Genomic DNA, 347,208 nt, shown 5'->3' on the forward strand with positions numbered 1-347,208 from the left:
TTCGGTCACTACGATGAGCCAGAAATCCTCCCTTACGCAATCAGCCACTTCTGTCCCAAAGGGGCTGACGGCGGACATGCCAAGTACACGGGGGCTTTGCTGCTTTGGTTGGAATGGGTGGTCATGGTCATCTCCTTTGGTTTGATGGTGGATGTCCCGAAGGACGGTCATCAACAACCCGGCGATGAAGCCGCACCTGTCCCCCCTAACACGGGAGCGCACGCGAATGGAGCGGGCCGGGGTGGACAGGAAGGCGCGGCGGGTAAGACCGGCCTACACTGAGGGCACCACGATCATGCCAAAGGGTGGATGCTCCTCCACCCACGACCATAGAAGCCACCATGCCCTGTCCCCGGTACAGCGTTCCGGGCATGGTCGGATAGACCTAACTCAGGAAGGTCAATAGCAACAAGAGGCCCAAGGCCAAGGAACGGGGCCAAGCCCCAAGGGGGCGCACCCGCAGGGGGTGCGCCCACCGAACCGGCGGGCGGTTCGGATAAAGGGGATTACAGGTCGTCGTTCGGTGAAGTGGCTTTGCTGGCGGCTGCCGTCGTCCGCTTCTTCCGTTTCGCCGCCTTCGGCTTCATCACGTTGATGGCCGACGTATCCAGTGTGTGTTTGAGATGGATGGCATAGTGCTTCTCGATCATCTCGACGCTGGTTCGGCAGTTCTTGGCGATCTGGTAGATGTCCGCGCCTTCCATCAGGCGCATGCAGATATAGGTGTGCCGCAAGCTGTAGGCCGTGCGCGGCTTGCCGTCACGGTCAAGCTTGAGGCCGGTGCGTTCGAGGAGGTTGTTGAACAGCTTGATATGGTTGCCGGGAAACACCTTGTCGGTCGGCTGCGGGAAGGCCTGGACGGGAGAGGGGGGTGCCTCGCCACCTTCCTTCCTCCGTACCTGGCGCTTGCGCCGTGCCTCCTGCTGCACCGGCTTGGCGCGTGCCAGCAGGCGGCGATAGACGCGCACCGCCCCCGGCATGCTCTTGCCATGCCCGACACCGCGTTTCCCGCGCACCTCGATTTCAAGGATCTCTTCGCCGCTATGCTCGTCCTCGGCAATCCGCACATCGCGGTGTTCGAGGTTATAGGCCTCATCTGGACGCAGCCCGGTGTTGGCCATGAACAGGATGAAGTCGTACACCTGCTCGGCGTTCCAGCGGTAGAAGTCGGAAACGTCCTCGCGGGCGTATTTCCGGGCCGCTTCATAAAGCTGCTTGTATTCCTCTGGACTGAACCAAGGCCGGTGCGTGCGCTTGGCCTGTGTCTTGTAGGGAGCGGAGAGGTTCGGCAGATGGTCGATCCACCCATGGCGCTGCGCGGTCTGTAGCACCAGGCTGAGGGTGATGATCTCATTGTGAAGGGTGCTGCGCGCCGGCGGCTTGGTCTTGGGCTTGTGCTTCCCCTTGGAATGCGGGTTGGGCAGCATGTAGGTGGTCATGCGATGCACCCGGTATTCCTGCACCTTCCCCGCCGTCAGTTTGTTGATGGGCAGGTCGCCAAAGAACGGCACCAGATGCACGCGCAACCGCAGCTCATGGCCTGCCGTCCATTTCGGGCTGCGCTGGCCATCGGTGATAAGGCCATATTCCTTCTGGAACTGGCTGGCGGCCTTGCTGAAGGTCGGGCCGCTATCGAGGACACCGACACGGTCTTTGGCTTTGAGGGTGATGTACCAATCCTCGGCGGCCTTCTGGGCCTTCTCCAAGGATTCCTGGCGGGTGCTGAATTGGCGCTGTTTTCCGCCAACAGACGCGCGGGCTTGCCAGAAACGGCTGCTGCCACGCTGTTCGAGCTGGAGTTTACCCCCCAGCATTTTGATTGTCGTCATAATCGACCATTCCTTTCGCGTTAAGCGAGCGGAACGGCAATTTTACACGCATTTTTGACCAGCGACCATCAGGTTTTGCCTGAGGGGTCAAAACTGCCCTAAAACTGCCCTAGGGGTTTTGGGGCCTTTTTGCCCTTCCCCTAGCAGGTCACTGTCATTGATTTTGTTGGGAAAATTTGGTTGCGGGGGCCAGATTTGAACTGACGACCTTTAGGTTATGAGCCTGACGAACTGCCGGGCTGCTCCACCCCGCGTCAGACCGCATTTCTCTAGCGCTGGGGAATGCCTGTTTTGGTGACCGGCGTACGGCTTTGTTTATCGTGAAGTGGTTTTCCTGTTACAAGCGGACTTGGCAGCGCCCTACTCTCCTGTATCTTAAGACGAAGTACCATTGGCGTGGAGGGTTTTCACGGCAGAGTTCGGGATGGGATCGGGTAGGGGCCCCTCGCTATTTATCGTATAACCCCGATCAGGAACCATGCACAAACGAATGAATTACGCTGCTTTCTTCATTCCGTGTTGGTCAATTTTCCATATATCTTTCGATACGGATCAACAATATCAGTTCTATCAGCTTCAATAAGCAAGTATTCAAGATACTCATCCATATCCTCCACCCCAGATAATTCTTTAGAATAGTGATTAATAAGACATGACCACGCCCATGCGGCGTCTCCTTTACATACCTTCAGGAAATATCTGTAGTAAGATCTACAGCCAACCGCCGTTGAACGAAGCTCTTCGTAGTTTTTCACAAGCTTGGCAAAATGGAGACTTGCGCGTGCACAGTCAGCGGCGCGCGGCCAATCAACATCATGCGGTTGATTTGGAGCTGCAACAGCAATTGCGGCAAAGTCTACTAATTGGAAGATCGCATCAGATGCTGATATGTCAGGGTGCCGTGATTTAACGCCCGACATAATAGTGGAACAGTCAAGACAAATAAGATGATGCTCGTGTCGATCAATGCATGGATCGATCAAGAACTCTTCATTTTCATTTATTGAGATATATTCTATATGACGAACTAATTTTCCTGCCCAATGGCGATTAGGGTTCTTAGAACGACGTAAGATGTCTATCCGGTTACGTTTACAGCCTGGGCAACACCAGTCTGACGGCGCAGCTTTCCATAGGTCAGGAGCCCCTCCACCGTCATAAGTATCAACCTCCTCTGGTGTCGGACGGGCAGCAGGACGCTGCGTAACCTTCTTCGAATTAGATGCGACACCGTCGCGAGATACAGATCGAGCTTGGAATCCCCTCAAATCTTGAGAAACACTGGTGTAATCTTTTGGACACGATCTTGAGAACCAGCTGTGCAAATGCTTGTAAACTAATAGCTCATCTGACCCATGCACCAACCATGGATTTCCGCGCTCACAAGTGATATTTCCCTTAATCATTATGTCATAAAGCATATCAACAATAGATATACGGATATTGAAATCAGGTTTAGCTTCCTCGAATATTATTAAAGCAGAATGTACGTCAACTTCGTGCTCCATGTTTGGATGTGCGCGGATAAATCTTCTTATCTCACTGGGACGAAAACTGAACGAGCGAGGTATATCGCGAACTCTAGCCTTGATTATTCCATCCGCACTATTGCAATCTATACAAACAACGGTCGGTTCGAATCGTGCGACCATCTGCGCACCAAGCTTCTCGATATGAATGGTATCTGGGGGAATAGCTTCTGGCCATTTCGGGCCAAAATGTCCATACAGCTTTGATTTTAAAAGATCTGTAAGATGATCATGATGAATATCCAGACGAGCAAGTAAAATTCCCGCTTCAGATACTCTGAGTAGGTCCCGCTTTACCCGGTCGCACCCCGGACATCTCCAATCAGGAGCCTGTGAAGCCCAATTATCGTCCAGATCCAGTTTTTCAGCTTTAAAGCGACGCATTGCCGCCTTCATCTGAGGTGACCAACGTCCATCCCTTGAGAAATAGAGCTCTCCAAGTTGTTCGTCAGTCAGCGAACTCAGCACTGGGATGCCGAACTGAATGCTGTGCCATTCTACCACGTTCGCGGTCCTTCACATTGTTCTTTAATTGTTCTCGCGTACACGGAGTGACAAATCAAGCTTTGATGCGGAATTTCTCGATGAGCAGTGGACTTCCTGCCGCCAACACCCACAATTTTCTGTGAGACTCGCGGGATGGCAGAATTGTACTGCCGATCAGGGCCGGTCGATTCCGGCAACCTTCAACGAAGCCGCGATGTCCACAATGGAGCGGAACAGCGTCAGCGGATCGCCCTTGGAAGGGAGAAATCCGCGCCGCTGCTAGAAGGACGCAGCCTCATAGTTGATGGCGTTGACGATCAAGGCCCGCCCACCGATTGGCCGTGCTCCCTGGACGCAACGCGTCAGAGCGTGGCTCAGCAGGGCAGTGCCTATGCCGTGGTAGCCCATTCCAGGTCAGTTACCATGGGCTTACACGGAACGCGACCGGAAAAGACTCGCCCTCTCCAGTGCGCAACTGCTGCCTAGCAGCCGAACGGCAAGGCATTTGAGCCAAGCTTTGCGATCATAGGCAAATATGCTATAAATAGGAACCGAACTCGCGCACCAGCCTTCAGTGTTGGTACCGATGTTGGTGTTATATCGATGCAAACAGTCAATAAGGGTGTCGAATCAGTTGCTTACCCAACAAGTTCGATTCCGTCCCTGGGCACCACTTCCCGTACTATCGACTACGATCTCCTCGCATTTATACCTGAATTTCTGCGATCCAGTCTTTGAAGTGACGTGGCTATCGGCCTTCAGGTCGCGATTGGGCATAGTTTGACTGATATTGGCGTGGTTGGTCCAACAAGGCGACCTGATGGACAACGTGTTGGTATGAGCTGATCCTCTGACATCCTGTACCAACAGGCGTACGGATCGTGGCCCTGTCAGACGTGAAATGGCGAAACACCCGGTCCCGTGAAAAGATGACAAAGCTCTCCGATGGCGAGGGGCTTCAGCTCTGGGTACAGCCCACTGGAACCAAGCTCTGGCGCCTAGCCCGTCGCTGGATGCGCTGGCGGTTTCGGGGTGGCTGCCCTGGGACGCGTTTGTAACCGGGGATGAATGGGCCGGAAGCGCACCCGCCGGACCGCGTTCGGAAAGGTGATCAAACGGCAAGTCCAGGTCCTTGTCCGTCGCGACAAAACCGGGCGCCGGGAAGGCTATACGGAATATAGCGGCATCACGCCGATAAAGCTCTTGCCGGCGTAGCTCAATCAGAGAACACAAACATCGACCTTTGGTTTGGATGAGGCTGCGCCGGTCTTTGAGCAGTTGCTGGAAATCATGCCGATCGCCATCTGGCAGGTGGATGCCAGAAGCTCGGGCGCCGTTTTCGGTAATCTGAAAGACAGGGGCGTCGTCGATGTGGCAAGCGGCTTTCAGGCCAGCGAGGTCATCGCCCGTATTCAAGGCATTGCCTCGAAAGGCGCGCTGGTCTGGTCACCAATCTCACCCCACAATATCGGGCGGGAGGCCGTGCAGTTTGGTCACCATGAAAGCCGGGATCGCGATATCGAGATCAAGGCATTGTTCGGGGATAGCATGCCGGCATTCAAGGGAGACCGGGTTCAAATCCTCCAGGTTCTGATCAATCACATCATGAACGGCATGCAGACGATTTCCAGCGCCGACTCCTCCGACCCCAAAGTCATCTTGTCGACATTGGCCACCGCCGGCACCGTCAGCATGATGGTCCGCGATACCGGGCCTGGGGCGCCTGAAAATATCAGGGCCCGGATGTTCGACAGTTTCTTGACCACCAAAGTGTCGGGGAGAGCGATGGAGATTGTAGGGGAAATCGCCATCTTGGTTAACGCCCCTATACCATCGTCTTAGCGACCTGAGATGCACGGATAATTGGCCGCGATATCGTCCGGCGGCATTCTGCAACGGTCTTTCCGTTGAGAAACCAGACCCAAACAGCCCGTTCGCACCTGTCGGACAAATGGAGCCCGCGTCATGAAAAGCTATACGACCCGCGCCGCCATCGGCGCGACCCGCCGCGACGTCCTGACGGGGGGCCTGACCCTTTCGATGTTCGGCACGTTACCACTCTCCCTCCTCTCATCCGCGCCGGCTGCGGCCGCCGCACCCACAGAAGGAACGCGTATCATGGGTACGATCAAGACCAAGGACGGCACGGAGATTTTCTACAAGGACTGGGGTCCGCGCGATGCGCAGACCATCGTCTTCCACCATGGCTGGCCCCTATCGGCGGACGACTGGGACGCCCAGATGCTGTTCTTCCTGGGCAAGGGGTTTCGCGTCATCGCCCATGACCGGCGGGGCCATGGCCGGTCCAGCCAGACCGACACCGGTAACGAGATGGACACCTATGCCGAGGATGTGAAGGCGCTGGCCGCAGCGCTCGACCTGAAGGGCGCCATCCATGTCGGCCATTCCACCGGCGGCGGCGAGGTGGCGCGCTATGTGGCGCGGGCCGAGCCGGGCCGGGTGAAGAAGGCCGTGCTGCTGGGTGCCGTGCCGCCGATCATGGTGAAGTCGGACAAGAATCCCGGCGGGCTGCCACTGGAAGTGTTCGACAGTTTCCGGGCCGCCGTGGCCGGCAACCGGGCGCAGTTCTACAAGGATGTGCCGGCCGGCCCCTTCTATGGCTACAACCGGCCCGGCGCCAAGGTTTCCCAGGGTGTCATCGACAATTGGTGGCGCCAGGGCATGATGGGCGGCATCAAGGCCCAGTATGACTGTATCAAGGCCTTTTCCGAGACCGATTTCACCGAGGATCTGAAGAAGATCGACGTGCCGGTCCTGCTGATGCATGGCGATGACGACCAGATCGTGCCCATCGCCGACAGCGCGCTGCTGGGCATCAAGCTGCTGAAGAAGGGCAGCTTGAAGGTCTACAAGGGCTTCGACCATGGCATGGCCACCACCCAGGCCGACACGATCAATGCCGACCTGCTGGCCTTCTTCAAGAACTGAGGTTTCGCGTTTCCTGAATCGATAGGACCTCTGCGAAATCTGGGCTGACAGGGTTCTCAACCCCTCCACCGTCACCTCACGCGAACGCCGGAGTGACAGTGGAGGGGGCGGAACCGGGAGCGGAGAATTTCGCCGTCGTCTTGCAGCAATGGAGGTCGCCATGCTCCGTCCCGCCTTTGCCCCCGAACAATCCCCCATGGCCCGTCGCGCTTTCCTGGCAGGGGCCGCCGCGCTGACGGTGACGGCGGGCGCGCTGGATACCGGGATCGGCGTGGCGGCCCCGCCGCGCCGCTTCGGGCATGGGGATTTTCAGATCGATATGTTCAGCGATGGTTTCATCACCCTGTCGGACACCATCATCGCGCCGGATGCAGGCCCCTCCGAACGGGCCACCATCATCCGCCGCCTGGGCGGGCGGCAGGGCACGGCCGACCTCTCCGTCAACATCCCGCTGATCCGGGCCGGCAAGGCGCTGATCCTGGTCGATACCGGATCGGGGGACAAATTCCAGCCCACGGCCGGGCGGCTGCGTGACAATCTCCGGGCGGCTGGAATCGATCCGGCTGACATCACCCATGTTGTGCTGACCCATGCCCATCCCGACCATGCCGGCGGCGTGCTGCTGCCGGATGGCGGCCTGTCCTTTGCCAATGCCGCCTATCACATATCGGCGGCGGAATGGGATTTCTGGATGGGGCCGGACCCGGGCGCCCGCTATCCGGGCCTGCGCGACTTCGTGCCCGGTGCCAGGCGCGACCTGGGCGCCGTGGCCGACCGGCTGGTCCGGCTGCGCGACGGAGACGAGGTCGTGGCGGGCCTGCGAGTCCTGGCCACACCGGGCCACACGCCGGGCCATATCTCCCTGGAACTCGCGGGGGATGACGGCCTGCTGATCACCGGCGACGCCATCACCAATGTTGTCGTGTCCTTCGAACATCCGGGCTGGCGCTTCGGCTTCGATACCGACCAGGATCTGGGGGTGATCACCCGTCGCCGCCTGATCGACCGGGCGGCAGCGGAGAAGCTGCGCATGCTGGGCTATCATTGGACCAGCCCCGGCTTCGCCATCGCCGAACGGCATGGCGCCGCCTACCGCCATGTGGCACTGGCCTGAGGAGGCCTGGAAGTGGCCGGTCGGACGCCCCTGGCCTGCGCGGCACGCCGTCATCGGTGCTGATCGGCCGCGACGGTCGCATCCGCCACCATGGCTCCGGGCAGGAGGATGACATGGCCGTGGGTGCCCGGATCGCTGCGGCCATCGCGGAAAAGCCCTTCAACCCGCCATGCCGGCTGCCGGCAGTACCGACGCCTGCACGGACGAACCTGTCCCGTCCCCTGACATCTCCCGATCCCTGACATCTCCCGATCAAGGAGCGCACGCCATGACCAAACCGACCCTGACCCATGCCACTGGCGCGCCGGTGGCCGACAATCTGAACATCCAGACCGCCGGCCGGCGCGGGCCGGCGCTGCTGCAGGATATCTGGCTGATCGAGAAGCTGGCCCATTTCGACCGGGAGGTAATCCCCGAGCGGCGGATGCATGCCAAGGGCTCCGGCGCCTATGGCACCTTCACCGTGACCCACGATATCTCCCGCTACAGCAAGGCCAAGATTTTCGCGGAGATCGGCAAGCAGACGCCCGTCTTCCTGCGCTTCTCCACCGTGGCCGGGGAGCGCGGGGCGGCGGATGCGGAACGCGACATCCGTGGCTTTGCGGTCAAGTTCTATACCGAGGAGGGCAATTGGGACGTGGTGGGCAACAACACGCCGGTGTTCTTCTTCCGCGACCCGCTGCGCTTTCCCGACCTGAACCATGCCGTCAAGCGCGATCCCCGCACCGGCATGCGCAGTGCCGACAATAACTGGGATTTCTGGACCCTGCTGCCGGAGGCGCTGCACCAGGTGACCATCGTCATGTCTGACCGCGGCCTCCCCCGCACCTATCGCCACATGCACGGCTTCGGCAGCCATACGTTCAGCATGATCAACGACGCCAATGAACGGGTGTGGGTGAAGTTCCATTTCCGCAGCCTTCAGGGCATCGAGAACCTGAGCGATGCCCAGGCCGAAGCCGCCATCGGCAAGGACCGCGAGACCCACCAGCGCGACCTGTATAACAGCATCGAGGCCGGCGATTTCCCGCGCTGGACCCTGTGCATCCAGGTGATGAGCGAGGCGCAGGCGGCGGCCCATTATCACGACCCGTTCGACCTGACCAAGGTCTGGCCGCATGGCGAATACCCGCTGATCGAGGTCGGCGTGCTGGAGCTGAACCGCAATCCGGAGAACGTGTTCGCGGAGGTGGAACAGTCCGCCTTCTCCCCCGCCAACATCGTGCCGGGCATCGGATTCTCGCCCGACCGCATGCTGCAGGCCAGGCTGTTCTCCTATGGCGATGCCCAGCGCTACCGGCTGGGGGTTAATTTCAACCATATTCCGGTCAATGCGCCGAAATGCCCGTTCCACAGCTACCACCGCGACGGGGCCATGCGTACCGATGGCAACCTGGGCGGCACCCCCACCTATTTCCCCAACAGCCTGGGCCATTGGGCCGACCATCCGGAAGCCAAGGAACCGCCGCTGCCGCTGGACGGCCCGGCAACCCATTGGGATCATAGGGTGGCCGATGACCATTGGCAGCAGCCGGGTACTCTTTTTCGCCTGATGGCTCTGGCGCAACGGCAGGCTTTGTATGACAATACAGCCCGTTCCCTGGGCGCTGCCGCACCGCATATCCAGCGCCGCCATATTGAAAACTGCACAAGGGCCGACCCCGCCTATGGCGCAGGTGTGGCCAAAGCCTTGGGTCTTGATGTTTCCGCCGCAGCCGCAGAGTGAGGAAACCCATGCTTACCCGCGCCGAGCGGCAGTTCGCCCTTACTATCCTTGGCCTGCTTGCCCTGTGCGGTCTGCTGATGGCGGCCGGGGCCAATGACGATCTGTTCGCCCTGCATGGCGGTGTCATCCTGGTCTTCGCCGTGGGGCTGGGGTTCGTGGTCCTGTCGGGCCTGCATGCGCCGGAACCGTCCGACAGCCGTCTGGCCGACTATTACGACGATCCCAGCCGGGTGGGCATCGTGCTGACCATGGGCTGGGCGCTGTTCGGGCTGGCGGTGGGCGACTGGGTGGCCTGGATGCTCGCATATCCAGACCTCACCTTCGATGCCGCCTGGGCCAGTTTCGGGCGGATACGGCCCATCCATACGACAGCGGTCATCTTCGGCTTCGGCGGCAATGCCCTGATCGCGACGTCGTACCATGTCGTGCAGCGCACCTGCCGGACCCGGCTGCCGGGGCAGTTCAGCCCCTGGTTCGTGCTGCTGGGCTATAACCTGTTCTGCTTGCTGGCCGTGACCGGCTATCCCCTGGGCATCACCCAGTCCAAGGAATATGCCGAGCCGGAATGGTATGTGGATTTGTGGCTGTGCGTGGTCTGGGTCACCTATCTGGTGCTCTATATCCGCACCCTGGCGCGGCGGCGGGAGCCGCATATCTATGTGGCCAACTGGTATTATCTGGCCTTCATCGTCGTCGTGGCCATGCTGCATATCGTCAACAATATCGCCATGCCCGTAGCCTGGAATCACAGCCGGGCCTATTCCGCCTTTGCCGGCGTGCAGGACGCCATGACGCAATGGTGGTACGGGCATAACGCCGTGGCCTTCTTCCTGACCGCCGGCTTCCTGGGCATGATGTATTATTACCTGCCCGTGCGCGCCCAGCGGCCGATCTTCAGCTACCGCATGTCGATCATCAGCTTCTGGGGCATCACCTTCATGTATATGTGGGCGGGCTCCCACCATCTGCATTACACGGCCCTGCCGCATTGGGTGCAGACGCTGGGCATGACCTTCTCGCTGATCCTGCTGATCCCTTCCTGGGGGTCGGCAGCCAATGCGCTGCTGACCTTGAACGGCGCCTGGCACAAGGTGCGCGACGACGCTACCCTGCGCTTCATGATGGTGGCCGCCATCTTCTATGGACTGACCACGTTCGAAGGCTCCTTCATGGCCATCCGGGCGGTGAACTCGCTCTCGCACTATACCGACTGGACCGTTGGCCATGTGCATGCGGGCGCCCTGGGCTGGGTGGCGCTGATCAGTTTCGGCGCGCTTTACAGTCTGACGCCGGCCCTGTGGCGGCGGGAGCGGATGCATTCCGCCTGGGCCGTGGAGGCGCATTTCTGGCTGGCCCTGGCCGGGACGCTGATCTACGTCTTCGCCATGTGGAATTCGGGCGTCATCCAGGGCCTGATGTGGCGCACCTATGATACCGGCGGCACGCTGGCCTATTCCTTCGTCGACAGCCTGGTGGCCATGCATCCCTATTACATCGCGCGCGCCATCGGCGGGGCGCTGTTCCTGGCCGGGGCGGCGATCGGCGCCTGGAATGTCTGGATGACCATCCGCGGCCCCGCCGCGGTCCCGCAACCGGCGGGTGACGATAGGCCGCTGTCTGTCCTGGCGGGGGAGTGAGCCGATGTTCGGACTGCATTACAAGCTTGAAAAGCACTCCATGGCCCTGGTGCTGGGCATCATGTTCGTGGCTTCCATCGGCGGGCTGGTGGAAATCGCACCCTTGTTCACGATTGACGAGACGGTGGAGGACGCGCCCGACCTGCGGCTTTACACGCCGTTGGAGCTGGCCGGGCGCAATATCTATATCCGGGAGGGCTGCTACGCCTGCCATTCCCAGATGATCCGCACGCTTCGCGACGAGGTGGAACGGTACGGCCCCTACTCCCTGGCCGTTGAGTCCAAGCACGACCATCCCATGCAATGGGGATCGAAGCGCACCGGCCCCGACCTGGCCCGCATCGGCGGCAAATATTCCGACGAATGGCAGGTGGCGCATCTGGTCGATCCGCGCGCCGTGGTTCCGCAATCGATCATGCCATCCTACAAGTTCCTGGCGCGCACGGCCCTGCGCACCGACGATCTGGGCCTGCATCTGACGGCGTTGCGCCGGGTGGGCGTGCCCTATACCGACGCGATGGTGGCCAACGCCACCGCCGACTCCATCGCCCAGGCGGGAACGGAGGGTAGCGAGGGGCTGACCGCCCGCTATGGCGAGGCGACGCAGGCCCGGGTCTTCGATGGCGATACCGCCAAGGTGACGGAGATGGACGCACTCGTCGCCTATCTCCAGATCCTGGGCCGCCTGACCAATGCCGCCCACACCAACAGCCCGCCGCCGGAGGAATGAGATGCCGGAGACAGGCCACGCGCTGACCGTTTTCCTGGCCAAGGGGTTCGGGCTGTTCTACCTGCTGGCCCTGTCGGCCGGGGTCTTGATCTATACGTTCTGGCCCGGCAGCAGCAAGCGCTTCGACCATGCGGCCCGGTCCGTGCTGAACAAGGAGGACCGGCCATGAGTGAGGGGGCCGAGCGTGATCCGGTCACCGGGCACATGACCACGGGCCATGAATGGAACGGCATCAAGGAACTGAACACGCCGGTGCCGCGGATCGTCTGGTTCTTCCTGATCAGTACCTTCCTGTTCAGTCTGGTCTGGTGGGTGCTGATGCCGGCTTGGCCGCTGGGCAGCACCTATACCAAGGGTGTCCTGGGCATCGACCAGCGGCAGGTGGTGGCCGACGATCTGAAGCAGGCGGCAGAACAGGCGCCGGCCTGGGTGGCGACCGTCGCCGCCACCGACTATGCCGCCATCCAGGCTGATCCTGCCCTGATGGAACAGGTGCGCCGGCACGGGGCGGTATTGTTCGGCGATAATTGTGCGGCCTGCCACGGGGTGGGCGGCAGTGGCGGGCCGGGCTTTCCGGCGCTGGCGGCCGGTTCCTGGCTGTGGGGCGGATCGCCCGACGCATTGGCGGAGACCATCCGCGTCGGTATCAATTCCGATCATCCCGACACCCGCGTCTCACAAATGCCGGCCTTCGGGCGCGACCAGATGCTGACGCGGCCGGATATCCTGGCGGTGCTGGCCCATGTCCGCTCCCTGTCGGGTGCCGGGCCGGAATCGTCGGCCGGAAAGGAACTGTTCACCGCCAATTGCGCCGCCTGCCATGGCGAGGAAGGGCGCGGCATGGTGGAGATGGGGGCGCCCAACCTGACCGACGCCACCTGGATCTATGGCGGCAGTGCGGATGCCATCTTCACCACCCTCTTCTACGGGCGCCAAGGACACATGCCGCGCTGGGACCAGCGCCTGGGCGATCTGGATCGCAAGGTCCTGGCGCTCTATGTCGCCGATCTGGCCGCCGGAAGCGCCCATGCCGGTCCTTAGCCACTGGCGCATTATCCTGCTGGTCACCGCCGGCATCGCCCTGCTGTTGGGCGCCAACATCCATCTGGTGATGGTGGCGCTGGACAGCCAGCCGGAATGCGTGCCGCACCAGAAACCGGGTGTGACGCCGGCCGCCACCGGCTATAGCGCCGCCAAATCCGCCTGTTAGCTTTGGTTTTCCGTGTGATTCACGTTGCAAACGCACCCGTTTGAAACGACCACACTCTGGAGGCACCGAACATGATCAGTCCTGCCGACAGCCTGCCACCCACCGTCCCGCCTCTGCCCCATGTCAGCCCGCATGCGCGCGGCCTGCCCGCCGGGGCGGCGTTCGACTGGCTGCGCGCCGGCTGGCGGGATCTGTGGACCAATCCGGCCTGCAGCCTGGCCTATGGCGTCGTCATGCTGCTGGTCTCGCTGCTGGTGGTGGCGGGACTGGTCGGGCTGGGACGCGATTATTTTCTGTTCCCGGCCCTGGCCGGTTTCGCCATTGTGGCTCCGGCCTTTGCCACCGGGCTTTACGAGAAAAGCCGGCGGCTGGCGGAGGGTGAACGCATCGGGCTCGTCACCATGCTGCATGTGAAGGCGGCGTCTGGGCGGCAGATCCTGTTCGTGGGCGTGCTGCTCTGCCTGCTGATGCTGGTCTGGATGCGGGCGGCGGTGCTGCTCTATGCCCTGTTCTTCGGCTGGAAGCCGTTCCCGGGGCTGGAACATGTGTCGGCCATGCTGGTGACGGAACCGCTGGGCATCTGGCTGCTGCTGGTGGGCGGGGCCGTGGGCGGCCTGTTCGCCGCCTTCGGCTTCGCGATCTCCGTCTTCTCCCTGCCCATGCTGCTGGATGAGCGGATCGATGCGCTGACGGCGATGGGCACCAGCATGACCATGGTCTGGCACAATCTGCCCGTCATGCTGACCTGGGGTGCCATCGTGCTGGTGTCGCTGGGTCTGGCACTGCTGCCGGGCCTGCTGGGTCTGGTGCTGGTCTTCCCCCTGCTGGGCCATGCCACCTGGCATGCTTATCGCACCGTTCGAGGGAGGTCACACTCCGCCTCATAAAGCAGCTTTCGTCGCAAGACAGATACAGAACATCTATCAGTGATATCAAAATATGATAATTATTTTTCCAATGTATTAACACACCTCAAACAAATCTCATAGATTTCCAATAAATTTCGGATATTCGTGAGATAAAAGTTAAAAATTTTTACACTATTATTGGGCGAAGAAACATTACTGCCACTCAGATATAGATGGTCTCTTCCCTTGGGCCGCGAAGGCGGAATGGAGGGCTTGGCCCCTATCTGATCGCCCCAATGGTAACGGTCGATCACCATCAGGTTTGACCGGTACGGGCCGAAGAACAATGATCGGCCTGTACCGGTTGCAACTGAGCGTCCCCATAACGGGCACTCAACCGATCGGTCAGAGCGGACGGCGAACCCTGGCACAATGGGGTGCGCTGATCGCTTAACGGAAGATCCAGACGATGACACTGGTCAGGGCCAGCAACGCCAATGCCTGCACCCGGTAATTCCGCCACAGCGGCGTCCCGGCCAGTCCCGCCGTCTCCGCATCATAATCGGCGCGCGTCCACATCAGGGGCAGCACCCGGTCTTTGGGTGGGGCAGCACTGCACAGGCTGCCCAGAATGACCGCGGACAGCGATATGGCGAACAGCAAGGTGGCTGCCAGCAGGAAATGCATCTGGATATCTCCCGACACCTGGATGCCATGGAACAGCACCCCGCCGGCAATGAGCCCGACCACCACCCCGGCCCTGGCGCCGGTGCTGTTGGCGCGCGGCCAGAAGATGCCGGCCAGGAACAGGGCCACCACCGGCGGCACGGCATAGGCCAGCACGGCCTGAAGATACTGCCACAGGGTTTCGCTGAAACTTTCCACCACGGGCACCCAGGCCACCGACAGCACCATGAAAATCACCGTGGTGATACGCCCAATTCGGACCAGGGCCCCCTGACCGATATCCGGGTTGAACCGGCGCACGAAATCCATGGTGACCAGGGTGGAGGCGGAATTGAAGGTGCTGGCGATGGAGGACATGATCGCCGCCAGGAACCCGGCTACCACCAGCCCGACAATCCCCGCGGGCAACAGGTCGAAGATCAGGGTGGGATAGACCAGATCGGGACGGTCGAGATTGGGATAGAGCAGGATGGCGACCGACCCCGGCAGCACCATCAGGAACAGCACCGGCAGTTTCAGCAAACCGGCAAACAGGCTGCCCCAGCGGCCATGGTCAAGGTTCCTGGCCGACAGCACACGCTGAACCATGAACTGGTTGGTGCACCAAAAATACAGGCCGATCAGCGGCACGCCGGAGATCAGTCCCGTCCAGGGCAGGTCCTTGTCGTCGGCGGGGCGGATCAGGCTCATCTTCTCCGGCGAGACAGCATTCATCACCGCGTCCCAACCACCGGCCTTGTCGAAGGCGAAGATCGCCACGAACACCGACGCGCCCATCAGGATGACGGCTTGCACCACTTCCGTCACCAGCACGGCCTTCAGCCCGCCCGCCGCCGTATAGGCGCACGCCGCCAGCGCCAGCAATCCTGCGATCTGCCATAAGGGCACATCGGGCAGGATCAGCTTGAACATCAAGGCACCACCGAACAGGGTGCCGGCCGTGTCGACGATGATGTTTAGGAAGATGGTCAGGCCGGAGAAATACAGCCGGATGGAGCCATCATAACGCTGCTCCAGGAATTCCGGCATCGTATAGACTTGGCTCCGCAGGATCACCGGCAGCAGGAACAGGCAAAAGAACACCAGCACGACGCTGGCCATCCACTCGTAATTATAGACGGCGATGCCGGCGGCATAGGCTGCCCCCGCCAACCCGATCAGGGTGGTGGATGAGATGTTGGAGGCCAGCAGGGCCAGACCGATGGTCGGCCAGGTCGAACTGCGCGCCGCCAGGAAATAATCCGTGGCATTGCTGGTCTTGCGCGCGGCCAGCAGGCCCAGTGCAATGACCCCGACCAGATAGATCCCGATGATGGCGGCATCCAGCCCCGCCAATTGGCCCAGCCCTTGCGGCATCAAACCCCTCCCGATTGCTTTATGGGGCGGTGGCGCCGCCCGGTGTTTGGGCGATCATACGCAGGGTTTTCGAGTTTTGCAAACGATTGCATGACGACCATTGTTGCGACCCCTTTCCTTTGTCGGACTGCGTTGTTTCATATCTATCGGCACGGGCCTGTCTCACCCGCCCACTTAACGCTGAAGCACCGGAATTCTGGGCGCGGGACCGTCGGCCGGCGTGTCGGCCCCACCGGCCATTGAGGACTGGCGGGCGACGAAGCGGCCGGTTGAATTCAACCTATATAAACAGGGCACAAATAGCTTCCTGACGCCGAAAGCGTGACCGGCAGCCCCAATGCTGCGCCGCAAACGATTGTAGCCGGGGCGACACAGGATCCGGGTTCTTTCCTGCTTAAATCCCTTTGATCACAGTCGGCAGCGCATCATTCGACACTGGTTCCCGCGAAAACCAGCTTCTGACACTACAAAAACCTATTGCAAACGATTGCATGTGATCTATCATCACCCTCGAAGCAAAGGGGGCCGGCAAACGGCACCCCCGTGAATGGCCAAATCCGGCTTTTGAGGGAGAGAACCCAAATGAAAAGCATTCTGTTGCGTGCGTCCGCCATGGGCGCGGCGCTGGCGGCCTGCGGCCTTTCCATGGCCCATGCCCAGGAAACCCAGATCGCGCAGGCCCCGGCCGCCGCCGATGCGCCGGCCGCCAGCGATGATCTGCAAATGGAGGAGATCGTGGTGACCGCCGTGGTCAGCCAGACCTCCAAGATGCGCAGCTCCGTCTCCATCTCCGCCCTGTCGGCGGAGGACCTGATGCAGTCCGCCCCGCGCAGCACGGCGGAGATTTTCCGCAATATCCCTGGTGTGCGCTCTGAATCCACGGGCGGCGAGGGCAATGCCAATATCGCGGTGCGCGGCCTGCCGGTGGCCGCCGGTGGGGCCAAGTTCCTGCAACTGCATGAAGACGGCCTGCCCGTCATGGAGTTTGGCGATATCGCGTTCGGTAACGCCGACATCTTCCTGCGCGCCGACAGCAATGTGGCGCGGGTGGAGGCGATCCGCGGCGGTTCGGCCAGCACGCTGGCCAGCAACTCACCGGGCGGCGTCATCAACTTCATCTCCAAGACCGGTGATAAGGAAGGCGGCAGTTTTGCGATCACGCGCGGCCTGGATTACGACACGACGCGCGGCGATTTTGAGTTCGGCGGCGCCATCGGCGATAACTGGAACGCCCATATCGGCGGCTTCTACCGCGAGGGCGAGGGTGTCCGTAACGCCGATTACAATGCGGAGAGCGGCGGCCAGATCAAGGCTAACCTGACCCGCAAGTTCGAAAACGGCTATGCCCGCGTGTACTTCAAGTATCTGAACGACCGCGCCATTTCCTATGCGCCGCAGCCGACACTGGTCACCGGCACAAACAGCGACCCGAAGATCCGCTCTGTCGCGAATTTCAGCCTGCTGACCGACAGCCTGCACACGCCGAATTTCCTGACCAATGTCGGGTTGGACGGCGACAATAATGTCCGGACCAGTAGCCTGAAAGACGGGATGCGCCCGGTTTCCACGGCGGTGGGGGGTGAGTTCAAGTTCGATCTGGCCGATGGCTGGTCGGTCGCCAACAAGCTGCGCGTGGCCGATACCGCGGGGCGTTTCATCACACCGTTCCCGCAGGAAGTGATGGGCGCGCAGGCGCTGGCGGTGGCCATCGGCGGCACGGGCGCCACCCTGCGCTATACTGATGGGTCGTCGATTGGCACGCCATCGGCGCTGAACGGCAATGGCCTGGCCACGCGCATTGCGCTGTTCGATGTGGAGATCAATGATTTCTCCAACCTGGCCAATGATTTCAAACTGACCAAATCCATCATCAGCGGTGACAGCGCCATCGATCTGACGGCCGGTTACTACAAGGCTCGCCAGAATATCGAGATGGACTGGCTGTGGAACACCTATGTCATGGATGTGAAGGGCCGCGATGGTCGCCTGCTGGATGTCTATAGTGCGGCGGGAGAGAAGCTGACCAGCAATGGTCTGCTGGCCTATGGCGTGCCGCTCTGGGGCAATTGCTGCACCCGCCGCTATGACGCGCAATACACGATCGACGCGCCCTATGTCTCGGCGGCGTGGGAGATGGGGCAGTGGAACCTGGACGCCTCGCTGCGCCGGGATGAGGGGCAGGCGCGCGGCAGCTACACCGCCAGCCGTCAGGCCCAGGTCGATGTCAATCGCGACGGCGCCATCAATGTTCCCGAACAGTCGGTGTCGGTGATCGACAGCGCCAACCCGCAGCCCATCAATTATGACTGGGGCTACTGGTCCTGGTCGGTGGGTGCGAACTATATGATCGATCCCGATCTGGCGGCCTTTGCCCGCGTCAGCCAGGGTGGCCGCGCCAATGCCGACCGTTTGCTGTTCGGTCGTCTGCGGGCCGACGGGTCGGTCGCCAAGCAGGATGCGGTCGATATGGTCGATCAGTATGAAGCCGGCCTGAAATGGCGTGGGGAGGATGTCAGCGTCTTTGCCACCGCCTTCTATGCCAAGACCCAGGAGCAGAATTTCGAGGCGACCAGCCAGCGCTTCTTTGACCGCACCTACACGGCCAAGGGGATCGAGCTGGAAGCCACCTACCGCTATGAAGGCTTCCTGTTGAGTGGTGGGGCCACCTGGACCGATGCCGAGATTTCCAAGGACGCGCTGACCCCGGCGGTCAAGGGCAATATGCCCCGCCGTCAGGCCAAGCTGGTCTATCAGGTGACCCCTTCCTACAGCTATGAGGGCTATACGCTGGGCGCCAATATCATCGGCACCACCAAATCCTATGCCCAGGACAATAACGAACTGGTGATGCCCGGCTATGCCCAGGTGAACCTGTTTGCCGATTACCGCATCACCGATGGCCTGTCGCTGTCCATCAATGTCAACAACCTGTTGAATGCCAAGGGCCTGACGGAGTCCGAGGAGGGGTCGATCATCGCGGATCAGGACAATATCATCCGTGCCCGGTCGATCAATGGCCGGACCAGCAGTGCCACCCTGAAATACAGTTTCTGATCCTCCTTGCCCACCCTGGGGCTCGCTGAATAAGCGGGTCTGAGGGTGGGCTCAAGATGCCGTGCCGCCGGCACGGGCTGGCACGGCATCCTTTTCTTTGATGTTGCCCAATTCTGGAACCAAGATGATGACCGGCTTCCCCCTGCCCCTTCCCACGGATGATGCCGACCTGACGGCCCGGTTGCAGGCACGCATCGATGCCCATTGGCCCGCTGCGGTCGATGTTTTGCGTCGGCTTTATGCCGGACGGGATGATCTTTGCCTGTGGGAGGAACGACTGGCCGCCCGTCTGTTGAGCGCTGCCCAGGCCCGACCAGACGATCTGCGCGCCCTGGATGTGGTGCGGGAAGCCCGGCCCGACTGGCTGCTGGCGCCCGACATGATCGGATATTGCACCTATATCGACCGGTTCGCAGGCACCCTGGCCGGGGCGCGGGCGCGGATCGACGAATTGACACGGTTGGGCGTGCGGTATTTCCACCCGCTGCCGCTGCTGTGCCCGCGTGACGGCGACAGCGATGGCGGCTTTGCCGTGGCTGATTTCCGGCAGGTTGATCCAAGGCTGGGCAGCATGGAGGATCTGCGGGCCCTGTCCGGCGATCTGCGGGCCCGTGGGATCAGCCTGTGCCTGGATATCGTGTGCAATCACACCGCCGATACCCACGCCTGGGCGGTGGCCGCAAAGGCCGGCGATCCCGCCTTCCGGGATTTCTATCATGTGGTGGCCAGCGCCAGCGAGGTGGCGGCGCTGGAAAGCCATCTGGGTCAGGTGTTCCCGCAAACCGCACCCGGCAATTTCACGCCCATGCCGGACATGGGCGGGTTCGTCTGGACCACCTTCTATCCATTCCAATGGGATCTGAACTACGCCAACCCGGCCGTGTTCATCGAAATGCTGGACGTGCTGCTGTATCTGGCCAACCAAGGGGCGGAAGTGTTCCGTCTGGACAGCGCGCCCTTCCTGTGGAAACGCGCCGGCACCGATTGCCGGGGGCTGGAGGAAACGCATCTGGTGGTGCGGGCCTGGCGCGCGCTGTTGTCCATCGCCGCCCCCGCCGTGGCGTTGAAGGCCGAAGCCATCGTCGGGCTTGAGGAGGTTCTGCCCTTCCTGGGCACGGCCGCGCAGCCGGAATGCCATCTGGCCTATAACAACGCGGCGATGACCGCCCTGTGGGCGGCCCTGGCCACGGGCGACACAGGCCCCCTGTTGCATTGCCTGAACGCAGCGCTGGCCCGGCCGGCGGGGGCCGGGTGGCTGACATATGTGCGCTGCCATGATGACATCATCTGGGGGGCGCTGAAGGGTGTCATCGACGACGAAAAACTGGCCTGGATTTCGGATTTCTATGCCGGCCTGGTGCCGGGATCGTTCGCCGATGGAAGCGCATTCCAGGCGGAGCCAGGGGCCGTGCGTTCCACCAACGGCATGGCGGCATCGCTGTGTGGGGTGCGGGACGGGCAAATGGATGCCGACGCCCTGGCCCGGCTGCGCCTGCTCTATGGCGTCACCTTTGCGCTGGATGGCATTCCCGCAATCTATATGGGCGATGAACGCGCGCTGACCAATGATGCCGATTATGCGGCGGAACCCGATCATGCGCTGGATGGCCGCTGGCTGCACCGCCCGGTCATGGACTGGAACCGGCCTGCCGGCCCGATGGCGGTGGCGCTGGAACAGTTGGCCGGCTTGCGCCGCGGCCGGGCGGTTATGCATGGCGGCAATCCCGCCCTGCCGCTGCCAATGCCCGATCCGGCGATACTGGCGTTCGAGCGGACGGATGGGCAGGATCGGTTGGTTTGTCTGGGCAATTTCAGCGCACAGTCCAAATCCGTCGATCTGTCGGCCCACGGCCTGACCGGCGATTGGGTTGATCTGCTGGATGCTGTCGGCATTATGCCGGAAAATGTGACGATGGCCCCCTGGGGCCTGCGCTGGTTGACGATCAGGGGGTAAGGCGATGCGCTATGCCGGGATTGAACTGGGTGGAACCAAGGTGGTGGTCGCGGCGGGCAGCAGCCCGGACGACCTGACACCCCCCATCCGCATTCCCACCACGGATCCGGCCACCACGCTGGACGCCATCCTGGCGGCGCTGGCGACGGTGGGCCCGTTCGACGCCGTCGGGGTGGCCAGTTTCGGGCCTGTCTGTCTGGACCCCGATGATCCGGGTGGATTGCGCATTACCAACACGCCCAAGCCGGGCTGGTCACAGACGCCGATCGCTGCCCCCCTGATGGCGCGGTTCGGTGTGCCCGTTGTGCTGGATACGGATGTCAATGGTGCGGCCCTGGGCGAAGGGCGATGGGGTGCTGCACGCGGATTGACCGATTTCGCCTATATCACCGTGGGGACCGGCGTCGGTGTCGGGCTGGTGGTCAATGGCCGGCCCGTGCATGGGCTGCTGCATCCCGAAGCCGGCCATCTGCTGGTCCGTCGCGACCCGGCGGCAGACCCCTACACCGGCCATTGCCCGTTCCATGGCGATTGCCTGGAGGGGCTGGCCAGTGGTCCTGCGATCGCCGCACGGGTGGGACGACCGGCGGAGGAGCTTGGAGAGGATCATCCGGTCTGGCCGCTGGTCGGTGATTATATCGGCCAGCTTTGTGCCAGCCTGGCCCTGGTCACCTCACCGCGCCGCATCATTCTGGGCGGCGGTGTGGGGCAGCGGCCCGGCGTGCGCGCAGCGGCGGAAGCCGCCATGCGCCGCCATCTGGCCGGTTACATCCCGCTGCCCGGCCCCGACGGCTTCATCGTGGAGCCGGGCCTGGGCAACCTGTCCGGTGTGCTGGGCGCCATCGCGCTTGCGGCGATGGGTTAAGCCCCGCAGGATTTGCGGATGACCAGTTCCGCCGGCATGGTGGCCGACGGGGTATTCTCCCCGTCCATGCGCCGGAACAATAGATCGACCATCACCTTCGCCCCATGCGCCAGGTCCTGACGGATCGTGGTGAGCGGCGGGTTCGTATAGGCGGCAATGTTGATATCGTCGAAGCCGACGACGGCCACATCCTGGGGCACGCGCAGGCCGGCGGCGTTCAGTGCCTTGATGGCGGCAATGGCAATGACGTCGGACACGGCGAAGACGGCATCGAAGGCGGCCCCGCTGTCGATCAGGCCGCGTACCGTGTCATAGGCCGTATCGACGGTGAAATGCGCCGGTGCCATCAGGGCCGGATCGGGGTCGATCCCGGCGGCTTTAAGGGCCCGAAGGTACCCCTCGCGGCGCAACCCCACCTCCGGCAGGTCGCCCACGCCCAGAAAGGCGATGCGTCGGCGCCCCAGACGCAACAGATGTTCCGTCGCCGTGCGGCCGCCACCGATATTGTCCGACCCGACGGAGCAGTAAAGCTGATTGGGCAGATGCGCGCCCCACACCACCAACGGCAGATGGGTGCGGGCAGCGGCGTTCAGTGCTGCATGCTGGTCGCTCTGCCCGATGATTAACAGCCCGTCGGTGCGCTGCGACTGGATCAGCCGTTCCTGCCAGCCGGGCTCCGGCCGCGCCACCTTGGACAGCAGCACGGTATAGTCGCGCGCCGTGATCTCATCGGCCAGCCGGCCGAACAGTTCGATGAAGAACGGATCGGAGATGAGCTGCCCCACCTCATGGCCCAGCGGAATGACGACGCCGATGGTGCGGGTCCGTTTCAGGCGCAGATTGCGCGCCTGTTCATTGACGACATACCCTTGTGACTGGGCGATGGCCAGAATCTCGTCACGCTTGGCCTGTGGCACCAGGCTGCTGCCGGCCAAGGCGCGTGAGACGGTGCTGACCGACATCCCGGCCAGCTTGGCGATATCAGCCATCTTGATCGGCTCGGCCATGCGCATCCAACCGTTTGTAATACCAGGGGGCAAAAATTCTGCCCCCTGGTACCCGCGCCGACTGGCGCGGCGGCGACCCAAGCCGCGGAAGCCATCAATTTCCGACCTGCCGGAATTCAATGGCACTCGTATAGGGGGCTGGCTCAGGTCTGGACGAACCGGGCAGCACTGTCAACCGGCTTGGCGGCGCATCAACGCCGCCGGGTTCCAGCCGCCCTTGACGCGTTATTCACCATCCAGATCGAACAGGGCCGGGACATTGGGCCCCTATTGAACGCTGCAATGGTGTGTCCTGTCGACCGGTCGCGGCCGTGTGGGGCACCAACTTGACCGTCCTGCAATTCGGTAGCTTTTTTCGGCGGAAATTGGAATGTCTCATAACAAAATAAACGCCGGGGGTGACAGACACGGAATTCGTGCAGCACCCCCGCAAAGGGGAGGTTAAACAAAATGAAGTCGAAACTGTTCGCGACCGTCGCCGTCGCGGCCATCGCCTGCCTGCCAATGCCTGCCGGGGCGCAGGCACCACCGGCCCCCGCCGCCGCTGAGCCCTTTGAGGGGTTGGAGGAGATCGTGGTGACGGCACAGCGCCGGTCGGAAAACCTGCAAACGGTTCCGATTGCGGCGACGGCCCTGACGGGGGATGCGCTGGCGGATAAGGGGGTGGAGCGGCTGGCCGACCTGCAATTCGCAGCACCGTCCCTGTCCATCACCGATCAGGGCCTGACCCAGTCGGTGAATATCCGCGGCATCGGCATCGCCAGCGGTTCGCCCGCCGTCGCGAACGGTGTCGCCACCTATATTGATGGCGTGTTCCAGCCCCCGATCCTGACCACCAGCAGCTTCTACGACATTCAGAATGTGGAGGTGCTGCGCGGGCCGCAGGGCACGCTGGTCGGCTCCAACTCCACCGGCGGCGCCATTTTCATCAATACGCAAAGCCCCTCGACCGACCGCGTGAAGGGCTATGCCCAGGCCAGTTACGGCACCTATGACGAGGTGACGGGCCAGGGCGCCGTGAATGTGCCCCTGTCCGACACGCTGGCGTTCCGGGTGGCCGGCAACTACCGCAAGCGCGACAGCTACTACGATGATGTCGGCAGTTTCGACAACAAACCCGACCGGCTGAATGAGAAGGCCGGCCGCGTCGGCGTGACATGGGAGCCGGGCAGTTTCCAGGCCCTGGGCAAGATCGAAATGATCGACAAGCAAACGGGCGGCTATGCCTATCGCCCCATCCAGAGCACGACCTTTGCCGCCAACCGCCGCGCCGATTTCCGGGAACTGACCTATAACGCGCCCACGAAGAACCATGAGCGGGCGTTCCTGTCGAGCCTGGAACTGCGCCAGGAATTCGACAATGGCATCACGCTGCGCTCGGTCAGCGGTTTCACCAACAAGCGCATCAATAATCTGTATGACCTGGATGGCGCCATCACGGCCCCACCGGGTGAAAGCGCCACGCAGACCCAGGACCAGTATGTCCGCGAACGGCAATGGAGCCAGGAATTCAACCTGATCTCCCCCACCGATGGCGACTTTGACTGGATCCTGGGCGGGTATTATCAGAAGAACAAGATCGATGTGGATATCCAGAACCGCAGCCAGATCATCACCGATCCGACCGATATCGACCAGCAGCAGGACAAGGTGACCACCGGCGTCTTTGCCCAGGGCAATTATGAACTGGCATCGTCGCTGGAGCTTCAGGCCGGCCTGCGTTACTCGCATTTCAAGGCCGAACAGGAAGGCAGTGTGGTGATCGGGGCCGGCTCCCCCATTTTCGGCCCGGCAGGACTGCAGGTCGCGGACCTGAAGGGTGGCCATCCGGATGGCCGCGTCACGGGCAAACTGGGTCTGAACTGGCAGGCCGATGACGACACCATGGTCTATGCCTTCGCCGCGCGCGGATACAAGCCGGGCGGATCGAATTCCGCCGTGTCGGAATTCGGGCCCGAGACGGTGTGGGATTATGAGGCGGGCGTGAAATCCACGCTGCTGGACGGGCACCTGCGCACCCAGGCCGGCCTGTTCTACATGAATTACAAGGGCTTCCAGTTCGATGCCCGCAACACCTCCACCGGTGAGTCGGGCGTATCCAACATTGCCAATGCCACCATCAAGGGGGCGGAGCTGCAGGTGCAGGCGCGGGCGGGCGGCTTCTCCGTCGATGGCGGCTTCGCCTATGTCGACAGCAAGCTGGACACGCTGACGCTGGTCAATACCCGCACCCTGCCCTCGCTGTCGCAATATGGGCCGCAATGCCCGGCCGGCACCCCGTCCAACCCGCCTGTCTGCTTTGACTTCCAGCCCTACCTGACCAATGCCGGCGGCGGGGACAACCTGTTCTCCCCGAAATGGAGCTACAATCTGGGTGTGCAGTACGAGATGGATGTGGCGGCGGACATGGTGCTGACCCCGCGTCTGAACTATGCCTATGTCGGACCGCGTTGGACCAACCTGCTCTACACCCCGACACTGGATTACCTGAAGGCCCGCGGCCTGCTGTCGGCGCAGCTGTCCCTGACCATGGGGGATTGGACGCTGGAGGCCTATGGCAGCAACCTGGCCGACAAGGATTATGTCAGCGGGCAGAGCGGCAATAACGAACTTTACGGGCCCCCGCGCGAATATGGCATCCGCGCCTCGGTCCGATTCTAAGGGAAGAGAAACGACATGCAACGCTTGTTCACGATGGGGGTGGCGGCCGTCGCCCTGATGGCCGCGCCGGCCGCCTGGGGACAGGAAGGACCGCTGGCACCGTCCGACCCTGCCGGCCGCTGTACCGCTTTGGCGGGGTGGAAGGGCGCTGACGGGCCGGGGGTGCGCATCCTGTCAGCCACCTATAACGAGGCGGGACCTGTGAAACTGCCGCCGCCCAACCCGATGGGGCCACCGCCGGGTCCGCCGCCGCAACTGCCCGCCCATTGCGAACTGGTGGGCGTCATGAAGGAACGGACCGGCGTTGACGCCCAGCCCTATGCCATCCGTTTCCATCTGCGCCTGCCCGCCGCCTGGAACCGGCGGTTCCTGATGCAGGGCGGTGGGGGCACCAATGGGGAGTTGGGTGACGCGCTGGGCCGTACGGGACCGGGCGCACCGGCCCTGGCCCAGGGCTATGCGGTGCTGTCGCAGGATTCCGGGCATGACAATGCCGTCAACGCCGCCCCGGAACGCGGTGGCGCGCCCGCCTTTGGTTTCGATCCGGAAGCGCGCGCCGATTATGGCGGCACTTCCCTGCCCCTTTCCGTAGGGGCCGCGAAGACGCTGATCGGCGCCTTCTATGCCGCCAACCCGCGCTACAGCTATTTCGCGGGATGTTCCAAGGGCGGGCAGGAAGGGATGATGGCGGCACAGCGCTATCCCGACCTGTTCGACGGGATCGTGGCATCGGCCCCCGGCATGTCGCTGCCCCGCGCCGCCGTGGCAGAGGCCTGGGATACGCAAAGTCTGGCCGCCATCGCCGCCAAGCCCGTCACCCCCGCCAGCCTGGCCGCCAGCTTCAGCGACAGCGACCTGGCGCTGGTCACCCGTGCCGTTCTGGATGCCTGCGATGCCGATGACGGGCTGGCAGACGGGCTGATCGGCAACTACCCCGCCTGCACCCAGCAGAGGGTGGTGCCGGTGCTGCGCAAAACCATCTGTACCGGTGACAAACAGGCCGGATGCCTCAGCACTGCCCAGGTCGATGCCCTGATCCGGGTGCAGGAAGGGGCGCGCAACAGCAAGGGGGAACCCTTATACGCATCCTTCCCCTGGGATGCGGGCTGGGCCGACATGGGGTGGCGCATCTGGAAGCTGGGTTCCGGGGACGGGCGCATTCCCGCGATCAATATCATGATGGGCGTACCGTCCCTGGCCATGGTCTTCACGACCCCGCCCACCCTTCCCCCACCGGGCCCGGCGGGTTCACTGGATTATGTGATGGGGTTTGATTTCGCCCGCGACGCGGCGAAGATCTACGCCACGGGCGGGGCCTTCACCCGCACCGCCTGGAGCGATATCGGGGCGCGGTCACCCGATCTTGACGCGTTCACGCGGCGGGGCGGGCGGATGATCGTGCCGCATGGCGTGTCCGACCCGGTCTTCTCGGTCAATGACACGCTGGCCTGGTGGCGGGAGGTCGATCAGCGCACGGGCGGCAAGGCCGCGCAGACGGTGCGTGTCTTCCCGGTACCCGGCATGGCCCATTGCGCAGGCGGCCCCGCCACGGATGGGATCGATGCCTTCACCGCCCTGGTATCCTGGGTGGAGCGGGCCCAGGCGCCGGACCGGTTGACCGGTGTCGCCAACCCCATGTCGCCCTGGCCGGGCCGCACACGGCCCCTCTGCGCCTATCCGACGACGGTCCGATACAAGGGCAGCGGCGACGTGGAAAAGGCGGAGAATTTCACCTGTCAGGCGCCGTAACCGCAAGCAGGGGGCGTTTCGACCGGAACGCCCCCCTGTCCGGTTCAGCAGGTGCCCAACTCACGGCTGATGACCAGATTGATGGCGCGGGCCACCACCCCGCAATCCACCATGGATTGGCGGGCTTCGTCCGGCTTGCCGGCCAGAATGCCGGCCACCATCCGCTGCGTGGCCTCAATCATCTCCTGCGCCAATGACGTGGGCAGGATCACCAGGGGCAGGGCGTTGCGCATGATCTTATGGTACCAATAGTACCAGAGGCAGCGCACCAGCATGTGCAGCACCTCATCACCGGCACTGGTCGCCACATGTCGCAGCAGGGCCACATGCGTGGCCACATGGCCACGCAGCACATCCTCCACATCCAGGCGGTCAGTCAGAAACCGCAACCGTTCCGGGTCGCGTTCATGCTGCGCCGCCAGCCCGGCATTGATCTCATTCACAATGCCGATCAGTTGGTTGCAGACCCCCAGATCCATGTCGTGCGCCACGAAATGCGGCAGGGTGGACCGAACCAGCGATCCCGGCGTGGGATCAATCCGCCGGAAGCCGCCGGTACGCCCCCGGACGGAGACGGCAACGCCCAGATTTTCCAGGATCCGCAAGGCCTGGATGATCACGGCCCGGCAGGCGGAATGGGCTTCCATCAGATCATCGATGGTGCCCAGTTCGGCCCCGCCATCCCACCCGTCCCGCAGGATACGGTGGGCGATGCGAAGCGCGCGGTTGTGTGAGGGCTGGGCCGATTGCACATCCTGCCACGCCGCTTCGATATGCCCGAAAAGCTCCACCACGAAGGCCCGCGCCGCCGCCAGATCGGCCCGTTCCGGCGGCAGATTCAGCAACAGGGTGGCGCGGGCGGCCCGCACCGCCTCCACCGACACCCCACGCGCCATCAGGTGCAGCGCCATCAGCCGGCGTCCCGTGACGGCCAGGGACGGCGCATGGATCAGCAATCCACCCGCCGCACCCCGCCGCATCTGGCCCAGACCGCGCCATTCCAGAACGCGCAGCGCCTGCCGCATGGCAGGGGGCGTAGCGCCATGCTCACGGGCCAGATCGATTTCCGATCCCAGGACATGGCCGGCGGGCCATCCCTGGTCCATCAGCGACATTTCCAGACGGTCGGCCAGCAGCAGCGCCCGGCTGGTGGGGACATAGTGAAGGATGCCCGTCGCCTCTTGCAGTTCCGGCGTCATCAAGGTCGCATCTCCCTCTTGCCGCTTTCTTCATTTGATATGAATCATAACATTTTGCGCGGGACATTAAATCCCATTCCCGCCACCGCGTCCGCCCCCTCGTATGATCGCCGCCAACCATTATGTACCCTGAGGCCCGCCTGCCCTTTTCCGGCATCATATCGCGGAAATGCGCTGCTTGACACCTGGATAGTGCAACCGATTGCAGATACCATTCCGTTCAGGCGCGGGGACGGCCATCGTCAGCGCGCCATGAAGGCTGCGGCGGCTAATCATATTGCGCCGCACCCGGCATTTTGGTCGCCAAACAGGTGAAAAATGGATTTGCAATCGTTTGTAATATGTGAGCATCATTATGCACAAGAACTAAGCGTAAAACGGATCGGCGCAAAGTCGAATGGGACCTGCGCCACCGGAGCATCAAGCCGCCAGAAGGTCCGGGAAGAACCTTCGGCGCAGGGAGGACGAAGATCATGAAGCTCAATGGCTTGCCGAAATGGCTGGGCGCATCCGCCCTTATCCTGTTGCCCCTGACGAATGCCATGGCGGCACCGGATGGAAACTGGGTGCAGAGCTGGGCGTCCAGCCCCTCCCTGGCGACTGAGAAGCTGCCCTTTGATTTCTGGCGGCCGCCGGCCGAAATCCAGGGCACGGTCCGCTACAAGATGCGGGTCAGTGCGGAAGGGGACGCCGTCCGCGTCCGCCTGTCGGCGGAAACGCTGCCCAAGGACGTCAAGATCGGCGCCGCCACCATCGCCTTGGCCGACGCGTCCGGGCGCATTGATACGGCAACCCTGATGTCCCTGAGCTTCAGTGGCGCCAGGCCCGCCCATATGCTGGTGGGCACAGCTTTGCTAAGCGACCCGGTGGCCCTGCCGGTGAAGGCCGGCAGCATCCTTTATGTCACCCTGTTCCTGCCCGACGCTGTGGCCGTGCCGCAGGCCGATCCGCTGCATGTGGCAGAGGTACTGCCGGGACCGGACCGGACGGCTGGCGGCCCCTTGGCCGGGGCGCAGGTGGTGACAGGGCGGGAGGTCGTGTCGGCCATCCTGGTCCGCTCCGCCAAGGACGCGCGCACCATCGTCACCTTCGGGGATTCCATCACCGATGGCGCCGGTGCCCAGGACCCGATGATGCGGGGCTGGCCGGATCAATTCGCCGCCCTGTTGCGCCAACGCGGCCTGAACCAGGTGGCCATCGCCAATGCCGGGATCGGCGGCAACCGCGTCCTGCGCCACGAGGTGGGGGAAGCCGCCTTGGCCCGGTTCGATCGGGATGCGCTGTCGGTGCCCGGCGTCACCGATATCGTGCTGCTGGAAGGCATCAATGATCTGGGCCTCAGCGGCCTGCCAAACCCGCGAGGCCCCGGCAACCACCCGGAAGTGACGGCGGCCGATCTGATCGCCGGATACCGGCAGTTGATCGCGCGGGCCAAGGCGCTTGGTGTCAAGATCCATGGTGCCACCCTGACCCCGTTCCTGGGATCGCCGTTCCCCGGTTACGCCACCCCTGCCAAGGAAGTGATCCGGCAGGAATTGAACCGCTGGATCCGGGAAAGCGGGGAATTTGACAGCGTCATTGATTTCGATGCCGCCCTGCGCGACCCGGCGAACCCGCAGATGATCAAACCGGCCTTCGACAGCGGCGACAAGCTACACCCGTCCGACGCGGGGTACCGCGCCATGGCGGAAGCGGCGGCAGCCATCCTGTTGAAATAACGCCCCCGGAGAGCGGTCCCCATGACGACAACCCGCGCATCACCGCGCGGGAACGGGGGCTGCTGCCCAGAAATCCAACCAACACCGAACAACCGGCCCATCGGCCGTAAGCAAAAAGACAAGGGGAAGGGAAAATGAAACAGTCCTGGAATACCATCCGTACCGCGCTGCTGCTATCGGCCAGCGCCCTGCTGATCCCACCCGCTGCGACGGGTGCCGAAGTGGCAGAGGATGTTCTGGCCGAAATCATCGTCACCGCACAGAAGGTGAAGGAAACCCTGGCCAAGGCGCCAGTCGCCATCTCCGTCCTGGGTGCCGACGCGCTGGACCGGCAGAATATCAGCACAGCCGACGACCTGATCACCACCGTCCCCAACCTGCAATTCAGCCAGAACGGTTTTGCCATGCGCGGCATCGGCAGCAATAACGGCTTCAGCGGCTATTCCACCGTCGCGACGCAGATTGACGGCATCTATGCCCCCTTCCCCACCACCCTGACGCTGGGCCTGTTCGATGTCGCCGCCATCGAGGTGCTGCGCGGTCCGCAGGGCACGGTGCATGGCCGCAACGCCACCGCCGGTGTGGTCAATATCAATACCGCCGATCCGGGCCGGGACATGGCCGTCGCCGGTGACGTGCAATATGGTACCCATCAGGACCTGCAGGTCCGGCTGAATGCCGACCTGCCCGTCAATGACGATCTGGCCATCCGGCTCTCCGGTTTCCGCCGCATCAATGACGGGCGCTATGCCCGCCTGTCGGCGCCGGAACGGTTCGACAAGACCGATCAGACCGCCCTGCGCCTGACCTCGCTGTGGAACCTGACCGACAATATCACCTGGCGCCTGTCGCTGAGCTATGGCGCGGATGAGGGCACGACGCCGTTCCTGTTCCTGTCCAGCTACAATTACTATCCCAACGCCAATCTGACGACCGGCAGCTTCGGCCCTGTGGAGATCATCAAGACTCACGAGCCCAATCCCGGCATCTGGAACGTCAAGGAGAACCGCAAGGATATCCAGGACTACGCCGCCCGCACGCGACTGACCTGGGAGATGTCGGACGCCGTCACCGCCACCTATATCGGCGGCTTTTCCGTCCTGAAGAATGACGGTCTGGAGGCGAGCACCGGTGTCTTCTCCCAGGAATATCTGGACCTGCGCCAGGAATCCAGCTCGCATGAGATCGACATCAATTACGAGAGCGAGGCACTCTCTCTGGTCGGTGGCGCCTATTATTACTGGGATGACAAGCCGTCGGGGCAGCGCCTGCTGCATGCCGGCAACACGGCCCCGGCCCCGTTCGGCAGCGTTTTCAACGTCTTCGGTCCCCTGTTCGCCGGCACGGGCAAGCAGATTTCCACCATCAACGCCGTCGATGTCGTGAACACCTACAGCGACTGGGGCAGTGAATCCACCGCCCTGTTCGCCCAGGGCACACTGCGCGTCACCGACCGGTTCCGGCTGCTGGCCGGTGTGCGCTCCACCTGGGACACGGTCCATGGCGGGCAGGAGGAACTGGTCTGTTTCGGCGGCACCGTCACCCGCCAGAACATCGATAATGCCACCTGCCCGGCCGGCGGCCTCAGCTATTCCGACGACCGCAACCGCGCGTCGGAAAAGTTCAGCAAGATCAGTTGGAAGGCCGGCCTGGACTATGACATCACCGACGAGGTCATGGGCTATGCCACGGTCAGCACCGGCTATCGCGCCGGCGGCCTGCAATCCTCCACCAACCCCGCGCCCTATACCGGGTACAAGCCGGAAACGGTGACGAATTACGAGGCGGGGCTGCGCGGCAACCTGCTGGATCGCAAGCTGTTCCTGTCGGCCACCATCTTCAACATGGATTACAAGGACCTGCAGGTCTCCAGCATCATTGGCACCGCCACCGGGCCGACGGCCGTCACCACCAATGCGGCCAAGGCCAAGATCAAGGGTGTGGAACTGGAGACATTGTTCCGGCCCACGCGCAATGATCGCTTGTCGGCCTATGTCTCCTTCCTGGATGGCAAGTACACATCCTTCCCCAGCGCGTCGGACAACATGAACAGTGCCGATGTTGTGTATAATATCTTCGCCCCGATCCTGGGCTATGCCGCGATCCCCAGCGCCGTCGCCGATTTCTCCGGCAACCGCCTGGCCAATGCCCCGCGCTGGAGCGCGCGGGTGGGTTATGAACATATTGTCGATCTGGCTGGCGGCAGCACCCTGACCCCGTCCGTCGACTTCTATGTCCAGTCCAAAACCTTCAGCGACAGCGCCAACTATGTCCAGGGCATCAATGGCAGCTACACGAAGACGGATGTGAACCTGCGCTGGGACAGCCCGGATCAACGTTTCTACGTGAATGCCTTTGTGAACAATCTGGAAGATGAACGCGTCGCCAGCCAGACCAGCGTGGTCTGGAGTTCCACCACCGCCACCTACAATCCCGGCCGCACAATGGGTGTGCGGGTCGGCGCCAGCTTCTGACTTCTCCCTCACCCCGCCATCCCGTTCGCCGGATGGCGGGGGCTTTTTTTAGGTAGATAACGGCCCGAGCATCCGCACGATCGATCGATCACCCTACTGTCGATCCCCCGCCCACTGGCTCGTCGGCCGGTGAAGGTCGGTTTTCCGTCAACCTCAGGATCATTGGTTTGCGTCCAGACCCATCCTGAGCCTGGGTCGCGCCATTATCCTGTCAGATCGCGGTGATGATGCACTTCGTCTCCAAAAAGGCGGCCAGGCCTTCCGCGCCGCCTTCACGTCCCCAGCCGGATTGCTTGAACCCGCCGAACGGCAGCGCCGCGCCGACGATCATGCCGCTATTGACCGTGATCGTTCCAGCCTTGACGGTGCGGGCCAGCCGGTAGGCGGCGGTGACATCCCGGCTCCAGATATTGGCCGACAGACCATAGACCGTGTCATTGGCCAGCCGGGCCAGATCGGCCGGATCGTCAAAGGGTGTCACCACCAATACCGGCCCGAAAATCTCCTCCCGCGACACCGTTGCTGTCGCCGAGCGGTCAAGCAGGATGGTCGGCTCCACGAAATAGCCCCGGTCGCCGGCGGCATGCCCGCCGGTAATGACCGCCACCCCCTCCCGCCGCGCACCGTCGATATAGGACAGGACACGCTGCTGCTGTGCCGCGGAGACCAGCGGGCCCAGCGTGGTCGTCGGGTCCATGCCGGGGCCAATCCGCAGGGCATGCGCCTGCTGCACCAGACCCTCCAGCACCTGATCCAGCACGGCCCGTGCCACCAGCAGCCGGGAACCCGCCGCGCACATCTGCCCGGCATTGCGGAAGATGCCACCGGCAATACTGGGAATGGCGCGGTCCAGATCGGCATCTTCCATCAGGAGGGTCGGCGACTTGCCCCCCAGTTCCAGCGTCAGGCGCTTCAGATTGCCCTGCGCCGCAGCCAGCAGCGTCTTGCCGACGGGGGTGGAGCCGGTGAAGGAGATCTTGTCGACATCCCCATGCGCGGCCAGCGCCGCACCGGCGACGCTGCCCAGACCGGACACGATATTGACCACGCCCGGCGGCACCCCCGCCTCCAGCAGCAGCTCCCCCAGCCGCAGCAGGGTCAGCGAGGTCTGTTCCGCGGGCTTCACCACCATCGTGCAGCCGGCCGCCAGTGCCGGCGCGATCTTCACCACGGCCTGCACCAGGGGGAAATTCCAGGGCGTGATGATGGCGACCACGCCCACCGGCTCACGCAGCGTCATCGCCATGAAATGGCCGGGCATGTCCACGGCCGGCGTCTCGCCGCTGATCTTGGTGCACCAGCCCGACCAGTAGCGAAAGGCCCCGATGGCCAGGGTCAGGTCCACCGCGCGGGCGGCGCTGACCGGCTTGCCATTGTCCAGCGTCTCAAGCTCGGCAAATTCCTGGGCGCGGGCCTCCAGCAGATCGGCGACCCGCCACAGGATCTGGGCTCGCCGGCCGGGCATCAACCCCGACCAGGCGCCAGTGACGAAGGCATGGCGGGCGGCGGCCACGGCCCTGTCAATATCATCCGCCGTGCCCAGGGGAATGCTGGCGAAGGGAAGTTCGTCGGCCGGATTGATGACCTCGGCCCGCGCCCCATCGGCGGCCTCACGCCATTCATCCCCGATCAGCATCCGGAACGGGCGGGCAAGCGACGCCTGCGTTACCTCGGCAATATCCGTGATCATCCGGCTTCTCCCTTGAACGCTTCCAGCAATGGTTGGGTTGATGGGTCACCCGCGTTCAGGGTGCCATCCGGATTTCTAAGGGAAGCCGGCGGTCATTCCGCAATTCCTTCTTGGAGGTCGGTATTCCCGCAAAGCATGGTGGCGACCGCCATGCGCACAACATTCCTGGAAGGAATAAAGGGCCAGGAAATTGAATTTTACAATCAGCTGCCCGCCCCCTTTCCTCTCAGGAACAAATCGATGAACAAGCAGCCCGCCGGCCCGTCGCCGAAGGGCTGTGGCATCACCGGCCACCGGTCGGGGTGCGTCAAGGGAGGAAGACATGAAGCATAACCGTGCCCGCCGATCCGTGCTGCTGATGGCGACGGCGTTGAACTCCGTCCTGTGGCCGGCCGTCGCCATGGGCCAGACGGCCCCGGCACCCGTCGCCGCCGGCGGGCAGGACAGCCCCATCGTGCTGGAAGAGATCATCGTGACCGCGCAGAAGCGCGAGCAGTCGCTGAACGACGTGCCCATGTCGATCACCGCCATCTCCGGCGATGATCTGGCCGCCCGCGGCATCACCGATGTCGAAGATCTGGCCAAGGTGACGCCGGGTCTCAGCTTCACGGAAAGTGGTTCCGGCACCCCGGTCTTCACGCTGCGCGGCGTCGGTTTCTTCGACACCACCCTGGGCGCCAAGCCCAGTGTCGCCGTCTATACCGACGAGGTGCCCCTGCCCTTCTCCATCATGGCGCAGGGGGCTGCCCTGGACCTGGCCCGCGTGGAAGTGCTGAAAGGACCACAGGGCACCTTGTTCGGCCAGAACGCCACGGGCGGCGCCCTGAACTATATCGCGGCCAAGCCGACGCGTGACTTTGCCGCCGGGATGACCGCCAGCATCGCGCGTTTCAACAGTTTTGAGACATCGGGCTATGTCAGCGGCCCGCTGGTGGACGATGTCGTCACCGCCCGCCTGTCTGCCCGCGCCGTGCGCAGCGGCGACTGGCAGGAAAGCTACACCCGCGACGACAGCCTGGGGGCCAAGCGCTTCTACCAGGGTCGCCTGCTGCTGGACGTGACGCCGTCCGACGACCTGACATTCACGATCAATGTCAACGGCTTCAAGGACAAGTCGGACACCCAGGCCGCGCAGTTGATCGCGCGGGTCTATTCCGCCCCGACCGCCACCGGCAACATCCCCAACATCGTCAACTACCCTGTCGCGCCTGACAATAACCGGGCTGCCGACTGGGACCCGGACCAGTCGCTGCGGCGCGATAACGACTTCTACCAGGCCTCCTTGCGCGGTGATCTGGATATCACCGATAACTTTCAGGTGACCTCCATCACCGCCTATTCCGACATGAATGTGGACCAGCTGGTCGACCAGGACGGCACCAATCAGCGCGCGTCGCTGACCAATGTCCGGGGCAGCGTGTCGGCCTTCTCCCAGGAGCTGCGGGTGACCGGAGAGGTGGGGCCAGCCGTCATCGTGGCGGGCGGCAGCTATGCCAAGGAAAAGTCGGACGAAGACAGCCTGTACCAGTTCCCCTATACGACCAGTTCCTTCACCACCATCCCCGGCATGCGCACCCTCAGTTCCGGGCTGCGGGGCCGCCAGGAATTCGACAACAGGGCTTTGTTCGGCAATATCGACCTGGACCTGACCGACGAGATCACGGCCCATGGCGGTGTGCGTTATACCAAGGTTGATCTGGATTACCGGTCCTGCGCCGTCAGCGGCGATGCCACATCGGCCGCCACCTATAGCGTGCTGATCAATGTCGTGCGCGGCCGTTCCGGTCTGGCGCCCATCGCCCCCTTGCAGGCCAACCAGTGCGTCACCCTGGACGCCACCGCCACGCCCAACGAAGTGCGGAAATCCCTGAACGAGGACAATGTTTCCTGGCGGGCGGGCCTGGACTGGAAGCCGCTGCCGCGCATCTTGTTCTATGTGAATGCCAGCAAGGGCTACAAGTCGGGCAGCGCCCCCACCCTGCCCGCCATCGAGGCCTCGACCCTGTCGCCCGTGACGCAGGAATCGGTGATGGCCTATGAAGCCGGCTTCAAGACCACGATTGTGCGCGGTGCCTTGGATGCCAACGGTGCCCTGTTCCATTACGATTATGATGACAAGCAGTTGCTGGCCCGCCGCCCCACGGTCCTGGGCAATCTGCCGGGCCTGGTGAATGTGCCGAAATCGCGGATCCAGGGGGCGGAAATCCAGGTCAATGCCTATCCGGTAGAGGATCTGCGGGTCAGTCTGGGCGGCACCTGGCTGGACAGCAAGGTGACGGGCAGTTTCACCAACTCCACCATCCTGGGCGTCACGGCGGATTTCAAGGGTGACCCCTTCCCCTATACGCCGAAATATCAGCTTGTCGGGGATGCGGAATATCGCACGCCGGTCAGCGACAGCCTGGATGGCATTCTGGGCCTGAACGCCAGCTATCGCAGCGCCACCAACGCCGGCTTCGGCGGTGATCAGCGCCTGCGGATCGATGCCTATACGCTGGTCGATGCGCGGTTCGGCATCGCCGCCAACGACGACAAATGGGCGGCGACCCTGTTCGTCCATAATGTCTTCGATGAATATTATTGGAACAACGTCGCCCGTCTGTCCGACGTGGTCCGCCGTTACACGGGCATGCCGCGCACCTACGGCATTCAGCTCAGCGTCAAATACTGAGTGTCTGCCGGATTTAAATGGAAGCGCCCCTCTCCATCATCCCGGTGGGCCCGTCAGCGCCACCTTCGTCCCTTCCAATAACCTGCCTCCCCCGCGAAAGCGGGGGTCCAGGGGCCAAGGGCACTCAAACGTGGTTCTTGTGGCCCCTGGATCCCCGCCTTCGCGGGGAAAGCACGTAAGGGGCAACGGGTTAAGTTTGCGCCATAGGCCAAAGCTGGGGCCTGGAGCCACAGGATCAAACCCCGCGGCAGCCCTAATCGAGGCGCCGGCGCTTGAGGAACAAGAACGCATGGAGGCGGCATGGAAGCCTATATCTACGACACAGTGCGCAGCCCGCGCGGCCGCGGCAAGCCCGACGGTGCGCTGCATGAGGTGACGCCGGTGGCCCTGGCCGCACAGGTGCTGCGCGCTCTGCCCGACCGCACCGGCATCGACAGCGCGCAGATCGGGGATGTGATCCTGGGCTGCGTCACCCCCGTGGGGGAACAGGGCGCCGATATTGCCCGCGTCGCCGCCCTGATGGCCGGCTACCATCAGGATGTGCCGGGCGTACAGGTCAACCGTTTCTGCGGCTCCGGGCTGGAGGCGGTAAATATCGCGGCGGCCAAGGTCATGGCCGGCGACGTGGACCTCGCCATCGGCGGCGGCGTGGAAAGCATGAGCCGCGTGCCGATGATGTCGGACGGCGGCGCCCTGGCCAGCGACCCTGCCGTCGCCTATCAGACCTATTTCGTGCCGCAGGGGATCGGGGCCGACCTGCTGGCCACGTTGCACGGCTTCACCCGCACCGACTGCGACGCGTTCGCCGTGGAAAGCCAGCGCCGGGCCAAACGGGCCTGGGACGAGGGGCGGTTCGACCGCTCCATCCTGCCGATCCGCGATGTCATCGGTCAGGTGCTGCTGGACCGTGACGAGCATTTGCGGCCCGATGCCGACCTGCAGGCATTGGGCAGCCTGAAACCGGCCTTCGAGGAGATGGGGCGGAAAATGCCCGGCTTCGACGCCGTGGCCATGCTGCGCTATCCCACGGTGGAACGGATTGAGCATGTCCACCACGCCGGCAACAGTTCCGGCATCGTCGATGGGGCCGCCGCCGTGCTGGTGGGCTCGCGGCTGGCAGGACAGCGGCTGGGCCTGCGGCCCCGCGCGCACATCCGGGCCATGGGTTCCATCGGGTCGGAGCCGACCATCATGCTGACCGGGCCGGAACGGATTGCGCGCAGGCTGCTGGATCGCACCGGCCTGTCCGTCGCCGATATCGACCTGTGGGAGATCAATGAGGCGTTTGCCAGCGTCGTGCTGCGCACCATCCAGGCGCTGGACCTTGATCCCGAGCGGGTGAATGTCAATGGCGGGGCCATCGCCATGGGCCACCCGCTGGGCGCCACCGGCGCCATGATCCTGGGCACTGCCCTGGACGAGCTGGAACGCACGGGCCGGCAGAGGGCGCTGGTCTGCCTGTGCGTCGCCGCCGGCATGGGCACCGGCGCCATCATCGAACGCGTCTGATATTCGGTCACGGAGCCCTGACAATGACCCAATCCATCCGTTATGCCGTGGACGGAGATGGCATCGCCACCCTGACCATCGATGTGCCCGGCCAGTCGATGAATGTCATCGGTGCGGCGTTCCTGTCGGACCTTGGCGTGCTGCTTGACCGGATCGGCGGTGACACCGGCGTGAAGGGCGTCGTCATCGCGTCCGGCAAGCAAAGCGGCTTCATGGCGGGTATGGACCTTAAAGCCATTGAGGCGCTGCTGACCGGAGGTGGCGACGGCCTGGGGGGCCTGTTCGAGCGGGTGTTCGAGTTGAACCGTCTGCTGCGCCGGCTGGAGACCTGCGGCAAGCCGGTGGCCTGTGCGATTGAGGGGGCCTGCCTGGGCGGTGGGTTCGAACTGGCGCTGGCCTGCCATTACCGCGTCGCGGGCGACGATCCCAAGACGCAATTGGGCCTGCCGGAATGCCTGCTGGGACTGATCCCCGGCGGGGGCGGAACCCAGCGCATGCCGCGCCTGACCGGCGTGCAGACGGCCCTGACCCATATGCTGCAAGGCAAGCTGTTCCGCCCGGCCGACGGGCTGGCCCTGAAGCTGCTGGACGCGGTGGTGCCGAAAGGCACGGCTCTGGCGGCTGCACGGGCATGGGTCATGGCCAATCCCGACGCGCATATCCAGCCCTGGGACCGCAAGGGCTTCAAGGTGCCGGGTGGTGCCGGGGCCATGAACCCGGCCTTTGTGCAGAATTTCATCGGTGCGGTACCGATAATGGTGAAGCAGACCCAGCACAATATCCATGGGCCGGCGGCCCTATTGTCCGCCGTCTATGAAGGGCTGCAACTGCCCATGGACCGGGCCATCGCCGTGGAATCCAAATATTTCGCCAAGGTCCTGGCCGATCCGCAGGCCCGTTCCATGGTCCGCACCCTGTTCGTGAACAAGCAGGCGGCCGAACGCGGCGCCCGGCGGCCGGCAGCGGTGGCGCCCGCCCCCACGCGCAGGCTGGCCATGCTGGGCGCCGGCATGATGGGGGCGGGCATCGCCACCGTGGCCGCCCAGGCCGGGATAGAGGTCGTGCTGCTGGACCGCGACATCGCGGCGGCGGAGAAAGGCAAGGCGCATGCGCAGGCCGAACTGGTCACCCGTGTTGCCAAGGGCGGCCTGAGCGAAGAACAGATGGCGCAGACCCTGGCCCGCATCATTCCCGCCACGGATTTCGCCGCCCTGGCCGGATCGGACTTCGTGATCGAGGCGGTGTTCGAGGATCCAGGCATCAAGGCCGAGGTGACGCGCCAGGTGGAGGCGGTGCTAGGCCCCGATACGATCTTCGGCTCCAACACCTCCACCCTGCCCATCGGCACGCTGGCGGGGGCCTGGTCAAAGCCGGAGAATTTCATCGGCATCCATTTCTTCTCGCCTGTGGAGCGCATGCCACTGGTGGAGGTGATCCTGGGGCCGCAGACCGGCGACAGGGCATTGGCCAAGGCGTTGGACTTCATCGCCCAGATCCGCAAGACGCCCATCGTCGTCAATGACAGCCGCGGCTTCTACACCTCCCGCTGCTTTGCCACCTATGTCGGCGAAGGCACGGCTATGCTGGCCGAGGGCATCCATCCGGCCCTGATCGAGAATATGGGCCGGCAATTGGGCATGCCCGTGGGCCCGCTGGCGGTGTCGGACGAGGTGTCCATCGAACTGGGCCTCAAGGTCATGCAGGCGACGCGTGATGCCCTGGGCACGGCCTATCGGCCCAGTGCTGCCGACAATGTGCTGGAAAAGATGGTCATCGACCTGGACCGCCGGGGCCGCAAGAATGGCCGGGGCTATTACGATTATCCGGCCGATGGCGGGCCCAAGCGCCTGTGGCCCGATCTGGCACAGCATTTCCGCCCTGCGCCCGAGCAGCCATCACCGGCGGAGGTGCGCGAGCGGCTGCTGTATCGCCAGTTGATCGAATGCGCGCGCTGCCTGGATGAAGGGGTGCTGACAGCGCCGGAGGATGGCGATATCGGCGCCATATTCGGCTGGGGCTTCGCGGCCTATACGGGCGGGCCGTTCAGCCACATGGACACTCTGGGTCTGGAGAATGTGGTGCGGACACTGGACCGTCTGGCCGCCATCCATGGTGACCGGTTCGTGCCGACGGCGCAGTTGCGGGAGATGGCGGCCAATGGGCGGCACTTCTATCCCGTGCCCGCGCTAAACGGATAAGACGCTCACCCCTGCGTTTCCTTCACGGCCCGGATGAAGGCGCGCACGATGGGCTTGGGGTCCCACCGTTTGCGAACCGCACAGCACATGGTCGATGGCGGCAGCAGGTTCATATCCTCCAGCGCCACGAAATCCGTCTGGAAGGCGGGAGTGCCGGCGAAGAACTCCGTCGTGACGCCGATGGCATTGGTCTGGGCCACGATCTGGCGGACCAAGGGGAAATAATCCACGACATGCACCCGCTTGTGCCATTCGATATTGGCATCCTCATAGATCTTGCGGACGGCCACACCATAGGGTCGGCCGTCCGACGGGCTGACAAAGTCGAATTCCGCCAGATCGGCGGCCGTGATCGTGGGCCGTTCCAGCAGCGGATGCCCCTTGCGCACGAAGTTGACGGACCGGACGGCGCGGATCGTCTCCCGGTGGATATCCGGCCAGTCGGCATAGGCGGCATCGAAACCCAGGGCGACATCGACGGTGCCGGCGCGCAGCAATTGCACCGTGCGCTCGAATGTCGAGCCGCTGACATCGACCTTGATACCGGGATGGCGTTTCAGCAGCAGGGACAGCGGCGCCAGCAGACGCCATTCCAGCGAGGCAGGCCCCACCCCGATGCGCAAGGTACCGGCATAGTCCCGGTCCTGCTCGGCGGGCCGGCGCAGCAATTCGCGCGTGTCATCCACCAGCCGCGAGGCCCGGTCGATGAAGTCACGCCCCTCCGCCGTCAGGAACGATCCGCGCGGCGTGCGATGAAAGATCGAATAGCCGATCTGTTTTTCCAGGCTGGCCACGCTTTTGGTGATCGCCGACTGGGTCACCCCCACCGCTTCGGCCGCCGCCGTGATGGAGCCGGTGCGGGCGACAGCGACGACATAATTCAGCCGGAGGTCCATGGCGGGTCATTCCATCAAGGCATGTTGATCATTTCAAATGAATTTGACGCTTATGTCGGTTCGATCCAAGCTGCAAGCAGAAAATGGAGATGCGTATGCTGACGGGAAAAACCATCGTGGTCACCGGCGCCGGTCGGGGGATTGGTGCCGCGATCGCCCGGCTTTGCGCCCAGGAAGGCGCGCAGGTGCTGGTCAATGACCTGGGCGTTTCGGCCGATGGCGACGGTACCGATGCCCGCCCCGCCGACCATGTGGTGGCCCAGATCCGGGCGGCGGGCGGCAGGGCCATGGCCAACCATGCCAGCGTCGCCGATCCGGAAGGGGCGGCATCGATCATTTCGGATGCGATCGGACATTTCGGGCGTATCGACGCCGTCATCAACAATGCCGGCTTCCTGCGTGACAGTATCTTTCACAAGATGAGCCTGGCCGACTGGACCGATGTGCTGAGCGTGCATCTGACCGGCTGCTTCCTGGTTTCCCGCGCGGCGGCGCCGCATTTCCGGGAACAGGGGTCGGGCGCCTTCGTGCATTTCACCTCCACCACCGGCCTGCTTGGCAATGTCGGACAGGCGAATTACGCGGCGGCCAAGGCCGGTGTGGTCGGCCTGTCCACCGCCATCGCGCTGGATATGCATCGGTTCGGTGTGCGCTCCAATTGTGTGGCGCCGACCGCCTGGACAAGGCTGGTCGACAGCGTGCCACTGGACAGCGTGAACCGCGAGCGGGCGGAAAAGCTGAAATCCCTGACGCCGGAGAAGATCGCCCCGCTGGTCGCCTATCTGTGTGCCGATGAGGCGGCCGACATTACCGGCCAGATTTTCGGCGTGCGCGGGGATGAGGTGTTCCTCTATTCGCGGCCGACCATCCTGCGCACCATGCATAATGCCGCCGGCTGGACCCCGCAAAGCTGCGCCGACACGCTGATGCCGGCCCTGCGGTCCAGCATGCAGCCGCTGCGCAGCGCCACCGACATCATCAACTGGGACCCGCTGTGATGGCGGCCGGAAAGATGAAGGTCGGCATCAGTGCCGTTGGCGCCTATCTGCCGCTGCTGCGCCTGCAGCGCCGGGCCATCGCCGCCGCCACCGCCTGGTACAATCCAGCACTGGCTAGCCTGGGCAAGGGCGAACGGTCCATGGCCAATTGGGATGAGGATGCCGTCACCATGGCGGTGGAGGCAGCGCGCGACTGCATGACCGGGCGCGACCGGGGGGTACTGAACCGCCTGATCCTGGCCTCCACCACCCTGCCCTTCGCCGACCGGCAGAATGCCGGGATCGTCAAGGAGGCGCTGACCCTGCCCGATGCCGTCGGGTCGATGGATGTCGGCGGGTCGCAGCGGGCGGGCACCGCCGCCCTGCTATCGGCGCTGGATGCGGCACGCGCGGCCGATGCCCCCGTCCTGTGCCTGGCCGCCGACAAAAGGCCGGCGCGGCCGGCATCCACGGATGAATTCCTGAATGGCGACGGGGCGGCGGCCCTGCTGACCGGTACGCGCGACCTGATCGCGGAACTGATCGGCCATTACAGCGTCACCGTCGATTTCGTCGACCATTACCGGGCCAGCGACCGCGACCATGATTATGCCTGGGAAGGGCGCTGGGTCCGGGACGAGGGCTATCTGCGCCTGCTGACAGGGGCCATCCGCGACGGGCTTGACCGCAATGGCCTCAAGGCCGCCGATATTGATCACCTGGTCCTGGCCTTGCCCGCAGCGGGGATCGACGCACAGGTCGCCAAGGCCGTCGGCGTTCCGGCCGACCGGGTGGTCGACGGGATGCATGCGGAACTGGGTTATACGGGCGTGGCCCACCCGCTGCTGCTGCTGGCCCGCCTGCTGGCCCATGCCGGACCCGGCAAATGCATTGCCCTGGCCGCCTTCGGCCAGGGTGTCGACCTGCTGCTGTTCCGCACCATCAACCGCGGGGGCCAGGGGACAAGCGGCCTGGGCGTCGATGGCTGGCTGTCCCGGCGGCGGCCGGAGGAGAATTACCTGAAGCACCTGCATTTCCGGGGCGAGGTGAGGCTGGAGGCCGGCATGCGTGCCGAACTGGACCTCAAGACCTCACATGCCGCGCTCTACCGCGACCGCAAGACGGTGCTGGGCTTGGTGGGCGGCAAGTGTCGCGTGACCGGGACGGTGCAATATCCGAAAAGTGCCATCTCCGTCGCCCCCAATGCGCGGATGGTGGATACACAGGATGATTATCCGCTGGCCGGCCGGCCGGCGCGGCTGGTCACCGTCACGGCCGACCATCTGGCCTTCTCCCCCGATCCGCCCAGCCATTACGGCATGATCGATTTCGACGGCGGCGGGCGGATGATCGCCGACATCGTGGATGTGGGCGACACGGTCCCGCAGCCGGGTGCGCGTATGCGCATGATGTTCCGGATCAAGCGCGTCGATGCCCGTGGCTTCACGCAATATTTCTGGAAAGCCGCCCCGGATTTCCAGGCGCGAGCAGGGGAATAAGATGGCCAGCGGGATCAAGGACAAGGTCGCCATCCTGGGCATGGGATGCGCGAAATTCGGCGAACGGTGGGATGCCGATGGCCCCACCCTGATGGTGGAGGCGTTCGAGGAAGCCATCACCGATGCCGGCATCGACCCGTCGGAGCTGGAGGCCGGCTGGTTCGGCCATGCCGGCAATGCCGTGGGACCGGGCGCCATTCCGCTGGCCCTGGCGCTGCGGCTGCACAACATCCCCGTGACGCGGGTGGAAAACGCCTGCGCCACCGGGACGGAGGCGCTGCGCGGTGCCGCCTATGCCGTGGCCAGCGGTGCTTGCGACATCGCCTTCGCCCTGGGCATGGAAAAGTTGAAGGATGCCGGCTATAGCGGCCTTCCCGCCGCCTCCCGCGGGCCGTTCTATGATGCCACCAACGCCAACCTGACGGCGCCGGGCGCCTTTGCGCAACTGGCCTCGGGTTATGCCGCGCGGCACAAGGTGGCGGCCGACGATCTGAAGCGCGCCATGGCCCATATCTCGGTCAAGAGCCATGCCAACGCCACGAAGAACCCCAAGGCGCATCTGCGCAAGCCGATCACGGCCGAACAGGTGATCAAGGCCCCCATCGTGGCCGCCCCCCTGGGCCTGTTCGATTGCTGCGGCGTGTCCGACGGGGCGGCCTGCGCCATCGTCACCAGGCCGGAGATCGCCCGCGCCCTGGGCAAGAAAGACATCGTCACCATCAAATCGCTGCAACTGGCGGCGACCGGCGGGTGGGAGGCACAGGGCAGCGGCTGGGACAGCAGCTATGTCCCCACCACCCGCGCCGCCGCCGCCCGCGCCTACAAGGAGGCGGGGATCAGTGATCCGCGCGCGGAACTGAGCCTGACGGAGGTGCATGATTGCTTCTCCATCACCGAACTGGTGACCATGGAGGATCTGGGCCTCAGCGATGACGGCAATGCCTGGCGCGACGTGCTGGACGGCCGCTTCGATGCCGACGGCGCCCTGCCCTGCCAGATCGATGGCGGCCTGAAATGTTTCGGCCATCCGATCGGCGCCACCGGCATCCGCATGGTCTATGAGAATTATCTCCAGCTGCTGGGCCGGGCCGGGCCGCGCCAGCGTCAGCAGCCGGTGGTGAACGCGCTGGCCCATAATCTGGGCGGCGCGCCGTTCCACGGCATCTGTTCCATCTCCATCGTCGGGTTGCTGTAAAGGCATTCCCAAACAAGTCAAACCATGAACTGACAGGATCCGGCCTTGAGCACCCCAACATCCGAACCGGACGCGCGCTACCGCTATGTGGTCGTGGCGGCGCTGGCCTTTGCCTACATGCTCAACTTTGTGGACCGGCAATTGCTGTCGATCCTGGTGGAGCCGGTGAAGCAGGATCTCGGCCTCAGTGACACCCAGATCGGCATGCTGACCGGATTGATGTTCGCGCTTTTCTATACATTCTTCGGCATTCCGGTGGCCATGATCGCCGACCGGGGCAACCGCACCCGCCTGATCGCGGCCGCCTGCGGCATCTGGAGCATTTTCACCGCCCTGTCGGGACTGGCCACCGGCTTCATCAGCCTGGCCCTGGCCCGCATCGGTGTGGGGATCGGGGAGGCCGGCTGTTCGCCGCCTTCCTATTCCATCATCGCGGATTATTTTCCGGCCCATAAACGCGGGCGGGCGCTGGCGCTCTATGTGCTGGGCGTGCCGGCCGGCAGCTTTGTCGGGGCCGTGGCGGGTGCGGCGATCGCCCAGGCCTATGGCTGGCGGGTGGCCTTCATGGTCATCGGGGCGGCCGGCCTACTGTTTGCGCCGCTGCTGCTGCTGATCGTGCGGGAACCGGTGCGCGGACGGTTCGATGCGGATATGGCGAAGCCGGAAACGGAGAAGGCCGCCCCCAGCCTGACCGCGGCCCTGGGCTATTTCTGGCGGTCGCCGGTCTTTATCCTCACGGCCCTGGCCTGTGGCCTGACGTCCTTCTGCTCCTTTGGAATTCTCAACTGGACGCCGGCCTTCCTGACCCGTGTCCAGGGCATGTCGCTGGGCCAGATCAGCGGTTATTTCGGGGTCATCGTGGCCGGGTCCATGGTGCTGGCCGCCTGGATCGGCGCCATGATCGCCGACAAGGCCGGGGCGCGTAACCCGATCTGGTACACATTGCTGCCCGGCCTGGGCATGCTACTGGTGCTGCCCTTCCTGTTCGGCTTCACGATGGTGCAGGATTGGCGCCTGTCGCTGGCTCTGCTGGTGCCGCCGATCACCCTGACCTCCACCTATCTGGTGCCGGCCCTGGCCCTGTTGCAGAACCGCACCCCGGCCCAATACCGGGCGACGGTCAGTTCCATCCTGCTGTTCAATCTGAACCTGATCGGGCTGGGCTGCGGTCCGCTGTTCGTGGGCATGGTCAGCGACCGGCTGACACCGGTTTATGGCAACCAGGCATTGGCCATGGCCCTGCAATGGCTGACACCCTTCATCATCCTGGCCTTCCTGTGCCAGGCGGGGGCGGCGTGGATGATCCGGCGGCAGAAGCAACGGTGACGTGAAAGAAATCTCCCGCCGTCCCGACGAAAGCCGGAACGGCGGGAAAGGATCAGACGCCTACCGCCGCTTCCAGTTGCCGGCCCGCCGCTCCTGTACGGCCAGAATGCCCTCGGCAAAATCCTCGGTCACACGCAGCTCGTGCTGCTTGCGCGCCTCCGTGTCGGTCTGGCGGCGGATGTCCTCCAGCAGGCCCTCGCGCAGCGTTGCCCGTGTAGCTTCCACAGCCAGCGGTGCATTCTCGGCGATCTGCCGGGCCAGCGTCAGGGTGGTGTCGAACAATTCCCCCTCCTCGACCAGGCGGTCGGCCAGACCGATCCGCAGCGCCTCCTCCCCATTGATGCGCCGACCGGTATAGAGCAGTTCGGCGGCCTTCTGCTGTCCCACCACACGCGGCAGCAACAGGGTGATGGCGAAGCCGGGATGGATGCCGATCTTCACGAAATTCACCGCCATGCGCGTGCCGGGGGTAACCACGCGGAAATCGGCCACCAGGGTCAGGCCCAGCCCGCCACCGATGGCCGCCCCCTGCACCGCCGCCACGATGGGCTTGCGGATGGCGAACAGACGGTGGGCCGCCGCATAGATCTGCTCCGGCTCCTCATGCGCCTGGGTCAGTTCGGCCCCGGCACAGAAATTCCGGCCCTCGGCGGCCAGAACGATGGCGTGGATGTCGGGATCGGCGTCAACCTGCTCCAGCGCGCCGGCAATGGCCGTGATCAGCGGAATGCTGAAATAATTGCTGGGCGGACGGGCGAAACGGACAACCGCGACATGGCCTTGCATGCGCGTCACGCTGATGATGTTGCCATCCCCATCGGGTTCGGCCGACGGACCATGGTCCGGAGAAACTGGATGCTCGGTCATTTTCTGCCCATGCTTTCCGGGGAAAGACGTTCCTGGCGGAACTGGCTGCGGCGGGCCTTGCCCACCTCGTCGCGCAGGTCGGTGGTGACGAATTCGAAACTTCTGGGGACCTTGTAGCGGGCCAGTTGGCTTGCGAGGTAAGCCGCCAGTGTCTCCGCGTCCAAGGATGGTTCCGGACCGGGTGCGACCTGCACGATGGCATGGACACGGTTGCCCAGATCATCGTCGGGCAGCCCGATGACGACGCTGCCGCGCACATCCGGGTGCCGCTCGATGGCCGCCTCCACCTCCGCCGGATAGATATTGACGGCGCCGGAGATGATCAGGTCGGTGCGGCGGTCGGAGATGTACAAAAAGCCGTCATCATCGGTGTGGCCCAGGTCCCCCAGGGAGGTCCAGCCGTCGGCTACCTTCATCTCCGATCCGATATAACGGAAATTGGGACCTCCACCGGAAGCCTGACGGAAGAAAATCTCCCCCACCTCTCCGGGCGCGCAGGGTGAGCCGTCAGGACGCTGGATGCGCATCTCCGTACCGGGCGCCGGGCGCCCCACCGACCCGCGATGGGCCAGCCAGTCCGTGCCGTTGATGATGGTGGCACCAATCCCTTCAGTCCCCGCATAGATCTCGAACAGCCGCTCCGGCCCGATCCAGCCGATCCAGCTTTCCTTCAGCCAAGGCGAACAGGGGCCGCCCAGATGCACCAGGGTGCGCAGGCTGGACAGGTCGTACCGGCCCCGCACCGCTTCCGGCAGGCGCCAGATGCGGCCCATCATGGTCGGGACCATCATCACATAGGTGACGCGGTGCCGCTCGATCAGCGCCAGACAGGCCTCCGCATCGAACCGCTCCATATTGACCACATGGCCGCCGCCGAACAGGCACTGGTGTGCCGCACTGAAGGCGGCATTGTGATAGAGCGGGCCTGGATTGAGGATGGTGTCACCGGGCCGTTGCAGGGCATAGCCGGCCCCCGCGGGGTCGGCTCGCCCGTCGACGCCCGTGACGATGACCTTCGGCCGGCCTGTCGAGCCACCGCTGGTGATCGCCTTCCAGGAAGGGGAGACGCGCGCCGGCAGGGGCTGGTCGCCATCCTCCGGCCCTGGTTCGGCATCCGGCGCCAGGGTCGGGCATTGAGCGAAGCACAGGCCGGGCGGCCCGATCACCAGACGCGGCGACACCGCCTCCACAATGGCGGCGCATTCGGCGGCCGGCATCTTGGGAGAGATCGGGCACGGCACGGCCCCCAGCTTCCACAGGGCAAAGCTGGTTTCGAAGAAGGCGATGGAATTGGGCAGGGCGAAGATCACGAAATCCCCCTGCCCCACCCCATGACGGGCCAGCAGGCGGGCGCGGCGGTTGGCACGGGCCTCCAGTTCGGCCCGGCTCAGCGTCACGCCGTCCTGGGTCAGCGCCGGCCGTTCGGGGTCGATGGCGGCATGATAGGAGAGGATCAGACCCAGCGGAATGCGGGCGGCGGCAGGGGGGGCCATGCTCATGCGCCCGATCTCCCCCATCCCGCCCCAGACCGCGACACGTTCCTGCTCGACATTCCACCAGGCACGGGATGCCCCTCTCCGCTTTGAAAGATTGAACCGGGAAAGCCTGCCAAGGCGCGGCATTCCCGTCTAATGCTTTGCGGGGTATTTGCATTCCCATGAGGAATGTTGGGCCCAACATTCCTCATGGGAATGATAAGCCACCACAAGTCATTTGACGCATGATCGACCGCACGCGGACAGTATCCGAAAGCCGAACCGGTGACCGGGTCGCATCAAGAATAACGAAACCAGGGTGGAATGATCAGCATGGAACATTTCCTGCGCAATCGCTGGTACCAGTTCGGCTCCAGCCATGAACTGGCCGACACGCCGCTGGCCCGCACGATCATCGATACGCCCCTGGTCGCCTTTCGCGCGGATGGGAATGTCAGCATCCTGCTGGACATGTGTCCGCACCGCTTTGCCCCGCTATCGACGGGCAGGGTCGACCAGGGGCGCATCATCTGCGGGTATCACGGGCTGGCCTTCGACGGGGCCGGGCACTGCGCCGCCAATCCGCACGGCAAAATCACGACGGCGCTGCGTGTGCGATCCTTTCCGGCGGCGGAGCGGCACAGCGCCCTGTGGGTCTGGATGGGAGAGGCAGCAATGGCCGATCCGGCCCTGATCCCCGACCTGTCCTTCATCGATGAGACGCCGGAGACGGCGCGCATCCATTTCACCATCGCCATCCGGGCCAGCTATCGCCTGGTCACCGATAATCTGCTGGACCTGAGCCATGCCGATTATCTGCATCCCGACACGCTGGGCGGGGTCATGACCGGGGTGCGGCCCACCGTGATCGATACGGATAATGGTGTGGCCGTGGAATGGGAGAACCGCAATGTCGTACCACCACCCCGCTTCCGTGAACGTGTGCCCGCCACACAGCGGGCGAACGCCTGGACACGGGCGGAATGGCAGGCTCCCGCCATCATGGTGATCAAGACCGCCCTGACCCAAAGCGGCCGGGACCGCAGCCGGGAGGATGAAGTCTGGGCCTTGCACAGCATGACACCGGAGACAGCGGGGAGTACGCATTACTTTGTCTGCGGCACGCGGCGCGACCGGATGGATGATGTCGATTATTCGGCGCGGCTGCGGACGATGCTGCAACACGCGTTCGAGCGGGAGGATAAACCCATGCTGGAAGACCAGCAGAAACGCATCGGCACGGCCGATCCCGACAGAATGCGGCCCACACTGCTGTCCATCGATGCCGGTGCTGCCCTGGCGCGCCGCAAGCTGAACCGGCTGATCACCCAGGAACATGGTGCGGGCGCATGAGAAGCGGGAATGATGGGAACCGGCATGACTTCATCGTCGTCGGTGGCGGATCGGCCGGGGCCGTGGTGGCGGCACGGCTGAGCGGGAATCCCGATATCAGCGTCCTGCTGCTGGAGGCCGGTCCCCGCGACCGCAGCCTGCTGATCCATATGCCGGTCGCCTTCCGCGTGCTGCGCCAGCGCATGCTGTTCGACTGGGGCTATGCATCCGAGCCAGAGCCGCATGCGGCGGACCGGTCGATCCCGGCCGCCCGCGGCAAGGTGCTGGGCGGATCGTCGGCGGTGAACGGCATGATGTATTCGCGCGGCCATCCACGCGATTATGACCAATGGGCGCAGATGGGGGCCAAAGGCTGGTCCTTCGACGATGTCCTGCCCTATTTCCGCAAGTCGGAGCGCAGCGAGCGCGGGGCCAGCCACTGGCATGGCGCCAACGGCCCGATGAGCGTGTCGCGCATGTCGCACGACGATCCGCTGGTCCGGGCCATGCAGGCCGCCGCCCGCGCCCTGGGCCATCCCGTCACCGATGATTTCGAGGCGGGCACGTCGGAAGGCTTCGGATTGCCGGACCTGACGGTCGGGCGCGGACGCCGGGCCAGCACCGCCAGCGCCTTCCTGGCACCTGCCCGCGGCCGGCCCAACCTGACGATCAAAACCGGGGCGCAGGCGACCCGCATCCTGTTCCAGGGTGCGCGCGCCGTGAGCGTGGAATACCGGCAGGCGGGCCGGACCCTCACGGCGCATTGCACCCGTGAAATCGTGCTGTGCGGCGGCGCCTATGCATCACCGCACCTGCTGATGCTGTCCGGCATCGGTCCCGCCGATCATCTGCGCGCGCATGGGATCGATGTGGTGGCGGACCTGCCCGGTGTGGGCAGCAACCTGCAGGATCATCCGCTGGTGCCCATGGGGTTCCGGGGCCGGCGCCCTTTCCCGCTGCGCGCAAAACTGCGGGCCGACCGCATTGCCCTGTCGGCGCTGCGCTGGGCGCTGACCGGCCAGGGCATGATGGGCACACAGCCCCTGACCGCCATCGCCTATTACCGCTCTCGCCTGGGCCTGGAACGGCCGGATCTGGAGAATATCCTGATGCCGACCAGCCTGAACGCCCATGTCTGGTTTCCCGGCATCCGGCGCTCGCATGAAGATATGCTGACCTCGCTGAACTGCGTGCTGCGGCCCGGCAGCCGGGGAAGCGTCCGCCTGCGGTCGGCCGATCTGCTGACCTCCCCTGAAATCCGCTTCAACCTGCTGTCCGATCCCCAGGATGTCGATCTGCTCCGCCATTCGATTGCGTGGACGCGCGATCTGATGGAAACGGACCCCATCCGCGATTTTGTGGGCGAAGAGGTGTTTCCAGGGCCGAAGGTGACAGACCGTGAGGCCATGGATGCCTATATCCGTGCCATCGCCGTCACGGCCCAGCATCCGGCCTGCACCTGCCGGATGGGCACGGACGATGAGAGTGTGGTCAATGCCGCCTTGCAGGTGCATGGCGTGGAAGCACTGCGCGTCGCCGATGCCTCCATCATGCCCACCTTGATCGGCGGCCATACCAACGCCCCCAGCATCATGATCGGGGAACGCGCCGCGGATTTTCTGACGGGCGCCGCAGTTCCTGTTGCAGGCTGACCCCTCGACCAGGGTCGGGTCGATCAGCGATTTGGCAATGATCCGTTCTCCGACGAAGACGCTGAACGGGTCGAGATCATAGGTCGCCTGAAGGCGGACCAGACTGAGGCCAAAGCGGTTCAGGCCGCCCGGCCGGCTGGCTTCCAATAAGCGGTTGAAAGTGATCCCGCGGATGCTGAATAAGGGCTGTCCGCGATGCCGTTCAGCCGGAGGAAAGATGCCCCGCGCCCGTTTGCCTGCCTTGCGCCGAAACCTGCTGCCCATGACCATCCTTGCCACCCTGCTGGCGATGCCGGTAGCGGCAGAGATCGCTGTCAGCCGCGAGGTCGGGCTGCCATTGCAGGCGGCGCGCCAAGCGCTGGACGGCAAGCGCTATGACATGGCGCTGAAGGAGGTGGACAAGGCCCGCGCGGTCGCCACCATCACGGCGCAGGAGAAATGGGCGGTCGAGCAGATGCGCGCCGCCATCTACAAGGCGCAGGGCCGGTTCGATCTGGCCGCCACCGCGTTCGAGGCGGCGATCACCCTGGTGCCGCTGTCGGCCGCCGACCAGGGCGGAGCACTGGAAACCCTGGCGCAGCTCTGGTACCGCGCCGGCGATTATGGCAAATCCACCGCCTTGGGGGAAAAGGCGATGGCCGCCGGCCGGCGCAGCGACGGGTTCCGCCACATGGTGGCGGAGGCCTATTATCGGGCCAAGGAACCGGCCAAGGCCGCCAGGCTGCTGCATGCCTGGGCCGATGATCTGCGCAAGACCGGCGGCAGCCTGCCGCCGGAAGCCCAGCAACTGCTGGCCGCAGCGGAGTTCATGTCCGGCAATAATGAAGGCTATATCAAGGCCCTGCGCCAGCAATTGCAGGTGGAAAGCACCAGGGAGAACTGGCAACGCCTGCTGGACGCCATGGCAAAGGGCAAGCCGATCCCGGAGCGGCTGGACCTGGACTGGGCCCGGCTGAAGCTGGCCGTCAATGCCTATGACAATCCGGATTCCCTGACCGAGATGGCGCAGCGCGCCATGGTGGAGGAATTGCCGGCCGAGGCGGCGGCGGCCCTTGACCAGGGCTGGGCGTCCGGCCTGCTGGGCAAGCCGGGTCCCAAGCTGGAGCGCCAGCAACGGCTGCGCGACTATGCCACCAAGCAGCTGGCGGCGCAGAAACATGAACTGGAGGAATGGCAGCGCCAGGTGCTGGCCGGCAAGGATGCCAACGCCATCGCCAAGCTGAGCATGGTCCGCGCCTCCCTGGGGCAAACAGATCAGGCCATCGCCCTGCTGCAGCAGGCCTTGAAGGGCAAGCTGATATCGCCGGCGGCGGTGCGGCTTCGGCTGGGCATGCTGCAATACCGCGCTGGACAGGACCAAGCGGCAGCCCATACCATCGCGGCATTGCCAGCCGGCAGCGATGAGGCGCGGCTGGGCGGCGTATGGGCCCTGATCCATCAGCGGCGTTGACAGGGCAAGGAGACGGACATGACGGAACGCTTGGCATCCTGCAGCTGTGGACAGCTGCACCTGACCTGCACGGGCGAACCGGTGCGCATTTCCATCTGCCATTGCCTTGAATGCCAGAAACGCACCGGCAGCGTCTTCGCCACGCAGGCGCGCTTCCCCCGCGCGCAGGTAACGATCACCGGCCGCACGACCGCCTGGACAAGGCATGGCGACAGCGGCCAGACGGCCACTTTTCATTTCTGCCCGGTGTGCGGCTCCACGGTTTACTGGGAGCCCAGCGCGATGCCAGATTTCATCAGCGTGGCGGTGGGCGCGTTCGCCGACCCGCAATTCCCGCCGCCCTCCGTTGCGGTCTATGAGGATCGCATGCATCCCTGGGCGCTGGCCGTGGGCCAGTTGCCGATGGAGCCTATGGGTTAAACCGCCTTCCGCCGCCCCGGCATGGTCATGGCGATGACGGCCGCCACCACGCAGACCAGCCCGACCAGGGCCGTGGGCGCCAGACTTTCGCCCAGCAACAGCATGCCCAGCCCCACGCCGATCGGCACGCGCAGATAGGCCTGTGACGTGGTGCCGATCGACCCCAGCGTCTGCATCAGCCGGAAATAGATGGTGAAGGCAATGGCCGTACAGAAAACGGACAGGCAGACCAGTGCCCCGATGGAAGGCAGCGACGGCGACAGCGTCCAGGGCCGGTCGACGACAAGGCTGACGGGCAACAACAGCACCGCCCCGCAGATCATCGATCCCGCCGCCGGCACAATGGGCGTCAGCCCCTTGAAATTCTTCCCATAGATGGCCGCCCCGGCATAGGAGATGGTGGCCGCCACGATGGCCAGTTGCGCGCCCAGCTGATCACCCAGGCCGTTCAGCGCCTCCATCCCGATGATCAGGCAGATGCCCAGCAGGCCGGCCGCCACGCCGAACAGCTTGCGCATCGTCACCGGCTCATGCCGGGTGATCAGCGCCGTCAGCAGGAAGGTGAAGATCGGCGTGGTGGAATTCAGGATGGCGGCCAGACCGGCATCCGTCTCCTGCTCGCCCCAGGCGACCAGGGTGAAGGGTACGACGCTGTTCATCACCGCCTGGAAGGTGAATTGCCGCCAGACCTTGGGGTCACGCGGCAGCCGCACCCCCTGCCACGCCATCACTGCCAGCAGGACGGAGCCGGCGATCAGCGTGCGCACGGTGATCAGGGTCACGGGCGGAATGGTCTCCACCCCCACCTTGATGAAGGTGTAGGACGACCCCCACAGCGTGGCCAGGACCAGCAGCAGCAGCAATTCCTTGATCATCAACGGTCGATCGCCCATCACCCAGCCCATCCGGCATCCATGCAGTGCCCTTTCAATAGCAGAGGCCAGCCGCAACCGCTTCGGCCGGCACCGAAGCGGTGGCATGCGTATGGAGAACTTTATTCCGGCGTGTGGCAGACGAATTCCACCAGCCGCCCGTCGGGATCGCGCAGGAAGCCGGCATAATAGTTGGGATGGACATGCGCCATCAGGCTGGGCGCGCGATCCAGGGCCAGGCCGGCCTCCACCCCCACCGCATAGATGCGGTCCACCATGGCCCGGTCGGGACTGGTGAAGGCGTAATGCACGTCGCGGGCGGGCACGTCTCCCGGCGACAGGAAGAAATCCAGGGTCTTGCCGTCACCGAACCCCTTCACGGCCCCATCCACCTCCAGCCGGTAACCCAGCGGCGCCAGCAGGGTGGCGTAGAAATGCAGGCTGGCCGGCAAGTCGGCGGTCTTCAATTCGATATGGTCGATCATGTCGTGTCCTCAGTTTCGGATATTGCCGCCACAGAGCGGGATCAGGATGCGGCGCCCGCCCCAGGCCGCCGGGTCGGCCAGCAGGGCCGCCAGACCAGCAGCGCCGGCCGGTTCCACCACCCGCCCCAGATGCTCGCGCAGCAGATCCATGGCGCGGATGATGGCCGCGTCCGGCACCATGATGGCGCCGTCCAGCACGCGGCGCAGGCTGTCCACGGCATATTGGATGGGCACGCGCACGGCGATACCGTCGGCGATGGTGTCCGCCCCCTCCCGCCCCGTGACGGGCAGGCCGCGCACGGCATGGGCCATGACGGGGGCACCGGCCGCCGCCACGGCCAGCATGCGGGCATCAGGTGCGGCATGCCTCACCCAGGTGCCGATGCCCGACGCCAGTGCGCCATTGCCCAGCGGCACCAGCACCAGATCAATATCCGGCACGACCGCCATCGCCTCCAGCGCGATGGTGCCCGCCCCTTCGGCGATCAGCACCTCGGCCCCGTCCACGACCAGCCGATGGCCCTCCCGCGCCGCATAGCGCCCGGCCTCCGCCTTCGCTTCATCGAAATCGTTTCCGTGCAGACGCACCTCCGCACCCAGGGCACGCATGGCCTCGATCTTCCCGGGCACGGCGGTTTCAGCCGCAAAGACGGTCAGGCGGCGGCCATGGGTGCCGGCCGCCCAGGCCAGACCCTGGCCGAAATTCCCGGCCGACCCGCAGACCAGGGGCCGGTCATCATCGCCCAGCCCGGCCACGAAATTGGCCGTGCCGCGGCCCTTGAAGCTGCGGATGGGGTTGGCGGTTTCATCCTTGAACCACAGGCTGGCGCCGAACAGCCGGTCCAGGGCGGGTGATTGTCTGATCGGGGAGCCGCGGAACGCCGGATCGATCCGATCAAGGGCGGCCTCTATGCCGTCCGGTGTGGGGTATCGCATGGAAGGGATTCTAGCGTCCCCTGCCGCAGGTTTTCGGCGAACTGATCCGGCTTCGCGCTTTTCTCCCGCATTTCATGCTGCCATTCTGCAGGGATCATGCGCACGCCCGACCTCGACCTGTTCGATCGCAAATTGCTGGCCCTGGTGCAGAAGGATGCCGACCAGACGGCCGATATGCTGGCCGACAAGGTCGGCCTGTCGGCATCGGCCGTATCGCGCCGGCTGAAACGGCTGAAGGCCGAGGGCGTGATCACCGCCACCGTGGCTCTGGTCGATCCGGCCAGGGTGGGGCGCCCCACCTTCTTCATCGCCGGGCTGGAGATCGAAGGGGAACGGCCGGAGATGCTGGCCCGCCTGCGCCAGTGGCTGGCGGGGGAGGATCAGGTGCAGGAGGTATTCTATGTCACGGGCGGCACCGATTTCATCCTGGTCATCGCCGCCCCGGACGTGGAGGCCTATGACGCGCTGATGGGCCGGCTGATGGCAGACAATCCCACCGTCCGCCGTTTCACCACCAATGTGGCGCTGGGCATTTCCAAGCGCGGGCTGGCCGTGCCGATACCGATGGCGGATTAAGCGCGGATATCGACGGATACCGGTGGCGGAGCGGTGACGTTGGGAAGCGAGACGCCCGGCGGGCCAAACGCGTCGGCCATGGCGCGGTCGCCCTCCGCCATGTCCTGGCTGGCCCGTTCCATTTCCGCCTTGGTACCGGGGGAACCATCCTTGCGGGCCAGGTTCTTCATCTGCTGATGGATGGCGCGCAGCTGGTCCATCATGGTGCGCAGCTCATCCTCCTCCCGCGCGTCACCGGCGCGGGCAGAACCGTCGCGGATGATGGCGTCACGCTGGGCCTGGATATCCGTGTTGGACGGGGTGCCGGCGGCTTGCTCCTGTCCGGCGGCGGCCGGTTCTTCCGGCGGTGCCCCACCCTGATCTGCTGTCTGGCCGGCCTGCTGCGCCACCGCCTGCGCTTCGGCACTGGCCGTCGCCGCCTCGCCCGAACCGGCGGCCTGGGTTGTGGTGGCACTGTCGCCGCCGCTGGCATCCTTGGCGGCCTGACCCAGTTCCTTGGCCACCGTCGCCGCCTCCTTGGCGATACGGGCGGCGGCCTTCTTGTCGCCGCTGGCGGCGGCCAGCTGGGCCTGGAGCTTCAGCATCTTCAGCTTCTGCTTGGCCTCCTCCTTCTTGCGGGCGGCGGCCTCCTTGGCATCCTCCCCGCCGCTGGCCAGCTTCTGGACCAGGCTGTCGGTGTCCTTCTTCTGCGCCTCCAGCCGGGCGCGGGTGTCAGGGTCGATGAAATCCTGGATGCCGGCTGGCTTAGGCGCGGCACTGCTGCTGGCAGCGTCCTTCTTCAGGTCCTGCCAGATGCCTTGCGCTTTCGATTGGAACTGACGGGCCGAAACGGCGAAGACGCCGCTGGCCGAACCCAGGACCGACACCATGATCCACCTCATGTCCGCCACAGGATCGCAGGCCGCCCCAGCCCCAAACCCAATAGATCAAATTTTACCCATTCCGGCTCGGTCGCGCAACCTTGTTTCGGTCCGCGCCGAAGCATCGGGGCCAGAGCGACCTCTATGCTAGACTGGAGTAACCGGAGCGGGAGGGACCATGGTCAGCACGGCGGATTTCGCGGAGATAGCGGCGCTTGCCGGCGATCCGGCGCGGGCCTGCATGCTGCAGGCGCTGATGGATGGCCGTGCCCTGACGGCGACGGAGCTGGCGCGGGTGGCCGGGATCGCGGCGCCGACAGCCAGCGGCCATCTGTCGCGGCTGCTTGCCGCCGGGCTGCTGCGGGTGGAACCGCAGGGGCGGCACCGTTACCACCGGCTGGCGTCGCCCGCCGTGGCGCGGATGATGGAAAGCATCATGCAGGTGGCAGCCGACCGCGCACCCTCACCCCGCCCCGTCCGCACGGGCCCACGCGACAAGGCGCTGGCCGATGCCCGCACCTGCTATGACCATCTGGCCGGAAAACTGGGTGTGGCCCTGGCCGACGCCATGGTGGCGGGCGGGCATGTGGAACTGGCGGAAGAGGCGGGGCTGGTCACGCCGCAGGGGCAGGATTTTCTGGCGGAACTGGGCCTGGCGCTCCCCACCATCGGCACGGCCCGCGCCTTCTGCCGCCCCTGCCTGGACTGGAGCGAGCGGCGGCCGCATTTGGCTGACGCGCTGGGCCGGGCCTTGTGCCACCACGCCTTCGACCGGGACTGGGTGCGGCGGGTGGAGGGGACACGCGCGGTGAGCGTGACGCCGGCCGGCACCATGGCCCTGCGCCGGTACTTCGACATCGACCTGACCGGCTTGTGAAGGTCCGACGGTGGTCAGGGACTATGCCGGCCCCTGATCCTCCGGCTTTTCCGGTTGCTTGTCCGGCATCAAGAACATGAAGGCGATCACACCGACCGCCACCATCGTGAAGGTCCCCGGCGAACGCAGCAGGATCGGCACCAGGGCCGTGACGGCCATACGCATTATTTCCGCAACCGCGTCCTGCTCCTTGCGCTGCCGTTCCGCCCGTCGCCAGACGGCCATCAGGCCCAGGATGATGGGAATGGGCAATAAGACGGCGCCGGCCACCGCCAGCAAGGCGGGGCCGGTGCCGATCAGGCTGGATAACCAGACGACGCTCCCGGCGACAACCAGGGCGAAGCCGGTCAGGCCCAGGAAGACCATAACGGCATAGAGGATGCCGTCGCGGCCCACCTGTCGCGCCGCAGCGCCGATGTCCCGCGTGACCAATGGCATCAACAGCGGGACAAGCCGGTCCAGCATCTGTTAACGCCGAGCCAGCAGGGCCAGCGCGAAGCCGGCGACCACAGCGATACCCAGCGATTGCAGCGGACGCTCACGCACGCCGCCTTCCACCTTCTTCTCCAGCGAAACCAGTTCCTCGCGCAGGTTATGGATCGCGGTGGCGGAGGCATCCTTGACGCTGGAGGCCATTTCGCCGACGCGCGCCTTGTAGCCGTCAGCCTTCTCGGAGCCGGCGGCAGCGACGGTGGAGGCCAGGGCGGATAGGTCGTTGCGCAACTGCTTCAGCTGCGCCTCAATATCACCCGCAGCAGCGGCACCATTGCCGGACTTGATCGTATCCGATTGCATCGTAGCCATCGACGTTCTCCTTAACATTCAGGTTGCTACACCCGGCGGTAACAGCCGCAGCAAGGAAAAGGTTCCAAACGATCAGCCGCAGGCCTGCTGTTCCACCAGAGAGCGCTGCTTGTCATCGAGCACCGCCACGACCCAGATCCCGAAACCGCCCAGGGCCAGCCCCGCACCCACCCAGCCGGTGGAGGCCCAGCCATGGCCGGCGGCGATGGCCAGACCGCCCAGCCAGGGGCCCAACGCGTTGGCGAAGTTGAACGCGCTGTGGTTCAGCGCTGCCGCCAGGGTCTGCGCATCCTGGGCCACATCCATCAGCCTTGTCTGCAAAGCCGACCCCAGCGCCCCGCCGCAGCCGATCATGAACACCGCTGCCAGCACAGCCCAGACGTTGCCCACGGTGAAGGTGAACAGCGCCAGGGACGCCGCACTCCACAACAGGATACCGCCGACCGACGGCATCAGCGCCCGGTCGGCTGCCCAGCCGCCCACCAGCGTGCCCACCGTCAGACCCACGCCGAACACGGCCAGGGCCAGCGGCACCGTGGCCGGCGCCACCCCCGTCACCTCCAGCAGGGTGGAGGCCAGATAGGTATAGACGCAGAACATGCCGCCGAAACCGATGGCGCCGATACCCAAGGTCAGCCACACCTGCCGCTGGCCCAGCGCACCCAGTTCCCGCAAGGGACTGGCGCCCGGTACCGGCCGGTCCTTGGGTGCGTACAGCACCAGCAGGGTGACGGTCAGCAGCCCCAGCACACCGACCAGCGCGAATCCCCAGCGCCAGCCCACCAACTGCCCGATGGCGTTGGCCAGCGGCACGCCGATAATGGTGGCGATGGTCAGGCCCAGCATGACGCGGGACACGGCCTGCGCCCGCTTGTTGTGCGGCACCAGACCAGTGGCCACCAGGGCGGCGACGCCGAAATAGGCGCCATGCGGCAGGCCAGACAAGAAACGGAAGACCAGCATCCATTCATAGGAGGGCGCCAGGGCCGACGCCGTGTTGGCCACCGCGAACAGGCCCATCAGCGCGATCAGCAGGGTCCGCCGCGACAGCTTTGCCGCCAGCACCGCGATGGTCGGCGCACCGATCACGACACCCAGCGCATAGGCGCTGATCACATGGCCGGCCGTTGGCTCATCGATGCCCAGGCCAGGGGCGAAATAGGGCAGCAGGCTCATCACCGCAAACTCGGTGGTGCCAATGGCGAAACCACCCATGGCAAGCGCGAACAGCACGAGGCCGGGGCGGACGGTCGGGGCGGACATGGGCTCAATTCCGGACAGCGGAGCGGCACCTTCGGCACCGCACAATCAGCCACTATGTGATCATTCAGAACATTGATCGGCAACGCCGTTACCGTTACCGCAGCGCGGCATAAAATGCATGGCTGAATGAAAGGTTATCTCAACCACTGTTTGCCCGCGCATAGTCGCGCGGCGGGCAGCCCAGCACCCGCTTGAAGGCGGTGCTGAAGGCGCTTTCCGATTGATAGCCCACGGACAACGCGATGGCCGATACCGCCTCCCGCCCCGTCAGCAGCCGGTCACCGGCCAGCAGCATGCGCCAGCGCGTCAGATACGCCATGGGGGCCATCCCCACCAGGGCCGTGAACCGCTGGGCGAAGCTGGACCGGGACATGCCGGCATGGCGAGCCAGTTCGTGCAGGGTCCAGGGGTACGCCGGATCGGCATGCAGGGCACCAATGGCCGCCCCCACCTGCCGGTCGGACAGGGCGTACAGCCAGCCCGCACCCTGCGTCGGCCCTGTCGCCAGATGCAGGCGCAGGGCTTGCACCAGCATCATATGGGCCAGATGGCGCAGCACCAGAAAGGCGCCGGGTCGATCATCGCGCAGTTCCACCATCATCCGTTCCATGGCCCAGCGCAGGTCGGGCGCGTCGGTCAGATGGACCATGGGCGGCAGCGTGCCCAGCAGGATGCCCGCATGCCGGCCTTCCAGGCAAAAACGGCTGCTGACACAGAAGAAGTCCTCTCCATCACCCAGCCGCAGGATACCGCCGCGCCGGAACGCCGGAAAGATTTCTTCCGCCCGCAAGGCCGGCACGCCGGGAGCACTCGCCATGCGGAAGGGACGGCCTGCGGGCAGCAAGAAGCAATCCCCCTGCTCCAGTTGCACCGGCTCATCCACACCCTCCACCCACAGCAGGCAACGGCCCCGGACGATGGCGCCGGTTTTGATATTCTGCTGCTGATCGGGGAACTGCACGGCCCAGTCGCCCCCGGCCTCAAACCCTGCGGACAGCAGGTTGCGCGGCTTCAGCAGCGACAGGATGTCGGATAGCGGGTCCACGGCCGCACCTTTCGGACGATCACGAAGATATGCCGGACTTCATAGCATGGATCGTCCGCCCCGTCCGCGCCATCATCGGCGGGCAAACAAATGAGGAATGATCCCATGCATGTCTTCGTCACCGGCGCCACGGGCTTCATCGGCAGCGCCATCGTCAAGGAACTGATCGGTGCCGGCCACAATGTGACTGGTCTGGTGCGCAGCGACGCCAATGCCCGCACCCTGGCCGATATGGGGGCCCGGCCGCACCGGGGCGACCTCGGCGACCCGGACAGCTTGCGCCGGGGTGCGGCGGCGGCCGATGGTGTCATCCACACGGCGTTCAACCATGATTTCAGCACCTATCGCGACAATTGCGCGGCAGACCGGGGCATCATCGCGGCCTTGGGATCGGCCCTGGCGGGCAGCGACCGGCCGCTGCTGGTCACGTCGGGCATTGGCATCCTGCCGGCGGGGTCACTGCTGACGGAGGATGCGCTGCCCGCCACGGGGGCAGCCGCCCATCCCCGTGCCGCGTCGGAACAGGCGGCGATGGCCCTGCTGGACCAGGGCATCAATGCCGGTATCGTCCGCCTGCCGCCCAGCGTGCATGGTGCCGGCGACCATGGCTTCGTGCCGCACCTGATCGCCACCGCCCGGCGCACGGGTGTCTCCGCCTATATCGGCGATGGCGCCAACCGCTGGCCTGCCGTGCATCGGTTCGATGCCGCACGGCTCTATCGCCTGGCGCTGGAGAAGGCCGTTCCCGGTGCGCGCTGGCACGGAGTGGCGGAGGAAGGCGTGGCCTTCCGCGACATCGCCGCAATCATCGCCCGGCGGCTGGCCCTGCCGCTGGTTTCCACCGCCGGGGCAGCGGCGGCAGCGCATTTCGGCTGGATGGCCGGCTTCGCCGCCATGGACGTGCCATCCGCCTCGCAACGGACCCGGCAGACGCTGGGCTGGCAGCCCGTGGAGGTCGGGCTGCTGGCGGACATGGAACGGGCGGATTACTTCTCGGCCTGATCCTTGTCCCTGTTCCGTCGTCATGGCGCTACGGCACTGGCGACGGAACACGGACAAGGGGCCGATCAAGCGGCCACCCCCTCGCACCAATCGTCGATATGGGTATCGCACGGCCAGGGACTGGCGGCGCGGCCTTCCAGCAAATCCTTCAGGCTGACCAGGAAGACGCCCCATTTCGTGCTGCAATGGTGCATGAACTCCACCGGCTCCGCCCAGCCCTCATGCCGGAACAGCAGGATGGTGAAGGCACCCTCAACCCGCAACTGCCAGTCGATATGCGTGCCGACCCACTCCGCCGGCCCATCGGTGACCAACCAGCGCAGATGGGCCGGCGCCTCGGCCACCACCACCTTCATGTCGAAGAAGCCGCGCTCGCCGAAGCGGAAATGCAGCATGCCGCCCTCGGCATCGCCCTTTCCCTTGGTATCCTGTGTCCACCACCGCGACAGGCCCTCGGCCGTGGTCAGGGCATTGAACACAATGTCCGCAGCGACGTTCTTGAAACCGATACGGTGCAGGATGTCGGGCATGATGGTTCCTTTCAGGCAAAGGGGGAGCATTCCCGGCGCGCGGGAATGCGTGCCGGGGTGAGGGAACGGATAATCGTCGGGGGGCTTCAGCGCGGACCGGGTTCCGTGTCCGAGACGGCGTCTTCCAACTGGCGGACGACCTTCTTCCAGCCATCGCCCATGTTCTTGAAGGCGGTTTCATTGCGCGGCAGTTCGAAGCCGGCATGGACGACGCGCATGCGCGTGCCCCCCTCCACCCTGGTCAGGGTGAAACTCACCACCGTGTCCAGGCGGGAGCCGTATCCGACATTGCCCTCATGCCCGCCACGCCAGGCATAGGACAGGCGCTGGTTCTCCACCACCGCCAGCACCTCGCACCGGATGGTGCCGTCCCAGGCGCCAGCCGGGCTGGTCTGGAAGGTGAAATGCTGCCCGACCACCGCCGCGAAGCCGGTGGGCCGCATCATCCACCGGGCCATCAGGTCGCCATCGGTCAGGGCCCGCCAGATCCGTTCAGGCGGATAGGGGTATGTCGCCTCCTCCACGATCTCTCGTGTGCTTGGCTTGGTCATGCTGACGCTCATGAATCCATTTCCTCCAGGACGGTGTGCAGATCGGCCAGCCGGTCGCGCCAGAAGGCGCGATAATGGTCCATCCAGGCGGACAGGGGTTCCAGCCCTTCCGGTCGGGCGCGGTAATAAACCTTGCGCCCCTCCGGCCGTTCCAGCACCAGACCGGCCTGTTTCAGGGCCTTCAGATGCTGGGAAACGGCGCCCTGGGTCACGCCACTGCCGCGGGTCAGGTCGATGACGCTGATCTCCCCTGCGGTGGCGATCCGTTCGAACATGCCGCGCCGCGTCGGGTCCGCCAGCGCGCGCATGATGTGGTTGATGGCTTCGGCTTCGATCATGGGAAATCATTAGCTCAGGCTAAAACATGAGTCAACACTAATGATTTCTCCCCCCCGCTTCAACAGCAGGCCCAGCAGGGCGAAGCCACCACCCAGCAGGTCAGGCGTTACTGGACAGCGAGGCAATTGGACCTTCATTGCCGACGGCGTGGAAAGACATGTGCGCCTGAACAGCCGCTTCACCGCCAGTAATGTCCAGGGCTGCCGCGCCGTCGCCCACGCCGGAGGCGGTATCACCCTGCTTTCGGAATGGAATGTGGCGGAAGACCTCGCCCATGGCCGGCTGGTCCGGGTCGAACTGGCCGATGCGGCACCGGAACCCATCAATATCTGGGCCGTCTATTCCTCCACCCGCCTGCTGCCACAGAAGGTGCGGGTGTTCATCACGGAACTGCGCGCCGCCCTCACCGCCGACGGGATGAATGTCACGGCAGAAAAATAAACACGGACTAATTTAATCCGCGTTTTTCTGCTTGACGCGCCAAACGCGGATCGATACAGTCCGCGTTATGGCACACATCACCGCAAGCGTTGAATATGGGATACATGGCCTGCTCTGGCTGATCGGGAATGAGGATGCGGCCCTGTCCAGCCGCGACCTCGCCGAGCTTCAGGGTATTTCGCCCAGCTTCCTGGCCAAGATTTTCCAGAAACTGGAAAAGGCCGGGATCGTGAGGGCGAGCGAGGGGGTCAGGGGCGGTTACCGCCTGGCCCGCCCCGCGGACGAGATCACATTCCTGTCGATCGTGGACGCGATCGAAGGGGACAAGCCCCTGTTCGACTGTCAGGAAATCCGGGGCCGCTGTGCCTTGTTCGGCAATAACCCGCCGGGCTGGGCCACTGCCGGCGTCTGCGCGGTACATGCCGCCATGATGCAGGCCGAAAAGGCCATGCGTGACAGTCTGGCGTCGCAGACCCTGGGCGGTGTGGCCCAACGGTTCGGGTCGAAGGCGCCGCAGGAATTCTTCACCGATGTCCAGGCCTGGATCGGGGACCGCATGCAGGGGCGCACCGCACGTGGCGGCCGCCCAGCCCGCGACGACCAGGACTGATCTGATTTCCATCTGAGAAACCGACGGTGGGTCATCGCCCGCCGACGCCACCCCCTTGCCCGCTGTTCCCCGACCCGCCCACCCGGCGGGAACGAACCCCCATGCCCATCGACGAGAGGATACAATCATGAGCAAGCAGATCATCATTGCCGGTTCCGGCTTCGCCGGCCTCTGGGCCGCCCTGTCCGCCGCCCGCGCCGTGCATCTGGCCGGCAAGGGGGAGGAGGTGGCGATCACCATGATCTCCCCCACCCCCAACCTGATCATCCGGCCCCGCCTGTACGAGGCGGTGCTGGACAACATGGCCCCCGACATTTCCGCGCTGCTGGCCGCCGTCGGCGTGACGCATCGGGCCGGCATCGTGGACAGCATCGATGCCGACAAGAAGCTGATCACCTTCCTGCCCCGAGATGGCGCGCCGCAGACCCTTTCCTATGACCGGTTCGTGCTGGCCACCGGCAGCCGCCTGTTCACGCCCGACATTCCGGGCCTGAAGCAACATGGCTTCAATGTCGACACGCTGGATGGGGCACAGGCCCTGGATGCGCATCTGAAATCACTGGCCAGCCGGCCTGAAAGCCTGGGGCGCAACACCGTCGTGGTCGCCGGCGGCGGTTTCACGGGCCTGGAAACGGCCACCGAAATCCCCACCCGCTTGCGCGCCATCCTGGGTGAGCAGGCTGCCATCCGCACCATCATCGTGGATGCCGCACGGGAGATCGGGTCCGAATTTGGCACCGGCCCCCTGCCCGTCATCCGCGAAGCCTTGGCCGAAACCGGCGTGGAGCCGCGGGCCGGTCTGCGCGTTGCTGCCATCGATGCCGACAGCGTGACCCTGTCGAACGGCGAACGGATCCCCACCCAGACGGTGATCTGGACGGCCGGCATGCGCGCCCATCCGCTGGCGGCACAGGTACCCGGCGACCATGACAATCTGGGTCGCGTGGTGGGCGATGCATATCTCCGCGCACCGGCCACCGACGGCATCTTCGTGACGGGCGACACGGTGCGGGCTGCCACCGATGATATCGGCACTATCGCCCCCATGACCTGCCAGCATGGGCTGAGCCTGGGCCGCGTCGCCGGCCACAATGCGGCGGCGGAACTGGTGGGCCTGCCCACCCATCCTTACAGCCAGCCGAAATACGTGACCTGCCTGGACCTGGGCCCCTGGGGTGCACTCTACACGGAGGGCTGGGACCGGCAGGTGCGCTTCACGCGGGAGGAGGGCAAGAAGATCAAGCAGGAGATCAACCAGATCTGGATCTATCCGCCGGCCCCGGACCGGGATGCAGTCTTCGCCGTGGCCAATCCGGATTACGTGATCGTCCCATAACATCCAAAGGCGTGGGGGCGGTTTTGTCCGCCCCCTTGTCCGATCCTGTCCCGTCGTCGCAAGGGTCAGCCTTGCGGACGCGTGGCTTGTCGCGGGCGGGCGGGTTGGTTAGGTTGCGCGGCATTCTCCGCCCCCCGCCAGGAAGATGCGCCATGGCCGCCGCCTCCACCGCTCCCGCCGCCCATCCCGACCGTGTCCTGATCCTGGATTTCGGATCGCAGGTGACGCAGTTGATCGCGCGCCGTGTGCGCGAGGCCGGCATCTATTGCGAGATCATCCCGTTCAGCGCCGACGAGGCGCGCATCCGCGCCTTCGCGCCCAAGGCCATCATCCTGTCCGGCGGCCCCGCCAGCGTGACGGAGGCTGGCGCCCCTCTCGCCAATGACGTTGTCTGGACCCTGGGCGTGCCGGTGTTCGGCATCTGCTATGGTCAGCAGATCATGTGTGAGCAGTTGGGCGGCAAGGTGGAGCCGGGTGCGACCCGCGAATTCGGCCGCGCCTTTGTCGAGGTCAAGGATGATTGCGCCCTGTTCGAGGGCGTGTGGAGCATCGGCGCGCGTGAGCAGGTGTGGATGAGCCATGGCGACCGCGTGACGAAGCTGCCGGAAGGCTTCCGCATCGTGGCCACGTCGGAAGGTGCGCCCTATGCTATTATCGCCGACGATGCCCGCCGTTTCTATGCCGTGCAGTTCCATCCCGAAGTGGTGCATACCCCGCATGGCGACGCCCTGATCCGCAATTTCCTGTTCAAGGTGGCGGGCCTGAAGGGCGACTGGACCATGGCCGCCTTCCGCGCCGAAGCCGTGGCCCGCATCCGCGCGCAGGTAGGCAGCGCCAAGGTGATCTGCGGCCTGTCGGGCGGGGTGGACAGCTCCGTCGCCGCCGTGCTGATCCATGAGGCGATCGGCGCCCAACTCACCTGCATCTTCGTCGATACCGGCTTGATGCGCACGGGCGAGGCGGAGCAGGTGGTGACCCTGTTCCGCGACCATTACAACATCCCGCTGGTGCATGTGGACGCGGCCGACCTGTTCTTAGGCCAGTTGGAAGGCGTGTCCGACCCGGAGCAGAAGCGCAAGATCATCGGCCGCCTGTTCATCGAAGTGTTCGATGGCGAGGCGCACAAGATCGGCGGTGCCGAATTCCTGGCCCAGGGCACGCTCTATCCCGACGTGATCGAGAGCGTGTCCTTCACCGGCGGCCCGTCGGTGACGATCAAGTCGCACCACAATGTCGGCGGCCTGCCCGACCGTATGAAATTGAAGCTGGTCGAGCCGCTGCGCGAACTGTTCAAGGACGAGGTCCGGGCGCTCGGCCGTGAGCTAGGCCTGCCCCACAGCTTCGTCGGCCGCCACCCGTTCCCCGGCCCCGGCCTGGCCATCCGCGTGCCGGGCGAGATCACCCGCGCCAAGCTGGACATCCTGCGCCAGGCCGACGCCGTCTATCTGGACGCGATCCGCAAGGCCGGCCTCTATGACGAGATCTGGCAGGCCTTCGCCGTCCTGCTGCCCGTGCGCACGGTGGGCGTGATGGGCGACGGCCGCACCTATGACTACGCCTGCGCGCTGCGCGCCGTCACGTCGGTGGACGGCATGACCGCCGATTACTACCCGTTCGAACACAGTTTCCTGGGCCATGTCGCCACCCGCATCATCAACGAAGTGCGTGGCATCAACCGCGTGACCTACGACATCACGTCCAAGCCGCCGGGAACGATCGAGTGGGAATGATCCCCAACCGCTGTTACAGGCGCAATCACCGCCTGTAACCGCTAAAACCACAAATCGCGGACACATCGCCCGTCACGGGGCAAGTCGTCGAACGTGTCCAGGCCGTCGAAATGGTCGATGGGCAGGTCGGCGACCGCTTCCGGCAGTGCCAGGCGGAGATTGACGGCCATGCGGCGGCGGCCATCATTGTCCAGGCGCAGGCCGCGCCAGCACATCACACAGCCGCAGGTCGCGCAGAAGCGGATTTCCAGCGCCGGGTTGGCCTTGCCCGCACGGGTATAGGCGCTGCTCGGCCCCGATATCCGGATGCGCTCATTCTCGTAATCATAGGCCCAAAGCGCGCCATAACGGCGGCAGAGTGTGCAGTTGCAGGCCGTGGCGGGACCCGGGTCGCCGTCCAGGGTCCACTGGACGGCGCCGCAATGGCACGTACCGGTCAGCATGGGAGCATCACGTTCGGGCTGTTGAATTGGCACCCATTGAGCCACCGCGCCGCCATCCGGTCAACCCGCCCGTGGGGCCTTGGCGTCAGCCGTAGAGCCCATTGCGCATCGCGTGATCATAATGCGCGTCGATGGCTTCGGCCACGGCATCATCCTGCTGGTTCATCGCCGCCGCCATCTTGCCGGGGCTGGGCACGGTCTTGCGATCGATCATCGAGTCCGGAGACCAGAGCCTGGCCCGGTTGATCGCCTTGCCGCAATGGAACAGCACCTCGTCCACGGCCACGATGGTCGCGGTCTTGGGCACCTTGGTGCCTTCCGCAAGACTGGCGCACAGGGCCGCATCGTCGGTGATGCGGCCACGGCCGTTGATGCGCATGAAAATATCCAGGCCGGGGAACAGGAACAGCATGGCCAGGCGGTCATCGGCCACGATGTTGCGCAGGGATTCGATGCGGTTGTTGCCCGGCCAATCGGCGAAGACCACCGTCCTGGCATCCAGCACCTTCACGAATCCCGGCGGTCCACCGCGCGGCGAGGCATCCAGGCCCGCCTCGCGCCCGGTCGCCAGGCAGAAGAAGGTGGCCTTGGCCAGATAGTCGCGGTGGAAGGGCATCAACGCCTTCACCACCCCCTTCACAATATGCTCCATCGGCGGGTCGTAGAGTTGGTCCAGGTCGGGCGTTTGCGGGGTGTCGTGCGGGATCATCCATTCCTCCTGTCAAGGATCATCCTACCCCTTCCGGCGCGGCGCCGCTAAGCTACAGCAGCCAATCGATAGCGGGTTTACGCCATGTATGAGGAGAGATTTGCCCGCGCCGCCGCCGATCCCGGCAGCCCGGTGATCCTGGCCATCTATGAGACCCAGGCCGAACACCGTGACCTGGGCATGCACAGCCATCCGCGCGGGCAGCTGTCCGGCATCCGTCGCGGCCTGCTGACCATGGGGACCGAGGCCGGCGCCTGGGTGGTGCCCGCCGATCAGGCGGTGTGGCTGCCGCCGCACCAGCCGCATTACGGCTACACCCATGGCGCGATCGAAGGCTGGGTCTGCTACATCGCCGAGGCCGCCTGCACGCAACTGCCGGACCGGCCCTGCACGATCCGGGCGTCGGGTTTGCTGCGCGAGGCGGTGATCCGGGCATCCGCCTGGGAAGGGACGCAGATGGACGAAGCCCAGCAGCGCATCGCCATGGTCATCCTGGACGAGTTGCGCACGGCCCCCATCGAGCCGTTCAACCTGCCCATGCCCAGCGATCCGCGCCTCATCCTGATCGCGCGGGCGCTGCTCCGCAATCCGGGGGAGCGGCGGGGCATGGATGAATGGGCCAGATGGGCCGGCCTGTCGGAACGCACCCTCAGCCGCCGCTTCGTGGCGGAAACCGGCTACAGCTATACCGCCTGGCGCCAGCGGGCCTGCCTGATGCGGGCGCTGGAGATGCTGGCGGAGGGGGTGCCGGTCACCACTGTCGCCATCGACCTGGGCTATGACAGTGTCAGCGCCTTTATCGCGCTGTTCAAGCGCACCCTGGGCGTGACGCCATCGGCCTATTTCAATCGCACCGCCATACCATAAACAGCCACTTGACATATCCTTTCATATGTAAGAAAAACCTTACACATGAAAGACGCGATGCAGATAGCCGATGTGGCGTGTGACGGGGGGCAGGTCCTGACGGCCCTGTCGGCGCTGGCCAACCCGCACCGGCTGCGCATCGTGGCGCTGCTGGCGGGCGGCGGGCGGCATTATGTCAGCCAGTTGGCCCGCGAGTTGGGGATCAGCCGGCCGCTGCTGCATCTGCATGTGCAGAAGCTGCTGGAGGCGGGGCTGGTGACGTCGCGGCTGGAACTGTCCGATGATGGCAAGGCCTTGAACTATCTGGAACTGGCGCAATTCCACCTGGACCTGACGGCGGAAAGCCTTCGTCAGGCCGTGGAGACCCTACCGGGACCGGGCGATACGGGGAACTAAGGGGAACGTGAATGGCCGATGATACCTATCTCTACTCGATTTTCTGGTTCGTGGTGCTGATCGTGTCGGTCTTCGCCATGCGCATGGTCACCACCCTGATCCAGGCCCGCAACACGCAGGCCGAGGAACAGAGCTATCGCACGCTGGCCGAACGCGCCGTGGCGGCGCTGGAGGAGCAGACGGGCACCATCACGGCCATGCGCGCCGAACTGACAGCCGCCCGCGTCACGCTGGCCAATGTCGAAAAAATCCTCAAGCAGGTGGAGTAAACCATGCGCGACATCGCCGTCTGGCGTCTGAACCTTTTACGCGCCGTCTATCTGCTGATGGCCGTGGGCGCCGGCTATCTGAACTGGTCGCAGATCCTCGACCCGGCCCGCAGCTGGGAGATGATGGAAGGCGTGGTGGTCGCCATGCTGGGGGCCATGTCGCTGCTGGCCCTGCTGGGTTTGCGCCAACCGCTGCGCATGCTGCCGCTGCTGTTCTGGGAAATCGCCTGGAAGCTGATCTGGCTGACCCGCGTCGCCCTGCCCGCCTGGCAGGAGGACCGGATCACCGAGGCGCTGGCCGCCAATATCGTCGCCACGGGCATGGTGGTGGTCATCATCGTCGCCGTGCCGTGGGACCATGTCTGGCGGCAGTATGTGAAGGGGGCGAGTATATAGAAAAGTGGACTAAAAATCCCACTTCCTATGGATATTTTTCTATTTTCTCGCTATTTTTCTATCAAGGTGATCTACACTTACAAGAGTTTTGAAAATTAAACCCATGACGAAAATTATGACGAGCAATATGATACACTTTTTCGGCAGAGTAATGCCCGAAAGGTACCCAATCACAATCGAACCAGCACTAAAAAGCAGGACTGTTTATGTTGAATTCCTTTTCGAAATGGAAATTGAGGTGTGCATATTTACGAGCAATGTTCATTGTTTTGTAAAAATAATCAGGGATGAAAATAATATAAATTTACATACTATAAGAAATTTTGTCAAAGACACCGTGCATTCTATTGTTGATTTAGTTGGATATATGAATGGAATGCGATTTCAAGTTGAGATAACATCATATACTGACAGCAACGGAGATTGGCATGTTTTTGGCATAAACGAACCATGTCTACAAAAACGGGGATTTTTGGGAACTATAGATCCAACTTATTTGCGTACAGTATTAGGAAGTCAAGCCATGTCTTCCATAGTACTTAGCGACTTTCGATCTGCGATGGATAACCCTGCATTAACAGGGTTCTTCTGCTACCGCGCCATTGAAGGCATAATGCACGAAGCAACAAAAGGGATAAGCGGCAACGACAATGCAAAATGGGAAGCCTTCCGAAAGCTCTTAAATGTAGAAAAAATCGAAATACTGGAAATAAAGAAACATGCAGATGCCCCTCGCCATGGGAAAATACAGTCGATGACTGGTGAACAACGAGAAGAGACGTTAGTACGATCAAAAGAGATCATTGAAAAATACATAGAATTCCTATTGTCGGCCACCGCCAAGTAATCTTCTGATTCTTAACAAACCAACCATTCAGACCACTTATCCCTTCGTCGTCAGCACCGTATACGCCACCGGCCGGCTGACACTCAGCATCGGGTTCTCCTTCGCCAGCGTCTTGTCGTTGGGGATGTTCACCCGCCCCCTGGCATCGGCCGTCAGAATGCGCGGCCCCTTGGTCCCCTCCAGCGTCACGGTACAGTCCAGGCCGCAAAACAGGCGCAGGGTCTTGGCCGAGGGCGCCAGGAAGGAGGCCACCCCCGCCTCCTTGTCGATCAGCCGGTCGAACTGGTCGAAAGCGGACTTCACGTCGGCATAGGCGAGACGGGTGGCGCCGGCCGGCAGCTTCATGCCGATCTGCGCCTTCATAGTATAGGTGCCGGGCGCCTGGTTGATGATGACATTGGCGCCGGCCGCCAGCCAATCGGAACGGTAGGGGATGTCCACCTCGTTCTCCGGGCCGATGGCAAGCGGCACCGACCCTTCCGGGGCCGCCACCACCATGCTGACCGGCTGGACCAGCGGCTGGTCATCCTTCACCGGCTGGACCGACAGGCGCAGGGCCAGCCTGTCATGGCCGGCACCATAGAACCGGGCCATCTGGTCGTGAAATTCCTTGTAAGGTGCCGTATGGCTGCCGGGTGCGGCCAGAGAAGCAGCCGGCAGCAGGGACAGGACAAGGGCGAACCAGGAGGACCGGCGCATATCGAGGGGCTCCGTCAGCCGAGCGGGTTGAAGCCGAGCGGGTTGAAGCCGAGCGGGTTGAAGGATTGTACCGTGACGCGGCCGCCTTCGGCCACCAGGAAGCTGCCCTCGTCCACCTCGTTCCAATGGCTGGCATCCTCGTCCAGCGGTTCGGACAGGACCATCACCGAATCATCGCCCTCCTCCAGGCAGATGCGGCCGTCGTGGCAGCCGTCGATATGGCCCTTGGTCCAGAACAGGCTGGGCGACCGCCCGTCGCAGGACCAGCGCACAGCATAAAGCCGTTTGCCGTCCGACAAGGCCGCCGTCATGCGGAACGGCTCCGTCACGCCCTCGCGCCGCATCTTGCCCACGATCTGCGCCACGGTCAGGGCGAAGGCACTGGCCGGGTCCTCCATCAATCCATTGCCCAGGGCCAGATAGAAGAAGGCCTCGCTGTCGGTGGAACCCTCGCGGTGGCGATACAGATCCTTGCGAATCACACCCTCCACATCCTGGCGCACCTGGGGCCAGCCGCCGATCTGACCATTATGCATGAACAGCCAGTCGCCATAGCGGAACGGGTGGCAATTCAGGCGCGAGGTGGCGGTCCCCGTCGAGGCCCGCACATGGGCGAAAAACAGGGGCGAGCGGATCTGTTCGGCCAGGGAGCGCAGATTGGCGTCCGACCAAGCTGGCATCGTGTCGCGATAGAGGCCCGGGCGTGCCAGGTCCCCGTACCAGCCCAGGCCGAATCCGTCGCCATTGGTCGGCGCCACGCTGCGCTGGGCCGACAGTGACTGCCGGATCAGCGAGTTGCAGGGCTGGAACAGCAGCGTGTCCATCGAAATGGGAATACCGGCATAGGCCAGCCAACGGCACATTCGAACCACCTTCAAAGGCTCAGGCAAAGGTTGGGGCCCCGAACCACGCCCACACAAGTGTTAAATCAGGCGCCCATGGCGGAACAAGGGCAATCCCATGGCATTTTGAACATCGTTCGAAATCGATCGTGCTGTGACATTTCTCCCTTCGCCTGAAACAAAGCGCGCCTCACGCCGTTGTCCTGTCGAAGGCCGCCCTGATGGCGCGCCTGTTTCCCCAAGCGCAGAGGTATGCGATGAGCATGGATAATGTGAAGGGCAAGCTGAACGAGGCCAAGGGTGCGGTGAAGAAGGCCGTGGGCAAGGCCACGGACGATCCGGCCCTGGTGGTTGAAGGCCAGGCCGACAAGGCCAAGGGCAAGGCGCAGCAGGTGAAGGGTCACCTGAAGGACGCCGTGCGCGACGCCACCCGCTGACCCGGTTCCGCCCCCCTTCCGGACCCAACGGAAGGGGGGCGGGTGTCTGTTGCATCCCACCCCTCCATGTGATTGCCGACTGCCACACCGTTGTAGGCTGCAACGGTCGCGCCGTTTACAGGCGGGGGGTCGGGGGTTATGGTGCGCCCGCCTTTGTGAAGGTTCGGCGACACCGTCAATGGTGCTGCCGCTCACCCCTGGATCTCCACCAAAGACGGGCAGCACGAACATGAAGCTGATCGCCGGTAACAGCAATCAGCCTTTGGCTGAAGCCATTTCGCACTGCCTTGAGGTCCCGCTGACCAAGGCTTCGATCCGTCGCTTCGCCGACAACGAGATTTTCGTCGAGATCAACGAAAATGTCCGCGGCGAGGACGTGTTCGTCATCCAATCGACCTCGTTCCCGGCCAATGACCATCTGATGGAACTGCTGGTCATCATCGACGCGCTGCGCCGGGGTTCGGCCCGCCGCATCACGGCCGTGGTTCCCTATTACGGCTATGCCCGTCAGGACCGCAAGACCGGCCCCCGCACGCCGATCTCCGCCAAGCTGGTGGCCAACCTGATCACCACGGCCGGCGCCAACCGCGTGCTGACCATGGATCTGCATGCCGGTCAGATCCAGGGCTTCTTCGACATCCCCGTCGACAATCTGGTCGCCGGCGGTGAGTTCACCAAGGACATCCAGGAACAGGTCAGCGGCGGCAAGCTGATGGTCGTGTCGCCCGACGTGGGCGGCGTGGTCCGCGCCCGCGCCATCGCCAGCCGGCTGGAAGCCGACCTGGCCATCATCGACAAGCGCCGCGAACGTGCCGGCGTGTCGGAGGTGATGAATGTCATCGGCGACGTGTCGGGCCGCGACTGCATCCTGATCGACGATATCGTGGATAGCGCCGGCACCCTGTGCAACGCCGCCGTGGCCCTGAAAGCCCGCGGCGCCACGTCGGTCCGCGCCTATGTCACTCATGGCGTGCTGTCCGGCGGGGCCGTGGCCCGCGTCGGCGGCTCGCCGCTGGATGAACTGGTGATCACCGACAGCATCGTGGCCACCGACGCCGTCAAGCAGGCCCGCAACATCCGCCAGCGCTCCATCGCCCGGCTGATGGCCGACGCCATCGACCGGATCAGCAATGAACGCTCGGTGTCCAGCCTGTTCATCTGAACGGGTTGTACGTTTCCCGTTAAAAGGCGCCGACATTCCCGGCGCCTTTTTCATTTCAGGGCTGCAACGGCATATCCGGGTGCAAACAGTTACACAGCCGTTACATGCTAAGCCGTTGACACAAAATAGCCATGATCCCCACACTCCAGCCCATTGTTTCAAGGACAACAATGGAGTGGGGGCATGGCGCGGTCACGGACCGGTCGCTGGATGGTGGCGGGGCTGGCCTTGGTGCTGGCTGGATGTGCCACGGGACAGGCGGCCAACCAATCCAAGGACAAGGGTGGCAAGGGCGATGACAAGGCGGCACTGGCGCAGGGCCTGGACCCCGCCGCCAACCGCGACCCCTTCCCCAGCCGGTACAAGCCGGAGCCGGGTCCGCTCGTCGCCCTGACCGGTGCCACCGTGCTGACCGGCACCGGCCAGCGGATTGAGAACGGCACAATCATCCTGCGCGATGGCAAGATCGAGGCGGTGGGGGCGGGCCTGCCCGTTCCGGCCGGCGCCACATTGGTCGATGCCACGGGCCGCTGGGTGACACCGGGCGTCATCGACATGCATTCCCATCTGGGTGTCTACGCCTCTCCCGCCGTGAAGGCCCATTCCGACGGCAATGAAGCCACCGACCCCAACACCGCCCAAGTCTGGGCCGAGCACTCGCTGTGGCCCCAGGACCCTGGGTTCGAGCGGGCGTTGCGCGGTGGCGTGACCAGCCTGCTGATCCTGCCCGGCTCCGCCAACCTGTTCGGCGGGCGCAGCGTCACCATCAAGAACGTCGCCGCCCGCAATGTGCAGGAGATGAAGTTCCCCGGCGCACCCTATGGCCTGAAGATGGCCTGCGGCGAGAATCCCAAGCGCGTCTATGGCGACAAGAGCCGCGCGCCGGGCAGCCGCATGGCCAACGTCGCCGGCTACCGCAAGGCCTGGATCGAGGCGGCGGACTATCAGCGCAAATGGGATGCCTATTACAAGAAACAGAAGAACGGCAGCGATGACGGCAAGGGTCCCGGCGACCCGCCCAAGCGCGACCTGCAACTGGACACGCTGGCCGGGGTGCTGCGCGGCGAGATCCTGGTGCAGAACCATTGCTACCGCGCCGACGAGATGTCGGTGATGCTGGATGTCGCCAAGGAGTTCGGCTACAAGGTCGCCGCCTTCCACCATGCCACCGAGGCCTACAAGATCGCCGACCTGCTGAAGGAAAGCGACACCTGCACCGCCACCTGGGCGCATTGGTGGGGCTTCAAGATGGAAAGCTATGACGGGGTGCCCGCCAATGCCGCCATGGTCCATCATGCCGGTGCCTGCGCTGTCATCCATTCCGATGACGAAACGCTGATCCAGCACCTGAACAAGGAAGCCGCCCAGGCCATGGCCGAGGGACGTTATCTGGGCATCGATATCAAGGAGGAGGAGGCGATCGCCTGGATCACCGCCAATCCCGCCAAGGCCATTGGCATCCTGGACAAGACCGGGACGCTGGAGCCCGGCAAGATGGCCGATGTGGTGGTGTGGAACGGCAACCCCTTCTCCATCTATACCCTGGCCGACCTGGTCTATATCGACGGCGTTCTGAAGCATGACCGCGCCCGCCCGCCCGCCTTGCCGCGGTCGGATTTCGAGCTGGGCCAGTCGGGTGCCGATATCTTCAAGGCGGGGGCGAAGTGATGAACAGCTTCAAGAAACTTCTCCTGGGTACCGCGTTCGCAGCATTGGCCGCCGGTGCAGCCCACGCACAGACCATCGCCATCCAGGGTGCGACCTTGGTCAACGGCACCGGGGCATCCCTGCCCGGCGCCACCATCATCATCAGCAACGGCATCGTCACGGCGGCCGGTGCGGGTGCGGCGGTGCCGGCCGGCGCCACGCTGATCGACGGCACGGGCAAGGTGGTGACGCCGGGCCTGTTCGTCTCCAGCAGCGATATCGGCATTGAGGAGGTCAGCGCCGTCTCCCAGGCTAATGACAGCAAAGCCGACAATGCCAACCTGTCCGTGGCCTACGACCCCTCCTACTCCGTGAACCCGGCCAGCACCCTGCTGCCGCTGGCCCGCACGGGCGGTATCACGCGGGCCGTGATCATGCCCGCCGCGGCCTTTGGCGACGGGGCGCACGCGCATGAGGCCGACACGGCCGGCCATACCGAGGAACCGTTGTTCCAGGGACAGCCGGCCATCATCCATACCGGTGCCGCCGCCGACATCGTGGTGCGCACCCGCATCGGCGTGGCCCTGCCGCTGGGTGAAGGGGCCGCCAAGAATGCCGGCGGCAGCCGCAGCCTGACGGTCGCGGTCCTGAAGGCAGCATTGGAGGATGCCCGGCACTATGGGGCCAACAAGGCCGCCTTCAACCAGGGTGGGACGCGCGACTACAGCCTGTCACGCCTGGATTTGGAGGCGCTGCTGCCCGTGGCCAAGGGGGAGGCACCCTTGTTCCTGGCCGTGTCGCGTGCCGCCGACATCCGCCTGGCCCTGCGCCTGGCGAAGGAAGAAAAGCTGCGGCTGGTCCTGCTGGGCGCGGAGGAAGGCTGGATCGTGGCGGATGAGATCGCGGCGGCTGGCATACCGGTGGTGATGAAGCCCACCACCAACCTGCCCGGCCGGTTCGAAACGCAGCGTGCCCGGCTGGAGAATGCGGCCCTGATGGAAAAGGCCGGCGTGACGGTGATCATCACCACCACGGCCGACGGCCATTACGCCAATCAGGTGCGGTTCGAGGCGGGAACGGCCGTCGCCTATGGCATGCCCAGGGACAAGGCCCTGGCCGCCATCACCAGCCGCCCCGCGGCATTGTTCGGCGCCAAGGATGCCGGCGTGATCGCGGTGGGCAAGCCCGCCGATCTGGTCCTGTGGGGCGGCGACCCGCTGGAACCCACCACCCTGGCCGAGAAAGTGTTCGTGAACGGGGTGGAGCAATCGCTGCAGACCCGGCAGCGGGCGCTGGAGGAACGGTATCTGAAGCGGTGAGGCATGGGGATGGGGTGGCACATCGGCAGGGGGTGCGCCACCCCGGTTTCAAAGCGGCGATCATTTGCGATCACCAAGCCCCCGATCACTCAGGCAAATGGATTGAGGACCAGATCGGGCAGCTCTTGGATATTAGGGTAATCCAGGGGACCTGGGATCGGCTCCCGGCTGGGGGTGAAGGTGCTACGGTCATTACGCAGGAAAGTGACCTCCACTACCGATGGCACCGGCACGCCTTCGATCACCCCGATGCCGCAGCAATTGTTCGCGTGCAGATGAACCACCGTGTGATTGCGCGTCAGCAGGTTCATGGTGGAGCGATAGGCATGGACGAATTCAGGCGTCAGAACACTGCTAAGGAAATGCAGTTCACAGACGATCAGCCGGAAATGGCGCAGCGTATCGACCGGCAGTACCGGAATGCACATCCACTCCGCGCCTTCGGTATCGAATTTCAGCAGCAGGTCGTCGCGTTGGCGCAAGTTATATCGGTCGAGAATGCTGTCCAGCGTCATCGCCTCGGGCCCGTCAACCGCCGCCCAGGCCGTCTTGTTGAAATGGAAATGCTCATGGGCCACCGGCGGACCCTCCACCGTGTGATCGAACTGGTAGATCGGCACGCCGCGGTCTGCGAAATGCTGGTCGAAGGAAACATTGTCACCGATGCCCAGGGAGATCATACCGCCGATCCCCTCCAGATCGTCAGGCAGCACATAGCCGCCATCGCCCCTTGAACCTGCCCGCAACTTGCGGAATACGGACTGATACGGCCGCAGCATCGAGACGAGAGACAAAATTTCGGTTTGGCCGGACATACTGCATCCTTATCAAAGGCCCGCCACCGGGATCCGGCCTGAGACCATTTTCCCGCGCAGAATGTGATGCATCCCCCACCCTGTCAAGCGACGGCCGCCGTCAATAAAGAAGCGACATTGCAGAAAACTGATTGTTTTTATTCTGAAAACTGAAGGCAACAGGCCAACTCGTGTAAACGCCCTCTCCATGGCAGCCGTATGTCCATCTGTTTGTCGTGGTTGGAAGCAAGGCACAACGATTTGCCGATCCAACGCTGTTTACTATAAGGGAACGAACCATCAACCGCCGCGCCTGGTCCCCGGTGCAGTGCTGGTGGACAGGCCGGCCACATTCGTGGAAGATGTCCGCTATTTTCCGCGGGGACATGACTATCCAATGCTGATCACCGTTCATGGCGCCAGTTGGCTGGTTCTCGACATGCCTTTTCCTTGTGAAATCTACTATCAGATTTTGCCGCAGCACAGCACGAATGACCTCTATAAGGTGATGTTCACTCACACGGAACCGCTGCCTTTCAGCATGGGCATGGAGTGCATGACGGCCATGCACTCCAATGTCGATCTGATCGTCAGTTGCCATCCCGAGCATCTGGTGTTCCCCAATGCCGTTTTCGCTGTCTATGGCGGCCTGTTCACAAAGACTTTGCCACGGACCAAGAGCTTTTCGGCCAGTTTCATATATAGTCTGGGCCGGACAGCGGTCCGGGTCGATGGATATGCTGAACGGACCGGCTTCATGAACAAGGCCGACCAAGTTCGGATACCGCTGCGCGGATATCGCAGTCGCCTGGTTCAGGCAGGTCTTGCCGATCACCTTCCGCTTCTGGAGGGTGATCGCAAGGATCATCTGTTTGAATCAATGTTCCATGTCTGCTTTGAGAATAGCCGGGGGATCAACTACTTCACCGAAAAGCTGAATGATTGCTTTGCCACCTATACGGTACCGATCTATTGGGGCTGTCCGAACATCAGTGACTATTTCAACATGGACGGCATCATCCTCGCAGATTCCCATGAACACGCCATTGCGATTCTGAATGATCTGAACCCAGCTGATTATTGGCACCGTCTTGATGCCATGCAGGATAATTTCCGCCGCAGCCGGCAATACTGGGACTGGGTGGGGCGGCTGCGCAGCCTGATCGTGCGCGAATACGACAAAGCCGTCCATGGACAGGCTATCAGGGGCTTTCAGGCATGACGCGAATGATCGATCTGGCAGACTTTCAGCAGGGTGCCTTTGTCGAAACCGGCACCGGCCAGGGGTATCGCGTCATGGATGCCATGCGGCTCGGCTTTCCGGTCATCTACAGCGTGGAGTTGTCCGAGGAGGTGTTTGCCTCGACCTACGCGACGGTAGAGCAGGCGGTCCCAACCATCCCAACCATCAGCCGCATCACCTTGTTGCAGGGCGACAGCATCACCACGCTGCCCAGCCTTTGCGACTTGGTCAAGGCCAAGCAGATCTATGCGCTGAGCAGCATCGTCACCTTCTGGTTGGATGCCCGTCCGCTGCGTCACCCGGACGGCAGGGTGACGGCAGCCTCGCCGCCCTACCCGTTGCTGGAAGAACTGGCCATCCTGCGCAATGCCTTCCGGGGAGAGCTGTGGACCCCCATCATCCTGATAAATGGAATCGCCGATCAACTGGCCGGTATCCAAAAAGACGGGGCACCGATTACGCTTTCCGACGTGGCGGCAGCTATCCGGGCCATCGATCCCGATTATACATTCGAGGTTGGGCGGGTCAGATCAGAAAACCCGGACCTGCTAACCATGGCGGAGGATGTGCTGGCCGCCTATCCTGCTTGGTTCACCGAAGCCCGCCGGCTGGCCTAGAACCCCATCTTGGCGGCATACGGCGGCTGTCGCGAAGCACCGCATACGCGCCACCGGGTCAGTCCGCATGCCGTTACCGGGCTCACTTCCTGCCCCACAGCCTGCTCAATACATTCACCGCGCCTTGGGACGACATGGCATCCAAGCGCTGTACCGGGGCCGCCAGGGCAGGGCCCGCCTTGACTCCGGCGGCGTTCGCGCGTAAAAGGCCGGACCATTTTCACGGCGTACAGCACCCCTGGAGGCTGGCGCCACTACCGGACCCGCCGCGGGAACCCGCGACCGGGTCTTTTTTCGTACTAGGAGAGTACCATGACCCAGATTATCGCGCTCGCCGCCACGGCTCGCGACCGGGCCGGAAAGGGGACCGCCCGGGCCACGCGTCGTGCTGGTTCGATTCCGGCTGTGATCTACGGCAACAAGGAAAAGCCGGTGATGATCGCCCTGGACACCACGAAGTTCACCCGTGAGATCCATCGCCCGGGCTTCTTCACCCATCTGTTCGACATCACGGTCGATGGCCAGACGCACCGCGTGCTGCCGCGCGACGTGCAGTTGGACCCGGTTTATGACCGTCCGCTGCATGCCGACTTCCTGCGCGTCAGCGACACCACCGAGATCACCCTGAAGGTGCCGGTGGAGTTCGTGAATGTCGAGACCTGCCCCGGCATCAAGAAGGGTGGCGTCCTGAACGTCGTCCGTCACGATATCGAGGTGTTCGCCAAGGCTTCCGACCTGCCGGAGAAGATCATCGTCGATCTGGCTGGTTTCGAGGTTGGCGCTTCGGTGCATATCTCCTCGGTCAAGCTGCCGGAAGGCGTGCGCCCGACCATCACCGACCGCGACTTCACCGTCGCCACGATCGCCGCGCCGACCGTGAAGGCCGACGCCTGATCAGCAGGCTGATGAGCGCGTTTGCGGGATCTGTCCGAAAACGCGCTCATCCCTGAGGCTTGGATAAGCGAGCGGAACCCTATTGATGCGCCTGCTGGTCGGACTGGGCAATCCTGGCCCGGAATATGAGCGGCACCGGCACAATGTCGGGTTCATGGCCGTGGACGGGATCCATGGCCGCTACGGCTTCGGCCCTTGGAAGCGTCGCTTTCAGGGGCTGGTCGCCGAAGGGATCGCAGGTGGCGAAAAATGCTTCCTGCTGAAGCCCCAGACCTTCATGAACCTGTCCGGCCAATCGGTCGGCGAAGCCATGCGCTTCTACAAGCTGACGCCCGACGACACCATCGTCCTGCATGACGAACTGGATGTCGCTCCGGCCAAAATCCGGGTGAAACGGGGCGGCGGCCATAGCGGGCATAACGGCCTGCGCTCCATCGACGATCATATCGGCAAGGAATATTGGCGCCTGCGTATCGGCATCGGCCATCCCGGCGACAAGGACCGGGTGCATGGCTGGGTGCTGGGCAATTTCGCCAAGGCCGATGAGGCATGGCTGCCCAAGCTGCTGGATGTGATGGCCGCCGAATTGCCGCTGCTGGTCAAGGGCGAGCCGGAGAAATACGCCTCCCGCGTCGCGGCATTGACCGCCCCACCCAAACCCAAGGTGGAAAAGCCTGTGCCTGAAACGAAACAGCCCCTGGCGAAGGGGTGATACCCATCGCCAGGGGCTGTTGATTGCGCTGGCTCAGGCCTGCACCAGCGGCGTGAAGCCGCCCCAGAACATGCGCTTGCCATCGAACGGCATGTCATCGGGATCGCATTTGATGCGCGGGTCGCTCATCACCTTGGCATTGCAGGCATCGCGCACTTCCTTGGATGGATAAGTGATCCAGGATAGAACCACCACCTCATCCTCTTTCAACTCCACAGAGCGGGGGAAGGACGTGACCTCGCCATAGGTCACATCATCAGCCACGCATTCCACATAGGACAGGGCGCCATGCTCCATCCAGACCACGGAAGCAACCGTGGCCAGTTCCTTGTAGGCGTCCAGCTTGTCCTTGGGCACCGGCAATACGAAGCCATCAACATACATGGGAGGATCCTCCTGCACTCTGGTTGGTCGATACACCAAGGACGATGATACCTTGGGGTTTCCGACAGGAGCGGGGAAAAATTGACGAACCCCTTCCATCCTATCGTCGGCCATCCGCCAGACAGCCTCTTTCCACGGATTGCGCCGCCAGTTCCTGGAAACGCGCCAGATAACGTCCGTCACCGGCCATGGTGGGATCACGGATCGTCTCCGCATTCAACTGGCGTATCTCGTCATCAATACGCTGACACGGACTGGCACAACCAGACAGGATCGGCGACAGCAACATCAAAAGTACCAGACGGGACAGGGAGGGCATGGACGGGGCATCCAGATATGAGCCGGAAAGCCCGCAGCCTGCCTGCCCGACCGGGCGAAAGCACGGCCTCCCGGTGACGGGATTGCGGCAGGTCCGCGTCGCCCCTGCCTGTGCCCGTCAATATCGGCGGATCAGACCCACCAGCCGACCTTGCACATTGACCCGGTCGGAGCCGAATACCCGCGTCTCGTAGCTCGGGTTCGCCGGCTCCAGCGCGATGGAATTGCCCTTGCGGCGCAGGCGCTTCAAGGTCACTTCCTGCTGATCCACCAGCGCCACGACGATCGTACCGTTCTCCGCCATTTCGCAGCGCTGGATGACGACCGTATCGCCATCCAGGATGCCGGCCTCAATCATGCTGTCGCCTGCCACTTCGAGCGCATAATGGTCACCGGCAGCCAACATCGAGGCCGGAATATCGATGGTGACGGAACTGTCGCGCATCGCCTCAATCGGCAAACCGGCAGCGATGCGGCCATAAAGCGGCAGGGATACCGCGTCAGCATCGTTGCTCGCTGGGCGGCCGGGCAGGCTGTTGCGAAAATCGCCACGGATGACGTTGGGCTTGAACCGCGGTGACACATCCTGCACCGGCGGCGGTGCGGTGACCGGAACAGCCGGGGCCGGCACCTTCGCCTTGGGTGCCGGCTTCTCCGGCAGACGCAACACTTCCAGTGCGCGGGCACGGTGGGGCAGGCGACGGATGAAACCCCGCTCCTCCAGCCCGGTGATCAGGCGGTGAATACCGGATTTGGACTTCAGACCCAGCGCATCCTTCATCTCGTCGAAAGAGGGGGAAACCCCGCCCTCATTCAGCCGTTCATTGATGAAGAACAGCAATTCCTGTTGCTTGCGCGTCAGCATGACATCCCCTCAGCCGCAACGGCTGCCGCCCATCCGGCACCGTCTTTGTCGCCAACACCACTATAGAACAATAACGGAACGTCAGGCAATGTTCTATTTTGGTTCACGTCCGTTGCGTGCGTCGGGTGAGTGGATTAGGGTACGCGGTCGCAATCTTTTGGTATAAATGCCCTTATGCACTAGTCTAAATATTCCGAAGGATATATAGACATCGTACTTAGTTCAGGCTATCAACCATTAAATCCAAGTTCTTTGTGGCTATTTTTTTGACTTTGTCACGCTCAACGCGGGTGAGTTCATCAGGCCATCCGGTTTGACAGCAAAATGGATAGCCATTAATAGGTAAAGTTTCCTTGGGGAAAATTCGATATGCCTTTTTCATTTTCATCTGCCAAGCTGCGCAAGCTCATGGCCTTACGTGATGCGATCGATATTTCTCTATGCGTCATCGAATTTGATTCGCAGGGAACGGTATTGGATGCAAATGAAAATTTTCTTAAAGCGCTTGGGTATTTCCGCCAAGATGTGATTAACAAACACCATCGTATGTTTATGAGGCCCGCAGATCACCAGCATCCGGATTATCGGCATTTCTGGGGTAAGTTGGGGCGCGGCGAGTTCCAATCGGGTGTGTTCCGCCGCATCGACCGCCATGGCCGGACCATCTGGATACGGGCGACCTACAACCCGGTTCTTGATCGTAACGGGCGCGTTGTGCGCGTGGTGAAGCTTGCCACCGATATCACCGAGGCGGTGACCCGCAACGCTGATCTTGCCGGCCAGGTTGCCGCCATCGGCCGCACCCAGGCGGTGATCGAATTCACGCCACAGGGGGAGGTGCTGTCCGCCAACGCCAATTTCCTGACGGCGATGGGCTATGGGCTGGAAGAGATCCGGGGAAAACACCATCGGCAATTCATGCCGGTGGATGAACGCGATGGCGCCGAATACCACCGGTTCTGGGAACGGCTGGCGGCCGGAGAGTTTTTCGGCGGAGAGTTCAAGCGCGTCCGGCGCGATGGTGCAGAAATCTGGATTCAGGCCAGCTACACCCCCATCCTGGATGAGGATGGAGAGGTCACCAAGGTGGTGAAGTTCGCCAGCGACATTACCGAGCAGAAGAGCCGCGCCGTGGACGCCGCCAGCCAGTTGGAGGCTATTTCCAAGAGCCAGGCGGTTATCGAATTCACCCTGGACGGCACCGTCATCACGGCGAACGCCAATTTCCTGGGGGCCATGGGGTACGCGCTCCATGAAATCCGGGGAAGACACCACGCGATGTTCATGCCGGACAGCCAGCGTGACAGCGCTGAATATCGCACCTTCTGGCGCGATCTTGGTCGTGGCGAGTACCGGGCCGGCGAGTTCCACCGTCAGGGCAAGGGCGGACGCGACGTCTGGATCCAGGCTTCCTACAATCCGATCATGGGATTGGACGGCAAGCCGTACAAGATCGTGAAATATGCCAGCGACGTTACAAGCCAGGTTCTGGCCCGCCAGCGCAGCGAGTATGTACGCGGCATGATGGAAAGCGTGGCCGCCGGGGCCACGCAGATGAACGCCTCGATCCATGAAATCGCCGACAGCATGCGCCGATCCCGCGACGAGGCAGAAGCCGCCATGCAGCGGGTGGACGCGGCCGGTACCGTCACCACGCAACTGACCACCCTATCCGACAGCATGGTGGAGATCGTCAATCTGATCACCGGCATCACGGGGCAGATCAACCTGCTGGCCCTGAACGCCTCCATCGAGGCGGCACGGGCTGGCGAGGCCGGCAAGGGCTTTGCCGTGGTGGCGCAGGAGGTGAAGAACCTGGCCACCCAGGCCCGCGCCGCCACCGACCGCATTGCCGAGGATATTGCCGGACTGCGGGCCACCGCTGGCGATGTGGTGACCTCCCTGGACAGCATCCACGGCGCCATCGATCAGGTGAACAGCTATGTCGGCTCCATCGCCATCGCCGTGGAACAGCAGAGTGCCGCGGCCAGCGAGATGTCGGCCAATATGAACCGCGCCGCACAGGAGGCGGCGCGGATCGGGACGTAATCCACCCCCTACAGCGCGTCCAGCGGCATCACCTTGACCCGGTCCCCCGCCTTGGCCGGCGGCGCATGCGGTGCCCGCAGGATCAGGCAGTCGGCCCAGGCCAGACGGCTCAGCATGCCGCTATCCTGCTTTGGGAACGGCTGGGCCATCAGGCGCCCTTCCCCGTCCGTCGACAATCTGGCCCGCACGAAATCGGCCCGGCTGTCATTGGCGCCCATATCGGCGCCCAGCCATGCCTCGCGCAGATCATCGTCCGATGGCAGTCCCTGCATGGCCAGCAGCAAGGGGCGCAGGAACAGCCAGGCGCAGACCAGAGAAGAGACGGGATTGCCCGGCAGGCCCATCATGGGCACGCCATGCATCTGCCCGAACATCAGCGGCTTGCCCGGCCGCATGGCGATCTTCCAGAAATCGAGTTGAAGACCGGCCGCACCCAGGACGGAGCGGACAAGGTCATGCTCCCCCACCGACGCCCCGCCAATGGTGACCAGCAGATCGGTGCCCGACGCGGCGGCAACCAGGGGCGACAGGCTGTCGGCGCTGTCCCCGGCGATCCCCAGATCCACCGGCTCACCCCCCAACTGCCGGACCAGAGCCGCCAGGGCCAGCGAATTGGAACTGACGATCTGCCCCGGCGCCAGCGTATCGCCGGGCATCACCACCTCGTCCCCTGTCGCCAGAATGGAAACGCGGGGGCGGCGGCGGACGCGCAGCCAGGGCACGTTCATGGCCGCGGCCAGCGCCACATCCCGCACGGTCAGCCGGCGCCCGGCCGGCACACCAACATCGCCCGCGGCGAAATCCTGCCCGGCCGGGCGGACCCAGCGGCCGGGCCCGCCGCCATCCCGCAGCGTGACGGTGCCGACATGATCCTCGGCATCCTCCTGCACCACCACGGTGTCGGCCCCTTCGGGCATGGCGCCGCCGGTGAAGATGCGCACGGCCTGCCCCGCCTGGACTGTGGCCTTGAAGGGCCGGCCGGCGGGCGCTTCACCGATGCGGGTCAGCGTAACCGGGAAGGACCCGATATCCGCCGTGCGCACCGCCCAGCCATCCATGGCGCTGACCGCCGTGGGCGGATGGGTGACGCGCGCCACGACATCGGCGGCCAGGACACGGCCCAACCCCTGGGTGATCGGCACCTGTTCGGCGGGCAGCAACGTCGCCGCCGCCAGGATGCGGGCGCGGGCCTCTGAAAGCGGGATCAATCGGATGCTCCGTCTATGGCTGGACGTCGACATATTGGGGCATATATCATGCCAGGCAAGCGACGAAGACCTGATATTTCCCCGATCGGCGCCCTCACGACCTCAGGCTGGCCCCACATAGGTGCCGGACTTGCCGCCTTCCTTGTAGGCCAGGTGGATATCGGCGATGACCATGCCCTTATCCACGGCCTTGCACATGTCATAGATGGTCAGCGCCGCCACCGACACGGCGGTCAGCGCCTCCATCTCCACACCCGTTCGGCCCTTCAGCTTTACCGTTGCCTCGATCTTCACTCGCGATGCCGCCGCGTCGATGGTGAAATCGACGCTGACCTTGGACAACATCAGGGGATGGCAGAGCGGGATCAGGTCCGGCGTCCTCTTGGCGGCCATGATACCGGCCAGCCGCGCCACGCCCAGCACGTCCCCCTTCTCCACCCCACCATCCCGGATCAGCGCCAGGGTTTCCGGCAGCATGGTGATATGGCCACGTGCCGTGGCGATGCGCACCGTCTCGTCCTTGGCCGAGACATCGACCATGGCGGCGTTGCCGGCCTCGTCGAAATGGGTCAGGGGATTGCTCATGCCGCCTCGATCATCGGGGTGGACAAGAGCGCCCTGGTCGCCGCCGTCACGTCCGGCTTGGCCATCAGACTTTCCCCGATCAGGAAGCGCCGCGCCCCGGCCCGGGCCAGACGGGTCAGGTCGGCCGGGCTGTGGATGCCGCTTTCCGCTACCAGATGCCGGCCCGCCGGCACCATCGCGGAAAGACGTTCCGTCGTACCCAGGTCGATGGAAAGCGTCTTCAGATTGCGGTTGTTCACCCCCAGCAGGCCGCCCGGCAGCTTCAAGGCGCGTTCCATCTCCGCCTCGTCATGCACCTCCACCAGGACGTCCATGCCCAGCTCGATGGTGGCGTCATACAGCTCACGGGCCAGGATATCGTCCAGGCAGGCCATGATCAGCAGGATGCAGTCGGCCCCAAGCGCCCGGCTTTCCACGATCTGATAGGGATCGATCATGAAATCCTTGCGCAGTGCCGGCAAGTGCACCGCCGCCCGCGCCGCCACCAGAAAGGCGTCATCGCCCTGAAAGTACGGCACATCGGTCAGGACCGACAGGCAGGTGGCGCCAGCATCGCGGTACGCCCGCGCCAGGGTCGGCGGATCGAAATCCGCGCGGATCAGGCCCTTGGACGGGCTGGCCTTCTTGATCTCCGCGATCAGGGCCCAGCGGCCCGCCGCGACAGTGCTTTCCAGGGCCCTGGCAAAGCCGCGCGGGGCGGGTTGCTCCCTGGCAAGCTCGGTCACCACGGACAGCGGCCGGGCCGCCTTGGCACGGGCCACGTGGCCGGCCTTGTCGGCATTGATGCGGGCCAGGACGTCGGGTTGGCTGTTCATATCGTCAACGGTGTGTTGGTGATGGAGACAAGCCGGTCCAGCGCCAGACTGGCCTGTCCGGATGCAATGCAGTCGGCGGCCTTGGCCACACCGGTCTTCAGGTCGGGCACGGCATCGGCCACGACCAGGGCAGCGGCGGCGTTCAGCAGCACGATGTCGCGATAGGGGCCGGTGGCACCCGACAGGACGGCGCGCAACGCCTCGGCATTCTCCTCCGGCGAACCACCGCGCAGGTCGGCAAGGGTGACGCGGGACAGGCCCGCGTCTTCCGGCGTCACCTCAAACCGCCGCACTTGCCCGTCGCGCAGTTCCGCCACATGGGTGGGGCCTGTGGTGGTGATCTCGTCCAGCCCGTCGGCACCCGACACCACCCAGGCACGGGTGGAACCCAGGTTGCGCAGCACCTGCGCCAGCGGTTCCACCCATTTCGCGTCATAGACGCCCATCAGCTGACGCTTGGCACCGGCCGGGTTGGACAGTGGCCCCATCAGGTTGAAGATGGTGCGGGTACCCAGTTCCACCCGCGTCGGCCCGACATTGCGCATGGCGGTGTGGTGACGGGTGGCCAGCAGGAAGCCGATATGGGCGTCGAACAAGGCCCGCTTCACCAGGGCGAAATCGGCATCCAGATTGACGCCCAGCGCCGACAGCACATCGCCGGCCCCCGACTTGGACGAGATCGCCCGGTTGCCATGCTTGGCCACCGGCACGCCACAGCCGGCGATGACGAACGCGACCGCCGTAGAGATGTTGTATGTATGCGCCCCATCGCCACCCGTGCCGCAGGTATCGATGATGCCGTCCGGCGCCTCGATCCTCAGCGCCTTGGCGCGCATGGCGCGCACGGCCCCGGTAATCTCCGCCACCGTCTCGCCGCGCACGCGCAGCGCCATCAGGAAACCGCCCATCTGGGCCGGCGTGGCATTGCCCGACATGATGATGGCGAAGGCGTGTTCCGCCTCCGCCTCGCTCAAGGTGGCGCCGGTGGCGACCTTCGCCAGCAGCGCCTTGAAGTCACCCATGTCCCCCGACATCACGCCCTCACGCCACGCGCAGCTGCGGCCCGCGCGTCACGCCGGCCAGCTTCAGGAAATTGTCGAAGATCTTGTGCCCATGTTCGGACGCGATGCTTTCCGGGTGGAACTGCACGCCATGGATGGGCAGGGTCTTGTGCGACAGCGACATGATCATGCCATCGGGCAGCCACGAGGTCGCTTCCAGGCAATCCGGCAGCGTCTCCTTCTCCACGATCAGGGAGTGATAGCGCGTGGCCTTGAAGGGGCTGGGCAGATCGGCCATCAGGCCGGCACCAGCATGGAAAACGTCCGACAGCTTGCCATGCATCGGCTCCGGCGCGCGGATCACCTTGCCACCGAACGCCTGGCCGATGGCCTGGTGGCCCAGGCACACGCCCATCAGGGGGATCTTGTGTTCCGCCGCGGCATGGATCAAAGGCAGGCAGATGCCAGCCCTGTCGGGGTCGCAGGGGCCGGGCGACAGCACGATGGCCTCTGGCTTCAGTGCCAGCGCCTCGTCCACCTTCAGCGCATCGTTACGCCAAACCGCCATGTCAGCGCCCAATTCGCCCAGATAATGCACCAGGTTCCAGGTGAAACTGTCGTAATTGTCGATGAACAGCAGCATGGCTCTATTCCGGCATCGGCCCCCAGGGCCTTGGACCGCGAAGCCTACAGACTGGTGGCGCCGATTTCCAGCCCGCGCAGCCCTGCCGCGCGCGGCGGGCGGCATTGCGGCTGGGGCATTGCGCGGGTTCATGTGTTTATTGCAGTAAGCTCTCATACCATCCCGACGCCGAGGTCCATTCCCATCATGCCCCCCCGCCCCCGTCCCCCCGGCAGCAGAAACAACCGTCGCGGCACCGGCAAGCCCCGCGTGCGCGTCGGTGCCGGTGCGGCCAAGCGGGGACGCGACCGGGTGGTGCGGGTGCGGCGCCAGGCGATGCTGTTTCTGTCGCGCCTGGGTAGGGGCGGGCAGATCGGGCTGGCCCTGTTGGCCCTGGTGCTGGTGGCCGGCGGACTGACGGCGCTGCTGGGCCAGGAACGCTATCACCCCGTCTCCGCCGGCCCCGCCCTGACCCCGATGGAGGAACAGGCGGACGCGACGGCCCCGGACGAACCCGAGGATGCCAGCGACGAGGAGGCGGCGGAAACCGCCGACCTGCCCACCCGGCCCGGGGCGGCGCCCGCACCGCCGGCATCAACCGCCGCTGAAAAGATAAAGCCGGCCGCTGAACCGCCGGCCCAGGTGGCGGCCCTGCCTGCCGCGCCGCCGCGCCCCCTGCTACCGCTGGCCAATGCCCCCGCCGGCACCCCGGCCTGGAAACATTTCGCCCTGCCCACCCCCGCGTCCAACGGCCATCCGCGCATCGTCATCGTCATCGACGATATGGGTGTGGACCGGCACCGGTCGGACAAGGTGGTGGCCCTGCCCGGCCCCCTGACGCTGGCCTGGCTGCCCTATGCACGGGAACTGCCGCAGCAGACGGAGAAGGCCCGCGCCCGCGGGCATGAGTTGATCGTGCATATGCCCATGGAACCCACGGGCAAGGAGGATCCGGGACCGGGTGCCCTACTAACCCGGCTGGACGAGGCGACGCTGCGCCAGCGCCTGTCGGCCAACCTGTCGGCCTTTCCCGGCTTTGTCGGCATCAACAACCATATGGGCAGCCGCTTCACGGCCGATCGCGACGGCATGGCGGTGGTCATGGCCGAACTGGCCTCACGCGGCCTGCTGTTCCTGGACAGCCGCACCACGGCCGACACCAAGTCAGGGCCGCTGGCCGCCCAATACCATGTGCCCATGCTATCGCGCGACGTGTTCCTGGACCATGTGATGACGCCGCAGGGCGTGGCGGCATCGCTGGCCAAGGTTGAACAGATCGCCGCCAAGAACGGCCTGGCCATCGCCATCGGCCATCCGCATGACGTGACCACCGCCGCCTTGGCCCAGTGGCTGCCGACCCTGGAGGCCAAGGGGTTCCAATTGGTGCCGCTGACGGCGGCGGTGAAGTAACCTTTACCCCCCGATATGCGCTTTCAGGAATTTCTCCCACGCCGACAGCACTGTCACCATCTGCTCCGTCGTCATGGGTGAATGGTCCATGCCTTCGATCTCGACATATTCGACCGGCTTGCCGGCCTTCTCCAAGGCCCGGTTCATGTCGCGGCTGTGGGCCACGGGGGCCTGGAAATCCAGGTCGCCATGCACCAGCAGGACGGGCACCTTCACCTTGTCGGCATTATGGACGGGGGAAATGGCGCGCAGCGCGTCGGGATCGTCGCCGAAATGCAGGCCGCGGGTCAGGTTGCGGCTGACGCGATAGGCGGCATCGTCATAGACCCGCTCCATGTTGGCCACCGGCGCCGTGGCCACCGCGCATTTGAACAGGTCGGGCGTCTTGATCGTGGCCATCAGCGCGGCATAGCCGCCATAGGACCAGCCCAGGATGCACAGGCGTGACGGGTCGGCGATGCCCTGGGCCACGGCCCATTGCGCGGCATCGGTGACGTCATCCTGCATCAGCCCGCCCCATTGCCGCTGCCCCGCATGGTTGAAGGCGGCGCCATAGCCGGTCGATCCCCGGAAATTGGGCTGCAGCACGCCATAGCCACGGCTGGCCAGGAACTGCGACATGATCTCGAAATCGCCATCGTCGCGGCTGAACGGGCCGCCATGCGGCATGATGATGAAGGGCAGGTTCTTGCCCTCCTCCGCCCCCAGCGGCAGGGTCAGGTAACCGGGTATCTCCACCCCGTCGCGCGCCTTGAAACCCACGGGCTTGCGCGGGGCCACCAGATCCTGGGGAATGCCGGGATAGGTGTCGCCGAACAGCTGGTACTGGCTCGTGCGCCGGTCGAAAACGCGATAGGTCAGCGGGGCCGACATGGAATAGCTGGCGGTCAGCACCAGATTGCCGTCAGCCGCCGTATCCACGATGATCTCGCGGCTGTCGGGCAGCGCCTTGTCCAGCGCGTCCTGCAGGCGTTGGATGGCGGAGTCCAGCCACAGCCGGCGGGGCAGGTCGTCGGTCCAGGCGATGGCCACCACTGCCCCCTTGCGCCGGATGACATTGCTGACATCATGGCGCGGGTCGTCGGCCACCTTGGCGCCCATCACGTCATTGGCCAGATCGTATTTATAGATGGCGTTGCGGTCCCCCTCGTGGCGGGACGAGACATAGAGATCCTTGCCCGCCTCGTCGAAGCCCAGAATGTCGAAGCGAGGGTCGTCGCCCATATGTTTCTGGGTGCGCATCAGCTGGAAATCCTCCCCCGCCACGCGGCGCAGATAGCGGGTTTCCAGCTTGGCGTCGTCATAGACCTCGGCGATGCGAATCTCCCCCGTCGGGTCGGGCAGATAGTCGAAGACATTGCGGATGGGCCGGCGCACGCGGGTGAAATTGCCCGTCACCACGTTCAGCTTCACCACCCCCGGGAACGGCCCGTCGCCGGTGGGATAGGCGACCAGCACATTCTCATCATCCACGAATTGCAGGATGGGCGTGTGCTGAAGGAAGTAGTTGTTGTTCTCCGGCGGGCGCTGCAACAGCACCCGCATATCCTTCAGGTCGCGCGTGACGGAAACGGTGCGGGTGAAGCGCAGCGGCTTGCGCCCGTTGTTGGTATTGACCTTCTCCGTCGTGAAAATGCGGACCAGCAGCCGGTCATTGCCGATCCAGTCGAAACCCACGATCTCAACTTCGCTGGGTCCCAGCACGGCGGGCTTTTCCGCGGCGGTCATCGGCACCTTGCGCACCACCAGATGCATGCGCCCGCCAATCGGCGCCAGATAGGCGACATGGCTGCCGTCGGGCGACAGGTCGACATCATCCATGAACGGCCGGTGCGCGAATTTCTCCACCGGCAGGTCCGACGGCTTCTCCAGCGGCGGGTCGTCCGCCGCCTGCGCACCCATCGCCACGCCCAGCATGCACAGCGCCCCGGTCAGCCAGGACGCAGCCCCCATCACCCGCATCGGTCCCCATCCCCTCCTGCCGGCGGCACTTCCCCCGCGCCGTCCTCCCGGTAAGGAAACTAGAGTATCCGCATCCGCCCGGTAAAGGGCTGTCGGCACGCATTAGAGGAAACTGTAGGGGTCGATATCAACTTGCACACGTATGGATGCCGGGATCTCCACCCGCCCCAGCCACTCATGCAGAATGGGTTGCAACGACACCGCTTTCGGCCCTTTCAGCAGCAACCGGCGGCGGTAGCGGCCGCGCAGCACGGCCAGCGGTGCCGGTGCCGGCCCCAGAATCATCAGCTCCTCGCGCTCGCGCGGGGCGGTGCGGCCCAGGGCCGCGGCCACCGCATCCACCGCCCCCTCATCCTCGCCCGACACGATCAACGCCGCCATGCGGCCGAAGGGCGGCATCTCCATCTGCCGGCGCTGTTCGGCCTCTACGGCCAGGAAACTGTCGCGATCATGGGTGGCCAGGGCCTGCATCACCGGGTTCTCCGGCATGTAGGTTTGCAGCATGACCCGGCCCGGCCGCTGCTCCCGTCCCGCCCGCCCCGCCACCTGATGCAGCAGCTGGAAGGTGCGCTCCGACGCACGCGGGTCGCCGCCGGCCAGGCCCAGGTCAGCATCCACCACCCCCACCAGGGTCAGCATGGGGAAATGATGACCCTTGGCCATGACCTGGGTGCCGATCAGCAGATCGATGGCCCCCTCCTTCACCTGCTCGATCACCTCGCGCATCGCGCGGGGGCCGGTCAGGGTATCCGACGTCATCATAGCGATCCGTGCCTGGGGGAACAGGGTGACCACCTCCTCCGCCACCCGCTCCACGCCGGGACCGCAGGCCACGAAGCTGCCCTCCGCATCGCATTCCGGGCAGGCTTCCGGGCTTTTCGCCTGATAGCCGCAATGATGGCATTGCAGGCGCCGGCTCAACCGGTGCTCCACCAGCCAGGCGGTGCAGTTGGGGCATTGCAGCCGGTGGCCGCAGCTCCGGCACAGGGTCAGCGGTGCATAGCCGCGGCGGTTCAGGAACAGCATCCCCTGCTCGCCGGCCAGCATGGTCTGGGACAGCGCCTCGCGCAGCACGGGCGACAGCCATTGGCGAGCCGGCGGCGCCTGGTCCTTGCGGCGCATGTCGATCAGGGTGACGTCGGGCATGGTCGCCCCGCCATGGCGCGATGGCAGGTCGATGCGCGCATAACGGCCCGTCTCGGCATTGACCAGGGTTTCCAGCGACGGCGTGGCAGAGGCCAGGACGATGGGGATGCGACCCAGATGGGCACGGGCCACCGCCATATCGCGGGCATGATAGATGACCCCGTCCTCCTGCTTGAAGGCGGCCTCATGCTCCTCATCCACGACGATCAGGCCCAGGTCGGGAAATGGCAGGAACAGGGCGGATCGGGCGCCGACCACAACGCGCGCATCCCCCTTGGCGACCGCCCGCCAGGTGTGGCGGCGCAGCGGCGGGGCCATTTCCGAATGCCATTCCGCCGGCCGCACGCCAAACCGTGCCGCGAACCGGTCCAGCCATTGCGCCGACAGCGCGATCTCCGGCAGCAGGACCAGCGCCTGTCTGCCCGCCCGCAATGCCGCCGCCACCGCCTCGAAATAGACCTCTGTCTTGCCCGACCCGGTAACACCGTCCAGCAGGGTGGCGCTGTAGCCGCCCGCCGCCGCCTTGGCCATCAGGTCATCGGCCGCCAGCCGCTGCGCCCCCGACAGGGTCTTGGGATTGGCATCGGGGTCTGGCCGGGGGAAGCGCGGCAGCGCCAGCATCGGTACGGTGACCAGTACCCCCGCTTCCGCCAGCCCGCGCACCACTGCCGCGCCGCACCCGGCCTCGGCCGCCAGATCGGTGGCCAGACGCGGCGGGCCATCGGACAGCAGTTCCAGGATGCGCTTGCGGGCCGGCGTCAGGCGCAGCGTCTCCGGCACCTCCCCATCGGCCCGCATATAGGCGGTCAGGGCGCGCGGGTCCTCCAGGGCAGCGGACACCGACACGGCCATGCGCAGCACGGCCCCCACGGGCGACATGGTATAGCCGGCCACCCATTCCACGAAGCGCCGCGCGATCTCCGGCATGGGGGGCAGGTCGATGGCGCGGATCACGGGGCGCAGCTTGCGCTCGTCAACCCTTCCCACCTCCGGCCCCTCCCCATCTCCATCCGTCCAAACCACGCCGAACAGCCGGCGCGGACCCAGCGGCACCTCCACATAGGAACCGGGTACCAGCGCCATGTCGCCCGGTACCTTGTAATCATACGGTTCCGGCAGCGGCAGCGGCAGCTGTACGCGGACCCGCGTGACGGGGGGTGTCACGGTGGAGAGAAGGTCGCCGGTCAATTGTCTTTGTCCACATGGCGGCGTGCTTCCATCCGGTCATGGAGAACGCGCAGGATATCAACCAAGCCAGGAACGATGACGCGATAGAACAGGGAGTGCCGCGGACGCTGTACCCGCCCCGCCGCCACCGTCGCCTTGGAACAGTGGCGCAGATGGAATTCCATATAGCCCTCGCCCAAATCCGGTCGTGCGACCGCTCCCGGTCGCTGCGGGCGATCCGCCACCGATGTGAATGCCGTCTCCAACAGCGCACGATAGCGCCGCCTTGCATCGGAACCGAAATTGATCTCGCTATGGGCCAGGATTTCCACCAAGTCGGAGCGGGCGGCCGGCGCCAGACGGTAACGCGCCATCAGTCTACCGGGCCTGTCCGGCCGCGTAGTGGTGGGCCTCGATCTCAATTTCATCGAACAGGGCAGACAGTCCGTCATCATCCACGTCGATGAAATCGCCACTGTCGATCTGAGCCGCTGCCAGATTGACCGCCGTGCGCAGAGCCTCCAACCGCGCCTTGTCCTCCGCCTCGCGCTTTTCCACCAGCCGCACGCCTTCGCGCAGCACTTCGCTGGCATTCTGGTAGCGACCGGAGCGCACCAGTTCCTCGATCACCTTCTCGTGATGGTCGGTCAGGACGACATTGCGGGTGGGCATGGGGGGCCTCCATAGGAACATCCCCATCTTCCCACAATTGGCAGATCATGCCAATGCCGGCTCAGACACGGCGCATCAGCAGCCGGTCGGACGCCAGTCCGGCCAGGGCGCAGCCGCACAGCACGGCGCACATGGGCAGGGGCGATCCGCCTTCCGACAAGGCCCCCACCAGCCCGCCGGCAACCGCACCGATGCAGAGCTGCAGGGCACCTGACAGGGACGATGCCGTGCCCGCCATATGCGGGAAGGCGGCCAGCGATCCAGCCATGCCATTGGCCCCCACCAGGCCCAGCGCCCCCAGATAAAGGAACAGCGGCACGGCCACGCCGGCAATGCCGCCGATGCCGAAGCCGCCCGTGACGATCAACAGGGCGCCGATGCCAGCGGTGGCCAGGATACCCCAGCCCATCATGCGGTCCACGCCATAGCGCAGGACCAGCCGGCTGTTGATGACATTGGAGATCATCAGGGCGACGACATTCACCCCGAACAGAAAACCGAAATGCTCCGGCGAGACGCCGAAATGCTGGATATAGACGAAGGGCGTGCCGGATATGTAGGCGAACATGCCGGCAAAGACGAAGCCACTGGACAGCGCATAGCCCATGAAGCGCCGGTCCAGCAGCAGCAGCGCATAGTTGGACAGCAGCCCACCGGCCCGATGGCCCGCCCTCTGGCCCGTCTCCTTCACCGTCAGCAGGCCCAACCCCGCCACCATGCCGAAGCCGCACAGGCACCAGAAGATGCCGCGCCACCCCATATGGTCCAAGACCTGCCCGCCGGCCAGCGGCGCCAGCATGGGCGCCACGCCCATGACCAGCATCATCAGCGACATGACCGAAGCGCCGCGGTCACGGTCGAAGGCATCGCGGACCATGGCGCGGGCGATCACCGGGGCGGCGCACGCCCCCACCCCATGCAACAAGCGCCAAGCCGTCAGCGACCAGATGTCCGACGCCAGCGCGCAACCGGCCGATGAGACCACGAACAGCAAAATGCCCAGCGCCACTGGTCCCTTGCGGCCATAGCGGTCGCCCAACGGCCCCCACAGCAACTGACCGGCGCCATAGCCGATCAGGAAGCTGGACAGGGTCATCTGCACGCTGGCCTGATCGACGCCCAGATCGGCACCGATGGCGGGCAAGGCCGGCAGGTACATGTCGATGGCCATGGGCCCGAACATGGTCAGGAAACCCATGACGACGACGAACCAGGTGAAGCTGGTACCGGGTGGCAAACCTGCCGGCACAGCCAGGGGCTGGCCGCCCGCCGTCTGTTCGGCGGGATTGTTGCCGATGTCACCGCTGCGCATGTTCAGATCGCCCCAGGCCGGAAACCCGGTCGGTACCGGGTGGTGCATTAATTAAAGCACCACCCATGCCGCGGCGCACCCAACCTGTCCCCATGGCAGCCGCCCGCCGGCCGCATGGCGATTCAGGGCAGACGCCCCTGATATTCCGCTTCCAGCGCGGTATGGCGCTTCCAGAAGCCGGGGGCGGGCCCGCCCGACAGTTCGGCCGCCAGCACCTCCAGGTGCGTGTGCCAGCCGCCGGCCACGCTGATCATCATATCACGGCCCGCCAGCCGGCGGTGGGTCAGGATCAGGCGCACCTTGTCGCCCTCCGCGCTCAACTCGATCGTCACCAGTGACGGCGTGCCCTCCTCCGCCCAGGAGAAGGAAAGAAGGCGCCCCGGCTCCCAGGCCTGGATGACGCCATGGGTGGCCACGCCATCCTGGCAATTGTCGCGATACTTGGCCGGGATGTCGTTATCGCCGGGCCCCAGCTTGCAATTATGGAACTCCAGCCGGAAGGGCGCACCCACCCGCCCCTCCATAGCGCCGAAGGCCAGCCAGCGGCCGCGCTTGTCGCTGTCGGTCAGGAAGGCCCAGACCCGCTCGACGGGTCCCGGCAGCAGCCGGTTGAACCGCACGGCGCCCGCCTCCGTCACCAATCCGAAATCATTCATCATCCACATCCTCCCGCAGGGCCTGTTCCAGCGCATCCAGCCGTGAGGCCCAGAAGCCGCGCACCCGCGCGATCCAGGCATCCATGGCATCCAGACCCGCCGGGTCCAGGCTGTAGATGCGGCGCTGACCATCCACCTTCACCCGCACCAACCCCGCATCGCGCAGCACCTTCAGATGCTGGGAAACGGCGGGCGCACTGATGGCGCCCGCCTGCTGCAACCGGGCGACGATATCCCCGGCGCCATGGGGCTGCTGCCCCAGCATCTCCAGGATCGAACGCCGGGTCGGGTCGGCAAGGGCGGTGAAACTGTCCATGGGAAGATATTTTCGAATTTACTTAATTAAGTCAACTCGAAAATAATGGTATCTGTCAGCCGCCCTCATGCCGCTTGGCGCTGGCTGTCGGCCAGGATAGCGTCCAGCCGTTCGCGCAGCGCCCGCATCTCCGCCGTCACCTGCGTGGCGCGCTGACCCAGGTCCTGGGACAGGGTCCGCGTCTCGCTGGCGTCAGCCGCCACGGACCGGATACGGTCGGACACTTCCATTGTGCCGTCGGCGGCACCGGCGGCACTGGCGCTGATGCTTTCGGTGGCGCTGCCCTGCTCCGTCACCGCCGCACTGATCGAACCGGCGATATCATCGATGCGGGCGATGACGTCGTGAAGCTGGTGGATATCGGCGATCACCCGCTCCGTCGCCCGCTGCACGGCGGTGATCTGCGACGTGATCTCCTCCGTCGCCAGGCCGGTCTGGCTGGACAGGTTCTTCACCTCCGCCGCGACCACGGCAAAGCCGCGCCCGGCCTCTCCCGCGCGCGCCGCCTCGATCGTGGCATTGAGCGCCAGCAGGTTGGTCTGGCCGGAAATGTCGCCGATCAGCTGGGCGGCGCGGCCGATATTCTGGGCGGCATCGGCAAGCTGGTTGACCATGGCGCGGGTCTGGGCCCCGCGCTCCACAGCGGCATGCACCATGTCCGCCACCTCCGTCACCTGTCGCCCGATCTCCCGCGACGAGGTCGCCAGTTCCTCGGTCGCGGCCGCCACGGCCTGCACATTGCTGGTGGCATCCTGGGCGGCACCCGCGACACCATCGGACTGTTCGCCGGTGCGGGTGGCGGCACCGGTCATGCTCTGGGCCATGGCGGCGATGCCGGCGGCTTCGGCCAGCACAGCCTCCACCCGCCTTGTCATTTCCTGTTCCAGCGCCTGACCCAGGCTGCCCAGCCGGTCGGCCATCTCCTGCTTGTGCTGGCGCTCGCGCTCCTGCTCCTCCGCCTTCAGGCGGTCCATCTCCTCCGCGTTCACCCGGAACACGTCGATGGCGCGGGCCATGTCGCCGATCTCATCCTTGCGGCCGGTGCCGGGGATGAAAGACAGGCGCTCGCCCTTGGCTAGCCCTTCCATGGCCCCTTCGATCTGGGCCAGCGGCCGGGTGATCGACCGGACCAGCAGCAGCGACAGGCCGCAGAACAGGGCCACCAGCGTACCGCCGATGGCCATGGTCAGGCGCTGGGTCTGCTTGCGGATGCCACTTTCCGCTTCCTTGGCCTCCGACAGGCCGGCCTTGGTATAGGTGAACAGCCGGTCCAGCAACGGTGCCGTCTCCGCAAAGGCAGCAGCGAACTCCTTCACCGCCTTGGCCTGGATGGTGGTGGCCGACGCCAGCGCCACCATGTCCTGCCGATACTGGCGCGACAGGGCATCGATGGCTTCCTTGGTCTGCGGGTCCAGCTGGCTTTCCGGGATGAAGAACGAGAATTCGTTGAAGGCCTTGCGATGCTGGCCCACATACTTGTCCTCGCCGGTCATCAGGAACGATTTCTCGGCATTTCGCATCTCCGCCATGCCGATGAACAGCTGGGCGCCCATGGTCGCCGGCCATTTCTTCAGCTCGGACTCCGCCGCCACAACGGACCGGAACATCTGGCCGCGCAGCCCATCCTCATCGGTGAAGCCCACGGCGCGGGTGGCCTGATCCACGGCATCGAAGGATGCCGTGAGGCGTGTCAGCTTCTCGGCCAGGGCGGTGACGGTTGCCGCCTCCTCGCCCAACGCCGGGTGGGTGGCCAGAGCGGCTGCGGACTTCTCCACCTCCGCCAGGGTCGACTTGAACGCATCACCGGCCGCGGCATCGCGTTCACGCAGGAAGCGGGTGATGTGCAATTGCAGGGCGGTCATGCCCCGGTTCAGATCTGCCGCCGTCTCCGCCAGCGACGACAGGCCGGTCATCCGGTCGGTGGCACTCTCCCGCCGCGCATCGCCCAGCAGGAACAGGCCCGCCGTCAGCAGCACAGTCAGCAGGGCGGCTCCCACCAGGAAACCAATACGGGTGGAAATTGACAGTTGCGCCAGCCAGCCCCCATCCCCGTCCCGGCGGCCATAGCGCCAGTTGGAGGCGTCCAGCAGACCAGCCAGCCAGCCGCCCGAACGCTTGCGTCGGCGATCCCCACCCTCGGGCGGGGTCTGTATCGAAGGAACATCATCGCCGGACAAGGTCAGTTCGGTCATGCCGCGCACCCCACCTATTGGATTTTGCTAAAATCCCAGCAAAATCCGGTTCCACGGCCCCGCGTGCGGCCGGAAACTGCCGCCAGCGCGGGGGCTCACCAAAAGACATAGAGATGGGTTGGTAACGCTCACGCGGCAGTTTCGTGAAGTTTCCATGACGGGGGTACCCCGGATGGGATTGCCCCCAGGCGGGGGGCGGCTTACCATGACTTGCATGGTGCCCATGCGGCACCTGAATGCCGATCACATTGCAGGCGACCTGCCCATGCCCCATCGCACACCCAGCCTGCCCGACCCCGTCACGCTGCGGGGCCTTGGTCGGCGTTTTGGGAGTTTCCCTGCCGTCGCCGATGTGGATTGGGTGCTGGGCCCTGGCATCCATGGGCTGCTGGGGCCCAACGGGGCGGGCAAATCGACGCTGCTATCCATGCTGGCCGGCACGTTGGTGCCCAGCGCCGGCACGGTAGAACGCGGTGGGCGGAACATCGCCCGCAACCTGCGCGCGCACCATGCCCACCTGGGCTATGCCCCGCAATCGGTGGATCTGCCAAGCCAGGCCACGCCACGACAGTTGCTGGCCTATATGGCGGCGCTGAAGGGCCTGCCCGGCCGTGCTGCCCGGCAGCAGGCGGAGGAACTGGCGCAAACGCTGAACCTGTCGGCCAAGCTGGACACGGCGGTTGGCGAGCTGTCGGGGGGCATGCGCCGCCGGTTGATCGTGGCACAATCCCTGCTGGGCCGCCCAGACCTGTTGCTGCTGGACGAGCCGACGGCGGAACTGGACGGGTTCGAGAAGCTGGCCCTGCAATCGCTGCTGGCCGAAATCGCGCCCCACACCATCATCCTGTTCTCCAGCCATATCGTGTCGGATCTGGAGGCGATTGCCGACGATCTGCTGATCATGTCCAGCGGCCGCGCCATCGCGCATGGAAAGCCGGAAACGCTGGCGGCGGCGTTGGATGGGCGCGTCGTCACCCTGACCCTGCCGGCCCTTGCCGCCGAACAGGCCGGCAAGCTGGGCACCGTGACGGGCCGCAAGCGCATGGCAGACGGCATCCGCCTGCGCCTGGTGCTGGCCGAGGGCCAGGCCTATCCACCGGGCGCCATTCCGGAACCGCCCAGCCTGGAAGACGCGTACCTGGCCGCCGTGGCGGAGCGTGCGGCATGAATACAGCCGCAATCCTGGCCGTGGCCCGTTTCCAGCTGGCGGGCGTCACGCGGCGACGGGGCCTGTGGGCCTGGCTGGCGCTGGCCGGCATGCTGGCCAATCTGGCCCTGCCGCCGGGCAGTGCCGATTATGTCACCCTGTCGGTCGCCAGCCAGCGGCCGATCTATACGCCGGAAATGGTGGGCTTCATCTTAGGCGCTCTGGGCGTCTCTCTGCTGTTGCCGGCCCATTTCGTGGCCCTGCGCATCGGTTTTCCGGCCAGCCGGCACCCGCTGCTGCTGGCTGCCGCCACGCCGGTGAGCGATACGGAATTCGCCCTGGGCCGCTGGTTGGCCGACACCGCCTTCCTGTCGGCCTTCCTGTTCTGCTTCGGGATCGGCGGGCTGTTCATCCAGGGGCTGCGCGGTGATGCGCCGATGGAACAGCCGCTGGTCCTGCTGGGACCGCTGCTGCTGGTGGGTGTGCCCGCCGCATCGCTGCTGGCGGGATTCCGCGGGCTGGTGGAGGCCCGGGCCTGGACACGCGGTCCGGTGGTGGCCGGCATCCTGATGTTGGTGGCCTGGCTGGTGATCCTGCCCCTGACCAGCACCGTCTCGCGCAGCGCGATGGGCCCCATGGCCGACCCGCTTGGCATCGGGCTGCCCATGCGCGACCTGGGCGGCGGCACCGGAACGGGCAAAGACGGCGCCAGCTTCGGCATCCGCATTGGCGGAACGATGAAGGGCACCTTCACCTGGGACGGGTTCGACTGGCTGGGCCCCTATGCCTTGGCGCGCGGCCTGTGGTTCCTGGCCGGGGCCGGGCTGGCCGTGGTGGCGGGGCTGGCCGGTGATCGGTTCCGGCAGCCGGCCGGATCGACACGGCAGCCGGTTGCCAGGGAACGGACCGGACCGGCGCGCATGCCGCCGCCCATCCCCAATGGAAGCGGCAGCTGGACCGGCCTGGTGCTGGCAGAACTGCGCCTGCTGCGGCCCGGCTGGAAGCTGGGGCTGGCCTGGCTGGTGGCGGCGATCGGCGTCACCCTGCTGGTCGATGGCGCCGATGGGGTAAACCAAGGGGTTGCCGCCCTGCTGCTGCCGGCCCTGTTCGCCCTGGGCGATCTGGGCGTGCGGGCGGGTGGCCGATCGCTGTTGCCCCTGACGGCGGCCGTACCGGCCACCGTGATGGCACGGCTGGCGGCCGGGTATGTGGCCGGGCTGGTGCTGGCCCTGCTGCCCATGGCGGGGCTGCTGGCCATGGCTTTGGTGCGAGGGCATATGGCGACGGCAGGGCTGGTGATGATCGTGGCCGCGGTCGCGCCGGCCGCCGCCCTGGCCCTGGGCCGCCTGACCGGGTCGGGCCAGGCCTTTTCCATGCTGGGGCTGATGGCCTGCTACGCCCTGTTCTCGGCCTGAAGGTTTGAAAGCGGGCGGGGGGCAGTGCTATGGTCGTATGGAGCCCCTGCCACGATGCGCCAGGGAATGATGGGTATACTGACGCCCGAACTGTTGATCCGCGCCTATGCCGGTGGGGTGTTCCCCATGGCGGAGAGTGCCGACGCGGATGATCTGCTGTGGTTCGACCCGCCTTTCCGGGGGGTGCTGCCGCTGGATGGGTTCCATGTGCCGCGCCGTCTGCGCAAGACCCTGCGGCACTTTCCCTTCCATGTCCGGGTCGACAGCGATTTTCGCCAGACCATGGCGCATTGCGCCGAACCGGCCCTCGACCGGCCGCAGACCTGGATCAATGCCGACATCACGGAGGCCTATTGCCAGCTTCACGCCATGGGCAAGGCCCATTCGGTGGAGTGCTGGCAGGATGGGCGGATGGTGGGTGGGCTCTATGGCGTGTCGCTGGGCGGGGCGTTCTTCGGGGAGAGCATGTTCTCCCGCGCCACCGATGCCAGCAAGGTGGCCCTGGTGCACCTGGTGGCGCGCCTGACGGCCGGCGGTTACCTGCTGCTGGATACGCAGTTTCTCACTGAACACCTGTCACAGTTCGGCGCCAAGGAAATCCCCCGCCACCGCTATCGCACGCAACTGTCAAAGGCCGTGGCGGCGCGTGCGGATTTTCACTGTCTGGAGGATGAGCGGGCCTTGGTATCCGACTTTCTGCAATCCTTGACCCAGACATCATAGACCGGGTGTTCCATGGCTGACAGGGCCGGACTGGACGCGAACATCCAGCCTTCGAACACCGGCGCCACCGTCCCGTCAGCCCGCTTTTCGCGTGCATCCAGGAACGCCGCGGATTCCGGCGGATCGATGGGCGACGCCTTCTGGCAGGCCTTGACCAGGATGGTCAACTGACCGAAAGAAACCGGCTCCCCCACCTTCGCTTCGAACGTGCTGGTCCGCGCGGTCACCTTGTCCAACCCCTGCAGCAGGGCCATGGGCATGGGATCGAACTTGCGTGCCGGCGGCGGCGGCGGGGCCGGCCGCTGCACGGCCCCCACCGGCGCCTGCACCTCCGGCGTTGCGGCCGGATCGGCCGGCGGGACCTCCTGCGCGAAGGCCGGCAGGGTCAAGGCAAGGGCAAGGCCGATCAGGGCGAAGCGGGGCATGGGGCTCAACGGGCGAAGGGGGCCGGCGGGATGCCAGTGAAACAGCCTATTGGGGCGGCATCATGGCCGCCCGCCAATGCTTACGGCGTCACGGGGGCGGCCGGATCGGCCTTCTTTTCACCACCGGCGGAATTGAAGATGAAGCGGCCCAGCAGATCCTCCAGGTTCACGGCGCTCTGCGTATATTCGATCGTGTCCCCCGCCTTCAGCTTGTCCTCTTCCCCGCCCGGATCAAGCTGGAGATAGCGGCCACCCAGCAGGCTTTCGCTGGCGATGCTGGCCGTGGTGTCGCGCGGCAGCTGGATATTGCTGTCGATCTGCATCACGACCACGGCCTGGAAGGTCTGCTTGTCCAGGTGCTGGCCCGTGACCGTGCCCACCTTGACACCGGAGATGCGGACATCCGACCCGGCGGACAGGCCGCCTGTGCTGCTGAACCGCGCTTCCAGCGCATATCCCGACACCGCCTTCACGCTGCTGGACGTGTAGGCGAAGAACAGGAAGAAGCCGGCGACCAGAAGGACGACGGCGCCCAGGACGGTTTCGATCACGTTCTTGCGCATGGGACTTTTCAGCTCCTGATGGACCCCCGATGGAGATCCCTTAAACGATCATGGCGGCGCTTTTGCGGCGCCGCCATGCGACATCCCAGAAGATAGGGATGATCAGTTCGGCGTCCAGGCCTGGTAATCGCCGGTGGCCTTGTCGCGCTTACCGCCGGAGAACAGATGGCCGGGCGGGCGATAGGCCTGGACCGTGCCCGTCGGGTTGGGCAGATGCGGCTTCTGCCAGGACTTGTGGAACTCGCTGCCCTCGGGCAGGGGAGAGGCCATGTTGTAATGCATCCAGCCATGCCACTCCGGCGGCACCAGGCTGGCATCCGGCTCTCCGCGGTACAGCACCCAGCGGCGGGCCTTCATGCCCTTGCGGGCCTTCTTTTCCTCGAAATAGCGATTCCCCAGGGCATCGGTCCCGACATGACGGGCGGCGCGCCACACAAGAAGCCGGATCTGGATGTTGGCCATCCAGGTGGACAGGGAAATACGGTCGCTCATAGGGACTTCCGTTATGCGGAACTGAAGATCGGCCGGACTATGCACCGGCGGCGGGGAGCTTGTCCACTGCAACAGGGCCTACCCTGCCCCGCTCAGCCTTCGCTATCCTTATGTCCGCGCAGCCGGTCGGCCGCCCGGCCGATACGGCCGGTATGGTGGCGGATCTCCCAGATGGCGATGGACAGGCCGGCCAGGGCCAGTGGCAGCACATAATAGATGAAGCGATAGGCCAGCAGGGCGCCCAGGATGGAACTGGCCGCGTCATGGTCGGCCATGCCCAGCAGGATGATGCTTTCGAACACGCCGATGCCACCGGGCACATGGCTGAAGATCGCCACGATTAGTGCCGCGCAGAACAGGGCCACGAAGGCGGTGAAGGGCACCACCAGATCGACGGGCAGCAGCATCCACAAGATGGCCGCCGTCACCACCAGTTCGGCAGACGCGATGGTGATCTGCGACACCACACCGCCCCAACTGGGCAGCTGGATCGACCAGCGCCAGAGCTTCACGGGCTTGTGCGTCACCGCCGTGATGATGCAGATGGCCAGCAGGCCCAGCAGCATGGCCGCGCCGGCCGCCTGCACCGCCAGTTCGGGGATCTTCAGCAGGACAGAGACGGGATGGGCGCCAATGATCATGCCCACCGCGCCTGTGAAGGTCAGACCCAGCGTGAAGGTCGTGGTGGAGAAGACCACGACACGGGCCACGTCCCCTGGCGTCAAACCGGCCGCCCCATAGGCGCGCAGGCGCACGCCCGCCCCGCTGATCACCGCCCAGCCGACATTGTTGGAAATGGCATAGCCACTGGCCGCCGCGAACGCCGTGGTGCCATAGGGCACCTTCTTTTTCAGATAGATCAGGGCCGACAGATCATAGAGCGTCAGCAGCCAATAGGCACAGGCCGTCAGCGCGATGGCCTTCACCACCTTGGACAGCGGCAGCGCCTCCAGATAGGCCCGGACGTCCCCCAGATTGACCTCGGCCATCACATGTTTGACGGCGACAAACAGCAGTACGCCCAGGAACAGCACAGTGCCGATGCCCAGCAACGCCTTCTGCCGCCGGCTCATGCCTTCGGCGGGCGGGGCAGACGGGGGCGCGTGGGACTCGGGATCGGGGGTGAGGGGCATTCAGGGGACGCTTGCGCAATAGTATCGGCCACATTCGGCGGGCGCACCCTGCCACCGTTGAGGACGGAATGAAACCCCCTGTCCGGTGTGCATATATCCTGCGACGGGGCACCTGACCTTATGCATCCACCGGAGATGGGGGCGCGGGCGACTCACGCAAGGGGCGCCCCCGCCATGTCAAGATTTTCCGCCATTCATGACAGGCGCGCCGGCAATCCCCAGGGGGCCGCAACGTCAACCACAATAAGCGGTATGTGCGTCCGAATTACCCAACAAAATACGGTTGCCGTGCCAGCCCCTGTGGCCTAGCCTTCCGGCCGTCACCACATATAGCGGCACAGGCGCCCTGGGCCCGTCCTTTCCGGACGGGATGGATCGGCACCGCCGCCTTGTCTGGGAAGGGGCAGAGCATATGCGTATCGAACGCCGTTTCACCGTTGAAGGTCAGGATGCCTATGCGGACATCCCGTTCCGAACGGCCACGAGCGAGATTCGCAATCCCGACGGCTCCATCGTCTTCCAGGCCAGGGATATCGAGGTGCCAGCGGAATGGAGCCAGGTCGCCTGCGACATCCTGGCCCAGAAATATTTCCGCCGCGCCGGCCTGCCCATGCGGTTGAAGGCGGTGGAGGAGAATTCCGTCCCCTCCTTCCTGTGGCGCCATGTCGCGGACGAGAAGGCGCTCGCCAAGCTGCCGGCGGAGGGCCGTACGGGCGGAGAGATGTCGGCCCGCCAAGTGTTCGACCGTATGGCCGGCACCTGGGCCTATTGGGGCTGGAAGGGAAGCTATTTCGATTCGGAAAGCGACGCGTCGGCTTTCTATGACGAGATGCGCTTCATGCTGGCCCGCCAGATGGCGGCCCCCAACAGCCCGCAATGGTTCAATACCGGCCTGCATTGGGCCTATGGCATCGACGGTCCGGCCCAGGGGCACTTCTATGTCGATCCCGCCACGGGTGCCGTCACCCCGTCCAATTCCGCCTATGAACGGCCGCAGCCGCATGCCTGCTTCATCCAGTCGGTGGCCGATGATCTGGTGAATGAGGGCGGGATCATGGACCTGTGGGTCCGTGAGGCCCGGTTGTTCAAGTATGGTTCCGGTAGCGGAACGAACTTCTCCCGCCTGCGGGGCGAGAATGAGAAACTGTCGGGCGGCGGCAAATCGTCCGGCCTGATGAGCTTTCTGAAGATCGGCGACCGCGCGGCGGGCGCCATCAAGTCCGGCGGCACCACCCGGCGTGCGGCCAAGATGGTGACGGTGGATTTGGACCATCCCGACATCGAAGCCTATATCGACTGGAAAGTCGTTGAGGAACAGAAGGTTGCCGCCCTGGTTACCGGATCCAAGCAGGTGTCGCGCCACCTGAACATGGTGATGGCCGCCTGCAACGAAGGCATCGGTGCCGATGCCGACCGGCTGGACCCGGCCCGGAACCGCGCCCTGAAACGCGCCATCATTGCCGCGCGGCGCGATCTGGTGCCGGAAAACTATATCCAGCGCGCCATCCAGCTGGCCGGCCAGGGCTATGCGGAGATGGATATCCGCACCTTCGACACCGACTGGGATTCGGAAGCCTACCTGACCGTCAGCGGCCAGAATTCCAACAATTCGGTGCGCGTGCCCAACGGCTTCCTGGAAGCGGTGCAGGCCGACGGCCCCTGGAACCTGATCCGCCGCACCGATGGCAAGGTAGCCAAGACGCTTCGCGCCCGCGACCTGTGGGACAAGATCGGCTATGCCGCCTGGCAGTCGGCCGATCCCGGCGTGCAGTTCGACACCACCATCAATGATTGGCACACCTGCCCGCAAAGCGGCCGCATCAACGCGTCCAACCCGTGCAGCGAATATATGTTCCTGGACGACACGGCCTGCAACCTGGCGTCCTTGAACCTGATGGAGTTCCGCAAGGCCGACGGTCGTTTCGATATCGAATCGTTCACCCATGCCTGCCGGCTATGGACCATGGTCCTGGAAATCTCCGTGGCCATGGCGCAGTTCCCCTCGCGCGAGATCGCACGCCTGTCCTATGATTTCCGCACGCTCGGCCTGGGTTTCGCCAATATCGGCGGCCTGCTGATGGCCGCGGGCCTGCCCTATGACAGCGTCGAAGGCCGCGCCCTGACCGGCGCCATCACGGCGCTGATGACCGGCGTGTCCTATGCGACGTCGGCGGAGATGGCCGGTGAGCTGGGGCCCTTCCCCGGCTTTGCCGCCAATCGGGAAGCGATGCTGCGCGTCATCGCCAACCATCGCCGCGCCGCCCATGGGGCGCGTTCCGGGTATCAGGGTCTGTCGGTGGCGCCGGTGCCGCTGGTCGCCGATGAATGCCCCGATGCCGATCTGGTCACCGCCGCGCGTGCGGCCTGGGACGATGCCCTGGCTTTGGGCCGAGAACATGGCTACCGCAACGCCCAGGCCACCGTGATCGCCCCCACCGGCACCATCGGCCTGGTGATGGATTGCGACACGACGGGGATCGAGCCGGACTTCGCCCTTGTGAAGTTCAAGAAGCTGGCCGGCGGCGGTTATTTCAAGATCATCAACCGCGTCGTGCCGGAGGCGCTGTCGCGCCTGGGCTATGATGACGCCACCATCGCGAAGATCGAACGCTATGCCGTGGGTCATGGCACCCTGGTGGGGGCGCCCGGTATCAATCATGACCGGCTGCGCAAGCTGGGCTTTGGTGACGCGGAAATCAGGGCGGTCGAAGGCGCGCTGGAATCGGCCTTCGATATCAAGTTCGTCTTCAACAAATGGACCCTGGGGTCGGAATTCTGCACGCGCACCCTGGGTGTGCCGGCCGACCTGATGGAGACGCCGGGCTTCGACCTGCTGGCCCATCTGGGCTTCACCAGGAAGGAGATCGAGGCGGCGAACGTCTATGTCGCGGGCGCCATGACGCTGGAAGGGGCGCCGGGCCTGAAGGATGTGCACCTGCCTGTCTTCGACTGCGCCAGCCCCTGCGGTAAGATCGGCAAGCGCTTCCTGTCGGCCGAAGCCCATATCCGCATGATGGCGGCGGCCCAGCCCTTCATCTCCGGCGCCATTTCCAAGACCATCAACATGCCCAACAGCGCGTCGGTCGATGCCTGCAACGACGCCTATCTGCTGTCCTGGCGGTTGGGTATCAAGGCCAATGCGCTGTACCGCGACGGGTCCAAGCTGTCGCAGCCCCTGAACGCCCAGGTGCTGGAGGATGAGGAAGATCTGGACAGTGAAAGCCAGAGCCTGCTGGACCGCATCGTCGAGGCCCCGGCCGCCGAGCGCGTCGCGCAGGTCACCGAGCGCGTCGTGGAACGTGTGGTCGAGCGGGTGGTGGAAAAGGTCGTGCAGGCGGGCGCGCGGGAAAAACTGCCGCAGCGCCGCAAGGGCTATACCCAGAAGGCCATGGTCGGCGGGCACAAGGTCTATCTGCGCACCGGCGAATATGTGGATGGCCGGCTGGGCGAGATCTTTATCGACATGCACAAGGAAGGGGCCGCCTTCCGGTCGATGATGAACAATTTCGCCATCGCGGTATCGCTGGGCCTGCAATATGGCGTGCCGCTGGAGGAATATGTGGAGGCCTTTACCTTCACACGGTTTGAGCCGTCGGGCATGGTCCAGGGCAATGACGCCATCAAGATGTCGACCAGCATCCTGGATTATGTATTCCGGGAACTGGCCATCAGCTATCTGGGCCGCAACGATCTGGCGCATGCCACGCCGGAGGATCTGCTGCCCGACACGATGGGCCGCGGCGACGCCCAGGCCGATCTGGCGGGATTGCCTGAAGCGGCCAACATGGCGCCCGAACTGCCCGATCATGCCGCCCGCCTGACGCAGGAGACGCTGGCCACCGTGGCCCGCATCGCGTCCACCGGCTACATGCGCTCCAACCTGCGGGTGGTGTCCGGGGGCCTGCAGGACCGTATCCTGGCGGGCTTCCAGCAGGCGGCATCGGGTCTGGCTGCCACGGGCACGGATGCCACCGCCTTCGCCGGCGGTGCATCCGTCCATTCCGACAGCCTGTCCAGTACCGCCATCCGTGGCGGCACGGTCGGGCGCCATGATGCGCGGTTCGAACGTGCCAAGGAGGCAAGGGCACGGGGCTATGAGGGCGACCCCTGCCCCGAATGCCAGAACATGACGCTGGTGCGCAACGGCACCTGCCTGAAATGCGACACCTGCGGCAGCACGACGGGATGCAGCTGAGGCGTCGCGCATCATCCCACCTGTAGCCTTGCAGGCACACAATGCCGCAGTTGCGCAACAGGCACGCATGTTTCTGTTGCGCAACGGTGCGGTGGGGTCCAAACATGGGCAGTTGACGAGGGCCTGAACTTTCCGGCCCGCATGGTGGTCGCGTCGATGAATCGCAGGGATTTGCTCCGTTTCGCTTTGACTGTCCCGGCCGTCGTGCCGATGGCAACGGTCACGCTGTTGCACGTCCCCCCGTCGCACGCCCAGGCGCAGGAAGGCGGCAAGCCCAAGCCGCCGGCCCGCAAGCCCCGTCCCCCCCGTCTGATCATGCTGGATCCCGGCCATGGTGGCCATGATCCCGGCTGCATCGGCGCGCGTGGCACCTACGAAAAGACTGTCGTCCTGGACATCGCCAAGGAGGTTGCCCGTCAGCTGGCCAGGGCCAAGGGCTGGCAGGTGCAACTGACGCGCGACAATGACCGTTTCATCGACCTGAAGGAACGGGTGCGGATGGCGCAGCAGGCCAAGGCGGACTTGTTCATCTCGCTACATGCCGACAGCGCGCCCAACAAGGCGGCGCGCGGCATGTCGGCCTATACCCTGTCGGAAAAGGCCAGCGACGATTTCGCCGCCGCCATTGCCCAGCAGGAGAATATTGCCGGCGGGCTGGGCGTGGACGTATCTGGCCTGGATGAGAAGGTGGCGGGCATCCTGATGGATCTGGCCGCCCGCCACACCGTGACGGCCGCACTGCATGCCAAGCAATCCATCATCTCCGGCGCGGGCAAGGATGTCCGCCTGCTGGAGAATCCCATGCGGTCGGCCAATTTCGCCGTGCTGAAGGCGCCGGACATCCCGTCGCTGCTGATCGAAACCGGATTTCTGTCCAATACCCAGGATGAGACATTGCTGCGCGATGCCACGGCACGCCGCAACATCGCCGGCATCCTGGCCCGTGAACTGACGGCGGTGGTGACCGCCGCCCCTTTCGCCTGAGGCCCCCTTGACCCACCCCGCCGGGGCGGAAACCGCATCCCCCGGCCCGGTTCTGACCACATTTCACCGTTAAAGTCCGGCCGTGCAACGGGAACCGAACGGCCGCAGGAGGCATGAAAAATGGGGAACATGCGCCTTTGGGCGCCCAGGGGTCTGGGGATGGCGTTGCTGGTGGCGGCCGGTCTGGCCCTGACCGGTCCGGCCATCGCCACTGATGGCGGTGAAGCCAAGCCGGCGGCGGTATTGGATGATAGTGGCCTGCGCAATGCCATTGAGAAGCGCTGGCTGGAGGCAGGCGAGCTTGGCGACCGGATGCGGGTGGAGGTGCGCGATGCCCGCGCGCTGCTGACCGGTCGTGCCGCCAATCCCGACGAACGCGTTCTGGCCGTGAAGCTGGCCTGGCAGGTCGATGGCTTGAAGGAAGTGATCAACGAGATCGGCATCGGCGATGAGAGCAGCCTGTCCGACCGCACTGCCGACATGTGGATCACCGCCACGCTGCGCAAGGACCTGATGACCGATCCGGAAATCACGTCCAGCAACTACACGATCGAGACCGTCAACCAGACCATCTATCTGATGGGCCGCGCCCGGTCGCCGCAGGAACTTGAACGGGTACGCAACCATGCGCGGGAAATCTCGCGGGTCCGGCGGGTGGTGAGCCATGTCCAAGTCCCGAATTGAGGGCCGCACGCGCCACTGGGGGCGTAATTGGGGCCATGATTGGGGGCGGGCCCTGTTCGCCCCCGCCCTGCTGGCTTTCGCCCTGATCCTGTCGCCATCCGTCGCCTGGGCGCAAAGCACCGACCAGAATGCGCAGGCCAACCGGCAGTTCGTGCAGGCCATGCAGGCCATCCGCCAGGCCGACCAATCCTATGACGAGGCGGAACAGTCAAAGCTGTTGCAGCAGGCCGACGCGCTCTTGGCCGACATCGTTACCCGCCTGCCGGAAAGCACGCTGGCCGTGCAGTTGATGACCAACCAGTTCATCGGCGATTTCGACTATGTCGAATTCAAGAATCGCTTACGGGGGTTGGTCTGTGCCGATCCGAAATCGAATGCCTGCCTGCTGCACCGGATCGAAGCGCTGGTCACGCCTGTTGAATATCCCATCGCCGCCCCGCGCTGGGACTGGCTGTCGCTGGCCGTGGCCCATTATCAGATTGGCGACAAGGAAAGGGTCAGGCCTATCGTCGCCCCTTTCGCGCAGGCCCTGCGGACGGGTGGGGCCAAGGGCGACGTCAGCCCCGACCTGTTCGTCAGCCGTACCCTGGCCCTGACGGGCGAGGTGGACCGGGCCCTGGCGATCACCCGCGGGTTTCATGACTGCGCCACCCGCGTCTATAACCTGTCCGACATTGTCGAGGCCCTGGTCTGGCGCGGCGACATGGCCAAGGCGACGGAGGTCACCGAGGAGGTGACCGAATTCGCCCGCACCCAGGGTTGCGCCTGGGAACTGGGCCTGGTGGCGCAGTCGCTGCTGCATGTCGGGCTGGAGGCGCGCGCCCGCACCCTGTTCCTGAACACGGTGCAGGAGCAGTTCAGCCGCTTCAAGGATCGCCAGGGCAATTGCTGCCCACCGGAACTGGCCGTGGCGGCCGGCGATCTGGGTGACACCAACCTGGCGCTGGGGCTGCTGCGCACCGTGCAGGAGGAAAGTCCCTGGACCATCCCGCAGGTGCTGGGAAAGCTGGAGGCGCGCGGGGAGAAGGTGCTGACCCTGACCTACGCCGACCAGCTGCAGGACAATGACCTGAAGGCCGAAACCTATGTCGAGTTGATCGACGGCGCGCTGAAGGCCAAGGACCGCAGCCAGGCCGATACGCTGTCGGCCCGGCTGGACAAGGCCGTCACCGACAGCCGCACCCCCATCACCCTGGTGCAGCGCGCGCGCGCCGACAAGCTGCTCTATACCGACAATCGCTGGCGCGGCACGTTCCAGGCGGCCATTTTGGAGGCCGAGCGCGGCAGCGGCCAGCGCCGCGATATCGCGGTACCGCTGCTGGCGGCCCTGGTGGAGATCGAGACGGGATCGCCGATGCTGGAGTAAGGGGCAGCCCTTACTCCGCGATCCTGAAGCCGGGGTCCTCCACCCGGTGCAACCTGCCCATGGCCACCTGCGCGACCCGGAGTGTCAGCGCCTTGCGACGGGCCGGTGCCAGCCTGGCCTGGGGCGACGGACGGATGATCTCCGCCCCGAAAGCATCGGCGATGATCAATCCGCATTCGGCGGGGATCAGTTCGACCGGAAAGTCGGCATCGACCGCGAAATAGAACCGGTCGCAGAATTCCAGATATTCCGGCCATTTCTGGTCGGTCTTGTAATCGATGGCGCCGCTCTTGACTTCCACGATGGTCACGTCGCCATCGGGGCCAAGGGCCAGGATGTCCGCACGCCTTCCGTTCGCCAGCGGAAATTCCACCAGCCCGCGCAATCCGCGTTCGGCCAGCATGCGCCGCGCGCCGCGCGTGATGGCCACCGCCGCATCCGACATGGGGCGCGGCAGGGGCACCGTCGGCAGTGACGGTATGTCGGGGTCAATAGCGACGGGTTCGGGTGAATTGTTCATGAGTACGGATCATGAACAATTCGTCCCGTCCGGGCAAGCCCGATCGGTCCGCTGTTCAGCAGCGAACCGACAGGACCGACACACCGCCCATGCTGGAGGCCCGGACCACCGGGGCCAGCCCCGCCATCAGCAGACGGTTGCGAACCCCTTCCACCGTTTCGGTGGGTCGCGTCAGCGTGATGCGGGTGTCGCGATGTCCCAGCGCCCGGCTGCGCGCCACGGCGGCCAGGATCTGGTCGCTCAGCACATCCACCCCGTCGAAAACGGGATCATTGGCCGGAGGCGGCGTGGAGACCGCGGTCGTTTCGAAAGCGGGGGTGGACAGGGAGGCCGCCACCATGCCATTTGCCGGATCAAGGGCTCCGGTCGCCACTGCGGGATACATGCAAGGTCCCTGGGTTCGAGCGGCTGACGACTTCGCCGTCAGCAGGCCCTTTATTACAATGATGTTTGTTAAAAAATAGGCAATAGAGTGCCATGTTTTTGCGCGACGCGATTGCAAAATATGCATAGGTGTCGTTTGACCCGAACCCACTCGCCGCACGCGCGGAATTCCGCTATTCTCTGAACTGTTTCGCCGCCGGGACGATCGGAGTCTGGCCCTGCTCGCTCATCTGCTCAATCCACCGGCCACAGTGCGGCGCATGATCGGTGCCTTGATCCTGGGCACCTCCATGATCGTCCTGCCCTGGATGGCGGTACAGCCACAGCTGGCGCCACCCGGCGACGGCTTTTCCGACAAGTTCCTGCATGTCGCCTGCTTCACCGGGTTGGCCGTTGTGGCCTTCTGGACCTTCCGCAGCCCGGTCACGCGCCTGGGCGCGATATTGGCCCTACTAGCCCTGGGGATCGGTATCGAATGGGCCCAATCCCTGGTACCGGGGCGGGAAGCCAGTTTTTCAGACGTGGCAGCAGATGTCACAGGTCTGCTCCTGACAAATATCCTTTTGCAGCGCTGGTCGCTGGCACGCGATATGCTATCTCCAAACCACCCGGCGGAATCGGGATCGGCAAGTGATTGACCCGCCTCTCTTGCGGGATGGAAGGATGGTGCTGAGTGGTTGCGAAGGGTTTCCGGTCGCCAAGGGCGGCCCTGAAGGCGATGGTGCTGGCGCTCACCCTCACGGGTGCCGCATCGGCCCAACAATCCCCCACTCCAGCGCAAGCCGCAGCCAGCAGCCACCCGTCCAACAGCAACGCCGTCGCCCGTTACCTGATGGGCCGCATCGCACAGAATGCCGGGGCCTGGGACGTGGCCAGCGCCAATCTGGGCGCGGCCCTGAAACAGGACCCCGACAATCCTGCCCTGCTGCGCCGCACTTTCCTACTCTCCCTGGGTGAGGGCAAAGAGGAGGAGGCGTTGGCGCTGGCCCGCCGTCAGGTCGTCATGGAACAGGGCGGCAGCTTCGTGGCCCATGCCCTGCTGGTCGCCGACGATCTGCGCGCCGGCCGCACGAAGGAAGCGGCGGCGCGGGCGGCCAAGCTGCCCACCGACGGCATGTCCCCCTATCTGGGGCCCCTGCTGGCCAGCTGGATCGCCGTGGCGGAGAAGGATTATGATCGCGCCGTGACACTTCTGGACCCGCTGGGCAATCATGACGGGTTCAAGACCATCCGTACCCAGCAACTGGCCCTGATTGCCGACATACGCGGCGACCGCGACGCCGCTTTCCAGCATTACGCGGAAGTGGCCAGACAGGGCATGCCGCTGCGCCTGACGCTGCTGATCGGCAATTTCCAGGAACGGTCCGGCGCTGCCGACGCGGCACGCAAGCTTTACCGCTCCTTCCTGGATGCCAATCCCGACAGCATGGTGATGGAAGACGCGTTGGCCCGGCTGACTAAGGGGGATATCCCCGCCCCCTTGGTCGGCACGGCCGCCACCGGCCTGGGGGAGGCCCTGTTCCAGCTGGCGTCGGCCCTGCACCAGGAAGGGGCCGCGGAGATGGCGCTGCTCTATGGACGTGTCGCCTTGCGCCTTGATCCTGCCCAGCCGCTGGCCCGCATGCTGATCGGCGACATCCTGATCACCCGCGATCGGGACGAGACGGCACTGGCCGAATTCCGCGCCGCAACCGGCAGCCCCGGCATGCTGTGGATGGCGCGCCTGCGCCAGATCGACCTGCTGCGCCAGTTGAACCGTGATGACGAGGCGGCGGCGCTGTTGCAGAAGATGGCGGCGGAACGGCCGACGCGCACCGATGCGTTGCTGCGCCTGGGCGACATGCATCGCGTTGCCAAACGCTTCGATCAGGCCCTGACGGCCTATGATGCGGCGCTGGTACGGGTGCCGGAACCCGGCGTGCGCGACTGGGTGCTGCATTACGCCCGCGCCATGGCGCTCGATTCCAAGGGCGACTGGCCGGCGGCGGAAGCGGCGCTGAAGACGGCGCTGGCCTTACAACCGGACCAGCCCAGCCTGCTGAACTATCTGGGCTATTCCTATGTTGATCGCGGCCAGCGCCTGGAAGAGGGTAAGGCCATGATCGAAAAGGCCCTGGCTCAGCGGCCCCGCGACGGCTTCTTCACCGACAGCCTGGGCTGGGCCCTGTTCAAACTGGGCAAGATGGAACAGGCGGTGGAGACGCTGGAAAAGGCGCTGGAGCTGGAACCGGCCGACCCGTCGATCAACGACCATCTGGGCGATGCCTACTGGGCCGTGGGCCGCAAGGATGAAGCCCGCTTCCAATGGTCCCGCGCCGCCCACCAGGCCGACAAGGATGACGGCCTGCGCCGCTCGGCCCAGGCCAAGCTGAAGAACGGCCTGGTGGCAACGGTCAGGGCGGAGAATACGGCGCCGTGAGCAGTGCCGTCAGCCCGTGCCAGCCCATATAGGCGGCGATCAGCAGGATCAGGACAGCAGAGAGATAAGGCGCGCGGGCCATCAGCCGTTCAAACCCGAACCCGCGTGATGACAGGTGGCGGACACCCAATGCCGCGACAACGCCGCTGCCTGTCAGGGTCAAGGCCAGTCCGATGCTGAAACACAGTACCAGGGCGATGCCCAGGCTGAATTCCTTGAGCTGCAGGCAGATCAGCAGCACCGTGATGGCCGCCGGACAGGGGATCAGCCCACCCGTCAGACCGAACAGGATGATCTGTCCCGTCGTTGCCGTCCCACCTGCGAAGCGGCGGGCAATCTCCGCCGCGTGATGGCGGGCGTGGGCGTCTTCTTCATGGCCGTGATGGTGGTTCCCGCCGTGATCATGGTCGTGGTCGTGATGGTCGTGACGGTGCGGCCGCCAGAGGGGAGCCGACAGCCACGCAGCCATACCTAGCATGATCACGGCACTGAGGAGCTGGAACCATCCCTCCATGCGCTCCCCCGCCAGTTCACGCCCCAGATGCAGGCCAACCAGCGCCACCAGCCAGACCACCGCTGTATGCGATAATGTAGCCGCCAGTCCCAGCATCATGGCCTGGCCCACGGTGCCGCGCACGGCCACGATGAAGGACGCCATCATGGTCTTGGAATGTCCCGGCTCCAACCCGTGCAGGGCACCCAAAAGGATGGCGCTGGGCACAAACAGCCAGGCATGGGCGGCACCCTGGCGGATCAGGTCGGCGAACTCGGGCATGTCATGACCATTGGTTCAATCGGCACCCATCATGACACGTCAGCGACCGCCCTTCACCACGCCCAATACGGCATCCGCCGCCCTTTGGCTGGGGGTTCTCTCCCCGCCCTGCCCCAACCATTGCGCCACCTGTGCCACGCCCTCAACCTGTTCCCGGCGGACGTCGGGATCGGTCAGCAGCACCGAAACGGCATCGGCCAGCTTGTCGGGCGTGCACTCATCCTGCAGCCGCTCCGGCACCAGCATGCGGTCCAGCATAATGTTGACCAGATTGGCGTACTTCACCCGGATCAAACGGCGGTAGAGCCGGTAGGTCAGCGGATGGATGCGATAGGCGATGACCGCGGGCAACCGGGCCAGCGCCAGTTCCAGGGCCACGGTGCCGCTGGCGGCCAGGCCCACATCGCTGGCGGCCATAGCGTCATACTTGTCAGCGTCGCCCTGCACGACCAGGGACGGCACCGGCCAGGATGCGGCGGCCGCTGTCACGGCGTGCGCCACCTTTCCCAGCGTCGGCACCACCGCCCGCAGGTCCGGATGGCGTTGCTTCAGGATCACCAGCGTCGCCGCGAAATCGGGCAGCAGCACCTTGATCTCGCTGCGCCGGCTGCCGGGCAACACACAGAGCAGGGGCGTGTCGGCGGCAATGCCATGCCGGGCGCGGAAAGCCGGGCCGTCGCCCTTCTCCACCCCCGCCTCCACGATCGAATGGCCCACGAAGGTAGCGGGCAGGCCCACCGCCTCGAAATAGGGTGGCTCGAACGGCAGCAGGACCAGCAGATGGTCCAGGAAGGAAGCGATCTTCTTCGCCCGGCCGGGACGCCAGGCCCAGACGGTGGGCGCCACGTAATGGATCAGCTTGATCGAAGCATCCGCCCGCCGGACCTTCTTCAGCACCCGGAAGCAGAAATCCGGCGCGTCGATGGTGACCACCGCGTCGGGCTTGCACGACAGGATGCTGTCAGCCGTCTGCCCGATGCGGCGGATCAGGTTCGGCAGCTTGGGCAGCAATTCGGCCAGTCCGAACAGGGTCAGTTCCTCCATGGGGAACAGGCTGTCCAAACCCTCGGCGATCATCCGCTCCCCGCCCACGCCGGCGAACCGCACCTGCCCGGCCGTCGCCTGCTTCAGTGCCGCCATCAGCCGGGCACCCAGCACGTCGCCCGACGGCTCACCCGCGATCAGGAAGATCAGGGGGGCTTTCATGGCACGACCCCCTTGATCCACAGCCCGGCCGCATCCGCCGCTGCCACCGCCACCTCACGCCCCACGAACAATGTCCCCCCCGCCTCCACCGCGATGCCGGCATAGAAGCCGGCCACGCAGGCGGCCACGGTGTCGGGACCGATGGTGGGCAAGTCCAGGCGCCGATCCTGCCCCGGCTTGGCGCATTTCACCAGCACGGGGCCGAGCCCTTCCCGCTTCAGAGACGCGCAGCGGGCGATCAGCGCGTCGGTGCCCTCGATCGCCTCCACCCCCAGCACCAGCCCCTGCTGCACCACCACGGCCTGGCCCACATCCGCCACCCCGAGGGCGCGGGCCACAGACAGGCCATGGGCGATGTCGGCCAAACCCTGCACATCGGGAGCCACCGCGGTCAGCACACCGCCGGGCGTCACCAAATCGGTGATCAGCGACTGCACCGCCACCACCCGGAATCCCTCCGCCTCCAGCAGACCCGCCACGGCGCGCAGCAGGCCGTCATCGCCCAGGGCCTTCAGGCCCAGGCGCGCAAAGAAACGGGCGGCATACCAGTCTGGCCGCAGGTCGGAAAGCGAGGGGCGGCGCACGCCGCCGGCCAGAATGATCTCCGTTACCCCCTCGGCCCGCAGCCGGTCCAGCATGGCGCCGGCAGCGCCCATGCGATGCACGGCATGGGGCAGGTCCGGTGTTAGCCAGACCTCGGCCCCCTGCCCCTCCAGGGCGATGACGAAGAAGGGCCGTCCGCCACGCCGGCAGGCCTGCGCCACCTGCCGCGGCAGGTCGCCGCCGCCGGCGATGATGCCCAGCCGCGCCGCCATCAGCGGTTCAGCGCGGCTGGGTCAGGGCGCGGCTGCCCCGGTCGGCCAGAAAGGACAGGACGTCGGCCACGGCCTGCACCCCGCCAACTTCCGCCGTCACAGCAGCGATCCGGTCGGCCATCTGGCCCTCACCCTCGAACAGCTGGCGGAAGGCACCCCGCAGCGCATGGATATCCTCCTTGGGAAAGCCGCGGCGCTGCATGCCCACCAGGTTCAACCCGGCCAGGAAGGCGCGATCACCCTTGACCAGCCCATAGGGGATGACATCCGCCTCCACGCCCGACATGCCGCCGATCATGGCATGGGCTCCGATGCGCACGAATTGATGCACGGCCGACAGCCCGCCCAGCACGGCATGGTCGCCCAGCACCACATGCCCGCCCAGGGTGGCATTGTTGGCCAGAATGACATTGTCGCCAACGATGCAATCATGACCGATATGGACGCCGACCATGAACAGGCCGCCATCACCGACGCGCGTCACCATGCCACCACCTTCGGTGCCGGTATTCATGGTGACATTCTCGCGGATGCGGTTGTTGCGGCCGATGATCAGTTCTGATGGCTCGCCCTTATATTTCAGGTCCTGCGGCGCGTGGCCCAGCGAGGCGAAGGGCCAGACCACCGTGCCCTCGCCGATGGTGGTGCGGCCATCGACGGCCACATGGCTGATCAGGCGCACATAGTCGCCCAGCACCACGTTCGGGCCCACCACGCAGAAGGGCCCGATCTCCACGCCCGTGCCGATACGGGCACCGGGATCGACAACGGCACTGGGATGGATGTTCGCGCTCATGGGAGGGAACCTCTTGCTTCTTCTGAGATGCGAAGGGGCGGTGAACCCGCCCCTTGCACCCGCCTCTACCAGAGCGGTTTGACGAAATTGCGACCAGTCCGTGTCCCATCGGCCATCTTGATATCCGGTGCGGCCTGGCGACCGCCAGCACGGCGCCTGAGGGAACATCAGCCAATCAACCGTTCATCACGATCATCGCGGTATAGGTAGCCTCGGCATGCAGGGCGCCGTCAACCCAGGCCTCGCCACTGAACTTCCAGACATTGCGGCGATTCTGGATCTTCTTGACCTTGATATGGATCTGGTCGCCGGGGCCGATGGGCTTGCGGAACTTCGCCTCTTCGATCCCCATGAAATACACGAGACGGCCTTCCGCCTCCTGTCCCAGGGTCTGCATGACCAGGATGGCGGAGGTCTGGGCCATGGCTTCCACGATCATCACGCCAGGAAATACCGGCTTCTGCGGGAAGTGCCCCGTGAATTGCGGCTCGTTCATCGTCACGTTCTTGATACCGGTGCAGCTTTCACCGGGGACGATGTCCTTCACCTTGTCGACTAGCAGCATGGGATACCGGTGCGGGATCAGTTGCATGATCCGGTTGATATCCAGCTCCGTCGCCACGACCTTATTCGTTTCCGTCTCGCTCATCGCCCCGTCCACTCTTCCCCTGCGCCATCCGCGTCATCATCGCGACCTGGCGGAAATATTGCCGCTTGGGCTGTGCCGGCGTGCCGAACACCTCCGTCATCGGCGGTACGTCCCGCATGACGCCGCTCTGCGCGGCGATGCGGGCACCCGCCCCGATGGTCAGGTGGCCTGCGACCCCCGCCTGCGCCGCCAGCACGGCATGATGGTCGAACTTCGTGCTTCCCGAAATGCCGGACTGGGCCACGATGACGCAGCCGGCCCCGAGCGTGACGTTGTGCCCGATCTGGACCAGATTATCAATCATGCAGCCCTTGCCGATCACAGTATCCGGGCCTGCCCCGCGATCGATGGTGACATTGGCGCCCACCTCCACATCATCCTCGATGATCACCCGCCCCAATTGCGGCACCCGCACATGGCCGGTGACGTCCATGGCAAAGCCGAAACCGTCCTGACCGATGCGCGCACCCGGATATAGGGTCACCCGATCGCCGATCAGGCAATGGGAGAGCGAGGCGCAGGCGCCGATGACACTGTCGGCCCCGATGCGGACATTGCGCCCGACCACCGCGTTGGCGGCGATGCGGGTGCGCGCCCCGATCCAGGCACCGGCCTCCACCACCGCGCCCGCCGCCACCTCGACACCCTCCGCAAGCGTGGCGGCAGGGTCGACATGGGCGGCGGGCGATATCAGACCGGTGGCAGCCGGCACCGGATAGAAAGCCTGGGCACACAGCGCGTAGCTGCGATAGGGCTTGGGCGAGATCAGCAGCGCCATGCCCGCCGGCGCCTTGTCGGCCAGCGCCGGATGAACGACGCAGGCCGCCGCCTTGCTGGCCTGGAACGCCTCGACATATTTGCGGTTATCCAGGAAGGACAGCTGGCCTTCGCCCGCCTGATCCAGCGGCGCCACGTCGATCAGCTGCAGGTCCGGGTCCGCGCCCGGCCCCAGGGTGGCGCCACAGCGGGAAGCCAATGCGGCCAGGGTGAAGGGACCGGCACGGTCGAAGAAACGGGGATCGGCCATGGTCAAGGTGTCCTTCGGGAGATGACGCTTGGGTCAGGTCGGCGGCGGCACCGTTACCGGCACCTGCGGCAGGCGATTGTTCAGGCGCTCCAGCACCTCCGCCGTGATGTCACCCGCCCCGCCGGCCTGATAGACGATGAACTGGCGGGAGATCACCAGGGTGGCTCCGGTCTCCTTGGCCACTTCCGCGATCACCTGATCCAGCGTGTTGATCACGCTGTTGCGGGCCTGGTTGAAGGCAATGTCCAGACGTCGGGTGCGTTCCTGCAAGGCGCGGCCGGTGGCCGACACCTGGGTTTCGAACTCCGTGCGCTTGCGGTCAAACTCTTCCACCGACACGGTCTGGCGCAGGCGGGCCAGTTCCTGTTCAGCGCCGCGCAGCCCTTCCTGCTGCTGCGCCACGTCGCGCTGCAGCTGTTCCTTCTGCACGTCCAGCTGCTGCTGGATGGTGCGCATGGACGTGGCCTGCTGCAGGATGGTGGGGATGTCCACCACGGCCACCTGGGCATAAGGCAGGCGGCGCGCCGCCTGCTGTCCCTGCTGGGGCTGGGCCACGGTTTCCTGGGCACCAGACGCCACCGGCCCGGCCACAAGGGCCAAGCCGGTGAGAAGAAGGGCGATGAAGCGGTGCGCCAACGCCCCGTCCCCCATCAGAACCGGGTGCCGAAGCTGAATTTCAGCGTCTCGGTCTGATCATACGGCTCCTTGGCGATCGGATAGGCCAGATCGAGGCGGATCGGGCCGAAGGGCGACTTCCACGACACGCCCACGCCGGCCGCCATGCGGATCTTGTGGCTGTCGCGGAACACGTCGCCCACACCCGGCGTCTCCTTCGCGCCTGTCAGCGTGCCGGCATCGTAGAAGGCATGCGCCTTCACACCCAGCTCGTCCGGCAGGCCCAGCTTGGTGGTCAGCTCCAGGCTGGCGCGGCTGAAGATGGTGCCACCCAGCGCGTCGCTGTTCTCCGGATTGTTGGGATCGGGCACGTTGCGAGGGCCGATACCGCCGATCTCGAAACCGCGCAGCGTGTCGCCGCCGATGAAGAACCGGTCGTTGATGCGCAGGTCCTTGCCCATGCCCCAGATGTAACCGGCTTCCGTCGTCAGGCCCAGCACCACTTCCTCGAACGGCTCCCAATACTGGCCCGCCGTGACGCGGTTGCGCAGGTAGCGGGTATCACCGCCGACACCGGCGAATTCCACCGACCACAGGCCGTAGAACCCGCTGGTCGGTTCTATCTTGCTGTCACGCTCGTCATACAGCAGCTGGCTTTCCACCGACGAGGTGATGGTGGTGCCCAGCTGGTCCTGCAGGAACAGAGAGGAGCCGAAATAGATATTGTCGATCTTGTTCTGGACCAACGAGTAGCTGATACGCTGGCGCAGCTTCTCCGACAGGGGGTACCCGGCACGCAGCACGATACCGGTCGATTCCAGATCGTAAGAGATGGTGTCACGGTTGTCGCGCACCACGCGGAACAGATCAATGCCGGCCGCCAGATCACGGTCCAGGAAGTAGGGCTCGGTAAAGCCCAGATCAACCTCGAAACTGCGGCTCGACAGCAGGGTCGACAGGCGCAGGTCCTGGCCCTTGCCCAGCAGGTTGCGCTGGCGGATGGAGAAGTCCAGCAGCGCACCGTCGGTGGAGGAGTAGCCGGCCCCCAGCTGGATTTCACCGGTGGGCTGCTCTTCCACCTCGATGGTGATCACCGACTGGTCGCGGGTGCTGCCCTCCGCGGTCTTCACCTCCACACCGCTGTCCAGGAAATAGCCCAGATCCTTGATGCGCTGTTCGGAGCGCTTGACCTTCGAGATGCTGAACGGGTCGCCTTCGACCAGCAGCATCTCGCGGCGGATGACCTTGTCCAGCGTGTTGTAGTTGCCGATGATATCGACACGCTCGACGAAGACGCGCGGGCTTTCCTTCAGCTCGAACACCAGATTGATGGTCTGGTCTTCCTGGTTGCGGTCCAGCAGCGGATCGATCTCGACAAAACCATAGGACAGATCGCCCAGGCGGTTCGTCAGCTCGGTGATGCTCTCCTCGATCTTGTCGCCATTGTACCACTCGCCCGAATAGGCATTGATGGCTTCATAGAGCGGGTTGATATCGATGTCGGGAATTTCCGACTGGATCTCGATCTTACCGAATTTGTAGCGCTTGCCCTCATCCACCGTCATGGTGATGAAGAATTCCTCGCGGTCGGGTGTCAGCTCGGCGACCGAGGTCAGCACCTTGAAATCGGCATAGCCATTGCGCAGATAGTGCCGACGGACCTGTTCCTGGTCATAGCGCAGACGCTCGGGATCATAATTGTCGTTGGACGACAGGAACCGCCACCAGCGCGACTCCTTGGTAATCATGATCTCGCGCAGCTCATCATCGTCGAACACATTGTTGTTCACGATGTTGATGGCCTGCACGCCCGTCATCTGACCTTCCTCGATCTCGAAGATCAGGTCGACGCGGTTCTGTTCCAGCTGAACGATCTTCGGCTCGATGCGCGCGGCGAAGCGGCCCTTGCGGCGATAGAGTTCCTGGATGCGCTCCACGTCGTTCTGCACGCGGGTGCGGGTATAGACAGTGCGCGGGCGCAGCTGGACCTCGGGATTGATATCCTCGGTCTTGATGCGTTTGTTCCCCTCGAACGCGATGCGGTTGATGATGGGGTTTTCCACCACCTGCACCAGCATCACCCCGCCTTCGCGCCGGATCGACACGTCGGCGAACAGGCCGGTCGCGAACAGCGACTTCAGCGACTGGTCGATCTTTTCCGGATCGAAGGCGTCGCCCGGCTGCACGGTAAGGTACGACCGCACGGTCGCGCCCTCGATGCGCTGCGAGCCTTCGACACGGATTTCGCGAATGATGCCACCATCAAACGCCTCCTGGGCCATGGCGCCGGTCGACAGCGCGATGACGGATGTTGCGGTGCCGCCCAGCAGCAGGCACAGCGCGAACCTGGAAACCGAGACCAACTGTTCCCCCAAAAAGGCTAAGACAGGACACCCTTGAAAAAGTCCACGACACGCAGCTGAACCAAATCATTCCACGTGGCGAAAACCATCAAGGTCAATACCAAAGCCAGACCGACCCGGAAACCATATTCCTGGGCCCTCTCGCCAAGAGGCCGTCCGCGAACGGCCTCCACTGCGTAATACAGCAGATGTCCCCCGTCCAGCATCGGAATGGGAAACAGGTTGATCAGGCCCAGATTGATGGACAGCACGGCCACGAACCAGATCATGGTCACGAAGCCCATCTGGGCAACCTGACCCGACATCTGGGCAATGCGCAGGGGTCCACCCAGCTCGGCAGTGCTGCGCATGCCCAGCACCATCTGCCAGACGCCATCAAGTGTGCCTTCCGTCATCTGCACCGTCTGCTTGGTGGCTTCCCACAAGGCGGTCAGGGGCGTCTGGCGACGGTACTCGTCATTGACACGCATCACCCCCAGCCGGCCTATCGTGTGGATATTGCCGAACCGGTCCTCCATCTTCTCCGCGCGCGGGGTGACGGTCAGTTCCAGCTGCTTCGGGGCCGCCCCCTCCACCTCCACGCGTTCCACCAGCATGGAGACGGTGCGGCCGGGATTCATCACGATGACGCCCAGCACATCCTCGAACCGCGGCGTCTCGCGCCCATCCATGGACAGGATGCGGTCACCGGCCTTCATCCCGGCTTCCGCCGCCGCACCCTCGGGCAGCACCTCGCGGATCACCGGTGGGGTATAGGGCTGGCCATAGACCATGAACATGAAGGCCAGCGCCAGGATGGCGAACAGGAAGTTCGCCGCCGGGCCCGCCGCCACGATCGCCATGCGTTGCCCCACCTTCTTGTGGTGGAAGGACACCGCGCGCTCAGCCGCACTCATCGTCGACAGGCCGGCGCCCGGCGTGCTGGCGGCGCCGGCATCGCCGAACATCTTCACATAGCCGCCCAGCGGGATCAGGCTGAACTTCCAGCGCGTGCCATGGCGGTCGGTACGGCCGACAATCTCCGGCCCGAAGCCGATGGAGAACACCTCCACCCGCACGCCGTTGCGCCGGGCGACCAGGAAATGTCCCATCTCGTGCACGAAGACCAGGACGGTCAGCACGACGAGGAACATCACCCCGTAATTCCAGATGAAGCCGAAGACTTCCATAAACAGCGCCTCCAGGGGCCCAGGCTCAATTCGCGCGAGATAAGACGGCAATTTCGGCAAAGGCGTGGCAACGCGCTTCAGCGTCGGCCGCTTCCACTTCTTCCAGCATGGCCAGGGGGCCGTGCGCCAGGGTAGAGAGGCACTTTTCCACGACGCGCGGAATATCCAGGAATCCCAGATTTCCAGCCAGGAAGGCAGCCACCGCCACCTCGTTCGCCGCATTCAGGATTGTAGGGGCCGCTCCCCCGCTTTGCAAGGCGCGCCGCGCCAGCCCCAGGGCCGGAAAACGCACCGGATCGGGCGACTCGAAGGTCAGGCTGGCGGCCTTCACCAGATCCAGCCGGTCACCGGGCGTGGCCACCCGGCCGGGCCAGGCCAAAGCCACGGCGATGGGCGTGCGCATGTCGGGCGTACCCAGCTGCGCCAGCACCGAGCCATCGACATATTCCACCAGGGAATGGATCACCGACTGTGGGTGGACCAGCACGTCGATGCGGTCTTCCGGCATGGTGAACAGATGGTGGGCCTCGATCAGTTCCAGGCCCTTGTTCATCATGCTGGCGCTGTCGACGCTGATCTTGGCGCCCATGGACCAGTTGGGATGGGCGCAGGCCTGGGCCGGCGTCACACCCTGCATCGCCTCGCGCGTCCAGGTGCGGAACGGCCCGCCCGAGGCGGTCAGGATCAGGCGGGAGATGCCCTCCCGTCGGGCCTCGTCGAAGACTTGGAAGATGGCGCTGTGCTCGCTGTCCACCGGCAACAGGGTAGCACCGGAACGGCGCACCTCCGCCATCACCAGTTCACCGGCGCAGACCAGCACCTCCTTGTTGGCCAGCGCCACCGTGGCACCACGCCGCACCGCAGCCAAGGTCGGGGCCAGGCCGGCCGCCCCCACGATGGCGGCCATCACCCAGTCGGCGGCTGGCCGGCTTGCGGCCTCCACCACGGCGGCGGCACCGGCCGCCAGCTCGATCCCCGTCCCGCCCAGTGCGTTCTTCAGATCGGCGTAACAGGCATCGTCCGCCACCACGGCCAGCGCAGGACGCAGCAGGCGGGCCTGTTCGGCCAGCTTGGCCACATTACGCCCCGCGACCAGCGCTTCGGTTTGAAACCGATCCGGATACGCTGCCAGCAGCTCGACCGTGTTGGTGCCCACCGATCCGGTGCAGCCCAACACGGTCACACGGCGGCTCGTCTCAGCCTTCACCAAAATCGCACCCATTGCCCGGCCGTCAATTCGAACAGCGCATAAAGCGGGGCCGCGAACAGCAGCCCGTCGATGCGATCCAGAATACCACCATGGCCGGGGATCAGGGTGGAACTGTCCTTCACATCCACCCGGCGCTTCATATAGCTCTCGAACAGATCGCCCGCTTGCCCCGCCGCGGCCAGTACCGCGCCGATGGCCGCATAGGCGGCGATGGCAGCAATGTTGACATGGTGCGGCACGTCGGTCGCCGCCGGCGGCACCAGCCAGCCCGGCAGCCAGTCCCCGCTCTGCGCCGCGCCGAACAGACCACCCAGCAGCGCCGCCGATGCCATGCCGCCGATCAGCCCGGCCCAGGTCTTCTTCGGGCTGATGCGCGGCGCCAGCTTCGGCCCGCCGATGGTGCGGCCGGCGGCATAGGCGCCGATATCGGTGGCCCAGATGGCCAGCACCAGAAACAGGAACAGCGCTAGCCCATAGGGGCCGCTTTCCAGACGCAGCCAGTACATGGCAGCGAATGGCGGAATGATATAGGCCGGCAGCAGCGCGAAGAACAGCATGCCCGGCCGGCCGCTGGGCGCTGTCAGCCGCGCCATCTCCCACGCCGAAAGACCCGCCAACGCCAACACCAGCAGCTGGAACGGCAGCCCACCCCACCAGACGGCAGCCAGCACGGGTGGGGCCAGCACGATGGCCGACAGGGCCCGGATTTTCAGGTCGGAGGTGCGTTTGGGGGGCTGCGTCGGGTTGTGGGTCACGATATCAGCGGCTTCCGGCCGTAGCGCCGAAGCGCCGGTCGCGCCGGTGATATTCCCGGATGGCATCCCCCAGGTCGCGCTTGGTAAAGTCAGGCCAGAGCGTATCGACGAACACCAGTTCCGCATAGGCCAGCTGCCACAGCAGGAAATTGCTGATGCGCTTCTCCCCGCTGGTGCGGATCATCAGGTCGGGGTCGGGAATGTCGCTGCCCGTGGTCAGGTGCCGGGCGAAACTTTCCGGCGTAATGTCACCGGGCGCCATCTCGCCCTTCTCCACCGCCAGCGCCAGGGCGCGGGCCGCGTCCACCAGTTCCTGCCGCCCGCCATAGGACAGGGCCAGGACCAAGGTCATGTCGGTATTGTCGGCGGTCAGCCCTTCGGCATTGGCGATCAATGCCTGGATGTCGTTCGACAGACGCGAGCGGTCGCCGATGACACGGAACCGGATGCCATTTTTATGCAACCGGGCGATCTCACCACGCAGATAGAAGCCCAGCAGTTGCATGAGGGTTGAAACCTCATCCTCCGGCCGGCTCCAGTTCTCGGTGGAGAAGCTATAGAGGGTGAGGTAGCGCACGCCCATCTCGCGCGCGCCCTCGATCACCTGCCGGACCGCATCCACGCCCCTCTTGTGCCCCGCCGTACGCGGCAAACCGCGCGCCGTCGCCCAGCGTCCATTGCCATCCATGATGATGGCGATGTGCGCGGGCGGCGGCGGATAGGCGGATGTGTCGGGGCCGGGCATGGATGAGAGGTGCCTTGGAAGAACGAAGCGACCGGAAAGGATCAGACCTGCAGGATTTCCTTTTCCTTGGTCGCCAGCGACTCGTCGATTTTCTTGATATGGGCGTCGGTCACGGCCTGGACCTTGTCCGCCCAGGTCTTCTGCTCATCTTCCGAGATATCGCCGTCCTTCTGGGACTTCTTCAGGCTGTCCATGCCGTCACGGCGCACATTGCGCACGGCGACGCGGGTCTGCTCGGCATATTTGGCGGCGACCTTGCTCAGCTCCTTGCGGCGCTCGGAATTCAGCTCCGGGATCGGCACGCGGATGGTGGCACCCTCGGTCTGCGGGTTCAGGCCCAGACCGCTGTCACGGATCGCCTTCTCCACCGCCTTCACGGTGGAGCGGTCGAACACCTGGACGGAGATCAGGCGCGGCTCCGGCACCGAGACGTTGGCGACCTGGTTCAGGGGAACGGTCGTGCCATAGGCCTCGACGGTCACCGGTTCCAGCAGGTTGGCGGATGCACGGCCTGTGCGCAGGCCGGCGAATTCCTTGCGGAGCTGCTCAAGCGCGCCATCCATGCGACGCTCGATATCCTTGATCAGATCGGGAGCGGCCACCTTATGCCTCTTCGGTTATGATGGTGAATTTACCCTGCCCGGCCATCACTTCGGCGAAGCCGCCATCCTTCTGGATGGAGAAGACCAGGATGGGAATCTTGTTCTCGCGGGCAAGTGAAATCGCCGACGCATCCATGACCTGGAGATCGCGCGACAGCACATCCAGATAGGTCAGGCGGTCATAGCGGATGGCGTCCTTCACCTTCTTGGGATCGGCGCTGTAGACGCCGTCCACCTTGGTGGCCTTCAGCATCGCATCGCAGGCCATTTCAGAGGCGCGAAGGGCGGCGGCCGTGTCGGTGGTGAAGAAGGGGTTGCCCGTGCCGGCGGCGAAGATCACCACCCGGCCCTTTTCCATGTGGCGTTCGGCCTTGCGGCGGATATAGGGCTCGCAGACGCTGTCCATGGGGATGGCCGACTGCACGCGGGTTTCCACGCCGGCCTTCTCCAGGGCATTCTGAACCGCCAGGGCGTTCATCACGGTGGCCAGCATGCCCATATAGTCGGCGGTGGCGCGCTCCATGCCGGAAGCCGCACCGGAAATGCCGCGGAAGATGTTGCCGCCACCGATGACGGCACAGACCTCAATCCCCATGTCGATGACGGATTTGATCTCACGCGCCATGCGGCTGACGACGTTGGGATCGATCCCGTACTCCCTGTCCCCCATAAGGGCTTCACCTGAAAGCTTCAGAAGAACGCGCTTGTATCGGGCTTCGGGCACGGGTTTGTCCTTTCGGGTTGGAAATCCGGTCTTCAACAATCATATCGGGGCCGGCGAACCGGCCCCGATTGAATAACGTTCCAGGGCCGGCAACGGGTCCGGCCCCAGACCGCCTCAGCCGGCCATGGCGGCCACTTCGGCGGCGAAGTCGGACTGTTCCTTCTCGATGCCTTCGCCCAGCTGGAAGCGGACGAAGCCGGTCAGGGCAACCGGGGCACCAGCGGTCTTGGCGGCGTTTTCCACGACCTTGCGGATCTTGGTTTCACCGTCGATGACGTACAGCTGCTCCAGCAGGACCACTTCCTCATAATACTTGCGGACGCGGCCTTCGACCATCTTCTCGATGATGTTCTCCGGCTTGCCGGAAGCCCGGGCCTGCTCGACCAGGACGGCGCGCTCGCGCTCCAGGTTGGCGGTGCTCACATCGGCGATGTCCAGGGCGTCCGGACGGGCGGCCGCCACATGCATGGCGATCTGCTTGCCCAGCTCGGCCAGCACGGCCTTGTCGCCGGTCGATTCCAGGGCGACCAGTACGCCGATCTTGCCCAGGCCGGGGACCAGGGCGCCGTGCACATAGGAGGCCACGATGCCGTCGGTGACCGACAGCTTGGCCACGCGGCGCAGGTTCATGTTCTCGCCGATGGTGGCGACCAGATTCGGCAGCTCGTCGGCGACGGTGCGGCCGGTGCCCGGATAGGCCGCGGCCTTCACCGACTCCAGGGTGCCATCGGTATCCAGCGCCAGCTTGGTGACGGTGGCGACGACGGCCTGGAAGGCGTCGTTGCGGGCCACGAAGTCGGTCTCGGCATTCAGCTCGACAGCGGCGCCGGACAGGCCGTTGGCGGCAACGCCGACCAGGCCCTCGGCGGCAACGCGGCCGGCCTTCTTGGCAGCGGCAGCAAGGCCCTTCTTGCGCAGCCAGTCGATGGCGGCTTCCAGGTCGCCACCGGCTTCGGTCAGCGCCTTCTTGCAGTCCATCATGCCGGCGCCGGACTTCTCGCGCAGGTCCTTCACGAGGGCAGCGGTGATCTCGGCCATTTTCGCCTCTCTAAATCGTCGGAGTGTGACGGGATATCTTCTAGCACAGGGTCATGGCGCTTTCGCGCCAAGCCCGGACAGCACAACGGCCGGACAGCACCCGGATCGGATGCGGCCCGGCCGTTGCACCTTAAACTTAGGCCTCGGCGGCCGCTTCTTCGGGCAGCACTTCGGTCGGGGCCACTTCCTGGCTGCCGACATCGATGCCGGCGGCCGACATCTCGGCCTGCAGACCGTCCAGCACGGCGCCGCTCAGCAGCTCGCAATAGGTCTCGATGGCGCGCAGGGCGTCGTCATTACCCGGCACCGGGAAGGTGATGCCGTCGGGCGAGCTGTTGCTGTCCAGGATGGCAACAACCGGGATGCCCAGCTTGTTGGCTTCCTGGATGGCCAGGCTTTCCTTGTTGGTGTCGATGATCACCAGCAGATCGGGCAGGCCGCCCATGTCACGGATACCGCCCAGCGCGCGCTCCAGCTTGTCGCGGTCGCGCGTCATGTTCAGCAGCTCCTTCTTGGTGCGGCCAGAGCCTTCACCATGGGCCAGAGCCTCATCCATTTCCTTCAGGCGGCGGATCGACTGGGAGATGGTCTTCCAGTTGGTCAGCATGCCGCCCAGCCAGCGGTGGTTGACATAGTACTGGCCGCAGCGCTTGGCGCTTTCGGCCACCTGCTCCTGCGCGGCGCGCTTGGTGCCGACGAACAGGACGCGGCCGCCACCGGCGACGACGTCACGCACGGCCTGCATGGCGCGGCCCAGCAGCGGAACGGTCTGTTCCAGATCGATGATATGCACGCCATTGCGGGCGCCAAAGATGTACGTGGACATCTTCGGGTTCCAGCGACGGGTGTGGTGACCGAAATGGACGCCAGCTTCCAGGAGCTGACGCATGGTAAAGATCGGCATAGCCATAGGGAAAACTTCCTTTTCCGGTTCTTCCTCCGTGGGCGACGTCCCTCTGGCACCATGCCAGCCGAACACCGGATCGATGCGATGGCTCCGCCGGACAACCAGCGCCCGGGTAAAAGCCAACTCACCGCAAGCCCACGTGTGGGATTAACGACGGGGCGTGAGATAGCGCAGCCGGCGCGCCAATGCAACCCCGCCCGGCGGCGATTTGCGCCCGCCGGACCCGCCTGCGCCGCATGGCCCGCTATTATCCGGCGGTTTTCAGGGCCTTCAGCGCCGCTTGTGCTTCCTTATGCTTGGGCTCCAGCACCAGGGCACGGCGGAACGCCATCTCCGCGGTCACCTTGTCGCCCATCGCCTGATAGATTTGTCCCAGCCGCCAATGGGCGGCGGCACGGTAGTTGGTGCCGCCGATCCAGGCCGGGCCCGACAGGAAGCGTAGCAGCGAATCACGCCCCGTCTCCAGCCGCTGACCGGTAACGGCCGTGGCGCGGCCGCGCTGATAAAGGGTGAAACTGTCGGCCGGGTCCAGCGCCGCTGCCTTGTCCAGGGCCGCAAACGCCGCGTCATTGTCGCCCAGCCGGCCCAGGCGCACGCCGGCGCCGGCCAGATCGGACGCATCGGTCAGTCTGGCCACGGCTTGTGCCAGCCTGGCCTTGCCATTGACCTCGTCCTCGTCCATCAACGCCTGATTCGCCCGCAGCAGCAGATACTGGCCTTCGTCCAGTTGCTGCATCTGGACAATCGCCTCCTCCGCCTTGACCTTGTCGCCACCGGCGATGGACGGGGCGACCAGATGGAACTGCGCCACGCAGTTGATGGCCGGGATGCTGCGCGGGTCCCGCGCCCGCTCTCCCTCGCACAGCGACAGCAGGTCCGCCGCTGCCGATTTCTTGGAGAACAGGGAGGCATCATCGATGCGCCGCGTGGCCAGCACCATCCGCGCCTCCAGCACCGCGCGATCGTCCGGCGCCTCGGCCGCCAGCTTCGCCCCCAGCGGCAGCCCGGCCTCGAAATCGCCGAAGCGCTGATAGACCAGCAACAGGTCGCGCGCCGCGGCCTTGTCACCAGGATCCGCCGCCAGCCGATCCTTCAATGGCTTGGCCGCCACCTCCTGCCGGTCATCAGGCTCGACCAGGGCTGCATAGTCGGAGGAGATTGCCTGGGCACTGGCGGCACCAGCCAGAACCAGCAGCGCCAGGAGCGCGGCAGAGGGCATAAGACGCATGGCTTCGTCCGAAAAGGTTAAGCGGGATTAACGATTTGGCCGGTCGTTGTGGCGGATTGATGGCGTTATGGTTCCATTTCAGCGATCATTGGTGGTGCAGGTCCGCCATGCCTTGGCAAGCGCCTCGCCCGTGGCTATGGTCCCCCCCTTTCCAGGCCATGCAGCCATGATAATGACCGCCCCAGTCCGCCCGACCGATGCCTCTCCCGACCTGTTGACGGGCTTCCTGCGCCAGCAATCCCCTGGCCGCGAGGCGCCGGTGCCGCTATGGCTGGAGGCGGACGGGCTGCCAGACGTGCCGCGCCGACTGCTGGCCCATGACCATGGCATGACGGCGACGCTGGAGGCGTTCTGGGGGGAACAGATGCGCCTGTCCGTGCTGCACACGGAAGAGGTGGGCACCACCCTGCTGCGCCGGCATGTGCTGTTGTCGGGGGCCGACAGCGGCATACCGGCGGAACTGGGCCTGATCGAGATCCGGCTGGACGCGCTGCCGCCTGGCGCCCTGTTCGCGGTGCGCCAGCGGCGCATTCCGTTCGGCGCCATCCTGTCGGCCTGCGGCGTGGCTTTCAAGAGCCGGCCCGCCGGCTTTTTGCGCCTGGTCGCCAATGAGGCGCTGTCACGCCTGCTGCGTGTCACACCGGGTGCGGCCATCCATGGCCGCGCCACCACCCTGTTCGCCCAGGGTGACGGCAAGGTTCTGGCCAACGCCGTCGAACTGTTAAGCGGGCATCAGCCGGGCTGAGGCTATCGGCGCAGGACAACCGCCGCCGACGCCACACCGAAGCCCAACGATACCAGGGCGATCAGGAAGGAGAGCCAGAAGGCCATCCTCACCTCGTCCAGCGAGGCATCCATAAAGGTCTGATATTGCGCGATGATGGAGTCGTTGGTCCGCGCCGCCGGCACCTCAGCCGCCAGCACGCTTTCCTGCTGGACCTTCCAGTTGGCATCCACCCCCGCGCCCGCGCGCACCGACCGGGTCACGGCCTGGAATCCGTCGGCCAGGGTCCTGTGGGTCTCGCGGATGCGCCCGGCCCGGTCCGGATCGACGGGATCCAGGGCGGTGCCCAACCGGTCGGCCTGGGCGCGGAATTCCGGGATGCGGGCATCCAGGCGCTGGCCCGTCTTCTCCCGCGTCGGCTCGTCGAAGATCATCAGCAGCGCATCACGCTGCAACGCCCGGCTGGTGGAACGCAGTTCCACCGCCGCTGCCGATACCGTCTGGGCATGGTCCAGCCCGCGCAGGGCGGGCCGGACCAGCAGCAGGCCGGTGGCCAGCAGCGCCACCAGCACCGGCACCAGCCCCGCCGCCAAGGCCGGCAGAAGGCGCCCGCGCGGCTGTTCCAGGTCCCACAAACGCTTGTTCATCACCGAAGCTCCAGTCCTACCGACGGTCATTGTCCATGACTGTCGGAGGCCAGCGACCGCTGGCCCGCCGCGCCCGGCACCTGAGGGGAACCGGAAAATGAGCCCCGCTTCTACCCGATCCAGCTGCTGTCCGCAGCCGTGAAGATGCGGCCTTCCGCCAGACCCCAGCCGATCAGATGAACCAGTGGGTTCATGCCGGCCGCCGCGATGTCGGGATGCCGTTCCAGATACGCGCTGACATCGAAGGAAGCCGAAGGATCGCGCCCTTCCCGCCAGCCATTATTCATGAAATGGTCCAGGGCGCGCACCCCGGCGGCCTTCACGTCCGGGTTCTGTTCCAGATACCAGTTGGCATCGAACAGCGCCGTGGGGCTGCGCCCCTCCGCCTTGCCGTGCAGCGTGTAATGCTGATAGCCGTTGCGGAAGATGCCCGCGGCCACGGCCGCCGCCACGTCGGGATTGACCGCCAGATAACCTTGCTCGCTATAACCGAGGGGCAGGTTGGCGGACATCCATTCCTCCATCCCGGTGAGCAGCAGCACACGGTCGGACAGGTACAGAAACTCCACATTGGCCAGTTCGCTGGCGATGGGGTTGCCCCAGGCCTTGACGCCCATCGCCACCGAGCCGTTGGCCATGCGGGCCAGATACAGCTGATCGATGGTCAGGTTCAGGCCGACCGCATCCACGCCGGCCCCGCCATCCAGCAGGTCGGGCCCGCCACCACCGACCAGCCGGTCGGCACCGGCTGCGCCGCGGATCGTGTCGCCATAGGCGCTGCCGACCAGCAGATCGTCACCGGCCGTACCCTGGGCCAGGTCGGTGGTGCGATAGCCGATGCCACCCGGCACGGCCACGAAGCGCGACAGGTCGAAACTGCCCGTCAGGTCCACGGCCGCGTCATAGCCGGCTTTGCTGTCCAGCCCGATCATGACGCGCACGCCGCCATCAATGGCCTGCACATGCACCTGCCCGTCCGTCAGGCTGGCACCATTGCCCTGGGTAATGGCGGAGACCGCCTTGATCTGCAGATTCTGGCCGACATAGGTGGCGAAGGTCAGCATGTCGCCTGCGGCGAAATCGGTGACCCTGTCCACACTGTCGAATTCCGGCGCATGGAACTCGAAATGATCGTACCCGGCCCCGCCGGCCAGGATGTCAGCGCCCTTGCCGCCCAGCAGCGTATCGTTGCCGCCGCCGCCATTCAGCGTATCGGCACCGTCGCCGCCATACATCACCTCCTGGCGCGCGGAACCGGTGACATGGTCGGCCAGGGCCGAACCCTCCACCCAGGCGCGTTCGATATTGCGCAGGATGTCGGTGCCCTGATCGCTGGTCAGGGTGCCTTCACCGATGACCACGGCAGCAGCCGGAATATTGGTGGCCGTGATGCGATGATAGAGGATGTCGTCGCCATCGCCGCCATCCAGCGTATCGTCGCCGGCACCACCCTCCAGCACATCATCATCCGCACCGCCCAGCAGGATGTCGGCACCCGCACTGCCATGCAGTTCGTCGATGCCGGCACCACCCAGCAGGCTGTCATCGCCGGCATCGCCATTGATGATATCGCTGCCGCCACCGCCATCCAGCGTGTCGTTGCCCGTCGTACCGTTCAGAGTGTCGTTGGTGTTGCCGCCATTGATGACGGAGCCGGCCGCAGCCGCCGCAGAGAGGATCATATGTGCCCACCCGTTCCCGGAACGGCCCCCCGCCCCGGGTGATGCACCCCTGCCCGCGCACCCTAGGAAACACGCATGGTGAAGGCAAGCCCATTCGCGCCAAACGGCTGGAAGTCGCCGCGTCTTCGCATGGAAACCCGGCCTCAGCCCAGCCAGGCCCCATCGGCGGCGGTGATGACACGTCCTTCGGCCAAGCCCCAGCCGATATAATGAACCAGCGGGTTCAGGCCGGCACCGGCCACATCCGGATTGCGGTCCAGATAGGCGGAGGTGTCGAAGGCAGCGGACGGATCGCGCCCTTCCCGCCAGCCATGGTTCAGGTAATGGTCCAGCGCCGTGGTCACCCGCTGGGCCACCGCCCCCGCCACATCGGGATTGCGTGCCAGATACCAGTCCACGTCGAACAGCACGGAGGTGGATCGCGCCTCCCCCTTGCCGAACGCCAGGTAATGGCCCAACCCGCTGGCGAAACCACCGGCGGCCACCGCCGCCGCCACGTCGGGATTGGCAGCCAGATAGCCCTGTTCGCTAAAGCCCAACGGCAGGTCCGCCCCCGGCGCCTGGGTCGCGGCTGGGGTCAGCACCACGACACGGTCGGTCAGGTACAGCAGTTCGACATCGACCAGCCGGTCCGCAACCGGCTGCCCCGCCTCATTGCTGGTCACCAGCGTGCTGCCATCGGCCTGACGGGTGATGGTGACCCCGCTGAAGGCCACCTTCAGGCCGGCCGCATCGACCCCCAACCCGCCGGTCAGCGTATCGGCACCCGCCCCGCCAAGCAGGCTGTCATCCCCCGCCCCGCCCGACAGCGTGTCGGAAAAGCGGCTGCCCAGCAGCAGGTCGTCGCCTGCCGTGCCGGTGAGGTTGCGCGGGGTCGCCAGGCGCACCTGTCCGCCCACCGCCTCGAAATCGCCCAGCACGAAGCTGCCGGACAGGTCGACACCCATGTCGAAGCCGGGGGTCGCATCCATCCCGATCAGCACGCGCACGCCGCCCGTGACGGTCTGCACCTGCGCCTGTCCCGCCAGCAGTCCAGCGCCATTGCCCGTCGACACCGCTGTGATGGGCAGCGACACCCACTGGCCCGACTGGCTCTGATGGAAGACCAGGGCATCGTCGGTGGAGAAGTCGGTGATCAGGTCGTACCCACCGACATCCGGCCCGTAGAACCAGAACTGATCCTGGCCCGTCCCACCGGTCAGCCTGTCGAGATTGGCACCACCGATGATCGTGTCATTGCCGCCGCCGCCATTGACCGTGTCGATGCCGGTCAGCCCGTCCAGCCGTTCCGGCCGGTCACTGCCCATGATGGCGTCATTGAAGCGCGCGCCGGTCAGGTGCACCTGCTCGATGCCGATCAGCGTATCCGTTTCCTGCCCCGTCACCACGATACTGTCGGCATTGATGGTGATGGTCAGCAGCGCATTTGCCAGCGTGAGGTGGTCGAAGACGACGATGTCGTATCCGGCCCCGCCATCCAGCGTGTCGTTGCCCGCCCCACCGTTCAGCGTGTCGTCATCGGCGGTGCCCGTCAGGCGTTCGGCGTTGGCGGTCCCGGTCAGGGTGCGGCCGGGGGCGGCCTGGGGGGATCTATCGGCCATGGATCACAGCTCCTGCACTTCGATGACGCCGGGGATGGATTTGAACGCCCCCCGGCTGGCGGCATTGATCGACACGGCACCGGGGATGGCGATCTCCACCTCGCGCAGCGCGTCCAGCTCCACGGCCAGCGTCACCTTGCCCCGCCCGGCCGGCAACCGCCCCAGCGTGGTCTTGATGACAGCAACGGCATGCACGTCATCCAGCAGGATGCGCAGGCCCGCGGCACTCTTGGACACCTCGTCCTCCAGCGACAGCACGCCGTGGCAGGTCAGGCGCAGTTCCTCGCCATTCTTCTGCGCATCGACGGACAGCAGCACGGCCTTGCCCGCCTCCAGCATCTCCCGGCTCTGGGCCAGCGTCTCGGCGAACAGGGTCACTTCAAAAACGCCCGACGCATCGGTTAGCGTTACGAAGGCGAAACGATTGCCGCTCTTGGCGGTTCGTTCCTGCTTGGCAACGATAATGCCGGCCAGCTTGAAGCGGGTGGACTTGGCGTCGCGCATCTGGCGGGGCAGGTCGGCGAACTTCACCACCTTCATGCGCGCCATGGCGGGGGCGAAACTGTCCAGCGGGTGGGCCGACAGGTAGAAGCCGATCGCGTCGAACTCGTGCCGCAGCTTTTCCAGCGGTTCCCAGTCCGGCACCTTGGGCAGGTCCGGCGCCTTCATGGCTTCCGACGCGCCGAACAGACTGGCCATGCCGCTGTCGCGCTGCTGCGCTTCTGCCTGGGCGTAGCGGACCACGGTCTCCAGGCCTGCGAAAAGCTGCTGGCGGTTGCGGTTCAGGCTGTCGAAGGCGCCGGCGCAGACCAGTTTTTCCAGCATGCGCTTGTTCAGCGCCGAACTGTCCACGCGGCGTGCGAAATCGAAAATATCCTTGAAGGGGCCATTGGTCTGGCGTTCCCGCACCACCAGTTCCATGGCCTGCGGACCCACGCCCTTTACCGCCGCCAGCGCATAGCGCACGGCACGGCTTCCATCGGCCATCGTCTCCACCCGGAAGCGGGGCGCCGACGCGTTCACGTCGGGCGGCAGCAGCCGGATGCCCAGCCGCACCAGTTCCTGGCGGAGCTGGTTCAGCTTGTCGGTATTGCCCATGTCATAGGTCATGGTGGCGGCCATGAACTCGACCGGATAATTGGCCTTCATGAAGGCTGTCTGATAGGCGACCAGGGCATAGGCGGCGGCGTGCGACTTGTTGAAGCCATAGCCGGCGAACTTGTTCACCTGATCGAAGATCAGGCCGGACTGTTCCGCCGGCACGGCCAGGGTCGCGGCCGAGCCGTCGATGAACTTGGCCCGTTCCTTCTCCATCTCCTCTTTGATCTTCTTGCCCATGGCGCGGCGCAGCAGATCGGCGCCGCCCAGGCTGTAGCCGGCCAGGACCTGGGCGATCTGCATCACCTGTTCCTGATAGACCATGATGCCGAAGGTTTCCTCCAGGATGGGCTGAAGGGCGGGATGCATGTAATCGGGCGCCTCCTGCCCGAACTTCACCTTGATGTATTTGGGGATATTGTCCATCGGGCCGGGGCGGTACAGCGACACCAGCGCGATAATGTCCTCGATCCGGTTCGGCTTCATGCGGCGCAGCACGTCGCGCATGCCCGAGCTTTCCAGCTGGAAGATACCGGCGCTCTCCGCCCGGCCCAGGATGTCGTAGGACTTCTTGTCCTCCATATCCAGGTCCAGCAGATCCAGCTCCGGCCCCAGATCGCGGACATGGTCCACGGCGGTCTTCAGGACGGTCAGGGTCTTCAGCCCCAGGAAATCGAACTTCACCAGGCCGGCCAGCTCCACATATTTCATGTTGAACTGGGTGACCGGCATGTCGGACCGTGGATCGCGATACATCGGCACCAGCTGGTCCAGCGGCCGATCACCGATCACCACGCCCGCCGCATGGGTCGACGCGTGGCGGTACAGGCCCTCCAGGCGCAGTGCGATGGTCAGCAGCCTGTCCACCGTCTCGTCCCCGCGCCGCATCTCCTGCAATTGCGGCTCCCCGTCCAGGGCCTGCTGCAGGGTGACGGGATTGGCGGGGTTGTTGGGGATCAGCTTGCAGATGCGGTCCACCTGGCCATAGGGCATCTGCAGCGTGCGCCCCACATCGCGCACCACGGCGCGTGCCTGCAATTTACCGAAGGTGATGATCTGGCCGACCTTGTCGATGCCATATTTCTGCTGAACATATTTGATCACCTCTTCACGGCGATCCTGGCAGAAATCGATATCGAAATCGGGCATCGACACGCGTTCGGGATTGAGGAACCGTTCGAACAGCAGACCATAGCGGATGGGGTCCAGGTCGGTGATCAGCAGCGACCAGGCGACCAGGCTGCCGGCACCCGAGCCACGGCCCGGACCCACCGGAATGCCCTGGTCCTTGGCCCATTTGATGAAGTCCGACACGATCAGGAAATATCCCGGAAACTTCATCTTGATGATGGTATCCAGCTCGAAATCCAGGCGCGCCCGGTATTCCTTCTCGATCGTCTCCTTCTCGTCTGCCGCCATGCCGCTGGTATAGACATATTTGTTCAGGCGGTAGGTCAGTCCGTCATGGGCCTGCGCCCGCAGCTCATCCGGCTCTTCCCGGCCATTGGCGCTGGCGAACGGCGGCAGGATCGGGTTGACCTTGCGCGGCATGTAGGCACAGCGCCGGGCGATGGTGACGCTATTGTCCACCGCCTCCGGCAGGTCGGCGAACAGTTCGCGCATCTCGGCCGGCGACTTGAAATAATGGTGGGGGGAGACGCGTCGGCGCTCCTCCTGCATCACATAGGCGCCATCGGCGATGCACAACAGCACGTCATGCGCCTCGTACATTGAGGCGTCGGCGTAGTAGGCGTCGTTGGTGGCGACCAGGGGGATGTCGTGGGCATAGGCCAGGTCGATCAGGTCGGGCTCCACCTTCGCCTCCGCCTGGGCCAGGGGTCCCTCGACATGGCGCATCAGCTCGATATAGAGCCGGCCGGGGAACAGGGCCTTCAACCGGTCCAGCAGGTCCAGCGCATGCGGCTTCTGCCCGTCCAGCAGCAGCCGGTTCAACCCGCCGCCCACCCCACCGGTCAGACAGATCAGCCCCTCGGTCAGGCCTTCCATCCGGTCCAGCGACACCTGCGGCAGCAGGCCCGTCTCCGTCTCCATGAACGCGACGGAGACCAGACGCATGAGATTCTGATAGCCCCGCTCGCTCTGCACCAGCAGCACCAACTGGTCGGCACCCGGCCCCAGCACGCGGCCCACCACCTTCTTCTGCGGTCCGAAGGGGGTGATCCACATCTGGCAGCCGATGATGGGCTGGATACCGTCGTCCGACGCCGCCATGGCGAATTCCAGGGCGCCGAACAGATTGCCCGTATCGGTCACCGCCACGGCCGGATAGCCGTGCTTCTTGCACAGCTTCACCAGTTCCTTGGTCTTGATCGCCCCTTCGGCCAGGGAATAGGCGGAATGGACACGCAGATGGATGAAACCGGGATCGGCGGGCATGGAATTTCCGGCGGCGGGACAGGACAACCGACCTTAGCGCGGATGGGAGACGGATTGCGACTCTGTCGGCTGCCTATTACCTGCCACGTAATCGACAGCCATCGTCCTGCATGGGAGAAAGGCCATCATCCATGGCAACAGGTCCCCCATGCCCAGCCCCGCCCGCCAGCCCGTTCCCCGCCGCCGCCCCACCAATGCCGAGGCTTTCGGGCCGCTGCTGAAGCGCTGGCGCGCCTCGCGCGGGATCAGCCAGCTGGACCTGGCGCTCTCCTGCAACACCAGCCAGCGGCACCTGTCCTTCCTGGAATCGGGGCGGTCGCGGCCATCGCGCGGCATGGTGTTGCAATTAGCAACGGCCCTGTCGGTACCGCTGCGCCATCAGAACGCCTTGATGCTGGCCGCCGGCTTCGCGCCGGCCTGGGACAATTCTCCGCTGGAGGCGCCGGAGATGGCGCCGGTGAAGGCGGCCGTCACCCACATGCTGGAGATGCAGGCGCCGTTCCCCGCCGTCGTGGTCGACCGCCATTACAACCTGATCCAGGCCAATGCGGGCGCCCAGCGTCTGCTGGGCTTCCTGGCCGGTCCCGCCATCGTCGGCATCCCCAATCCCAACCTGGTCCGCCTGCTGCTGTCGCCCGACATGCGGCATCTGGTAGAGAATTGGGAAGAGGTGGCGGCCTGGATGATCCGGCGCATAAGGGCGGAGGCCCTGCTGGAGGACCCGTTGCAGGCGGCGGGAGAAGACCCGTTCGCCGACCTTCTGGCCGATCCCGCCCTGGCCGGACTGGCGGCACCGTTTGTCGACGGGGCACCCGACGCCCCGACCCTCTATACCCGCTTCACCAAGGATGGGGTGCGGCTCTCCCTGTTCTCCATCATCGCCATGGTGGGCACGCCCCTGGATGCGGGCCTGCAGAACCTGCGGGTGGAATTGTTCTATCCGGCGGATGCAGCGACCACGGCCTGGTTCCGCGCGTCGGCCTGATATCCGCGTGTGACATCCCCGGCTGGCATCGCCCTTGCTCCTTTCCGGCTGAACCCGTGAAAGCGGCGGGGCTTGTTGCATTCCGCATCGCGCCCTGCACCTAACCCAATGAACATTGCATGGGGCGTGCTTTTTATGTCACAGTGCCGGCGAATCAGGCAAAAATTGCCCAGTTGACACCGCCATACTTCACTCGATGGATGCAAAGCTCCTCGTAAAGGCGGGAAAACGCTAGTATTTTGTGGCCGAACGCGCCCTTGCCTGACAGGAGTTGATCGACGTGGAGTCGTTTCTGCAAACCTTGCGGAATCTCGGCACCCTGCGCCTGGCGGGGATCGGGGCCGCCGTTCTGGTCACCATCGGCGCGATCGTGTTCTTCGCGGGGCAATGGTCCACACCGGCCCTGTCGCTGCTCTATAACGACCTGACGCCGGCCGATGGCGGCGCCATCGTGCAGCAGCTGGAAGCGCAGCAGATCCCCTACAAGGCCTCTCCCGACGGCACCCGCATTGAGGTGCCGGCCGACCAGGTCGGCCGCCTGCGCATGATGCTGGCCCAGCAGGGCATCCCCAGCGGCGGCAGCGTCGGCAACGAGATCTTCAATCAGCCGGAAGGGCTGGGCACCACTGCCTTCATGCAGCAGATGCAGCAGCTGCGCGCCAAGGAAGGGGAACTTGTCCGTTCCATCCAGACCTTGCAGCAGGTGCAAGCTGCCCGCGTGCAGCTGGTGCTGCCCAAGCGTGAATTGTTCGCCCGTCAGGCGCAGACGGCCACCGCCTCGATCCTGCTGAAGCTGAAGCCGGGCAAACCTTTGACCAAGGAACAGGTCGCGGCCATCCAGCAGCTGGTCTCCACCGCCGTGCCGCAGCTGGAGCCGGCCAATGTCTCCATCGTCGACGACAAGGGTAATCTTCTGTCGCGCGGCCTGCGCCCCAACACGCCGGAGGCCATGGCCGCCAGTGCGGAGGAACGCCGTCTGGCACGTGAGCGGGAACTGAGCCAGACCATCGAGGAATTGCTGGGCCGCTCCGTCGGCCATGGCCGCGTGCAGGCCCAGGTCTCCGTGGAGATGGATTTCGACCGCATCACCACCAACAGCGAGACCTTCGATCCCGACGGCCAGGTGGTGCGCGGCACCCAGTCCATTACGGAGAATAGCGAGAGCAACAACCGCGACGGCGTCGATCCCGTCACGGTGGCCAACAACCTGCCCAATGCCGACAGCGCCAACAATATCGCCGGCGGCAACACCGAGACGAAGAACCGTTCCGAAGAGACGGTGAATTACGAGATTTCCAAGACCACCAAGGTGCATGAGCGCGAGACGGGGCAGATCCGCCGCCTGTCGGTCGCCGTGCTGGTGGACGGCACGTACACGACGGCCGCCGACGGGACCCGCACCTACACCGCCCGCAGCGACGCCGAACTGGCACAGCTGCAGCGGCTGGTGCAGTCGGCCGCGGGTGTCGACCCCTCGCGCGGTGACAATGTCGAAGTGATCTCCATGCAGTTCTCGCGGCCGGAGGATGAGCTGGCGGGGATGGAGGAGACGATCTTCGGCATGCCAAAGGCCGACGTGATCCGCATCGCCGAGACGCTGATCCTGGCCATCGTCGCCATCCTGGTGATCCTGCTGGTGATCAAGCCGCTGGTCACCCGCGCACTGGACCGCTCGCCGCAGCTGGATGAGGAGCCCGACCTGCTGTCCGACGGCAGCGGCATGCCGCAGCTGGCCGGCCCCGGCGGTGGCGCGCTGGCCCGCGAACTGGCCATGGAGGCAGCGCAAGCCAACGAGGAGCTGGAGCAGATGATCGACATCAACCGGGTGGACGGCCGCGTCCGCGCCTCCTCGCTGCGCAAGGTGGGCGAAATCGTGGAGAAACATCCGGAAGAGGCCGTGTCGATCATCCGCAACTGGCTCTATCAGGAAAATTGAGGCGGCTGATCCATGGCCACCATCCAGAAGTTCCTTTTCGAGCAGGATTTCGAAGACGGGTTCGGCAACCCGGCGGGGAAGGCTGCCAAGGCCGCGCCCGAGCCGGAGCCTGAACCGCAACTGCCGCCGGCACCGCCCCCTCCCCCGCCGCCGCCCACCTTCAGCCTGGAACAGCTTCAGCAACAGGTGCGCCTCGCCAAGGAACAGGCGCGTGCCGCCGCCTTGACCGAGGGGATCGAGCAAGGCAAGGCGCAGGCAGAAACCCAGGACCAGCAGGAACTGGCCGCCGCCTTGCGCGCCGTGGAGGCCAGCCTGAAACAGCTGGTGACCGTCCAGAACAACCAGGCGCAGTTGCGGCAGGAGAATACGGCCCGCATCGCGCTGGCCATCATGCGCAAGCTGTGGCCGGGCCTGGTGGAACGCCAGGGATTGGCGGAGATCGAGGTCGTGATCGCCAGTTTCCTGGAAGAACTGGTGGAGGAGCCCAAGCTGGCCTTCCGCGTCCATGAGCGCTGGTTCGACGAGCTGCGCGGCCGCATCGGCGATATGGCCATGCGCCATGGCTTTGGCGGGCAGGTCAATGTTCTGGCCGATCCCAAGCTGCGCGAGATGGATGTGAAGGTGGACTGGACCGCGGGCGGGGCCGAGCGGGAGGTCGGGCGCCTGTGGGCGGATATCGAACGGCTGGCGGGCGACCTGCTGGCCGATTTCCCAGGCGGGCCCGATCAGGTGATGGCCCCCCGGCGGGAGGCCGCACTGTGAGCATGAACGACATGACATCCGGGAACGGGAACTGAGATGGCCGCCAAAGACGACATGTCGCTGAGCGATTTCGAGAATAGCCGGGGCGGCGGCGGCGGGGAGCTGGAGGCGCTTCCCGTCGTGAAGGATCTTGAATCCGTCTACGATATCCCCGTGCAGATCTCTGCCGTGCTGGGCAAGACCAACATGCAGGTCAGCACCCTGATGCGCCTGAACAAGGGAGCGGTGGTGGAGCTTGACCGCAAGGTTGGGGAAGCCATCGACATTTATGTGAACAACCGGCTGGTGGCGCGCGGTGAAGTGGTGGTCGTGGAGGACCGGCTGGGCGTGACCATGACCGAAATCATCAAGACCGAACGCGCGTGACGTCATGAACGACCGCGCCCCCACCCGCAACCGACCGGCCGCCCCGCCGCCACCGCCACAGGCGGCGGCTCCGGCCCCCGTGCCGCCGCCGGCCAAGGCGCCGCCGCTGCCGCGGATGCGCCGCCGACTGGACCTGGCCACCATCGTGGGCCTGTCGTCGGGCCTGCTGCTGGTGCTGGGCGCTTTGACCATGGGTGGCGGCGGCATCGCGTCCTTCATCGACATTCCGTCGGTACTGATCGTGCTCGGCGGCACCGCCGCCATCACCAGCATCTCCTTCTCCCTGTCCGACATCCGGGCGGCGGGCCGCGCCCTGTCCGCCACCATGGTGGCCAGCACGCCCGACCCCCGCGCCGCGGCGCAGACGGCCCTGTCGCTGGCGGAATTCGCCCGGCGTGGCGGGCCACTGGGGCTTCAGCCGCTGATCAAGTCGACGCGCGCATGGCCGGTCCTGTCCAAGGCCGTGGAACTGATCGTCGATGGCTTGCCCGCCGATGATGCCGAGCGCATCCTGCGTACCGAGATCGAGGCCAACCTGGCCCGGTCCCGCACGGCATCGGCCGTGATGCGCCGCGCGGCAGAGGTGGCCCCGGCCATGGGCCTGATCGGCACGCTGGTGGGGCTGGTGCAGATGCTGGGCAACCTGTCCGACCCCTCCACGGTCGGGCCGGCCATGGCGGTGGCGCTGATCACCACCTTCTATGGGGCCATCCTGGGCTCCATGGTCTTCTCCCCCATCGCCGCCAAGATCGACCGCAATGCCGAACAGGAGGCGCTGGTGGATGGGCTCTATCTGCTGGCCGCCGGATCGGTGGCGCGGCAGGAAAATCCGCGCCGCCTTGAGGTGCTGATCAATACCGTGCTGCCGCCCGAACACCGGGTGGCGGCCTATCAATGACTTCGATGTCGCGCTTTGAATTGAACGACCGGACCGGTGAGTGAAAGGGTAGGACGATGCGTCTTCTGATCGTGGGAACACTCGAAGGCTATATCAGCGCCGCCGGCAAGATCGCGCTCCAGAAGGGCGCGAAGGTCGCGCATACCGACAGCATTGAGGGGGCGCTGAACGCACTGCGCACCGGCCAGGGCGCCGATCTGGTGATGATCGACGTGAAGCTGGATGTGCGCACCCTGGTCGATGCCCTGAAGAACGAGCGCTTCGCCGTACCCGTGGTCGCCTGTGGCGTGGGCACCGATGCCCAGGCTGCGGTGAAGGCCATCCGGGCGGGTGCCAAGGAATATATCCCCCTGCCCCCCGACGCCAACCTGATCGCCGCCGTGCTGGAGGCGGTGGCGGAGGAGAGCCACGCCATCGTCAGCCGCGACCCCGCCATGGCCGCCACCCTGAGTCTGGCCGACCAGATCGCGCCCAGCGACGCCTCGGTCCTGATCACCGGGGAAAGCGGCACGGGTAAGGAGCTGATGGCCCGGTACCTGCACCGCAAGAGCCGGCGGTCGGGCGCGCCCTTCGTATCGGTCAACTGCGCCGCCATCCCGGAGAACCTGCTGGAAAGCGAGCTGTTCGGCCATGAAAAGGGTGCTTTCACCGGCGCTGTCGCAAGGCGTATCGGCAAGTTCGAAGAGGCCAATGGCGGCACCCTGCTGCTGGACGAAATCTCCGAGATGGACCTGCGCCTGCAGGCCAAGCTGCTGCGCGCCATCCAGGAACGGGTGATCGACCGGGTGGGCGGCAATACGCCCGTGAAGGTCGATATCCGCATCCTGGCCACCTCCAACCGCGACATGCTGTCGGAAGCCAAGGCCGGCCGATTCCGTGAGGATCTGTATTTCCGCCTGAACGTGGTGGCCTTGCAGCTGCCGCCGCTGCGCGAACGGCCGCACGACATCGCCCTGCTGGCCCAGCATTTCGCCACCAAATATTCCGAAGCCAACGGTCTGCCCGAACGCCATGTCGGCCCCGTGGCCATGGCCCTGCTGCAGGGCCATCATTGGCGCGGTAATGTGCGCGAGCTGGAAAACACCATGCATCGCGCCGTGCTGCTGTCACGCGGCACGGAGATCGGCACCGACGCCATCCTGCTGACAGGCGCGGAGCCCAGCTATGCTCCGCAGCCGGCCCCGGCACCTCAGCCGGCACCTGCCTATCAGCCACCCGCGCCGGCGGCCGTGCCCGGCGCGTCGCGCGCGGCCAGTTCCTACGGCAATGCCTCGATCTATTCCCCGCAGCCTTACGCGCCGCAACCCTATCCCCCGCCGCCGCCGGCCCCGGTGATACCCCTGGCCGAGCCGGGCAACGCTTTCGTGCCGGGGGTGGGTTCCGCCACCCAGGCACTGGTCGGCCGCACCGTGGCGGATGTGGAGCGTGACCTGATCATCGATACCCTTAAGCATACGCTGGGCAACCGCACCCACGCCGCCAATATCCTGGGTATCTCCATCCGCACGCTGCGCAACAAGCTGAAGGAATACAGCGAGGACGGCGTGCCCGTGCCCCCGCCGGCCGGCGGGGTGGAGGATGACCGCGCGGTGGGGTGACAACCACGCCGTAGAGTATAGTTTCCCGTCCAACCCCCTGATCAAGGCCAAGACCGCCACCCCATGACCGACCAGCCGCAAACCAATATCGGCTCCGCCCAGGATGCCGTCCGCCTTATCGGCCAGTCGCTGAAGCGCGGCGAGGTGGGGTTTGCGCTGGCCATTCTGACCATTGTGGTGGTTCTGATCCTGCCGTTGCCCACCTTCCTGCTGGATGTGGGCCTGACGATCTCCTTCGCCTTTTCCGTTCTGATCCTCATGACGGTGCTGTCAATCCAGAAGCCGCTGGAATTCAGCAGTTTCCCCACCATCCTGCTGGTCAGCACCATGCTGCGCCTGGCGCTGAACCTTGCGTCCACGCGTCTGATCCTGGGGCACGGGCATGAGGGGGCGAATGCCGCCGGCCACGTGATCGCGACGTTCGGCCAGTTCATCATGGGCGGCAATTTCATCATCGGCGTCACGGTGTTCGGCATTCTGATGCTGGTGAATTTCAGCGTCATCACCAAGGGTTCGGGCCGTATCGCCGAAGTGGCGGCCCGCTTCACCCTGGACGCCATGCCCGGCAAGCAGATGGCCATCGACGCCGACCTGTCGGCCGGCCTGATCGAAGAGTCCGAAGCCCGCAAGCGCCGCAAGGAACTGGAGGATGAAAGCCAGTTCTTCGGCTCCATGGACGGTGCATCGAAATTCGTGCGCGGCGACGCGGTGGCCGGTCTGGTCATCACCTTCCTGAACATCATCGTCGGCATGATCATCGGCATCGCCCAGAAGGACATGGAGTTCCTGGAGGCGGGCCAGACCTATACGCTGCTGACCGTCGGTGACGGCCTGGTGTCGCAGATCCCGGCCCTGCTGGTGTCGCTGGCCGCCGGTCTGATGGTGTCGAAGGCGGGATCCACCGGCTCCACCGACAAGGCGGTGTTCGGGCAGCTGACCTTCTATCCCACGGCCCTGGGCCTGACATCCTTCGTGGTCTTGGCCATCGGCCTGCTGCCCGGCATGCCGAAAATCTCCTTCGGCCTGCTGGCCATCGGCTTGGCCGCCGCCGCCTATTACCTGCCCAAGACGCGGTTGATGCGCGAGGCGCTGGAGGCGGAGCAGGAAACGCAGGCGGCCGCGGCCGCACCGGCACCCGTGGCGGACGAGCCCATCTCCACCGCCCTGGCCATTGATCTGGTGCGGCTGGAACTGGGCTATGGCCTGCTGTCGTTGATCAATTCAGAGGCTGGTCACCGTCTGACCGACCAGATCAAGGGTCTGCGCCGGCAGCTGGCGGGAGAGATCGGCATCATCATGCCGGCTGTTCGCATCCAGGACAATCTGCAGCTGCCCCCCAACACCTACCTGATCCGCATCAAGGAGATCGAGGCGGGCCGCGGTGATGTACGCCCCAACATGCTGCTCTGCATGGACCCTAGAGGCGACCGCATCGGCCTGCCCGGCGAGGCGACGACGGAGCCGACTTTCGGACTTCCAGCGATGTGGATCGACGGCGCCTATCGTGAGGAGGCGCTGTTCAAGGGCTATACCGTCGTCGATCCGCCCACCGTGGTCACCACGCATCTGACCGAGATCATCAAGGACAACATGGCCGACCTGCTCTCCTATGCGGAGACGCAGAAGCTGCTGGACGAGATGAGCAAGGAGAACCAGAAGCTGGTGGGCGACGTGGTGCCGGCCCAGATCACCATCGGCGGGTTGCAGCGCGTGTTGCAGAACCTGCTGGGCGAACGGGTGTCGGTGCGCGACCTGCCGACCATCCTGGAGGGTGTGGCGGAGGCCACTGCCTATACCCGCAACATGACCCAGATCACCGAACATGTGCGCGCACGGCTGGCCCGCCAGATTTCCGACAGCAACACCAACGAGATGGGCTTCATCCCGTTGGTCACCCTGTCGCCGGAATGGGAACAGGCCTTCGCCGAGGCCATCGTGGGTGACGGGGACGAGCGGCAGCTGTCCATGGCACCGTCGCGCCTGCAGCAATTCATCACCGCCGTGCGCCAGTCGTTCGAGAAGTTCGCCATGCAGGGTGAGGCGCCGGTGATGCTGACCTCCCCCCTGATCCGCCCCTTCGTGCGCTCGATCATCGAACGCTTCCGCCCGGCCACGGTGGTGATGTCGCAGAACGAGATCCACCCGAAGGCCAAGATCAAGACGCTGGGGCAGATCTGATGGGCGGGATGCATCACAGCCACATCGCCCTTGCCCGTCATCCCGGCGCAAGCCGGGACCCAGGAGCCCCAGGATCGAACCTTGACGCTGCGCCGATGCACGTTTCGGTGGCGTCGGGCTGTTCGCCCCTGGGTCCCGGCTTGCGCCGGGATGACGGGGAGGTGAACAGCCCGCGTTCGCGCCAGCACGCTAGGGAATTTGCCAAGAACGCTGTAATATTGCTGGTTGGGTTCAATAGGGGCTGGAGGGCCGGGAAGGCGGGGTCGGCATGCGTCTGAAATCGTTCCATGCGCCATCCATGCAGGAAGCCATGCAGATGGTCCGCGAGGTGCTGGGCGATGACGCGATCATCGTGGCCACCCGCGAGGAAGAAGGCGTTGGCGTCCGCGTGACCGCCGCCATCGAGGAGGATGAGGGCCTGCTGGCCACCCATGCCCCCGTGGCCGCGCACTCGCCGCTGCGCTTCATGGAGCCCGAGGGGCCGGAACCGATCGATGTCGTCGCCGATGCACTGCTGCGCCATGGCGTGCCGGCGGAGCTGAACCAGCGGCTGGTGGACAGTCTGGATGATTTCGACACCCGCGACCCGCTGATGGCCATGGCCGCGGCCCTGGACGCCGTGTTCAACTTCCAGCCGCTGCCCGAAGGCCGTTCACCGCGTCCGCTGATGCTGGTGGGGCCACCGGGTGGTGGGAAGACCTTGACCGTCGCCAAGCTGTGCGCACGTTGCGCCCTGCAGAAACGTCCCGTCGGCGTGATCTCCACCGACACGATCCGCGCCGGCGGTATCGAACAGCTCCAGGCCTTCACCCGCGTGCTGAAGCTGCGCCTGATCACGGTAGAGGACCCGATGGCCCTGTCCGATGCCGTGGAGGTATCCCGGGGCATGGAGCAGGTGCTGATCGACAGTGCCGGGCGCAACCCCTACAACGCGCAGGATATGAAGGACCTGAGGGAATATATCGCCGCCACGGATGCCGAGCCTGTGCTGGTGTTGCCGGCCGGCCTGGACGCGGTGGAAGCGGTGGAGATCGCCAAGGCGTTCCGCGCCGTGGGCGCCAAGCGCCTGCTGGCCACCCGTATGGACATGGCACGCCGCTATGGCAGCCTGCTGGTCGCCGCGCACGAGGCTGGCCTGGCTTTTGCAGATGTCAGTGCGACGACAAAAGTTGCCGACGGGCTCAGTGCCCTGACGCCGACAATATTGGCCAAGATGATGATGCCGGAACTGCAAGCCGAACAGCGGCGAGCCAAGCAAACGGGGACCCACGCATGACCGACCTGTCCGCGATGATGGCCGCCTCCGCCAATGTCACGCCGCTGCGCCAGCGCAACATCCTGGCCGTCGCCAGCGGCAAGGGCGGGGTCGGCAAGACCTTCTTCTCCATCTCCCTCACGCATGCGCTGAGCAAGCTGGGCCGCAAGACCCTGCTGTTCGATGGCGATCTGGGCCTGGCCAATGTCGATATCCAGCTGGGCCTGATGCCCAAGCGCGACCTGGGCCAGGTGATCGACGGCATGGTGACCCTGGCCGGTTCCACCACCCGCTATAATGAGGGTGGGTTCGACATCATTGCCGGCCGGTCCGGGTCCGGCAGCCTGGCCAATCTGCCCCCGGCAAAATTGACCCAGCTGCGCAACGACCTGACCGATCTTGCCCGGTCCTACGACAATATTGTCATCGACCTGGGGGCTGGTGTGGACCGCAATGTCCGTACCTTCACCGCCCCGGCCGGCATCTCCCTGGTGGTGACGACGGACGAGCCGACCAGCATCACCGACGCCTATGCCTTCCTGAAACTCTCCTATCAGTCCAACCCGCTGGCCGACCTGCGCATCGTGGTCAATATGGCGCAGACGCGGGCCGAGGGTGACAAGACCTATGAGACACTGCTGGCCGCCTGCCGCAAGTTCCTGGGTAAATCGCCGCAGTTGGCGGGCATCATCCGCCGCGACATGAAGGTGCGTGAGAGCATCAAGACCCAGACGCCGCTGCTGGTCCGCTCCCCCACTTCCGACGCCGCACATGACATCATGGCGCTGGCCCAGAAGCTGACGGCCGGCTGATCGGGCGGACGGGGCAACGCCCATGTCCGCCCCCCTTCCCCCCGGCATCGCCGCCGCCACAGCCGCCGTCGGCACCCCACCGCCCACGCCGGGCCTCGTGCCCCTGGCGGATGTGCTGATCCGTGCCTTGCCGGACAGGCTGGCCGGGCTGGACCGGGCGTTGGTTCTGTCCGGGCAGGTGGTGTCGCAAGAGGATGGCAAGGCCACCATCCGCACCGCCGCCGGTGAGGTGGAGGTGGAAACCCCCACGCCCCTGCCCACCGACCGCCCCATCACCCTGCGCATCCCGCCGCAAGTCCCGGGCACCCCGGCGCGGGCCGCCGCCCTGGCACCGCCGCAGGTGCAGACCCCGGCACCACCGGTTGCCACCGACAAGGCATCCGGCCCACAGGCGCCAACGGCCCCCACGCCGCAGCCCCTGCCGCAGATCCAGCCCGGCGCCACCATCGCCGCCATCGTGGTCGCCGCCGCCCAGCCCCGGCCGACGGTCCCGCCACCCGTCAGCACGCCCAACGCCGCGGCGGCAAGCACCCCGGCGGATGTGCTGGCCGGCAGCGAAAAGGTGCTGGCAGCGGCGCCGTCGACCACCGGTTCACCGCCACCCAGCCCGCCCGTGGCCGCCCAGCCCCCGGCCACAGCCCCTGCCTCCCTTCAGACCGCCCCCCCGGCACCGGGCGCCAGCCTGCCATCCCTGGTCGGCCTTCTGGATGAGGCGGCGATGCCGACCATCCCGACCGCTCCCCAAGGCAGCCCGGTGGTGGCACAGCCGGCCCCAACGCCCGCGACGGGTCCGGGAACAGTACCCGCCGTGAAGCCCGACCTGCCCCAGCCGCCCCTGGCTGACGCGTCAACCGAAGTGCCGGCGCCACCTCGACAGGAAGCACGCCCCGATCCCGATGCAGCCCGCATGGCGCGGCTGGCGCGCTACAACATCCCGTCCTCCCCATCCTCCGGCCTGTTCGCCTTCCGCGACCTGGATGGCCCGCCGGTTGCGCGGGAACCGGTAACCGAGGCGCGGCTGCGCGGCCCCGCCCCGCCGACGGCCCCCACGGCTCCCGCGACGGCCCCCGCAGCGAACGGAATGCAGCCGGGACCGATCCCTGTTCCTGGTCAGCCGGTGAGCCCGCCAGCAGCGCCGCCGCGTGCCGGAGGTGATGCCCCGCCGCCGCCTGGCAGCACCCCGCCCACCCCCGCGCCTGCCATTCCCCAGGGCGGGGGACCATCCGTCGATCTGGCCCGCCTGCGCGACGCGGCCGCCCCGTCTCCACCGACAGCACCACCCACAAGTGGAGACCCCTCACCCCGTCCGCTGCCCCGGCCGGACGGTGGATCGCCGCCGCAGGCCACGCCGGCGCCGCGACCACAGGAAGCGCGCGCCCGCGATGCAGTACCGCCCGCCGCCCCCACCACGCCACCAACGGTTCCACCCCCATCGACGGACGGAACACCGCAACCCGTTCCGCCCAAGCAGCCAGCCCTTCCCCTTCAGCCCGAACCGGCGCAACTGGCGCGGGCCCGCGACGGCCTGCCCCCCTCCCCACCCACGGCACCGCCAAGCGGGGGAGAGCCAAGGCCGCCGCAGACACCCGTCCCACCGGCACCACCGGGCTTGGTATCGCCACCCCAGCAGGTCGCCCGGCTGCGCGACGGCGCCCCGCCCTCGCCGCCGACCGCACCGCCTACGGGCGGCGAGCCCGCACCGACCCAGCCGGCCCGCCCTGCCACCGCTCCGGCTCCGGTACAGGAGGGACGCGCCCGTGATGCCGCCCCCCCGTCACCCCCAACCGCACCCCCGACCGGGGGGGAGCCGGCACCAACGCGCCCGGCCCAGCCTGTGCCGGAACCCGCCATCCAACTGGCCCGCGCGCGGGGCGACGCCCCCATCGTGTCGCCACCGCCCCCGGCAGCCCCACCGACAGCCCCATCGACCGCGGGGGAACCCACACCCAACCCTGCACGACCGCCCCAGGCAGCACCGGAGCCCGGCGCCCAGCTGGCCCGCGACCGCGCCGACGGCCCGGTCGCCGTTCCCCCCCCGCCGCCGACCGCACCACCCACTGTTGAGACATCCCCGCCGACATCCCCACGACGGCCCGCCCAGGCAGCACCGGAACCCGATATCCAGCTGGCGCGGGCCCGCGGCGATGCGCCGTCTCCCGCCACGGCCCCGCCCACCGGCGGTACGTCCGCCCCGCCAACCCCACCCGTACGCCCCGCCCCCCTGCCCAACGGCCAGGCGGTGCAGTTGCGCGTGCTGACCGTGGAGATGAATACACCGCAGCCGGTCCCCGCCGGCATGGCGGCATCAGCCCTGGACCTGCCCGAAGCCCCCCCACCCAACACCATCACCGGCACCCTGGTGGGCAGCACCGCACAGGGCCAGCCCGTGGTGACCACGCCGCAGGGCACGCTCGTGCTGCGGGCCCGCACCGACCTGCCGCCCGGTACCAACCTGACCCTGACGATGGAGGTGCCGCAGAACCGCGACCTGGCCAGCATGCTGCCGGCGCTGGACCCCGCACAGGGGGCGGATTGGCCCGCCATGCGCGAGGTGATGGCGACCTTGATGGCGGCCGACCCGACCGTGGCCCGCAATATCGCGGCATCCATCCTGCCGCAGCCCAACAAGCGCCTGACCACCAACCTGATCTTCTTCCTGGCAGCATTGCGCGGTGGCGATGCGGCCGGCTGGCTGGGCAGCGACGCGACGGAGCTGCTGGGATCGCGCGGCGGCGGCGGGCTGCTGGCCCAGTTGCGGGAGGATTTCCAGGCGGCAGCCCGGCAGGCCGCTGAACCCACGCCCGACGGCTGGCGTGCCACGCCCATCCCCTTTGGCACGCCCGACCAGGTGATGCGCGCCCAGTTGCATGTGCGAAGCGCGACGGATCAGGAGGGCGACGATGGCAGCGAGGGCGACGGGCGCGGCAGTGCCAAACGCTTCCTGCTGGACCTGACCTTCACCCGCATCGGGCCGATGCAGCTGGATGGGCTGGTCTGGCCCGGCCGCTTCGACCTGATGATCCGCACCCAAGGCACGCTGCCGTCGGAATTGCGCCAGGCCATCGGCACGATCTTCCGTGACAGCCTGGAAAATGTCGGCTTCGCCGGCACGATCGGCTTTCAGACCGGTGCCCATTCCTGGGCCCGTGTCCAGGCCGCCACACGCGGCTCCGGTGTGCGTGCCTAGCAGGCCCTTGGCCAACATGTCCCATGGCGCAGCCCCTGGGGTCCAAGCATAGTTAACCAAAATCAGAATGATCGGCCGGGGGACTTCATGGCGGCGGGGCTGGAAGGACGCGTGGACGGGCGGGACCATCCGCAGCGCGTCACGTTGAATGACGAGTTGCATGCGCGGCCGCACATGCGCATCACCACGCCGGCCCGCCTGACCCATGTCGCGCATCTGACGGGGGAGCTGGGGGCCGACCATGCCCACCTGCTGGACCTGTGCCGCACGGTCGGCCTGCCCCTGCCGGGCGCGGAACTGCGGCAGGTGCAGCTGCTGGTCGATGGCCGCACCGTGAAATGGGAACGGCATACCGAATTCACCGCCATCACCATCGCCGAGATGGGCCCCGCCGATGCCGGCGACTGGTCCGCCCTGTCGCCGCGTCTGGCCGATTGGACGGCGCGGCTGCCGGGATTGCGCCTGGTGGCCTGCCATCTCCGCCTGGAAGCCGATGCGGAGCCGCGCCACAACCCGGACAGCCTGTCCGCCATCTTCCCGCGCGGCGAGCTGTTGGGCAGTGAGGTGGCGGGCGGCGAAGCGCTGGTCTGGACCGATTTCCGCCTCAGCCCCGACGGCTTCACCCGCATCCTGGTCCGCGACAAGGGCCTGTCGCCCAGCCATGCCGGCCGCGTGGTGCAACGCCTGCTGGAGATCGAGACTTACCGGATGACCGCCTTGCTGGGCCTGCCGCTGGCACGCGGCGCGGGGCCGGAGCTGGCCAGCCTGGAACAGCGCCTGGAAAGCATCGTGGCCCGCACTGCCACGGCCCGCGACATGGCAGAGGAACATGGGCTGCTGGACGCGTTGACCCGGCTGGCGGCGGAGGCGGAGACGCTGTCGGCCCAATGCCGCTACCGGTTCGGGGCCGCCACCGCCTATGCGGAACTGGTGGAACGGCGGGTGGAGGAATTGCGGGAGGAGCGCATCCCCGGGCTTCAGCGCCTGGGCGTCTTCCTGGAGCGCCGCTTCCGCCCCGCCGTGCGCACGTGTGAGGCGGTGTCCCGCCGTCAGGCCGAACTGGCCGCCGGCATCAGCCGCGCCAGCAGCCTGCTGCGCACCCGCGTGGATGTGCAGCGGGCCGAACAGAATGCGGAAATCCTGAAAAGCCTGGAAGCCCGCGCCCGCACCCAGCTGCGCATCCAGGAGGCGGTGGAAGGCCTGTCGGTCTTCGCCATCTCCTATTACCTGCTGGGGCTGGTGAAATATGTGGTGGAGGGGTTGCCCCCCATCACCGGCCTGCCGCCCAAGGCCCTGATGACCGGCATCGCCGTGCCCACCGTGGTGGCCGCCGTATGGATCGGCGTGCGGCGTCTGCGGCGGGCAGTGACAGCGAGGGAGTAACCCTCACCCCATATGCGTGATTTCCCGGCCGCGATGGTTTTCCCGCAGAAACCGCAGCCAGTCGGGCTTGTCCACCGCATGCTTCACATAGACCTCGCGCAGCGCCTCCAGTAGTTCCCGGCGCCGGCCCAGGATGTCGCCGCCGATCTCCAGCATGCGCAGGTTGGGCCAGGCCTGCGGCCGGATGCGCACCACCTCGGCCAGCGCCTCGGCGGCGTGCAGATCGGGGCGGGCCTGGGCCAGGATCAGGGCCATAGCCGCCGTGGAGCGGGAAATGCCCATATGGCAATGGACCAGCAGATGGTCGTCCTGCTTCGCCCGCTCCGTCAGGCGCCGGCCGAAATCCAGCACCCGCTCCAGGTGCCGGTCCAGGGGCGCCACTCGGTCGGGCAATTCCACGATGACATCGTCGAACCGCAGGTCGATGCGGTGGTGCGGGCCATATTCATCGAACGCCGCCACCGGTTCCCGGTCCGGATCCAGGATGGAGACCAGATGGGTCACCCCGGCGGTTGCATGGCCGGGCAGTTCCTGGATGCCGCAGACGGTCAGGCGGTAGGGCACGAAGGACGGGAGCGACAATTCATTTCTCCGGTTCGGCCGGCTTTTCCCCCTTCTGGGGTGCCGGCAAGGCGGTGATGCTGCGGATGAGGATACGCTGGCCATCGACGCCGACATGGCCCCAATTGGCGCACAGCATGCCGTCGCTGCGGGGAATGAAGGCCAGTTGCGCTTGGGTACTGACATTCAAGGTGACGGCCGACAGGCTGAGCTCGACCCGGTAGCGGCGGTTGGCGCCCAGGGTGACGATCAGGATTCGGTCGCTTTGCGATGTCCAGCCATTGATGCGACGTGATTCGATGCAGGTCTCCCGGCCGGTCACGGCATCGGGCATGGGCTCTGCTGCCGGTACCCGCCCGGCGCCAAGCAGGGCCAGCAGCCCCAACAGGATGTGGCGACGCATGATGCGTCCTCCTTATTCGGTCTTCCTCGCCCCATGCCGCCATGGTGACGCCAGATCGCGGCCCGATCAAGGCTCGGCACGACCGCGCCAGCGCGTGATGGAGCGGATGGTGAACCAGCGCCCGCCGATCACCACATGACCGACCGAAGCACAGAGCTGCCGGTCCAGGCGCGGCACGAAGGAGACGGCGCCTTGCAGACGCAGATCATCTGTCGGCAGCAGCCCGTCCAGCTGCACGCGGTAATAATCGCCAGGACCGGTGGCGACCAGGATGCTGTCACTGTCGATGAAGGACCAACTGCCGATGCGGTTGGCATCGACACATTGCCAGACCGGCGGCGGCTGGCTGGCGGCATGGGCCGCCCCGGCCCCCGTGAGGCACAACAGCAGAAGAATGGCGGCGAGACGAGCCATGACCCGCGCTCCAGCACTCCCACCCCCCTGTTCAACAGGTAGCGATGCCGGACGGCCGGGATAAGCCATGGCAACGGCGGGACGAAACCGCCAGTCATGCAAGGATGGCCGGGAAGCGGTGGAAGGTTGGTGGGCGCACAAGGATTCGAACCTTGGACCCGCTGATTAAGAGTCAGCTGCTCTACCAACTGAGCTATGCGCCCAATCCACATCCGCCGTTTCGCGGCCCGCCAGGGCGTTCACCGTGGCGAGGCGCGCTGTTTAGCAAAGGTCCCTGCCCTTGTCGACAGGTTTGATGACAGGCCGGCGATTTTTTTAGCGACCGAGCCTTGCACCGCGATCATGCCGTCTTGAGCGGTCTACGGATACCCCGGAAACCGCTCCGGCGGCGACCGTCGCCGCGGCGCTCCTGCGCCGTGAAGCCAAGCCGCGGATGCGGCGCCGGCGCGTGAGGAACATGCTTACAAGTCACCCAGCCCCCGGCGCGACATGCGCACATCGCGATGCACATGCACCGACATCAGCAGGCCGAAACCCACCATCACCGCCAGGGTCGCCGTGCCGCCATAGGAGATCAGCGGCAAGGGCACGCCCACCACGGGGATCAGGCCCATGATCATCGCGACATTGATGAACAGATACAGGAACAGGTTGACGGTCAGCCCCAGCGCCAGCAGCCGCCCATATTGATGGCGACATCGCCCGGCGATGATGAAGCCGAACAGCAGCATCAGGCAGTAGAGCACCATGAAGCTGACGGAACCGACCAGCCCGAATTCCTCCGCCAGCATGGTGAAGATGAAGTCGGTCTGCTTTTCCGGCAGGAAATTCAGGTGGCTCTGCGTACCCTGCAAGAAACCCTTACCCGTCAGCCCGCCGGACCCGAAGGCGATCTTCGACTGGGTGATGTGATAGCCGGTGCCCAGCGGGTCGCTGTCGGGGTTCAGGAAGGTCTCCACCCGGTCGCGCTGGTAATCATGCAGCAGGAACTGCCAGGACAGCGGGATGGCGATCAGCACGGCGGCGATGATCAGCGCGAATTTCCACCAGCGCACACCCGACAGGAAGAACATGGCGCCCGACGCCATGACCAGCATCAGCGACGTGCCCAGGTTGGGCTGGGCCAGCACCAGGGCCACGGGCGCGCCGACAATCCCCAGCGGCACCAGCAGGAACGGGATACGCCCCGTATCCTCCAGCGAGGCGCCGTGGAAATAGCGCGCCAGCGCCATGACCAGCGTGACCTTCATGATCTCCGACGGCTGCAACTGCACGAAGCCCAGGTCGATCCAGCGCTGCGCCCCCTTGCCCATCGATCCGAACAGATCCACGCCGACCAGCAGCACCAGCACCAGCCCATAGAGCGGATAGGTCATCTTCATCCAGACGCGGATGTCGATCATGGCAATGAACAGCATCAGCGCCAGACCGACAGCAAAGCGCAGCATCTGGCGCGAGGCCCAGGGGTCAATCTGGCCGTTGGCGGCGGAATAGAGCATGGCGAAGCCGACGCAGGCCACCAGGGTGACCAGCAGCACAAAGGACCAGGGGATCTGGGCCAGCTTCTCGGCAAAGGTAAGCGTGCCGCTGTCAGCGGAAACGTCCAGGGTCACGGTGGTCCTCCGGTCGGTTCCTGCGGCGCGGGAGTGGTATCCGTGGCGGGTGGCGGCTGCTGGGCCACGGTGGCGCGCGCCGCCTCCAGCATCTGGCATTCCAGCAGGATGTCGCGGGCGATGGGGGCAGCCACGGCCCCGCCGCCGCCGCCATGCTCGACCAGCACGGCGCAGGCATATCGGGGCGCCTGTACGGGCGCGAAGGCCACGAACAGGGCGTGGTCGCGCTCCTTCCAGGGCAGGTTCTCGTTCTTGACCACGCCGGAACTACGCTCCGCCATGGAAATGCGGCGGACCTGGGCGCTGCCTGACTTGCCCGCCATCTCCATGCCCGGAACATTGATGCGGGCGCGATAACCGGTGCCGCCGGGCACGTTGGTCACGGCATTCATGCCTTTCAGCACGGTGGCCAGATTCTCCGCCTTCACATCGATGGTCGGCCATTCCGTCGTCTCGGTGAACTGACCCTCGATGGATTTCAGCAGATGCGGCTGCACCGCCCTGCCGCTGGCCAGCCGTGCCGTCATCACGGCCAGCTGCAAGGGCGTGGTCAGGACATAGCCCTGCCCCATGGAGGCGATCAGCGTCTCGCCCTGATGCCAGGGTTGTTTCAGCGTGGCGCGCTTCCATTTCGGATCGGGGATCAGGCCCGGCCGTTCGCCGGGCAATTCCAGCCCGACCTTGCCGCCCAGCCCGAACTTGCGCGCCATCTCGGCGATGCGGTCCATGCCGATACGCTGGGCGATGTCGTAGAAATAGACATCGCAGCTGTTCATCAGCGCGCCGACCATATCCTGTGTGCCATGCCCGCCCCGCCGCCAGCAATGGAAGCGATGGCTGCCCAGTTCCATATGGCCGGGACAGAAGACGCGGTGGTCGGCAGTGACGATACCCGATTCCAACGCCGCCAGCGCCGTCAGCATCTTGAAGGTGGATCCTGGCGGATACTGGCCGGCGATGGCCTTGTTGATCAGCGGCGTGCGCTCATCCTTCAGCAGCGCCTGATAGGGCTCGTACCCGATGCCCATGGCGAACTGGTTGGGATCGAAGCTGGGATTGGAGCAGAGCGCCTGGATGCCACCGGTATGCACATCCATGACGATGGCCGCCGCACTCTCCTCCGCCGACAGCCGCTGGTGCATGTAGTGCTGCAGCTTGGCATCGATGGTCAGCGCCACCTCGCGCCCCGGCTGGCCCGGATCGCGCGACAGTTCGCGGATGACGCGGCCCACCGCGTTCACCTCCAGCTGTCGGTTGCCGGCGGACCCGCGCAGGGCCTGATCATACTGCTTCTCGATCCCACCCTTGCCGACCTTGAATCCCGGCAGCGTCAACAGCGGGTCGGTGGAGCCCTCCACATCCTTTTCCGCCGCCGCCCCGACATAGCCCAGCACATGGCTCAGCGCCTCGCCGAACGGGTAGGATCGGACCTGACCGACATCGATGGACACACCCGGCAGATCGGGCAGATTGACCTCGATCGCCGCCACCTGGTCCCAGGTCAGGTTTTCCTTGATGGTGATCGGCGCGAAAGACCGGGAGCGCTGGATATCACGCTGAATGCGGCGCTCATCGGCTTCGGTCAGCGGGATCAGCTTGCCCACCTCGTCCAGGATCTGCTGCACGTCGCCGGCGCGTTCGGAGACGATGATGGTGCTGAAATTCTGTTCGTTCACCGCCAGCGGCACGCCGAACCGGTCGGTGATCAAGCCCCTGGGCGGGGCGACCAGCCGCAGGGAGATGCGGTTATCCTCCGCCAGCACCGTGTACCGGTCACTCTCCACGATCTGCAGGTAATAGAGCCGGCCCATCAGCGTGACGACGGCAGCACCCTGCAACCCGCCCAGCACGATGGTGCGGCGGGACAGCATGCGCTGCCGTTCGGCATCCCGGTCAAAGGCCGACATGGATCAAAACCTCAACTCAAATAGGCCCGGTGCAGCCTTTGCAGCAGCCAGGCCATCAGCGGGAACAATGCCACGCCCAGCAGGGCCTGCACCAGCACCGGACGTGCATCCAGCAGGCTGGCGGTCATCAGGGCGAACACAGCCCATTGTACCGTACCCGCGCCGGCCGCCACCAACCCAAAACCGATCCATAGCATCAGGAAGGATCGGCCCAGGAAGAAGCGGCGCTGGGTGATCAGCAGCCAATAGGCCAGGATCAGCACCATGGATGTCATGCCGATGGGGGTGCCACCGATCAGGTCCTGCAACAGCCCGATGGCGAAGACCACCACGGGGCGCAGCAGGTCGGGACGGTGGATGACCCAATAGAACAGGCACATCAGCATGAACGGCACCGTCACCATGGCATAGCCCGGCAAGGGCAATGGCACCATCCCGACCAGCATGGCCAGAACCGTGACGGTGAAGGGCACCAGATTACGTGCCGTCCGATCGAGTTGGGAAAGCATTCCGCCGGCCACAGCCGTGGCCCTCACTTCATCGCGCCTGGCTGCGCCGCTTCCGCGGCCACGCCGCCCTTGGTGCCGAAATCGACCACCTGCACATGCTCGATGCGCGACAGGTCAGCCATGGGCATCACCCGCGGCTTGCCGTCGGCCCCCTTCTCAACGATGCCCACCGGCAGACCCGGCGGGAACAGGCCGCCATGACCGGAGGTGAAGACGCGTTCACCCGGCGTCACCTCGCTGTTGGGAGGCAGGTAGGTGAGCAGTGGATGGTCGGAATTATCACCGGCCAGCATGGCCCGCTGGCGACTGGTCTCCAGCACCACGGGGATGCGGGCGTTCAGATCAGTGATCAGCAGCACGCGGGACGACCAGTCGCCCACCTGCACGATGCGCCCCACCAGCCCCTGGCCCGACATCACGGCCTGCCCCCGTTCCACCCCCTCGCGGACACCAACCGTAACGACGACGGTGCGCACAAAGGCGCCGCCGGGATCGCCCACGACGCGACCCGTCACCACGCGGGCGGCAGGGTCGGGCTTATAGGAAAGCAGGGAGCGCAGGGAACGGTTTTCCGCATCCAGGCGCAAAGTCGCCTGTTCCCACTGGCGCAGGCGGGCATTTTCTTCCCGCAGGCGGGCATTCTCGTCATGCAGGTCGACAAGCTGGCGGAAATATTCAAGCCCGTCGGCCACGCTGGCGGCCGGGCGAGACATGACGTTCAGCACGGGGGACACGGCATCGGTGACGCGGGTACGGACCTGTTCAACGGCCGTGCCATTGACATGGCCGATCATCATCAACGCGATCGCCGCCAGGATCAGCAGCGGAAAGTAGAATCGCTGCACCATCCCCCAAAGGGGGGCCGCGATACGCACGACGGATCCGCTATTGCGTGTCTTCACCGGGGATGGGTGTCCCGTGATCGGGTATCCCGCCGTTACGACGGGTTACAGTACAACATGAAACTAACGCTTTAACGCAGCGCTGTAAATATCGGATCGCAATACACGATCCGTCAATACATGCGGATCAGGACGTTGCGCAGGCTTTCCTCTTCCAGCGCCCGACCGGAGCCCAGCGCCACGCAGGACAGCGGATCGTCGGCGATGGACACTGGCAGGCCCGTGGCATGGCGCAGGACATAGTCAAGGTTGGCCAGCAGGGCGCCGCCACCGGTCAGCACGATACCCTTGTCCACGATGTCGGCGGCCAGTTCGGGTGCCGTATGCTCCAGCGCCACCTTTACGGCCTCGATGATCTGGCTGACGGGCTCGGCCAGGCTCTCGGCGATCTGGCGCTCGCTCATCACCAGTTCCTTGGGCACGCCGTTCATCAGGTCGCGGCCCTTGATCTCCATGACCCGGCCCTCCCCATCTTCCGGCGGGCAGGCAGAGCCGATTTCCTTCTTGATGCGTTCGGCCGAACCCTCGCCTACCAGCAGATTATGGTGGCGGCGGATATAGCCGATGATGGCCTCGTCCATCTTGTCGCCGCCGACGCGAGCGGAACGGGCATGAACGGTGCCGTTCAGCGACAGCACGGCCACTTCGGTCGTGCCGCCGCCGATATCGACGACCATGCTGCCCGTCGGCTCGGTCACGGGCAGACCGGCGCCGATGGCGGCGGCCATCGGCTCCTCAATCAGGGAGACACGGCGGGCACCGGCGGCTTCTGCCGATTCCTGGATGGCGCGACGCTCGACCGCGGTGGAACCCGACGGAACGCAGATCACGATTTCCGGGCTGGCGAAGCTGCGGCGATTGTGAACCTTGCGGATGAAATGCTTGATCATCTCTTCCGCGACTTCGAAATCGGCGATGACGCCGTCGCGCAGCGGACGGATGGCCTGGATGTTGCCCGGCGTGCGGCCCAGCATCAGCTTGGCCTCGTCACCCACGGCCAGCACCTGCTTCTTGCCCCGCAGATCGCGGATGGCGACCACCGACGGTTCATTGAGGACGATGCCGCGACCCTTCACATAGACCAGCGTATTCGCCGTCCCGAGGTCGATCGCCATGTCGGCGGAAAACATACCGAGCAGGTTTGAAAACATGGGTGAACTGTATCTCTAGCGATGTCCGGATTTTGCCGCCCTTGGTGCGGTCGGACCCCGGATATGCCGAACCGCGTTTGTTGCATAGACCATTTGGGGGCGGACCCTCAAGCCTTGAAAGCCACCGGCACGGAATTTGTACCCGCTTTCACGCTGCGCCGCCGCATGATTGCGGTCCGAGCCCCAAATGGCAGCGACACTGGCTCTGTGACCCTCAAACATCATGGCGAAAACATGGCAAAACCCCCGCCGGGAAGGCTCCCGACGGGGGTTTGACTCAAGTCGCGGAATCGGAGTCGGATGTTATGCCGACAGCGCCACCGGTGCGGTCTTCAGCCGCTTGGTGATCAGCTTGTTCAGCGCATGGACATAGGCGCGCGCACTGGCCACCAGCGTATCGGCATCGGCCCCCTGCCCGTTCACGGTCTTGCCGTCCTCCTCCAGGCGCACGGTCACCTCCGCCTGGGCGTCGGTACCCTGGGTGACGGCATGCACCTGATAGAGCTGCAGCTTCGCCTCATGCGGGAAGGCCAGCTTCAGGGCATTGAACACCGCGTCAACCGGGCCGTTGCCGAAAGCCACGACGGGCGGGATGGCCCGGCCGTCGATCTCCAGTTCCAGCACCGCGTGCTGCGGCCCGCGTGAGCCGGCAACGACATGCAGGGCCTGGAAGCGCACACGGTCATGCTGGCGTCCGACCTCGTCATCCATGATGGCGACGATGTCCTCGTCATAGATGTCCTTCTTGCGGTCAGCCAGATCCTTGAAGCGGCCGAACGCGTCATTCACCGCGTTCTCACCCAGATCGTCGTAACCCAGCTCCTTCAGCTTGGCGCGGAAGGCAGCACGGCCGGAATGCTTGCCCATGACCAGGGAGGACCGGTTCAAACCGACCGATTCCGGCGTCATGATCTCGTAGGTCTCGGCATGCTTCAGCATGCCGTCCTGATGGATGCCGCTCTCATGGGCGAAGGCGTTGGCACCCACGATGGCCTTGTTGGGCTGCACCTGGAAGCCGGTGATGGTGGAAACCAGGCGGGAGATGCGGGTGATATGCTCGGTCTTGATGCCCGTGGTGCAGCCGATCAGGTCATGGCGCGTGCGCAGCGCCATGACGATCTCCTCCAACGACGCATTGCCCGCGCGCTCGCCCAACCCGTTAATGGTGCATTCCACCTGCCGCACGCCGACGCCGATGCCAGCCAGCGAATTGGCGACAGCCAAGCCCAGATCGTTATGGCAATGGACGGAGAAGATGGCCTTGTCGGAATTGGGGACGCGGGTCATCACGTCCTTGAACATGGCCGCATATTCTTCCGGCAGCGCATAGCCCACCGTGTCGGGAATATTGATGGTGGTGGCGCCGGCCTTGATGGCAGCTTCCACCGTGCGGCAGAGGAAGTCGCGGTCCGAGCGCGAGCCGTCCTGGGCCGACCATTCCACATCGTCGGTCAGGTTGCGGGCATAGCCGACATAATCGATGGTGCGCTGGAGCACCTCCTCTTCCGTCATCTTCAACATGTAATTCATGTGGACGGGGCTGGTGGAGATGAAGGTGTGGATGCGCTTGCGCTGCGCCAGCTGCAACGCCTCGGCGGCGCGGTCGATATCGGCGCGCGAGGTGCGGGCCAAGGCCGCAATGGTGGCGTTCTTCACGGTGCGGGCCACTTCGCGCACCGCCTCGAAATCACCATTGGACGCGATGGGGAAGCCGGCTTCGATCACGTCGACGCCCATCTCCTCCAGCACGGTGGCGATGCGCAGCTTTTCTTCCAGGTTCATGGAGCAGCCGGGCGCCTGCTCCCCGTCACGCAGGGTGGTGTCGAAAATGATGACGCGGTTGCTGTCGCGGGTGATGCTGCTCATGTCCTGGTCCCTTGCGGCACGTCGGGCGCGGTCCTGTCAGGTCGGCGCCGAATGATCGAATGTGATGCGGCTTCGTGCGGCGCCGGTACGGCACCTTGTCCCCTGATCGCGGGCGCACCGCGGCGAAGGCGGCACGACATCGGGCGTTCAGGGGAAAACTAGTCGTAGGGTGGCGGCCAGGACGATGCGGCCGCTGCGGATGGAACGCACGCGCAAGGCGACAGCACGGGCGCTGGCGCCCGTCATGTCTTGCACTTGCATCGTCTGGTCTGCCGCCATCACGGGGGGACCCGTCCATCCTTGAGAGGTTCGATCCGTCGGGAACACCGACAGCTCGTTGCTTGTTTCGGTTTTAAGGCGAAATCACGCGTCCGGCAAGATGCTTCGCCGTGGAAGAAACGCAAAGGCTCCATGCTGTTCACGACTGGGTGCGGCGCAGCACAGGGATGCTCCCTATCCCCTCGACATTGACAGAAGACCCCCCATTGTCTAGCGATGGGTCAGGTACCGCCCTAAGGAGAAGGTCAGGTTCATGAATTTCCTCAGTGCGATCGGCCGTGCCACCCTGACCTTCCTGGAGGCGGCGGGGCGTCTGGCCCTGTTCACGCTCACAGCGCTGATGCATTGCGTACGCCCGCCTTTCTATTTCCGGCATATCGGCCGGCAGATGGTGGAGATCGGCTATTACAGCCTGCCCGTCGTCGGCCTGACCGCCGTGTTCACGGGCATGGTGCTGGCGCTGCAAAGCTATAGCGGCTTTTCCCGCTTCTCCGCCGAAAGCGCCATCGCCACCGTCGTGGTCCTGTCGATCACGCGTGAACTGGGGCCAGTGCTGGCAGGATTGATGGTGGCGGGGCGCATCGGTGCGGCCATGGCGGCCGAACTGGGCACCATGCGGGTGACCGAACAGGTGGACGCGCTGACCACCCTGTCCACCAATCCCTACAAATATCTGGTGGTGCCACGCCTGATCGCCGGCACGGCCATGCTGCCGCTTTTGGTGCTGGTGGCCGATATCATCGGGGTATTCGGGGGCTATCTGGTCGCCGTGTACCGGCTGGATTTCAACGCCGCCGGCTATATCAACAATACCTGGCAGTATCTGGAATTCATGGATGTGGTCTCCGGCCTGGTGAAGGCGGCGGTTTTCGGCTTCGTGATTTCGCTGATGGGCTGCTATCACGGCTATAATTCGCGCGGCGGCGCGCAGGGTGTGGGGGCGGCCACCACGAACGCCGTCGTGTCCGCCTCCATCATCATCCTGGTCATGAACTATCTGCTGACGGGGATCTTCTTCTCATGAGCATGCCGCCGCTGGAGCTGACCCAAGACATGGACGTGCCCAAGATCGCGCTGAAGGGCGTGAAGAAGGCGTTCGGGCCCAAGGTGGTGCTGGACGGGGTGGATCTGGAGGTGGCGCGCGGGGAAAGCGTCGTCATCATCGGTGGCTCGGGCACGGGCAAATCCGTCTTGCTGAAAAGCATCCTGGGCATCCTGCAGCCCGATGCCGGCACCATCCGCATCGATGGTGAGGATACGACCCATATCGGTGGCCGTGAGCGCGAGCGCGCCATGGCCAAGTTCGGCATGCTGTTCCAGGGGGCGGCCCTGTTCGACAGCCTGCCCGTCTGGGAGAACGTGGCCTTCGGCCTGATCCAGGGAGAGCAGCGCCTGGGCCGAAAGGAAGCCAGAGAACGCGCCATCGCCACCCTGGGCGCCGTCGGCCTGACCCCCGACGTCGCCGACCTGTCGCCGTCGGAACTGTCCGGTGGCATGCAGAAGCGGGTGGGCTTGGCCCGTGCCATCTGCACCCGTCCGGAGATCATCTTCTTTGACGAGCCGACGACCGGCCTGGACCCGATCATGGCCGACGTGATCAACGACCTGATCGTGAAATGCGTGAAAGATCTGGGTGCGACGGCCCTGTCCATCACCCATGACATGGCCAGTGCGCGCAAGATCGCCGACCGCATCGCCATGCTGTACCAGGGCAAGCTGATCTGGGTGGGTCCGGTGTCGGAGATCGACAATTCCGGCAACGCCTATGTCGACCAGTTCATCCATGGCCGCGCCGACGGCCCGATCCAGATGCAGATCAAGGCGTTTTAAGCGTTCCCTCAAACGCCGGGCGCCGCCATCCGGCGACTTGGCTCACGCCGCACGTGCGGCGGGCCGGCAGTCGCCGACCTCCAGAGGCATGTGAATGCATGCCTCTGTCACAGCGCTTCGCATCAATCCTTCGGCACGCTGCCGCGCAGGGGAATGAAGGGCATGCCGGCGACATCCATGGCCGCATCGACCAGGGCGTCGTCCTTCTGGTCGAACAGCTGAAGCAGCAGATTGTCCATGGACCGCTCCTCCGACTGGCCGCATTCGGCATAGATGCGGCCAAGCGCTTCCATCTGGAACACCTCCCGCCCCGGTTCCCCACCGCGATAGCCCAGATTCTGCGTCACCCGCATGGCCACCTGGAAGGGCGTGAACAGGTGCTTGGGAATGTGCGCATGGTCCAGCAGCGCCTTCATGCCTTCCCACTTGCCATCCAGCAGCAGGGCCAGGGCGTTGGATTTACGGACCCGTGACTTGGTGGCGATCGCCGCGGCGAAAAAGTCGAAATCCCCGGAGCAGAGCGCGCGCAGCAGAAGCCCCACACCCAGCCGGCCTTGTTCGTGCAGATGCAGGGCCAGGGCACTGGCATCCATACCGGGCCGGGAAGTCGGCCGCAGCAGCGCCAGGGTGGCCGCGTCACGCCCATGCGATGCCAATTCGGCGGCGATCACGGGCGACAGTCGGTGACGCTCGACCAGCAGATCGCGTGCCCGCTCCGACACATGCGCCACCAGGCGCTCCACCACACTGGCCGGTAGCATGGCACGTCCGGCCAGCGGTTCGGCCACCAGCGGCACATGCGCATACCGCTCGGCCAGTGACAGCAGCGACGCGTCGGACAGCGCCGCCCCTTCATTGCCCGCCAGGGTGGCAATGACCGCCAGATTGCCAACATCGGCCAAGGCCCCGGACACGTCCTGGGACAGACGCTTGCGGGCGGCGATGGCCAGCTGCTTGTCAGCCTGACCCTGGCCGATCACCGCCAGCAGCAGGGCATCGGCAATCCCATCACTATGGCGCAGCAGCGGGAATGCCACCGATGTCACATCCAGCGCCAGATCACGGGCCAGATCGTCGGTCAGGAAGGGGCTGTTATAAATCTGCCAGGCCACCGCCTCGCGCACCTGCTGGGCCGCATCATGGGCCAGCCGGGACAGCAGGTCCCGCACCAGCGCCCGCTCCGCTTCGCCCAGCAGCGCCTGCTCCGACATGCGCATCAGCTTGGGCAGAAGCTGGATGCGCGCCTCCGGCGTGCGATCACTGGCCAGCTGGCGCACATCGGCCGCCGTAAGGGCTGTGGGGCTGTCATTGTTCCGTTCGCCGGTCATGCGCTTACAGCACCTTATTCCACGTCAATCGCATCGGTGCGGATGACATCCGCCCATGCCTGTTCCAACCGGCGCAGCAGGCGGTAGGCTGCCTGCAGCTCCGACGAGCCCTGTCCATCCAGGGTCAGCCGGTCGATATGCGTGGCCTCTACCCTGCGCAATTCCCGGCAGAGGGCCGCACCGACGGGTGTCAGCCTGAGATGGGCGGTCCGGCGATCGCCATCGCCGTCTGCCACCACCAGACCCGCGGTCACCAACGCCTTCAGGTTGGAAGCGGCGGCCGCATCCAGGTAATAGCCGCGTTCGATCAGCCCCCGCACCGTCAGGCTGGCCTCGCCGATGGTCAATAGCATCAATCCCTGTACGGGCGTGATGTGATTGCTGTCCAGCCGTTCCAGCTCGATCCGGACCACGTCCAGAAACCGGCGGTGCAGGCGCTCCAACAGGCGCGGCAGATCATGCATGCCGGCTATCGGCGACATCCTGTCCTGCGGTACCCCGGCCTTCATCGTCGCGTCCACCCAGGCACCTCCCGTGGCTGCCTTGTCCTTGTAACACCGGCGGTCGCTGGGCCGCAAAAGCAAAGGCCGACCGCGATGCGCGGCCGGCCTTGCGAACTCGGGGAATATCCCGCCGCGGATCAGCGCGGGGCGTTCTCGCCCGGCTTGTTTTCCGTCAGCTTGGGATCGGCGGCGGGCTCATCCTCTTCCTTCATGCCCTTCTTGAAGGCCTTCACGCCCTTGGCCATGTCGCCCATAACATTGGGTAGCTTACCGGCACCGAAGACCAGCAGCACGACGACAAGAACGATGATCCAGTGCCAGAGGCTCATGGCGCCCATGGAAATTCTCCAGTTTCATGGCCCGCTTCAACGCGACGCCATAGAGATAGGGAATGTGCCGTCGGTTTAAAAGATATATCCGTGTGACGGTATGCGGATCAGGCCTGTCCGCGCATTTCGAAACGGACTTCCAGGCGCTGACGCTCCCGCTCCTTGCCGATGGTCTCGGCCGGATGCGGCGGCTTCTCACCGGGATGGTAACGCAGGCCGGCAGCATAGCGCAGCGCTGACTGCTCGAAAAGCCCGGGAGGGATGGCCTCCACGACCCGCACATCCTGAGGCGCGCCGTCATTGCCGATACGGAACTCGACAATGACCCGGCCCTCGCGCCTGAGACGCAGGGCGCGTTCGGGATATTGCAGTCGGGGGCGGAAGAGAGGTTCCAAATCCGACATGGTATGTCCGACGGGACCCGGCAGGCGTGACCGGGGAGACGGGGGAAACAGGCTGCTTCCCCGCGTACGGATGGCAGGATGGTCATGGTGGAGGGCGGAACCGGCCAGGGGACCAGCTCCGCCCCTCCAGATTACTTCTTGGCGGCCAGCAGGCTCAAGCGAGCCAGATCGGCCGGGCCGTCCGTGGCCTTGATGGCCTTGGCCGTGGCTTCAGCCTTGGCCTTCTGACCCAGCGCGATGTAGTAGGTCACCAGACGCAGGCGGGCATCGTCGGGGTTCTTCAGATTGCCCTTGGCGAGAGCGGCCTCGGCCAGGGTGACGGCCTTGTCATACTGGCCGTAACCGGCATAGGCCTCAGCCACGCGCAGGATCGGGCCACCATTGGCACCGGCCAGTGCCTCGGCTTCCGTCTGGGCCAGCACCTTCTTGTCTTCGGCGACATTCTTCAGGGCCATGTCCTTCAGGCGCTTCTGGCGCTCGGCCTCAGGACCGTTGCCCAGCAGGCCCGACGCATAACCCTTGTCGATGATGGCCTGGGCCTCACCGGGGTTGCCGGCCTGAAGCGACAGCTGCGCCATCTCCATCAGCTCACCGCCGGATTCCAGCAGGCCGAGACTGTACTTCAGGCGATAGATATCCAGCGCCAGACGATCGCGGTTGAAGCCCGGCTTGCGCTGCGCACGGTTCAGCAGGTCATCCCAGTACTTCTTCTCCGGGTACAGGGTGACGATGCGCTCGAGCGTGGAGACATAGCCGGCTTCGTTCTTATTGGACAGATGCAGGCTGCCCAGGATCTCCAGGTCGCGCTGGGTCGGCTTCTGGCCGGCCCGTTCGCCGGCAGCGATCTTGGCGCTATATTCCTTGACGGCGTTAGCGTAGTCCTTGCTCTCGAAATAGGCCGCCAGCAGCATCGCGCGGGCCTGGCTCTCATTGGCCCCGAGCGTGATGGCCTTTTGTGCCCAGCCGATGGTCTTGGGATAGTTCTTGTCGTTCAGATACATCTGCGCCAGCACCAGCGCGTACTGCGACTGCTGTGCAGGCTGCAGCGCACCGGCGGCGATCAGGCCGTCCATGCCCTTTTCCAGTTCCTCGGCATCGCCGCCCTGCTGGGCAATGGCGACGCGATACTGAAGGATCATCTGGTTCTCGAACGGCGTCCTGTTGGCAACGGCCTCGGCTTCCTTCACCTTGGCCATCGCGTCCTTGAACTTCTTCTGCTTGACCAGCTCCTGCGCGGCGGTCAGCGGGGTGCCCACTTCGGGGCGGACAGTGTCGCCGGAGCCCTTCTTATCACCGGCCTTCTGCGCAAAGGCTTCAGACGGTGCCATGACGGCGGCGAAGGAGCCGAAGGCCAGGGCCGATCCCAGGAGGGCAACGGTAAAAAGACGGGTGCGGGTCATTGTCTCTATCTCGGTATCGGTCGAACGGGTCGCTTGTCTCTTCAGCGACGGGTCCCATCCGACGGGTTGTCTCACCGGCCAGCCATCTGGCCGCCTGCCGAATGCAATCAGGTCAAGTGGGCAGGTTTAAGGCGGACCTGTGAAGATCCGCCTCGCCCCTTGCGTCTGGTACCGATCAGTCCATGAACTGTTCGTTACCGACCATACCGATCTTGTTCAGGCCAAGCCGCTGAGCGGACGCCAGAACAGCCGCCACATACTTGTACTTAACCAACCGGTTCGGATGCAGATGAACCTCCGGCTGCGGCTCTTGCGCAGCCTTCTGGGTCATCCGCTGCTCCATCTCATCGCGACCGCTCAGAACGGCGCCGTTCCAGTACACCGTGCCATCGAAGTCGACTTCGATGGTGATGACCTCCGGCTCGACCACGTTCTCACGCGGCGGGGGCGGACCCGCCGGCATGTCCAGCTTGACCGCGTGGGTCTGCACCGGAATGGTGATGATCAGCATGACCAGCAACACCAGCATCACGTCGATGAGCGGCGTGGTGTTCATCTCCGGGGTTACGGCACCATCCTCGGCGCCCGGTCCCACACTCATGCCCATGGGGGCCTCCTATCCTTCATTCCCGTCGGGGGGAAGGCTGACCATCAACGAGTGATGTTCAGCGCCCCGGCAGGAGGCTCGGTGATAAAGCCGATCTTGAGGATGCCAGCCCGCTGGCAGGTCACGACGACCTTGCCAACGAACTCGTACCGCCCTTCCTTGTCACCACGGATGTGGATCTCAGGCTGCGGAACCAGCACCGCCACTTCCTTCATACGCTCGAACAGTGCGTTGTAATCCGGGAGCTGAGTGGCATTCCAATAGATGTTGCCGTCCGGATCGACACCGATCGTCACGTTTTCCGGCTTGGTCACAGTCACCACGTTCACTTCCGAAGGAAGCTTCACGGGGATGGTCTGGATAGCCACCGGAATGGTCAGCAGGAAGATGATCAGCAGAACGAGCATCACGTCCACCAGCGGTGTCGTATTAATCTCCGACACTACTGAATCTTCGCCTTCATTGGCGCCGACGCTCATCCCCATGATTAAGCGCTCCGAACGGTCTTGGCCTTCTGGCCGGCGATCAGCAGGGCGTGCAGATCGGAGGAGAAGTTGCGCAGACGGTCCATGACCAGCTTGTTGCGGCGCGTCAGCCAGTTATAGGCCAGCACGGCGGGCACGGCGACCAGCAGACCGATGGCGGTCATGATCAGTGCTTCACCGACGGGACCGGCGACCTTGTCGATCGAGGCCTGACCCGACAGACCGATATTCACCAGCGCGTTCAGAATGCCCCACACCGTACCGAACAGACCGATGAAGGGAGCGGTCGAGCCCACGGAAGCCAGGAAGGCCAAGCCGCCCTGCAGACGGGAATTCACGCTGTCGACCGAACGCTGCAGGGACATCGTCACCCACTCGTGCAGATCGATATGGTCGGTCAGGGCGCCGTCATGATGCTCGGTGGCACGCAGGCCATCTTCCACGACGCCGCGGAAAGCCGAATTGTCCTTCAGGCGGGTGGCACCTTCGGTCACCGAACCGGCCGTCCAGAAGTTCTTCTCGGCGGCGGTCGCCTGGGCCATCAGGCGGGACTGCTCGATCAGCTTGACGATCAGGATGTACCAGGTGCCGGCCGACATGATGACCATCAGCACCAGGGTGCTCTTGGCCACGAAGTCACCGTGGGACACGATGGCCTGCAGACCATAGGGGTTCACGGGCGCCTCGGCGGGGGCGGCAGCGGCGTCAGCAGCCGGGGCCTCGGCGGCCGGGGCCGGGGTCGTGGCGGCGTCCGGAGCCGGGGTCATAGCGGCGTCCGGAGCCGGGGTCGTGGCGGCCGGGGCCGGCTCGGCCGGGGTCGTGGACTGGGCGAAGACCGGGGCCGACAGCGTGGCGGCAACGGCGGCGGCGGCGGCAAGGCGGCTGATGCCCGCCAGGGTGAACAGCTTGTTCATCGTAGCTCTGCTTTCAGACTTACGTGTTTCGATTAAGAGTCGATGCGCTGATGATCAGCGCGCATCTTCGAGGCGGAAGGTGAGCGGGACCATGCTCGGGATCCAGGCACCCTGGGGCTGGCCATTGACGGTCGGCGGTTCGCACTTCCACCGGCCGCGTTTGGCTTCCTTCATCCAGGCATTATCCAGGCGCTCAAAGCCGCTCGACTTCTCGATCTTGGCATCGGAAATACGGCCATCGGCGTTGCAGTACAAGCGCATGACGGTCGTGCCGGCTTCTTCAAGGCGGATCGACTGAGCCGGATATTCGGGCCGGTTTTTCCCGATGCTCTTGCCATCGATCTTGCCACCCGTAGGCGGTGCCGGCGGAACAGCAGCCACCTGACGCGGCGGCGGCTGGACAGTCGGCGGACGTTCAGAGGTCGCCGTCGTGATCGCAGAAGGTGCCGGGGGAGGCTGGGCGATCTGGATCTCGGGCGGCGGAATGAACGGCGGCGGCGGCGTTTCGAACTTGGGCGGCGGCGGCGGCGGCGGCGTATCCTCGGGCGGGGGTGCGATTTCCTCGATGATTTCCGTCTTGATCGGATCAGTGATCACCTGGACCACCGACCGGGCCAAGCCGGTCATCAACGCGTAAATCACCCCGACATGCAGGAGAACAACTACCGCGACGCCAACCAACCGTCCTGAACTCTGCGGCTGTTGCCGCCGATAAGACGATTGCGACAGGTTGGACATCGGTCGGTCACTCGATCCACAGGGGGATGGGGTTTCCGCCATAGCACACATTAAAGAGCGTGACACCCGCCGGTCTTGGTTAAAGCCGGCTTTTTTGGTGGCTGCCCCTGCTGTGGGCCATGGGCCGGGCCCCTGGCGATACTCCCTTTCCAAAATGGAACGGAGGCATCGCCAGGGACATCGGCTTTCGGAGGCGAAGACTTGGCCCTGACCCCTGTCGGGGCATCGGCCCAAGCCGTTTTGGGATTGGCAGAAAGCGCATCGGACAGGCGAGCCTAAGCCGTGCCCGACCGCCCAAGGTTACCCAGCGGAGGCCGGCGGGCCGGTCGGGCACCGCCCGGCCTCCCGATGGCGCCCTTCCGGCGTCAGGCCGATGTGAAGGGCGCGCGCCACGTCGCTGCCGCGCAGGGGCAGCGCGTAGAACAGGGCGATGGCCACGACCAGCAGGGTCGGCAGGCTGACGGGATCGTCGCCGCCGGCTTCCCGGTTACGTTTGCCATGGCCGACAGGGCGCGACATCGTGGCCGCCATCTCGACACCGCGATCGGGCGTCTGACTGGCGGGCAGCGCATGCCCCGTCAGAAAATTCAGGGAGGGCAACAGGGGGAGATTGAGGGATGCAGAACGCTCGCTCCGGAGCAGCAAGCCGCCCTGGACCGTCATGACCAAGAACAGAAGAGCGAGGAGCCCATAGGCCCATCCGCGCATCATTCGTGTGTCGCCTCCACCAATCGGCCCAGGGCCGAAACCGGAAGCGACACTCTCACAGCGATGCGGTCAACACAATGCCCTAAAGCGGGATTCCCCCACTATTCTGACCGCGATTGTGTGTAACGAGCGATAAGCGGGGCATAAGCGGACAGATCGTAACCGGCGGATGCCGCCGTGCGCAATATTGCGTCGCCGTCCAGCTTTCCGGCTTTCGCTTCTGCGAGCGCCCACAGAATCGTGCAGCGCGTACCGGACCGGCAATGGGCCAGTACAGGCCCCGGCACACTGGCCAGGGCGGGACCGAAATCAGCCGACACCTGGTCCAGGGTGGGGCCCGTCGCCGGCATATAGATATAAGTGATGCCCAGATCCTGGGCGATGCGCGCCGCCTCGGCGGAGGGGAGCTGTCCGGGCTCCTCCCCGTCGGGACGGTTGTTGATGATGGTCCGGAAACCCGCTTGGTGCGCGTCGCGGATATCCTGTTCCGTCACCTGCGGCGAGACCGACAGACCATCGACCAGAGGATGTACATCCAAAGCCATGACGACCCCGCGCAAAGGTATGAAAGCGAGCTACAAATGACCGACCGATAAGGGCGAATTTGTGGCGACAGCGCTATCCCGTTGGTGGAGACCGGGAAAGAGACGCCGCTTTCTTTCGCACTTGCGATGTATAAATAGGCAGACTCTGTTGCGCCGCAACAATCACTGCTGCAACCCAGCCCGGCCCTTCCCGTCGGACATGGCTCCTATCTGGGGATCAGCCGGCGATGCGCAAGGGGGTGGTCGCCTGGTCGACAATGCCGCGGGCGCGCCGGCGGACAGTGACCAGCAGGTCCAGCATGCGCTGGCGCTGGTCGGGCGTCAGGTCGCGCAGCAACTGGTCATTGATGCCCTGGCGGCGGGGCTGCAGGCGGCGCAGCACTTCCAGCCCTTCAGGCGTGACACGCAGCAGCTTGCGGCGGCGGTCCTGCGGGTCGTCCTGCTGGCTGATCAGCCCCTTGCGAATCAGCTCCGTGACGGTGGCGGAGATATGCGGCCGGGACAGGCCGCGGGCGGCTGCGATCTCCGACGAGAAGATGCCGTCATGGGTGCGCGCGCCATCCTGAAAATTGGCGTCGCCGGCAACATTCATCAGGACGGTCCATTGCGGGGCGGTCAGGCCGGCGTCGGCCAGCATGTCCTCGCACTGATGGGCGATGATATTGGCCAGGTCCATCAGATTGAGGGCGATGGCGTCTTCGGCACGGAAGCGGCAGAGGCTGTTCGGCATGGCGTTTGGTCCGGTCTATGGGTCAATGGATGCTGCATCCTGACCGCCCGACCGGCAACGCGCATTGACACGGATCAATTAAATGTTCCGCCATCCAATCATATTGCCGGCATCGGCAGAAGATCAGCCGACGCCCCGTTCGAACCAACCCGCCGTCAGCGCCCGGTTGCTGGAGACATCATCGGGGAAGTCCATCTCGCCCCATTCCAGACCCTGGATGGACACCGTGCCCACTGTGCCGTCCGCCTTGGCGATGGTGTCGATGACCGACAGGTACCAGCGGCGCAGCCCTTCCGGCGTGCGCAGCGTGCGCTCCACCTCGTCGGCGAAACGGCGCCCGCCTTCTTCCGTGAAGCACAGGAAGCCGATGCTCTCCCCGTTCACAATCTCCAGCGGCAGGGTCTTGCCGATCTGCCGCAGCATGCCGTCGGCATCGATGCGCACCTTCATGTCGTCGGCGTCATAGCCGTCCTTGGCATCAATGGTGACGGTGATCGGCGTCGTGGACCGGGTCAACAGGCGCCGGGCGATCTCCGGCTCGAACAGCGTGTCGCCGTTCAGGATCAGGAAGGCGCCGTTCATCTCCGCCCGCGCCACCCAGCAACTGGCCGTATTGTCGGCCAGCGCATAGAACGGATTATAGAGGGTGCGCGTCGTGATGCCCGGCACATCCATACTGGCCAGCGCCTCCTCCACCCGGTCGGCGCGGAAGCCCGTGACCACCACAGCCTCCGTCACGCCGGCCTTGGCCAGGCCGCGGATCTGCCATTCCAGCAGGGAGCGGCCCGACAGGTCGATCAGGCATTTCGGCCGGTCTTCTGTCAGGGGCATCAGACGCTTGCCCTGGCCGGCACTCAGGATGATGGCTTTCACTTTCGGCAGGCTCCAGAGGGGACGCCGGTGTCACCCCGGCCTTTTCATCAAACTGCCGCGGCCTTTGCCGCGATTGGAAAAATGCCGCGGACATTGCCGCGAATGGGCGGCGATGACAAGCGGCTTCGTGGGACCATCCTTCCTGGGCCCCGCCTCAATCCTCCGCCCATTTGCGGATCAGGTTGGACAGGCATTTGGAAAGCAGGTCGAACTCGGCCGTCTTGCCATCGCGGTTGAAGATCCCCTGCCGCGCCGTATCCAGGTCGAACAGCATTTCGCGTTCGGACGCATCGCGGATGAAGGACCGGATCCACCCTACCGCCACCAGCCGCTGGCCCTCAGTGACCGGCGTCACCCGGTGCAGGGTCGTGGACGGGTAGAACAGCCCCGCCCCCGCCGGCAGCTTGAACCCCACATCGCCGGCCGACGTCTCCATCACCAGCTCCCCACCCGCATAGGTATCGGGGTCCGCCAGGAAAAGCGTGAAGGACACGTCCGTGCGCACCCCACCCATCAGGGCATCATCGACATGGCTGCCGTAATTCTGGCCATGCGCCGCGCGGGCGAACAGGATGGGGCCGAAGCGCCGGGGCCGTGTCGCCATGGCCGCCACCGGATGGCGGCGCACCGCCGCCTCCACCAGTGCGCGCAGGTCCCCATGGGCGGGATCGTCGCCGCGCAGCTGCTCATTATCCTTGACCAGCCGCGCATGCCAGCCGGCGGTGGCGGCCCCCGGCTGGAACCGCCCGCCGCCCAGCCGCTCCACCATCGACGCCACCTCGTCGGGGCTCAGCACATTGGCAATGGGCAGGATCATTTGCCGACACTCCCGTCGATCATCCGAATGATTTTAAATGCGAATGACTTGCATTCCTGATGTCATCATGGCACGGTCGCCGCCCGCATCACCATATTTTCCATGCATGGGAGCCTTGGGTCCATGATCAAGCTTCAAACCCGCCTCTGGATCGGCGTCGGCCTGTCGGTGCTGGCCAGCAGTGCCGCAATGGCGGAAACCGTAGCCTGGCAGCAGCCCGGCGCCATTCCCACCCAGGTCGCCCAGGGGGGCGAAGGCGGTGAAGGAGGCGAAGGGGGAGAGGGCGGTGAAGGCGGTGAAGGCGGGGTGTCGGCGGAAGATGCCGCCAAGGACCCGGTCGCCTATATCTCCGCCCTGGACGTGACCGCCGCACACTATCATGCCGGTCTGGCCGCCTATAAGGAAGGCAAGCACCAGGCGGCGGGCGAGATGTTCGCCCACCCGATCTCCGAGATTTATGTGGACCTGGAACCGGTCTTCACCGCCCAGGGCGCCAAGCCGTTCCAGGACGAGATGGGCAAGGCATCAGAACTGGCGCTGGCCAACGGAGCAGTGCCGCAGGTGGAAAAGGCCGTCAAGGCAGTGCTGACGGCCCTGGAGGCCACCGCCGCCAAGGCCCCGAAAAGCAGTGCCAGTGCCAAAGAGGTGCAGGCCAGGCTGCTGGCCGGGATGATCGAACGCGCCGCCCGGCAGTACCGTTCCGCCAGCGCCAGTTCGGAATTCGAACCCTATCTGGACGGCTATGGCTTCGCCATCACCGCCAAGATCCGGTCCGAGGCGCTGGTCAAGGCCGGTGTGCCGCTGCCGGCCGAGGTACAGGCCGCCATCGATCTGCTGCTGAAGGCCTATCCCACCGCCCTGCGCCCCGCCACCCTGCCCGTAGCGCTCGACGCCCTGTCGGTGCAGGCGTCCAAGGCGCAGCTGGCCTTGTCGCGCGTGCGGTAACTCACCCCTTGCGGGGCGCCCTGGCCAACAGGGCGTCCACCAACGCTGGCGGCAGCACGCCCAGCAGCCAGGACACGGCATAGGTGGCGAACGGAAAGGCCACCCGTCCCCGGCCCGCCGCCAGCCCTTCCCGGATGATGCGGGCCGCCTTGTCGGCCGCCATCAGGAAGGGCATGGCGAATTTGTTCACCGCCGTCATGCGGCTGGTGATGAAACCAGGGCAGATGACGCTGACCGTCACCCCATGACGGGACAGGTCACCGCGCAGCGCCTCGCCATAGACACGCACCGCCGCCTTGGACCCGCAATAGGCGGCCGCCCCCGCCATCCCCCGGAAACTGGCCAGCGACGACATCAGGGCGATCTGGCCCCGCTTGCGCGCCACCATGGCGGGGATCAGCGGGTGGATGGAATTCAGCACCCCGTCCAGGTTGGTGGCGAAGATGGCGCGCGCCTGCGCTTCAGTCTCGATCCCGCCGCCGGTACCGGCGGAGATGCCGGCATTGGCAATGACCAGATCGATGGGCACTTCCGCGTCCCGCGCCGTGATCCAGGCCGCCAGCCCGTCGCGGTCGGTGACGTCGATGGTCGCCGCCACCACGTCCGCCCCCTGCCCCCGGCAGCGGGCGGCGACATCGGCCAGCCGGCCCTCATCCCGACCCGTCAGCAGCAGCCGCACGCCCTTGGCGGCATATGAAAGTGCCAGTGCCTCCCCGATGCCGCTGGAGGCGCCCGTGATGAATATGCCGCGCGGGTCACGCATGATGGGGCCTTGTCCGGTGGAAACCTTGTTGCCGGGCCGGCGGAGCGATATAAACCGCCCCTTGTGCCACCCCAATGATCGAGCCTGATGTGACGCAAAATCCGTCCGCCCGCAAGACCGCCGCCCCGCCCAAGGGTGCTGTCATCTCCATGACCGGCTTTGCCCGCGCCGATGGGGCGAACGAGCGGGCGCAATGGGTGGTGGAGGCGCGCAGCGTCAACGGCAAGGGCCGCGACCTGCGCTGCCGCCTGCCGGCCGGGCTGGACGGGGTGGAACCGGCCATCCGCACCGCCGTGGAGGCCCGTCTGACGCGCGGCAACGTCAATGTCGCCATCAACCTGACCCGGCTGGAGACCAGCGGCGCCCTGCGCATCAACCGTGACCTTCTGGCCCAAGTGCTGGACCTGGCGCGGGAGATCGGGGGACCAGATGCCCCGCCACCCGCCATCGACACGTTGCTGTCGGTACGCGGCGTCATCGACAGCGCCGAACCGCGCGAGACGGAGGAGGACCGCCTGGCCCTGGAGCAGGCCGTGGCCGCCACCGTCACCATCGCCATTGACCGGCTGGTTGAGGCCCGCACCGGCGAGGGTACGCATCTGGCCGCCGTGCTGCTGGACCATCTCGGCCAGATCGAGCGGCTGACCAATGCCGCCGCATCCACCTCCTCGCTACAGCCCGACGCCCTGCGCAACAAGCTGCGCGCCCAGATCCAGGCCCTGCTGGACGCCGTGCCGCCCGTGGCGGAGGAACGGCTGGCGCAGGAGGCGGCGCTGCTGATCACCAAGGCCGATGTGCGCGAGGAGCTGGACCGGCTGCGCGCCCATATCTCCCAGGCCCGCACCATGCTGCGCGATGGCGGGGCCGTCGGTCGCCGGCTGGATTTCCTGTGCCAGGAATTCAACCGTGAGGCCAATACCATCTGCTCCAAATCGGCCGACGTGGAACTGACCCGTATCGGCATGGACCTGAAGGCTGTGATCGAACAGTTCCGCGAACAGGTCCAGAATATCGAATGACCGGGGCGCTCGCCCCTTCCCCCTTCCATCTCCCTTCTCTCTGGCAGTCACTCCCCATGTCCATGATCCATCGCCGCGGCCTGATGCTGGTCCTCTCCTCCCCCTCGGGTGCCGGCAAGTCCACCATCTCGCGTGAATTGCTGAACCGCGATAACGCGCTGTCCATGTCGGTGTCGCTGACCACCCGCGCCATGCGGCCCGGCGAGATCGAGGGCACCCATTATTATTTCGTGGACCATGACGAGTTCGAGGCGCGGGTGCAGCGCAAGGAGCTGCTGGAGCATGCGCATGTCTTCGGCAACCGCTACGGCACGCCGCGCGGGCCGGTGGAGGATGCGATGCGCGCCGGCCGCGACGTGCTGTTCGATATCGACTGGCAAGGCACACAGCAACTGTCCGACAGCGCGGGCACCGATCTGGTCCGCGTTTTCATCCTGCCGCCCAGTGCGGCGGAACTGGAACGCCGCCTGACCACCCGCGCCCAGGACAGCGCAGAGGTGATCGCCCACCGCATGTCCAAGGCCAATGACGAGATGAGCCACTGGTCGGAATATGATTATGTCATCGTGAATAATGATGTGCAGGAATCGGTGGCCGCCGTGGAGGTCATCCTGAAGGCCGAACGCCTGAAGCGCCGCCGCCAGGTCGGCCTGGCGGATTTCGTGCGCTCCCTGCAGGTGGGTAAGGGGAACTGAAGTTCCCATTTTTCTCTCCCGTCATCCCGGTGACAAGCCGGGATGACGATTTGATGTAATTTACAGTGGTGATCCACCCATGGCCCCCAACAATCCTGCCCTCGTCGCCCTGGCCGGCGCCTCCGTGCATCTGGGCTCGACCACCCTGTTCGAGGGGATCGACGTCTCCGTGGCGCGGGGGGAGAAGATCGCGCTGGTCGGCCGTAACGGGTCGGGCAAATCCACCTTGCTGAAATGCCTGGCCGGGGAGATCGACATCGATACCGGGGAGCGTTTCGTGCAGCCCGGTGCCCGCGTCGCCTATCTGGCGCAGGAGCCGGATTTCAGCGGCTTTCCCACCGTCGCCGCGTTCGTGGCGGGCGGACAGCAGGAGCCGATGCAGTACCGGGTGGATGCGGTGCTGGAGGCGCTGGACCTGCCCGGCGACCGCGCCTGCACCACGCTGTCGGGCGGTGAATCCCGCCGTGCCGCCCTGGCCCGCGCCCTGGTCGACGAACCCGACGTGCTGCTGCTGGACGAGCCGACCAACCATCTGGACATCCCCACCATCCTCTGGCTGGAAAAGGAGTTGCAGCAGTTCCGGGGTGCGCTACTGCTGATCTCCCACGACCGGGCCTTCCTGCAGAACCTGTCCAAGCGCATCCTGTGGCTGGATCGCGGCGTCCTGCGCACCACCGAGCGCCCGTTTGCCGAGTTCGAGACGTGGCGCGACGAGGTGTTCAAGGAGGAGGAAGCCAATTTCCACAAGCTGGACCGCAAGATCGCGGCCGAGCTGAAATGGATGTGGGAGGGGGGCATTTCCGGCCGCCGCACCCGCAATATGGGCCGTGTCCGCCGTTTGCAGGACATGCGCCAGGAACGCACCGACCGCATCAAGTCCCGCCAGGTGAATTTCGCCGTGGCGGAGGGCGATGCGTCGGGCAAGCTGGTGGCCGAGGCCGAGAATATCTCCAAAAGCTTCCAGGGCGCGGAGGGGGAGCGGGTGATCTGCCGCGACTTCTCCACCCGCATCCTGCGGGGCGACAAGGTCGGCCTGATCGGGCCGAACGGGGCCGGCAAGTCCACCATCCTGAAGATGCTGATGGGGGAGATCGCGCCCGACAGCGGCACCATCCGCCTGGGCACCAACCTGCAGACCATCGTCTTCGATCAGCGCCGGGCGCAGCTGAACCCCAATGACACGCTGAAACAGGTGCTGCTGCCCGAAGGCGGGGACAATATCTGGGTCGGCGGCAAGCCGCGCCATATTTCCAGCTATCTGAAGGATTTCCTGTTCGACCCGTCAATGATGGAACAGCCCGTGCGCGCCCTGTCGGGGGGCGAGCGCAACCGCCTGCTGCTGGCCAAGCTGTTCGCCCAGCCCAGCAACCTGATGGTGCTGGACGAGCCGACCAATGATCTGGACATGGATACGCTGGACCTGCTGGAAGAGGTGCTGGCCGATTATGACGGCACCCTGCTGCTGGTCAGCCACGACCGCGACTTCCTGGACCGGCTGGTGACCAGCACCATCGCGGTCGAGGGCGATGGCGACGTGTCGGAATATCCCGGCGGCTACAGCGATTACCTGATCCAGCGCAAGGCGGATGCCGCCGAGACCAAGGTTGCGGCAAAGGCCGCCGCCCCGGTCGCCACCGTCGCCAAGGCCAAGAAGAAGCTCTCCTTCAAGGAGAACCGGGAGCTGGAAGAACTGCCCGGCAAGATGGAAACGCTGGAAAAGAAGATCGCCCAACTGAACGCCAAGATGGGCGACGGCGCCTTCTACACCAAGGACCCCAAGGGTTTCGCCAAGGCCACCGAGGACCTGAGCAAAGCGCAGGGCGACCTGTCGGCGGCGGAAGAGCGCTGGCTGGAGCTGGAGGCGCTGCGGGAGGAGTTGGAGGGGTGAAGGTTCGTTCCGCGGCAAAGGCCCTTTTTCTTCGTCATCCCGGCGAAAGCCGGGACCCAGGGGCCACAGGGGCAAACCGATACGCTGCTTGGATCAAAGCGGCTGAAAGGTCGGGCGATTTGCCCCTGGGTCCCGGCTTTCGCCGGGATGACGAAGAACGGCAAAGGAATGTCGCTGATCACCCCACGCCCACCAATTCCGCCAGCGCCACGACGCGGCGCGCCGTCTCCACATGCAGCGCCTCGATCAACTTGCCATCGACCAGGGTGATACCCTTGCCCGCCGCCACCGCCTCGGCATGGGCGGCGATGATGCGCCGGGCGCGGGTGACTTCTTCGACCGACGGCGCAAACGCCGTGTTGGCGGCGTCCAACTGCTTGGGATGGATCAGGGTCTTGCCGTCGAAGCCCAGTTCGCGACCCTGGCGGCAGGACGCCGCCAGCCCCTCGTCATCGTCCAGATCGACATGCACCCCGTCCAGCGCCGTCAGGCCATAGGCGCGGGCGGCGAGCATGCACAGGCCCAGGCTGGTGACCATGGGCAGGCGGTCGCGGGTGGCCAGCGCGTTCAGATCCTTGGTCAGGTCGGACGTGCCCATCACCAGGCATTCCAGGCGCGGACTGGCCCCGGCGATCTCCCCCGCCGCCAGCATGGCACGCGGCGTCTCCATCATCACCCACAGGCGCAGACTGTCCGGTGCCCCGGCCGCGCGCAGCACCCGGTCGGCCTGACGCACGCCCTCGGCACTGTCCACCTTGCAGATCAGCACCCCATCGGCCCCCGACAGGGCGGCGGCGGTCAGGTCGGCATGGCCCCAGGGCGTGTCCAGGCCGTTGACCCGGATCACCAGTTCCCGGCTGCCATACCCGCCCTCATGCACGGCGTTCAGCACCTGGGCGCGGGCCTGTTCCTTGGCATCGGGCGCCACCGCGTCCTCCAGATCCAGGATCAGGACATCGGCCGCCAGGGTGCGGGCCTTGTCCAGCGCCCGGGCATTGGCGCCGGGCAAGTAAAGGGCGGAGCGGCGGGGGCGGAGCGTCATGATACGGGTTCCCATTCGTCAAGCCGGCGCCACCCTACAAGAGAGGGGGCGGCACCGGCAACGAAACGGGATGGGTCACCGCCAGATATTGGTGCGCCCGCCGGCACAGCGATAACGCCAGGGCTCATTCTCCCACCAGATCGTGCCTTCCACGCTGTCCCCGGCGAAGCGGCTGCGGCCACGGCCGTAGCGGTCGATGAAGGCGCGTTCCACCTGGCTCTGGCAGGAATTCAGCGGCCGGTCCGTGACACGCGCGTCATAGCCATGGGAGCTGCCACCACCGCCGCCATTCCAGACAATGCCGTCATCATAACGTTGCGGGGGCGGCGGCGGGCCGGGGGTCCAGCCCCACTGGTCGCGGTCGCGGTCCCGGTCATCCCGCCCGCCGATCTCGCGCAGGGACGTGACGCCGCCGCGCAGGTTCTTCACCTCAGCCACGTCGGACACGCGGGCCCCGGCGGTCAGCGTGCGGCAATGGTCGTACTTCTTGTCCTTGCAAATCTCCCAGGTGCCGGAATTCACCACCAGCGACCGGGTGCGGTCATTCCAGGGCGGCAGCTTGTCCAGGTGATCGATATTGCCGCGGATGGTGATGCGGTCGCCCCGGAAATAGGGTTGCGAATAAAGCGTCACCGATCCCGCATGGGCGGCACCGGCACTGCCCATCACCAGCATCGCGGCCAGGGCGGCCTTCCAGCGCTTCATCACCATTCCGGCGCCCGTTCTTCTCCGCGGCGCCGCTCCTTCATTGAGGCCGGAAAATCCCGACCCTGGCCATTATCATCCAACCGCTTTATGGCGGGCCAAGGGCGTCACCACGGCGGGATTTCGATGCGTGGCCGCTATTGAGGCTCGACAGTGGTCCAGCAACGGGCCAGTCTGCGCCGGGTTCGGATCGGAAAGGATCAAGTGATTGATCATGCGTGGAATGACACGGCGCTGTGTCCTGGCGGCGGGTGCCGCCCTTCCCCTCCTGCCCCTTCCCGCCGCCCTGGCCCAGGGCAAGCCCGTGCCCGATATCGGCCTGGGGCCGGAAGTGGACACACTCGACCCGCACCGTTCCACCACCATCATCGCCGGCCAGCTGTTCATCGAGCTGTGGGAAGGGCTGACCACCTTCGCCGCCGATGGCACCATCATCCCCGGCGTGGCGGAACGGTGGCAGACCAGTACCGATGGCCTGACCTGGACCTTCCATCTGCGCGGCGATGCCAGATGGTCGGACGGCAGTGCGGTGACGGCGGATGATTTCGTCTTCGCCTGGCGCCGCGCCGTGACGCCGGCCACCCTTCTGGGCCTGCCGGAATGGGTGGCCCCCATCAGGAACGCCCTGCCCATATTGCAGGCCGACAAATCCCCCGAAAGTCTGGGGGTGGCGGCGGTGGATGCCCGCACGCTGAAGGTCACGCTGGAACATCCCAAACCCGACCTGACCGTCTATACCGCCTATTGGGTACTGTCGCCCCTGCACCGTGCGTCCATCGCCCAGCATGGCGACGCCTTCGTGCAGCCGGGCAAGCTGATCGGCAATGGGGCGTTCCAGCTCTCCTCCGCCGTCCCGCAGAGCCATTACGCCCTGACCGCCAACCCACATTACCACGGTGCCAAATCCGTCGCGGTGGCCGGCGTGAATTATCACGTGACGGAGGATCTGCAGACCGAACTGAAGCGCTTCCGCGCCGGCGAACTGCTAGCCACCAAGGAGGTGCCGCCCACCCAGCTGGAATGGGCCCGCGCCAATCTGGCCGACAGTTTGCGCCTAGCCTATCGCGCCAGCACCTTCTTCCTGATCCCCAACCTGACCAAGGCACCCTGGAAGGACAATCCCGACCTGGCCGTGGCGCTCTCCATGGCCATCGACCGCAAGACCATCGTGGAGAGGATCACCAAGGGCGGCGAGTTGCCGGCCTTCGCCATGACGCCGGAAGGTCTGGCCGGCTACACCCCGCCCAAGCCCGACTGGGCCGACTTAGGTTCGGCGGAGCGCATCGCCAAGGCCAGGGCCCTGTTCGCCAAGGCCGGCTATGGCCCGGACAAGCCGCTGTCTCTGGAACTGCTCTACAACACCAACGAGCTGAACCGGCAGGTCGCCGTCGCCGTGGCCGCCATGTGGCAACAGGTGCTGGGCGTGAAGACCACCCTGTCCAACCAGGAATTCAAGATCGTGGTCAGCCGGATGAAGGAACATTCCTATCCGGACATCGTGCGCATCACCTGGGCCGTAGGGCTGGTCACCGAATACCTGAACCTGCTGCGCTCGCGCGCCAACACGGTGGGCCCAGGTTACATCAACCCGGCCTTCGATCAGGCCATGGACGCGGTGGACCAGGCTTTGACGCTGGAGGATTTTCGGGCAAAGCTGGCCGTGGCGGAGAAGATCGCCATGGCCGACATGCCGATGATCCCGGTGATGCGCCAGTCCAGCCGCCGGCTGGTATCACCGACGCTGAAGGGCTGGGTCGACAACCCGCTGGATTTGCATTCGGCGCGGTATCTGTCGGTGGGGTGAGGGAAAGGACCGGGACGCGATGTACAAGCTGGGCACGCTGAAGGATGGCGAATGGATCGCGCATGACCATCCCGCGACCTTCGAGATGCAGCCGCAGCGCATTGTCGCCGGGACCGCCCGTGATGGCGGGGCGGTGTTCCGGGCATTGACCGGCCTGCTGCCCCCGCCCTGCTTCCTGCTCTATATCCTGCACACGCCCCGCGGCGAAGCGGAGCCGGGAAGGTACCAGAGCCCGGCGCTGGAACGGCCGGAACTGGATACCTTCCTGGATCGGTTCGGGCATTTCCTGTCGGCCGATAGCCGGCACGATGTTTGGATGCATTCCCCGACCGACAACGCCACCATCGTCTGGGACCGGCACAATCTGATCTTCGCCTATGGCCCGCTGGACCGGTTCGCGACAACCTTGCGGGATATGGGTTTCACCGAAGGCCGCCCAAAGATCCCGGCTCCGCATGAGCATCATTATCGCGCCGAGTTCGACACTGACGCGATGGCACTTCATGCCGCCATGGACTGGTCGATGTCACCGCTCCAACCAGAGGACGAGCAGTAAAGAAATGGGGGAGGAACCATCGGCCCCTCCCCCGCCTTCACTCACGCCTCGCTGGCCCGCTTCTCGCCCTCGATGGCGGCCTGTGCGGCGGCTAGGCGGGCGATCGGCACGCGGTAGGGGGAGCAGGATACGTAATCCAGCCCCACCTTTTCGCAGAAATAGACCGATGACGGGTCGCCGCCATGCTCGCCGCAGATGCCCAGCTTGATGTCGGGGCGGGTCTTGCGGCCGCGCTCGGCGGCGATCTGCACCAGTTCGCCAACGCCCTCGGTATCCAGGGTCACGAACGGGTCATGCTCCAGGATGCCGGCCCGCTGATAATCGGGCAGGAAGGCGCCGGCATCGTCGCGGCTGATGCCGAAGGTGGTCTGGGTCAGGTCGTTGGTGCCGAAGCTGAAGAAGCCGGCCGTCTCCGCGATCTTGCCGGCCTGCAAGGCGGCGCGCGGCAGCTCGATCATTGTGCCGACCAGGTAATCCACCTTGTGCCCCGTGGCCGTGGCCACCTCGCCGCCCACGCGGTCGATCACGGCCTTCAGGATGTCCAGCTCCTTCTTGACGCCGACCAGCGGGATCATGATCTCCGGGATCACCGTCTCGCCCGTCTCCTTGAACACCTCGACCGCGGCCTCGAAGATCGAGCGGGCCTGCATCTCGTAGATTTCCGGGTACGAGATGCCCAGGCGGCAACCGCGATGGCCCAGCATCGGGTTGGCCTCATGCAGCTGCACCGACCGGTGCTGCACCTTGCCCAGGTCGGTGCCGGCGGCCTTGGCCACCTCCGCCATCTCCGCTTCCGAATTGGGCAGGAATTCGTGCAGCGGCGGGTCCAGCAGGCGGATCGTGACGGGCAGGCCCTTCATGATCTTGAACAGTTCGACAAAGTCCTTGCGCTGCATCGGCGCGATCTTGGCCAGGGCCGCGCGGCGCCCGGCCTCGGTATCGGCCAGGATCATCTCGCGCACGGCAATGATGCGGTCGGCATCGAAGAACATGTGCTCCGTCCGGCACAGGCCGATGCCCTCCGCCCCGAACTTGCGCGCCGTGCGGGCGTCCAGCGGGGTTTCGGCGTTGGTGCGCACCTTCATGCGGCGATGGGCGTCGGCCCAGCCCATCAGCTCGGCAAAATCCCCCGACAATTCCGGCTGGATGGTCGGCACCTCCCCCAGCATCACCTCACCCGTCGACCCATCGATGGTGATGATGTCGCCGGCCCGCACCTCGACATTGCGCACCGTGATGGTGCCGCGCTTGTAATCGATGCGCAGTTCACCGGCACCGGCCACGCAGGACCGGCCCATGCCGCGCGCCACGACGGCCGCGTGGCTGGTCATGCCGCCGCGGGTGGTCAGAATGCCCTTGGCCGCGTGCATGCCATGGATATCCTCCGGGCTGGTCTCCACCCGGCACAGGATGACATTGTCACCCAAGGCCGCCTGCTTCTCCGCCTCTTCCGCCGTGAACACCACCTTGCCGCTGGCGGCACCGGGGCTGGCCGGCAGGCCCTTGGCGATGATCTGCTTATGCGCCTTGGGGTCCAGGGTCGGGTGCAGCAGCTGGTCCAGCGACTTGGGCTCGATCCGCAGGATGCCTTCCTTCTGCGTGATCAAACCTTCACGTACCATATCGACCGCGATCTTCAGGGCTGCCGGGGCCGTGCGCTTGCCGGACCGGGTCTGCAGCATATACAGCTTGGATTGCTGCACCGTGAACTCGATATCCTGCATGTCGCGGTAATGGCGCTCCAGCTTCAGGCGCACGGCGTTCAGCTGCTGGAACACTTCCGGCATGCTTTCTTCCATGGCGGGCAGGTCGGAACCGTTGGCGATCTTGCCGGCGATGGTCAGGTGCTGCGGCGTGCGGATGCCGGCCACCACATCCTCGCCCTGGGCGTTGATCAGGTACTCGCCATAGAACGCATCCTCGCCCGTGGACGGGTTGCGGGTGAAGGCGACGCCGGTGGCGCAATCCTCACCCATATTGCCGAACACCATGGCCTGGATATTCACCGCCGTGCCCCATTCGGCCGGGATGTCATGCAGCTTGCGATAGGTGATGGCGCGGGCATTCATCCACGACCCGAACACCGCACCGATGGCGCCCCAGAGCTGTTCCTGCGGGTCCTGCGGGAAGGGGCGGCCCAGCTCCTGCTCCACCACATCCTTGTACCCCTTGATCACCGCCTGCCAGTCCTCGGCCTTCAGCTCGGTATCCAGGTTCAGGCCATGGTCGCGCTTATGGTCCTCCAGCACCTCCTCGAAATGGTGATGGTCCACATCCAGCACGACATTGCCGAACATCTGGATGAAGCGGCGATAACTGTCATAGGCAAAGCGGGCATCACCCGACCGGCGAGCCAGACCCGCCACCGTCACGTCGTTCAGGCCCAGGTTCAGCACCGTGTCCATCATGCCCGGCATCGACGCGCGGGCACCCGACCGGACGGAAACCAGCAGCGGGTTCTCCGCATCACCGAACTTCATGCCGACGATGCGCTCGATCTCCGCCAGGGCGGCACCGACCTCGGTGCGCAGCGTGTCGGGATACTGGCGACCATTGGCATAAAAATAGGTGCAGACCTCCGTCGTGACCGTAAAGCCAGGGGGCACCGGCAGGCCGAGATTGCTCATCTCCGCCAGGTTGGCGCCCTTGCCGCCCAGGAGGTTCTTCATCTCCGCGCGGCCTTCGGCCTTGCCTTCACCGAAGCTGTAGACCCACTTCGTCATGATCTTGGTCCCGTTTTATGATGGGGTTGGTCTGGTGGTGACGCTGTGAAACACCATGCAACAGACTTGAGGGGGTTGTTGCATGGAATACGGGCCGGGTGATGGGCCCGATGGGGGGATTTGGGGGAATGCCGTGCCACGCGAAACCCTTTATCGCCTCCCCGGCGAAGGCCGGGGCCCAGGATCACGGGCACGATGGAAGGGTTTGCGGCGCCAAAATGCGGCTGAACGGTCGGGCCCCTGGCCCCTGGGTCCCGGCTTTCGCCGGGAAGGCGGAAAGGAGGCGCGCCAGCGCAAACGGCGTGGCGCGTGGGGACGGCACCGCCCACCACTACCAAACTACCGCACCGCAACATGCATAGCGTAATTCCACTACCTCCACCGCCGCACCGCGCCCGCCGTGGCGGGCGGGGGGTGCAACGGGGATGGTTCATGGCTCAGCCTTCGATCTTCGAGAAGTCGGCGATCAGGTTCAGCGTCGCGCGGATCTGGCTCAACAGGCGCAGGCGGTTGGCGCGGACCGGCGCGTCGGGCGCATTCACCGTGACCTTGTCGAAGAAGGCATCGACCGGGGCGCGCAGCGCCGCGAAGGCCGCCATGGCACCGGTGAAATCCTCCGCCGCGATCAACGGGGCCGCGTGGCTGTGCGCGGCGACCAGGGCATCGGCCAGGGCCTTCTCCTCATCCTGACTCAGCAGCGAAGCATCGACGGCACCGTCATGCGGGCCGTCCTTCTTCTCCTCGATGCGCAGGATATTGCTGGCCCGCTTGGCGGCGGCCAGCAGGTTGGCACCGTCATCGGTGGCCAGGAAACCCGACAGCGCCTCGACGCGGGCCAGCAGGCGGACGAAATCATCTTCGCCACCCAGCGCCAGGATGGCGTCGATCAGGTCGTGACGGACACCCTTTTCCTTCAGGGAGACCTTCAGGCGGTCGTGGAAGAAGGAGAGGAGGTCGGCGGCAAATGGTTCTACAACCTCGATATATCTGCGCTGTTCATCTGTAAGATCAGAGGCACCGACTGCCTTGCCCATAGAGAACAGCTCGAAATATCGGTCATAATCAATTTCAGGATGCTGTTTAGCCAATGTATCATAAGCAACTGCAATCATGGACTTAAGGCTAAGCCTAAGCTTGTTTTCCGTGATAAGCCGAATGATACCCAATGCAGCGCGACGCAGCGCGAAGGGATCACGACTTCCTGTCGGCCGTTCATTGATCGCAAAAAAACGAACAAGAGTGTCAAGCTTATCAGCAAGCGCAACTGCTACTGCAACCGGCTCCGCGTCTCGTTGAGGGCATGCGCTAGAAGGACCAAGGGGTTGATAATGAAGTGCTATGGCACGCCAGACGGCAGGGTTTTCACCGTGCTTCGCCGCGACATAGCTTCCCATGATGCCTTGTACCTCAGGGAATTCGCCCACGACACCAGTCACCAGGTCCGCCTTCGCGAGCCTCGCCGCCCGCTGTGTCAGATAAATATCCGACGCGCTGTAACCGAGTACCTTTGCAAACTCTTGGGCAATTAGCTCAATACGCTCGACCCGCTGAGCCACAGTCCCGATATCGGCATGAAATGTAATCTGCTCCAGAACGGGCAGACGGTCTTCAAGTTTGACCTTAAGATCTTGATCCCAGAAGAACTTGGCATCCGACAGACGAGCACGCAATACTCGCTCGTTGCCCGCTATAACAGCCGCGCCACCATCAATGGTATTGCGGTTAGCTACGACTACAAAACGCGGAGCCAACGTGCGATCAACGGGATTCTCCAGCGCAAAGTAACGCTGATGCGTGCGCATCGACGTGGTCAGCACCTCCGCCGGCACATCCATGAACTTGTCATCGATGGCGCCGGTCAGCACCACGGGCCATTCGACCAGCCCCGCCACTTCTTCCAGCAGACCCGGATCGTCCTTCAGGACGTAACCCTCATCCTTCGCCGCCTTCTCCGCGCCCGTCAGGATCAGGCGCTTGCGGAACTCGCGGTCCAGGACGACATGGGCCTTCAGCAGCTTGTCCTTGTAATCGGCGAAGCCGGTGACGGCGATGGGGCCGGGCGACAGGAAGCGATGGCCCTGGGTCTCCCCGCCATAGGGGACGAAGCCGGCACCCAGGTCGAGCGAGCCCTGCACCACGGCCCCGTCGAACAGGGCGATGATCGAATGCAGCGGCCGGACCCAGCGGAAATCATTGCTGCCCCAGCGCATGGATTTGGGCCAGGGCAGTTCCTTGATGGCGGCGTCGATGATGCCGGGCAGGGCATCGACGGTGGCGCCCCCCTTCTTCTCGATCACCGCGAAATAGAACACACCCTTGCCGGTGTCGCGCTGTTCGGCCTGATCGATGCCGGACAGACCGGCGGATTTCAGGAACCCGCCCAGCGCCTGCTCGGGCGACCCGACGCGCGGGCCCTTCTTCTCTTCCCGCACATCGGCCTGGGCGGTGGGCATTCCGTCGACCACCAGGGCCAGACGACGCGGCGTGGAATGGGCCTCGGCACGGTCGAACGTGATGCCCGCGGCCGACAGCTTGTCCGTCACCAGACGCTTGAAATCATCCGCCGCACGGACCTGCATCCGTGCCGGGATTTCTTCCATGAACAGTTCGATCAGCAGTTCGGCCATGTCGGTCACAAGCGTCCGGTGTTTATTGTTCTGATAACGGAATGATCAGCTTCAGGCGGCCTTGGCCTTGCGGTAGCCATCGTCCAGCCATGCCTCGCAACAGGCCTTGGCAAGCGTGCGGACCCGCAGGATATAGCTCTGCCGTTCCACCACCGAAATGACCCCGCGTGCATCCAGCAGATTGAACAGGTGGCTGGCCTTGATGCACTGGTCATAGGCCGGCAGGGCCAGCCCGCGGGACAGCAATGCTGCACATTCCTTCTCCGCGTTCTGGAAATGCTGAAGCAGCATGGCCGTATCCGCGAATTCGAAATTATGGGCCGAATATTCCTGTTCGGCGCGGTGGAACACCTCGCCATATTTCACGGCCGGACGGTCGCCGACCGGATCGTTGAAGCGCAGGTCATAGACATTTTCCACGCCCTGGATATACATGGCCAGCCGTTCCAGCCCATAGGTCAGTTCCGACGCGATGGGGCTGCATTCGATGCCGCCCACCTGCTGGAAATAGGTGAACTGCGTCACCTCCATCCCGTCGCACCACACCTCCCAGCCCAGGCCCCAGGCACCCAGCGTCGGGCTTTCCCAGTCATCCTCGACAAAGCGGATATCGTGCAGGGCGGGATCGATGCCCAGCGCCACCAGGGACTGCAGATACAGGTCCTGGATGTTGGAAGGCGACGGCTTCATGATCACCTGGAACTGGTAATAATGCTGCAGCCGGTTGGGGTTTTCGCCATAGCGGCCATCCTTGGGACGGCGCGACGGCTGCACATAGGCGGCGTTCCAACTGTCGGGACCCAGCGCGCGCAAGGTAGTGGCCGGATGGAACGTACCCGCACCCACTTCCATGTCGTACGGCTGCAGCACAAGGCAGCCCTGGGCCGCCCAGAAATTCTGCAGGGTCAGGATAACGCCCTGGAAGGAGAGGGGTTCTTTCGCCGCCATGGTCCGTTGACTTCACACCAAGTTACAGTGCGATGCACCTTAGTGGGCGCCAAAGGCCAAATCAAGGCAGCCGCCTGACTATGTTCCGTGCGGGGAACGCAGGGCTGGCGATATGTTTATTTCGCGGGGCGTCACCCACCCTTTCCCGTGATCCCGGCGAAAGCCGGGACCCAGGAGCCAGGCGCCCGACCTATCGGCAGTGTTGATTGACGCCGCGTATAGGCTTGATCCTGTGGCCCCTGGGTCCCGGCTTTCGCCGGGATCACGGGAAAAATGCGTCGAACACCGCCCGCACTTGGCCTTTACGCCGCAAAAGTCTATTCCTGTCATTGAGATTACCCCGGAATGAACATGGCTACCGACGCCCTGCCCCGCACCCGCCTCTATATCGACCAGCCGCTTGCCGAAGGTGGGGTGGCGGCGCTGGATGGCGACCGGGCGCATTATCTGCGCGCCGTGCTGCGCCAGGGGCCGGGCGACCAGGTCCTGGCCTTCAACGGCCGCGACGGCGAATATCTGGCCAGCATCGAGACATTGACCAAATCCGCAGGATCCCTGCGCCTGGAACAGCAGACGCGGGTGCCCGTCACCGACGCGCCGCCGGCCCCCTGGCTGGTCTTCGCGCCGCTGAAGGGCGGGCGCACCGAATATGTGGTGGAAAAGGCGGTGGAGCTGGGCGTGGGCCGTCTGGTCCCCGTCTTCACCCGCCGCGGCGACGTGGCCCGCGTCAACCTGGATCGGCTGCGCGCCAACGCCGTGGAAGCCGCCGAACAGTGCGAACGGCTGGACGCGCCGGAGATCGCCGAGGGCATCGACCTGCACAAGCTTCTCGCCGCCTGGGACCCCAACCGCACCCTGTTCGTGGCGGCGGAGAGCGGGACGGCCCAACCCCTGGTGACCGCCGTCACAGCGGCGGCAGGGACGCCCGTCGCATTCCTTGTGGGTCCGGAGGGGGGATTTGACCGACAAGAACTTGACGCCCTGCGCCGCCTGCCCTTTGTGGTAAGCGTTGGCCTGGGACCGCGCGTGCTGCGCGCCGATACGGCCGCCTTCTCCGCCCTTGCCGTCTGGCAGGCGGCCGGGGGCGACTGGCGGCGCGGTGACGGCGATGCGCGGCCGCCGAACCGTCTTTAGGTCCTTTTCCGCCCCGCCGTTTCTGCCAACTCCTTATCTCTTAAGGAACATCTCGAATGTCCGCACCTCCGACGTCGCGCGGCGAACCGATCACCGACCGCCGGCAACTGGTCGAGTATCTGGAAAAGGGCAACAAGCCGGCCGCCGACTGGCGCATCGGCACCGAGCATGAGAAATTCGTCTTCCGCGGCCCCGACCATGCCCCCGTCCCCTATCAGGGCCCCGGCGGCATCGGGGAGATTCTGGGCGAGTTCCAGAAGCGATTCGGCTGGGAACCGGTATACGAGGGCGAGAACATCATCGCCCTGACGCAGGGGCTGGCCAATATCAGCCTGGAGCCGGGCGGACAGTTCGAACTGTCCGGCGCGCCCCTGATGAGCATCCATCAGACCTGCGGCGAAGTCGGCACCCACCTGTCCCAGGTCCGCGCCATCGGCCAGGATCTGGGCTTCGGCATGCTGGGCATGGGCTTCAATCCGAAATGGAAGCGGTCCGACATCCCCTGGATGCCCAAGGGCCGGTACAAGATCATGGGCGAATACATGCCCAAGGTCGGTACATTGGGCCTGGACATGATGACCCGCACCTGCACGGTGCAGGTCAATCTGGACTTCGCATCCGAAGCCGATATGGTGAAGAAGTTCCGGGTGTCGCTGGCGCTGCAGCCCATCGCCACCGCCCTGTTCGCGGCCAGCCCCTTCACCGAAGGCAAGCCCAACGGCTTCCAGAGCTTCCGTTCCCATATCTGGACCGACACGGACAAGAACCGCACCGGCGACCTGCCGTTTGTGTTCGAGGATGGGTTCGGGTTCGAGCGCTATGTCGATTACGCGCTCGATGTGCCGATGTATTTCGTCTATCGCGACGGCAAATATCTGGATGCCTCGGGCCTGTCCTTCCGCGACTATCTGGATGGCAAACTGTCGATCCTGCCGGGCGAATTGCCGCTGATGACCGACTGGTCCGATCACATGACCACCATGTTCCCGGAAGTGCGGCTGAAGAAGTACCTGGAGATGCGCGGGGCCGATGCCGGTCCCTGGGGCCGTCTGTGCGCCCTGCCCGCTTTGTGGGTCGGGCTGCTCTATGATGGCACCGCCCTGGATGCCGCCTGGGACCTGGTCAAGGGCTGGACGCAGGAGGACCGCGCCACCCTGCGCCGCGACGTGCCGCGCCTGGGCCTGTCCACCCCGTTCCAGGGCGGCACCGTACAGGATGTGGCCCGCCGCGTGGTCGATATCGCCCGGGAAGGGTTGCGCACCCGCGCCCGCACCGCCGGCATGGGCGATGACGAGACCCACTTCATCGAACCGCTGGTCGCCATCGCGGAGTCGGGCCGCTCGCTGTCCACGGAGATGCTGGAGAAGTACAACAATACGTGGGCCGGCTCTGTCGATCCCGCCTATGTGGAATATGCCTATTGAGCGAAACCAGGGCCGGCGCGGGTAAGAACCTTGCCCCCGCCGGCCCCCGGTTGCAGTTCTATTGCCGTGCACGACCTTCTTGCCTAGAATGCGCCAGCGCAAAATGCGCGTCGCGTCGCGGCCAAGGGGGAAGGACGCTCCGCTCTGATGCTGAGATTCGGGGAATTCGCCGATAGGGCGATGGAACAGGATTTCCGCCACCACATGCTGGAGGCGGAAGCGCGCGGGTTGCGTCGCAACCTGCTGGCGCTGGGCCTGTTCTATTTGATGCCGATGGCGCTCGACTTCGTCTATTTCCAGCCCGACATCATTTTCGGCCTGCTGATGCCGCTGCGGGCCGGCGCCTATATCCTGATCATCGCCGCCATCCTGGTGCCGGTGCGCGCTGCCCTGGTGCCCCTGCGCCAGGGGCTGGTACTGTTGCTGCTGACCTATATCTGGGGCACCACCTCCCTCTCCGCCTTGAAGGTGGAGGGGGTGCAGGTCGGGTTGACGGTCAGTTTCTTCATCATGATCATCGTGCTGATGAACTATCTGTTCGTGCCGACGCGCATGGTGCTGATGCTGCCCTGGGGCCTGTCGGCCAGTGCGGCCTATCTGTTCCTGGTCATGCCCGCCACGGACGCCACGCAAAGCCAGATCCAGACGGCGACGGTGATGCACACCCTGGCCAATATCTTCGGCGCCTTCACCGCCTATCAGCTGTCCACCCTGCGCCGCGCCGAATATAGCCGCCTGCGCCAGCTGGCGGCCGAACATGCAAGGCTGGAGGATGCCAATGACGAGCTGTGGCGGCGCGAGGCCGTCATCGCCGCCCAGCGCGACGAGCTGGCCCGCAAGGTGCGGGAGCTGCAGGACGCCCAGACCCAGCTGGTGGAAACCCGCGACAGCCTGACCCAGGCGGAAAAGCTGGCCAGCCTGGGCGGGCTGGTGGCCGGGGTTGCGCATGAGTTGAACACCCCCATGGGCATCGCGCTGACCGCCATCACCCATCTGGAGGATGGGGTGGCCGCCTTGGACAAGGCGGTGGCCAGCGGCAAGCTGACCCGCACGCAGCTGGCCGATTATCAGGAAACGCTGCGCGACAGTGCCCGGCTGGTGCATGCCAATATCAGCCGCGCCACCGACCTGGTGCAAAGCTTCAAGCGCGTGGCGGTGGATCAGGCCAGTGCCGAACGCCGCGACTTCCTGCTGGGTTCCTATATCGATGAGGTGCTGCAAAGCCTGGCGCCACGCCTGCGCGGCGAACCGCACCGCATCCGCGTCGATTGCCCGTCGGGCATCCATATGGACAGCTATCCCGGTGCGATGTTCCAGGTGCTGACCAATCTGGTGATCAACGCCCTGATCCATGCCTTCCGGCCGGGACAGGCCGGCACCATCACCATCCAGGCGCGCGAACTGCCCGGCGATCAAGTGGAACTGCGCTTCAGCGATGATGGCAGGGGCGTGGGGCCCGACCATCTGGGCCGGCTGTTCGAACCGTTCTTCACCACCAACCGCGCCCGTGGCGGCTCAGGGTTGGGGCTGCATATCGTCTATAATCTGGTAACGCAATCCCTGCGCGGCACGATCACCGTCACCTCGCTGGAAGGTGAAGGCACCTGCTTCACCCTGACCCTGCCGCGCCATCTCGACCGCGAGGGGGAGGAAATGGCGCTGGAGCGGGTGGCGGGGTAGCGCGGATTGGGCGCCAGCCGTAATCCGCGGAAGTTCTGGGCACCTTCGCTGCCGCCTCTCCTACCGTCATCCCGGCGAAAGCCGGGACCCAGGCGTGGAGCGGCGTCTGCCGCGATATGAGTCATGTCGGCGCTGACCGCGCCTTGACACTGGGCCCCGGCTTGTCGCCGGGGTGACGGTAGAGAGGGTTGAAACCCTCACAGCCCAGGAGTTTCGCGGGGGAGGCAATAAAAAGCCGCCTACAATCGATCCGCTCTCAAGCCAACTGCTGCTGCACCGCCGCCGACTTGATGGCCTTTTGCAGCTTCTCGAACGCCCGCACCTCGATCTGGCGCACGCGTTCGCGGCTGATGCCGTAATGCTGGGACAGGTCTTCCAGCGTCACCGGCTCTTCGCGCAGGCGGCGTTCGACCAGGATGTGGCGCTCGCGCTCGTTCAGGCCCTTCATGGCATTGGCCAGCAGCGCCTGGCGCTTGCCCAGTTCCTGCTGCTCGCCCAGGCGGATTTCCTGGCTCTCGCGCTCATCGACCAGCCAGTCCTGCCACTCCCCTTCCCCGTCGATGCGCAACGGCGCATTCAGGGAATGGTCGGCGGCGGCCAGCCGCTGGTTCATGGAGACGACATCGGCCTCCGGCACGTCCAGGGTCGTGGCGATCCTAGTGACGATCTCGGCCGGCAGGTCGCCATCATCGATGGCCTGCATCTGGCCCTTCAGCTTGCGCAGGTTGAAGAACAGCTTCTTCTGCGCGGCCGTGGTACCCATCTTCACCAGCGACCAGCTGTGCAGGATATATTCCTGGATGGCCGCGCGAATCCACCACATGGCATAGGTGGCCAGGCGGAAGCCGCGATCGGGCTCGAACCGCTTGACGGCCTGCATCATGCCGACATTGCCTTCGGAGATCAGTTCCGACACGGGCAGGCCATAGCCGCGATAGCCCATGGCGATCTTCGCCACGAGGCGCAGATGGCTGGTCACCAGACGGTGGGCGGCCTTGGTATCCTCATGCTCGCGCCAGCTCTTGGCCAGCATATATTCCTCACCCGGTTCCAGCATGGGGAACTTGCGGATTTCCTGGAGATAGCGGCTGAGGCTGCTTTCGGAGCTGACGGTGGGAATGGCGGGTACGGAAGCGGTCATGAATAACCCCCTTGCATAAGGCTGGTTTGCGTCATCGGCCCAACTGGCACCGGCGACGATGGATCAGTCCGGAACGGACACGCCTGGCGTCCGTCCACGTTCGGCCCGGATGTCACGCGCGGCGGCATTATAGCACCTCCAGCGCGTGGATTAAGCCCTTGAAATCATCCGGTAACACAGTTTCGAAGCGAACCTTCGTCCCCGTGGCCGGATGGATGAACTCGATGGCGGCGGCGTGCAGCGCCTGGCGGGAGAACCCGTCCAGCGCCTGTCTGGCCCCGTCCGACAGGCCGCGGGTGCGCCCCTGGCGGATGCGGCCATAGACCGGGTCACCGACCAGCGGATATCCGGCATGGGTCATGTGGACACGGATCTGGTGGGTGCGGCCGGTCAGCAGCTTGCACTCGATCAGCGCCGCCGCCAGCCCCAGGGGCCGGATGGTGGCGTAGCGGGTAATCGCCACCTTGCCGCCGCGCTCCAGCACGGCCATGCGCTTGCGGTCGCTGGCATGGCGGCCGATATTGGCATTGATCTCGCCGACGCGCGGGTTGGGCACGCCCCAGACCACGGCCTGATAGGTGCGCGACAGTGACCGGTCGGCGAATTGCGCCGACAGCGCCTGATGCGCCCGATCATTCTTGGCCACCACCATCAGGCCGGACGTGTCCTTGTCCAGCCGGTGGACGATGCCCGGCCGGCGCACGCCGCCGATGCCCGACAGGCTGTCGCCGCAATGGTGCAGCAGGGCATTGACCAGGGTGCCGTCATGATTGCCGGCAGCCGGATGCACCACCATGCCCGCCGGCTTGTCGATGACCAGCAGGTCCTCATCCTCATGGATGATCACCAGGGGGATGTCCTGGGCCAGCGGCAGGGCAGGCGCACTGGCCGGGACATGCACATGGAATTCCTGGCCGGCTTTGACCCGGCGGGATGCGTCGTCTATGGTCACCCCGCCGACGCTGACATGCCCCTGGTCGATCAGGGCGCGCAGGCGGGACCGCGACAGGCCGGTATCGGCCAGCAGTTCCGCCAGCGCCTTGTCCAGCCGGTCGCCGTCACGGGCGCCGTCGATGACGGCCTTGTGGTCGGCGGGTTCAAGGCCGGTGACGGCGTCAGCGGCGGCGGGCAGGAATTCCTCGTCGCACAGATCGTCATCCAGGTCGAATTCCAGGCCGGCGGGCGGAATGTCCGTCCGGCCGGTGGCCTTCAACTGGGGATTTGCCGAACGTGCAGGCACTGAAGAACATCCTTATCATCGGGGCCGTGATCATCGCGGCCGGGTTCGCGTTCCTGGGCTATGAAGTCTATAAACGCTCCACGGACCCCAATCATCCGCGCACGTTTGCCGCCCGCTTCCGGTCGGAGCCGCCGCCGGCCGATATGCCGGCCCCGCCAGCCCCTCCCGCTCCGCCGGCGCCGGTGAAGGCGCCGATGCCGACCGAGGCGGTGACCTTGGCCGCGGGAGCGGTGCTGCTGCCCGGCATCACGACCGTGGGGGGCCGTATCGCCGTGCAGGTCAAGCTGGCCGACGGTCGCAACCAGGTGCTTCTGGTCGATCCGGCTACGGGCGAACATGCGGTTCTGGTGACAAGCGCGCCGTGATCAAGGTCACAATAGAGCGCATTCCCCGACCAAAGGGACGTTAAATGAATTTCATGTCCGACAATGTGACGGGTGCGGCACCGGAAATACTGGCAGCATTGGTCGCCGCCAATGATGGCTCCGCCCCCTCCTACGGCGCCGACGACTGGACCCGGCGCCTGACGGAGCGGCTGTCCACCCTGTTCGAGCGGGAGGTGGCGGTGTTTCCCGTGGCCACGGGCACGGCCGCCAACGCCCTGTCGCTGGCAGCCCTGACGCCGCCCTGGGGCAGCATCTATTGCCATGCCGAGGCGCATATCCAGATGGATGAATGCGGCGCGCCAGAAATGTTCACGGCCGGGGCCAAGCTGGTCCCCCTGCCAGGCCTCCATGGCAAGATCGCGCCCGATACCCTGTCCAAGGCACTGGGCCGCGCCAACCAGGGCTTCGTCCATGCCGTGCAGCCCGCCGCCTTGTCGCTGACCCAGGCGACGGAGGCCGGCACCATCTACACGCCCGACGAAGTGTCGGCCCTGACCGCCATCGCCCGGCACCACGGAATGCGCACCCACATGGACGGCGCGCGCTTCGCCAATGCCGTCGCCTCGCTGGGCTGTACGCCGGCCGACATCACCTGGCGCGCCGGCGTCGATGTCCTGTCCTTCGGCGCCACCAAGAACGGCGCGCTGGGGGCGGAAGCGGTGGTGTTCTTCGACCGCGAGCTGTCGGCGAATTTCGGCTATCGCCGCAAGCGGGCAGCCCACCTGTTTTCCAAGATGCGCTTCCTGTCGGCGCAGCTGGACGCCTATCTGCAGGATGGATTGTGGCTGCGCCTGGCCGGCCACGCCAACCGCATGGCAAGCCGCCTGGCCGAGGGCCTGACGGACCTGCCCGGTACCACCCTGGCCCATCCCGTCGATGCCAACGAGGTGTTCGTGGCCCTGCCCGAACCGGTGATCGCGGGGCTGGAGGCGGCCGGCTTCGGCTTCTACCGCTGGGACAGCAATGTGGTCCGCCTGGTCACCGCCTGGAACAGCGATGAGGCGGCCGTGGACGCGCTGTTGGCGACGGCACGGGGGTTGGCGGAATAGACACTACCCTTTTTTTCGTCATCCCGGCGAAAGCCGGGACCCAGGGGCCAAGCGCCCGACCTTGCAGCAGCTTTGATCCAGGCAGCGTAGAGGTTTGATCCTGTGGCCCCTGGGTCCCGGCTTGTCGCCGGGATGACGGGATAGGTAGAGGACCTGTCACGCAGGGACCCACCCGCCCAGCGGATATTCCTGCAGGATGTGGTACGTCGCGCCCGACTTGCCCAGCACGCTTTCATACAGGCAATAGCGGTCCACCATGAACGGTCCCGCCTGGAACAGGCCGTTGGCTCCCATATAGTGGGCCAGCTTCTCCGCCGGTGTCTCCTTCAGATAGGCCAGCGTCACATGCGGGCTGAACTTGCGCTCCTCCGCTGGCAGGCCGGCGCGGACCAGGGCCGATTCGACCTTGGCCTGCAGATGCAACAGCGGATCGCCCTCCGCCAATCCTGCCCACAGCGCATGCTGCTTGTGTCCCTTGCCGAACGACCCCAGGCCCGACAGGGTCAGGGGGAAGGCCGGCCCGGTGACCAGATCCAGCGCCTCATCCACATCATGGGCCGTGCCCTCGTCCATCTCCCCCAGAAAGCGCAGGGTCAGGTGGTAATTCTCCGGCGGCACCCAGCGCGCACCTGGCAGGCCGGACGCCAACCCCGACAGCCGCTCCACCACCAACTCGGGCATGGGGATTCCGATGAACAGACGCAGCATGGCGACATCACGGGCAGGGGTTGGGATTGGCGGCATGCACGGCGTCCAGGTCCGCCAGCACCTCGGCCGACAGGGTCAGGGACCCGGCCCCGATGGCGATGCGCAGATGCTCCATTGTGGTGGCGCCGATGATGGTGCTGGTCACGAAGGGGCGGGAGAAGACGAAGGCGATGGCCATCGCCGCCGGATCCAGCCCATGCGCCGCCGCCACGGCCAGATAGTCGCGCGTCGCAGCATCCCCGCGCGGCAGGTCATAGCGCGACTTGCGATGGTCGAAGGCGCGGCGCGCATTGGATGGCATGGCACCGTCCAGGTACTTGCCCGTCAGGGTGCCGGCGGCCAGCGGCGAGTAGGCCAGCATCGACACATCCTCGCGCAGCGCCACCTCCGCAAGGCCCATCTCGAACGTCCGGTTCAGCAGGGAGTACGGATTCTGGATGCTGGCGATGCGCGGCAGGCCCAGATGGTCGGCGGCCGCCACATAGCGCATGGTGCCCCACGGCGTCTCGTTCGACACGCCGACATGGCGAACCTTGCCCGCCTTGATCAGATCGGCGAAGGCGGCCAGCGTCTCCTCGATCGCCACCTCCCCCGGCTGGGCCGACGGGTTGGCAACGGCGCGACCGAAACGGTCGGCCTGCCGGTCGGGCCAGTGCAGCTGGTACAGGTCGATATGGTCGGTGCGCAGACGGCGGAGGCTGGCATCGACGGCGGCCTCGATATTCTTGCGGTCGGCGCGGGCTTTGCCGCCGCGTACATAGTCCATTCCCGACCCCTCGCCCACCACCTTGCTGGCCAGCAGCACCTCGTTGCGCCGGCCGGTGCGGGCGAACCACTCGCCGATGATCTCTTCCGTCCGACCATAGGTGGCAGGCGTCGGGGGGGCGGAATACATCTCCGCCGTGTCCCAGAAGAACAGGCCATGGTCCAGCGCCATGTCCATCTGGGCGAAGGCCTCCTCAGGGCTGTTCTGCCGCCCCCAGGTCATGGTGCCCAGGCAGAGGGCGGGTACGGAAAGATCGGTGCGGCCAAGCCGGCGAAGGGTCATGATACGATCCCGGTTACGGAACATTGGGCGCAAAGATGGGGGCAGCCGCCCGCCGCGCCAAGCATGAAATGCGGCACTGGCGCGAACAAAACAGGTACGCTATGATTTGCCGGCACGCAAAGGAACCGCCCCATGGATATGCCGGACACACAGCACGGATGGAACCGCCGGCAGGTAATGGCCGCGGGATCGGCGCTGTTCCTGGCGGGTGGGACCACGGCACAAGCAACGGGGAATGAGGGGAAAGCCATGTACGGGCTGATCGGCCGCATGATCGCGGCATCGGGCAAGCGGGACGAACTGGCCGCCATCCTGCTGGACGGAACCGGGTCCATGCCGGGCTGCCTGTCCTATATCATCGCTGCCGACCCGACCAACCCCGACGCGCTGTGGATCACCGAGGCCTGGGATGCCAAGGAAAGCCATGCCGGCAGCCTGAAACTGCCCGCCGTGCAGGCCGCCATCGCCAAGGCCCGCCCCCTGATCGCCGGCTTCGACAACCGCTCGGAAACGCTGCCACTGGGTGGGCATGGGCTGGTGAAGGCGGGGTGATGGCGCCTTCCCGTTCGATCCGCTATGATAGTCCTGAAAGGGGAAGGCCATGATTGAAGTTGCTGCCAAGGATTTTGTGCGCGACTTTCCGACGCTGGCGCGCCGGGCACAGGTGGAACCCGTCAAGGTGCAGGCCCAGGACCGCACTGAGGGCTATTTCGTCTCTGCCGAGGCATTCGAACGGTTCCAGGGCTTCATGGAGACATCCACGATCGCCTATCATCCATCGGCATTGCCGGACCATTTGAAGGCAGCTTTGGCCGATGCCCAAATGGATCCTACGGATGACGCACTGAACGCGTTGATGGATTGAAAGCCGGCTGCCGTGGCGCTACCCCATCCCGTCCCCGGCCTCGTCATCAATTTCCGTTATCTCTGGCAGCATGAACATGCTTCGGGCGAGGACGAAGGGCGCAAGGATCGTCCCTGCGTCATCATCGTTGCCGTCGCCAATAAGGCTGGCGTGACGGAAGTTGTCGTCGCGCCCGTGACGCACCGGCATCCTATCGCGCCAACGGATGGGGTGGAATTACCAGCCGGTGTAAAGGCGCATCTCGGCCTGGATGACATCCCGTCCTGGGTCATCGCCACCGATCTCAATGTCTTCATATGGCCGGGTTACGATCTACGCCCCGTGCCCGGCAGCACGCCACCTCGGTTCGCCTATGGCAAGGTACCACCGCGTCTGTTCGCGCAACTGGTGGAGCGCGTGCGGGCGTCAGCCGCCAAGCCAACGCCACGCGATGGCGAGTAACCCTTACCCATAGATCACCGACGGCAACCACAGGGCCAGTTCCGGGAATTGGTACAGCACGAACAACGCCAGCAGCACGATGCCCATGAAGGGCAGCATGCCGCGGAAGATGTGGCTCAGTTCGACACCTTTGGGCGCCACCCCCTTCAGATAGAAGGCCGACATGGCCATGGGCGGGGACAGGAAGCTGGTCTGGATGTTGAGTGCCACCAGCACCCCGAAGAACACCGGGTCGATGCCGTAATTATCCAGCAGGGGCAGGAAGATCGGCACGAAGATCACGATGATCTCCGTCCATTCCAGCGGCCAGCCCAGCAGGAAGATGATGATCTGGGTCAGCAGCAGGAACTGCCACGGCGCCAGATCCAGCGCCTCGAACCAGCCCTCGATGACATGATGCCCGCCCAGCAGCGCGAAGACCGAGGCGAAGATATAGGAACCCACGAACAGCCAGCAGACCATGGCCGATGCCCGGCCCGTGAGGAACACCGCCTCTTTCAGCTTGTCCCAGGTGAAGGCGCGATAGGCCACGGCCAGGACCAGGGCCCCGATGGCGCCGATGGCCGCGGCCTCCGACGGGGTGGCGATGCCGGCCAGGATGGCGCCCAGCACCGACAGCACCAGCACGGTCAAGGGCAGAAAGGAGGTCAGAAGCATCCAGACCACCTGCCCGGTACTCACCCCCTCCACCTGTTCCCTGGGCAGGCGCGGGGCCAGTTCCGGCTTCACGATGCTGACGCCGATGACATAGATGATGTACATGCCGGCCAGCATCAGACCCGGCAGCAAGGCGCCGGCATAGAGCCGCACCACCGACTCGCCCGCCATGGCGCCATAGAGGATCAGCATGATCGAGGGCGGGATCAGGATGCCCAGGCAGCCGCCCGCCGCGATCAGGCCTGACGCCAGCCGCTTGTCGTAACGGGCCTTCAGCATGGCCGGCAGGGCCAGCACCCCCATCAGGGTGACGACGGCCCCGACGATGCCCGTAGCCGTGGCAAACAGGGCGCAGGTGAACAGGGTGGCCACGCCCAGCGATCCCGGAATGCGGCGCAGCGCCAGCTGGATGGACAGGAACAGCCGGTCCAGGATGTTCGACCGCTCAATCATGTAGCCCATGAACAGGAACAGGGGCACGGAGATCAGAACGTCATTGGCCATCACCCCATAGGCCCGCTGCACCAGCAGCGGGAAGATCGTGTCGCCCACGGCATAGAAGCCGAACATCACCGACAGGGCGATCAGGGTGAAGGCGATGGGAAAGCCCAGCAGGATGGCCAAGATGAAACTGACCAGCATCAGCATGCCGACGGCGGGATCACTCACAGATGGCCTCCGGTCTGGCTATGCTCCTTCAGCATCACCTGCTCCAGCTCCTCCACATCATGCAGGCGGGACGGCCATTCGCTGGTACGCAGGGCGATGACGCAGCGCCCGATCTCCGCCAGCCCCTGCAACAGCAGCAGCACACCCGCGATGGGCAGCAGGGCCTTGAACGGATAGATGGGCGGGCCGTCAGGCGTGAAGGAACTATGCTCCTTCATCACCCAGGACAGTTTGGCAAAATCATAGCCGGAATAGATCAGGGTCAGGGCCGCCGGCAGAAAGAAAATCAGGTACAGGACCAGATCGACGCCAGCCTGCACCTTCACCGGCCAGAGCCGGTAAAGGAAGTCGCCCCTCACATGACCGTTACGGGCCAGCAGATAGGCCCCGCACATGATGAACAGCGTGCCATAGAGGATGTAGGAAGTGTCATAGGCCCAGCTTGTGGGCGCGCGCAGCACATAGCGCATGAACACTTCGCACCCGATCACCAGGGTGAGGGCCAGGATGCACCAGGAAAAGGCCTTGCCGACCCAGGTACTGATCCTGTCGATCACCAGAATGTGCCGCAGCATCGGCTCACCCGAAGAAATGCTGATAGGCGAGGTCGGTGCGCACCTCATACTCGGCCTCGAAGCCCAGCACGCGCCTAGCCCAGTCCTTCTGGCTGTCCAGCACCTTCTTGAAGAAGGGATCGGCCGACTTGGCGGCGATGACCTTGTCCCAGGCGGCCAACTGCGCCTGCAACACGCTGTCCGGTGTCTTCACCACCTTCACGCCCGCCGCCTTCAGCGCCGCAAGGTCCTTGGAATAGCGGTCCATGGCCTTCCACGACATGTCGGCCGACGCACTTTCCGACGCCACGCGCAGCACGGTCTGCTGCTCCTTGGGCAGGCTGTCGAACTTCTTCTTGTTGAAGATGATTTCGAACATCTCCGCCGACTGGTGATAGCTGCCCACCATGTAGGTCTTGGTCACGTCCTGGAAGCCCAGGGCCTTGTCCGATGACGGATTGTTGAACTCCGCCCCGTCCAGAAGACCGCGATCCAGGGCCGGCACGATGTCGCCCGCCCCCATGATGGTGACGGCCACCCCCATCTCCTTGTTCAGGTCGGCACCCAGTCCCACGGTACGGTATTTCAGGCCGCGCATGTCATCGGGGCTCGATATCTCCTTCTTGAACCAGCCCAGCGGCTGGCTGGGCATGGGGCCGGTCAGGAAACCGACCAGATCCAGCTTCAGCACGTCGCGCACCAGCTCGTCATACAGCGCCTGGCCGCCGCCATATTTGACCCAGCCCAGCATGTGGTTGGCCTTCCAGCCCAATGCCGGCGGCGTGCCGAACAGGGAGAAGGCGGGGTTCTTGCCATACCAATAGGCCGTGACCCCGTGCCCGCCATCCAGGGCACCCGCGATCACCGCATCCTGCAGCTGCAACGCCCCCACCACCGCACCGGACGGCAGCAGCTCCAGCTTCAGCCGCCCGCCCGCCAGTTCGTTGACCGTCCGGGCATAATCACCCGCGAATTCATGGAAGATGTCGCGGGCGGGCCAGGTGGACTGGAACCGCAGGGTCGTGGTCTGGGCCCGCGACACGTTGGGCATGGCGATGCTGCTGGCCGCCACCCCGGCCGTGGCCCCGCCCAGGCCGGCCATGAAGCGCCGGCGCGAGGCCTTGTCGGTCTTACCGGTGGGGGGCGTCGTCTCCTGGGACATGCGATGGATCCTCCCGACTGCATAGATTTTCGTTCCGCCGCATCAGGGCGGTGGCATCGGCCGGAATGGTAAACAGAAAATTAAAATCATTCAAATTCCCGTGCAATGCGAAAAGGAATCTCGCATTGCACAAATAGTTCCCCCGATGATCATCGGGCATTTCATTGCCACCCTGACCGTAAGAACCTCACCAAAGGGGCGAGCGGGCACCGTGCCCGCGTGAATTTGCCCACCCCCCCGGAAGGGGATTCGTGGTAAGATAGGATATTGTTTTCGTATGGAGTCCCCGCCCTGTGACCTCGCCCACCGAAACCGGACGCGATCCCTCTCCGCGCACCGCCGCTGATGCTCACGCCCTTGTGAAGGATGAGACGATTCAGTACGGCACCATGATCCCCTTCATCCTGGTCCATCTCGCCTGCCTGGCCGCCATCTGGACAGGCGTGGCGTGGCAGGACGTGGTGCTGGCGCTGGTGCTGTACGGCGCGCGCATGTTCGGCATCACGGGTGGCTATCACCGCTATTTCTCCCACCGCTCCTACAAGACCGGTCGGATCATGCAGTTCCTGCTGGCCTTCCTGGCGCAAAGCTCCGCCCAGCGCGGTGCCTTGTGGTGGGCGGCCACGCACCGCCATCATCATAAATATTCCGACACCGAACATGACGTGCACTCGCCCCGCCATAAGGGCTTCTTCTATGCCCATCTGGGCTGGATCTTCACGGAGAAGCATAATGGCGCCGACTACAAGGCGATCGGCGACCTGACAAAGTTCCCCGAGCTGGTCTGGCTGGACAAATATTATTATATCCCGCCCGTCCTGCTGGGCATCGCCACCTGGGCCTTGTTCGGCTGGTCCGGTCTCGTCGTGGGCTTCCTGTGGAGCACGGTGGCGCTCTATCATGCCACCTTCTGCATCAATTCCCTGGCCCATGTGCTGGGCCGCCCGCGCTATCTGACGGGCGATGACAGCCGCAACAACTGGGCCCTGGCCATCGCCACCATGGGCGAAGGCTGGCACAACAACCATCACCACTATCAGTCGGCCGCCCGCCAGGGCTTCCGCTGGTGGGAGATCGACACTTCCTATTACATCATCAAGGCCCTGCAGGCCGTGGGCCTGGTCTGGGACGTGCATGAGCCGCCGGCATCGGTGGTCCGCAACGAACAGCGCCTGGGCACCAAGGTGATCGAGGCTGCTGCCTCCCAGCTGGCGGCCAGCTTCCAGGTTGAAAAACTGGCCGCCCAGGTGCGCGAAGCACTGGCCCAGACCCCCACCCTGGCGGAGATCGAAGAGCGTGTCCGCCAGGCGCGCGAGAATGCCAAGGTCCGGGTGGAGGCGCTGGTCGCCAATATCCACCTGCCGCACCTGCCCACGACCGAGGAACTGCGCCAGCGGGCAAGCAATATGTTCGTCCGCACGCCCAGCATGGACGACATCGTGGAACGCGCCCGCCAGATCCTGGTGGCCAATATCTGCACCCGTCTGGTCGCGCATCCGGCCTGATACGGCCCCTCCGGCCGGTAGCATCGTTACCGGCCGGGTACGGGTGAATAAACCCTGTCTGCCCAGACCCGCATATCCGACCCGTTGAATTGCCACGGGCTTTCCCCTTCCCCTTGCCGGGACGGAACGCTAAGTTACGGTCCAGGGGCGCCTTTCGACGATATGGATTTGAGAACATGACCCGTTTCACTGCCAGCCTGTTGCTGTCCGCGGCATTGGTCGCCGGACCCGCAACCGCCTTCGCACAGCAGACCCCTGCCGCGCCTGCGGCCCCCGCCGCTGACGCCCCGCGCGTCACCGGAGCGGCCGCCGGCGCCAGCAAGGCTTCCTTCTTCGCCTCCGGCAATCTGATCCCGCTGGCCGGTGTCGCCGCCGTCGCGGCCGCCGGCGTGATCGCCGCCACCATCGGCGGCGGTGACGATGAAAGCGGCCCGCCGACCAGCACGGCCACGACCACCGCCACATCGACCACCTCGTCCAATTAATCCCGGTCAATTCCGGCACAGCAACCCCGCCGTCCCCGGATGGCGGGGTTTTTCTTTGTATGCTTCACGCTATGATTGATGATGGTCAGGCCGTCACAAAGGATCGCGCCCTTCGAAATCGGGGCAGTTCTTAAAATATTTCCATTGGGAAACGTAACCTTACGTATTGGAAAGGTGTCGAAGTTAATCTATATTAAATAAACCCCTGGTATTGGACCCTCTTAGATGATGGGGGACCCAATGCGTATTAAATCTTTATTCATCCTTTGCCTGTCTGCCGCTGGCGGTATTGCCGTGGCGATGGGCCTTTATCTGGTTGCCGCCCAGGTAGCCCGCCTTGGAAATGCTGCCGACGCCAAAGTGAAGCTGGAGGCCCTGGCCACCATCGCGCGCGCCATGGAGGCGTTTACGCTGGAGCGCGGCCCCCTGAATGTGGGGATGCAGTCCGAACTGCCGACACCGGATGCGGTGCGTACCGAGTTGGAGGCGCTGACCCCGCGCGCCGATGCCGGCCTGACCGATATTGAGGCGAAGCTGGCCGGCCTGCCCGACGGCAAGGAACTGAGCGCCGTCTATGCGCAGGTCCGCCAGAACATCGTCGCCCTGCGCACCCAGGCCCGCGCCCAGATGGCCAAGCCGAAGGCGGAACGCGATACCGCCTTCGTGAAGGATTATGCCGCCAACGCCGCCAAGATGATCGGTGGCCTGACCCCGCTGCTGGATCGGCTGGAGACGGAAACCGCCAACCTGAACCCCAAGGCCGGCGACTATATCTCCACCGCGCGCCTGGCCATGGATCTGCGGTCTGCCGCCGGCAACAAGGGGCTGGCCATCACCAATGTGGTGGGCAACAGCACGACGGCCGCACCCGCCACGCTGGAACGGCTGGCCGACCTGTCGGCCCGTATCGAGGAACTGTGGCGCCGCCTGCAGGTCCAGGCCACGCAGGTCGACAATCCTGAGGCGCTGTCTGCCGCCCTGGCCAAGGTGACCGACCTGTATTTCACCCAGGCCCAGGCGCTGTACAAGCAGGTGGACGCCGTGGCCCGCGCCGACGGCAAGCAGTCGCTGGACATGATCACCTTCCGCAAGCAGCAGACCACCTATCTGCAGAGCATCATGACCATCCGCGACGCAGCCCTGGAAGAGGCGGCCGTGCTGCTGTCCACTGACATTGCGGCGGCCCGCACCAACATGATCCTGGCCATCCTGCTGACGCTGGCCATTGGCGGCGGCGTGGCCGGGCTGGGTGTCTTCTTCACGCGGCGCGTGGTGCTGCCGCTGAATGGCCTGACCGCCATCATCGGCCGCATGGCCGCCAACGACCTGGCCGTCGATATTCCCGGTGCTGAACGCACGGACGAGGTTGGCGACATTGCCCGTGGTCTGGCCGTGTTCCGCCAGGGCGCGCTGGACCGCCAGCGCCTGGAGGAAGCGGCGGAGATCGAGCGGCGCAGCCGTGAACAGCGGGTCGCCCGCGTGGACGCCCTGATCGCCCAGTTCGAGCGGCAGGTGGCGGAAGTGCTGTCCAGTGTCGGTCATGCCGCGACCGACCTGGACAAGACGGCGCAGGCCATGTCGGGCATCGCGTCGAGCACCAGCCAGCAACTGTCGGACTCTGCCGCTGCGTCGGATGAAACCTCCGCCAATGTGCAGACGGTGGCCGCTGCCGCCGAAGAGCTTGCCTCCTCCAGCCACGAGATCGGCCGGCAGGTGAGCGAGAGCGCCGCCATTGCCGGCGCCGCGGTCAGCGAGGTGACGCGCGCCGACACCACCGTCCGCGGCCTGGCCGACGCCGCCCAGCGCATCGGCGATGTCGTCGACCTGATCCAGCAGATCGCCGGGCAGACCAACCTGCTGGCGCTCAACGCGACCATCGAGGCGGCCCGCGCCGGGGAAGCCGGAAAGGGCTTCGCCGTGGTGGCTTCGGAGGTGAAGAGCCTGGCCAACCAGACGGCGACCGCCACCCAGGACATCGCCGCCCAGGTGCAGGCCATCCAGACCGCAACCAACGCCGTGGTCCAGGCCATGTCGGGTGTCGGCCAGACGATCGAGCGGGTCAGCGAGATCGCCACCACCATCGCGGCGGCCGTGGAGGAACAGGGGGTCGCAACCGCCGAGATCGCCCGCAATGTGCAGCAGGCGGCGCAAGGGTCGCAATCGGTGTCCGAAGGCCTGGCCCATGTCGCCGACGGTGCCCAGAAGACGGGCGAGGCGGCCGGCAGCGTCCTGGGCGCGTCAGGCGAACTGTCACGCAGCGCCACCACCCTGCGCGGCCGGATCGAAGGGTTCCTGTCGGGCATCCGCGCCGCCTGATCATCGCATGGCGTATCGGTGAAGGCCCCGCTCCCCCCGGCGGGGCCTTCCGCTTTTGCAGCGACCGGCAAAAAAGGGTCGCGGCCGTGGGGATGGCGGGATATCAAGGCGCCATGGAACAGACCGACATTCTTGACATCTATGTGGTGACGACCCCCGGCCTGGAACCCGCGCTCTGCGCGGAGATGCAGGAGAAGGGCTTTGCCGACCCCAAGCCCACCAAGGGCGGCGTCACCACGCGCGGCCCCTGGACGGAGGTCTGGCGCGCCAATCTGGAACTGCGCGGCGGCGCCCGCGTCCTGGCCCGCATCGGGTCTTTCCGCGCCCTGCACTTGGCCCAATTGGACAAGCGCGCCCGCAAATTCCCCTGGGGCCAGTTCCTGCGAGCCGATGTGCCGGTGCAGGTGGAGGCCAGCTGCAACAAATCGCGCATCTATCATGCCGGTGCCGCCGCCCAGCGCATCGCCAAGGCCATCACGGAGGAATTGGGCGCCCCGGTGACCAAGGATGCCGCCCTGGTGGTGAAGGCCCGCATCGACGACGATCTCTGCACCTTCTCCATCGATACGTCCGGGGAGGCGCTGCACAAGCGCGGCTATAAGGAGGCGGTGAACAAGGCGCCGATGCGCGAGAACCTGGCCGCCCTGTTCCTGCGCCAGTGCGGCTATGAGGGCCGCGAACCCGTGGTCGATCCGATGTGCGGTTCCGGCACCTTCGTGATCGAAGCCGCCGAGATCGCCGCCGGGTTGAAGCCCGGCCGCGCCCGCCCCTTCGCCTTCGAAAGCCTGGCCAATTTCGACCCGGCCGCCTGGACCGCCCTGCGCGGCAGCGTCCCCCCCATCGACACACCTCTGCGCTTTTATGGCAGCGACCGCGACGCCGGGGCCGTGAAGATGAGCCAGGCCAATGCCGAACGCGCCGGCGTCGGCGCCCTCACCAGTTTCCATGCCCATGCCATCAGCGACCTGGAACCACCCGAAGGCCCGCCCGGCCTGGTCATCGTCAATCCCCCCTATGGCGGCCGCATCGGCGACACCCGCCAGCTCTACGGCCTCTACGGCGCCTTCGGCAAAACCATGCTGAACCGCTTCAAGGGCTGGCGCGTGGGCGTCATCACCAACGAGGCGGCCCTGGCCAAGGTCACGGAACTGCCGTTCCTGCCGACCTTGCCGCCCATCTCGCATGGCGGGCTGCCGGTGACGCTGTATCGGACGGGGGTGTTGGGGGGGCGTGAATTCTAGGATTCTGACGAAGGCTTGACCTTGATCAGATTGGAGGCCGGCGACTGCCGGCCCGCCGCCCATGCGGTGCGAAGCCAAACCACCGGATGGCGGGGGCCGGTGCCTGCGGGAACATGAAACCTCCCTGGATCGGTTACGATCACGGGAGGTGAGTATTAGACGGATGCCAGACAGTTATACCCTGCTCGATTGATTTTCGACAGCCTTAGCTATCAAAGGAGCGACCCTGCGCAACCCGTCCAGGGTCAATTGGCCATTGCAATACAACTCATACCACGACCGCCGCCACCTGATGACTCTCTCTCCGTCCCGTAATTTCAGGCGTTTCAAAGTGAATTCGACCTTATCTTTCAAATGATCCGGAACGGCACTGGTGACTACCTGCATCTGCAGGGAAGGCAGCAGAATTTCGAACCAACCTTCCTGAACTTCATAGGGATCGAGAACGGTATCATCCGCCGTCTTCTTTGATGAGTTCAACGTGGCCGACGCGAAACGATAGTTGTCCCAATCATAAGCGAGAGAGGCGTCTGTCTTGTAACTGATGTAATGATCAATGGTTCCCCCTGTCGGGTCGAGCATCGCACCATAACCACAAAGATTTCTGAAGCCATCACTCAAAACGCCCGTGAAATCTGCCCAATAGGCAGGCGGCCGTTTCGTTGAGCCGGGATTGGCGGCCAACCACTTGCTGCCTTTGACCTTTGCGCCTTTTTTGAAGGCATCCGGCTCCGGCACTTTGGGCACGACCGGAATCATCGGGCATCCCCCCCCTCACCAGGAATTTGCCCGGTCTTCACCAGCCATCGCGGCCAGAACGGGTCTCCTGCCGGCAACAATTTCTGCAACTGCTTATGGAGTCTGGATAGGGCCCGTTGGTCTGGTCGCCCATTCGGTGCCTCGCGCATCAATGCTTCGGCATCTTCAATGGCCTTCTCCGCTTCAAGCGATCGGGCTTGTTCCAGGCCGAACGTCTCCGACACCAACCAGTTAGTGACATCCCCCTGGATGGCCCAGCCACCCTGGTCTGCGAATACAGCGCCGTCTTTCAAGCTGAGTTGGATGAGGTCGTCCTTGTCCGCGTCGAAGATGGGTTCAATGGAAGCGGCGACGAGCGGCGCATGCGTCGCGATCAACATCTGGGGTGGCTGTACGGTCTTGCCGCTTCCCCGCAATACATTGAGGGTGCGAATGACGCTTGGGATCAATGTGCGTTGCCAATGCGGGTGGAGGTGCGTCTCTGGTTCGTCAACCAACAGCACAACCCTGCTTTCAGGCGGCTTGCCCAACAGTTTGGCCGCTGTGCGATGCTCGTGCCATGACCAGACCAGGAAATAGGCAAGCGCCAGCACTCGACGGACGCCGGCAGACGCCAGCGCGACGGGAACGCTCTGGCCCCCGATCAGCAATGTTGGGCGGTCGCGCCCCTCGCCCAGAAACACACGCTTTGGCGGCCCTGCATGCAATGCCTGAAGGGGAGGGGATAGAACGTCAAGAACAGCCTCAAGCGCTTTGAACTGTTCCTCCCTGCCCTTTTGCCAATTCACCCAGTCCCTTTCCAATCCCTCGCAGACCCGCTTCCCATCGATGTCCAGGCCATCCCAGACCTCATGGGCTTTAAAATGGTAAGCAGCGGGGCGGTCAGGATCGGTGCGCCAATAATTGCGGGCGGGGTCCCAGACGGAAAAGCCACCGTCAATTCGTACATATATGACAATACCCGGCATTGTCGGCCGGGCTGCGGCTAGGGGCCACATGCTGGCTTCGCGTCGATACACAGATTTTACTGGGTCAGCCTTCTTGGATTTCCCTTGAACGATATACTCTATTGTTGGGCTCTTTCCCTTTTCCGATGGCATGGCCTGCGGCCCCGCCCACGTGCGGGTCAATGCCCACCAGGCCAAATCAAGTAAAAAGCTCTTCCCCAATCCGTTGTCGCCGACGATCAGATTGATGCGTTCCGCCCAATCTATCGTCAACTGCGGAGCCAACCCGACCTGAGATAGTTTCAGGCGCTTCAGCATGTTCAACGGCTCCCTTCGCCTCGGCGAAACCCAACCAGCAGGAGGATATATTTATTGGGTGATCGTCCAATGTTGGCAAGGCAGTAATGAAATTCCGCAAAATGCGTCTTTGCATCCGCTTTGGTCAAGGCGCTGCAATCCCTGCAGGCACTAATTAGCGTATTATTATGAGATGCACCGAGCCATCTGGTCGGATGGCGTCCCCAAGGGGATTCGAACCCCTGTTACCGCCGTGAGAGGGCGGTGTCCTAGGCCTCTAGACGATGGGGACTAGAGCCGTGCGAGGCGCGCTTTCTAGGCGAAAGGACCGGGGGTGATCAAGTGGTTTTTTTGCCCCCGGCGCATTTTTCTGATCAGGGTGTCACCCAGCCGATCAGCGCCTTGGCTTCTGCCCCGTCCCAATGCGCGGCACCGGCCAGGCGGCCGACCTCGCGCCCTTCCCCATCCACCAGGATCGACAGCGGCAGCCCTTCCTTCAGGGGGAAGGCCTTCATGCTGGTCATCTTCTGGTCCAGATAGATGGGCAATGCCTTGATCCCCGCCTTCTCGAAGAAGGGCCCGACCTCGTTCAGCCCGCCGCGGTCGACGGAGATGGCCACCACCTGGAACTTGTCGCCGCCCAGATCGGCCTGCAACCGGTCCAGCGCCGGCATTTCCCGGATACAGGGCGCGCACCAGGTGGCCCAGAGATTGATCAGCAGGGCCTTGCCCTTGAAGCTGGCCATATCGACCGGGTTGCCATCCTTGTCGGTGATGGACAAAGCCGGCAGCGGCGGGCGCTCCGGGCTGGCCACGAAGGGCCGCGCCTCGCCCTGGAACAGGGGCATCGCGGCGGGTTTGGCCTGGGTCTCGGCGGAATTTTCCGTCTTCTCGCCGCAGCCCCCCGTTAAGAGAATTGCTGTACCCACGGCCACGATTGTTGCGATGCGTCGGAAAATCGCCATTCTGCCCTCTGTCGAATCTTTTTGACCGTGTGCCTTCGTGCCGCGACAGAGTTCGTGCCCGATGGCCCCGCCGTCAACCCTTCATACTGACGCAGAATGACGATGACCGAGACCAAGCCCCAGACCAACGCCGCCGGACCCGATGCCAACGCGCTGTGGGGCGGGCGATTCGCCTCGGGCCCCGCCGCCATCATGCAGCAGATCAACGCCTCCATCGGCTTCGATCAGAAACTGTGGGCCCAGGACATCGCCGGATCGAAGGCGCATGCCACCATGCTGGCCGCCCAGGGCATCATCAGCACCGCCGACCGCGACGCCATCCTGACCGGGCTGGACCAGGTGGCGACCGAGATCCGCGAGGGCCGCTTCACCTTCACGGTGGAGAATGAGGATATCCACATGAATGTGGAATCCCGCCTGAAGGAAATCATCGGGGAGCCGGCGGGCCGCCTGCACACCGCCCGGTCGCGCAATGATCAGGTGGCCACCGATTTCAAGCTGTGGGTGCGCGATGCGTTCGACCGGCTGGATGGCGACCTGCAGGCCTTGCAGTCCGCCCTGATCGACCGGGCCGAATCCTTCCCGGACCTGATCATGCCGGGCTTCACCCACTTGCAGACGGCCCAGCCGGTGACCTTCGGCCACCATCTGCTGGCCTATGTGGAAATGCTGGGCCGCGACCGGGCCCGTATGCGCGATGCCCGTGCCCGCCTGAACGAATGCCCGCTGGGTTCCGCCGCCCTGGCCGGCACCCCCTATCCCATCGACCGCGCGGCAACCTCGTCGGCGCTGGGCTTTGACCGGCCCACGGCCAATTCGCTGGACGCCGTGTCCGACCGCGACTTCGCGCTGGAATATCTGGCGGCGGCCGGCATCTGTGGCACCCACCTGTCGCGCCTGGCGGAGGAGATCGTGATCTGGTGCACCAGCCAGTTCCGCTTCATCCGCCTGACCGATGCCTTCACCACCGGCAGTTCCATCATGCCGCAGAAGCGCAATCCCGACGCGGCCGAGCTGGTGCGGGCCAAGGTCGGCCGCGTCATCGGTGCCCTGAACGGCCTGCTGATCGTCATGAAGGGCCTGCCGCTGGCCTATTCCAAGGATATGCAGGAGGATAAGGAGCCGGTGTTCATGGCGGATGAGACGCTGGCGCTCTGTCTGGCCGCCACCACCGGCATGATCCGCGACCTGACGCCCGATCCGGCCGCCATGCGCCGCGCGGTGGAGGCGGGCTTCCCCACCGCCACCGATCTGGCCGACTGGCTGGTGCGCAGCCTGGGCGTGCCGTTCCGCGACGCCCACCACATCACCGGCCGCATCGTCAAGCTGGCGGAGGAGGCTGGCACCGGTCTGGCGGAGGTGCCGCTGGCGGACATGCAGGCGGTGCATCCCGGCATCACCGACGCCGTCTATGGCGTGCTGACGCTGGAGGCCTCCGTCAACAGCCGCACCAGCCTGGGCGGCACCGCCCCGGTGCGGGTGCGCGCGGCGGTGGAAGCCGCGAAGCAGCGGTTTCTGTGATACGGCCAGCCTGAAGGATCAATCCCATGCGCAAAGCCATCCTCCTCGCCGCCTTGCTGGCGCTCGCCGGTTGCGGGATGAAACCGCATTTCCCCAAGGCCCCGCCGGGCAGCCCGCCGCCGCGCACCTATCCCGATCCGGCCAGCGATCCCAAGCCCTCCACACCGCCCTCGACCGAAAAGCCGCAAACATGACCTGCTTTCCCGTTCCCGGTTTCCACTACACCAACGGCCAGCTGCATGCCGAGGGCGTGGCCCTGGCCGATATCGCGGCATCCGTGGGCACGCCCACCTATGTTTATACGACCGCCGGGCTGACGGCCGCCTGGCAGGCCTATGCCGACGCCTTCGCCGGCCAGGATGTCACCATCTGCTATGCGCTGAAGGCCAATTCCAACCTGGCGGTGATCCGCACCCTGGCCCGGTTGGGGGCCGGCGGCGACGTCGTGTCGGTGGGGGAGATGCGCCGCGCCCTGGCCGCCGGCATCCCCCCGGCCAAGATCGTCTTCTCCGGCGTCGGCAAGACGCGTGAAGAACTGGTTGCGGCCTTGCAGGCCGGCATCCACCAGATCAATGTCGAAAGCCTGCCGGAACTGGACGCGCTGTCGGCCGTCGCCGTGGAGCTGGGCCTGACCGCCCCGGTCGCCATCCGCATCAACCCGGATGTGGATGCCGAGACGCATGGCAAGATCAATACCGGCCGCAAGGAAGACAAGTTCGGCATCGATTTCGCCCATGCGGGCGAGGCCTATGCCCGCGCCCTGGCCCTGCCCGGCATCGATCCCGTGGGCATCGCCGTCCATATCGGATCGCAGCTGCTGAAGACCACGCCGTTCCGCAAAGCCTTTGTCAAGCTGGCCGGCCTGGTGCGCGAGCTGAAGGCGCAGGGCGTGCCGCTGAGCCGCATCGACCTGGGCGGCGGCCTGGGCGTGCCCTACCGTCCCGAAGACGCCGCCCCCGATTATCACGCCTATGCCAAGGCCATCGCGGAGACGGTGGGCGACCTGGGCTGCCATGTGACGCTGGAGCCCGGCCGGTCGCTGGTGGCCGCATCCGGCCTGCTGCTGACCCGCACCATCTTCGTGAAGGATGGGCTGCATCGCCGCTTCCTGATCGTCGATGCCGCCATGAACGATCTGGTGCGCCCGGCCATGTACGAGGCCTGCCACACGATCATCCCGGTGGCCCAGCCGGCCCCGGATGCGGTGCTGGCCGACGCCGACATCGTGGGCCCGGTCTGCGAGACGGGGGACACGTTCGCCCGGCTGCGACCGATGCCGCCCGTGGCGCCGGGTGACCTACTGGCGTTTTTGACGGCGGGCGCCTATGGGGCCGCCATGTCTTCGACATATAATTCGCGTCCCCTGGTGGCCGAAGTGCTGGTGACCGGGGACCGGTTCGAGCTGGTGCGCCGCCGCCCGAGCTTCGAGGACAGCCTGGCATTTGAGGCCATGCCCGATTGGCTTTCACCCTGAACGGTGAAAGCGGGGCCCGATTGGCTCTCCCCCTGACCGGTGAAAGCGGGGTAGGCTGTCGGGCGACTTTCAAGGGTTGAACGACAGATGCCGCCCCGCCCCGCCCCGTCCAGCAATCCCCGCCCCCGGCCTGAGCCACAACAGGCCCGGACCCTGGCGGCCCGGCTGCGGGCGGTCCTGGCGCGCTATCGCGTTGGCTCCGTGCCGGGCAGCAGCCTGACCGGCCGCCCTCCCCTGCCCGGCGATGCCGACAGCCGGCCGCTGAAGCTGGCGCGTGCCATCCTGTGGTGGGAGGCGCTGTGGCCGGCCCTGTGGCGCCCCCTGTCGCTGCTGGGCCTGTTCCTGGCCGCCGCCTGGGGCGGGCTGTTCATCCATATGTCCCCCTGGCTGCATGTCCCGCTGCTGCTGGGCACGCTGGCGGGAATCGGCCTCATGTCCTGGAACGGATTGCGGGGCTTGCGCAAGCCGACGGAGTCTGACGCCCGTCGCCGGCTGGAACAGGACAGCCAGCTTTCCCACCGCCCCCTGGCGCAGTTGCAGGACGGCATTGCCGGCGGGGCCGGCGACCCGCTGGCCCATGCGCTATGGCGCCTGGCACAGGACCGCGCCCGGCAGCAGGCCACGGCCCTGCGCCTGGACCTGCCCGACAGCCGCCTGCCCGCCCGCGACCCCTGGGCGCTGCGCGTGGCCGCAGCCCTGCTGATGGTGGTGGGGGCGACGATCGGCTGGGGTGATCTGGGCCACCGCACGGCGGGCGCCCTGTTCCCGCCCCTGGGCATGGGCGGCCTGCTGACGCCGACACGGCTGGATGCCTGGGCCACCCCGCCCGATTATACCGGCCAGCCGCCGGTCTTTTTGACCGCCAAGAAGACGGCGGGCGTGGAAGAGGCGGAGGAAAAGCCCCTGTTCCTGCCGGCCGGCACCAAGCTGGTGGTGCGGCTGGACGGCGGATATGGAACACCGGTGCTGCTGGCCAACAACCAGGAAACGGATTTCCAGCCCGTGTCCGGTGGCGGCCATCAGATGGAACTGGCCCTGACGGCGGGTGAAGGCGTGTCCGTGCGGCAGTTCGGGCGCGAGGTGGCGTCCTGGCCCATCCGGCTGGTGCCGGACCAGCCGCCGGGCATCGCGTTTCGCACCCCGCCCAAGGGGACGGAGCGCAACGCGCTGCGCATCGATTACACCGCCGCCGATGATTACGGCGTCCATAGCGTCACGGCCACGGTGACCCTGGCCACCGACCTGCCCGGCGCCATCGACCGCACGCCCATCGACCTGCCCCTGCCCGTCCCGTCGAAGAACAAGCGGGAGATCACCAGCACCGGCTTCCACGATCTGTCGGGTCATCCCTGGGCCGGCATGCCCGTGACCATCCGCCTGCGCGCCACCGACGGTGCGGGACAGGTGTCGCAGAGTGCTGAGCATTCCATGGCTTTACCGGAACGGCATTTCAATCACCCGGTGGCCCGGGCCATCATCGAGCAGCGCAAGACCCTGATCCTGATGGGCGATACGGTGCGGCCGATGGTGGGGCGCGCCCTGCACGATCTGTCGGTGAACCTGGACGGCTATGGCGGCGATCCGCTGGCCTTCCTGGCGCTGCGCAGTGCTGTGAGCCGCCTGATGCGCAATGCCGGGACCGAGACGGTGCCCAGCACGATCGGTATGCTGTGGGACGTGGCCCTGCGGATCGAGGATGGCAACCTGTCGCTGGCGGAGCGGGAGCTGCGCGACGCGCAGAAGGCGCTGATGGACGCGCTGGACCGCAACGCCCCGGCCGAGGAGATCGATCAGGCCGTGCAGCGCCTGGAACAGGCCATGCAGGAATTCATGAATGCGCTGGAGCAGCAGGAGGCCAGGCAGCCGCAGAACCAGCAGGCCCCGCCCCCGCAGGGTGAAGGCGACCCCGGCACCCAGGCCATGACGCGCGAGGAGGTGGAGGCCATGGTCCGCCAGATGCGCGACCTGGCCCAGTCCGGCAATCACGAGGCCGCGCGCCAGATGCTGTCACAGCTCCAGCAATTGATGGAGGGGTTGCAGAATGGCCAGCCGCAGCAGCAGAACCAACAGGCCAACCAGCAGGGTCAGGCCCTGGCCGAACTGACCCAGAAGCTGCGGGAGCTGCAGAAGCAGCAGCAGCAGCTGATGGATGAGACCTTCAGCCACCAGCAGGAACAGTTCGACCGGGCGGAGGAATTGCCGCCCAATCAGATGCCCGGCATGGGTATGCCCAACCGCCAGGGCCGCCCCCCCAATGGACAGCCTCAGCCGGGCCAGGGCGGCAAAGGCGGCCAGCCGGGTCAAGCGATGGCTGGCCAGCAGGATGATCTGCGCAGCGAGTTGGGGGAGATCATGCGCCGGCTGGGGGAGATCGGCGGGGAAATCCCCCGCCCCCTGGGCCGGGCCGAACGCGCCATGAAGGATGCCGCCGAGGCGCTGCGCAGCGGGGCCCCCGATCAGGCCGTGGCCTCGCAGGGCGAAGCGCTGGAGCAGCTGCAGCAGACCATGCAGTCGATGCAGGAACAGATGGCCCGGTCCAGCCCCGGACAGGCCGGCGGCCAGCCCAGCCGCACCGGTCGCCAGCAGGGCCGCGACCCCCTGGGCCGCCCCCTGCCCGGCTCCGGCACCCTGAACGGGGAAGAAGTGAAGATCCCCGCCGAGGCCGACATGCAGCGCGCCCGGCAAATCCTGGAGGAACTGCGCCGCCGTGCCGGTGAGCAGAACCGGCCCAAGGCGGAGCGCGACTACATTGACCGGCTGCTGGACCGGTTCAAACGGTATTGAGGAGATCGCCCCTCGACACCGCCGCGCGCTTGCGCCATGTTCCGAGCCTGAGAACACAGCCGGAACGACAGGCCGCCCCATGCCGACCGATATCGCCCTCGACCCCGCCCTTCCCCCGGCCGATGGCGCGCCCCTCTATCTGGTGGATGGTTCCGGCTTCATCTTCCGCGCCTATCACGCGCTGCCGCCGCTGAACCGGCCGGACGGCACGCCGGTGAACGCCGTCATGGGCTTCACCAATATGCTGATGCGGCTGCTGGCGGAGCTGAAGGCCGACGCGGTGGCCATCATCTTCGACAGCAAGCGCCTGAATTTCCGCAATGAATTCTACCCCGACTACAAGGCCCACCGGCCCGAGCCGCCGGAGGATTTGCGTCCGCAATTCGCCATCATCCGCGAGGCGGTGGAAGCCTTCAACCTGCCCTGCATCGAGCTGGAAGGGTTCGAGGCCGACGATCTGATCGCGACCTATGCCCGCCAGGCCCGCGCCCTGGGCCGGCCCGTTACCATCGTGTCGTCCGACAAGGACCTGATGCAGCTGGTCGATGATGGCATCCGCATGCTGGACCCGATGAAGAACCGCATGATCGGGCCGGACGAAGTGTTCGAGAAGTTCGGCGTCGCCCCCGACAAGGTGGTCGATGTCCAGGCCCTGGCCGGCGATAGCGTCGATAATGTCCCCGGCGTGCCCGGCATCGGCATCAAGACCGCCGCGCAGCTGATCACCGAGTATGGCTCGCTGGAAGCGCTGCTGGAACGGGCCAGGGAGATCAAGCAGGCCGGGCGACGGCAGAAGCTGATCGAGAATGCGGATCTGGCCCGTATCTCCAAACGACTGGTCAAGCTGGACGAGAATGCCCCCGTCCCGGTGCCGGTGGAGGAGTTGAAGGTGCGGGAGCCGGATGTAGGCCGCCTGCTGTCCTGGCTGGGCGTCCAGGGCTTCCGCTCCATCATCGCCAAGGTCAAGGCGGAGGTGGCGGCCGACGGCACCCTGGCCGATGGTGCGGCCATCGGTGCCGCCACGGGTGCGGTCAGCGAGGTCAACCGCCGCGATCTGCGCGCCGCCTTGGACGGCCGTTCCTATGCGCCGGCCGCGGTGGCGACGGAGGTGCGGGCCGACGCCCATATCCCGCGCCCGGAAACGGTCGAGCATATCCTGGTCGATACCGAGGAGGCGCTTTCCGCCTGGGTGGCGGAGGGGATGGAGGCCGGGGTCGTTGCCGTGGATACAGAGACGGATGGCCTGACGCCGATGCGGGCCAAGCTGGTGGGCATTTCGCTGTCCACCCGTCCCGGCCGCGCCTGCTATATCCCCGTGGCCCATATCGATCCGTCCACGCCCAAGGAGGGCGCGGGCGGCCTGGATTTCGGCGACAGCGCCCCGCCCCCCCGGCAGGTGCCGCTGGCCCGCGCCCTTGAACTGCTGAAGCCGCTGCTGGAACATCCGGGCGTGCTGAAGGTCGGGCACAATATCAAGTTCGATTGGCAGATGTTCGCCAAGCATGGCGTCACCGTCGCCCCCATCGATGACACGATGCTGCGTTCCTACGTCATCGGCGGCGGCCGGCACGGGCATGGCATGGACGAGCTGGCGCAACGCCATCTGGGCGTCACCACCATTTCGTTTGACGAGGTAACGGGGACGGGCAAGGCGCGCATCACCTTCGACCGCGTGCCGCTGGACAAGGCCACCGCCTACGCGGCGGAAGATGCCGACATCACGCTGCGTCTCTGGCACGTACTGCGCCATGACGTGCTGGCCGACCGCATGGTCACGGTCTATGAGACCATCGAGCGGCCGCTGGTGCCCGTCGTGGCGCGGATGGAGATGGCGGGCGTGCTGGTCGATCGCCACGTCCTGAAGGAACTGTCCACCGACTTCGCCAAGCGCCTGGTGGAACTGGAAGCCGAAATCCACGTCCTGGCCGGCCGCAGCTTCAATGTCGGCAGCCCCAAGCAGCTGGGCGAAATCCTGTTTGACGAGATGAAACTGTCGGGCGGCAAGAAAAGTTCTAAGACCGGCGCCTGGTCCACCGACAGTTCCGTGCTGGAGGAACTGGCTGATCTAGGCATTCCCATCTGTCAGAAGGTCATGGACTGGCGGCAGTTCGCCAAGCTGAAATCCACCTATACCGACACGCTGGGCGAACAGATCAATCCCGAGACGGGCCGCGTCCATACCAGCTTCGCGCTGGCCGCCACCTCCACCGGCCGCCTGTCCTCCACCGACCCCAACCTGCAGAACATTCCCATCCGCACGGAGGAAGGGCGCAAGATCCGCCGCGCCTTCGTGGCCGCCCCCGGCCACCGCATCATGTCGGTGGATTACAGCCAGATCGAATTGCGGCTGGTGGCGGAGATGGCGGGCATCCCGGCCCTGCAACAGGCCTTCCGCGACGGTATCGACATCCATGCCATGACGGCGAGCCAGGTGTTCAACGTGCCGCTGGACCAGATGACCTCGGAAATCCGCCGCCGGGCCAAGGCCATCAATTTCGGCATTATCTACGGCATTTCCAGCTTCGGCCTGTCCCGCCAGCTGGGCATCGCACCGGGGGAGGCCGGGGCCTTCATCAAGGCCTATTTCGAACGGTTCCCGGAATTGCAGGCCTATATGGAAAAGACCAAGGCCGAAGCCGCCCGTGACGGCTTCGTGCGCACGCGCCTGGGCCGCAAATGCTGGATCCCCGGCATCCAGGAAAAGGGCGCGCGCAAAGCCTATGCCGAACGCCAGGCCATCAACGCCCCCATCCAGGGCACAGCCGCCGACATCATCAAGCTGGCCATGATCAAGATCCCCGGCGCCCTGGCCGATGCCGGCCTGAAGGCCCGCTTGCTGCTGCAGGTGCATGACGAACTGCTGTTCGAAGTGCCGGCGGAGGAGGTGGAGGCGACCTCGGCCCTGGTCCGGAAGGTGATGGAGGGTGCCGCCGATATCGGCATCCCGCTGGTCGCGGAGGCCGGTGTGGGCTCGTCTTGGGCGGAGGCGCATTGAGGAGGGGATGATCGCGGGTGGACGAACAATTTTCCCGCGATAATTTCCAATCCAAATACCCCGTATGGTATCTATTCCTCCTATGACAAATCAGAGGAGGATCGTCCATGGGCTTACGGAATGACAGCACGCACGATGCGGCGGAACAGGGCACGGCCGATGACCTGTCCTGGCTGGTGGGCACCTATTGGTACGTGCCGACGGAATATCTGCCGGCAATGCAGCAGGTGAATATCGCGGACCCAAAGATCACCCAGGTCAATGACCAGACGCTCTGGTACTTCACCCAATACACCAACGGCTATCTGATCGGCCAATGTGCGGCCAGCATCGATGGCGGCGATTTCGCCAATCAGAGCATCGTCGGTTCGGTCACCCAGGATGGCAGCGTCTGCCTGTCCTTCTCCCCCGTCGGCGGTATCAGCCTGCATCCCGTCCAGGGGAGCATCTCGATCGCCAGCTTCATTGTCGGCCAGGGCAAACTGACCCAGCATCAGGGGCAGCCTGCCTTCCTGATGCAGATGACGGGCGGCAACGGCGCTTATAACCTGACCCACTGGGCCTATATGATGCAGACCAAGCCCGGCGACGAAAGCTGGACCAACCTGCCCGGCACCGATGGCAGCCAGAGCGTGGACGAGATTTTTGCGGACTGGGGGTGACGGGTCAGGCGTCGACCAGTTCTATCCGCAGCCGCTTGCCAACCGCAGAGGCGGCACGCTCCAGGGTCAGCAAGGTGACGGAAGCGTTTGAGGAATCAAGCCGCCGGTCCACCGCCGTCCGACTGGTCCCCATGCGCTCCGACATTTCCGTCTTGGTCAATTGCTGCGCGTCCATAGCCTGGGAGAGTTGCCAGGCTATGACCCGTTTGAGGGCACGGGCGGTTACACGCTTAGTTCCTGTCCGGTTTAGATGGGATCTTCTCTTCCGCCTTCCCGGCGCAGGCCGGGACCCAGGGGCCAAGCGCCCGACCTGTCGGCAGCTTTGATCAAAGCTGTGTAGAGGTTTGATCCTGGGGCCCCTGGGTCCCGGCCTGCGCCGGGAAGGCGGTACAAGGAAGCAGAGCGTCACCCTCGGAGGACCGGGGCTTCACGCCCCCACCGCCGCCTTCGCCTCCACGCCCAGCGCCTTCAGCGCCGTCGCCACGATGTCGCGGGCTTGCAGCCCCGCCTGTTCATACTGCTTCACCGGGCTGTCATGGTCCTGGTACGTGTCGGGCAGCACCATCGGCCGGACCTTGCAGCCGATATCCAGCAGGCCTTCCACCGCCAGATGGTGCAGCACATGGCTGCCGAAGCCGCCGATGCTGCCTTCCTCGATGGTGATCAGCACCTCATGGCCGCGCACCAGCCGTTCCACCAGTTCCATATCGATGGGCTTGGCGAAGCGGGCATCAGCGACGGTGGTGGACAGGCCCAGAGCCGCCAGGTCTTCCGCCGCCTTCTGCGCTTCCGCCAAGCGCGCACCTAGCGACAGGATGGCGACCTTCGTGCCTTCGCGCACCACCCGGCCCTTGCCGATGGGGAGTACCATGCCCTGTTCCGGCATCTCGACCCCCACGCCCTCGCCCCGCGGATAGCGCACGGCGATGGGGCCGGTATCATGGGCCGCACAGGTGGCGACCATATGGACCAGCTCCGCCTCGTCCGCCGCCGCCATCACCACCATGTTGGGCAGGCAGGCGAGATAGGCGACGTCGAAGGCCCCGGCATGGGTCGCCCCGTCCGCCCCCACCAGACCGGCGCGGTCGATGGCGAAGCGCACCGGCAGGTTCTGCAACGCCACGTCATGCACCAGCTGGTCATACCCGCGCTGCAGGAAGGTGGAATAGATGGCGCAGAATGGCTTGAACCCTTCGGTGGCCATGCCGGCAGCGAAGGTCACGGCATGCTGTTCGGCAATGGCCACGTCGAAGCTGCGCTTGGGGAATTTCTGTTCGAACAGGTCCAGCCCGGTGCCCGACGGCATGGCCGCGGTGATGGCCACCACCTTCTCGTCCTTTTCCGCCTCCTTGATCAGGCTGTCGGCAAAGACGCGGGTATAGCTGGGGGCATTGGCCTTGGGCTTGGCCTGGGTGCCGGTGATGACGTCGAACTTGCCCACCGCATGCAGCTTGTCGGCCGATGCCTCGGCCGGGGCATAGCCCTTGCCCTTCTGGGTGACGACATGCACCAGCACCGGGCCGCCACGCGGATCATCACGGACATTCGCCAGCACCGGCAGCAGATGGTCCAGATTATGCCCGTCGATGGGGCCGACATAATAAAAGCCCAGTTCCTCGAACAGGGTGCCGCCGGTGACCATGCCTCTTGCATATTCCTCCGCCCGCCGCGCCGCGTTCAACAGCGGGCGCGGCAGATGTTCGGCCACCTGCTTGGAGAAATCGCGAAAACCGCGATAGGATTTGGACGAGATCAGTCGCGACAGATAGGCCGACAAGGCCCCCACCGGCGGGGCGATCGACATGTCATTATCGTTCAGGATGACGACGAGGCGCGATTGCAGGGCGCCGGCATTGTTCATCGCCTCATAGGCCATGCCGGCGGACAGGGCGCCGTCGCCGATGACGGCGACGACATTGTTGGTCCGGCCCGCCAGATCGCGCGCCGCCGCCATGCCCAGCCCGGCGGAGATGGAGGTGGAGCTGTGGGCCGTGCCGAACGGATCGTACTCGCTCTCCGACCGTTTGGTGAAGCCCGACAGGCCGCCACCCATGCGGAGCGTACGGATGCGGTCGCGCCGCCCGGTCAGAATCTTGTGCGGATAGGCCTGGTGGCCCACATCCCAGATCAGCCGGTCGCCCGGCGTGTCGAAGCAGTAATGGATGGCAACGGTCAGTTCCACCACACCCAGGCCGGCACCCAGATGGCCACCGGTCACCGACACAGCGTCGATGGTCTCCTGCCGCAGCTCATCGGCCAGCTGGCGCAGCTGTGCGGGCTGCAACCGCCGCAGATCGGCGGGGATCTTGACCTGGTCCAGCAACGGCGTCTTCGACTGGGACATCGTCCCCACCTCTTATTTGTTTTTACGCACGCCGCTCGACGACATAATGCGCCACCTGACGCAGCATGTCGGCCCGGTCCCCGAAAATCTCCAGGTGCTGGGCGGCCTGACCGGCAAGCCGGCGCGCCTGATCGCGCGCCCGCTCCGGCCCCAGGATGGAGACGAATGTGGCTTTTCCAGCGACGTCGTCACGGCCCACGGGTTTTCCGACCTCGTCCTGCGTGCCTTCGACATCCAGAAGGTCGTCGGCGATCTGGAAGGCCAGGCCCAGATCGTGGGCATAGGCCTGCAGCGCATGGTGCTGCGGCGCGCCCGCTTTGCCCAGGATGGCGCCGGCCACAGCCGAAAAGGCGATCATCTCCCCCGTCTTCATGCGCTGCAGCCGGGTAATGGCGCCGATATCCAGCGGCGCGGTCTCCGCGATCAGGTCCAGCATCTGCCCGCCCACCATGCCGCGCGGGCCGGCGGCCTTGGCCAAGGCTGCCACCAGCTTGCAGCGGACCTGCGGGTCCTCATGCGTCTCATGATCGGCCAGGATTTCGAACGCCTGGGTCAGCAGCCCGTCGCCGGCCAGGATGGCCGTGGCCTCGTCGAACTCCAGATGCACGGTCTTGCGGCCGCGGCGCAGGTCGCTATCATCCATGGCCGGCAGATCGTCATGGATCAGGCTGTAGCAATGGATGAACTCCACCGCCGCCGCGGTGCGCAGTGCGCAGGCCGGGCTGACCCCGAACATCCGGGCACTTTCCATCACCAGAAATGGGCGCAGCCGCTTGCCGCCGCCCAGGCAGCCATAGCGCATGGCGTCGAACAGGCGCGCCTCCATCAGATTGGTACGCGGCAGCAGCACCTCGATGGCGGCTTCCACCTGTTCCACGGTATCGGCCATGGCGGCGGTCAGGGTCTTGGGCAAGGACGGCATGGGTGTTCGGGCCTCAATCCAGGCGGGCGGGCTCGGCACCGATGGTACCGTCGGCGGCGATGGTGATGCGGTCGACCTTGGCCTGCGCCTCGCGCAGCTTCGTCTCGCAATGGCGCTTCAGCCAGGTGCCGCGCTCATAGGATTGGATGGCGTCATCCAGCTTGGCCTTGCCTTCCTCCAACTGGCGGACGATCCGCTCCAGCTCGGCAAGCGCGTCCTCGAAGCTGAGGGCGGCGATATCGGGGGGCAGGGTCTGATCGGTCATGGCATCGGCACTGTTTCTCGGAAGGGCGGACTGTATGTCCCCCCGGCCCGGCGTTCAAGTACCACGCAGGGGGTGGCGGGGCATACCAGCGGTCACCACCCGGAAAACGCAGAGGCCGAACCGGCGTCTTAAAGTCTGTCCGGCTTAAGTGGAAGCGCAACTTTATACGCCTTCCCGGCGACAAGCCGGGAAGGCGGGATATGGAGATTCCATCTAAACCTGACAAACTCCAGGGAACAGCAAAATTCAGCTCACCATCAGCGTCTTCACATGCGCCGCCGTGCTGTTGGCCAGGGCCCGCAGGTCATAGCCCCCTTCCAGGACGGAAACGATGCGGCCCCGGGCATGGCGGTCCGCCACCTCGATCAGCTTCTGCGTGACCCAGACGAAATCCGCCTCCGTCAGGTCCAGCCCGCCCACCGGATCGCGCATGTGGGCGTCGAACCCGGCGGAGATCATCAGCAGGTCGGGGCGGAACGCGTCCAGCGCCGGGATCAGCTGGCTCTGGATGGCGTGGCGGAATTCCGGGCTGCCGGCCATCGGGGCCAGGCAGGCATTGACCACATTGCCGAAATCCCCCTTTTCCCGGATCGATCCGGTGCCGGGATACAGCGGCCATTGGTGGGTGGAGCCATAGAACAGGTCGGGGTCGTGCTGACAGAAGGTCTGGGTGCCATTGCCGTGATGCACATCGAAATCGACGATGGCCACGCGGCGGATACGGTGGGTGGCGCGGGCATGGGCGGCCCCCACGGCGATATTGTTGAACAGGCAGAAGCCCATGGCCTGATCAGGCTCGGCATGATGGCCCGGCGGGCGCACGGCGCAGAAGGCATTGCGCGCCTCCCCGCCGCAGACGGCATCGACGGCTGCCACCACGGCCCCGGCGGCACGCAAGGCTGCCTGTCCGGTGCCGGGCGACAGCACGGTGTCGGCATCGATGCTGCCATGGCCGCTGTCTGGAATGGCCTCCAGCAGGGCCGTCACATGGGCGGGCGGATGCACGCGTTCCAGCTGTTCCCGTGTCGCCAGCGGCGCATCCCGGCGGTCCAGGAACATGAAAGCCTCATCCTCCAGCGCCGACAGCACGACGCGCAGCCGGTCGGCGCATTCGGGATGGCCATAGCCCGTGTCATGGTCCAGGCAATCATGGTGGGAGAAAAGCAGCGTATTCATGGGTGGCACGTCCCCGGTCATTCCCTCGCATGGCCTGCCGGTTCTAAGCTGCCGGTGTTGGCCAAACCCATCATGGGCGCCGGGCCCATGCCTGTCAGTGCGACAGATCAACCGCCCCGGCGAATACGCAACCGTACCAATTGCCCATGGGGCGTGTCACCCAGGACGTCGGTCGAAAGCAGGGCGTGCCCGCCCTCGTGGCAGAAGGTCTGGAAATCCTTGGGCGCCACCTTGTCGGTTACCGTGACCGCCAGCACCTGGCCATCCTGCATGGCGCGCAACGCCTTGGCCGCGCGCAGCACCGGCATCGGGCATTTCAGGCCCGCGCAATCCAGGCAGACATCGGCATCCATCGTCAATCCCCTTGCGGTTTCCCCGCCTATGGATGCCGTGTCCGTTTCTGTCAAGCGGCCTGCTTCTTGCCCTCGCCCTTGGCGGCGGACAGGATTTCGCGGGCCATCTGATCGGCCACGGCACTGGTCGGGCGGTTCTCCCGGTCGGCGCGGCGGAAAATCTCGGTCAGCGTCACGGGAATGCGCTCCACTTGGCGCAGCACGCTGTCGCGATCATAGGCCTGCGTCACCTCGGCGCTGACATTGATGATGCCGCCGCCATTGATCACATAATCGGGCGCATAGAGGATGCCCAGCGACCGCAGCGCCTCGCCCATCGGGTCGGTTTCCAGCTGGTTGTTGGCCCCGCCGGCCACCACCCTGGCCTTGATCTCGCCCAGCGTGCGCGGGTTGACGACGGCCCCCAGCGCGCAGGGCGCATAGACATCCACGTCCGCCCCATGCACCTGATCGGGCGCCACGGCGCGGGCCGCGAACCGTTCCACGGCGCGGGAAACGGCATCTGCATGGATGTCAGCGACGGTCAGCACCGCGCCATCATCGGCCAGCCGCTGGCACAGGTGCGAACCGACATTGCCCAGCCCCTGCACGGCCACCCGCACGCCCTTCAGGCTGTCGGTGCCCAGCTTGTGGCGGACGGCGGCCTTGATGCCCAGATAGACGCCATAGGCGGTAAACGGCGACGGGTCGCCCGACGCATCATGCCCGCCCGACAGGCCGGCGACATGGCGGGTGGTCTGGCCCATCATCATCACGTCGGCGACGGAGATGCCCACATCCTCCGCCGCGATATATTTGCCGCCCAGGCTGTCGATGACCCGGCCGAAGGCGCGGAACATCTCGTCCGACTTGTCCTTGCGGCTGTCGCCGATGATCACCGACTTGCCGCCACCCAGCGGCAGCCCCGCCATGGCATTCTTGTAGCTCATGCCCCGCGACAGGCGGAGCGCGTCGCGCATGGCCTCCATATCATTGGCATAGGGCCACATGCGGCAGCCGCCGCAGGCCGGCCCCAGCGCCGTGGAATGCACGGCGATGATGGAAGACAGGCCGGTGGCCGCATCGCGACCGAAAAGAACCAGTTCGTGATTATCGAAATCGGGGAAATCGAACAGCATGGGAACGGGCCTCCGGGCCTTTGGATCGCTGTCGCCACCTCGTCGTCGGGGGGCTTTGACAGGACGAAGTCTAGGGCCGGCCCGGCTTCCAGGTCGATTTCGTTGTTGGCCGGGCGCTTGCACGAAATGCACGTGCAAGCGCCTGCGCGGATTTTTTTATTTCGCGAGGATGACGTCAAGGGAAGGTCGACCAATGGCGCAAGCCATTGGAGGCCGGCGACTGCCGGCCCGGCGCACGTGCGCCGAAAGCCAAGCCCGCGGATGCGCCCGCCCGGCGACTGAGAGAATAACTAAACCCGGCCCGGATCGCGGGCGGGCGCGCTGAACACCGGCTCGCGACGGTCATTGGGGCCGGGCGGGGGGCCACCCAGCGTCGGCTCGCGCCGCACCGGACCGGCAGCCGAAGCCGGCGGGGGTGCCGGATGACGGCCCTTGGCGGCCTTGATGGCGGGCTTCACCGTGCGGCGGCCACTGCCCCACCAGAAACCCAGCATGCCGACCAGCAGCGCGCCGATGCCGCCAATCAGGCCGTAGCGTACCCAGTCAGGCAGGCGGGCGGGATCGAACCCGTCCTCGGCCGGCATCTCATGCGTCACTTCCGATTCCACCGAACTGCGGGGGGCAGCGGCGGGACCGGTGCCGCCGCTGCCCGTCACCGACGGGGCCGGGCTGGCAGCGGGCGGCAGTGTGCCGCCGATTGTGGCCGGCGAGGCGGTGCGGGCGGTGGGCGCCAGGTCGGCCCCGCCGCGCGACACGCCCAGCACCGTGCTCTCGCTCCCCTGCCCGCGATCCACGGCGGCAGCAACCGGGGCGGCCCGTGGCTTCACGTCAGCCTCGCGCAGGCCCATGGGCTGGCTGGCCTTGGCCCGGCTGCCGGGATCGGCCAGATTGCCCACGCCCTTGCGCTCCGGCTGGCTTTCCATCATGCGGCTGATCGTGCCGGCATCCAGGCGACCGGTGGATTTCAGGCCCTGCTTCTTCTGATAGGCGGCGATGGCGGCGGCGGTGGCGCTGTCCATCTTGCCGCTGGCCCGGCCCTGATAGAAGCCCTGCTGGTCAAGGACCTGCTGCGCCCATTGGATGGTGGCGCTGTTGGGCTGCTGGTCCTGCGCGGTGGCGACCGGGGCCGCCGACAGCAGCAGCAGGGCCAGGGCCGCCGCACAGGCATTCCGGCGATGATGACGGGCAGAACGGGAACGGGCCGGCGCGAACACTTCTCAAGGCTCCCCTATGCGGGCGGAATCGATAGCGGACAACACCGCTTGTGCGGCGCATCATGCAAGGGATGACACCGCTATCGGGCGTTGGCAAGGGCGACAAGGCCGACCTCTCCTCATGGCAGATGCGGATGATGGACCCGGCCTTCGCCCCCGCTTATACATGAGGACAGATCATGTCCTTTCGAAGGCCGAATTGACCAGCGACCCCGCCGAATACAGCCCGACCCTGCCGGAACCGGACACCGCTCCGCCACCCGACCTGCCCCTGGCGGGGGGTGCCTGGCTGTCCATCATGGCACTGCTGGACGGGTTGCTGCTGGGGCTGGCCCCGGTGCCGCTGGGCTTGCGCCTGCTGGCGCTGGCGCTGCTGGGCGGCTGGTGGTGGCAGGGGCGGCGGTCACCGCGCTGGCTGGCCGGGGCCTGGCTGGGCGCCACGGTGGCCGGACAGGTGGCCGCGACCTATGCCTGGGCCGAGGCCGGGGTCGGTGCCACGGCACTGGCCGGCGGCACGCTGGCGGGATTCCTGCTGCTGCCCCTGGCCGCCCCGTTGTTGCGCGACCTGACGCGCGCGCCGGCACCAGCCGCCACACCGGTGCACTCGTCCGGCAACGGCGTGCCCCTGCCTGTGCTGCGCCTGGTGGCCGACAGCCTGAACAGCCGGTTGCAGGCCATGGCGCAGGAGCTGGACGGCCTGACCTCCGGCTCCGTCAGTCCGGCCCAGGCCATTCAACTGCGCCTCTTGCGGAACGAGGTGGCGGGAATGCAGGCCCTGGTGCGGCAACGGCTCAGCGGTGGGGAGGATGCCGCCCCCCCGCCGCCGCCCCGACCCGCCCCCCGGCCGCCGGTTCCCACCGCCCCGCAGCTGGCGCCGTCTGCCGCAAACGGCCTGTCAGCGATGGTGGTGGATGACGATCCCGTGGGCCGCACCCTGACAAGGCTGCTGCTGGAACAAGCCGGATATTGGGTTGAGGAAACCGACGACGCCAAGATGGCGCTGGAGATGGCCTTGATGGAGGGACCGGACGTGGCCCTGGTCGCGGCGCGCATCGGCCGGCATAGCGGGCTGGCCTTGTCCTGGTGCATCCGGCGCGGCGGCGGGCCACCCGTCGTGCTGCTGCGCGGCCGCGCCGACCGGATCAGCGAACGCCAGCGCCGTCGCGCCGGCCTGGCCGCCATCCTGGGCAAGCCGGTGACCACGGACACGCTGACCGGCACCCTGGGCCCGCTGCTGGCCGACCGGGCGCGGGCGATGGCGGAACCGCCGCCACTGCCGCCGGTGGAACAGCCGCCCCCGCCCGATGCCACGCCCGTGCTGGACCTGCGGGTGCTGGAGGAACATCTCGCCATCCTGGGCGCGGAACGGGTGGGGCAGATCATCGACAGTTTCGGCCGCAACGCCCCGGCCACTCTGGCATCAGTGGCCGAGGCCCTGGCCCGGCGCGACGTGCCCGCCGTCGGCCGGGCCGCGCATAAGCTGGCCTCCGGTGCCCTCACCGTCGGCCTGTCGGTGTTGGCCGGCCTGGCCAAGACCACGGACACGGCCGCCAGGGGCGGTGACGCCGCGACCGCCCTGGCCACAGCCGAACAGCTGTCCGCCGCCTTCGCCGCGGGACAGGCCGCGCTGGCCGGCTTTCGCCGCGACCGGCTGACCTCGAAAGGGAATTAGCGCTGCGACCGCAGCCCGGCCACACCCACCAGCAGCCAGCCCAGGATGAAGCAGAGCCCGCCCACCGGCGCCACCGCCCCCATGGCCGACGGCCCATACCAGCCCAGCGCATAGAGCGCACCGGGAAACAGCACGCAGCCGATGGCAAAGGCCAGCCCCGATGCCGCCAGCAACCGCGCCTGCCCCGGCAGCACCCGGCGCAGCAGGGCCACCACCAGCACGGCCAGCGCATGCACCATCTGATACTGGCTGGCTGTCTCCCAGAGCTCCACCGCATGGGCATCCCGCACCCCGGCCAGCCCATGGCTGGCATAGGCGCCGGCCGAAACGGCAAAGGCGCCGAACAGACCGGCCAGCAGCATCAGCCGGGCGGCCACGGGATCGGTTTGGGTGCTGATCAAGGTCTGGCATCCTTCGGCTGGTGTGCGGCCGAAGGCTGGCATGCTCCGCCGCTGACGCCAAGGGGCGGATCATCGCAGGGGGACTGAAAACAAAATGGGCGGCGTCCGGGGGGAGGACGCCGCCCTTTGAACCGGAACCGGCTTCAGGGGGGATGGGGAGAGCCGGCCCCGGTATTCATACCCGTCGATCAGGCCGCACGCGGCAGATCGGCGAGGATCAGTTCGGCCTCTTCCAGCACCTCGATGGTCAGGACTTGCTCGTCCTTCACCGCGGCACCGTCACGGGCCTCCAGGGTGATGCCATTGACCTTCACCTTGCCCCGTGCCGGGACCAGATAGGCCAGTCGATCACCCAACTGATGTGTCAACACGGTTCCGGCCGGCAATGTTCCACCCAAAAGTGCGGCGTCCTGATGGATGAACAGCGCACCTGAATCCTTGTCCTGGTCGCGGCCGGACGCCAGGACGCGAAGCCGGCCATCGGCATCGGTGCCCTTGGGGAACTTCGCGGCTTCCCAGCGGGGCTTCACGCCACGCTTGTTGGGGATGATCCAGATCTGGAACAAGGTGGTCTCACCCGGCTCGCGGTTATATTCGGCATGCACGATGCCGGTACCGGCCGACATCACCTGCACGTCGCCCGCTTCCGTGCGGCCCTCATTGCCCAGGAAATCCTGATGCGTGATGGCGCCCTTGCGGACATAGGTGATGATTTCCATGTCCTGGTGGGGATGCGGATCGAAGCCGGTATTGCTGTCGATCGTGTCATCGTTCCACACCCGCAGCGGTCCCCAATGGACCCGCGACGGATTGTGATAGCCGGCAAAGCTGAAGTGGAAATTGGCGCGCAGCCAGCCATGGTTGGCCTTGCCCAGGCCGGCGAAGGGGCGATGTTCGATCATGACACTTCTCCTCTATGGCTCCCCGTACCGTCCCGAGTGGCGATGATACGGGGACCGTGGGTCATGGAATAAAAAGCGTTACGTGACTCAGGCGGACAATTTCGCGGCCAGGCGGGCCACATGCTCACCCTGGAAGCGGGCACCGGCCAGCTCGTTCTCCGACGGCTGGCGCGAACCGTCGCCGCCGGCGATCGTCGTGGCGCCATAGGGGCTGCCGCCCGTCACCTCGTCCAGCCGGGTCTGGCCGGCGAAGCTGTAGGGAAGGCCGGCGACGACCATACCCTGGTGCAGCAAGGTGGTGTGGAAGGACAGCAGCGTCGCCTCCTGCCCGCCATGCTGGGTGGCGGTGGACACGAAGACCGAGCCGACCTTGCCGATCAGCGCACCCTTGGCCCACAGACCGCCTGTCTGGTCCAGGAAGTTGCGCATCTGGCTGGCCATCATGCCGAAGCGGGTGGGCGTGCCGAAGATGATGGCGTCATAGTTCGGCAGCTCGTCCACGGTGGCGATCGGGGCCTCCTGGTCCAGCTTGATGCCCGACCGCTTGGCCACGTCCTCGGGGATCAGTTCCGGCACGCGCTTGATCGTCACTTCCGTGCCGGCGACCGACGCCGCACCTTCGGCCACGGCCTTGGCCATGGTCTCGATATGGCCGTAGGAGGAATAATAGAGGACCAGAACCTTGCTCATTTCGCTCTCCATAAGGTGCGGTGTGTTGCGCTGTTGAGAGGAAGATAGGCCGTTGCACCGTTCCCGATAATGGTCCAATTTTGAACAGCTTTGTCCCGCTGGGCGGGATAATCGAGAGGAAACACAATGGACCGGCTGGAGGATCTGCGGCTTTTCACCCTGGTGGCGGAGGGGCGGAGCTTCACCAAGGCCGCCGACAAGCTGGGCCTGTCGAAATCCGCGGCCAGCCGCCGCATCGGGGAGTTGGAGGCCCGGCTGGGGGCCCGCCTGTTCAACCGCACCACCCGCCATATCAGCCTGACCCAGGTGGGTGAGGGCTTCCATGCCCGCGTCACCCAGGCGCTGGAGGCGCTGGAAGAGGCGGAACGGTCGGTGGCCAGCCAGCATGCGGCCCCGCGCGGCGTGCTGAAGCTGGCCGCACCCATGTCCTTCGGCATCGTCCATCTGTCCGGCGCCATCGCCGACTTCATGGGCCTGTATCCGGAGGTCACCGTGGACATGGACCTGTCAGACCGGTTCGTGGATCTGGTGGAGGAAGGATACGACCTGGCCGTCCGCATCGGCCGGCTGAAGGACAGTTCGCTGGTGGCCCGCCGCCTGTGCCCGTCGCGCGGCGTCATCTGCGCCAGCCCGGATTATCTGGCCCGGCACGGGACGCCCCAGGTCCCGGCCGATTTATCCGACCATGTCTGCCTGATCTACACCAACGTCCAGAGCCCCGACCAATGGACCTTCCGCACCGCACCGGGGGCCGACACCACCCAGAATGTCCGCATCGCCGGAAGGCTGCGCGCCAATAATGGCGACGCCCTGCGTGAGGCGGCGCTGCACGGCCAGGGTCTGGTGCTGCTGCCGACCTTCATCGTCGGCGATGCACTGGCGTCGGGCCGGCTGGTGCCCGTGCTGGATGTCTGGCTGCCACCGGCCAGCGCCGTGCACGCCGTCTATCCCGCCAACCGGCACTTAAGCCCCAAGGTCCGCGCCTTCGTGGACTTCCTGGCCGGGCGTTTCGGGCCCGTGCCTTATTGGGATTCGGCCTTGACCGTGCTGAAGGGTGGCTGATGCTTGCCCCCAAGTCACAAATCCTTCATGGCTTTCTGGCATGACTTCCGGATTTCCTCCCAAGCAATCGGGGGCAAGGGTGGATCGGCACGCGGCGCAGGTGACAGGCATGAAGACCGGCGACGCCGCCTGGACGGCGGCGCGGCTTTGCCGTACCGCGCCATCGGTGGGGCCGGAGACCAGCTGCGGTGCCGTGGCGGAGCTGTTCCAGCGCGACCCTGCCCTGCCCGGTGTCATCGTCCTGGACAAGGGCGGGGAGCCCCAAGCTCTGGCCGACCGCGCCACCTTCCTGCTGCATTTCTCCCAGCGCTATGGCCGCGACCTCTATGCCCGCCGGCCCGTTACCCATCTGGCCGACCGCCAGCCGCTGCTGGTGCCGATGGATACCGGCCTGTCGGCCCTCAACAGCCTGATCGCCGAACGCAAGCCCGACGCGCTGCATCGTGGCTTCGTGCTGGTCGATGCGGCCGGCAAGGCCACCGGCATCGGCCAGGGCATCGACGTCATGCGCCTGACGGCGGAGGAGATGGCCCGCACCCTGGAACGGCTGCGCGCCACCCAGCATGACCTGATCCAGGCGGAAAAGATGGCGGCGCTGGGTGGGCTGGTGGCCGGCGTGGCGCATGAGATCAACACGCCGCTGGGCGTGGCCGTCACCGCCGCCACCGCCTTTGCCCAGGATACCGACCGTTTCGCCAAGGCCTATCGTGATGGCAGCCTGCGCCGCGCCGACCTGGAGGATTATGTGGGCTCGGCGACGGAGGCGATGGGCTTTGTCCTGGGCAATATCAGCCGCGCCGCCGACCTGGTGCAAAGCTTCAAACAGGTGGCCGTGGACCAGACCACGGACCAGGCCCGCCGCTTCGACCTGGGCGATTATGTGGGCGAGGTGCTGCGCAGCCTGCAGCCGCAGCTGCGCCGCCTGCCCCACCGGCTGGATGCCCGGCTGGATGAGGGGCTGGTGGTGGACAGCGCGCCGGGCGCCATCGCCCAGATCGTCACCAACCTGGTGATGAACGCCCTGACCCACGCGTTCACGGGCCGGGAGGTGGCGGGCACCATCCGCGTCACCCTGCGTCCGTCGCCCGGCACCCCAGACTGGGTGGAACTGGCCGTGGCCGATGATGGCCGCGGCATCGATGCCGCCACCCTGCCCCGCATATTCGACCCGTTCTTCACCACAAGGCGCGATGCCGGCGGCTCCGGCCTGGGCCTGCATCTGGTCTATAATCTGGTGACCCAGCGGCTGGGCGGCCGCATCGACGTGGACAGCCGGGTCAACGACGGCACCCGCTTCGTGGTGGCCTTTCCGCGCAAGGGGACGTGAGGGTTACGGCACGTCCCGGTCGAACGCATCGCCAAGCCGGTATGACCGGTTCTTGCGCGAGGCATCATGCACGGTGAGGCTGTTAAATGGTGGATAAATGTCAGTTAACCCGACCGGATCACCCCAACCCGATCAACCGCCCCGCATCCGCCGCCGGCATGGGGCGGCCATAGAGATAGCCCTGCAGGAAGCCGCAGCCCAGGCGCGACAGTTCGTCCGCCTGTTCATCGGTCTCCACCCCTTCCGCCACCACTTCCAGCGCCAGTTGCTGGGCCAGTGCCAGCATGGTGCGCAGGATGGTGCGGCTTTCGAAGCGGTCAATCATGCTGGTTACAAAGGCGCGGTCCACCTTCAGGAAATCGAACGGCAGGGTCTGGAGATAGGACAGGTTGGAATAGCCCGTGCCGAAATCATCCATGCACAGCCTGATCCCCAGTTCCCGCAGGCCGGACAGGATTTCCGCGGCATGGGCCGGATCGCCGATGATGGTGCTTTCCGTCACTTCCAGCTTCAGCAGGGTGGGGTCGACACCGCTGTCGCGGATCACGTCCTGCACATTGTCCAGGAAACCCGGTTCGGACAGCTGGGCAGCGGAGATATTGACGGAGACCCAGACGGGCCGCCCGGCGCGGCGGGTCCATTCGGCCGTCTGCAAGGCCGCCTCGCGCATCACCCAGGTGCCGATGGGCACGATCAGGCCGGTTTCCTCCGCCGTGGGGATGAAGGCGGCGGGGATGACGATGCCGCGTGACGGATGGTTCCAGCGCACCAGCGCCTCGAACGCCACCACCTCACGCGTGGCGGCATCGACGATAGGCTGGTAATACAGCTCGAACTGCCCCTGCTTCAGGGCGGTGCCCAGTTCCATGGTCAGGCCGATGCGCCCGCCCTCGACCCGGTCGGCGCCGATCACCACCTCCTGCAGACGGCCATAGGCGCGCTTGGAGGCCTGCATGCTCTCCTCGGCGCGGGCCAGCAACTCCTCCCCATGCCGGCCGGTGCAATTGCACCAGGCCAGGCCGGGAGAGGACATGGGATGCACCTCCCGCCCCGCCAGCATCAGCGGTTCGCTGACAGCGGTGGCGACGGCATGCACCTGGTCGCGGGCGGCCGACAGGATGGGCGAACCCGGCAGCAGCAGGGCGAACTGATCGGCCCCCGTGCGCCCGCTGATCGCCCCCGGCCCTGCCGCGTCCGCCACACGCTGCGCCGTGGTGATCAGCAGGCGGTCGCCGGCGGCCACGCCCAGCTCCTGGTTGATGTCGCGAAAATGGCGCAGGTCGATGATGCCCACGGCCACGCTTTCAGCCCCTCCGGCCGGCATCCGGGACAGACGGGCCTCGATGGCCTGGATGAAGCCCAGGCGGTTCAGCAGGCCGGTGGCCCGGTCATGGGTGCGGTCCTTGGACAGTTGTGCCACCAGCCGTGCATTCTCCAGCCCGACCGCCACCGTGCGGGCAAACAGCGACAGCATGCCGGCATCCGGGCGCCGGTCGGGCGGCAGGCGCGACAAATGCAGGACGATGGCGGCATCATCCGACAGGCTGGCCGACAGCGCGAACCAACCATCCCCCGACAGCGGCACCCCTTCCGCCAGGGCTGCCGCCACCTGCTGCCCGATCTCCGCCGGCACCAGATGGGCCAGGGCACCGGGCGTCATCGCCAGCCCGCCTTCCCCGATGCCGGCCAGCAGGCGCGGTTCGCCGGCGATGGCACCGGGCAGCCGGTCGCAACGGACCAGCAGCACACCCGCCCCAGGACCCGCCACCCCGGCCAGGGCATCGATGGCGCCATAGGCCAGCCGTTCGGTGTCATGCTCCCCGAACAGCCGGGCCGTGGCGTCCAGCATATGGGCCAGGCCGGCGCGGTGGCGGTCCAGCGCGCGGATCTGCTCGAACGCACGCAGCGCGGTGAACACCGATGTCCACAGGCGCCGGGCCGTCAGTTCGTCCTTGGCGCGGTAATCATTGATGTCATAGCGCTCCACCACTTCGCGTTCCGGCGCCTGGCCGGGCTGGCCGGTGCGCAGGATGATGCGGACATCATGGTTGCGCATCTCCTCCCGTACCGTCCGGACGAAGCGCAGGCCGGCATCGTCGTCCTCCATCACCACATCCAGCAGGATCAGGGCGATGTCAGGATACACGGCCAGCATCTGCCGCGCCTCGGCCGCCGAATAGGCGGACAGGAACAAGAGCTTGCGGCCGGCGTGGCTCATGTCGCGCAGCGCCAGCTTGGTGACGGAATGGACAGACGGATCGTCATCGACGATCAGGACCAGCCAGGGTGGCACCGGCGGGGAAGCCGGAGCCGAAGCCGGCTCCGCCGCGAAATACAGCAGATCCTCCGCCATTCCTGTCGCCCCCTGGGGCCCAAAGGCCCCCTTTCCCATGCTGGGGCCGCCTGTCCCGCCAAGGGCACGGCCGCCTTCTATGAACACAGATAAATCAAGAGCGTGAGCCTACGCCACCACCTTGACAGCGGCAAGCATGGCGCAGGGGCGACCTGCCACCGACGCCGGTTGCCGGTGCTGGCGAAGGGCCGCGCTTCCATGCCATTCTGCGCCCCATCCTTCCGCCCCCGGCAGCGTGCGCCCATGGAAACCCTGATCAACACGCTTTTGGCCGTCGCCGGTCTGCTGGCCCTGGTCAGCCTGCTGCCGCCGCTGGCCAAGCGCCTGGGCCTGCCCTACACAGTGGTACTGGCGGCCCTGGGCGTGGGCATCGGGCTGCTGCTGCATGCCGGGGGCGGCATGAACCATGACGTCACGGGACCGGTCACCGCCTTCATCAATGCGATCGGGGAGGTGGAGCTGACATCGGCCGCCTTCCTGTACATCTTTCTGCCCGTGCTGTTGTTCGAAACGGCGCTGGGCGTGGATGTGCGGCGCATGCTGGACGATCTGGGCCCCATCCTGCTACTGGCCATCGTGGCCGTGCTGGTCTGTACCGTCATCGCCGGGCTGGCCATGTGGTGGGTCTGGGGCCTGTGGCACGGCATGCCCACACAGAAGGCGCTGATCGTCTGCCTGCTGCTGGCCAGCATCATCGCCACCACCGACCCTGCAGCCGTGGTCTCCATCTTCCGCGACCTGGGCGCACCGCGCCGGCTGACCATCCTGGTGGAGGGCGAAAGCCTGTTCAACGATGCCGCCGCCATCGTGCTGTTCACCCTGCTGCTGGGCATGCTGACCCAGGGGGGGGAGCCGGATCTGACCGCCGCCGCTTTCGATTTCGTGTTCAAGTTCGTGGGCGGGGTGGCGGTGGGCTGGATCCTGGGCTGGCTGACGGCGCTGGTGGTCACGCCCTTGCGCAACCAGACCCTGTCGGAGATTACGCTGACCGTGGCGCTGGCTTATCTGGCCTTCATCCTGGGCGAACATTACCTGCATGTGTCGGGCGTGGTGGCCGTGGTGGTGGCGGGGCTGGTCATGGCATCGGCCGGGCGCACCCGCATCAGCCCGGAAAGCTGGTCGGGCCTGGAACAGGTGTGGAGCCAGCTGGGCTTCTGGGCCAATTCGCTGATCTTCCTGTTCGCCTCCATGCTGGTACCGCCCACCTTGATGAATGCGAAATGGAGCCATTTCGCGCTGCTGGGCGCCCTGATCCTGGCGGCGTTGGTGGCCCGCGCGCTGGTAATCTTCGGCATCCTGCCCGTGCTGGGCTGGATCGGCGCGTCGGACCGGATCAGCAATCGCTATCGCATCGTCATGACCTGGGGCGGCCTGCGCGGCGCCGTGTCGCTCGCCCTGGCCCTGGCCGTGACCGAACACCAGTCGCTGCCCGACTATATCCAGGAACATGTGGCCGTAGTGGTCACCGGCTTCGTGCTGTTCACCCTGTTCGTGCAGGGCACCACGCTGCGCCCCCTGATCCGCGTGTTGAAGCTGGACCGGCTGACCCCTGTGGAACAGGCCTTGCGCAACCGTGCGGTCGGCCTGTCGCTCAGCAATGTCCGCCGCGACCTGGAGGATGTGGCGGAACGGTTCGGGCTGGACGCGGCCCATGCCGTCGATCCGCTGATGGAACGCGGGGCGGAACTGGCGCAGGAACAGCTGGATCTGGAAAGCCGGTATGGCGCCCTGTCGCTGGACGACCGGGTCTATATCGGTCTGTCCACCCTGGCCCGGTTCGAGGAGCAGCGCTATCTCGCCTATTTCCGCGACGGCGTCATCTCCCGCCTGTCGGTACAGACGCTGGCCGCCGCCGCGGGCCGGTTGCAGGACGCGCTGAAGACCGGCGGGGCATCGGCCTATGAGAAAGTGGCGGCCAAGCAGTTGCGTCCCGGCCGGGCCCTGCGGCTGGCGCTCTGGCTGCACCGGCGCTTCGGCTGGGAACGGCCGGTATCGGCACGGCTGGCCGAACGTTATGCCATGCTGACAGCCCTGCGCTTCTGCCTGCGGGAACTGTCACAGTTCAGCCAGGACCGGCTGGCCCCCATGCTGGGCAAGCAGGCGGCAGAGGCCGTGCGCACCCGCCTGACCACCCGCCTGCAGGTGGTGGAGGAGGTGCTGGACAGCATCCGCCTGCAATATCCAGCCTATCTGGACGCCGTGCAGTCGCAATATCTGATCCGCGCCGGCCTGCGCATGGAGGAACGGTCCACCCAGTCGCTGTTCGAAGAGGCGCTGATCAGCCGGGAAATCCTCAACGACCTTGAACGCGATCTGCGCGAGCGCTGGCAGCTTGTCAGCAAGCCGCCGCAGTTGGATCTGGGCCTGGCCACGCATGAACTGATCAGCCGCGTGCCCCTGTTCAGCGGGCTGGCGCCCGACCGTCTGGCCCGCATCGAACGGCTGCTGCGCCCGCGCCTCTATTTCCCCGGGCAGACCATTGTGCGCAAGGGGGAGCGGGGCGACACGGTCTATTTCGTCTCGTCCGGCGCCGTGGCCGTGCATGTGCCGGGGCTGGAGGTGCCCATTCGCCTGGGCAGCGGCGATTTCTTCGGGGAGATCGCCCTGGTCCTGGACCAGCCGCGCAATGCCGATGTCACCGCCATCGCCTATTGTCAGCTGCTGCTGCTGGACAAGCGCGACTTCAACCGGCTGTACAGCAGCGACCCCGACCTGAAGGCCCATATCGACAGCGCCGTGGCGCAGCGGCTCTCGGCCTGAACTATACCCGCCGCGCCACCACCACCATCTTGGTCGACCCGGCCTCGAATGGCGATCCCTGGAAATCGCCATCCACCCGCACGATGCCGAACCCCGCCAGCCGCAGCATCAATTCCAGCTCGTACCGGAACAGCGGGCGCCAGTCGAAATGGTAATGGGTGCGGCGGACGGCGCCGCCGGGCACCACCTCGTCATACCAGCCGTGGTTGCGCTGGACCTGACGGTCATCCAGCATGCCGACCATGGCGAATTTCGTATAGAGATTGCCCGTGCGGCGGTTGACGCGGGTATAGGCGGTTTCCGGCACCTGGGTGGCGGCCAGCGGCATGACCAGCGGGTTCATAACGTCCAGGGCCAGCACCCCGTCCGGCGCCAGATGGTCACGGGCCCGTTCCAGCACCGCCAGCTGGCTGTCGAAATCGGCGATCAGCATCAGCAGGTTGAAGCCCATGACCAACAGGTCGTTCTGCTTTTCCGGCCGATCCAGATCCAGTACGTCGCCGCGGTGCGTCGTGATCCGCGCCGCCACGTCCGCCCGCTCCACCGTCAACCGCCGCTCAAACCCGGCCAGCATGGTGGCGGACGCGTCGACGCCGATCACGGAAAACCCTGCGCGGGCCAGCGGGATGGACAGGCGGCCCGTGCCGCAGGCCAATTCCATCACACGCGGCGGCCGCCCCAGCATCTCCGCCAGTTCCCGCGCCAGCCCGACATAATGCGACACGTCATGCAGGATGCCCTGCCGCGCGGCGGATACCAGCAGCGCCGGGTCGGCGGCGATATCGTCGGGCCACGGATAGTCGCTGTCGTAATAAAGATAGCTGCCGTCACTGTCGGGAACATGCGGGTTCATGCGGCGGCTTCCTTGGCGGCGGGCGTGAGGGCGACAGCCTATCGCATCGACCTTGCCCCTGGAAGGGAGGCACCGGCACGGCGGACCTCGCGGGTTGCCAGAATTTCAGCAGAAGTTCGCGCGTGCGCAGGGCCAGGGCTTCGCGCGCGCCCGCATCCGCCGCCAGGGCTGGCGGAAACAGGGCCGTCACCGTCGGCGACACGGCGATGTCCAGCACCAGGGTGATCCGATCCTCGCCCCCGTGGTTCCACACCTCATGAACAGGGGTGAAATCCGCCGTCCAGGCCCGCCCCACGGGATAGGCGATGCTTTCATGCCCGATCCGCGTCACTGACCCCGCCGGCGCCTGGATGGGGATGATCAGGCGGATTTCCGACTGGTGCAGGCCCTGGTCGTCCCAGTGCCAGGGCAGTCCGCCGCCGGGCCTCTGCCGGGCCAGATGCATCCCTAGCACCTGCCAGTCCGGCCGCGCCGCCAGCGCCGCCGCCATGGGCATGGGCAAGAGACCCGGAAGCGGTTCGGGCGGCATCCTATCGCCGGGCGGGCGACGGGCCAGCAGGTCCAGCAAGCACCATTCGGTCTGGCATGCGGCATCCCCGCAAAAGCCGGGCATGTCCGGACCAATGCTGGGAAGCAGCGCCAGGAACTGCGCCCGCAACGCCACCGCGTCAATTGTCAGGTCAGCCGGCGCATGCAGCAGCAGCCCGCAGAGCCGGGTTTCACGTTGCCAGGGCTGTTCGGCTTCTTCCGGGCAGGCAACCATGACGCACACATTCTCCGGATGAGTGGGTGGCCACACTACACACTTATCCGGCATCTGCGTCCAGCCTTCAGGCCTGGGCCACCCGCCCCGAGCGCAGGGCCCGCGCCCAGGCTTGCGACCCCCGCGACGCCGCCAGATCCGCCGCCGCGTCCCAGTCATAGGTGACTTCCCGCAGGGTCACCGCCCATTGGCCGCGCGCCTGTTCCAGCAGGCAATAGCGGGCATGCGGGCTGCCCATCTCGTTGCGATGCAGGGCCAGATGATCATCCTCATAGGCCTGCAGCCCCACGGAACCGGGATTGACCACCAGCCGCCCGTCCGTCAGGCGCACGGAACGCTGCACATGGGAATGACCGCACAGGATGACCCGCGCCACGATATCGCCTGCCCGTTCGGCCACCAGGGCAGGGGCGGCGGGACGGCTGCCCCACGCCCCCACCTCCTCCAGGAAATAGGTGAGGTCCGATGCCGGCGTGCCATGGCACAGCAGCACCTCTCCCCCCGCCAGTTCCGCCTGTGGCGGCAATCCGGCCAGCCAGTCGCGGTGATGGGGGGCCAGCACGCCATGGGCATGGCGGTCGGACATGCCCATCCGGTCCACCGGAAGGGTCAGCAGTTGGCGTTCATGGTTACCGGCGATATGCAGCATGTCGCGGCCCATCATCATGTCGGCCGTTTCCGCCGGGAACAGCGGCCCCGACAGCTTGTCCCCCAGATCGACCAGCAGATCGGGTGCCTGCCGATCGATATCGGCCAGCACGGCAGTCAGGGCCCCCAGATTGCCATGGACATCGGAAATGACGGCGATCCGCATGCTGCCTCTCACTTTTTTGTGTTCCCTCAGGCGCCAGGCGCCTGAGGGACAAGAACCTCATCCCCGCAAGGGGCGGAAAAACCGCAGCAGGTTCTGCAATTCATTGCGCAGCGCCTCATCCTCGCGCAGGCGGGATTGCAGCGCCACATCGCGCTTGGCCAGGAACACCACCTGTTCCTTGGGCGGCAATTGCCGGTAGGAGGGCTTGGGCGCGATGGAGCCGTCATCCTGGATGGTCGACATGAAGAAACAGGCGCGCATGAATTTGGAGAACAGCTTGCCGCCACTCTCCGGCGGTTCCCGCGACAGGATGGCGAAGATGTAATAGGCGCGGAAAAAATAATAGCTGTTGTAGATGCGCTGGACGGTGGCGAACTGTTCCCCCGGCGTACTGGTCTTGGACAGCATCTGCTGTTCCTTGAAGCCCGCGAAGAAATGGCTCGATGCCTCCTTGACGAACTGCAGCGGCCGTTCGCGGTTGGCGCTGACCCGCTTGCGATATTCCAGCAGAGCGCGGCCGATCAGCGTGTGCATGATCCGCCGTTCCGCCTCCAGCTCCCCCGGCATGGCCATCAGGAATTCGATGGCCGACATCAGTTGTATGGGGTGGGAGATGGAGCCGCGCTTGCCCCGGCCCTTGCCCAGCAGTGAGGATTGCAGCCAGTCGATGACCTCATGCGCCTGCCAGCGCAAACGGACCACGGTAGGCACCGAGGTCAGGCCGGAGGATTGCAGGAATAGGCGGAGATGGTCGCGCCATCCCCGCTGCGGCAATTGCACGGCTTCCACGTCGGTCAGCTTGATGGCCGAACCCAAAACATCCGGGTCGGGCGGCAGCGGCCTGAAATCAAGGCTGCGCCCGTAGACGACCCCCCTCAACTTGTTCTCCCGCGCCGGCGCCATCGCCTGGTTGCCTTGATGCGCGGCGAAACGGCCCCTCTGTGACCGGTTCCGCCGACAGCGTTAACATACCGTTATTATCACTATTCCATTAGCGATACATCTTTTTCCTGAAAGGCATAATGCAGGGATCTCCGGCCCCGGCCGTATCAGGATTGAACGAAACGGAATGGCGCCTGACCCGACTTCGTTCCCCGCCGCCGGAAAGGCCGGCGGCTGATCCCCATACGGAGTTTCGCAAATGACCATCTCCCACCGCACCATTGCCGCCCTGGCCGTTTCGGCGCTGCTGGCCGCACCTGCCATCGCTCAGCCCGCTCCCGGTCCCACCGAAGGCCCCATGGGGGGCCTGCGCGCCGAGATGCTGGCCAAGTACGACGCCAACAAGGATGGCAAGCTGGATGACACCGAAAGGGCCGCCATCAAGGCCGACCATTTCAAGAAGCTGGACAAGGATGGCGACGGCAAGGTGAAGCGCGCCGATTTCCCGGCGGCATCCGAGGCTGCCCGTGAAGCCGCCAAGCAGGAGCACGAACTGGCCCTGTTCGACAAGATGGACGCCAACAAGGACGGCACTGTCACCCAGGCCGAATTCACGGCCTTCAAGCCGGAACGCGGCGACCACCCGATGCGCGACCGCAAGCGGGACCGTGCCCACGGCGACGGCAAGTAACCGGAAGCCTGCGCGATGAGCATGACGGCCGGCCTGTCGAAACGTAGGATGGTGGGAACGGCTACGGCGCCCACGGGCGGGGTTTGGGCGCACGACAGGCAGGACGTCATCTTGAACGATGCGGGTGAGACGGACGAGGCGTTGGTGGCAAGGGTCGCTTGTGGCGACCGGCGGGCCTATGGTCTGCTGGTCGACCGCCACCTGGACCGCACCGTCACCATCGCCCGGCGCATCCTGAACAACCAGGCCGACGCGGAGGATGTGGCGCAGGAGGCGTTCCTGCGCCTCTGGCGCCACGCCGACCGCTTCGATCCTGGTGCGGCACGGTTCGCCACCTGGTTCTACCGGGTGACGACCAACCTGTGCCTGGACAGGACGCGCCGCACGCCCATGGCGGCGCTGGAGGCGGCGGGCGATCCCGCCGACCCGGCCATGGACCAGGAACGGTCGCTGGCCGACCGGCGTACCAAAGCCGCCGTTGCGGCGGCCGTGGCCGACCTGCCCGACCGGCTGCGGGCGGCGGTGACATTGACCTATGATGGCGGCCTTTCCAATGCGGAAGCCGCCAGGGCGCTGGATGTCAGCGTCAAGGCCCTGGAAAGCCTGCTGGTCCGGGCGCGTCGCGCGCTTCGGGAAAAGCTGGCGGGATGGGGCGCGTGAAAAACCTTCTTTCTCGACGTACCGGCCAAGGGTGGCTGCCATGACGAAACGCGAATTCCTTGATCTTCTGGACCGGTACGGGGCCGACCCCGCCCGCTGGCCCGCCCCGCTGCGGCTTGCTGCCGACCGGGCGCTGGCCGTGGATGCGGATCTGCAGGCCCTGCTGGATACCGAACGGGTGCTGGAGGACGCGCTGGCAGGTCTGCCGCAAAGTTTGGCCGGGCCGGACCTGCGCCGCGCCGTGCTGGACATCCCCCTGGACCATCCGCGCGGCGCCATCGCCCCGTCGCTGGGCCGCATGCTGATCGATGGCTGGCGCCGCTGGACGGCGGGCATGGCCACGGTGACGGCGGCCGGCCTGATCGGCTTCGTCCTGGGCTATGGCCAGCTGGTGGTGCCGCCCGCCGCTTCGGCCGGGGAGCAGACGGGGGTTGAGGAACTGGCCTCCCTGTTGAGTGACACGAGCTATGATGACGCGGTCGATCTGGAGAATGCGCAATGAAACGGTCGACCCTGATCCTGTCGGTGCTGCTGGTCCTGTCGGCCGCCGGCAATCTGGCCGTCCTGGGCATTTTCACCGGTCATTGGCTGCGCGGCGGCGGCGACCGTGCGCCCAGCAGCGTCGACCGGCTGATGGGCCTGGTGCCGCACCCGCTGCGGCCGGAGATTGACCGGATGGTGCGCACCCGTGACGAGGAGGTGCAGACCAGGATACAGGCCCTGCGTGACGCCCGCCGCGCCGTGGCCGACGCCCTGCGCCAGCGTCCCTTCGACGCGGCCCAGGCCGATGCCGCCCTGGCCGACCTGCGTCTGCAGACCGGCCGCATCCAGGAAAAACTGCACCGTACAATCGTGGAACGGATGGCCGCGGCGCAAGCCGCCGGTACCCTGCCCCCGCCACCGCCCGACCATGGCAAGGGCAAGCCCGATGACAAGCCGCCGGGCAAGGACGGCCCACCGCCGCCGCCGCCCCGGCCGGAAGGGAACTGACTGGCCTGACAAGACGTTAGCCGACAGGAGGATCAATCATGGTGATGACCAACGCCCCAGGACTGCTGGCGGCGCATGCCCTGTCGCGCTTCGGCTTCGGCGCCGGGGCCGGCGATCTCGACAAGGTGAAGTCCGACCCGCGCGGCTGGGTCGAAGGCCAGTTGGCCCCCCGCCCCCTTCCCGCCCCGCTGACCGGGCATGAGGGTTCGGCGATCCGCGTGGCGGACTATCTGGCCGCCCGCAAGGCCAAGGGCGAGGCGGAGGAAATGGCCAAGAAGCGGGCCCGGGAACGCTATCGCGCCGATGTCGCCATCCGCACCCGCCTGGCCGCCACCAGTGACGCGCCGTTGCAGGAACGGCTGGTGCAGTTCTGGTCCAACCATTTCACCATTTCCACCCAGCGCCCCGTGGTCGCCCCCCTGGGCCTGGCGTACGAGACCGAGGCCATCCGTCCCTATATAATGGGCAATTTCCGCGACATGGCGCGGGCCGCGATCCTGCATCCGGCCATGCTGATCTATCTGGACAATGCCCAGTCCTTCGGCCCCGACAGCGTCGCCGGGCAGCGCCGCGACAAGGGGTTGAACGAGAATCTGGGGCGGGAGGCGCTGGAGCTGCATCTGCTGGGCGTGGATGGCGGCTATCATCAGGATGATGTGCGCGCCATGGCCCTGATCCTGACCGGCTGGACGCTGAGCGAGGACGGGGGGACGGCCGATTTCGTGGAGCGCCGCCACCAGCCCGGCGAGAAAATCCTGCTGGGCCAGCGCATCCCCGACAGCGGCATAGCCGAAGCACCCGCCGCCATCGACATGCTGTGCGCCCATCCCGCCACCGCCAACCATGTCGCCCGCAAGCTGGCCCGCCATTTCATCGCCGACGACCCGCCGCCGGCTGCCATCACAGCATTGGCCAAGAGCTTCCACAACAGCGGCGGCAATCTGGCCACGGTCACCCGCACCCTGGTCCGCCTGGACGCCGCCTGGGCACAACCGCTGGCCAAGATGCGCAGCCCCAACGATTTCGTCGTCGCCACGCTGCGCGCCAGCGCGGTGGAGGTGCCGGACGACCGGCTGGTCAACGCGCTCAGCCTGCTGGGCCAGATGCCGTTCGCCGCCCCGTCGCCCGCCGGCTGGCCCGACAATGCCGCCGGCTGGACCGGGCCGGACGCCATCCTGCGCCGCATCGACTGGTCGCTGGCCTTCGGCCAGCGGGTGGGGGCCAAGGTCGATGCCCGCGCCCTGCTGGATACAGCATTGGGCGATATGGCCGATGCCGGCCTGCGCCAAGCCATCGCCCGTGCCCCCAGCCCCGCCGAAGCGCTGGGTCTGGCCCTGTCCTCCCCCGCCTTTCAACGGAGGTGATCATGCACATGCATCGTCGTCACTTCATCGCCGCTGGGGCCGCCGGCATCCTGGCCGCCTCGGCCCCCCGCCTGTCACTGGCGGCGGCGGGCACCGACCGGCGGCTGGTGCTGATCGTGCTGCGCGGCGCCATGGATGGGATGGGCGCCGTCGTGCCCTATGGGGATCCCGATTATCGCACCATCCGCGCCAATCTGGCCCTGCCCGAGCCGGGGCAGGAAGGCGGGGTGCTGGATCTGGACGGACGCTTCGGCCTGCACCCGGCACTCGCCCCCCTGCATGAATGGTGGGGGCAGAAACAGCTGCTGGCCGTGCAGGCCATTGCCACGCCCTATCGCGAGCGCAGCCATTTCGATGCCCAGGACCTGCTGGATACCGGCGGCATCCGCGCCGGCGGCGATACCGGCTGGCTGAACCGGGCGCTGGCCCGGCTGGATGGCGGCGGCAAGGGGCTGGGCCTGTCGCTGGGCCAGGGCGTGCCCCTGGTGCTGCGCGGGTCGGTGCCGGTGGCCAGCTGGGCACCGTCGCCCCTGCCGGAACCGACCATGGATTTCATGGACCGCGTCGCCGGCCTCTACAGCGACGACCCTGTACTGGGTCCGGCGCTGGCCGCCGGGCTGGGTGTGGCCGACATGGCCGCCGGCATGGACGGCAACAAGAAGCGGGAGGGCGGCAAGGACCGGTTGATCCTGGCCGAAACCGCGGGCCGCATGCTGTCCGACCCCGCCGGCCCGCGCGTGGCCACGTTGGAACTGTCGGGCTGGGACACGCATGTCGGCCAGGGCAGTGTGCAGGGCCGCCTGCCCAATGCGTTGGGCCAGCTGGCGGAGACCATGGTGGTGCTGCGCAACGCCATGGTGGGCGTCTGGGACCAGACCCTGATCGCCGTGGTGACAGAGTTCGGGCGCACCGTGCGGCCCAATGGCGGCGGCGGCACCGATCATGGCACGGCCGGCGTGGCCCTGCTGGCCGGTGGTGCGGTGGAGGGGGGGCGCGTGCTGGGTGACTGGCCGACCTTGCGCGATGACAAGCTGTATGAAGGCCGCGACCTGGCGCCGACCACCGACATGCGCGCCCTGCTGAAGGGCATCCTGGCAGCCCACCTGGGTCTGGCCTCGGCGGAAATCGACAAACATGTCTTCCCCGATGCCAAATCCGTGCGGGCATTGCCGGATTTGCTCCGGGCGTGACGGGCAGGCTATGATGGGGCCAACTGTCAATGCCGGACCCTGGCCCCATGACCCACACGCCCCCCGCCGCCGATGCCGTCAGCGACTGGACCGACGTCTATTTCCAGCGCACCCGCGCCATCGTGGAGAAGTTCGGCGACCAGCCCGTGACCTATGCCGTGTTCATGCGCCGGCCTGTGGTCTTCGCCCCCCGGCTGGCGCTGGACTGGCTGAAAGCGGTGGCGGCCGAACGCGGCTTCACGCCCGACATCCAGCTTAATTACGAAGAGACGAAATGGGTCGGGGCTGGTGAGCCGATGATGTGGATCACCGGCCCGTTCAGCCAGATGGTGGAACTGGAAACCCTGTTCCTGATGAAACTGGGCCCCGCCTGCGTGGCCGCCTACAATGCCTATATGATGTGCGCGGGCCTGCCCAAGGTGGCGTTCCTAGCCATGGATGCCCGCCATTGCGCCGGCACGGAGATGGCGGAGATCATGGCCTATGCGGCCTCGGTCGGATCATCCCGCGCCCGGCGCCGCGATGGGGCCGTGGGCTTCGTGGGCAATGCCACCGACGCCACCGCCCATTATTTCGGCCATGACAAGGGGCTGGGCACCATGCCGCATGCCCTGATCGGCTATGCCGGCTCCACCGTGCGGGCGGCGGAGATGTATGCGCAAACCTTCCCCGGACAGCCGATGACCGTGCTGGTCGATTATTTCGGACACGAGGTGACGGATGCACTCGCCGTCTGCCGCCGCTTTCCCGACATGGCGGCGGCCGGTGACCTGTCGCTTCGCATCGACACGCCGGGGGGCCGCTTCCTGGAAGGGCTGGACCCGCCCAGCAGCTACGCCGTGCTGGATCGCCACGCGCCGGCCGCCATCCGGGGCTATCGCGATGAAACGGAGATGCGCCACCTGATCGGCGCCGGCGTGTCCGCCGCCGCCATCCATCATTTGCGTGAAAAGCTGGACGCGGCCGGGTTCACGAAGGTGAAGATCGTGGCCAGCAGCGGCTTTTCCCCGGAAAAATGCCGTGTCATGGCCGACGCCAAGGCCCCCATCGACGTGGTGGGCACCGGCAGCTACCTGCCCGACAAATGGGCGGAAACCTATGCCACCGCCGATATTGTCGACTATGGCGGCGTGAAGCGGGTGAAGGTCGGGCGGGAATTCCTGCTGCGGAAATGAAAAGGGGGCGGTCACCCGCCCCCCTTCACAAGCGCATGATACCCACCGATCAGAACCCGACGCGCAGGCCCAGGCCCAGCGTATAGTCGGGCGTATCATCCTCCACGAACAGCGTGTCGCCATTCACGTACAGGCTGGCATTGTCGCTGACCTGCACGGCCAGGCCCAGACCGGCGCGGAAGCCATCGCCCTGCGGATCGGGCAGGATGGCGGTATGGGTGCCCAGGGCGCTGGTACGACGGTTGGACAGGATCGTGGCATAGGTCTGACCATCGTCCTTGATCAGGTCTTCCTGATACCCGAACCGCAGTTCCGGAACCGCCACCCGGCCCTCCCCCAGATCGATGCTGGTCGATACCTGCCCACCGACATTCAGCAACAGCTGCTGTTCGGCCAGATCGGAATGGTCCAGGTTCAGGTGCAGGGCGCCCGTCTCGCTCCAGGCATCCAGCTCCACCCGGTCATAATTGAAGCTGACAATGGGGCCGTACCGCAGGCTGCCGGCCGTGGCGACGGAACCGAACTCCACGCCCGCATGATGGCCCTTGCCTTCCGTTTCGCCCGTACCGGTCAGGTTATAGGCGAAGGTGTTGCGGCTGATATCTTCCACCTTCAGGTCGATATAGCGATAGCTGGCGTCGGCATAGAAACCACCGGGCAGCGACAGGGTGGCATAGGGACCGACACCCCAAGCCGTCACCGTGGCCCCGCCCAGCGTGCCGAAATCACTGTCCGTGTCGGCATAGTTGACGGCCAGGCCGATGCGCACCGACCCGGAAAGGGCATAGTCGCCCGCCACGCCCGCCGACCAGCTTTCCGGCTTGGACAGGCGCTTGCTGTCCTGATCATCACGGGCCAGCGCGTTCCAGTTGCCGCCGGCCGACAGCTCGAAACTGCCTTCCGACCGGTTGGCCAGGCCCGCCCGGATGGCCTGCGTGCGGCCCGTCAGGTCGGCGGAGGCGGCGGCATTGGCCGCCAGCGCCGTTTCACCCAGCGCTTGGCCGATGGCGGGGCCGGTCACCGCCTGGCTCTCGGTCGCCATCGGGTCGACATAGGTCGGCAGGGTCAGGCGATAGGCCAGCAGCATCGTGTCATTCTCGACACCCGACGCATCGCTGTAGGCCTGGCCCACCTGAAAGCCGTTCTGGGTGACGAAATCATTGTCATTGCCGACAAACAGGAAGAAATCATCCAGCTTGGCCACGTCCAGGGCCGGCACCAGGGCCAGCGCTTCCCACTTTTCCGACAGGCACTGGGTCCGGCAATTCACATTGTTGGTGGCGCCGTTTACCAGACCGAACCTGGCCAGCTGCGACGCGTTGTTCATGTCGATGAAGCTGGCAAACTGCACCGGTGTGATATTGGCGACCAGCACGCCGTTCGGGGCGATGGAAGTGCCGGTATCATAGGCGGTGCCGGCGATGTTGGTCGCCCCCGTCACATCGATCAGGTCGATGCGGCGGTAAAAGCTGGTGGGGCTGCTGTTGGGCGTCGCGGCGGCACCATAGCCATTGCCGTCACGCGACAGCAGCAGGAACTGGGTATTGTTCAACGCCAGCAGTTCCGACTGTGCCGCGACGCGGTTCAACGCACCCGTCGGGCTGCCATTATTGTTGTACATGGGCAGCTGGATGACATACTCGCTCTTCAGCACGGGCGACGCGCTGTTGGACACATCATAGGCCAGCAGGCGCGTATTGCGGCGGCTGGTATTCGTGCTGGCGATATTCAGGTCCTGCACGGCCGCCGACTGCAACGCCACCCACAGCGTCTTGCCGTCGGGCGACAGCGACAGGCCTTCCAGGCCCTGGTTGTTCTGACGCCCGCGCGTCGGGTTGGCGGGATTGGCCTCGGCCGCGCCGAAATTCAGCGCACCATTGCGCAGCGGCAGCAGGCTGGCCGGCGGGGCGATGGCGGAGATCAGCGTGCCGTCCGCCGTGAAGTGATAGATGTAGGGGCCATATTCATCGCTGACCCAGATGGTGCCGTCGAAGGCCTGCACGAACCCCTCTGGGTCCAGCGCCAGACGGCCGGTGCCGGTCAGCGGCAGATTGGGCAGGCCATTGGCCGCCGGGCGATAGGTCAGGGCGCTACCGGTGGAGGCCGGGTCCAGGCCGCTGAACGGCGTGCCGGCGCCGTCCTTGAACTGGATCGTATCGACCAGCGACAGGCCAATCTGGTTCTGCGGTGCGACGGCGGTCCCCGTATAGGGATTGAAGGTCAGCGACACCACATTATAGCGCGGAATATAATTGGTGGTCGCCGCCACATTGTACCCACGGTCGGGCAGCGCATAGAGCGTGCCCGCATAGGAGCCGTCGGCATTGCGGTGCCAGGACCGCAGGTCGATCTGCATGGCCGACATCGACCCGAACGTCTCTCCGAACTTGTCACGCAGGGAGGCCGACAGGCGCCCCACGCCCTGCAGCCCCTGGTTCGTGAAGGTCGCGCCGTTCAGGGTGACGCTGGTCGCGGACTGGGCCAGCGCCGGCAGCGTCAAAAGGCTCAGCGCGCTGGCCAGCAGCGCGCCGCGGAACGATTGTTTCATGATGCCCCCACAAGATTCGAACTTGGATGGGCGGCTGATATCGAGTGCTGATGACAGTAACGTTGCGGTTTGAGTGACAGAATTATTTCAAGTCATGCAAGCGACGTGAAGAATGGGATATATAGTGTGTTCCGCGTAAAATATATGCAGCCGCGCAATTGCGACATGGCTTATGGACAGCCCGGTCTTAAAATTTCAACCGGGTCGCCAGCATCAGGGCCGTGCCGCCCTGCCCGTCCCAGCTCATGTCGGCATTCAGATTCATCCGGTCGATGCGGATCAGCGGGAATGGCGCCTCCAGCCCGACGCTGCCGCCGGTATCGGCGACCTGCGCCTTGACAGCCGACAGGCCGGTCAGATCAGCGACCATGCTGCCGGTCCGGGGGCGGTATTCCATGCCCAGGTTGGGACCCGCATTCTCGGTGCCCAGCGCCACCATGCCGGCCGTCAGCCGCCAACCGGTCTGGCCCGCGGTGCAGGCACTGCCCCAGCTGGTCTGCACGCTGCCCGACAGGGCGCCGAAACCGCCGGCCATGTCGCCGGAGACGGTGTTGGGCAGAAAGGTCTGATCGCAGCCGCGCGACAGGCGCAGGGTCTGGCGCATCCCCTCCGTCCCCATGCGCATGCCGACCTTGCTGTCCAGGCCCAGCGCCCGCAGCTGCGCATCGGCCTTCAGGCCCGCCGCCTGATAGGCGCGCGGATCGGCGGCGACACGGATGGGGGTGGCGCCAGCGACGGAAGGCGTATCGCCCGTGAACCGGGCCAGCGCGCCGTCATAAATCCGGCCGATCCAGTCCGACAGGGTGGCCATCACGGCCCGGCGCCCCTCCACGGGGTCGGACACCACCAGGGGTGCCTCCGTCACGGTGGCAGCGGGGGCGGTGGGCAGCGGCCCCACATATTGGGTGGACGGGGCGGCCACATTGTTGAAGCGGATGGCGAAGATCGTGGGTTGCGCCGTCTCGGCCAGGGCCGGCATGGCGGCGAACAGCGACAGCATCGCCAGCAGACCTTTCCGCTTCCCCATCCGTCCCTCCCCGCAATTGCAGCATAGCCTACCAGACCGATCCGGCAACAGCCTGTGACTTCCGACCCACCCCATGGAACATTCGATTAATATGACAATAAGGCATCAACGGGGCGACGCAACCCATTTGGTCGCCAAAGCATGACAAAAATGCGGCACGCCCGCCGGGGTAGCCCGAAATGAGAAAGGGCGGACCCACAGGCCCGCCCCTCTAAAACAGATACCAAGCCGTAAATCCGCTCAGTTGTCGCCCATCTTGAGGGCCGCGATAAACGCGCTCTGCGGGATTTCGACCTCGCCGAACTGCCGCATGCGCTTCTTGCCTTCCTTCTGCTTGTCCAGCAGCTTGCGCTTGCGGCTGATGTCGCCGCCATAGCACTTGGCCAGCACGTCCTTGCGCATGGCGGCGATGGTCTCGCGCGCCACCACCTTGGCGCCGATGGCGGCCTGGATGGGGATCTTGAACAGGTGGCGGGGGATCAGGTCCTTCAACCGTTCGCACAGCTGGCGGCCGCGATATTCGGCCTGGCTGCGATGGACGATCATCGACAGGGCGTCCACCGGCTCCCCATTCACCAGGATCGACATCTTGACCAGGTCGCCCTCGCGATATTCCTCAAGCTGGTAATCGAAGCTGGCATAGCCGCGGCTGATCGACTTCAGCCGATCATAGAAATCGAACACCACCTCATTCAGCGGCAGCTCATAGATGATCATGGCCCGGCCGCCGACATAGGTCAGGTCCTTCTGCACGCCGCGCCGTTCGGTGCAGAGCGCCAGCACACCGCCCAGATACTCGTCGGGCAGCATGATCGTGGCCTTGATCCACGGCTCCTCGATATGGTCGATGCGCACCACGTCCGGCATGTCGGCCGGATTGTGCATGTCGATGATCTTGCCGTCAGTCATGTGCATCTTGTACACGACCGACGGCGCCGTGGTGATCAGGTCCAGGTTGAATTCACGTTCCAGCCGCTCCTGGATGATCTCCAGATGCAGCAACCCTAAGAACCCGCAGCGGAAGCCAAAGCCCAGCGCCGCCGAGCTTTCGGTTTCATACTGGAAGCTGGCATCGTTCAGCGCCAGCCTGCCCAGGCTGTCGCGCAGATGCTCAAACTCCGCCGCATCCGACGGGAACAGGCCGCAGAACACCACGGGGATCGACGGCTTGAACCCGGCCAGGGCGGCGGGGGCCAGCCGGCGTTCCTCGGTGATGGTGTCGCCGACCTTGGTGTCGCGGATATCCTTGATGGCGGCGGTGACAAAGCCCATCTCGCCCGGACCCAGCTTGTCCACCGCGATCTTCTTGGGCGTGAAGAAGCCGACGCGGTCCAGCTCACGCGTGGCGCCGGTGGCCATGAAGCGCACCTTCTGGCCCAGCTTCAGCTCGCCATTGACCACGCGGACCAGGATGACGACACCCAGATAGGCGTCGTACCAGCTGTCGACGATCAGGGCCTGCAACGGCGCCTCGGCATCGCCCTTGGGCGGCGGCAGGCGGGTGACGATGGCCTCCAGCACGCCTTCGATGTTCAGGCCGGTCTTGGCAGAGATTTCCACCGCGTCCGACGCATCCAGCCCGATCACATCCTCGATCTGCGCCTTCACACGCGGCACGTCGGCCGCCGGCAGATCCACCTTGTTCAGGATGGGCACGATCTCGTGATTGGCATCCAGCGCCTGATAGACATTGGCCAGGGTCTGCGCCTCCACGCCCTGCGAGGCATCGACCACCAGCAGCGAGCCTTCGCAGGCTGCCAGCGAGCGCGAGACCTCATAGGCGAAGTCGACATGGCCCGGCGTGTCCATCAGGTTCAGCTGATAGGTCTCGCCATCCTTGGCCTTATATTCCAGGCGCACGGTCTGCGCCTTGATGGTGATCCCGCGCTCGCGCTCGATATCCATATTGTCGAGCATCTGCGCCTTCATGTCCCGCGCCTCGATGGCGCCGCAGAACTCGATCAGACGGTCGGCCAGCGTCGACTTGCCATGGTCGATATGGGCGATGATGGAGAAGTTACGGATTTTCGACAGGTCGGTCATGGACTCGTGTGCGCCAGGATGAAGGGTTGGTCGCGAAGATAGGGGGTGGTGCGGCGGATGGCAATCTCCGTGCGGGTCGGTGGGCGGCAGGGGTGGTGTGCAGCGACGGTGCGGACAGCGCAGGCATTTCCGGACCCGATTCGCCTCTGGGTGGGCCATGGAAACCGATGTCATAATCTGAATTACATTTCAACTTATCGGCAACGTCGCGGTGCGAGTAATACATGAATGTGCAGATACTGAAAAATTGCATTAATGATCGGTTTCGGGTTGACGCCAACCGGGTGGGTAGACATTTTAACGTCACGTTAACCAATGTACGCCTGTTTTCGAGATAATATCGTCTCATAATCTCTTATAGGAACAACGTGACCCTGACTTTCCGCCCCATCCCCGCCCTAACGGCCAGACCCAAATCGATCCCGTTGGGATTGAACAATAAGGGATGGGCACCAATCACCGGCTTTCTGACCGCGACGGTTGTCACGGCGTTGGTCTATGCATCGGTGGCGGAATATGCGCGCAAGGAAACGGTGACAGGGTATCTGACCCCACGGGAAGGGGTTGCGCGGGTAGCGGCCCCACGACCGGGGATCATGACCCGGTTGATGGTCGGGCATGGCGATCTGGTGGCGGTGGGGGACCCGCTGTTCGTGGTGGATACCAGCCACGGGCTGGCCGGCGGCGGCACTTTGGACGCCGCCATGCGCGCCGGACTGCAACGGCAGGTCAGTTTGCTGGAGGAACAGATCGGGGCCGAACAATCGCGCCTGCAATCCGATAATGCCCGCCTGTCGGCCCGGATCAATGGCTTGATGGCCGAACTGCCCAGCCTGGAAACTCAGCGGGCATTGCAGGCCGAACGCGCATCGGTGACAGAGGCGCGATTGCGGGCGCTGGGCGAGTTACGGGCTAAGGGCTTTGTGTCAGAGGCGGAGTTTCGGGCGCGGGAGGAGGCATGGTTGAGCCAGCGACAGGGCTTGGCCGCCATCGACCAGCGCATCACCACCCTGTCCGCCGACCTGTCCCAGGCACGCATCGACCGTGACCGCACCCCTCTGGACAGCGCCGACCGAATGTCGCGCCTGTCGGCCAGTCAGGCAGAGTTGCGCCAGCGTCTGGCGGAGGTGGATGCCCAGGGCGGGCAGCTGGTGCGCGCGCCGATGGCGGGGATGGTGACAGCCTTGCAAGCTACTCCTGGGCAACGGCTAGATCCGGCCAAGCCGGTACTCGCACTGGTCCCGGAGGGAGCTACCTTGCAGGCCGAACTGTATTTGCCAAGCCGTGCTATCGGCTTCGTCAAGCCAGGGCAGCGGGTGCAGTTGATGTATGATGCATTCCCACACCAACATTTCGGGACCTATGGCGGGTCTGTGCATACGGTAGGGCAGACCATGCTCTTACCACAGGAGGTAGTCGGTCCATTCCAGCCCGTTGAACCAAGCTACCTTGTATCGGTGCTTCTCGACCGCGAAGGCGTTGCAGCCAGTGATGCGATCATCCAGCTGCGTACGGATATGACGGTAAAAGCGGACATTACCCTCCAGAGGATCAACCTCATCGACTTTCTGTTTAGCGAGTTCAGAATTACCCAAAAACTGACTAGTTAGGCAATTTGCCAAATCAAAATATGGAGAGTTGAAATGCAGGTTATTGATATAGAATCCCTGTCCGCCGCAAGTGGCGGTAATTGGATGAAAGAGTTGGCCAAGGAGGTCCTTTATGACCTAGGTGTCGAAGCGATTTCAGCATGGGTTGATCATGCATCTGATCATTGGGGCGGAACACCCAATTATGAGAATGTCGATGCAATGGGCAATACATGGGGAGGTAACAATTTCTAAGAACGAAATTATGAATAAAATTTCAGATGCCATAAACTTTCTGGGCCCGCCAAAGTCGGGCTCAGAATTTTTTTCATGGAAAAAGAGCGCCAGCCTTGGCGCCATTCTAATAGCATTAAATTTAGTATATTCTATATTCATTAATTTCATATTCACGGACGAAGCAAAAAATCCCACAAATAACACGTATTTTCGTGTTTTCTGGATAATTTTTATCTCGCCATTTATAGAGACGATAGTTATTGGGTTTATATTCCTGACTTTTCGCCGTGTATTCAATGCTGCTGTTTTTTCTATTTTATGTGGAATTATGACTGGCGGCATAATGCACTATCCATGGGGGTGGTCAACACCATACCAAACGGTATCGTTTATTGCCTTTTCCTATATGTTTTATGTTTGGCAACGACATGCGGGATGGCGATCTGCCATTCTCATGGTTTCAGTAAGCCACATGATCGCAAACACCGCACCTGCGGTTGAGAAATTAGTTAGGATTCTTTTAAAGAATGGCGTGCCGTGAAAATTTCTATCCTCCAATCCGAAGCCTCGGAGTGCGGCCTTGCCTGCCTCGCCATGGTGTCTAACCATCATGGCTACGAAACGGACCTGCCTGCCCTGCGCCGTCGTTTCTCCATTTCCCTGAAGGGGACAACGATGAAGCAGATCCTGTTGATGGCCCAAAAACTGAGCTTCAGCGGGCGGGGGCTGCGGCTGGAACCGGCGCAGCTGAAAGACCTGAAACTGCCGGCGATCCTGCACTGGGACATGAACCATTTCGTGGTTCTGGCCAAGGTGAAGGGCGACCGCATCACCATCCTGGACCCGGCCAGGGGCGAACGCCGGATGACCGTGGCCGAGGTGGAGCAGCATTTCACCGGCGTGGCCCTGGAACTGACGCCCACCTCCGCGTTCGAGAAACGAAAGGAACGTTCCCGCCTGCCGCTTTCCTCCCTCTGGGGCCGCATCGCGGGCATGAAGACCGCGCTGGCGCAGGCGCTGGTCCTGTCCATCGTGTTGCAATTATTCGTCGTCGCCAGCCCGTTCTATATGCAGATCGCCGTGGATGAGGCGGTGCTGAAGGGCGATGGCAACCTTCTGCTGGCGCTGGCCATCGGGTTCGGCCTGTTCACCCTTGTCAAGCTGGTGGCCGATTGGTTGCGCTCCCGCGTGCTGCTGGTGCTGGGCGGCCTGATCAACCATCAGATGGGCACCAACCTGTTCCACCATCTGCTGCGCCTGCCCCTGGATTGGTTCGAAAAACGCCATATCGGCGATCTGGTCAGCCGGTTCGGCTCCACCCGTCCCATCCGCGACCTGATCACCAATGGGCTGGTGGCCGCCCTGGTCGATGGGGTGATGGCGATCGTCACCCTGGTGATGATCTTCATCTACAGCGCCAAGCTGGCGGCCATCGTGCTGGTGGCCCTGGCGCTCTATACCACCCTGCGGCTCGTCTCCTACCGCCTGCTGCGGATGCGGGAGGAGGAGGTGATTGCCGCCAGCGCCAAGGAGCAGTCCAGCTTCATCGAAAGCGCCCGCGCCATCCAGACCATCAAGATTTTCGGGCATGAGACGGAGCGCGAAGCGACATGGCAGAACCGTTATGCACAGGTCATCACGCGCGGGGTCGGGCTGGGCCAGTTGAATATCGGGTTCAGCGGCGCCAATGGCCTGATCTATGGGCTGGAAAACATCCTGACCATCTATGTCGGGGCCGGGCTTGCCATGGACAACCAGATCACCATCGGCATGCTCTATGCCTTCATGAGCTATAAGGGCCAGTTCCTGGACAAGGCGACCAAGCTGCTGGAAACCGCCATCTCCTATCGCATGCTGGACCTGCATCTGGACCGCATCGCCGATATCGCCTTGACGGAGAAGGAAAAGGGCCTGGAGAGCGACGCCACCGACCCGCTGATCCCGCATGAACTGAAGGGCGGTGTCACGCTGAAGGCTGTGTCTTATCGCTATGCGGAGACGGAGCCCGACGTGATCAGCGGTATCGACCTGGAAGTGGCGCCGGGCGAGTTCATCGCCATCACCGGCCCGTCGGGCGGCGGCAAGACCACGTTGCTGAAGGTCATGCTGGGCCTGTTCCGGCCGTCGGCAGGGGAGGTGCTGTTCGATGGCGTGCCCGCCGACCATATCGGCCCCGTGGCCCTGCGGTCACAAATCGGTGTGGTGATGCAGGATGATGTGCTGCTGACCGGATCGCTGGCCGAGAACATCACCTTCTTCGAGGCCGCCCCCGACATGGGGCGAATGCGCCAATGCGCCACGATGTCTGGCATCGATGCGGAGATCATGGCCATGCCGATGAATTACAACACCCTGGTAGGGGAAATGGGCACCGGCCTTTCGGGTGGACAGAAGCAGCGCCTGCTGCTGGCCCGGGCGCTGTATCGCCGCCCGCGCATCCTGATCATGGATGAAGGCACCAGTCACCTGGACGTCGCCAAGGAGCGGGAGGTGAATCAGCATATCGCCGCTCTGGGCATCACCCGCATCACCATCGCCCACCGGCCCGAAACCATTGCGGCGGCGGGTCGCGTGCTGGTGTTGGCAGGCGGGCGGCTGCATGAGGCACCGACCACCAAGGTGGCCGCGGAATAGGGCGGCGATATTTTTCTGAACGCCCCTGTCGGCACGCGGCATACTTCCCCGTCCTATGAGAACGAAGGGAGGGTCCAACCATGCTGTACGCCATCCTGTGCTATAATGAAGAAGATTATGTCGGCGCCTGGACGCCCGAAGAAGACGCCATCGTCATGGACCGGCTGGGCAAGGTGCAGCAAGGCTGGGCGGACAAGGGCAAGCTGGGCCCCGTCGCCCGCCTGATGCCGACCACCGCCGCCGCCACCCTGCGCAAGGGCAAGGAGGAGCCGCTGATCCTGGACGGCCCCTTCGCGGAGACCAAGGAGCAGCTTCTGGGCTTCTATATCGTCGATTGCGAGGGGCTGGAGGAGGCACTGGATAGGGCACGCGAACTGGCCGCCGCCAATCCCGGCAAGGGCTGTTATGAAATTCGGCCCGTGGCCTTGTTCATGCCGGGGGGGCCGCTGTCACCATGAGCACGGATACAGGCTGGATCAATGCCGCCCTGGCAGCGGCCCGGCCCCAGGCGGTGGGGGCGCTGCTGCGCTATTTCCGTGATCTGGACCTGGCGGAGGAGGCGTTCCAGGAAGCAGCATTGCGCGCCCTGTCATCCTGGCCGAAGAACGGGCCGCCGCGCGATACGGCCGCCTGGCTGATCATGGTGGGCCGCAATGCCGGCATCGACCAGACCCGTGTGCGCTCCCGCCACGTCGCCCTGCCCGAGGATGATACGCCGCTCTCCGACCTGTCGGACAAGGAAGCGGAACTCGTGGGTCGGCTGGACGAGGCGGATTACCGCGACGATGTCCTGCGCCTCCTGTTCATCTGCTGTCACCCGGACCTGCCGGCCACACAGCAGATCGCGCTCGCCCTGCGCATCGTATCGGGCCTGTCGGTGAAGCAGATTGCCCGTGCCTTCCTGGTGGGCGACAGCGCCATGGAACAGCGCATCACCCGCGCCAAGGCCCGCATCGCCAGCAACCCGGTCCCGTTCGAGGCGCCCGGCGCCGCCGACCGGCCGGAACGGCTGGGGCCTGTTGCCGCCATGGTCTATCTGGTCTTCAACGAGGGCTATTCGGCCGGGGCGGAGGAACAGCCGGCCCGCGCGCCGCTGTGTGAGGAGGCGATCCGCCTGGGCCGGTTGCTGCTGCGCCTGTTCCCGGCGGAACCGGAGATCATGGGGCTGCTGGCCCTGATGCTGTTGCAGCATGCCCGCCGCGCCGCCCGCTTCGCGCCTGACGGGTCGGTCGTGCTGCTGGAGGATCAGGACCGCACCCTGTGGCACCGGCCCGCCATCCATGAGGGGCTGGCCTTGCTGGACAAGGCGGTGCGCCACCGCCGCACCGGCCCCTATCAGATCCAGGCCGCCATCGCCGCGCTGCATGCCCGCGCCGCCAGTGCCGCCGAGACCGACTGGGCCCAGATCGACCTGCTCTATGGCGGGCTGGAGGCCCTGTCCCCCTCCCCCGTCGTCACCCTGAACCGCGCTGTTGCGGTGTCGAAGGCACGGGGGGCGGAGGCGGCGCTCGCCATGGTAGAGCCGCTGGGCGACCGGCTGTCCGGCTATTTCCATTTCCATGGGCTGCGCGGCGGATTGCTGAAGCAGCTGGGCCGTATGGCGGAGGCACGCGACGCCTTCGGCCGGGCCATCGCGCTGGCCCACAGCCCGGCGGAAGCCGCCCATATCCGCCAGATTCTGGACGGCTTGCAGGGTCCGTGAATTTTTTCGACGTCGTTGTCGGAACGGGCGCGGACGGTTCATCCTTGTTCTATTATCCCTTTCCCAATCCACGGAGGAAACCATGACCGAGAAGCCCGAATACGCCCACAACACCACCGGCGTCATCCCCCATCTGGTGGTCAATGGCGCCCGCGAGGCCATTGATTTCTATGTCCGCGCCTTTGGCGCCACCAAGATCATGGAAATGCCCGCCGAGGATGGCAGACGGCTGATGCATGCCCAATTGCTGGTCAATGGCGGGCCGCTGATGCTGTGCGACGATTTCCCGGAATATTGCGGTGGCACGCCGACGGAATTCCCGGCCCGCGGTCCTGTCACCCTGCATCTGACCGTGGCCGACGTGGACGCCGCCTTCGCCCAGGCCACCGCCGCCGGCGCCACGCCGGCCATGCCGCCCGCCGACATGTTCTGGGGCGACCGCTATGGCCAGGTCCGCGACCCGTTCGGTCATCTCTGGTCCCTGTCCACGCCCAGCAAGCCGGGGGCGGTGGTCACCAACGGCAACTGACCTAGGCCAGCACCCGCATGACCAGGACGAACAGCGTCGGGTAGAAAGTGAAGGCGAAGCCGAAAGCCCGCAATGCCGGGTCGACGGCGTAGCCGGCCACGAACAAAACCCGCGCCGTCACAAACTGCACCGACAGTGCCGGGATCAGCCTACCGGCCCCCGGCATGTCCATGACCGCCAGCATGGCCAGCAGATGCAGCAGCGTCTGTTCGGCCGTGTTGGTGAGGCAGCTTCGCACCAGCGACGCCCCCTCCCCTGCCACCGGGATCGCCCCGTCGATCAGCCGCCCGTTTATATAGCGGGCACTGAACATCCACAGGATGCAACCGGCCAACGGCAGCGCCGACAGGCAAAGCCAGCGCATGCCGCCGGGTGGGGCCACCGGACCGCCATCCGCTGGCCAGAAGGCCAGGAAGAAGGTCGCCGATGCCCCAAGGGCCGCCAGCATCTGGCCCAGAATCCATAGCCGTACGTGTCCAGGATTCATCAGCCCCCCCTATCCGATCCAGCGCGATCATAGCAACTTTGCGACCCGACCGGGCATCCCCCTGTGCCATCGCCCGATCGGCCCCATCCCCCATCAATTGATGGTTGCGATGCCGCGTCCCGGCGGGGAAACTGACCCCACACCCTTCCGGAACCCTGGGAAAAGCCGTTGGAGCATCATTTCGACCTGACCGGGATTGCCATCGTCACTTCCGTGGCTCTGCTCTGCGGGCTGGCCTTGTCGCGCCTGAAACAGCCGGCCATCGTCGGCTATATCGTGGCGGGCATCGTGCTGGGGCCGGGCGGATTCGGGCTGGTGCAATCGTCGGAGAGCATCACCACCCTGGCGGAGCTAGGCGTGCTGATGCTGCTGTTCCTGGTCGGCATGGAATTGTCGGTGAAGGCGTTCCAGGCGGTGTGGAAGGTGGCGCTGGCCGCCGTGGCCTGCCAGATCGGGCTGTCGCTGCTGGTCACCGGCCTGGCGGGATTGCTGCTGGGCTGGCCTTGGCCGCGCGCCATCGTCATGGGTTTCATCATGGCGCTGTCGGGCACGGCCGTGGCCATCAAGATGCTGGAGGATATGGGGGAACTGAAGACCGAGACGGGCCGCGTCACCATCGGTGTGCTGATCGCCCAGGATCTGGCCTTCGTGCCGCTGCTGCTGATCACCAACGGCATGGGCAGCGGCGGGGGCCTGTCGGCCGCGGTACTGTTCAAGCTGGGTGCCGCCATGGCGGCGCTGGGCGGGCTGGTCTGGTTCCTGTCGCGGCACGAGCGGCTGACCGTCCCCTATGGTGAATGGTTCAAGCGCAACCATGAGGTCATTCCGCTGGCAGCCCTCGCCTTCTGCTTCACCCTGGCCGCCGCGTCGGGGGTGATGGGCCTGTCGGCGGCGTTCGGCGCCTTTGTGGCCGGCTTCATGCTGGGCAATTCCGATGGCCGCGCCCGGTCGCTGCGCGCCACCCACCCGATCCAGTCGGTGCTGATCGTGGTGTTCTTCCTGTCCATCGGGCTGCTGATCGACCTGTCCTTCGCCTGGACCCATCTGGGGGAGGTGCTGCTGCTGCTGTTCGTGGTGACGGCGGTGAAGTCGGCCATCAATGTCGGCACCCTGCATCTGCTGGGTGAACCGTGGGAGCGGGCCTTTCCGGCCGGCGTGATCATGGGCAGCCTGGGCGAGTTCAGCTTCGTGCTGGCCGCCGCCGGCCTGTCGATCGGCGCCATCGACAAGGATGCGCAACAGATGGCCGTGACGGTGATCGCGCTGTCCTGGCTGTTCAGCCCCATCTGGCTGGTCAGCGCCCGGCGCTTCCATGTCCTGGCCGAAGGCGGCATCGGCAGCATGCGCGGCGCCCTGGCCCAGATTTATCGCGGAGAGATCGCCCTGCTCAACCGGGTCGCCGCGGCTTTGCTGCAGGGCGCCGCCATGCTGGTGGACGCGGTCCTGCGGCTATGGAGAAGATAACAACGCCGGAGGTCAGGTCGAGGGCAGAGCCCGAGCCCTGACAAGCAACGGTTGCTGTATGAATGTCAGGGCTCGCCTGCGGGTCGACCTGACCAGGGCGGGGCAGCCTTCCGCCACTGTCCGGGCGCCAGCCCGTCCAGGGTCCAGTCACCCACCGCCCGGCGGATCAGGCGCAGGGTGGGAAACCCGACTGAAGCCGTCATGCGCCGGACCTGACGGTTCTTGCCCTCGCGCAGCACGATCTCGATCCAGCTTGTGGGGATCGATTGCCGGAAGCGCACGGGCGGGGTGCGGGGCCAGAGCCAGGACGGTTCCTCGATCCGCCGCACCTCGGCCGGTAGGGTCGGGCCATCCTTCAGGGTCACACCCTGGCGCAGCGCTTCCAGGGCGGCGTCGGTCGGCACGCCCTCCACCTGCACGCAATAGGTCTTGGGCCATTTATGACGCGGCTGGCTGATGCGGGCGATCAGGCCGCCATCATCGGTCAGCACTACCAGCCCCTCGCTGTCGCGGTCCAGCCTTCCGGCCGGATAGACATCGGGCACATCCACGCATTCGGCCAGCGTGCGCGCACCGGTGCCTTCGTCCGTGAACTGGCACAATAGGTCGAATGGCTTATTCAACAGGATGATGCGGGTCATCTGAATTGCATTGCGTGGAAAGTGGGTCCAGGGTCGCCCCCCGCTGTATAGGCGATGGCGGTCGCCCGGCGCATCACCAAACCACGAATGGAAGGATCAGACCATGACGCGTTTTGTGAAAGCCCCGCCAGGACAGGGCCCCGCCCTGGACCGCCGACAGGTGCTGGCCACCGGCATTGCCGCCAGTCTGGCGGGCATGGTCGGCACCGGAACCGTGATGGCGCAGGACGCCGCCCCCTATACGCTGCCCGCCTTGCCCTATGTCCCGGCGGCGCTGGAACCGCATATCGATGCCCAGACCATGCAGATCCACCATGGCAAGCATCACCAGGCCTATGTCACCAACCTGAACAACGCGCTGGCCGATCACGGGCAGTTGCAGAAACTGTCCCTGACGGAGCTGCTGGCCAAGCTGCCGGAACTGCCCGAAGCGGTGCGCACGGCCGTGCGCAATAATGGCGGCGGCCATGCCAACCATGCCATGTTCTGGTCCATCATGGGGCCGGGTGCCGGCGGTGCCCCCACCAGCGCCGTCGCCAAGGCCATCGATGGCAGCTTCGGCGGGTTCGACGCCTTCAAGAAGGCCTTCAACGAGGCCGGCACCAAGCAGTTCGGTTCCGGCTGGGTGTTCGTGACGCTGGGAGCCGACGGCAAGCTGGCGATCCAGGCAAGGCCCGATCAGGATACGCCGCTGATGGAGGGCAAACCCGTCCTGATGGGCAATGACGTCTGGGAACATGCCTATTATCTTAAATATCAGAACCGCCGGGCGGACTATCTGGCAGCCTGGTGGAATCTCGTGAACTGGCAGGCCGTGAATGAACGGCTGGCCCGGATTACCAAGGGGGAGACGATCTGACCATGCGGGACCGGCCGTGACACGCCTGAAGCCATTACCCCCCGACCTGGCCCTGCCCGTGCGTTCGGCGCCGGGGGCCACAGTCATGGGGGATTGCGGCTTGTGCGGCCGGCCCCTGATCGCGGGACCCAGCGTGGAGGAACACCATCTGCTGCCCCGCAGCCAGGGGGGCCGGGAAACGGTGCCGCTGCACCGCGTCTGCCACCGGAAGATCCATGCCGAACTGTCGGAAAAGGAACTGGCGCGGGGTTATGCCACCCTGGATGCCCTGCGCGCCCATCCCGATATCGCCGCCTTCATCCAGTGGGTGGCCCGCAAACCGCCGGAATTCACCGCCGTGACCTTCCGGGCGAAAGACCATGCGAAGGCGGGCAGGAAATATCGGGATTAGCGTCCGTCACGTGGTACTCCGGCACGGCCCGAATCTTCGCCTTCACGGCTTTAATAGTTGATATAAACAACGGTTTATATTTAAAACTAAATATCCACAAGAATATCCGCAAAACCAGCGCGCGCGCCGGACTATATCGGCCCGAGATTACCTCTTGCGCGATATAATGTAATATAGCATAATCATTATGCAAACATACGATGGCTGGAACGTGCAAACACAGCCACACGCAAGCCAACATAAGAGCGTCCAAGGGAGGAACTTCATGTCTATCGCGGAACGCCGGGTACGCCCGGCGAAGGGGGTCGTGCGCGCCCATTCCATCCATCGACTGCTGCTGACCACGGGGCTGATGCTGACCATGGCCGCCCCTGTCGCCGCGCAGACGGCACCGGCGCAGAATGATGGCGGCATGCTGGAAGAGATCGTGGTGACAGCCCGGCGCCGGGCGGAAGCACTGCAAGACACGCCGGTCGCCATCACGGCCTTCACGGCCGAAGCGTTGGAGGCGCGCAGCGTGGAGACGCTGGACAATATCGCCCGTTTCACCCCCAACATCCGCTTTGATGGTGCCGCGGCCCTGTCGGGTGGCAATTACAACGCCACCGTGTTCATCCGTGGCATCGGCCAGAACGATTTCGCCATCTTCAGCGATCCCGGCGTCGGCTTCTATGTCGATGGCGTCTATTACGCCCGTTCCATCGGCGGCATCATGGATGCGGTCGATCTGGCCAGCGTGGAGGTGCTGCGCGGGCCGCAAGGCACCTTGTTCGGTAAGAACACCATCGGCGGTGCAGTGCTGATCAACACCCAACGTCCGACGGACACCCTGTCCGGCCGGGTGGAACTGACCACGGGCCGGTTCGACCGGCTGGATGTGAAGGGCACGGTGAATGTGCCGCTGGCCGATGGCAAGGTATTGACCCGCCTGTCTGTTTCGTCGCTGAACCGGGACGGTTACGCCAGGCGCCTGTCCGACGGGCAGGATATGGGCGACCGCAACGCCGACAGCGCGCGGTTGCAGCTGTCGGCGAATGTTACGGAAGATATCAATTTCCATCTGGTCGGCGACATGACGCGGGCCCGCGAACATTCCGCGCCCAACAAGCTGCTGGCCGTGGCACCGGCGCCCGGCCTGACCGGCGTGCCCTTCCTGGTGAACTACAACAATCTGGTGGCCCCGACGCGCGGCGTGACGGCGCCGAACGGGCAGAAGACGCTCAATTCCTCCTTCATCACCGACAGCCCCTTCACCACCTGGGGCACCGGTCCCAACGTCAATGATCTGGACCTGTGGGGCCTGGCCGGCACCCTGACCTGGAACCTTGGCTCTGTGGAGGCCAAGAGCATCACCGCCTATCGCGAGTTGGAGGCCACCTTCGCCCGCGACGGCGACAACACGCCCTTCACCTATCGCGAGACCTTCAACGACGATGACCAATGGCAGTTCAGCCAGGAATTCCAGTTGAGTGGCGACGGCATGGATGGACGCTTCACCTGGGTGGGTGGTGTCTATTACTTCACGGAGGAAGGCACCGACAACGCCCGTGCCGATCTGGCCATGGGCCTGTGGCCGCCGCTGGGGCCGCCCCTGTCGCCCGCCACCTTGATCCTGAACCGTATCGACAACACCTCCTACGCGGCGTTCGGGCAGGGTAATTTCAAGCTGACCGACGATCTGTCGGTTACGGCCGGCGCCCGCTGGAACCGCGACAAGAAATGGATCTCCGTCTTCAACCGCCGTCAGCGCGATCAGGTGGTGTTCACCAATGTGCAGCGGTCCGGCAACTGGAACGCGTTTACGCCGAAGCTGGGGCTGGAATACAAGGCGGGCGACGACGCCCTGCTCTATGCCTCAGCCGGCAAGGGCTTCAAGAGCGGCGGCTACAATGCCCGCCCGCTGGCGGACGAGTCGGAAGTGACGCAGTACGAGCCGGAAACCATCTGGACCTATGAAGTCGGGGCCAAGACCGGCTGGCTGAACAACCGGCTAATCGTCAATGTCGCGGGCTATCTCAGCAAGTACGACAATATCCAGCTGACGGTGAACCAGACGCCGCGCAACTTTGTGGCCAACGCCGCCAAGGGCACCATCAAGGGGGCGGAACTGGAAGTGCGGGCAAAGCCGGCCAAGGGCCTCGATTTCGACCTAGCCGTCGGCTACACCGACGCGCAATATGATGAGGTGGGCACGGGCCTGGGCCCCACCCAGGTGTTGCCCATCACCAAGGCGGCCAAGTTCGTGAAGACCCCGAAATGGACGGCCAGCACGGGCCTGCAATATACCTATTTCCTGGGTGACGGCAGCACGCTGAGCCTGCGCGGCGACCTGTCGGCCTATTCCAAATTCTACAATGACGTGGCCAATACCGAACTGGTGGCGCAGTCCGGCTATGGCATCGTCAATAGCCGGTTGACCTATACGTCGCCGGACGACAGCTGGACCCTGGCCCTGTTCGCCACCAACGTCACCGACCGGCGCTATTTCGTGTCGGGCAATGCCAGCGGCGCCTTCGGTTTGGCCGAGGTCTCCTATGGCCGCCCGCGTGAATGGGGCGTGACCCTGGGGGCGAAATTCTAACCCCCGCGACGACTGATCCCCGTCCCCGGTGATGATCACCGGGGACGGGGATGAAGTCAGTTTCCTTCAATACGGGGTTTGGCCCCACGGCCATAACCGGGTGTCATCAACCCGGAGCCCCTTCATGACCGCCACCCTGCTGCTGGCCATGGCCAGCTTCGCCCTCGTTGCCTCCATCACCCCCGGCCCGGTCAACAGCCTGGCGCTGGCCAGCGGCGTGCATCACGGGTTCCGGCGCAGCCTGGGCTTCGTGACGGGCGCCACGGTGGGCTTTACAGCATTGCTGCTGCTGGCCGGGATCGGCATGGCGGAGGCGGTGGCGCGGCTGCCGCTGCTGGACACCATCATGCGCGTCCTGGGAACGGGCTTCATGCTCTACCTGGCCGGACGGCTCTGGCGGGCCGATGGCGGCATGGCGGCGGCTGAAATCTCGTCCCCGCCCTCGCTCTGGGCCGGGGCCAGCCTGCAATGGCTGAACCCCAAGGCCTGGATCGCAGCGGTGGCCGGCATGGGCGCCTATGGGCTGGCCGGCGGCATGGTGACGGTGCTGACCTTCGCCGGCCTGTATTTCGCCATCTGCTACCTCTCCATCGCGCTCTGGGCCTTTGCCGGCGCGCAGCTGTCGCGGGCGCTGGGAGAACCTGACCGGATGCGGATATTCAACCGGGTGATGGCCGCCCTATTGGCGCTGGGTGCAGTCGCCATGCTGGCCGGGCATTGACTGCGCATACTGCCCCGGTGTGGCCGCCGTATGCGCCTTGAACACGCGCTGGAAATGCGCCTGGTCGGCGAATCCGGTCTCCAGCGCCACCTCGACGATGGGCTGGCCCTGGCGCAGCCCCTCCTGGCCCGCACGGATCCGCAGATTGGTCTGATAGGCGTGCGGGGTCAGGCCATAGCGCGCCTTGAACGCCCGGATCAGGTAGGAGGGCGACAGGCCGCAAGCCGCCGCCACCTCCTCCACCCGCAATTCCCGCGTGCAATGAAGCGCGATATGCTCGGCGGCCCGGGACAGGGCCGCATGCTCGTCGCGGACGGCAACCCCGGGCCCATCGACACGGCCCCCCAAGCCGGTGAAGAAGGCCTGCGCCGCCGCCGCCTTGGCCGCCACCCCCGCCCCTTCATCAAACAGCCGGTCGAACAGGGCCATCAGGTCGGCATAGAGTGCGGGGTCACGGCTGATCACCGCCCCATAGGGCCGGAACGTCACCTCCCCCTGCACCCGCGCCAGCCAGCCCGTATCGGCATAGAGCATGCGGTACGACCAGGGCTGGTCATCCACCGGGTTGCAGGCATGCACCATTTCCGGGTTCATCAGCACAACCGTGCCCTCGAACGCCGCGTGCCGTTCGTCACCCGTCAGATAGTCGCTGTGCCCGCCGGTGATGGCGCCGATGGAGAAGGTGGGGTGAGAATGCGGGACATAGCAGACCGTGCGTCCATCCATGACCGCCCGCGCTTCCAGATGCGGCAGGGCGGGGTCGCGCCAGAAGATATGGGGATCGGTGGGGCGGCGGGGCATCGGATCCGGATGAGTCGGGAATAAGGCCCCGATCATAACCCAAGCCTTAAAAGACCAAAAGCCGCCCACGGGCATTCCCAGGGGCGGCATTCAATCCCGTAGTCCAAAAGGACCGACTGGAACCCGTCCGGTGGACGGGGAGGGCTATTAGTAGCCCTCGCGCTCCAGACGCTTACGCAGCAGCTTGCGGGCGCGCCGAACGGCTTCCGCCTTCTCGCGAGCGCGCTTCTCCGACGGCTTCTCATAATTGCGGCGCAGCTTCATTTCGCGGAAGATGCCCTCACGCTGCATCTTCTTCTTCAGCGCGCGCAGTGCCTGATCGACGTTGTTATCACGAACCAGAACTTGCACGGGACATCCACTCCAAACTGGTGCGCTGGGCCGGCGAAACCGACGCTACGCGGAAGGTTGAAAACAAAGAAGAGGCAACACGAGACCCTAAAGGTCGCGCTGTCGCCCGATCCAGTCGCCGGGTTTATACACATGGGTTGGGCCGTTGTGAAGACCCGCCGCACGGCTTTGTGCAGATTCACACGGAATGGCCGGCATGCGACCCGCTGGGGGCCGGTTTTCCTTGCCTTGCATCCTCGGCGCCGGACCCGCACAATGCCTGTATAACCCGAATCGCCCCCTGTTCCGGAGCCTTTTCCATGGCCGTGCTTCCCATCGTCCGCATGGGCAACCCCGTCCTGCGCCGCGTGGCCGATCCGATCCCCGTGCCCACGGCCGGCGGTTTCGACGATGGCTTGCGGCAACTGGCGGCGGACATGGTGGAGACGATGTTCGCGGCACCCGGCATCGGCCTGGCCGCCCCGCAGATTGACGTGCCCCGGCGCATCATCGTCTTCCGCGTGCCGCCGGAACGCGCATCGGGCGATCCCGGTGACGCGCCCATGGGGCCGCAGGTGCTGATCAATCCGGAATTCCTGGCCCTCGGTACGGAGACGGTGCTGGGATGGGAGGGGTGCCTGTCCATTCCAGGATTGCGCGGCGTCGTGCCGCGCTATCGCCATATCCGCTACCGGGGCTATGATCTGGACGGAAACTTGGTGGAACGCGAGGCCGCCAACACCCATGCGCGGGTGATCCAGCATGAGCTGGACCATCTGGACGCCGTCCTCTATCTGGACCGCATGGAGGGGCTGGCCACGCTGACCTACACTGAAGAGCAGAAATTTTTCGGCCCCGATGTGCTGGCCCCGGCCGGCTGACGCCCGCAAACGGAGAATGTCCATGACCGACACCGCCGCCGCGCCCACCGCCGACGCCCCCGTCCAGGATGCCTATGCCAAGGCGCAGGCGGCCTTGGCGGCGCGCAGGGACGCGATCCTGACGGCAATGCTGCCCGACGTGGCCTTCGATGGCTGGACGGACGCAACGTTGCGGCGCGGGGCGACGGCGGCGGGTTTCCACAGCCAGGAGGCGCTGGCCGCCTTCCCCGGCGGGGCGCTGGAGGCCGTGTGCTGGTTCAGCGACTGGGCCGACCGGCAGATGCAGGCGGCGCTGGCCGATACCGACCTGTCAGCCCTGAAGGTGCGGGAGCGGGTGACGCTGGCGGTGCGCAAACGGCTGGAGATCCTGACCCCGCATCGCGAGGCGGTGCGCCGGGCCGGCAGCCTGCTGTCTCTGCCGCAGAACGCGGCGCGCGGGCCGCAGCTGGTCTATGCCACCGTCGATGCCGCCTGGCGCGCGGCGGGCGATGCATCGGTCGATTATAATTTCTATACCAAGCGGCTGCTGCTGGCGGGGGTGGTCACGGCCACCACGCTCTATTGGCTGGACGACCGGTCCGAAGGACTGGCCGACAGCTGGGCCTTCCTGGACCGGCGCATCGCCAATGTCATGAGCGTGGGCAAGGCTATCGCACAGGTCACGGGCCGGGCGGGCAAGGCGGCGGGCATCCTGTCCTACGTCCCGTCACCGGCCCGCTTCCTGCGTCATCTGCGGGGGGCCGACGCGGTCTAACACGCCGGCCACCCGCATCAGGCCGCCACGATGGGGCGGGCGGCTTCGATCTGACTGTTCAGCAGGTCGCGGATGGCGCGACCGCGATCGGTCAATTGCACGACGCGCAGGCGCGCATCCTGGGTCCAGGCCCGGCGCTCCACCAGCGGCCCGGCCACCCCCTCATCGCTTTCATCCAGGTCGCGGGACAGTTCGTCCACGGCGCGGCTGATGGTGCAGGGTGCCTCCCCCATCAGGTAGGAGAGTTCCGCCTGGCTGATCCCCTCATTCTCACAGATGGTCAGCAGGGCGGCGGCCGTGCGCAGCGACATGCGCGGATTGATCTTCAACAACGCCTGGGTCATGGCCAGTGCGGTGCTGGGATAGCGTTGCTGTTGCATCCTATCCTCCCGTCCTCAGGCCACGCCGGCATAGGGGCGCAGACGGCCCGTGCGGGTGACGGGCGGACGCGGCGTGCCGACATCGACCGCCGACGCGTTCCCCCGGTTGCGCAGTTCCCGCATATCCAGCGTGCTGTCCGGATAGAGACGGCGAACCTGCTCCAGCAGCGACATCAGCTGCTTCTGGTGCTCACCGGCCTCCACGAAATTCTCGGTCTGGAACTCGATATTGATGCATGCCTTGAGGCGGAGTTTTCCGTCCTTCATCTTTTCCCCCGTAATCATGCATCCCAACCGGAAGCGGGCCAACCGGAAGCAGGGGTGCAAGGGTGTGCCATGAGGCAGGACTAAAAATTGCCGGGCTGCATCGATCTGACCATGATGGAAAGCTGATCATTGCATGATTGAAAGACGATCATTGGCGGTCGGGATGAAATAATCCAATAAGCTATTGATATATAACGACATGATGAAAGGACCGCCGCCCCCATCCGTGGCGTGATGGAAAGATGATGAAGGGGCTTTTCCCTCTACCATCAGCACCCTGACGGGGTTGACCCGGGCGGCGGGGACACCGCCCGCTCTCAGTCCGGGTTGGTGGGGTTCAACAGCACCAGGTCGGATTCCTGTCCCACCAGCTCCGTCATGAAGACGGAGCCGCTGTCGCAATCGACCGAAATCTGAGCGCGCGAACTGGTGCGGGCCAGCAGGCCCAGCCGGCGTTCCGCGCCTGTGCGCCGGTCCACGGCCACTACCTCCGCCGAGGGGAGGTTCATGCGGGCGGCATAGATGGTGTCGGGGCAGATCACGGTGTTGCGCTGGCCCAAAGCGGCGGGAAGCGCGATGGTGCCGCCCCCACCCGTGCCGTCCAGCGCCGTCCAGGCAACCTGCCTGGACCCGGTATTGCCGACCAGCAGCATGGTGCGGTCGGCGGAGACATCGACAAAGTCGCGCCCCTCCTCCACCTGCACGGGTGCCTTGCCGGCGACCGGATCGATGGACCAGATGCCCCAGCTGGCATCGCCGCGGATGGCCATGCGGATGCTGCCATCGGGCATCCAGGCCGGCGCGCCCTTGTAGCGGCCGTCATGGGTCAGGCGGGCCGTCGCCTCATCCGCGATGGTGACGCGGTAAAGGTCGCTGACCATCCCCACCTCCGCCACGAACAGCAGGGTGCGGCCATCGGCCGACCAGCGCAGGGAATTCATGTTGGCGCCGGGCAGGTTGGTCAGGGGCCGGAGCGGACGGTCCTTCTCCGCCAGCCAGACCTGCGGTTCGCCGGTGCGGTCGCTGACAAAGGCCATGGCGTTGCCGTCGGGCGACAGAAGCGGGTCATATTCGTTGGCGCCGGAGCCCTGCAGGGTGCGCTGCTGGGTGTCCGCCATGATCTCCACCACGTCGGCATGACCGCGATAGATCTCCATGGCCATGTTGCCGCGCGTATGGGCCACCGAAAGGCGGCCCATCTGGCCGATGCCGGGCATCACCTGCTGCCAGCGCCCCTGGGCCAGATCGACATACCAGAGGCCCCGGCGCTGCCGGCTGGCATTGGTCAGGTACAGGCCGCGCCCATCCACCGACCAGTCGAAATTGACCGAGCTGCTGTCCAGCGGCAGCTGGTGCAGTTCGCGGCCCGTGCGCACATCCATCACCATGATGGACAGCCGCCCCTCCGGCCAGGCGCGGGCGAAGGCCAGCTTGGTGCCATCGGGCGAATAGGCGGGCAGCCAGTCATCGGCATTGCCGCCCGGCGGCACCGGCAGCAGCGAAGGCGCCGACCCGTCCAGCGGCATCACCATCAGGCGCGACATCTTCACCGTGGGATCGGGGACGGCCGTGAAGATCAGCGCCTGTCCGTCGGGACGCCAGGCCAGGTTGGGCAGCTGGTCACCCAGGCAATCACCCACCCGCCGCTCCTGCCCCACCGGCACGGAGATCACATAGATGTCGCAGTTCCAGTCGCGGTCGCTGCGCAGAAAGGCGATCTGGTCGCCCTTGGGTGACCAGATGGGGGCCCGGTCATGATCATCGGTATTGGTCAGCGTGGCCGAGCGGCCATTGGGCCCCGTGCCGCGCAGGATGATGTCGAAATCATCGAAGGAATTGCGGGCGGCATAGGCCGCCATCTCTCCATCCGGCGACAGGGCCGGGAACAGATCCATGCCCGGTTCCAGGGTCAGCGGCAGCACGTCGAACACCGGCACCGCCGACACCGGGCCCGGCCGCGCCCCCCACCAATAGGCCCCGCTCACCAGCACGACCAACAGTGCCAGCATGCATGCCGCCACCAGGAACCGCAGGCGCAGGGCGCTGGCAACCGAAGGCAGGGGGATGGGGGCAGCCTGGGGTTTGGTGGCCTGCGTCGCCGATGCTCCCTCCGACTCCGCCTCCGCCTCCGCCTCGGCGGTTGCCGATGCGTCATCCACAAACAGCGCATAGCCGAATTTCGGGATCGTCTCCACCCGCAGCCTTGTGGAGCCCACATCGCGCAGGGCGCGGCGCAATTGGAAAATGCAACGGTTCAGGCTGTCTTCCGCCACGAAGACGCCACCCCAGCAATGGTGCAGCAGCGTGTCGCGGGAAACGGACTGGCCCTGGTGGCGGACCAGCAGCACCAGCACCTGCATGATGCGCGGTTCCACGCGGCGTTGACGGTCGCCGATGGCGATACGGTTCAGCGACGGGCTGACCAAGACGTCGCCGACCATCAGCTCCTGATCGGGATTGATGTCGAACCCGGAGGCCAGATGGTTCATTCCGTATCCCACACTTTGGCGACAGCGGAAGCGTTCGCCGACCTTGGCAACCAAGATCCGGCGTCACGATCAGCCATTTCAGCCGCCCCATCGGCCATGCACCACCATCCTACCCGAAAAATCCGTGGCCCGGCCAGCCCCACATGGGGCCGGCCGGGCCACGGACCCGACGAAGAAAATGCGCCGTTTCCCGCAGGCGGCATCACCTGCGGGAAACGGGAGGCCCTCAGAAGCGGACGTTGACGCCGACCGAGAACACCCGGCCCAGCGTGTCATACATGCTGGGGAAAGTGTTGCCCGAGTTGGCCGAGGTCGCACCCGCCTCGTTGCCGACCACCGGCGGGTCCTTCTCGAACAGGTTGGTCACGCCGGCGCTGATCCGCACCTGCTCGAACACCTGATAGGAGCCCTGGAGGTCGATATAGTTGTAGGCCTTGATCTTCTCGAACGCATCGAAGGTCGTGGGCTTCTGCGCCTCCTCGATCTCCACCCCGCCCAGGTGGCGCCAAGTGTAGCCGATGGTGAAGTCACCCACGTTCCAGTTCATGCGCTGGATCCAGCGCACTTCCGGCAGCGGGCTGCCGACACCGCCCGCACCCACGGCACCGGGGCAGCTGGTGCCGAACCGGCCCACGCAATCCAGGACCGGGGTCTGGTCGGACGACTGCGACTCCTGCGTCAGATAATAGTTGGCATTCAGAGCGAAGATCAGGGTGCCCATGTCACCATCGACGCCCAGATCCTCCAGATCGACATTGAAGTTGACGCCCAGTTCCAGACCCTCGGCACGCAGATATTTCAGGTTGGTGGTGAAGGCCTGCAGACCGGCGCCCGGCAGGGTCAGCGTGCCGCCGACACGGATGACCTTGGCGCACTGGGTGGCGTCGCCGGCGACATAGCACCCGTCCAGGATTTCCTGCGGGGCGAAGGCACCGATCACGTCCTTGATCTTGATATTGTAGTAATCCAGCGTGATGAAGGTGTTCTTCAGCGCGCCCAGGTCCGGGGTCAGGACGACACCCAGCGTGCTGGTGTTGGCAACTTCCGGGGTCGGCAGGGCCGTCAGGTCGGTACCGGCGAACACGTTGATCTGACCGGCGGCCAGGTCAACGACGTTGCCCACCTGGGCGGCGGTCATGCCGGTGGATATGCAGCGGGCGCGCAGGGTGGCATCGGTCAGGGCCGCCGGGTTGCCGACGGAACAGGGATCGACATTGGCGTTCTGCAGGGCCGCGATATTCGGCGCGGCCAGTTCGCCGACATTCGGGGCGCGGGCAGCGCGCTGCTGCGAACCGCGCAGGCGGACACTGTCGATCGGGGTCCAGTTCAAGCCCAGCTTCCAGGTCTTGTTGACGCCGGTCGGATCATAGTCGGCGTAGCGATAGGCCGCTTCGAAGTCCAACGACTCGAATGCCGGCTGGCCGGAAACCAGCGGCACCAGCACTTCGCCGAACACTTCCTGCACATCGAAACCGCCGCCGATGGGCAGCAGATTGCCGCCGGCACCGCCCAGGCAGCTGGCGGGCGCCAGCTTCCAGCATTCGTCGGGCGTGCGCTTGCCGGTTTCCTTGCGGTATTCGGCACCGATGCTGACGGCGACGCTGTCACTGGCCCAGGGGCTGACCAGCCCTTCGATCGGGCCGCTGACCGAACCGGTGACGATGGTCTGGCTGTAATCCTGCTTGTCGATGGCCGAGGCGCCGGCATAGGCCGCCATTTCCGGCGTGATCGACCCGAAACCACCGAACAGGTTGATCGGCACGCAACCGCCCTGGCCGCCACGGCAGGTGGTGGTGCTGACGGCGTTCAGCGCATTGCCGACATTGGTGATGTTCGTATAGCCCTGGCTGACATTCACGCGGTGGCTTTCGCCATGCTGCACGGACACATCATAGGACCAGCCCTCCATGATCTCGCCGCGCAGGCCGGTCAGGAACTGGAAGGCGCTGTTGTCGTAGGAGGTGGAGCGGGGCCCCAGTTCCACCGTGCGGCGGCTGATCGACAGGCGGATATCATCGGCCTGATCGACCACGCCGTTGCCATTCACGTCCACCCAGTTGGGGAAGGCGCCGTTGGTCAGCACGGTGCCGGCGGTACGACCAGCATTGGCGGCGTTGATGATGGTCTGGCGGGCGTTGGCGTTCAGGAACGGATTGGCCAGCGGCACGAAGAAGGTGGTGCCGAAAATACCCGACGGGGCGACCTGCTGGGTGTTCTTCGTGCTGGAATAGGAGAAGCGGCCATAGGCCTCGACATGCTCGTTGACCTCATAATGGCCGGCCGCGAAGCCGCCGAACCGCTCCAGCGGGGTCTGGTAGTAATTGTACGGGTTGAAATTGAAGACCGAGCAGTTGGCGCCGATGGAACCGTCGTCGCGGAACTGGCCCAGGGCCGGACCGCCGGCGATGGTGACGCGGGTCGGCAGGGTGGTCGGCGAGCCGCCGGCCGCCACGGCGTTGGGGCCGCCGCAACCCTGCGGCGGGGCATCGGGCTCCACCCCGTCCAGGAAGTTCTGATAGCCGGCACCTGACGCCGTGGCGATACCCAGCCGGCCCAGCGGACGGGCACCTAGCTGCACGCCCTTGCGCTGGGAATAGTTGATGCCCAGCACGACATTGCCGCGGCCATCGGCGACGTTGGAACCCACGGTGACGTCGGCAGAATGGATATGACCATCGCCCTCGCCCGTGACCGAGTAATCATAGTTGGCGTCAACGCCTTGGAAATCATCCTTCATGATGAAATTGATGGCGCCGGACATGGCGTCCGAACCATACACGGCCGACGCACCGCCCGTGACGATGTCCACGCGCTGGATCAGCGCCGTCGGGATGGTGGAAACATCGACCAGACCGTTGAAATTATACGGCGTGACGCGCTTGCCATCCATCATGATCAGGTTGCGCTGGGCCCCCAGGCCGCGCAGATCGACGGTGGAGGCACCAGCGGTACCATTATTGGTGTTCTGGCCGTCGCCGGGCACCGTGACGGGCAGCATGCGGAAGATCTTCTCCACTTCCGGCTGTTGCAACGCGTCGATCTCGGCCGCACCCACGGAATAAACAGGGCTGGTGGAGGTGTCATTGGGACGCGCGATGCGCGAGCCGGTGACGACGATCTCCTCCACCGTGTCCTGCGCCAGGGCCGGGCCCATCGGCGCCAGCATCGCGGTAATGGCCGCGCCCAGCAGCAGACGGGAGCGGGCCGACCGGCGCGCGTTTTCAGACAGTGTCATGGTTGCTGTGTCCCCTTGTTCCGACAGGCCGCGCCTCAGTTTACGCAATGGATCGGGCGCGCGCTCAGTTGATGTGCCATCTGGCACAGACGGAACACTCGTATAGGGTCCACTTTCTTCGCAACAGCGAATTGTAACAAAGAATACGCATTGTCGTGATCTGTGGCATTTGGACCATGATGATTTAAACTGTGAGATTATTTACTTAATAAGTTGCGATGCATATTTGTTTTCATTATTGCAACGATATTTGTATTATGTATTTTTGCTGATATCGAAAAGTGCAGCGCAGGATCTCTTGATATGCATTTAATAATGAGTTGCATTTGTATGGTGGCGGTCCTAGTTTCCCGCCAATTGCAAGTAGGGGATAAAAATGCGCACGTTCTGTTCGTCGCTGTCGCTGATGCTGGGCGCCAGCCTGATCGCCATGCCCGCCGCCGCCCAGCAGGCCGCGGCGACCGACGCCACCATTGACGAGGTGGTGGTCACCGCCGCCCGCACGAAGCTGCCGGCCAGCGCCCTGCCGCTGACGGTGGATGTGATCGGCAGCGCCGACCTGGCCCAGCAGGCGGCCATTGGCGGGTCGGTCGTGGACGCTGTTTCCACCCTGATCCCCTCCTTCTCCCCCACCCGCCAGAAATTGTCCGGCGCGGGGGAGACCTTGCGCGGCCGGTCGCCGCTCTACGCCATCAACGGCATCCCGCAATCCACGCCGCTGCGCGATGGTGCCCGCGACGGCTTCACCATCGACCCGTTCTTCGTGGACCGGGTGGAGGTGATTTTCGGCTCCAACGCCCTGCAGGGCATTGGCGGGACGGGCGGTATCGTCAATCAGGTGACGGTGGGCGCGCCCAAAGCCGAGGGCAACAGCGGCCGCGTCCTGATCCAGGGCACGGCCAATGACGGGTTGGAGGGCGACAGTTTCGGGGCCAAGGTGGCGGCGTTGGTCAGCCACCGCGACGGCCGCTTCGACGCCACCGTGGGTGCCGCCTATGAAACCCGCGGCGCCTATTACGATGCCAATGGTCGCCTGATCGGCATGGACAGCACCCAGGGCGAGACCCAGGACAGCCAGAGCACCAATTTCTTCGCCCGCTTCGGATACGAGCTGTGGGAAGGTGCGCGCCTTGACCTGATCACCAGCCGGTTCGAGCTGAAGAGCGACGGCGACTATGTCGCCATTCCCGGTAACCGCGCCGCCAACCTGCCCGGCTCCGCCATCAAGGGCGACCCGCCGGGCGTGCCGGCCGCCAACCGCACCGAAAGTGCCGCCCTGTCGCTGACCGACGACGATCTGGTGGGCGGCACCCTGACCAGCCAGATCTTCTTCAACCGGTCGCGCGATACCTATGGCGGGGAGCCGACCCCCATTGCCACCTTCCAGGATGTGCGCATCGCCCCCATCGGCACCCTGTTCGACCAGTCGCAGAACCGTTCGCGCAAGCTGGGCGGCAAGATCGCCTATGAACGCGCCATGCCGGGATTCGAGAATCTGACCGGCACGGTCGGCTTCGATGCCATCTGGGACACGACCGAACAGCGGCTGATCTCCACGGGCCGCGCCTGGGTGCCGCCCACGGATTTCCGCAGTCTGGCGCCCTTCGCCCAGGTCAATCTGGCGCTGCTGGATGAAAAGCTGCGCCTGGCCGGCGGCGTACGGTCGGAAAACGCCCAGATCAAGATCGACGATTACACGACCCTGGCCTCCTACGGCTCGCGCTTCGTGTCCGGCGGCAGCCCGACCTTCAGCGACACGCTGTGGAATGGCGGCATCATCGTGGAGCCGGTCGAGGGCCTGCGCGCCTATGCCTCCTATGCGGAGGGCTATACGGTCCCCGATGTCGGTCGCATCACCCGCTCCATCACCCGCGCCGGCCAGGATATCGACGATTTCCTGGATATCAGCCCCATCATCTCCAACAACAAGGAGATCGGGCTGGAGGGCGACCATGGTCCGTTCAAGGGCAGCGCCACCTATTTCTGGTCCACCTCCACCAAGGGCCAGTTGCTGGTGCTGACCAATGGCGTCTATGAGGCGCAGCGCCAGCGCATCGAGATCGAGGGGCTGGAGCTGAACCTGTCCTACGAGACGCCGCTGCCCGGCCTGACCCTGTCGGGCGGTTATGCCCATCTGGAGGGCCGCAACGACAGCAATGGCGACGGCAAGGTCGATGGCAAGCTCGATGGCGCCAACATCTCCCCCGACCGCGTGAACCTGGCCGCCGCTTACGCCGAAGGCAAGATCACGGCCCGCCTGCAGGCGCAGTTCTACCTGTCGGGCGATGTCGGCAGCGGCACCACCTTCGCCGATTTCGGCGGCTATTCCATCGTCGACAGTTCCTTCCGCTATGAACTGCCAGTGGGTGGCGTCACGCTGTCCATCCAGAACCTGCTGGACAACCAGTTCATCGACTATAACAGCCAGACCCAGCGCCTGACCGACAGCCAGCGCTTCTATGCCGGCCGTGGCCGGGCCCTCACCATCGGCTGGGATTACAGCTTCTGATGAAGACACTGGACCTTCTGCATCGCTGGGCAGGCGGCATCGTCGGGCTGGTCCTGGCCCTGCTGGGCCTGTCCGGCGCCCTGCTGGTCCATAAGGACAGTTGGGTGATGGCGCCTGGCACCGGTGATGCCCTGGTCAGTGAGGCCGGTCCCGTGGCGGATGCGGTAGCGAGGATATTCGCCGCCCCCGACCGGCCGGACAGCATCATCTTCGCCAGCCAGACTTTCGGCCTGCATCGGCTGCGCTTTGGCAGCGGGGCCGGTGCCTATGCCGACCAGACGAGCGCCGTCATCGCCAGCTGGGACGGCATCTGGGCGCGGCCGGAACTGTGGCTGTTCGACCTGCACCATTATCTGCTGGCCGGCGATGCCGGTGAAATCTTCATCGGCATCGTCGCCCTGGTCGGGTTGTTCTTCATCATCTCCGGCCTCATCCTGTGGTGGAAGCTGCGCCGGACCTTCCAGTTCAAGCTCTGGCCCGCGCGGATGTCGCGCCCCGCCATCATCCGCCATCACCGCGATATCGGCGTGGTGCTGGCGCCGTTGCTGTTCATCTCCTGCCTGACCGGTGCGATGCTGACCCTGCAGCCCGTCGCCAATTTCATATTGAGCCCGCTGGGATCGGCCAAGGAATGGCGGACGGCGACGGCCGCACCCAAGGTGAAAGGGGGGCCGCTCGCCCCCTCCCCCGACTGGCACGCCATGCTGGCGGCGGCGCGCGAACGCTTCCCCGATGCCGAATTCCGTGTGCTGACCCTGCCGCGCAAGCCGGGTGACCTGATCAGCCTGCGCCTGAAGCAGCCGGCCGAATGGCTGCCCAATGGCCGCACCCTGGTCTGGTTCGACCCGGCCGACGGACGTGTCGTGGAGGCCCGCAGCGCCCTGGACATGCCGCTGGGACAGCGGGTCTTCACCAAGGTCTATCCCCTGCACGCCGCCAAGGTGGGCGGGTTGCCGCTGAAACTGCTGATGACCCTGTCGGGCCTGGGCATGGCGGTGCTGGGCACGCTGGCCGTGTGGAGCTTCTGGTTCAAGCGGCCGAAGAAGCTCAAGGTCCCGGCGTAGAAAACCGGTTCATTCGTATCGCGAATTGGACGCAAGCCGTAATCCGCGATACCCCTATTCCCGCCTCACGTGCCGCTTCCAAAACCCGACACCGAACCGTTTCCAGACCTGTCCCGCGAACCGGTCCGCCAGTTCGCCCCCGATCATCGCGCCTCCCGTTGCCACCACCAGCATGGTCAGCGCCAGGGCCAGCTCCCGCCAATGGCGCGGCGGCTCCGCCCCCACGGCCTCCGTGACCATTGCCGCCGCCATGGGCTCCGCCCCGACCAGGGCCGTGCCTGTGACCAGCAGGGCGAAGCGACCCTTGCCCAGCCCGATCTGGCAGAACTCCACCCCCGCGACGACTGGCGCCCCCGCCGCCAGCGCCTGTTCGCGCAGGCGCAGCAGGGCCAGCCGCCTTGTCCGCTGCAAATCCCGCTGCCGGGTCACCACCCGCCCGCCGATGATCCGGCGCAGCAGGATCGACAAGCGGCCCAGGGGTGCCGGCGCCATGACGATGGCCGCCTGCACCATCCGGTGCGTGCCGCTCACCCCCGGCGGCGGCTTGCCCACGAACACGCGCACGCCCGCCACCGCCGCATCCATGCGGGCCAGCCGCCGGTCGTTTTTGCGCTCGATCCAGGCCCCGATCATCAGGAAGGCTGCATTGAACAGTACGGCGATGCCCAGACCCACGGCCCAGCCGCCCCAGTTCCCGAACCACCAGTCGGTGTCGGCCAGATATTCCAGCCATTCCATGCCGGGCGGCAGATCGGGCAGCTTCTCGTTCACGATGACGCCGGCTCGTCCGCCGCCAGTTCCACGGCCGTGCCATAGGCCAGCACCTCCGCCGCCCCACTGCCGATATTGGCGGTGGAATAGCGGATGGAGATCACGGCATTGGCCCCCAATTCATCCGCCGCGGCGCGCAGGCGCCGCGTCGCCTCCTCCCGCGCCTCGTTCAACAGCTCGGTATAGCCGCGCAGTTCCCCGCCCACCATTTCCTTCAGGCCCGCCATGATGTCCCGGCCCAGATGCTTGGACCGGACGGTGCTGCCCTGCACCAGGCCCAGATGCCGCACGACGCGGTATCCGGCCGGCTGTTCCATGGTCGACAGGATCATGATGCCCCCTTGGTTTCCGCCGCCAGCATGGCAGCGCGATCAGGGTGGGGCAAGGCCGGGGCCGGTGGGACGGGCGGGAATTGGCCCTATCCGCGCACCCGGTCCCAATCCAAGCCGAAACGCGCCAGATATTTGCGCAGCCGGTCGGCATCGTTCACGCTTTTGCGGGTCGTGCGCGACGCGCCGAACAGCACCCGTCCCGCCTCACTCAACGATCTTGTGTCGCGGCACACGCGGATGACGGTGGCCAGCTGGCAGCGGTCGAACAGGTCGATCCCGGCCACGCCATCAGCGCCCAGCAACGTTTCCAGCCCATCATCGCCCTCACCCGGACCACTCCCCCGCCAGCGACGCCGGAGCCCCGCAATCTCGTCCGCCACATTATCGGCATTGATGCGCCCGCCCGGCGCCAGGGTCGCCATGCGGGTGACGCTGGCCGACAGGTCGCGGAAATTGCCGGTCCAGGGGGTGGCGGCATCGGTGGCAAAGGCCAGATAGCGCGCCCTGGCCTCAGCATTGAAGGTGGCACGCACCCCTTCGCGGGCCGCGAACCGATCCAGCTCGAACTCCAGGTTCGGTTCGATATCCTCCCGCCGTTCCGCCAGTCCCGGCAGTTCGAAGGTCCACAGGTTAAGCCGCGCGAACAGATCCTCGCGAAAGCGGCCCGCCGCCGCCAGGCCCCCCAGGTCGCGGTTGGTACCGGCGATCAGCTGGAAATCGCTTTCCACCTCCTTGTCCGATCCAACCGGCAGGAAGCGCTTATCCTCCACCGCGCGCAGGATCATCGCCTGTTCGTCCAGGCCCAGTTCCCCAATCTCGTCCAGGAACAGCATGCCCTTGTCCGCCGCGCGCAGCAGGCCGGGCCGGTCGGCGGCTGCACCCGTGAACGCCCCCTTGCGGTGGCCGAACAGCGCCGACATGGCGCCATCACCGCGCAGGGTGGCGCAATTCACCTCCACGAAGGGTCCTGCGATCTGGTGCTGCTGGCGCTTCAGATCATAGATGCGCCTCGCCAGCTGCGACTTGCCGGCCCCGGTCGGGCCCTGCAACAGGATGGGCGCGCGTGACCGGATCGCCACCTGTTCGATCCGGTCGATCATGCGGTTGAAGCCGGCATTGCGCGTGGCGATGCCGGATTTCAGGAAGGATGTCGCCTCGCGCGCCTGGGCCTGGAACCGTGTGGCGATGCTGTCATAACGCGACAGGTCCAGGTCGATGGTGCTGACCCGCCCGGCCGCCACTGCCTTGCTGTCCTTGTCCGGGCTGGATTGCAGCAGCCGGCCCGGCAGGAACCGCGCCTCCGTCAGCAGGAACAGGCAGATCTGCACCACATGGGTGCCGGTGGTGATATGGATCAGGTAATCCTCTTCCTCCGTGTCGAACGGGTAGGCGCGGGCGAAATCCAGCAGCTTTCCGTACACCTCCTCGAAATCCCAGGGATTGCGCAGGGGCATCAGCTGCGACCGCACCTCCGTGCCCGGCGACACCGATGCCACATCCTCACGAACGATCTTGGCCAGCCCGGCGCTGTGCGCGTCATGCAGCAGCTCGAACCGGTCGACCAGCAGATCCTCCTGCATGCAGATCCCGACCGACGGGCGCCAGCGGCCCCACCGGTCCTTGCCCTTGCCCACGAAGTCCAGCACCGTGCCCAGGAAGCCGATGACCACCGTCCGTTTCATGCCATCTTATCCAAATTTATAAATCCGATATGATTATATCATCTCATTCATCATCACGAAACCATCTACCCGGAACCAGAACCCAGCCTTTCCGCCATTCCTGAAAAATTTTCACCCTTTCCAGCCTGTTGGCACGCCCCTTGCGGTTAAGGAAGCCATGCAGACGGCAGCGATGCCGCACGGCACCGGATGAAGGAAGGAGGGTGACATCATGGCGAATAAGGGACTGTTCGCATCGATCGTGGGGCGGCTGATGCCGGCGATGGGCAGCATCTACTGGATCGTCGGGCTCGACGGACTATCGTGATCGCGAACCGAGAAGAGCAAGGCGCCCGTGCTTGGTCGATAAACCATAGGCGCGGCTATCTTGATTTTGCGTGGGCGATCGGCCGAGTAGCCGAAAGGCAGAAAATAATTCCGCCGAAGCCCCAGCGTTAGAAGGGAGCAAGAAGATGGACGCACTTTACTTCCTGAAGAGCCGCACTGGGTTCGTCCGCTTCTTCTATACAGAGCGCGCCAAGGCGTTCGTCGACGTGAAGCATCGCATCGAGAACGAACTGCCGCCGTTCGACAACCCGCGCATCGAGAACGAACTGCCGCCGTTCGACAACCCGCCTTACAGTGAAGACCCAGAACCGGCCTATTTGGAGGAATGGATGGACGCCGAGCGGCGCTATCTGTCCTGGGGCTTACCTGTATCTCGATGCTTTCGGACACGCTGAAGCTCTATTTCAAGACGCTAGCTGACCGTGTCATCGGCTTCTCGTTCGAGAACCAGAAAAAGGCGTTCGCCGGTGGGTTTGTGCCGGCCTATTTGGAGGCGCTCGGCGAAATCCTCGAAACCGACTGGAGCGACAGTCGGGTGGACCGCGCGCTGATCGAGCAGATCTTGCTTGCCCGCAATCGCGGGCAGCATGGCAAGTGCCTGACCACACTAACCGTGAACCACGACAAGGCGACCTTGGAAAAGCACCCACGGCCCTATTTCATCGGCGACGATGAAATATCGACTTTGACGTTGGAAGACAGCTCGCTTGCCTCCTTTCCAATGCCGACCATCGAGGTCAGCGCCGAAGCGCTCATGACGGCGATTGGGGAGGTCGAAGCGCTAGGCGAATATGTCGAAGGCCGGCTCGACAAGGCGCACGAATGGCGGATGCGGCGGCGCAAGGCCGCTGAGGCGTAGTAGTCGATGCGCGCCCTCCCGAAGGGCACTTCGATTGGTCATTCGACTTCCGAAGCGGGAATCGAATGGTGGCCGAAAACGCCGGTACGGGACTGAGCGACATCGATTTATTTTTCAGCGTATTTTTTTAGCGTTAGGAGGTTTGAAAAATCCCTCCCGCGCAACCGTCGCAAGACATTGCCGGGTAAAGTCCCTTCATCCTTGTCGCCGCCTCCCTGACCGGGTCCTGAGGCACAGTCCCGGCGGATGCAGGAAGGACTCCATGGATAGAGCACCCGCCGGGAGGCGGGAGGTCGGTGGTCCGAATCCACCCGGGGAGCAATCCCGCGTAGCTCAGTATCGTCCTTGCAACCGGCCGCGGCGATCAGCGGGGCGGCGGTCGACGGGGGCGGCGCTGGGCAGCGCCAGCCTGACCTTCACCCCCGACCGGATGCGGGCCGGCGACTATGATGTCGCCATCGGCACAGCGGGCAGCACCGGTCTGGTCCTCCAGACCCTGCTGCCCCTAGCGCTGGCCGGCGGTGGGTGTTTCACCACCGTGCGCCCGTCGCGGCATACGCTGACCAATATCGACACGATCGGCCGTTTCCGGGATGTGCCCATCGGAATCGACCAGCAGACCGACGGCCGGCATCTGGTCACTGTGGGGCGGGGTTGATACCCCGCCCCACCTTCCACGACGGTGGTCAGCTGCGGTTACCGCTGTCACCGGACCGGATGACAGTGCGGCAGGCCATAACGGAATTGCTCCGCGGAAAACCCGCCCGGCGAACCTACAGCCCCGCCGCGACCGCCAGCTCGTCCAGCGCCACCAGGCCCGTATCCTTCCAATGCCGGGTACGGCGCAATTCGTCGCGCACCAGCACCATCAAGGCGGCGGCCAGGTCGCGTTCCCCATCGCGCAGCGGGTCCACCTGGCGCAGCCGGTCGGTGACGGTGCGGACCAGCCCCTTGTCCAGCAGGGTGATCCAGCTTTCCGCCCCGCCGCCCAGCGGCTTGGAGATCTGCAGCATGCGGACCGCCTGGGCCAGCCGGTCGGACGGGGCCAGGGCGCGGGGATCGGACAGGGCGGCCTGGAACGACGCCTTGGCATGTTCCAGCACCAGTTCCTTGAAATTGCTGTGGCCCGATCCCCAATGCATGACCCGGCCGATCACGGCGCGCCAGCGCACACACAGGCCCAGCGCCCATTCCAGCGCATCCTGGTCCGGCAGGGCGCGTTCGATGGCGCGGCCGGCGGCGATGCAGCGATCGACCAGCGCGGGGTAGAGATTGCGCTCCACCCCCTTCACCATCTGATCCATGTAGTCACGCGCCTGGGCGCCCAGGCGCGGATCGTCCAGGATCTCGAATTCCTCATAGATACCCAGGATGGCGTCCAGATGGCCCAGCTCCTCGCCCAGAGTCAGCCGGCGCAGGGTGGTGGCGGCCAGCGGGCCCTTGATGGGCTGCCCGGCCCCAGCCAACAGCCCCGCCTCCTGCCCGATGCGCGCACAGGTACGGCCGAAATGGCTGTCCAGCGCCTCCAGGATGCGGGCCTGCACCGTGGGCGTGCCGTCCAGCAGGAAGGGCACGACGGCGCGATAGGCGCGGCGCCGATGCATCAGCGACAGCGGCACCAGATACAGCGCCATGCGCGCTTCCGGCGTGGTCAGTGATTGCAGCGGATGCAGCGCGAAGGACGCCGCCAGTTCCACTATCACCCCGGCCGACCCGCTGCCGGCCAGCACGGTATTGGCGATGGGCCGCAGGGCCGCACCATGGGTCAGCACGCCCCTGATGGTGATCAGATCCTCGGTGGTCAGGGGGCGCGGGGTGAAATCCACGCCCAAACGGCGCAGTTCCGTAGCCCGCCAGCTGTTCAGCGATGCCAGCACCTTGTGCAGCCGGGCGGCATCCCCGTTCAGCCAATCCAGCGCGCCGCGCCTTGCCTGTTCCTGCAATTCCTGGATTTCCGGCAGGGTCAACACCAGATCCAGCGGCCGCTCCGCCACCAGGGCCGGCAGCCTTGCCTCGATCTCGGCCGCCAGCCTGGCCAGCGGGCCGGCCGCCGCCTGGACCCAGACGGCCCCGATATCCACGGCATGCAGCACCCCCAGGCCGGAAAAGCCGGGGCGCAGCATCTCCATATCCGCCGTCATGAACGGTTCGAACAGCTGCGTGAACAGCCGGCGCCCATGCTGCTGGCGCGACGCATTGATGCGCTCCACCAGGGCGCGGCGGACCACGGCCAGCTTGCCATTGGTCTCCCCCGCCCCCGCTCCCGCCAGTTCGCCATACAGCAGCCGGGCAGCGCCTGAAGGCAGGCGGGACACCAAGGCGGCGACCGTCTTGCCGACCTCATCCCGGCCAGTCATGCCGCGCCCACCGACGACAGGGTCACGTCCATCTGTGGCCAGGGCATGTCGGCAGCGATCTCCGCCGCCAGCGCCATCAGGCCGGCACCATTCTCCGCCCCTTCCACCAGCAGGGAGAAACCACCCCCCTCCGCCCGGCAGACCCATTTGTCGGCGCGGTCATTGACGCTGGAAAATACCTCGATCAGCTTGTCCCGGACCTCGTCCGCCCCATGCTGGCCCAGTTCCAGCTTCAGTTCCGGCCAGTCGGACAGGACCACGTCCAGCCGAACACCACGCACGAACACCCCGTCCAGCGCCTGGCGGCAATCCAGGCTTTTCAACCGCGACCCGCCGGGCGGGCGCAGCGCGGTGCGCAGCCGGGCGGCCAGGGCCACGGGCTGTACCGGCTTCACGATGTAATCGGCGGCCCCGGCCTCGAACGCCGCGGCCAGGCTCTCGCTCTCCTCCAGCGCGGAGATGACGATCAGCGGGATGTTCGTCAGGCGCGGATTGGCCTGGATCTGGGCGGCCGCACTGATCCCGTCGATCCCGGGCAGCATCACGTCCATCAGGATGGCCCGCACAGGCGATGGCGGGCCGGATGTCCTGTCGATCTCAAGCAACGTCAACGCGTCCTCGGCAGTTCCAACGGCGTGGGCGGGGCCCAGGTTGGAATGGGTGATGATGGCCGACAGGATGATGCGCTGTTCCTCGCTATCCTCGACAATCAGGATCATCACCACCCCTCCCCCACCGGTCCCGGAACCTTATCCCAGGCTGGATGCCAATTCCTAGCTATCCAGATTAGCGCGCGTGGATGGGGCACATGCCAGATGCTTTACGTTGCGCCAGCACTCCAATCCTGCCGCCGCGCCCAATCTTCCAGGCGGGTCAGCCTCACGGGCAGGTCGGCCAGGATGGGGGCCATGTCCACGCGGAAGGGCTTTTCATCCCCATGATTGTACCATTCATAGATGCGGTGCAGCTCCCCGGTCAGCCGGTCGCGGTCCAATGTGGTGACGTCCTGGAACAATCCGGCCATGGCGTCGCAGAAATCCGCGATCGGCCGGAAATCGAAGCGCAGGTCCCGACCCAGCACGGCGCCCAGCCGGCGGGCCAGGTCCGGTCCTCTTATGGCCTCAAATCCCCCGACATTATAGGCGCGGCCCGACAGGTGTGGGCGGTCCAAAGCGGCGATCATCAGGTCGGACACATCATCCTGGCAGATCCAGCAGACATCCAGCGCCGGGTGGTGGGGATAGAGGATGCGCCCTTCATGCAGGATGTGGTGGCGGGCCCAGGCGCGCAGCAGATTGTCCAGATAGATCACCGGCTGGATCGATACGGTGGGCACGCCGCTGTCGCGCAGCCGTTCCCGCATCTCCCAGCGCGCATCATGGGCCGCGAAGCCGCGTCTCTCCTCCTTCACGATCATGGAGCTGTTGAACACCGCCATGCGCAGCCCCTGGCGCCGCGCCGCCTTGCCGATGGCATCCACCGCCCGGATCAGCGGATCTGCCGCCTGGAACGATGTCGACGGCATGGTGACGAACAGCGCATCCACCCCGTCCAGGGCGCGGGCCAGACTGTCGGGATCGCGGTAATCGGCGGCCACGCTGTCCACGCCCAGGCGGGACGGGTCGCGCGCCACGGCCAAGGGCGTGTGGCCGGCCGCGATCAGGCGGCGCAACTGCGCCTGCCCCTGGTCACCCGTGGCCCCGAAGACCAGGATTCTCACGACGCTTTCTCCAGTTCCGCCTGGGCCTCGCGAAAGGCACCCAGGCCGCGCAGCATCAGGACAGAGGCACCGATGCTGGACACCGAACAGACCAGGGCCAGCGACCAGCCCACCATGCCCGGATCACCGAACAGCCGGTCGGTGATCAGCGCGATGAAGGTGGGGGCCAGACCCAGCCCGACGATGGAAACCGTGAAGACATAGAGCGAGGAGATGACACCGCGCATGCGGTTGGGTGTGACCATCTGCAGGGCAGACGCCGCCATGGCCATGGGTAGCGTGTAGAAGAAGGTCACCCCGATGGCCATGGCAAGCGCCAACTCATAGGAAGGACTGAAGGGCAGCGCCACGGCGAACGGCACGACGCCCAGCGTGGCCACAGCCGGCGTGCGGAAGGGCGCATCACCATAGCCGCGCGCCGCCAGACCCTTCGCCAGATAGGGACCGCACCAGACCCCGACGGAGCCGGCGATCAGCACCGACGCCCCATATTGCAGCCCGACCGACGCCATCGACACCCCATAATGCCGGATCAGGAAGGAGGGTATCCACGCCGGGAAGGCATAGAGCGCGATGACATGCAGCGACATGCCGCCATAGAAGGCACCGTAGAAGCCGCGCCGTTCGCGCAGGAAGTGCCAGATCTGTGCCAGGGTGAAGCGTTCCTGCTCCCCCTTCCCGCCCCGGGCCCGCCCCGGCTCCCGCACGGTCAGCATCAGGCCGGCCAGCACCAGGCCGGGCAGGCCAACCACGATGAAGGACAGGTGCCAGGGGTCCAGCAGGCCGAAGGGACCGGCATCGACGGGGCCGACATGGCCCAGCTGCTGGATGACCAGCCCGCCGAAGATCAGCGCCAGCCCGCCGCCTAGATAGGGGCCCATCAGGAAGATGCTCATGGCGCGCGGCAGCTTGTCCTTGCTGAAATAATCCGACAGCAGCGACCACGCCGCCGGCATCAGGCAGGCTTCCGCCCCGCCCACGCCCATCCGGGCGCCGAACAGCTGCCAATAGCTCTGTGACAGGCCGCAGAAGATGGTGAAGACCGACCAGATGGTGACGCCGGTCCAGATGATGGTGCGACGGTTGCCGATATCGGTCCAGCGCCCGAACAGCGGCCCCATCAGCACATAGGCCAGCGTGAAGGCCAGGCCCTGCAACAGGCTGATCTGCGTGTCGGTCAGCAGGAACTGGCCCTTGATGGGCTCCACCAGCAGGTTCAGGATCTGCCGGTCCACGAAGGCCACGGCATAGGCGACCGTCAGCAGCACCGTGACATACCAGGCATAAAGCCCGTCGCGCGGCACAAAGCGGTCTTCGGGCTTGGCGGGCAGGGACAGGCCGGACATCAGGCTATGGGTCATCGGGCCGCACTCTCCCCGGACTGGTGGTATAGGCGCCAGCTGGGCAGCTTCTCCGGATAGTCGGCGGCGCGATGGTCGCCATAGGCACGCTGGCGCAGTGGGTCGCCCAGCGCGTCGGCATATTCCTTGACCGGCAGATAATAGAAGAAGGTCAGCAGCCGGTCGGCGAAGCGCCATTTGCCATCGGCCCCGCGCCGGTATTCATCCTGATAGCGCAGGGCGGTCAGCATGGCCTGACCGTTGCGCCAGACCTCCGCATGGGAGGTGACGATGCCCGTGGCCCGGTCGGGATCCCCGTCATCGAAGCTGACGACCTTGTCATGGGTGACATGGTTGCAGGGACCCAGGGCCGCGAACCGGCCCCGATACTGCTCAATCACCGCGTCACGTCCGCGCGCGTTCAGCACCCCATCCTTGGACCTGAAGGCGCCATCCTGGGTGAACAGGTCGGCCAGCCCCTCCAGGTCGCGGTCATCGACGGTCAACCCGTAACGGGCCACCAGATCATTGATCTCGGCCCGCGCCTCCAGCCGGTCGATGCGCTGTTCCAGGGTCAGGTTCGCTGCCATGGGGTCTCCTCCTGGGGTCTGAACCAAATTCCGCCCTCCCCTGTTCGCGAGATCTCTGCACAAGTTCTGGGCACCTTCATTCCCACTCTCTCTACCGTCACCCCGGCTTTCGCCGGGGTGACGGTAGAGATTGCAAGAAAGCTCACGACCCCAGGTTTCGCAAAATCCCGCCCCACGGGAGAGGGCGTATTCCTCAGAACTTCGCCGACAGCTCGATACCGTAGGTGCGGGGAACACCGCCCCAGACGGCGCGATGCGTGCCGCCATCGAAGCCGAAATCATAATATTCAGCATTGCTGAGATTACGCCCGAACAGGGAGATCGTGTAGCTGTCATCCAGGGAGTAGCTGACCGAGGCATCCCACAGCCCATAGGCGTCCAGCGCCAGCGACGGGCTGTTCAGCGTGTCGATGAACTGGTCATCCACCCAGGTATAGGAGGTGCGCAAGCGCAAGGAGCTGGTGGCCGATACCGGCACCTCGTAGCTGGCGGCCACCGCGTACTGCCATTTCGGCACCCGCTCGAACTTCAGGTCCTTGGCGATAGGCCCGTCGATGGCCGGCTCATACACGCCGTTGCGGTTGGTGTCGATATTGGCAAAGCTGTCATAGGACGCGTTGGTATAGCCCAGCGAGGCGTCCAGGGTCAGCGCGTCGGTGACCAGATAGGAGCCTTCCAGCTCCGCGCCCCAGATCGTGGCCGACGCGGCATTGCGCGGCACCTGGGTCACGGTCGGCAGGCCGTTGACGATCACCGTATCGGATACGGTGCGCTGGATATTGGTATAATCCGACAGGAAAGTGGCCGCGTTGAAGCGCAGGCGCCGGTCCATCAACTCGCTCTTCAGGCCCGCCTCATAGGATGACACGGTCTCCTGGTCCACAGGGCCCAGCACGGCGGCGTTGGTGGCGCGGGCATTGAAGGAACCGGAGCGGAAACCCTTGGTCCAGGAGGCATAGGCCAGGACATCGCCATCGATCTTCCAGTCCAGGCCAACCTTGGGCGAGAAGCTGTTCCACTTGTCATTATCGCTCAGCCGGGCCACCGGGCAGGCGTTGAAGTCCAGCGAGTTGTAGAGTGCCGCGTTGAACGGGCACAGCTCGATCTCCTTCTTCTCCACAGTATAACGCCCACCCAGCACCAGCGACAGCTGGTCGGTGAACTTCACCGATCCCTGGCCGAACACGGCGTAGGAGCTGTCATCGGTCTTGGCGATGCCGACGGTGCGGGAGATGACGGGCGCGGTGGCCGGGCCGCTGGCATACGCGGCGCGGCGCTCGGCGATATACATTTCCTGCGTGAAATAATAAAGTCCGGCGGTGAACTCCACCCGGTCGGAGAAGCTGGACGCATAGCGCAGCTCACCGGAATATTGGTGCTGGCTCTCCCGGTTGTCCGGGAACTCGAACACGATATAGGGCGAGCCGTCGAAATCGGTGGAGGAGTTGAACGTGACGTCGCGATAGCCGGTGACCAGCGAGACGACGCCATGGCCGACATCCAGGCTGGCATCGATGATGGCGTGGCCGGCCGTGGTGTCGACATAGCCCTGGTCATTATGGTTGATGTCGTACTTGTCCGTGGGCGGCGTATAGCCGAAGACCCGCTGAACCGTGGCGGGAGAGGCCACAAGCTGACCGTTCACCAGCAGCATGCGCGGATTGTTGCGGCTGTCCCGGTTCTGGGAGGCCGAGGAGCCGCCCTTGTCGCGGTAATATTCGCCGATCAGGTCGATGGTCAGCACCTCGTTGGGGGTCCAACGGAAGGTGGGGCGGATGATGGACGTGTCCACATCCGGCTTGGTGCGGCCCGTGGTCAGGTTCTTGAAATAACCGTCGCGGCTTTTCGACATGGCGGCGATCTTGCCGGCCAACTGCCCCTCAATGATGGGGAACTGCACCGCGGCTGACACGTCGATACGGTCATAATTGCCATAGGTGATCTTGATGTCGGCCCCCAGATCGCCATTGGGCCGGGTGGACATCACGGAAACGGCACCGCCCGTCACGTTCTTGCCGAACAGCGTGCCTTGGGGTCCGCGCAGCACCTCGACCGAGGCGATGTCAAACGTATCCTGCATGGAAGCCGGGCCGAAGCCGATATAGATGCCGTCGACGAAGGTGCCGACCGCCGGATCGACGGTGCGGATGGTGTTGGACGATCCGATGCCCCGGATGAAGAAGTTGGAGAAGCCGCCGAAGGTGCCCGACTGGTTCAGCTGGATGTTGGGCGCCATGCGGCCCACATCCACCAGATCGCTGGCAAAGCTCTTCTCGATGGCATTGGCGTCGAACGCGGTGATGGCGACCGACACGGCCTGCACATCCACGGCCCCGGCCCGTTTCTGGCTGACCACCACGATCTCGTCCAGCATCGGGGCCGCATCGGCCTTCTTTTCCTGGGCGCCGGCTGGCAACACACCTGAAAACAGCGCCAGGCCCATGGCCAGCAGGGACGGACGCCAGGACAGTTCCGCACGCTTAGACATCTTGAACCTCCCCTGAGGCCGCCGTTCAAAGGCGACCCCGTCTGTGCGGCGACAGTATCGCGGCATATAGGGGAAGACCGATATGGACTGCCCTTACGCACCGCCCGATCCAACGCCATCGCTTGTTATGTATAAATTCTATACGGTTTGTGTATGCATGACGGCAAGGGTAAATCGCCCACATACCCAAGTTTTTTGTAACAAGTGTTGGATATCGAGGTAGCGGATTTCCTGGACAGGCACGGCAACGCCGGAATCCCAAAAGAAAAAAGCCCGCACGGAGGGGCGTGCGGGCCGACAGGACAGGATAAGGGAGTGCCCGCGACGCGGGAAGAACCCAGGGGTTTGCGTATACAGGATTTCACCTCTCCCATACGCAGAGGAGAGGGACAGGGTCTTTCAGCGCCCCGCCACCTGCTTCAGCACGCCATAGACGTAATCCACGCCCTCATGCACCGACTTCACCGCCACGCGCTCGTCATGGCCATGGACACGCGACGAGGTGTCGGGATCGGTGGGGAACGGGCGGATGCCATAGACGGGCACGCCGCGCGCCCGCCAGGGGCCGGCATCGGTGGAGGCCTGCAGCATCACCGGCAGCACCTGCGCCTGCGGCCAGACCCGCTTGGCCTGCTTCTCCAACGCCGCGAACAGGTCGGTCTCGGTGCTGGACGGCTGGATGGCGCTGCGCTGGCGGAAGAAGGCTTCCTGTTCCTCCTTGGGCCGGGAATTGACGATCTCCACCTCGATGGCTTGATTGCCGATCAGGACCTTCACCTGCTCCACAAACTGGTAGACATCGACACCGGGCATCAGGCGGGCATTCATGATCGCCTCCGCTTCGCCCGGAATGATGTTGGGCTTCACCCCGGCATTGATCATGGTGACGACCATGGTGTCGCGCATCAGGGCCGACAGGGTCGGCGCTTCCTTTGGGTGGGCCGCCAGAACCTCCTTGGCGGCCACCAGTCGGGCAGCATCGTCACTGGCCGCCAGCAGCCGATCCACAGCACCCGACAGCGGACCGGGATAGAGCTTGGCCAGCCCCGTGAAATAGGCCACGGCCGGCGGGGTCAGCTTGATCGGCGTTTCCGCGAAAGCGATTTTCCCCAGGGCGGCGATGAGCTGGCCATTGGCCGTCTCCAGCGGCGGCACGGCCAGCGAGGAATGGGCCGCCTTGCCCCGCGCGGTCAGCTTCAGGTTCAGCGTCTGCTTGTCGGCCACGGAGATATTGATCTGCCGGACCTTGCCATCGGGGTCCAGCATGGTATTGCCGCCCTCGTTCAGGGCCACGGCCGCGTCGATCTTGGCCCAATGGTTCTGGGCCAGCCAGCCGGTATTGTACCGCCCCTGCTCCTCATCGGCCTCGGCCAGGAAGATGATATCGCGCTTCAGCTTCACTTTCTCGTGGGCCAGCCGCATCACGACGCGGGCGAACACGGCCACGGCACTCTTGTTGTCCAGGGCACCGCGGCCATAGACGAACCCATCCTTGATGGTGGCGGCGAACGGATCCACGGTCCAGAATTCCCGCTCCACCGGCACCACATCGGTATGCGCGGCCAGCAGCACGGGCGCCAGGCTGCCATCGCCCTTCAGCCGCGCAATGAAATGCGCCGCCTTGCCGTTGGGCGACAGGATGATTTCCGTCTCCACCCCCAACGGCTTGAACAGGCTTTCCAGATATGCGGCCAGCTTCGTGGTGTCGCCAGGCGCGTTCACCGTGTCGAAGCGGATCAGATCCTGCAACAGGGCGACAGCGGCATCACCCTCCGCCGCCTTGGACGCGGCCTGGGCGGTGGGTGCCGACAAGGACAGCAGCAGGGCCGGGATCAACAAGCAGCGGAGGGGATGCTTCATCGCTCGGATACTCCGTTACTTCACATTGATCTGGTAGCTGCCGGCGGACTGATGGCCATTGGCCGCCGTCACCGCCCAATCCACCTTATAGGAACCGGCCGCCAGCTTGGTTTTCGGCGTCACGATCAGCGATTGGCTGTCGGCCCCGTCGGCGATGCTGACACCCCCGGCCGGCGCCGGTGACAGGGTGACGGCGGCCGTGCCCGGCGTCAGCTTTTCCGAAAAGGACAAGGACAGGGCGGCCGGCGCCGGGCCGGTGCTGTCCACCGCCGGATCGGCCGCCTTCAGCTTGGGATGGGCGAGAGCGGGAGCCGCCAGCAGCAACGACAGGGCCATGACGGGGATGATGCGGGTCATGCGCATGGGGTGGTCCTTTGGGTTGGCACATAAAGTCAAAACTTCGCCACCTCATCCACCGTCACCCCAGCGAAAGCCGGGGTGACGGTGGATGAGGTGGGAAGCGGAAGCGGCTATCACTCAAAACCGATATGTCGCCTTCACATGGAAGGCCCGGCCATTGACGCCATAGGGTGCGATATAGGCGTAGGGGAAGGTGCCGTTATTGTCCGCACCATTGGTTCCGGCCGCCACCGACGCGGTGGTCGAGGCGATCTGCTTTTCCGGATACTGGTCGAAAAGGTTGGATACGCCCGCCGACAGGGTGAAATCCTCGGTCAGATCGTATCCCGCCTCGATATCGACCACGATATCGGCACGATAGTACTGGATGATGTCGGAATTGGCCGACGTGGCGGATACCGGCACCAGCTTCACCTTGTAACCCGGCGTCAGCGCCGCGACCTGGGCCGGCGTGCGGTTGGTCAGGGCCACCTGCGCCACCTCGCCATACCGGGTCCCCGTCAGGTTCAGGTGCAGCGCATCCTTCCGCCAGTTCAAGTTGGCGGTGAACTTGTCCTTGGGCATGCTGTCGGTGAAACGCACCTGCTGGGTCAGGTCGAACAGCACCGTTCTGATGCCGATATCATAGAGTGGAGCGGGCGTGCCGGCGATGCGGTCGAACTTGGTATCGTTGAAATTGGCGGCGAAGGTGCCGGTGACCTCGCCCCATTCATCCAGGTCGTGCTTGTAGCGCAGGGTGACATCCACGCCCTTGGTCGTCGTATCCACGGCGTTGGTCAGATAGGAAATGGCCCCCAGCCCCGGATATCCGCGTGCCGCCAGCAGGGCCGTCAGGGCCGTGGACTGGAAGTTGGACGACATGGCGATACGGTCGGTGATCTTGATCCGGTAATAATCCACCGTGGCATCGAAATCGCCGCTGCTGAACACCACACCGGTGGAGATATTGTCCGACTTTTCCGGCTTCAGCGGCGCCGCGCCGACCAGGGCGGCTGTCGGATGATAGACGGAGATGTTGCGGATGCGCAGCGGCTGGCCGTTCACGAAGCTGACATTGGTGGAACTGAAATAGGACTGCGCCAGGGCCGGGGCCCGGAACCCGCTGCCGAACGATCCGCGCAGCGCCAGCTCATCCGTGATCTCGAACCGTCCCGCCAGTTTGTAATTGGTGGTGTCGCCGAAATCGGAGAAATCCTCGTAGCGCAGGGCGCCGGACAGGGTCAGGCGCTCGTCGAAGAAATCGCGTTCCAGCTCGATATAGGCGGCCTTGCTGTTGCGGGACTGGTCGGTGGCATCCTCCGGTGTGTTGCCGCCGCCGGGCTGTGCGCCCACAGGGGCCGGGCGGCCGGCATTGGGACCGTCCAGGATGGGCACGCCGCCATTGGCATAGCTGTCGGGCTCACCCACGCCCAGCTCATAGAATTCCTTGCGATATTCCAGGCCGAACGCAACTTTCAGCGGCTCGCTGTCCCCGATGGGGATCTGCCGGGTGAAATCCAGGTTCGTCGTCCATTGCCGGAAATCGTTGAAGCCCCGGTCGAAGCTGGTCTTGCTGGCCGTGCCCTGGGAGACGTTGGCCGTGTTGGAATATCCCGTGTTGATCCGCGACCCGCCATACAGCGTGGACAGGTCCCAGCCGAAACCGGCCAGATCGTCGCCACGCAGGCCGATGGCACCGGAACCGTTGATAATCTCGATCTCCTGGATGGGCATGAACCCGTCAGGATAGAGGCTGCGCAGTGTCTCATCCTGCCCGGCGCGGCGGAAGAAGTTGAAACTGTTGCCCTTCACCCGGCTGTAGCCGCCGAAGCCATAGGCCGTGACATCATCGGACAGCGGCTTTTCGGCGTTCAGGAACAGGGCGAGCTGTTCGTATTTCGGCTCGCCGAACTGCCACATGGTGCGGTCGATGGTCGCCTCGCGCGGGTCCAAGGTACCGTTGGACGGGGTCAGGCCGATACCGGAACCGTAATTGCCCGACGGCATGACCAGAGCGCCGGCAGCGTTGCGGCCGAAATATTGCTGGCGGGTGTCGGGGGCGGCGCGGTTGGTCTCCTCATGATCCTTGTACTGCACCGTCAGACGGGCGAAGCCGTCATCGCCCAGGTCGATGCCCTTGGCGACCGACACTTCCACATGCTCGCCGTCCCCTTCCTCGGTGATGCCATACATGGCCGATGCCGTGCCGTCCGTGCCCTTGGCCAGCCGGACATTCATCACGCCGGCGATGGCATCCGACCCGTACTGGGCGGCGGCACCGTCGCGCAGCACTTCCACGCGGGAAATGGCGGCTGACGGGATGGAATTGAAATCATAGGCGACGTCGCCACGCCCGATCTGGTTGCCGGCATTCACGCCCGGTGCCGTATGCCGGCGCTTACCATTGACCAGCACCAGCAACTGGCCCGTGGACAGACCGCGCATGGTCGGCGGCGTCAGGAAGTCCAGCGCACCGGCGGCCGTGGGGCGCGGGGTGCTGAAGCTGGGCACCGCCACCTTCAGCATGCTCTGCAGATCGGTGGCCCCGCCGCGGGTCAGCTCCTCGGCGGAGATGCTGTCGATGGGCGTGGCGCTCTCGGTGACGACGCGCGGCTCGAAGCGCGAGCCGATGACGATGATCTCCTCCAGCTCCGCCGGCTGTGCCAGGACGGGGGCCGCCAGCAGCAGGGCCGTGGTGGAAAGGCAGGAGGCGGTGAGTGTCTTCAGTCCCTTACCCATGATGATGGTTCCCTGTTCTCGTCTGTTCGGTTTGGTGGCTTGCAAGCACCTCTGTCGGGTGCGTTGGGTACGCCTGGTGGCGTCGGGCATGGATGGCCCGTTCACGGAGGGCGGCGTGCCTTCCATGGGGAATGGTCCGGTGGTGGTTGGGGGGATGGGGCGGCCTTAGCTCATCGCCGGCTCCATCGGATTGGTATCGTCATTCTCAATGCAGCACCTGGCCCAGGAACGCGCGGGTCCTTTCATGCTGCGGATTGGCGAAGAAATCGGCGGGCGGTGCCGCTTCCACGATCTGGCCGGCATCCATGAAGATGACGCGGTCGGCCACCTGCCGGGCGAAGCCCATCTCGTGGGTGACGCACAGCATGGTCATGCCCTCGCGTGCCAGCTCAACCATGATGTCCAGCACCTCCTTGACCATCTCCAGGTCCAGCGCACTGGTCGGCTCGTCGAACAGCATGATCTCCGGAGCGAGCGACAGGGCGCGGGCGATGGCCACCCGCTGCTGCTGCCCGCCGGATAACTGTCCGGGGAATTTGCGGGCCTGTTCGGGGATGCGCACGCGGGCCAGATAGGCCATGGCAATCTCTTCCGCTTCCGCCTTGGCCATGCGCTTCACCTGGGTCAGGGCCAGGGTGCAATTCTCCAGGATGGTCAGATGCGGGAACAGGTTGAAGCCCTGGAACACCATGCCCACCCGGCGGCGCACCGCCTCCACCGACCGCGCATCGCCGGTCAGCTCCGTGCCCTCCACGCTGATCCGCCCCCCCTGGTGTTCCTCCAGCCGGTTGACGCAACGGATCAGGGTGGACTTGCCCGACCCGGACGGGCCGCAGATAACGATCCGTTCGCCGCGCGCCACGCTCAGGTCCACATCGCGCAGCACATGAAAGCTGCCGTACCATTTATTGACGCGGGACAGTTCGACGGCAATCATCGGGCGGCTCCCCTTGATATCCGCAGTTCCAGCCAGCGCGCATAGCGGGAGATGGAAAAGCAGATCGTGAAATAGATCAGCGCGATCAGCAGATAGGTCTCAGCGAACGGCGACGGCCAGGCGGGATCGGCCAGGGCGGCACGCCCCGCGCTCAACAGGTCGAACAGGCCGACCACCAGAACCAGACTGGTATTCTTGACCATGACGATGATGGTGCTGGTCAGCGGCGGGATGACCTTGACGATGGCCTGCGGCAGCACGATCAGCCGCGTCGTCTGCCACCAGCCCAAGCCCAGCGCCTGCGCCGCCTCATTCTGTCCCTTCGGCACCGCCTGCAACCCGCCACGCAGCACCTCGGCGATATAGGCAGCCGATACCAGGGTCATCGCGGCCAGCGCCCGCACCAGCTTGTCGATGCTCACCCCCTCGGGCAGCAGCAGCGGCAGCAGGATCGACGCGATGAACAGCAGCGACAGCAGCGGCAGACCCCGGATCAGCTCGATCACCCCGATCGACAGGTACCGCGGCACCGGCAGGCTGGCCCGCCGCCCCAGCGCCAGCAACACCGCCAGCGGAAAACCCAGCCCCAGCGACCAGACGGTCAGCAGCAGGGTGATGGGCAGCCCGCCCCAGGCCGATGTCGGCACGGATTTCAGCCCCAGCACGCCCCCACCCATCAGCACCAAGCTGCCCAGCATGCCGGCGACCCACAGGCCGATGGTGACCCTGGTCCAGTTGCGTGGCGGCAGGCTCCACAGACCCAGCCCCAGGATCAGCACGCAGACCGCCACGGGCCGCCATTGCTCGGCCGGCGGATAGATCCCGAACAGGATCTGCGGGTACTTTTCCGCCAGGAAGGCCCAGCAGGCGCCCGCCTGCCGGCATGCCTCGCCGCCCCCCGTCCACACGCCGTTGATCACGGCCCAGGACAGCAGGTGCGGCAGCATCCAGACCAGGGCCAGCACCCCTGTCAGGGTCATGGCGGCACTGACCATGTCGCCGAACAGCAATTGCCACAACGGCTTGGCTGCGGCCACCGGGGCCGGGCGCGGCGCCGTGGCACCCTGGCGGACGAAGACGGGCGCGGGTTGGGTCATGTCCGTCATCGCGTCACCAGGGCGATCCGCCGGTTGTACCAGTTCATGAACACAGACGCGGTGATCGACAGGGTCAGGAACACCAGCATCAGGATCAGGATGCCTTCCACGGCCTGGCCCGTCTGGTTGATGGTGGTCGCCGCCACCAGGGCGATGTCCGGATATCCCACGGCCAGGGCCAGGGTCGTGTTCTTGGTGATGTTGATATACTGGCTGGTCATCGGCGGGATGATGACGCGCAGGGCCTGCGGGATGATGATCAGGCGCAGCAGCTTTCGTTCATCCAGGCCCAGCGCCCTTCCCGCCTCCCACTGTCCCCGGTCCACGGCATCGATGCCGCCCCGGATGATCTCGCCGATGAAGGCGGCGGAATAGAGCAGCAATCCGGCGAACACCGCCGTGAATTCCGGCGACAATCCCATGCCGCCCGTCACGTTGAACCGCCCCATCACCGGCTTGTCCAGCGCCAGTGACAGGCCGGTGCCGGCCCAGACCAGCCCCACCAGCAGCAGGGAAGACACGCCCGCGATCATCCCATGCCGGTTCGATACCCCGGTGCGCAGTCGCTGCCTCTTCCCCCACCGCCAGGCGGCAATCGTCCCCGCCAGCCCGACCAGCAGGGCCAGCAGCAACGGCCCCTTGTCACCCAGCACCACCGGGCGCGGCAGGTACAGCCCCCGGTCGGCCAGAATGACGCCCTCCACCGGCGTGAAGGCCGCATGGATATTGGGCAGTCCCAGCGTCACCAGCGCGTACCAGAACAGCAATTGCACGACCAACGGCGTGTTGCGCATCGCCTCAACATACACGGTCGCCGCCCCGCTGGTCAGCGGATGGCTGGACCGCCGCGCCAGCGCCACGCCCAGCCCCAGCAGGGTGGCTGCAATTGCCACCGTCACAGCCAGGAACAGCGTATTGCCCAAACCCACCAGGAAGGCCCAGCCGAAACTGTCCGTGGGCCGGTATCTCAGGACGCTCTCCGCGATGGGAAACCGCGCCGCCCGCTCCAGAAACCCGAAGCCACCGGCAATGCCGCGTGCCTCCAGATTGGTGACGGTATTGTGCGCCAGCCAGCCGACACCACCGACGACGACGATGAGGAGCAACGCCTGCAGCGCGATCTGGCGGGTGCGCGTGTCGTGGAGAAGGTGGGAAAGGTTCGCCATCCCCACCCCCTCAGTTGAACGCCATGGGAACCATCAGGCCCCCGTCGCGGAACAGGCGGTTGGGCCCGCGCTCCAGCTTCAGCGGCGTGGCTGGCCCGACATTGCGGTCAAACATCTCACCGTAGTTGCCCAGTTGCTTGACGATGCGGTACGTCCATTGCTCATCCAGGCCCAGCGCCGCCCCGTTACCGGGCTCCACGCCCAGGAAGCGGCGGATGGTCGGGTCCTTGCTCTCGCGCATCGCATCGACATTGGCCTGGGTAATGCCCAGCTCCTCCGCCATCAGCAGCGCCTGGAACGACCATTTCACGATGTCGAACCATTGATCATCGCCATGGCGCACCGCTGGTGTCAGGGGCGACAGCTTGCCGTCGGCGGGGAAGATGATGAAATCGTCGGGATTGCCGGCCATGGTGGCCCGCACCGACGCCAGACCCGAGGCATCGGTGATCAGCGCGTCGCAGCGGCCCGAGAAGAACGCCTGCCGTGTCGCCTGCGTACTGTCGAAGATCACCGCCTTCAGGTTCGGCGCCACCCCCGCCACCAGATTGGTGAAGGTCACCTCCGTCGTCGATCCTGTCTGCACACAGACCGACGCCCCATCCAGTTCCTTGGAACTGGTGACGCCCATCGAACGGCGGACCATGATCCCGTCATAGTCGTAGTAATTGGGCAGGGTGAAATTCACCCCGTTGGCGTCGCGCGCCAGGGTCCAGGTGGTGGTGCGGGGCAGGATGTCGATCTCCCCGCTTTGCAGGGCGGTCAGCCGCTGCTGGCCCGTCAGCGGCACGAACCGGGCCTTGTCCTTGTCGCCCAGCACGGCGGCGGCCACGGCCCGGCAGGTCTCGATATCCAGCCCACGCCAGTAACCCTGGGCATCCGGCGCCCCGAACCCCACCGTGCCCGTGCTGGCCCCGCAATTGACATGGCCCCGATCGCGCACGGCCTTCAGCGTGCCACCGGATGGACTACCGGCGGCAACCTTCTTCTCCGCCGCCTGGCCGCAGGCGGTCAAGGCCAACAGGCATATCCCCGCCAGAAGCTGCTTGCCGATCCGCCTCATGGCCCTGCCCCTCCCCGCTCAACCGGCCAGAACGGGCACAGCCAACGCCGCGAACAGCGCCTCCAGATCGGCCCATAGATCCTGCGGGTCCTCCATGCCGATAGAGATGCGCAGGATCACGCCCTCGTCGGTCCAGTCGGTGGCCACCCGGTCGGCCTTGATGGCCATGGGCACGATCAGGCTGCGGGTGCCGCCCCAGGACGCGCCGATGGCAAACGTCTTCAAAACCCCGAACGCATCCTCGATCACCGTATTGGCCGCCGGCTTCAGCACCACGGAGAACACGCCCGACGCACCGGCGAAGTCGCGCTTCCAGATCTCATGCCCCGGACAGGTGGGCAGCGACGGGTGCAGCACCCGCTCCACCGCCGGCAGTTCCACCAGCCGGCGGGCGATGTCGGTGGCCACCGCATCGGCATGGCGCATGCGCACGCCCATCGTCTCCAGCCCGCGCAGCGCCAGCCCGCAATCATCCGGCGACACGCCGATGCCGATCATCCGCATCGTGTCCTTCAGGCGCCGGAACAGGGCCACATCCTTGACGCTGATCGACCCCATCAGCAGGTCGGAATGACCGCCGACATATTTGGACAAGGCTTCACTGGAGAAATCCACACCATGGGCAAGCGGCTTGAACAGTAGCGGCGTGGCCCAGGTATTGTCGCAACCGGTCAGGATGCCGCGCGCCGACGCCACCTTGACGATGGCCGGCACATCCTGGAATTCCATCGTCGTGGAACCGGGGCTCTCCATCCAGATCAGCTTGGTGTTGGCCTGGATCAGGGCTTCGATCCCCGCGCCGATCAGCGGATCGTAGACGGTGTATTCCACGCCGCGCGGCTTCAGGTAATTCTCGCAGAAGCCACGGCAGGGCGGATAGGCCGTGTCCGGGATCAGCACATGGTCGCCCGGCAGCAGCACGGTCAGGAAGACGATGGTGATCGCCGCCTGGCCCGACGGCACGATCACCGTCCGCTCCCCCTGCTCCAGCGCCGTCAGCTGCGCCTCCAGCGTGCGGGTGGTCGGCGTGCCGTGCAGCCCGTAGGTATAGCCGTCCGGCCCCCGGTATTTACGATTGGTATAGGACTTGGCGTCATCGAACAGGATAGTTGATGCCCGATAGGTGGGCACGCCCACGCTGGCGAACCCCTCATGCGAGACGGCGGGATGGATGACGCAACGGGACAGGTCGCGCATGACGTTCCTCGTGAAGTTTGATGACATCAGCATGTCGGCGCAGGGATACAAATTCAATTGACGATCCGGCACCGGTCTATGCCTTTACCTTATGGGACCGCCCCGGCGAGGGGGGGAAGGTCAGCGGTCGGCCACGACCTGCGGCGCCGGTTCGCAGACCGGCGTCACCTTCTGCCCGCGCAGAACCTTGTCGATGAACTGCCGGCTGTCCGGCAGGGAGGCGTTGACGGCGCCGCTATGGCTCAACCCCTCGTAAAGATGGGCTTCGACCAGGGTGCCGGCGGCGCAGGCATCGCGCGCCAGCGCCAGCTGCGACGCCGGCGCCACTTCCGCATCGATGCCGCCGATGGCCATGAACAGCGGTACCTCCAGCTTCAACTGCGGATAATCGGCGCGCGTCCCGACAATGTCGGTCAGAATTTTCATGCCCCCTGGCCGGATGCTGTTGGCGGCGCTCAACCCCGCGCCGCTGACATCGTTCCACAGCCGCGCCACGCAGGTGCCGCGCGCATGCTCCAGCAGCGGCAGCGCCGTGTCGGTCAGGATGTCGGATGGCTTCAGACCGGGCGCCATCTGCTCCGCCATCAGGATACCGTAGAGCAGGTTGGTGATGGCCGGGTTGACCTCGTCGGCGTCATGCGCACTGGCGGCATTGGAAAGCGCGCCGCCCAGGGAATAAGGCGTTCCCATGGCCACGATCCCGGCAATATCCAGATCCGGCGCATAGGCCTTGGCATAGGCCCCGGCGGCGAAGGCCGCCCGCCCCCCCTGCGATTGACCGATGATTGCCACCTTGTCGGACAGGCCCGCCTGACCGCGCACCGCACGGATGCCGTCCAGCACGCCATAGGCCAGCGGCCGCGCCATGACATAGGGATGCGGGCCGGCCGTGCCCAATCCCTGGTAATCGCTGGCGACGACGGCGAAGCCCCGCGCCAGCCAGTCATTGAGGAAGGTGACGTCACGGAAGGATCGGCCATGCCAGGAAGGGGCGCAGAAATCCGCGACGCCCATGGTGCCGTGCGCCCAGGCGATCAGCGGCCATCCCCCCGCCGGCGGATCGCCGGCCGGCAGGAACAGCGCCCCCGACACCACGATCGGCCGCTCCCCGTCCACCCCGTCGGTAGAGCTGTATAGCAGCCGCAGTTGCCGCCCGGCGGCCGGCAGCCCGACGGTCGCGTCCAACGGTTCGGTCCGCAGCAGCGCGCCGGGCTTCGGGATGGCCTGGTCCCAGCGATAAAAGCCGGACACACGGCCATCGCCGTATCCCGCCGCCGCCTGTCCCTGGGCATCGATGGCGACGCCGGCCAGCAACATGGCCGTCAGGCCGGTCAGGACCGCACGTTTCACCGACATCATGGCTTTCCCGTTACGCATGCTCATCGCGGCACTCCCCCGCCGTCATCTGTTTGTCATGGGGGAGCATGCAGGCCGAGGGGTACAAATTCAATTGACCGGATAGGCTGAGTCTATGCACAAATGTTATGGATATCTCTATCTTCGGCGGGCTCGCCCATGCATTTCCGTCAGCTTGAGATTTTCCGTGCCGTGATGATCAGCGGGTCAGCCTCGCGCGCGGCGGAATTGCTGCGCATCACGCAGCCGGCGGTCAGCCGGGCCCTGGTGGAACTGGAGGAAAGCCTGGGCTTTTCGCTGTTCGACCGGGTGAAGGGCAGGCTTGTGCCCACGCCGGAGGGACAGATGTTCTTCCGCGACGTGAATGCCAGCTTCGTGGGCCTGGACCGGCTGCGGGCATCGGCCGCGCGCATCCGCGATTTCGGCTCGGGCAGCCTGCGCATCGCCAGCATGGCGGCGTTTGGCACCACGGTCGTACCCAAGGCCATCCACGCCTTCCGCAAGAAACACCCGCAGATCGCCATCACCCTGCAGGTCCTGTCATCCTCGGCCGTGCGCGACCTTGTGGCCAACCAGCAGTTCGATATCGGCCTGGCTGCGGACGAGGTGGATCTGTCCGGCGTCGACCACCGCGTCTTCGGCAGCTTTCCCGCCGTCCTGGCCATCCCGGCCGGCCACCTGCTGGCCGACAAGCCGGTGATCACCCCCACGGACCTGCACGGCGTGCCCTTCATCGCGCTGGCGCCGGAAGACCGCGCCCGCCACCGCATCACCGACATCCTGGACGAAGCGGGCGCCCGGCCGGAAATCGTGGTGGAAACCCCCAGTGCGGGCACCATCTGCGCGCTGGTCCTGGAAGGGGTCGGCGTCGGCCTCGTCAACCCGGCCGCCACCGACGGCTACGCCCAACGCGGCCTGATCTTCCGCCCCTTCAAGCCCGACGTGCAGTTCAAATCCCACCTGCTGTTCCGCCCCGACGCCCAGAAGGCGCAGCTGGTGAAGGCCTTCGTGGGGGAGTTGCTGGCGTTCCGCAACAAGGTGACGATGCAGGGGGCGGGGTGACCCAAGCGACTGGTGGGCGCGGAGAGACTTAACAGGCCGCGGGGCGAAGGCGGAAATGTCCGACCGGCCGCTATTGCCCAGCGGCGCCTTGCCGGTGACCGACCCGGGCACCGCCAGCAGCAGGCGGAACAATTGCCCCCCGATCTATGCCCAGGCCCAGCATCAGCAGGTGCACGCGGGCATGCTGGTAGCAGTCCATCTGCCCCAGGATATGGGCGCGGTCCAGAGCCGTCCAGGCCGACGCCAATTCGCCGTCCGCCCGCGCCTGGCGGTAGAGGGTCAACTCCTCCACCAAGGCGGCGGGGTTCGGCATGTCACTTGGCCAGGATGTAAAGGCCGCGCTGGCCTTCCATGGGCTTGAACTTCTCAGTGATGCCCAGCACCGTTTCCGCCCCGCCCAGATAGAGGATACCGTCGGGCGGCAGCAGCTTGGCCATGGATTCCAGGACCTTGCCCTTGGTCGGCTGGTCGAAATAGATCAGCACATTGCGGCAGAAGATGACGTCGAACTGGCCCAGCGAGGTCAGATCGGTCAGCAGGTTGTATTCCTTGTACTGCACCCGCTGCCGGATATCGTCATTCAGCTGCCACTTGTCGCCCACCTGCTTGAAATACTTCACCAGCATGGTGATGGGCAGGCCGCGCTGCACCTCGAACTGGGTATAAAGGCCGGCGCGGGCCTTGTTGACCATCTCGCCGGACAGGTCGGTACCCACGATCTCGATCCGCCAACCAGCCAGCTTGGCCCCTTCCTCGTTCAGCAGCATGGCCAGCGAGTAGGCTTCCTGACCGGACGAGCAGGCGGCGGACCAGATGCGGAAACTTTTCTTGGCGGCGCGGTTGGCCAGCAGGTGCGGCAGCACCACGGCCTTGAACTGGTCGAACGGCTTCTGGTCGCGGAAAAACGAGGACTCGTTCGTGGTCATCGCTTCCGTGATGTCACGCAGCAGCGCTTCGTCCCGCTTGGCCCGTACGGTCGACGCCAGTTCGTCCAGACCCTTCAGCCCCCATTTGCGCGCCACCGGCATCAGCCGGCTTTCCAGCAGATAGGCCTTGTCCGGGGTCAGGACCAGACCCGACCGCTGCCGCAGCATGGTGCAGAACATATCGAAGTCTTCGACCTTCATGCTGCCTGCCTCAATGCGATCTTGCGAATGTAAGGCCCGATTTCCTTCAATGGCAAGACGGCGCTGCACAGCCCCGCATTCGCCACCGCCCCCGGCATGCCCCACACAACCGAGGAGGGTTCATCCTGGCCCAGCACGGCACCGCCGGCGGCCACCACCACTTCAGAACCACGCTGGCCGTCATGTCCCATGCCGGTCAGGATGGTGACCAGCACCCGCTTGCCATAGGCGCGCACGATGCTGCGCAGCATCGGGTCCACGGCTGGCCGGCAGAAATTCTCCGGCGGGTCCTTGGTCAGGGTCAGACAGTTCTGCCCATTCTTCTGGACCACCAGCATGTGGAAGTCACCGGGCGCCACATAGGCGCGGCCGCCCACGATCACCTCCCCCTCCTTGGCCTCCGCGCACTGCACGCCGCACTGGCGGGTGATATGCTCAGCCAGGATGGTGGTGAAGGTCGCCGGCATATGCTGGGTGATCAGGATCGGCTGCTTGACGTCCTTCAGGTGGCTCAACACCTCGAACAGCGCCTGCGGGCCGCCGGTCGAACTGCCGATGGCCAGGATGTCGGGCCGGAACTCGGGCAGCGCACGCAGGCTGATCGGTCCCGCCTCCGGCTTGGGCCGGATCGGTGTGGCCAGGGTGTAGCTGGTGGTGGGCGCCACATTGGGGATGGGCGCCACCACGGGACGCACGATGGTGCCCGCCCCCGGCGCAGGCGTCGGAGACGGCGCACCCTTGCGCGGATCGGCCCGTCGGGCCGCCATGGCCAGCGCCTTGACCTTGCCCGTCAACTCGCGCTTGAAATCATCGGCACTGGTCAACTCACGCGTGGAGGACGGTTTGGGGATGTAATCAGCCGCCCCCGCCTTCAGCGCCCGCAGCGAGATATCCGCGTTCTTGGCCGTCAGGGTCGACGCCATGACGATCTTCACATGCGGATCGATGGCCAGCAGGTGCGGCAGCGCCGACAAGCCATCCAGCACCGGCATCTCGATATCCAGCACGATGACGTCGATGCTCTGACGCTGCAACGTGTTGATGGCCATCTGCCCGTTGGCCACGGAGGCAACGACCTTGACTTCCGGATCGCCTTCCAGCGAACGCGTCAGCAGGCCGCGGATGACGGCACTGTCATCCACCACCATGACCCTGTAAGGTTCTGTTCCGGTCGGCGCTGCTGACGGCGCCGTCTTTCCGGGAAGCTCGTTCATTGCCTGCAATCCCGGACAGCCTCAGAGGAGGCCGACCTGCTGGAACTTGGTTTGGATGATGTCACTGTCGAACGGCTTCATGATGTATTCATTGGCGCCGGCCGACAGGGCTTCCTGGATATGGGCCAGGTCGTTCTCCGTCGTGCAGAAGACGACGCGGGGGCTTTCGCCACCGGTCATCTTCCGCAGCCGACGCAGGAATTCGATGCCGGTCATGACCGGCATGTTCCAGTCCAGCAGGATGGCGTCGGGCATCCGCTTGGCGCACAGCTCCATGGCCTGCTTGCCATCCTCGGCCTCCTCGCAGGAGAAACCGAGTTCTTCAAGGATCTTGCGCGCGACCTTGCGGACAACGCGGCTGTCATCGACGACCAGACAGGACTTCATCAACGGACCTCGATTGCCGGATGCGGGTTAGGCCGCTTCGATGTTAGCAAAGTTCAGCAGCTTTGAGACATCCAGAACGACAAGCAGCGTTTCTTTTAGGCGATAGATGCCCGTTGAAATCTCACGCCAGCGCGGGTCCAGGGTTGCCGGATGGCGCTCGAAGTCATTCGACGACAGCGACAGCACCTCACCGACATTATCAACCATGAGCGAATAAAGCTCGCCCTTATGGTCGACGACGATGCTCATCACCGGCTTGCCATCAGCCGGCCGGGGCGGCAGGCCCAGGCGCAGGCGGACATCGATGGCCGTCACGATGCGGCCGCGCAGGTTCAGCGAACCGGCAACCTCCGGCGGGGCCAGCGGAATGCGGGTGATCTTCTGCGGGCCCAGCACGTCCTGCACCTGCAGGACCGGGATGCCGAACAGCTGGTTCGCGATGGTCGCCGTGACGAAATCCTCGTTCTTCACGACAGCGATCTCGGAGGAACCGGCCTTCTTGACGGCGGGGAGACGGGCACTCATGCGGCACCTTTCTCGGTGATGGTCTGCTGCAACGTGAAGAGCAGGGCTTCACGATCGAACTTGGCGACATAGTCGTTGAAGCCGGCCTGACGGCCCCGCTCCAGGTCGCGCGGGGCGGCGTGGCTGGACAGTGCCACAAGCGGCGTGGTGGACCAGCGGGCGTTGGACCGGACCGCCTGGGCGAATTCCAGACCACTCATGCCGGGCATTTCGATATCCGACACGATGACGTCGAAATCTTCGCCCGACTCGCTGAGCGCCAGCGCTTCGTCACCGCTCTCCACCGCCGTGACGTCGTAGCCGGAAACAGTCAGCAGCGGCGTCAGCAGGTTGCGGAAGAACGGGCTGTCATCGACCAGCAGCACACGATGCTGCCGCTCGTCCTCGAAGCTTTCATGGGCGTTGCCGAACCAGTCCTTGAAGGCGCGGGTCAGGTAGAAGCCGGCATCGATGACGTCGGTTGCCTTGTTGGCGATGATGGCGGAACCCAGGAAGCCCTGGCGCTCCGTGCCCAATTCGACCTGCAGGCGATCTTCGACGATATCGACGATCTCGTCCACGACCAGACCCATGGAGCGGTCGCCATCGGCGAACACCACCACCGGCTGGCGCTTGTCGCGCTGGATCTTCCAGTTCGGGTCGATCGGCACCAGCGGCATCAGGCGGCCACGATACTGCACGACCGGCTCGCCGTTCGACAGCTCGACCTGATTGAGGTCGACATCCTCCAGGCGGGCGACCAGCGACAGCGGCACCGCCTTCGGCCCGCCCTCCCCGGCGCTGAACAGCAGCAGGGCCATCTTGTCATCCTCGCGACGCGACGACTTCGCCACTTCCTGCGCGGCGGCGGCGGCATTGTCGGCGGCACTGCCCATGGAACCGGACGCGGTGGCGATGCCGTTGGGGTCCAGGATCATGATCACCGAGCCATCGCCCAGGATCGTGTTGCCCGAGAACAGCTCAATATGGCGCAGGATCGGCGCCACCGGCTTGACCACGATTTCCTCGGTATCGAAGACGCGGTCGACGATGATGCCGAACGTGTAATTGCCGACCTGACTGACGACGATGAAGGTCTCGCGCTTATCGTCGTCATCGGCCACGCCCAGCTTCAGCAGGTTCTGCAGGCTGACCAGCGGCAGCAGGCGGTTGCGCAGGCGCAGGACCGGGGCGCCGTTGATACGCTCGATCTTGTGCTCGCTGTCGCTGGCGGCACGCACCAGCTCGATCACGCTGATCTGCGGCACGGCGAACCGTTCCGACGCGCATTCCACGATCAGGGCCGACACGATGGCCAGCGTCAGCGGGATCTTGATGGTGAAGGTCGTGCCGCGACCCTCGACCGACCGCATCTCGATCGTGCCGCCGATCTTCTCGATATTGGTCTTCACCACGTCCATGCCCACGCCACGGCCGGACACCGAGGTGACCTTGGCGGCGGTGGAGAAGCCGGGCTTGAAGATGAACTGCTGAATCTGCTGGTCCGACATCTGGGCCAGCTCGGACTCGCTGGCCAGGCCGTTCTGGACGATCTTGGCCTTGATCTTCGACAGGGCCAGACCGCGACCATCATCGGCGATCTCGATGATGATGTGACCGCCTTCATGATAGGCGTTCAGCGTGATACGTCCGGTCTCGCCCTTGCCGGCGGCCAGACGGTCGGCCGGGGTTTCCAGTCCATGATCGCCGGAATTGCGGACCATGTGGGTCAGCGGGTCCTTGATCAGCTCCAGCACCTGACGGTCCAGTTCCGTCTCGGCGCCCAGCATCTGCAGCTCGATCTTCTTGTGAAGTTCGTGGCTGAGATCGCGGACCAGGCGCGGCAGCTTGGCCCAGGCATTGCCGATGGGCTGCATGCGCGTCTTCATGACGCCTTCCTGCAGCTCCGACGTCACATGGTTCAGGCGCTGCAAGGGTGCCGCGAACTCGCTGTCCTTCTGCGAGCGCAGGATCTGAAGCAGCTGGTTGCGGGTCAGCACCAGCTCCGACACCATGGTCATCAGGTTTTCCAGCAGGTCCACATGCACGCGGATGGTCTGCTGGGCCAGCGCGCTTTCCTTGGACTCGCCACGGACATCGTCCTGCGGCTCGGTGCGCGGCGGTGGCGGCGGCGGCGGAGGGGCGACCTCGACCGGGGCCGGCGGCTCGGCGGCCTTGACCACGGCAGCGGGCGGAGGCGGCGGCGGTGGTGGAGGCGGCGATGCCGGGGCCAGCGTGTGGGTCAGATGCGCCGGAACCGGCGTGAACAGCTCGTCGGGATCATTCTCGGGCGGCGGCGGGGCTGCCGGCGCCGGGGCGGGTGCCGCGGCAGCCTTGGGCAGCTCCTTGCCGTCAGCCATGGCGTTCAGCCGGTCGATCAGGTCCTGATCGCCGCCGGGCGGCTCCGCCTCGGTCGCCTCCAGGACGGACAGGATGCCCTTGATCGTATCCAGCGATTCGAGGATCAGCGACACGGCGTAGGGGGAGACATGCAGCTCACCGTCGCGGAACTTGCCCAGCACGTTCTCGCCGGCATGCGCCACCGACTCCAGCCGGGGCAGACCCAGGAAGCCGCAGGTGCCCTTGATGGTATGAACCAGACGGAAGATGTTCGACAGCAGCCCCGGATCGTTGGGGTTCTGCTCCAGCTTTACCAGCTCGACGTCGAGGACGGCGAGGTTCTCATTGGTCTCAGTGAGGAATTCACTCAGCAGATCATCCATGGTCCACGCCCCGTTTCGGGAAAACCCAGTTTCCGCGTCATACACCGGTCTTCAGTCCTGTGAAGCACCCTTGTACGCGCCCGGCCGCCCGTCGGCCAAATGAAGAGTCTCGGAATTCGGTTAAATTCGTTCAGGCACCAGGGAATTGATGGCCTGTCGGACAGGCCTTTGGCAAGGGGAACATTACCTCTTTTCGGTTAGGTCCGACCATCTTGATCTGCCGCAATGGCAAAGTATGACCCAGCTTCCGCTCTCGGAGTGGTTGAACAGTTGCGCGGCAGCATCATCCTTCCTGATTCCGTCGGCCGATCAGGCACCGGCGGGCTGGATTCGCAGCCGCACCTCTCCCGTTCCCCCCGCATGCTCCACGACGAGCGACAGGCCATAGGCCGCTGCGATGCGAGGCGCCGCGTGCGACAGCACCGACCGTGGGCCCAGGTCGGCCTCCGCCACCTGTCCGGCCAGGGCGGGCCCCATCTCCGGCCGCAGCGCACAACCGGCACCCGATGCGGTGACGGCAAGACCGGCATCACCGCCCGCCACCTGTACGGTACCGCCACGCGGCAACGTCTCCTCCGCCAGCAGCGCCGCCAGCAACGCTGCCTTCAGCAGCCCCGGTGGCGGGTCGACGGGTGCCGCATTCCAATCCAGCCGTACCTTGCCGCCACGGAACCAACCCTCCAGCACGGCCCGCGCATCGCCGACGGTCAGCGATTGACCGCCGGCCGCTCCCAGCGCCACGCGGTAGAGCCGCAGGCGGGCCGATGCCGTCTCCGCGCTGTCGGCGATCAGGTCCAGGGCCTCTCCGCCCATGTCCCCGCCTTCGTCCAACAATTCAACGCCATTATTGACAGCCCCGATGGGGCCCACCAGATCGTGGCAGAGGCGGGAGCATAGAAGCTCCACTGCCCGAATTCCCAATGTCATCCTGCATCCCCGGCACTGGGGCGCGCCATCCCGTTTGGCCCCGGTCGGGGGCCGGCCAGGGATGGCGTGCCGTGTCACAGGCGGCTAGGATAGGGCGTGGTCACTGGAGTGGAAACCAAAGAGATGTCCGATTTCCTGGCGCCCGGCATTTTCGTTCGCCATCCGTCCCAGCCCGACTGGGGCCTGGGCCAGGTGCAGTCGGTGGTGGGGCCGCGCGTGACGGTGAATTTCGAACATGCCGGCAAGCTGCTGATCAACGCCGCCGCCGTATCGCTGACCATCGTCGATCCGGACGAAGAATAGGCGACAACAAAAAGGCGCCCCGTCCGGAGCGCCTTGGGCACACATGTCGGCAGGTCCCGTCGGGCCTTGCTACAGACCCATTACCATTTGCGTTCGGTCTTCAACTGACCGCCATTCAGCGCATCCAGGAAGCTGCCGCCCGGCTTGGGCCGCTGGGCCCGGACCATGCGGGGGTTGGGCTTCTTGTTCGCCTGCTCCACCACCTTGACGGCTGTCGTCGTGGCATCGGTCTCCACGCGGCGGCGCACATCTTCGTCCAGGGACTCAAAGGCCTGCTGGGCGAAGACCAGGGCATTCTCCGAGCGGGTTTCCACGACCTGCCGCAACGCATTGGCCGCCATCAGGCATTCCAGCCGCTCCGGCCCCGTGATGTCATCAAGGGCGCCGGCCAGAATCCCGATTGCTTCCAACGTCTTGGGATCGTTCAATTCCACGGACATTTAAACGCGGACCCTTCAGGTACAGTCACACTCGTCTATATAGTCCCACCGTCCGCGAGAATACGCAACACATAGTCTGGAAACGCTTTGTCATGCGGACAACGAAGCCCCGCCGCGCGCCGATATCGTATCCGACGGGCTTTACAGGTCCCCCCGCCATCGGCATGGTCACGCCCATGTCGATCTGCACCCAGACCACTACCACCATGACTAAAAAGACCACCCTGCGGGGCGGGCTTCTGGTCATGCGCGCGGTTTGACGCGAACGACAGAAGCCAGATGCCCCGCCGGAAACGGATGGGGCGGCCAAAGGTGGACCAGACCCTGTCTCCGGCAAGAGATGACAGAGGAACAGGGTCCATGAATATCCGCGTTGCCCCCGAAAACCTGAACGCCGCTTCCAACCAGTCCGCCGGCCGGCCCATTTCCGTTGCCGTCGTCGGTGCCACCGGTGCCGTGGGCGTGGAAATCCGCGAATGCCTGGAAAAGGCTGGCCTCAACCTGGCCCAGGTACGCCTGCTGGCCTCCAGGCGCTCGGCCGGCCATGCCGTACCGTTCGCCGGCGGCACCCTGGTGATCGAGGAACTGGGCGACGACAGCTTCCAGGGCATCGATTATGCCCTGTTCTCCGCCGGCAGCGGCGTGTCGAAGGAATATGCGCCCAAGGCCGTGGCCGCCGGTGCCGTCGTCATCGACAATTCATCCGCCTTCCGCATGGATGACGCCATTCCGCTGGTCGTGCCGGAAGTGAACCCGGACGTGATCCCGGCCCGGCCCGGCATCATCGCCAATCCCAATTGCGTGGCCATCATCGCCACCGTGCCCCTGGCCCCGCTGGATGCGGCCCACAAGATCCGCCGCCTGAACGTCGCCACCTACCAGGCGGCCAGCGGCGCCGGTGCTGCCGCCATGGAGGAGCTGCGCGCCGCCACCGCAGCCTATCTGGCCGGCGAACATTATGCGCCGCGCGTGCTGCCCCACCCCTACGCCTTCAATGTCTTCTCCCACAATGCCGCCATCAATCCGGAGACGGGCTATAATGGCGAGGAGGAGAAGGTGATCGAGGAGACGCGCAAGATCATGCGCCGTCCGGACCTGCATATCAGCATCACCTGTGTCCGCGTGCCCGTGCTGCGCGCCCATTCCATGGCCGTGACGGTGGAGTTCGAGGATGTGGTAACCCCCGAACAGGTCCGCACCATCCTGCGCGAGGCGCCCGGCGTGCGCATCGTGGAGAATATCGAGGGCAACCATTTCCCCATGCCGAACGAAGCGTCCGGCCAGGGCGACGTGCTGGTCGGCCGCATCCGCCGCGATGTCGGCGACCCCACCGGCCGCTCCATCGCCCTGTTCCTGGCCGGCGACCAGTTGCTGAAGGGCGCGGCGTTGAACGCTGTGCAGATCCTGCAAAGGCTGGTGGGGTAAAGGGTACCCGTATCACTACCGTAGGTCAGGTGGAGGGTGCAAGCCCGCGCCCTGACCTACGGCTTCTTGCCCAACAATCCTTTCAGCAGGTCCTTGGCGCCCTCCTTCGACTTCAGCTTCTCGATCTGCTCCTGCGCCCTCTTCGGGTCCTTCAGGGCCGCCTTGGCGGCGGACGACAGGTCAGGCGTCCAGGACAGATTGTCGAAGGGGCCGCGCACGCGGACGGGCACGGTGATGCCGTCGGCGTCCATCCTGGCCGTCCCCTGCCCTTCCAGGCTGGCCACCAGTTTGGGTGCCAGGCGCATATCCACGCGCTTGGAGGGCAGGTTGACATTGCCCTTGCCGGTGACGCGCAGCAGCGGGGCCAGCAGGTGGAAATCCTCCGTCGCGGCGATACCGTCGGTCAGGGTGAAGCTGCCGCCCATTTCCGCGAAATCGGTCTGCGGCGGCTCGTTCCCGCCCTGGCCGATGGCGCTGCGCACGATCTGGGCCAGATTGACGCCCTTCACCGCGCCATCGCGGAACATGACATTGCCCGTGCCGTTCAGGCTGCCCACCAGTTCCTGCTGGTTGGTGCCGGTGGCGCGGATATCGATGGTCCCGTCGGTGGCGCCCGACAGCCGGTCGAACCCGGCAAAGCGGGTCAGAATCGGTTCGGCCTGCACGCCCCTGGCATTGGCCGTCACCGCCAGCGACAGGGTCTGGCGCCCACCGTCCAGGGTCAGCTTGCCGCCCATTGTGCCCCCGAACAGGGCTGTATCGGCCAGCCCGGCATTCAGCCGCCCGTCGGTCAGCTTCACGGTCAGGGTCGTGGCCCCGGCCTCAACCCCCTTGACCACCAGCCCGGCCATTTGCAGGGTCAGGTCCAGGTCGGCGGCCTTCAGGCCCGACAGGTCGATGCGCTCCTTGCTCCACCCGGCCGGCCCGGTCTCGGGCGCCGTCGCGGATGCCACTGGCGGCGGCGTGGCGGCCAGATAGCGGTCAAGTTCCAGCCGGGGCAGCGACAGGCTGCCGCCCAGCGCCGGCCGGGCACCATCCAGCCTGACCGACAGATTGCCATTGGCCGACAGGTCACCGGCCTTGGCCTGCAGCCCGCTCAGCGCCAGCCGGGCCGGCGTGCCCGACAGCGTGCCCGACAGGGTCAGGTCATCGACCGGCAGGTCGGCCGGTTCCGCCCCCGTCGCCGCCTTGATCAGATCGGAGAGCGAGGTGACATTCAGCGCCATGTCGCCAGCCAGGCCCAGCGGCGCCTCGCCCTGGCGTTCCACCTGCCCCTTCACGGTCAGTTTGGTGCCGGCCCCGTCCAGCGCCAGGGCCAGGGCGGCGGTGCCACCCGACAGCAGCGGGCGCACCGGGTCGATGCCCAGTTCCAGCGCCAGCGGTGTGCCGTTCAGCGTCAGCGCCGCCTCCAGCGCCAGCGGGCCATCCAGGTCGGGCAGCGACAGGGTGACGTTCACATCCGTCGCCTCGCGCACCATGCCGGTGCGGGCGTCGGTATAGCGCAGGCGACCATCCACCACCTCCACCTCGGCCAGCGACAGGTCGGCCATCATGTCGGGACCGACGGCGCCCTCCTGCCCCGCCGGGGTGGGGGCGACGGAAACGTCCCAATTGGGCTTGCCCTGCTTGTCCACCGTCAGGTCGATGAACGGCTCGGTCAGCACGAACTTCTCCACCTCCGCCCGGCCGCGCAGCAGCGGCATCAGGCGCAGGCGCACGGAAAGCCGCTTCACGGCCAGCAGGTCCTCCCCCTGGCGGATGCCGGCAAAATGCACCTGATCGGCCGTCACGGCGATGGTCGGGAAATAGGAAAGATCGACGCGGCCTTTGATGGTCAGGGCCCGGCCGGTGGCCTTCTCCACCTGCCCTTCCACCTCGGCCACGATGGCGCCCACCGGCACCAGGAAGGGCAAGGCCACAGCCGCCGCGATGGGGATCAGCAGCAGCAGACAGAGGGTGAAGGCAAATTTGCGCATGGCCTTGGTCCGTCTCGTCAGGAACGGGTTGATTTCATTGCCGGACAGTCTTTCAGCCGAACATGCCCAAAACAAGGCCGAAAGCAGCATCTTTCGTGCGGGTCGGGCTTGGAGCCCTGCACCCGACGCGCTATATCCTGCGGACGATGACCATTGCCCACTCCCCCTTGCCCGCACCGTTGATCGATCCGTTCGGCCGCGCCATCACCTATGTGCGCGTATCGGTCACTGATCGCTGCGATTTCCGCTGCGTCTATTGCATGTCGGAAGACATGACCTTCCTGCCCAAGGCCGACATCCTGTCGCTAGAGGAGCTGGACAGGCTGTGTTCCGCCTTCGTGGCGCTGGGCACCCGCAAGCTGCGCCTGACCGGGGGGGAGCCGCTGGTCAGGCGGAACATCATGGAACTGATCCGGAGCCTGGGTCGGCACCTGAAGACGGGGGCGCTGGAGGAACTGACGCTGACCACCAATGGCAGCCAGCTGGCCAAGTACGCCCACGATCTGCGCGCCGCCGGGGTGCGCCGCATCAATGTGTCGGTGGACACGCTGGATGCCGACCGTTTCGCCAGCATTACCCGATGGGGTCGCCTGGCCCAGGTGCTCGACGGGCTGGAGGCGGCGCGGGCGGCGGGGCTGGAGGTCAAGATCAATGCCGTGGCGTTGAAGGGCGTCAATGATCTGGAACTGGACCAGATGCTGGCCTGGTGTGGGGAAAAGGGGTTCGACCTGACCCTGATCGAGGTGATGCCGCTGGGCGACATGGACGGCAATGGCGGCGGTGCCGTGCGCGAGGAACAGTTCCTGTCGCTGCGCGATGTGCGCGCCGATCTGGAAAAGCGCTGGACCCTGATCGACAGCACCCACCGCACGGGCGGCCCCGCCCGCTATGTCACCGTGGCGCAGACCGGTCGTCGCCTGGGCTTCATCACGCCCCTGACCCATAATTTCTGCGAGGCGTGCAACCGGGTGCGCGTCACCTGCACCGGCACGATGTTTATGTGCCTGGGGCAGGAGGATGCGGCCGACCTGCGGGCCCCCTTGCGGGCCAGCCCCGATGACGGGCTGCTGCATGACGCCATCCGTTCGGCCATCACCCGCAAGCCCAAGGGCCATGATTTCATCATCGGCCGTGGCCTGGCGCCGGCCGTGGGCCGGCATATGAGTGTCACCGGCGGTTGAGAAGCCGGGTCCGTATCGGTTAAGCTGCGCCCCTGCCGTGATATCGGGAAACCCGCCTTGTCCCAGACACCCGTGCCGCTCGCCTTCGTCGCTTCCGATACGCCGGATGCGCGCGCCGCCAGGGACAGGCTTGCCGTGCGCTATGCCGGCGTCCCGCCGGAGGAAGCGGGGATCATCGTGGCCCTGGGCGGCGACGGCTTCCTGCTGGAAACGCTGCACCGCTATCTGCCCCGCGGCATTCCCGTCTATGGCATGAACCGCGGCTCCGTCGGGTTCCTGCTGAACGACTATAGCGAGGATGGGCTGACCCGCCGCCTGATGCGGGCCCAGCGTGTCGTGCTGCATCCGCTGCGCATGAAGGCCACGACGCGCGAAGGCGCGGCGTTCGAGGGTCTGGCCTTCAATGAGGTCTCGCTGCTGCGCGAGACGCGGCAGGCCGCCAAGCTGCGCGTCACGGTCGATGGCAAGGAGCGCATGCCGGAGCTGACCTGCGATGGCGCCCTGGTCTCCACCCCCGCCGGCAGCACGGCCTACAACCTGTCGGCCCATGGACCCATCCTGCCGCTGGGCGCCGACATCCTGGCCCTGACCCCGATCAGCGCCTTCCGCCCCCGCCGCTGGCGCGGTGCCCTGCTGCCGCATACGGCCCGCATCCAGTTCGACGTGCTGGAACCCGCCAAGCGCCCGGTCAGCGCCGTGGCCGACTTCACCGAAGTGCGCGACGTGGCCAGCGTGGAAATCAGCGAGGACCGCAAGGTGACCTGCACCCTGCTGTTCGACCCGGAAATGGCGCTGGAGGAACGGATATTGAAGGAACAGTTCGCGCCGTAGGCGGCGACTACGCCGCCTCCACCTGCAGCACCGTCCCGTCCACGCCGGTGACCCGCACGCGCGCACCCTCCGGCAGGTCGGCCGGGCCGGCCACGCGCCAGATCGTGTCATCCACCCGAGCCCGGCCGAATCCGTTCAGGATGGGTGCCTCCAGGGTCAGGACCTGCCCCAGATACTGTTCCCCGCGCCGGTTCAGCGTGCTGGCATGGCCGTCGGCGGGATCGGCGCGCACCAGCAGCCGCGACAGGAACCAGGCCAGCACCGACAGCACCCCGAACAGCACCAGCTGCGCCGGGAAACCGATATCCACGGCCAGAACCACCAGCCCGACGACAGCCGCGGCGCCGCCGATCCACAGGAAGGCAGCACCGGGAAGGAACATCTCCAGGCCCGCCAGGACCAGCGCCAGGCACCACCAGTACCAGTAGAGAACGCGGAATCCCTCCATGGCCTTCTCCCTTCCTCAGGTGTCGCTGGAATTGCCCCAGGGTGACGGCGGTGCGCCGGCCGCCTTGATGGCAGCCGCCTGTTCCGCATTGGTGGCGCCGGCGGCCGGCACGGTGCTGGCCACAGCCCGGCGGGGGCTGGGCTTGGGCGCCGCCGGCGGCGGGGTGGGCGGCCCCCCGCCGCCGCCATTGAACGCGTCCTTGGCCAGTTCCGCCAGACCGCCCAGCGAGCTGATGATGCCCGTGGCCTCCATCGGCATGAAGAACACCTTCTGGTTCGGGCTGTGGGCGAATTCCTTGAAGGTGGTCAGATATTGCTGGGCCACGAAATAATTGATGGCCTGCACATTGCCGGCGGAGATGGCGTCCGACACCATGCGGGTGGCTTCGGCCTCGGCCTCCGCCTCGCGCTCACGCGCCTCGGCATCGCGGAAGGCGGCCTCGCGACGGCCTTCGGCTTCCAGGATGGCGGCCTGCTTCTGGCCCTCTGCCTTCAGGATAGCGGCCTGCCGCGCGCCTTCGGCTTCCAGGATCAGGGCCCGGCGCTCACGCTCCGCCTTCATCTGGCGGGCCATGCTGTCCACCAGATCGCGCGGCGGCTGGATGTCGCGGATCTCGATGCGGGTGACCTTGATGCCCCAGGGCTGCGTCGCCACGTCCACCACATGCAGCAGCTGGGCGTTGATGCGGTCGCGCTGGGACAGCAGCTCGTCCAGGTCCATGGAGCCCATGACGGTGCGGATATTGGTCATGGTCAGGTTCAGGATGGCCACCTGCAACTGGCTCACCTCATAGGCGGCCTTGGCGGCGTCCAGCACCTGATAGAAGACGACGCCATCGACCTTCACCATGGCGTTGTCCTTGGTGATGACCTCCTGGCTGGGCACGTCCAGCACGATCTCCATCATGTTCATCTTGGAGCCGACGCTGTCCACGAAGGGGATGATGAAATGCAGTCCGGGCCGCAGCGTGTGCGTATAGCGGCCGAACCGCTCCACCGTGAATTCCATGCCCTGCGGCACGGTCTTGATACCGGCAAAGGCCAGCAGGATGCCGAAACCCGCCACGACGATGGCGAAAATACCCAATTCCATCTTTTGGCTCCCCCCTTGAACCTTTGTTCCCATCATCGCATGTGGGAAGGGGGAAGGGCGAGCACAAGTAAGCCGGCACAACCATTGAAGGGCGATCGGCCGGTGCCATTCGCCGGCCCCGCTTGCCCCCGCCGCCCGCCCGGCATAGCCTGCGCCCCCATCGCCCCTAGACTGGAGTTTCCGCCATGCGCCACCCCATCGCCGCCCTGCTTGTGTCCCTGGCGCTAGCCCTGCCCGCCGCTGCGCAGGACATCGTGGGGGAGTTCAGCAATGACTGGACCGGCAATGAGCTGGACATCACCGCCTTCGCCGATCCGGACGTGAAGGGGGTGACCTGCCATATCGTGGATTTCGACCGGTCGGTCTGGGACCGGCTGTCCAAGGGCAACTGGTTCGAGGACCCGTCCAACGCGTCGATCGCCTGCCGGCAGACCGGCGCCATTGCCATCGGCGATATCGACCTGTCCAAGCGCGGGGAGCAGGTGTTCTCCGAACGCAAGAGCCTGATCTTCAAGTCCATCGCCGTGCGCCGCATCTATGACAAGGCCAACGATACCCTGATCTATGTCGTCTATAGTCGTCAGGTAAAGGACGCGTCGGCCAAGATGTCCATCACCACCGTGCCGCTTTTCGCGGCAAACGCCGTCTGGGAAAAGGGTAAGCCAAAATGAATACCCTGAAGGGTCAGGCTGGCGTTTGGCTGGACCTGCCGGCTTTCCTTTGGTAAAAACAGACAAATGGGTTAATACAAGGTTTATCTTCTATGCCGTTCGGTGGTATGTATCGGGGGCCCCAAAGGGGCGATACATACTCCAAAATGGGGACCGTAGGTCATGTGGATGACGAGCCTTGTCGGGGGCGGCAAGGGTTCCGCCATTGGGCGCCGCCTGAATTTTGAGGTCCACACGTTCAAGGTGGATCACTGGGTCATTGAAGACACCCTGGCCAGCGAGGACGAGGCGCGGGCGCTGGCCAACAAGCTGTTGCCCAACCGCGATGGCGTGCGCATCATCCGCGACTTCGCGGGTGTTCCGGGGAAACCCGCGACGGAAACCATCATTTTCTCCGAGATGCGGGAACAGAAGGGTAAGACCATCGCGGTCCAGCCCATTGATGACAGTCCCGTATGCGCGGCCCCAACCGATTATCTCCAGGCCGAAAGCCGGCAGACCATCTCCAAGCTGCTGCGGCAATATCTGGAGGACAAGGCGCTGACCGCATCGGAGCTGCTGTACAACGCAGCGGAGATGAAGCGTGCCGTCAATTTCGAGAATCTGGTGCCCACGGCCGTGGGCCGGGTGGCCAGCATCCAGGGCAAGGCCACGGGCCAGGACGTGCGCGAACGCCGCGACCTGATCTATTCCAGCCTGACCGACCTGCGCGTCAAGGCGGAGGACGCGCAGAAGCGTGCCGGTTTCAGCGTCAAGCAGGATGGTTTCCGCGGGGCGCTGGACAAGGTGGAGGCCCTGTGCCAGGGGAATGAGGCTGAGGCCGACTACCTGTCCAAGGTCATCCTTTGCCGCGATCTGGTGCAGATCCGCAACCTGCTGGGCAAGGTCGAATGGCTGCTGGAGAGCGCCGGCGACGCCGCCCAGAACAAGACCGCCCATATCAACATCATCGATACGCTGGTAGCCGATGCCAGCAGCTTCCCCTCGGTGATCCAGGATCTGCTGGGCCGTCAGCCCGATCTGGCCACGGCGATGCAGCGCATGCTGGACATGCTGGAAGGCAAGTTCGAGCCGACGGACCGGGAGATGGCACCGCCCATCGCGAAGGTGTTGAGCCAGTGGCTGGGCATGGGGCATGCGCCGCAGACCTGGCAGGTGGTGCTGGAGAGCTTCCAGCGGTCCTTGCGCGGCAATGTCCCGCTGGCACGCGATCCGGAGCGCAACCGCGCCAGCTTCGTGGCCCTGGCCACCCGCCTGATCACCCCGTCGGGCCTGTTCGGCGGGTCCCGCATGGCCGACGCCCTGACGCTGGGCCATCTGCGCTTCATCGAACAGGGCGGTGGCGAGGGGCGGCGGCTGTCGATCGAGGGCGTGATGGGCATGCTGCCCAACCTGCGCGACCGTGCCCTCTACCTCTCCGAACTGTCGGGTGCCGATACGGGGCAGCGGGAGGCGGACACCGTGGTGGCACGCCTGCGCCCGCTCTTGTCCACCGACCGTGACGTGAACCAGCTGGTTGGGCTGCAGGTGCCGTTGAAGCCCAAGATGCAGGCCATGGCGTCGCTGTACGTTTCCCTGGTGCATTCCGGCCTGGAGGATGATGTGCGCACCGCCTTCGCCGACCGGGTGGACGAGATGGTGGCCAGCTATATCTCCAGTGCCAAGGTGATCGAACGCCTGGACGATCCGTCGGCCGGCCTGCGCATCCGCGCCACCCGCCTGATGCAGTTTGCCGCCAACGACGTGCTGTCCAGCCCGAAGGCCCGCAAGATGGTCCGCGATCAGATCGTCGGCCATCTGCGCCAGCCCAATTTCGACGGCAAGTTCGTGGAGGGCCTGAACACCCCGCAGGAACAGGCCAACGCCCTGCGGCAGTTCTATGGACTGCTGCGCCAGGCGCAGTTCATGTAACAGCTCCCCCAAGCGTCGGGCGCGGCCATCCGGCCGCTTGGGCTTGCGCGGCACGTCCCGGGCGGCGGCGGTCGCCGCCGATCAAGGGGGCATCGGTCAATGCCCGTTGGTTGTTTCACGTCGCTTCACCCAGCGCCGCCACAGGTGATAGGCGGCGGGGGCAAACAGGATGATCAGGACGATGCGCACGATATGGTGCGTGGCCACGAAGGCCGCGTCCACATGCAGCGACAGGGCCACCAGGCTCATTTCCGCCAGCCCGCCCGGCGCATAAGCCAGGATCAGGCCCGCCAGGCTGAGCCCCGTCATCAGGTGCACGACCAGCGACAGGGCAAGCGTCACCAGCAGCAGCAGGATCGTCAGCCCCGCCGCCACCCCGGCCGTGCGGGCGATGCGCATCAGCGGCACCCGCTGGAACCGCCCACCGACCGAGGCCCCGATCACTACCTGGGCGGCGGCCACCAGCAGGCCCGGCGGCTTCACCGCCGTGACCCCCGTCAGGTGCAGGACGGCCGACAGCAGCATGGGCCCGACCAGGATGCCGGCCGGAATGCGCAGCCATTGCGCCACCGGCGCGCCTGCGAAGCAGGCGACGATCATGGCATAATCCATCACGCCCAGTTCCCAGGGATAGGGGCCCAGCCCATGCAGGCTCCAGTCCCGCCCTGCGGGGTCATAGCCGGGCAGCGCCTGGAAGGCGAAGGGCACCGTCATCACCACCAGCATGATGCGCAAGCTATGGCCCAGCGCGATGGACCGGTCATCCCCGCCCAAGGCACCCCCCATCAGCACCATTTCCGTGAACCCGCCCGGCATGGCGGTGAAATAGGCCGTGGCCGGATCATAGCGGGCGAAACGGCGCAGGTAGAAGGTGCCGATGGCGGCACCCAGCGCGATATAGACGGCCATGAAGCCCAGGCTGATCGACCATTCGCCCAGATGGCCCAGCAGCGTGGGGTTGAAGGCGCTGCCCAGCATGATGCCCAGCACGATCACCAGCCCGTCGCGCAGACCCTTGGGCACCATGGTGCGCACCCCGGCCAGGGCCGCCACCGTGGTGGCCAGCATGGCCCCGATCATGAAGGCCAGCGGCACATGCAGCTTGAAGCAGATGATGCCGCCCGCCGTGCCCAGCGCCATGGCGGTGGCGAAGGCGGGCCAGTCGAACCGGCGACGACGACCAGGGGGGGCGGAAGCGGGGCCCTGGGCCGGATCGGGCGGGGTGCTCATGCCAGGAACCGGCCCAGGCGCACCGCCGTCTGCCCCCGTTCCGTGTGCCGCGACGGCATGATCAGCACGCAATCATCATAGGGCGTGCGCAACGCCACTTCGCCATCCAGGGCGAAGACGGTGCCGGCGGTTTGGATGATATCCATACCCTGGTATTCCTTCAGGAACCGGAATCGGTCGTTTCTTACCGTAACGGTTTCCGTCACCTCGACAAGCCGGGCGGGGGGTGGTTGCGCGGATGGCAGCCATGGGCTGAGCGCACCTGCATCCACCACACCGGCCGTCAGCAGGAACCGCGCCGCCACCGCCAGCGCCACATCCGCGCTGGTCCGGTCCCAATGCTGGCCGCACTCAACCAGCAGCGCCACGGGCCCGTCCGCGCCGCCTTGCGTGAAGCGTGGATGGTCGATCAGGCGGCTGCCGCCCTCATGGCCCCGGTCGGCCACGATGATGGCAGGCAGGCCCACGCGCCGGGCGAATTCCCGCCCACGCGCCGATGCCCCGCACAGCATCAGGGGGATGCGGTCATGCTGCATGGAATGCAGATCCAGCAACAGGTCGGCGGTGGCGAACAGCGGCCACAGCTCCCGCGCCCGCCGCCGTTCCAGGCTAGGCACCCCGTCGGCCAGTGACAGGGGCGACCAGACCCGGTTCATGTCCTCTTCCACATAGCGGGACATGATGGGGAAGTCGGGATCGAACTGGGCGAAGGCCTCGATATTGGCAAAGGCGAAGGACAGGCTGCCGCATATGGGCCTGATGCCCGCCTGCAACAGCGTGGCGGCCGCAATGGTGCCGGCATATTCATTGCCATGCATCAACGCATTGACCACGACATGCGGGCCGGGCCGTCCCGCCTCGAACCGCCAGACATAGGGGGTACCGGCATTGCCCGGCGCCCACTGCCGCAGGTTCGGCGGCCAGAGATCGTCAGGCGTCAAGGGATCGATACGCGCCATGCCCCTCCCCCATCGGTCGTCCGAACATACAAAGGCAGGCATGTCTTCTGCACTATCGACGCCGGCCCTGTTGAAAGGTATAGGTTCCAAGTCATTTCGATGAAAGCGCGGTTTCAATCCTGCGGCAGCTTCATCGGGACTTCCTGCAACCGGGGACGGGTTGAATGAGCTTGGTGATCGATGATGTGGCTGTCCGGCATGATCCGGTCGGGCCCGCGGTCCCGTTATTGTTCGACAGCCCGCACAGTGGCACCCGGTATCCGGTGGATTTCAACTTCACCTGCCCCTTCCCCCTGCTGCGCCAGGCGGAGGACACGCATGTCGACGAGTTGTTTGCCATGGTGCCCGATATGGGGGCGACATATCTGTGCGCCCTGTTCCCGCGATCCTATATCGATGTGAACCGGGCGCCCGACGATATCGATCCCGCCATGCTGGAGGGCATCTGGCCCACGCCGGTCAATCCATCACCCAAGAGCCTGGCGGGCATGGGATTGGTCCGCCATCTCTGCCGGCCCGGGGTGCCCATGTATGATGGCCGGCTGCCGGTATCGGTGGTCCTGGACCGGTTGGACAATTACTGGCGCCCGTATCACGACCTGCTGGCGGAATCGATTGAGGTGCTGCATGCACGGTTCGGCGCCGTCTATCACGTCAATTGCCATTCCATGCCGTCCTTCGTGATCGGCCCGGAACGGCAGTCGCCGGACTTCGTCATCGGCGACCGCGACGGGTCCACAGCGGAACGCGGCTTCACGCGGCTGGTGGTCGATACGCTGCGGGCCATGGGCTATACCGTCCGCCTGAACGACCCTTACAAGGGCGTGGAGCTGGTCCGCCGCTATTCCTGTCCGCCGCGGGGCCGGCATTCGCTGCAACTGGAAATCGACCGCCGTCTTTATATGGACGAGGTGACGCTGGAACCCCATGCCGGGTTCCAGGAACTGCGCACCAATCTGGCGACCTTGGTTGGCGCCATCCGCGACTATGCGCTCGACCGCACGGCACGACTGGCGGCGGAATAACGGTTTCTCGGTGGCGGCGGCCAGAATTTGCGGTGGCGCGGCAGCGTGCACGCCACAGCCCATTCGCTTGGCGAATCAAGCAGAAAATTCGATTTCCACGTCTCTTATTTGGAACTACACACGGAAACAGTCATCAAGTATTCAGACAATATTGATTAATAAAGCGTTTACTACGTGATCTGAAATATATCCGTCTGAACATCTGACAAAGCCCAGCATAGGTGCCTAAGATGGCCCTCAGGTTCATAGGTGTCGGATGCAGGCGATCATTCATCATATCGGCAGGGGTAGAATGCCGCCGTCAACCATGCCAGAGGATGCCGTATCGACGCTTCGAGACCCCTTGACGGGGCTTCTCAACAAGCATGGCTTCATCCAGGAAGGCAACCGGCTGCTACCCTTGATGGTAGCGGCGGGCGAGCATCCCCAGGTCATCTTCATCGAGATCAACAATTACGAAGGCATCATCTCCCGCATGGATTACGATGGGGCGTTGGAATTCCTACATGCCATGCGGCGACGTCTGGAGCTGGCCTTCGGTCCGGACGTCCTTGTGGCCCGCTTCGACAGTGAACGCTTTGCCGTCCTGCTGCCCGATACCGTGACGGGACTTGCCGCCCTGCAACGCTCGCTGGACGCGCCGGTTGTCATTGCCGGCACCAGCTATCACCTGTCCATCACCTGCGGCATGGCCACATATCCGGAAGCGGCCGACAACATGGATATGCTGGTCATCGCCGCCCGCATCGCCCGCTGTGACGCGATTGAGAAGGGGCGGCCCACCGGCACCTTCACCAGCGATCTGCGCGTCCGCCTGGCCCGCAGCCGCGCCATCGAGGATGGCCTGTGGGAAAGCCGGGGCGGAACCGGCTTTTCCCTGGTTTACCAACCCAAGGTGGAGATCAGATCGGGCCGCATGACGGGGGTGGAGGCGCTGATGCGCTGGCACCACCCGACCTTGGGCAACATCTCCCCGACCGAGTTCATGCCCCTGGCGGAACGCGCGCGCGCCATCATCCCGCTGGGCGAGTGGCTGATCCGGGAATCCCTGCAACAGCAGGCCGAATGGCGCCGGCAAGGGCTGGATCTGGCCATGTCGGTGAACATCTCCCCCGTGCAGCTGTGTCCACAGGTCAACGGCATGCCCCTGCTGGACATTCTGACCGATGAATGCGACCGGCTGGGGCTGGACCGCGACCATGTGGAACTGGAGATCACCGAAGGCATGCTGACCGATGCAGATGCCATGGCCGAGGTGCGTCGGCTGGCCGACAGGGGATTCCAGATCGCCATCGACGATTTCGGCCGCGATCATTCCGCCCTGTCGCTGCTGGTCGACAGTCCGGCCAGCACCTTGAAGATCGACAAGAGCTTCGTCGATAACATCCTGCGCAACGGGCGGCAGGCCGCCATCATCCGTTTCATCGCGGAACTGGCGCGTGAGCTGGGCATGCGGACCGTGGTGGAAGGGATCGAACATATCCACCAGTTGATCGCCGTTGCCGATGCCGGCTGCGACTATGGCCAGGGCTATTTCTACTACCGCCCCATGGTCGCCGCCCAGATCCAGGCCCTGCGCCACAAGCATTGAGGCATCCCCATCCGGCAGCTCTTGCCTCTCCATAAAGGCTGGGTGGAGACAGCGCTTTCGGCCGGGTCCTTCGGCCGGCATTGTGCAATCGCACATGGTTTGCGATGATCGCGCGCGGAAACCTTATTCCCCGCCATCCCGCCCCGCCAGAGCGAGCCTGTCACCCGATCATGGCCAACAGCGCCGCCCCCGACGAGAAGCCAGCCCCGGTACCGCCGCCGCACCGCCGGGGAACGGAATCACTGGTCCCTGCCATGCCCGTCGATCTGGGCGGGCGGTGCGAGATCATGCCCGGCACCCCCATGCCGGCGCTGGATTCGGCCGGCGGCCCCGCCTTCGCGGCACGACTGAGCCGGGATCGCAAGACCGAAGCCTTCGCCATCGTCACCGACCGGCCCGTACCGGCCCGGGTGGACATGATGGCCAACTACCGCTCCATTGAGAATCCGGCCGTGCTGCGCCTGCTGGACTGGGGCACGGTGGACTGGTCGCCCGATGGCAAAAAGCGTTTCGTCCTGATCTATGAACGGCCCGGCGGACGGCGGGTCATGCAGGATATGGCGGAGACGCGCGAGCCCCTGCCCGACGACCAGATCACCCGCAACGTCATCCCCACCCTGCTGTTCGCACTGCGCGAGATGAATGCGCGCGGCATGACCTGCGGGGCGGTGCGCCCGACCAACCTGTTCCACAAGGACCCGGCCTCCCCGGTGGTCTGTATCGGCGACTGCCTGTCCGTGCCCGTCGGCTATGGCCAGCCCGTGCTGGTGGAGACGATCGAGCGCGGCATGGCCCAACCGGCGGGGCGCGGGCCGGGCACCATCGGCGACGACCTCTACGCCCTGGGCGTGACGCTGCTGATGATGCATCTGGGCCGCAGCCCGCTGGCCGACCTGGATGACGAAAGCATCCTGAAGCTGAAGATGGACAAGGGCACCTACCCGGCGCTGACCAGCCAGATCCGGCTGCCACAGAGCCTGGTGGAGCCGCTGCGCGGCCTGATGATCGATGATCCCAAGCAGCGCTGGTCCGTCTCCGACCTGGATCTGTGGCTGCAGGGCCGGCGCATGTCGCCCAAGCAGCCGCAGATCCCCCGGCGCGGCGCCCGCCCGTTCGAATTCCAGGGCGAGGAGCTGATGCATTGCCGGGCGCTGTCCCGGTCCCTGACCCGGCACAGCGCCGCCGCTGCTGCCCTGATCGAACGCGGCGATGTGGAGAAATGGGTCCGCCGTTCCGTGGGGGATGAGGGGCGGGCAGAGGCGATGCAGACCGCCATCGCATCGGCCGGTGCCGGCGGTCGCGGCGCCAGCCAGGAGGACAAGCTGGTTACCCGCGTTTCCATCGCCCTGGACCCGCCGGCCCCCATCCGCTATCGCGGCCTGTCGCTGCTGCCAGACGGGCTGGGTCCGGCCCTGGCGGAGGCGATGTGGCAGAATACCGGCATCCAGCCCTTCGCGGAATTCGTGCTGGCCCAGTTCCCGCATTTCTGGGTGAATTGCCAGACCGATTTCCGGCCCGAATATGTGCCCATGGTCCAAGCCTATGACGGCTACCGGGCGCTGCTGGAACATGTCGGCATGGGCTTTGGGATCGAACGCATCGTGTATGAGCTGTGCCCCCCCTGCCCCTGCCTGTCACCACAGCTGCGCGACCATTACGTGCTGTCGCCGTCGGAACTGCTGGCCGCATTGGACCAGATCGCCACAAGGCCAAACCGGGGTCGCGACCCGATCGACCGGCATGTGATGGGCTACATCACCACCCATCACAAAAAGCTGAACGACCGGCTGCTGGTGCCCTTGTCCAATCCGCACGACCCGGCGCGGCGGATGATCGCCATGATCACGGTGCTGGCCGACGTGCAGAACCGGTTCGGCCCGGCGCGGCTGCCCAACCTGTGCAACTGGCTGGTGGCCCTGATGGACCCGGTCTTCAAGCGTTTCAAGAACCGGGAGACGCGCGACCGCATGAAGGCGGAGGTATCGCAGGTGGCCCGCGACGGCGTGCTGGACGCCATCGTGCGCGTCGTCGACAATGTCGATGCCATCCGGGCCGACGACAAGGGCTTCCTGACCGCCATGCGCCAGTATGAGAGCCTGAATCGCCAGATCGAGAAGCTGCGATCCTCGGCGGCCGACAAGAACGGCATGGCGGAGGGTGCGGGCCGGCAGGTGGCCGCCGTCGTGACCTCCATCGTCGCCGGGCTGACCATGATCGGCACCGTCATCTATATGCTGAGGCTGGGATGAGCCGGTCGCTGGGAAGAAGGCCGCCCCGGCGCAGCGGCGGCGGCGGGGCGTTGCTGCTGCTGTTGCTGCTGGCCCCAGCGGGGCTGATGATGATGCCGACCAGCGTGCTGGTCCTGGCGGGTCTGGCCCCGACCTTCGTGGCCTATCTGATCGACCGCGATCCGGAGAAGTCGGCGGCCCTGACCGTGGGTGCCATGAACCTGTGCGGCGTGGCCCCCTTCGTGGTCCGCCTGTGGCAGCGCGGGCACGAAATGTCGATGACGCTGCGCATGCTGGCCGATCCTGGCACTTGGCTGGTGATGTTCGGCGCGGCGGCCATCGGCTGGCTGATGTATTTCTTCATTCCCCAGATCGTGGCCGCGGTGATGAGCCTGCGCAATCAGTCCAAGATCAAGGAGCTGGAGGAACGGCGCAGCATGCTGGTCGCCGATTGGGGGGCCGACGTCATGGGCCGCCCGGATACCGACAAGGCGGAGCCGGTCGGGTTGCTGGAGGAAGAGCCGGAATAACCTTCTGCGCCAATATTGGACACGGGCGCTTGCCGCTGCTTGCTGTAAGCTGGCGCGCTTCATCTTCCTGATGGTCGGCAATGCTCTTCCGCCCGCTTCGCTTGATCCTGCTGTTCAGCGCCCTGATTGCCTGGAACGTGCCCGCCCTGTCCCAGGCAGCGGGTGACGGGATGCTGACGCCGGTCCGCCTGCAGCTGAAATGGACCCACCAGTTTCAGGGGGCCGGCTTCTATGTGGCGCTGCACCGGGGCTATTACCGCGAGGCCGGGCTGGATGTGCGGATCATCGAGGGGGGGCCGACCATGGATGCCGCCGCGCAGGTCGCCACTGGCGAGGCGGAATTCGGCGTGGGCAGCGCCGGTCTGCTGGTGGAACGGGTGAGGGGGCGGCCGGTGGTGGCCGTGGCCGTGCTGATGCAGCATTCACCCTTCGTCCTGCTGACCCGCATCGATAGCGGCCCGCCCCATGTCCACGCCCTGCCCGGTCATCGGCTGATGCTGGAAACCCATGCGGAGGAGCTGCTGGCCTATCTGGCGGTGGAACGGGTGCCGGTGGATATGCTGACATTGCTGCCGCACAGCGGTTCGGTGGAAACGCTGATCAAGGGGGAGGTGGATGCCATCACCGCCTACACGACCAGCGAGCCCTATGACCTGCGCGCCGCTGGCATCCCCTATCAGGTGTTTTCGCCCCGAGCCGCCGGCATCGATTTCTACGGCGACACCATCTTCACCTCCGAGCGCATGGTGCGCGAGGCGCCGGCGGTGGTGGAAGCGTTTCGCAAGGCCAGCCTGCGGGGCTGGCGCGACGCGCTGACCGACCCTGCCGCTGCCATCGACCTGATCCGCAGCACCTATGCCCCGCATCTGGAACGCGCACGCCTGGCGTTCGAGGCGGAGGAGATGGCGCGGCTGATGATGGCCGACATGGTGGAGGTGGGCTACATGCATGCGGGCCGCTGGCGCCATATCGCCGAGGGGTTCGCCGCCGCCGGCCTGATGCCGCGCGACACCGACCTGGATGGCTTTCTCTATGCCCCCGATCAGCGGCCGGACCTGACCTGGTTCTATGTGGCGCTGATGGTGCTGACCGGATTGACCCTCGCCATCGGGCTGGTCACGGCCCGCTTCCGGGCGCTGAACCGCCGTCTGCGGGTGGAGGTGGCGGAGCGGTCGCGACTGGAGACGCATTTCCGCACGCTGGCCAGCCAGGACGGCCTGACGGGCCTGCCCAACCGCCGCGCCTTCCTGGACCGGGCCCAGGCGGAACTGGGGCGTGCCCGGATGACCAGGACGCCCTTGTCGCTGTTGATGCTGGATATCGACCATTTCAAATCGATCAACGATCAGTTCGGCCATGCCGCCGGCGATGCCAGCCTGATCGCCTTCTGCAACGCCTGTGGCACGACCTTGCGCGACCAGGACATCATGGGAAGGCTGGGGGGCGAGGAGTTCGCCGTGCTGCTGGGCGACACGGCAATCGAGGGGGCGCTGGCCGCCGCCGAACGGCTGCGCGCCGCTGTGGAGGAACGGGGCAACGACAATGTGGAACCCCGCTTCCTGACCGTCAGCGTCGGCGTGGCCACCCTGGCAGCGGACGAGACGCTGGACCAGCTTCTGGTCCGTGCCGACCGGGCGCTCTATACGGCCAAGATGGAAGGGCGCAACCGGGTGGTGATGGCGTAGGGCCATCAACCGTCTCAAGGCCGGACACCACCAAATTTCGCCTTCCCGGCGAAGGCCGGGACCCAGGGGCCCCAGGATCGACCTCTACACAGCCTTGATAAAGCTGCCGAAAGGTCGGGCTTGTGATCCTGGGTCCCGGCCTTCGCCGGGAAGGCGGGAACAGGGATGCGTCGATGCCTCAGAACCCCTGCCGCACCATGGCCGGCATCACGGCCACCATGTCCTGATCGGCCCTGAGATAGGGCGCCAGGGTGCCGATCACCGGGCGGAAGGGGGCCAGGGTGCGGTCGGCCACGCGGCCGGCGACCGCATCGCCGACCTTGGCGCTGGTGTCGCCCGACAGCAGGTCCATCAGATAGTCGAGCTGCGAGCGGCGGTGCGGCAGGGTGATGGCGCGCAGCGGCGCATCCTCAGCCAGCTTGAGGGCCCTGCGCACCTCGCCCAAGGCGGTGGTATAGCCGCCCAGTGCGTCCACCAGCCCCAGCTCCTTGGCCTGGCGTCCGGTATAGACGCGGCCCTTGGCGATCTGCTTCACCGTATCCAGCGGCAGATTGCGCCCCTGGGCCACGCCCTGGGTGAAGGCGGCATATGTGCTGTCCAGGAAGGCGTTCAGCCGTTCCTCCTGGCCTGGCGTGAAGGGGGTGTTGGCGGACCACATGCCGGCATTGGCGCCGCGGCCGATGGGCTCGACATTCACGCCGGCCCAGTCGGTCAGGCCCTTCACCACCATCTTGCCGGCGATGACGCCGATGGAACCGGTGATGGTGCCCGGCTCCGCCACGATGCGGTCCGCACCCATCGACACCCAATAGCCGCCGGACGCGGCCACGGACCCCATGGACACGATGACCGGCTTGCCCGATGCCTTGGCCTTCAGCACCTTGCGGCGCACCACTTCCGATGCCACGGCGCTGCCGCCGGGGCTATTGACGCGGAACAGGATGGCTTTGACCTGATCATTCTCGATAGCTTCGTCAAAGGCGGCGGCGATGGTGGCGGCACCAAAGCTTTCCTCGCCCGACAGCGGGTCGCCCTTGCTGTCGCCGCGCATGATGGCGCCGTCGCCGACGATCATCGCCACCAGCGGCGCCTCATTGATCGACAGGTCAAGGCCTTCCGGCGGGGCGCGGTTATAGTCGTGCAGGTCGACCAGTTCCGGCTTGACGCCGCTGCCAGCGGCCGCCTTCTCCAGCGCCCAATCCACCGCCTCGTCCCAATAGGCCAGCTTGTCCACCAGCTTCAGGTCCACCGCATCCTTGTCCAGCAGCGGGGCCTTGTCCACGGCGGCGCGGACGGCGGCATCGTTCAGGCCTCTGGCCTGGGCCACGTCGGCCACCCACTGGTTGAACAGGTCGCCCACCAAGCTGTCGATGGCCTCCCGGTTGGCCGGGGTGGGGCCGGTCTCCGTATATTGCTCGGCGAAGGACTTGTATTCCTCGCGCTTGCGGAACTGCGGCTCCACCTTCAGCTTGTCCAGGGTGCCGCGCATGAACATCATCTCGGCCTGCATGCCGGTGATGGCCAGGTCGCCCATCGGCTGCATCCACACCTGCTCGAACGAGGTCGCCAGGTAATAGGGCTGCATGCCGTTGCCCATCTCGCCAAAGCTTTCGGCATGGATGATGGCGAAGCGGCCTTCCCTGCGCAGCTTGGCAATGCTGTCGCGCAGTTCCTGGGTCACGGCGAAGCTGTGCACGCCGTTACCGGTGCGGGCGATGATGCCCTTGACGCGGGGATCCTTGGACGCGCGGTTCAAGGTGCGCACCACCTGTTCCACTGTCGTCCGCCGCTCACCCAGCAGGCCGGCCACCGGATCGGTGGCCGATGCTTCGGCCAGCGGTTCCTCCAGGTCCAGTTCCAGCACGATAGTGTCGGGCAACGTGGGCTGCCGGTTGGCGAGATGGATGCCGAGCCCGATGGCCCCGGCGACGAGGAGGACCGATAGAAAGCCGATGATGGCGAAGACGCGCAGGATGATCCGCATGACCCGTTCCGATTGATGTCGAACCCGTCCAGACTAACCGCGAAGGCGCCTGTCGGGCCAGGATTGAAACAACCCCGTTACGATGAGGTTCCCCGTCTCGCATCCAGGACGCGAGCCTGAGCCCCCCGGGCCGCGGATGCGGCGCCGGTGGATGAGGGACGCGTGACCCTATATTGGGATCAGACCACGCCATGCCAGGGGGGGGATCTGCACAGCCGCCGATTCGACATACCCGGCGCCATGCCCATCCCTTCCGCGCCGCACCAAAATACGCCCGCGTCGGCGCTGAAAATGATCCGATGGCCCCTTTGATAGGGCCGCAGCATCCGCCATATCATTATTAAAAGTGTCAAAAAACAGCGACTTATTAATCAGACAGCAATTTTCTCGCCCGTATGCTTTGACCATGAGCCTGCTTTCGGGTCATGCTGTGGAGACGGAACCCGCTGCTGGATGGGCGGGTTGTTACGGGGTAGGGACCCCAATCGGGCAGGCGTCGATCGCCGCCCGGTCGCCCGAAAGGGCAGGTGCTTCGGCATACATACCTATGCCTTCGGCCTGCCTCAATCGGGAAGGATGATGCTTAGCGTCGGTTCGGTTTCGTTTAGAGATTTGCGCAGCTTTGGTACCAGCAGCTTGATTGCCGAGTGACCTCCAGACCGGGAGACACGGGGTGATGGGTGACGGTGAAGCCAGCACGGACGGGAGAGGCCGGTCGCCACGACCGGAAGGATCCGTGCGGCCGGCGACCGGCGCCCGGGCAACCGACATGCCGGTAACGAGAAGAGCGGCCCGACGGCACGCCAGAACGCGGCCGGCACGGGCATCGGGCCGAAAGGCCCGCAGAGGGACAGCAAGGATCGACCGCCACCATAGTCCACCGCCCCCCGCCACCGCCGGCATGGCGGCGCGATGCATGGTTCCCCCATGCCCGCCCCTTCGCCCGTCGACCGGCCGTCAGGAAGGAGAGTGCCGATGAGCAAACTGGTCACAGACCTTTTCGCCAACTACGCCACGTCGTATGAAAGCCGTCGCGACGTCGAAATGTCGCTGATGGACTATCTGGAAGGTTGCCGCGACGATCCGCTGATGTATGCCAGTGCCGCCGAACGGCTGCTGGCCGCCATTGGTGAGCCGGAGATTGTCGACACGGCCAAGGATGCGCGCCTGGCCCGCATCTTCATGAACCGCACCATCAAGCTCTATCCCGCCTTCGCCGAATTCTACGGGATGGAGGAGACAATCGAGAGGATCGTCGGTTTCTTCCGCCATGCCGCGCAGGGGTTGGAGGAACGCAAGCAGGTGCTGTACCTGCTGGGCCCCGTGGGCGGCGGCAAGTCGTCGCTGGCCGAACGGTTGAAGGCGCTGATGGAGGACAAGCCCATCTATGCCCTGAAGGCCGGCGACCAGATCAGCCCGGTGTTCGAAAGCCCGCTGGGCCTGTTCGACCCCGTCACCATGGCGGAAGGGATAGAGGAGAAGTTCGGCATTCCCCGTCGCCGCCTGACCGGGCTGATGAGCCCCTGGGCGCTGAAGCGGCTGGACGAGTTCGACGGCGATATCCGTCGGTTCAAGGTGGTGAAGCTGCGCCCGTCGCGTCTGCGCCAGATCGGCATCTCCAAGACGGAGCCCGGCGACGAGAACAACCAGGACATCTCGTCCCTCGTCGGCAAGGTCGATATCCGCAAGCTGGAGCTGTACAGCCAGAACGACCCCGACGCCTATTCCTACTCCGGCGGCCTGAACCGGGCCAACCAGGGCATGCTGGAATTCGTGGAGATGTTCAAGGCGCCGATCAAGATGCTGCACCCCCTGCTGACCGCCACGCAGGAGGGCAATTATATCGGGACGGAGAATATCGGCGCCCTGCCCTTCCAGGGCATCATCATGGCCCATTCCAACGAGGCGGAGTGGCAGAGCTTCAAGAACAACAAGAATAACGAGGCCTTCATCGACCGCATCTGCGTGGTCAAGGTTCCGTACTGCCTGCGCGTGCAGGAGGAACAGCGCATCTATGAGAAGTTGATCAAGACGTCGGAACTGGGCGGCACGCCGTGCGCACCGGCGACCTTGGAGATGCTGGCCCGCTTCACGGTGCTGTCCCGCCTGCGCGACCATGGCAATTCCAACCTGTTCAGCAAGATGCGGGTCTATGACGGGGAAAGCCTGAAGGAGACGGACCCCAAGGCCAAGACCATGCAGGAATACAAGGACGCGGCCGGCGTGGACGAGGGGATGAACGGCATCTCCACCCGCTTCGCCTTCAAGGTCCTGGCCAGCACCTTCAATTATGACAATACCGAGGTCGGGGCCGATCCCATCCACCTGATGTACATCCTGGAACAGGCCATCAAACGGGAGCAGTTCCCCGACGATACCGAGAAGAAGTACCTGGAATTCATCAAGGGCGAGCTGGCGCCGCGCTATGCGGAATTCATCGGCAACGAGATCCAGAAGGCCTATCTGGAGAGCTATCATGATTACGGTCAGAACCTGTTCGACCGGTACGTGGATTATGCCGACGCCTGGATCGAGGACCAGGACTTCAAGGACCCCGATACCGGCCAGTTGCTGAACCGCGACCTGCTGAACCAGGAACTGACCAAGATCGAAAAGCCGGCGGGCATCGCCAATCCCAAGGATTTCCGCAACGAGGTGGTGAAGTTCGCGCTGCGCATGCGGGCCAACAACAAGGGCCGCAATCCGGAATGGACCAGCTACGAAAAGCTGCGCGAGGTCATCGAGAAGCGGATGTTCAGCCAGGTGGAGGAACTGCTGCCCGTCATCAGCTTCGGATCCAAGAAGGACAGCGACACGGAGAAGAAACATTCCGAGTTCGTCAATCGCATGACGGCGCGGGGATATACGGAGCGTCAAGTCCGTCGGCTGGTGGAATGGTACATGCGGGTGAAGCAGGCGGGGTGAGGTTCCGTATGCTTCACTTGGCAATGTGAGTTGCGATTGCCCCTTTCCCGCCTTCCCGGCGAAAGCCGGGACCCAGGGGCCACGCGCCCGACCTCTCGGCAGGTTGCGACACTGACACTGCCATAGTGCCTGTGACCCTGGGTCCCGGCTTTCGCCGGGAAGGCGGTCAGAGAAGCGTAAGGGGCCCCATCGAAAGGACGGTGCAACCTTGTTCACCATTGTCGACCGACGTCTCAATCCTTCCGGCAAGAGCCTGGCCAACCGCCAGCGGTTCCTGCGCCGCGCCAAGGAACAGGTGATGCGGGCCGTGCGCGACGCCTCGGCCCAGCGCGGCATCCGCGACATCGACATGGGCGGCGATATCGCCATTTCCCGCGACGGCATCCGCGAGCCAACCCTGCGCCGGGCCGCCACGGGCGGGCAGCGCGACTATGTCGTCCCCGGCAACAAGGAGTTCCTGTCGGGCGACAAGATCAAGCGCCCGCCGCAGAGCGGTGGCGGGGGTGGCGGCAATCAGGGGGCGGACGATGGCGACGGGCAGGACGAATTCCGCTTTGTTCTGAGCCGTGAGGAATTCATCGACCTGTTCCTGGAGGATCTGGAGCTGCCGGACCTGGCCAAGCGCAAGCTGGCCGTGACCGACAGCCTGGACTGGCACCGCGCCGGCTATTCCATTTCCGGCTCGCCCACCAACCTCAATCTCGTGCGCACCATGCGCAACAGCTTGGCGCGGCGCATGGCGCTCAACCGCCCGACGGGAGAGGAGATCAAGGCCCTGCGCCAGGAGATCGACGATCTGGAACGCACCGGCCGCGACCGCGACCGGCTGGACCAGGCGCGCGAAGAGCTGGAGATCGCCCTGCGTCGCACCCAGCGCATCCCCTATATCGACCCGGTCGATGTCCGCTACAGCCGCTTTGCCGCCACACCGCGCCCGGCGGCACAGGCGGTGATGTTTTGCCTGATGGATGTGTCGGGCAGCATGACGGAGCACATGAAGGATTTGGCCAAGCGCTTCTACATGCTGCTCTACCTGTTCCTGTCGCGCCGGTACAAGCATGTGGACGTGGTCTTCATCCGCCATACCCACAAGGCGGCGGAAGTGGATGAGGAGACCTTCTTCTACAGCCCGGAAACCGGGGGCACCGTGGTGTCGACAGCCCTGGAGGAAATGGCGCGGGTGATCAAGGAGCGTTATCCGCCGGCCGAATGGAATATCTATGCCGCGCAAGCCAGCGACGGCGACAATGCGCTGTCGGACAATACCAGGACGGCGCAGCTGATGAACGAGGTCATCCTTCCCGACTGCCAATATTATGCCTATCTGGAGGTGGGGCAGGAAGGGATGACACCCGGCCTGCCCTATGGCGGCGGTCCGCGCGAAACCGATCTGTGGCGCACCTACAAGCAAATCCAGGCCGGTGGCGCGCTGGCCATGCGGCGGGTCACGGAACGACGGGAGATCTACCCCGTCTTCCGTGAACTGTTCGCCAAGGACAAGGCCGGGCAACCGGCGGAGGTGAGTGCATGACCCTGACAGCCTTTGACGGCACGCCCCTCTATACCGGGGCCGACTGGGACTATGACAAGGTCCGCCGCGTCTATGACGCCATCGAGAAGGTGGCGCTGGAAATGGGCCTGGACACCTATACCAACCAGATCGAGGTGATCACGTCCGAACAGATGCTGGACGCCTATTCCAGCATCGGCATGCCGCTCTTCTACAAGCACTGGTCCTTCGGCAAGCATTTCGCCCGCGACGAGGCCATGTACCGCAAGGGCCAGCGCGGCTTGGCCTATGAGATCGTGATCAATTCCAACCCCTGCATCAGCTACATCATGGAAGAGAACACCATGACGATGCAGACGCTGGTGATCGCGCATGCCGCCTTCGGCCACAACCATTTCTTCAAGAACAATTATCTGTTCCAGCAATGGACCGATGCCGACGGCATCCTGGACTATCTGTCCTTCGCCAAGTCCTACATCACCCATTGCGAGGAACGGTATGGCCACGCCATGGTCGAACGCGTCCTGGATGCCGCCCATGCCCTGATGAACCATGGCGTCCACCGTTATCCCCGCCGCCGCGGCCCCGACCTGCGCAACGAGGAGAAGCGGGCGCGGGAGCGGCTGGAGCATGCCGAGGCGACCTTCAACGACCTGTGGCGCACGGTGCCCACCAAGGCCGGCGGCGCCAGCCCGCTGTCGGACCGCGATCGCCGCCGCACGCTCTTGGAACTGCCGGAGGAGAACATCCTCTATTTCCTGGAAAAGAAGGCGCCGCGCCTGCAGGGATGGCAGCGGGAGATCCTGCGCATCGTCCGCCATGTGGCGCAGTATTTCTATCCCCAGCGCCAGACCAAGGTGATGAACGAGGGCTGCGCCACCTATAGCCATTACCGCATCCTGTCCACCCTGCATGAGCGGGGGGCGCTGACCGACGGCGCCTGGATGGAGGCGATGCACAGCCACACCAACGTGGTGTTCCAGCCGGAATTCGATGACCGGCGCTATGGTGGCATCAACCCCTATGCCCTGGGTTTCGCCATGATGCAGGATATCGAGCGCATCGTGACCGAACCGACGCAGGAGGACCGCTACTGGTTCCCCAATCTGGCCGGCAAGGGCGATCCGATGGGGGCGCTGCGCGACGCCTGGGCCAATTACCGGGATGAAAGCTTCATCCTGCAATACCTGTCACCCGCCCTGATCCGCAAGTTCCGCCTGTTCCATGTCGCCGACGACGCCCGCGACCCGGAAATGAAGGTGGCGGCCATCCATGATGAACGCGGCTACCGTGCCGTCCGTCAGGCTTTGGCCCGCCAGTACGACATCGCCTGGGCCGAGGCCGACATCCAGATCGTCGATGTCGATCTGGTCGGTGACCGCAAGCTGATCCTGGAGCATCACGTGATGAACCAGATCCTGCTGGAGGAGGAGGAAGCCAAATCGGTGATGCAGCATCTGGCCGACCTCTGGGGCTATGAGGTGGTGCTGGCCGAGGTGGAGACCCCGGGCGGCACGGCGCTGCGCCGGATCAATGTCAGCCCGCGGGTGGTGCTGGGGGGCGGGTGAGGATCACATCTGCGTCGTAGGTCCGGTTGAGGGAG

General features: G+C 65.3%; 308 protein-coding genes, 3 tRNA genes, 1 rRNA gene and 3 pseudogenes. 145 read left to right on the forward strand and 170 right to left on the reverse strand.

The genetic code is table 11. The features are described from left to right. A partial coding sequence (locus AC1Q7F_RS15445) for a hypothetical protein (protein WP_492508366.1) occupies positions 1–282 on the forward strand: 282 nt, incomplete at its 5' end. A gap of 224 nt (positions 283–506) precedes the next feature. Here AC1Q7F_RS15445 and AC1Q7F_RS15450 read toward each other — a convergent pair. The 4 genes from AC1Q7F_RS15450 to AC1Q7F_RS15465 all read right to left on the reverse strand — a co-directional run bounded on the left by AC1Q7F_RS15450 (position 507) and on the right by AC1Q7F_RS15465 (position 3,862). Further along, on the reverse strand, positions 507–1,829 hold the full coding sequence (locus tag AC1Q7F_RS15450) for a tyrosine-type recombinase/integrase (protein WP_492508368.1): 1,323 nt from the start codon (positions 1,827–1,829) through the stop codon (positions 507–509). A 177-nt stretch (positions 1,830–2,006) separates the two neighbouring features. Then, a tRNA-Met gene (locus AC1Q7F_RS15455) sits at positions 2,007–2,083 on the reverse strand. A gap of 93 nt (positions 2,084–2,176) precedes the next feature. Further along, a 5S ribosomal RNA gene (rrf, locus tag AC1Q7F_RS15460) occupies positions 2,177–2,292 on the reverse strand. 46 nt (positions 2,293–2,338) lie between these two features. Further along, on the reverse strand, positions 2,339–3,862 hold the full coding sequence (locus AC1Q7F_RS15465) for a hypothetical protein (protein WP_492508370.1): 1,524 nt from the start codon (positions 3,860–3,862) through the stop codon (positions 2,339–2,341). 878 nt (positions 3,863–4,740) lie between these two features. Between AC1Q7F_RS15465 and AC1Q7F_RS15470 the strand changes: the two genes are divergently transcribed. From AC1Q7F_RS15470 to AC1Q7F_RS15525, 12 genes are all read left to right on the forward strand, one after another. Beyond that, positions 4,741–4,902, forward strand: coding sequence for an integrase arm-type DNA-binding domain-containing protein (locus AC1Q7F_RS15470; protein ID WP_492508957.1), 162 nt, complete (start codon positions 4,741–4,743; stop codon positions 4,900–4,902). A gap of 190 nt (positions 4,903–5,092) precedes the next feature. Next, positions 5,093–5,686 (forward strand): ATP-binding protein, encoded by a 594-nt coding sequence (locus AC1Q7F_RS15475; RefSeq protein WP_492508372.1) that lies wholly within the window; start codon positions 5,093–5,095, stop codon positions 5,684–5,686. A gap of 123 nt (positions 5,687–5,809) precedes the next feature. Continuing rightward, complete coding sequence (locus AC1Q7F_RS15480; RefSeq protein WP_492508374.1) at positions 5,810–6,793, forward strand: alpha/beta fold hydrolase; 984 nt, start codon at positions 5,810–5,812, stop codon at positions 6,791–6,793. 160 nt (positions 6,794–6,953) lie between these two features. Continuing rightward, a complete protein-coding gene (locus tag AC1Q7F_RS15485; protein WP_492508376.1) occupies positions 6,954–7,907 on the forward strand; it encodes an MBL fold metallo-hydrolase in 954 nt (317 codons plus the stop codon). A gap of 113 nt (positions 7,908–8,020) precedes the next feature. Further along, the gene (locus AC1Q7F_RS15490) at positions 8,021–8,149 is read left to right on the forward strand and encodes a hypothetical protein (protein WP_492508378.1); all 129 of its coding nucleotides are present in this window, start codon (positions 8,021–8,023) and stop codon (positions 8,147–8,149) included. Between the two features lie 26 nt (positions 8,150–8,175). Further along, positions 8,176–9,633: a catalase gene (locus tag AC1Q7F_RS15495; protein ID WP_492508380.1), complete on the forward strand. Its 1,458-nt coding sequence runs from the start codon at positions 8,176–8,178 to the stop codon at positions 9,631–9,633. Between the two features lie 8 nt (positions 9,634–9,641). After that, on the forward strand, positions 9,642–11,270 hold the full coding sequence (gene ccoN / locus AC1Q7F_RS15500; RefSeq protein ID WP_492508382.1) for a cytochrome-c oxidase, cbb3-type subunit I: 1,629 nt from the start codon (positions 9,642–9,644) through the stop codon (positions 11,268–11,270). Between the two features lie 4 nt (positions 11,271–11,274). Beyond that, positions 11,275–12,000, forward strand: a complete 726-nt coding sequence (ccoO, locus tag AC1Q7F_RS15505; protein ID WP_492508384.1) for a cytochrome-c oxidase, cbb3-type subunit II — start codon at positions 11,275–11,277, stop codon at positions 11,998–12,000. A gap of 1 nt (position 12,001) precedes the next feature. Continuing rightward, the gene (locus AC1Q7F_RS15510) at positions 12,002–12,169 is read left to right on the forward strand and encodes a cbb3-type cytochrome oxidase subunit 3 (RefSeq protein ID WP_492508386.1); all 168 of its coding nucleotides are present in this window, start codon (positions 12,002–12,004) and stop codon (positions 12,167–12,169) included. Beyond that, positions 12,166–13,041, forward strand: a complete 876-nt coding sequence (gene ccoP / locus AC1Q7F_RS15515) for a cytochrome-c oxidase, cbb3-type subunit III (protein ID WP_492508388.1) — start codon at positions 12,166–12,168, stop codon at positions 13,039–13,041. Before AC1Q7F_RS15510 ends, ccoP begins: the two co-directional genes overlap by 4 nt. Further along, complete coding sequence (locus AC1Q7F_RS15520; RefSeq protein ID WP_492508390.1) at positions 13,028–13,210, forward strand: hypothetical protein; 183 nt, start codon at positions 13,028–13,030, stop codon at positions 13,208–13,210. The genes ccoP and AC1Q7F_RS15520 overlap by 14 nt, the downstream gene beginning before the upstream one ends. A 71-nt stretch (positions 13,211–13,281) precedes the next feature. After that, positions 13,282–14,097: a DUF2189 domain-containing protein gene (locus tag AC1Q7F_RS15525; protein ID WP_492508392.1), complete on the forward strand. Its 816-nt coding sequence runs from the start codon at positions 13,282–13,284 to the stop codon at positions 14,095–14,097. Between the two features lie 411 nt (positions 14,098–14,508). Here the strand turns inward: AC1Q7F_RS15525 and AC1Q7F_RS15530 are convergent, their stop codons facing one another. Continuing rightward, positions 14,509–16,101: a sodium:solute symporter gene (locus AC1Q7F_RS15530; protein ID WP_492508394.1), complete on the reverse strand. Its 1,593-nt coding sequence runs from the start codon at positions 16,099–16,101 to the stop codon at positions 14,509–14,511. Between the two features lie 582 nt (positions 16,102–16,683). Between AC1Q7F_RS15530 and AC1Q7F_RS15535 the strand changes: the two genes are divergently transcribed. The 3 genes from AC1Q7F_RS15535 (at position 16,684) to AC1Q7F_RS15545 (ending at position 21,974) form a co-directional block, all read left to right on the forward strand. After that, positions 16,684–19,155, forward strand: a complete 2,472-nt coding sequence (locus tag AC1Q7F_RS15535) for a TonB-dependent receptor (RefSeq protein ID WP_492508396.1) — start codon at positions 16,684–16,686, stop codon at positions 19,153–19,155. Positions 19,156–19,282: 127 nt separating this feature from the next. Continuing rightward, a complete protein-coding gene (locus tag AC1Q7F_RS15540; RefSeq protein ID WP_492508398.1) occupies positions 19,283–21,109 on the forward strand; it encodes an alpha-amylase family glycosyl hydrolase in 1,827 nt (608 codons plus the stop codon). 4 nt (positions 21,110–21,113) lie between these two features. Next, positions 21,114–21,974, forward strand: coding sequence for an ROK family protein (locus tag AC1Q7F_RS15545; RefSeq protein WP_492508400.1), 861 nt, complete (start codon positions 21,114–21,116; stop codon positions 21,972–21,974). On the opposite strand, the gene AC1Q7F_RS15550 is transcribed toward AC1Q7F_RS15545, so the two are convergent. After that, complete coding sequence (locus AC1Q7F_RS15550; RefSeq protein WP_492508402.1) at positions 21,971–22,981, reverse strand: LacI family DNA-binding transcriptional regulator; 1,011 nt, start codon at positions 22,979–22,981, stop codon at positions 21,971–21,973. The two genes, AC1Q7F_RS15545 and AC1Q7F_RS15550, sit on opposite strands and share 4 nt — an antisense overlap. A 450-nt stretch (positions 22,982–23,431) precedes the next feature. Between AC1Q7F_RS15550 and AC1Q7F_RS15555 the strand changes: the two genes are divergently transcribed. Together AC1Q7F_RS15555 and AC1Q7F_RS15560 are read left to right on the forward strand one after the other, a co-directional pair. After that, on the forward strand, positions 23,432–25,642 hold the full coding sequence (locus AC1Q7F_RS15555; protein WP_492508404.1) for a TonB-dependent receptor: 2,211 nt from the start codon (positions 23,432–23,434) through the stop codon (positions 25,640–25,642). A gap of 15 nt (positions 25,643–25,657) precedes the next feature. After that, on the forward strand, positions 25,658–27,391 hold the full coding sequence (locus tag AC1Q7F_RS15560) for a tannase/feruloyl esterase family alpha/beta hydrolase (protein ID WP_492508406.1): 1,734 nt from the start codon (positions 25,658–25,660) through the stop codon (positions 27,389–27,391). A 44-nt stretch (positions 27,392–27,435) separates the two neighbouring features. Here the strand turns inward: AC1Q7F_RS15560 and AC1Q7F_RS15565 are convergent, their stop codons facing one another. Continuing rightward, positions 27,436–28,590, reverse strand: a complete 1,155-nt coding sequence (locus AC1Q7F_RS15565) for a hypothetical protein (protein WP_492508408.1) — start codon at positions 28,588–28,590, stop codon at positions 27,436–27,438. Positions 28,591–29,063: 473 nt separating this feature from the next. Here AC1Q7F_RS15565 and AC1Q7F_RS15570 point away from each other — a divergent pair, with 473 nt between their 5' ends. Together AC1Q7F_RS15570 and AC1Q7F_RS15575 are read left to right on the forward strand one after the other, a co-directional pair. Then, the gene (locus AC1Q7F_RS15570) at positions 29,064–30,308 is read left to right on the forward strand and encodes an SGNH/GDSL hydrolase family protein (protein WP_492508410.1); all 1,245 of its coding nucleotides are present in this window, start codon (positions 29,064–29,066) and stop codon (positions 30,306–30,308) included. Positions 30,309–30,442: 134 nt separating this feature from the next. After that, entirely contained in the window at positions 30,443–32,782 is a 2,340-nt protein-coding gene (locus tag AC1Q7F_RS15575; RefSeq protein ID WP_492508412.1) for a TonB-dependent receptor, read from the forward strand. Positions 32,783–32,993: 211 nt separating this feature from the next. Here AC1Q7F_RS15575 and AC1Q7F_RS15580 read toward each other — a convergent pair whose 3' ends face one another. Then, entirely contained in the window at positions 32,994–34,472 is a 1,479-nt protein-coding gene (locus AC1Q7F_RS15580; RefSeq protein WP_492508414.1) for an aldehyde dehydrogenase family protein, read from the reverse strand. Positions 34,473–34,794: 322 nt separating this feature from the next. Here AC1Q7F_RS15580 and AC1Q7F_RS15585 point away from each other — a divergent pair, with 322 nt between their 5' ends. The 3 genes from AC1Q7F_RS15585 (at position 34,795) to AC1Q7F_RS15595 (ending at position 40,850) form a co-directional block, all read left to right on the forward strand. Then, positions 34,795–37,143 (forward strand): TonB-dependent receptor, encoded by a 2,349-nt coding sequence (locus AC1Q7F_RS15585; RefSeq protein WP_492508416.1) that lies wholly within the window; start codon positions 34,795–34,797, stop codon positions 37,141–37,143. A gap of 300 nt (positions 37,144–37,443) precedes the next feature. Further along, positions 37,444–38,652 carry an acetyl-CoA C-acetyltransferase gene (locus AC1Q7F_RS15590; protein WP_492508418.1) on the forward strand — a complete coding sequence of 403 codons (1,209 nt, stop codon included), beginning with the start codon at positions 37,444–37,446 and terminating at the stop codon, positions 38,650–38,652. Between the two features lie 23 nt (positions 38,653–38,675). Then, entirely contained in the window at positions 38,676–40,850 is a 2,175-nt protein-coding gene (locus tag AC1Q7F_RS15595; protein WP_492508420.1) for a 3-hydroxyacyl-CoA dehydrogenase NAD-binding domain-containing protein, read from the forward strand. 5 nt (positions 40,851–40,855) lie between these two features. On the opposite strand, the gene AC1Q7F_RS15600 is transcribed toward AC1Q7F_RS15595, so the two are convergent. Continuing rightward, positions 40,856–41,746 (reverse strand): LysR family transcriptional regulator, encoded by an 891-nt coding sequence (locus tag AC1Q7F_RS15600; protein WP_492508422.1) that lies wholly within the window; start codon positions 41,744–41,746, stop codon positions 40,856–40,858. A 95-nt stretch (positions 41,747–41,841) separates the two neighbouring features. On the opposite strand from AC1Q7F_RS15600, the gene AC1Q7F_RS15605 reads away from it, so the two are divergent. Genes AC1Q7F_RS15605 through AC1Q7F_RS15620 form a run of 4 tightly spaced genes read left to right on the forward strand, consistent with a single transcriptional unit; the run spans position 41,842 to position 46,743 of the window. Beyond that, positions 41,842–42,744 (forward strand): SDR family NAD(P)-dependent oxidoreductase, encoded by a 903-nt coding sequence (locus AC1Q7F_RS15605; RefSeq protein ID WP_492508424.1) that lies wholly within the window; start codon positions 41,842–41,844, stop codon positions 42,742–42,744. Then, positions 42,744–44,222, forward strand: coding sequence for a 3-oxoacyl-[acyl-carrier-protein] synthase III C-terminal domain-containing protein (locus AC1Q7F_RS15610; protein WP_492508426.1), 1,479 nt, complete (start codon positions 42,744–42,746; stop codon positions 44,220–44,222). The genes AC1Q7F_RS15605 and AC1Q7F_RS15610 overlap by 1 nt, the downstream gene beginning before the upstream one ends. Before the next feature lies 1 nt (position 44,223). Next, positions 44,224–45,417 (forward strand): acetyl-CoA acetyltransferase, encoded by a 1,194-nt coding sequence (locus AC1Q7F_RS15615; RefSeq protein WP_492508428.1) that lies wholly within the window; start codon positions 44,224–44,226, stop codon positions 45,415–45,417. A 45-nt stretch (positions 45,418–45,462) separates the two neighbouring features. Continuing rightward, on the forward strand, positions 45,463–46,743 hold the full coding sequence (locus AC1Q7F_RS15620) for a spinster family MFS transporter (RefSeq protein WP_492508430.1): 1,281 nt from the start codon (positions 45,463–45,465) through the stop codon (positions 46,741–46,743). Positions 46,744–46,803: 60 nt separating this feature from the next. Here AC1Q7F_RS15620 and AC1Q7F_RS15625 read toward each other — a convergent pair whose 3' ends face one another. Both AC1Q7F_RS15625 and AC1Q7F_RS15630 read right to left on the reverse strand, forming a co-directional pair. Continuing rightward, positions 46,804–47,610, reverse strand: a complete 807-nt coding sequence (locus AC1Q7F_RS15625; RefSeq protein ID WP_492508432.1) for an enoyl-CoA hydratase/isomerase family protein — start codon at positions 47,608–47,610, stop codon at positions 46,804–46,806. After that, the gene (locus AC1Q7F_RS15630; RefSeq protein ID WP_492508434.1) at positions 47,607–49,109 is read right to left on the reverse strand and encodes an AMP-binding protein; all 1,503 of its coding nucleotides are present in this window, start codon (positions 49,107–49,109) and stop codon (positions 47,607–47,609) included. Before AC1Q7F_RS15630 ends, AC1Q7F_RS15625 begins: the two co-directional genes overlap by 4 nt. A gap of 309 nt (positions 49,110–49,418) precedes the next feature. Between AC1Q7F_RS15630 and AC1Q7F_RS15635 the strand changes: the two genes are divergently transcribed. The 4 genes from AC1Q7F_RS15635 to AC1Q7F_RS15650 all read left to right on the forward strand — a co-directional run bounded on the left by AC1Q7F_RS15635 (position 49,419) and on the right by AC1Q7F_RS15650 (position 53,939). Beyond that, the gene (locus AC1Q7F_RS15635) at positions 49,419–50,438 is read left to right on the forward strand and encodes a Rieske 2Fe-2S domain-containing protein (protein ID WP_492508436.1); all 1,020 of its coding nucleotides are present in this window, start codon (positions 49,419–49,421) and stop codon (positions 50,436–50,438) included. Further along, on the forward strand, positions 50,435–52,069 hold the full coding sequence (locus tag AC1Q7F_RS15640; RefSeq protein ID WP_492508438.1) for a GMC family oxidoreductase: 1,635 nt from the start codon (positions 50,435–50,437) through the stop codon (positions 52,067–52,069). Before AC1Q7F_RS15635 ends, AC1Q7F_RS15640 begins: the two co-directional genes overlap by 4 nt. 217 nt (positions 52,070–52,286) lie before the next feature. Then, a complete protein-coding gene (locus AC1Q7F_RS15645; RefSeq protein ID WP_492508440.1) occupies positions 52,287–53,519 on the forward strand; it encodes a tetratricopeptide repeat protein in 1,233 nt (410 codons plus the stop codon). Positions 53,520–53,537: 18 nt separating this feature from the next. Next, the gene (locus AC1Q7F_RS15650; RefSeq protein ID WP_492508442.1) at positions 53,538–53,939 is read left to right on the forward strand and encodes a GFA family protein; all 402 of its coding nucleotides are present in this window, start codon (positions 53,538–53,540) and stop codon (positions 53,937–53,939) included. Here AC1Q7F_RS15650 and AC1Q7F_RS15655 read toward each other — a convergent pair. From AC1Q7F_RS15655 to AC1Q7F_RS15665, 3 genes are all read right to left on the reverse strand, one after another. After that, positions 53,936–54,832 carry a DMT family transporter gene (locus tag AC1Q7F_RS15655; protein ID WP_492508444.1) on the reverse strand — a complete coding sequence of 299 codons (897 nt, stop codon included), beginning with the start codon at positions 54,830–54,832 and terminating at the stop codon, positions 53,936–53,938. The genes AC1Q7F_RS15650 and AC1Q7F_RS15655 overlap by 4 nt on opposite strands. 101 nt (positions 54,833–54,933) lie before the next feature. Further along, complete coding sequence (locus AC1Q7F_RS15660; RefSeq protein ID WP_492508446.1) at positions 54,934–55,296, reverse strand: VOC family protein; 363 nt, start codon at positions 55,294–55,296, stop codon at positions 54,934–54,936. Between the two features lie 9 nt (positions 55,297–55,305). Next, positions 55,306–56,232, reverse strand: coding sequence for a threonine ammonia-lyase (locus AC1Q7F_RS15665; RefSeq protein ID WP_492508448.1), 927 nt, complete (start codon positions 56,230–56,232; stop codon positions 55,306–55,308). 96 nt (positions 56,233–56,328) lie between these two features. On the opposite strand from AC1Q7F_RS15665, the gene AC1Q7F_RS15670 reads away from it, so the two are divergent. Beyond that, the gene (locus AC1Q7F_RS15670) at positions 56,329–56,808 is read left to right on the forward strand and encodes an Lrp/AsnC family transcriptional regulator (RefSeq protein WP_492508450.1); all 480 of its coding nucleotides are present in this window, start codon (positions 56,329–56,331) and stop codon (positions 56,806–56,808) included. Here AC1Q7F_RS15670 and AC1Q7F_RS15675 read toward each other — a convergent pair. Continuing rightward, positions 56,805–57,677 (reverse strand): hypothetical protein, encoded by an 873-nt coding sequence (locus tag AC1Q7F_RS15675; RefSeq protein ID WP_492508452.1) that lies wholly within the window; start codon positions 57,675–57,677, stop codon positions 56,805–56,807. The genes AC1Q7F_RS15670 and AC1Q7F_RS15675 overlap by 4 nt on opposite strands. A gap of 169 nt (positions 57,678–57,846) precedes the next feature. Here AC1Q7F_RS15675 and AC1Q7F_RS15680 point away from each other — a divergent pair, with 169 nt between their 5' ends. After that, entirely contained in the window at positions 57,847–58,545 is a 699-nt protein-coding gene (locus AC1Q7F_RS15680; RefSeq protein ID WP_492508454.1) for an ArsR/SmtB family transcription factor, read from the forward strand. A gap of 21 nt (positions 58,546–58,566) precedes the next feature. On the opposite strand, the gene AC1Q7F_RS15685 is transcribed toward AC1Q7F_RS15680, so the two are convergent. The 4 genes from AC1Q7F_RS15685 to AC1Q7F_RS15700 all read right to left on the reverse strand — a co-directional run bounded on the left by AC1Q7F_RS15685 (position 58,567) and on the right by AC1Q7F_RS15700 (position 61,657). Then, a complete protein-coding gene (locus tag AC1Q7F_RS15685; protein ID WP_492508456.1) occupies positions 58,567–59,010 on the reverse strand; it encodes a hypothetical protein in 444 nt (147 codons plus the stop codon). Between the two features lie 3 nt (positions 59,011–59,013). After that, on the reverse strand, positions 59,014–59,349 hold the full coding sequence (locus AC1Q7F_RS15690) for an ElaB/YgaM/YqjD family protein (RefSeq protein WP_492508458.1): 336 nt from the start codon (positions 59,347–59,349) through the stop codon (positions 59,014–59,016). A gap of 72 nt (positions 59,350–59,421) precedes the next feature. Continuing rightward, entirely contained in the window at positions 59,422–60,612 is a 1,191-nt protein-coding gene (locus AC1Q7F_RS15695; protein ID WP_492508460.1) for an MFS transporter, read from the reverse strand. A 139-nt stretch (positions 60,613–60,751) separates the two neighbouring features. Beyond that, the gene (locus tag AC1Q7F_RS15700; protein ID WP_492508462.1) at positions 60,752–61,657 is read right to left on the reverse strand and encodes an AraC family transcriptional regulator; all 906 of its coding nucleotides are present in this window, start codon (positions 61,655–61,657) and stop codon (positions 60,752–60,754) included. 90 nt (positions 61,658–61,747) lie between these two features. On the opposite strand from AC1Q7F_RS15700, the gene AC1Q7F_RS15705 reads away from it, so the two are divergent. Beyond that, positions 61,748–62,659 (forward strand): SDR family oxidoreductase, encoded by a 912-nt coding sequence (locus AC1Q7F_RS15705; RefSeq protein ID WP_492508464.1) that lies wholly within the window; start codon positions 61,748–61,750, stop codon positions 62,657–62,659. Positions 62,660–62,724: 65 nt separating this feature from the next. Here the strand turns inward: AC1Q7F_RS15705 and AC1Q7F_RS15710 are convergent, their stop codons facing one another. The 3 genes from AC1Q7F_RS15710 to AC1Q7F_RS15720 all read right to left on the reverse strand — a co-directional run bounded on the left by AC1Q7F_RS15710 (position 62,725) and on the right by AC1Q7F_RS15720 (position 64,078). After that, positions 62,725–63,189, reverse strand: a complete 465-nt coding sequence (locus AC1Q7F_RS15710; RefSeq protein ID WP_492508466.1) for an SRPBCC family protein — start codon at positions 63,187–63,189, stop codon at positions 62,725–62,727. A gap of 86 nt (positions 63,190–63,275) precedes the next feature. Then, the gene (locus AC1Q7F_RS15715; protein WP_492508468.1) at positions 63,276–63,752 is read right to left on the reverse strand and encodes an SRPBCC family protein; all 477 of its coding nucleotides are present in this window, start codon (positions 63,750–63,752) and stop codon (positions 63,276–63,278) included. Continuing rightward, a complete protein-coding gene (locus AC1Q7F_RS15720; protein ID WP_492508470.1) occupies positions 63,749–64,078 on the reverse strand; it encodes an ArsR/SmtB family transcription factor in 330 nt (109 codons plus the stop codon). The genes AC1Q7F_RS15715 and AC1Q7F_RS15720 overlap by 4 nt, the downstream gene beginning before the upstream one ends. A 40-nt stretch (positions 64,079–64,118) precedes the next feature. On the opposite strand from AC1Q7F_RS15720, the gene AC1Q7F_RS15725 reads away from it, so the two are divergent. From AC1Q7F_RS15725 to guaA, 4 genes are all read left to right on the forward strand, one after another. Continuing rightward, a complete protein-coding gene (locus tag AC1Q7F_RS15725; RefSeq protein ID WP_492508472.1) occupies positions 64,119–64,520 on the forward strand; it encodes a LysR substrate-binding domain-containing protein in 402 nt (133 codons plus the stop codon). A 67-nt stretch (positions 64,521–64,587) separates the two neighbouring features. Beyond that, positions 64,588–65,130 carry an RrF2 family transcriptional regulator gene (locus AC1Q7F_RS15730; RefSeq protein ID WP_492508474.1) on the forward strand — a complete coding sequence of 181 codons (543 nt, stop codon included), beginning with the start codon at positions 64,588–64,590 and terminating at the stop codon, positions 65,128–65,130. A 127-nt stretch (positions 65,131–65,257) separates the two neighbouring features. After that, positions 65,258–66,466, forward strand: coding sequence for an NAD(P)/FAD-dependent oxidoreductase (locus tag AC1Q7F_RS15735; RefSeq protein ID WP_492508476.1), 1,209 nt, complete (start codon positions 65,258–65,260; stop codon positions 66,464–66,466). 152 nt (positions 66,467–66,618) lie between these two features. After that, positions 66,619–68,196 carry a glutamine-hydrolyzing GMP synthase gene (guaA, locus tag AC1Q7F_RS15740; RefSeq protein WP_492508478.1) on the forward strand — a complete coding sequence of 526 codons (1,578 nt, stop codon included), beginning with the start codon at positions 66,619–66,621 and terminating at the stop codon, positions 68,194–68,196. 41 nt (positions 68,197–68,237) lie between these two features. On the opposite strand, the gene AC1Q7F_RS15745 is transcribed toward guaA, so the two are convergent. Continuing rightward, complete coding sequence (locus AC1Q7F_RS15745; RefSeq protein WP_492508479.1) at positions 68,238–68,639, reverse strand: GFA family protein; 402 nt, start codon at positions 68,637–68,639, stop codon at positions 68,238–68,240. An 85-nt stretch (positions 68,640–68,724) separates the two neighbouring features. Beyond that, on the reverse strand, positions 68,725–69,348 hold the full coding sequence (locus AC1Q7F_RS15750) for an MSMEG_1061 family FMN-dependent PPOX-type flavoprotein (protein WP_492508481.1): 624 nt from the start codon (positions 69,346–69,348) through the stop codon (positions 68,725–68,727). 84 nt (positions 69,349–69,432) lie between these two features. Here AC1Q7F_RS15750 and AC1Q7F_RS15755 point away from each other — a divergent pair, with 84 nt between their 5' ends. The 5 genes from AC1Q7F_RS15755 to AC1Q7F_RS15775 all read left to right on the forward strand — a co-directional run bounded on the left by AC1Q7F_RS15755 (position 69,433) and on the right by AC1Q7F_RS15775 (position 72,123). Next, a complete protein-coding gene (locus AC1Q7F_RS15755) occupies positions 69,433–70,215 on the forward strand; it encodes an AraC family transcriptional regulator (protein WP_492508483.1) in 783 nt (260 codons plus the stop codon). Between the two features lie 57 nt (positions 70,216–70,272). Beyond that, positions 70,273–70,611 (forward strand): ArsR/SmtB family transcription factor, encoded by a 339-nt coding sequence (locus tag AC1Q7F_RS15760; protein ID WP_492508485.1) that lies wholly within the window; start codon positions 70,273–70,275, stop codon positions 70,609–70,611. An 11-nt stretch (positions 70,612–70,622) separates the two neighbouring features. Beyond that, complete coding sequence (locus AC1Q7F_RS15765) at positions 70,623–70,880, forward strand: hypothetical protein (protein ID WP_492508487.1); 258 nt, start codon at positions 70,623–70,625, stop codon at positions 70,878–70,880. 3 nt (positions 70,881–70,883) lie between these two features. Then, positions 70,884–71,276 (forward strand): hypothetical protein, encoded by a 393-nt coding sequence (locus AC1Q7F_RS15770; protein WP_492508489.1) that lies wholly within the window; start codon positions 70,884–70,886, stop codon positions 71,274–71,276. Positions 71,277–71,379: 103 nt separating this feature from the next. After that, positions 71,380–72,123, forward strand: a complete 744-nt coding sequence (locus tag AC1Q7F_RS15775; RefSeq protein ID WP_492508491.1) for a DUF8168 domain-containing protein — start codon at positions 71,380–71,382, stop codon at positions 72,121–72,123. A gap of 36 nt (positions 72,124–72,159) precedes the next feature. Here AC1Q7F_RS15775 and AC1Q7F_RS15780 read toward each other — a convergent pair whose 3' ends face one another. Next, a complete protein-coding gene (locus tag AC1Q7F_RS15780) occupies positions 72,160–72,822 on the reverse strand; it encodes a DUF2987 domain-containing protein (RefSeq protein WP_492508493.1) in 663 nt (220 codons plus the stop codon). Between the two features lie 14 nt (positions 72,823–72,836). Continuing rightward, the gene (locus AC1Q7F_RS15785) at positions 72,837–73,685 is read right to left on the reverse strand and encodes a class II glutamine amidotransferase (protein ID WP_492508495.1); all 849 of its coding nucleotides are present in this window, start codon (positions 73,683–73,685) and stop codon (positions 72,837–72,839) included. 236 nt (positions 73,686–73,921) lie between these two features. Between AC1Q7F_RS15785 and AC1Q7F_RS15790 the strand changes: the two genes are divergently transcribed. The 4 genes from AC1Q7F_RS15790 (at position 73,922) to AC1Q7F_RS15805 (ending at position 78,229) form a co-directional block, all read left to right on the forward strand. Beyond that, positions 73,922–74,101 (forward strand): CsbD family protein, encoded by a 180-nt coding sequence (locus tag AC1Q7F_RS15790; protein ID WP_492508497.1) that lies wholly within the window; start codon positions 73,922–73,924, stop codon positions 74,099–74,101. Positions 74,102–74,330: 229 nt separating this feature from the next. Then, on the forward strand, positions 74,331–75,263 hold the full coding sequence (locus tag AC1Q7F_RS15795; RefSeq protein ID WP_492508498.1) for a ribose-phosphate pyrophosphokinase: 933 nt from the start codon (positions 74,331–74,333) through the stop codon (positions 75,261–75,263). Between the two features lie 183 nt (positions 75,264–75,446). Next, on the forward strand, positions 75,447–76,931 hold the full coding sequence (locus tag AC1Q7F_RS15800) for an amidohydrolase (protein ID WP_492508500.1): 1,485 nt from the start codon (positions 75,447–75,449) through the stop codon (positions 76,929–76,931). Continuing rightward, positions 76,931–78,229, forward strand: coding sequence for an amidohydrolase family protein (locus tag AC1Q7F_RS15805; RefSeq protein ID WP_492508502.1), 1,299 nt, complete (start codon positions 76,931–76,933; stop codon positions 78,227–78,229). Before AC1Q7F_RS15800 ends, AC1Q7F_RS15805 begins: the two co-directional genes overlap by 1 nt. 89 nt (positions 78,230–78,318) lie before the next feature. Here AC1Q7F_RS15805 and AC1Q7F_RS15810 read toward each other — a convergent pair whose 3' ends face one another. Continuing rightward, on the reverse strand, positions 78,319–79,044 hold the full coding sequence (locus tag AC1Q7F_RS15810; protein WP_492508504.1) for an FkbM family methyltransferase: 726 nt from the start codon (positions 79,042–79,044) through the stop codon (positions 78,319–78,321). A gap of 376 nt (positions 79,045–79,420) precedes the next feature. Here AC1Q7F_RS15810 and AC1Q7F_RS15815 point away from each other — a divergent pair, with 376 nt between their 5' ends. The 4 genes from AC1Q7F_RS15815 (at position 79,421) to pth (ending at position 82,489) form a co-directional block, all read left to right on the forward strand. Continuing rightward, the gene (locus AC1Q7F_RS15815) at positions 79,421–80,245 is read left to right on the forward strand and encodes a glycosyltransferase family 10 domain-containing protein (protein ID WP_492508506.1); all 825 of its coding nucleotides are present in this window, start codon (positions 79,421–79,423) and stop codon (positions 80,243–80,245) included. A 5-nt stretch (positions 80,246–80,250) separates the two neighbouring features. Then, positions 80,251–80,883, forward strand: coding sequence for a hypothetical protein (locus tag AC1Q7F_RS15820; protein ID WP_492508508.1), 633 nt, complete (start codon positions 80,251–80,253; stop codon positions 80,881–80,883). Between the two features lie 312 nt (positions 80,884–81,195). Then, complete coding sequence (locus tag AC1Q7F_RS15825; protein WP_492508510.1) at positions 81,196–81,777, forward strand: 50S ribosomal protein L25/general stress protein Ctc; 582 nt, start codon at positions 81,196–81,198, stop codon at positions 81,775–81,777. Between the two features lie 85 nt (positions 81,778–81,862). After that, entirely contained in the window at positions 81,863–82,489 is a 627-nt protein-coding gene (gene pth / locus AC1Q7F_RS15830; RefSeq protein ID WP_492508512.1) for an aminoacyl-tRNA hydrolase, read from the forward strand. Positions 82,490–82,522: 33 nt separating this feature from the next. Here pth and AC1Q7F_RS15835 read toward each other — a convergent pair whose 3' ends face one another. The 3 genes from AC1Q7F_RS15835 to lexA all read right to left on the reverse strand — a co-directional run bounded on the left by AC1Q7F_RS15835 (position 82,523) and on the right by lexA (position 84,056). Beyond that, on the reverse strand, positions 82,523–82,873 hold the full coding sequence (locus AC1Q7F_RS15835; RefSeq protein WP_492508514.1) for a DUF1428 domain-containing protein: 351 nt from the start codon (positions 82,871–82,873) through the stop codon (positions 82,523–82,525). Positions 82,874–82,973: 100 nt separating this feature from the next. Then, positions 82,974–83,192 carry a hypothetical protein gene (locus AC1Q7F_RS15840; RefSeq protein WP_492508516.1) on the reverse strand — a complete coding sequence of 73 codons (219 nt, stop codon included), beginning with the start codon at positions 83,190–83,192 and terminating at the stop codon, positions 82,974–82,976. A 117-nt stretch (positions 83,193–83,309) separates the two neighbouring features. Beyond that, the gene (gene lexA, locus AC1Q7F_RS15845; protein WP_492508517.1) at positions 83,310–84,056 is read right to left on the reverse strand and encodes a transcriptional repressor LexA; all 747 of its coding nucleotides are present in this window, start codon (positions 84,054–84,056) and stop codon (positions 83,310–83,312) included. Positions 84,057–84,464: 408 nt separating this feature from the next. Between lexA and AC1Q7F_RS15850 the strand changes: the two are divergent. Next, positions 84,465–85,547, forward strand: a pseudogene (locus AC1Q7F_RS15850) (PAS domain-containing protein); the annotation flags it as partial. Positions 85,548–85,697: 150 nt separating this feature from the next. After that, positions 85,698–86,105: pseudogene (locus AC1Q7F_RS15855) on the forward strand (methyl-accepting chemotaxis protein); the annotation flags it as partial. Positions 86,106–86,113: 8 nt separating this feature from the next. Here the strand turns inward: AC1Q7F_RS15855 and AC1Q7F_RS15860 are convergent. The 5 genes from AC1Q7F_RS15860 to AC1Q7F_RS15880 form a co-directional block, all read right to left on the reverse strand. Next, on the reverse strand, positions 86,114–87,313 hold the full coding sequence (locus AC1Q7F_RS15860) for a molybdopterin molybdotransferase MoeA (protein WP_492508519.1): 1,200 nt from the start codon (positions 87,311–87,313) through the stop codon (positions 86,114–86,116). A gap of 102 nt (positions 87,314–87,415) precedes the next feature. Next, positions 87,416–87,898 (reverse strand): cyclic pyranopterin monophosphate synthase MoaC, encoded by a 483-nt coding sequence (gene moaC, locus AC1Q7F_RS15865; protein WP_492508521.1) that lies wholly within the window; start codon positions 87,896–87,898, stop codon positions 87,416–87,418. Beyond that, a complete protein-coding gene (gene trpC / locus AC1Q7F_RS15870) occupies positions 87,895–88,713 on the reverse strand; it encodes an indole-3-glycerol phosphate synthase TrpC (RefSeq protein WP_492508523.1) in 819 nt (272 codons plus the stop codon). The genes moaC and trpC overlap by 4 nt, the downstream gene beginning before the upstream one ends. After that, the gene (gene trpD / locus AC1Q7F_RS15875; protein WP_492508525.1) at positions 88,710–89,747 is read right to left on the reverse strand and encodes an anthranilate phosphoribosyltransferase; all 1,038 of its coding nucleotides are present in this window, start codon (positions 89,745–89,747) and stop codon (positions 88,710–88,712) included. The genes trpC and trpD overlap by 4 nt, the downstream gene beginning before the upstream one ends. Positions 89,748–89,754: 7 nt before the next feature. Next, complete coding sequence (locus tag AC1Q7F_RS15880) at positions 89,755–90,357, reverse strand: anthranilate synthase component II (RefSeq protein WP_492508526.1); 603 nt, start codon at positions 90,355–90,357, stop codon at positions 89,755–89,757. Positions 90,358–90,543: 186 nt separating this feature from the next. Between AC1Q7F_RS15880 and AC1Q7F_RS15885 the strand changes: the two genes are divergently transcribed. After that, the gene (locus AC1Q7F_RS15885; RefSeq protein ID WP_492508528.1) at positions 90,544–91,746 is read left to right on the forward strand and encodes a divergent polysaccharide deacetylase family protein; all 1,203 of its coding nucleotides are present in this window, start codon (positions 90,544–90,546) and stop codon (positions 91,744–91,746) included. A gap of 3 nt (positions 91,747–91,749) precedes the next feature. On the opposite strand, the gene AC1Q7F_RS15890 is transcribed toward AC1Q7F_RS15885, so the two are convergent. The 8 genes from AC1Q7F_RS15890 to AC1Q7F_RS15925 all read right to left on the reverse strand — a co-directional run bounded on the left by AC1Q7F_RS15890 (position 91,750) and on the right by AC1Q7F_RS15925 (position 101,169). After that, positions 91,750–93,708 carry an alpha/beta hydrolase family protein gene (locus AC1Q7F_RS15890; RefSeq protein WP_492508530.1) on the reverse strand — a complete coding sequence of 653 codons (1,959 nt, stop codon included), beginning with the start codon at positions 93,706–93,708 and terminating at the stop codon, positions 91,750–91,752. Between the two features lie 102 nt (positions 93,709–93,810). Next, entirely contained in the window at positions 93,811–96,042 is a 2,232-nt protein-coding gene (locus AC1Q7F_RS15895) for a primosomal protein N' (protein ID WP_492508532.1), read from the reverse strand. Then, entirely contained in the window at positions 96,039–96,395 is a 357-nt protein-coding gene (locus tag AC1Q7F_RS15900; RefSeq protein WP_492508534.1) for a type II toxin-antitoxin system RelE/ParE family toxin, read from the reverse strand. The genes AC1Q7F_RS15895 and AC1Q7F_RS15900 overlap by 4 nt, the downstream gene beginning before the upstream one ends. 4 nt (positions 96,396–96,399) lie before the next feature. Continuing rightward, a complete protein-coding gene (locus AC1Q7F_RS15905) occupies positions 96,400–96,693 on the reverse strand; it encodes a type II toxin-antitoxin system ParD family antitoxin (protein WP_492508536.1) in 294 nt (97 codons plus the stop codon). A 61-nt stretch (positions 96,694–96,754) separates the two neighbouring features. Beyond that, the gene (locus AC1Q7F_RS15910) at positions 96,755–98,005 is read right to left on the reverse strand and encodes a Bcr/CflA family multidrug efflux MFS transporter (protein WP_492508538.1); all 1,251 of its coding nucleotides are present in this window, start codon (positions 98,003–98,005) and stop codon (positions 96,755–96,757) included. Between the two features lie 122 nt (positions 98,006–98,127). Further along, positions 98,128–98,664: an SRPBCC family protein gene (locus AC1Q7F_RS15915; protein WP_492508540.1), complete on the reverse strand. Its 537-nt coding sequence runs from the start codon at positions 98,662–98,664 to the stop codon at positions 98,128–98,130. Next, a complete protein-coding gene (locus AC1Q7F_RS15920; protein WP_492508542.1) occupies positions 98,654–98,977 on the reverse strand; it encodes an ArsR/SmtB family transcription factor in 324 nt (107 codons plus the stop codon). Before AC1Q7F_RS15920 ends, AC1Q7F_RS15915 begins: the two co-directional genes overlap by 11 nt. Before the next feature lie 65 nt (positions 98,978–99,042). After that, complete coding sequence (locus tag AC1Q7F_RS15925) at positions 99,043–101,169, reverse strand: methyl-accepting chemotaxis protein (protein WP_492508544.1); 2,127 nt, start codon at positions 101,167–101,169, stop codon at positions 99,043–99,045. A gap of 223 nt (positions 101,170–101,392) precedes the next feature. Here AC1Q7F_RS15925 and AC1Q7F_RS15930 point away from each other — a divergent pair, with 223 nt between their 5' ends. From AC1Q7F_RS15930 to aat, 3 genes are all read left to right on the forward strand, one after another. Continuing rightward, positions 101,393–102,337, forward strand: coding sequence for an ABC transporter ATP-binding protein (locus AC1Q7F_RS15930; protein ID WP_492508546.1), 945 nt, complete (start codon positions 101,393–101,395; stop codon positions 102,335–102,337). Further along, positions 102,334–103,731, forward strand: a complete 1,398-nt coding sequence (locus tag AC1Q7F_RS15935) for a hypothetical protein (protein ID WP_492508548.1) — start codon at positions 102,334–102,336, stop codon at positions 103,729–103,731. Before AC1Q7F_RS15930 ends, AC1Q7F_RS15935 begins: the two co-directional genes overlap by 4 nt. A gap of 69 nt (positions 103,732–103,800) precedes the next feature. Further along, entirely contained in the window at positions 103,801–104,454 is a 654-nt protein-coding gene (gene aat / locus AC1Q7F_RS15940) for a leucyl/phenylalanyl-tRNA--protein transferase (protein WP_492508959.1), read from the forward strand. On the opposite strand, the gene AC1Q7F_RS15945 is transcribed toward aat, so the two are convergent. The 4 genes from AC1Q7F_RS15945 to AC1Q7F_RS15960 form a co-directional block, all read right to left on the reverse strand. Then, positions 104,388–104,879 (reverse strand): DUF2155 domain-containing protein, encoded by a 492-nt coding sequence (locus AC1Q7F_RS15945; protein WP_492508550.1) that lies wholly within the window; start codon positions 104,877–104,879, stop codon positions 104,388–104,390. The genes aat and AC1Q7F_RS15945 overlap by 67 nt on opposite strands. An 80-nt stretch (positions 104,880–104,959) precedes the next feature. Beyond that, a complete protein-coding gene (mlaD, locus tag AC1Q7F_RS15950) occupies positions 104,960–105,442 on the reverse strand; it encodes an outer membrane lipid asymmetry maintenance protein MlaD (protein WP_492508552.1) in 483 nt (160 codons plus the stop codon). Between the two features lie 102 nt (positions 105,443–105,544). Beyond that, positions 105,545–105,934 carry an NADH:ubiquinone oxidoreductase subunit NDUFA12 gene (locus tag AC1Q7F_RS15955; RefSeq protein WP_492508554.1) on the reverse strand — a complete coding sequence of 130 codons (390 nt, stop codon included), beginning with the start codon at positions 105,932–105,934 and terminating at the stop codon, positions 105,545–105,547. A 92-nt stretch (positions 105,935–106,026) separates the two neighbouring features. Next, positions 106,027–107,007, reverse strand: a complete 981-nt coding sequence (locus AC1Q7F_RS15960) for a putative bifunctional lysylphosphatidylglycerol flippase/synthetase (protein WP_492508556.1) — start codon at positions 107,005–107,007, stop codon at positions 106,027–106,029. Between the two features lie 472 nt (positions 107,008–107,479). Here AC1Q7F_RS15960 and AC1Q7F_RS15965 point away from each other — a divergent pair, with 472 nt between their 5' ends. From AC1Q7F_RS15965 to AC1Q7F_RS15980, 4 genes are all read left to right on the forward strand, one after another. Then, positions 107,480–111,262 (forward strand): vitamin B12-dependent ribonucleotide reductase, encoded by a 3,783-nt coding sequence (locus AC1Q7F_RS15965; protein WP_492508557.1) that lies wholly within the window; start codon positions 107,480–107,482, stop codon positions 111,260–111,262. Between the two features lie 156 nt (positions 111,263–111,418). After that, positions 111,419–112,246 (forward strand): N-acetylmuramoyl-L-alanine amidase family protein, encoded by an 828-nt coding sequence (locus AC1Q7F_RS15970; RefSeq protein ID WP_492508559.1) that lies wholly within the window; start codon positions 111,419–111,421, stop codon positions 112,244–112,246. 120 nt (positions 112,247–112,366) lie between these two features. Beyond that, positions 112,367–112,930 carry a BON domain-containing protein gene (locus AC1Q7F_RS15975; RefSeq protein ID WP_492508561.1) on the forward strand — a complete coding sequence of 188 codons (564 nt, stop codon included), beginning with the start codon at positions 112,367–112,369 and terminating at the stop codon, positions 112,928–112,930. Next, on the forward strand, positions 112,911–114,296 hold the full coding sequence (locus AC1Q7F_RS15980; RefSeq protein ID WP_492508563.1) for a hypothetical protein: 1,386 nt from the start codon (positions 112,911–112,913) through the stop codon (positions 114,294–114,296). The genes AC1Q7F_RS15975 and AC1Q7F_RS15980 overlap by 20 nt, the downstream gene beginning before the upstream one ends. 10 nt (positions 114,297–114,306) lie before the next feature. Here the strand turns inward: AC1Q7F_RS15980 and AC1Q7F_RS15985 are convergent, their stop codons facing one another. Both AC1Q7F_RS15985 and AC1Q7F_RS15990 read right to left on the reverse strand, forming a co-directional pair. Continuing rightward, positions 114,307–114,816: an MmcB family DNA repair protein gene (locus tag AC1Q7F_RS15985; RefSeq protein ID WP_492508565.1), complete on the reverse strand. Its 510-nt coding sequence runs from the start codon at positions 114,814–114,816 to the stop codon at positions 114,307–114,309. A gap of 55 nt (positions 114,817–114,871) precedes the next feature. Then, entirely contained in the window at positions 114,872–115,156 is a 285-nt protein-coding gene (locus AC1Q7F_RS15990) for a hypothetical protein (protein WP_492508567.1), read from the reverse strand. Positions 115,157–115,490: 334 nt separating this feature from the next. Here AC1Q7F_RS15990 and AC1Q7F_RS15995 point away from each other — a divergent pair, with 334 nt between their 5' ends. Further along, positions 115,491–115,838 carry a VanZ family protein gene (locus AC1Q7F_RS15995; protein WP_492508569.1) on the forward strand — a complete coding sequence of 116 codons (348 nt, stop codon included), beginning with the start codon at positions 115,491–115,493 and terminating at the stop codon, positions 115,836–115,838. Positions 115,839–115,873: 35 nt separating this feature from the next. Then, the gene (locus AC1Q7F_RS16000; RefSeq protein ID WP_492508571.1) at positions 115,874–117,619 is read left to right on the forward strand and encodes a tetratricopeptide repeat protein; all 1,746 of its coding nucleotides are present in this window, start codon (positions 115,874–115,876) and stop codon (positions 117,617–117,619) included. Here the strand turns inward: AC1Q7F_RS16000 and AC1Q7F_RS16005 are convergent. The 17 genes from AC1Q7F_RS16005 to AC1Q7F_RS16085 all read right to left on the reverse strand — a co-directional run bounded on the left by AC1Q7F_RS16005 (position 117,594) and on the right by AC1Q7F_RS16085 (position 134,243). After that, the gene (locus AC1Q7F_RS16005; protein ID WP_492508573.1) at positions 117,594–118,394 is read right to left on the reverse strand and encodes a nickel/cobalt efflux transporter; all 801 of its coding nucleotides are present in this window, start codon (positions 118,392–118,394) and stop codon (positions 117,594–117,596) included. The two genes, AC1Q7F_RS16000 and AC1Q7F_RS16005, sit on opposite strands and share 26 nt — an antisense overlap. Positions 118,395–118,433: 39 nt before the next feature. Next, positions 118,434–119,600, reverse strand: coding sequence for a lipid-A-disaccharide synthase (gene lpxB / locus AC1Q7F_RS16010; RefSeq protein WP_492508575.1), 1,167 nt, complete (start codon positions 119,598–119,600; stop codon positions 118,434–118,436). Then, positions 119,597–120,415 carry an LpxI family protein gene (locus AC1Q7F_RS16015; RefSeq protein WP_492508577.1) on the reverse strand — a complete coding sequence of 273 codons (819 nt, stop codon included), beginning with the start codon at positions 120,413–120,415 and terminating at the stop codon, positions 119,597–119,599. The genes lpxB and AC1Q7F_RS16015 overlap by 4 nt, the downstream gene beginning before the upstream one ends. Before the next feature lie 7 nt (positions 120,416–120,422). Beyond that, positions 120,423–121,211 carry an acyl-ACP--UDP-N-acetylglucosamine O-acyltransferase gene (gene lpxA, locus AC1Q7F_RS16020; RefSeq protein WP_492508579.1) on the reverse strand — a complete coding sequence of 263 codons (789 nt, stop codon included), beginning with the start codon at positions 121,209–121,211 and terminating at the stop codon, positions 120,423–120,425. Between the two features lie 175 nt (positions 121,212–121,386). Next, complete coding sequence (gene fabZ, locus AC1Q7F_RS16025) at positions 121,387–121,860, reverse strand: 3-hydroxyacyl-ACP dehydratase FabZ (protein WP_492508581.1); 474 nt, start codon at positions 121,858–121,860, stop codon at positions 121,387–121,389. Then, on the reverse strand, positions 121,838–122,887 hold the full coding sequence (gene lpxD, locus AC1Q7F_RS16030; protein ID WP_492508583.1) for a UDP-3-O-(3-hydroxymyristoyl)glucosamine N-acyltransferase: 1,050 nt from the start codon (positions 122,885–122,887) through the stop codon (positions 121,838–121,840). The genes fabZ and lpxD overlap by 23 nt, the downstream gene beginning before the upstream one ends. Before the next feature lie 33 nt (positions 122,888–122,920). Continuing rightward, the gene (locus AC1Q7F_RS16035; protein WP_492508585.1) at positions 122,921–123,523 is read right to left on the reverse strand and encodes an OmpH/Skp family outer membrane protein; all 603 of its coding nucleotides are present in this window, start codon (positions 123,521–123,523) and stop codon (positions 122,921–122,923) included. Between the two features lie 14 nt (positions 123,524–123,537). Beyond that, entirely contained in the window at positions 123,538–125,865 is a 2,328-nt protein-coding gene (bamA, locus tag AC1Q7F_RS16040) for an outer membrane protein assembly factor BamA (RefSeq protein ID WP_492508587.1), read from the reverse strand. Between the two features lie 17 nt (positions 125,866–125,882). Beyond that, entirely contained in the window at positions 125,883–127,034 is a 1,152-nt protein-coding gene (gene rseP / locus AC1Q7F_RS16045) for an RIP metalloprotease RseP (RefSeq protein WP_492508589.1), read from the reverse strand. 25 nt (positions 127,035–127,059) lie between these two features. Beyond that, a complete protein-coding gene (locus tag AC1Q7F_RS16050) occupies positions 127,060–128,256 on the reverse strand; it encodes a 1-deoxy-D-xylulose-5-phosphate reductoisomerase (RefSeq protein ID WP_492508591.1) in 1,197 nt (398 codons plus the stop codon). After that, positions 128,238–128,999, reverse strand: a complete 762-nt coding sequence (locus tag AC1Q7F_RS16055) for a phosphatidate cytidylyltransferase (protein ID WP_492508593.1) — start codon at positions 128,997–128,999, stop codon at positions 128,238–128,240. Before AC1Q7F_RS16055 ends, AC1Q7F_RS16050 begins: the two co-directional genes overlap by 19 nt. Positions 129,000–129,003: 4 nt before the next feature. After that, positions 129,004–129,744 (reverse strand): isoprenyl transferase, encoded by a 741-nt coding sequence (locus AC1Q7F_RS16060; RefSeq protein ID WP_492508596.1) that lies wholly within the window; start codon positions 129,742–129,744, stop codon positions 129,004–129,006. Between the two features lie 41 nt (positions 129,745–129,785). Continuing rightward, on the reverse strand, positions 129,786–130,346 hold the full coding sequence (gene frr, locus AC1Q7F_RS16065; protein ID WP_492508598.1) for a ribosome recycling factor: 561 nt from the start codon (positions 130,344–130,346) through the stop codon (positions 129,786–129,788). A 1-nt stretch (position 130,347) separates the two neighbouring features. Continuing rightward, positions 130,348–131,070, reverse strand: a complete 723-nt coding sequence (gene pyrH, locus AC1Q7F_RS16070; protein ID WP_492508600.1) for a UMP kinase — start codon at positions 131,068–131,070, stop codon at positions 130,348–130,350. 114 nt (positions 131,071–131,184) lie between these two features. Continuing rightward, a complete protein-coding gene (gene tsf, locus AC1Q7F_RS16075) occupies positions 131,185–132,108 on the reverse strand; it encodes a translation elongation factor Ts (protein WP_492508602.1) in 924 nt (307 codons plus the stop codon). A gap of 136 nt (positions 132,109–132,244) precedes the next feature. Continuing rightward, entirely contained in the window at positions 132,245–133,018 is a 774-nt protein-coding gene (rpsB, locus tag AC1Q7F_RS16080; protein WP_492508604.1) for a 30S ribosomal protein S2, read from the reverse strand. Positions 133,019–133,262: 244 nt separating this feature from the next. Continuing rightward, complete coding sequence (locus AC1Q7F_RS16085) at positions 133,263–134,243, reverse strand: tetratricopeptide repeat protein (protein WP_492508606.1); 981 nt, start codon at positions 134,241–134,243, stop codon at positions 133,263–133,265. 172 nt (positions 134,244–134,415) lie between these two features. On the opposite strand from AC1Q7F_RS16085, the gene AC1Q7F_RS16090 reads away from it, so the two are divergent. Beyond that, entirely contained in the window at positions 134,416–134,988 is a 573-nt protein-coding gene (locus AC1Q7F_RS16090; protein ID WP_492508608.1) for a hypothetical protein, read from the forward strand. Between the two features lie 2 nt (positions 134,989–134,990). Here the strand turns inward: AC1Q7F_RS16090 and AC1Q7F_RS16095 are convergent, their stop codons facing one another. From AC1Q7F_RS16095 to dnaE, 4 genes are all read right to left on the reverse strand, one after another. Further along, positions 134,991–135,614 (reverse strand): hypothetical protein, encoded by a 624-nt coding sequence (locus tag AC1Q7F_RS16095; protein WP_492508610.1) that lies wholly within the window; start codon positions 135,612–135,614, stop codon positions 134,991–134,993. 110 nt (positions 135,615–135,724) lie between these two features. Continuing rightward, positions 135,725–137,296, reverse strand: a complete 1,572-nt coding sequence (locus AC1Q7F_RS16100) for a calcium-binding protein (RefSeq protein WP_492508612.1) — start codon at positions 137,294–137,296, stop codon at positions 135,725–135,727. A 143-nt stretch (positions 137,297–137,439) separates the two neighbouring features. Beyond that, the gene (locus tag AC1Q7F_RS16105; RefSeq protein ID WP_492508614.1) at positions 137,440–138,897 is read right to left on the reverse strand and encodes a calcium-binding protein; all 1,458 of its coding nucleotides are present in this window, start codon (positions 138,895–138,897) and stop codon (positions 137,440–137,442) included. A 3-nt stretch (positions 138,898–138,900) separates the two neighbouring features. Continuing rightward, positions 138,901–142,392 carry a DNA polymerase III subunit alpha gene (gene dnaE, locus AC1Q7F_RS16110; protein ID WP_492508616.1) on the reverse strand — a complete coding sequence of 1,164 codons (3,492 nt, stop codon included), beginning with the start codon at positions 142,390–142,392 and terminating at the stop codon, positions 138,901–138,903. 148 nt (positions 142,393–142,540) lie between these two features. On the opposite strand from dnaE, the gene AC1Q7F_RS16115 reads away from it, so the two are divergent. From AC1Q7F_RS16115 to AC1Q7F_RS16165, 11 genes are all read left to right on the forward strand, one after another. Beyond that, positions 142,541–143,377: a helix-turn-helix domain-containing protein gene (locus AC1Q7F_RS16115; RefSeq protein WP_492508618.1), complete on the forward strand. Its 837-nt coding sequence runs from the start codon at positions 142,541–142,543 to the stop codon at positions 143,375–143,377. A gap of 280 nt (positions 143,378–143,657) precedes the next feature. Then, on the forward strand, positions 143,658–145,313 hold the full coding sequence (gene fliF, locus AC1Q7F_RS16120) for a flagellar basal-body MS-ring/collar protein FliF (protein ID WP_492508620.1): 1,656 nt from the start codon (positions 143,658–143,660) through the stop codon (positions 145,311–145,313). Positions 145,314–145,325: 12 nt separating this feature from the next. Next, positions 145,326–146,075, forward strand: coding sequence for a FliH/SctL family protein (locus tag AC1Q7F_RS16125; RefSeq protein ID WP_492508622.1), 750 nt, complete (start codon positions 145,326–145,328; stop codon positions 146,073–146,075). Positions 146,076–146,111: 36 nt separating this feature from the next. Continuing rightward, positions 146,112–146,441 (forward strand): flagellar motor switch protein FliN, encoded by a 330-nt coding sequence (gene fliN, locus AC1Q7F_RS16130; RefSeq protein WP_492508624.1) that lies wholly within the window; start codon positions 146,112–146,114, stop codon positions 146,439–146,441. A 4-nt stretch (positions 146,442–146,445) separates the two neighbouring features. Continuing rightward, positions 146,446–147,339 carry a motility protein A gene (locus AC1Q7F_RS16135; protein ID WP_492508626.1) on the forward strand — a complete coding sequence of 298 codons (894 nt, stop codon included), beginning with the start codon at positions 146,446–146,448 and terminating at the stop codon, positions 147,337–147,339. 56 nt (positions 147,340–147,395) lie between these two features. Next, entirely contained in the window at positions 147,396–148,937 is a 1,542-nt protein-coding gene (locus AC1Q7F_RS16140; RefSeq protein WP_492508628.1) for a sigma-54-dependent transcriptional regulator, read from the forward strand. Between the two features lie 63 nt (positions 148,938–149,000). Next, on the forward strand, positions 149,001–151,115 hold the full coding sequence (gene flhA, locus AC1Q7F_RS16145; protein WP_492508630.1) for a flagellar biosynthesis protein FlhA: 2,115 nt from the start codon (positions 149,001–149,003) through the stop codon (positions 151,113–151,115). A gap of 268 nt (positions 151,116–151,383) precedes the next feature. Further along, positions 151,384–152,391: a flagellar biosynthesis protein FlhF gene (locus tag AC1Q7F_RS16150; protein ID WP_492508632.1), complete on the forward strand. Its 1,008-nt coding sequence runs from the start codon at positions 151,384–151,386 to the stop codon at positions 152,389–152,391. Then, positions 152,388–153,182, forward strand: coding sequence for a MinD/ParA family protein (locus tag AC1Q7F_RS16155; protein ID WP_492508634.1), 795 nt, complete (start codon positions 152,388–152,390; stop codon positions 153,180–153,182). The genes AC1Q7F_RS16150 and AC1Q7F_RS16155 overlap by 4 nt, the downstream gene beginning before the upstream one ends. Positions 153,183–153,204: 22 nt before the next feature. Next, the gene (locus AC1Q7F_RS16160) at positions 153,205–156,369 is read left to right on the forward strand and encodes a hypothetical protein (RefSeq protein WP_492508636.1); all 3,165 of its coding nucleotides are present in this window, start codon (positions 153,205–153,207) and stop codon (positions 156,367–156,369) included. A gap of 87 nt (positions 156,370–156,456) precedes the next feature. After that, positions 156,457–157,752 carry a DUF3422 family protein gene (locus AC1Q7F_RS16165; protein WP_492508638.1) on the forward strand — a complete coding sequence of 432 codons (1,296 nt, stop codon included), beginning with the start codon at positions 156,457–156,459 and terminating at the stop codon, positions 157,750–157,752. Positions 157,753–157,755: 3 nt separating this feature from the next. Here the strand turns inward: AC1Q7F_RS16165 and AC1Q7F_RS16170 are convergent, their stop codons facing one another. The 10 genes from AC1Q7F_RS16170 to AC1Q7F_RS16215 form a co-directional block, all read right to left on the reverse strand. Continuing rightward, positions 157,756–158,334, reverse strand: coding sequence for a tyrosine phosphatase family protein (locus AC1Q7F_RS16170; RefSeq protein WP_492508640.1), 579 nt, complete (start codon positions 158,332–158,334; stop codon positions 157,756–157,758). Between the two features lies 1 nt (position 158,335). Next, positions 158,336–158,716 carry a hypothetical protein gene (locus AC1Q7F_RS16175; protein ID WP_492508642.1) on the reverse strand — a complete coding sequence of 127 codons (381 nt, stop codon included), beginning with the start codon at positions 158,714–158,716 and terminating at the stop codon, positions 158,336–158,338. A gap of 66 nt (positions 158,717–158,782) precedes the next feature. Further along, entirely contained in the window at positions 158,783–159,130 is a 348-nt protein-coding gene (locus AC1Q7F_RS16180; protein WP_492508644.1) for a hypothetical protein, read from the reverse strand. Positions 159,131–159,257: 127 nt separating this feature from the next. Then, positions 159,258–159,333, reverse strand: a tRNA-Lys gene (locus AC1Q7F_RS16185). 258 nt (positions 159,334–159,591) lie between these two features. Continuing rightward, a complete protein-coding gene (gene rodA / locus AC1Q7F_RS16190; RefSeq protein WP_492508646.1) occupies positions 159,592–160,743 on the reverse strand; it encodes a rod shape-determining protein RodA in 1,152 nt (383 codons plus the stop codon). Beyond that, positions 160,740–162,650 (reverse strand): penicillin-binding protein 2, encoded by a 1,911-nt coding sequence (gene mrdA / locus AC1Q7F_RS16195; RefSeq protein ID WP_492508648.1) that lies wholly within the window; start codon positions 162,648–162,650, stop codon positions 160,740–160,742. The genes rodA and mrdA overlap by 4 nt, the downstream gene beginning before the upstream one ends. A gap of 11 nt (positions 162,651–162,661) precedes the next feature. Further along, entirely contained in the window at positions 162,662–163,159 is a 498-nt protein-coding gene (gene mreD / locus AC1Q7F_RS16200; RefSeq protein ID WP_492508650.1) for a rod shape-determining protein MreD, read from the reverse strand. Positions 163,160–163,182: 23 nt separating this feature from the next. Beyond that, the gene (gene mreC, locus AC1Q7F_RS16205) at positions 163,183–164,034 is read right to left on the reverse strand and encodes a rod shape-determining protein MreC (RefSeq protein ID WP_492508652.1); all 852 of its coding nucleotides are present in this window, start codon (positions 164,032–164,034) and stop codon (positions 163,183–163,185) included. A 140-nt stretch (positions 164,035–164,174) separates the two neighbouring features. Next, on the reverse strand, positions 164,175–165,212 hold the full coding sequence (locus AC1Q7F_RS16210; protein WP_054167055.1) for a rod shape-determining protein: 1,038 nt from the start codon (positions 165,210–165,212) through the stop codon (positions 164,175–164,177). A 303-nt stretch (positions 165,213–165,515) separates the two neighbouring features. Continuing rightward, positions 165,516–167,078: a 2-isopropylmalate synthase gene (locus tag AC1Q7F_RS16215; protein ID WP_492508654.1), complete on the reverse strand. Its 1,563-nt coding sequence runs from the start codon at positions 167,076–167,078 to the stop codon at positions 165,516–165,518. 532 nt (positions 167,079–167,610) lie between these two features. Here AC1Q7F_RS16215 and AC1Q7F_RS16220 point away from each other — a divergent pair. Beyond that, positions 167,611–168,381 (forward strand): MlaE family ABC transporter permease, encoded by a 771-nt coding sequence (locus tag AC1Q7F_RS16220; protein WP_492508656.1) that lies wholly within the window; start codon positions 167,611–167,613, stop codon positions 168,379–168,381. Then, the gene (locus AC1Q7F_RS16225) at positions 168,378–169,187 is read left to right on the forward strand and encodes an ABC transporter ATP-binding protein (protein WP_492508658.1); all 810 of its coding nucleotides are present in this window, start codon (positions 168,378–168,380) and stop codon (positions 169,185–169,187) included. Before AC1Q7F_RS16220 ends, AC1Q7F_RS16225 begins: the two co-directional genes overlap by 4 nt. Before the next feature lie 122 nt (positions 169,188–169,309). Here AC1Q7F_RS16225 and AC1Q7F_RS16230 read toward each other — a convergent pair whose 3' ends face one another. The 14 genes from AC1Q7F_RS16230 to AC1Q7F_RS16295 all read right to left on the reverse strand — a co-directional run bounded on the left by AC1Q7F_RS16230 (position 169,310) and on the right by AC1Q7F_RS16295 (position 179,568). Then, positions 169,310–170,515: a DUF2336 domain-containing protein gene (locus tag AC1Q7F_RS16230; protein WP_492508660.1), complete on the reverse strand. Its 1,206-nt coding sequence runs from the start codon at positions 170,513–170,515 to the stop codon at positions 169,310–169,312. A gap of 14 nt (positions 170,516–170,529) precedes the next feature. Further along, a complete protein-coding gene (locus tag AC1Q7F_RS16235; protein WP_492508662.1) occupies positions 170,530–171,036 on the reverse strand; it encodes a MarR family winged helix-turn-helix transcriptional regulator in 507 nt (168 codons plus the stop codon). A gap of 119 nt (positions 171,037–171,155) precedes the next feature. Continuing rightward, entirely contained in the window at positions 171,156–171,356 is a 201-nt protein-coding gene (locus AC1Q7F_RS16240; protein ID WP_492508664.1) for a twin-arginine translocase TatA/TatE family subunit, read from the reverse strand. A gap of 98 nt (positions 171,357–171,454) precedes the next feature. Then, positions 171,455–171,751 (reverse strand): energy transducer TonB, encoded by a 297-nt coding sequence (locus AC1Q7F_RS16245; RefSeq protein ID WP_492508666.1) that lies wholly within the window; start codon positions 171,749–171,751, stop codon positions 171,455–171,457. Positions 171,752–171,882: 131 nt separating this feature from the next. Next, complete coding sequence (locus tag AC1Q7F_RS16250; protein WP_492508668.1) at positions 171,883–173,151, reverse strand: tetratricopeptide repeat protein; 1,269 nt, start codon at positions 173,149–173,151, stop codon at positions 171,883–171,885. A gap of 175 nt (positions 173,152–173,326) precedes the next feature. Further along, positions 173,327–173,758 (reverse strand): ExbD/TolR family protein, encoded by a 432-nt coding sequence (locus AC1Q7F_RS16255; RefSeq protein WP_492508670.1) that lies wholly within the window; start codon positions 173,756–173,758, stop codon positions 173,327–173,329. 44 nt (positions 173,759–173,802) lie between these two features. Then, the gene (locus AC1Q7F_RS16260) at positions 173,803–174,243 is read right to left on the reverse strand and encodes an ExbD/TolR family protein (protein WP_492508672.1); all 441 of its coding nucleotides are present in this window, start codon (positions 174,241–174,243) and stop codon (positions 173,803–173,805) included. Between the two features lie 2 nt (positions 174,244–174,245). Further along, positions 174,246–175,157, reverse strand: coding sequence for a MotA/TolQ/ExbB proton channel family protein (locus tag AC1Q7F_RS16265; protein WP_492508674.1), 912 nt, complete (start codon positions 175,155–175,157; stop codon positions 174,246–174,248). A 54-nt stretch (positions 175,158–175,211) separates the two neighbouring features. Beyond that, entirely contained in the window at positions 175,212–175,895 is a 684-nt protein-coding gene (locus AC1Q7F_RS16270; protein WP_492508676.1) for an energy transducer TonB, read from the reverse strand. 300 nt (positions 175,896–176,195) lie between these two features. Next, entirely contained in the window at positions 176,196–176,414 is a 219-nt protein-coding gene (locus tag AC1Q7F_RS16275) for a hypothetical protein (protein WP_492508678.1), read from the reverse strand. 290 nt (positions 176,415–176,704) lie between these two features. Continuing rightward, on the reverse strand, positions 176,705–177,148 hold the full coding sequence (locus tag AC1Q7F_RS16280; RefSeq protein ID WP_492508680.1) for a protein tyrosine phosphatase family protein: 444 nt from the start codon (positions 177,146–177,148) through the stop codon (positions 176,705–176,707). A 217-nt stretch (positions 177,149–177,365) separates the two neighbouring features. Beyond that, entirely contained in the window at positions 177,366–177,878 is a 513-nt protein-coding gene (locus AC1Q7F_RS16285; RefSeq protein WP_492508682.1) for a MarR family winged helix-turn-helix transcriptional regulator, read from the reverse strand. Between the two features lie 123 nt (positions 177,879–178,001). Next, positions 178,002–178,751: a phosphocholine cytidylyltransferase family protein gene (locus tag AC1Q7F_RS16290; protein WP_492508684.1), complete on the reverse strand. Its 750-nt coding sequence runs from the start codon at positions 178,749–178,751 to the stop codon at positions 178,002–178,004. Positions 178,752–178,905: 154 nt separating this feature from the next. Further along, positions 178,906–179,568, reverse strand: coding sequence for a Fe2+-dependent dioxygenase (locus AC1Q7F_RS16295; RefSeq protein ID WP_492508686.1), 663 nt, complete (start codon positions 179,566–179,568; stop codon positions 178,906–178,908). Between the two features lie 123 nt (positions 179,569–179,691). Here AC1Q7F_RS16295 and AC1Q7F_RS16300 point away from each other — a divergent pair, with 123 nt between their 5' ends. Then, complete coding sequence (locus AC1Q7F_RS16300) at positions 179,692–180,513, forward strand: hypothetical protein (protein ID WP_492508688.1); 822 nt, start codon at positions 179,692–179,694, stop codon at positions 180,511–180,513. Between the two features lies 1 nt (position 180,514). Here the strand turns inward: AC1Q7F_RS16300 and AC1Q7F_RS16305 are convergent, their stop codons facing one another. Further along, positions 180,515–181,276, reverse strand: a complete 762-nt coding sequence (locus AC1Q7F_RS16305) for an SDR family NAD(P)-dependent oxidoreductase (protein ID WP_492508691.1) — start codon at positions 181,274–181,276, stop codon at positions 180,515–180,517. 74 nt (positions 181,277–181,350) lie between these two features. Here AC1Q7F_RS16305 and AC1Q7F_RS16310 point away from each other — a divergent pair, with 74 nt between their 5' ends. From AC1Q7F_RS16310 to AC1Q7F_RS16320, 3 genes are all read left to right on the forward strand, one after another. Beyond that, positions 181,351–182,295 (forward strand): YicC/YloC family endoribonuclease, encoded by a 945-nt coding sequence (locus AC1Q7F_RS16310; RefSeq protein ID WP_492508693.1) that lies wholly within the window; start codon positions 181,351–181,353, stop codon positions 182,293–182,295. Positions 182,296–182,351: 56 nt separating this feature from the next. Beyond that, positions 182,352–182,990, forward strand: a complete 639-nt coding sequence (gene gmk, locus AC1Q7F_RS16315; RefSeq protein ID WP_492508695.1) for a guanylate kinase — start codon at positions 182,352–182,354, stop codon at positions 182,988–182,990. Positions 182,991–183,069: 79 nt separating this feature from the next. After that, a complete protein-coding gene (locus AC1Q7F_RS16320; RefSeq protein WP_492508697.1) occupies positions 183,070–184,878 on the forward strand; it encodes an ABC-F family ATP-binding cassette domain-containing protein in 1,809 nt (602 codons plus the stop codon). A gap of 178 nt (positions 184,879–185,056) precedes the next feature. Here AC1Q7F_RS16320 and AC1Q7F_RS16325 read toward each other — a convergent pair whose 3' ends face one another. Together AC1Q7F_RS16325 and AC1Q7F_RS16330 are read right to left on the reverse strand one after the other, a co-directional pair. Next, on the reverse strand, positions 185,057–185,920 hold the full coding sequence (locus AC1Q7F_RS16325; protein ID WP_492508699.1) for an HpcH/HpaI aldolase/citrate lyase family protein: 864 nt from the start codon (positions 185,918–185,920) through the stop codon (positions 185,057–185,059). A 75-nt stretch (positions 185,921–185,995) separates the two neighbouring features. Beyond that, the gene (locus tag AC1Q7F_RS16330) at positions 185,996–186,625 is read right to left on the reverse strand and encodes a beta/gamma crystallin-related protein (RefSeq protein WP_492508701.1); all 630 of its coding nucleotides are present in this window, start codon (positions 186,623–186,625) and stop codon (positions 185,996–185,998) included. A 214-nt stretch (positions 186,626–186,839) separates the two neighbouring features. On the opposite strand from AC1Q7F_RS16330, the gene AC1Q7F_RS16335 reads away from it, so the two are divergent. After that, complete coding sequence (locus AC1Q7F_RS16335; protein ID WP_492508703.1) at positions 186,840–188,429, forward strand: peptide ABC transporter substrate-binding protein; 1,590 nt, start codon at positions 186,840–186,842, stop codon at positions 188,427–188,429. Between the two features lie 19 nt (positions 188,430–188,448). Continuing rightward, positions 188,449–188,985, forward strand: a complete 537-nt coding sequence (locus AC1Q7F_RS16340; RefSeq protein WP_492508705.1) for a hypothetical protein — start codon at positions 188,449–188,451, stop codon at positions 188,983–188,985. A gap of 41 nt (positions 188,986–189,026) precedes the next feature. Here the strand turns inward: AC1Q7F_RS16340 and ppdK are convergent, their stop codons facing one another. From ppdK to AC1Q7F_RS16355, 3 genes are all read right to left on the reverse strand, one after another. Next, on the reverse strand, positions 189,027–191,708 hold the full coding sequence (gene ppdK / locus AC1Q7F_RS16345; protein WP_492508707.1) for a pyruvate, phosphate dikinase: 2,682 nt from the start codon (positions 191,706–191,708) through the stop codon (positions 189,027–189,029). A gap of 437 nt (positions 191,709–192,145) precedes the next feature. Further along, positions 192,146–194,335, reverse strand: coding sequence for a glycine--tRNA ligase subunit beta (gene glyS, locus AC1Q7F_RS16350; protein WP_492508709.1), 2,190 nt, complete (start codon positions 194,333–194,335; stop codon positions 192,146–192,148). A gap of 51 nt (positions 194,336–194,386) precedes the next feature. Beyond that, complete coding sequence (locus AC1Q7F_RS16355; protein WP_492508711.1) at positions 194,387–195,283, reverse strand: glycine--tRNA ligase subunit alpha; 897 nt, start codon at positions 195,281–195,283, stop codon at positions 194,387–194,389. 351 nt (positions 195,284–195,634) lie between these two features. On the opposite strand from AC1Q7F_RS16355, the gene AC1Q7F_RS16360 reads away from it, so the two are divergent. The 3 genes from AC1Q7F_RS16360 (at position 195,635) to AC1Q7F_RS16370 (ending at position 199,521) form a co-directional block, all read left to right on the forward strand. After that, positions 195,635–196,417 carry a 16S rRNA (uracil(1498)-N(3))-methyltransferase gene (locus AC1Q7F_RS16360; RefSeq protein ID WP_492508713.1) on the forward strand — a complete coding sequence of 261 codons (783 nt, stop codon included), beginning with the start codon at positions 195,635–195,637 and terminating at the stop codon, positions 196,415–196,417. 56 nt (positions 196,418–196,473) lie between these two features. After that, positions 196,474–197,841 (forward strand): glutamate--cysteine ligase, encoded by a 1,368-nt coding sequence (locus AC1Q7F_RS16365; protein ID WP_492508715.1) that lies wholly within the window; start codon positions 196,474–196,476, stop codon positions 197,839–197,841. Positions 197,842–197,988: 147 nt separating this feature from the next. Continuing rightward, positions 197,989–199,521, forward strand: coding sequence for a sensor histidine kinase (locus AC1Q7F_RS16370; RefSeq protein WP_492508717.1), 1,533 nt, complete (start codon positions 197,989–197,991; stop codon positions 199,519–199,521). A gap of 256 nt (positions 199,522–199,777) precedes the next feature. Here AC1Q7F_RS16370 and rpoH read toward each other — a convergent pair whose 3' ends face one another. Continuing rightward, the gene (gene rpoH, locus AC1Q7F_RS16375; protein ID WP_492508719.1) at positions 199,778–200,662 is read right to left on the reverse strand and encodes an RNA polymerase sigma factor RpoH; all 885 of its coding nucleotides are present in this window, start codon (positions 200,660–200,662) and stop codon (positions 199,778–199,780) included. A gap of 127 nt (positions 200,663–200,789) precedes the next feature. Beyond that, complete coding sequence (locus AC1Q7F_RS16380; RefSeq protein ID WP_492508721.1) at positions 200,790–201,902, reverse strand: RluA family pseudouridine synthase; 1,113 nt, start codon at positions 201,900–201,902, stop codon at positions 200,790–200,792. Between AC1Q7F_RS16380 and AC1Q7F_RS16385 the strand changes: the two genes are divergently transcribed. Beyond that, positions 201,893–202,267 (forward strand): hypothetical protein, encoded by a 375-nt coding sequence (locus tag AC1Q7F_RS16385; RefSeq protein WP_492508723.1) that lies wholly within the window; start codon positions 201,893–201,895, stop codon positions 202,265–202,267. The genes AC1Q7F_RS16380 and AC1Q7F_RS16385 overlap by 10 nt on opposite strands. Positions 202,268–202,311: 44 nt before the next feature. Further along, on the forward strand, positions 202,312–203,337 hold the full coding sequence (locus AC1Q7F_RS16390) for a threonine aldolase family protein (protein WP_492508725.1): 1,026 nt from the start codon (positions 202,312–202,314) through the stop codon (positions 203,335–203,337). A gap of 156 nt (positions 203,338–203,493) precedes the next feature. Here the strand turns inward: AC1Q7F_RS16390 and thpR are convergent, their stop codons facing one another. Beyond that, positions 203,494–204,045 carry an RNA 2',3'-cyclic phosphodiesterase gene (gene thpR, locus AC1Q7F_RS16395; protein ID WP_492508727.1) on the reverse strand — a complete coding sequence of 184 codons (552 nt, stop codon included), beginning with the start codon at positions 204,043–204,045 and terminating at the stop codon, positions 203,494–203,496. A 7-nt stretch (positions 204,046–204,052) separates the two neighbouring features. Then, the gene (locus AC1Q7F_RS16400) at positions 204,053–205,093 is read right to left on the reverse strand and encodes an aldo/keto reductase (RefSeq protein WP_492508729.1); all 1,041 of its coding nucleotides are present in this window, start codon (positions 205,091–205,093) and stop codon (positions 204,053–204,055) included. 132 nt (positions 205,094–205,225) lie between these two features. Between AC1Q7F_RS16400 and AC1Q7F_RS16405 the strand changes: the two genes are divergently transcribed. Genes AC1Q7F_RS16405 through AC1Q7F_RS16415 form a run of 3 tightly spaced genes read left to right on the forward strand, consistent with a single transcriptional unit; the run spans position 205,226 to position 206,399 of the window. Then, a complete protein-coding gene (locus AC1Q7F_RS16405; RefSeq protein WP_492508731.1) occupies positions 205,226–205,645 on the forward strand; it encodes a putative quinol monooxygenase in 420 nt (139 codons plus the stop codon). A gap of 49 nt (positions 205,646–205,694) precedes the next feature. Then, positions 205,695–205,958, forward strand: coding sequence for a hypothetical protein (locus AC1Q7F_RS16410; protein WP_492508733.1), 264 nt, complete (start codon positions 205,695–205,697; stop codon positions 205,956–205,958). A 12-nt stretch (positions 205,959–205,970) separates the two neighbouring features. After that, positions 205,971–206,399, forward strand: coding sequence for a growth inhibitor PemK (locus AC1Q7F_RS16415; protein ID WP_492508735.1), 429 nt, complete (start codon positions 205,971–205,973; stop codon positions 206,397–206,399). Positions 206,400–206,402: 3 nt separating this feature from the next. Here the strand turns inward: AC1Q7F_RS16415 and AC1Q7F_RS16420 are convergent, their stop codons facing one another. Genes AC1Q7F_RS16420 through AC1Q7F_RS16430 form a run of 3 tightly spaced genes read right to left on the reverse strand, consistent with a single transcriptional unit; the run spans position 206,403 to position 209,441 of the window. Then, positions 206,403–207,725: a TRAP transporter large permease gene (locus AC1Q7F_RS16420; RefSeq protein ID WP_492508737.1), complete on the reverse strand. Its 1,323-nt coding sequence runs from the start codon at positions 207,723–207,725 to the stop codon at positions 206,403–206,405. Further along, positions 207,722–208,300 carry a TRAP transporter small permease subunit gene (locus AC1Q7F_RS16425; RefSeq protein ID WP_492508739.1) on the reverse strand — a complete coding sequence of 193 codons (579 nt, stop codon included), beginning with the start codon at positions 208,298–208,300 and terminating at the stop codon, positions 207,722–207,724. Before AC1Q7F_RS16425 ends, AC1Q7F_RS16420 begins: the two co-directional genes overlap by 4 nt. A 4-nt stretch (positions 208,301–208,304) precedes the next feature. Further along, the gene (locus AC1Q7F_RS16430) at positions 208,305–209,441 is read right to left on the reverse strand and encodes a TRAP transporter substrate-binding protein (protein WP_492508741.1); all 1,137 of its coding nucleotides are present in this window, start codon (positions 209,439–209,441) and stop codon (positions 208,305–208,307) included. 293 nt (positions 209,442–209,734) lie between these two features. On the opposite strand from AC1Q7F_RS16430, the gene AC1Q7F_RS16435 reads away from it, so the two are divergent. The 4 genes from AC1Q7F_RS16435 to AC1Q7F_RS16450 all read left to right on the forward strand — a co-directional run bounded on the left by AC1Q7F_RS16435 (position 209,735) and on the right by AC1Q7F_RS16450 (position 214,988). After that, a complete protein-coding gene (locus AC1Q7F_RS16435) occupies positions 209,735–210,946 on the forward strand; it encodes an acyl-CoA desaturase (RefSeq protein ID WP_492508743.1) in 1,212 nt (403 codons plus the stop codon). A gap of 176 nt (positions 210,947–211,122) precedes the next feature. Next, positions 211,123–211,431, forward strand: coding sequence for a hypothetical protein (locus AC1Q7F_RS16440; RefSeq protein WP_492508745.1), 309 nt, complete (start codon positions 211,123–211,125; stop codon positions 211,429–211,431). Positions 211,432–211,671: 240 nt separating this feature from the next. Next, entirely contained in the window at positions 211,672–213,747 is a 2,076-nt protein-coding gene (locus AC1Q7F_RS16445) for a methyl-accepting chemotaxis protein (RefSeq protein ID WP_492508747.1), read from the forward strand. Between the two features lie 113 nt (positions 213,748–213,860). Then, entirely contained in the window at positions 213,861–214,988 is a 1,128-nt protein-coding gene (locus AC1Q7F_RS16450) for a THUMP domain-containing class I SAM-dependent RNA methyltransferase (RefSeq protein WP_492508748.1), read from the forward strand. A 174-nt stretch (positions 214,989–215,162) separates the two neighbouring features. Here AC1Q7F_RS16450 and AC1Q7F_RS16455 read toward each other — a convergent pair whose 3' ends face one another. From AC1Q7F_RS16455 to AC1Q7F_RS16470, 4 genes are all read right to left on the reverse strand, one after another. Then, the gene (locus AC1Q7F_RS16455) at positions 215,163–215,747 is read right to left on the reverse strand and encodes a hypothetical protein (protein WP_492508750.1); all 585 of its coding nucleotides are present in this window, start codon (positions 215,745–215,747) and stop codon (positions 215,163–215,165) included. Beyond that, positions 215,744–217,012, reverse strand: a complete 1,269-nt coding sequence (locus AC1Q7F_RS16460) for an AAA family ATPase (RefSeq protein ID WP_492508752.1) — start codon at positions 217,010–217,012, stop codon at positions 215,744–215,746. Before AC1Q7F_RS16460 ends, AC1Q7F_RS16455 begins: the two co-directional genes overlap by 4 nt. A 195-nt stretch (positions 217,013–217,207) precedes the next feature. After that, positions 217,208–217,283, reverse strand: a tRNA-Glu gene (locus AC1Q7F_RS16465). A gap of 82 nt (positions 217,284–217,365) precedes the next feature. Then, positions 217,366–217,956 carry a TlpA family protein disulfide reductase gene (locus AC1Q7F_RS16470; RefSeq protein ID WP_492508754.1) on the reverse strand — a complete coding sequence of 197 codons (591 nt, stop codon included), beginning with the start codon at positions 217,954–217,956 and terminating at the stop codon, positions 217,366–217,368. 102 nt (positions 217,957–218,058) lie between these two features. Here AC1Q7F_RS16470 and argH point away from each other — a divergent pair, with 102 nt between their 5' ends. The 6 genes from argH (at position 218,059) to AC1Q7F_RS16500 (ending at position 227,392) form a co-directional block, all read left to right on the forward strand. Beyond that, the gene (argH, locus tag AC1Q7F_RS16475; RefSeq protein WP_492508756.1) at positions 218,059–219,477 is read left to right on the forward strand and encodes an argininosuccinate lyase; all 1,419 of its coding nucleotides are present in this window, start codon (positions 218,059–218,061) and stop codon (positions 219,475–219,477) included. Between the two features lie 26 nt (positions 219,478–219,503). Next, complete coding sequence (locus tag AC1Q7F_RS16480) at positions 219,504–219,671, forward strand: hypothetical protein (protein WP_492508758.1); 168 nt, start codon at positions 219,504–219,506, stop codon at positions 219,669–219,671. Continuing rightward, positions 219,668–220,951, forward strand: a complete 1,284-nt coding sequence (gene lysA, locus AC1Q7F_RS16485) for a diaminopimelate decarboxylase (protein WP_492508760.1) — start codon at positions 219,668–219,670, stop codon at positions 220,949–220,951. The genes AC1Q7F_RS16480 and lysA overlap by 4 nt, the downstream gene beginning before the upstream one ends. Positions 220,952–221,038: 87 nt before the next feature. Continuing rightward, positions 221,039–223,735 (forward strand): TIGR02302 family protein, encoded by a 2,697-nt coding sequence (locus AC1Q7F_RS16490; protein WP_492508762.1) that lies wholly within the window; start codon positions 221,039–221,041, stop codon positions 223,733–223,735. Positions 223,736–223,814: 79 nt separating this feature from the next. Then, entirely contained in the window at positions 223,815–226,730 is a 2,916-nt protein-coding gene (gene polA / locus AC1Q7F_RS16495) for a DNA polymerase I (protein WP_492508764.1), read from the forward strand. 107 nt (positions 226,731–226,837) lie between these two features. Beyond that, a complete protein-coding gene (locus AC1Q7F_RS16500) occupies positions 226,838–227,392 on the forward strand; it encodes a hypothetical protein (protein ID WP_492508766.1) in 555 nt (184 codons plus the stop codon). A gap of 4 nt (positions 227,393–227,396) precedes the next feature. Here AC1Q7F_RS16500 and AC1Q7F_RS16505 read toward each other — a convergent pair whose 3' ends face one another. From AC1Q7F_RS16505 to AC1Q7F_RS16540, 8 genes are all read right to left on the reverse strand, one after another. Further along, positions 227,397–227,552 carry a hypothetical protein gene (locus AC1Q7F_RS16505; protein ID WP_492508768.1) on the reverse strand — a complete coding sequence of 52 codons (156 nt, stop codon included), beginning with the start codon at positions 227,550–227,552 and terminating at the stop codon, positions 227,397–227,399. 267 nt (positions 227,553–227,819) lie between these two features. Next, positions 227,820–229,736 carry a 1-deoxy-D-xylulose-5-phosphate synthase gene (gene dxs, locus AC1Q7F_RS16510; protein ID WP_492508770.1) on the reverse strand — a complete coding sequence of 639 codons (1,917 nt, stop codon included), beginning with the start codon at positions 229,734–229,736 and terminating at the stop codon, positions 227,820–227,822. A gap of 22 nt (positions 229,737–229,758) precedes the next feature. Then, entirely contained in the window at positions 229,759–230,658 is a 900-nt protein-coding gene (locus tag AC1Q7F_RS16515; protein ID WP_492508772.1) for a polyprenyl synthetase family protein, read from the reverse strand. 13 nt (positions 230,659–230,671) lie between these two features. Then, a complete protein-coding gene (locus tag AC1Q7F_RS16520) occupies positions 230,672–230,923 on the reverse strand; it encodes an exodeoxyribonuclease VII small subunit (RefSeq protein WP_492508774.1) in 252 nt (83 codons plus the stop codon). A gap of 246 nt (positions 230,924–231,169) precedes the next feature. Then, the gene (locus AC1Q7F_RS16525) at positions 231,170–232,099 is read right to left on the reverse strand and encodes a histone deacetylase family protein (RefSeq protein ID WP_492508776.1); all 930 of its coding nucleotides are present in this window, start codon (positions 232,097–232,099) and stop codon (positions 231,170–231,172) included. A gap of 107 nt (positions 232,100–232,206) precedes the next feature. After that, positions 232,207–232,452 carry a sulfurtransferase TusA family protein gene (locus AC1Q7F_RS16530; protein WP_492508777.1) on the reverse strand — a complete coding sequence of 82 codons (246 nt, stop codon included), beginning with the start codon at positions 232,450–232,452 and terminating at the stop codon, positions 232,207–232,209. Positions 232,453–232,502: 50 nt separating this feature from the next. Then, entirely contained in the window at positions 232,503–233,570 is a 1,068-nt protein-coding gene (locus AC1Q7F_RS16535) for a Leu/Phe/Val dehydrogenase (RefSeq protein WP_492508779.1), read from the reverse strand. 290 nt (positions 233,571–233,860) lie between these two features. Then, complete coding sequence (locus AC1Q7F_RS16540) at positions 233,861–234,784, reverse strand: peptidoglycan-binding domain-containing protein (RefSeq protein ID WP_492508781.1); 924 nt, start codon at positions 234,782–234,784, stop codon at positions 233,861–233,863. Positions 234,785–234,983: 199 nt separating this feature from the next. Between AC1Q7F_RS16540 and AC1Q7F_RS16545 the strand changes: the two genes are divergently transcribed. Further along, entirely contained in the window at positions 234,984–236,456 is a 1,473-nt protein-coding gene (locus tag AC1Q7F_RS16545) for an Hpt domain-containing response regulator (protein ID WP_492508783.1), read from the forward strand. On the opposite strand, the gene AC1Q7F_RS16550 is transcribed toward AC1Q7F_RS16545, so the two are convergent. The 3 genes from AC1Q7F_RS16550 to wrbA all read right to left on the reverse strand — a co-directional run bounded on the left by AC1Q7F_RS16550 (position 236,453) and on the right by wrbA (position 238,449). Next, positions 236,453–236,857, reverse strand: a complete 405-nt coding sequence (locus tag AC1Q7F_RS16550; RefSeq protein ID WP_492508785.1) for a DUF423 domain-containing protein — start codon at positions 236,855–236,857, stop codon at positions 236,453–236,455. The two genes, AC1Q7F_RS16545 and AC1Q7F_RS16550, sit on opposite strands and share 4 nt — an antisense overlap. A 188-nt stretch (positions 236,858–237,045) precedes the next feature. Continuing rightward, on the reverse strand, positions 237,046–237,759 hold the full coding sequence (locus AC1Q7F_RS16555) for a pirin family protein (protein ID WP_492508787.1): 714 nt from the start codon (positions 237,757–237,759) through the stop codon (positions 237,046–237,048). A gap of 87 nt (positions 237,760–237,846) precedes the next feature. Next, positions 237,847–238,449 (reverse strand): NAD(P)H:quinone oxidoreductase, encoded by a 603-nt coding sequence (wrbA, locus tag AC1Q7F_RS16560; protein WP_492508789.1) that lies wholly within the window; start codon positions 238,447–238,449, stop codon positions 237,847–237,849. Positions 238,450–238,575: 126 nt separating this feature from the next. On the opposite strand from wrbA, the gene AC1Q7F_RS16565 reads away from it, so the two are divergent. Together AC1Q7F_RS16565 and AC1Q7F_RS16570 are read left to right on the forward strand one after the other, a co-directional pair. Then, a complete protein-coding gene (locus AC1Q7F_RS16565; RefSeq protein ID WP_492508791.1) occupies positions 238,576–239,511 on the forward strand; it encodes a LysR family transcriptional regulator in 936 nt (311 codons plus the stop codon). A 109-nt stretch (positions 239,512–239,620) separates the two neighbouring features. Then, positions 239,621–240,838 (forward strand): sensor histidine kinase, encoded by a 1,218-nt coding sequence (locus tag AC1Q7F_RS16570; protein WP_492508793.1) that lies wholly within the window; start codon positions 239,621–239,623, stop codon positions 240,836–240,838. A gap of 118 nt (positions 240,839–240,956) precedes the next feature. Here the strand turns inward: AC1Q7F_RS16570 and AC1Q7F_RS16575 are convergent, their stop codons facing one another. Next, positions 240,957–243,191 (reverse strand): GGDEF/EAL domain-containing response regulator, encoded by a 2,235-nt coding sequence (locus AC1Q7F_RS16575; RefSeq protein ID WP_492508794.1) that lies wholly within the window; start codon positions 243,189–243,191, stop codon positions 240,957–240,959. 243 nt (positions 243,192–243,434) lie between these two features. On the opposite strand from AC1Q7F_RS16575, the gene AC1Q7F_RS16580 reads away from it, so the two are divergent. Then, positions 243,435–245,951 (forward strand): cation:proton antiporter, encoded by a 2,517-nt coding sequence (locus AC1Q7F_RS16580; RefSeq protein WP_492508796.1) that lies wholly within the window; start codon positions 243,435–243,437, stop codon positions 245,949–245,951. Between the two features lies 1 nt (position 245,952). On the opposite strand, the gene AC1Q7F_RS16585 is transcribed toward AC1Q7F_RS16580, so the two are convergent. The 4 genes from AC1Q7F_RS16585 to AC1Q7F_RS16600 all read right to left on the reverse strand — a co-directional run bounded on the left by AC1Q7F_RS16585 (position 245,953) and on the right by AC1Q7F_RS16600 (position 249,260). Then, a complete protein-coding gene (locus tag AC1Q7F_RS16585; RefSeq protein ID WP_492508797.1) occupies positions 245,953–246,804 on the reverse strand; it encodes a class I SAM-dependent methyltransferase in 852 nt (283 codons plus the stop codon). Beyond that, the gene (locus AC1Q7F_RS16590) at positions 246,779–247,567 is read right to left on the reverse strand and encodes an aspartyl/asparaginyl beta-hydroxylase domain-containing protein (protein ID WP_492508798.1); all 789 of its coding nucleotides are present in this window, start codon (positions 247,565–247,567) and stop codon (positions 246,779–246,781) included. Before AC1Q7F_RS16590 ends, AC1Q7F_RS16585 begins: the two co-directional genes overlap by 26 nt. Positions 247,568–247,634: 67 nt before the next feature. After that, entirely contained in the window at positions 247,635–248,381 is a 747-nt protein-coding gene (locus tag AC1Q7F_RS16595) for a metallophosphoesterase family protein (RefSeq protein ID WP_492508799.1), read from the reverse strand. 57 nt (positions 248,382–248,438) lie between these two features. Continuing rightward, positions 248,439–249,260 carry a hypothetical protein gene (locus AC1Q7F_RS16600; protein WP_492508801.1) on the reverse strand — a complete coding sequence of 274 codons (822 nt, stop codon included), beginning with the start codon at positions 249,258–249,260 and terminating at the stop codon, positions 248,439–248,441. A gap of 262 nt (positions 249,261–249,522) precedes the next feature. Here AC1Q7F_RS16600 and AC1Q7F_RS16605 point away from each other — a divergent pair, with 262 nt between their 5' ends. From AC1Q7F_RS16605 to AC1Q7F_RS16635, 7 genes are read left to right on the forward strand one after another with little or no spacing between them, the layout of a single operon-like run. Next, positions 249,523–249,954, forward strand: a complete 432-nt coding sequence (locus tag AC1Q7F_RS16605) for an EF-hand domain-containing protein (protein WP_492508803.1) — start codon at positions 249,523–249,525, stop codon at positions 249,952–249,954. 15 nt (positions 249,955–249,969) lie between these two features. Then, positions 249,970–250,614: an RNA polymerase sigma factor gene (locus tag AC1Q7F_RS16610; protein WP_492508805.1), complete on the forward strand. Its 645-nt coding sequence runs from the start codon at positions 249,970–249,972 to the stop codon at positions 250,612–250,614. Positions 250,615–250,654: 40 nt separating this feature from the next. Beyond that, complete coding sequence (locus AC1Q7F_RS16615; protein ID WP_492508807.1) at positions 250,655–251,116, forward strand: hypothetical protein; 462 nt, start codon at positions 250,655–250,657, stop codon at positions 251,114–251,116. Then, on the forward strand, positions 251,113–251,604 hold the full coding sequence (locus AC1Q7F_RS16620; RefSeq protein WP_492508809.1) for a periplasmic heavy metal sensor: 492 nt from the start codon (positions 251,113–251,115) through the stop codon (positions 251,602–251,604). Before AC1Q7F_RS16615 ends, AC1Q7F_RS16620 begins: the two co-directional genes overlap by 4 nt. Positions 251,605–251,642: 38 nt before the next feature. After that, a complete protein-coding gene (locus tag AC1Q7F_RS16625) occupies positions 251,643–252,968 on the forward strand; it encodes a DUF1800 domain-containing protein (protein WP_492508810.1) in 1,326 nt (441 codons plus the stop codon). 2 nt (positions 252,969–252,970) lie between these two features. Further along, entirely contained in the window at positions 252,971–254,158 is a 1,188-nt protein-coding gene (locus AC1Q7F_RS16630) for a DUF1501 domain-containing protein (protein WP_492508811.1), read from the forward strand. 47 nt (positions 254,159–254,205) lie between these two features. Beyond that, positions 254,206–255,333: a nicotinate phosphoribosyltransferase gene (locus AC1Q7F_RS16635; RefSeq protein WP_492508813.1), complete on the forward strand. Its 1,128-nt coding sequence runs from the start codon at positions 254,206–254,208 to the stop codon at positions 255,331–255,333. Positions 255,334–255,382: 49 nt separating this feature from the next. Here AC1Q7F_RS16635 and AC1Q7F_RS16640 read toward each other — a convergent pair whose 3' ends face one another. The 3 genes from AC1Q7F_RS16640 to lepA all read right to left on the reverse strand — a co-directional run bounded on the left by AC1Q7F_RS16640 (position 255,383) and on the right by lepA (position 260,951). Further along, positions 255,383–257,881, reverse strand: a complete 2,499-nt coding sequence (locus AC1Q7F_RS16640) for an esterase-like activity of phytase family protein (protein ID WP_492508815.1) — start codon at positions 257,879–257,881, stop codon at positions 255,383–255,385. 187 nt (positions 257,882–258,068) lie between these two features. Continuing rightward, positions 258,069–258,908, reverse strand: a complete 840-nt coding sequence (locus AC1Q7F_RS16645; RefSeq protein ID WP_492508817.1) for a hypothetical protein — start codon at positions 258,906–258,908, stop codon at positions 258,069–258,071. Positions 258,909–259,148: 240 nt separating this feature from the next. Next, positions 259,149–260,951: a translation elongation factor 4 gene (gene lepA / locus AC1Q7F_RS16650; RefSeq protein ID WP_492508819.1), complete on the reverse strand. Its 1,803-nt coding sequence runs from the start codon at positions 260,949–260,951 to the stop codon at positions 259,149–259,151. A gap of 368 nt (positions 260,952–261,319) precedes the next feature. Here lepA and AC1Q7F_RS16655 point away from each other — a divergent pair, with 368 nt between their 5' ends. The 6 genes from AC1Q7F_RS16655 (at position 261,320) to AC1Q7F_RS16680 (ending at position 267,642) form a co-directional block, all read left to right on the forward strand. Beyond that, complete coding sequence (locus AC1Q7F_RS16655) at positions 261,320–262,561, forward strand: HlyD family secretion protein (protein ID WP_492508821.1); 1,242 nt, start codon at positions 261,320–261,322, stop codon at positions 262,559–262,561. 151 nt (positions 262,562–262,712) lie between these two features. Beyond that, positions 262,713–263,318, forward strand: coding sequence for a hypothetical protein (locus AC1Q7F_RS16660; RefSeq protein ID WP_492508823.1), 606 nt, complete (start codon positions 262,713–262,715; stop codon positions 263,316–263,318). Continuing rightward, complete coding sequence (locus tag AC1Q7F_RS16665; RefSeq protein ID WP_492508825.1) at positions 263,315–265,411, forward strand: peptidase domain-containing ABC transporter; 2,097 nt, start codon at positions 263,315–263,317, stop codon at positions 265,409–265,411. The genes AC1Q7F_RS16660 and AC1Q7F_RS16665 overlap by 4 nt, the downstream gene beginning before the upstream one ends. 80 nt (positions 265,412–265,491) lie before the next feature. Continuing rightward, positions 265,492–265,869 carry a YciI family protein gene (locus AC1Q7F_RS16670; protein WP_492508827.1) on the forward strand — a complete coding sequence of 126 codons (378 nt, stop codon included), beginning with the start codon at positions 265,492–265,494 and terminating at the stop codon, positions 265,867–265,869. After that, on the forward strand, positions 265,866–267,113 hold the full coding sequence (locus AC1Q7F_RS16675) for an RNA polymerase sigma factor (RefSeq protein WP_492508829.1): 1,248 nt from the start codon (positions 265,866–265,868) through the stop codon (positions 267,111–267,113). Before AC1Q7F_RS16670 ends, AC1Q7F_RS16675 begins: the two co-directional genes overlap by 4 nt. Before the next feature lie 82 nt (positions 267,114–267,195). Continuing rightward, positions 267,196–267,642: a VOC family protein gene (locus AC1Q7F_RS16680; RefSeq protein ID WP_492508831.1), complete on the forward strand. Its 447-nt coding sequence runs from the start codon at positions 267,196–267,198 to the stop codon at positions 267,640–267,642. Position 267,643: 1 nt separating this feature from the next. Here AC1Q7F_RS16680 and AC1Q7F_RS16685 read toward each other — a convergent pair whose 3' ends face one another. After that, positions 267,644–268,129 carry an MAPEG family protein gene (locus AC1Q7F_RS16685; protein ID WP_492508833.1) on the reverse strand — a complete coding sequence of 162 codons (486 nt, stop codon included), beginning with the start codon at positions 268,127–268,129 and terminating at the stop codon, positions 267,644–267,646. A gap of 168 nt (positions 268,130–268,297) precedes the next feature. Between AC1Q7F_RS16685 and AC1Q7F_RS16690 the strand changes: the two genes are divergently transcribed. Further along, positions 268,298–269,593, forward strand: coding sequence for a cation:proton antiporter (locus AC1Q7F_RS16690; RefSeq protein ID WP_492508835.1), 1,296 nt, complete (start codon positions 268,298–268,300; stop codon positions 269,591–269,593). A 65-nt stretch (positions 269,594–269,658) separates the two neighbouring features. On the opposite strand, the gene AC1Q7F_RS16695 is transcribed toward AC1Q7F_RS16690, so the two are convergent. After that, positions 269,659–270,234, reverse strand: coding sequence for a pseudouridine synthase (locus AC1Q7F_RS16695; RefSeq protein WP_492508837.1), 576 nt, complete (start codon positions 270,232–270,234; stop codon positions 269,659–269,661). A gap of 103 nt (positions 270,235–270,337) precedes the next feature. Here AC1Q7F_RS16695 and AC1Q7F_RS16700 point away from each other — a divergent pair, with 103 nt between their 5' ends. The 4 genes from AC1Q7F_RS16700 (at position 270,338) to AC1Q7F_RS16715 (ending at position 274,786) form a co-directional block, all read left to right on the forward strand. Beyond that, positions 270,338–271,093 (forward strand): superoxide dismutase, encoded by a 756-nt coding sequence (locus tag AC1Q7F_RS16700; RefSeq protein WP_492508839.1) that lies wholly within the window; start codon positions 270,338–270,340, stop codon positions 271,091–271,093. A 16-nt stretch (positions 271,094–271,109) separates the two neighbouring features. Then, positions 271,110–271,484, forward strand: a complete 375-nt coding sequence (locus AC1Q7F_RS16705; protein ID WP_492508842.1) for an HNH endonuclease signature motif containing protein — start codon at positions 271,110–271,112, stop codon at positions 271,482–271,484. 265 nt (positions 271,485–271,749) lie between these two features. Further along, positions 271,750–274,065: a TonB-dependent receptor gene (locus AC1Q7F_RS16710; protein WP_492508843.1), complete on the forward strand. Its 2,316-nt coding sequence runs from the start codon at positions 271,750–271,752 to the stop codon at positions 274,063–274,065. A gap of 124 nt (positions 274,066–274,189) precedes the next feature. After that, positions 274,190–274,786, forward strand: coding sequence for a LysE family translocator (locus AC1Q7F_RS16715; RefSeq protein ID WP_492508845.1), 597 nt, complete (start codon positions 274,190–274,192; stop codon positions 274,784–274,786). Here AC1Q7F_RS16715 and AC1Q7F_RS16720 read toward each other — a convergent pair. Together AC1Q7F_RS16720 and rpsU are read right to left on the reverse strand one after the other, a co-directional pair. Further along, positions 274,745–275,587, reverse strand: a complete 843-nt coding sequence (locus AC1Q7F_RS16720) for an AraC family transcriptional regulator (RefSeq protein ID WP_492508847.1) — start codon at positions 275,585–275,587, stop codon at positions 274,745–274,747. The two genes, AC1Q7F_RS16715 and AC1Q7F_RS16720, sit on opposite strands and share 42 nt — an antisense overlap. Positions 275,588–275,734: 147 nt before the next feature. After that, positions 275,735–275,938 carry a 30S ribosomal protein S21 gene (gene rpsU, locus AC1Q7F_RS16725; RefSeq protein WP_054168849.1) on the reverse strand — a complete coding sequence of 68 codons (204 nt, stop codon included), beginning with the start codon at positions 275,936–275,938 and terminating at the stop codon, positions 275,735–275,737. Positions 275,939–276,237: 299 nt separating this feature from the next. On the opposite strand from rpsU, the gene def reads away from it, so the two are divergent. Both def and AC1Q7F_RS16735 read left to right on the forward strand, forming a co-directional pair. Next, the gene (def, locus tag AC1Q7F_RS16730) at positions 276,238–276,798 is read left to right on the forward strand and encodes a peptide deformylase (protein ID WP_492508849.1); all 561 of its coding nucleotides are present in this window, start codon (positions 276,238–276,240) and stop codon (positions 276,796–276,798) included. Positions 276,799–276,820: 22 nt separating this feature from the next. After that, a complete protein-coding gene (locus tag AC1Q7F_RS16735; RefSeq protein WP_492508851.1) occupies positions 276,821–277,552 on the forward strand; it encodes a COQ9 family protein in 732 nt (243 codons plus the stop codon). Between the two features lie 17 nt (positions 277,553–277,569). On the opposite strand, the gene AC1Q7F_RS16740 is transcribed toward AC1Q7F_RS16735, so the two are convergent. The 4 genes from AC1Q7F_RS16740 to AC1Q7F_RS16755 form a co-directional block, all read right to left on the reverse strand. Beyond that, positions 277,570–277,932, reverse strand: a complete 363-nt coding sequence (locus AC1Q7F_RS16740; protein ID WP_492508853.1) for a hypothetical protein — start codon at positions 277,930–277,932, stop codon at positions 277,570–277,572. Between the two features lie 15 nt (positions 277,933–277,947). Beyond that, a complete protein-coding gene (locus AC1Q7F_RS16745; RefSeq protein ID WP_492508854.1) occupies positions 277,948–278,199 on the reverse strand; it encodes a hypothetical protein in 252 nt (83 codons plus the stop codon). Positions 278,200–278,516: 317 nt separating this feature from the next. After that, positions 278,517–280,688, reverse strand: a complete 2,172-nt coding sequence (locus tag AC1Q7F_RS16750; protein ID WP_492508856.1) for a winged helix-turn-helix domain-containing protein — start codon at positions 280,686–280,688, stop codon at positions 278,517–278,519. Positions 280,689–280,914: 226 nt separating this feature from the next. Continuing rightward, on the reverse strand, positions 280,915–283,923 hold the full coding sequence (locus AC1Q7F_RS16755) for a TonB-dependent receptor domain-containing protein (RefSeq protein ID WP_492508858.1): 3,009 nt from the start codon (positions 283,921–283,923) through the stop codon (positions 280,915–280,917). A 376-nt stretch (positions 283,924–284,299) separates the two neighbouring features. On the opposite strand from AC1Q7F_RS16755, the gene AC1Q7F_RS16760 reads away from it, so the two are divergent. Both AC1Q7F_RS16760 and AC1Q7F_RS16765 read left to right on the forward strand, forming a co-directional pair. Further along, on the forward strand, positions 284,300–286,432 hold the full coding sequence (locus AC1Q7F_RS16760; protein ID WP_492508860.1) for a TonB-dependent receptor: 2,133 nt from the start codon (positions 284,300–284,302) through the stop codon (positions 286,430–286,432). Then, positions 286,432–287,496: a PepSY-associated TM helix domain-containing protein gene (locus AC1Q7F_RS16765; protein WP_492508862.1), complete on the forward strand. Its 1,065-nt coding sequence runs from the start codon at positions 286,432–286,434 to the stop codon at positions 287,494–287,496. The genes AC1Q7F_RS16760 and AC1Q7F_RS16765 overlap by 1 nt, the downstream gene beginning before the upstream one ends. Positions 287,497–287,550: 54 nt before the next feature. Here AC1Q7F_RS16765 and AC1Q7F_RS16770 read toward each other — a convergent pair whose 3' ends face one another. The 3 genes from AC1Q7F_RS16770 to rtcR form a co-directional block, all read right to left on the reverse strand. Beyond that, positions 287,551–288,267 carry a heavy metal-binding domain-containing protein gene (locus AC1Q7F_RS16770; protein ID WP_492508864.1) on the reverse strand — a complete coding sequence of 239 codons (717 nt, stop codon included), beginning with the start codon at positions 288,265–288,267 and terminating at the stop codon, positions 287,551–287,553. Beyond that, positions 288,264–288,599 (reverse strand): YbjQ family protein, encoded by a 336-nt coding sequence (locus AC1Q7F_RS16775; protein WP_492508866.1) that lies wholly within the window; start codon positions 288,597–288,599, stop codon positions 288,264–288,266. Before AC1Q7F_RS16775 ends, AC1Q7F_RS16770 begins: the two co-directional genes overlap by 4 nt. An 86-nt stretch (positions 288,600–288,685) precedes the next feature. After that, on the reverse strand, positions 288,686–290,281 hold the full coding sequence (gene rtcR, locus AC1Q7F_RS16780) for an RNA repair transcriptional activator RtcR (RefSeq protein ID WP_492508868.1): 1,596 nt from the start codon (positions 290,279–290,281) through the stop codon (positions 288,686–288,688). A 452-nt stretch (positions 290,282–290,733) separates the two neighbouring features. Here rtcR and AC1Q7F_RS16785 point away from each other — a divergent pair, with 452 nt between their 5' ends. The 3 genes from AC1Q7F_RS16785 to AC1Q7F_RS16795 all read left to right on the forward strand — a co-directional run bounded on the left by AC1Q7F_RS16785 (position 290,734) and on the right by AC1Q7F_RS16795 (position 292,125). After that, on the forward strand, positions 290,734–291,003 hold the full coding sequence (locus AC1Q7F_RS16785; RefSeq protein WP_492508870.1) for a hypothetical protein: 270 nt from the start codon (positions 290,734–290,736) through the stop codon (positions 291,001–291,003). Then, positions 290,985–291,467 (forward strand): hypothetical protein, encoded by a 483-nt coding sequence (locus tag AC1Q7F_RS16790; RefSeq protein ID WP_492508872.1) that lies wholly within the window; start codon positions 290,985–290,987, stop codon positions 291,465–291,467. The genes AC1Q7F_RS16785 and AC1Q7F_RS16790 overlap by 19 nt, the downstream gene beginning before the upstream one ends. Before the next feature lie 262 nt (positions 291,468–291,729). Continuing rightward, positions 291,730–292,125: an RNA 3'-terminal phosphate cyclase gene (locus AC1Q7F_RS16795; protein ID WP_492508874.1), complete on the forward strand. Its 396-nt coding sequence runs from the start codon at positions 291,730–291,732 to the stop codon at positions 292,123–292,125. A gap of 115 nt (positions 292,126–292,240) precedes the next feature. Here the strand turns inward: AC1Q7F_RS16795 and AC1Q7F_RS16800 are convergent, their stop codons facing one another. The 15 genes from AC1Q7F_RS16800 to AC1Q7F_RS16870 all read right to left on the reverse strand — a co-directional run bounded on the left by AC1Q7F_RS16800 (position 292,241) and on the right by AC1Q7F_RS16870 (position 311,743). Continuing rightward, positions 292,241–293,824: a hypothetical protein gene (locus AC1Q7F_RS16800; protein ID WP_492508876.1), complete on the reverse strand. Its 1,584-nt coding sequence runs from the start codon at positions 293,822–293,824 to the stop codon at positions 292,241–292,243. Beyond that, the gene (locus tag AC1Q7F_RS16805) at positions 293,821–294,543 is read right to left on the reverse strand and encodes a response regulator (RefSeq protein WP_492508878.1); all 723 of its coding nucleotides are present in this window, start codon (positions 294,541–294,543) and stop codon (positions 293,821–293,823) included. Before AC1Q7F_RS16805 ends, AC1Q7F_RS16800 begins: the two co-directional genes overlap by 4 nt. Positions 294,544–294,644: 101 nt before the next feature. Next, positions 294,645–295,544: an SDR family oxidoreductase gene (locus AC1Q7F_RS16810; RefSeq protein WP_492508880.1), complete on the reverse strand. Its 900-nt coding sequence runs from the start codon at positions 295,542–295,544 to the stop codon at positions 294,645–294,647. Next, entirely contained in the window at positions 295,541–296,905 is a 1,365-nt protein-coding gene (locus tag AC1Q7F_RS16815) for a spinster family MFS transporter (protein WP_492508882.1), read from the reverse strand. The genes AC1Q7F_RS16810 and AC1Q7F_RS16815 overlap by 4 nt, the downstream gene beginning before the upstream one ends. Next, a complete protein-coding gene (locus AC1Q7F_RS16820) occupies positions 296,902–297,474 on the reverse strand; it encodes a nuclear transport factor 2 family protein (RefSeq protein ID WP_492508883.1) in 573 nt (190 codons plus the stop codon). Before AC1Q7F_RS16820 ends, AC1Q7F_RS16815 begins: the two co-directional genes overlap by 4 nt. Positions 297,475–297,667: 193 nt before the next feature. Next, positions 297,668–299,962, reverse strand: coding sequence for a TonB-dependent receptor (locus AC1Q7F_RS16825; protein WP_492508885.1), 2,295 nt, complete (start codon positions 299,960–299,962; stop codon positions 297,668–297,670). A gap of 399 nt (positions 299,963–300,361) precedes the next feature. Further along, on the reverse strand, positions 300,362–301,822 hold the full coding sequence (locus AC1Q7F_RS16830; RefSeq protein WP_492508887.1) for a M20/M25/M40 family metallo-hydrolase: 1,461 nt from the start codon (positions 301,820–301,822) through the stop codon (positions 300,362–300,364). 15 nt (positions 301,823–301,837) lie between these two features. After that, positions 301,838–302,185, reverse strand: coding sequence for a copper resistance protein CopC (locus AC1Q7F_RS16835; protein ID WP_492508889.1), 348 nt, complete (start codon positions 302,183–302,185; stop codon positions 301,838–301,840). Between the two features lie 114 nt (positions 302,186–302,299). Beyond that, positions 302,300–304,900, reverse strand: a complete 2,601-nt coding sequence (locus AC1Q7F_RS16840) for a TonB-dependent receptor plug domain-containing protein (protein WP_492508891.1) — start codon at positions 304,898–304,900, stop codon at positions 302,300–302,302. A gap of 205 nt (positions 304,901–305,105) precedes the next feature. Beyond that, complete coding sequence (locus AC1Q7F_RS16845) at positions 305,106–305,837, reverse strand: amino acid ABC transporter ATP-binding protein (protein WP_492508892.1); 732 nt, start codon at positions 305,835–305,837, stop codon at positions 305,106–305,108. Then, complete coding sequence (locus AC1Q7F_RS16850; RefSeq protein WP_492508894.1) at positions 305,834–306,934, reverse strand: amino acid ABC transporter permease; 1,101 nt, start codon at positions 306,932–306,934, stop codon at positions 305,834–305,836. Before AC1Q7F_RS16850 ends, AC1Q7F_RS16845 begins: the two co-directional genes overlap by 4 nt. Before the next feature lie 5 nt (positions 306,935–306,939). Beyond that, entirely contained in the window at positions 306,940–308,100 is a 1,161-nt protein-coding gene (locus AC1Q7F_RS16855) for an amino acid ABC transporter permease (RefSeq protein WP_492508896.1), read from the reverse strand. A gap of 10 nt (positions 308,101–308,110) precedes the next feature. Further along, entirely contained in the window at positions 308,111–309,163 is a 1,053-nt protein-coding gene (locus AC1Q7F_RS16860) for an amino acid ABC transporter substrate-binding protein (RefSeq protein WP_492508898.1), read from the reverse strand. A gap of 18 nt (positions 309,164–309,181) precedes the next feature. Then, positions 309,182–310,360 (reverse strand): cystathionine beta-lyase, encoded by a 1,179-nt coding sequence (metC, locus tag AC1Q7F_RS16865; protein WP_492508900.1) that lies wholly within the window; start codon positions 310,358–310,360, stop codon positions 309,182–309,184. Between the two features lie 120 nt (positions 310,361–310,480). Then, positions 310,481–311,743 carry a lipase family protein gene (locus tag AC1Q7F_RS16870; RefSeq protein ID WP_492508902.1) on the reverse strand — a complete coding sequence of 421 codons (1,263 nt, stop codon included), beginning with the start codon at positions 311,741–311,743 and terminating at the stop codon, positions 310,481–310,483. A gap of 132 nt (positions 311,744–311,875) precedes the next feature. Here AC1Q7F_RS16870 and AC1Q7F_RS16875 point away from each other — a divergent pair, with 132 nt between their 5' ends. Next, positions 311,876–312,778, forward strand: a complete 903-nt coding sequence (locus tag AC1Q7F_RS16875) for a LysR substrate-binding domain-containing protein (RefSeq protein WP_492508904.1) — start codon at positions 311,876–311,878, stop codon at positions 312,776–312,778. An 87-nt stretch (positions 312,779–312,865) separates the two neighbouring features. Here the strand turns inward: AC1Q7F_RS16875 and AC1Q7F_RS16880 are convergent. The 7 genes and pseudogenes from AC1Q7F_RS16880 to AC1Q7F_RS16910 form a co-directional block, all read right to left on the reverse strand. Beyond that, positions 312,866–313,091: pseudogene (locus AC1Q7F_RS16880) on the reverse strand (DUF3703 domain-containing protein); the annotation flags it as partial. Position 313,092: 1 nt separating this feature from the next. Beyond that, entirely contained in the window at positions 313,093–313,905 is an 813-nt protein-coding gene (locus tag AC1Q7F_RS16885) for a CheR family methyltransferase (protein WP_492508906.1), read from the reverse strand. Beyond that, positions 313,902–315,119, reverse strand: coding sequence for a protein-glutamate methylesterase/protein-glutamine glutaminase (locus AC1Q7F_RS16890; protein ID WP_492508908.1), 1,218 nt, complete (start codon positions 315,117–315,119; stop codon positions 313,902–313,904). Before AC1Q7F_RS16890 ends, AC1Q7F_RS16885 begins: the two co-directional genes overlap by 4 nt. 21 nt (positions 315,120–315,140) lie before the next feature. Next, on the reverse strand, positions 315,141–315,506 hold the full coding sequence (locus tag AC1Q7F_RS16895; protein ID WP_094457562.1) for a response regulator: 366 nt from the start codon (positions 315,504–315,506) through the stop codon (positions 315,141–315,143). Positions 315,507–315,533: 27 nt separating this feature from the next. Beyond that, on the reverse strand, positions 315,534–316,031 hold the full coding sequence (locus AC1Q7F_RS16900) for a chemotaxis protein CheW (protein ID WP_492508910.1): 498 nt from the start codon (positions 316,029–316,031) through the stop codon (positions 315,534–315,536). Further along, a complete protein-coding gene (locus AC1Q7F_RS16905; RefSeq protein WP_492508912.1) occupies positions 316,028–318,733 on the reverse strand; it encodes a hybrid sensor histidine kinase/response regulator in 2,706 nt (901 codons plus the stop codon). Before AC1Q7F_RS16905 ends, AC1Q7F_RS16900 begins: the two co-directional genes overlap by 4 nt. 309 nt (positions 318,734–319,042) lie before the next feature. Further along, the gene (locus AC1Q7F_RS16910; protein WP_492508914.1) at positions 319,043–319,660 is read right to left on the reverse strand and encodes a histidine phosphotransferase family protein; all 618 of its coding nucleotides are present in this window, start codon (positions 319,658–319,660) and stop codon (positions 319,043–319,045) included. Between the two features lie 123 nt (positions 319,661–319,783). Between AC1Q7F_RS16910 and AC1Q7F_RS16915 the strand changes: the two genes are divergently transcribed. Then, a complete protein-coding gene (locus AC1Q7F_RS16915; RefSeq protein ID WP_492508916.1) occupies positions 319,784–319,963 on the forward strand; it encodes a DUF3553 domain-containing protein in 180 nt (59 codons plus the stop codon). An 80-nt stretch (positions 319,964–320,043) separates the two neighbouring features. Here AC1Q7F_RS16915 and AC1Q7F_RS16920 read toward each other — a convergent pair whose 3' ends face one another. After that, positions 320,044–320,403, reverse strand: coding sequence for a hypothetical protein (locus tag AC1Q7F_RS16920; protein ID WP_492508918.1), 360 nt, complete (start codon positions 320,401–320,403; stop codon positions 320,044–320,046). Between the two features lie 360 nt (positions 320,404–320,763). Between AC1Q7F_RS16920 and AC1Q7F_RS16925 the strand changes: the two genes are divergently transcribed. Next, positions 320,764–321,828, forward strand: a complete 1,065-nt coding sequence (locus AC1Q7F_RS16925) for an aspartate-semialdehyde dehydrogenase (protein WP_492508920.1) — start codon at positions 320,764–320,766, stop codon at positions 321,826–321,828. A 56-nt stretch (positions 321,829–321,884) separates the two neighbouring features. On the opposite strand, the gene AC1Q7F_RS16930 is transcribed toward AC1Q7F_RS16925, so the two are convergent. Next, positions 321,885–323,894 carry an AsmA family protein gene (locus AC1Q7F_RS16930; RefSeq protein WP_492508922.1) on the reverse strand — a complete coding sequence of 670 codons (2,010 nt, stop codon included), beginning with the start codon at positions 323,892–323,894 and terminating at the stop codon, positions 321,885–321,887. Between the two features lie 56 nt (positions 323,895–323,950). Between AC1Q7F_RS16930 and moaA the strand changes: the two genes are divergently transcribed. Together moaA and AC1Q7F_RS16940 are read left to right on the forward strand one after the other, a co-directional pair. After that, positions 323,951–324,985 (forward strand): GTP 3',8-cyclase MoaA, encoded by a 1,035-nt coding sequence (moaA, locus tag AC1Q7F_RS16935; RefSeq protein WP_492508961.1) that lies wholly within the window; start codon positions 323,951–323,953, stop codon positions 324,983–324,985. Positions 324,986–325,042: 57 nt separating this feature from the next. Then, positions 325,043–325,816 carry an NAD kinase gene (locus tag AC1Q7F_RS16940; protein ID WP_492508924.1) on the forward strand — a complete coding sequence of 258 codons (774 nt, stop codon included), beginning with the start codon at positions 325,043–325,045 and terminating at the stop codon, positions 325,814–325,816. 7 nt (positions 325,817–325,823) lie between these two features. On the opposite strand, the gene AC1Q7F_RS16945 is transcribed toward AC1Q7F_RS16940, so the two are convergent. Together AC1Q7F_RS16945 and AC1Q7F_RS16950 are read right to left on the reverse strand one after the other, a co-directional pair. Further along, positions 325,824–326,264, reverse strand: a complete 441-nt coding sequence (locus tag AC1Q7F_RS16945; RefSeq protein ID WP_492508926.1) for an NfeD family protein — start codon at positions 326,262–326,264, stop codon at positions 325,824–325,826. A gap of 15 nt (positions 326,265–326,279) precedes the next feature. Then, positions 326,280–327,356, reverse strand: coding sequence for an SPFH domain-containing protein (locus AC1Q7F_RS16950; protein ID WP_492508928.1), 1,077 nt, complete (start codon positions 327,354–327,356; stop codon positions 326,280–326,282). A 185-nt stretch (positions 327,357–327,541) separates the two neighbouring features. On the opposite strand from AC1Q7F_RS16950, the gene AC1Q7F_RS16955 reads away from it, so the two are divergent. Together AC1Q7F_RS16955 and AC1Q7F_RS16960 are read left to right on the forward strand one after the other, a co-directional pair. After that, on the forward strand, positions 327,542–328,027 hold the full coding sequence (locus AC1Q7F_RS16955) for a CreA family protein (protein ID WP_492508930.1): 486 nt from the start codon (positions 327,542–327,544) through the stop codon (positions 328,025–328,027). 168 nt (positions 328,028–328,195) lie between these two features. Then, entirely contained in the window at positions 328,196–329,938 is a 1,743-nt protein-coding gene (locus tag AC1Q7F_RS16960) for a hypothetical protein (RefSeq protein WP_492508932.1), read from the forward strand. Positions 329,939–330,034: 96 nt separating this feature from the next. Here AC1Q7F_RS16960 and AC1Q7F_RS16965 read toward each other — a convergent pair whose 3' ends face one another. Together AC1Q7F_RS16965 and AC1Q7F_RS16970 are read right to left on the reverse strand one after the other, a co-directional pair. Next, complete coding sequence (locus AC1Q7F_RS16965; RefSeq protein ID WP_492508934.1) at positions 330,035–331,168, reverse strand: AbrB family transcriptional regulator; 1,134 nt, start codon at positions 331,166–331,168, stop codon at positions 330,035–330,037. After that, complete coding sequence (locus AC1Q7F_RS16970) at positions 331,165–332,127, reverse strand: M14 family metallopeptidase (protein ID WP_492508936.1); 963 nt, start codon at positions 332,125–332,127, stop codon at positions 331,165–331,167. The genes AC1Q7F_RS16965 and AC1Q7F_RS16970 overlap by 4 nt, the downstream gene beginning before the upstream one ends. Positions 332,128–332,291: 164 nt before the next feature. Here AC1Q7F_RS16970 and AC1Q7F_RS16975 point away from each other — a divergent pair, with 164 nt between their 5' ends. The 5 genes from AC1Q7F_RS16975 to AC1Q7F_RS16995 all read left to right on the forward strand — a co-directional run bounded on the left by AC1Q7F_RS16975 (position 332,292) and on the right by AC1Q7F_RS16995 (position 339,186). Beyond that, positions 332,292–333,152: an N-formylglutamate amidohydrolase gene (locus tag AC1Q7F_RS16975; RefSeq protein ID WP_492508938.1), complete on the forward strand. Its 861-nt coding sequence runs from the start codon at positions 332,292–332,294 to the stop codon at positions 333,150–333,152. Between the two features lie 292 nt (positions 333,153–333,444). Then, complete coding sequence (locus tag AC1Q7F_RS16980; protein ID WP_492508940.1) at positions 333,445–334,743, forward strand: putative bifunctional diguanylate cyclase/phosphodiesterase; 1,299 nt, start codon at positions 333,445–333,447, stop codon at positions 334,741–334,743. A gap of 170 nt (positions 334,744–334,913) precedes the next feature. Then, positions 334,914–336,992, forward strand: coding sequence for a serine/threonine-protein kinase (locus tag AC1Q7F_RS16985; RefSeq protein WP_492508942.1), 2,079 nt, complete (start codon positions 334,914–334,916; stop codon positions 336,990–336,992). Continuing rightward, positions 336,989–337,501, forward strand: coding sequence for a hypothetical protein (locus tag AC1Q7F_RS16990; protein ID WP_492508944.1), 513 nt, complete (start codon positions 336,989–336,991; stop codon positions 337,499–337,501). Before AC1Q7F_RS16985 ends, AC1Q7F_RS16990 begins: the two co-directional genes overlap by 4 nt. An 80-nt stretch (positions 337,502–337,581) precedes the next feature. After that, entirely contained in the window at positions 337,582–339,186 is a 1,605-nt protein-coding gene (locus AC1Q7F_RS16995) for a diguanylate cyclase (protein ID WP_492508946.1), read from the forward strand. A 178-nt stretch (positions 339,187–339,364) separates the two neighbouring features. Here AC1Q7F_RS16995 and sppA read toward each other — a convergent pair whose 3' ends face one another. Next, positions 339,365–341,170 carry a signal peptide peptidase SppA gene (sppA, locus tag AC1Q7F_RS17000; protein ID WP_492508949.1) on the reverse strand — a complete coding sequence of 602 codons (1,806 nt, stop codon included), beginning with the start codon at positions 341,168–341,170 and terminating at the stop codon, positions 339,365–339,367. A gap of 975 nt (positions 341,171–342,145) precedes the next feature. On the opposite strand from sppA, the gene AC1Q7F_RS17005 reads away from it, so the two are divergent. The 3 genes from AC1Q7F_RS17005 (at position 342,146) to AC1Q7F_RS17015 (ending at position 347,173) form a co-directional block, all read left to right on the forward strand. Next, complete coding sequence (locus AC1Q7F_RS17005) at positions 342,146–344,095, forward strand: PrkA family serine protein kinase (protein ID WP_492508951.1); 1,950 nt, start codon at positions 342,146–342,148, stop codon at positions 344,093–344,095. Between the two features lie 208 nt (positions 344,096–344,303). Further along, a complete protein-coding gene (locus tag AC1Q7F_RS17010; protein WP_492508953.1) occupies positions 344,304–345,626 on the forward strand; it encodes a YeaH/YhbH family protein in 1,323 nt (440 codons plus the stop codon). Next, the gene (locus AC1Q7F_RS17015) at positions 345,623–347,173 is read left to right on the forward strand and encodes a SpoVR family protein (protein ID WP_492508955.1); all 1,551 of its coding nucleotides are present in this window, start codon (positions 345,623–345,625) and stop codon (positions 347,171–347,173) included. The genes AC1Q7F_RS17010 and AC1Q7F_RS17015 overlap by 4 nt, the downstream gene beginning before the upstream one ends. Positions 347,174–347,208: the final 35 nt, after the last annotated feature.

It is taken from the genome of Niveispirillum sp. GW835-FHT14G11, assembly GCF_058793615.1.

What these genes read in the sequence shown, in the direction of transcription:
- AC1Q7F_RS16840 (WP_492508891.1), bottom strand. Translation starts at nt 304,900, where the DNA reads ATGGGTAAGGGACTGAAGACACTCACCGCCTCCTGCCTTTCCACCACG.
- AC1Q7F_RS15890 (WP_492508530.1), bottom strand. Translation starts at nt 93,708, where the DNA reads ATGCGGGTGATGGGGGCTGCGTCCTGGCTGACCGGGGCGCTGTGCATG.
- lexA (WP_492508517.1), bottom strand. Translation starts at nt 84,056, where the DNA reads ATGCTGACGCGCAAGCAACAGGAATTGCTGTTCTTCATCAATGAACGG.
- AC1Q7F_RS16870 (WP_492508902.1), bottom strand. Translation starts at nt 311,743, where the DNA reads ATGAGCATGCGTAACGGGAAAGCCATGATGTCGGTGAAACGTGCGGTC.
- AC1Q7F_RS16295 (WP_492508686.1), bottom strand. Translation starts at nt 179,568, where the DNA reads ATGATCCTGCCCATTGCCAATGTGCTGAGCCCCGACGAGGTGGCGTCG.
- AC1Q7F_RS16920 (WP_492508918.1), bottom strand. Translation starts at nt 320,403, where the DNA reads ATGTCCGTGGAATTGAACGATCCCAAGACGTTGGAAGCAATCGGGATT.
- wrbA (WP_492508789.1), bottom strand. Translation starts at nt 238,449, where the DNA reads ATGAGCAAGGTTCTGGTCCTCTATTATTCCTCCTACGGCCATATCGAG.
- AC1Q7F_RS16140 (WP_492508628.1), top strand. Translation starts at nt 147,396, where the DNA reads ATGCGTCTTCTGATCGTGGGAACACTCGAAGGCTATATCAGCGCCGCC.
- AC1Q7F_RS16135 (WP_492508626.1), top strand. Translation starts at nt 146,446, where the DNA reads ATGAACGACCGCGCCCCCACCCGCAACCGACCGGCCGCCCCGCCGCCA.
- moaA (WP_492508961.1), top strand. Translation starts at nt 323,951, where the DNA reads ATGACCATTGCCCACTCCCCCTTGCCCGCACCGTTGATCGATCCGTTC.
- AC1Q7F_RS16095 (WP_492508610.1), bottom strand. Translation starts at nt 135,614, where the DNA reads ATGAACAAGCGTTTGTGGGACCTGGAACAGCCGCGCGGGCGCCTTCTG.
- rpoH (WP_492508719.1), bottom strand. Translation starts at nt 200,662, where the DNA reads ATGACCGCTTCCGTACCCGCCATTCCCACCGTCAGCTCCGAAAGCAGC.
- AC1Q7F_RS16955 (WP_492508930.1), top strand. Translation starts at nt 327,542, where the DNA reads ATGCGCCACCCCATCGCCGCCCTGCTTGTGTCCCTGGCGCTAGCCCTG.
- AC1Q7F_RS16535 (WP_492508779.1), bottom strand. Translation starts at nt 233,570, where the DNA reads ATGCTGTTCGATTTCCCCGATTTCGATAATCACGAACTGGTTCTTTTC.
- AC1Q7F_RS15535 (WP_492508396.1), top strand. Translation starts at nt 16,684, where the DNA reads ATGAAAAGCATTCTGTTGCGTGCGTCCGCCATGGGCGCGGCGCTGGCG.
- AC1Q7F_RS16100 (WP_492508612.1), bottom strand. Translation starts at nt 137,296, where the DNA reads ATGATCCTCTCTGCGGCGGCTGCGGCCGGCTCCGTCATCAATGGCGGC.
- AC1Q7F_RS16210 (WP_054167055.1), bottom strand. Translation starts at nt 165,212, where the DNA reads ATGTTTTCAAACCTGCTCGGTATGTTTTCCGCCGACATGGCGATCGAC.
- AC1Q7F_RS16500 (WP_492508766.1), top strand. Translation starts at nt 226,838, where the DNA reads ATGGGCTTACGGAATGACAGCACGCACGATGCGGCGGAACAGGGCACG.
- AC1Q7F_RS16050 (WP_492508591.1), bottom strand. Translation starts at nt 128,256, where the DNA reads ATGGGTGCGATTTTGGTGAAGGCTGAGACGAGCCGCCGTGTGACCGTG.
- AC1Q7F_RS16340 (WP_492508705.1), top strand. Translation starts at nt 188,449, where the DNA reads ATGTACAAGCTGGGCACGCTGAAGGATGGCGAATGGATCGCGCATGAC.
- AC1Q7F_RS16720 (WP_492508847.1), bottom strand. Translation starts at nt 275,587, where the DNA reads ATGCCCCGCCGCCCCACCGATCCCCATATCTTCTGGCGCGACCCCGCC.
- AC1Q7F_RS15595 (WP_492508420.1), top strand. Translation starts at nt 38,676, where the DNA reads ATGACCCAATCCATCCGTTATGCCGTGGACGGAGATGGCATCGCCACC.
- AC1Q7F_RS16710 (WP_492508843.1), top strand. Translation starts at nt 271,750, where the DNA reads ATGTCTATCGCGGAACGCCGGGTACGCCCGGCGAAGGGGGTCGTGCGC.
- AC1Q7F_RS17015 (WP_492508955.1), top strand. Translation starts at nt 345,623, where the DNA reads ATGACCCTGACAGCCTTTGACGGCACGCCCCTCTATACCGGGGCCGAC.
- AC1Q7F_RS16805 (WP_492508878.1), bottom strand. Translation starts at nt 294,543, where the DNA reads ATGATCCTGATTGTCGAGGATAGCGAGGAACAGCGCATCATCCTGTCG.
- AC1Q7F_RS16005 (WP_492508573.1), bottom strand. Translation starts at nt 118,394, where the DNA reads ATGCCCGAGTTCGCCGACCTGATCCGCCAGGGTGCCGCCCATGCCTGG.
- AC1Q7F_RS15585 (WP_492508416.1), top strand. Translation starts at nt 34,795, where the DNA reads ATGAAGCATAACCGTGCCCGCCGATCCGTGCTGCTGATGGCGACGGCG.
- AC1Q7F_RS16615 (WP_492508807.1), top strand. Translation starts at nt 250,655, where the DNA reads ATGACGAAACGCGAATTCCTTGATCTTCTGGACCGGTACGGGGCCGAC.
- mlaD (WP_492508552.1), bottom strand. Translation starts at nt 105,442, where the DNA reads ATGCGCAAGAACGTGATCGAAACCGTCCTGGGCGCCGTCGTCCTTCTG.
- AC1Q7F_RS15800 (WP_492508500.1), top strand. Translation starts at nt 75,447, where the DNA reads ATGGCGCGGTCACGGACCGGTCGCTGGATGGTGGCGGGGCTGGCCTTG.
- AC1Q7F_RS16425 (WP_492508739.1), bottom strand. Translation starts at nt 208,300, where the DNA reads ATGCTGCGGCACATTCTGGTGATCGACAGGATCAGTACCTGGGTCGGC.
- AC1Q7F_RS15715 (WP_492508468.1), bottom strand. Translation starts at nt 63,752, where the DNA reads ATGAGCGTCAGCATGACCAAGCCAAGCACACGAGAGATCGTGGAGGAG.
- AC1Q7F_RS16875 (WP_492508904.1), top strand. Translation starts at nt 311,876, where the DNA reads ATGCATTTCCGTCAGCTTGAGATTTTCCGTGCCGTGATGATCAGCGGG.
- AC1Q7F_RS15760 (WP_492508485.1), top strand. Translation starts at nt 70,273, where the DNA reads ATGCAGATAGCCGATGTGGCGTGTGACGGGGGGCAGGTCCTGACGGCC.
- AC1Q7F_RS15790 (WP_492508497.1), top strand. Translation starts at nt 73,922, where the DNA reads ATGAGCATGGATAATGTGAAGGGCAAGCTGAACGAGGCCAAGGGTGCG.
- thpR (WP_492508727.1), bottom strand. Translation starts at nt 204,045, where the DNA reads ATGCTGCGTCTGTTCATCGGAATCCCCATGCCCGAGTTGGTGGTGGAG.
- AC1Q7F_RS15710 (WP_492508466.1), bottom strand. Translation starts at nt 63,189, where the DNA reads ATGCCCGACATCCTGCACCGTATCGGTTTCAAGAACGTCGCTGCGGAC.
- AC1Q7F_RS16305 (WP_492508691.1), bottom strand. Translation starts at nt 181,276, where the DNA reads ATGCGTGACCCGCGCGGCATATTCATCACGGGCGCCTCCAGCGGCATC.
- AC1Q7F_RS16155 (WP_492508634.1), top strand. Translation starts at nt 152,388, where the DNA reads ATGACCGACCTGTCCGCGATGATGGCCGCCTCCGCCAATGTCACGCCG.
- AC1Q7F_RS15660 (WP_492508446.1), bottom strand. Translation starts at nt 55,296, where the DNA reads ATGATCGACCATATCGAATTGAAGACCGCCGACTTGCCGGCCAGCCTG.
- AC1Q7F_RS16970 (WP_492508936.1), bottom strand. Translation starts at nt 332,127, where the DNA reads ATGGCGCGTATCGATCCCTTGACGCCTGACGATCTCTGGCCGCCGAAC.
- AC1Q7F_RS15725 (WP_492508472.1), top strand. Translation starts at nt 64,119, where the DNA reads ATGATTTCTCCCCCCCGCTTCAACAGCAGGCCCAGCAGGGCGAAGCCA.
- AC1Q7F_RS15905 (WP_492508536.1), bottom strand. Translation starts at nt 96,693, where the DNA reads ATGCCCACCCGCAATGTCGTCCTGACCGACCATCACGAGAAGGTGATC.
- AC1Q7F_RS16930 (WP_492508922.1), bottom strand. Translation starts at nt 323,894, where the DNA reads ATGCTGCTTTCGGCCTTGTTTTGGGCATGTTCGGCTGAAAGACTGTCC.
- AC1Q7F_RS16515 (WP_492508772.1), bottom strand. Translation starts at nt 230,658, where the DNA reads ATGCCGTCCTTGCCCAAGACCCTGACCGCCGCCATGGCCGATACCGTG.
- AC1Q7F_RS16335 (WP_492508703.1), top strand. Translation starts at nt 186,840, where the DNA reads ATGCGTGGAATGACACGGCGCTGTGTCCTGGCGGCGGGTGCCGCCCTT.
- AC1Q7F_RS16455 (WP_492508750.1), bottom strand. Translation starts at nt 215,747, where the DNA reads ATGATTCCGGTCGTGCCCAAAGTGCCGGAGCCGGATGCCTTCAAAAAA.
- AC1Q7F_RS15915 (WP_492508540.1), bottom strand. Translation starts at nt 98,664, where the DNA reads ATGATGAATGATTTCGGATTGGTGACGGAGGCGGGCGCCGTGCGGTTC.
- AC1Q7F_RS15575 (WP_492508412.1), top strand. Translation starts at nt 30,443, where the DNA reads ATGAAACAGTCCTGGAATACCATCCGTACCGCGCTGCTGCTATCGGCC.
- AC1Q7F_RS15720 (WP_492508470.1), bottom strand. Translation starts at nt 64,078, where the DNA reads ATGATCGAAGCCGAAGCCATCAACCACATCATGCGCGCGCTGGCGGAC.
- AC1Q7F_RS15705 (WP_492508464.1), top strand. Translation starts at nt 61,748, where the DNA reads ATGAGGAATGATCCCATGCATGTCTTCGTCACCGGCGCCACGGGCTTC.
- AC1Q7F_RS16660 (WP_492508823.1), top strand. Translation starts at nt 262,713, where the DNA reads ATGCATCTGATCATTGGGGCGGAACACCCAATTATGAGAATGTCGATG.
- AC1Q7F_RS16565 (WP_492508791.1), top strand. Translation starts at nt 238,576, where the DNA reads ATGGACCGGCTGGAGGATCTGCGGCTTTTCACCCTGGTGGCGGAGGGG.
- AC1Q7F_RS16610 (WP_492508805.1), top strand. Translation starts at nt 249,970, where the DNA reads ATGAGCATGACGGCCGGCCTGTCGAAACGTAGGATGGTGGGAACGGCT.
- AC1Q7F_RS16765 (WP_492508862.1), top strand. Translation starts at nt 286,432, where the DNA reads ATGAAGACACTGGACCTTCTGCATCGCTGGGCAGGCGGCATCGTCGGG.
- AC1Q7F_RS16525 (WP_492508776.1), bottom strand. Translation starts at nt 232,099, where the DNA reads ATGAATACGCTGCTTTTCTCCCACCATGATTGCCTGGACCATGACACG.
- AC1Q7F_RS15990 (WP_492508567.1), bottom strand. Translation starts at nt 115,156, where the DNA reads ATGGTGGCGGCCTCCCTGTCCACCCCCGCTTTCGAAACGACCGCGGTC.
- AC1Q7F_RS16635 (WP_492508813.1), top strand. Translation starts at nt 254,206, where the DNA reads ATGACCCACACGCCCCCCGCCGCCGATGCCGTCAGCGACTGGACCGAC.
- AC1Q7F_RS15900 (WP_492508534.1), bottom strand. Translation starts at nt 96,395, where the DNA reads ATGGCGCGTTACCGTCTGGCGCCGGCCGCCCGCTCCGACTTGGTGGAA.
- AC1Q7F_RS16715 (WP_492508845.1), top strand. Translation starts at nt 274,190, where the DNA reads ATGACCGCCACCCTGCTGCTGGCCATGGCCAGCTTCGCCCTCGTTGCC.
- rtcR (WP_492508868.1), bottom strand. Translation starts at nt 290,281, where the DNA reads ATGAAACGGACGGTGGTCATCGGCTTCCTGGGCACGGTGCTGGACTTC.
- AC1Q7F_RS16175 (WP_492508642.1), bottom strand. Translation starts at nt 158,716, where the DNA reads ATGCGTCGCCACATCCTGTTGGGGCTGCTGGCCCTGCTTGGCGCCGGG.
- AC1Q7F_RS16090 (WP_492508608.1), top strand. Translation starts at nt 134,416, where the DNA reads ATGACCGCCCCAGTCCGCCCGACCGATGCCTCTCCCGACCTGTTGACG.
- AC1Q7F_RS15785 (WP_492508495.1), bottom strand. Translation starts at nt 73,685, where the DNA reads ATGTGCCGTTGGCTGGCCTATGCCGGTATTCCCATTTCGATGGACACG.
- AC1Q7F_RS15685 (WP_492508456.1), bottom strand. Translation starts at nt 59,010, where the DNA reads ATGCTGGACCGGCTTGTCCCGCTGTTGATGCCATTGGTCACGCGGGAC.
- AC1Q7F_RS15995 (WP_492508569.1), top strand. Translation starts at nt 115,491, where the DNA reads ATGATCGTCCTGCCCTGGATGGCGGTACAGCCACAGCTGGCGCCACCC.
- AC1Q7F_RS16645 (WP_492508817.1), bottom strand. Translation starts at nt 258,908, where the DNA reads ATGGGGAAGCGGAAAGGTCTGCTGGCGATGCTGTCGCTGTTCGCCGCC.
- AC1Q7F_RS15835 (WP_492508514.1), bottom strand. Translation starts at nt 82,873, where the DNA reads ATGTATGTTGATGGCTTCGTATTGCCGGTGCCCAAGGACAAGCTGGAC.
- fliN (WP_492508624.1), top strand. Translation starts at nt 146,112, where the DNA reads ATGGCCGCCAAAGACGACATGTCGCTGAGCGATTTCGAGAATAGCCGG.
- AC1Q7F_RS16945 (WP_492508926.1), bottom strand. Translation starts at nt 326,264, where the DNA reads ATGGAGGGATTCCGCGTTCTCTACTGGTACTGGTGGTGCCTGGCGCTG.
- AC1Q7F_RS16620 (WP_492508809.1), top strand. Translation starts at nt 251,113, where the DNA reads ATGAAACGGTCGACCCTGATCCTGTCGGTGCTGCTGGTCCTGTCGGCC.
- trpD (WP_492508525.1), bottom strand. Translation starts at nt 89,747, where the DNA reads ATGTCGGGGGACATGGGTGACTTCAAGGCGCTGCTGGCGAAGGTCGCC.
- AC1Q7F_RS15490 (WP_492508378.1), top strand. Translation starts at nt 8,021, where the DNA reads ATGGCCGTGGGTGCCCGGATCGCTGCGGCCATCGCGGAAAAGCCCTTC.
- AC1Q7F_RS16890 (WP_492508908.1), bottom strand. Translation starts at nt 315,119, where the DNA reads ATGAACGAGCTTCCCGGAAAGACGGCGCCGTCAGCAGCGCCGACCGGA.
- moaC (WP_492508521.1), bottom strand. Translation starts at nt 87,898, where the DNA reads ATGAGCAATCCCCTGACCCATTTCGACGAGGCCGGCAACGCCGCCATG.
- AC1Q7F_RS16950 (WP_492508928.1), bottom strand. Translation starts at nt 327,356, where the DNA reads ATGGAATTGGGTATTTTCGCCATCGTCGTGGCGGGTTTCGGCATCCTG.
- AC1Q7F_RS15985 (WP_492508565.1), bottom strand. Translation starts at nt 114,816, where the DNA reads ATGAACAATTCACCCGAACCCGTCGCTATTGACCCCGACATACCGTCA.
- AC1Q7F_RS16855 (WP_492508896.1), bottom strand. Translation starts at nt 308,100, where the DNA reads ATGGCGAACCTTTCCCACCTTCTCCACGACACGCGCACCCGCCAGATC.
- AC1Q7F_RS16745 (WP_492508854.1), bottom strand. Translation starts at nt 278,199, where the DNA reads ATGAAGGACGGAAAACTCCGCCTCAAGGCATGCATCAATATCGAGTTC.
- AC1Q7F_RS15910 (WP_492508538.1), bottom strand. Translation starts at nt 98,005, where the DNA reads ATGCGCAGCGGTGACATCGGCAACAATCCCGCCGAACAGACGGCGGGC.
- AC1Q7F_RS16850 (WP_492508894.1), bottom strand. Translation starts at nt 306,934, where the DNA reads ATGACCCAACCCGCGCCCGTCTTCGTCCGCCAGGGTGCCACGGCGCCG.
- AC1Q7F_RS16640 (WP_492508815.1), bottom strand. Translation starts at nt 257,881, where the DNA reads ATGAAACAATCGTTCCGCGGCGCGCTGCTGGCCAGCGCGCTGAGCCTT.
- flhA (WP_492508630.1), top strand. Translation starts at nt 149,001, where the DNA reads ATGACCGACCAGCCGCAAACCAATATCGGCTCCGCCCAGGATGCCGTC.
- polA (WP_492508764.1), top strand. Translation starts at nt 223,815, where the DNA reads ATGCCGACCGATATCGCCCTCGACCCCGCCCTTCCCCCGGCCGATGGC.
- AC1Q7F_RS16630 (WP_492508811.1), top strand. Translation starts at nt 252,971, where the DNA reads ATGCACATGCATCGTCGTCACTTCATCGCCGCTGGGGCCGCCGGCATC.
- AC1Q7F_RS15545 (WP_492508400.1), top strand. Translation starts at nt 21,114, where the DNA reads ATGCGCTATGCCGGGATTGAACTGGGTGGAACCAAGGTGGTGGTCGCG.
- AC1Q7F_RS16405 (WP_492508731.1), top strand. Translation starts at nt 205,226, where the DNA reads ATGGATATGCCGGACACACAGCACGGATGGAACCGCCGGCAGGTAATG.
- AC1Q7F_RS16985 (WP_492508942.1), top strand. Translation starts at nt 334,914, where the DNA reads ATGGCCAACAGCGCCGCCCCCGACGAGAAGCCAGCCCCGGTACCGCCG.
- AC1Q7F_RS15960 (WP_492508556.1), bottom strand. Translation starts at nt 107,007, where the DNA reads ATGAGCCGGCGGCAGAAGGCGTTGCTGGGCATCGGCACTGTGCTGTTC.
- AC1Q7F_RS16735 (WP_492508851.1), top strand. Translation starts at nt 276,821, where the DNA reads ATGACCGACACCGCCGCCGCGCCCACCGCCGACGCCCCCGTCCAGGAT.
- AC1Q7F_RS15530 (WP_492508394.1), bottom strand. Translation starts at nt 16,101, where the DNA reads ATGCCGCAAGGGCTGGGCCAATTGGCGGGGCTGGATGCCGCCATCATC.
- AC1Q7F_RS16905 (WP_492508912.1), bottom strand. Translation starts at nt 318,733, where the DNA reads ATGGATGATCTGCTGAGTGAATTCCTCACTGAGACCAATGAGAACCTC.
- AC1Q7F_RS16215 (WP_492508654.1), bottom strand. Translation starts at nt 167,078, where the DNA reads ATGAGCAGCATCACCCGCGACAGCAACCGCGTCATCATTTTCGACACC.
- AC1Q7F_RS15815 (WP_492508506.1), top strand. Translation starts at nt 79,421, where the DNA reads ATGCTGATCACCGTTCATGGCGCCAGTTGGCTGGTTCTCGACATGCCT.
- AC1Q7F_RS16325 (WP_492508699.1), bottom strand. Translation starts at nt 185,920, where the DNA reads ATGACGCTCCGCCCCCGCCGCTCCGCCCTTTACTTGCCCGGCGCCAAT.
- AC1Q7F_RS16820 (WP_492508883.1), bottom strand. Translation starts at nt 297,474, where the DNA reads ATGGCAGCGAACCTGACCCTGGAACAGCGCATCGACCGGCTGGAGGCG.
- def (WP_492508849.1), top strand. Translation starts at nt 276,238, where the DNA reads ATGGCCGTGCTTCCCATCGTCCGCATGGGCAACCCCGTCCTGCGCCGC.
- AC1Q7F_RS15650 (WP_492508442.1), top strand. Translation starts at nt 53,538, where the DNA reads ATGACGGAACGCTTGGCATCCTGCAGCTGTGGACAGCTGCACCTGACC.
- AC1Q7F_RS15555 (WP_492508404.1), top strand. Translation starts at nt 23,432, where the DNA reads ATGAAGTCGAAACTGTTCGCGACCGTCGCCGTCGCGGCCATCGCCTGC.
- AC1Q7F_RS15840 (WP_492508516.1), bottom strand. Translation starts at nt 83,192, where the DNA reads ATGCCCTCCCTGTCCCGTCTGGTACTTTTGATGTTGCTGTCGCCGATC.
- AC1Q7F_RS16910 (WP_492508914.1), bottom strand. Translation starts at nt 319,660, where the DNA reads ATGACATTGGGAATTCGGGCAGTGGAGCTTCTATGCTCCCGCCTCTGC.
- AC1Q7F_RS15880 (WP_492508526.1), bottom strand. Translation starts at nt 90,357, where the DNA reads ATGCTGCTGTTCATCGACAATTACGACAGTTTCACCTGGAACCTGGTG.
- AC1Q7F_RS16250 (WP_492508668.1), bottom strand. Translation starts at nt 173,151, where the DNA reads ATGACCCGCACCCGTCTTTTTACCGTTGCCCTCCTGGGATCGGCCCTG.
- AC1Q7F_RS16555 (WP_492508787.1), bottom strand. Translation starts at nt 237,759, where the DNA reads ATGATCGAACATCGCCCCTTCGCCGGCCTGGGCAAGGCCAACCATGGC.
- AC1Q7F_RS16675 (WP_492508829.1), top strand. Translation starts at nt 265,866, where the DNA reads ATGAGCACGGATACAGGCTGGATCAATGCCGCCCTGGCAGCGGCCCGG.
- aat (WP_492508959.1), top strand. Translation starts at nt 103,801, where the DNA reads ATGGGTATACTGACGCCCGAACTGTTGATCCGCGCCTATGCCGGTGGG.
- dnaE (WP_492508616.1), bottom strand. Translation starts at nt 142,392, where the DNA reads ATGCCCGCCGATCCCGGTTTCATCCATCTGCGTGTCCATTCCGCCTAT.
- tsf (WP_492508602.1), bottom strand. Translation starts at nt 132,108, where the DNA reads ATGGCCGAGATCACCGCTGCCCTCGTGAAGGACCTGCGCGAGAAGTCC.
- AC1Q7F_RS16860 (WP_492508898.1), bottom strand. Translation starts at nt 309,163, where the DNA reads ATGAGGCGGATCGGCAAGCAGCTTCTGGCGGGGATATGCCTGTTGGCC.
- pth (WP_492508512.1), top strand. Translation starts at nt 81,863, where the DNA reads ATGCGCCTGCTGGTCGGACTGGGCAATCCTGGCCCGGAATATGAGCGG.
- AC1Q7F_RS16450 (WP_492508748.1), top strand. Translation starts at nt 213,861, where the DNA reads ATGGAACAGACCGACATTCTTGACATCTATGTGGTGACGACCCCCGGC.
- AC1Q7F_RS16115 (WP_492508618.1), top strand. Translation starts at nt 142,541, where the DNA reads ATGCCCAGCCCCGCCCGCCAGCCCGTTCCCCGCCGCCGCCCCACCAAT.
- AC1Q7F_RS15540 (WP_492508398.1), top strand. Translation starts at nt 19,283, where the DNA reads ATGACCGGCTTCCCCCTGCCCCTTCCCACGGATGATGCCGACCTGACG.
- AC1Q7F_RS17005 (WP_492508951.1), top strand. Translation starts at nt 342,146, where the DNA reads ATGAGCAAACTGGTCACAGACCTTTTCGCCAACTACGCCACGTCGTAT.
- mreD (WP_492508650.1), bottom strand. Translation starts at nt 163,159, where the DNA reads ATGCTTTCCCAACTCGATCGGACGGCACGTAATCTGGTGCCCTTCACC.
- AC1Q7F_RS15495 (WP_492508380.1), top strand. Translation starts at nt 8,176, where the DNA reads ATGACCAAACCGACCCTGACCCATGCCACTGGCGCGCCGGTGGCCGAC.
- AC1Q7F_RS16530 (WP_492508777.1), bottom strand. Translation starts at nt 232,452, where the DNA reads ATGGATGCCGATGTCTGCCTGGATTGCGCGGGCCTGAAATGCCCGATG.
- AC1Q7F_RS16590 (WP_492508798.1), bottom strand. Translation starts at nt 247,567, where the DNA reads ATGGTTGCCTGCCCGGAAGAAGCCGAACAGCCCTGGCAACGTGAAACC.
- AC1Q7F_RS16580 (WP_492508796.1), top strand. Translation starts at nt 243,435, where the DNA reads ATGGAAACCCTGATCAACACGCTTTTGGCCGTCGCCGGTCTGCTGGCC.
- AC1Q7F_RS15510 (WP_492508386.1), top strand. Translation starts at nt 12,002, where the DNA reads ATGCCGGAGACAGGCCACGCGCTGACCGTTTTCCTGGCCAAGGGGTTC.
- AC1Q7F_RS15610 (WP_492508426.1), top strand. Translation starts at nt 42,744, where the DNA reads ATGGCGGCCGGAAAGATGAAGGTCGGCATCAGTGCCGTTGGCGCCTAT.
- AC1Q7F_RS16230 (WP_492508660.1), bottom strand. Translation starts at nt 170,515, where the DNA reads ATGACCGGCGAACGGAACAATGACAGCCCCACAGCCCTTACGGCGGCC.
- AC1Q7F_RS15680 (WP_492508454.1), top strand. Translation starts at nt 57,847, where the DNA reads ATGGTCAGCACGGCGGATTTCGCGGAGATAGCGGCGCTTGCCGGCGAT.
- AC1Q7F_RS16320 (WP_492508697.1), top strand. Translation starts at nt 183,070, where the DNA reads ATGGCCCCCAACAATCCTGCCCTCGTCGCCCTGGCCGGCGCCTCCGTG.
- AC1Q7F_RS16150 (WP_492508632.1), top strand. Translation starts at nt 151,384, where the DNA reads ATGCGTCTGAAATCGTTCCATGCGCCATCCATGCAGGAAGCCATGCAG.
- AC1Q7F_RS15935 (WP_492508548.1), top strand. Translation starts at nt 102,334, where the DNA reads ATGAATACAGCCGCAATCCTGGCCGTGGCCCGTTTCCAGCTGGCGGGC.
- AC1Q7F_RS15810 (WP_492508504.1), bottom strand. Translation starts at nt 79,044, where the DNA reads ATGTCCGGCCAAACCGAAATTTTGTCTCTCGTCTCGATGCTGCGGCCG.
- AC1Q7F_RS15640 (WP_492508438.1), top strand. Translation starts at nt 50,435, where the DNA reads ATGAGAAGCGGGAATGATGGGAACCGGCATGACTTCATCGTCGTCGGT.
- AC1Q7F_RS16085 (WP_492508606.1), bottom strand. Translation starts at nt 134,243, where the DNA reads ATGCGTCTTATGCCCTCTGCCGCGCTCCTGGCGCTGCTGGTTCTGGCT.
- AC1Q7F_RS15520 (WP_492508390.1), top strand. Translation starts at nt 13,028, where the DNA reads ATGCCGGTCCTTAGCCACTGGCGCATTATCCTGCTGGTCACCGCCGGC.
- AC1Q7F_RS16785 (WP_492508870.1), top strand. Translation starts at nt 290,734, where the DNA reads ATGGACGCACTTTACTTCCTGAAGAGCCGCACTGGGTTCGTCCGCTTC.
- AC1Q7F_RS15655 (WP_492508444.1), bottom strand. Translation starts at nt 54,832, where the DNA reads ATGGGCGATCGACCGTTGATGATCAAGGAATTGCTGCTGCTGCTGGTC.
- AC1Q7F_RS16795 (WP_492508874.1), top strand. Translation starts at nt 291,730, where the DNA reads ATGGATAGAGCACCCGCCGGGAGGCGGGAGGTCGGTGGTCCGAATCCA.
- AC1Q7F_RS16225 (WP_492508658.1), top strand. Translation starts at nt 168,378, where the DNA reads ATGAGCATGCCGCCGCTGGAGCTGACCCAAGACATGGACGTGCCCAAG.
- AC1Q7F_RS15755 (WP_492508483.1), top strand. Translation starts at nt 69,433, where the DNA reads ATGTATGAGGAGAGATTTGCCCGCGCCGCCGCCGATCCCGGCAGCCCG.
- AC1Q7F_RS15970 (WP_492508559.1), top strand. Translation starts at nt 111,419, where the DNA reads ATGAATCGCAGGGATTTGCTCCGTTTCGCTTTGACTGTCCCGGCCGTC.
- AC1Q7F_RS15615 (WP_492508428.1), top strand. Translation starts at nt 44,224, where the DNA reads ATGGCCAGCGGGATCAAGGACAAGGTCGCCATCCTGGGCATGGGATGC.
- AC1Q7F_RS16700 (WP_492508839.1), top strand. Translation starts at nt 270,338, where the DNA reads ATGACGCGTTTTGTGAAAGCCCCGCCAGGACAGGGCCCCGCCCTGGAC.
- AC1Q7F_RS16575 (WP_492508794.1), bottom strand. Translation starts at nt 243,191, where the DNA reads ATGGCGGAGGATCTGCTGTATTTCGCGGCGGAGCCGGCTTCGGCTCCG.
- AC1Q7F_RS15730 (WP_492508474.1), top strand. Translation starts at nt 64,588, where the DNA reads ATGGCACACATCACCGCAAGCGTTGAATATGGGATACATGGCCTGCTC.
- AC1Q7F_RS15980 (WP_492508563.1), top strand. Translation starts at nt 112,911, where the DNA reads ATGTCCAAGTCCCGAATTGAGGGCCGCACGCGCCACTGGGGGCGTAAT.
- AC1Q7F_RS15930 (WP_492508546.1), top strand. Translation starts at nt 101,393, where the DNA reads ATGCGGCACCTGAATGCCGATCACATTGCAGGCGACCTGCCCATGCCC.
- AC1Q7F_RS16990 (WP_492508944.1), top strand. Translation starts at nt 336,989, where the DNA reads ATGAGCCGGTCGCTGGGAAGAAGGCCGCCCCGGCGCAGCGGCGGCGGC.
- AC1Q7F_RS16750 (WP_492508856.1), bottom strand. Translation starts at nt 280,688, where the DNA reads ATGAACCATCTGGCCTCCGGGTTCGACATCAATCCCGATCAGGAGCTG.
- dxs (WP_492508770.1), bottom strand. Translation starts at nt 229,736, where the DNA reads ATGTCCCAGTCGAAGACGCCGTTGCTGGACCAGGTCAAGATCCCCGCC.
- AC1Q7F_RS15580 (WP_492508414.1), bottom strand. Translation starts at nt 34,472, where the DNA reads ATGATCACGGATATTGCCGAGGTAACGCAGGCGTCGCTTGCCCGCCCG.
- argH (WP_492508756.1), top strand. Translation starts at nt 218,059, where the DNA reads ATGACCGAGACCAAGCCCCAGACCAACGCCGCCGGACCCGATGCCAAC.
- AC1Q7F_RS16490 (WP_492508762.1), top strand. Translation starts at nt 221,039, where the DNA reads ATGCCGCCCCGCCCCGCCCCGTCCAGCAATCCCCGCCCCCGGCCTGAG.
- AC1Q7F_RS16755 (WP_492508858.1), bottom strand. Translation starts at nt 283,923, where the DNA reads ATGACACTGTCTGAAAACGCGCGCCGGTCGGCCCGCTCCCGTCTGCTG.
- sppA (WP_492508949.1), bottom strand. Translation starts at nt 341,170, where the DNA reads ATGCGGATCATCCTGCGCGTCTTCGCCATCATCGGCTTTCTATCGGTC.
- AC1Q7F_RS16430 (WP_492508741.1), bottom strand. Translation starts at nt 209,441, where the DNA reads ATGTCCCAGGAGACGACGCCCCCCACCGGTAAGACCGACAAGGCCTCG.
- AC1Q7F_RS15695 (WP_492508460.1), bottom strand. Translation starts at nt 60,612, where the DNA reads ATGTCCGCCCCGACCGTCCGCCCCGGCCTCGTGCTGTTCGCGCTTGCC.
- AC1Q7F_RS15795 (WP_492508498.1), top strand. Translation starts at nt 74,331, where the DNA reads ATGAAGCTGATCGCCGGTAACAGCAATCAGCCTTTGGCTGAAGCCATT.
- AC1Q7F_RS15955 (WP_492508554.1), bottom strand. Translation starts at nt 105,934, where the DNA reads ATGAGCGACCGTATTTCCCTGTCCACCTGGATGGCCAACATCCAGATC.
- AC1Q7F_RS16280 (WP_492508680.1), bottom strand. Translation starts at nt 177,148, where the DNA reads ATGGCTTTGGATGTACATCCTCTGGTCGATGGTCTGTCGGTCTCGCCG.
- lpxD (WP_492508583.1), bottom strand. Translation starts at nt 122,887, where the DNA reads ATGGCCGATCCCCGTTTCTTCGACCGTGCCGGTCCCTTCACCCTGGCC.
- AC1Q7F_RS16330 (WP_492508701.1), bottom strand. Translation starts at nt 186,625, where the DNA reads ATGAAGCGCTGGAAGGCCGCCCTGGCCGCGATGCTGGTGATGGGCAGT.
- AC1Q7F_RS16975 (WP_492508938.1), top strand. Translation starts at nt 332,292, where the DNA reads ATGAGCTTGGTGATCGATGATGTGGCTGTCCGGCATGATCCGGTCGGG.
- AC1Q7F_RS16835 (WP_492508889.1), bottom strand. Translation starts at nt 302,185, where the DNA reads ATGCGCATGACCCGCATCATCCCCGTCATGGCCCTGTCGTTGCTGCTG.
- ccoN (WP_492508382.1), top strand. Translation starts at nt 9,642, where the DNA reads ATGCTTACCCGCGCCGAGCGGCAGTTCGCCCTTACTATCCTTGGCCTG.
- AC1Q7F_RS15485 (WP_492508376.1), top strand. Translation starts at nt 6,954, where the DNA reads ATGCTCCGTCCCGCCTTTGCCCCCGAACAATCCCCCATGGCCCGTCGC.
- AC1Q7F_RS16585 (WP_492508797.1), bottom strand. Translation starts at nt 246,804, where the DNA reads ATGAACCCGCATGTTCCCGACAGTGACGGCAGCTATCTTTATTACGAC.
- AC1Q7F_RS16800 (WP_492508876.1), bottom strand. Translation starts at nt 293,824, where the DNA reads ATGACTGGCCGGGATGAGGTCGGCAAGACGGTCGCCGCCTTGGTGTCC.
- AC1Q7F_RS16965 (WP_492508934.1), bottom strand. Translation starts at nt 331,168, where the DNA reads ATGAGCACCCCGCCCGATCCGGCCCAGGGCCCCGCTTCCGCCCCCCCT.
- rpsB (WP_492508604.1), bottom strand. Translation starts at nt 133,018, where the DNA reads ATGGCTATGCCGATCTTTACCATGCGTCAGCTCCTGGAAGCTGGCGTC.
- AC1Q7F_RS16245 (WP_492508666.1), bottom strand. Translation starts at nt 171,751, where the DNA reads ATGTCGGATTTGGAACCTCTCTTCCGCCCCCGACTGCAATATCCCGAA.
- AC1Q7F_RS15480 (WP_492508374.1), top strand. Translation starts at nt 5,810, where the DNA reads ATGAAAAGCTATACGACCCGCGCCGCCATCGGCGCGACCCGCCGCGAC.
- AC1Q7F_RS15665 (WP_492508448.1), bottom strand. Translation starts at nt 56,232, where the DNA reads ATGCGATACCCCACACCGGACGGCATAGAGGCCGCCCTTGATCGGATC.
- AC1Q7F_RS15925 (WP_492508544.1), bottom strand. Translation starts at nt 101,169, where the DNA reads ATGACCGAACTGACCTTGTCCGGCGATGATGTTCCTTCGATACAGACC.
- AC1Q7F_RS16980 (WP_492508940.1), top strand. Translation starts at nt 333,445, where the DNA reads ATGCCGCCGTCAACCATGCCAGAGGATGCCGTATCGACGCTTCGAGAC.
- AC1Q7F_RS15820 (WP_492508508.1), top strand. Translation starts at nt 80,251, where the DNA reads ATGATCGATCTGGCAGACTTTCAGCAGGGTGCCTTTGTCGAAACCGGC.
- AC1Q7F_RS16355 (WP_492508711.1), bottom strand. Translation starts at nt 195,283, where the DNA reads ATGGCGGCGAAAGAACCCCTCTCCTTCCAGGGCGTTATCCTGACCCTG.
- AC1Q7F_RS16165 (WP_492508638.1), top strand. Translation starts at nt 156,457, where the DNA reads ATGGCGGCGGGGCTGGAAGGACGCGTGGACGGGCGGGACCATCCGCAG.
- glyS (WP_492508709.1), bottom strand. Translation starts at nt 194,335, where the DNA reads ATGGCCGAACTGCTGATCGAACTGTTCATGGAAGAAATCCCGGCACGG.
- AC1Q7F_RS16825 (WP_492508885.1), bottom strand. Translation starts at nt 299,962, where the DNA reads ATGTCTAAGCGTGCGGAACTGTCCTGGCGTCCGTCCCTGCTGGCCATG.
- gmk (WP_492508695.1), top strand. Translation starts at nt 182,352, where the DNA reads ATGTCCATGATCCATCGCCGCGGCCTGATGCTGGTCCTCTCCTCCCCC.
- AC1Q7F_RS15735 (WP_492508476.1), top strand. Translation starts at nt 65,258, where the DNA reads ATGAGCAAGCAGATCATCATTGCCGGTTCCGGCTTCGCCGGCCTCTGG.
- AC1Q7F_RS16480 (WP_492508758.1), top strand. Translation starts at nt 219,504, where the DNA reads ATGCGCAAAGCCATCCTCCTCGCCGCCTTGCTGGCGCTCGCCGGTTGC.
- AC1Q7F_RS16900 (WP_492508910.1), bottom strand. Translation starts at nt 316,031, where the DNA reads ATGAGTGCCCGTCTCCCCGCCGTCAAGAAGGCCGGTTCCTCCGAGATC.
- AC1Q7F_RS16360 (WP_492508713.1), top strand. Translation starts at nt 195,635, where the DNA reads ATGGCTACCGACGCCCTGCCCCGCACCCGCCTCTATATCGACCAGCCG.
- AC1Q7F_RS15765 (WP_492508487.1), top strand. Translation starts at nt 70,623, where the DNA reads ATGGCCGATGATACCTATCTCTACTCGATTTTCTGGTTCGTGGTGCTG.
- lepA (WP_492508819.1), bottom strand. Translation starts at nt 260,951, where the DNA reads ATGACCGACCTGTCGAAAATCCGTAACTTCTCCATCATCGCCCATATC.
- AC1Q7F_RS16370 (WP_492508717.1), top strand. Translation starts at nt 197,989, where the DNA reads ATGCTGAGATTCGGGGAATTCGCCGATAGGGCGATGGAACAGGATTTC.
- AC1Q7F_RS15750 (WP_492508481.1), bottom strand. Translation starts at nt 69,348, where the DNA reads ATGATCCCGCACGACACCCCGCAAACGCCCGACCTGGACCAACTCTAC.
- AC1Q7F_RS15825 (WP_492508510.1), top strand. Translation starts at nt 81,196, where the DNA reads ATGACCCAGATTATCGCGCTCGCCGCCACGGCTCGCGACCGGGCCGGA.
- AC1Q7F_RS15920 (WP_492508542.1), bottom strand. Translation starts at nt 98,977, where the DNA reads ATGGACAGTTTCACCGCCCTTGCCGACCCGACCCGGCGTTCGATCCTG.
- AC1Q7F_RS16685 (WP_492508833.1), bottom strand. Translation starts at nt 268,129, where the DNA reads ATGAATCCTGGACACGTACGGCTATGGATTCTGGGCCAGATGCTGGCG.
- ccoO (WP_492508384.1), top strand. Translation starts at nt 11,275, where the DNA reads ATGTTCGGACTGCATTACAAGCTTGAAAAGCACTCCATGGCCCTGGTG.
- AC1Q7F_RS16520 (WP_492508774.1), bottom strand. Translation starts at nt 230,923, where the DNA reads ATGACCGATCAGACCCTGCCCCCCGATATCGCCGCCCTCAGCTTCGAG.
- AC1Q7F_RS15770 (WP_492508489.1), top strand. Translation starts at nt 70,884, where the DNA reads ATGCGCGACATCGCCGTCTGGCGTCTGAACCTTTTACGCGCCGTCTAT.
- AC1Q7F_RS16830 (WP_492508887.1), bottom strand. Translation starts at nt 301,822, where the DNA reads ATGAAGCATCCCCTCCGCTGCTTGTTGATCCCGGCCCTGCTGCTGTCC.
- AC1Q7F_RS16995 (WP_492508946.1), top strand. Translation starts at nt 337,582, where the DNA reads ATGCTCTTCCGCCCGCTTCGCTTGATCCTGCTGTTCAGCGCCCTGATT.
- AC1Q7F_RS15690 (WP_492508458.1), bottom strand. Translation starts at nt 59,349, where the DNA reads ATGGCTACGATGCAATCGGATACGATCAAGTCCGGCAATGGTGCCGCT.
- AC1Q7F_RS16390 (WP_492508725.1), top strand. Translation starts at nt 202,312, where the DNA reads ATGAATTTCATGTCCGACAATGTGACGGGTGCGGCACCGGAAATACTG.
- AC1Q7F_RS16595 (WP_492508799.1), bottom strand. Translation starts at nt 248,381, where the DNA reads ATGCGGATCGCCGTCATTTCCGATGTCCATGGCAATCTGGGGGCCCTG.
- lpxA (WP_492508579.1), bottom strand. Translation starts at nt 121,211, where the DNA reads ATGAGCGCGAACATCCATCCCAGTGCCGTTGTCGATCCCGGTGCCCGT.
- AC1Q7F_RS15780 (WP_492508493.1), bottom strand. Translation starts at nt 72,822, where the DNA reads ATGCGCCGGTCCTCCTGGTTCGCCCTTGTCCTGTCCCTGCTGCCGGCT.
- AC1Q7F_RS16470 (WP_492508754.1), bottom strand. Translation starts at nt 217,956, where the DNA reads ATGGCGATTTTCCGACGCATCGCAACAATCGTGGCCGTGGGTACAGCA.
- AC1Q7F_RS16885 (WP_492508906.1), bottom strand. Translation starts at nt 313,905, where the DNA reads ATGAAGGTCGAAGACTTCGATATGTTCTGCACCATGCTGCGGCAGCGG.
- AC1Q7F_RS16845 (WP_492508892.1), bottom strand. Translation starts at nt 305,837, where the DNA reads ATGATTGCCGTCGAACTGTCCCGCGTCAATAAATGGTACGGCAGCTTT.
- ppdK (WP_492508707.1), bottom strand. Translation starts at nt 191,708, where the DNA reads ATGACGAAGTGGGTCTACAGCTTCGGTGAAGGCAAGGCCGAAGGCCGC.
- rseP (WP_492508589.1), bottom strand. Translation starts at nt 127,034, where the DNA reads ATGGAAGTCTTCGGCTTCATCTGGAATTACGGGGTGATGTTCCTCGTC.
- AC1Q7F_RS16260 (WP_492508672.1), bottom strand. Translation starts at nt 174,243, where the DNA reads ATGGGGATGAGCGTCGGCGCCAATGAAGGCGAAGATTCAGTAGTGTCG.
- AC1Q7F_RS16160 (WP_492508636.1), top strand. Translation starts at nt 153,205, where the DNA reads ATGTCCGCCCCCCTTCCCCCCGGCATCGCCGCCGCCACAGCCGCCGTC.
- AC1Q7F_RS15975 (WP_492508561.1), top strand. Translation starts at nt 112,367, where the DNA reads ATGGGGAACATGCGCCTTTGGGCGCCCAGGGGTCTGGGGATGGCGTTG.
- AC1Q7F_RS16695 (WP_492508837.1), bottom strand. Translation starts at nt 270,234, where the DNA reads ATGACCCGCATCATCCTGTTGAATAAGCCATTCGACCTATTGTGCCAG.
- AC1Q7F_RS16815 (WP_492508882.1), bottom strand. Translation starts at nt 296,905, where the DNA reads ATGACCCATAGCCTGATGTCCGGCCTGTCCCTGCCCGCCAAGCCCGAA.
- AC1Q7F_RS16740 (WP_492508853.1), bottom strand. Translation starts at nt 277,932, where the DNA reads ATGCAACAGCAACGCTATCCCAGCACCGCACTGGCCATGACCCAGGCG.
- AC1Q7F_RS16300 (WP_492508688.1), top strand. Translation starts at nt 179,692, where the DNA reads ATGATCAAGCTTCAAACCCGCCTCTGGATCGGCGTCGGCCTGTCGGTG.
- AC1Q7F_RS16285 (WP_492508682.1), bottom strand. Translation starts at nt 177,878, where the DNA reads ATGCCGAACAGCCTCTGCCGCTTCCGTGCCGAAGACGCCATCGCCCTC.
- AC1Q7F_RS16255 (WP_492508670.1), bottom strand. Translation starts at nt 173,758, where the DNA reads ATGGGCATGAGTGTGGGACCGGGCGCCGAGGATGGTGCCGTAACCCCG.
- AC1Q7F_RS15590 (WP_492508418.1), top strand. Translation starts at nt 37,444, where the DNA reads ATGGAAGCCTATATCTACGACACAGTGCGCAGCCCGCGCGGCCGCGGC.
- AC1Q7F_RS16760 (WP_492508860.1), top strand. Translation starts at nt 284,300, where the DNA reads ATGCGCACGTTCTGTTCGTCGCTGTCGCTGATGCTGGGCGCCAGCCTG.
- AC1Q7F_RS15675 (WP_492508452.1), bottom strand. Translation starts at nt 57,677, where the DNA reads ATGGTGTCGGTCCTGGGTTCGGCCAGCGGCGTCTTCGCCGTTTCGGCC.
- AC1Q7F_RS15550 (WP_492508402.1), bottom strand. Translation starts at nt 22,981, where the DNA reads ATGGCCGAGCCGATCAAGATGGCTGATATCGCCAAGCTGGCCGGGATG.
- AC1Q7F_RS16605 (WP_492508803.1), top strand. Translation starts at nt 249,523, where the DNA reads ATGACCATCTCCCACCGCACCATTGCCGCCCTGGCCGTTTCGGCGCTG.
- AC1Q7F_RS16310 (WP_492508693.1), top strand. Translation starts at nt 181,351, where the DNA reads ATGATCGAGCCTGATGTGACGCAAAATCCGTCCGCCCGCAAGACCGCC.
- AC1Q7F_RS16270 (WP_492508676.1), bottom strand. Translation starts at nt 175,895, where the DNA reads ATGTCCAACCTGTCGCAATCGTCTTATCGGCGGCAACAGCCGCAGAGT.
- fabZ (WP_492508581.1), bottom strand. Translation starts at nt 121,860, where the DNA reads ATGAGCGAGACGGAAACGAATAAGGTCGTGGCGACGGAGCTGGATATC.
- AC1Q7F_RS16410 (WP_492508733.1), top strand. Translation starts at nt 205,695, where the DNA reads ATGATTGAAGTTGCTGCCAAGGATTTTGTGCGCGACTTTCCGACGCTG.
- AC1Q7F_RS16775 (WP_492508866.1), bottom strand. Translation starts at nt 288,599, where the DNA reads ATGATCCTGTCGACCATGGAACAGCCGGCCGGATACCGCGTCGTGCGG.
- AC1Q7F_RS15635 (WP_492508436.1), top strand. Translation starts at nt 49,419, where the DNA reads ATGGAACATTTCCTGCGCAATCGCTGGTACCAGTTCGGCTCCAGCCAT.
- AC1Q7F_RS15775 (WP_492508491.1), top strand. Translation starts at nt 71,380, where the DNA reads ATGACGAAAATTATGACGAGCAATATGATACACTTTTTCGGCAGAGTA.
- AC1Q7F_RS16365 (WP_492508715.1), top strand. Translation starts at nt 196,474, where the DNA reads ATGTCCGCACCTCCGACGTCGCGCGGCGAACCGATCACCGACCGCCGG.
- AC1Q7F_RS15625 (WP_492508432.1), bottom strand. Translation starts at nt 47,610, where the DNA reads ATGACCGAGCATCCAGTTTCTCCGGACCATGGTCCGTCGGCCGAACCC.
- AC1Q7F_RS16790 (WP_492508872.1), top strand. Translation starts at nt 290,985, where the DNA reads ATGCTTTCGGACACGCTGAAGCTCTATTTCAAGACGCTAGCTGACCGT.
- AC1Q7F_RS16680 (WP_492508831.1), top strand. Translation starts at nt 267,196, where the DNA reads ATGACCGAGAAGCCCGAATACGCCCACAACACCACCGGCGTCATCCCC.
- AC1Q7F_RS15560 (WP_492508406.1), top strand. Translation starts at nt 25,658, where the DNA reads ATGCAACGCTTGTTCACGATGGGGGTGGCGGCCGTCGCCCTGATGGCC.
- metC (WP_492508900.1), bottom strand. Translation starts at nt 310,360, where the DNA reads ATGCGCGACCTGTCCCGTTGCGTCATCCATCCCGCCGTCTCGCATGAG.
- AC1Q7F_RS16060 (WP_492508596.1), bottom strand. Translation starts at nt 129,744, where the DNA reads ATGCCCGGCCCCGACACATCCGCCTATCCGCCGCCGCCCGCGCACATC.
- AC1Q7F_RS15945 (WP_492508550.1), bottom strand. Translation starts at nt 104,879, where the DNA reads ATGCCCCGCTTCGCCCTGATCGGCCTTGCCCTTGCCTTGACCCTGCCG.
- AC1Q7F_RS15525 (WP_492508392.1), top strand. Translation starts at nt 13,282, where the DNA reads ATGATCAGTCCTGCCGACAGCCTGCCACCCACCGTCCCGCCTCTGCCC.
- AC1Q7F_RS15600 (WP_492508422.1), bottom strand. Translation starts at nt 41,746, where the DNA reads ATGGACCTCCGGCTGAATTATGTCGTCGCTGTCGCCCGCACCGGCTCC.
- AC1Q7F_RS16125 (WP_492508622.1), top strand. Translation starts at nt 145,326, where the DNA reads ATGGCCACCATCCAGAAGTTCCTTTTCGAGCAGGATTTCGAAGACGGG.
- lpxB (WP_492508575.1), bottom strand. Translation starts at nt 119,600, where the DNA reads ATGAAAGCCCCCCTGATCTTCCTGATCGCGGGTGAGCCGTCGGGCGAC.
- AC1Q7F_RS15885 (WP_492508528.1), top strand. Translation starts at nt 90,544, where the DNA reads ATGCCCCCCCGCCCCCGTCCCCCCGGCAGCAGAAACAACCGTCGCGGC.
- AC1Q7F_RS16570 (WP_492508793.1), top strand. Translation starts at nt 239,621, where the DNA reads ATGAAGACCGGCGACGCCGCCTGGACGGCGGCGCGGCTTTGCCGTACC.
- AC1Q7F_RS15565 (WP_492508408.1), bottom strand. Translation starts at nt 28,590, where the DNA reads ATGACGCCGGAACTGCAAGAGGCGACGGGCATCCTTCACTATGTCCCC.
- AC1Q7F_RS16275 (WP_492508678.1), bottom strand. Translation starts at nt 176,414, where the DNA reads ATGTCGCGCCCTGTCGGCCATGGCAAACGTAACCGGGAAGCCGGCGGC.
- AC1Q7F_RS16265 (WP_492508674.1), bottom strand. Translation starts at nt 175,157, where the DNA reads ATGAACAAGCTGTTCACCCTGGCGGGCATCAGCCGCCTTGCCGCCGCC.
- AC1Q7F_RS16895 (WP_094457562.1), bottom strand. Translation starts at nt 315,506, where the DNA reads ATGAAGTCCTGTCTGGTCGTCGATGACAGCCGCGTTGTCCGCAAGGTC.
- AC1Q7F_RS16105 (WP_492508614.1), bottom strand. Translation starts at nt 138,897, where the DNA reads ATGGCCGATAGATCCCCCCAGGCCGCCCCCGGCCGCACCCTGACCGGG.
- AC1Q7F_RS16625 (WP_492508810.1), top strand. Translation starts at nt 251,643, where the DNA reads ATGGTGATGACCAACGCCCCAGGACTGCTGGCGGCGCATGCCCTGTCG.
- AC1Q7F_RS16960 (WP_492508932.1), top strand. Translation starts at nt 328,196, where the DNA reads ATGACGAGCCTTGTCGGGGGCGGCAAGGGTTCCGCCATTGGGCGCCGC.
- AC1Q7F_RS16440 (WP_492508745.1), top strand. Translation starts at nt 211,123, where the DNA reads ATGACCCGTTTCACTGCCAGCCTGTTGCTGTCCGCGGCATTGGTCGCC.
- AC1Q7F_RS15570 (WP_492508410.1), top strand. Translation starts at nt 29,064, where the DNA reads ATGAAGCTCAATGGCTTGCCGAAATGGCTGGGCGCATCCGCCCTTATC.
- guaA (WP_492508478.1), top strand. Translation starts at nt 66,619, where the DNA reads ATGGCCGCCGCCTCCACCGCTCCCGCCGCCCATCCCGACCGTGTCCTG.
- AC1Q7F_RS15605 (WP_492508424.1), top strand. Translation starts at nt 41,842, where the DNA reads ATGCTGACGGGAAAAACCATCGTGGTCACCGGCGCCGGTCGGGGGATT.
- AC1Q7F_RS15745 (WP_492508479.1), bottom strand. Translation starts at nt 68,639, where the DNA reads ATGCTGACCGGTACGTGCCATTGCGGCGCCGTCCAGTGGACCCTGGAC.
- AC1Q7F_RS16445 (WP_492508747.1), top strand. Translation starts at nt 211,672, where the DNA reads ATGCGTATTAAATCTTTATTCATCCTTTGCCTGTCTGCCGCTGGCGGT.
- AC1Q7F_RS16220 (WP_492508656.1), top strand. Translation starts at nt 167,611, where the DNA reads ATGAATTTCCTCAGTGCGATCGGCCGTGCCACCCTGACCTTCCTGGAG.
- AC1Q7F_RS15645 (WP_492508440.1), top strand. Translation starts at nt 52,287, where the DNA reads ATGCCCCGCGCCCGTTTGCCTGCCTTGCGCCGAAACCTGCTGCCCATG.
- AC1Q7F_RS15805 (WP_492508502.1), top strand. Translation starts at nt 76,931, where the DNA reads ATGAACAGCTTCAAGAAACTTCTCCTGGGTACCGCGTTCGCAGCATTG.
- AC1Q7F_RS16670 (WP_492508827.1), top strand. Translation starts at nt 265,492, where the DNA reads ATGCTGTACGCCATCCTGTGCTATAATGAAGAAGATTATGTCGGCGCC.
- AC1Q7F_RS16400 (WP_492508729.1), bottom strand. Translation starts at nt 205,093, where the DNA reads ATGACCCTTCGCCGGCTTGGCCGCACCGATCTTTCCGTACCCGCCCTC.
- AC1Q7F_RS16180 (WP_492508644.1), bottom strand. Translation starts at nt 159,130, where the DNA reads ATGGCTCGTCTCGCCGCCATTCTTCTGCTGTTGTGCCTCACGGGGGCC.
- AC1Q7F_RS16915 (WP_492508916.1), top strand. Translation starts at nt 319,784, where the DNA reads ATGTCCGATTTCCTGGCGCCCGGCATTTTCGTTCGCCATCCGTCCCAG.
- trpC (WP_492508523.1), bottom strand. Translation starts at nt 88,713, where the DNA reads ATGAACAGCCAACCCGACGTCCTGGCCCGCATCAATGCCGACAAGGCC.
- AC1Q7F_RS15450 (WP_492508368.1), bottom strand. Translation starts at nt 1,829, where the DNA reads ATGACGACAATCAAAATGCTGGGGGGTAAACTCCAGCTCGAACAGCGT.
- lysA (WP_492508760.1), top strand. Translation starts at nt 219,668, where the DNA reads ATGACCTGCTTTCCCGTTCCCGGTTTCCACTACACCAACGGCCAGCTG.
- AC1Q7F_RS16240 (WP_492508664.1), bottom strand. Translation starts at nt 171,356, where the DNA reads ATGGGCGCCATGAGCCTCTGGCACTGGATCATCGTTCTTGTCGTCGTG.
- AC1Q7F_RS16925 (WP_492508920.1), top strand. Translation starts at nt 320,764, where the DNA reads ATGAATATCCGCGTTGCCCCCGAAAACCTGAACGCCGCTTCCAACCAG.
- AC1Q7F_RS15965 (WP_492508557.1), top strand. Translation starts at nt 107,480, where the DNA reads ATGCGTATCGAACGCCGTTTCACCGTTGAAGGTCAGGATGCCTATGCG.
- ccoP (WP_492508388.1), top strand. Translation starts at nt 12,166, where the DNA reads ATGAGTGAGGGGGCCGAGCGTGATCCGGTCACCGGGCACATGACCACG.
- mrdA (WP_492508648.1), bottom strand. Translation starts at nt 162,650, where the DNA reads ATGTCGGCCTTTGACCGGGATGCCGAACGGCAGCGCATGCTGTCCCGC.
- AC1Q7F_RS16015 (WP_492508577.1), bottom strand. Translation starts at nt 120,415, where the DNA reads ATGGCGGCGCGGCTGGGCATCATCGCCGGCGGCGGCGACCTGCCGCGG.
- AC1Q7F_RS15630 (WP_492508434.1), bottom strand. Translation starts at nt 49,109, where the DNA reads ATGAGCATGGCCCCCCCTGCCGCCGCCCGCATTCCGCTGGGTCTGATC.
- AC1Q7F_RS15670 (WP_492508450.1), top strand. Translation starts at nt 56,329, where the DNA reads ATGCGCACGCCCGACCTCGACCTGTTCGATCGCAAATTGCTGGCCCTG.
- AC1Q7F_RS16460 (WP_492508752.1), bottom strand. Translation starts at nt 217,012, where the DNA reads ATGCTGAAGCGCCTGAAACTATCTCAGGTCGGGTTGGCTCCGCAGTTG.